Here is a 349,911-nt window from a genome sequence, read left to right as displayed (position 1 = left end):
AGTCAACGCCACCGTCCAGATGTTGGTCCCTGCCGCGCTGTCGGTGAAGTTATACAGCCCTCCGTAGTTGGAGCTGTCGCCCACTCCCCCCGCGGTCGTTTGCCCGATCCGGCTCACCGTGATCAGGCTCGCTGTCCCTCCAGGGGAGGTCAGGATCATATCCAGGTCTCCCACCCACGTGTGGGTCAGGGTCAAATCCACCGCCACGTTAGTGAGCGGCGCGGTCTGCCCAGCTACCGCAAAGCTGATCACCAGCGGCGGTCCATAGGTTGGCGATCCGGGGCTGTCCGCAATCGCTCCTACGCCCGTCCCGGCAAAGGTAGTCTGATTGCACGGCGGCGTGGCGGTAGGTGTCGCTGTTGGAGTAGCGGTGGGTGTAGGGGTAGCCGTAGGTGTCGGGGTTGGAGTACAAATGACACAAGGGGTCGGAGTTGGAGTTGGAGATCCGCCCGTAATTGTGAGTGAGCTCGCATAGAGATCAAACGCGCTCAACGTCCCGTTTGCGTTCGTGCCATCGCAGTTCGAGTTGTCCGCCCAGACGGCGAAGAACCTGCCTGCGCGCGAGTCCTGACCGACGTAATCGCCGTAGTCGATTCCGTTGGCCGCCGCATTGTCGTTCGAGAACCCGCCGCTCAGGCGGACGTTCGGCGCCCAAGTCACGCCGCCGTTGGTGCTGAAGGTCGCGAAGTATTCCGCGTCGTCGTTGGGGACGGCGTTCGTCCCACCAACGCCGGGCACGCCATTATCATTGCGGCAATCGTGAAAGCCTATCGCTACGTTGCCGCTCGTGCGGTCTAGGGTGACATAGGGTAGAAACTGGCTGTTGGTGGTCGCGTCGTCGTTCACCCGCACGGGCGCGCTCCAGGTGGCGCCGTCATTGTCGGACGTGCGCACCAGGATGTCGGTATCATTGTTCTCGTTCACCGTCTCTTCCGTGTAGACGAGGTAGATCCGATTGTTGAACGGGCCGCCAGTGGCGTCCCACACAACTCCGGCCTCAGAGTCAACCGAGCGCCCGCTCTGCGCCGGGATGAAGTCGAAGCCGCCTACATTCGTGGTCGTGACGGTGATGCGCGCGCCGAAGTTGCCCGCTCCCAGTCCGTCCGCGTCGACGTTGGCGAAAATTGTAGCCGGGCCCTGTCCGCCGGTGGGGCTTTGATACACTACGATCACCTTACCGCCGTTGGCACCGGGCCCTACCGCGATACCCCCGAAACTGCCCGTGCCTGTCGGGATCACCTGGACCGCATTGAACGCTCCCACGACGCCCAAACCTGTCACGGCCGCGCCTCGCGCTTGCATGGCTCCGCTCAAATTCCAATCGACCCAGACGCTGCCGTTACCAACCGCGATCGAGGGCTGGTCCACGCTGCCCGTACCCACGGTAATCGGCGCCCCGAAAGTCGCGCCACCGTCGGTACTCAAAATTACATTGATCTGGTTTACGGAGGCGTTGATGTAAACCAGGAACAGGTTCCCAAATGAGTCGAAGGCCGCCTGCCCGTCACAACACGCCACGCCCGTGGCGACCGTCCCTCGCGTCCAGGTAACGCCACCGTTAGTTGAGAACGCGCGGAAGATGCTGTTGCTGGTGACCAGATTCGAGAAGGCCACGATATTGTTCGTGTTGGTGGGGTTGATGACCACGAAACTTTCCGACTCGTTGCTGGCCTGGGCGCTGACGTTCACCACCGGCGCGAGGCAAGCCAGCGGTACGAACGGACTCGGGAGCATGGGCAGACGGTTTCCCGGCTTTAAACATTTGCGGGTTCCATCGGGCACCTGGATGCCCTCGGTGCCCTGCGCCTGCGCCTGCAAGCCTGACATGGTGGTTGTAGCAAAAACGGCGGCAAGAATCGTTAGGCGTAGGCGTGTCTTCATAGATTTGTTTTGTTTGGCGCGTTGAGTAAAAAGCAATCGCGGTAGCTTCATGTGTGATCCAAAAATGCGTTGAAAACGTCAGGTGACGAAATCAGCCGCGAGTGTTGAACGATTTGCTAATTCCTGTCGAGGGTTATTTTCTCCCGTGCCCAGATGCATGGAAGATTACAGTTATGCAACGTTACTGGCTGTCACATTATGAAACTTTTCGGATTGATCATTGCCTTACTCAGCCTTCTGGCGTTTTCGACGAAGGCGCCAGCGCAAGGAAACAGCAGTCAACCCTCCAGCCCGGCGGACGCCGCCTCCTCGAGCGATGATGCTGCGTCGCTGCAAAATAAAGCCAATGAAGTTCAGGCGCGGATTCGTGCGAATCCCGATGAGAGCGACCAGATGAAGAGAGCTGTAAAGATTAACGAGGTCCCTCTGGCGAGAGAAATTCTCCTTAGAAACGGATTCAATGCCAAAGACCTGGAGAACGCAAAGATTAGTCTGCGGACGGGTGGCGGAAAAGGCGGAGAAGATACGATAGAGATCTCCGTCACTTGTTGTAATCCCAAGGAAATTACAGTTCGACGAACGCTGGAGAATTTCACCAAAACCAACCGGTAGGACAAAACAGGGCCCATTTGCGTAAACGGTGATTGACACTAAACGCCGATTAGGATGGACTGAAAAAATGAAAACCCGCTCGTTACTTTTAACCCTGCTTGCGTTGACCTTTATCCTGGCTCCGCCTTCGCCTAGAACTGCTTTGGCGTCGCGCGGGGACACGAATTACAGTGCCCAGCTGCTTTCGCCGAAAGTCGGGACGGTTGTGAAATCGGGTCAAGTCGTGCGCGTTGAATGGAAGGCCGACTTTCCGGGCGTGGACCTGACGATGTGTGAAACGGAAGTCCTGATCTCGCTCGATGGCGGCAACGTCTATACGTTTATTACCAGTCAACGCAATCCGAGGATCCAATACTTCAATTGGACCGTTCCGCAGGTGTCAAAGGGAGCGCCCGTGATGGCGATCCTGGACATTCGCTTCGGCTGTCTGAACATCTATCCGGAGACCTACAGCCCTCAGGTTACACGTGCGTTTTGGATCAGCGCTGAATAATTTCTCGGGTCTGGAACACGCGCGCAGGCGCTCGGACAGGCTGGCTGGCAAGGGCCGGCGAAGGTTTGTCAAAATGTGAGCAGACGAACCTTCGCCATCCGCTACGGCTCGCGGACGTAAACTTCTACCAGGCCATTCCCAGTCCCGTTATTCAGCCCGGCTAACAAGGCCGTGTAAGCGCCGGCGGGCAAGGTCACGGCGATGGCTGCTTCTTTTGTGTCGCTTGGCGCGAGTCCTGCCGCGCTGATTTCCGCCGCCTGAGCCGCGTCATCCTGCCAATCGTTATCCGCGATGAGCAGCGTCCCACTGGCATTGTGAAGCTCCAGGGTTGGATCCGCCAGCACTGGCGAAACGCCAAACGCACTCAGACTTGGCCCCAACCCACGGATCACTACCTTCCCAGCTCCACTGTTATTTCCCAGGGTGAAACCGGCGATGACGATATCGTCACCCGTACTGACGAAGGCCCGCGTGCTGATATTAGCCAGTTTTGACGGGACCGACTGACCGATATCATAGACCTCAATCAATCCAACACCGGTCGTGTTATTCTTGCCTCGGACGACGGCGGTGTAGGCTCCAGGCTGGAGGGTTACATCTATCGCCGATTCCAGATCATTAGTCGGCGCCAGGCCCGTCGCCACAATCGCGGCCTCCTGGGTGTCTCTCCAGTTGTCATTAGTCAGGGTAGCAAAGCCGTTCGACCCATGCAGCTCGACCACAGAGTCAGGCAGCGGATTGGGAACTCCGAAAACGGAAAGGGATGGCCCGAGTGCCCGCACCAGCAGATGCTTCGCGCCGGTTCCGGTAACAATGAACCCACCGATGCCGACACCGTCACCGGTTTGGACGAACATCCGGGTTGAAAGGTTAATGGCCTGCGCGGCGGGAGGAGGTGTTGGAGACGCCGTCGCGGTAGGAGTGGGCGAGGCCGTAGTGGCAGGAGTAGGCGTAGGTGTCACCGCGCCGCAGCAGAGTCGGGTGACCGCGTTGATCGACACGCTATCGACCCGCATGCCGCCGCCAGCCGGATTCGTCCCGGTGTCATACGCAGTGCGCCACCTGAGTTGAGCGTTTTGGCCTTGCGCGCTGACCGGGAGTTTCACCACCGTGGTAACGAATCCATTGGAATTCCCGGTCCACGCCTGCCGCCCGGTGAGCACACTGTCGGTGTTTCCGATTCCCGCGATGTAACCTCCGGACGCGAACGTCCCACCGGCCGCGAGAATATCCACGAAGGGCGCGCCGTTAATGCTTATCTCCAAAACTCCACCATCGAAACCACCCTCCAGGTTGAAATTATTCCGGAACGAAAGCTGAACGCCCGGATTAATTCCGGTTCCGGGAGCACTTGGAATCGCAATGACTGGTGTCGTTAGACTGTTGTCGCCCGGCGTTGCGGTGCCATCGGTTCCGGCCGAGTTTGGCGCCGTATCCGAGAAGGCGGTCGTGGTCGCCCAGAGCGGCGCTGTCCCGGTCGTTAACGTGGTCCAGCCGGCGGGCAGGACCGGCGCGGCCACTCCGTCAAAGTTCTCCGAGAAAGCGGCCGGAGAAGAGACCACCGCCCCCAACGAGAAGACGACGCCGAACGTTCCGAAATTGGTCGCCCCGTCCTGGATTTGAAGGGTCAGGGTAATTGTCCCGCCACAGCTTCCGTCCGCCGTGAAGGAAAAGTTCCTGGTGACTGTGGTGCCGGGTTGAATGGCGCCGTAGTTTTGGGGACCACCTGGCGCGGAGACTCCTCCGCCGGGCAGAATCGTCGCTACCAGATTCGTGGTGGGCCCAGCTCCGATATTCTTGATCCCATAACTGACGCTGACGGTTTCTCCCGGATCGATCGCCCCGTTGAAGGGCATGCAGCTCTCGGAAATCACCGCGGCTGCGCCACCGGGACCGCTGGTTCCGTCACCCCCAGGCCGCGGTATCGGCAGACCCTGGCCTGGGATGGTAATTTCATACAGCCCTCGACCGTGAGTAGCGATTCGCAAAACACGATGAACATTGGAAATCTCCGCATCGAAGACGGCCACCCGCGGAAGTCCCGTGCCCAATGGAGTCCAATTCGCGCCGCCGTCAGTTGACGAATACACGCCGATATCTGTCCCGGCGAAAAGCGCGTTGGAATCCTGCGGATCAATCACGAACGCGGCCACAGGGACGCTCGGCAGACCGTTACTCGCTGCCGACCAGACCGGTGTCGCGTTATTGAGGTTGGTCGTCTTGAAAATCTGCTGACCGCTCGGCAATCCATAACTGCTGAAAGTGACATAAGCGGTGTTGGGATTATTCGGGTCGATCACAGCCCGCCCAATTGCCTTTCGGTTCGGATCGTTCGGGTTTGCCGGAGGAAAATTCGAACCCGTCACATCCGTTAGAACCGCGGAACCGGTTGTCGTGGCAAAGACCTGGCCGTTTCTCAAGCCGACGATGCGCACGTTGTCGTCCTGGGGCGAGATGCCGATGGAAGTGACGGCCTGTCCGGCGACAATGGGCGCCTGACTCGCGAGCGTCATCGTATCGCCCTGGTTTACGGACCGGTAAAGACGGTCGGTGCCGAAGTAGATCGTGTTCGGGTTACCAGGACCCTGTTCCATCGGAGCGTAGAAGAGGACGGTGTCGTTGCAGGTCATCCCATTATTGCTGTTCGATCCTGAGCAACCCCTGAAAACCCAGGCAAAATTGGTGTTGAACGTGCGCTCGAACCCGATCTGCGAGCCGACCTGGTTGAAGAAAGTGTGGTACATCGTGACCGTCGATGTATCCTGGGCGTTGCGATCGATGAGTGCGTAACCGCCGTCCCCGCCGCGGCAGCTCGTCCAGGTTGTTCCGTCAGGGCTCAGGCAGTTTGTGCCGTTATCCTGCGTCCCGCCGATCGTGAAATATCTATCGAACGGATGCAGCGCCAGGCTTTGAAACTGGGTGACGCTGTAGCCTTTTGTGTTCTTGGTCACCCAGGTGTTGCCATTGTCGCCCGACCTCCAGATGCCTCCGTCATTGCCCGCGTAAACGACCGCCTGATTCGAAGGCGCAATCGCCAGCGCATGAGAATCCGGGTGGAGGGTACTGTCGTTGCGCACAAAGGTCAGGCCGCCATCCGTCGATCGTTTCATCGTGTCGACCTGACATGGGGCGGTGCCGCCCCGGGCCGCCCCGCCGAGGTGAATCGTCATGTTGTCCTGGGTCGCGGCGATGGCGATGTCATAGAAACATTGGCCGCCGCAAAAACCGGTCGAACCTGGAAGTGGCGCAGACCAGGTCTGGCCGCCGTCCACCGATCGGGCTATATATCCCGAGCGATTAGTCGCGCAGTCCGGACCACCGAGCGCGGCTGTTGAAGTTTCTCCGACCGCGGCATAGACGGTAACGACCGAGCCGTTGCGATTGATCGCCAGCTCCGCGCGGTTAGCGGTGCCATCCGGCAGCACGCGCGTTCGAGTAAACGTCGGAACGGGAGCCAACGCATTGGCAGTGCGATAAATGCCGCCGTCGGAGGCCACCCCAAGGACGGTGGCAATGAGCAGATTGGGATCACCCGGGTCCATCGCGATGTCGACCACGTTTCGGTCCTGCCCCGTCAGACCTGTAATCGAAACCTGCTCGAAGGTGGGAGTAGCCGATTGCGCGTTAGTCGATCGATAGATTCCACGCAGCGGAAGTGTGCCGCCGGGAACAGCATTCGGATTCCCAGTGGTGCCTGAGGTCGTGCAAAGGAAAATGATGTTGTTGTTCAGCGGATCGACGGCGATGCGACCAATGCTCCGGCCACTGAACACATCCACCGCGAGGCTGTTCAGGCGAAAAGGGCCGCTCAACGTTGGCGTGGCGGAATTGGCGTTCCGGATGATGTAAACGCCTTTCCCCATAAAGCTGTCACCCGACAACGCGGTTTCCCCAGTCCCGACGTAAACGATGTTGCTGTCCGTCGGGTCAATCGTGATTGCTCCGATGGCCTCGGTTTCCAACTGGAACTCGAAGAGCGACATCCAGGTGGTGCCGCCATTGGTCGTTTTCCAAATTCCGCCCTGAGCCGTTCCGGCATAAACCGTGTCGGGATTTGTCGGATGGACGGCGATCGCGGAAGTTCGCCCACTTACCGGCACCGAACTGTCACTGGTCTGCCCATTTGGAATCGGCGCGGGCCCGAGCGCGGTCCAAGCGGACGCCTGCTCGGGCAATCCGAGACGGCGCCTTTCCTGTTTCTGCGCGGCCTCCTGCCGCTCCATCTCCTTTATGGCCCGCTCGCGGGGGTCGTAAGGTAAATTGTAGGGCCGACCCCGGAGCATATCCAACTGCTCGGCGCGCCGGCGAAGGTACGTTTCCTTGTCGATTTTCCCCGCCATTCCCGGCGGCAAATCCGGATCCGATTCCTGTTCCGCATCCGCGTTAGGAAGCTTGCCGGGAAGCGCTTTGCTCGCTCCTCCCGCGAAGGGCGTGAAACTCAGGATTAAAAAAAGTGCCGAGACCGAACCGAGAAGGAAAAGGAGTGTCAGACGGGTGCGGCGCATAATGAAACTCCGGCTGCGGCTGACCTACCGCAGAAAAAAGGCGTATCTTGTGGCTACCTTATTCCTTCAGCAAGCAGCTCGGCCGGAGCCTCATTATGAGGCGGCCCTCGTCGAGAGACAAACTCTTTGTCCCGGCATGACGACGCCCGCGATGACTGGCCGAAGCCAGGTATCAGTTTTGAGACGGAGTGCCCGTCGGAGATTCCGCCGCGCGTCTTCGCTCTTCGGCGGCTTTCGCAGTGGCCTGCTGGAGACGTTCGGCGTCTGCCTTCAAATTCGGCGCAGGAGTCGCCTTGGCAGCTTCCGCTGTTTCATCTTTTTGGGAACAGGCTCCTCCTAAAAAGGCGCAGACCAGCGCCATCATAACCAGGGTCGTTTTCATAGCCTAAACAGATAGCTGCGTTCCCGGGATTGCCAAGCGCCTCCTTGCCGCGGGGCGGAAGGCCTCTCAAAGGCGCTCCCGGCAGCTAGGCCAAAGCGGGCGCAACCTCCGCGGGTTCCACCCATTTTCCATGGTCGCGAATCAAATCCTGCAACCGCTCCACCGCCTCGGCTTCCGGAATGTTAAATTTCACCGCGGTTTTGCCGACATAGAGGTTTACTTTGCCGGGCGCGCCTCCCACGTAGCCGAAATCCGCGTCCGCCATTTCCCCGGGCCCATTAACGATGCACCCCATGATCGCGATCTTCACGCCTTTTAAATGTGAGGTCGCCGCTTTGATGCGCGCGGTCGTTGTTTGCAGGTTGAACAATGTCCGCCCACAGGATGGGCAAGCCACATAATCGGTTTTGAAAATGCGCGAGCCGGCAGCCTGGAGAATGTTGTAGCTCAAGCGCAACGCCTGCCCGGGCGCTTCTTCCCCCTGCACAAGCACGGCGTCGCCGATCCCATCGCAAAGCAACGATCCGACGTTGGTGGCAGCGCTCAGCAATGTCGGCAAAAATTCTCGTCCTGGTTCCTTTTCAAATTCATCCTTCAACAGGATGGGGTGTCGAGGCGCGAGTTTCGCGGCCAGCAAGCGAAACGCCACGATGACGGGCAGATCAACGTCATCACGGACCGTGACCAACTGCGCTTCGTTCTTTTCATTCAGGACGGACAACGCGTTGTCGTCGCGCGGATCGACCTCCTGAATCCTCGCTTTTTCGAAAACGATCTCCGGTTTGTAATCCCCAAGCCGGTCGATCTTGTGCGCCACCTTGTCGAAGTTCTCCTGTCTGACCACGACCCGAATCAGCTCTTCCCCGCCGAGCCGAACACCATCCCGCTCGATAGTCTCGGTCGGCCGTTTCGAGTACGAAAATGGATCGAACGACAAATCTTCCTTGGAGCTTGGGGTTTGGGATTTGGAGCTTCGCGCGTTGGTCGCGATCATCGTGACCAGCGCGCGCGCCACTGGGATCTCATGAATACTGTCCTCGGTCAGCGATACCCGAATCGTGTCGCCAATCCCGTCGCGTAAGAGCGACCCGATTCCGATCGCGCTCTTGATCCGCGCATCCTCCCCGTCCCCGGCTTCCGTGACGCCGAGGTGAATCGGGTAATTCCAATCAGCTCCCTCTTCGCGGAGCCGGGCGACCAGGAGCCGATAGGCGTTGATCATCACCTTGGGGTTGCTCGACTTCATCGAGAAGACGAACGCGTGGTAATCGAGATCGCGCGCGATCCGGGCGAATTCGAGCGCGCTTTCGACCATCCCGAGCGGCGTATCGCCGTAGCGGTTCATGATCCGATCGGAGAGCGAGCCGTGGTTCGTTCCAATCCGCATCGCCCGGCCCAGTTCCCGGCAGAGTTTGACGAGAGGGGTAAAGCGTTCCCGAATACGCTCCAGTTCCGCGGCATACTGCTCATCGGTGTATTCCAGGATCTTGAACTTTTTCGAGTCCGCGTAATTACCGGGATTGATTCGAACTTTTTCGACCCACTTCGCGGCCTCGAGGGCGGCCTCCGGTTTGAAATGAATGTCCGCCACGATCGGGACGTCGCAGCCGCGGTCGCGCAAACCACGGACGATATGCGCCAGGTTCGCGGCGTCCTTCACCGTCGGCGCAGTGATCCGAACAATCTCGCAACCCGTCTCGGCCAGCTCGATCGTCTGCGCGATGGACGCCTCCGTGTCCATCGTGTCGCACGTGATCATCGATTGCACCCGGATCGGGTTCGCTCCCCCGATCCCGACGCGGCCGACCATCACCTCGCGGGTCGCGCGCCGCTGATAGCGATACGGACTCTCGCAGTAGTTCACGCAGCCGGTTCGACGAAAACCGCAGTCCCGTAACAAAGAACTTCGGTAACTCCCTGCATGATCTCGGTAGCGTCGTAGCGCAGACCAATCACCGCGTTTGCGCCCAACGCTGCGGCGTGTTGCAGCATGCGGTCGAGCGCGTCTCGCCGGGTTTGCTCACAGAGATCTGTGAAAATCGAAATGTTGCCGCCCACGAGCGTTTGCAAGCCGGCGCCAATCGTGCCGAAAATCGAGCGGGAACGAACAATAATTCCTCGCACGACTCCAAAGGTTTTGACAACGCGGTAGCCGTTGAGCTCGAACGCCGTAGTGGTCAGGGCAGGGTCCATGTTCCCAGCATCGGCTGGCTCCGGCCAGAATTCCAGCCCGCAGCGCGGTTACGGCGTGGGAGCGGCCTTAGCCGGCTCCACGGATTCTTTTCTCGGCCCTTTTCGATCGCTGCCTTTGCCAAACAAATCTCCGATATCGAAGAAACTGATATAAAGCATGTAGCCGATGATCAGAGTGGCGCAGGCCGTTTGGACCCACTCGAGAATTTTCATGTTCACCGGCTTCCGGCGGACGCCTTCAATCACCGCCAGAACGATGTGCCCGCCATCGAGCACGGGAATGGGCAACATATTGAGGATCGCCAGGTTCACGTTGAGGATCACGCTGAACCAGAGGGCCAGCTTCCAGCCGTTGTCGCTTTCGAAGAGCAAATAATAAATCCTCACGATCATGATTGGCCCGCTCATGTGCTGGAGTTTTACATCGGACTTCGGCGAGGCGACCGCGCCGATAGTCTGGAGCGTGCTCGTAATGCTGTTGTACACCTGTTCTACCGGATCGGGGTGCGAGAGCGAAAGCTGTCCACCATCGTCCCAGCCAATCCCGATCCGCGGCTTGGTGACACCATCTTCTTCGATCGGGACCGGACGCATTTTCACTTGCAGAAGTTCCGTGCCGCGCCGGACATCGAGCGTTAGCTCATCGGTCGGATGCTTCTCGATTTCGTCGATGAGGGTAAGCACGTGATAGACCCGCGTACCGTTGACGGCGGCAATGATGTCGCCCGATTTCACGCCGGCCTTCTCCGCGGGCGTGTTTTTCTTCGCCTCCTTGACCAGTGGCGTCACCGCGGGCTGGAGTCCCACCTGCCGGGTGCTCTTGCGCCGCCAGCCGCTCGTCTCCGCGATCGCCGGGACAACTTCAATCGTCATCTGTTTTCCATCGCGCTCAATCTTGAACGGAATCGTTGCCCCCTCGCTCCGGACGACGGCCCAGACGACGCTGTTGTTCATCCCGAAAAACCGCGAGACCGCCCGGCCATCGACTTCGAGAATCTTGTCGCCTGGCTGCAACCCGGCTTTGGCCGCGGGGGAATCCTGCTGGACGTAACCAACTACTGTCGTCAGGTCCGATTCGCTCACGGGATGGCCCACGGCCCAGACGACGCAGGCGAAAAAGAGGGCCAGGAGCACACTGAAGAGCGGACCCGCGATCGCCACGATGATTTTGTCCAGCGCGGAAATCTTTGGGAGCTGGGCCCGTTCCATATCCGCTTTTCCCTCGATAATGTCCATCGGAGCGAGCTGCGGAAGTTTGACGAACCCGCCGAAAGGCAGTGAGCCCAGCGAATACTGGACGCCGTTGATCGTCTTCTTCCAGATCGGTTTGCCGAACCAGACGCCGAACCCTTCGATGTACAACCCTCGCCAGCGGGCCGCCAGGAAATGCCCCAGCTCGTGCACGACGATCAGAAGATTAAAGAGGATGACTACCTCGACCAGGATGAAGATGACGCGCAGGATATGTCCGAACATGGCTTTACTTCTTAGACGCTAATTCCCGATCCGTATTTCATCCCTATTTTATTCCGCGGCGAGCTTGGCCGCTTCTTCCCTGGCCCATTGATCGGCGCGCAATATGGCATCGAGATCGGGGTGCGCAACGTTCCTGTGCCGATCCATGACAGAGCCGACCGTATGCCAAATGCGCGGAAACGAAATTTTTCGCTCCAGAAAAGCTGAAACCGCCACTTCGTTCGCCGCGTTCAACACCGCCGGCAGCGTGCCGCCCTCATCTCCCGCGCGACGGGCGAGATTCAACGCCGGAAAATCATCGTAGCGCGGGGTGGCGAACTCCAATTGGCGCAGTTTACCGAAATCGAGCGGGGGCAATGAATTCGGCACCCGCTCCGGCCAGGTGACCGCGTATTGGATTGGGAAGCACATGTCCGAATGACTCAGCTGCGCGAGGACCGAGCCATCACTGAACTCCACCATTGAATGCACAATGCTCTGCGGATGGACCACCACTTCGACCCGCTTCATCTCCACCCCGAAAAGCCAGTGCGCCTCAATCATCTCCAGCCCCTTATTGAAGAGCGTCGCCGAATCGATCGTGATCTTCGGCCCCATATTCCACGTCGGATGTTTAAGGGCCTGCTCGACCGTGATCGATTCAAATTCACTTGCCGGCGTTTGTCGAAACGGCCCGCCCGACGCCGTCAAAATGAGACGTCGAACATCGGTCTCTTCGTTGGACGTTGGACGTTGGACGTTGAGCGTTGAGCGTTTCTTTTGAGAATCGAGGCACTGAAAGATCGCGTTATGTTCGCTATCCACTGGTAAGATTTGCACGCCTTTCTCTCCTGCCTCCCGCATGACGATCTCGCCGGCCATTACCAAAATCTCTTTGCTCGCCACCGCCAGATCCTTGCCGGCTTCGATCGCCGCGAGGGCCGGCTGCAACCCACCCGTCCCCACCACTGCGACGAGCACCATCTCCGCCTCAGCGAGACACGCGATTTCGATCAACCCTTTCGCCCCCGAAAATATCCGCGGTTCGTATTCGAGCGCACCGCGCAACTCCGGCAGCTTTGACTCATCGACGAGGCAAACCGCCTTCGGTCGAACCGCGTTTGCCTGCGCCGCCAGCTTCTTCGCGTTGCTATTAGCGGCCAGGCCGACGATTTCCATTCGGTCTGGAATGTCGTGCGCCACCTTAAGGGCGCTTTCCCCGATCGACCCGGTCGCCCCAAGGACGACAACCCGTTTCCTTCTCATCTGAAAGACAATCGTTTCTGCGGGCCGGCGTTAGTCCAGCCGAATGACCAGGCGCAGGTAGAAAAACAACAGGGGCGCGGTAAAAAGCAGGCTGTCGACCAGATCGAGCGCTCCTCCGATCCCGGGCAGGAAGCTTCCGGAATCCTTCACTCCGGTGCTGCGTTTGATGATCGATTCCGCCAGGTCGCCGATCACCGCCGCGAAGCCGAGGAGCAATCCGAGCACGGTCGCATGGGTCCAGTTCAGGGCGGAAAGATGCAACGGCATTAGTTTGAACAACCCCAGGCTGGCGAGGAGCGAAAAAGCCAGCGCCCCGAAGAACCCTTCCCAGGTTTTCTTTGGGCTGATGTGCGGAATCATCTTGTGACGTCCGATCAGGCTTCCGGTAAGATACGCTCCCATGTCGCTGAATTTGGTAATGGCGATGAGATAAAGCACGTAGAACTGGCCGGTTACGGCGCCGGTCGGGCTGCGCGGAAGGACGTAGACGATTTTGGTGATGAAGTTGTAAAGCCAGAGGACGTAAAGCAGACCAAAGATCGTGTAGGCCATCGTCCGGAGCGGCGCGTCATCGCGCAACCCGTCAAACATTTGCCGGGTGAAAACGGTCAGCAGGAAAAAGAGCAGGACCGCCATCTCGAAGTCGTAGGAATGGCCGGGACCAATTCGCGAGTAATAATAAAAACTGCCGCACAACATGACGGCGCCGCAGATCATCGCCGTGATCTTGAAATTCGGGAGGTCCTTATGATCGAGCATGACGTAAAACTCCCAGAGCGAGAGCATCCCCAGGGTCCCGATCAGGCCGAAAAAGGCGATCTCGTAGCCGGAAAAGATGATGCCCAGCGCGATTGACCAAAGGACAAACGTGCTGGCGAAACGAAATACAAAAACAGAGCGCGGCGTGGACGGTTTTGCCGCGGTGACGCGCTCGAGCGTCTCGGCCATTCGCGCACAATCCGAAATGATCTTCCCAAAGGCAAGCGCAGAAGGGGCGACGAAGATGATTGCGCGCCCGGCTCACTCATCTAGTTTCAAGGCCGTGAGCAAAATGATGCCGGCCCTGGTTAAGCGTCAGCGCGAGCCGGGCCTCGATTTGGAAGAAGTTCCCATTCCCGACATCGGTCCGAACGACGTCCTGATCCGCGTGCACAAGGGATCCATCTGCGGCACCGACGTCCACATTTACAACTGGGACGCGTGGGCCCAGAAGACCATCCCCGTTCCGATGGTCATCGGGCATGAGTTCGTGGGCGTGATTGAGAAGGTCGGCAATGGCGTCCACGATTTTCAAGAGGGCGAGCTGGTCACGACCGAAGGTCATATCGTCTGCGGACATTGCCGGAACTGCCTGGCCGGGCGGCGGCACCTTTGCCCGAATACGAAAGGTATCGGCGTGAATCGCCCCGGTGGTTTCGCCGAATACGTTTCTGTCCCGAAGACGAATTTGTGGCGCTGCGATCCGAAAATTCCCCTCGATGTGATCTCCTGTTCGGATCCGCTGGGGAACGCAGTTCATACCGCCCTTTCTTTTGACCTCGTCGGGGAAGATGTCCTCATCACCGGCGCCGGCCCGATCGGTTGCATGGCGGTGCCGATCGCTAAGATGGCGGGGGCCCGGAAAGTCGTCATCACCGACGTGAATCCATACCGGCTCGATCTCGCACGGAAAATGGGCGCAACTTCCGCGGTCGACGTGCGCGAGCGTAATCTGCATGACGTTATGCGAGAGCTCGACATGCATGAGGGCTTCGACGTCGGCCTGGAGATGTCCGGCAATCCCAAGGCCTTCACCGACATGCTCGACGTGATGGTCAACGGCGGCCGCATCGCCATGCTCGGCATCATGCCGGGCAGCGCCGCGATCGACTGGAACCTCGTCGTGTTCCACGGCCTGACGATCAAAGGAATTTACGGCCGGGAGATGTTCGAGACCTGGTACAAAATGACGGCGCTAATCCAAAGCGGGCTCGATATTTCGCCGATTATTACTCATCGCTTTCCCTACACGGATTTTCAGGAAGGCTTCGAGCTGATGAAGTCAGGACAATCGGGAAAGATTGTCCTCGATTGGGCGGCGTGATTTTTCTGTAGCCCTCTTCTGTAGCCGCTTCGCTGTGCGAAGCGTTTTGCTGGCGGCGATCCGGTCGCTTCGCACAGCGAAGCGGCTACAGAAAGCTTATTCCAAGGCCGCCGCGGCCGCGTCCTGGCCTTGAAGTTCCAGGACCATTCGGCGAATGTGGCGATATCCCTGATGTCCCTGCAGCATGCCAAGACTCCTATTGGGATCGCCCCATTGAAGAATCTGAATATTTTCTTCGCGCGCCCCCCAGGAATTCATCGCGCTGCGGGAAGGCATGTAGAGATCAATCGTGTTCCGGCCGGCCAGGGCCCAGCCGTAATCCTCCACCCGATAGACCTGCCCGGTCGAAATAAGACGAAAGACCGTTCCCGCCGGCCAGCGCGACCAATCCGCGGCGGCGCTCCCAATCTGCGGTTTCTTCGTCACGGTCACCCGTTTGGTGCCGTGTTTTGTTTTCACGAGCTTGGTGGTCTTGGTTTCTTTCAGCGAAAATTTCTCGAGCGCCGGTCCCGAATAAGATGCGCGACGATAATCAGCCGGATCGTCTCCGTTCACCGGAATGGCTCGCGGTGTGTATTCCGCACGGCGAATCGCGCCGGTCGCGGCGTGGAGCCGGCCGCCAAGAGCAGTGTGATTGCCGTAGGGAAGGTGATCGGACTCCGTATGCGTGTAGGCCGTCGTGCGGACATTTTGGAAGTCGTGCTTCGCCAGAGGCGGCTCGTACTTCGGCAACGCGGTCATGTGCTTCGTCGGGGTGGACTCACACGCGCCGAGAAAGAGCGCGCTGAAGGAGGCGCAGAGAAGAAGGAGATAATCTCGATTACGCAACGGCGGGTTATTAACAGCTGTTCACAACCACATGCAAGAGTATTTTTCCGGCCATTAGTAACAGAGAACAACAAGATAGCGGATGTATGGAGACGGCCCTCAGGCATGGAGACGGCCCTCAGGCATGGAGACGGCCTGCCCTCAGGCGGTGTGGGGAAGACAAACAACCCAACGGCAGGAGGGCGTGCTGTCTCCAATTCGATTAGTTTTGTCGATCCCGCTGAATCTGCATAATGTCGAAAGATGCTCCCGGCATTCGACCAGCAGCTCGCTAACACTCTCGCTGAGATCAGGTCTCAGGGGCTTTACAAAACCGAACGCATCATCACCACGCCGCAGGACGCGAAGGTCGGGATCTCCGGTGGCCGGCGCGTTCTGAACTTGTGCGCGAATAATTATCTCGGCCTGGCCGACCACCCTGCGCTCATCGCCGCGGCCAAGGAAGCGCTCGATACGCATGGCTTGGGAATGGCGTCGGTCCGTTTCATTTGTGGCACACAAGACATCCACAAGGATCTGGAGGATGAGCTGACCAGATTCTTGGGCACCGAAGACACCATCCTCTATCCATCCGCCTTCGATGCCAACGGCGGTTTGTTCGAGACCTTGCTCGGCCCGGAGGACGCCATTATTTCCGATGAATTGAATCACGCCTCGATCATTGACGGCATCCGGCTCTGCAAAGCACAACGGTTCCGTTACAAGCACAACGACATGGCCGATCTCGAGGCGAAATTGAATGAGGCGAAGGACGCCCGGCTTCGCCTCATCGCCACCGACGGATGTTTTTCCATGGATGGAACCATCGCCGACCTCGGCGCCATTTGTGAACTGGCGGAAAAATATCAGACGCTCACCATGATCGACGACGCGCACGCCACCGGTTTTCTCGGCCGGACCGGGCGCGGCACGCACGAATACCGCGGTGTGATGGGCCGGATCGACATCATTACCGGCACGCTTGGCAAAGCGCTGGGAGGCGCGAGCGGCGGATTCACCAGCGCTCGCCGTCGAATTGTCGAGCTGCTCCGGCAACGGTCGCGTCCATATCTTTTCTCAAACAGCGTCGCGCCGCCGATCGTCGCCGCCGCCATCAAGGCGCTCCAGATCCTGAGCGACTCCACCGAGCTTCGAGACAAACTTGAAACGAACACGAACTATTTCCGGTCGGCGCTAGTCGAGCACGGCCTGACCATCAAGCCCGGCACCCACCCGATCGTTCCGATCATGCTCGGCGACGCCGCCCTCTCCCAGAAGTTCGCCGGACGCATGCTCGACAAGGGAGTTTACGTCATCGGCTTTTTCTATCCGGTCGTTCCGCACGGCACGGCGCGGGTTCGCACCCAGGTTTCGGCCGCGCATTCCCGGGAGGATCTGGAATTTGCGGTCAGGGCCTTTTCGGAAACGAACAAGGAATTAGCCTAGCCATCCCGGCGGGATTAGCGGGGATGCAGGGCGATACTTGAGCCTACCCAGGTCTTCGCCTTGTTGAAATCGACGCCCATCATTTTTCCCTGGCTCATCCGGACAAGATTGTTCACCAGGGTTGGATCCCGGTCGCCTTCGGGCCAGACGAACATCATCCGGATTTCCGCCTTCGATTTCGGCCCGTCAGGCGTGGGAACGAATTCCGCGTACTGGACTTTCTTCTGCAGAATCCACTCGTGGGGCTTTTCGATTGCGGCCAGTTTTTCCGGCGTCGGTTCCATATCCACGCCGAGGCCGGCAAAGGAATAGAGCGGCTTCAAAACATAGTCGTCGAGGGTCTCGCTCGCCGGAAACGAGTCCGCGAAAAATGCCGGCGAAGTGTGTTCGGTCTTCAGAAAAGGCAGCGAATGTTTGCTGATCCGGAAATACCAGTTCGGGTGGCCCACCCATTCGACGTCGAGGTCTTCCTGAAAACGAAATGGAAGATTGAGATCGGGCCGGCGAATCAGTTCGTCGAAGATGACGCGGTTATAAATCCGTTCGATGCGCACCTCGCGCCCGTCCAGCTCGTAAAACAGTTCCCGTCCCCGCTTCTTCACCCCGGTCACACACACTGGACGAATGCCGAGCAATGTCCTCGTCGCCGCAAAATCTACCCGCGTCTTCTGTTTGTCCGGCTCGATCTCGAGCAGGATGACATTCTCAGCCTTCGCCCCGCTGATAATCGTCCGCCGCAGAATCTCGACGTAGGCGTCGTCCGTCATTCCTCCGAACGAGGAAGTCCAATCGCGCGGAATCGCCGGATACGCCTTGCGTAGACAATGAAGCGCCAGGAGTTGGAACCCGAAAAGGCTCGGGAACGCCTGGAGTTCGATCAGTCGAGGAACCAGCCGGCCGCCTTCGAGGCAAATGCCAAAATCGACCACCAGAAAATTCGGGTGCGCGGACTCACGCGGCACTTCCAGGCCGGTCGGAATGGCGTTTGCGGAATGCCGCGCGAATTCAGGTGTTCGAGTCAGATCGACCAGCGACGTCGCCGCGCGGGTCACCTCCTCGGTGAACTCGCGCGTCAGGAAAATTGGGGTCTCCGAAATTCGGAAGTCCGCCGGCCATTCCTCCGTCTCGTTCACGCAACGCAAGAGCGCTGCGTATTTTTCCGGGGTGAAATCAGCGTTGAACTGGGAACGAAGCTGCGGATCCATCTTGAGAGGCCGCTGGGGCTAGGCGCCAGCTGCTTGCTCGATGATACCGCTGATGTGCAGAGGTGTCAGGATCGAGACAATCCCTCTGTCGTCCGAAACGATTACGCGCCGGCCTCCAGGTGGGAAGTAGATGTGATCCACCGTAGGGACGGAATACTCGTGGCCATCGGAACTACGAATGGAGAAGGGAACAAATGGCGCCTTCCCGCAACGGTCGCGGATGTCAGCAATCATGCCGACAAACTACACCAAAAATTTCCCGCGCTCCATCACCTTGTCGTCGTCGAACCAGATGTCGAAGTCACGGCCCACACAATCGATGTGCGTTTTTGAGACCCAGGTTTGCCCGGTGTGTTCCGCATACGGATGGCCAAAAGCGATGTGGATGCCGGGGATCTTTTCGTCCTGCAAAATATTGCCGATCACATGGGTGCAGGCCGTGTTGGTTCCCACCGCGAACTCGCCCACGCGATTGCTGTTTTCGTCCGTGCTGGTGTAAGCGCGAAATTCCTCCAGCAATTCCTTGTTCGCGCACTGGAGATCGCAAATGCGATTGTTTTCGACTTCGATCCGGAGCGGCGTCTCCTGGATGTCGCCGTACTTCTGGCAAAGATAGTCCCCCACCACGCCGTCCACGACGAAGGTGCCGCGAGAGTTCATGGGAGAGGTGAAAATCTCGCCGCCCGGCAGGTTGCCCCATTTGTCGGGCGTGATGAGGCCGCTCGTTTTCAGCCATTTCAGCTCCGGTGAAAATTCGCCTTCGTAATCGGTCCCGGCCGGCGTTCGGCATTTGATCCGCTTCGCCTTTCGCGCGCGTTCCACCAGGCGCTGGCTGAGGGCATCGACCGCGCGAAAGTCAGCCCGCATTCCTTCGCGCATGATCTGGGGGGTGATGTTGACCATGTGGCCGTGACGAATCCGGTGCTTGTTCACCACGTCGCTCATCTGCATGCGGGAACGCAGCTCGCCGCGCTGGGTTTGCGCGCAAAAAATACTGACCTGCGATTGGGCCAGGTCCTCGAGAACATTCGACGGCATATCGACCAGGGGGCGCTCCGCGTATTCCTCCAGGACGAAAACGGCATGCTCCGCTCCGACCTCCTCGACCTCCGCCTGTAAGGCTGCGGCAATCTCCCGGGTCACCTCGTCAGTAATGATCGTGATCCGCTCATCTCGTTTGAGGCGTAAACAATCCCGAATTGCGTTCCGGGCTCCGGGTTGGAGCTCGGGGTCGATGGCCAAGGTATGAGCGCGGTCAGGCATAGAAAAAGCGAACGCTAGGTTTACCGCGAAAACGTGTCCGGGGCAACCGGGGACCGCCGTTTCCGGGCTCATTTTTCCCAATTAAGATGGCGCGCCGGGATTCGCGCGGCAGATTAGAACGTGGACAAGCTTTCGAGCTCTCAGTTGGATTGGAACGCAATCCGGGATGATTTCCCGATCCTGCGGGAGCGGGCCCACGAACATCCCCTTATCTATTTCGACAACGCGGCGACCACCCAGAAGCCGAGACAAGTGCTCGAGGCGCTGCGCAATTATTACGAGCACAAGAACGCCAATGTCCATCGCGGCCTGCACGAGCTCAGTTCCCGGGCGACCGAAGCCTACGAAGGTTCGCGAGAACGCGTAGCCCAATATATCGGCGCGGCCACCCCGGACGAGATCGTCTTCACCCGCGGCACCACCGAAGGCATCAATCTTGTTGCCCAATCCTGGGGCGGGAAATTTCTCCGCGCAGGAGATGTGATTCTTCTCACCGAGATGGAGCACCACAGCAATCTCGTGCCGTGGCAGCTCCTCGCCGAACGCGCCGGCGCCCGGCTCCGTTTCGTCCCGGTCCGCGAAGACGGCACTCTCGCACTCGATCAATTGCCTTCCCTGCTTACCGAGGAAGTGAAGCTATTTGCTTTCACCCACGTTTCCAATTCGCTTGGCACCATCAATCCGGTCCGCGAGCTCTGCCAAAAGGCGCGGGAGGTCGGCGCAGTGACGGTGGTTGATGCCGCGCAGAGCGCCGGACATTTGCCGCTCGATGTCCGGGAACTCGGATGCGATTTCCTGGCTTTTTCCGGTCACAAAATGTGCGCGCCCACCGGCATCGGGGCGCTTTACGGACGCGCTGAGCTTCTCGATGCGATGCCGCCATGGCACGGGGGCGGCGAGATGATCGTCAGCGTCACCTTGGAAAAGAGCACGTATAAGAAAGCGCCCCACCGTTTTGAAGGAGGCACCCCGAACATTGCCGGCGCTATCGGTCTTGCCGCCGCGATTGACTACATCGAGAAGATCGGTCGCCCGGAAATTTTCGAACACGACGCCCGGCTCACTCAATACGCCATCGAGCGCATGGCTGACTTGCCGGGCCTGCGCCTGCTCGGACCCGCCGGAAAACGGGGAGCCATTGTCGGCTTTGTCATGAACGCCGCGCATCCCCACGATCTGACCACTTTCGCCGATCAACGCGGCCTCGCCCTGCGCGGTGGTCATCATTGCAACCAGCCGCTCATGAAGAAATTTGATTTGCCCGGCACAACCCGCGCCAGTTTCTATTTTTACAACACCACTGCGGAGATCGATCGCATGGTCGAGATTCTGCGCGACGCGGCCCGCTTCTTTGCATGAGCTCCGAACTCGAAGAGCTATACCAGGAAGTCATTCTCGATCATTCGAGAAGGCCCCGGAATTTCGGCGAGCTCCCGGACGCAACCGTTCGCGTGCACGGCGACAATCCTTCCTGTGGCGATGAGATCCACCTGGCGGTGAAATTCGGCGCGGACGGTGCCTTGGAAAACATCAAGTTCACCGGGCACGGCTGCGCCATCAGCCAGGCCTCCGCCTCCTTGATGACGATGAAGCTGAAGGGGAAAACCCGCGACGCTGCCATGTCGATCCTGCGCGCCTTCCAGGGGTTGGTTACCGGCGACGGCGCCGAAGCTCCTCCCGAGCTGGGCGATCTCCGTCTCCTGCGCGGCGTCCGAAAATTTCCTCAACGCGTCAAATGCGCGATGCTCTCCGCGCGCGCCGCCGAACAGGCCCTCCAACAAAGCGCCGGCGAAACCTCGGTCTCGACCGAAGTCGAACCGTAATCGCGATCAATTTCGCGAAGAGGCGATTGGCAGGCCGACTATCGCTCCACTTGGGACGAGATTTCCCCCGGAAGGGTCGCGGAGTTCATATCCAGACCTTCGTAGGTTTCGGCCACGATGTGGTCGACGACCTTTTTCATGTCCTGGGTTTGCTCCCAAACCGCGAGCTGACGGTCGGCGCCGGTACCTTCGCGCAGGATCCGCTCGATGTGCGCCATCTCGCGCCTGCTTCCGAGCTCGTCGACTTCCGTGGAAACAAAATGGAGCAGTTCGTCGATCAGACTCTTCGTCTCGACTTCGGCTTCCCGCCCGAAATCAATCAGCTTGCCTTCGATGCCGTAGCGCGAGGCGCGCCAGCGATTTTCATCGAGAAGCCGGCGGCGATAAACCCGGAAGGTAGTGTTTTGCCGCAGCATTTTATAGAGCTTCGCCACGATGGCCTGGATCAGGGCGGCGAGCGCCAGGGTGTCGTCCACCCGTGATTGCGCGTCGCAAACCCGGAGCTCGAGGGTGTCGAAAAACGGATGGAGCCGGATGTCCCACCAGATTTTCTTGGCGTTGTCGACACAGCCCGTTTTGACCAGGAGCTTGCAGTAATCTTCGTACTCGGAGAGCGATTCGAACGCGTCCGGAATGCCGGTGCGCGGGAAACGCTCGAAAACCTTGAGGCGATACCCCTTCAGGCCAGTGTTGCGGCCGACCCAGAAAGGCGAATTGACTGAGAGCGCATAGAGGTGCGGCAGAAAATAGCGGACCTGGTTCATCACCTGGATTGCCGTCTCGCGTTCCGGAATGCCGACATGGACATGCAAGCCGAAGATCAGGTTCGCCCGCGCCAGCAGCTGCATGTCCTTCACGATCTCCTGGTAACGCTCGCCCTCCGTGATCAGCTGATCGTGCCAATGGGAGAATGGATGGGTGCCGGCCGAGGCAAACTTTAATCCGCGACGCCCCGCAAGCTGGGCCAGCTTGCTCCGCAATCCGGTAACGTGCTCCCGCGCATCGACGACGGATTGGCAGATCTCCGTGCCCAACTCGACCACCGACTGGTGCATCTCCGGCTTGATCTGTTCCTTGAGCAGGACTTTGCCGCCTTCCAGGATCTCCTGGATATGGGAGCGCAGCTCGCGCGTTTCCGGATCGACAATGGCGAATTCCTCTTCGATGCCGAGGGTGAACGTGTGGTCTTTCATTTATCTCCCGAACAGCGGGCAAAGAATTTCAGGCAAGATCGCTCAATGTCTTCTTCGTCACCGCCGCCTGAAGATATTTCCCCCAGCTCAAATTGTCTTTGCCGGGCTGATGCTCCTTTGCCTTGCGGATGGCCATGTCGGAAACGGCTTCGACGACCCATTCGAAATTCGCCTGCCCGACGCTGGCGGCTTCGGCATCCGGCGCGGGATTGCAAAAATCGATCGCGAGCGGCACTCCGTCGCGGATGGCGAACTCGACCGTATTCAGATCGTACCCGAGATACTGATTTAAGGTCAGGACACCTTCCTCGACCTTCTGCAAAATCTCCTTCGGCGCCGACCATTCTGTCTGGTAACGAAGATGATACGGGTGCCGCGGCTCGTAGGGCATGATCCGCACGTTGCGCTGATCGATCGAGTAGCAGCGGAAGTACATGTCGAACTTCACTTCCTCCTGCAACATCATCACGAGCTGGCCGGTCTCACTGTAAGCCCGGAAAAATTCCTCGGGATTATGGAGCCGATAGACATTCTTCCAGCCTCCGCCCGCGAACGGTTTGAAGAACGCGGGCCAGCCGACGTACTCGAAAATTCCTTCCCAATCGAGCGGATACCCGAGGTTGCGAAAAGAATTGTCGTTCGTATCCGGCGGCGGCGTGTGGGAAGGCAGCAGGACCGTTTTGGGCACCGCCACCCCGATCTTGGTGGCGAGCGCGTTGTTGAAAAACTTTTCGTCCGCGCTCCACCAAAAAGGGTTGTTCACGACCGCGGTCCCGGTCAGGGCGGCATTCTTGAGCCAGGCGCGATAAAAGGGCACGTCCTGGGAAATCCGGTCGATCACCACGTCGTACCCGCACGACTCGCCCTGGACGACCTTGTCGATCTTGACGAACTCCGCCTGAATATCTTTCCCGCCGGTTTTCATGTTCACCCGGTCGACAAATGCCGGCGGGAAACTGCCTTCCTGACCAAAGAGAATTCCAATTTTTTTCATAAGCTTGTGGGGCGCGTTGTCTGCCTAACCACAGTTTACGCAGACGTTTTGAAGCAGATCAAATCTTCGCGCAGGTAATAGGGAGCATATCGCGCCAGTAATTCCAGTCGTGAGGTTGCATTTGCCGGCGTCACTATTCGGAAGAAAAACGGCGTTCTAAACGAAAACTGGAAGAGATTTCTCGACAAGATTGTCATGACAAGCGATGCGTCTTGCCTTCCGATGCCGCCGCACACTTTGACTGGGAACATTCAACGCCATCGCGCCTTCCCCTCCAAAATCCTGAAGAATCGCCGCGACGTTCTGGTTTATCTCCCGCCCGGTTATCGGCGTTTCACGGGCCGGCGTTATCCGGTCCTTTATTTGCACGATGGCCAGAACGTTTTCGATGCGGCCACTTCTTTCGCCGGGGTGGAATGGGGAGTCGATGAGACCGCGCAACGCCTGATCACGGCGAAGTTGATGGAACCCGTGATCATCGTGGCGATCGCCAATACCGGAGAAGATCGCATCCATGAATATGCTCCGACGCCGGCCCGAATCGATCCGCCGAAGCGGAAACGGAGCAAAGGTTTATTGCGCAATTATGGCCGGTTTCTGACCGAGGAGCTGAAGCCGTTTATTGATGGCCGCTACCGAACGAAACCGGAAGCGGAGCACACCGCTCTCGGCGGCTCGTCGCTCGGGGGGCTCGCCACCCTGGTGCTCGGCCTTTGGCTCCCGAATTTTTTCAGCCGGCTCGCCGTCATGTCTCCTTCGATCTGGTGGGATGATTGCGTCGTCTACGAAATCGTGGACGCGATCGATGAGGAGGCCCGGCCGCAATTGAAGATCTGGCTGGACACCGGCACGCACGAGCCCGGCTGGGAACGAGGCCGGGAATTGCGCGACCGTTTCGTCGAGAAAGGCTGGCGGCTGCACGACGATCTGCACTTCGTCGAAGTGGAAGGGGCCGATCACAGCGAAGGAGCCTGGGCGGCGCGCATCGATCCGGTGCTGCGTTTTCTTTTTCCCCCAGCCCCGCCGCCGGTCGCAAAAATCGCTCCGCCGAAAAGGCGCCACCGCCTTCTGCAGCGCGCGGCGGCACTGACGAATCTATTCTCCGCTTAGGTAGCCGAACCGCGGGTCGAGCTTTCGCATCGCCTCGGCGGCGTAAATCAAATCGTCGCCCGCCAGGTAATCGGTAAACCCGCCGACCTTTCCCCGCCGCACTTTGAACGACTCGGGATCGCCCGGGTCCGTCGTTTGCAAAATCTTGGAGGTGAACGCTCCGGCCGTTTCCATCTTTTTCATGTTGCCGAAGCGCGAAAACTCGAGCGCGTGCGCGAAGGCCTCGGCCTCGGGCGGTTCCTCGCCGAGAAATCTCAGCAATTCCACAAAGCTCTTTTCCGGGTCGCGCTGCAATTCTTCATAGCGCAGGAGAAGGAAATTGGGTTTGCCCCACCACTCAGCGAGCCAGCCGTTCATGATCTCGATCATCGATCCGATACCGTGCCGACGGTCCCGCAGGACCTCGCCGATTTCCTTTTGTTTCAACTGATCGGGCGTCTCGCGGACGCGCCGGGTGAGCTGGACATAATGCGAGACGAAGGTGTCCCGCGGGTCGCGCGCCAGCAGAATGATCCTGGCGCGGCGGCGTTCCGCGGCGGGGATGAAATATTTTCCGCGCAATTGATCCCAGCGATCGGCCTTGGTCCGTTGCTCGAACCGGTCATGCGTATAAACAATCCGCGGGATGCGTGGATCGCCATACTGCTCTGGTCCGAGCGAGAAGGGATGGTCGCCGCGCCGGCAAAAATAAGCGCAGAGGAAGGTGCGAACCCAGGTGCGGCCGCTCTTGGGAATCGAAACCACGATGGCGTCACCGCCGGACAGTTCCCGGGCCCGGCTGCTCAGGTTCCAGCGGATTATTCGCGGCATGAATCGCCCCGATTGCTTCGGGCTATTCTGTCTCCGCGGCCGGCGTGACCGCAGCGGCGATTTCTTCGGTAAACTTGCCGAGCTTCCGGAACTTGTCGTAACGCTGTTCCATCAGTTCACCGATGGGCAAGGCCGAAATTCGCTCCAGGTTCCGGCGCAATGCCGTGCCCAGATTTGCGGCGGCCAGATCGTGATCGCGGTGCGCCCCACCCTCCGGCTCCGGCACGACTTCATCCACAACTCCCAGCGCCATCAGATCCTGCGCCGTCAATTTCAAGGCTTCCGCCGCTTCCGGCGCGTGCCGTCGATCCTTCCACAAAATGGCGGAGCACGCTTCCGGACTGATGACGGAATAATAGGCATTCTCGAGAATCAGGACGTGGTCCGAAACCCCGATGCCGAGCGCGCCGCCCGAGCCGCCTTCGCCGATCACCACCGCGATGGTCGGCACCTTGAGATTCATCATTTCGCGAAGATTAACCGCGATCGCTTCCGAGATATGGCGTTCCTCGGAACCGATCCCCGGATAGGCCCCGGGGGTATCGATCAGCGAAATTACCGGCAGCCCAAACTTTTCCGCGAGCCGCATCAGGCGCAGGGCCTTGCGATAACCTTCGGGGTGGGCGCAGCCGAAATTTCGCTTTACGTTTTCCTTCGTGTCGCGCCCTTTCTGGTGCGTGATCACAACGCAACGGTGGGGGCCCAGCCTGGCGAGGCCGCTCGGCATGGCTTTGTCGTCGCCAAAGACGCGATCGCCGTGCAATTCCACCCAGTCGGTAAAGCAACGGGCGATGTAATCGAGGGCGAAGGGGCGCAAAATGTGGCGCGCCAGTTGGACGCGTTGCCAGGCGGTGAGGTTATCGTAAATCTGCCGCCGCGTCTCCCGGAGCTTGTTCTCCATCGCCTCGACCTCAGAATCGAAATCGAGCTCGTGCTGGTCCGAGTGATTCTTCAGATCCTGAAGCCGCCTCTGCAACTCCAGGATCGGTTTTTCAAAATCAAGCGGCTTGGATTCCATGATGGAGACGTCCGTCAGTCCGTAATAGTCACCGCGGTCTTGCCGTTTACAAGGCTGCTCAATTCCTCGACATCCGAGGCCACCATCCCGAGGCCCGGCGGAGGCGGTTGGCCCGCAGCGTCCTTGTGGGTTGCATCCGGCTCGGCAAAAAGAAAATAACCGGGCTGCGCGAGACGAATCCAGCGAGTGCTCCCGACGTATTCCTTGGTGCCGAAGCCGACCCGTTTTCCGTTTTTCCACGCCAAAATCTCCGCCACCCGGGTGTTGATTCTCGGCGGCTGCTTCGCGGAGAGCTTCACCGTCTTGACGGGGTAGCGCTTAAAAAATTGGCCATGATTCAACAGAATGACCGTCAGCGCCCGGCGCTGGATAAAGACCGAGAAGTCCGGATGCGAAATCAGAAGCCGCTGCCCCACTCGCAGCATTGAGTTGGTCAGGTTATTCGTCCGCATGATCAATTCCGGCGTCGTTTTCGTTTTGTTCGCGATCTTGGCCAGGACATCGCCACTCCGGACAATGTATTCCTGTTTCTCCGGGGAACGGTAATCGGTGAAGAGCATCTCGATGTTCACCTGACCGATCAGGTCCTTCGCCTCCTCGGTGTGGAGGCCATTCGGAAATCGTTGGAGCAGGAGCATGAGAGCGTCGCGGGCCTCGATCAATTTGCCTTCCTGGCGCAGCTTGGCCGCGGCCTGGAATTCCGGAAGGCTTACGTCGGGAACGGGCTCGACCGGAATCTCGCCGCTTTTCTCCTGCTGGATTTTGCGCTCCGGCTTGACGAAAAGATCGTAGCTAAAGAACGCCGCTCCGCCGAAAATGACAATCGCGAGCAGAAGAACAAAGAGCCATTTCATGGGGCAGATGAACGTGGATCAAAAATCAATCGTGCGCACGTGTGACGTTGATTCCATTCAAATTGCAGGGCGTTGCCGCGGCGAACGCCTTCGCTGGCGCTTTCCAGAAACGCCCTACAAATCCAGAGCCGTTAGGAAAATGTCTCCCAGGCAGCGGGCTGAGGCAGCGGGTCGCCATCCTTCCCCCAGGTGAAGTGGCAATCCTGGCAGTAAAATTCTTTCGGAAAAACCCGGAGAGCGAAAAGGATGCTGGCGATGGAGGGCGTCAGGAACTTGCGGGTGAGCTGCGGATATTCGATCCGCGGCGACTTGCATTGGGGACAGCGGATGGCGGAGCCGATTTCAGGATCGCTCGCCTCCCACTCCAGCATCAACTTGTTAGCGGCCTCAAAATCTTCCTCCGTCACCAGTACTTTGGCGTTGGCTTGCGGCTTCGACATGAAGACCGCCTGTTGCAGATGCCCTTCGTTATGAACGTCGGCCTTTACTCCCGCCTCCTGCAGGCGCGTCTTGAGATGCTTGGCCTTGGAAGGCTCGTTGAATGTCGCGATCGTCACCATAATTTTCGCCGCCTGACATTCCCATCAAACATCAACTACTGGCCGAGTGCAAGATTGTGCGCATTGGAAGATAGACTTCCAGTCTGTCTCGGCGGAAGAGCATCCTGCTTGTCCCAAGAATCGACGGGCTGGAAGCACGTCGGCCGAGTCAGGCACGATGCCTAACTTCCCGGAGGAAACCATTTGTAGACCATCAAATACACCAGCACGCCAGTGATGGAAACATAAAGCCAGATCGGCATGGTCCAGCGAGCGATCCGGGTGTGGCGATCCCAGCGGCGGCGAAAGACGGGCACGAGCGTAAGAATCACGAGAGGCAGGGTGACGAACGCGAGCAGGATGTGCGAGATCAGCATCGTGAAATAGATCGGGCGAATGATTCCTGTGGCGGTGAAATGGGTGGAGCGCTCGCCGACATGGGCGTGATAAACGAGGTATCCAATCAAAAAAAGGGTGGAGGAAATCAGCGCTGGAATCATACAGGCCACGTGGCGTCGCCAGTAACCTCGCCGGATCAGGTACCAACCGGCGGAAATGAAAATCGTGCTGATGCAATTCAGCGACGCATTGATAGCCGGCAGGTCTGCAATCTTCAACAGGGGCAGAACGTTCAACGTCCAACGTTCAACGTCCAACGTTCAATTCAGAAGGAAGACCGCCATTCTGTTTTCATTGGGCGTTGGACGTTGGGCGTTGGACGTTGGACGTTTTCTTCATGCCGCCAGTTCTGGAGCCAACTCCCCCCTCCCTCGCCCGGCAGTTTTACCGTCGCCGGTCCAAGGCGCATCGGTTTGTTTCGCGCCGGGTTCTCCATCTTGCTCTCCTCGCCGGCATGCTTGGCCTGGGCTGGGGCGGATGGTACCTGGCTCGACGCGGCTTCGGTAAGGAATGGCGAGAACGCGTCGTGGAAGAACTTCACAAGCGGGGTGTCGAAGCTTCCGTCCGCCGTCTGACCCTCGACCCCGTCCGCGGCCTGATCGCGCAGGACGTCCAGATCTACGATTTCAAAAATCGCGAGAACACGCTCGCGGTGATCAGCGAGGTCGCCCTCGATATCAATTACGCGGCCCTCCTCCATCACCAGCCGTTTCTCAACGCCCTCGATGTCCGCGGCGCGGAACTGACCATCCCCAACCCGGACGCCACGCCGGGTGCCCCGAAGACGCAGATCAAGGAATTGCGCGCCCACATTTATTTTCCGCCGGAACAGATTTACGTCAGCCAGGCGGAAGGATTTTTCTGCGGCGTCCGGATTTCAGCCACCGGCCAATTGATCAAGCGCAACGATTACAAACCATCGGGCGAAATCTCGGATGAAGAGTGGCGCCAGCGTTTGCTGCTGATTCAGCGCATTGCCGGGGAATTAGGGCGTTTCCACTTTCCCGCTGATCCGCCGGCGCTCCAGGTGAAATTTACCGGCGATCTTTCGCAATTCGAGACCGTCCACGCGGAAGCGACCTTGCAGGGCGAGCGATTGCAGCGCGGCGGTTACGAAATGAAAAATCTTTCCGTCGCGGCGGAATGGGCCAACCAGACCCTGCAGATCAAGCAATGCGAATGGACGGACAACCTCGGGCGTTTCTCGGGGCGCTCCAGCTGGAGCCGCGAGACGAAGGCGATGGAGTTCCAGGGGCGCAGCACCCTCGACGCGAAGCAATTTCTCGATGCATTCGGCTTTGGCCAGCTCTTCGCGGACCTCGCCTTCAATTCTCCGCCCCTCCTCGAGCTTTCGGGTTCGGGCGATTTCGCCGGATCCACCCCAAAGCTCAGCCTGATCGGCCGCGCGGTGGTCGAGAACTTCAGTTACAAAACCGTCCCGTTCCTGAAATTGACCGCGGATTTTTCATGGGACGGCGAACGCGCCATGGTGCGTAATCTGCGGCTTCGGCATGAATCCGGTGAGCTCACGGGAGATCTTCTCGACGCGCCGGACGATTTTCGTCTCCATGTGGAAAGCGCGGTCGATCCCGTTATTCTGCGCGCCTTTACTTCACCGGAACTCGGCAAATTTCTCGGCGAGTGGGAATGGCGCCGTCCTCCGACGCTGCGCCTCTCTTTGCACGGCCCCGGCCGGCTCCCGGAAAACTGGAGTGGCGAAGGCTCCATCGCCACGCAACGAACCCGGTTTCGCGGCGCCTGGATGAACGAAGCCAGCGCGAATGTTCACCTCGATAAGGGAGCGCTCACTTTGGACAACCTGCGCATTGTTCGCGACGAAGGAACGGGGAGCGGATCGTTCACCTACGATTTTGCGAAACACGAAGTCCACCTGAAGGACGTCAAGAGCACGCTTCGCCCCACGGACGCGATCCTTTGGATCGAGCCGAGATATCTAAAGTTTGTCGCGCCCTATAAGTTTCGGCAGCCGCCGAACGTGGTAGCCAACGGCGTCCTCCATTTTCGCGGACCTAATGATCACCTCGAGATCAAAATCGATGCGCCTGCCGGAATGGATTACGTTTTCCTGGGGAAAACGCTGCCGATCGATCGGGTTTCCGGCCGTCTCCTTTTTACAGATGGGCGTCTCCAACTCGGCGATCTCCGGGGCACGCTCTTTTCCGGCGAAGTAAAGGGAACGGCGGACATCTCGGTGGAAAAAAACGACAAAAGTTACCACGCCAACCTCTCTCTGGACGGAGTCGATTTCCCGCGCCTGGCCGATCTTTATTTCAAATATGAAACGGCGCATGGGCGCCTGAGCGGCGCCTACGAATGGAACGGGGTCGGGAGCGAGCCCCGCCTGATGGATGGCCAGGGAACCGCGAAAGTGACCGACGGCGATGTCTTTGCTATCCCCATCTTTGGTCCCCTCTCCGGCCTGGTCTCCGCCATCATTCCCGGCGCCGGCTACAGCCTCGCGCGCCAGGCCAAGACGACGTTCACGATCAAGAACGGCGTCATTCACACCGACGACTTCAAGGTCTCCGGTAAGCTCTTCGGAATGGTCGGCCACGGCGATGTCCATTTTCTCGAGGACAAACTGGACTTCGACATCCGGATCGACGCCGGCGGTCCCGGTGTCCTCCTCACGCCCATGTACAAACTGTTCGAATACAAAGGCGAAGGCAGCATCTCCAAGCCGAACTGGCACCCGAAGAGATTCTAGATTGAAGATTTCAGATTGCAGATTGCAGATTGAATGAGACGAAGCACTACTCGAAAACGACGTCCGCGCGTTTCCCCCCAATCTGAAATCTGCAATCTGAAATCTGAAATTCTCCTCGGCGCGCATATGTCGATTGGCGGCGGCGTCCATCGGGCGATTGAGAGATCGCGCTCGATCGATTGCACGGCGATGCAGATTTTTGTGAAGAACAATATGCAATGGTTCGCCCGGCCGTTGCAGCGGGAGGAGATCAGGGCGTTTCTCGATCACGCGCAGCGGAAGGAACTCCAGGCGGCGTTTGCCCATGCGAACTATCTCATCAACCTCGCGGCCACGAATCCGCAGTTCCACGCGAACTCGCTCCGCGCGCTCTTGGAAGAACTCGTCCGCGCCGATCAGCTTGAGCTGCCATTTCTCGTCATGCATCCGGGGGCGCATCTCGGCGCGGGGGAAGAAGCTGGACTGGAGAAGATCATCGCGTCGATCGACGCGATCTGGGCTGTGATCCCGAAAGTCAAAACGAAGATCGCGCTCGAGACGACGGCGGGCCAGGGATCGTGCCTGGGCGACAGGTTTGAGCAGATTGCGGCGATAATCGAGAACGTCCGCGAACCGGAACGGCTTTGCGTTTGTCTCGACACCGCCCATGTCTTCGAGGCTGGTTACGACATCGGCAGCGAAGCGGGCGCGAAGAAGACATTTCGTGAGTTCGATCGCGTGATTGGCCTGGAGATGCTGGCGGCCTTGCACCTGAACGATTCCAAGACGCCGCTCGGCTCGCGGGTCGATCGGCACGAGCACATTGGCAAAGGGAAGATCGGGCTCGAAGCGTTCCGTTTCATCATGCGCGACCGCCGTTTCCGCAAAATCCCGAAGGTTCTGGAGACGCCGAAAGGCAAGGATCTGGCAGAGGACGTCGAGAATATGAAGACGTTGCGCGGGCTCCTCTAGCGTTCTCCCCTCGTCCTCGTCCTCGTGCTCGTGCTCGTGCTCGAATTCTTTTCTCCCCCCATCGAGGACGAGAACGAGGACGAGGACGAAGAAGGTCTACTTCTCTTTCACCCGCTCGATATGCGCACCCAGCTCGCTGAGTTTTTCGTCGAGATGTTCGTAGCCGCGATCGATGTGATAGACCCGGCTCACCTCCGTGCGGCCTTCCGCTTTTAACCCCGCCAGGACCAATGCCGCTGAGGCCCGCAGATCGCTGGCCATCACCGGCGCGCCGAACAAGCGATCGACGCCCGTGATAATCGCGCTCGCCCCTTCGAGCTGCATGTGCGCCCCCATCCGTTTGAGCTCGGCGATGTGCATGTAACGTTGCGGGAAAATATTCTCCGTGATTACGCTGATTCCCTCCGTGGTCGAAAGGAGGGCGCACATCTGCGCCTGCATATCGGTCGGAAAACCCGGATAGGGCTCCGTCGCCAGCTCGACCGGCTTCGTGGTTCCGTTTGGCGAAACCGTGATTGAATTTTCCGCCCATTGAATTTGATGACCGCACGCCGTCAGCGCATCGGTGACCGCCGTCAGGTGGTCGCGATTCACCCGCTTCACCGTCACGCCCTTGCCGCAAATTGCGCCGGCCACCAGGAACGTTCCTGCCTCGATCCGGTCCGGGATGACGTCGTGCTCGGCGCCGTGCAATTCTTTTACGCCCTCGATAATCAACCGCCGCGTGCCCGCGCCTTCGATCTTCGCGCCCATTTTGTTGAGAAAATTCGCGAGGTCCACGACCTCGGGCTCAGTCGCAGCTCCCTCGATCACGGTGATACCTTCAGCCAGGGCCGCGGCCATCATCACGTTGTCGGTGCCAAGAACGGTCGGCCCGAACTTGCCGGTCAGATTCACGACGGCGCCTTTCAGTTTTGGCGCGAACACTTTCACATTGCCACCTTCCACGCGGACTGCCGCGCCGAGGGCTTCGAATCCCTTCAAATGCAGATCGATCGGCCGATCGCCAATGACACAGCCGCCCGGGAGCGAAACGGTGGCTTCGTTGCAGCGGCCAAGGAGCGGTCCGAGCACGCAGACTGACGCCCGCATCTTCCGGACGACGTCGTAGGGCGCGACCGATTCCACTTTCTCAGCAGTGACCGTGACGGTCCCGCTGGCTCGTTCCACTTGCGCACCGAGATGCGTCAGGATTTGGAGCATGTAATGCAGATCGCTCAGGTCCGGCACGCGATGGAGGATGCATGGCTCGCGAGTCAGAAGCGTCGCGGCCACGATCGGCAGGGCCGAGTTTTTCGAGCCGCTGATCTTGATCGAACCGGACAGCGGTTGTCCGCCATGAATGACAATCTTATCCATACCGCCCAAAAAGGAATCGTGTCACACCGCCATAATCGCGCATTTGTTCGATGTCGTGATAATTCTTTTCTGCCATCAACGCCGCCAAATCGTCCGCCTGCCCCAACCCTAGTTCAAGCGCCAGCAAACCGCCCGGCGCAAGATAAGACGGGGCCGCTTCAATCAGCTTGCGCACAATTTCGTCCCCCCGTTCCCCACCGAAAAGCGCGATCTCCGGATCGTGCCGCACTTCGCGCGAAAGCGTCGCCCGATCCGTCTCCGCGACATAAGGCAGGTTCGCGACGATCAGGTCATATACGTCACTGACGTATGTCAGCAGCTCGCTCTTAAGAAAGGTTACGCGGTCAGTTAGACCAAGCCGTTCGGCGTTTTCGTGCGCCAACGCAAGCGCATCGTCGGAGACATCTGTTGCCGTTACTTTTGCCCCAGGAAATTTCGCCGCGAGGCTGAGGGCGATCACTCCGCTGCCAGTGCCGACGTCCAGAAATTTCGATTCTCGATTCTCGATTCTCGATTGGAGCAGCTCCACGAGGTGCTCCGTCTCCGGCCGCGGAACCAAAGCTCGCTTGTCGCAAAGGAAGACCTGTCCCGCGAACTCCACGGTGCCGAGCAAATGCTGGAGCGGTTCTCCCTGGCCGCGGCGCCTGACCAATTCGCGCAGGGGCGCCAATTCCGTTTCCACCAGAGGGCGTTCAAACTCGAGATAGAGTTCGAGCCGTTTCCGCCCCAGAACATGCGCGAGCAAATGCTCCGCGTTCAACCGCGGACTCTCCACTCCGCGCTTGTTAAAGTAGGCAGTTGTCGTTTGGAGCAATTCCAGGACGGTCATCGGCTCGCTATTGGTGGAGCAGGCCAAGACCGGCGTCCAAGCCGAAGTTGATAATTACCGAAAATAACGGATTATGTCCTCTTGCGGCCCCCCCAGGTTTCGCCTCATGAAGTATCTCCTCATTATTCTCGCCCTCGCGTGGTCGAGCAGTGCAGCCATCGCTGAAACTTTTACGGTAACCAATACGAATAATTCCGGACCCGGATCGCTTTACGAGGCGATCAATGCCGGGAGCAACTCACCCGGTGGCGCCGTAATCAATTTCAATATCCCCGGCTCCGGCGTTCATGTCATCGACGTCGGCGCTAATCCTTTGCCCAAAGTCAAGAACGTCATCATCGATGGTTATTCGCAGCCGGGCGCTCATCCGAACACGCTCGCGCTCGGCGACGACGCGGTCATTCTCATCCAGATCGACGGCGGCGGAGTCGCGGGACGATACGGCTTCTGGGTGCTTGGCTTTAGCCAAATTCGCGGCCTGGCGATCACCCGCTGCGACACCGCGATTGCGGCGCTCGATCCATTCGATGGAAATCTGTTTGACGGCAATTTCATAGGGATTGAGGCCGCCGCTCATTCCGCTGCTCCAAACAGAGTCGGAATATTTGTGTCGACAGGCGCGACCATCGGCGGAACTACGGCTGCCGCGCGCAACGTGATCAGTGGAAACACGATCGGTGTAGGCCTTGGTTCTCGAAATCCGACAACAGTCGCGGGCAACTACATTGGAACGGGCTTGAGCGGAGCAGTTGCGCTGCCGAACTCGATCGGGATTGATGTGCAGAGTGCCCTGAACGCCGGAATCGTCATTGGAGGCGATCACGCCTCCGGGAACGTCATTTCCAGTAATTCCTACGGCGTTCGTCTCGGTTACCCGTTTAGAGCGCCGGATGGTCATCCCGTCAGCAACCCGGGCAATTACGTTACTGTTAGTGGCAATCTCATCGGCACCACGGCGGACGGACAGGGCCGGCTCGGGAACCGTTATCAGGGCATCGCCATTTTCGACGGCGTGGATAACACCATTGGCGGGTCGGATCCCGCCAGCGGCAACACGATCGCGTTCAACGGCGCGCAAGGCATCAGCGTCGAAAACTTCGCCGGAAGCGCCTCGGGAAACCGCATCCTTTCGAATTCCATTTACGCCAACGGCATTTGCAATATCGACCTCGATGCTGATGGCCCGACACCGAACGATCCGATGGACACCGATGACGGTCCTAATCACCGGCAAAATTTTCCGGTCATCACCTCGACTTACTTCTCCACCAAGGGCACGGCAATTGATGGGTACCTGAATTCGACCCCGAACACTGAGTTCAGGATCGAATTCTTCGGTGAGAGCCAGGATTACCTGGATCCCAGCCAGAGCTTTCTGGGCTCCACCATCGTCACGACCGACAATAACGGCAACGCGCCCTTCTTTGCCAGCGTCCCGACGCCCGCCGGCTACGTCAACGCTACTGCGACCGATCCGGCCGGAAACACGTCCGAGTTTTTCCTGCGCGAGTCCAGGTTTCGTAATCTTTCGACGCGCGGTCGAGTTGAACCCGGCGATAACGCGCTCATCGGCGGCATTACTGCTTCCGGACTTCCAAAGGCCGGATCAAAAATTATCGTCCGGGCAATCGGTCCATCCCTGGCCGCAAACGGTTCCCCGCTGGCCGGCCGCCTGGAAGATCCGACGTTGGAAATTTACGGAAGAAATGGACTCATTGGATCGAATGATAACTGGCGGGACGATCCAAATACTGCAGCTGACCTCCAAAAATACGGCTTGGCCCCAGCAAATGACTTGGAGGCAGCGGGCGAGATTGATCCTGGAATTGGAGGACAGTTTACCGTGGTCGTCCGTGGTAAAAATAACTCCGGTGGTATTGGCGTTGTTGAATTCTACGACGTCACCGGTACGAGGATGCATCTCGTGAATGTCAGCACACGCGGGCTCGTTCAAAGCGGCGACAATGTGATGATCGGTGGGTTCATCGCGGCTGATGGCAATGGCCAGACCCCCTTTGTCCTGCGCGCGCTCGGACCGTCGCTTTCCAACTTCGGAATTCAGAATTCTCTGCCGGACCCGGTGCTCGAGTTGCACGATTCGAACGGCGAGACGCTGGCAATCAATGACAATTGGCAGGAAGACCCGTTGCAGGAAGACAACGTCAACGCAGCTGGCCTGGCTCCAAGTGATCCAAAGGAATCAGCGATGCTAATGATGCTGCCGCCCGGAGCTTATACCGCGATTGTTCGAGGAAACGACGGCGGAACTGGGGTCGCGCTCGTCGAAGTTTACCAGCTGCCGTAACGGCGCTCCCTGACCGCGGCGTCTGACCAATTCCCGCAAAGGTGCCAATTCCGCCTCCGTCAGGGGACGCTCAAACTCGAGATAGAGTTCGAGCCGCTTTCGCCCCAGAACGTGCGCGAGCAAATGCTCCGCGTTTAGCCGCGGGCTCTCCACGCCGTGCTTCTGGAAGCAGCCGGTGGTCGATTGCAGGACTTCCAAGACCGTCATGTTTGCCGCCGCCGAAGGTATTCGTCCCTGAATCCTTCGAGACGCTCGACGTCACTTAGGTCTTTCGTGCGTCCGGTCGCCCGTTTGCTTGCAATGACGTCATCCAGCGAAGCGATGGGAAATTTTCCCGAAACAATCCGCCTCGACTTCGCCGCCTCGAAGCTCTCGATTCCGTCCGGTGCGTGGATGAGATCGAGCGCGAACGGTCCACCCTTCATTAACACGATCTCGCTTCCAGTTAGAATGGACATGGCCGTAGCGGCGTCGAGGTCAAACCCGAGTTTGGCGAGCGCGGCCAGGACGCGTTCTGCGTTCTCGCGCGAGCGCGGCAGGAACACATCCACATCCTGACTGGTATCAGGATATCCAAGCAGGATCGCGGCGCTTTTCCCGATGAAAAGGTAATCGACGCCCTCCGCCGCGAAGGCCGTCGCCAGCTCTTCGGCCTGCGCCGGGATGAATTTGCTTTCAGGCATCGACCTAACGCTCTGGCGGACGACCGTAACCAAGATAAGCGGGGAGGTTCGCTTCGCACCAGGCGCGATATTCGGCCATCGTCGCGAATGAACGATAGGGCATATCATCGAGCACCGGTTTGTGGACGTGACAGAAGCCGTACTTAATGCGCGTCATGACATCGCGATCCAGCCCGCGGCGGCATTGCTCGCGCCATGCTTCGTCGTCGCTCATTGCGATTCCCATCTTATCAGAGCGCTCGTCTGTCGGCGAGGTCGATTGTCAGGTTGCGACCGCTGATTCCTTGAGCCGCTCCTGGAGATCGGCGGTTTGGAGCGATTTGATCATCTCCTCCAAGTCGCCTTCCATGAACCGGTCGAGATTATAGAGAGTCAGTCCGATCCGATGATCGGTGACCCGGTTCTGGGCGTAGTTGTAGGTCCGGATCTTTTCTTCCCGGCCACCGGAGCCAATCTGGTTTCGGCGATGGGCGGAATATTTTTCCTCTTCTTCCCGCCGCTTGTCCTCGAGCAAACGGGCGCGCATGATCTTGAGCGCCTTCTCCTTGTTCTTCTGCTGGCTGCGGCCATCCTGGCAACGCACAATCCGGCCCGTGGGAATGTGCAGGACCTGGACCGCGGAGTCGGTGGTGTTCACGCCCTGGCCGCCAGGACCTCCCGCGCGGCAAACTTCGATCCGCAGATCCTCGGGCTTCAATTCAATATCGACTTCCTCGGCTTCGGGAAGCACGGCGACGGTCGCGGTGGAGGTGTGGATGCGGCCCTGGGCTTCGGTGGCGGGAACGCGCTGGACCCGGTGGACGCCGCTTTCAAAACGCAAAGTCTTGAACACGCTTTCGCCAGAAACTCTGAAGATTGATTCTTTTAATCCTCCCAGCTCAGATGGGCTGGATTCCAGGTCTTCCACTTTGAGTCCCGCCGATTCCGCGTAGCGATTGTACATCCGATAAAGATCGGCGGCGAAGATGGCGGCTTCGCTTCCGCCGGTGCCGGCCCGGATTTCCACGATCGCGTCGCGATTTTCATTTTCGTCCGGCGGAAGCAGGGCGATCTGAAATTCACGCTCGAGATCCGCGACTCGTTTCTCGAGATCGGGAATTTCATCCTCCGCCATGGCGGCGATCTCGACATCGTTTGAAGCTGCCAGCTCGCGGTTCTGGTCCAGCTGCTCGCGCGCGATTTCGAGGTCGTTCCAGAGCGCGAGCAATTGTTTCACGCTGGAATGTTCCCGCATGATTTCGCTCGCGCGTTTTCGGTTTTCGAAAAGGGCTGGGGCGGCGATCTCGCGTTCGAGCTGCTCAAACCGCTCGCGCTTACGGGCAATCAGGGAATCAAAGTCCATGGGTCTTCTCCGTAGCCACGGCGCTCAGTCGCCGTTCCGCGAGGCGCCTCGACCGAGCGAGGCGGCTACAGCGGGGTCGCTGATCAGCTAACCTTTCTTCGGAACCCGAGTGGCCTTGGTTCCGCCGTAACGGCGCGCGAATTTCTCGACGCGGCCGGCGGTGTCGACGAACTTCTGTTCACCGGTGAAAAACGGATGGCAGGCGGCGCAGATGCCGATTTTGATGTCCCGCTTGGTGGAGCGGGTATGATAGACAGCTCCGCAGGCGCAGATGATGTCGGTCTCGAAATATTCTGGATGAATGTCCGCTTTCATGTTTGGAAACGAGGGGCGAACTGTAGCCTGCTCCTGCTCGCGCGCAAGGGATGAAATCGCCGTCATCCCAAGCGCACTCAAGGTAACCCCGTGAAAGACGTTTTGCTCGCCGCCTGGGAGGAAACCGTTGCCCGCAAGGGCGATGCGCCGGCCATTTTCGCCACCAGCGGCGAGGTTTCGCGCACGTTTCGCGAGATTGAGGAAAAAGCGGGATCTTTCGAAATCGAGATCAGCGCGGCGGCCGGCCAGGTCTACCCGATCGACCAGGGAAACCACCCCGATTGGCCTTCGGTTCTCCTCGCCTGCCTCCGGCTGCGCCGCATCGCGCTGCCGCTCGAAAAATCAATCACGCCCGAGCAACGCGCTGCCGCGCTCCAGATGTGCGAGAGCGAATGGACGCAAGAGCGGCCGGCATTACTAAAACTGACTTCGGGCACGACGGCGGCGCCGCGTGCGATCCGTTTCCGCAGCGAACAGCTCCTGGCCGATTGCGTCCAGATTTGCCAGACGATGGGCCTGACGGACGACGATGTGAATTTCGCCGTCATCCCGCTCTCGCATTCGTACGGCTTCAGCAATTTGGTGACGCCGCTCCTGGTGTTCGGCATCCCGCTGGTGCTGAGTCGCGACCGGATGCCCCGCGCGGTGCTGGACGATCTCGCGCGCACGGGGGCGACCGTTTTCCCCGGCATGCCCATCTTCTACCAGGCGTTTTGCGAATTGGAGAAAGCGCCACCGCTCCCCAAACTGCGGCTTTGCATTTCGGCTGGCGCACCGTTGCCCCTGGAGATCGCGCACAAGTTCCGCGACAAATTCGGCCGCTCGATCCATTCCTTCTACGGTTCTTCAGAGTGCGGCGGCATTTGTTACGACCGCGAGGCGAGTTTGCTCGAACCCGGTTTTGTCGGAACGCCGATGGAAGGTATCCACCTGGACGTGATCGAACCGGAATTACCGGCCAGCCGAATCCGGGTTCAAAGCCAGGCAGCCGGTGACGGCTATTTCCCGGACCCGGAGCCGGAGAAACTTGGCCGTGGCTACTTTGTTCCCGACGATCTCCTGAGCCGGACCGAGAGCGGCTACCGGATCGTCGGACGCATCTCGGACGTTATCAATGTCGCCGGGAAAAAAGTGAATCCCGCGGAAGTAGAGGCGGAGCTGTTGCACTTTTCCGGAGTCCGCGCCGCGGTGGTTTTCGGCCGTGGTTCAACCCTGCGGAACGAAGAGGTCGCGGCCTGTGTGGTGGCGAGCGAAGGCGTCCGGGAAACGGATTTGCTCGATTTTTGCCGGGGACGGCTGAGCGGCTGGCAGGTGCCGAAGCGGATCTTTTTCGTCGAAGAGATTCCGGTGAATGAGCGGGGCAAAGTCAGTCGCCGCGAGTTGGCGCAACGCTTTGGCTCCTAAGTGATTTGGGCTGAGAGACACCCACTTCCCATTTGGGCTCCGAATTAGAGGGTAAATAAGGAAACCATCATGCGAACAATTCTACTCTCTTTCATTACGGCAATCGTCCTTCTGGGCGCATTCAGCAGCTGCTCGACCAGCGTCAAGACCGATAGCGGCCACGGCGTCACCGCCGGCGTCCACTAGCCCCGGCGCATTGAGGACCGCTGGAGCCGGCGCTCCATCGCACCGGTCGAGGGTCGCTTCTTTCCGTAACGCCCTGAGGGGCAGGCGGTCTCCAAAATTGCGTGGAAGAAAAACTGCTTTCCATTTTGTCGGAAGCAGGCATCTCTAATTAGGGGTGGCGCCGAGTCGAAGCCGGCGTTGGCCCCGCGCCAATCTCCATCGTGAACGAAACGACGCCGACCCATTCCTCGACTGCCGCTGAACACGGCGGACGCATTCTTATCCTCGAACCCGACCTCGAGCTCGCGGAGAAAATCCGCGCGGCGCTCCAGGAAGCCGCGCCTTCCGCCCAGGCCGATTTCGAGGCGACTTTGGAACAGGCCCAGGACCTGATCCTGCGGGCCAAGCCGGACCTCTTTGTGCTCGACGCCGACGCCGTTCCCGATGTCGGCCAGGAATTCCTTTACGACCTGCGAACGAGCCATCCGAACGCTCGCGCTATCGTTCTCACCGGGACCCATTTCGCCACCCATCGCGAACAAGCGGCTGGGCTCGGCGCCATCCACTTTCTGGAAAAGCCGTTCCCACACGGCGATTTCGTCGATCTGGTCCAGGCGCTCCTTTCGCCTGCGAGCACACCGGAGAGCGAAAAATTTCAAGGGACGCTAAGCGATCTCCACCTCGCCGACATCATTCAGCTCAAATGCATGAGCGGTTCCTCGGCGGCCCTGCAATTCACCGGACCTCAGGGTGAAAAAGCGCGAGTTTATTTCGAAAGCGGCCAGGTGCGTCACGCCACCGCTCCCGGCAAGGAGGGAATCGCCGCCTTTAATGAAATTGTGAACTGGAAGGGCGGCCAGATTTCCGAAGTCTCCGGCGCTGGCACAAGCCCGCGCACGATTGATCTCGACTGGCAAATTCTCCTGATGGAGGCCGTACGGAAAATGGACGAAACGCGCGGAACTGAAACTGCGGCGACTTCCGCGTCCGCCTCGGGCGGTCGGAAAGTGCTCGTTATCGACGACAGCCTGATGCTCCTCAGTTTCGTGAAAGAGATATTGGCGGAAGCAAATTATCAGGTCACGACCGCGGCCACGGCGCAAGAAGGGCTCTCCTCCGCCGCGAGCGATGCGCCCGATTTGATCCTGCTCGACTACATTTTGCCCGACATGAAAGGTGACGAAGTCTGCGAGCGGCTCGGGCAGGATCCGGTGACCGCAAAAGTGCCGATCGTTTACATGTCGGGTTTCGGAACAGACCTTCAACCGGAGCAAATTAAGAGCGCCAGTGTGATCGGATCGTTGAACAAACCGTTCACATCTGATCTGTTAATAAAAACGGTGGAAAATTACATGCCCAAGCAGACGAGCGAGCCAGCAGAGCCGGAGATCAAGCCGGCCGCCGAAGAACAGTTTCCCGCCGCGGCGGAACCAGCCCCGATCTGGGACCAACCGACGCCACTGGCAAACGAAGCGCCAGCCTGGACGGAGCCCGTCTGGTCACAACCGGCGCCGGAGCCCGTCGCCGCAAACGAGCCGGCCTGGCCCGAACCCACCGAAAACATTTCAACCCCAAGCGAAGCCGTTCCACCGGCAACCGAAACCATTTTGCCCGCCAGCGAAGCCGTTTCTCCCGCGCCAACTGAAGCTGCCGAGACGGCCGGAATCGCCTCGGCTGCGGGAGCAACCAGCGACGCCTGGTGGAGCGCACCAGTCTCCTCCTCATCCACCTTTCCGGCCGCCCAGCCTGCCGCCGCCCTCGGGGGGTTTGAAGCGCCGGTCGCGCAGCCCGTAACGGCGGCCGAGACCGAAGAACCACTGCCGGTCAACGGCGCCTTCTTTTCCGGCGACACCAGCTTTTTTTCGCTAAACGGCGCGCTCCACACAATCGGGAAGGAAAAGCTTACCGGAACGCTTCGTTCCTTCTGGAACAAAGCGACCGTCGATCTGCTCGCCAAAGAGGGCGAGATCATTCTCGTTACCACCCGCGATCCGGCCCTCTATTGCCCGGAAGCGCCGATCACGCTCGTCAATGTGGACGCAGAACAAACCGAACAAGGCCGCGCGGAACAAAGGGAATCGGGTTGCCCACTCTTTCTGACTCTGGCCAGCCAGGGACAGATCCTGCGCGAGCCGGCGGTGCAATTGGTCCAGCATTACGGCCAGAAACTTTTCGCGCAGCTTTGGACGGCGAAAAGAGTCCGCTTCGTCTTCGAACAAAGCGAAACGCTGCCGGATTATTGCAACGACGTGCCGGGCGAACCCGATATTGACCACTGGATGCTGACGACCTTGCGTTGCATCCAATTTCAAGAGCTTGGATCCACCAAGGAGATCGAGTCGGGCTCCATCCCGGCTTACACCCGGGACGGGTACGATCGGGTCCAAAAGCTCCGTCTCACGGTCGCCGAAGCGCAGTTCGCCTCGCAATTCAACGGCGTTCGTTCTGTTGCCCAGATCGCGAAAAATCTTCGGCTGGATTTCAAATTTGCGCGGCTCACCCTGTTTCGCTTCCTCGCCCTCGAGATCGTGGAATGCTGGCCCCCGGCGGTCGCGGACGGGAAACAAGAAAAACGCGGCTTCTTCCAAAAGCTCGGCTTTGGCGAATAGAACGCGGCGGGTGAGGGATGCAGGCGAAAACGGAATCTTCGACGCCGGAAGAGCCGTCGAACATTGTTGAGCTGCCGGGCGCGTCTGAGAACGGCCAGCACTCTCGCTTTTCCGCGCCGGAAAATTTCATCAATCGCGAGCTCAGCTGGCTCGAATTTAACCGGCGCGTCCTCGAAGAAGCGCAGGACCCAACCCAACCTCTCATCGAGCGGGTCAAATTCCTCACCATCTTTAGCTCGAACCTGGACGAGTTTTTCGAGATTCGCGTCGCCGGGATCAAGCAGCAGATCGAAAGCGAGACGAGCGACGTCGGCCCCGACGGATTGAGCCCGACGGAAATCTTCAACGCCATCCAGCGCACCGCTCGAGAAATGGTGGCCGCGGAGTATTCGCTCTGGAAAGAGGACATTGCGCCAGCCCTGGCGAAGAACGGCATCCGCGTCCATGACATCAATAACCTGAATGCGAAACGCACGGCCTGGGCGCAGCGTTATTTCCGGGAGGAAGTTTTCCCGCTCCTGACGCCGCTCGCGGTCGATGCCAGCCATCCCTTCCCGCAGTTGCTGAACAAGAGCCATAACCTGCTGGTGCGCGCGCGCACCGAGAAGGGCGGCGAATTGCTCCATGCCATCGTCCAGGTACCGCGCGTTCTGCCCAGGCTCATCCTGATGCCCCGCGGCAAAGGAGAGGACGAGCCGTGGGATTACATTTATCTCTCCTCGCTGATCAAGCATCACATCGCCGACCTCTTTCCTCGCCTGCTTCTGGATGGCGCTCACGCCTTTCGCGTGACGCGGAACAGCGACCTCTACATCGATGAGGAAGAAGCGGACAATCTTCTCCGGAGCATCGAGCAGGAACTCCGGCGTTCCAGCCGGGGCGATGCCGTCCGCCTTGAAGTGGAAGCCGATTGCCCGAAGGATTTTCGGGAGCTTCTCCTCGAATTTTTCGATCTCGGCGAGATGGATTTGTACAAAGTCGATGGGCCGCTCTCGATGACGCACCTCGCGCCCCTCGTTGCCAATGATGCCTTCGCCAAGCTAAAGGACCGCGTCTTCCAACCGGCCCGCGATCCGGCCCTGCCGCCGCACGCCAATATTTTTGAGGTGATGCGCAAGCAGGACGTGCTTCTCCACCATCCATACGAAAGCTTCGATCCGGTGGTCGAATTCATCGAGAGCGCCGCGGAAGATCCGCTCGTGCTCGCGATCAAGATGACGCTTTACCGGACGAGCGGCGATTCGCCCGTGGTGGAGGCGTTAATCCAGGCGGCCAGCGCGGGCAAACAGGTCACGGCTTTGGTGGAATTGCGCGCGCGTTTCGATGAAGCCGCCAACATCCAGTGGGCCCGGCGCCTTGAAGAATCCGGCGCCCACGTCGTCTATGGCGTGGTCGGCTTGAAGACGCATTGCAAAGCGCTTCTCATCCTCCGGCGTGATACCGACCGGCTCCGTCAATACGTGCATCTCGGCACGGGGAACTACCACTCCCGCACCGCGCGCATTTATACCGACTTCAGCCTGTTCACGACCAACCCAAAAATCACCGAGGAAGTTGCGATTGTCTTCAACACCCTGACTGGACTGGCCGGGTACCCGGGCTCGGAAAAATTGCTGGTGGCGCCCTTCGACCTGAGCAAGCGCGTCATCGAGAAAATCGAACGGGAACGCGACAACGCGCTGGCCGGCAAGAGCAGCCGCATTGTCGTAAAATTGAATTCGCTGGTCGACCAGCACATCATCGAAAAACTTTACGAGGCCTCCTGTGCCGGGGTGAAGATCGATCTGATCGTCCGCGGCATTTGTTGCCTCCGGCCGAAAATGCCGAACCTGAGCGAAAACATTCGCGTCATCAGCATTGTGGGCCGCTTCCTCGAGCACAGCCGCATTTATTATTTCGAGAACGCTGGCAACCCGGAGGTCTACCTGGCGAGTGCGGATTGGATGCCGCGAAACTTTGTCCGGCGCGTAGAGATTGCATTCCCGATCGAAGACCCGGCCCTTCGCGACGAGATCATCAAGGAGGTGCTCCCGCGTTTTCTCAACGACCACATCAAAGCGCGCGAGCTCCAGGCAGACGGCTCTTATGTGCGTCTCAAGCCGGAAGAAGGAGCGCCGCGCTCGCAGGCCCAGCTGCACTTCCGCGAACGATCGCGCGGCCAGGCGCGCAAGCTGGCCGAATCGCAAAAAGCGCCGGTGGTAAAACTCACCCCCATCACCCTCGAGCGAAAACAAGCTTCATGAAAAAAAGGATTCTCGTCATCGACATCGGGGGCACCCACGTGAAACTCATGATTTCCCGGGGAGAGAAGCGCAAATTTGATTCCGGCACCAGGCTTTCGCCGAAACAGCTGATCTCCCAGGTGAAAAAAACAGCGGAAGGTTGGAAATATGACGCCATCTCGATCGGTTTTCCCGCGCCGGTCTCCAAAGGGCGGATCATGAAGAATCCGAAGCATCTCGCGCGCGGCTGGGTCGGCTGGAACTTCAGCAAATCGTTAGGCAAACCAACCCGGGTGATCAACGACGCCGCGATGCAGGCGCTGGGAAGTTATCGCGGTGGCCGGATGCTTTTTCTGGGCCTGGGGACGGGCTTGGGTTCAGCCCTGATCTGGCCAAAGAACCTTCTGCCGCTGGAGCTGGGCGACCTGCCTTACGAAGGCGGGATCATCGAAGAATATCTGGGCAAGCCCGGCCTCGAACGCCTGGGAAAAAAGGAATGGATGCGACACGTTCTCTTTTGCCTCAGCCAACTCAAGCTCTCCTTTATTGCGGATTACATTGTCCTGGGCGGCGGAAACGCCAAGCAATTCAACAAGTTGCCCGAGGGAATCGAGCCGGGGCACAATCGCAATGCGTTCACGGGCGGCTGCCGGATGTGGGAAACCGATCCCCGCACCCGCCGTCCGAAATGGAATGTGATTTAGGCAACTGCATGTGCTTTAACCCGATGAGAGGCAGAATCCGGCAGCAGCTTCCGTTTCTGCTCTCTCTCTGCGCCGTTGCGCTTCTGGCGGGCTGCTCGAAATCCGAAAAGGCCGATTCGGCCGCCGCCAGCCCGCAACCCACAGCGAACTCAAAAACCACGCAAGTATCCACGGTTCCCGCAAAAACCGAGGCATTCACCGGCACCGATGCCTGCACGCTGCTGACAAAGGAGGAAGTCCAGGCGGTCCAGGGAGAACCGTTCAAGGAAAGCATCAAGAGCGGGAAAACCGGTCTCGGACTTTCTGTTTCCCAGTGTTATTTCCAGCTGCCGCAGGCCGTGAACTCAATCGTCGTTACCCTTACCAAAAAGGCCGACGGGCCCGGCGCGCGCGACCCCGAGGAAAGCTGGAAGGAAATGTTCCATCGGGAGAAGGCTTCTGAGGAGAAGGAAGAACGTTCTGCGAAAAAGGAAGAACGAGAAGAAGGGGAGAAGGAGCCGGAGAAAATCGAAGGAATTGGAGACGAGGCGTTCTGGACCGGGAACCGGGTCGGCGGCGCCTTGTATGTCCTGAAAGGGAACAGCTTCATTCGAATCAGCGTGGGCGGCGCCGGCGACCAGGCCGATAAGACCAGGAAATCGAAGATTCTCGCGCAACACATCCTCGGGCGTCTGTAGGTTTCCGATCGCCGCAACTCAAGGCAGCGCGAAACACAAGGCGCGTGCGCCGAAGGATCAAAGCGAAGCAGATTCTCTCGAGACGAGGTTCAGATCGAAAAGCGCTCGCGAACTTCCGCGGGGACGCGAATCGGCCGGGCGCTTTTCGGATCGATCGGGACCCACAGAGTCCGCGCCTGGGCCAGAACTTTGCGGTCGCTCTTTCGCAGAACTTCAACGAAACGCTCGAAAGTCACCCGCGTCGCTTTCCCAACCCAGGTGCGAAGCAGGATCTCGTCTCGGAGAGAAACCGGGGCTTTGTAATCGATCTCGTGACGAAGGACGACCCAGCCGATCTCATCGTGCGCCGGCATGGGCGCAGTGGCGTTCCAATGCGCGGTCGCCGCTTCCTGGATCCAGCGCACGTAAACGGTATTGTTGACGTGGTTCTGCTGGTCGATGTCGGCCGGTTGCACCGCCATCGGCATCTCAAAGGGCGGGGCGGTGGCGCTCATCCGACATTGTAGGGCAACCGCTCCGGTTGCCGAATCGAAAGTGCATCGTGTGGCAAAAAGAAATGAGCCCGGCGACATGGCAGCCGCCGGGCCCTTTTATTTTCCTGGTCGCTGACTGATTAGCGGTGTTCTTCGATCCGAATATCAGACCTCACCTCGTCGTGGTGACGATGGTGGCGGTGTTCGCCACGGCGGTAATGGCCGTGGATCCAATGATGACCGTGCTCGGACCAATGGCCCGGCACCCAGATCATTTCATATTCACCCTCCCAGTAACGCGGGCCGTGAGAATAGTACGGCCGGTCACCGATTTCGATGTGAAGTCCCGCCTCAGCCTTGAGGACGGCCCCGAAAGTGAAGCTCGCCGCAATGGCCGCGAGCAGCAGTAGTTTGTTAATCATATTAACTAATCAATCGGATGGAGAGGAGGTGGAGGTTGCCCCGCGCCCAATTTAGAGGCGTGACACCTGCCCGCATTGCCGGCTAATCTGCAGCCGGCTTTGACGTTATGAAGACGTTACAATTTGCACTCGCTCCAGGCGCCATCGCCGGCCTGGCGGCGATCTTCACCAGCTGGTTTTGGATGGGAATGGTGTTTCACCGGTTCCAGCAACTGACCCCGAACACCTGGCGCCCGGAAAACAACCGCAGTTACACGCTCTCCTCCACGATCACGTTCCTGAGCTGCATTGCGATCGCCACCGTCTTTCTCCTCGTGGCGCGAAATGGTGGCGTGTTTGCCGGTGGCTGCGTCGGCGCGTTGCGTTTCGCCGCGGTGTGCTGGATGGCCCTTTCCGCGCCGCTCATCGTAAACGCCGCGGTGTTCATCAATCTTCATCCGTGGTTCGTGGTCGGGCAGGTCGTCAATGCGCTGACGACGTCCGTACTCGCCTGCACGATCACCGCCTGGTGGCGCGGAACGTAGCGATCCAGGTTAAAGAGAACGCCAGCGGCGTGAACCTGATCGTGCGCGCGAGGAATTGGTCTCGAAACAATCCTTGGAATCCGGTTGATCCTGTCTGACTCTTTCTCCCCTGTCTCATTTCCATTTATGAAGCTCTATTTTCTTCGTCACGGAAAAGCCGATTGGCCGAATTGGCGCAAGCCCGACGACGAACGCCCGCTGACCGAGGAGGGCAAGGTCCAGGTCGCCGCCGTCGCGAAACTCCTGAAGCAGCTCGAAATTTCCCCCGCCATTTTTACGAGTCCGCTGCCACGCGCGAGTCAAACCGCCGAAATCGCGGGCAAATATCTGAAGCAGAAAGTTCGCGTAGATCCCCTTCTCCGCCCCGGCTTCGACGCCGCCAACCTGAAGAAGCTGCTCAAGGACTTTGCCGGCGACAGCCTGATGGTTGTGGGTCACGAACCCGATTTCACGCGGACCATCTTTCAATTGACCGGCGGCGAGACCAAGCTTCCCAAAGCGGGCGTCGCTCTGGTCCAGCTTGATCCCGGTTCGATGAAAGGCGAGCTGCGCTGGCTCGTCCCTCCCAAATTCGCCAGGGAATAACTCAATCAACGACCGATGCTTCTCTCTCACATTGGACGTTGGACGTTGGACGTTGGACGTTGGGCGTTGGACGTTTTCCCTATTCCTCGTCTTTTTTCCCGCAGTCCTCCGGTGCGAAAACCCGCCCACCGATCGCCACGTTGTCGTGGTGGTTTGGGACGGGATGCGCCCCGACTTCGTTACCGAACGCAACACCCCCACGCTTTGGAAACTCGCGCAGGAAGGCGTCACCTTCACTCATCACCACTCCGTCTATCCGACCGCTACGAACGTTAATGGCGCCGCCATCGCGACCGGCGTTTTCCCGGGCCGGAATGGGATCATCGCCAACCGCGAATTCCGTCCTGGCATCGACGCCCGCAAGGTCTTCGACAACGCGGACTGGGAGTTAATCAAGAAGGCTGACGAAGTGACCGGTGGCCGGTACGTGGCCACGCCGACCATCGCGGAGCTGCTCCGCGCGGCCGGCCGGAAGACAGCGGTCGCCGGAACAAAATCGGTCGCCTTTTTGCACGACCGCCACGCGGAATGGACTCACGCGGAATTGAAGAATGCGGTGAAATTCGCCGCCGCGCCGATGGCGGCGACGTTACGCGAAGAAACGATTCGGCTTCTCGGACCGTTGCTCCCTCAACCGGCTGAAACAAGCGACGAACGAAACCGCTACGCAGCCCGGGCTCTCACCGAGATGCTCTGGGGCGACGGGCTTCCGGCATTCTCCCTTCTCTGGCTCAATGAACCTGACCTGGCCGAGCATGATTCCACTCCGGGTTCGGAGGCTTGCCTGGCCGCCATTCGCAGCTCCGATCGCAACCTTTCGGTTGTCGTCGATGCCTTGGAAAAGAAGAAGGCGCGCGCGTCCACTGATATTTTCGTCGTCTCCGATCACGGCTTCTCCACCATCGAACGCGCGATCGACTTCTCCGCTGAGCTGGGCAAAGCCGGCTTTGACGCGAAGACTTCGTTTACCGAGACGCCAAAGCGCGGTCAGGTCATCACCGCCCACAACGCCGGCACGATTCTCTTCTACGTCATCGAGCACGACCGCGACGTTACCGCGCGCCTCGTCGAATGGCTGCAACGCTCCGATTTTGCCGGCGTCATTTTCGCCCGCGAACAATTCGAAGGGACTTTCCCGCTGGAGTTCGGCCGGGTGAACAGTCCGGACGCGCCGGACGTCATGGTCGCGTTGCGCTGGAACAGGAAGCCCAATCAGTTCGGCGTTCCCGGACACGTCATCGCCGACAACGCTCGCCCCGCCGGAACGGGCACCCACGTTACCTTGAGCGAGTTCGACGTGCACAACACGCTCATCGCCGCCGGCCCGGATTTTCGAAAAGGCGCCGCCACGACTTTGCCGAGCAGCAACCTCGATATCGCGCCGACCGTTTTGCACATTCTGGGAGTCGAGACGCCGCAGAAATTCGACGGTCGCGTTTTGATCGAGGCGATGAATGAAAAAGGCGAGCGAATTGAAGCGGTCAGCAAGACGATCGAGGCCACCCGCAAATTTCCGTCCGGTCAATGGCGTCAGCACCTGCGGATTTCGTCCCTGGGTGAGACGATCTACCTCGATGAAGGCAACGGCGCTTTCGAGAGTTCAGGCGAGAAGCACTGAGCCAATTTGATTTTCTTCGCGTGCCACATCGACATCGACCCCGCGGCCAACGTCCCAAATTTCCAGCCCAGCACGGCGCCATTGTCCAGGTGACGGGCGAACCGGTCGCGTTCGCAGCCGAGATCGACAAGGTCGCAAGTAACATCGATCACTTTTGGATCACGATCCGGATGGGCGATCTCGGTCCGTTGCGCATCGCGCTCAGTACCCACTCGCGGCAAAACGCCGCTGCCGGGTTCGATGCGCGGGTGCGAGTGGGCGTAGTCGCCACCAGTTGGGAAGGGTTGCCGGCGGCAGGGATGGTTGAATCTCCCGGTCTCGATTACGCCCGGATCGAAGCCGATACGCCCGTAAAATTTGTCGAATATGAGCGCCCGGCGCTGGAAGTTCTTCTCACGGAAAAGAGTCGTCGCGCTCTTTTCATTGAAGCGTGGGGCGAGCTCTACGTTCGAACCCATCTCGGCCTCCACCAGGTTCACAGCCGCCGCGCCAGTTGCAGCGTCCTTTCCGATTACGTCGGGCGCGATGGCGCCATTCGCTTTTTCTATCCGGATGGAACTGCGGAGATGCTCCTCTTCAAATATTGCGGCCAGCCTTAAGCCGTCGCCATCCTCAATCCTCTATCTTCCATCTTCCGTCTCCACAGGAAAGTGCCAGGGAGGGGACTCGAACCCCTAAGGATTGCTCCACCAGATCCTAAGTCTGGCGCGTCTGCCAATTTCGCCACCCTGGCTCAGCTCGCGAAGCACTTTCAATCACGTCGCGGGACAGGGCAAACGCTGTCATTTTTCAGCTACTTGAGGCGGCGATGAACCAGATTTCTGGTTGGGTTGAGAAGGTGGCGCGACAGTCACCACGTTGCCGGTGACAAGAGAATCAGCTGGATTAAGAATGACCTGATCCGACGGAGTGAGGCCCTGAACAATTTCAATCGTCGTGCCAAAGTCGCGGCCTACCTTGATATCGCGAAGCTCGACTGTGTTGTCGGGCTTCACCACTCCGACCTGCAATCCCTGGGCGCGAAAGAGCAGGGTGTTATTCGGCAGAGTCATAACCTGACCTAATGCACTGGCCGTCAGTCTAACCTGCGCGTAGCTACCGGGCTGGATCTGATTGTCGGCGTTGTCGAGATGGAGTTCGACCAGCAGCGTTCGAGAATTGGGCGTGATCGATTCCGAAGTGGTCGCAACCTTCGCCTGCAACGTTTTCCCCCCTTGATCTGGAAACACAACATCGATCGACTGCCCGTTGTGAATGTCGGTCGCGTTAGACTGCGGCACTCGAAAATATATGCGCAACGGATTGATTTGCTGGAGATGGAACATTTCCATGTTCGTGTTATTGGCGGCGATCAGGTCGCCCACATTGATGTTGCGCGCGGTAATCGTGCCGGCGAACGGCGCGGTCACGCGTTTAAACGCAACCTGTTGCTCGAGAACGCGAAGGTTGGCCGCAAATGCTTCCGCATTCGCCTTGGTTGTCTCCTCGTTGGTCGCGGTGTTTTGGGCGTCGAGCTCGGCGACGACTCCTTGGTGCCATAGTTGCTGCCATTTAATATTGGTCAATTTGGCGAGCTCGGCGCTTTTCACGGCCAGCGCTGCCTGGGAGCGGGCCTGCTCGAGCTGGTGATCGAGATCCGGGGTGTCGACTTCCGCGAGCAATTGGTCTTGTTCGACGTGCGCGCCAATGTCGACCTGCCAGCTTTTCAGGTAGCCATTCACCCGGGAAAAAATGCTCGCTTCTTGCCACGGCCGGACTTCAGCGGGTAACATCAAGCCATCCGCCGACGCCCCCGTCTTGGGCGAAACGACGGACACATTTGGCACCGCCAGTTGCTTCGTGTCCGTTATTGCCACGCGTCGCTGCAAAAATCGGGGCAAGGCGCCAGCGACAACGGCGAGGAGCAACAGCACGGCGCCAATGACGATGAGCAGACGAGGTCCGCGTTTTCCGAACAGCGATTTCTTGGATCCGCTCTTTGCTCCGGGTAGTAGAATGTGACTAAGAATTGTTCCGTTCATAAGGCATTCGTTCATTCGCTAGGTGGCTGGAATGGCCGTAGCCGGTCCTGGCGATTCATTTGTTTTTTCAGGCTTCGAATTGTTTCGGTGTAAAAGACTGAACACGACTGGGACGAAAAGGAGAGTGGCGACAGTGGCCACGATGAGACCGCCGATGACCCCGCGACCAAGCGGCGCATTTTGTTCGCCGCCGTCGCCGAGACCCAGCGCCATTGGCAACATTCCGATGATCATCGCGAGAGCGGTCATCAACACGGGACGCAAACGCGTCGTGCCTGCTTCCCACGCGGCGTGCAGCGGATCCTTTCCTTCAGCGAGCTGCTGGCGCGCAAAGGTTACAATGAGGACGGAATTCGCGGTAGCGACCCCCAGGCACATGATCGCTCCCATCATTGCGGGAACGCTCAGGGTTGTTCCGGTAACGTAGAGGCCCCAGATGACTCCGGCAAGAGCGCCGGTCAGCGCTGTCAAAATGATGAAAGGATCAAGCCAGCTCTGGAAATTCACGACGAGCAGCAGGTAAATGAGCGCGATCGCGGCAATCAGACCGATGCTCAACCCGATGAAACTGGTGTTCATCGTCAAGGCCTGGCCGCGCAACACGATTGAAGTGCCGCGTGGCAAAGTCTTTTGCACTTCGGCTATGATCGGCTTGATATCGCTCACCACGCCGCCGAGATCGCGATTAGCGACTGCGCCGAAGATATCGACCACCGGCAGAATGTTGTAGTGCGAGTAGATCGGCTGGCTGTTCGTCCGGGTGAAGGAAGCCAGGTTCGTTAACAACTGCCCGTTCGCCGCGCCCGGTTGCGACGCGCTCACCGGCAATGATTGCAGGGCGTCGAGTGAGTCCACCCGGTACTCCGGCACGCGCACATTGACCAGATATTGGACGCCGGTGGTCGGATCGACCCAGTAACTCGGCGCGGTTTGACCGCTGCCGCTCAAGCTCAACAACACCGAGCCCGCCACGTCTCTCTCCGTCAGTCCCACGCCCGCTGCTTTGACCCGGTCGACCGTAAATTGGAGTCGTTGCAAGTGGGCAGGCTGTTGCACTCGAATATCAACTGCGCCGGTAACGCTGCGAAGCTTTTGGGAGAGCATGGCCGCGACCTTGTGATTAGTCGCGAGGTCGCGGCCTAGAACCTGAATGTCGAACGGCGCCGGTAATCCGAAATTAATGGTTTGGGTTACGATATCGGCCGGCAGGAAATAAAATTCGGCGCCCGGGAATTTCTGGTGCAGATCGAGCCGCAATTGCCGCACGTAATCCGCCGTTGGTTTGTGATCTGGCTGCAGCGCGACAATAACGTCAGCATCGGCCGATCCAGCGATGCCACTGTTGTTATAACTCAAATTAATCCCGGAGGTGGGAAGGCCAATGTTGTCGACGATTCCCTTGAGTTCCTTCGTCGGGACTCGTTGTTTGATGACGGTTTCTACCTGATCGACGAGGTTGGCTGTTTCTTCCACACGCGTTCCGGCCAGCGCGCGGACATGCAGTTGGAACGCTCCCGCGTCGACCGTCGGAAAGAAGTCCTGTCCGAGAAAGGGCACAAGGATCCATGAGCCCGCACAAACTCCGAGAAAGACCGCGGCGAAAACCACCCGGCGCGTCAGGATCGCACCTAGCAGGTTGTGATATCCTTCTCGGAAGCGATTGAAGCCGCGTTCGAAAAGTTGTTGGAGAGCGATAAACGGTCTGAGCCAGAAGGCGCTCGGTTGGTCTTCTTTCTTACCTGCCGCGCCGGCGGTGGTCCCAACCGTAGGAGGATGGTGGTTTCGCTCGAACCACATGATCAAGGTCGGCACCAGGGTCCGCGACAAAATGTAGGAAGCAAAGACGGCGAACATCACCGCCTCAGCCAGGGGAACAAAGAGGAAACGCGCCACTCCCGAAAGGAGAAACATCGGCACGAACACGATGCAGATGCACAACGACGAGACGAACGCCGGCAGCGCGATCTCGCCCGCGCCCTTGAGAATCGCGTCCTCGAGTTTTTCCCCCAGACTCATGTGACGCTCGACATTCTCGATCGTCACGGTGGCGTCATCGACCAGGATGCCGACAGCGAGAGCAAGGCCGCCGAGCGTCATCAGGTTAATCGTTTCTCCGATCAGGCTAAGAACGGCGATCGATGCTAGCACGGAAAGCGGAATCGATATTGCAATAATGATCGTGCTGCGCCAGGAACCGAGAAACAGCAGGATCATTAGCGCGGTCAAAGCGGCGGCGATGATTCCTTCCCGCGCCACCCCGCTGATCGCCGCCCGGACAAAGAGCGATTGATCGGCGAATTCTTTTACCTGCACTGCGTTCGAAACCGTTTTTAGGACATTAGCCATGGCCTGTTTCGCTCCGGAGACGACGCTCAGAGTGGAAGCGGTGCCGCTCTTGAAGACACTCAACAGGGTGCTGCGAACACCATCCTGCCGGACTATGTTTTGTTGTGGATCGTAACCGTCACGGACCTGGGCGACGTCACCGATTCGAATCTGCGTGCCGTCGGCCACTTTGATCGGCAGCTCGTTCAGGCTGTCGATTTTCCCCGGAAAGGTATTGATATCGATCGGATATTGGAGGGCGCCAAACTTGGTCGTGCCGCTGGGGAAAACCAGAGCCTGTAAATTGATCGCGTTGGTGACATCGGTCTGCGTCAGGTTCTTCTCCTGCAGCTTTCTCGGGTCGAGATCGACCGAGACAAGACGTTGCTTGCCACCGAAAGGAAAAGGAATCGTGATGCCAGGAACGCTAACCAAGCCGACGCGAATCTGGTTGAGCGAAATGTCCTGAATCTGTTGCTCAGACAGCGTGTTGCTGCCGATGCCATATTGCAAAACCGGAACCGTGGCCGCGTCGTACTGGATGACGAGCGGCGGCGTCGAACCCGGCGGAAGCTGTCTCAGGATCGTTTGTGAGACGGCGGTGACCTGGGCGACGGCGGTCGAGATGGTGACGCCCGGTTGAAAATAGAGCTTGATGATGCCGATCCCGTCGTATGAGGTCGATTCGATATGCTCGATGTTATTGACCGTGGTAGTCAGCGCGCGTTCCTGCGTATAAACAATGCGCTGCTCGATTTCGCGCGCGCTTAGCCCGGTGTAATTCCAGATGATACTGACGACCGGGATGTTGATCGCCGGAAAAATGTCAGTCGGCGTCCGGACAAGAACGAACGGTGTGATGAGGAGCAGAAGCAGTGCTCCTACTACAAACGTGTAAGGACGACTGAGAGCTAGCCGAATGATCCACATGGCGCCAGCAAGGTTGAGCTACCGATCCTCGAACGGCGGCCAGTCGTGAATAACGTCGACGGGGACTCTGGCGCTAACGGCCACTGCGAAGACCGCGCCAAGCGCTATGCGCCTAAGTAATGCTTGTTTCATGCACTAACTTCAACTCCCGCGCGGGGGATGCCGACTACGCGACCGACAGATTTTGAACTGATCCCGATGAGCTATTGCACTCTGCCTCTTTGGAGGCAGGGCCTATCAAGCCGCCGCAAGAAGCCGCGAATTGGGGAGCAAAACGCCATCACTGAGAATTCGAGCCCGCAGGCCGCCATGACCTTTGAGAAAATCCTCTGCTCCTGGTGCGATCGCCCGATCCATCCAGTAACAAGGGCGGCATTCGCTCGTCCCCTCAAAGCGCACCCCCTGGATCTCGAATTCACGGCCGATCAGCGTGTTCAAGTCCACCCCCCGTGTGATCACATTCCGGCGGAGCGAAGATGGCGGGCAGTTGGGAACGCTCAGAGCGCGGCAGAGCGCCTCGAAGACTTCGAAAGCGAAAAAGGTGATCTGGCCTTTGTAATTCTCCTTGTAATCAAAGAAGCGATCGCCGCGAATGCCATGACTGGCGACACATTCGATGCTCGAGACTTCGATTGCCAGATGCCCATCAGGCTCACGCCCATGATGGCCGAAGAAATTATGGCCGGAAGAGATATAGAGCTGACAAATCTCAATCGTCATACATTTGATCCATGGCCGCTAGCCTCGCATTGCGCAAAATCGCATCGACAGCTTCGCCTGTGTCCGGAGATGGCTTGATCGAAATGACAAGGCTTTTGCTGGTGGGCGTGTTGCTGCGGTCGGCGGTACTATTGATGGGGACGAGGACGTTGGCCTCGGGAAAATAAGTCGCGGTGCAGCCGCGCGCGATCTGATTCGGCGCGACCATAAAATGACGCGCCACCCGTTCCTCACCGTTGAAATGGCTCGTTAGGTCAACCAGTTGACCCTGCTGCAAACCGGCCGCCTTTACGTCCTCCTCGTTCATGAAGACGACCCGCCGGCCGTTGTAGACGCCGCGATAGCGATCGTCCAGGCCGTAGATGGTGGTGTTGAACTGGTCGTGGCTGCGCACCGTCATCATGAGATACTGTCCGGGTGCCGTCTCAAGAGGCTTCAGCTCCGAAACGATGAATTGGGCCTTGCCAGCCGGCGTGTCGAACTGGCGTTTGTCGCGCGCGTTATTGGGCAGGTAGAAGATATCCTTGCGTATCCTGGCGTTGAAATCCTCAAAGCCGGGGATGACATGATCGATGTGATCGCGAATGCGATCGTAGTTCCCAACCAGGCCTTTCCAATCAATCGTGCTCCGGCTTTCGAGGGTTGCTTGCGCAAGGCGACCAACGATCGCGGGCTCGCTCATCAGGTAATCGCTCGCCGGTTCGGCGTGGCCGCGCGAAGCACTGATGACCCCCATTGAATCCTCGACCGTTACGAACTGGTCGCCCGCTTCCTGGCAATCAATCTCCGATCGTCCGAGGCATGGAAGGATGAGGGCGATCTCGCCCGTGATGAGATGGGACCGGTTCAGCTTCGTCGAGACGTGCGCCGTCACGCGGCATTTCTGCAGAGCCTTGGCGGTGTATTCCGTGTCGGGACTTGCGGCGAGAAAGTTGCCGCCCATTCCAAGGAAGAAGCGAATTCTGCCCTCGTGCATCTGCTTGATCGTCTCTACGGTGTCGGTGCCGTGTGCCCGCGGCGGCACGAACTGGAACTCAGTGCCGAGCTTGTCCATGAAGCTGTCGTTCATCCGCTCCCAGATGCCCATGGTGCGATCGCCTTGCACATTCGAATGTCCGCGAACCGGGCAGGGTCCCGCGCCCGGCCGGCCGATGTGTCCGCCCAGCAGATGGAAGTTCACGATCTCCTGAATGGTCGCAACCGCGTTCTTGTGCTGAGTCAATCCCATCGCCCAACAGGTGATAATGGATTTGGATTGCATCGCGATGTTCGCCGCATGGCGAATCTGCTCCTGGGTCAAGCCGCTCGCTTCCGTAATGACGTCCCAGGGCGTCGCGCGGAGATGGGCGACGAACCGTTCAAGGCCGACCGTGTATTGCCGGATGAACTCGCGGTCGAAGATTGAGCCCGGGCTCCGGTCCTCTTCCTCCAGCATCACCTTCATCATCCCGCGCATCACCGCCATGTCCCCATTCAACCGCACCGGCAACCAGAGATCGCTTATCGGCACGCCTTTGTTGAACAGCATCCTGGCCGCGAATGTCAGCGGGTTGCGGTACTCCTGCGGATTCGGATTCACCACCTCCATCAATCCCGGTTCCGGCATCGGATTGATCGCGATGATCTTCGCACCGTTCTTTTTTGCCCGCTCCAGATGGGTCATCATCCGCGGGTGGTTCGTGCCCGGGTTTTGGCCGAGGATGATAATGAGATCCGTCTCCTCAAAGTCGTGAAGAGTTACGCAACCTTTACCCACGCCGATGCTTTCGTTAAGAGCCGCGCCGCTTGACTCATGGCACATGTTCGAGCAATCCGGCAGGTTGTTGGTCCCGAATTGTCGCGCGAAGAGTTGGTAAAGAAACGCCGCTTCATTACTCGTTCGCCCACTCGTGTAGAAGGCTGCCGCATTTGGTGTCGGCAATGCGTTTAGCTCCCGCGCCATGAGCTCAAAGGCCTGATCCCAGTCGATCGCCTCATAGTTCGTCGCGCCGGTGCGCTTTACCATCGGGTGGACCAGCCGGCCCTGAAGCTCGAGCCAGTTGTCGCTTTGCTTTTGCAGGTCGGCGAGCGAATGCTCGCGAAAGAACTGGGGCGTAATTTTCTTCTTGGTCGCTTCACTCGTTAGGGCTTTGACTCCGTTCTCGCAAAACTCAAAGATATGCCGGTGATCGTCCGGACTCGGCCAGGCGCAGCTCTGGCAATCAAAACCGTTCTTCTTGTTGACCTTTAGCCAATCTGTCAGGCCGCGCGTAAAGCCGGTCTCGCGCATGGTGAAACGCAGGCTTTCGACCAGGGCCAACATTCCTGCCGCGACGCGATGCGGCTCGCGCAACTTCACACGGCCACGCTCCTCGGGCGGTTCCGCTCCCGCGGTTGGATTCCTATTTGCCATGTGTGCATCCTGGTGTGGCGGTGTAGTAGGCGTGCCGGCTCCGATATGAGTGGGCCGCTGGTGAACCGTATCATCCTCGCAATTAGGGTGATTTGCCTCGCCTGAGGCAGGCCGTGCCGGGTCGTTGTTCGCGTCGATCATAAGATCGAGAAAGGCATCCGCCCGGAGATTACTCGCCTTGCCTCCGCGAATCGAGGCTTAGATACCCAGCAAGCTGCAGCCATTCGTTTCATTTTGTCGATTTATCAGGCTGCCATCGGCAGTGGGAAATCAGCCGGCGCTTCGCTTTTCTCCAGGGCACTCCGCATCTTCAGCAGGGCCGCCTTTTCTAATTGCCGCACTCGCTCCCGTGTAACTCCGAGGGTGACACCGACATCCTCGAGCGTTTGGCGTTTTTCGCCCCCGAGTCCGAAGCGCTGACGAACGATCTTCCGCTCGCGTTCATTCAAAACTTTGAGCAAGCCGCCCAGTTTTCCCTGGAGATCCTGGTCGCGCAGGGTTTCAAAGGGCGTTCGCGCCGTTTCGTCAGCGATGCTTTCGCCGAACTCGGTTACGTCGTCGTCGCTAATTCGCGCATCGAGCGAGGCCGGAGGCACCGAAACAGTGTTCAGCTTGGCAACCTTGTCAGGATCAATCCCGATCTCTTCGCTGAGCTCTTCATCGGTGGGCTCGCGACCGAGCACCTGGGTCATCTGCAAAGTGATCTGATGCATCTTCGTTAACTTATCCCGGTGATGCACGGGAAGGCGGATCAAACGGCTTTGATCGTCCAACGCGCGTTTGATCGCTTGCCTGATCCACCAAACGGCATAGCTGCTCAGCTTCGCGCCTTTCGACGGATCGAAGCGTTCCACCGCTTTCACCAATCCGATGTTGCCTTCAGAAATCAGATCGGCGAGTGGCAGACCGAAGTTCGTGTAGCTGCGCGCAATCGTAACCACCAGGCGCAGGTTTGAGGTGATCATTCGGTCCCGAGCGCCGTGATTGCCCGCTTTGATTTTCCCCGCCAGCTCGATTTCCTGCTTCGGGGTCAACAAGGGAAGGTGCCCGATCTCGCGGAGATATTTGTCGATTGCTTCCCGGTTATTGTGCAGAGTCATGTGGCCTTTCCTTTAGTGTCTTGTCGAACGACCTAAAATTAAGGCGGCCGGCTTCCGTCCGGCCACTGAACGATGGGAGGATTTTCCCCTACCCCCGACGAACTGCGGCCGATTGCCTCTTTGGAGAGAGGCTGGTGGGATGGCTGACAAAGCTGAAGGTGAGTGCCCTTGCGGACACCCACCTCCATTCCCCCAACCCCTTGCAATTCGTTGTTAGCTGGCTCCCGCCGGCACTCGGAGTGATCGAAGCGTCGCGGTCGTGATGCTGCCGGTTTTAGGCAAGCCTTGTCTCCCTTGATAACGGGCAAGCGCGCCCCGCGTCTGTGGACCGTAAACCCCGTCGATGGCGCCACGATAGTAACCGAGCCTCGTCAATTCCGATTGGACTGCGCTCACAGTCGCATCGCTATAGTTGGCATCGCTATAGTTGTCGGATGGGTAATCGTAGTAATCGTACGGGTAGTCGTCGTACGCATAGTAATCGTACGGCCACAGATCCAGGTCCCACCAGAAGCCATCGATGAAGCGGAACCGGTGGCCGCCAAAGCGGTGATCATGGCGTCGATCCCAGTCACGGTGCCAATTGGCACCCTGACGACCGACGAACCGGTTTGAGTTCATCACCCGTGGGCCGGAAAATCCAGGACGCGCGAATCGGGCTCCGTTGGAACGAAATCCTCCTCGGTTGCCACTGAAGCGAGCGCCGCCACCGAAGTGACCGCCACCACCGAAGTGACCGCCACCGCCACCACCGCCGCCCCCCCGAGCCCATGTCATGGGACTGAGCGCCATCGCGACAACGGCGATTATCAGACTGATTAGTAATTTTATTTTCATACCTAAAGGTCGGTCCCGCGGACGCCGGCAACCACTGCGCGGCAGCGAGATTTTATTGTGCTACCGAAGATGGAGACACGGCTCCCTCTTCGGAGGAACTGCGTTTGTCGCACCTGGTTCCTCCGGTTCGATGACTTTACTGTCCTCAATCACCGCGAGGTCTTCCTCGCTCAACACCAAGTCGCTGGCCCCAACATTTCGCTCGACTTGGCTCGCGCTTCGCGCTCCAACGATCGCGCCAGTCACGGCGGGATTACGAAGAACCCAGGCGATGGCGACTTGTCCCGGAGACCGCCCATGGCGTTCCCCGATTTTCCGTAGCCCTTCAGCAAGACCGAGATTTTGCGAAAGCTTCGGTTCATAAAACTCCAGATCGCGGCTGCGCCAATCGCTGGCAGGAAGTGCAGCCACTCGGGCGCGGGTCATCGCACCGGTTAGTAATCCGGAAGCCATCGGCGAATAGGCGAGCACCCCAATTTTATTCGTTCGGCAGTAGGGAAAAATCTCACCTTCAACCTCGCGTCGAATCAGGGAGTAGGGAGCTTGCAACGACGCCACGCGAGAAATGGTGTCAGCTCGACGAATCTCGTTGACGCCAAAATTGGAGACCCCAATCCATCGGACCTTCCCCTGCTTTTGCAGCTGCACCATTGCGCTCCAGCCTTCCTCCAGGTCCTCGGTCGGCCAATGGATTTGGTAGAGGTCGATTACGTCTACCTTCAGTCGGCGCAAGCTATCCTCACATTCGCGGCGAATCGATTCAGCTTTCAAGCTGCGATGGACATAACCCTGGTCGTCCCAGCGGAGGCCGCATTTCGTGAAAATATACGGCTTGGTTCCCCGCCAGGTCTTTAGGGCAAACGCGATGACTTCCTCTGAATGTCCCATTCCATAAATGGCGGCCGTGTCGATCCAGTTTACTCCCAGCTCTAGAGCGCGGTGAATAGCGGCCACGGACTGTTTGTCGTCCTGCTCGCCCCAGCCAAATTCCCAACCATCCCCGCCGATGGCCCAGGCTCCAAAACCCACTGGAGTGATGAACAGGTCGGTGGCGCCTAACTGCTTGGTTGGCGGCTCGGATTGTCTTATGTTCGTCTCCATATCGAGATAACCCGGAGTCTTAATTCGGTAACGCAGTTAACGGGAGAGAATCGGGTTGCAGCGAAAACTGCGCAATCGCCACGATCGCGCTGATCATAACCACCGCATACAAGATCGTCTCGAGGTAGCCGCGCTTCTTCTCATTGCAACCAACCAGCATTGAATACGTCGACTCCTTTGCCGATGTCTGTTGTTTATTTGTTTTCATAAATTCTCCGCTTCTGTCAGGCAGCATCTAAGTGCTGCTTTGGCCTTGTCAGCTCCGCGATTGCCCCGGTGAGCACGCTGGAATGTCCTGGCCGGTTAAGACAAGCCGTCGCGCCGTTCGCATACGCGATCGCAGTTACATGTTCCGCGTTGTCTGAAGTCGTCACCAGAATGGGCAGATTCTCAAAGCAACTGTGGACAGCGCTGAGGAGTATCATTCCACGGCACGCACCATCAAAGTCCATCAGGGCGAAGGCGAGATCGCGGCCGCGTTTACGAATGATTTGGAACGCCTCCGCGACGGTCCGTGCAGGCAGAATGATGGTTTCGGTTTCAGCCAACGCCTCACTCACAAGGCAGGCGAACCCGCCGTCGCGCGTATAAAGCAGGACAACCTTCGGCTTCATCTTCAGTTCGAATCGGTTTTCCCTGGCACTTTAAGCGATTGCAGGGTTTCGGGCGAAAGGCTACCAGTGACTTCGAGATTCTGATCGGTCTGGTAACGAGCAACGGCATCCCGCGTGGTAGGCCCAAACAAGCCATCGACCGGTCCATTATAGTAACCCAATTGCGTTAGTTGCGTCTGAACGCTGGAGACCGTCACATCAGGCTGGGGTGGAGCGTGATCATCCGTTGGAACATTGTCCACGCTACCAACGGCGTAATCCGGGGGAGCGTTCTCCAAGCCATCTACGGCGTAGTCGTAAGGATAGTAGTCGTAGGCGTCATATGGATAGTAGTCCCACGGAAACACCCCGGCATCGAGTCCGCCCCAGGATCCGTTAACAAACACGAAGAAACGCCCGCGACCTCGATCAAAGTGTGGACGCCTGCGGTCCCAGTCATTATGCCAGTTGCTATCGTGGCGCTCGGAAATATGGCCTGTGAAAGTTCGTGCTCCGTTCTGTCTGGCGGTTGCCTGCTGTTGCGGCTGCGAGCCGGACGGTCCTTGGCGTGGTTGGACGCCCGGCACGTTCGAGGGCGTAATCGGGCGCGATCGGGGCGCATTACTGCTAAAATTGCGCTGCTGCTGGCGCGCGATATTTGGGACGATGGGCCGGTTTCCCATCACTCCCCCGATGCCAGGCCGATGAAAACCTCCCAATGTTTGGGGCCGAATTCGAGGCGCAGCCGCAAAGTTACGGCCCGGCGCGCTAAATCGCGGTGCGCCGCCTCCGAATCCACGCCCGCGTCCTCCGAAGTTCTGGCCTCTCCCTCGGAAGCCGCCGTCACCAGCCGCCCAAAGTGCCGGCGCCAGCGCGAACAACGCGGCACCAGCTACCAGGCTAGTAATTGTCCTTGCATTCATGAAACGAAATTCCGTTCGCAGAGCAGGTGTTGCCAACGCGCTTCAGCAGGATTTTGCCTTCCCTCTTTTGGATGATCTCAGTGAAAGAAAAGCAACCACGACAAGACGGTGATTAGCACGCAGATCGAGATCAGGAGGGATGCGAATTGCCAGGTGGACAGCGAAGCGAGCGAACCAGGAGCAGCTTCCTGATCGAGCTCCGGAGGGAAAAGGTAGGCCAGCGTCTCTGGATGGTTGTCGAAAATGATGACCCGTCGAGCGCGACTTGTTTTCGAAGCTCTTACAATCGCGAACAGCTTGCGCACTTTGCTGTAAGGGGTGCGCATGGCGAGGCGGCGAATGCTTTGATTATCCGCCTTCACAGCTCGAACCCAGTTCGGAGGTGACGCCAGACCCTGTGAATCTTGGAGAGGTCGCGTTTTCATATCACAAGTTTGCGATTGCCCTCAGCGTTCGCGACTGCGCACGCGAAGGGTTCTGAACTCTTTCTGGAGGACGACTTGTCACCCCCTCGTTCGAGGGAAGGCCTTTGCGCTATCCGAAAAGCGCCGGCAGTTTCAAAAGCGTGGTCCAGACACCCCAAACGAGCGGGATCCCGACTACCAACCAGGAGATGAAAAGGTGGAGAGCGTTACCAGGCGACTCGGCCTCTTTATCCATGGGATAAACTGATTTGATCCAGGGTTGCATGATTCTTCTCCTGAAAATGAAACCGCTCGTCGACCGGGCGAACCGAAAGATTGCAGATCAATCCAATGACGAGCAATCCCGCCATTAGGTACATGGTCGGAGCATAAAGTTGGGCTCCGCTTGCGCCTTGCCTCTGCAAATATTCACGAATGTAATTCACCAGCACCGGTCCCAGGACTCCTGCGACAGACCAGGCCGTCAGCAAGCGGCCATGAATCGCTCCGACCTGCATCGTCCCGAACAAGTCTCTCAAGTATGCTGGCGCGGTCGCAAATCCGCCACCGTACATACTGACGATGACGGCGCATATCGCGACGAACAAAATGATATTGCCGCTGTAACCTGCGAAATGGATCAGCCCGTAAAGGAGCGCTCCTAACAATAGGTAGATGGCGTAAACGACTTTCCGCCCGGTGTAATCACTCAAGGACGACCAGACAAATCGACCACCCATATTAAACAGGCTGAGTAATGCGACGAATCCGCCCGCCGCCGCAGCGGTAACATTGCCGAACATTTCCTGAATCATGGGCGAAGCCTGCTCGAGAATGCCGATGCCAGCGGTGACGTTGAAGCAAAGCACAACCCAGAGCAGCCAGAACTGCGGAGTGCGCCAGGCCTGATCGAGCGCGACATTCGCGGACGTAACCAGACCTTGCGAATGGTCGGGCGCATGATATCCGGCCGGCTTCCAATCTTTCGCCGGAACGCGCACGATGAACGACCCAAACATCATGTAGCAAAAATAAATCAGGCCTAGCGCGCCGAATGCCTGCGCGACACCCGTGGTTGTCGCCGACTTGAAGTGATCCATGAGTAACAGACTCAGATTAGATCCGATAAAGGCGCCGCCGCCAAACCCCATGATAGCCATGCCGGTTGCCATGCCGGGACGATCGGGAAACCATTTCACCAGAGTTGAGACCGGCGATATGTAGCCGAGTCCCAACCCGCAACCGCCAAGCACGCCATAGCCAAGGTAGACGATCCAAAGTTGATGTAACCAGACCCCAACTGCGGCAGCTATTAACCCACCTCCGAAACAGAGTGCCGCGGCAGCCATTGTCTTTCGTGGACCGACACGCTCGACCCAACGACCAAACACCGCGGCGGAAAGACCGAGGAAACATATCGCGAGACTAAAAATCCACGCCAGTTGCGGCTGCGTCCAGTCGCCCGGGGCGGAATTAGTGACGCCCAGGATTTTCGTGAGCGGTAGTTTGAAGACGCTAAACGCATAGACTTGCCCGATGGAAAGATGCACGGCTAGTGCGGCTGGAGGAACCAGCCACCGGTTAAAGCCGGGATCGGCGACGGTTCGCTCTCGATCAAAAAACCTGGCGTTAGGTGCCACCGACGGCAGTGGCTCGCGGAACGCAATGGAATGACCGGATATTGAATTACTCGCGTCCATGACAGTCCTAGGCTATCGGCATGACCGCACCGCCGTTTTTTGGGATCGCATCGAACGTCACCTGATCGATCTTCAGGTGCGCCCTCACTAGTTCCGGTGGCGTGTGCGCGAGCCATTCCGAGAACGAAAACTCCTGGTAGCGATCGGCCTTGAACATCTCGAGGAACACCAGGTCTGTGTCTCCCGTGTTCTCGACGTAATGCAGCAGAGTTTTCTGCACATAGCCGACGTCTCCCTCCTGAAAGTCCATCGTCCGAGCTTTGTTGCCCGTCGCCACTACCGTCATTCGTCCTTTTCCGGCGATAAAGTACTGCCACTCGTCGGCGTTCGGATGCCAATGGAGTTCCCGCATCCCGCCCGGATGAACGGTGACCATCGCCATCGCCGTGGTTGAAGCCTTGAAGTTACTCGAATCGACAATTCGCACCTCGCCGCTTTTCGTTTGCCTCGTCGCCGGAATGTCCATCGTGCGAAAAGCAAAATCCTTCGGTGATTTTCCCAGCGCTCCCGCCGCTGCTTCTTGGTCTTTCTCCAGTCCACCTGGGACGTCCGTTTGGAAAATGAACAACTCCTGCTTCGGAACATTTCCAAAAGCTCGTTCGCTAATGCCGAAATTTTTTGACAACACTTCGGGCGCCAGGTGGGCCATGGCGTCGCTTAGCAGCACCGTTTCTGACTCCGAAAAATCGCCGTCGTCGAAGACGAGCATGAATTCGCAACCGTCCGGACTGAGACCCTGAATCGAATGCGGGATGCCGCTGGGGAAAAACCAAAGATCGTTTTTCTTAACGTCGGCAACAAAACTTTTGCCCTCCGCATCGATTGCCGTAATCCGTGCCGTCCCGTAAAGGATGATGGCCCACTCGGCGGATGTGTGCCAATGCAGCTCCCGAACGCCTCCGGCAGTAAGCCGCATGTTCACGCCCGCCAACGACTTTGAGACTGGCAGCTCCCTGACAGTTACTTCCCGGGACCATCCGCCTTCGTACACGCGCTTGTTCGCAAAGGAGAATGGATACTTGAAGTTTTGCACCAGGCTCTTCGAGTCCGTGCTCGGAGGCCAGGTAGAATCCGGGTTTTGCCCGTCCAGGGTTCCATTAGCCGGGCCAGGGTCGCGCCGGTCCGCTCCCGCCACCTTTAAGGCACCGAAGCTGGCAGCGGTTACCGCCATTGTGCCGAGAAAGTTCCGGCGATTGAAGTAACGCATAGCTATATCCTCTTTTAATTCCGGTTATGTCACCCAGACGTCGATAAAGATGTAGAGCAAGACGATCGACAGCGCTGCCCAGACAAAAAGAACGTTTCCCATCCGTGTCTCTCTTGCGCCCTTGAAGTCATTTGAGACATTGGGATCGCGATCGAACAACGCGTGTCGCTTCTTAAAGATGAAAATTCCGACGGCCGCGAAAGCGAGGAAGGCGATGGCAAAGGCCGCGCGTAAGGCCGGAATTCCCGCAGCCTCGATACCTGCTGCCAGTAAAAGACGAGTCGAGGTATTCATTGGTTGATACCTCAAACCTAGGGCGTACCCCGACAGCGTAGCTACAACACGTCCGAAGGGTTTTTGGGTCTCGCGAACGGGCGGTTACTCCGCCTCTCTTTTGAGGTAGATTCGATTTAACTCAAGACCGAAGACGTCAGGAAATCTTCGGTCCTGACCGCCAATTCGCGCAGCCGAACCCCCGTCGCATGATGGACCGCCGCCGCAATCGCCGCAGCGATGCCGGCCAGACCGATCTCGCCTATGCCGCACCCCCTAAGGAGCTCGTTGATCTCGTTGTCCGCGGAAAAGTCTGGTCTCGCGCAAGGATGATCCGAAGGATCGTCGCGTTCGTCGGGTTGAACTGACCGCGAAAGGGCGCGCCCTGATTACCCGCGGCTTTCGGGAGCACGCCGCCGCGATGGAAACTGCCGTGAGTCTCATCTCCGAGAACGAGCGCCTGACATTGCTGGAGCTCTTGAAGAAAATGGGGAAGCACGCCGCCCAGAAGCGGGGATGAGCTTTGACCGAAAGCGGCCCGGCCCCCGATCCACTTCGTGGCCGTCCGCGCTGGGACTATTATGATCGGGTAAGGTCCGTTTCGGTTAGCTCGAGTGCAGTTTTGATCGCGTTCGCGAGGTCACTGGCAGGGCCGCGTCCCCAGAAATGCAGAAACATAATGCGGGGGGATTCGTGGGTCATGTGATTGTGAATCGCGACAATGTTGATTCCTGATTTGCGGAGGGATTGCAGAACAGGCTGCAATTCGTCTTCGGTCATCGCAAAATCGCCATCGACGACCGCGCTATCATCACTCCCCGCAAAGGCTGCCCAGGTGTTTACACCCATGGTGTTGCCAATCTCCATTTGGTCCATTCTGGACTTCTTACCGATCGTAAACTTTACCATTCCGTCCTTGGTTTCGCCGGGAACGGCAAAAATCTCGTTCAACGGCCCAGCCGATACCGAATTTTTCTCCGGCAGGAATCCCTTATCGCTTACCAGGCGACCAAAGCTGTCGCCTGGCTTGGGGGTCAGCCGGCGAATTGCTTTGACGCTGTCGTAAACTTTCCTGACCGCGGCGGCCAACTGCTCCGCTCTGCCCTTGCCTTCGATGTGCATGAAAAAAATCCTGGGCTGATCGAAGAAGAAATGATTATGCAGCGCGGTCACGCTCAACCCGTTCTCGAGAGCTGCGGACATTGCGGCATTGACCTCGTCCTCGAATAACACGGTGTCGCCCATCATCATCGCGTTCTCAGCGCTACCTTGGAACGCAGCCCAAGTGCCGAGACCCATAAAAGGCGGCATTTGCCATCCAGCGACCGAAATTTTCACGTCGTCTCGCGGGAACGTGACTTTGTAGACCCCTTCCGCCGCACTCATCTTGCCTTTGAGGCCGGTCAGACTGTCGATCTTCGCCGTATCGAGGTCGGCGGCCAACGAAGCGCCAAGCGATGCGGTGAGGATTACGGCCGCAATGAAACTTTGTTTGATCATGGGATGAAGGTGACGAAAGCGAGCATATCGTCGCCGCTCGCACGATAGCGAAAGGGCAGACGATATCACCTCGCGATTAGGATTGTTCGTCATCAACATCCGCCGCATCCTCTTTGCTCTCCTCGTACGATTTGAGGAAATCACCGTTCTCGTTTACATCGATGGCCCATTCCTTACCGCTTCTCTTTACCGTGGCTTCATAGACGATTTCGTTCTCCTCGATTTTCTTCTCGATCCTGATGACCTGATCGGTGCCGGCCTGGTCTTTGATTGTTGTCTGGACCGCGGCGGGCAAATCGGACAACTGAACTGCCTTGCTGCTGAGGTCGTCTGCGAACAGGAGACTGGGATAAGCGAGACTCGCGACTACTGCGATCGATAGGACTGCGATTAATTTTTTCATGTAGTGAGGATTGGCGAGCGGCGGGCAGCTTGCCACGGCGCAAACGCATGGTTTTTCCCTCCTCCGGGAGAGGGAGCGCCGGGCAGCCCTTTTTGGAGGCCGGGTTCGCAATCAAAAGACGAACATGCCGGCCGCGGCTCCGAGCATGACGGCCGCAGTCGCTGCGATGGCTATCCGCGAGAGGAGAGAACTCGGTTGCTGCCGCATGACGTTCCGATCCGATGCGACGAGCAGAATGCCGATGAGGAGGAACGGAGCGAGCAGGCCGCTGACGATTGCGGCCCAATAAAGAGCTTTGATCGGACTTACATTCACGAAGTCGAGCGCAATGCCAGTCACAATCGAGAGGATGATCACGAGGTAAAATGGCCGCGCTCCCTTGAACGTTTCATTTAGGCCGGCCTTCCACCGAAACGCCTCTGCCAGAGCATAGGCCGCGGAAGTAATCAAAATGGGAATTGAGACCAGCCCGACGCCAACAATTCCAACCGTGAATAAAGTGGCCGCGAACGGGCCGGCGAGCGGCGCGAGGACCGCCGCGGCGTCACGCGAGGTATCGATATTTGTGATGCCATTTCGGTGCAGGGTCAGCGCGGTGGTGAGGATAATGAAATACATGGCAATATTCGAGAACACGGTGCCGGCGGCTACTCCGAGGTTGCGAGGGCCAATTCGTTTTGCTCTCACCCGTCGCTTGTGGAAGCGCATGACTGGACCGAGGTGGCTGTTTTCTTCCGGATCCTGGGAAGCCTGCCAAAAAAATACGGAGGGACTAATCGTGGCCCCGAAGATGGCGACCAGCCCCGCCCAGGCATCGTGCCCGGTTGGCCAGACCGGCAGAAACGTTTCGCGCAGGATGTTATTCCAGTTCGGATGGAGCACGAACGCGGTCAGCACATAAGCAAAAAGACTTAGCGCGAACCACTTCAAGACATTCGCGATGTAGCGGTAGCGAAACAGAATCATTCCGAGCGCGATGATCACACCGAAGAAGATTACGCAGTAATGCGAATTCAGGCCGCTGAGCATTTCCGTTGCGTCCGCCATGGCGGAGAGGTCGGCGCCGACGGTGATCGTGTTTGCAAACAGCAATCCCAGGGAAACCGCCGCCACGATTGGGCGTGGAAATTTTTCGCCGAGAGCGGAGGCCAGGCCTTTGCCTGTCACCAGGCCAATCCGCACGCAGGTTATCTGGATGGCAGAAATCAGCGGCCAGGTAAGAAAAGCAGTCCACAGAATAGAGGTGCCGAGCTGGGCTCCCACCACCGAATACGTCCCAATGGAGGAAGGATCGTCATCAGCCGCACCCGTGATTAGCCCCGGTCCCAACCCAGCGAAGTATCGCCTGAAGAGACCTCTCCACCGCCTGTATCGACCGCCTTGCGGCATACCCCGCGCAACTCGTTAGGCAGGAGTCACACCCGCTAGAAAGAGATACTGAACAAGTTGATTCCGCTCGCTTTTCCGGCAACATCGGGATCGAGAGAGACGCTCTCTTCCGCGGTGCCATATTTCGCCGGCGCCAGCGGATTGAGCATCTGGAGCGGATTGCTCCCGCGGATTGCGCGCGGAATCACGCCGGAAACGGTTTGCTCGGAAACGGTCGCGGGTCGATGAGCTTGACGCGCCTGATATTTAGACTGGAAAGACGCAGTGTGCTTACCGGCGATGGCGCGGTTACTGGCGGCCCGCCCTGATTGACTAACCCCAGAAATCCAGCAGCCAGGCAAGCGATCAATATCTTTGTTCTCATATCGCAAGCTCCTTCCGTCCCGATCTTCCTTCCATGCTCCAATCGTAAGGTCTTTGCCTGCCCCTTCAGAACCGGCGCCCGCTCTCTCTTTCGGTGGGGAGACTCTTTCCGGCGATACCGAGCTAACGTGCCTGAATTTCGCAGGGAGACTTTATGGCCAAACGAACGTAAGTCCTCGCCCTGCTTCTCCTCCACTGAGTTGCGCCTAGGCTTGGAAAGGCGCGAGGGTCTCGCAGATAACGGCAAAGCAAGTTCATCGTGACTGCGCTCTTGTCATGGCTTCGGTATGCAGCCCAAAGCGCGTCATCGATATCGTGCTCGTCTAATTCTGGGTTTGAGATAATCATAATGTTTTCTCCAGTGGGGGGGATGCCGCCTTCAAGGGACCCGTCTGTAAACTTGTCTGTAACTGACACTTTGGGACAGCCGGGGGCTCGTCTCTGTCACTTGCATAGTTAGGATTCGCCCATCAGAGCTCAGAGTGTAGTCATTAACTCTGCGCCCCTCTGGTGACGTGAATGTCTGCGCCAGATGCCGGCCTCCCAACTGCATGGTCACGTCCGCCTTTCCTCCATCGGGACCAACCCACGCAACCGGTCCGCCCTTCGCTGGTGTGCGTAACGCAGGCTCGTTATCCACCGCCACGCTGATTTCATTCGGCGAAGAACTGATGGCGACCTTGCGATAAGCGGGGTTCAGCTTTTTGAGGCGCTCTCTAGCGATATCCCGCGTGAGGAAGTTCTGCTTCCCCGCCGCCGCCTCGACCACTTTATTCACGTTGTCGCTTTCGGTTGCATCCAGGATGTAGGTTCCGTCCAGGTTGGAGTTCTGTGCCGCAGCGCGTTCGTTTGAACCAAGAAACAAAGCCCCGCACAGCAGGACGAGGCTAAATGTCGCGATGTGATTTCTCATAACTATTGCCTCCTAAGCCAGTGATTATTATTGGGTTTTCTCGAGCGCGTGCGATGCAGCTTCTTCGATTAGAGCCGCCACTTCCTTCGGCCTGGAGACGTAGACTGCGTGACTGGCGCCCGAGACTTCCACGGTTCGGCTCTTAGCTCGTTCGGCATACCAGCGTTCAAGGTCGGGGTTGATGGCTCTGTCTTTTTTTGCGACCAACATCCAGCTTGGCTTGCTTCTCCACGCGGCCGTGGTGATCGTCGCTGCAAAATTCTCGGCGAAGTTAGGCACCTGCGAGCGCGCCATCAAAGTGGCCCGTTCTATAGGCACATCGGCGGCGAACAGTGCGTGAAACTGCGCCGGATCGATGTAAGTAAAGCCATCTGGCGTCTTCTGGATCGCACCCGACTTGGCGAGATCACTGGGGAAGCGTTTTCCGTCGTCCGCCTCATTCTCTCCGGCATCCGGCATGTGAGCAGCGATGTAAACCAACCCGACGACCGACGGATCTGTTCCAGCCTCCGTGATTACAGCGCCGCCATAGCTATGCCCAACCAAAATCGATGGTCCCTCTTGTTGAGCGAGCACGCGCTTCGTCGCGGCCACATCTTCTTTAAATGAGGTCTCCGGTTCCTGGACAATGCTAACGTTGTACCCATCCTTGCTCAGAATGTCGTAAACGCCCTTCCAACCAGAACCATCCGCCCACGCCCCGTGAACCAGCACAATATTCCGAACCGGATGCTCTTCGTTCTGCGCTGGGACCGGGCAGCAAGGCAATAGGAGCAACCCGACCATCGCGACGCCTGAGATTCTTCGTGTTTTCATGGCCTTCAACTGGCGATAGTGTGGTGCGACCTCACTGTTAGCGGTTCACGAAGTGATAGAGCCGCTCATCATAAGGTGCCCCCAAGGATGCGTCGGCATTCGTGCGAAAGATCACGGTATGCGACGCGCTTACGTGATCGTCGAAAGCCTGCTGGTTCGCGAAGGTCTCAACGAGCTGAAAATGGTTCGCGGTCGGCGTTTGGCTGACCAGGGCGAACGTCTGGACTCCCGCATCCCTGAGGCTGTCGCTCACGAATGTATTCAGCAGTGGTTGGACTTGGCCCACGAACTGAGGGTCTACGTCCACGTGCGTGATGACAAAAACCTGACGCGCCTGGGCATGTTCATTGCGAGGATTTAGAGTGCCCGCGAGCAAATTGCCCGGCCGTTCATCCAGCGGCGCCTCCACCAGGCGCATGAGTTGAGTAAAGATATTTTGCACCGCCGGCGAGTTCTCGAAGTTGGCGAATGTCTGCGCATTACTCCAGGTCTCGGACAGAGCGAAGAAGTTCCCGCGGACGATCTGCTGTAGCACATCGAACCGGACGAGACCCGCGCTGCCGTTAGCGGTCGAAGCAAGGTCCTGAAGCAATTCGCTCCCGACCCTCGTGTCGGCGGGCTTGAATTCCACGTAAACGATGACGGACTGCTGTGGCTCGGACTGAGCCACAGCATTGTCAATCAAGGTGGAAAACGCACCAATAACTAAGAACAGAACTATGAATGGTTTAACACGCATGATCATTTCTCCTTATTAAGCGCCGGTTACTGCTTCGGAATTCCAGCGGCGAACCACGAGCCCGGTCCAACGACGCGGATGAGGAGCACCGGGCTGGTGCATTGACTCGGCGGCGCGGGTGAAAGCGTATCGTCAATACGAAAATCGCCATTCACTTCGAGCGGGACGCCTGCAAGAGTTGAGCTGTGCTGGACATTGCCATCATTTGAGCAGAACAGCGTAGCAAAAACGCTCGCATTGCCGTTGCTTCCGACGGCATCGCCTGCGCCCAGAAGGAGACCGCTGCCGTCGATCCGAATTCTCCCGTCCTGCTTCACGTCAGCAGCAAGGTCGCGGATAACCCAAATCTGTCCTGCGGCCGGGACGCCGCGGACGGTGGTATTTATCGAACCAGTGCTAATATCGCCGATGCCTCCAATGAACCTGACCAGACTCTGGCTACCCGACCTGTCGACGTTCTGGGCCACGGCCGATTGAGCAATGGCTCCCGTAACGAAAGCCAGGGCGATCAACATGGCGATCTTTCGGGCCATGACACTCCTTACTTTGTGCCATCCGGGATTTGAGGTTGAAGTGCTGGATAATATTGCCGAACTGGTTATTAATTTCATACCCGTCACTTGCGCGGTGATTTGCAGTGCCGTCCACTGCGCGTGGGTAGGATTCTGTCCTGCTACTTATGGAGCTGCGCTCGTTCCCTCTTTGGAGGTAGCGCAGAATCGCGAGACAGGGGGGAGTTGATCAGAACTTGAACGCGAAGAACACCGCCCCCAACAACCAATCCGTAGGAAACGCAATAGTTCCATTTCAGCGGAGAGTCGAAGAGCACAAACGCCATTAGCATGAATACAACCAGCGTGATGCATTCCTGGAGGATTTTCAGTTGCGGCACGCTCCATTGCTCCGATCCGATGCGATTTGCCGGCACCTGAAAAATATATTCGAACAAGGCCAATCCCCAACTTGCCAGGATCACCAACCAAAGCGCCCGGTTTCTAAACTTCAGATGTCCATACCAGGCAAGGTTCATGAAGATATTAGAGACGGTGAGCAGGATAATGGCTTTCACGAGTCATAGTTTCGGTGTCGTCAGCGGCTACTCTAGTCGAGCTTGGCGAGCTGCCGGGAATGAAATCCGCCTTTGATCGCGACTCGCTAAGGGATGCGTATTCCTCGTGCAGGTTGGATTAGATGCACGCTGATATCGCCAATCATTTCACGTCGGCCATCGCGGATATAGGGATTTTGGCAGCCCCAGCGATGACACCGTGTTAGTGCCGTCATTTTCCTAACGTGGGCCGGTGTCGCCGATAGGTGGCCAGTTATAGTATGTTGAAACCGGTATTCTGGTTCCGTCGCGGATTATGTCGGGGTTCCGCACCGGGCCTGAACTATCCCTCGAGGCTGTTAGTGGAGGTTTGCTCGCGTAGGGTGATGTCGCGCATGCCGTAAGCAGAGTCATGAGCGCACCGGCGGCGACGCTGACGATTCTTTGTGTGAGTACCGTATTGTTCATGCCCAAAAGTATCCCGTGCGCGCGGGTTCCGGCTATGGCGCGTGCGAAGGATTTTGCGCTGCCACCGGCTAGACAATCCCTGCTCCCTCTTTAGTTAGAGACGATCTAAGTGGCTACTCCGTCTCCGACCCGTGACTGGCGATCTGCTTCCATTTGCCGCCCACCTTGACGAAAGTGTCCGTAGCGATGATGTCGTGCGCGCGATGTTTACCCTTGATCACAATGTCGTAGGTGTCCTTGTAGGTCGCCACTGCGGTATCGCCGTAAACACGCACTTCGAGCTCAGACAGTTTCTCACTATTTGTCTTGAGGTTCCTGCCGTCGGCCATGAGTTCCAGGATATCGGTCTTGGTGTAAAAGGTTCCGTCACTGTCGCCTCGGTCCAATCCTCAGCCAGGAGCTTTCGGTAAAAGTTTGCATCGCCGGCCAAATCGGCCTTAACGGCCTCATTCTCCACGCTAGTGATGGCCGTTACGACGTCAGCGTTGGTCTCCGTTTGTGCGCGAGTGACGCTGTGCCCTGCGAATAGCGCGACAACGAAAAGCGAGATCCGCAATGGGGCCTTCCTTGGATTCTGAAGTATTCTTCGTTAGGTTCGCATAAACTTCACTGGATTATTCGTTTTGTTGCCGTGTGGGACTAACGAAGTCCTCCGGCAACGCGAATCGTTTCGCCGGTGATCCACGCGCTGTCGGCCGAGGCGAGGAAGACGGCGGCCGGCGCCACATCGTCTGGCTGTCCGAGCCGGCCCAGCGGCGTTTGCGCGACCGACTGCTTTTCAAAGTCGCTTCCGGAAAATCCCTTCGCCTGAAAACCCTCGGTCTCAGTGGGGCCCGGATTGATCGCATTCACTCGGATTTTCCTTGGTCCAAGTTCCTTCGCGAGCACGTTGGTGACTGCGTCCACGGCAGCCTTGGTGGCGCTATAAATAACTGAGGTTGGCGGCGTCGCGCTGCTGGCCAGGGAACTGACATTGATTACGCTCCCGCCCTCTGGGCCGAAGTGCTTTTGCGCTTCCTGGGTAGTCAAAATCAAACCTAGAACATTGGTATTAAACTGCCGATGAAACTCCTCCTCGGTGGCCGATTCGAGCGGTCCGAACTCATACACTCCGGCATTGTTAACCAGGATGTCGAGCTGACCGAGCGTTTTCCTGGTCTCGGCGAAAAGCCGTTCGACCTCTTTCTTCTTTCCCACATCCGCCTGAATCGCGACGGCTTTCCCACCTTGTTTGGTGATTTCGTCAACCAGGTGGTCCGCCCCTGCCTTGGACGAGGCGTAGTTAACGACTACTGCCGCACCCTCGGCCGCGAGCTGCCTCGCGATGGCGGCGCCAATTCCTTTCGAAGCACCTGTTACGATTGCAACCTTTCCGTCTAGCTTTCCGTTCTTCATTTGCTTCCTCCGTTTTGACTTTTGAAATCTTCGGCATGGTGAAAACCGCCCTGGCTTTGAAAACGCTTTCTTCGAGTTTCGATTTTGTTCTTCGAGCTTCCCTCCCCGGTGCCGGTCTAATACGGCTTTTCGCCCCGCAGGATCACGAATGGCGAAGGTTCGGCGTAGACGCCGTTTACGGTGGCGCCGCCGTGGTGGATCGCCGGGAACATTGATTGCATGCTGGCCGGGAAGCCGAGCGTTGGCTTCGTCTTTTCGTCGAGGTCCGCGAGCTCCTCGGAGGTGAGTCTCACTTCGAGCGCCTTCAAGTTGTCCTCGAGCTGGGCCAGGCGACGTGCGCCGATGATCGTAGACGTGACGCCGGGTTGCATCCGCACCCACGCGAGCGCGACGCGCGCGACCGTGGAGTCGTGAGCCTTGGCGATCTTCTCGAGTTCGTCGACGATGGCAAAAGTGTTGTCGTTGAGAAAATGGCCGATGAAAGCCGCGCGTCCTTCCTTCGCCTGCGCGCTGGTCCGCGTGTATTTGCCGCTCAACAGACCGCTCTTGAGCGGCGACCACGGCGTCACGCCGAGGCAGAGCTCACGTGCCATCGGCATCAGTTCCTGCTCGACAGTCCGCTCAAGCAGCGAATACTCGATCTGCAGTCCGATGAACGCCGACCAGCCGCGGAAATGCGCCGTCACGTTCGCCTCGGCGACTTTCCACGCCGGCGTGTCCGACACGCCGAGGTAGCGAACCTTGCCCGCCCGCACGAGATCATCGAGCGCCGCCATCGTCTCCTCGATCGGCGTATGCACGTCCCAATTGTGCAGCCAGTAAAGATCGATGTAATCGGTCTGCAGGCGGCGCAGCGACTGTTCGCACGCCGCGAGAATCGACTTTCGGCCGGAGCCGCCGCCGTTCGGATCGCCCGGGTAGAGATTGCCGCTGAATTTCGTGGCAATGACCAGCCGATCGCGTTTCCCCTTATGACGGCCGATGTGGTCGCCGATGATCTTCTCGGAATGGCTTTTCGTGTAGAAATTGGCGGTGTCGATAAAGTTGCCGCCGAGCTCGATGAATCGGTCAAGGATCTGCTGAGATTCCGCAACGGTCGATCCCCATCCCAGGTCTTCACCAAATGTCATTGTGCCCAGGCAAAACGGACTCACGCGGAGGCCGGAGTGACCGAGCGTTATATATTGATCGAGACCCATGCTATTCTCTCAAAATCTAACCTGGTTGCTTCTGAGCGTACTTTGATGTCCGGTACGTCATCTACTTGTTATAGCGTCCGAAACGCTAGTCTGCTGTAGCACGACCTGTGACGAATCCTTAATCTCGGTAACGATCAGAAACCGTTGCGGCGTGGAAGAGTTTGGGAGCTTGCCTGCGAGTGTCTTTAAGGGCCCAATCGCCTGCACAATTCCGGCACCATCCGGATTTGTTTTCAAAACGGCGAGGGGCTCAAGTTTGCCGAATGGCGGACCATTGGACTCCGCCAGATAAACCTGATATTGCGAACGCGGAGCCAGTCCTTGCGCCGCGATCTGAAGCAGGTCCAATAAACCCAACGAGTTCACCGCAACCGACGCCTGAGCGTAGGCCCGCTCAGTTCCGGCCCCCTCCAAATGCAATCGTGCCGTGTTAGCAGCGGTGCCGAGCGGCATTAGATTTTCCGTCCCGGACCCACTCGGCACGGCATTTGGAACATAGACTAAAGCCTGGCTCGTTTGTCCGATTGGAATGTTAGCGACGATCTTGTTGGTTGTGGTATCAATGGCGACGCAATGTTCGCCATTTTCCAGCGCGACATAAATTCGCGAACCGTCACCCGACGGCCAGATTCCATGCGGAAGCTCACCTACCGGAATGGTTGCAACTAATTCGGGCGGGCCGGCTCGTCGGAACACCTTCACTTCGTTCGATCCACCAATAGTCACATAAGCGAATTTGCCGTTAACGTTGCTGGCGAAGTTCACGTGATTCGTGATCGGCCCGGTATCCAACACCGCCTTTTGCTCAAAGGGCGGCCTCGCATCGAACACCTGAACCTTGCCGACGTCTTTCAACGTGATCCAGACTTCGTCGTTTTCCGGGGTGACAGCGATGTTGGGAGAAAATGGGCTGGCTTGCGGCAATCGCTTGATGATCTTATGTGACGCGACGTCGATAACCGCCACTTCCGGAGTAAAGCTGGAACACACAAAGGCGTATTTGCCGTCCGGCCCGAACATGGTCATCCCAGGTCCATTGGCGACTTCCATTCGCCGCGTCTCTTTCATCCGCTCAGGGTCAATTACCGAGACGTAGTTTTCGCCACGTACAGTTATCCACAGCTCTCGCCCATTCGGAGTGAAGAACGCTTCATGGGGCGAACGGCCGAGGTAAACGGCGCCTTTGACCTTGTTCGTTGCCGTATCGATCAAGGTTACGGAATTCGATCCGACCGACACCACGGCCAGAGTCTTCGAATCCGGCGAATAACCAAGACCGTGGACAAGCAGCTGTCCTTTGTAGAGTGGGCTCAGAGCTGCAGGAACCGCATCCCCGAGTTTAATTACTCCAAGCAATTTGTTTTCCGAAGGGTCAATCACCGAAACGGTATTCGATGTCTGATCCGCTGTGTAAACGCGGTCACGAGCAGACAAGGCGATACTTGATCTGGCCCACGGCGCTTGTTGCGCGACAGCCGCGGACAAGAACGACAACGACAAAAGGCAAAGGAGCTTTTTCATGTCAGTTGCTCCTTCGGGTGTCGACGGTTGCCGTTGGATTTATTTCTACTTGAACCGACTCATGCTGTCTGAGCCAGCCTTGCATCAACTCAATCTCCAATTGTTGGTCGGTGATGATTTCCTGCGCCAGTCTGCGCATTTGAGGGTCCGTACCGTGTAGGAGTTGGATCTTTGCCATATCGAGTGCCGCCTGGTGGTGCGGCAACATCAGCCGGACAAAGTCGACGTCGCTGTTGCCCGATTGCGCGACAGAGCCCATGGCCATGTGCATCTTATCCATGCTCGCGATCAGCTCCGACCAATTGGGATCGTCACCCTCGCGACTTCGCTGATCATGATCTGTCGCGCGTCCAATCGAAGCCACCGCGAAACTGAACACAGCAAGCGCAATGGACGCGTTGACTGCCGTTTTCATTCTTGTTCACCTTTAAGGAACGCGAGCAACGCGGTATTAACCTCGTCGGCATGCGTCCAAGTGATGCAATGCGGGCCTCCTTTGATCACGACAAGCCGCGCGCCTTTGACGAGTTTGGCTGTCCGCTGACCAGCTGCCGTTAAAGGAACGATGCGGTCATCATCGCCGTGGATGACGAAAGCAGGCACATCAACCCGTTTCAGATCCTCGCGGAAATCCTCCAACCAGGTTGCCACGCAGGCCAGGCTGGCGGCGGCGGAAGCACTGGCAGCAATATTCCAACTGGCCTGCACCACGTCTTCGCTGACCCGCTTCCCGAGATACAAATCGGTATTGTAAAAGTTTCTGAAAAACTCGGTGAAGAATGCGTAGCGGTCCGCGGCCACCGCCTTCTTGATTCCATCGAACACGTTGGCATCGACGCCTTCCGCGTTATCGGCAGTTTTCAGCAAGAACGGAGGCACCGCACCGATAAACACGGCTTTGTTAATACCCTTCGAACCGTACTTGCCAAAATACCGCGCGATCTCCCCGCCGCCCATCGAGAATCCCACGAGCGTGACATCCTGAAGCTTAAGCTGCGTGATCAACTCCCGCAGATCTGCTGCGAACGTGTCGTAGTTGTAGCCCGCAGTCGGCTGATCGGATTTGCCGAAACCTCGGCGGTCGTAAGTGATGACACGATGGCCCGCATTCAGCAGCACCGGCAATTGCTTCTCCCATGACGCACCGCTCAAAGGATAACCGTGAATCAGGATGACCGGTTTACCCGAGCCATGGTCTTCATAGTAGATGTCGATGTTACCTCCGTTTTCTTTTCCGGCAGTTACGTACGGCATTGTAGTTATTTTGTTTGAGGGTTATTTCCCGCCACGTTTTATCTCTGAAAGAAACCAGGTCCGGCGCTCGGTTTCATCGATCCAGACTTCGATCAGACTCGCGGTGGCGACGTCGCGATGCTCGTCGCACACGTCGTGGGCCTCGCGCAGGCGCTCAGTCAGCGCTTTGTTGTCCTCGGCCAGCTCGGCGATCATGTCCGATGGACCGACGTAATCGGCATCATTATCGACTACGCGCTGAAGCCGGGCGATCTGACCAATCGACTTGATCGTAAGTCCGTCGATCTTGAGCACGCGCTCCGCGATCGGATCGGTCATGGCGAAAAGCTGCTCGGCTTGCTCGTCGAGAAGCAGGTGATAATCGCGGAAGTGCGGTCCACTCATGTGCCAGTGGAAATTTTTCGTCTTCAGGTAGAGCGCGAAGACGTCCGCGAGGATCGCGTTCATCACGTGTGTAATGGCCTTGGTGGCCGAACGTGTCAGATCGGTTGTTGTTACCAAGGGCAGGTCGCGGCTCCGCTGAAAATCCGCCGTTATGGTCGAACCATTTCTTTTCATCTGATATCCTTGTGTGGACTGCATTGCATCAGGCAGCCGACCTGTGTTCGTTCGCTTGAAAAGTGTCGAGGATTGCCGCGAAACGCGCTTCGTACGATTCGCAGGTCGGGCAATCTCCGTTCGGCTGGACCCATTCGGGATGCTGCTCGCGGAGGGCGTCGTGCATTTGATGCTGAAGCTCAGCGTAGGCAGGATTTTGTCCGGAGCTGCTCTCAACGGGGTGCATTTTCATTCCAGACCATACCGGTAATGGAAAGGTGGCTGCTACAGCGCGTCCGCGAGATTTTGTGACACCACCTCCGGGGTGGTATGTGCTCCCTCTTTCGAGATAGAACGATGAAAAGGAAACGGCGATTCAGGTCGCCGACGTTCGTCTTTCGGGGATCGCGTGTTGCTCCTCGAAGCAGGACTCCAGGTTCTTCAAGTTAACGGGAACGCGCCCTTGCGCGCCTCTCGGAGCGGCCCTGAGATATTGGATGGGCCAGGAAATTGGCTGCGCGAGCTCGCTCGCTGCTCGCAACGGCCAATATGGATCGCGCAGAAACTCGCGCGCCATGATGACGGCATCGGCTTGTCCTGTGCCGACGATGTGCTCGGCTTGAATGGGAGACGTGATCATTCCGACCGCGCCCGTCATGATTCCAGTTTCGCGCCGGATTTGTTCAGCGAATGCCGTTTGATAACCGGGACCAACCGGAATCTCCGCATGAGGAACCAAGCCGCCCGAAGAGCAATCGATCAGATCGACGCCGAGTCCTTTCAATCCGCGAACAAGTTCAATCGACTGTTGAATGTCCCACCCGCCGTCGACCCAATCGGTAGCCGAAATGCGGACGAACAACGGCGAACCCTTTGGCCAGGCGGATCGGACAGCCGTAACAATCTCACGAACCAATCGCGTGCGATTCTCGAATGAACCTCCGTAAGCGTCGTCCCGTTTATTGCTGAGCGGTGACAAAAACTCATGAATCAAATAGCCATGGGCAGCATGAATCTCGATCACCCGGAAACCGGCTACGCACGCCCGTTGGGCCGCTTGCGCGAAGGCAGCGATTACTTCCTGAATGCCGTCGTCCGTGAGAGCTTGCGGCATGGGATAATTATCGACGAAGCGAAGCGCGCTCGGAGCCACGACTTTCTTCCAACCTCCTTTGTCTTCGGGAATCGCTCCGCCGCCTTCCCATGGCCGGTAAGTGCTGGCCTTCCGTCCCGCATGCGCCAACTGCATTCCGGCAACACTGCCTTGTTCATGAATGAAACGGACGATGCGGGCCAGCGGTTCGATGTGCTTGTCACTCCAGATACCGAGGTCCTGCGGACTGATGCGGCCCTCCGGTAGAACCGCGGTCGCTTCGGTTAAGACCAATCCGGCTCCGCCCACCGCGCGGCTGGCGAGATGAACGAAATGCCAGTCGTTCGCCAATCCGTCGTGACTGGAATATTCGCACATGGGCGAGACCACGACGCGATTTGCCAAAATGACATCGCGAATTGCGAGAGGATCAAAGAGGTGAGTCATAGGTTTCAATGCTATTGGGTCGCCATCACGAGGCTCGGCGCGGCGACAAGTTCAGTTCGAGTCTTCTTCCGGCGGTTCCGGAGCTGATCAAGAAAGAGATAAATAACCGGCGTGGTGTAGAGCGTCAGCATCTGCGAGACGATCAGGCCGCCGACGATCGCGATGCCGAGCGGCTGACGAAGTTCGCTGCCAACGCCCATTCCAATGGCGAGCGGCACCGCGCCAAAGAGCGCCGCCATCGTTGTCATCATGATGGGACGAAAGCGAATAAGACATGCCTGATAAATCGATTCTTCGGGACTGAGCCCCTCCCGACGCTCCGCCTCGAGGGCGAAATCCACCATCATGATGGCGTTCTTTTTCACGATGCCGATGAGGAGAATGACGCCGATAATGGAAACAATCGATAATTCGTCGCCAACGACGAGCATGGCCAGCAAAGCGCCGAGTCCGGCCGAGGGCAGGGTGGAAAGAATCGTCAGGGGATGAATGAGGCTCTCGTAAAGCATACCGAGCACGATGTAGACCGCGATCAGCGCGGTCAGAATGAGCAACGGCTCGGTGGCCAGCGACGATTGAAAGACCTGGGCGGTGCCGGCAAAAGTTCCGACGATGCCGGAAGGCATTCCCAACTCTCGCGCCGCGCGCTGGATGAGCTGGGTTGCCTGGCCTAACGAAACGCCAGACGCAGTGTTAAATGAAATTGTCACGCAGGGAAACTGGCCCTGGTGATTAACGGAGAGCGGCGTGTTCGCGGTCTCGAAACGCGCGATGGTACTGAGCGGGACCTGATTTCCCGACGATGATTTGACGTAAATCTTATCGAGCGAACCTGGGTCGAGCTGGAATTTCGGATCGACCTCGAGTACGACGTGATACTGATTTTGCTGGGTGTAAATGATTGAGACCGGGCGCTGGCCGAATGCGCTGTTGAGGGTGCTATCGACCGCTTGCGGCTGGATACCTAGACGCGCGGCGGCGTCACGATCGATCACGACGTTCGCCTGCAAGCCGCGAAATTGCTGGTCGCTGGTCGCATCCTTGATCTGCGGGTAGTCGTGCAGCTTCGTCACCAGTTTCGGCGCCCACGAGTTAAGCTCGTCCACGTTTTGATCGGTCAACGCGTATTGATAGAGCGCCTTCGAAGAGCGTCCACCGACGCGAATGTCCTGGCTTGGCTGAAGAAAGAGATTGGCGCCGGTAACTTGGGAGAGCTTCCTCCGCAGCCGCGCGATGATCGTGTCGATGCTGTCCCTGCGTTCGTCCTTGCCCCAGCCCTTCGGCTTCAGGCTGATAAACATCCGTCCGTTATTCAGCGCCTGACCGCTGCCGCCGCCAAAAAATGAGCCGACCGCCTGCACTGCCCGATCGGCCATCACGATTCCAACGACCCGCTCCTGCTTTTCCCGCATCGCGTCAAACGAGATGTCCTGCGCGGCTTCAGTCGTGCCGATCATTTGTCCGGTGTCCTGTTGCGGGAAAAATCCTTTCGGCACGACGAAGTAGAGGCTGATCGTGGTGACGAGCACGACCGCGGTGACACCAAGCATCAGGTACTCGCGCTTGAGGACCCATTTCAAAGTCCGCTCGTAAAACCGGTGCATGGCGTTAAAGCCCCGTTCGCTCAGCCGATCGATCGGACCGCGTCGCCGATTCGGATCTTCGGTTTTCAAAAAGCCGCCGCAGAGCATCGGCGTGAGCGTTAATGAAACGATGCCGGAGACGAGAATCGCCGCGCTCAAGGTGACCGCGAACTCGTGAAACAAACGTCCGATCAAGCCGCCCATGAACAGCAGCGGAATGAAAACCGCGACGAGCGAGAGACTGATCGAAATCACCGTGAACCCAATCTGGCGCGCGCCTTTGAGCGCGGCTTGTAACGGCGGCTCACCTTTCTCGATGAAGCGCACGATATTCTCGATGACCACGATCGCATCGTCGACCACGAAGCCGGTCGAGACCGTTAGTGCCATGAGCGAAAGATTGTCGAGACTGTAACCGCAGAGCCACATCGCGCCGAAGGTGCCAGCCAGCGCGAGCGGCATGGTGATGCTCGAGATAAACGTCGGCCAAAATCTTCTCAGGAACAGAAACATCACCATCACGACGAGCGCCATCGTGATGAGGAGCGTCAGTTGCACGTCGCGCACCGAGGAGCGGATCGTGACGGTGCGATCTGCCATCACATCGAGACGCACGCTCGGCGGCAACCAGGTGCGCAATTGAGGAAGGACCGCGCGAACCTGGTCGGTCGTGCTGACGACGTTGGCGTCCGGCTGTTTGAAGATGACCAGGAGCACCGCGCGCTTGTTATTGAACAAACCGGCCTGGTCCCGATTTTCCTGCGCATCGATGGCCGTGCCGACATCGCGCAAGGGCACGGCCGCGCCGTTATGTTGTGCCACGATGATCGGGTGATACTGATCGGCCTTAGTAAGCTGGTCGTTGCTCGCGATAACAAATCGCTGGTTCTCGCCATCAAACGAACCCTTTGGCGAAAGGACATTCACCTGCGAAAGCGTGGTCCGAATGTCTTCGATGCTCAGGCCCATGGAAGCGAGCGCGACCGGATTCATCTGGACGCGCACGGCGGACTTCGCGCCGCCGCCGATGATGACCTGGCTCACGCCTTCGACCTGACTGATGCGCTGGCCAATGATTTGATCGGCCAGATTGTAAACGTGCGACAAAGGGAGGGAGTCAGAAGTCATCGCCAGGACCATGATCGGCGCATCGGACGGATTGACTTTGCGATAGAACGGCGGTTGCGGCAGACCGGTCGGCAGTTCGCCCGCGGCGGCGTTGATCGCGCTCTGAACATCGCGCGCCGCGCCGTTGATGTCCCGGCTGAGATCGAACTGAATCGTAATCGACGACCCGCCTAACGAACTGACCGAAGTAATTTCCGAAACGCCGGCGATCTGGGCGAACCGGCGCTCCAGCGGCGCGGCCAGCGACGAGGCTGCGGTGGCAGGATCGACCCCCGGTTCCTGCGCGCTCACCGAAATGGTGGGGAAATCAACTTTCGGCAGCGGCGCTACCGGCAGGAAATGATAGGCCACCGCTCCGAGTAATAATAATCCCGCCGCGAGCAGCGAAGTCCCGACGGGACGGCGAATGAATGGCTCGGAAACGCTCATGTTCGCCGTGGGCTTCCTGCGAACTCAGGGTGCTGGCCGTTGCTGGACGATGCGTGGAGAGGCAGTTCCGCTTGCGCTAATCGTCCTCTGTTCCGCATTTCCTCGATCCAGGCGGCAAAGCGATCGAGATAAAGATAAATCACCGGCGTGGTATAAAGCGTGAGAAATTGCGAGAGCAAAAGTCCGCCGACGATGGAAATGCCGAGCGGCCGCCGCAGTTCGCTGCCGGTTCCACTTTCGAGGGCGAGCGGCAAAGCGCCGAGCAACGCCGCGGCTGTCGTCATCATGATCGGGCGAAAACGGAGCAGACACGCCTGATAAATCGATTCCTCGGGCGACATTCCTTCGTTGCGTTCGGCTTCGAGCGCGAAATCGATCATCATGATCGCGTTCTTTTTTACGATGCCGATGAGAAGGACCACTCCGATGAGCGCCACCAGGGAAAAGTCGGTGCGACAAATGAGCAGGGCAAGCAACGCGCCCACGCCGGCACTCGGCAGAGTGGAAAGGATTGTGATCGGGTGAATGTAGCTTTCGTAGAGAACGCCGAGGACGATGTAGATCACAACGACAGCCGCCAGAATCAGAAATGGCTCGCTCGTGAGGGAGGAACGAAATTCCGCCGCCGCGCCGGTGAACGTGGATGCGATCGTGTCGGGCAAACCGATTTCGCGCTCGGCCTTTTGGATCGCCGGAATCGCGTGGCTGAGCGAGCTGCCGCTCTGGAGATTGAACGAAATCGTCGCCGCCGGAAATTGTCCCTGGTGCGGGATCGCGAGCGGCGTGTTGCTTACGTGCATGGTCGCGAAGGCGCTCAGCGGCACCGGCTGGCCGGTGCTCGATCTCACGTAAATCTTGTCGAGCAGATCGGGCGATTCCCGGAAGTTCGGTTCCACTTCGAGAATGACGCGGAACTGATTGAGCTGCGTGAAAATGATCGAGACCTGTCGCTGCCCGAACGCGTCGTAAAGCGTGTCGTCGATCGCCTGGGTGAGCACGTTCAGGCGCGACGCCTTTTCGCGATCGACATCGACGTTGAGCTGCAAGCCGTTCACCTGTTGATCGCTCGCCACGTCAGTGAGTTGCGGCAGTTGCCCGAGCTTTTGCACGAGTTTCGGCGTCCACTCCGCGAGCTCGGCCGCATCCGCGTCCTGCAGGATGTACTGGAATTGGGTGCGGCTGACGCGCGCGTCGATTTGCAAATCCTGCGCCGCTTGCATGAAGAGCGAGACGCCCTGCACGTCGCGGGTTGCGTTCCGCAATCGTTCGATAATCTCCTCCGCGTTAGCGCGCTGGTCGTGCGGCTTCAGCACAATGTAGAGGCGCGCCGTGTTTACGGTCGCGTTCACCGTGCCCGCGCCGACCGCAGCCGAGACGCTGGCGACATCCGGGTCCTGTCTCACGATGTCGGAAACAGCGTGGACGCGTTGCACCATCGCCTTGAAGGAAATATTCTCCGCGGCATCGGTCACGCCGACGATAACGCCGGTGTCCTGCTGGGGCAGCAATCCTTTCGGCACGATGACGTAAAGCAGAATGGTCGCCACCAGCGTGACGATCGCAACGCTTAAAACGAATCGTTGATGATCCAGCACCCAGCGCAATCCATGTTCGTATAAATTACGGAACCGCATCCAGAGATCCTCCGTGTAGCGATAGAACTTGCCGCCCTGTTCATCGTCCTGCTTTTCGGAGCTCAAGAGTTTCGCGCACATCATTGGAGTGAGAGTGAGCGAAACGAAGGCCGACATCGCGACTGCCACGCTCAGGGTGACGGCGAACTCGCGAAACAATCGGCCGACAATTCCGGTCATGAACAAAAGCGGAATGAAAACCGCGATGAGCGAGACGCTCAACGACACGACCGTGAACCCAATTTGCTTCGCGCCTTTGAGCGCCGCTTCCAGCGGACGGTCGCCCGCTTCGATGTAGCGGACGATGTTCTCGATCATCACGATCGCGTCATCGACGACGAACCCGGTCGAGATGGTCAGCGCCATCAACGAGAGATTGTCGAGGCTATACCCGGCCAAATACATGATGCCGAACGTGCCGATGAGCGACAACGGCAACGCCACGCTCGTGATGACGGTCGTCCAAAGTTTTCGCAGGAACAGAAACATCACCATGACGACGAGCGCGATGGTGAGCAGCAAGGTGAGTTGCACGTCCCGGACCGACGCACGGATCGTCTCGGTGCGATCCGCCAGGACATCGACGTGGACCGAAGGGGGGAGCGTGCCGGTCAACCGCGGCAGCAATTGCTTCACGCGGTCGACGGTTTCAATGATGTTCGCGCCGGGCTGCCGCTGGATGTCGAGCAGGACAGCCGGTCGTTCGCCGTTTTTCGTGCCGACCCATGCTCCGAGCTGGTCGTTCTCCACGCCGTCGATGATGTTCGCGACGTCGCCGAGGCGAATCGGCGCGCCGTTTTTGTATGCGACTATGATCGGCTTGTAGGCGTCGGCGGAAAAAATCTGATCGTTCGATCCGATGGTGAACGATTGCCGCGGCCCGTCGAAGCTGCCTTTCGGCGCGTTCACGTTCGCCTGCCCAAGAATGGTACGCACATCTTCGAGCCCCAGACCGAGCGCCGCGATCGCCGCCGGATTCACTTGCACGCGCACGGCCGGCTTTTGATTTCCCTGGATCGTGACGAGCCCGACGCCGGTGACCTCGCTCAATTTCTGCGCGAGCAAGGTGTCGGCGAAATCGTTCACGCGATCGAGCGGCAAACTGTCGGAAGTGATCGAGAGAGTCAGGATAGGCGTGTCGGCGGGGTTGACCTTGTTGTATTTCGGCGGGTTCGGGAGATTGGGCGGCAGAAAGCCGCTGGCGGTATTGATCGCGGCCTGCACGTCCTGCGCGGCCACGTCGATCGGTCGATCGAGCGCGAACTGCAAAGTGATGGTCGAAGTGCCGAACGAGCTGGTCGAGTTCATCGACGAGAGCCCGCTGATTTGTCCGAACTGCCGCTCGAGTGGCGTAGTAACCGATGAGACCATCACGTCCGCGCTTGCGCCCGGGAAAAACGTCGTCACCTCGATCGTGGGGAAATCGACGGCCGGCAGTGCGGAGATCGGCAACAGTTTGTAGCCGAGCAGGCCGAGCAAAATCACGCCCGCCATCAAGAGCGATGTCGCGACCGGCCTGCGAATGAACGGCTCGGAAATGCTCACGATTCCGCCAACCTCGCCGGGTCGGGCGACGGTTGCGGCTGCGGAGCCGCCACCTCGACATGCGCGCCCGGTTGAAGTTTGTATTGCCCGTCAACCACCACCTGCTCGCCGGCTTTCAATCCTTCCTCAATCAACGCCAGGTTCGCTTCGACCTGCCCCACTTTGATCGCCCGCATTTCGACGGATTTGTCCGGCTTGATTACATACGCATACGTTCCCTGCGGCCCGCGCTGGACCACGCTCGCGGGCACAACGATGGCGTCTTTGCGCGTCGTCAAAATCAAACGCGCGTTCACAAATTTTCCCGGCCAAAGTTTTAGCTGCTCATTCGGAAAGGTCGCCTTCAACCTCACCGTGCCGGTCGCCTGATCGATCTGATTATCGACAACGGCGAGAGATCCTTCGTCGAGCGCCGTCGTGTTGCCGCGATCAAGGGCGGAAACGTGCAGTCCGCCGTCAGCGCCGCCCGAGTTCAAAATCGGTTGGAGATTTTGTTCCGGCAACGTGAACACCACCGAAATCGGATGCATCTGCGTGATAACAACAATGCCGGTTGGATCGGCGGCGTGGACGATGTTGCCGCCGTCGACCAGGCGAACGCCAGTCCGTCCGTCGATTGGCGACTTGATCTGAGTGTAATCAAGCTGGGTCTTCGCGGCCTCGATGGCCGCCTGATCCGCCTGGACTGCAGCCACGAATTGATCGCCCAGATATTTGGAGGTATCGAAGTCCTGTTGGTCGATCACCTTCTTGTTCAACAGATCCGTGTTGCGCTGGAGCGTGACTTTGGCGTTGGCCAGTTGCGCTTCGTCCTGCGCTTTTTTTGCGACTGCCTGATCAAGCGCTGCCTGGAACGGCCGCGGATCGATCACCGCCAGGAGATCGCCCGCTTTCACGTCCTGGCCTTCGACAAAAAGAACTTTGTCTAGCTGGCCATCGACGCGGGTGTGAACCGTCACGGTGTTGAAGGCCTGCACCGTGCCTAGGCCATCGAGATAAATCGGCACATCCTTTTGCTCGGATTTCCCCGCCACCACTGGGACCGGACCGCCGCCGGCAGGCCCGCTACCACGTCGTTCCGACGATGCACTCGCCGCGTTGTCTCGAGATGAATTGGACGAACTACCGTGAGAACAGCTCCACCACCCGACCAGGAGGATAAGAACGGCGGCAATCACGAAGATTGTCCGCCGGGAAACTTTTAGGGTCCGCAAATGGCCGGTTAGGAAATTGAAAGTCCCGGAGAATGGCCGTGTGGCTTTCATGGACAAAGCTGCGCTCGGGTTTGGCGGGCAGCGACGGCGCGGTCGGGAGGTTTTTCAATGCCACCTAGGAGCTCATTGCCATACCCTCTTTCGAGGTAACCGAGCCGATTCTACTATTGCCTCAAGCGATGCCGAGGGCGCGGAGCAAGTCCGGGGTAATCGTGCCTGTTTCGCGCAGGTTATTGTCCCTCTGGAAACGACGCACAGCCGCTCGTGTTTCCCTGGTAAACCTTCCTTCGTCGTTTTCGGTGTAGTAACCCCTCTTTTCCAGGGCGAGCTGAACCTTTTGGGTAAGTTCGTTGGCCGTTAACGACCCATAACCCGCATCCTGCTGATAACGGTCGTCGCCCGCAGCACCGGCGCGATCGGCCGGGACAGTTAGGGCGAGGGCGGCAATGGCGATACTTAGTATGATACTGTTTTTCATTCCTCATGCTATCCCTGCGAGGTCGGGAGTGCCTCTACTCAGGCGTATGATCTTGTGGTCTCTCATCGGATGCACATACGCGTCCCTCCAATGAGAGAGAGGCAGGTTGGTGCAATCGGAAGAGCGAGATGTTGTGGCGAGGGGCGCGCTCCTACAACTGAATCAAGCCGCGTCGCGTCGCGTTAGCAACAGCTTCGGTGCGGCTGATCACATTCATCTTGGCGAAGATTCCTTTGACGTGCGACTTCACGGTGCCTTCGCTGATAAAGAGCGCTGAACCAATCTCCTTGTTGCTCTTTCCCTGCGCCATGAGTTTGAGGACGTCGATCTCGCGCGCGCTCAAAGCTTCACCGCTCACGCGCTGGGCCAGCTTTGCCGCAAGATGGACGGGGACACAAGTCTCGCCGGCGTTGACGCGGCGGATGCAATCCATCAGCGCTTCGCGAGGCACGTCCTTCAGCAGATAACCTTTCGCGCCAGCCTGAATAGCGCGAAAGATGTCTTCATCGCCGTCGAACGTGGTAAGGACGATGATTCGCGCCTTCTCATCTTCCGCCCGGATCTCTCGAATGGCGCCGACTCCATCAACCTCCGGCATCCGCAGATCGAGCAGCGTTACATCGGGCCGGTGTTCTTTCCAGATATCGACAGCCTCGCGTCCATTGGCTGCTTCCGCGATGACCGTCATATCGGCTCGCCGCCCGATCAGTGAAGCAAGGCCTTCGCGCACGACGCTGTGGTCGTCCGCGATGAGCACGCCGATCCGCGATTTTTCCGGCGCTGCCGTCTTCGCCGTTTTCTTTGCCGCAACCTTTGGTTTTCGGGCGGACTTGTTAGACTTTGCCGTCGCTTTGGTTTTGGATTTCATGACTTCGATTCTCCGTTCAACGGCAAAATTACGCTGACCATGGTGCCCTTGCCGCGGGCACTCGTGATTTTCAATTCTCCACCCATTTGCTCGACGCGCTCGCGCATTCCGGCCAGGCCAAAACCGTCATGTCCTTCTTTCAACCTGAATCCAGCGCCATCGTCCTTGAATTGCAGACGCAGCTCCTTGTCACTGCAGGCCAAATGAGTTTCAAAATTGTCGGCGTGCGCGTACTTCAGCGTGTTGGTGAGAGCTTCCTGGCCGATATGCATCAGGTTTTGCTGCCAGTCGCTGGGAAGATCCGGCAATTTTCCACGCAATTTCGTCCTGGTACAAATTGCGTTGCCGGCGGTTGTGTTCTTGATAATGCCCTTGAGCGCGTCCCAGAAGTTGGCGTCTCGCAGCGCTTCCGGGCGCAGGGCGTGAACCGAACGGCGCGCTTCATTGAGACTTTGCCGCGCCAATTCGCTGGCACGACGAAGATAGTTCTCCGCCTCTTTATGATCGCTGCTCGAGATAGCATCGGCCACCGCTTCCAATTGCACGATCACTCCGGTGAACCCCTGCGCGAGGGTGTCGTGGATGTCGCGCGCCATTCTATTTCGTTCTCCGAGGATGGCCGCCCGCCGGCCTTGCTCGGCCAAGTCGGTAAGTTGAATGGCCAGCATGGCCTGGTGAGCGAGGGCTTGGGCCAGTTCGATCTCTTCCGGCCGATAGCGCGGCCGAGCATCGTGACGGACCCCAATAAACCCTCTAACGCGCCCCGCCACGAGCGTCGGAATAGTCAGATGCTTTTTCGTTCCTCGGGACGAGAAAAATTTCCGGAGTTCGGGAGAAACCCGCGGATCATGCTCGACGTCTTCGCAAATGACCGGCGCCGCCGTGAAAATCGCTTCCTGCATCAGCTTATCGGTTTTCCAGGCTGAAGGGTCTTTAACGAACGGATGCTCCGGATCGGCACTGGCGAGTTTTGCGCCCTGCGCCAGCGCACGAAAATCGAGCGAATCAGTCGCGTCGCTTATCAACCAAAGAACCACACTTTGCGCATCCAGCAGACGGCCGATTGTGCTCAGCATTTGTCCAAGGAACTTGTCCGGCGCTGGTGCGGTCGCGAGCACGTCGAGGCTGTAGGTCAGGGCCTCGACTTGTCCGCGGGCGACTTGTTCGGAAGCGCGCAACGCTTCTTCTGCCCGCTTGCGCTCGCTGATATCTCTAATCACCGCCTGGAAATATTTCCCGTGCAGCGATGAAACCGAGACGTCGACCGGAATCACCTCGCCATTGCCGCGCACGAATTTTCGCTCGTAACGCAGCGACCCTCCCGTTTCCAGTAACGCGGTTCGTCGCTCCGCGAGATGGAGCTCTTCCGGGACATAGGTGTCGATCATCAAACTGCCGATCAATTCCTCTTCCGGACGGCCGATCAGCTCGACGCCGGCTGGATTCAACAACGCAAGTTTGCCTTCCAGGTCGGTGACGAAGATAGCATCGGGGGAAGCGTTAATAAGATCCCGATACTTCTCCTCGCTGTTCCGCAGCGCCTCCTCCGCTCGATCGCGCTCGATCGCCACTCGGGCCAGGTCCGTTGCCTTTTCCATCAGCTCGAGGTCGTGCGAGCTCGGACTTCGCGTTTCACGATGATAAATGCAAAACGTTCCCAGGACCTTTCCCTTGGAAGAAAGAATTGGATTCGACCAGGAAGCTCGGAACCCATGTCTTAGGGCTGACTCACGATGCTCCGGCAATTCCCAAAGCGGATCGGTCGCAATGTCGGAAACGATGACAGGCGTTCCGCGATACGCGGCTGTGCCGCAAGAACCGGCGCATGGTCCGATCGGCAACTTTTCCATCTGCCGCGTCCACGCCTTGGGAAGGCTCGGTCCCGCCACGGAATCCAGATGGAGACCATCGGACTGAAGCAATAAGATCGAAGCTAGGGTGCCGCTTCGGTACTCTTCGATAATCAGACAGAGCGTTTTCAGAATCTCGCTCAGGGCAGCGCCGGTGGCGATCATTTCAAGGAGACGCTTTTCTCCTGCGAAGAGCGCTTCGCCTCGCTTGCGCTCGGTGATGTCCGCGGTCGTGCCAATATAAAATTCGACTTCGCCAGATTTCCCGAGATTAGGTCGGCCTACACCCTGGACATGCTTGATCGAGCCATCCGCAAGCGCGATCCGAAATTCCACGTTGAAACCGCTCTTTTCGCGAGTCGCTCTGTCGAGCTCTTCCTGGATAAATGAGCGATCGTCCGGATGAACCGTTTCCAGAAATAGCTGGAAAGAGGATTCGGTCTTCTCAGGGTCAAAGCCAAAGATGCGAAAGTGCTCGTCCGACCAGGTAACTTCCCCGGTGGAAACCTTCCAGCTCCAGCTTCCGGTGTGGCTTATCCGCTGACCGTCGGCGAGAAATCCTTCGCTCCGCCGCAGCGCTTCCTCCGCGCTTTTACGTTGGATGGCGACGCCGGCGATATGGGTGATCTGTTCGATAATCTCCTGCTCTCGCGGAGCGGGGCTGCGCGGCTCGCGATAGTAGAAGGCGAAAGTTCCCAGGACTTTTTCTTCCGAGGAAAATATCGGCGTGGACCAGCAGGCTCTCAGCGAATGTGCCAGGGCCAGGTCGCGGAAATCCGCCCAAAGCGGATCGGTCGCTATGTCAGAGACAATGACTTGTTGGCGGGTCGCCGCCGCCGTACCGCACGAGCCGACGCGGGGTCCGATGAAAGCTCCGTCGATTGCGTCGGCATACGTTTTCGGCAAACTCGGCGCGGCGCCGTGCCGCAGTTGTTTGCCATTTTGATCCATCAACAGAACCGATGCCAGCACGCCCGGACATTGCGTTTCTACGAGCCGGCATAACTCATCCAAGGTGCGAGGAAGCGAATCTCCTCTGGCTACCATTTCCAAAAGCCGTTTCTCTCCCGCCAGCAACCCTTCGGCGCGTTGACGTTCTGCTTTTTCCCGAGCTTCGCCTAAGGCACGCTTGACTGCTGGGCCCAGTCTCGTCAGGCGCGTCTTTAAGATATAATCGGTCGCGCCTGTCTTGAGCGCTTCAATTGCGACATCTTCGCCTAGTGTTCCTGAGACAAAGATGAAGGGGACATCGGGCAGGCGTTCTTGCGCGAGCTTAAGCGCCGACAAGCCATCAAAGGACGGCAGTGTGTAATCAGCCAGAATGATGTCGAAGTCCCCCGGCTTCAGCGCGGCAACGAACTCCGGCTCCGCTTCAACCCTCGTCAGTTCGCTTTGGATCTCTTCCGCTTCGAGCGTAGCCCGCACCAATTCCGCGTCGGTGCTATTATCTTCCAGGTGCAGAACTCGAAGCGGGGAGTGCATTGCTCCTAGCTTTTCTTGATGCTGCCGGGAGGAGGTTCGTTGATCACCGCCCAAAACACGCCGAGCTCTTTGACCGCATTAACGAACTGATGGAAGTCCACTGGCTTCACCACATAGGCGTTCACACCTAACTTGTAGCTGGCTACCAGGTCGCGCTCTTCGTGCGAAGAAGTGAGCACGACCACCGGGAGCAGCCTGAGGCTTTCATCGGCCCGGATCTTCTCGAGGACCTCGAAGCCGTTGATCTTGGGCAACTTCAAGTCGAGCAGCACTACGGCGGGATTCCCGTTACTTCGGTTCTCGTAAGCGCCCCGCCGATGTAAATAATCGAGCGCCTCTTCTCCGTCGTGCGCTACGACGACCTCGTTAGCCAGATTGTATTCCGCCAGCCCGGTCAAAGTGAGCTCGACATCCTTTGGGTCGTCCTCCACTAACAATATCCGCTTTATGTCGCTCATGTTTTTGTCTTTCCGCTTTTAGGCAGCGCGACATAAAAGGTGGCGCCGCCATTGATTGAACCTTCAGCCCAGACTCGCCCACCGTGCCGATGGATGATTCGCTGCACAGTGGCAAGCCCGATACCGGTGCCTTCGAACGCTTCCTGGGAATGGAGCCGTTGAAAGACGCCGAACAGCTTCTCCTGGTACTTCATATTGAAACCGACGCCGTTATCTTTGACGAACACCACCAGCTTGTCGGGCCCGTGGTCTAACGAACCAATTTCTATCTCGGCTTGATCGCGAGTTCGAGTGAATTTCACCGCGTTCGAAATGAGGTTCACGAAGACCAGCCGCAACATCGAACGATCGCCGGAGCCAATCGGCAGACTGCCGATACGCCAGACAAGGTTACGGTCCTTGGTGTCCGGCGCGATCTCGCTCACGACTTCGTTCACGAGTTGCGCGAGATCGATGGTTGTTGTTTGCGTTTCGGCCCGGCCGATCCGGGAAAAACCCAGAAGATCGTCCACCAGATTATCCATCCGGTTGGCGGCGGTCCGAATCATTCCGATGTGGCCCCGGCCTTTGTCGTCGAGGACTGAGTCGGAATGTTTTTGCAAAAGCTCGGTGAACCCCGCGATATGCCGAAGAGGCGCGCGCAGATCGTGAGAGACGGAATAGGCGAATGCCTCCAGCTCCCTGTTAACCGACTGCAGGTCGTCGTTTGTGTTCCTCAACTCCGTAGTTCGTTCCTTTACTTTCATCTCCAATTCATCTCGAGATCGGCGAAGAGCTTCTTCGGCTCTTTCGCGCTCAATGAGTTGTTCTCGGAGCGCGTGCTCTACCTCCTCGCGTTCCCGGATACTGGTTAATAGCCTCTCCACCTCACGCTCGGTTTCGTTTGTCCCCAGAAATTCGTCAGCCGGAACGTAGAAAAAATTTCGGCAGACCGTGCCACGGTAAACGACCACGGGATGGGTGCGGATGACGTCGAGAATGACATCCGGTGGAAAATGGCGTCGATTGTACTGGCAGAGCGCAGAACAGTTATTTTCCAAGAGCGCATGGGTTAACTTGCTTTCGTATTCCATCCAGCGCTCGAGCCCTTGGCCGCCTCTTACCACCCACTCTGTCTCGCCGGTGACGCGCAGCGCCGAGAACCCCTCGCTCATCGCCGAATCGGTGGCTTCCTTCCAAAAGTTAAACATCCAGTCGGGATCAAAAGATCCATGCTTCAGATATGCTTGCTCTTTCCCTGCCACGACCAGGGCGTTGGATTCGGTCGCCCGCTCGACGTCGATGCCTTCCGACTCCATCCGTTGGCGGACGTGGTCCGTCGTGCCGTCACCGGCGATGTAAATGCATTTTTCGCCACGCTCGAGACCCATCTGCATGAAGGGAATCGCGACGGCGTAATGTTCCTCCGGGCTTTCGTAGATGGAGCAGAAGTGATCGTGGGGGCCGAGTTGTTCGAGTGACGCCAGGAGTTGGGTGCTGCTAGTCATGGGGTGACCTTTCTGGTTTAGGGAGTGCGACAAAAAAGGTGGCGCCGTGATCGACCGAGCTTTCCGCCCAGACCCGGCCGCCGTGCCGATGGACCACGCGTTCGACAGTGGCGAGCCCGATACCAGTGCCTTCGAATGCCTCCTGCGAATGAAGACGCTGGAAAACACCAAAGAGCTTGTCCCGATATTTCATGTCGAAGCCGACGCCGTTGTCTTTGATGAAAACAATCACCTCGTTCGGTTGATGATTGATCGAGCCGATCTCGATCTGAGAAGCAGGCCGGGGGCGGGTGAACTTCACGGCGTTCGAGATCAAATTCCCGAAGACAAGCCGGAGCATGGAAGGATCGCCGTAACAGACCGGTAAAGTCCCAATGCTCCAGGCAATATTTCGGTTCTCCGTGTCCGGCGAGATTTCGTCGACCACGCCCTTTACGAGCTCGTCGAGATGAATGGTAGTGTTTTGAGTTTCAGCTCGGCCGATCCGCGAGAAAGCCAGAAGGTCGTCTACCAGGCTGCCCATACGGTTGGCCGATTCCAGAATCATCGTGATGTGCCGCCGGCTTTTGTCGTCGAGCGCTGGCCCTGCATGTTTTTGGAGCAATTCGGTAAATCCAGCGATGTGCCGAACCGGCGCGCGCAAGTCGTGCGAGACAGAATAGGCAAAGGCCTCCAGTTCCTTGTTCACGGATTGCAAGTCCGCGGTCCGCTCCTTCACCTTTACTTCCAACTCGTCGCGAGACCGGAGCAGCGCTTCCTCCGCTTTCTTCGTCTCAGTGACGTCGTTGTTCGTTTCCAGAATCGCGCTCGGATTACCTCGTTCGTCATACTGCAACGACCAACGGCTAGCCACTACCACCTGAGTGCCGTCCCGCGTCGTGTGGATGAGCTCCCCCTCCCAGCGGCCGGTCCGGAGCAACTGCGCATTGATTTCGGCAAGGGGCGCTGGAAATATCGTGCGCGTGAGCTGGTGAGTGACCTGACCGACCGCCTCCTGTCTGCTCCAGCCGTACAACTCTTCGGCGCCTCGATTCCAATAAGTGATCACGTCCTGCATGTCGCGCACGAACACGGTGTCGTGCGTCAGATCGAGCAGGCTGGCGCGCTGGCGCAGAATTTCTTCCGCCTGGCGCCGGACGGCGCCAAACCAACCAATCAGGATTCCGAAGAGAATGAAAAGCACATAGTGCGGAAGATTTTCGCGGCTGACGGCAAAGCCGATCGGCTCAGCAAAGAAGTAGGCGTAAGCCAGGCCGGCCATCAGGACTGCCAGCATGGCGTTTCCTCGTCCGCCGTACCATGCCGTTACCGCGATCGCAAAAAGGAATACCGTGAACTGGACGTGGCGAACGCCGTAATGCCCTGCCAGAAGGCCGACCCCGAGCGCGAGCGCCACGGATGCAATCGCAAACGGATAATGTTGCAGGGTCCAGTCGATCCAGCGAATCGCCCGGACACGAGCCTTCTTTTCGTGCGAAACAGCGGCGATCGAATCCATACGTAATCCCGAGTCGAAGTATCCGTCCTGGAGGTAGCGCTGTCAGTCTGTTTCGCATCCCTCAAAAGGGGTGTTTCGCATCCCCTCCGCTGTGGGACTGAAAAATCCTGCGACCGCTTCGTGGTGGCAACTCGCCGGCTGCCGGATTCTAGAGCTAGACAAAATTGATGAAAAATCAGTCACAAAGTTTCAGCCAAAGATGGCGTCGGCTCTTCCGGAGGCGGCCGCTCCGGCACGATCGAATGCTCGTGCTCAATCTCTCGAGCTTTAATTACCTGAGCGGATGGGACCGCATCCTGGCGAAGGATGGACACGAGCGGCGGACACAACTTTAGTGAACGCCGCCCAAAAATCGATCGTGGTGAAGGCGCCCATAGCGAAAGTTTATGAGCGTTGGCTCCATGGCGAAGAGTTCCCCAAATTCGTCACCGCCATCAAAACCTCGCGCCAACTCGATCCCGACCATTTTGCGATTTTGGAACACTTGAACGGCGAGCGCCGCGAAAGCGTACTCGAATTTATCCTGCGCATTCCGGAACGAAGATTGGTTTGGCGCTCGCTTTCCGACCAGCTTGCCGCGGGCGTCGTCACTTTCACCGCGCGCGCGGACGGAGCTACCACCGTCGCGCTCAGCATGGTCTCGACCTACGGGGGCGACGTCTCGGATCGCGTGGGCGTTTATCTCCAAAATTTCAAGAAGTTGATCGAAAACGAGGCCGAAGCTCCGGCGATAACGGGAGCCGCAGGTTCTGGAAACATCAGGCCCGAGAATCTGGCCGCCTAGGAGGAACCCGCGATGATGGCTTACTTGCTCAGCCGCCCAAGGATGGCTTTCATTGCCGTCTATCTCGTAATGGCAGTCGGGATCGGCTTCATTGTTGAGCTCGAGCCTAGCCAACCGCCGGAAGACCGCGCGATCCAGCCACGATCGATCGCGGTCGATTTGGTAACAGTGGCCGTGCAGGCGTCGCAATGAATGAGGGCTTTCATGAAGGAGTCGACCAAATCGTTGCTCGGCGCGTGTGTGCTAGGATTTGTGCTAGATCCACACATTTTCTGTCCACCCCTTCGGCGCCTGGCGGTTTTCGATCAAATTGTTCGCTTTTCCCTCTTGAAAAGCGTTGGATATGAAACGGAGAGCGACGGTTTGAAATCGATGATTTCGCAATCCTAAGTCTGGCGCGTCTGCCAATTTCGCCACCCTGGCGTATTGATTTACAATGACTTACAGCTCACAACCGATTGTACTAGAATCCTTCCTGGAGGCTAGCTCCGTTCGAGGATCGCGAGTCGGCCCTCACCGTCTCCCCTTTTAATCGATAGAAATCCAGTGTTCGCCGAAGCCCTTCCTTCCAACGGACTGACACTCTATAGCCGAGCTCTCTTTCGATTGCGCTGATATCGGCGCGGGAATCACGGATATCACCGACGCGGCTTGGCTCCGGCACGTGAGCCAACGGCGCGCCGGTCAAATTGGCCAAAGCGTCCGCCAATTCGAGCACCGAAACGGAAGTGCCGGTAGCGCAGTCAAAAATGCGGCCAGCAATTCTCCCTTCGGGAACCACCGCGGCGAGAAGGTTCGCCGATACCACGTTGTCAATGTAGGTAAAGTCACGTGACTGCTTCCCGTCACCATAAATCGTAATTGGGCGGGAGTTGAGGACCGCTTTGCAAAACCGCGCGACGACACCGGCATATTCCGAATCGTCGTCCTGCCGCGGTCCGAAAACGTTAAAGTAGCGCAAGGTGACTACCGGCAACGCATATAAGCGGTGAAACAGCTGGGCATATTGTTCGGCCGCATATTTTTGGAGGGCGTAGGGGGAGAGCAAGCCTGGCGAGCGCGCTTCATGTTTTGCCTCTGCATGCGCTTCGCCATAGACAGACGATGAGGAAGCAAAAACGACGCGCCGCACCGCGGCATCGCGGGCGGCGATGAAGAGGCGCAAAGTCGTGTCGAGATTCCTCCGGTGACTTTCGAGCGGAGCAATGATCGACTGCTGCACGGATGGCATGGCGGCAAGGTGAAACACGCAGTCGCAGCCCTTGATTAGTTGCTTGAGCAGAACGTCGTCACCGGCATCCCCTTGGACAAACTCCAGCGCGTAGCCCGGAGCGCACCAGACAAGATTGTCGAGCCTGCCAGAGCTCAAGTCGTCGAGGATGATGACGCTGTCGCCGCGCCGGCATAATGCTTCGGCCAAATGCGACCCGATGAATCCCGCTCCGCCTGTAACGAGTGCCTTCAAGGTATCCCGGGGGGCTAGGAGCTTCTTCCCCCTAAACGGCGTAAGAGCTTAACGACATCAAAAATCCTTACTGCCGGCATTCGGTTCGATCAATGACGAAGTTACTGACAACGGAGGCGGGCGGCGCCCGCTCCACGCAGATGCCAGATCGGGTTTGCTTGTTTTTCGTGGCATGGGAGCAAGCAAACGGTTGCTCGTCCGGGCGGATCCATCTCCTGCAAAACCGCCTGTTCTCAGCGTGCCCGCGACTTCAAAGAAATCTTCTCGACAGGAAAGAGTGCATCCAAGATCATCACGGAACAAAAGACGTGAGAGACGTTTTTAACCCCTAACTCTCCCAGTGTGTGACTCCACCCCCGATTTCCAGAAGCGTAGATTCTCGCGGAACAGCGTTTTCCAACAGACGAGCAACCGGAGCAGGAAATCCGTGAAGATCTCTTCGGGATTGGTTTTTTTGGAGCAGGCCAGTGTTTCACCAAAACGTGAGCAACACTTGGATTGGCGGCTGTCGGCAGAAGAATCGAATTACAGTCCGCTCAGAATGGCGGAGCAGTGCAACGTGAGCCTTCGTCACTTGGAGCGCCGCTTCAAGCTCGAGGTCGGTTTCACGCCGAGAGTGTGGCTAAAGCGGCAGCGCCTAACGACCGCTCTTGTCCGGCTGCAGGGGACCACCAGCATCAAGGAAATTGCCTATGGTCTCCATTATTGCCAGGTCTCTCATTTCTGTCGCGATTTCAAGCTCCAGTTTAGAATGACGCCATCGGAATTCCGGCGACTGCCGAGGGTCGCCAGGAAGCGCCTGCTCACAGTAGATGCTTCAACCCGTGCCGATCCTCTTTCCGGGCAAGATCTATCCGCTGTCGCCGCACGGGCCCGGATTACCCAGCGGGTTACGAGGTAATGGATGTCATCAAACTTCCCCTCCTCCTCGGAACCGTGCGCAGTGGCCGCCGAAGTGAAGACGTGGCCAGATATCTCCTGACTAAACTGGAGGCCGACCCACGATTTCACCCGGAATTGCTTGACCTTGCGACCTACCCCTTCGGCCTCCTGCAGCAACGCCCCTCGGACATGACCGAGCCGCCGGCAGCGCTGGAGGCGTTTTCCCAGCGGTTACGGGAAGCCGACGCTCTCCTGATCGTCTCGCCTGAATATAAAGGGGGTATTCCGGGAGCATTGAAGAATGCCATCGATTTTCTAGAACCGGAGATCTTGCGGCGCAAGCCAGTGGGAATCTGCACTGTCTCAGCTGGGGGGTTTGGCGGTTTGCAATGCTTACTGCAGCTTCGCCTGACAGTTTTTGCGCTGGGTGGTGTGCCGATCCCAGAAAGCATTTCGGTTTCACGCGTCCAGGAGCGCTTCGTTGAGCGCGGCGGCCTGTGCAATGGCTCGAAGGCGTTAGAGACCGAGCGTTTCCTGGAGGAACTTTACTTTTATGGCCTGGCGCTCAAGCAGGCCCGCCAGGGCGCTGCCCTCAACGCGGAGAGACGATGAAACCCTCGGCTACACTCGTTGGGGTACTTGAATCTGCCCGGGAGATCTCGGACAGCGGATCTTTTCCTGCGATGGTGGAGCATTGCGACTGGATCGAGGTTCGCGCGGACCTGCTTCCCGAGCTTGATCCGGCAGAACTGCGCGAGCGGTGGAAGGAAAGGCGGCTGCTCTACACGTTGCAAATCTCCAGGGAAGAAACGCGCGGCTGTCTCTCCCTGGCCCAGCGACACCGGAAGTTGAAGAAGGCGGCGGAAGCCTATGATTTTGTAAACTTAGACGCGGAATATGACCTGGTTCCCGACGTTATAAGGGTGATCCCACCCGGGAGACGGATCGTCTCATGGCGTGGAAAGGCCGCCGCACCGGAATACTTGGAGACGCGGCTCGGCGCCGTTACGGGAACGCCTGCCCGCCTTTTCCGTTTTGAGGTGGAGTCTGGCGGAGTAGAGGCCGGCCTGGCGGCTTTACAATTTCTGCACCGCGTGAATCGGGCAGACGTGGCCGCCTATGCCGAGGGCGCCAGCGGCGGATGGACGCGAATGCTTGCGCCGAGACTGGGTGCGCCAATCGCATTTGCCAGCGTGTGGGGTGAAAGCGATCCGGCGGGATTGGAACTAACGATCCGAGATCTCGTGCAGGACTACGGTTTCCCGGATCTCTATCCGGTGCGGGAGATATTTGCCATCATCGGGCAGCCGGTCTCGGGCTCGCTTTCCCCTCGGGTGCACAACGGCGCTTATCAAGCGAGTGGTTTTGGGCGATTGTTTTTGAGTTTCCCGGCAGACAGCTTCCAGGAGTTTTGGAATCGGCTCGTGCTCAGCGGCGCGATGGAAGCGATCGGCTTTCCGATCATGGGACTCACGGTTGTCTCACCGCACAAGGAAGCCCCCCTTGAGGTGGCCACGCATTGCGCGCCGCTCTGCCGGCAATGCGTGTCGAGCAATCTCCTCGTGCGTCGGGGAAACGAATGGACCGCTTCGACAACAGATCCCGAGGGCATTTTCCATAATATGTCCATCGGCCATCCGCGACCCGGCACGAAAGTGGCGATTATCGGTTGCGGCGGCTCCGGACGCATTGCGGCGGCGGCCCTGAGACAGGCCGGCGCGAACGTGACGTTGGTAAACCGCGGCGCCGAGCGCGGGCAATGGGCGGCGCAACTCCTTGGCCTGCCCTTCGTGCCGCTGGAGTCATTCTCGGCGCGGGGATACGGCGCGATCGTCAATGCGACGCCGGTGGGCCGGAATGGCGAACAGCTTCCGTTAAATCTGGCAGAGCTCGACCAGGAAGCGACGGTAGTAGACATGGTTTACAACCACGCGGGCGACACGGCTTTGACTGAGCAAGCCCGGGCCTTGGGACACCAGGTTGTCGATGGATGGCAGATCCTGCTCGCGCAGGCTCGACGGCAATACTATTTGATGACTGGCGAAACCATGCCGATGAGTCTCGGCCGCCGCCTCCTGGGACTTCCGGCTGCCGACGGAAAAAACGGCGCGCTCTTGCCCCATCAAGACCGATCCAATGACCGGCTCTCAATTGCCAATTTTGCTAATTTAGGAAACGGAGGCATCCATGCTGCCTGATGCGCCGCCGCCGGGATCTAGCCATGTGGAGCGAATCCGGGAACTCGCCGCGGGACTATTCGCGGGCCGCGCCAATGATTATGATGCGGCGGCAGAATTCCCCGCGCTGGACTTCGACGATTTGTTCCGTGCTTCGTTGCACGCGCCCTGCGTGCCCGCGCGCTACGGCGGACTTGGGCTGGGGCCGGGCCTGGACACTCATACGCTGTGGTTAATGACGGTGGAACTCGCGCGGGCGGATATGTCGCTGGCGCGCTGCTGGGAGGGACATGTCAATTCGCAGGTCCTGATTTCGGCGCTTGGGAACGACGAACAGAAAGAGCGCTGGTTTGAAGGAATCGTTTCACGCGGCGAGTTGTGGGTAGCGTGGAGTGGCGAGCCGCAGGCCAGCGTGCCCGGGCAGAAAGCCGCCTTCGGAACTTCGCTGGAGAGCGTGCCGGGTGGATACATTCTCCGCGGCACGAAAGCGTACGCCACCAGCGCCGGCCACGCGCGCTGGGCGATTCTGCTCGTAAACGCCGCCGGACCCGGTGGAGCGCGCCACGCCACCGGGTCGGCCGATCAACTATTTCTCCTGGGGTGCGATCTCGCGCGACCGGGCGTGAGCTACGACAGCTCCTGGTGGAACCCGATCGGCATGCGGGCAACGGTCAGCTACCGGGTTCAATTCGATGATGTATTTATCCCGGACGCGGATGTGATCGGCCGCCCGGGGCAATATCTTTCCGAAGGCTGGCAAACTCGCTTCTCGCCCCATTACGCCGCCACTTTCCTGGGCGGAGCCGAGGCGGCTTACGAATACGCGCTCGCTTCGATTCACAAACAGAAACGAGCGGACGATCCCTACGTCGCCCATCGCATCGCTGCCATGTCGCTGAACATCGAGACGGCGCACCTTTGGCTGAAACACGTGGCCGATCTCTGGGACGATAATCGTATCGAGGAGGCGAAAGTGTCGGCGCCGAAGGTGCGATATCTGGTGGAAAAGCTGGCTACCGAAACGCTCGATCACTGTGTCCGCGCTTGTGGGGCGCGCGCCCTCCTGAAACCGAGCCCGGTCGAGCGCATCTATCGCGATTTGTCGCTTTACGTGCGCCACGACAATGCGGACCAAGTCCTGGCAACCGTCGGGCAGCAATTGCTCGGCAACGCGAACGATCCCTCTTTTTTCCATCAAATCGGCGGAAACGGCACTCATCCCGCGACCAGCGCTCCTCTGCCGGAAAGTAAAGCTCGTATCCCATGAGCTGCGCTCCGCAAACGGGATACAGAGACGGTCGAGCGGCTTCGACTTGGTCCATTGGCATCTATTCCGGACCTTCTTTGCAAACGCTGGCGCCGGCCCAGGGGGTGCGCAATCCGGTCCTGACGCGACATGAGGTAACCGATATTCGGGCAACGTTAGTCGCCGACCCGTTTTTGGTCCGGGATGGCGATGGCTGGGTGATGTTCATGGAGGTCAAGAACGCAGAAACTCGGCGAGGCGAGATCGCAATGGCTCGCAGTTCCGATGGAATCGAGTGGAGATATGAAGGCGTGGTCTTGCGGGAGCCGTTTCATCTTTCTTATCCATATGTCTTCGAGGCGGAGGGGCGGCACTACATGATACCGGAAACGATCGAAACCGGGACGGTGCGCCTTTATGCCGGTGATCCTTTTCCGACGAAATGGCGCCATGTGAAGGATTTGATCGCAGGCATTTACGCCGACCCGAGTGTGTTCGAGCACGACGGCCGGTGGTGGCTCTTCTGCTCCGGCAGACCGTTCGGACATGACATGCTGAATCTTTTCAGTGCCCCAACCTTGGAAGGAGACTGGCAGGAACACGCGATTCGCCCGCTCATTGAAAATGACAAATCCCTGGCCCGCCCGGCAGGACGAGTCACGATTTGCGATGGAAAGCCGATTCGATTCGGCCAGGATTGCCGCCCGCAATACGGAACCGCCGTGCGGGCCTTTCGCGTTACGGACCTTACCACCGCTTCGTACGCGGAGAGCGAACTCGGCCTCGATCCGATCCTCGGGCCCGGGCAGGAAACCTGGAATCAATCGGGCATGCACCATCTCGATCCGCAGCGGATCAACGATGGATCCTGGATCGCGTGTGTGGATGGACGCGGTCCCCTCAGCCTCCCATGAAGACCCAGGCCACTGCTTCTTCCGATACCTCAAGTATGGGATTTCTGAGCGAAGCGGAAGTTGCCACCTACCGGCGCGAGGGGATTCTTTTTCCCATCCCGGTTTTGTCGCGAGACGAAACGGCGCGCTTTCGCAGTGAGTACGAAAGGTTTTGCGAGCAACTCGGCTCTCGCCCGAATGCCGCGCAATCGCGCAATCCCCATCTCTTTCACCGGTGGGCTTACGATCTGGCGACCCACCCGCGCATTCTTGACGCCGTCCAAGCCATCATCGGCCCCCATATTCTGGTTCATCATGCGACGCTCTTCTGCAAATACCCCGGGGATGGCGCCTTCGTCTCGTGGCATCAGGATGGGTTCTATCTGAATCTAAGCGAACCGTTACTCGTTTCGGCGTGGGTTGCTCTTTCGGATAGCAATGAAACCAATGGCTGCATGCGTGTCGTGCGAGGTTCTCACCACGACCGGGTGCCACATGACGGTTCGGCCAAGTCGGAAAACAATCTTCTGCCCAGCGGACTCGAAGTGAGGTGTGAAGTGAATGAGCGCGACGCCACGGATGTCGTTCTGCAACCGGGAGAGATGTCGCTGCATCACGTCAACCTGATCCATGGATCGAAGGCCAATATTTCGTCCGTCCCCAGGTTGGGTTTCGCCATTCGCTATGTAGCGCCCTCAGTGCGGCAGTGCGTCGAAAAGGTACCAAGCGTGCTGGCTCGTGGCCGGAACGAGGAAGGCTATTTCCAGAGCCTCGCGTCACCGCCTGCCTATAGCTTTCGCGAGGCAATTGCCGCGCAAGCTGAGTTGGTCCGCCGAACCACCGAAGCCCGCCTGCGCCAGGCACCGTCCTAGGCCGTTTCGGAGCCTGTGTATGCCTGAGCCGGAAATGAAGCACACTCGCGGTAACGACCGATGCAACGCCGAAAGTGCGGCAGTAAAACCCGAACCTGCGCAGCTCGCAGGGACCTGGTTCAATACCGACCCAGGAACGAGCGAAATCAGCAAGGTCATTCTCTCGGTCCGGGATGGGGTGGTCGCGATGCGCGCTTTTGGCGCCAATGGCACCGCGCCGATCGACTGGGGAGAGGTGCCCGCGACTCCTTATGTGGATCGGATCGGATCGTCCCTGGTCACTGGATTTCTTGCCCATTACGACTTCGGATTCATGCAGACGCAGCTAGCCACGAATGTGAAATATGGAGTCCTGGTGATTCAGAGTTACAATCGGTTTGCCGACGAAAGCGGGCGGCCACCGTACTTCACGCGAGAGTTTTTCAGCAAAGAAGTGGCCCACAATCCCGCGCCTCTTCCGGCGGAGGCGGCATGCGCGACGCGTGCGGATTTGCCGATCCAGAGCGGGACCTCGGTGGGCGCGGTAGACCTGGCCCACTACGTCGGGCATTGGACAAACACGAATCCCGAAACCTTGGCTATCACGCACTTCGACTTCACGAAACGCGGCGAGCGCTTTTACGTGCGTGCTTCCGGATCGGGCTATCCCGGAGATTGGGGGGAGGCGGAAGTAACCCCGCACGCTTACGATGTATCCTCTCCACGAGGCCTGGCCTTTATCGCGCGTTATGTCTTCGACTTCGCTGAGATTACCCTCGCGGGAAACGAGAACAAGGGACTGATCATTATTGCGTCTTATCACAGATTTAAAGACGCGAGTTCGCGCTCGAACTACTTCAAGCGTGAGTTCTTCTACCGGCAGGAGGCGGTGCGACGATGATTGCACTCACACCGCCACCGGACGCGGCATCGGCGGTCTCACCAAAACCGCTTCGGTTCCACTGGAGCCTCTCACAGGCGGGCACACCTTTTCGGCGAGCAACGTCCGCGAAAGCGCAGTCGGGCCAATTGCCGTTCGAGGCGCAGTTGGAGCTCTGCCAGTGCGCGGATGAAAACGGGATCGATTCGCTCCTGATGGCAATCGGTTTCGCGCGGCCCGATCCGATCCTGCTCTCAATTTGCCTCGGCCAAAAAACCGAGCGCGTGAAGTTCATGATTGCCTGCCGGCCGGGATTGATCTCGCCCGCGGCCTTCGTTCAACAAATCAACACCCTCTCGCTCCTTGTTGATGGCCGCGTGCATATCAACATCGTCGGGGGCCATACGCCGCGTGAACTTCAATATTACGGCGACTGGCTGCCGCGCGAAGAACGTTATGACCGGCTGGATGAATTTCTCACCGTCTGCCGGGCATTTTGGGATTCGAACAGTGCGGAGGTCAACTCTACCGGCCGCTATTACCAAGTGAAGGGGGGGCGGCTCCCGACGCCTTTCAGCCTTAATGGAGAGCGCCGGCCGGAGATTTATCTAGGCGGCAACTCGGAGCAGAGCGCGGCCCTGGCGATCCGCCACGCCGATTGCCTATGGCGCTTTGCCGAGCCGCCGGAGACCCTGGCGCCTGCCATCGCACCGGTCGTGCGAACCGGGACGGAAGTAGGTCTCCTCGTCTCGCTCGTCGCGCGGCCGACCCGAAGCGAGGCGATCCGCGCGGCCCACGATCTCGTCGACCGGTTCGACGAAACGGCTTGCCACACCCAGCGCAAGTTCGAGCGCCAAACGGACGCGGCTGCTTTTCAAACCACCTACGCCCTCGCGCGTGAATGTTCCACCGAGTGGGCCACGTCTACTCTCTGGACCGGAGCTGTAAAAGTCCTCGGTGCTCCGGCGATTGCCTTGGTCGGATCGGCGGAAGAAATCGCCGCTTCGCTTTTGGCATACAAGGCGATCGGAGTCACCCAGTTCCTCTTCACTGGCTGGCCTGATTTGGAGGAAATGGTTTTCTTCGGACAAGAAATTCTCCCCCGGGTTCGCGCATCGGAGAGATGCGAACCAGCCGCAGCGAGCTCGCCTTCCGCATGAAGCTCAGCCACGAAATGTTTCGCGATTGGCAGCGTGAGTATCTGTTCCTTTCGATCGCTCGCTTCTGCTACCTCAATTCTGTAACTGACGGTTATTATTTCGAATTCGGCTGCCACAAGGGGCGAACCATGCGTCTGGCCTGGGAATTCACTGGCGCGCTTTTCAATTGGACTTATGTCGGCTTCGACTCTTTTGCCGGGCTGCCGGAAATTCCGGAAATCGACCGGTCGCCGGCCTGGACAGCTGGCGCGCTGGCAACGAGCGAAGAAGAGTTCCTCGCCATCACCAGCGAAGTGGGGATGCCCCGGGAGCGTCTCCGGACGATAAGGGGCTTTTACGACGAAAGCCTTACCCCGGCGCTGGCCGAATCGTTGCTTCCGCGAAAAGCCGCTGTGATTTTTGTCGATTGCGATCTGTATAGCTCGACCGTGCCGGTGCTGGCGTTTGCCAAACCGTTCCTCCGCCCGGGAACGGTCGTCGTCTTCGACGACTGGTTTTGTTTTTATGGGGACCCGGACCGGGGGGAACGCCGGGCCTGGGGAGAATTTCGCCGGGCCAATCCCGGCTTGCGCTTTACGGAGTTTGTCCAAACCAGCGAAGCGCACGCCTTTATCTGTCTGGGCGAGGAGGAAGGCGCGCAATTGGACGTGGCAATATGACGAAGCCGCTGCGATTCCATTGGCGGCTGCTCCAAGGCGGCGATCTGGAGGGCGCGATCGCCCCGGAGCGTTTCAATGCCGCCACCGCCCTGCCTGAAATAGCCGCGCAAATCGCCTTTTGCCGCGAGGCAGAGCAAAACGGAATCGACTCCGTCCTGGTGGATGTTAGTAGCCGCAAGCCCGAGCCGATGGTGCTGGCGATGGCTCTGGCGGCCTCGACTGAGCGTCTCAAGTTTATGGTCGCCCACCGGCCCGGGCTCATGTCTCCAACGCTTTTCGCGCAGCAGGTCAACACATTCTCCACCCTCGCTCCAGGTCGGATCACCCTTAATATGGTGGCCGGACATTCTCCCGCCGAGCAGCTCACCTACGGCGATAATCTGGCCCACGACGCGCGCTACGAGCGCATGAAGGAATATCTAACCATCTGCGCCCGCTTTTGGTCCGGAGATGAGGCGGTGAATTTCCTCGGCCGGCATTATCGTATCGCGGACGGCCACTTGAAAACGCCATTCGTGGCGACCGATCGACGCGCGCCGGAAATCTACGTCGGCGGCGGATCTGCGAGTGCTCGCGAGGCGGCTTGCGGGTTCGCCGATTGCTGGCTTCGTTTTGCCGACACTCCGGAAAACGTGGCGGAGGATGCGGCGGCCGTGCGCCAGAGCGGAATCGAGATAGGCCTGCGGCTCTCCTGCATTGTCCGGCCGACGCGCCAGGAAGCCCTCGATGCGGCCCGAAGTCTCGTCGAAGGACCGGCCATCGAACGCCGCCGGCGAAGCGAGGCTGTTTTTGTCAAAGCGTCCGATGCCAGCTCGATGCGCCGGACGTTTGATCTCGGCGAGACGGAGTGGTTAACGCCAAGACTTTGGGCCGGGGCCGTTCGGACGCTCGGCGCCACTGGTATCGTGATGGTCGGAACACCTGACGAGGTCGCGGATGAGATCCATGACTTCAAGGAAGCCGGGATCTCTCAATTTATTTTGCATGGATGGCCGAAGCTGGAGGAAATGCGGATTTTTTGCCGCGACGTTATCCCGCTCGTGCGCCGGCGGGAACAGGCGACCCCAATGATGGACCCTGCACGTTCGGAGCTGGTCCCGGCCTCGAGTAAGATGAACAAAGGTAACCGCGTGGAGACCGCGTAGTCATGATGCTCGGCGCCGGCCAGCGCGGACTAGTGGCTGAATTGAGATGAAGGTATTGCTTCGACAATTATTTTCCTGTCCGCCGGTCGAGCGCTGGCGACGATTCGAAACCATCCTGAAGGCTTCGCTGGTCCAATTGGGACATCAGGTGACTGAGCTGGAATTTCCCCGGGAACCCTCCCCAGGACCGGCGGGCTTCGATTTTCGCATCTACCCGCACAAATCCCGTGAGCAACTGCCGGACGGCGATCTTTTTTACAAAGAGATGCACGCCCAGAACCTCTTTACCATCGATCATCTCGGGTGGGGACCGGAGCACTCCGGTCTCCAGGCGCCGCCTGATCTCAGCGAGATCGATCCCGCGGCTGCGCGGCGGTTCTGCGCTCAGTTATGCCGGGAATTTCTGGCATCGGGCAGCTCAAAACATCGGCAGCCCCCCGTGCGCACCATCGATTCCTCGCTCGGTCCGTATCTGCTCGCGCCCTTACAACTGCCGACCGACGACGCGGTGACGCTTCACTCACCCTTAAGCGTCGTTGAGTACGTGAATCTTCTCTCGGACTGGGCGGATAGCGCGCGCATTCGGGTGGTGTTCAAGCTGCATCCGGGACGAGAGGCGCCTGACGTCGCGGAGGCCGTTCGGGCCCGGGCTGCGGAAGGGCGCTATGTCTCGATCGTCGACGAGAATATTCACGCGCTGATCGCCGGGGCTGTCGGCGTAGTCGTTCTGACTTCCGGCGTGGGCTTCGAGGCCCTGATCCACGGAAAGCCGGTGGTAACCCTGGGCCGGTGCGACTATCGCTGGGCGACCTTTCGCGCCAGTCCCGGCGGGTTGGACGCAGCTCTCGCCTATGTGCGTGAATACTCGCCAGCGCAGCGGCAAGAGGCTGACAAGTTTATCTACTTTTATTACCACCGGCATGCCTACCCCCTCACCGGGCCGGCCATGGGGAATTCAAGGGCGCGACTACTCGAATATCTGAGGAAGAAAGTGGGAGTGGATCGCGGCGTCCGTCGGCCCGCTCATCGAGTGCGCTGAGCGCCATGATCTCAGTAAACGTCTGCGCCGAGGGAGAAGAATGGCTTTTCGGCGACATCAAAAAGCGCTTTGCCGCCACGCGCGTTCCCGGGCTCCGCGTCACAGTGTCGGACCGGCCCGAGCGTGGAGCTGACGCCTGGGTCTTCATTCGCACGCGCGAAGCGGTTCGCTCACCCGATCTCTCCCGCAGCGTCGTCTGCCTCCACGATCTCTTTGAGCAGGATGGGCACTACCTTCCCGGCGGCGATCGCGCCGCGGTGCGGTCCGCGGGGGCTCTGGCCCTCTGCCATCCGGAGCAACGCCGCATTCTCCGGGACGCGGGAATTACTCTTGAAGGAGTGCCCGTGCTCGAACGTCCCCTGGGCGCGCTCGAAATCTTTCAACCGCGCACCGTTCTCCAGGAAAGGTTTCATCTGGGTTGGGTCGGGCGCGATCATTGGCGCAAACGTCCCGAGTGGGTTCCGGAAATCGCTGACCGTCTGGTCGCCGAGGGGCTTTTTTTTCGGGTCGTGCTTGTCGGAAAAAATCTCGACAGTCTGGCGGCGGAGATGGCGGGTTTGGGGATTGAGTGTGCCCTTTACGAGCGCGCGGATTACCCGATCGAAACCTATCCTCAGCTGTATGCGAAAATGGATTGCCTGCTTATCACCAGCATCACCGAGGCAGGACCCCTGCCGCTTTTCGAGGCCTTGGCGACGGGTGTGCCGGTCGTGACTACACCCGTTGGCTGGGCTCCCCACTTTGCGGCACGGGCCCCTGAATTCATACGTTTGGGTGAATGCCCCGCCGAACTGGCGGCAAACGTCGCCAGCCTGTATCGCGAGCGAAGAGAAATGTTCGACCGCCGGCACGACATCGCCGCGCTTGCAGCGACGCCGCGGCTGGACTCGTGGTGCGGCGATGTTCTGGACCTGGCAGCTGTTGTCGCCCGCGGTAACCGGAACGCTCCCGCAAAGTCTCCTCGATAAGCGCAACTCACCCGGCGGGCCCCGTTCCACCAAATGATCGTCTCAATGTTTATCCCTCCCGCACGATCGTGCTCAACCGGCGCGCCCGGTTCGCCCATCTGCCTTTCCATTCCTGGTTTCCGCGGAGCAAGTCATATTCTTCCAAACCGAGCTCGCAGGCGCGCTCAATTCCCGCCAGCAAAAGGAGCCGGCCCGGCGACCAGCATTCCGCCTCCGGCGGATATCCGCCGTTCCAGGTGCACAGGCTGCGTTCGCCGCGAAAGCACAGGTCGAGGGCAAGAATGCGTTCGTCCTTCCAAATCGCGAACACGTGGAGCCGGCGCTCGGCGAAGAGGACCGGCAAGGCCAACCTGCAAAACGAAGCGTTTTGCGCCACACGACGGAATGTACTTTTCTCGCCGAACCGGCTGATATTGAGGTCGAGAAAGAGCCCGGGTAAACGTTCCGGCGGAAAACCGGCGGGCGTCAGCTCCTGCATTCCCAGACCGTTCGCGGCCGCCTTTCGCATTGCCCGGCCCGTCCCCTTGCGGAAGGCACGGCTCCGGGCGGCCACGTACTCAGCGCGGGTCGCGGGGAGCGAGATGTAGGAATATTCCGGACCGGGAAGGCCGCACGCTGTCAATTCGGACCGGCCCTCCAGGATCCGAAGGGCCGCGATTAAATTCGAATCCTGCCGGACGTATTTCAGTTCGAGCCGGCGAAATTCCTCACGCTCCGACAGAGCGTGTTCCAGCAACCCGGCGGCGGTCGTCAGGTCGCCGTCCGCCACGATGACGTCGTTATAATTGCTCATCGCATTCGGGAAAATCGCTTCCCGGGTGTCTAGCTTGACGGCGAGGGGCAAAACACCCGCCAGACTGTCGCCGCGCCAGGCCAGAACGAGCCAGGGCAGAAATTCAGGCTGCACCTGGCACGCCCCCAGAAACCAAATCGGCGCGCTAAAGGCGGGGTTACAGCGGGAGCGATCGAGCAGTTCGTTCCAGGCGGGAACGATTTGCTGAGCCGCGCCGAGATCAGTCAGCGTTTCGAAACGAAGTGGTGGAGATTTCACGCTCGGGGGATGACTCATCACGGTTACATCATGGTGGGCTCGACAGTCGAACGTAGCAATCCCGCGGGTGAGTTCGGCGCCAAAAAAAATCCGGGAGATGTCGCTCCCAGATAACACTTGGTGTTTGCCCGCCGCGAAGCGCCGGCCTCATCATCAGCGACAAAAGAAACTGTTTCGGCTGAAAAACTCGGCGGTTCTTCAGATCGGAAGAGTTCTCACAGGCGGTTAAATCCCAGATTTAGAAGATCCACTGAACCCTCAAAAAACCCCGTTCATGAAGACCCTCAAAAGACTCCTACTCGCGCTCCTTTCCATCTCGCTTTTGCTTCTTCCCAGCCGCCTTACGAACGCGGACGACGAGACGAAGGCCAAGGTGAAGCCGAGCGGCCGTGTCGTCATTGCTGAGGTAGTGGCCTTCGATCAGCCCTTCATGCTGAATCGCCTCGGCGCAAACATGACCGCTGGAGAAATGTTCGCTCTGCGGAAGGACGTGGAGCGAATCGACCCCAAGGGACCACTGCCCGGTTACAGCGAGAATCCCAACCTGATCGGGTATGCCGGAAACGTCCAGCGGAAGGATTACAAGCGCGCGCGCCCCCTGGTCCTGCGGGCCAACGTCGGTGACATCCTGGAGATCCGCTTCACTAATTTGTTGACGAATCAGACAACCGGCCAATTCGCCGGCTGCCACGTGATGGGGCTAAGCCTTGCCAAAAACCCAGATGAGGACAAAGGCATCGACTCCGACAGCTCCTGGGTAGGCCAGAACAATAATAGTTTCGCTGCGAATGCAGGCTCGATGCCAACGCCGACGCCCGCCGGGACAGCCGCGCCTCAACGAGTTACAAGCCGGGTTTACCGTTACTTCGTCGATGCCGAGGGAGTCTTCGTTCTCTATAGCGCGGCGAACCCCACGGCCTTGAATGAAGCCAACAACGGCCTTTTCGGCTGCGTCATCGTCCAGCCTCCGAACGCCGAGTATTACCGCAGCCAGGTCCTGCGCACCGATCTGAACGACGCCACCTATTATTCCCACAACCTCCCTGCAAACATGTTGCTTCACCGCGCGCCCGACGACGAGCAAGGCAAGGAGCAGCACTGGTTTCTAACCACCTACCGAACACGGCTCCATGATTTCGTTGTCAAGAACGTGGAGGTGGTGATCGGTGATCCCGAAGTGGTGAAGCAGTTCCATGGTGCTGTGTCGCAGGAGAAGATCGAGGCTACCAGGAAGCCGGAGTATCTCGAGCGCGCTCCGGATGGCTCTTTTGCACCGATGAGTCAGGCCGCCAAGACCTCGGAGGCAGATGTTCTCAAGAAACAAAAGGAAGGCAGTGTCCGACCGCAGGGCAAAATCTTCTCCCGCGATACCGGGCACCCTTTGATTGATTACGGGATCGGGTATTCGAGTCCCGCCGCCGGTGCGAGCCCGGCTCCGGCCGATTCCGCAATGCACTCCCGTCCATCGCGCTGGCCCGTGCTCCAGATGCTCTATCCCGAGGTGAAGAGGAATCCCGATGGCACGAAATTAACCCTGAAGGCCCAACGCGCGGATCCAGCCCGCGGCGTCAAAGAAGGCGCCGAGTTTTTTCAACTCGCTGATAATCCCCAACTTTACAAACATGCGATTACCCAACTGGATACGGGAGCGGTGCCGCGTGAGCTCTGGCCAGTCCTTAATGACTGGGGCATCACCTCCTCCCTGCCTAATCTCACGCGGGTCGGTCCGCAGCGAGGTTACTTTGACGGAACCCTGGACGCGACCAAGCCGTTTCCGACCGACGATAGCAACGGTTATATCTGGCTGCTGACCGGGATGAATCTGAAACAGAAGCCGGACGCCACAGCGCGGCCGAACACCGCGGTCATCATCCAGGGGAATCAAAAAGACCTTACCCTCCGCTTTCTCGAAGTGGAGTTGCAGCTCTTTCACAGCGATCTCACTGCGATCATCACCGGTCCTCAGGCGGAAGGATTCGGGAACATGCAGGAGACTCCGAGCGCGTTTCTGATTCCGAACTTACCCGCTCGCCCCCTGCCCTATCGCGAGTTCGCCCTCGCTTATCACAACATTGCCTTGGGTTTGAACCAGGCGTTTCCCGAGCAGGGAAGCGGTCCACTCAGTAACATGCTTGGCACCGGAAACGACGGTTTCTGTATCAATTATGGCTCCGCCGCAATCGGCGCCGAGATCCTCGCCAATCGGCTGGGGGTTGGTCCAGAAGGAGTAAATCAGGACGGGACCGATCTAAAATTCGAGGAGTTCTTTCTCAGTTCGTGGGCCGTTGGCGACCCGGCCATGCTGGTGGATCGGCCGGCTAATTCCGGCGGCACGAGGGCGACGCAGGCGTTGTACGCCGATGATCCATCAAACGTTTATCATAGCTACATGCGAGACCACGTGAAGATGCGGATTTACAACGCCGGCCTACTCGCTCCGCATGTCCATCACCTCCACGCTCACCAGTGGCCGCGCACTCCCAATTCCGACGAAAGCTCTTACCTCGACAGCCAGCTCCTGGTTCCGGGCGCTGCGTTTACCCTCGAGATTACCTACAACGGCAGCGGCAATCGCAACCAGACGGTGGGCGATTCCATTTTCCATTGCCATTTCTATCCCCACTTTGCCCAGGGCATGTGGTCGCTCTGGCGGGTTCACGATGTCTTCGAGGAAGGGACGCCCCTGGATCCGAGCAGGCGGGTGATGGATGTGCGAAAGCCGGACGGGAAGGTAGATCCGGCCCAATGGGTCCGTGCTTTGCCGGACGCGGAAATCGAGACCGGCACGCCTATCCCGGCGATCGTTCCTCTTCCAACGCTGGCGATGCCGCCCATTCCTCCCCGGGTGCGGGTAACGAAGATTCCGGATCTTCCGGCAACCCCGGCAGGCGGCGCCGCGACGCTTCCCGATTTGAAAAGCTGGGTGCCCTTTTTGGATAAGCCGGCGCCCGGGCAAAACAGCGGAGGTAAGAATCTCACCATGGGCCGAATGACCGAGGTCGAACCGAAGCAGGAGGGCGGGAAGCCGGTTCTCGACAAGGATGGCAAGCCGATCTTCTCTAATCCCGGATTCCCCTTCTTTGTCCCCGGCGTTGCCGGACATCGCCCGCCCCATCCGCCCTTGGACATGGGCTGGGAAGAAAAAAATGGAGTTCCGGATTTGAATCCGGACGGCACAAAAAAATACATCGATGGCGGGCTGCCGCGCCACCAGGTGCTCGGCGGCCAGGTGGTGCGCGAATTTCACAGCCCCTGGGATTTCACGAAAGACTACATCCGCTACGACGACCACGAGAAACCAGTCGATGGTGCCATCGTGGCTTACCGCATCCCCGAGGACGGCACGCCGATCGAAAAGGCGGCAATGGAAGCACATCGGACGCGGACCGTGAAAACCGTCCAGCCCGATGGCAGGCAGGGCAATTTCATTCATAACGGTTTGGCTCCCGTGAGCGGCGCGCCCTTTGCCGATCCCGGCGTGGACGACCAGGGAAACGCCGTGCGAAGCCTGCGCAAGTACCGCGCGGCCGTGATCCAAAAAGACGTGGTCTTCAACAAAGCCGGCTGGCATTACCCGCAGCAACGCTTCATCACGCTGTGGGAGGACGTAAAGCCCACCTTCGATGAAAAGCGGCCGGCCCAGCCTTTCTTCTTCCGCGCCAACAGCGGCGAGACCGTCGAATACTGGCACACGAATCTGGTCCCGGAATACTATGAGCTGGATGACTTTCAGGTGCGCACGCCGACGGACATTATCGGGCAGCACATTCACCTGGTGAAGTTCGATGTCCTCGCGTCCGATGGCGCCGTCAACGGATTCAATTACGAGGATGGCACCATCAGTCCAGACGACGTCCGCGGGCGGATCCACGCCATTACCCGCCCTTTCGCAACGAAGGCGGGAGCCGAATACAGTCTGTTTGAAATGACGCTGCCAAAGCCGGGCGAGAACTACGTGCCGGCGATTGATTGGACCAAGTTCGTCGCCACCAAGCCAGTCCCCACCGAGTGGGAAGGCGGGTATCTCCAAAAGCAGATGACCCAGGGTGATATTCCCGATGAAAAGCGCGTTCCCGTGGAACAGCGGTTGCATCCGCCGGCGGGACAGAATTGGAATGGCGCCATGACCACCATTCAGCGTTTCTCGACCGACCCGCTGCTCAACGAACAGGGAATCGACCGCACCGTGCGCACCGTTTTCACGCATGATCACTTTGGTCCTTCCACTCACCAGCAGGCGGGTCTCTACGCCGGCTTTCTGGTCGAGCCTGAAAAATCGACCTGGCGCGACCCGGTGACGGGCGATCTCCTCTACGACCCGGTGAACCGGAGCGATGGCGGGCCCACGAGCTGGGAAGCGATGATCGAGCCGCAAAATCTCGCTCAGAGTTATCGTGAATTCGCGGTCGAATTCCAGGATCTCCAGTTGGCCTATACCAAAGACAGCCCGAAAAAACTCAGGCTAATGAAGGATCTCAAGCCGGACGAATTCGCCACCCCGATCACGTTTCCAACGCCTTTACCGCAACCGAATACGCCTGTTCCTCCGACCATGATCAAGACCCTGAAAGAGAATGGGATCACTCTTACCAATCAGGCAAAGTTCGTTACCTTACCGCCGGGAATGCCGGGCCAAATAGGTATCCTCGATGATACGCCACAATCCCTCTATCGTTACGGCGGGGCAGACGCGAAAGACCCCGCTTTTAGCCTGGCAACAGTAAGCAATGGTCAGAATGGCGAGCAGCTCCAACTAACGTTCCTGCATGGAACCACATGGTCGGATGGGCGCTTTGCGATCAATCCTAATAATACCCCCCCACTGCAACCGGAAATCGTTAGCTCGGGGGGTGGAACCTATTCGGTTAATTACCGAAGCGAACCACTTAGCCTGACATCGAACTTGCCGTCACCCACGCCGGTCGGTCGGGTGGCCAGTGGGACGCAGCCCAATCAGACTGACATGGCCTTCGCCTTTGCTTCTATCGACCGCCCGCCGCCCTGGAATCAGTACAAGCCCGACGTGAAAGTCGCGTCGCCGGACGGCACAGTGCCATCCCTTTTTGCGCGGCCGGAAAAGCTCGGTGACATCAACGGACCCTGGAGAGATTTCGCCGCACTTCCCAAACTGTTTCCACAGCCCAGTCCAGGGACCCAAAAAACTGCCACGGTGAACGAAGGCAATCTTTCACCGCTTGATCCTTATACCCCCCTCATGCGGGGCTATCAGGGCGACAAGGTCCAGGTGCGCGCTCTGGTCGGCGCGCATACGCAGCCGCACTCTTTCACGATCAACGGGGTGAAATGGCTGGGTGAGATGATGGCCAAGAATTCTGGCTTCAAGAACGGCCAGGAAATGGGCATCTCGGAGCACTTCGAGTTTCAGTTCGAGCTGCCTCCAGCGTCCACTACTGCCGAACGGCCTTTCGCTGATTATCTCTACGCGCCGAGCAGCGGGAGCACCGGAATTAATAACGGGGTGTGGGGCATTATCAGGTCATACGACATCCCGCCAACATCGACGGGGAACATCGGAGATTTCGAATTCACCCGCAGGCCGCTTCCGAGCCTTCTTCGCCTGCCGCCGGAGGCGAATCGCCGTCCTTATGAACTCGACCACGGCCAGTTCGCGGCCGCTGCTCCAACCCCGCCCGCCAAGCTCCCGCTCTCTGTCGTGCCTCCTCCACCGCCCGACGTCGAATTCGAGGTGGTGGCGCAGAATGCCCCCATCACTTATAACGATCGGGGCCCAAAGATTCAGAACAACAATGGCATCGTATACACGGTCTCCCGAATTTGGGAAAAGAAGGGCGACAAGCTTGTCCGGGTAACGAAGGCCGATGGCACCGACGTCACCACAAAACCCGGGGCGCCTTTCATCTTGCGGGTTAAAGCGGGCCAATGGGTGGGAGTAAGCCTGACGAACAACACAGGCAATCCGGCTGCTTCGCCGACCGCCTCTCCGGCGGCTTCACCGGTGACGATCGGTCTGCACTCCCAGCTCCTCGGTTACGATGTGAGTGTGTCGGACGGCATGAATGTAGGATTTAATCGGGTCCAAACGATTGCGCCGGCTGCTCCCAAAGCCAAGACCGACGCCCCGCTCCCGCTCACCTATTTGTGGTATGCCGGCGACTTGAGCCAAAGCGAGGATGGCAAGAGCTTGAACAGCCCGCACCCGCGAGAACTGGGCGCGACCAACCTTTGCCCGGCCGCGCCTTTGAATCAGGATGGAGTCGGATTGCTTGGGGCGCTGATCGTGGAGCCGGCGGACTCCTATTGGGATCCCAAGGACTACGTGACCGAACAAGCAAGAATCGTCGATGCAAACAAGAAGGAGAAGCTCTTGTTCCACGACTTCGTCCTGATTGAGCAGGCGAATATTACCGACAGTAATAAGCCTGGGAACAAGGCGAAAGCCACGTACGCGGTTAACAATCGTTCCGAGGACCTTGGTTTCCGCCTGGGCAACCCTTCGCCTACGCCGGCCTCGACACCTTATTACCAGGTCCTTTCAAACTCTTTGCCGAATCCTCTGCCCTCAGGGCCGCCCATCGGAGCACCGAAGACACCGATCTTTACCGCCACTGCAGGCGATCCCGTCCGATTCCGCGTCCTCCAACCGGGCGGCGATTCGGCTGGCATCAGCACGATGTTCGAGATCCATGGACATTCCTGGCAACAGGAACCTTGGATCAACTCGTCCGCCACCTTGGGAGACAATCCGCAGTCCAATGTGCTGGCCGCCGACATCCTCGTCCCCCACAAGGCGCTGAATATTCTTATCGATTCCGCGGGAGGACCGGACAAGGTGCCGGGCGATTATCTCTACTATAATTTCATGGGACGCTTTAGCGGCGCCTGGGGTATCTTCCGGGTGGAGAAGAAGAAATAAGCATGGCCGCTCCGCTGCACCCTGCCGAGCGTGAGCGGTGTTTTCCTGCGCGCGCGTGCCGGTTTGTGGCCGCTCTGACAGTTGGATTCTCAATGGTCCTCCCGGATGTGGGAGCCGCGAAGGATGCAGCTGCGCCAGCCACCGAGTCGGATGGACAGCGCTTCATTGAAGAGGGCATCGCGGTGGAGTTCCGAGTCACACCCGTCGCGGCGGCAAAGTCCGCCGTCCTGCGGGAAGGCGACGATGCCATCGTGCAATTCAAACTCTCCGAGGTGGCCGGCGGCACCCCCGTTCGCGGCGCCGAGCCGGCCGCCTGGGTGGACCGTCTTCCGCCGGGCGGAAAAATTTCGGCCCAAGCGACGCACGCCAAGACGCAAGCCTTCCGCCAGGGCGGTACTTTTGGGAAGGCCTATGCCGACCTCAACGTTTACTACGTCCTCGCGATGAATGAGGACAACACCATCTCTGTCGTCGATCCGCTCTTTGGCTTCGGCGGGAGTAAGCTGGTGAGTTATGTCCGCCTGAAAAGCAGGGGGGAGGATTGGGTGCTATCCTCGGATCAGCGAAACCTGTATGTTTCGATGCCCGAGGCCGGGGCGGTGGCGGTAGTGGATACCACGACCTGGAGCGTGGTCGCCGATCTCCCGACCGGCCCCCAGCCGGGCCGCCTGGCCTTGCAACCCGATCAGCACTATCTCTGGGCTTCCGATCTGGGATCGGGCTCCGAAGCCCCCGATCGCGGGGTCACGATCATTGCGACGGACGACCGGTCCATCAAGGGGCACATTGCGACGGGTAACGGCCCATCCGAAATTGTTTTTAGCGAAGACAGCCGTTCAGCCTTCGTCCTGAATCGCGCCAGCGGGACGCTTTCCGGGATCGATGTGCCGAGCCTTAAGAAGGTCTGCGATATCCCGGTGGGAAAACATCCCGCGGGCCTCGATTACTGCGCGAAGTCGGGAGCGGTGTATGCCACGGATGAGGATTCCGGTCAGATTGTGGCGGTTGATGTGCGCCGCAGAGCCGTGGTCGCGACGATCAAGGCCGAGCCCGGATTGGGCCAGATCAAGTTTCCGCCCAACGGTCGTTTCGGTTTTGTGGTGAACCCGAAGAAGAATCTTCTCCATATCATTGATTCGGCGTCCAATCGGATCGTGCAGACCGGAGACATGGAAAAGGAGCCGTTCCAGATTGGTTTTTCCGATCGCCTCGCCTATATCCGGCATCGTCAAACCCCGATCGTTCTCATGATCCCTCTCGACGGCATCGGCGTCTCCGGCAAAGCGCTCTCGGCCGTTGATTTCGACGGAGGTCAGACTGCGCCGGCCAAAGCGCGGTATCCGAGCCTGGCAGCGACGCTTGTCCAGGCGCCTGGATCGGCCGCCGTGCTGGTGGCCAACGAGCAGGACAAAGCCGTGTATTATTATGAGGAGGGAATGGCGGCGGCCAAAGGCGAGTTCAGCAATTACGGCCACTATCCCCGAGCAGTTCTGCCGGTCGATCGCAGCCTCCGCGAGCGGGCCCAGCCCGGAGTTTACGAGACGGTCCTTCGGTTGGGTGAGGCTGGCAGCTATGAAATCGTCTTTGCTCTCTCCACGCCGCGAATTTTGAAAGGTTTTCAACTCGAGGTCGCGCCTAACGAGGAGTTGGAGCGCCAGCGCAAAGGGAACAAGCTGGTCGCGCTCGCCGGCATGGAAAGCCGGGTGGTGAAGGTGGGTCAGCAGGTGGGGATCGATTTCAAAATCGCGGACGAATTGAGCAAGCTGCCTAAGTCGAAACTGGAAAATCTCACGGTGGTCACCTTTCTCGCGCCCGGCGTCTGGCAGAAGCGGCTGGCACCGCAAGAGACCGCCCAAGGGATCTACAGCGTCGCTTTCAATCCTCCGCGCGTCGGAGTTTATTATGTGCAACTCTTGCAAGGCCGCGATGCGGTCCCTTTGAATAATGGACAGCAGTTTACCTTCGAAGTGGTGGAAAAATAACGTGCAACCGCTCATGCATCGACACGCTTTCACATTTTCGGTCCGGCACCGGCTGCTCGCCGGTGTCTTCCTTGTCTCTCTGGCCCTTCCTTTACCGGCGGCGCCGCCGGAACCGGAAACGCAGGCTCCTCGCCGCACAGAAGTGCCGGACACCGAGCTGGTCAACCAAAACGGCGAAAAGCTGCACCTTTATTCGGACCTGGTGAAGGGCCGGGTCGTGGCCATCAGCTTCATCTTCACGACCTGCCCAACCATCTGCAACACGATTGGAATCCACCTGGGCCAATTGCAAAAAGAGCTTGGCCCTGTCTTGGGCCGCGATGCGGGTCTCATCTCGATCAGTATCGACCCGACCACGGATACGCCGGAGAAATTGCGGGCATGGGGAGAGCGCTTTGACGCCGCCCCGGGCTGGACCTTGCTCACCGGCGGCAAGGATTCGGTAACCCAATTACTTAAGAAACTCGAGGTCTACGTTCCGAATATTCAGAGTCATTCCCCGTTCCTGCTGATTGTGAACGACCGCACGGGAAGCTGGCAGCGCGTGAATGCTCTGGAGGTGCCTCCCGTCAGGATCGCCGCGCTTTTGCGAGAAGAGGTAAATAAAGCTGGCGGGGCTGCGCCCCGTTCCGTCTCTACCTCTGGCTCGACTACTCTCCCCATCGGGAATACGCCGGCGCAGCGTTATTTCACCGATGTCGAGCTCACCAATCAGGATGGAAAGAGACTGCGGTTATACAGTGATCTTCTCCGGGGGAAAGTCGTGGTGATTGGTTCCTTTTTTTCCAGTTGCACGAGCGTGTGTAAAGTCACCATGCCGATGTTTCACAGCCTGCAGGAAAGGTTCGCCGAGCGGCCCGGCCCAAAACCGCATTTTATCTCCATCTCGGTCGATCCGGAAACGGACACCCCTGCCGTCCTCCGCAAATACGCCAGGGGTTTGGAGGCAAAAGAAGGATGGGATTTTTTAACCGGAGACAAGCAGTCGGTGGATTTGGCGCTTCAAAAGCTCGGGTTCGCGACTGAAATGAGGGAGGGCCATTCCAATGTGTTCATTGTAGGAAATGAAACCACCGGGCTCTGGAAAAAGGTCTTGGGCATCGGCGCGTCCGAGGAGATCGCCGCGGCGGTGGAAAGCGTCCTGGCAGACGCCCCGTGAAGAGCCCGGCAACCTGGACCACCCAAGAGGGCAAGACGCTTGCGAAAGTGGGTTGAGATCGGCCTGCTCGCGGTCGCGCTTCTCGCTCGTCCAGCGCCTGCCGTGGCCGAAAGTTCGGAGCCGGAGGCAGCGGCGCGAGGCAGGGAGATTTACGAAAATGGTGTAGCGGCCGATGGCGCTCAGATCAAGTGCGCCACAGGCCCGCAAAACACCGAGGTCCCCGCCGCTATCCTAAAATGTATCAGTTGTCACAACAACGACGGCCGGGGGAAGCCGGAGGGAGGAATTTATCCGTCTAACATCCGCTGGAGCGAGCTGACCAAGCCATACCCTGTGCTGATGCCGGGAGGCCGTGAACGAGCTCCCTATACCGAGCGGCTCCTCATCCGCGCGATGACGCGCGGCCTTGATGCCAACGGCAACCGGTTGAGTTCGACCATGCCTCGCTACCGACTCTCTCATGAACAGGCCTCAGATCTCGTCGCCTACCTGAAGGAGTTGGACCATCAACACGATCCGGGAGTGAAAGATGATTCGGTCACGGTGGGAATAGTGCTCCCCCCGGAGTCGATCCATGGCGCAATGAGTCGCGCCGTGCGGGAGACGCTCACCGCGGCATTTGATGAGATCAATCTCGCTGGAGGCGTCTATGGGCGAAAGCTTCTGGGTTGTTTTGTTTCCGCACCGCTCGGGGCCGGCGCCGCGGCTTTGGATGAATTCATCGCGCGCGAGCAGCCTTTTGCGCTCTTGGAGCCGTACATTGCCGGCGACGAGGAGGCGGCCGCGGACGTAATCCAAAGACATCGGATTCCGGTGATTCAACCCATCACTCTTTCAACCGGATGGTTCCCCCGAAAAGCTCGTTATGTATTCCACCTCGTCTCGGGCATAGAGGGGCAAGGCGCCGCGCTGGTCCGGTTTGCGAGGACACGCCTCGATGCGACGACGAAACCCTCAATTCTTGTGGTTAACGATCGACCTAACGATACACTCATCGCGGAGTTGAAGAAGGAATTGATCCCGGCGCCTGCGATCGGACTCGGGGTCGCTGACCTTGGGCAAATCGGCGATTGGAATTCCTATTTGCGAGAGGCGAACCCGGCTGCGGTTATTTGGCTCGCCCCCGGCGCAGGATTGCAGGAGTTCCTCGTCTCGGCGGACCACGAGAAAATTTATCCTTTAGTGCTGGCGCCAAGCGCTCTGGCCGGGCCCGCCATCTATCAGGCTCCCAAAGGATTCACGGCGCGTCTCTTTCTCTCGTTTCCCATCCTTCCGGATGACCAGTCGCCCCAGGGTCATGCGGAATTTATTCGGCTCGCGGAGCGCTACCATTTTACGGAGGGAGACGCCGCCACCCGTCACCTCACCTTAAGCGCTGTGCAATTGCTCGGCGAAGCGTTGAGAAAGGCGGGGCGGGAGGTAACGCGTGAAAACCTGGTGATGCGTTGCGAACAACTCAATAACTTTGGCCTCACTCAGATGCCTCCGGTGAGCTTCGGTGCGGATAGGCGTGTGGGCACCACTGGCGCCCACATCGTCGGAGTCGATCTCGAAAAGGGTGGCCTCGCGCCGACTGCACAATGGATCGAGTGTGATGTGCGTTAGCGTTTTAGCAGGAATTCCACGGGATTGCTTATTGACGCAGGCCGCGAAAAGGCAGAATCTCATGATGCGATTTAAACCCAATCGCGTAAATCATTATGGCTAAATCCTCAGAACCCGAAGCGTATTCAAAGTCCGGCGGCGTCAAGAGTGGTGGCAAATCCGGTGGAGCAAAAACCAGTCGCCTCAGTAAATCCGGCGGCAGTAAATCCGGCCTCAGTAAATCGGGCGGCAGCAAGTCTCCTGGCGGTAAAAGCTCCGGAAGCAAACGCTAACGGGAGACGGGGCCCGCGAGAGCGATGCATTTTGCTTTCCGCATCGTTTCCTCACCCCGTGCAGAAAGCCGCCTGGAACTGACGGCGTCAGGGCCGTGGAAGATGGGCAGGGCGAAGGCTAATCAGTGGTCGTGACGATCGGCTGATTGGAATGGTGCCTCGTTTGGAAGATTGCCAGGAGCCAGGGGAATTGCTCCGCGCTTGCTCTTTGTCTCGATCCTACGATCAGGCGGCCAGTTTAACGTTGATGCGTATCGCCCGAGGCGGACTGGAGCATTCGTGGGAAATGCGGCGCGCAGCCGCCTTGATGTTGCAGCGACAGTTGCTTCTCCTCCAGTCAAAAGCCATCGAAGAGCACGATCTGTGGTTCGTTCGTCTGGGGCTTAAACGGCGCAAAGGCATCGACGAACCGCTCCGGCGCGAGGTCTTGCGCGAGGGGTTTAGCACTCGCGACGTTAGGAGTTTTGTGCGCTCCTGGCGGCGAAGACTCATGCACCCACCCGGATTGCTCGATCGTCCCGGCGGTTCAACCTTGGAACGGTGGCAACACCTCGCCCAGGCGGAACATCGCATTTTCCTGGCGCGCTATCTTTTCTCCCCGAATGAGGTCGTCGGCCGGGTGCTTGGTTGCCTTCGCGTGACTAAGGGCGAGGAGATGCCGTTTACTCACGACGCCGATCTAATCCGCGCTGAAGCCAGGCAGGCCCGGGAAACAATGCCGCGATACGAGGCCCGAATTCTCGAATTGCTCTGTAATCCGGCGTCTGTCTACTGGGTTTCGGACGAGACCAGCAGGGCAATTGGCTCGCTCGTGGCCAACCCGCCCGGCACGGTGGTCGTAGTCGTCAAACCGCCGGGGAGCTTGATGGAGTTTGAGATCAAGCGCACCGGAACGCCCACCTCTTTACCGCTCTCGGTTAAGTTTTCACGGAATGGCGAAATGGTTCCCCCGTCGCACCGTCTCCAGGGAGTAAGTCTGGGTTGGCACCTGCGGTTCGAGGCTCGAGCCGCCGCGCGCTTCAGCCATATCTATCGGATCGTGCACGGTAAGGCGCCAGCCATCACGATTACGCAATGTGTGAAATCGATCCATGCCCTGCCCACCGGTCAAGGCGAGCGTTCGCTCGTTGAGTTCCTCGGTTCACCCGAACTGGTGGGCGATCGGTTTGAGAGAATGCGCGCCGCCCTTCAACAGTGCGTCCGCGCTGCTTTTGAGGCCGACGATTTTGGAGTGTCGAGTCTGCCGGGAGAACTGGGACGCACGATAAACTTCCTCATCCAGACGTGGCCAGGCCAGGCGGTGCAATCGAATACGTCCTGTTTTCGTCTTGATCGACTCGCGCGATATCTTTCTCCGGATGGAGCCAAACACTATTTCGGCGTTTCGTTGCGAAAATCCGCTGATCCGCCTGGCGCTCACGAGTTCGGCGATCAGTTATTCGAGGAAATTTTGGGTGACTTTTTGCGTCCCCGGATTCGACCCCGAGCGTATGGTCGGTACTTAAGCGAAGTTTTTGCGAAGAATCGCCGCCGAGCCGACCGAATCTACCTGGATCTTTTGCGCGAGCTGGGCCGCTTTTGGGGAACTTTGGTCGCGGTAAAAGGTTATTCGAACGGTGAATCGTTCGTCTCCCGAAACATCGGCATTCGTTCCGCGTGGGTAAACTCCCGCTGGCACGTTGGATTGCGTTTCATGGACCAGGACGACCTTCATCTCCCTGACCCGCGCCTGAACGATTTCTCACCGGAGCGTTTGCTCAAGGGTATGCTCCTTGATCAGAAATTCGTCCAGGGCAGCGAAGGCCGGCCGAAACGGAACAGCAGCCTCTTTGCCCTGTCCCAGATTTATCGGGTGACGCCGCAAGTCCGGGCAGTTGGAGTCGGCGGGTTGAGACGAGCCCGCAACTTCGCCGTGCGCAAAACCGCTGCCGAAATGGCACGCAATATTTCTTTGCGGGATAATTTCTCCCCGGAGTTTCTCAAGGCGGGGCTAACGAGCGATCGGCTCTGGGTGGCGTACTCCCAGGAACGCGGTGGCAAGGGCGGGGATCGGACTCTGATTGATAATCTGTTGAAACGCTTTTATCCCGACGCCTCAGAGGTAGGCCGGATCAAGCAGCATGCAAGAGCGCTTCGGGATTCGGCCGAACATTTTCTCCTCAACCCAAATTCGTAATGCGATGATCCAAAGTCTTTGGATTGGGAAACGTCTATCGACGATGGAGCTCTTGTCGATTCGCTCCTTCCTCTACCACGGGCACTCCTATGAGCTTTACGTGTACGAGCCGGTCGAGAATTTGCCGGAGGGCGCCATTGCTCGCGATGCCAACGAAATTCTTCCTGCTTCGCGCATCTTCCAGTATGCGGACTTCAAATCATACGCGGGCTTTTCGAATTTCTTCAGATACAAACTGCTCCTGGAGCGAGGGGGATGGTGGGTCGACACGGACGTCGTTTGTCTTCGTCCTTTCGACTGCCCGGCGCCTTATGTCTTCGCCTCCGAGATGATCCCCAGCGGACCGGTCGCCGCGTCGGCCGTGCTTAAATGCCCCGCGGGAAGTGAAGCGATGGCGCACGCGTGGAAATTCTGTGAATCTCAAAATCCTGCCACGCTGAAATGGGGCGAGACTGGTCCCAGGCTTGTGGCCGAGCTGATTTCTTCCTTCTCCCTCCAGAAATACCTCTATCCTCCGGAGGTTTTCTGTCCGTTGAGCTACTGCGATTGGGAGCAGGTTTTGCAAACCGGGCGGCCTTTGAATTTGGGCGAACGCTCTGCGTCCATCCATCTTTGGAACGAGATGTGGCGTCACGCCGGCCGTGAGAAAGAGGGCGACTACCCTTGGGACTGTCTCTACGTGCGGCTCCAGAAAATGTATCTGAGGTCTGAGGCTGTCATCGCTAAATGAGTATTTGCCGGGCCCTCGGATGGCTCAAGCCTTGTCCGCGGGCGCACCATCTGCATCCAGAAAGAAGGAGCCGCGGATGAAGGTGATCGGCTTGATGACAGCGCGGAACGAAGACTGGATCGTGGGGCTGACTCTTCGCGCAGCCACCTTGATTGTGGACGAAATGATTATCCTCGATCACGCCTCGACCGATCGAACGCGTGGCATAATCCATGAGGTGGCCCAGGAATACCCGGGCCGCATTCACTACCGCCGCCGGGAGGACCCGGTCTGGCGGGAAGCTTCGATTCGGCAAGGCCTCCTCGAAGAAGGGCGGCTGCTGGGCGGCACTCATTTCTGGGTCATCGATGCGGACGAGCTTCTGACCGGCAACCTCCTGCCGGAGATTCGGTCGAAGCTTTCCTCCCTGGACGCCGGCGATTGCATCACCTTGCCCTGGTTTCCGATGTGGCGCTCTTTGGATCGGTATCGTCGCGATGGCAATGCATACTGGTGTAGCAACAGAACCGTTTACGGATTTCGAGATCATCCAGCGGTGCGATACGAACCGGGGCAGAAACGGCCGGGGTACGATATTCACACGCGCGCGCCCATCCTGCCGGGCCAGAAACGCGACTTCTGCCTGGAAGACCCCAACCGAGGCGTAATGCATTTTGTGGCGTGTGGATGGGCCCGGCTCCAGGCGAAGGTGGCCTGGTACAAAATGATTGAGACCGTGCGATTCGGCGATATCCCGGCGGAACGGCTTAATGCCAACTACGACCGTGACCTGGACGAAACCGGCATCGTAACTGTGCCGGTAGCCAGGGGATGGTGGGAACCCTATTCCGCATGGCGGACCTACGTCGAGCCGGACGCTCCCTCCTGGTTCGCCGAGGATTGCCAACGGATGTGGCGGGAATTTGGGCCTGGCAAATTTGCGGGCTTAGATCTGTGGGGTATCCCGCAAGGAAAAAAAGGCTAACCAAAACCACCTCCTCGTCGCGGGAGCTCGGCGCCTACTCCCGTTACGTAACCCCCGAACCTGCCCGCGTGGTGCGCGAGTTAATGCGTTATCAGTGAGCTCGCGAACTAGGCGACGGCGAATGAAGCGCACCACTTTTGCATGGCGCTCCTGACCTCCGTTCTCTACGCTTCTTTCGCAGTTACCCTCTTCAACCCCATCAAAATCCATGAGCTATCTAAACCCCACGCGGTTCACCTTTGCCGGCTCTTTTCAAGCGGCGCCTTCCACCATCAACAACACGCCGGCTAACTTCGGCAAGGAGGCGACGAGCCAAACACAGCAGAGTTGGAATCCGGAAGGGAATGCATTTTTTCGAGTGCAGAATTGTACCGTGCGCTCGGCCTTGCTCGAGGGAGCGGCATCGGCTGGCGACCCGATTCTTGGGCTGTCATTTGTGAGCACGGACAAGCCGGTCCCGGGAAAGCTGGTGGATCTCGATCCGAACCAGCAGATGGTCTCGGAGGTCTGGGGGATGAGATTGCAATTGGGGACTGCAGGCGATCCGAACTCCTTCGTGGGCACGTTTAAGGTCGCCGCCTTCACCGATCTCTGGCAGCGTCGGCAAGTCGCGCCCCCGCCGGCTCCGCAAGGCGGCTCGCCTTACCTGAGCGCATCCTATCATTCGATTCTCGAAGGCATCGAATGGGGCGGCAATCCCACGTCGCCCCTACTGCGAAGGATGAAGGAACTCAGCCTCGCCGCGCTCTCGATCAAGTTCAACGTGGACCTGTACAACTGGTACAATCCTGCGCAGGGACCAACGCCTGCCAATGAACCATCCGCGTTCACCTTCGGCCGAATTGTCGGAGCGGTGGGCCCCGCAATCGCGGGCGAGCCCGACCATTTCATTTCCGGCCGGTCGCTCGTGCCTTTCGGGAATGGCGCGTTGAACTTCGCTCCGTGCCAGGTGGGTGAAGACGCGATCCATCTCGATCTGGGAAACAGCATGCCCACCCTCCCGAATGGGAGCATCGACCCGAGCCAGGGTGACCTGCGTCTCGCCATCCTCAACCCGGTGGCTCTGACTCCCCCCAGCGACGACCTGGTGGCCCAAAAAGGCGGTTCTCCGGAGGCGATGGCCGCGGCGTCAAACGTTGCCTTAACGGATTTCGTTTTCACCCAGCCGATCGACTATGTGAACTATCCAGCGAATTCCGGTCTTGCCTCAGTGCCCTTCAATCCCACAATGCGGTCCTCGCTTGAAAACGCGCCGCTGGGGATTGTGCGCATCGACGCCCAGGGCGAGGCGACGGAGATCCTCCTGAGTGAGAATCCTGACGGCTGGCTCCTGCGCGCGGACAACTTCGTTTTCCGCCTGGACCCGGGCGACGCGATCAATATGCGCGTGCGCGCGACCCAATTTGGCAGGACCCCGCCGGCCGGACTGGAGATCGGTCTGACAAGCCGACTACTGGGCAAGCCGAAAGGCGGCATGGCCGCGCTCAACATTCCCGGTTCGATTCTCACCGGCGCCGACGGTTGGGCCGAGCTTCCAATTATCGCCGGCGATCCGGGATATCCACGGCGGAGTTTGAAAATTGATGGGCAAGTGTACGCCATCGACTATGACCTGACCGACTTCCCCATTCCGAATGCATTTCAGAATCCGTCGAGTTTCATCAGCGGCATGATTTATACGGATTGGTCAAAGGTGGCGGCCAATTTCGCTTCTCCCACGTGGGATGGCGATGTCGAAGCGGTCTTGAACCAGTATGACGTGCTCTATCCAGTCATGCGCGACAAAATTGGGATCGCGCTCGGCGACTACGAAGCGGTGCGGGCGAACATCGAAGTAATTCTCAGGTATATGAGCTTCACGCGAACAGATCCGCGCCATATGCCGGTGACACGCGACCTTTCGAAGTCGAAGCTCCAATTGGTGAAAAACTGGGCGGCACATGGCTCCCCGCAATCATAGTCGGGATCGTGAGAAGACTCTGGTTGCTTCGGGGGCTGATCGCGACACCTGCGCGCACCGGACATCGCGGCCGCTGACTCTTCCCGGATCGCATGCGCCTTGTCGTCGCCAGCCTTAGCACCAATCCCCATTTTGTGAGCCGCGAGTCATGATAAAAAGGCACTCGTCATTTCTCTGGGCAGGATTTTTCGCCTCCGCCATTTTGTTCACTAGCGGATGCCACCGGCGGCAGACGGAGCAGATCGTCGTGACCGGAGCAAGCACGCTTTACCCCATCGTCCAGATGGCGGCGGAAGAGTTGCGCCGAACGAAGGGTCTGGACGTGATGGCGCAAGGAGGCGGGAGCACGCGCGGATTCGAAGATTGTATCGCGGGGCGCAACAGCCTGGGAGCGATGGCGCGTGAGCTTACCCCGGAGGAAAGGGCGCGGGTCATTGCGTTTCCGATTGCTTACGATGGTGTGGGCATCGTCGTGCATGCTTCCAATCACGTCGCCGACCTAACGACCGACATTCTGCGGCGAATTTATCGCAAGCAAATCACGAATTGGTCCGACGTTGGCGGACAGAATGCCAACATCGTCGTGGTTCACAAAGCCGAGGGACACGCCACTCGCGAGGTGTTCATGAAGTTCACTGGCCTGACGCCGAACGAGATGACGAGGTTCACAGACGTGACTGCGGGCGACAACGCTCAGGTGATTCGCGTGATCGCCAATACCACGAACGCCATTGGTTACGTGAGCCTGGGCGAAGTGATTAAGGCAGCCGAAGCTGGTCTGCCCGTGCGTCTAGTCAGGTTCAATCGCGTCGAGCCGGTAATGGAGAACGTTACGAACAAGACCTATCCCCTCTTCCACCCACTCTATCTCATCTCAAAGGGAGAGCCGAAGGGCGGCAGCCGCGTCCTGCTGGATTTTCTGCGCAGCGCGGAGGGCAAGACAATCATTCGGCAGGGAAATTATGTTCCGTTGGAATAAAACGCGTTGGTTTTGGATGGTCGCGATTGGGCTCGGCATGTTGCCGGTTCTCGCCATTTTTTTGCTGATAATTTTTCTTTTTTGGAATGCAGCTAACGCGGCCGCGCAGATCGGACCCCGGGAGTTGGCAACCACGGAATGGCTGCCTGAACAAAGCCAGTATGGCATGGCGCGGCTCTTTCTCGGCACGTTGGCAGTCAGCGCACTCGCGTTGTGCCTGGCCGTTCCGGTGGCTCTTTCAGCGGCAGGTTATCTCTCGCTCTATTCCGGAGCAAGAGTGCGAGCGGCCGCGAACGCAGCGATCGGCCTCCTGGGCGGTATTCCTTCGGTCGTAATCGGTCTTTGGGCGATGACGTGGGTCGTGCCGCTCTTTGGCAACTCCTGGATCTCCGCCTCGCTCGTGCTCGCCTTGATGATCGCTCCAACGATCACTCTTTTGTCTGGCGCGGCGCTTCGTCTCGTGCCCGCCGATTTGCTGGAAGCCAGCCGCGCCCTGGGCGTAGGTGAAGCAATCGTATCACGTGTCGCCTTTCATCATGCGCGCTGGGGCATTCTGGGCGCGGTGGTTTTGGGAACGAGCCGCGCACTCGGCGAAGCAGTGGCCGTCAGCATGGTGGCCGGGAACGTTGTCTCCTGGCCCAACCTCACCCGGCCGATAGCTACGTTAACCACTACTTTAATCGTCGAGCTCGATAGTGCGGCGGGCTTGCATCGCGATGCCCTTTACCTCCTTGCCTGCATCGTTCTCATCGCCATCAGCACGCTGAGCATTTTTGGCCGGGCCGCGCAACGCAAGGCCGGAATATGATTAAGATACCGGGGATCATCGCTACCGTGCTCCTGACGGCTTTGGTGGTTTGGATGGGGTGCGATCTCTTGTATCGCGGCGCGCCCGGCCTGCACGCCGGCTATTTGTTTGAGGCGCCACGAAACCTTGGTCGCTCCGGCGGCATCGGACCGATGCTCGTGAACACCGGAATCATCGTCGGGCTCGGAACTTTGCTGGCGGCTTTGGTTAGCTTGCCTTTGGCGGTCGCCTACACCGAATTGGCCGCGCCCGCCGCCCTGCGCAAAATCGTTCGCTTGGCTCTCGACATCGGCGTCGGCGTGCCACGGATTGTCTGGGGACTTTTTGGAGCTGCCTTCTTTGGAGGATATTGCGGCTTCGGTTTTTCACTTCTTTCCGGCGTTCTCACTCTGGCTTGTCTGCTCGCACCGATCATGTCGACCGGCTTCATCACTGGCTTGGAAATGGTGGAGGATGAAGTGCGCGAACAATGCGCCGCGCTCGGTGTAGGTAGCTGGCAGACGGCGTGGCGTCAGGTAGTGCCGGTCGCGCTTCCCGGTCTGACAGCTCCGCTGGCCCTCGCGGCCGGGCGCGGATGCGGTGATGCGGCGGCATTGCTCTTTACTGCTGGCGTAGCGATGCAATTGCCCTCATCGCTCTTCGACTCCGGCGCCACGCTTTCGGTCTTTGTCTTCCATCTCCTCGGCACAGTGCCCGGCGGTCAAAATGCCGCCTATTCAGCGGCCGCGGTCTTATTCATCATCACCCTCGTGATTCAATCAGCCATCACCATGCTCACACGGGAGGAGCGCTACGCCCAGTGATTACTCTTAGCTACCGAAACCTCCGCCTTTCCGTGGGCAAGACTCAGATCCTGGATGGCATCGACCTGGAGTTGCAAGGACCTGGTGTAGTCGCTCTGCTTGGTCCTTCGGGGGTCGGCAAGAGCTCGCTGCTTCGCGCTACCCAGCGCCTGATCGAGCATGGCCGCGATGGGTGGAGCCGCTCCGGCGACGTCCTTTTCAATGGCCAGACCGTTTTCGGGTCCACCTTCTCGAAACAGCACCTCGCTCGTCGCATCGGTTTCATTCATCAAAAACCGCGCATGCTCGCAGGGTCGGTGCTCGCCAATGTCGAGTTTGCTCTCAAGCATGCCACCACCTTGAAACGCAGCGCAATTCGCCGGCTGGCCGAAGAAGCGCTCGAGCAAGTGGGACTTACCTGGGAGCTGGCCAGCCTCGATCTTGCCGCCTGGAAACTTTCCGGCGGCCAGGCGCAACGCCTCGCTATCGCACGCGCCATCGCTTTGCAGCCGGACGTGCTCCTAATGGATGAACCCACCTCGGCACTCGATCCGCTCAAGAGAAAGCAGGTGGAGGAAATCATTCGCGTCCAGGCGCGCGCCCGACTGATTGTGATCGTGACGCACGAAGTTCATCTCGCCGAACGTCTGGCCGATTTCGCCGCGTTCATGTTTCGCCGGCATTCCGGCGCCCGCATTTTTGAAATTGGGCCGGCCGCAAAAGTATTGCGCGACCCCGCCGAGATCGCGGTGCAGGAATTCGTGCGCACTGGACGCGCCGGACGCGAGCCCGCGCCTGCCATTGTCCCGGGCCCCTATCCCTCGGACGACTTGGAAACGGCCGTCCCCGTGACCCCCTTCAGCCTGCGCTTGCTCCAGCGCGTGTATCTCTTCGTCTGCGGCGAAAACACCAGCCGCTCGCCCGTGGCACAGGCGATCTGCAACAGCGAGGTCGCGCGCCTCTTGAATCTCCAGCCCGGCGAAGAAAAACGAAAATTTGAAGCGCTGAGTGCCGGGCTTTCCGTTTCGACGAGCCGTCCGATGGCGGCCAAAGCGATCAGCGCGTTGCGCGAGCTCGGGTGCGCGCCTCAACCCCACGTTTCGCGCGAAGTCACCCAGGAAATTGTCGAGCGCGCCGATGCCATTTATTGCATGACCGACCAGCAATGCCGGGAACTCGCGCTCCGCTTCCCAGCCGCCACCTGGAAGCTGCAACGGCTCGACCCGGTCGGCAACGTCGAAGACTCCGGCACCTCGGAGCCCGCCGATTTTCTCCGGATCGCCACGCGCATTCGCGACCTTGTCCGCTGGCGCTTGGAAAGTCAGTTTCGGTTTCCCCTAGCGGAATAGATGTTAACAAGCGAAGTGCTGGGAATTCGCTGCACGCAAAGGATGGCGTCGCAAGCTGCGTATGCCACGGGATTCGCCGTAGCCGCAGGCTGGTCACGCGGTATTCGTCCGGGTCGGTGGAAACGGTCTTGGCGATCGGTCCGTAGGCGCCAGCCGGGGCCTGCGCAACAAGCAGATTCGTGTCGGTGAAGAAGAATTAATCGCTGGAGGCCATCAGCAAAACTGCAGCGAGCGAAGGTCATTCAAGGTCGCGAGGAGTGGAAGTCAGGACATCAATACGTCTTTGTTCGTTCTCGGACAGGCGAAATTCCTGTAGAGCGTGATAGACGTCGCGGCGGGCGCGGTTGATTCCTCCCAGAGGTTGGTGCTCCGCTGTGCAATGCCAGGGGTTGTAAGTCAGGTTCTCGTCGAATCGGAGCTGAGCGGAAGTGTTGAACTCCTGTCGAGGAAGGTGGATTTCGGCGACCTTGTAAAATGGGGAATCGTTCCATGGGACAAGAGCCGACTCGATCGGGTGCCGATAAGGATCAAGTTGAAATTGGATTTCGAAGTCGAGCGTCCAATCCCGCTCCTGAAGGGAAACAGCCAGGCGCCGACGCAGGTAGTCGGGATCATTCTTGTCGGGCGGCGTGAGTGGTTTGCTCTTCGGGATTCGGTATTTGACCGCACGATTCCCAAAACGGTAGGGAACGGCGCTAAACCAGGAAATCTCGAGTGGATTACCAAACACCTTGCGGCCAGAGAAAATATTATAGGCCTGCCGCCAGCGCGTCAGAAGGTAAAGCAACGGCCCCAGCGGCTTTTTGAAACGGAAGAGCAATCGGAAAAAGGCCAGGAAATCGCGCGGATGTTTGGCGAAAAAAACCTCATGGCCGAGAAGGACGAAATCGAAAGTGCCACGCTCATCGGGCTGAAGCTTCTCTCCCTCGACTTCAAAAAGTTTGAGGGAAATGCCACGAAAATCCTTCGCTTTGTCGTTCGAGATAAACGAATCCGAATTAGAAAAACGGATCCAGCAATCATAGCTCCGGGACTCACGGAACAAGCCGACGCGTAATTCGTCAGGTAAATTCGGCAGGACGTGGAACCTGCCTTTGACCAGGCCGTTCGATTTGGTGTGAGTATCCCGTAGCTTGGGCAGGCCGCGATATTGAATTTTTAGATGTCCTATTAACAGATCGATGATCGCGTTAATCGTGTCCCGCTCGCCAGGCTCCGGATATTCCTGGTAAAGCTCGCGTTTAGAGTTGGGCATAGCGTCGAGCTAGAAAGTCTGTGCGGCTGGCGTTCGCGGGAGCGACGGCTGAGAGCCAGAGAAAACAAGTCGAGACTATTGCGATCGAGAAACGCCCGCCGAAAGGCGATGAGGATGCGTTCATAGGAAGAGAAGCGGGCAACGCTGTTTCCGGGGTTCGTTACGGTGGGAGCATGAGGGCCCCTTGGGTCAGCCTTTGAATCGCATCGTGCCCAAGGCAGGGCGACGAAGGCAAGAAGAAAATCGATCGACTACGCATGCCGCTCTTGACAGACGAGACGAAAGGGAATGTGATCGCGCATATGCGACGGTGGTTCCCCCGAGGGAGAGTGATCCTCCTTTTTCTCGCAGTAATGCCGATTCTCCGTTCGGTCGCGCTGGCCGCCGATCACAATGATCCGAATGCGATCAATTCCATCTTCGCGCAGATCGAGGCGAGCCCGGCCGATCTTTACGACCTCTACGGTTTTCCGAGCGACGACACCGGCGGCGGCGAGAAGGTTGTCATCGCCCTGACTTTTGCCTCGGTCCCCGCGACCGGAGTCTTCGATCCGGACCTTCTCTATCGGATCCTCATTTCTCCGAATCCACGCGTCGCTCCCCCCATGAAAGAGGACGCCGGTGTCGAGGCGATCCTAAAGTACTTCGATGCCATCAAGGACAAATACCTCGGGCTGAAACCATCCGAGGTCCGGGTGACGGTGGGCGCGGAGAATCGGGCGAAGATCGAGTTCCTGCGGTTTCCAGGCGCTAGTTTCACCGCAACGGTGGCGCTCAATACGAGCGAAACAGTCGAAGCGCCTGGCGGCCATAAGATCAAGGTTTTTGTGGGCGGACGGGACGACGCCTTTTTCAACGATCTCCCGGGGTTCTTTCGTTCGATCAATTACGCGCCGCAGTTCTATCACGTGCCGGTCACTATGCCGGTCGAAAACCGCGAGCTACCCATCCCCAAAACGCTCATCGAGCTGGAAGGGAACGACCTCTTCAACTTCGATCCGGCCAACCCGGAGCTGGGCTACACCGTGAAGAAAGACCTGCCACCGGGTCCTTACACCTGGAAGGGCACGCGTTACAAGAAGGACGAGAAAGGGAACTACCGTTTCGTTTACAGCGGCAAGGACAACCGCGCGGGCGGCAATGTGAACGCGGTCATCCTCGAGCTGCCGCTCGCATTCCTCACGAAGTCGCCCAATGAAGACCGGATCGTCAACGCCTGGGGCGAAAGCTGGGTCCAGAAAGCGTCCGGGAAAATTCCGATGATCCCCGACGAGCGCGGCGGCACTGGGCTAATCGGGAAACATCCATGGCTGATTCCGGCGGCGCTTGTTGTCCTCGCCGTGATTTTTCTTGTCCTGGGGTTGCGGCGACGGCCACCCGCCAACCAAGTGTCGAAGCCCCTCGTCGCTCTGGGAATTGTGCTTCTGCTCGGCGCGGGCGCCGCCGGCATAGGAGCGAAGCTGCGTTCGCAACAGATCGCGGATATTGTTCCGACCGCGTCCGATGATGAGCTGCGCCAATACAAGCTCGTCGATACGGACGGCCAGCCTTTCGCCGACGCGGCTTTGAACGAACGCGCCGACGAAAAACAGGTCGGCGCTAACAATTTTTCTCTCGGACCTTCCTTTGTTCGACGCCTCGCTCATCTCGGCTGGGGATTCGGGCCCTCCATCTCCGCCCTCGGGTTACGCACCTCGTTCGATCACGATAACTCGCCCATCTCGGTCCATAAGATCTACGACAGCGCGCATCTGCTCGATGCTTTCAAACGCGTGAAGAAGACACTGTTCCAGGAATTGAACATGCCGGACGACACCTGGAACAAGAACCACAAGGCGATCCCACTGAAACGTTCCTTCGAGATATTCGTCCCCAACGTCTGCCCCATCGACATGGATACTACAGGCACCTGGCCTTTTGGCCGCCGCCTCGAAGACCAGGTCGCGACCCGGTTCCTTGGGTTGTTCCTCGACATGAGTCCGGACGCGACTGGCAAGAAATACACGCTCGAGACCTTGAGCGACCAAGCCTTGTGGGATGCCGCGCCAATCGAACCCAAGACTCCGCCTAACCCGCTCAAGAACGACAAACCTTTCCTCACTGAATTCCCCTACCTCGCCGATCCCTGGTGATAACGCGATGGCTCAATAACTAAACCCTTGGAGAACCCCGATGATCCCTGAAGGCAAACGCGTGTTTTATGTCGGTATCGTGATTACATTGATTTGCGCCTGGTTGCGGGCGCGCGGCTGGAACGCCTGGCCGTGGCTATGGCTTTTCACCGGTGGCTTCGGTCTGATCTGCGGCGCGATTTACGTGAAACCCGAGCATCTGCTGGTGGTGTTCGCGAGTCTTATCGGTGTGACGATCGCTTTAGACGCGATTCTCGGCCAGGATTACAACCCGAAATGGCTCGCGAATCTGGTCTTTTGGGCCCGCGTTTTCTTCGCTCATTTCCTTCTATCCTTTGCGTTGCTCCGTCTCCTCAAGCCGACGCGCGACACTTAAGCGGGCGAGATCAGCGATGGCTGCCGTTGGTCCGCTTCGGATTTGTGTGGTCGTGCTTCTCGGCATGGCGCCGCAAGCGCGGCCCGGAATTGCCGCGCGGACGCGAACCACGATGGAAGCACTCGAGGCGCGCGCGAAACAGAATCCGCAGGATCATGCCGCGTGGAATCGAATCGCCGACGCGCGTCTCGCCCTCGCCGTTTCGAGCGGCGACCTGGCCAACCTCGAGCGCGCCGAGCAGGCGGTCGTGCAATCACTTAGGGCGGTTCCCGCGGAATCAAACTGGTCCGCCCTGCTCTTGCGCACCCGGATAGAACTGGCGCTCCATCGGTTCCAGGAAGCCAGGCAGAGTGCGGAATATCTGGGCCGTTTGGACCCGGAGAGCGCGGACGCGCTTGGACTGCTCGGTGATGCATTCTTCAATCTCGGCGAGGACGCGGCGGCCGAATCAAGCTGGCTCAAAATGGCCGGGCGCGATCCGGCTAACCTTTTTCTGATCGAACCGCGGCTGGCGCAGCTCGCTTTGTTTCGAGGCCGCAACTCGGAGGCAGCCGCGCGCTATCGGAAAATCCTGGAAGCGGGCAAGGATGCGGAGGGCGACGTGGGGGCCTGGGCCAATGTGCAACTGGGTGCGCTCGCCTTTCGATCCGGAGATTGGGCAAAGGCGGGCGAATATTATGACGCGGCCCTCAACGCGCGCCCGCAATATTATCCGGCTCTGGACCACCAGGCGGAATTACGCGGGGCCGAGGGCCGGTTCAATGAGGCGGTTGCGCTCTACACTTCGTTGATTGAACAGACGCGGCGTCCTGAGCTCATGCAGGCGCTCGGCGATCTTTATCTTTCCTCCGGAAAAAAAGAGGCAGCCGCTTCCTGGCATAACAAAGCTCTCTCGGCCTACCTCGTGTCAGTGGAAAAAGGCGAAGCGACCTGCTTCCATCATCTCGCGATCCTTTACAGTGACAGCTTGAACGAACCCGAGCACGCCGTGGAGTGGGCCCGCCGCGACCTGACGTTCCGCCACACAATAAGTGCTTACGATACGCTGGCCTGGGCGCTCTACAAAACAGGATCTGTTGGAGAGGCCCGCGATGTGATCCTGCGAATCCTTAGCCTCAACCCGAGCGATCCAGGCATCCTTTATCACGCAGGAACTATCCTGATGCGAGTGGGCGATCTGTCCGCAGGCAGACTGAAGTTACAGGAAGCTTTAGCGGTTAATCCCCGCTACAACACGTTTCATGTTCATCGGGAATGAGCCGGTCCCTCCTTTATTTCATCGTCCTTCTTGAATGTTCGCTCGTGACCGCGGCCGGGCACCCGGTCGCGCAAGGCTCGATGGAAATCGTGACCGCCGCCGACCACCTCCGGATAGTGGCCAACGTTTCGTCTGAGGAAGCATTCGTGGCCGACACTCTCGGGCACGACAAGAGCGCAGCAAGCCTGAATGAGGTGTGGACTCGCCATGGCGATTATCTTTTGAACCACCTCGAGGTCGTGGTCGACGGACTGTCACTTACCGGAAAGGTCGATGCTATCGCGCCGGCCAAGGAAACGGAACAGATAAGATACGATCTAAGTTTTGAAATACCTCCCCACCTCCGCCCGCCACGCTCCGTTACCTTGAAGCAGCATGTCCTGAACGAATTCTCCTTCGCGCCGGGGAATCCCTGGGAAGCAACTTATGTCGTTCGAATCCCAAACGCCTATCCACCGCGCGACGGCGTCCTCTTTACTTCGCGTGAGCCCCTTAGTTTCAACTGCTCCGCAGGCGGAGCTGGACCAGGCGCCAATGAAAACACCACTCTTGCGTTTGTCCGGCACGGTATTCACCACATTCTTAGCGGATATGACCATCTGCTCTTCGTGGCCGGGCTCGTCCTCGCGGTGACTACGCTTTGGGATTTGGTCAAGGTCATTACTGCGTTCACCCTGGCCCATAGCTTGACGCTTACCCTCTCGGTGCTCGATGTCGTCCGCCTGTCCAATCGCATCGTAGAACCGATGATCGCGGCCAGCATCGTGTTCGTCGCGCTGCAAAACCTCGCCGCTCCCAGCCAGAGCCGCGGACGCCTGCGCTTGATGATTGCCTTTGGCTTCGGGCTCTTCCATGGCCTTGGATTTGCCGGAGGCTTGCTCTCCGCGATGGAAGGCATGCAAACCACCGCGGTCGCCACGGCGATCATCGCCTTCAGTGTGGGCGTCGAGCTTGGCCATCAAATCGTGGCGCTCCCTTTATTCGCCGTGATGAAGCTAACCCGGCGTGCCGGCGAATCCGGCCCCGTGCCGGGACCGGTTCATCAATGGACGTTGCGGCTTGGCTCGGCGGCGATTTTCCTGGCCGGCGCGGCTTATCTCGTCGCAGCCTTGCGTTGGGTTACATGAGACGACTGTTCCGATTCTGCCGGAGCGCGACGATCGTAGCGTGCATCCTGTCGTTGCCTGGGGCGTGCGACCACCCTTCCAAATCTGATTCCAGGACGGCTCCGGTCGACGTTGGCGCGGGTCCCGATTTGTTCCGGGACATGGATGGCGGGATCGAGCTGACCGCAGACGAAATCAAAGGCCGTAACGCCTGGCATGTTTGGACAGCCGGTAACGACGCTTTCTGGGATGAGATGGCAGTCAAAAGCAGGGGAACGGTGGATCTCCTCAGGACTCTCGACTCTCGAAAACGCGGCTCGCGTTTCAAAGATCTGGGGCTGATCAACGAGCCGGGATACCGGCAGGCAACCACGAGCGATTGCTACAAAATATGGCTCGACGAGCTCGTCGCCGATTCTTCGCCCGCCCTGGACCCAAAGGTCTATGGACGTTCCTCCGGGGTTCTGGGCTTTCGCATTTTTCCTAATCCTGCTTTCGGGGGCGCGGCCGTCGCTAACTGGGACGGTGACCGTTACTACAACGATCCAGTCTACGCGGCGGAGCCGGGACTCATCCGGCCTTACCGCGTCGGAGTAAGCTGTAGCGCCTGTCACGTTGCGCCTAATCCGCTGAGTCCTCCCGCCGATCCAGAAAAGCCGGATTGGAAAAACCTCGCGTCAGTTATCGGCAATCAATATCTCCAGGAGGGCCGGGTCTTCGCCTCGGGCGCGAGGCCAGGCTCTTTTTTTTGGGAGATGCTGAATGCACAGCCCCGCGGCACGTCCGACACCTCGCGGCTGGCGACGGACAACATCAACAATCCAAATGCGATCAATCCAATCTTTCTTGTTCACGAAAGGTTCCGGATAGGTCACGAAGAAACTCTCTCTGGCGAAACCTTGCTGCTGGCGGGAACGCAACCGCAAATGAAGGTGCCGCGTATCCTGAAAGATGGCGCCGACTCAGTTGGGTTCGCGGGAGCCGTGCTTCGGGTTTTCGTTAATACCGGGCTCTTTTATCAGCATTGGCTCCAACAGCATCAATTGCTTTACGGTCTAACCCCGCAAAAACCGTTCAGCATCGAACGCGCCCAACAGGAGTCGCCGCAATGGCGCGCGACCGAAGCGATGGTCCCAAATCTGGAGAAGTTCTTCGGTCGCCTGCAGCCGGCGCATCTCGCCGACGCTCCGGGCGGGACGGAGTATATCACCCGTGATCAGACCGTGCTCAATCGCGGCCGAACGGTTTTCGCACTTCATTGCGCACGCTGTCATTCCAGCAAGCAACCGCCTGCCGGCACCGACCCGGACGCCTGGTTCGTCGCTCAAACCGACAACGCCGCGTTTTGGAAAGACAACTTCCTCTCCGATGAGGAACGTCATCCCCTAACTCAGATCAAGACAAACGCGGCGCGCGCCCTGGCCACAAACGCGACCGGCGGTCATATCTGGCAATGGTTTTCATCGGATACGTATAAAGATCAGAAGCCCACTGACCCGATCCAGGTTTGGAACCCGTACACCGAACAGGAAGAACCCTTCCCTGTCTCCGGCAGAGGACGGGGTTCCTACCGAACGCCCTCCCTGGCCTCCGTTTGGGCCACCGCGCCTTTTCTTCATAACAATTCAATAGGCCGGTTCAATGGCGACCCATCGGTGAAAGGGCGAATGGAAGCTTTCCAGGACGCGATCGAAAAATTGCTCTGGCCGGAGAAGCGGCTCAACCGCGACTCGATTTGGCGCACCAGCGCCGTGTCCTGCCTCGAAGTGCCCGGCGAGCTGGTTCCGGAGAATCTTCGCAAACTCCTCGGAACAGAAGTCGACCCCGATGGCGTTTTCCGCCTTGGTCCAATTCCTAAGGGAACTCCAATCAACCTGCTCGCCAACATAGACCCTCAGGCAGACCCGGCGGCCCTGGCCGAGCTGGCACGCAAGATCCGACAGGTGCTCCGCGAAATCCGCGATCAGAAACTCGACGCCGAAGCAACGCGATTACTCATGAAGCGCGAGCTCGCGCCGATGTTGTTCCAGCTCAGCAAATGTCCGGACCTGGTCGAAGACCGGGGACATCTTTTCGGCGCCACCCTGCCGGATGAAGAAAAGCTGGCGCTGATCGAGTTCCTGAAAACACTTTAGCACCAGAGTCAGTCCGCCGAGAGAGCGAGCGCTTCCTCCAGGCGTTCTTCCACCGCAGTCGAGGCGTTGCTGCGGTTCAACCGTGTTCCGGCATTGAGATAGCGAAGGGCATTCCCGAAAAAATAGTCTTTGTAATGGCGTCGGAGTTTCTTATGGAGAAAAGCCTGCTCGGTTGCGACCAGCACCGTTTGCCGCTCTGACGCATCGGGCAGATACCAGTCGGTGCCGTAAATAAGCTTTTTGGCAAAAGAAAATGGGTAAGGTTTGCCGCTCGCGTCGCGTTGTGAATCGTCAAACGATTTCGCGAGGCGATCGACGAAGAACGCCTGGCTGTTTGGAGCTACTAACTCGGCGTGGGTCGTAATCTCACAATAAACATTCGGAAATCTTCGGCACATCTCGTAGGTGTCGCTGCCCCAGCTCACGGCGTTCTTGCCGCCAAACCAGTAATCACCGCCTCCCGCGTGACCGAGACATAATCGGAGCCGGCACGGCGAGCCATCGGGAGCCGGATGGTTGTCCAGAAATTGCCGCCAGAACGAAGGATTGGAATTGTGGAAGCCGTAGCCTTTGCGCGCTTCGAATTCGCCTGTGCCGGAATGGACGAACACCGGAACATCTTTCTCGATGCACCAGAGGAGGAGTTTCTCGAGCTTCTCATCGAGCGCGTGATTCTTGTCGCCCGACAAAGGCCCATAGCGCGCGTCCCACTGTTGAGCCGCGGCCTGCGATCGAATTCCGGTAGGTCTTGGTTCGATGCTGTTCCCAGCGGGGCGATAACCGGAGGGCGGATAAACTTTTACTCCCCAGGCCCCATGATTCTCGATAGCTGAGCGAACCAATTCCAGGGCATCGCCTGCGTGCCCGCCTCTCCAATAGTCGCGGTAGGGAGCATAAGCGACAAAGTAAATCATGTTTGAGTTTGGACGTTTATGAAACAGTTCGACGCGACGAATCTGGTCTTTGGCAAAATCGAGAAGCTCGTTTCCACTCGGCTCCTGATCGTAGACCGGAGCGAGATCCATCATATGGGACACCATGAGCGGCGTCCCCCGCATCGGCGCGCCTTTATATTGCAAGGCAAAGAGACGGGTCTGGTCGGCATCGTTCTGAGTCAGGAACCAAAGGAATCGGACCGCGCCGCGAAGGCCGTTCGGGCTCATGTCCACGTGGTTGTCCATGCCCATCATGCGAGTCGCCATCATCACTGCGGCCTTTTCCTGGAAATTCATTCGGTCGGCGACAGCATCGAGCGCCGCGAGTTGATCCCGGGGAGACATGCCTTTGCGCCAGGCTCCGGAGGCGGCAGCTTTATCGAGAAGCTTGAGAAAAATTCCGCAGATCCACCCGTTGTCGCGGTGTTCCTGCGCCTGCGAGGCGGACTCCATCCGGGCCGCGCCGTCGCTGCCGGGGACTGGCGACAGCTCCGTTCGTTCGATCAAGGCATGGGCCAGGGTGGCCGCGCATGAATCTGAAATAAGCCAGGTAAGAGGCGGTGCGGCATCTCGTTTGCCGAGCAAGACATTGCGCAAGGGCAGGTAGCGCGCGTTGAAAGTGTGGGTGTGGATGTCGATGATCGGGCTGTCTTTCGCGAGGGAGTCATCGCGCGGGGAGATGACCGCCAACTCCCTCCTGATCTGCTCCTGCTCCGTGGTCAGGCGTAGCTCAGTGGATCGACAGCCGGCGAGCGCGAGGAGTAGAAAGACAACGCCTGTCGTTCTCTTGCCGGCCAGAAGCATAAACGGTTTAACTGCGACCCGCTTTACTCAAGTCGGAGCGCGCGACGCTGCGCGGATCATTTCGATCCGTTCGCCAGACCGGATGATGAAAATGAATTACGAAGTCGCCGTTATAGGAAGCCACTGCTTCGGTAAACGTGAGCGTGCCGATGCGGGACCACTTTTGGTCTTTCACCCGCATGAGCCAGGTGCGCCGGCCCTCGTCCGAGACTTCAATGGCAAACACGAGATCATTCTTCTTTTGAGAGCTGTCGCGCTCATACATCAGACCCAGGATTTCATCGCGAAAATCAAGCTCGTTAGGCTGTGGTTCGGGCTTGGCGTCAACCAGTTTCAAACGCATGAAACGCGGACAGGACGTCAGAGCGCCCGGAGGCTCTCCCAGCTCGGCCACTTCATACAGCTGCCGCTCGGCGGGCTGTTTGTCCGCCCTCAGCAGAGCAAGGATAACGACAAGGAAAGAGAAGAGTCCGTAGCCGCGCTTCAAGAGGGTCACCGGCGGCGAATTAGTCAGGTCGACTTCGAGCACCGAATTGGTGAAGGCGCCCCCGAGGTCCTCCTGGGTTATGAAATTAGCGCGACCGGTTATTCCTTCGGCGTAATCGTGTTCGGGAAAAATCTTGCCGACGAGGCCCAATGAGCGAAAACGTCCGTTGCGCGGATCATTCCCCCCTAACGAGTAACGGGCGATCACCCGCCCAACCTTGCCTGGGGCAAAATAACCAGTGTAGGCGGCGCCCGCCCACTTGGGGTCGATCTCCCACTTCCCTTTGAGACAAATGCCCATTCCGTGAACGAGACGGCGGAAGCCTTTGCCATCAGGGCCCCAGCGCAGATCACCGCGCGAGCGGAGCGTGCGTTTTGCAGCACTGAGCATGGCGAAATCTCTCCAGAACCGGACAATCAGACCGCGAGTGAGGCTCGTGAAGGTCTGCTTGTAGATCGGCAACGCTGGGTCCCCTGGTCCGCGCCAGGTCCGGTAATATTGCCCGTTCCGAGTGGGATCAAACAAAGCGGCGTCGATCTCGGCGAAGCTGGATGCCTTTGCGTCGTCGGGCGTAACCTCCTGCTTTCCCTTCGGATAAACAGCCGGCGTCGCCGGCCATACCACACAGGTTCGCCGTCCCCAGTTAAAGGCGAGCGCGAGAAGGAAGCCAAGAATGAAGGCCCCGCCGGCTATCAGCCTCATCAGCTTCTGGTTCGGCTGCTCCATCGCACCAGCCATCCCGGCAGCAATCGGATCGGCATGGACGAAATAGAGGTAACGAAGCGCGAGCGCCGCCAGAATCGCGATCAGCAAGCGCGCGCCCCAGGTGCGAACCGCGAAGAGCAGGACCGCCGCGACCACGACCAGCGCAATGGTCTCGATCCTCCAAAGGGTGCGCCAGGTCGAGATCTTGAAGTTGGGGGCGGCAATCGCGCTGGCTTCGGCGGCACGCGGAATGACAAGCGTTCCCGCAGTCGAGCCAGGGGCGGAATTAAGAGCTATCTCGTCGTTCGTCCAGCGCGGCGCGAGAAAAGGAAACGTCGGTCGGAAGGGCTTATCGTTGGTGGTCGCTCGCGGAAACTGTTTGGACTCGGCATAAGCAAGCTCGACCAGCAGGGTTTCTCCCGCCGCCGCCAGCGTTTGAGCGACGTCGTCGGTGAGAGCGCGGCCGTTGGGAAATTTCGCGGGCTTACGCAGATCGTAAACCATTACATCCGGCACCGAATCGTAATGCCGGTGCGCTTCGAGCGGGGAGAGGAAAGTGGCAAGAACGTCATCCATGACGGTCGGCCGGTCATGGACTTCATTGATTTTCCTTACATGATCGCGCGGATGATAGGGATTTAGATAGCCAAAGCGCGGCAGCTGCGTCCGGAGCGAACGACCGACGTGGTCAATCTGCCCATTGCGATGCGTCGTGGCCCAGAGAAGGATGGGCCCGCGGCCTCTCTGCTGTCGAATCGAAGCCAGCGGAATGGTGGTCACGATTCCGACGACGTTGCGCCGGAAAAAGCGGGGAAAGATAAAAGGGTCGTCAAAGATGTTGGTCTCGATATGGATCGTGTCCTTTGGAGCATTCTGCATCTCACCTTCTTGACCGGGTTTCACAATGTGGATTGGGCCCGGAATACCGGTGATGCGGGGATCACTGGCAAACTCCGTCTCTGAGTTCTCGCCATTTCTGTCCTTCAGTCTTAACTCAAATTCCAGGATCGCATCGTCGGCGATGGCATCGGGTTGCATGATGATCCCGCCGTAAAGTGCCTGCATGGAATGATCGCTTTCGTGGGCGCTTATGAGCGCTCCGCGAATGCTGTTGGCGGCCTGCAGCTCCTTCTTGGCCAGATCGATTCGCGCGGCGTCTTTGCTTTTCGTTGCTTCATCCAAGGCCGCCTCTTTTGCAGCGACGGCTTTGTTCCGCTCATCCAGCTGTTTCGTATAAGCCGCGCCTTCCGGCGTTCCATCCTCGGCGAAGAACCGCACCTGCGGATCCAAATCGATATGGACCCGAAATTTGTAACCCTCCAGGTTGAGCAGCTTGATCTGGTTGGGTTGCAAGGCCCGCCGGACGCAAAGACTGATGACAAGGCGATCCCCTTCCCCGAGGCGGCTCTGCTCGCTGATCTCTTGTCCGCTCTTATCGATCACGAACGCGTGCAGGTCCGTGATATTCGCTTCCTGGTCGGGCTGGAGGGCAAGCACATTGAGACTCATGGGATCGGCGTGATCGGATCCCAGGAGCCGGGCAGCAGTGGCCGACAAAACAATGGCGGCAGCGACGAGACGAGCGAGTGAAGTATTTCTCATAAGGCGAAGGGCATTTGGGACAGAGCGGAATACTTAGAAGAAAACGTGACTACCAATCTGCTGGCCGAGGGCGCGGTAGCTTTCCCATTGAATGTCGTCGAACACCTGATCAAGGGTGGGATCCTGCGGGAACTTTTCGTTGGTGGTTGCGTAGTTCAGAATGTCTTGCGTCAGGTCGTCGCTAAGGCTCGGTTTTAGGAGAAGCACCCACGAAATGTCGTTTGAGTTGGCATACGTCACCCGGCCCAAGACGGCGTGATATTTGCCGCGCCGCTTAATGCTTCCTATCGCTCCCAGGGTGTCCGGGTTTACCCAGGCCCTGACCAATTCAGGCGGGTTGAGGCTTTTGTCTGGATACTCGTTTAGAATTCCCTCCCATCGGTCCTCAATCTTCTCTGCGACCCCTTTCCCTTTGCCTCCTTGTTTCGGATTAGCCAGGGCTTGCGCGACCCGGGCCTCATACGCTTTCTTTTCCGCCACATCCGCCCGGGCAGTGGCGTTTTCGAAGTCCAACCAGACAAGCTCGGCGCCGAAATCTTCTCGAACTTGCTGAGTGGCCAGAGCGAGATCGCCCCAGTCATAGCTCGGGTCTTCCCCGCCGTCACACAGGATAATGAAAGGGACGCGGCGCCTTATTAATTCGTAAAGACCGGTAACATCAAAGTGCCCGCCGTCGCTGAGATACCAGAACCACTGCGACGGTCCGCGGAACCGGCCCCGGTATTCAGAGAGTAACATGCTTTGAGCGCCAAAGAGCTTCGAGGGAAAACGCTTGAGCCTGCGCCAAAAAGAAGGCGGATACCGGCCGGGGCGTTCGGATTCCAGGATGCCGGAGTCCCACCAGTATCCAAGCCGGACGTTGACCAGTCCCATGAAAAGCGCTTGCGATAGCCTGGTCTTACGGCCGACGCCGGTCGAGAAGGCCGCGCCCGAAATCGACGTCCAGGCGGCCAGCGACAGGTTCTCGACTTCAGCGCTGTCGGTCTCCGTCGATTTCAGAACATGAAACGCGTTCGGGTCATTCGAGATTGGCAATGCCTGTAGGGCGGTGCGTCTTCTCTTTGTCGCCGGCTCATCGTCGGAGGCATCGTAGCCGTCCCGCCGCCGTCGCCATTTTTGCCAGCGGGGAAGGGAGTCAGGTGCAACCCATTCGGCGAAATATTTTCGCCCGACCGTGACCCCGTGCGGAGTGACGCACATTGGCAGGCCCTTGCGTTCCCGGATTTCGCGCTCGGACGTTGCGTCAACCGTTTCGTTGACACAGACGTTGATGAGGTGGATCGGGCCGCCCTGCCGCTCCGGATGATATTTATCGTATGGAACGTCATCCTCCGGATTGGCCTGCGAAACGTCACGGCCTTCGGTGGTCGGCGATCCATAGATCCGTTCTTCGTTCGAAGCTCCAAGGAAGGTGCGGGATAATCTCGCCGCGTAGGTGGCGCGAAGGGAGGAAAGGTTTAGGAAATCGAAAGCGCGTCCCAGGACCGCGGAAAAGAGCCCGGCGATCACGACCAGCCAGATGCCACTGGCGGGAGCGGCTATGAAAACTCGATGCGCGAGGACGTCCAAAAGGAAGAGGAAAAAGAGCGCGAGCGGAAGCCCGATAAGGTTCGCGAGAAAAACGAAGGACACGCCCTTGCCACCGCCGGCCGAAATCTGGGCGAGCGCCTTCATCGCAATCCAGCGCAAGATTGGAAGAGCCGGTGCCAAGGCGACCATGATTGCAGCTGACGCTTTCGCGACAGGCCCTTGGGCGTATCGAATCGCGATGGTATCGAGGACAACCCAGCCAAGAAGAAACGCGAAAATAATCAGGGCTTCTCCCAATCCGCGGGCGAGGCGACTGCGAACGATGGAGCCTACCTTTTGCGCGGCCGCGATTGTCCCGGGATTTTGAATCGCGCCCCATCGGGCGACTTCCTGCCACACCCACGCGAGCAAAAGGATAATGAGCGCGCCGGACGCGAGGCGGGCAACGAACGGAAACTGTAACGCGGCCGCCGCTCCCGCAACCAGAACCAGCCAGCCCATGAGCGAGAAGACAGGGTAACGCCGATAGGACCCAATATTGGGCGCGAGCCAAAAACCAAGCGTAGCTGGAATCACTCCGACGCCGAAAGCGACCAGCGGCAACCACCACCAGGGTGACAATTCCAGCCCTCGAAAGGACGGGTGAACAAACAACGGCGCCACCGTTTCCCACAGCCGGATTGATCCCCAGCGGCTAATCACCGGACCGCTGGTCAGCGGCAACCACGCCAGAAGTCCAAAGGTAGCAAAGAGAAGCATTCCCAGGACGAGGTACAGACTAAGAATATTTCGCCAAAGAGTGGAGAGATTGAGCCTCGCGTCCTCGGCTCCGGTGGCAAAGATGTAGTTTGCCTGCGTCCGCAGCCACCAGAGCGGCTCCGAACGGCTGTTCCTCAGGATCGACTGGACCCGGCCGACCGGGTCGGCCGCCGCGCCCACTGATGGGCGAGTAAAGAGCCGCCCGAGAAAGCTGCCGGTGAATCCGCCACCCGAGACGCTCGAAACGAAGTCGATGTCGCGCAGCCGGCCGCGCTCGGAAAGGCTTTGGAGCACTCCCAGGCCAAACGTTGCACTCCGGATTCCGCCGCCGGATAGAGCAAGACCCACAGTATCGATGGGTAACTTGTCGCTGTCTGGGCGCTGGCCGCTCGCGCTGGCGTTAGCTGCATTGCCATCAGCCACAACTACAGACTGTTCCTTCTTCTTTGCCGCGCGACTCAGGGTCGCGTGCAACGCTACCTCGCGACGTTTCCGAATGGCGGCGACTTCGGCCGCTTCAAATTTCGCCGGATACACGTCAATCTCAGCCTCTTCGAGCAAGGTGTCCGCCGCCTTTTCGCTGACCATGAAGATGGGCGCGAGAATGAAGTAACCTGGGATCCTCGGGAAAACCGATGCATCGACGATTCGGAGGTTCTTGACGCCGTGAACCTGGAACCTGCTGTCGATAACGGCCTCTTTGTCCTCAAGGCGAACGGGATCAGCCCTCCATTTATCGGAGCCTATCCGGCACGTGCAGGAAGCGTGGTGGCCCCACGCCTGGGTCCTGCACCATTCCTCCATCTCGGCCGAGTTATCGGGGAGATCGATGCCGGGCTGAATTTCCCGGACGAATTGGTCGCGGTTGCGCGCATTTACCTCGCGCATAAAGGCGACCGCATCTACCAGCGCGGCGAGGTCGCGTTTGCTATGCTCGAGGCGCGCCTCATTCTCTCGCTTCTCTTCCTCAAGAGCGACCGGCACCGGCTGGCCCGCAGCCTCGAACTCGGCGATCTTCGCCGCTATCAGCGGAGCTGCCGCCGCTGCCTTTTCATTGAATGCATCGAAGCAAATCTCCGGCATGGCGAAAGGGTTAGCCGAGCGCAGTCGAACGGTGCCGTCATGATTGCTGGTGTAAGCCTTGAGGATGACCCAGGTCCAGATGTTGTGCTTTTCCTCGTCCGCGCCAAGAGTCGCTTTGAAAAGCTCGCGCGACCAATTCCAGTAATATCCGCGAAAGGCCGCCGGCGCTCCGAAGGTGAATAGGTCGGGATCGCGTTCACCAGCTTCCTTGGCCAATTTTGACCGGCGAATGACTGCCAGCGTTCCGCCGTTCGTGGCGTACAGGCCGGTCCGATCCTTGAACCATTGGGTCCTGCCATCGTCTTTGGGATCGCCCGGCAAAAAGCTAATAGTCTTCAGAGTAGCGAGCGGTTTATTAAGCTCGCTGACAACGGTGACTTCATAGCGGTCCTGGAGATTGCGGCCGACGCCGGGGAGATTGATCACTTCGTGAATAGACTTTTCACCGGCTTTATAGCGTCCGGATCCGTCATCCTCGGCGCCGTATAATCCCTTGATCCCAAGTTGAGCCAGATGTTTAGCGTCGCCGATACCGCTAAGCATGAGCAACTGCGGGGTATTAAAGGCGCCGCCACAAAGGATTACTTCGCCCCCTTCTTGCTTTGCGAAATAGCATACGCGCTCGTCCGGTGGGCGTTTGTTTTGAATGGGGCTCGCTTCGTAAAGGTGACCGGCGACCGCGCATTCTACCCCGATAGCGCGCGGGGCCTCATTGGGCTTTTCTTGCTCGAAAAGAACGCGCGTGACATGAGCGCCGCTCCGGATCACGAGGCGGTCCGGATGCCGGCGTTGAGCACCCAGCAGAAATTCACGGACACCAAAGCGCCGGCCTTTTCCCGGCTGGCCCTTATCGTCGCCGCCGGCCGCGGTTCCTTCGATACCAATTGGAATAAGGAACACGCCCTCGGGACTGGCTCGGCGGGTATTAACGTCGTTAAAGTCTATGGCCTGGACGATTCTCGCCCGGACCAACGCGTGTTTGATAAATGAGATCAGGCGATTGTTGCCGTGCAACACCGCCAGCGCCGCCTGAACAATGACGCGAAAGAACGGCCGATCCTGCTCGGCTATCGTCGAAACCAGGAACGGATCGATGAGATTGGTCGGGGCCCAGCCTTTGAACCCGTGCCCACCCTTATCCAGAACCGCGCGTGGATCGAAGAAGAGAACCAGCCATCGATAACCTCTGTAAAGGAGGCCCAGCAGCTTCTGGAAAAACTGATCGTAGACCGCCAGGTACTGGCAATTCTCGAACTTGGCGAAGTAGCCGCGCATCGGACCGGACCGCCAGGAATTATCGCCGGTAAGCTCCGCGATGTGGTCCCATTCCCCGTCGTTTGGGGCGATAGTGATCATCGCGTGATGCGCGGTGCAGCCGCCGATGCCAGAGCTGCGCGGATAGAAAATGCCCTGCTTGCCTTTGTTGCCTGGATGCGGGTCCAGATATTTTTTATCTAACTCCCGGCTGGGATCATTGGGATCGATCGGCCGTTGGTTGTACTTGGCGTCCTTCTTCTGTCGCTCTGTATCGTCGTGATGGCGGACGGAGAACATCCAGCTCATCTCCGCGTCTTCCGAGGCTGCACCGTAGTAACCCGGAACCTGGGTCACTTCCCCGACCTTTGCCTGTGGGTAGGCGACCGACCGGGTTTTTGCCGGATCGGGTCCGGCCTCGATGACCAGGACCCTCTTCCCGGCATAGGTCAGCCGGGCTGCGAGCGGTCCGCCCCCCGCTCCCGAGCCGACAATGATGTAATCAAACGCCGATTGTTCCTTGTCCGTGGCGTGATGGTCGGCCAGCCGCTGCTCAAGCTTGTCGTCCTCTGGTTCCGCGGTCGCGGAGAAATCGGAGGGTTCGGCGCTCATCGGCGGTTCGTGGCTTAAAGCGTCTTCAAAAACGCGATGAGCGCCTCCTTGGTCTCATCGTTCTTTGCCGGATCAGGATCGAGGACGTCTCCGAAGTAATGGCCGTGATCGAGCACAAAATCGGGGCACTTGCTGGCTGCGATCAGAGCCGGACCCGCCTGTTTCGCTATCACGGCGTAAGCCTCTTCCCCGACGAGGTGCTGTTTTTGAATTTGAACGCTCGCCTTGAGAAGGGCGATCACCGCGGGAGCAACCTGGGCGCGCTTGTCCGGATCAATGCTCATCAGCAGGTTCACCGGCGTGCCTCGAGGGATCGGGCCGACGTTGATTCCCTTATAATCAGCCGTGAACCAACTGTTTGGGAGGATGGCCAGGGGCAGCGGCACGTCCTTGAGGTTCCCAGTCAGGAATTTGTTCGCCAGGATGCCGGCGACCAGCACAACGATGGCGGAGACAATGAAGATAAACTTCGTCAGCCATTTCAGTTCATTGCGCGTCAACAGAAGGAGGATCCCCGCCGCAGCCAACCCCAGGACGATCAGCCAGAGCCAGACGCTCGTGTAACTCATCAGGTTTGTTGCTGCCATCATCATCGCGCCCACCATCATTCCGCCGCCACCGCCCGCGCCGGTAACGATCAACAACGCGGCCAGCACCAGCGCCAGAAGCAGGAGAAGACCGCCGGCGTGCCGGGCGCGTCCCCGGAAGATCAGAAAGATAAAGAGCAGGGCCAGTAGGAGCCAGATTCCGAAGCTAAGGAACCAGAAGACTACCTTGGCTGGGCCCGCACCCAGGTAACCAATGAGGATGCTTTGGATCAGGAGCGGAGTATACCCGGCCTGGAACGAAACAAAGGTATCGACGGGTAGCCGGTAGATGTAACCGGGATCGTTCTTTGCCGCTGCGCTGCCTTCGGCCCGAAGATCGCCCGGATGTGGATAGATTTTTCCGTTCGGGTCCTGCCCATAGATAGGGCGTTGCTTTGGCCAGAGGAGCTTTCGAATGCCATCATTGAAAGCTACCAGACGCCCCTCGACGCTTGGATTCTGGTTGTACAGACCCAGGGTATTATTGTGAAAGTACGGAGCGGTCGCCCAGACACTGATCAACGAAGCGGGCCGGAAATAACCCGGGCCATGGCTGGGCGCGGCAAATTCATCGTTAGTCCCGTAGGCATCCAGAGCTACCGTCCCCGCCTCGCTTCGATATGGATTGAAGTAACGTATCGTCCCAACCGAGGGGAGGTTCTTAAAGGTGTCTGACGAATAGTTATCCCAGACCTGGCCGGACGTGGCATTCGTTGCCAGGGCGCGACCAGCGTACGTTCCCACGAGGGTCACGGGAATCCGGAGTTCATTCGAAAGAAAATTGTCCTTGATGAAAGGATCTTCGACCTCCTGGCCGGAAGGTTCCCCCGCGAGCTGACTAATCTGAGTGACGTAATCGCGGTAACTGGGACTTTGCTTGAACGCATCCCAGTCCCGGTAATCGGCTGGCAGCGTGTAGACAAAGCGCGCGGCTTCCTTGGGAACTGGCGCTTTGTCCCAGCCTCCAGCCATCTGCCGATCAAACCTGAGGTCGAACCCCTGCGGTTGTTTGCTCGAGTGGCAAATGGCGCAGTTATTCAGAAAAGCTTTGCGCCCGGCGCTGCGTTTCTCGGCGTCCTTCGCCCAGGCCGCTTGGCCGGGTGCTCCCGCGTCCTTCAGTTTCATCGGCGCCGTGCTTTTCACCACCTTGCCCTGCGTTCCGAGGGTGAAAAACGCCGCCATGTAGTTGACGCGGTATTTTTCGTTTACGTTCCAGTAGACGGAGTTTTTTCGGGAAACGTCGATGCTAAACGGCCGCTGCGGCGTAAACCCAAGGACAGGGTTGTCGCACCGCATCCATTGCTCCGAAAAGACGCCGATGTTAAGCGGAACACGGGCGAGCGCACCCCAGACTCCGACGCTGTCTTCACCGGGAAACAGGACCATCGGGAAATGGCGGGACTTGTTCGGCCCATTCGGGTTGTTACTTGTTTCCGGATCTTCGATACTCGGCAGAAGCAGGCTCGCTTTACTTTGCACTTCTGTCGGCTTGTTCCTGGCTCGCGTGAGCCGCGCCGGAACGTCGAAGATCGCGTTGATGATGTTCGTGTTATTGATTTGATCGGTGCTAACGAGTGAGGTGTCGACCGTTCCCGGGGCCTGACTCTTCAGAAAGTGATGGAGAAAATTGGGCCGGCCAACAAGGTTGCCAAAGGCCGGCTGCGGATCCCAATACTGGGCGCCGATGACCCCTGATAGATTTTCCCACTTCGGCTTTTCCGGATTCTCCGGCGGCCTCAGCGGGTGAGGCCCTATGTGGCAAAACCCACACGACATGCTGACGCGGAATGGCCGAACCAGCTTGGGATCGGAGTGAATCTGGATGTCCGTGTAGTACCGCCCGTTCGTCTTCTCGACTCGCTCCTTCCAGTAATTACGCGCCTCCGCCGCCTTTTCCGTCTTCGCAAAAAAATCGGGGTTCAGCATCAGGCGGAGACCAAAGACGCCGGAAGGATAGCCATAGACGGTGGGATCAAGACCATCCTTCGGCAGTTTTCGTCGGACTACTGCAGGAATATAATCCTTGAATGGATCGTCCTTGTCCTTCCATTCCTTGGCTCGTTCCTCCGGAGTAGTCCAGGGCACGAACAGCTCGTCATAATGTCCAGTCGGCGGAGTTGGCTGGTAAACCGGAGCGTCTAGCGCGCGCCCTTGGGTATCGACCAGCTCCGGTTCCGGCTTTGGATAATAGGAATTCGCCCCGCCAGGTGCGACAGGTTCGGGCGAGGCAGACGGCGCCGCTCCTGTAGCCGGCACATTCCGCGGCTTCAAAATTGCGGAACCATCCGGGTTCGGCTGGTCTATATATAACCCAAGGATAGGTTCGGTCGCCTGGACAAATCCAGGCTGGGTAATGATACCGGCATCTTTGAATCGGCTATCGCGCCGGCGTGAGTCCACCAGGATAAGAAAGTCTGTCAGCCCATACCCCTTCTGCTGAAGCCAATCCCAGAAGGTTTCGTTTCCCCCTCCCCATAAGAGCCAGGTGTTGCGCCCTCGAATCCCATCCCGTTCCTTGTCATCCACCTTGCCGTCGCCATTCTCGTCGAAATCGAGTGGCTGCAATTTTCCATCGGGACCCGCCACCTGGTCCATTTCCCAAAACACATCACGCGGTTCGGCCGGGAAACATTCGGGCGTGCGAATTGAAACGGGCGTCCGGTTGAGCGTCATCCCGGAGCGGGCTTCATCAACGGCTTCCCCTTTGACGGCCCCGGGCGGATAATCACCGCCCTGCCAGTCGTAGTGCTTGTCGTAGTATTTCCCCGGGGCCGGCGGCGTCTGATAGCTGCCCTGCGCGTGAGCGCGCAATCGCAAGCCAAGCACCGTTGCGCCTACGAGGAGACTGACCGTTACCAAGCTAAGGGTGTAACGACGGGTGCGTAATAACGCCGAGAGTGAAGCCTTCATGGAGGTTGAACTGTATGGGGTCACGCTGCGGGCTGATTTCATGCTTCGCTGCCGAGCCTTCGGACGTAACGCGAAGGTCACGTCCTGAAATCATCCGCGAAAAGGGAAATTGCGCCCACCTGGGAGTGAAAGCGAAATGGGGGTTCATAGACGGGAAGTATCGGGAACCCGGAGAATGTCAGAGCCACTGATTACGTTACAAGATAAAATTCTGATCTTTTTTTTGCGCCTTTGGCTCATAGCGGAGGAAAGCAGTCAATTTCCGCCAAGATAGACGTCATCAAATCTCTTGTGCTTTCGGTGGCCACCTCGTTACTAATTTCGACCCTGCCGATCGCAGGCTTTGGGATGTACGAACCGAACTTGCTGAAGTCAGACGACCCATTCAATCGAAGTCGGCGGCGCCGCTCACAAACATGTCTTCTTGACTCGAAATGAGGAAGATACGACAAGAGCCGTTACTTTTTTTGTCTGGCGTCGGCAACCATTTCGCCGTAATCTCAGCGATGCGCGCTCCTCCGGAATGCGTACCAAGGTGCACTTGAATTTAGGGACAGAGAAAGACGCATATGAAATCAAAAAATCGCAGCAGGCAGATCGTTAGTTTCGTCTTTGGTTTTCTGGGGTTGGCCCTCTTCGTAATGGGGCTGACGGTTCCGAAGTTAAGGGCGCAGCAAACGGCCGGCCTTGACGCCCCGCCGAACATCGCGCCGGGAAGTGCGTATCGGTTGCAGACTCTGCTCTCGGACATTCCGGGTTTCGCGCCGGTGCTGGACCCGCTCCTCGTAAATCCATGGGGAATCGCGGAGAGCTCAAGTAGTCCGTTCTGGATCGCGAATAACGGCACCAGCACCACCCAACTGGTCAGGGGCGACGTCAGCGGCGCGCCCGTGGTGCTCAATCCGAGCCCGCAGACGATAAACATTCCCGGCGGATTGCCCACTGGCGTTGTGCGCAACTCCACAAGCGATTTTCAGATCACACCGCCCGGAGGCGGCTCACCCGCGGCGTCCAGCTTCATTTTCGATTCGATTACGGGAAACATTACCGCCTGGAATGGCTCCTCGGGAGCGTCGGCCCAGAACGTTGTCTCCATGCCGGGCCATGTCTGGACCGGATTGGCCATTGGCAGCGTCGGTATGAATAACTTCATTTACGCAGCCGATTTCGCGAATAACAACATCGACGTTTTCAATGGGACGTTTACCATCCAAACGGAGGCGAGTTTCCCATTCGTGGACGCCACCATCCCGGCGGGGTACGCGCCGTTCAACATTCAGAATCTGGGTGGTTCGCTCTACGTCGCCTACGCGAAAGTTGGGATGGACGGTGACGAGGAAGCGGGAGTAGGCAAGGGCCTCGTCCGCAAGTTCAACACGAGTGGCGTGCGCGACCTGACTTTCGCTATCAACGACATCAGCACCAACCCAACCAGCCAGCTCAACGCGCCCTGGGGCCTGGTGATTGCGCCCGCGTCCTTCGGCATTTTCGGCGGCGCCCTGCTAGTCGGCAACTTCGGTGAGGGGAACCCGAGCATCCATGCCTACAATCCGGCCACCGGCGCGTTTCTCGGGACGCTCCAGGACGAGTCGGGCACTGGCATCGAGATCGACGAGCTCTGGGCACTCCAATTCGGCAACGGTGGCAGCGGCGGCGACGTGAACACGCTCTACTTCACGGCCGGCACGGCAGAGGAAGAACACGGGCTCTTCGGCAAACTCAATCCCACCACGGCGACAGCGACTTCCCTCTTCCGATTCGCGACGAGCGAATTCGCTTCGGACGAGGCCGGGGGCCACGTCGATTTCACGGTGGTCCGCAATGGCGATACGAGCGGCACCGCCACGGTGAGCTACAACACCTTTGATGAATCCGAGGCGGGGCACGCATCGCAGAAGAGCGATTACGAAATCGCTCTCGGCACCCTTACTTTTGCCCCGGGCGAGACGAGCAAGACCTTTCGGATCCTCATTGTTAACGACACCTTCGTCGAGGGCGACGAGGTCATTAATCTCGCGCTGACCAATCCCACAGGCGCAGGCGTCGGCCTGGGCAGTCCGAACACGGCCGAGGTCACGATCCTCGACAATGACACCATGGCGCCGACCACCAATCCGGTCGACGAGACCGCGTTTTTTGTCCGCCAGCATTATCTCGATTTTCTTAATCGCGAACCGGACGCGTCCGGTTTCGCGTTCTGGCAAAACGAGATCGACTCGTGCGCCGGCAACGCCCAGTGCATCGAGCTGAAACGGATCCACGTCTCGGCGGCCTTCTTCCTCTCCATCGAGTTCCAGAACTCCGGAATGGCCGCTTACCTGACCCATCGCGCCGCTTTCGGTTCCAACGCTTCGGGCAGTCCGGCCGCCGTGCTTTACGGAAATTTCATGCACGACGTCCAGGCGCTGGATAGCGGCGTCATCTTCGGCGATCCCGGAGCGGACGCGCAGCTCGAGGCGAACAAGGTCGCCTTCTTTAATGAATTCGTGACGCGGCCCGAGTTTGTCTCGAAATATCCTTCGACGCTCACGAACGAAATGTATGTCGACAACCTGCTCGCAAGCGCCGGCCTCTCGCCGAGCGACTTCACCGTTAACCTGACAAACGGACAGGAAAACCCCCCGACCAGCCCCACGTTGTCAGGCGGGGCGCGCCGGGACGCCTCCTACGGCACCGCCCGCTTCGTCTTCAATGCCGGCTCGACCGCGATGACGGTGACGGCGACCGTGAACAACATGGACTTCACCGGCTCGCAGTCGGCCGACACCAATGACAACCTGACCAATGCCCACATCCACGCCGGAGCGAGCGTCACGCCAGGCGTGAACGGGCCGGTCGTGTGGGGATTCATCGGGAGTCCATTCAATGACAACAATCCGAATGACGCAGTCGTGACGCCGTTCGGCTCGGGTGTCGGCGGCAATTTTAGCGGCAAGTGGGACGCGCCCGAAGGCAATGGCACCACCCTGGCGGCGCAGCTCGACAACATCCGCAATGGCCGGGCTTACATTAACTTCCATTCCGTCCAGTTCAGCGGCGGCGAAATTCGGGGCGACTTCCCGGCCACGCAACCCTTCCGCGATATGCTGGTCGCGGGCCTGAACGGAGGGACGCTGACCCGCGCCACGGTTCTCCGGCAGGTGTCGGAGTTTCCATTCCTGAGAACGCGCGAAATGAACGCCGCGTTTGTCACCATGGAATACTTCGGTTATCTCCGGCGCGATCCGGACACGGCCGGCTTCAACTTCTGGTTCGGCAAACTGAATGGGTTCAACGGCGACTTTATCCAGGCGGAAATGGTGAAGGCGTTCCTCAGCTCGAGTGAATATCGCCAGCGGTTCGGACCAATGTAAGCCGGCTGCCAAGGGAGACCTTTCGCCCCAGCTCGCTCGCCGGGCTGGGGCGTTTTGCTTGCAGGCAGCGCGAAATTGGCGAGCATGCGGGGGCAGCTCACCGACGCCCAACTCCTTAACCCTGATCCCTTGAAGCTGCTCCACATTCTTTTTCCGTTCGCCAAGCACCGCTCGATGCAGCGCGCTGACACCTTCGACGTCTATCGCCGCCACGCCCTCCATTTTCCGGCCGACCAATCAGGCCCGAACCTTAATGTCTGGTCGCCGGCGGACGCGGAAGGTTCGGTGGACGGAGCTGCCCGGCTCGCTTCCGGTATGTTGCGCAACAGCCGGAAACTGCGACGCCGTTTTCCAAATGCGATCTCGGACGGCGAAGAAGGGGCCTATTGCGAGTGGCTTTGCAGCAACGCCGCGTCGAAGCTCGGCCTGTCGCATCGCGCCGTGGAAAATATTTGCCGGGCCTTTCGGAGCGATCCCGGCAAACGCGTCCTCGAGCTCTATCTTCGGTCTCCAAAACTGCGCGATCGTTTTCCGCACGGCCTGCTCCCAGTTGGCCAAAAGAAATTCGTGCGATGGCTGCTCCGCGAAGGACGCGGGAAACACAACCTGAGCGCGGCGGAGATTCTCTGGTTCCTCCACGAAACCGCCGAGCAAGTGCCGCAAATGGTTTTCAAGACCTGGCTCGTTAATCTCGCCTGGCAAAAACGCTTTCCCGAGGGCCCCACCTCATCTGGGAAAGGAGAGTTTCTCGCCTGGCTCCGAAAAGAATTTCCCGGATACGCTCCGTTCGCTTCCATCAGTGCGCTCGACGCCGTCGTGCCCGCCGCCGAGGAAATGCTTCTGCACCCGGTCCGGAATGGCTTCTCCGGCGGGGATGCGAACGGCGAGGTCCCGCGCGGAGTGAATATTCTCAGCCACTTCAGTTATCCTTCCGGCATTCAGCAGGCCGCGCTCTTCACCAAGCGCGCCCTCGAAGCGGCGGACTTTCGCGTTTCCTGCCGGGACGTCTCGGCGTTTCCCTGTTTCGACGTCGAAGACCGCGCGCCCTTTCTCGGCCTCGAAGTCTTTCCGGTGACGATCATCAATGTCTCGCCGCAACCCTATTTTTCCGTCGCTTATGAACGCGGCGGCATCCTCCGCCGCTCCGGCGTTTACCGCATCGCCTATTGGGCCTGGGAGCTGGACGCGATTCCGGAAGAATGGGTCGGACTGCGGCCGCTGCTCGATTGCATCTGGGCGCCTACCCAGTTTGTCGCGGACGCTTTTCGGAATCGGATGCCGCTCCCGGTCCATGAAGTGTTGCCGGGGGTGGAGCTGAGCGAGATCGAGCCGGTCGCGAAAGCCGACCTCGGGATTCCTCCTGCCAACTACGTTTTCCTCTTCATGTTCGACATGTGCAGCCAGATGGTGCGCAAAAATCCGCTGGCGGTAATCGAGGCTTTTCGCAAGGCCTTCACTCGATCGGAAAAAGCGACGCTGGTTATCAAAGTCAGCCGCGGCCGGTCGCACCCGGAAGCATTTGCTCAACTCGAGGAAGCGGCCCGGGAGGCCGGGGTGATTTTGGTGGACGAAGTTCTGTCGCGTGCCCGCGCCTATGGATTTATCGAGATGTGCGATTGCTTCGTCTCGCTCCATCGCGCGGAAGGGTTCGGTCTTTGTTTGGCGGAAGCAATGTTGATGGGCAAGCCGGTGGTGGCGACCAATTACTCCGGCAATCTCGCGTTCATGCATCCGGGGAACAGTTTGCTGGTCGATTACAAGTTCACGGAAATCGCGGCCGACAATCCGATCTACCGGCAGGGCAATCACTGGGCCGAGCCATCGGTCGAACACGCAGCCGCCCACATGCGATACTGCTTCGATCATCGCGCCGAAGCCGAGGCTCTCGGCGCCAAGGGTCGCGATGAAGTGAAGGAAAAATTATCGTTGAAAGCCGCGGGGGAACGAATGGCCGAGCAACTTTCCCATGTCACCGCCTTTGCCAGTGCGGAGATTTCGCGGTCCACTCCCGCGGCGGAACCGGCGCGACCGGCCCTCAAAGTCCTGGCGCGCTGATTTACCGGACTTCAACCGGGATCTTCACCGTCTGCGATCCAACCAGACCGAACCAAGTCACGCCCTCCTGAAGCATGTCGACCTCGAGAAGGTAACTTCCGGGCGTCGGGGCATTGACGGTAAGCGGCAACTCCACGGACTCGCCCGGTTTCAGGTCGCGAAGCAGGGCACTGCGGGCATCGTCGTTGATCACCGACTTGCCGGACGAATCGAGCCAGTGATTGCCGAGACTGACCTGGTGGGGGCTGCCGCCGCGTTCGCGCGCCAGCCACGTCACCGAGCTCACATTTTTGACGCGAACCAGCAACACAGTCTGCCTCTTTGCTCGAACGACGGACGGACGGACCGCGACTGAAAGTTCGGCCCGGAAGCCTTCGGGCGGCAACGGCGGCCGCGTCTGGGGCGGCTCTTTCGCAAGGGCGAGGGTGTAAGGTCTTACCGCCGCTAGAATTTCGCATCCGGGACAGTTTTCCTCCGTGCTGATCATCAAGGCCCCCAGCGGTGGCGCCTCGTCCGGCGGCAGTCGCCGGAAACGAGCAAGGTCAATTCCCTGAAGTGTCGCCTGCCAGTAAGCCTGGATGTACCCGGGGATCCAGAGCGCATCGGCGAGATAGATCGGGTTGGCGCCGGAAGCGATCGCCGGCGCGAAGATCTTCGCCGGATATTCGGCGTCGAAAAGATGGACGCGGCGTGCGGTGTTCGCCGTGCGCTGGTATTTCCATTGAAACCATCCGGCTTCAGCCACCGTGAGAGCGAGGAGGAGAACGAAGGCGGTGCGCCAAAATATCGCCTCCGCTTTCGCAAGGAACCACCGGACCCCTTCGACGGCGAAGACGAGCAGGAACACCGGCACGGCGATGAGCCTCAGCATGTGAAACGCTTCCTTCGTCAGGGAGGCGGGAACGATCGCGACCGCGAACCCGTAAAGAAGAAAACGCGCCCACGCCTCGTTTTTCGCCCGCCGGACCAGCAGAGCTAATCCCACCAGAGAGAACACGAACAGGGGCGCCAGGAAGTGAGGGGTGCCGAATACGTGCGCGATTTGGTCGCGGTTCGGATCGCCGCGAACCAGAAGTTTCCACGGATTCAGGTTTCGAAGATAATGCTTCGCGAATTCGAATGCGGTTTCGGCGAGGCCGAGCTCCGGGTTGAGATAGGTAACGATGCCGAATCTTTCCGTCAGCGCGCCGGGGTGTTGGATCGAGAAAATGTAAATCGGGGACACCAGGACGGCATAAACACACCACGCCGCCACCACACCCCGCCCTCGTTGCTTCGTCCAAAAAATTCCAAGGCCGAGCGCGAGGAACGGCGCGAACAGGCGCCCAATCGAATAGCTGTAGGTGAGAACAGCCAGAGCGGCTGCCAGCGAGACGACATCGACCGTCCCCCAACGTTCCTTCTCGCTGGCGCGTTGCACGCAAACCAGGAACAAAGCGATCGCCAAAGGATAAAGGGCCACTTCCATCACAACATGTCCGAGCTCGAAGAACCACGGAGTAATGAGAGCGAAGATGACAGCGAGCAGCGCCGCGGCCCGCGTTCGAGTCAGCCGCAAGGCAAGCCAGCCCAGGGTAACGGCCGCGGCTACGACAGAAATGCCGCTGAGCAGGCGCGCCACCAGAATGCTCGGCCCCGTCAGCCGAAACAATCCCGCCAGCAAATAAACATAAACCGGGTTCTTGAAGTCTCCGAAGGCGCGAAAATAGAGCGGCCAGCGAACGCCGTTTTCATCGCAACCGCTCCGCGCGATCGTATGGGCGTTGTAGGCCACGGACGATTCGTCGATGTAAAAACCTGGCGGATTCTTCGTGATTCGGACAAAGCAGAGTCCCGCCGCGACGAGCGCCAGGGCGAGCAGAACCGCCAGCCAGCGATTCGCGTTCTTGACTCCGGGTTGCACGAACCAAATCCTTGAACCTACTCGTGGACTTAGCGCCAGAAAAAACGTCGATAAGCGGTCGCCTTCGCACCCGGGGCGCCATTTTCGCCACCGTCGTCACTCTCCTCCCCCTCCTTTATTTCCTGCCGGCGACGTGCGGTCATCTCGTTATTTCGCCGGACGACGGAGTGATTCAGAACATTCCGTTTCGCGTCGCGGTCGCGAACCAGATCCACGCCGGCTCCGTCCCGCTTTGGAACCCCGCGATCTTTTGTGGAATGCCGCTGCTGGGCGCGGCACAGGCCGGGGTCTTCTTTCCGTTGAATTGGTTCTACATTTTTTGCGATCCCCGCGCGGCGACGAACCTCATGATGCTTTCGAGCTACATGGTTGCCGCGCTTGGCGCCTATCTTTACGCGCGGCGCAGCGGTTCGAGTGAAGCAGGCGCCGGCCTAACGAGCCTGGTCTGGCAAGGCAGCGCCTTCCTGGTGGGCCAGGTCGGACATACAAACATCGTCCATACTGCCGCGTTCCTCCCATGGGTGCTTTGGGCGGTTGACGGTTACGGGCAAACCGGCGATCGGCGCCGCGGCTTTCTTCTCGCCCTCGTCGTGGCCCTGCAATGTTTCGCCGGGCACCAGCAAACATTTATCTACGGACTCATTCTCGCGACCGCCTACGCCCTGGTAATGTGGCGATACCTCCGCGCGCGCGCCTATCTTTGGTCGCTCCTCCTGATCGCCCTCGGCCTGGCTCTCGCGGCAGTTCAAATCCTGCCGACTCTCGAATTGCTTCGAAACAGCCTCCGCGCCGAAGCCTCCTACGATTTCTTCAGCTCTTTCAGCATGCCGCGACGATTTTTGGCGGCGTTTTTCGCGCCGTATGTTCTCGGCGGCGGCGACGGCGCTCTCTTCCGCGCGCCCTATGTCGGACCATCGTTCTATGCCGAATATGTCGGTTATGTCGGGTTGGCCACACTCGCTCTCGCCCTGCTTGCCCTGATCCTGAAGCGCGACGGTCGAACGACTTTCTGGGCGGTGGTGGTTGTCGCCGGGCTCGTTCTCGCGCTCGGCCGTTACGCGCCTTTCGAATTCAACCGCCTCGTCTATTTCGTGCCGGCGTTAAATCTTTTCCGCGTTCCGGCTCGGCACCTGATGGAGGTGGAATTCGCCCTCGCTGTCCTGGCCGGCCGCGGCCTGACCGTCGCAATAGCGACGCCGGATCGAGCGCGGACGCTGCGTTGGGCTGGTCTCATCTCCGCCGTTTTGTTTTTCGCCGTCTGCCTTGCGATAACCATCGGTCGCCCGCCCAACTTCCATCTGGCGCGGAACGCACCCGTTACCATCCTTCGCGCGCCTGAACTTTTCCTGCCTCCATTGATCGCGGCCCTGGCCGGAGGTGCGCTTTGGCTGGCCCTCTCCCGCCAGCGGACCGCCACCACGCTTTTGCTCGTCGCCGTTTTGTATCTCGATCTCAATCTGTGGGGACAATTTAGCGGATGGCGTGTCACCAGTCCCACCGCGCGATCGGAACTCTGGAGCGAACCCGCCGCTTTCAAGTTTCTTCGGGAACACGAAAGAAGCGGTCAGGCCACTCCGTATCGAATCCTCACCCAGGATCATCTTTTCGACCCGGAGCAGCCGGTTTCCTACGCCGCGCCGGTTGAAGTCTGGTTGCCGACTCTTCAACCGGACATCTCCACGATGTGGGGCTGGGAAAATGCGGCCGGTTATGAAGGATTCGGCCTTGGGCGTTACAGCCAGCTCGCCGGCGACATGAAAGTCTGGGGCGATCTTACCGACCCGGAACGAACCTTGCGGGGCGAGAGTCGCGAGCTCGATCTGCTGAATATCCGATATCTCCTCGTCCGGTCGCCGGCGGCGCCGACTACAAAACAATCGCTCCCGGCCGCGCCGGAAATTCCGGCGAGCGAGACTTACGGCGGCCAGAAGTTCGCCCGGGGAAACCTGGGACTGCCTGGCCTTGTGGCGGGGGACCGGGTCTTTTTCCAAAACCCACCTATCGAGACGCGCTGGTTCGCGCTGACGAGCTCGCTCGCCTGGTCGGAAACCACGGGCGACGGAACGGTCGTCGCTCAAATTCGACTCTTCACGCAGGATGGGAAAACGGTCGACTTCGAGCTTCGCGCAGGCGAGCACACTTCGGAATGGGCGTACGATCGCGACGACATAAGAGCGCGGATCAAGCATAAGCGAGCGCCGGTCGCCACCAGCTACGTCGTCGAGAATGCGGAGTCGAAATTCGAAGACCATGATTTTGTGGCTGCGTTCGAGCTCACGGATGTGGTCGCTGTCGTCGGCGGCGAGATTACTTTCGCGGCGGTCGAAGAAGCGCCTCGGCTCTCCCTAAATATCGGCCGAATGTCGCTGATTAACGGCGACAGCGCCCGCGCCATTCAAAAAGAGTGGGTCACACTCAAGAACTCCCAGCCTCGGACCGCACCGAACGCCGCGGAAGCCGTCGCTCGCTGGAAACATGTCGTCGATCTTGGACCGGTGGCGATTTTCGAAAACAGCCGCTCTCTGCCGAGGACCTGGCTGGTGAACAGCGAGCGCGTCGTTCCTGATTCGCAACAGCTCGAGATCATTCGCACCGGAAAGACTCCCGCGGAAACGAAGTGGGAGCCGCTCGCGGAAGCGCTCGTCGAGCGCGCGACCGGCGTTGCCTTCCCCAAAGAAAAGCAGCCGCCCGGCCGCGCGGAGGTGACACGGCGCGCGCCGAATCGCGTCGAGATATCCACCGAATCGCTCACGCCATCGCTTCTCGTCCTCGCGGACAATTATTATCCCGGATGGCGCGCGGAAGTGGATGGCCGGCGCTCGGCAATCGTCCGGGCGAATTTCAACCAGCGTGCCGTAGCCCTTCCCGCGGGAAAACACAGCGTTGTCTTTTCCTATCGGCCGAGGTCATTCCTATTTGGGCTGCTCGTATCCGGCGCAGCGCTGGTGCTATTACTCTGGTGGATGATCAGCCGGCGACGCGAAACTCAGCCATGAGCACCGATCAATTGTTCGCGCCTCCTCGTTTCATCGAACGCCTGGAGGATTGCTTCTTTTACCACGCGATGGAACTGCCGGGCTTTGGGCTTGTTCCGGCGCACTGGGATCTGCGGGGGCGTTTCGGCGATTACGTCGGCGGCGTCGATCTCCGTGGAAAATCAGTCCTCGATGTCGGGACCGCGACCGGTTTCCTCAGTTTCGAAGCGGAAAAGCGCGGCGCCGCCCGCGTCGTTTCGTTCGACCAGCAGGATGGCGCGGAGCAAAAGTTTCTCCCCTTCCACCAGAAGCCGTATTACCGGGACCACGCGCAATGGGCGCGAGAATACCGCGCCGAGATCGAGCGCTGGAAAAACGCGTATTGGCTAAGCCATCGCCTGCTCCACTCGAACGCAGAAGTTTTCTATGGCGACATTTACCGTCTGCCTCAGGCGCTTGGGAATTTCGATATCGCCATCATCGGTTCAGTCCTGGAACACCTGAGCGATCCGGTCACCGCCCTCGGCTCGGTCGCTCGCCTGACCAAAGAGCGAATCGTTGTCGTCACGCCACTCCTGGAGGGCGACGAACCGATGGCCCGCTTCGAAGGACGAGCGAGCCGGCCGGACGCTGACTTCACCTGGTGGACCTATTCCCTGGGCGTTTTTCGGGAAGTGTTCGGGATGCTCGGCTTTGAAATCGAAAAGGTGAGCCGCTCGCACTATCGTTACATGTACGGCGATCGAGACGAAGAGCGCTTTACGATCGTCGCGGCCCGCCGCTCTGGCTGACCTCCAGCGAGAACTCGAGCGGCACGGAACCGCGCTCCTCAAACCAGCTGATGTGCTGATCGACCAGGTCGACTTTCACCTGGTATCGACCGGTGGCGCGCGGCGACGCATGTTCGATCGTCACCTCGCACGACTCCCCGGGTCCCACCGCCCTCGGCAGTGAAGGTTCGCCATGAAATTCTTCCCGGAGTTTTCCTGTCTCGTCTAAAATCTTCACCCCGAGCATCACGCCGCCGCGCCGGACGATGCCGCCACCCAGCCAGAGAGTGTCGCCCGTGTTTCGCACCAGGAGTTGCGCCCTGAAACACTCGCCCGGGGCAACCCTTAGCTGCCGGTTCGACTGCAAAGTGATCTCGGCCCGCAATATTCCCGGCGCGCGGCTGTCCGGCACGGTCGACGCCGGCGGTCCTTCCGAGACCTTCTTGCACAGGAGATAATTGATCGACGGCACATCGACGCGCAGCCGCCCATTTTCATCGACGGCTTCGCGATCGAACAAACCGTTCACGCTCACGTAGTCTCCCGCGATCGCGAATCCGGCCTCGTCGAGGAGTTGTCCCAGATATTCGCGATCAAATGGCGATTCCAGCGTCCCAAATTTCTGCATCACCTCGATCAATTCCGCCTGGCCCGCGGAGCCGGCCGCGGGCCGGTTTCCTTCGAGCACGAAAAAGAGGCCACCGCGTGGAAGCATGGCGGCGAGATGCCGGATGGCGCTGCGCGCATCGTCGAGATGATGCATCGCGTCGTAGCAGACAATGGCGTCAAACTTCTCATTGAGCGGACCGAGCTCGATGTCGTGGACCAGAAACCGGCAGCGGATCGGGGTTTCATGATCGATGTTTGGCGGCAGCGCGCGGATCCGGTCCTGGGAAATCTGAACGAGATCGGGACTGATATCGATGCCGGTCACGTCGTAACCAAGCCGGGCGAAATATTCACTCAGCCACCCGGAGCCGCAGGCGGCGTCGAGAATTCGCGCCCCGGCCGGAAGATCGAGCGCGACTGCCATGTTCGCGAAGTCGCAAAAATGCCGCTGGGTTTCGATATCCATCCCATGGCCGGCGAACTTCGGCAGCTTGTTCGCGAGATTGTAAAACGGCTTCGTCCGCAAATGATGCAACCGCTCCGGCGAAAGCTTCGAGGGATAATCGATCGCCGCCTTTTTGTAATCGATGCCCTCGAGCTTTGGAGAGCGGCCGGGGTCACGGGAGGGATTCACGAATAACGAAGGTTGCAGACCGCGATCGAAATTGAACGATCGTCCCGGCTCTCCCGATCGCCGGGCCGCGGCTGCCAGGTTTGGTCCGCGGTAATTTCCAATTCAAACAGCTCGCCGTTCTTTGCCATCACGGGCTCAGCCAGCCGAAACTCCAGCTCGACCCAGCCGTAGCGGAAAAGAGTGCAGGCGGCGAGCGGCGCGCCGTTCAGGGAAAACGTGAGCCCCATTCTGCGCTCGCCCAGGTCCGGCAGATGCGTCGTCAGGTCGAGTCGAATCGTTTTCACTTTCTGCGCTCGAAAACGGACCCGGCCCCGATTCCTCAACCAGCGCGCGACCGGCGGGAGGTCGTCCGGTTCGTACCAGCCATCGTCGAAGATCGCGTGGGGCGCGCGATCGAGGCAGACCTCATCTTCGCCCTCAGCGGTCTTCAATTCGAGCAAGTCCCGGCGGTCGCGGTGCTCGTTATGGAACGGTCCGAGGGGAACATTGGAAGCCTTGAGAAACATGTAGAGACCGCTGCTCGGAAGCCGCACGTTCAGGTCGGAGATTTTCGCGAAGACATAACCCATGGCCAAGTCGAAGGCGCGGCGTTCGGCGAAGGAAAGCCCGCGGAGATATTCGAGAAAATCGTCTTCAAAGGGCAAGCCATAGCGATCGGCCTGCTTCAGAAATTCATCGCTGCTCAGGCAAAGCGCGTAACGCGGTTCCCAGGCGACATGGGCGAAGAACCGCCGAAATCGTGCCGCGTGCTCCTCTTCCCGTTCCAGGCCGACGTGTCCATCGATCGCAATGAAACGGCGCAGCTCTTCGGGCGACATCTCCTCGTAACGCCGGCGCCCGGCCCGATCGGTGCATTCGATGCCGTGCATCGTCACGCCGTCCGGGCGAAGCACGCGCCTGATCTCGGCCAGCACGGCGTCCTTTTGCTCCGCCGGAATATGTCCGAGCACATCCAGGCTTACGGCGTAATCGAAGGAGGCGTCGTCGAATGGCAATGCCTCGAGGGCGGAGCGAACGGTTTCGTCGTAACCGTTGCGCCGGGCGGCGGCGACACATTCATCGGAAAGATCGACCCCAGTCAGCGCGACCCCTTTTCGTTTCAGCAAAGCCAGCATCCCGGCGCCGCAGCCGAGATCGAGGAGGGAACTCCCTTCGCGCACGTTGTCATAGATCCACATCGTCCGGGCGAACCGCAGATCGAAGCGATCGAGCGGCTTGAAGTAGCGATGGTCCAGCACCGCGTTCGAGACAAATTTGTCCCGATAAAACTCGGCGACGTCCTCTATCCCCGCGCGGGCATACAGGTTGGCGTCGGAACCTTGCGTGCTCATGCCGGCGGAGGCGGAATGCGCTTGGCCAGTTCGTCCATTTTCAATTCGGCAGCTCGACGCGCCCGGTCAGAGAGGACCGCGTCTTCACTCGCTTTCAAAGATAACTGCCGGATCGCGACCCGCTGCTCATCAAGGAGGTGCTGGATCCGTTCGCGTAATTCATTGCCCAGGTCAATCTGAGCGGCGATGAGCCGGTCGATCTTTTCGCTCTGTTCATTCCTGGTTTGATCGATCCTCCCGCTCTGCCCGCTGGCGATCTCCTTTTGCTCCCGCGCAAGCTGTTCGACCTGCTGACGAATCTCAGCGGCGCGATCGGTCCAATTCTGGGCAGTGCGAGCCGATTCGCGCGTGAGCTGTTCCTGATGCGCGCGCAATTGATCCAGATCGCTTTTGAAACGCGCCAGCCGTTCGCCTTGCAGCTCCGCGAGCCTTCGCTCGACCTCGGTCGTCCCCGCCCGGGCTTCCTGAACCGCATGCACGGTTTTTTTGAGAGCAGCCACGACCGACGCACCGAACTCCGCTTCCCGTCGCGCTTGCCGGCCGGGATGCAGAATATTGTCGAGCCAGGAAGGCCGCTGCTCCCGGAGCGATTTCGAGGCGGCGGCCAGCGAAGCCAGCTGCTCGTCGATCTCTCGGAATGGGTCTTCGGCCGGCATACCTGTTTCCATTTAACCCACCGGCGCGGGTTCTGTCGATGCGCCGGCGGTAAGCATCCTAACCTGCCGCGCGACTTCGAGCGAGAGAGGGCCAATGGTTGAGTCATCGCTCCAGCTGCTCATGGTTGTCGCGCTCCGCCGGGCGAGATCGTGTCCGATCCATTTCGCCTGGAATTCCGGCGCGCGCCCGGCCACTTCCAGGAGGGCACTCGCGTAACCTCGAATCGAATGATGTTCCTCCACATATCGGCGTCCGTTCCGGCCCAGCTCACGATAAGCTTCCGGATTCGCGAGAAACTCTGCCAGGTGCTGCTGGATGTCTTCCACCTCATGTTCCGGCCTAACGAACGCGACGGTCCCCTCCGGGAGGGCCGCGTACCAGGCGTGCCTTGTCACCAGCGCCGGCAGGGCATATTGCCAGAGGTGCAGCTGGCTGCCGGAAGCCTCGCCCATGCTCGGGTTACGCAGGTTCGCCACCAGGTCGCTTTCGCGCAATGCCTTGTCCATCGCACTTCCCGTTACAAACCCGTGGAGCGTGACCCTGTCCGAAACGCCCAGCCGGCAGATGAGCTGATGCATTTTTTCCTCGTCCGCCATCGTCCCGAAGACATCCAGACGAAACCGGTCGCGTTCCCGGAAGGAGGCGAGAGCCCGAAGGAGAACCGGCAGTTGGCGGTTGGGTCCGAGGTACCCAAAGACGGTCAGGCGATATGGCTCAGCCGGTGATCGCGAAGTCAGGACCGGCATGTCCATTCCAACGCACAAGGGCAGCAGCACCACAGAGGCATCTTCCGGCAGGGCCGCATACGCCGCCGCCGAGTGAACGATGACCGCGAGCGCGTTTTCCGTTGCGGCTTCGGTTAGCGGACAGCGTTGCGCCAGCTCTTCGGTGCTAAGCAAACCCTGGACATGTTTTTCCGCCAGCACCCGGCCCTTGATCCCATGGTGGCGTTCGACGAGCTCCAGATACTGGCGCCGATTCATCCCTCGATCGTGAAACACGAGGCCCGAGAAGAAATGCTGCATCATCAAATCGTGCAGGATCACGATCCCTGGGTGCTGCCGGCTCAGGTGCCAGATCGCGTCGTGATACCGCGGATCGTTGCCCATCTGGTAAAACGTCGCGTCCGCCTGGTTGATCTCGCGCCAGGGCGGGCGCTGCCAGTCGTAATGGCGAACAACGACTCCCGGCGGTGGGTCAAATTTCCATTCCGGTTCACTGCACCAGACCACGATCTCCGCCTCCTGGGCCAGCACCGGCAGCATGTGCACAGTCAGCCGCGCAATATCCGAACGCGTCGGCGGCAGCGGCGAAAACAGATTCAGTTTCACGCCAGCAATTTCCTGACGACTTCGCTCCAGGATAAGCCGAGCCGCTCGTAACTCGTGCGTCCGGCCCGGCCCAGCTTGGCGGCCGCGGCCCGGTCCTGCCAGAGCTCGTCCAGCGCTTCGGCGAGCGCCGCCGGAGTCGGCTTCGTCACCATTCCCGTTTTCCGCGGCGCCACAAATTCCATCGGCCCGCCGGAGTCTTCGCAAGTCACGACCGCTTTCGATGAGAGCATCGCTTCGAGCGTGATATAACCGTAATCCTCATCCACGGGGGGAAAGATCACCGCCAGGGCGCGCGCGTAGTGTTCCGCTTTCTCCTTCTGGCTGATGTATCCCAGCCATTGGACGCGGCCCTCCACCCCCAATTTCGCCGCGAGCTGTTTTAACCGCTTGCCGTACTCCGCGCTGTCGGCGACGCCGGCGAAGCGGACCTTTACCTTTTCGCGGGTCAAAGCGAGCGCTTCCAGGACCAGGCTCTGCCGCTTGGAAGCCGACAGCCGGCTGGGAAAGAAGAAATAATCCTCGATCTTGTCCGCGCAGAAAAAGTCTTCGGCGTGCGGCGGCGGATGATAGAGAGGCGTCGCGTTAATTCCGCAAAAATGGCCGAGCCGGTTCGCAATGTTTCTCGAGTTGGCAAACACCGCATGCGCCTCGGTCAATAACTGGTCGGCCCGCCGGATGGATTCGCGTACGATGAGGCCGCGCGGCGACGCGCTCAGGTCTTCGAACGGATAATCCCAAAGGTCGTAGGCCGCGCGATGCTGGTGCAATACCCAGACCACCTTGTGCGGATGGGGAATCAGGTAAGCTGGGAATTTCAGGCCGATCAGGCGATCCACTCGCGTCCCGTGGATTTCGGTCAGATCGAGAAGCCGGCACGCCAGCATTTGATCGGCTATGCGCTCTGGCACCGCAGGGTTATACGGAACGGTGACGATCTCCGCTTCGTGTCCCTCCCGTTCCAGCGCCGATTTCAGTCCCGCGGCGTGAGACTCAGCTCCTCCTGAGACAAAAGGCACTTGGACCGTGGCAATAACAATCCGCACGGCGTAAGGCTGGCATTACATCCGGCGAGGTCAAACGACGGTGAAGACCTCAGGCTTTGCTTGAGCTTACGGGTTGTTTCTGTAAGACAAAGGCGCTTTGAGCCGTCGAGTAAATCCGCTTAGCCGGGTCACCGATCTATTCCCGGAAAAATGAAAAGCGAGGACTCACCTTCAACCGGCTTTGCCGCAAGGATTCGCCGCCTGTTTCGTGACCGCAGTGTCCGGGCAGCCCTCTTCTTCGGTATTCTCTCGCGAATCATCGTCCTCATGATTTTCCTGGGTGTTGGATGGATGAAATCGGCGCCGGACTTCTATCCCGGCCATACTGATGCAACGATCTCAGCCCACCGGGCGCCCACCCACGTCCTGCGTGGGGAAGTCTTGACCGCCGATGTGAACTGGTCGGTCGGTATCGCCGAACACGGTTATCACCCGGGACCATTTCGCGCGGATGTGCACCGCAACTGGGCTTTCTTTCCGCTCTTCCCGATGATCCTGCACCTAATATCTCGCCTGACGGGCGAATTTGTCCTGACCGGGATGGGGCTTTCGCATCTCTTCTTTTTGTTCGGGCTCTTTCTCCTGCATCGTCTCTGCCTCAATTGGGGGTTAACCGCGGACGCCGCCGACCGTTGCGTTACCTACCTGGCTTTTTTTCCCACGAGCTATTTCTTTTCTCTCCCCCTCACCGAAGCGCTTTTTCTCATGCTGACGGTAACGAGCTTTTACTTCGCGAAGCGGGAACGATGGTGGCTCGCCGGGCTTTGCGGCGCCTTTGCTTCAGCGACCCGAACGGCTGGCGTGTTATTGCTGCCGGCGCTCGCGATTCATTACTGGCAGACGCACCGTCCGCTTCGGCCTTTGCGCAAAGAGATTCTCGCGCTGCTGCTTGTCCCTGTCGGACTGGTCTGCTTCATGATTTACCTGAAAGTAATTACCGGCAATCCCTTCGCGTTTAGAGACGCCATGTCGGTATGGGGCAGGCAATCGGGATTTTTCCTTCGACCGCTCTATGATTATCTGCGCGACCCGATCCAGATCGCGGCGCATTGGGATTTCCGGCTCCTGAATTTTCTGGCCGCAGTCTTCGGGTTGCTCGCCGGAGCGGTGCTCGTCAGTCGACGCCAGTTCGCGCTTGGTGCCTACACGCTCCTGTCTCTGCTTTTGGCGCTCTCCTCGAGTCTGCTCCAGTCGCAAGCCCGCTACCTGATGGTTGTCTTTCCCGTTTACCTGGTGCTCGCCACCTGGACCTCACGCCCGAAGGTTCACCAGATGGTTTTCGCGATTTTCCTGGTCCTGTTTGGACTGATGACAGCTCTCTTCGCCGCTCATTTTACCCTGGCCTTGTCGTGACTTCGGCCCGATTATCGGAGAGATCGCTCGCTGCGAGCGTTCCCCGAAGCCTGGACAGTTCGCCGGATAACGCGGTGATTTCTCCGGCCATTTGCTTGTTCACGGCGATCAATGCGCTCAACGCATCGGCGAGGGCCTCGTTGATTGCCCCCTGGTTGCGGCGAAGCCTGCGCAAGGGCTTGATCGTGTCGATGTCGTTCTTGGCCCGCGCACGGTTCAGCGACTGCCGGGTGCTTCGAAAGTCGAACCCGGGGTGCCGGCTCGCCGGGGACGACGGCAGATGAGGCTGAGCCTGCGTTTGCGTTGCCCGCGGCTGTTTTGCCGCCTCTCGCATCCATTTGGAGATTTGCTCCGCCGATAGCTCTGGACTGCGCGACTGCATAGGGCGCCAGATTACAACGACGCCCGGGGCACAGAAAGAAGTTTATGCCCGGCGCGGGTGCAATAAGATGCCGGCCGTGAATGGCCTGCACTCCGACCAGCCAGTCCGCCGGTGGACTCATTACAAGTTTGAGTTGGCGGCCGCTGTGATCCTGCTCGTGACGGCGGTCAACCTCATCTCGGTCACGCTCCGCAAAAGCATCACCACCGATGAGGTCGTGCTCATCCCGTCGGCTTATTATCACTGGGTTGATCCAAGTGTGAATCTCATCGGTCAGCATCCGCCCCTGGTTAAGCTCCTAGCCGGGTTGCCGCTCCTGTTTCTTCAGCCCAACGAATGGAAGCCGGAAAAGATCGATCCAGCCGGTCGCCAGGATCAAAATGAATGGGGCTACGTTATCCATTTCTGGCAGGACAATCGCCCCCGCTTCGAAGCGATCTCGTTTTGGTCGCGGCTGCCAATGATCGCGCTCACTCTTGCTCTCGGCGTCCTCGTTTTTGCCTTCGCCCGTGAATTATTCGGTGGGCGGGTCGCCCTTCTGGCGTTGGCTCTTTTTACTTTGGAGCCAACCATTCTGGCTCACGGACGAATTGTGCAGACCGACATTCCGGCGGCGTTCGGACTGCTGCTCACCGTCTATGCGATCTGGAAATACCTCCGCGCGCCCGGTTGGAAGCATGCCTGTTTTCTGGGCAGCGCAGCGGCGGTGGCACTGCTGGCTAAATATTCGATGCTCGTCCTCGGTCCGGCGATCTTTGCCCTGTTCGTAGTTCTCCTGTTTTGCTGGCCGCGAGCTCGCCGGCCGAGCCTGATTCGGGATGGCGCGGTCACCGCTGCTGTCTTTTTCCTGGTTGTGAATGCCGCTTACTTCTTTCACAACCACGCGCCAACCCCGGGCGAGCTGAAATGGATCGGCGACGCGTTTTCTGGTTCCTCCGGCCTTTTCACGATTGCAGTTCGGGTCGGGCGATGGCTGCTGCCTACCGACCTGATCATGGGAATTTACTGGCAGCTCCATCACACTCGAGTCGGCCATTCCGCAGGCTTGCTGGGAATGTTTTCCGACCGGGGATGGTGGTATTATTTCCCCGTAGCCTTTGCCTTTAAAGCTACCATTCCATTCCTGGTTCTTTCGGTGACGTCCATCCTCTGGGCCGCCATTCGCGTTATCCGCCGACACGAATGGCGATGGCTTTTCCTGCTCGTTCCTTTCCTTCTTTACACCGCGTTGATGCTGAACAGCCCGATCAACATCGGCGTGCGTTATTACCTCCCTGGTTACACTTTTCTCGCGATCCTTTCCGCGGCGCTCCTCGATTTCCTTTTAGGTAATCGCCCATCCCATATCGGCCGCTTCCTCGGCAGAGCGGCGGCCATCGTCGCGCTCGCCTGGATCTGCTTCGAAACGGCGCGGGCCTATCCGAATTACCTCCCCTACATGAACCAGCTTGCTTCGCCCCGTCCCCATTGGTGGTATCTTTCGGACTCAAATGTTGAGTGGGGCGATGACGCCAAAGATCTCGCCGCCTGGCTGCGGGATCACGGCGAGAATCGCGTCCGCGGCCTCCTCCTTGGTGCTTTCGCTACCCTCGATTTTTATCAGGTTAATTACGTCGACGCGCTGGGGCCGATCCCGGATCCGCCTCCGCGCTACACCGCCCTCGGCGCCAGTTTTCTCAATGGTTCGACCGTTCCGCCCTACGAAACTGGCGGCCAACGCGTCTCCGAAGAAACTCGGGTGAACACTTTTGATTCTTATCGAAAGAGGAAGCCCGAAGCGATCATCGGAAACTCGATCTACGTCTTTCGGGACGGGAACTAACGCGGTGCCAGACCTCACCTTTGCATGAGCGGGGCCATCTTCCTCGTCGGCGCGGCGCTCCTGGGCATCGGCCTGGTTCGGCGCCTGTTCGCCAGCCTGTTGAATAACGTCGAGCAAGCGCTGTGGGGGCTTGTCATCGGATGGAGTCTGGCGGCGATCATGGGATATGGACTCGCCCGATTGTCAGGCGCGTTGAACTTTTCCACTATCCTCCTGACCGCGCTCCTGGTCTGGGCAGGAGCTGTTGTCATCTGGTTCCCGGACGTTCGCGACAGGAGACGCAAGCATGACAAACCGCGCGGCCTGGTCTGGGAAAGCTCCTTTACTCCGCTGGCCGTTCTTCTCGCGGTCTTTGTTCCCCTTTTTCTGCATCTTTTCCTCACCCGCATGCTTCAACCCAAAGCGGGCGGCGTGTTCTCGGGCGGAGAGAGTTCTTACTATGACATGGCTTATCACGCGGCCATCACGACGTCGTTCCTGCACGGCGCAAACTTCCCGCCGCTCTACACGCCGATGCCGCCGGCGCCACTCCTTTACCCTTTCCTGCCGGATTTCTTTACCGCTCTGGTCATGGCCGGTGGGATGGATCTGCATTCGGCGCTGGTGTGGACGGCTTTCCCGTTGACCGTCGCCTTGACTGGCATTTTCTATTTCTTTGCCCGGCGTCTCATCACGTTAATCCCAACCCTTTACGGCGCGCGCGCTAGCTGGGCGGCGGCTCTCGCGACCTTGCTGTTTCTTCTTAACGGCGGCCTTGGATTCATCGATCTACCCCTCGATTGGCAAGCAAGCGGCAAGTCGCTGTGGCAATTTCTGGCGAACCTCGAGATCAACTACACTCACCTGCCGGCCCGAGGATTGGTTTGGCCCAACGTCATTACCGACATGCTCCTGCCGCAGCGCACGAGCATTTTTGGCTTGTCGCTCGGGTTCATCATTCTCGCGATCTTTGTCCTGGTTTGGAACGAGAAGAAGAGCGTTGGCGAAAAATCCCGAGGACCGCAACTCCTGTTTGTTGCCGGCATTTTCGCGGGATTGCTGCCGCTGTTTCATGTTCATTCTTTGCTGGCCGTCGGTCTTGTCAGCGCCGTCCTGTTCTTCCTTCGTCCCCGGCGTCTCTGGCTGTATTTCTGGCTCCCCGCCATTCTCCTGGCGTCCCCCCGACTCATCGAATTTTGGGCACACTCTGCGAACGCTGGTTTCACCCGCTTTCAACCCGGCTGGCGCGGGCAGGCCGAACCCAACTGGCCGCTGTTTTGGTTCCGCAACCTCGGGCTTCCCGCGTTGCTCATCATTCCGGCCTGGCTAACGGCGTCCCGGCCTCTTCGCCTGTTCTACCTTCCCTTTCTTGCCCTTCTCGGCCTCTCCCTCCTGATCGTCTTTTCGCCTAACGACTACGACAACCTGAAGTTGATGACTTACTGGCAGGCCGCCTCGGCAGTCTTGATCGCAGCCTGGCTTGGCCGGATGGCCAGAGGTCCGCTCGGTTGGAGCTGTTCCATCGCCTTCGCCGCGGTTTCCATTTGTTCCGGCGCGCTCGCGCTGCTGGCCGAATCACACAGCAGCAGACAGATGTTTGGAGCAGAGGAAATCGCCGCCGCGGAATTTGTGAAATCGAATACCGCTCCGCATTCCCTCTTTCTCACCGCCCCGAGCCTGCATCAACCGGTCCTTAGTCTTGCCGGCCGCGCCGTCGTTCGCGGTCCCACTGCGTGGCTCTGGAGCCACGGTTATCCCTTCGCCGAACGGGAAGCCGACGTCCGCGCGATTTATTCCGGCCGCGACGACGCCCTCGAGCTGCTCCGCTATTATCGAGTGGACTACATTTATCTCGGCAAAAACGAGACCGATGAGCTCCGCGCTAACCGCGCATTTTTTGATGCCGCCTTCCCTACGATCTATCGCGCCGGAGATATCGCCATCTACGACGCCCAGGGAATCGAGAAGCGCGATCCCGTCGCGCCGTCTGACTATCCGCCCCGCGAATACGCTTCCCGGATTGACCGTGATCCATCCCAAATCCTGGAGAAATTTTCCGAGGTTGCCGGCGAGCTCTATTGCCTCAACAAGGCTGCATTTGGCGGCCCGCCGCGTTACCACGAATTTATGGCGGATCTGCGACAGCTGGGCCGAGGTGTTTTTCCGGGAAATAACGAATGGAAGGCGACCCTGGAACGCAATAAGGCGGATCTTTGTCGTGACTTGATCCAGCGGCCCTCTTTCCGGGAGCGCTACGACGCGCTGAGCGATGCGGATTACGTCGGCGCGTTGAGCGCCAATGCCGGTCTGCCGTTAGCCGAGCGATCCTCTTCGTCTACCGACCGTCCTGAAACGCGCGCCGCCACCCTCCAACGCATTGGCGGCAACCGACAGTTCTTGTCGCGTGAATACAATTCCGCCTATGTCTTGTGCCATTACTTCAGCTACTTGAAACGCAATCCGGACGACGCGCCCGATCATGATCTCGCCGGCTACAATTTCTGGCTCCGGCAACTGGATCGGAACCATGATTACCGCGGGCTGACTCGCGCTTTCCTGGAGTCGGACGAATACAAACGGCAATAGCTCATCGTTTCGCGGTGACCGTCACGTTGCCAGTCCATGGACTCGAGCCGTGTTCACTGAAGCGCGCGATCTCTTTTTGCAGGAGGTCCACTTCCAACAGGTAACCTCCCTGCTCCGGCGGCGTTACTTCCAGCGTCAGACCGATCGTGTCGCCCGGTTCTACGTCGTAAGGGACGCTCTTCTCCGTCTCGTGACCCGGCACGATCTCGCCGGTCTCCGTCCGCCATCGGCTCTGGAGAAAGACGGCCCCTTTCCCTTCCGCGTTTCCGGTCGCCGGCCATTCAGCGTTACTGATATTCCTGATGAGGAACCTCAGCGTGACTGGCTGGCCCGCGCTCAGAGTGCCTGGCGGGTTCTCGCAAAGAATATTCGCTGCGAACACCGTGATAGGCTTTTTCTCTTGAAGAGCGTTTTCGCGATAAGGCGGGACTGAATAGACGATATAATTGAGAGACCGCGCCATGAGCCTGCATTCGGTGCAAGCCGGCCCGGTGCTGATCACGACCGCGCCCGCCGGCGGCGGTTGGCCGGACAACAATCGGGTGAAGCGGCCGGGATCGAGGCCCGCAAGGACGCCATACCAGAGAGCATGGATGTATCCGGTCTGGCCGGGCTCGTCGCGAAGGAAGATGGGGAATTGCCCGGTCGCGAGCGCCGGAGCCAACACCTTCCGGGGAAACCGCGCATCAAAGACATACCACAGGCCCGGAGCGCCTTTATGGTACCGCCACTGAAAAATCAGGCCTTGCGAAATCACAAGAAGAAGAGCTCCCGTGAGCCAGGGTCGCTTTCCCACGCCGCGAAGCTTTGTCCGAGCTTGATCGAGCCACGATACAGCCGGGATCATCAAAACCAGAAAGAAGATGGGAAAGGCAACCAGCCGCAGTTGCGGGAAGGGATTGGTCGTGAGGGATGCGGGCACCGGCGAGACAAGCAGGGAATAGATGACGAACCGCCACCACGCATCCTGCCTGTGCTGTCGCAACACAATCGCCAGGCCGAACACCGCCAGCACCACGCTTACGGCCAGGAGGCTTCCCATCCCCTGGAGATGATCGCGGATATCGCCTTCGCCAATGACCAGCCATCGCCATGGATTGATGTTCGCGAAATAATGCTTGGCGAATCCCGCTATCGCTGCGGCGGTGGAGTCGCCGGCCTTGAAGTAGGTGATCGCCTTGAAACGGTTCGTCAGCGCTCCCGGATGGTTCAGGTGGAAGACGAGGAGCGGAATTAACGATGCGCCGTAGAGGATCCAGGTCGCGACGATTCCGCGCCACCGTTCCCGGCTGACAAACCAGGCGAGACCTAGAGCCAGCAGCGGCGCCAATAACCGCCCGATCGAATAGGAATAGGTCAGCAACGCGAGACTGGCGGAGAGCGCGACGATGTCGCTCCATTTCCATCGCGCCCGAAGGGACGCTCGCCAGACAAAGAGAAGAAATAGCGCGACCAGGGCCGGGTAGATGGCGACTTCAAAAACGAGCCGCGAACTCTCGTAGAGCCAGGGAGTAAACAATGCCGTAACGGCAACGACGATCGCGCCGAACATTTTTCTCGTGATCTGCCACGCTAACAAGCCGAGCAAAACGCCCGTTAGAACTCCGAAACTGGCGGTGAGCGATCGCGCCACGGCAATGCTCGGCCCGGTGATTTTGAAGATCGCTGCCAGGACGTAGATCAGCGTCGGATTCTTGTATTCGCCGAACGCCCGGAAGAAAAGAGGCCATGAACTGCCCTGTTCGTCGGCGCCAGTCTGGGAAATCGTAAAGGCATTGTAACAGATGGACGACTCATCGATCGCAAAACCAGGCGGGTGTTCCGGCACACGGAACAGATAAATTCCCGCCGCCATGGCAAGGAACACGAGAACAACGCCCTGACCGATTCGGCGTGAAGAACTTGCTCTCGTAAATCCCGAATCCATCTGCTGCGCGTTATGACATAAGAACTCGGTGCGCCCACGAAAAATCGCATTCGCCGGCCGCACGCTTCGTTTGCCCATGTCGAAGAAAATTGCGCCATCCCTGTCACCACGGTATGACTTGCCGATGAAGGTCTTCGCCGCCGTCGCCATGGCAGGTCTGCTCCTTGGCGCCGTTCCCCAGGTTCGCGGCTGCGATCTCTGCGGTTGTTACACCCCGCAACTCGAAACCCTCCCGCCAGACCCCGGTTCGTTTGATCAACCTTCCGCCCGGTCCTCGCCCACCTTTAGCAGCAAATTTTACGTGGCGGTCGCGGAGCAATTCACCCACTTCGGCACGCTCCAGGAAGACGGCCAGGAAATCGCAAACCCGACCGGCCAATATCTCGACAGCTCGAACACCCAGCTGGTCGCTGGCTACTCCATCAGCTCTCGCCTCGCTCTCCAGTTCAATCTCCCACTGATTTATCGTTCCTTTAAACGGCCCGAGGGTTTCGCCATCGACCGCGGGACCGAAAACGGGCTCGGTGACGTCTCCCTTCTCACCAAGTTTGTCCTCTTCCACACCGAAAAAGGGGGAAGCTCTCGTCTCGACTTCAGCGACCCGAAATCGCCGCACATGAAGACGACGGAACCCGATTTCACGGCCTCGGCCATTCTGATCGCCGGGGTAAAATTTCCGACCGGCAATACCGACCGGATCAAGGAGGAATTCGACGAGATGGAAATTCCCGGCGCGCCGCCCAGTGGAATCCATGGGCACGATCTCGCGCTCGGCACCGGCTCCTACGACGGAATTTTCGGTGGCCAAGCTGCCCTCCGTTACCACAACTTTTTCTTCCAGGCCGACGCTCAGTTCGCTCTGCGCGGCGATGGGGAGCATCAATATGACTTCGCGAACGATATTTCCTGGAGCGGCGGCCCCGGGTATTACTTCGTCCGGAATCATCGCGCTATTGTCGGCCTTCAATTCGTGGTCTCCGGCGAGCACAAGGATCTCGATCGCTTCCGCGGCGCCCCCGTCGAGGACACAGGCGTCACCTCCGTGTTTCTCGGTCCCCGGCTGGTCGCTTCATTTGGCAGAGTCAGCGCCGAAATCGGCGCGGATATTCCGGTGATGATCGACAACACCGCCCTGCAAACGGTCCCGGATTACCGCATCCGCGGCGGCATCGCGTTTCGCTTCTAACCGCAGGTGAGTTGACCTCGAGCTCTCACCAAAGGGCGAGTCGTTTCTGTTTGTCACCTCGACTCCACCAGTTATCGTCCGCGCGATGAAGTTTTTCATTCTCCGCATTTTGTTTCTCGTCATCGCGTTCCGCGTCTCGGCCTTGGCCGGAAACAGCGTCGTGAATCTGTCGCACTACGACCTGATGCGGGTCGATTTCGAAGCCATGAAACGCGAAGGCATCGTCGGCGTCATTCATGAAGCGACTTATCCGCCATCCGTGCGCGATGCTTACTACGGCCCGCGCCAGACTGCCGCCGCCCGTGCCGGTTTGCTTTGGGGCGCCTATCATTTCGGCAATGCCAGCGATCCCATTCGCCAGGCCGAACATTTCCTCAACACCGTTGCGTCGAGTTTTCGTGGACCCTCCCTTCAGCCGAGTGGCGTGTTGCTGGTCCTCGATTTTGAAAAGAACGGGCATTACCCGGGCGGTTCCATGCGGGTGGACCAGGCCGCGCGCTTCGTCGAGCGCATCAAACAGCGGACTGGAAAATACCCGGGCCTTTACGGGAGCGAATACCGGCTCCGCTCGATGCTAAACGCGTCCAACGTCAATCGCGCCGACAAAGCCATCCTCGGAAATTGCTGGCTCTGGATTGCCAATTACCATTACCAGCCCGCCGTGCCTTCGCCCTGGAGCAATTGGCGGCTGTGGCAATACACCGGCGACGGCAAATGCGATCTCCGCCCGCGCTCCTCCTACCCCATTCGAGTCGCCAACATTCCCAGGGCCGAGCGCAATATGTTTCGCGGCAGCGACGAGTCCCTCGCCGCCTGGTGGCAGGAACACGCCTGGCTGCCCGCGGAATAAGTTTCCGACCGGCGCTCTATCACGCGCCGAATTGGATGCATGGACGAGAGGACACGCGACCTGGTTGCCAAAGTCCCACAGGTCACGCTTCTATTCTGGATCATTAAGATCCTCGCCACCACCCTCGGCGAAACCGGTGGCGACGCCGTCACCATGTCGTGGCTCGGCGAGACTACCGAAGAAGCCACTGGCCGCGGTTATCTCATCGGCACTGCAATCTTCGGCGTCATTTTTGTAGCGGCGGTCCTGGTCCAGATCAAAGCGAAGAAATTTCACCCGCTCCTCTACTGGTTCACCATCGTCGCCACCACGACGGTCGGCACCACTCTGGCGGATTATTGCACGCGATCGCTCGGCATCGGATACACCGGCGGTTCGACCATCCTGCTCGTCCTGGTAATCGCGTCGCTGCTGATCTGGCGCTGGTCGACCGGCAGCATTTCCATCGAAACGGTCAGCACGCCGAAGGTCGAAATCTTCTACTGGGTCACGATCATGTTTTCCCAGACCCTCGGCACCGCCCTCGGTGACTGGGTCGCGGATACCAATGACATGGGTTATCTCGGCGCGGCCGCGGTCTTCGGCGGGTTACTTCTCGTGACCGCGCTTCTCTATTACTTCACGAAACTGTCACACGTCATTTTGTTTTGGGCGGCCTTCATTTTGACCCGGCCCCTCGGCGCCGTCGTCGGCGACTTTCTGGATAAGCCGCACGCTCAGGGAGGACTGGCCTTGAGCCGTTATGGGGCGACGCTGGCGCTCGTCGTGGTAATCATCGCGCTCATCCTGATCTTCCCGCAAAAGCCCGCCTCAAAGGCGCACTGACCTGGTAGGGACGCCGCGCTGCGGCGTCCGCTGGGCGTTTCTTAGCGGAACGGCGCAGCGCGCCGTCCCTACCTTTGTCAAAACAGCAACTGCAATCCCGCGTATCCGATCCAGGCCCGCGCTTCCGGAGAGCGCAGCTCGTGACCTAACGACCCGAGGAAATTAAGATGGTCGTTTATTTTCTGACGGATCCCCAAATTGAAGGTCAGATCGTCGTCACGAAAATTTGTCCGGCTCGTCCCGTGCAGCTCTGCCATCAGAGCTGTTGTCTTGCTGGCATCCACGGCGACAACAATCCCGTAAAGCCATTGGGCGGGACCGACCGTGCTGACGAGCGGCCCCCATTCCAGGTCGAGATCGAATTTCGGAAATGCCTTGGCGAATTGGAGCGGTATTTGGAACCGCGTCCCGTCGTCGGCCAGCCCGCGGCGCGCAGCGGACCCCGAGAGGTTAAAGATTATTCTCGGAAATACCGACATCGTAATGCCGGTCCGCTCGTCATCCAAGAAGCGCCATTTCACCGCCGCTTCCGTTCCGCCAAGTCCGCCAATCGCTCCGTGATCGCTCCGCTTGAGCACGACCGGGCCGCCCTGCAACGTCAGCTGAATTCGGTCGCCGACTCCGTAATTGATGTCGATGCCGGGCGCGTCGAACGACGTCTCGCCCGGCCGGTGCTCGAAAGCGATCGCGAGATTGATCTCGAATTTCCCGTCGCCCGGCGTTCCCGGATCGTCGGTAATCATTGGCGGCCCGCCCTGGGCAAGGGCATCACATATTCCGAGGGCGCCGACAGCGGCGACAAGAAAAAGCAGGCGCTTCAACTGGTCACTCGCTTGCCTGGCCGTAGCCTCGCGGCGAAGGCTGGTCACTTGTCACTGGCTGCATCAATCGGCGCGTAAACCAGGAGCTTCATTGAGTTCGGCACCATCTTTGGTCGCGTAGGAGACGCTCCCGGTGAAGGCGACGCCGCCGGTTCGAACTGAGCCGAAGGCAAAAAGATGCGGTGCGTTTTCGGATCGAGCGCCATCGTCCGCGCGCTCCGCTCCGTCTTTAACGTCTGCACCGTCGTCAGCTTGTCGCCCTCTTCCTTCGCGATGGTCGTCGTTCCTTCGCCGCAGGAGGCAAAGGCAAGCTGCGTCGCGTCATCGAAGGCGCAACCATCCACGCCTGCGCCAATCGGCACGCTCGCCACCACCTTGCCGCTCGTCGTGTCGAGCATCTCCATAACTTTGTTGTGACAGGCCGCGAACAAGCGATGATGCGCTGCGTCGAGCGCGATCCCGGTCGGTTCCGTCCCCGGCGCCAGCGGCCAGCGCGCCACCACTTCGTGCTTCACTGCGTCAATCACCGCCACTTCGCTTTTGTCCTCGAGATTGACGTAGACCTTCCCCGCGGCGGCGTCGCTCACGCCAAATTCCGGCTCGCCGCCCAGTTGAATCGTCGCCACGACCTTCGCCGTCTTCGCGTCGATCACCGTCGCGGAATTTCCGCTGTGGTTGAAGAGGTAAACCTCGCCACGTTTCGCATCGTAAGCGAACGCATCCGGATTCGCGCCCGTGTCGATTTTTGAAACGGTCTTGAGCGTCTTCAAATCGACCACGCTCGATTTGTTTTCTCGCCCGTTCGTCGAAAACCCGTTCCCGACTGCCGGCACCGCAATGAATCCGTGCACGCCCGGCGTGTCCGCGATCTCGCCCACGACCGCGTTCTTCTCCAAATCGACCACGACGACCTTTGTCGCGTGCGACAGATAAAGCCGCCTCGCCGCCGAATCGACCGTCAGAATATCCCAGCCGCCCTCGCCGCCAATCGGGATTTCATTCAGAAATTTGTAAGCGTCGCCCGCCGCCGCGTTGTGCAGGGCAATTGCACCGCTGAGCACCAACCCAGCCGTTCGTAAGCGCATGGGCAACTGATACGCCGGGGTCTCTGCGGAACAAATTCGATTTCTTAATTCTTCCTTCTTCCTTCTTACTTTAATCCCGCCTCCGGCGGCTAAACGATCGCCGTGTCCGCAGACGTCCCGCCGCATTTCCAGCAGGTAAACCATTTCCAGTCCGCGCCGACGTACGATTGCATCCCACATTTCGTACAAGTCGCCACCATCTGCCTGGTCCGGCCCGCTACCTCAGCCCCCTGGTCGGACTCGCGCGTGCTGGTGCCCCCTTTGCCTTCCGGCTTTCCCGAATCCTCCCACGTCTCCCATTTCTTTTCGTCTGCCATAAAATCGTTTCCTTTCTGATCCGTCGTCGACTGCATTCTGCCGACTTCATTGCGACGAGCGAGCCGAATCTTCTTGCCGCGGGATTCATCGGCGTCCGAGGTCGGCGTGGCAAAAATATCATAAACGGCCAGAATGGGTTCAAACGGCGTCTTGCAAAACGTCCTACCCAAAATTACTCTTGGAAGGCATCGAATGAACATTAAGAATTTCTCCCTGGACTATATCCAGCCCGCGGAAACTCAATCGCGCGTGGCGGTCCAGGATCCCTGGGCCGAAGCCGTGAATTATTACGGCCCGCCGATCCTGAGGACGCTGCAAGAGGCAGGGCACAAGAGAGTCCAGGAGCTGTTCGAAATCACGAAAAGCACTCTGAAAGTGCCCGATCTTCAGCTCGAACAGTTTGTCGGGGTGATCGATCGAATGATTCTCAATCGCCAGCTCACGGTAGTGCAATCCGGCGGCACTTCCGGAGAAGCGATCGTCGCGTTACCTGTGCCGGCATAAGCTCCTCTTCGGTCCCCCCATGGACACCTCCACAGATTCCCGCGATAAATCGGCCGCGAACACTTGGCGGTCCATCGCCGAATGGCCTTTTACGACGGTCGTCCTGGGTTTCGTCTGCCTTTTGCCGATCTACCTTCTGCTTATCCCGTGGCACTATTACACCGACAATTGGGCGACCAATGCCCGGGCCCTGGGCGTGGCCTTCTTGTGTGGCGCTCTCGTTGGTCTCACCGAGATCGCTTCGCGCTATCGAGATGAGCAAGTGAAAGCCATCAGCAGTCCGGACGGATTGGTCTACATTCTTTTTAACGGCGCCATCTCCACCTTTGCTCTGATGTTCGTCTGGTATTTCCACGATAATCCGGCATTTGCCATGATCACGAAGAGCCCGCTGGGCGGCGCCATCGCTGCCGGTTTCGGCGCCACCGCGATCATGCGGACCCGCCTCGCGGTCATCAAGGGATCGGATAACAAGGATGTTTCCATCGGCCCCGATATCGTGTTGAGCCTGCTCCTGACCATGATCGATCGCCGAATTGATCGATGGCGTTCCCTGCGCCGGCAGCGCCTGATCGCTCAACGCTTCGAGGATCTCAAGGCGCTGGGTTCCATCGATGACGCCAGCGAATACCTTCTGGGTTCGCTCATTTCCTTTCAGAATATCAGCGAGACGGACAAAAAAGAGGTCAATGCCCAGGTCCAGCAAAACAAAGCCGCGAAAGTCCGCGATCCCTATATTCAGCTGACGACGCTCGGATATATTTTTCTCACTGTCATTGGCGAAGAGAATTTCGATCAGGCCCTGACGGAGGCAAAGAACCTGCAGAATCGAAAGGCCCTCGCCGGAGATACTCGAACCGACTCTCCGGCCACGCTCACCACTACTCCGCCGTCCGTGCCTCCGCCGGCGGTGCCTGCTCCTCCCTCGACCCCGCTTGTGGGAACTCCGCCGCCACCGGTCCCGCCCACTCCTCCACCGACGCCGCCTAATCCGTAGCGCCTCCCGGCTTGATCGTTTCGATCGGCGACCCTCCGCCTTCCGTCTTCCGCCTTTCCCCTCGCCCCTCGCCCCTCGCCCCTCGGCAATTGCCGGTGGATTCGCGCCGCTCTTTCGTTAAGGTGTTTTTCAGCGTGAACGAAACCTCAACCACACCAGAAACCAACGCTCCGAACAGCAAGGAAGATCCCACCGCCAAACGCGGATCTCTCGCCGCTGCTCCTTCTTCCAGTTCAGGCACTGACCGCGCCGATCTCCGCCCGGAAAGCATCCACGATGCCGTTATCCGGCTCGCGGGCAATTCGCAGGACGGCATCCAGAGCGCCGGCGCGTTCCTCGCCCGCCTCGCCGGCCGGAGCGACCAGGATGTCATGACCTACATGACGATCCCCGCCACCATTTCCGGCGGTCCCTCGATTTTCCAAGTCCGCATGGGCACCGGCGAAGTCCTTTCCGCCGGCGACGAAGCCGATTTCCTGGTCGCGTTTTATCAACACAGTTACCAGGACCACATCGGCTTTCTGAAAGAAGGCGGTGTCCTCCTTTACGATTCCGATAACGTCCAGCCCGACCTCGACGACAAACGTTTCGTTTACGTCGGCGTGCCGATCACCGGCCTGACCGTCGAAGCGCTCGGCGGCACGGCCAAGGACAAGGGGAAAAACATTTTCATCCTTGGCCTGATCGCGAAAATCTTTCACCTCGACGTCGAGAAACTCACGACCCTGATCAAAGAGAAATTCGCCGGCAAAGATTCGAGCATTGCCAACACCGCCATCATGGCGTTCACCGCCGGTTACGCCTACCCGGTCGGCAACGTCCTGACGAAGCAGTATAAATTTGAGAGGCTCACGCCGAAGGTAGGCGATCGCGCCCAGATCACGATGGATGGCAATCAGGCGCTCGCCTATGGGCTGATCGCCGCCGGCGTGCGTTACGGCGCCGGCTACCCGATCACGCCCTGGTCGTCCGTCATGGAAATCCTGCGAACCGAGTTAGCAAAATACGGTGGTATCTTCGTCCAGGCGGAGGACGAACTCGGCGCCGTCTCGTTGGCGCTGGGATTTTCGTTATCGGGTTATCTCGCGGTCACCGGCAGCGCCGGACCCGGCATTTCGCTCAAGACCGAAGCGATCGGCTGGGCCTCGATGTCGGAAATGCCGCTCATCATTATCAACGTGCAACGCGGTGGACCGAGCACCGGCCTGCCGACGAACGTCGAGCAGAGCGATCTTTTCCAGGCCATTTACGGCGGACACGGCGACAGCCCGCGCGTCGTCCTCGCCGCCGCGACGGTAGAAGATTGTTTTTACATTTCGCTCGAAGCCGCCCGGATCGCGCGCAAATACAGCACGCCGGTTTTCATCTTGAGCGACACTTCGCTCGCGACCCGGATCGAAGCGTTCGACGAGCCGCACCTGAAGGATTTGATGGTCGATCCGAAACTCGATCTCTCGCCACGCCCGGCCGGGTTCAAGCCGTACGCCGTCGACCAGATCACGCAACATGTGCCGCCCGGCTCGCCAATGCTGGACGGAAAATATCCGCTCATCTCCGGGCTCGAGCACGACGAGATGGGCCACCCGACCGGCAGCCCGAAGATGCACATGGCGATGACTGCGAAGCGTCGCAACAAACTGCGCAAACTCGCCGAGGAAATTCCGGTTCCGGAAGTTTATGGCGACCAGGAAGGCCGCACCCTGCTCGTCGGCTGGGGTTCCACCTACGGCCCGATCCACGACGCCGTGAAACTGGCGCGCGAACATGGCGAGAAAGCCGGCGCGCTCCATCTCCGACATATCCATCCGTTACCCAACGGTCTCGAAAAAATCTTCGCGAAATTCCAGCGCGTCGTCGTCGTCGAGATGAACGACCAGGGCATTTACGGCTTCGGCCAGCTGGCCACCCTCCTGCGCGCCCGTTATTGCGAGCCAAAAATCGAAAGCGCCACCAAGACCGACGGCCTCACCTTCCGGGTGAAAGAAATCCTCGAACGCGTGTTCGAGGGCCGCTCGTTCGCCGCTCGAAATATTCCGCGCGAAGGCCTTCCGATCGTCCATGCCGATACCTCAGGCGAGAACGTGAAGACCTTGAAAGAAATCGTTTCCCAAGGAGTTGGGTAATTCACATGCACAAAGAGAACGCCCAACGCCCAACACCGAACGCCGAATATCGAACGAGGACGGTTGCTTGCTCTGACTTCGACGTTGGGCGTTGGACGTTGGGCGTTGGACGTTTTCCCCGTCTGTTTTTTCGATGAGCACTGAACCCGAGAAAAAGACCGACATTATTGAAGGGGCGGAGCGCGCCGCCGCGAAGGTCCCCGACGCCGTCGATCGCGCCGGCGACAACACGCCGACCAAGCCTGGGACCGAGGCTGAGAAGGCGTCATCCGGTCTCGCCGATCACACCAAACATCCGCCCGGCGAACGCGCCGAAGGCGCAGAGATCGCGATCACCGGCGACGCGGAGAACCAGAAATGAGCTCCGCGAATTCCACCAACTCTCAACACTCAACTATTAACTCTCAACTATCCTCGTGAGCACCGAAACCAACCCGCCATCACCGAACGGAAACGGCTCCGCCGCGGCCACCGAGGCCGCCACCGCCGTTCTCGAGTTCGTCCGCGAAAAAGTCACCAAGAAAGCGATCACCGCCGATCACCCGACCTGGTGTCCCGGCTGCGGCGACTTCGCCGTGCTCGCTTCCTATTACAAAGTCATCGAGAAACGGCAGCTCGATCACGAGAAGATCGTCACCCTGGCGGGGATCGGTTGTTCCTCGCGTTTCCCCTATTTCGTGAACGGCTACGGCGCCCATTTCATTCACGGCCGCGCCGTCCCGCTCGCTTCCGGCATCAGCCTGGCCCGGCCCGACCTGCACGTCTTCCTCTTCGGCGGGGACGGCGACGGCTTCTCGATCGGCGGCAACCATCTCAATCACGGCGCGCGCAAGAACATTAACCTGACGTACTTCATCATGGACAACTTCGTCTACGGCCTGACGAAGAAACAGACCTCGCCCACCTCGCCCATTGGTTTCAAATCCAAGACCGACCCGACCGGCGCCATCGACCATCCGGTGAACCCGATGAAACAACTCATCAGCGCCGGCGCCACGTTCATCGCGCGGACGCACGCTACCCAGGTCAACCACATGATCCAGATGATCGAGCGCGCCATGGACCACCAGGGCTTTAGCGTCATCGAATGCCTCAGCGAATGCGTCGAATTTTTCCCCGGCGCCTTCGACCCCGCGAACCCGCGCAAAGGCGGCGCCTTCGAGCTGATCGAGGAAAAGAAATGGGACAACACCCCAGAAGACGAGCTCCGCCACGACGTCACCGACGAGCTCGCCGCCTACAAGCTGGCAACGCTGCCTTTCCCCGGCGTCTTCGGCGTCTTCTACGAAAGCGATCGTCCCACCAAAAACGCCCTCGAGAAAAAGTGGATCGACACCACCCGGGAGAAACTCGGCAACCCATCCGATCTCGCATTGCTCCAAAAGACTTTCGATCGGATGAAGTAATGTTCTCTCTCGTCACTCGCCTGCCACGCCGAAACCTTCGTGAAGGCGGGTCACATGTCACTCGTCACTTTTTTTGACCGGATGAAATGACGACTGCGTGCGCTAATTTCTAGGCGCCGCCAATCTGCTCCCCCATGAGCAAAGCGGAAAAACTTGTCGCAAAGATTCTTGGTGGCACATCGGACAAGAATTTCGACTTCGCGGATCTTTGTTACATCCTGGAGCGAGCGGGCTTTCAAATGCGCTGGGGCAAAGGAAGTCACCGAATCTACTTTCGGGAGGGAGTCGTGGAGATCATCAACGTCCAGCCGCGCAACGGCAAGGCCAAGCCGTATCAAGTAAAACAGGTGCGTGAAGTGCTTTTGAAGTATAAGATCGACGTCGAATGACAACGCGCTACGAGCTGATCATTTACTGGAGCAAAGACGACGATAGTTTCGTTGTGGAAGTTCCGGAGCTGCCCGGATGCCTGGCAGATGGCCAAACCTACGCGGAAGCCGTGGCAAACGCCGAGGTCGTCATTGCGGAATGGATCGAAACTGCGCGTAAACTTGGCCGGCCGATTCCCGAGCCACGGGGCAAACTCGCCCACGTCTAGCGGTGAATCTGAAAACGGAGGTGTTCCGCCTCAGCACTCCAGAGCGCTTGGAAGCGATGGAATTGCTTTGGGCGGCCCTGTCCAAAGATCCCACGCAGGTTGAATCACCGGCATGGCACGTTAGGGTCCTCGCTGGACGCCAGGCGAAGGTGGACGCGGGCGAAGCACAATTTCTCACGATCGACCAACTAAAGAAACGCCTTCGCCGTTGAAGCAGGTTGTCAATGAGTGCGCTCTCTTCAATTGTCACACGTCACTCACCTGCCACGCCGAAGCTTCCGCGAAGGCAGGTCACTGGCTCCCTTTTGAGGAGGCACGAGCGGCCGATCAGTCCACCCTAAACTCCCTCCCATCCGTGACATCCGTGTAATCCGCGGTCGTTTCCCCTCCGACCTCACGTCACACTCGCCTGCCACGCCGAAGCCATTGCGGAGGCGGGTCACACGTTCGCATTCAGACGAACCCGCCGTGGTGGGTCACTCGTCACTGCTCAAGCGATCGCGGCGATACGGATAAGCACGTCCGGGAATATCCGGCCGTAATCGGCAGCGCTGACAGTCTTCAATTTTGCGCTTGTTGCGCGGGCAAATGCGGTGCTGAATGAGATGCGGAAGGCGTCAGAGAACGCGTGATATCAATTACCCCCAACGTCCTTGTCGCAGCGCTGGTTTCGGCCGTGGCGTTCTCGGAAGTTCTTGCCGACGATCAGGTCGGTTGCCTGTCGCTCAGCGCCGGCATGGGCGGCGGGAACATTCGATCGTACAGGCTGCCGCCGGCCAACGTGTCTTGCGTGCGGCTTTTGGCCGAAGAGAAGCTGTGGCAACACCGCTTAGGAGTTCAGAGTGAAGTTTATCTGTGCGATGCGATGAACGCTTTTGCTGAGCCTTCGGGTGAAGTTTATCTGGGCCAGCCATTGATCGACCAACTGACGGCGCGCAGTGGGCAAGGGTTCGCTTTTCAAGCTGGAGGATTCGTCGTTGCACACGAATATTCTCACGAGTTTCAGTTTCGCATCCTAAAAGAGCGAGGGAAACAAATCACGGGCGGGCCGCGTTTGGAATTACAGGCCGATATGCTCGGGGGGTATTGGGTAGGTATGCGCCTAAAAGAGCAAAAGGACGCGCTGGAAAAGGGGGGGCTTTACGGGGAGATCGAGCGAATCAGCAGCATCGCGAAAAAAATGGGGTACGACTTGGGCGATTACATCTTCAATTCTCCCCAACACCACGGGACGCCGAAACAGCGATACGAAGCTGTCTCTGCCGGATTACTCGCCGGATCACAGGCAAAGTTCGGCTCACCTGAACAGGCCTTTCAGGTCAATCGCAATAAGATTTATGACTGGAGTGCGGATGAGATCGAGCAGCTTCTTGGGGGCAGGAGCGAACGAATCACGCGCCCGTCGGGACCGAAGCCCTCCGGATCGCCTGTAGCAGGTGATGAAAGCGATCATCGGTTGGACAAATTTGCGGGCTTATCCTATGGCGCCAGTGAAGAGGATGTTCTCGGGAAATTCGGGAAGCCTGAATCCGATGATACTGATAACCTCGGAAAAGAATGGTTGTATTTCGGAGGTTATTTCAGAGTGGTGGTTGGGACGGAGGGTTCGTCAAAAGGAAAGGTTAAGATTGTTGAAGTATCGAGAGAGGGAATCGATCCACTCAAAAAGGTCGGTGTTACCGAGCGCTATTTTCGGCTCATTACCCAATCAAAAGGGGCGTGGGAAACAGAGTTTGGCGCCCCTATCAGAAATGAGGATGATGAGGAGGCGTTTCGTCCGTCTTCTCGAGCGAGCGTTACTTTCAATTCCTCGCTGCAAACTATGCGCGTTCGCTGGTACTACGAGTAGATCACACAATCCGCATCGCGACCGTGTTGGCTTGAACCGGTCGAACTCCTTGAGCGCTCGCGCCGTGTCTGACAAGATCCGTTTGTGAGCGTGCTTGAACTGAAAGAGGAAGGATCGCGGCTGAGCACGGCAGAACGGCTCGAAGCGATGGAGTGGCTGTGGGCCTCGCTTTCAAAAGATCCGGAGAAGATCGAATCGCCGTGTGGCATGTTCAAGTTCTCGCCGCCCGGGAGGCGAAGGTTGAGGCCGGTGAAGTGCAATTTTCCACGATTGATCAACTGAAGGAACGCCTTCGCCGTTGAAGCAGGGCGTCTAAACGCTAACCGCGGCGCTTTCGGGCCGCTAGCTTCATGTTTCCGCTTTTGGGGAGCATTATGCATAATGCTCGCTCGATTCGACCAATTGTTCGCTCTGCCTTCTTTGCGCTGAGCTGACATTCCCAAATCCGCACCACGCGCCAGTAAGCTTCGCGCACCGTTCGCGTGACGAGCCGATCACACGCGACACCGCGCTCAAACTTAGGTTGCCAAACCCTGCCCGGCTCTTTGGCGTGTAATAGCGATGTTCTAAACTAGAACACGGCGTGCTTGGCAGGCCTGGTAGCTTCCGCGGCAAGATGTCTGCACCGAAGCCGCTGAACATTATTGGCGATCGCGTCCGTGATGCCCGCGCCAAGCGAAAGCCTTCCCTAACGCAGGACGAGCTGTCGGGACAACTCGCTGCCTTGGGGGTAACGATTGATCGCGCGGGAGTATCAAAGATTGAATCGGGCATTCGGAGTGTTCTCGACTACGAATTGAAAGCTCTGTCGAAGGCCCTGGGCGTTCCTGTCGAGTGGCTGCTCGGGATCGAGAAGTGAACGACGATGCCAGCTTTCTTCCGGGCGACCGTCGCTGAGTTTTTCCAGACGCCGGTTGACGCTGGGATGTTGAAGCTGACTGGCGGCGCAGCAGCAGCAGGCTTCGAGTTGAAGCCAGACCAGCACGAAGCGTGGCTCGAACAGTGGACGTGCTTGCAGTCGGCTTTGCGAACTCTCGGCCTCACGCAAATGAACGCCGAAAAATGGAGCGTTTTGCTCGAATACGAGATTGCCGGGCGCCGCAAACGTCTCGATTGCGTCCTCCTGACCGACGCCGGCCTTGTCGCCATCGAATTCAAAGTTGGCGCTGATGCTTTTGAGAGCGCGGATCGTTGGCAACTTCAAGAGTACTGCTGGAACCTGCGCGATTTCCACCGAGAGAGTCGCGGAGTGCCGATTGCGCCGATCCTTGTTGCAACGAATGCACCTCGCCTTGTCGCTAATTCGCCTTTGAAATTCGGCGATCGATGCGGGGTGATTCTGGACACGGTTTGCTGTGGTGCCGCGACACTCGTACCCGCAATCGATTTAGCTATTCTCGCACTCAGGGAAAAAGGTCGTTGGAGCTTCGACGCTCCGCGTTGGGACGCTTCGGTTTCCGCTCCAACTCCATCCGTTGTCGAATGCGCGCGCCGGCTTTTCGAGGGCCACGATGTGCGGGAGATCAGCCACGCTCACGCCGACAACACGGACATCGCGCTCGAGTGCTTGCACGAGGCTGTTAAGACCGCGCGAGAGGAAAACGTGCGGATAATTTGCTTCGTCACCGGTGTGCCGGGCGCCGGAAAAACATTAGTGGGGCTAAACGCTGCATATCGGCAAGAAATGATTGAAAGCGCGGGCGGCCCAGTGTGCTTCGCGAGCGGGAATCAGCCATTACTCGATGTGCTCCAAGCCGCTCTGGTAATGAATCGCACAAAAGGTGCGAAGATGCGGCGCGAGGTCGCTCATGATGCGAGCACGCCTGTGAAAAATGTTCACGATTTCGCACTGGCAACGCTCACTGCGAGTGGGTCCGCGCCTCCCTACAACGTCGTCGTCTTCGACGAAGCGCAGAGGGTATGGAGCGCAAAGAAGCTTCGCGATGGTTTAGCGAAACGGCAACGGCGTCGCAACCTAAGCAAGGAGCAGGTTGAAGAGGTTCTGGGGCACGGCGAATCCGAGCCGGATTTATTGTTGGCCCTCATGGAAAGATGCGATTGGTGCATGGTTGTCGCGCTCGTCGGCAGCGGCCAAGAGATTCATGATGGCGAAGCAGGACTTGCCGAATGGGGCCAGGCCCTCGCCCGTCGCTCAACGAACTGGAAGGTGTGGCTGCCGCCTGAGGCGCTCGGTGTTGAGGGTGCCGCTGCGAGAGTGCGGCTTTTTGCTGAGGGGCAAATGCCCTCGTCTGCGACCGAAAAACCCGCATTGCATCTCGCTATCGCAAAGCGCAGCTACCGGGCAGAAAAATATGCGGAGTGGGTGAACCTCGTCATTGCCGGCAACGTGGACGAAGCGCGCACAGTCGCAGAGACACTCGGCGAGTATCCGATTTGGATTACGCGGGACCTGTCGACGGCGAAGGATCTCCTCCGCAAGTATGCAGGAGAAGATCTACGGGCAGGGTTGCTCGCAAGCTCCGGGGCCTTGCGCCTCCGCGCGGATGGCATCGAAGTGTCGCCAGGTTTCCGAGGCGGCGTCAACTGGCCGGATTGGTTTCTCCGCCCAGTCGGCGACATCCGCAGTTCAAGCCAGCTTGAAGTTTCAGCGACGGAGTTCGAGTGTCAGGGGTTGGAACTTGATTGGTGCGGTATTTGTTGGGGCGGGGATTTTGTCGTGAGGCCTGGCGGGGCAAACTGGGAATCTCGCCGCGTTCGAACACCTGCGCGTAAACCACCGCGCTGGTATTTTGAGAAGTTGCAAGAGAAGCAGGAGTTCGCACGGAACAAGTATCGCGTCCTGTTGACGCGTGGCCGGATCGGCGTTGTGATCTTCGTGCCACGCGGTGACGAACGTGATCAAACGCGCGAGCCCGTCGTGTTTGATTCAACGGCGAATTTTCTAGTGAAATGCGGCGCCACACGAGTTTAGCGCCGGACGGTACGTAGAAATGCGGCAAGTTGGGTGAGCACCTCGCTGAACACTCGCGTTTGCACCCCTTGGCCGAGAATCTCGATCGCAGTTGCGTAGTGCTCGCACGCGATTGTGCAGCCCATTAATTTCTCGACTTCGTGTTTACGGAGAAGACGCGGACCGAACGCCGTCTCAACAAAGGGGCCGACGTTAATCTTGTGGTAGGATCGAACGATAGTCGGTACGCGCGATGACTGAGCGGTGATTGTCGTAAAACCAAATCCGTGTCCGAGGGCACGGTGCCGTTCACGATGACGGCGGAGAGCGGCAATGCTTCCGGCAATCCTCTCAGCCTCGCCGCGATCGCATTCACTCGGTGGATCAAGGATATCGGAAAGATCCTGATCGAACGGAACGTTTGGTGGCTGAAGTGTGAAGTCTGGAACCAACGTCGCCACCATCAGCCAGCGCCGTCGATCTTGTGGTTCCGCCCATTCCTTGTGGGGATCAAGAATGGTTTGGGTGATGTGGTAGCCGAGCTGTTGGAGATGATGTGCCAGTGTTTGGCCCGCTAGGGAAGAACCAAATGACGGCACGTTCTCGAATACGCACGCGAGCGGAAGGTGCGTCGCGACAAGTGCGGCGATGCACAAGAAGAGGTCGCCTGTATCGCCAAGCTCAGGCTTTTGCCCGAGCGATTTCTTTGCGCGCCCGAGCGGCGAATGGCTCGTGCAAGGGATCGCGGCCACGAGGACCTCGTGCGCGGGATACTCCCTCGGATGAATCCGTCGCACGTCGGCTTGAATGAGCAACGCGTCGCGATGCGAAGCCTGCCAGACATCCGCGAAGCGAGGCTCGATTTCGACCCCTGCCACGAGGCGAAAGTCCCGATGCGCTCCGATTGCGGCTGAGAGCGTACCGCCGCCGGCAAAGACCTCCAACGTCCGCCATGGTGCGATTGAGCTGCATTGTCGGTGGATTGTAAACGCGCGGACGGACGGCGTGACATTAATGAGCCCGGTTGCCCCAGCGATTTTCACTTCTCCCCATCTTGCGAGTGACGCGAGCAGCGATCGATTCACGACATCGATAATGGGGCGCACACCGCCGGCTGCCCGACGTTGTGCGACGTGATGCGTGCCCTCTTGTGATGTTCGCAGGCACACGCCGCGCGTGCGAGGTTCGATGACAAAGGCGGTGCCCGCCGAAAACCCTAATGTTTCGAGTCGACGAGATTCCAGCCAAAGACGTGGACTACCGCGGTTTTCGCCGACCTTATGAAACGAGATAAGTTGGGGAGAATCACTTTGTGAACTCATTGGGGGGGCGACACCAGTCTAAAGGATCAGTCGGCGCCGTGTCTACGGAGATGAGTCACATCACAACGGCGCGAGTGGTCGGTTCGGTGACGGGGGCACCGAAGCAAGTAAAAATTAAGAAGGACGATCAAGGAGACTCAAGGGCGGCGCGCATTTGCGCGAAACGACTTTTGGCGGTGAGTTGAGCAACGGGGGCGCTGAGGAGTTTTTGGAGGTTTACGTGGTCGAGGAACTCGGGGGCGAGTTCTTTGAGGAAGGAGCTGGGCTGGCAGGAAACGGCGCTGCCGAACTTCGTTCGGAAGTGGCAATGGGTCAGGGTGAGGGAGCGCATGGCGCGGGTGATGGCGACGTAGAGGAGACGGCGTTCTTCGTCGAGGGTGCCTTCGGCTTTGGAGCGGTCGTGGGGCAGAATTCCTTCCTCCAGGCCCACGACGTAGACGTGCGGGAACTCGAGGCCTTTGGCGGCGTGCATGGTGATCAGGGTGACACCGCGTTTTTTGTCGAGGTCGTCCTCTTTTTCTTCTTCCCGCTCCTGGTCCAGGACGACTTCATCGAGAAAACCGCGCAAGCCCTTGGTAGAGCGCCGGGTGAATTGCTCGAGGTCGCGGAGGACGTCGGCCACGTTGTTTTCCCGGATGTCGGCTTCGTCGGGCGACTTGCAGTTGCGGCGCAGTTCGGCGGCGTAACCGACTTCGTCGAGCAGCCTGCGAATCAAACCGGCGGCGTCGGCGCGCGGTTGCGCGAGCGAGGTCTGGCAATCGTCGATCAATTGGACAAACCGCGCGACGTTCGCGGCGGTCTTCGCGCTCAGGTCGCCGCGCACCTCGCCTGACTGCAACGCCTGCCAGACGCTGCGGCGGTGTTTCACGCTCGACTCGAGCGCGGTCTCGACGGTCGCCGGGCTGATGCCGCGCGCGGGCGTGTTGATGATGCGGAGCAGGCTGGCGTCGTCGTTGGGATTGGCGACCACGCTCATGTAGGCGAGAACGTCTTTCACTTCGCGCCGGTCGAAGAAGCTCTTCCCGCCCACAATCCGATACGGGATCTGGAGGCGACGGAAGTTTTCCTCGAGCAAACGCGATTGCGCGTTCATCCGAAAGAGAACGGCGAAACCTTCCCAGGTGTCGGACTCGCTGAAATTGCGGCGCTGAATTTCTTCGGCGACGAACTGCGCTTCCTCGCGATCGGTCGGGCAGGCGATGAGCCGGACCTGGCCGCCGCTTTCGCTCGCGCTCCAAAGTTTCTTTGGGCGGCGGCGCGGATTATTCCTGATGAGCGAGTTCGCGCTGCCGAGGATCGCGTTCGTACTCCGGTAATTTTGCTCGAGCTTGACGACTTTCGGGTTCGGGAAGTGTCGCTCGAACTCGAGAATGTTCGAGACTTCGGCGCCGCGCCAGCCGTAGATCGACTGGTCGTCGTCGCCCACGACCGCGACATTTCGCCGTTCGTCGGCCAGCAGAGTGACGAGATCGAGTTGGAGGCGGTTCGTGTCCTGGAACTCGTCGATCATGAGATAACGAAATTTTGCGCGCCAGCGGGCGCGGACTTCCTCGTGGTCGCGGAGCAGACGCACCGCGAGCAAAAGGAGATCGTCGAAATCGACGGCATTCACGCGTTTCAATTCGGCGTCGTAACGGCGGGCCACTTCGCCGATGAGGGTGTCGCCGAGCGCGTCCTGCATCGACGAGTTCTTGACCTTGCTGATCATGGCCTTCGCGATGTTCGGATCCAGTTTCTCGTCGCGCGCGGCGGTGCGGGTGATCAGCTTTTTGACCAGGCCGAGCTGATCGCCTTCGTCGTAAATGCTGAAGTTGTTTTTGTAACCGAGGCGGGCGATGCCGCTGCGCAGGATACGGAGGCAGAGGGCGTGAAAGGTGGACATCGTGACCTGCTTCGCCGCGGCGGGGTCGACCATCCGGGCGAGGCGTTCGCGCATCTCGGTGGCGGCTTTGTTCGTAAAGGTGACCGCGAGAACGGCGCCGGGATCGACTCCCTGCGCGATGAGGTAAGCGGCGCGGGCGGTGATCACGCGGGTCTTGCCGGTGCCGGCGCCGGCGAGGATCAGGAGCGGCCCGTCGATGGTGGTGACGGCGTCGCGCTGGGCGTCATTGAGATCGAAGAGACGGAAGCGCGCCATGCGAAGCGCGCACTGTCGTGTCCCGCGCGGAAAACTCCAGCGCGTTTTTGAGAGCGGACGAGATCGATCGCGATTAGAGCCTCGCCCTCCTTGTCCTGTCGTCTTTTCCCTTCGACAGAAGGGTCCGCTACCTACGGATTTGCGCTTACTGGATCAGCGTCCACGGTCGCATTTGGCTCGCCACCTTCATCATCGGCTTTCCAACTGTCCCGTATTGTGTGCAAAGACTTCAAACAGCCGTCGAGATCATTAAGTAGGCTATCGATATCGCGAGTCTGTCGACGAACGACATTCGCAAAATCGGTCCTTTGTTCCGAGCAATCAAACGATAAGCTGTTTCTCTTCGCCATACGAAAAGACAGCTCATCGACCTCATCTCGCGTCGCGCGAATATCCCTTTCAATGAAGTTGAAGTATGTGACAAGATCTAAATTGTCCGGAAGTATGATTTGCCGCTGAGCAAACTGCTCTCTCTCCCAGTGGGAAAGAAAAAGGAGCATAAGCCCAACAAAAAGAACGACGAATTGCAGCGTCAACATCGCTTCCTGTGAAACAGCGAGACCTGCAGCATTCATTTGTGTAAGCGCCAGACTCACAACTGCGGCGATAAGGCCCAAAATACACAACCGCATCAAAGCGAATACGCTCTCGGATGAGTCTCTCTGGTACAATATTTTCAGCTCAAGAACCCGAGTCATCGCCAGCCCATACAAAATAATTGCAGCAAAGGCCCACTCAGGATCTAGGAAAAAAGAAGACTCAAACTTACCAAGAGATACTCGAAGAATAGCAATAACGGCCAGCGGAAGAAACGTAAACGCAACCTCTGCTAAGAAGAATCTACTTAGTAGGTTCATCACTGGCTCCAGCTTCCGGAAAAATAAATATTTGGTTATGCGTGACGATTTAGGTTTCATAAGACGCAACCGAAATTGACGAAGCTTTGTCCTAAAGGCGGACATTTTCCTTGGCGTATCTTCAAATATAGGGTCCGATTCCAGAGCCGTTCCGCGATCAAGGTCCAGTCGCCTGCAGTCGCGTCGTCGCGGACACCGAGGAATTCAGCTTGCTCCTGGGTTTCAAAATCACGTTTTTGCAACGGCGCCGTTTGCAACGTCGCGATCTTCGCGACTGTGTAGTCGGTGTTAGCAGGCCCATAGTCTGGGATGTTCTTCAGCGCTGCGAAGGCGTCGCGATCTTCCTGGAGGGTAGAGGGAGCAATTTTGCGGGATTCATTTTTTGCCATTACTTCTCTTCTTCTGAGCGAGTCCCTGATACATCATGGCTGCTCGGAATGGAGATGTGATGGGAGGAACTCACGTCGCCGTCATCTTACGAAGCCGCGCGCATGGGCTGCAAGACTTTTCGCGTGCTGCGGCACCTGTCGCAGACCGTTTCTCCATTCGCGTGAGTACGCGCCGGCGGTGGCGAGGATAGACATCTCCGAACGCGAAAAAAGAAAATTTCGGCGCCGGGATCGACTCCCTGCGCGATAAGGTAAGCGGCGCGGGCGGTGATGACGCGGGTCTTGCCGGTGCCGGCGCCGGCGAGGATCAGGAGCGGCCCGTCGATCGTGGTGACGGCGTCGCGCTGGGCATCATTGAGATCGAAGAGACGAAAGCGCATTGCGGAGCCAGTGACGTGTGACAAGTGACCAGCCTTCGCGCTAGGCTACGGCTAGGCAAGCGAGTGACGTGTGAAGTCGGCAGAAAAACAACCGCGGATTACCCGCCGTCGCCAAAGCTATGGCGTGGCAGGCTCGGATGTCGCGGATGGGAATGCTGAAGGCGTTGCAGGGTGCGCTGTCTCAGCGCAGAAGTCGTCCGCTGGTGACAGCGGACGCTACAACGCGCAGGCTGACGTTTAGACAAACCGAGCGTCCCGGCGGACGTTCTGCAGCACCCAATGGAGATTCATCAGCTTAGGTACTTCGTAGCGGTCGCGGAAGAGGGCGGGTTCTCGGCGGCGGCGGAGAGGGAACATGTGTCGCAGCCGTCGCTCAGCCAGCAGATCCATAAGTTGGAGGAAGAGCTGGGCCGGCAACTGTTCGATCGGCTGCCGAGGTCGGTGGTGCTGACCGAGGGCGGGCGGATTCTGTTGCCGTACGCGAGAGTGATTTTGACCGCGATCGCGGATGCCCGGCGGGCGGTGATCGCGCTGGAGGCTGAGGTCGCGGGGCCGTTGTCGGTCGGTGCGATTCCGTCGATCGCGCTCTATATTTTGCCGAAACTGATCGGGCGCTTTCAGCAGGCGTATCCCAAAGTCACGTTCGAGCTGTTCGAGGACACGACGGAGAAGCTGGCCCAGCGGCTCGAAGATGGGACGCTGGACCTGGTGATTGCGTCAGGGAGCAAGGACATCCCAAACCTGGCGCGCCATTCGCTCGGCCGGGAGCCGCTTCTCCTTCTCGTGCCGGAAAAGCACTGGCTCGCGCGCCGGAAGAGCGTGAAGTGGAGCGAACTGGCCGACGAAAAGTTTCTGCTGCTGCATGACGAGCATTCGATGACGATCAGCGTTCGCCAGTTCCTGGTCGCGAATCACTTAAAGCCGGTGCTGGTCCTGCGCGGGGCGCAATTGGTCACGATCGCGAGAATGGTCGCGGCGGGGCTGGGGGTGACGGTGGTTCCGGGGATGATGGCCACGACCGAGTTCGTAAAGGGCTGCGTGGCAGTGCCTTTCGCCAAACCGGTGCCGACGCGGGAGCTCGTCCTGTTGCGGAACCCGCTCCGGGTGGAAAGCAAAGCGGCCGCGGCATTCCGTGAGGAAGCCGCGGCCGCCTTCTTAAGTTAATTTCGAATCTCGATTCTCGATTTTCGATTCCTACAGGTTAACCCGCATCGCGTGAACGAGGGAAAGGATTGACCACGTGGAGGTTATGACGATCAGAGCGAAAAGAAAATACTCGGCGGCGACACTCGGCCGCTCGCGCTGCACGAAGCGGTCGCTCAGGAAGCGAAAGGCCCGCAGGCGCATGGAGGTTTTCGAATAAGGCAGCTGACCGTTTGTACCATTGCTGCTCAGTGTTAATGTTTGCATGCCTAACAAGAAAGCAGTCGGCATGCGCTTGGTAATACTTGTTGCCGATGGGCGCCATAGGCGGAGCCTATGGAGGAAAGTAAGAAGTAGGAATTAAGAAGGAAGAAGGCCCCCGCCGAGCCAGCCTTTGATCTTGTCGGAATTCTTTTTGTCGAAGGCGTAGGTGAGCTTGCCGAGCGGGTGCCGGACGACCATGCGAAGGCGCTTCCGGTTCAGGTCGGGGATGCATTGCTGGACCTGGTCGCGTTTCATGTAAAAGGCGGTGGCGAGATTTCGCTGCACGCAAAAGACGGCATCGCTCATCAGACGCATCCGGCACTGGCGCGCGGAGGCTTCGGCGATATCGGGGGAATCTTTCAGCTTCGCCTTGAACAGGTTTTTGCAGAGGTCGGTGGCTTCTTTCACGGTCTCGTGGGCCATGGCGCTCATCGATTCCTTGAGATGCCCGAGCCGGCGATATTGCTGGAAGAAAACCGCCGCGGCGATGGCCGGCCAGATCAGGCCGTGGCCGCCGAAGTCCTTGGCGCCGGCCATGGCGTTCAGGACGGTGATTCCAATATTCCAGATAAACAAAAGCGCAGCGACGAAACCCTCCGCGAGCAGGCAATGAAGCGAAGGCTTGCGTAACCCGACGACGCCGGTCGCGAGCATCATCAGGCCGAGAAGGACGAGGCCGACATTCAGTGGATTGACCTGCATGAGATAGGACCCGAGGACCAGGTTAATGCCGCCCCAGATGACTCCGAGGATAGCGGCGTTGCGAATCTTCTTCCGGGCGCAGACCACGAGGAGCGCCTGGTTTTCTGACATGGTGAAGGAGGGATCAGTTTGCATGGCTGGGATTTTAGCAGGGAGTATGCCCCGGATGCCCGGGGCCAGTGACCCGCCTTCGCCAAGGCTACGGCGTGGCAGGCGTGTAAGGGAATTGAGAAGGAAGGGCGAAGACGAGGGCCTGGTCAGGCGCAGGCGACGACGTGTTCGATGAACTGGCTTTCGATCAATCGTTCGCTTTTCCGGTCGAGGCTTTCACGAAAAACGGCGCTGCCATTCGTATGGATGATTGTCCCATCAGGAGCGAGATCGAAGGCGAGCACGCCACGAGCAATCACCGATTCCTCACCGGTCGGGGACTGACAAACGAGCTCCCAGGTTTTCGGAACCAGACTGGGCGATTCTTCCTCGGCCTCTTTCTCGAGGATGCGCTCGACGTTGATCAGGTTGCCGTAGATCACCATTTTCTTGAGGTCCATCTGGCGTCGCCCGGCGCCGCCGCTCTGGGTTCTGAGCGGCTGGCCGCTGTTACGAACGCTGAAAAAATTCAGCCAGTGATAAATGGCCATCAGGATCCGAAATGGGGCCAGGATGAAATCGAGCAGACCGCGTCCGAGGCTGGGACGTTCGGTAAGCGAACGGTGGGGACGGCGGATAAAGAAAAGATTCCCTGCCTGATCGAAACGCGGCGCGAGCAGGTCGTGTTTTGGATCGTCGGCAAGACAGGTCATTTCTCCCGAAATAATGTTCAGGGTCTCGAGATGAAAGGGGCCGAGCCCGATCGCTACGCCGTTGCGGTCGCGGCCGACGCCGGCGGATTGAAAAACGATCTCGTCCGGCCGGCCTGGGATCCAGCTCGGCGCGCGATCGACCGAGTCGCCTTCGGTGGCTTCGCTGAGTCCGGAACCGTCCATGGCCATGACGCCGATATTCCAAACGCCATTGCGATACTTCACCGCGCAAGCGAGGCGAGACTCCGAGGGATTGCTGTTCAGGTCGAGCACCCGCCGCTCGGTGCAATGAAAAAGCCGCTGTTCCTCGGCCCCAAAATCGCGAAGCAGGAAGACGCCGGCGAGGTCATCGGTATCGAGGGAATAAATGAGATCGGAGGGCTTTTCGCCACGCGTCAGGCCCGTGACCTCGATCCGCATCTCCAGTGGGTCGCGGTTGCGCGCGCCCCAGAGCATGCCGCCGCCCATGAATTGGGCGCCGGAACCCTGGGTTTTCCAGGCGTTCTTTTGCTGCATCCGCAGGGCCCGTTCGCGCACGGTTTCACCAAAGGCACTGGGGACGACCCGCGAGCCATTGGGCCCGTTGCTCAAATGTAATTTACCCTGGGATAGAAAGGCGACGACGGGAACCATGGCGCGCATTTTTAGCAGCTTACAGGCCAGCGCGGACGGCGCAGAGCGCCGTCATTGCAGATTTCAGAATGGCGATTGCCCTTCGATAGACTCAGGGCCTTGAGCGGGTCGAAACGGCAGATTGCGGAAGGACGACGAAGTCGCCCAAATCTGAAATCTTAAATTACCGCTGTCTGTTTAGCGTGTTGCGCGACGAGGGACTCGTAGTTTTGGACCATCTCGGCGTAACTGCCGGATTCGTCGTCCCGTTCGGACAGTGATTTAGCGCCCTCGGGGATCTCGAAGCCGAGCGCAGGATCATCCCAGCGGCAGCCGACCACATCGAGGGCGGCGCTCCAATAACTGCTCAGCCCGAAAGCGAGAACGGAGTCCTCGATAAACCAGAGGACATGCGCCACCCCGCAGGGGATGGTGACTGCACAACGGTCTTCCGCCCGCCAATCGATCGTCGCGCTCCGCCCGAAGGTGGGCGAGTCGCAGCGGATATCGTGGATCCCGAGGAGCCCGCGTCCGGCGAGCAGCGTGTAGTATTCTTGATAATCGACGTGGACGTGCACGCCCCGAACGACGCCTGCCTTTGAGACGCAGGCGTTCCACTGGACCGTTGGGAACGTGCCGGGCCATTCCGCGCGGTAGATTTCGTAAAGGCAGCCGCGCGCGTCGGGGTTCGGCTTCGCCGGCACGACGGCACAACCATCAATTGGCAAGCGGGCGTTAGCGTGTTGAAGTCGAATCATTTCCTCGGGATGAAGAGAACCCGGTGGACAAACTATCACAGCCGCAGGGAGAAATGCTAGGGCGGGCTGATGCAGATCTGTTGCAACTTAATGCCGAGCGCCCTCGGATCATCGGAGAGACCAAGTTGCTTTGGGGAAATTGTTTCGGCAAAGCGAAGGCGCAGGCCGATTCGAGACCCGATCCACGCGGACGCCGGGACGACGATGCTCCAGTTGCCGCCTGGCTCCGAGAGCGTCCATCGGCCAATGGGATCGCCGCGGACGGTCTCGATGACGACCTCGCGAGGCGCGCCCGGCGGCCTTTGGAAAACGCTGAACGAAAAATCAAATCGCAGGTTGCTTGTGGGCGGGTTGCCGACATCGAACATAAGGTCCGCGGACGGGCCGTCGCTCCAGCAGCCGTCGGCTTCGGGAACTGACCATCCGCCCGCCAGGTAACGTACTCCGCCAGCCCCGGCGCCGAAATTCATCGGCGTTCCAATCGTGGTGCGGCAGGCGCGCCGCACGGCCTCGGCGCGGAGGGAAGGAGCAGCGCCCGGGGCGCCGGTCGGCTCAAGGCCCGCGCGCTCGCGCAGGTAGCGCAGATTAGCGCCGCGCTTCCAACCATGGCGCATGGCCATCGTCAGCCCCCGCGGATTTATCCCGAGGTGGGCCAGCAGGCCGGAAAGCACGCGTCGCCAATACGGCGGCCGGCGCGGCCATCGGCGCGCGGCAAAGGCATTGGTGGCCGGAATGCGCGCGGCGAATTCGCAGGCAAAGGAAGGATCACCAATGTGCTCCGCGATCCAGTCGTGCTCCGGAGTTTCCCGTTGCAAGTACGCGTTGGCCCGATGTCCGGCAGGTATGACGATCAACGTCAGGTCGTTCAGGGTGTGAATATGAAAACCGCGGCGCCAGAGCTGGAAGAGCAGCGCCTGGGACGGCTCCGCCCGTTCCTTCTGGCTCATTCGCCAACCGCCGATCTTGTCCAGCACCTCGACTCGGATCAGCCAGCACGAAGCGACCGCTACGCTGGCGTCGAGGTCCGCGGGCGACCAGCGATTACCTTCGCCCAATCCCTGCAGGAGCACGTGCAACGAATCAAAGGCGAGCCTGTCTCCCGCGAACGAGATGCGGGCGGCCGTGCCCAGGACGAGATCGGCTCCCGTGATCGCGAGCGCTTCGCTGCACGCTTTGAGGTGATGCGGCAGCCAGATATCATCGTGGCTGAGGTAAGCAATCAAGGGAGCCCGCGCCAGGGCGCGCCCGACGTTGTTAGGCGCGCTTTGCTCACCCCAATGGGACTCCAGGTTGACGAATCGCACCCGCGGATCCGCGCTGGCAAATCGCGCGACAACCTCGGCGGTGTCATCGGTACACGCGTCGCCCACGACAATCAGCTCCCAATCCGTGAGCGTCTGCCGGAGAACACTCTCGATCGCGTGGACGAGCGCACGGCTCCGATTGTAGGTGGCGATCACAATCGAAATCGCGGGCGATCCCATGGGTAAATGAAACACTGAAATGCTGATACACTGAAAGGCTGAAATGCAGGCGATGCGGCGTGCGGGACCATTCCACCGCGGATTACGCGGATGTCGCCGATGTAAGAAATGGATAGGAGGCTACCTGTCGTCTGACCCAGCGAGACCAGGGGGGAGTGTAAAGCATGCTTGACATATGGCAAGCCAGTGATTATCCCATCGGCATGAGTGAGCATTCCAAGTCGAACCCGCTGGTGTGCACTTTGGCCTGGCGGGATTTCCCGGTAATCGCCACGGCGCTGGCGGTGGTCGCCTGTTTTGGGGAAGCGTTGCTCCAGAAATATTTCGCGCCTGGCCGCGGGTTCCAAATCGCGCTCGGACTGGGCCAGGCGGTCCCGGTGGGTCTGCTTGTTCGGTATTTCGTCGTTCGATCGCGAAAATCTCGCGAGGAGATCAGCCGACGTGCCGATCCCGTTCGTTAACCCATCACCCAATATGAAACAAGACTCCGATTCGTCGTCCCTTTGCGAAAAAGGACCAGGCGACATCCCCCTGGTGCCGACCGCTCTCTGGGTGGGCAGTTATCTGATAGCGTTGCTGCTCCAAAAGTATCTGGTGCTTTCCACCGGAATGCAGGTGGCGGTCGCGTTGATTCCGGTGGCGCCGTTTGGATTTTTCGTTTTCCGTTTCATCGCGCATCTGCGCAATCTCGACGAGCTCCACCGGCGGGTGCACCTCGAAGCGCTGGCCTTCGCCTTCCCGCTCGCGATTCTGCTTCTGATGACGCTCGGACTGATGGAACGCGGCCATCTGTTGTCGGCAAAGCACTGGAGCTACGGCGATGTCTGGTATTACCTGCCGCTCTTTTATCTGATCGGCGTGGTGATTTCCTGGCGGCGGTATCGATGACGAATCGGCTCCGGGAATTGCGCGCCGAACGAGGCTGGTCGCAAGCGGACCTGGCGGCGCGGCTCGAGGTTTCGCGGCAGACAGTGAACGCGGTTGAGACGGAGCGTTACGAGCCGAGCCTGTCGTTGGCGTTCAAGATCGCGCGGCTGTTCGGACAGCGGATCGAGGCGATTTTTAAGGACGACGCCGGGAAGTAGCAGACCGAACCACCGGGTTACGGCCGCAGATACGGCAAGAGATCGGAATTGAAACGTCGATGAAGGCGATGAGGACGTGGAGAAATCGATGGTTGAACCTGGCCGTCGCGCTGGCGTTGCCGGCGTTGGCCGCGGTGGCGGAAGAGAAGCCGAAGACGCTGGCGGAAGCGAAAGCGGCGTTTGTGAAGGCGGACAAGGCGTTGAATGAGGCATGGGCGGTCGCGAAGAAGACCCTGGAGGAATCCGAGTTCGCCGAGTTGCAGGTCAAGCAGCGCAATTGGCTGAAATACCGGGAAGGCCAGGCGCGCGCAGCGAACCGGGACAATAGCGAACCGGAGGGAAAACAGACGGCGGCGTATTATGAAGCCGCGGCGGAACTGACCCAAAGCAGGGCCGACTGGCTGCGTGGCCGAACAAAGAATGAAAGCGATTCGCTGACCGGACTCTGGGTCGACAGCTTCGGCGGGACGGTCGAGATCGTGCAGGAGAAGGAGAAGCTGTTCTTTGTGGTCGAGGTGGTGCGCGGGCCGACCTATCACACCGGGTCGCTCGCCGGAATTGCGACCTGGAACTCGCCTCTCGGCTGGTTCAGCGACAAGGGGCGCGAGAATACGAAAACGGAGGAAACGAACCTGGCATTCGTGTCGCGCGGCACTGTCCTCGAGATCATCGGCGCGCAAACGAGCTACTATCACGGGACGCGCGCTTATTTCGATGGCGATTACTGCAAGGCCGCGGAATTGGGCGACAAGCGGAAAGCCGAAGTGAAGAAAGCGGCGGAAGCGGGAGGGATGGAAGAAAAGTAAGACGACCCGCCCGCCTGACTCGCATTCGCGCATTAAGAGCTCCGAGGCTCTAAACTTGCCGGGACACGATCGGACTAGGGATGTAGCGTTTCAGTGCTGGCCCGCCATTTCGAGGAACCTGCTCCACGCTTCATATGCCACGCCACAGCCGCCGCTCGGAAGCATCATGTCTGGAACAAACGGAGGATGCACTTTTCTCCCGGGAATGCCAATGACCGGTAATTTCGGTAGCGTGTTTATCTCCCGAGATGCTGGACCGGGCCATGTTTCAATCAGTCCCAACGGGTCCACCCGATTGTTAGGTGAGTTCCCAACATAACTGTATAGATTTAACCCGCCTCCTTCGCCAATGGGATCGCGATTAATCCAGCGTCCGATGGTGGGGTCGTAGGTACGGAAGGGCGCAAAGTAGAGGTGGCTGGCGGAATGGCGAAAATGGCCGGTGTAACCGAAGTCAACATTCAGGTCGCCTGAGACTTTGTCCCAGTTGCCAAACGGATCGTAATTGTACCGTGCTCGGAGCGTCCCGGCCACGTCGGTCATTTCGCGAATGCTGCCGAGATGGTCCTTGCTGTAGTAATAAATGCCCGCATCCGAGCCGCCGATGCGTTGCTCGCCGTCGCTGTAATAGCGACGCGTGGTGACGTTATTGGCATCGCGTTCCTCGGCGATCTGATGGCCGAGCCAGACAAACTGTTTCGTGCTTGTGACGGTGGTGCCGGCCTTTTCCACGATCTTGGTGCAATGGCTCGCACCGTCGTAAGTCAATTCCGTCCGGTTGGAGTTACCAGTATAAGTGATTGCGATTAGTCTATTCGCCGCATCCCATTCAAACGTGTTGCCACCGCCCTGCCAGTACGTGCGCGCGATCAGATTACCGTTTAGATCGTAACTGTAGGCATCGGACTGCGGCGCGGGCGGTTCTTCGCCTGGCCACACAATCGGGCCGGGTCCCCCAGCTTGTTGGAAACCATAGCCAGTAACGGCAATAAGCTCGTTCAAATTGTTAAAGGTTGCGTCTTTGCGATCTTCCCCGCCTCCTTCGCCAAATGCCCCGACAATATTGTAATCGTCAACGAGGCGGTTTCCCGCAGGGTCGTATTCGTAGGTTTGTGTAATTCCGCCCCATCTAAACGACTGGACATTACTCCATTGCACCAACTGGTCCGTCGGATCATACGTCAAATAAAGATACTCGGTCGCCGCGGAATCGTTCTGCTTAGCCCAGCGCGTGATCATGTGCCCCGCGTCGTAGACATAATCGAATTTCGACAAGCTGCTGGCGTTGGGCCGGAGGTTCTGCAGCGTTTGAAGCTGCTTGTCTCCGCCGTTGACGAGATAAGCAAAAACAGTGCTTTGGCCGTTTGGGTAGGCTAGGGTTTGGACCCGGTTAGTCACGCCGACGTACGTGGGATCAAATGTGCCGAGATTGTTTGTTTCGGTCTGAACTCGACCGAGGGTATCGAAGGTGACGGCCATTGGGTTTGCCGCGCCATTGATGGACTGATTTAGGGTGCGGCCAAGCTCATCATACCCGAACACAACCGTGTCGTTCGCCAGCGGACCGTCTATGCTTCCGAGTTGACCTGCGCCGAGGCCGGGCGGGACAGTAATCGGATTGTAAACGTAGTTCGTGACGCCCGTACCATCGGTCATCGTGCTGACGCGTTTATAGTTGGGATCGTACGCGTACGTGACGGAAGGCGTTGATGGGCTAAGTGATTGGCCTGCGGTGTCGGTGTAGTTAACACCTTGCAAAGTGTTATCGGCAAAATAGCTGTAATTCGTCCGCTGATTTTTCCCGTCCGTAAACGACTTCAAGCGGCTGGTCGCACCGACGATGTTGGATGCGGTCTGGCCTTCGTACAGGTAGGTAATTTTAGTCCCATCCTGGAACACCTTTTCGTAAACTCGGCTTTGCAAGTCGCGGTTGAAGGCCGTGGTCTGGTTTTTCGGATCAGTAATACTCGTGAGCGCACCGCAGTTACACCAGCCGTACAGGGTGGTGCGATTGGCCGGGTCTGTGATCGAATCCATTTTCTGGTTGGCGTTATAGTGGCGATACGTCCACCGGCCGCGCCGATCCCGGCTGGCGGTCAAATCGAGCTTCATCACGCCGGTACCGTTGTCGGTGTACCTAAATTCCTCGTAGGTTGTATCCGGAAAAGTGACCTTCGTCTTCCGATCGAGATTGTCGTAATCCGTAGATATTGCGTAGCCGTCGCTGTCGGTGATAGTGCGGACCCTTTTGAAGCTGTCGTAGATGAATGTGGTGACGGCTGACGCCCCGTTGAAGGCTGGGCTGGTGATGGAGGCGAGGCAACCAGTCGGAACTGTGCCGCCGTAGGCATACGTCGTTGTCTCGTTTTTGGCGTTAGCCCGCGTCAACATTTGTCCCTGTGCGTTATAGGTAAAGGTCGTGACCTGGCCCGCCGCGTCGGCGTCCGTGAGCGGCTCGTGAAGCGTATTGTAAGTGAACTTGCGTTGGAGCTCGTTATTGGTCCCGCGGGTCTGGCGAATCTCCAACAGATCGATGTTGTTGGTGCCGTAAATATAGCTCATGACCCGGCCGACCGGATCGGTCGTCTTCGTCGTCTTGCCGATGCTATTGTATTCGAACTGGTTGAGCTGAGTGGTGCCGTCACCGAGCACACGAGCCGTTTGCGAGGGATTTGTTGATGTGCCGACGTGCTGATAATCGGGCTGGCCCGGGTACGTATACCAGAGGCGGTTTTCGAGTGGCATTTTCTCACTCGAAATTACGTCGGACACGCTGCACTCGTCTTGATAGAGCCAGTGGATGACCTGTGCCTTGGTATAGTCGCCCGGCGCTACCTGCATCGCTTTCTTGTCCCAATAAAAGGTGTTGGCGACGTCGAGTCCGGCGTTCGTGATACCCGAAGCGGCCGGCGCTGCCGAATCGCTGGCGGTGATTCCCGGAGCGTTGTCTCGATACTCGACGCGCTCTTTACCAAGTGGATCGGTAGCCTCGATCCACCGATTGGTCCCGTTCTCGCCGGTAACGAAAGTCGTCGTTCCGTAAGGGGTAGTTAGCGAATCAACTGAATCCGTCCCGGCCGCATAAGTGAACTGCGACTGAATACCAATTTCGTCGGTAATTCTCGTAAGCTTGCCATTCGTGTATTCGAAGGTGGCGAAACGACCAAATGGATCGGTGACTTTCGTGACCTTGAGTGGATCACCGGCCAACTCGTAGGAAACGGTCGTGACCTGGTTAAGCGCATCCGTAATCGTCGTCACACGGAAGCTGGCGTCGTATCCGATGTTCGTAGTATTCCCGGCCGGATCAACGATCTGCGTCATAAAGACTCGGCGCGGATACGAAGACGCACCGTTGCTCAAGCCGAAGACTTCTTTGGAGCCGTCGGGCAAGCGGCGCTCATAACTAGCCGGCCCGGTCTTTACAAGGGCCGCATGGCTGCGAGCGTCGTTGATAAACGACTGCGAGATCGCGTCGTAGGCAAACACTTCGGCGCCGCCCCCCGAACGATAAACCGGCGTCAGCGCCAACTGTGAGCTTGGTGAGTCGGTAACGTACGAGAGCCAGCCAAATGTCCACTTTGGCCCGAGGTTTGAGTAACTGAACGTGGCGGGCTGCTCATTATCTCTTTGGTTGTACGTGACCGTGAAATCAACGGACGGGCCGTAGGCCGAGGAATACCGAAGCGGCCTGCCCTGAATATTTAGACTAACCAGCCTCGAATGAATGCGGTACTGAGCCATGGAGGGCAAAGTTGATTTGCTGTCGGAACCGCCAGCTCCGCCGCAGCTGCTACAGGTCGGTGCATTGCCGCCGATCTTTGGAGCATCGCAGGTGGGATATGGATCCCGAGGCAGGCACGGTGGAGGTGGAGTACCGATCGTGATCTGAATTTTGCCGTGTTGTACGTTTCCCGCGGTGTTGCCGTCGCAAGGGTATCCGCCGAGATACGGGAGGTCGCCAGTCACAGTGACAGCTGTGCCACCGACGGTGACGCTGTAGAATTGCCACCCGTTTACGCCATTGCCGTAGCTAACCCCCGCCCCGGGGCTAAGACCGCCCGACCAGGTTCCATCCGGGTTAACATTAACGACGACCATTTCGTAATACCCTTGGAGCCATGCGCTATTGGTTGCCAACAGCCCTGCGGAATAACGTCCCGAAGGCACGCCCGGAGCAACGTTGATGGTGATATCGTCGAGAACGACGCCATCCCATGCGAGGAAGACCCCGCAATTTGTGCTCTTATGGGCGTAACATGCGACGTCCGCCTTGGCGGTGGGCGCAACGGCCATGGCGCCCGCGACTAACAAGCAGACTGCGAGCAGCGACCTGCGCACTCGTCCGCATAGGAGTTGCAGTTGGGATACGAAGCAAGTGGAATCGATTTTCATGATGGTACAGCAGACGCCGAGTGTGGGAGTGAAGAGGAGGTTCTGAGGTTTAGGAGAGGGAAATTCTTGTGGAAACGCTTTGGGGTCCGCGCGTTTTAGCGGTTTACGCGAAAGAAGCAAGATATAAAACTGCGAAATGACGACCCGTTTCGACGCACGCTCAGCGCCAACGAGTTATGCCTGCAAAAAAAGCGTTGCCGAAACTTGCCGCGTTATTTCCAAACGCCGAGCGCGCGCGGCGAACCGGGACAATAGCGAGCGGGAGGGAAAACAGACGGCGGCGTATTATGAAGCCGCGGCGGAGCTGACCCAAAGCAGGGCCGAATGGTTGCGTGGCCGAACAAAGAATGAAAGCGATTCGCTGACCGGACTCTGGGTCGACAGCTTCGGCGGGACGGTCGAGATCGTGCAGGAGAAAGAGAAGCTGTTCTTTGTGGTCGAGGTGGTGCGCGGACCGACCTATCACACCGGCTCGATCGCCGGGGTCGCGACCTGGAACCCGCCTCTCGGCTGGTTCAGTGACAAGGGGCGCGACCCCACGAAGACGGAGGAAACGAATCTGGCGTTCGTCTCGCGCGGCAGCGTCCTGGAAATCATTGGCGCGCAGACGAGCTACTACCATGGCGCGCGGGCCTATTTCGACGGCGACTACTGCAAGGCCGGCGAGTTGGATGAGAAACGGAAAGCGGAAGTGAAGAAAGCGGCGGAAGCAGGAGGGGTGGAAGAGAAGTAAGAATTAAGAAGGAAGAATTAAGAAAGACGGAGAATATGGCCTTATCCCGAATCGATACGCATCATCACCTGTTTCCGCCCGAGTACCTTGCCGCGGTTAAAGAACGCGGAGTAAAGGCCGGGGGCGGAGTCACGTTTCCGGAATGGTCGCCGGAAGCTTCGCTGGAGATCATGGATCGCCATGGAATAGAGACGGCGGTCCTTTCGCTGGCTTCGCCCGGGGTCGATCTCGGCGATGCCGCCCTCGCACGAGAATTGGCGCGGAACTGCAACGAATATGGCGCCGAGCTGATGCGAAAATATCCGGCGCGCTTCGGTTATTTTGCCTGCGTCCCGTTGCCGAACACGGCCGATGCGGTGGCGGAAACCGCTTACGCCTACGACACGCTGAAGTGCGACGGAATCGTGTTGCTGGCTGATTCCGGCGACCGTTTCCTGGGCGATCCCGAGTTCGAGGAACTGATGCAGGAACTCAACCGGCGGAATGCCATCGTGTTCGTGCATCCCAACGTGCATTCCACCAGCCGGCACCTGGGATTGAAATTCCCGGAAGCGCTTTTCGAATTTCTGGCCGACACCACTCGCGCGTTTTTGAATCTGGTGCTTTCGGGAACGCTGCATCGGCATCCGAATATTCGCTGGATACTGTCGCACGCCGGCGCCGCCATTCCGGCGCACGCCTGGCGCTGGGCCCTCGCGGACCGCCACCCAGTTGTGCGAAAGAACGCGCCCGATGGCGTGCTGTCGTATCTCAGCCGGTTGTATTTCGACACCGCGCTTTCCCCATCGCGAAACGCGATGCGCCCGGTGCTCGACCTCGCCGGGCCCGATCGCGTCCTCTTCGGGTCAGATTATCCGTACGCGCACGGCGATGTGCTGGATTTCGAAATTATGGAACTCGATCGGCTGGACGTGTTCGACGGCGCCGGCCGCGAAAAGATGACAAGAAGCAACGCGCTGAGCCTCTTCCCGCGCTTTAACGAAAGTAAGAACTAAGAAAGGGAGGAACGGTTGTAGCGTCCGCTGTCGCCGCGGAAAATCGCCCGCTTTGGATGCGCTGAGACAGCGCACGCCACAACGCTACTTCCAGACGCCGAGCTTTCGCAGCTGCGTGGTGACGGTGCCGGCCCAGTCTTTGTTCGAGGCGGGACAGGCGGGGCTGGGATGGAGAATCTGGCCGATTTGTGGAGGCGAATTTGGGAACGCTTCGCGCGCTCTTTTGGCGGCGAAGTCCCCCACTCCGATAAGCCATTCTGGGCTTAGGATGCGAACGACTTCGCGGAGATGCTCGTCGCAGGCAGCGAAGAGCTCGGCGCGCGCTTCAGGGGGTAGTTTATCGGGAGTGCGGTTACGGCCGGTCTCCTCGAGAAAGGCGAGCGGGCAATAATTCATGACCAGGTGCTCCCGGAAAAATTTTGCGGGAGTGCCGAATCGTTTGGCAAACAAACCCCAGAGCCGTTCGCCGCTGATCTCGTTGCGATGACAATCGAAGCCGGTCACAGGCCGTTTCGGATGTTCGTGAGGCGGACGATCGATCGGCGTTTCGATCCCGAGCCAATCACGGACAGCGGCAATTTGCCCGAAGGGAATTCCGGTTTGGGCCATGCCAAACGGACCCGGATTCATTCCAAGAAACAGGACGCTCTTCGGATTGTTTCCGTAGCGCCGAAGGTACATCTCGTGGGCGCGCCAGGCGTAGCGCAACGGGTTGTAAGCGTGCGTGACCGGGGCGGCAAATTTCAACCGATCGACATCATCTCGCAGTCGTCCGGCCGCGGCGATCAATGAGTCACTTGTCGTGGTCACCGCGCGTATTTCGTTTTCAAGTGGTCGATATAACGACTGTATGTTTCGGCGAGTGGCGCGCTTTCGATAAAGAGAATGTTTTCAGCGTTGAACTGCGCGCTGCGCGAAAAGTTGTAGGAGCCGGTGATGACGGTGTCGTCGATGACGAGAACCTTGTTGTGCATGAAATCGTGGCGGCTGGTTGGGCTGTAGGGGGTGGAATTCTTGCCCGCGAGATGCGCCCGGGCGACCATTTCCTGGAGTGCGGGAATCTTCCAATGGTTCGAAGGAACCCCCTGCCACTGGGTGTAAACCTCCGCCATTTGGGTCCGATCATAAATGCCGTCGACCGGGACGCGCCCGGCACGAAGCAAATTGAGAAGCTCGCCGATCAGCGTGCCGGAATTGATCAGGAGACTGCAAATGCGGACCCGGCGTTGCGCGGCGCGGACGCGTCGAGCGATCTCGGTGTCGATTTCCAAGCCGAGGCCGGGAGAAAACATGACGCGAACCGTGGCCGGTTGATCGGCGAAAATCAGTGGCACCGGTTCAGTGCGAATCTTTCCGGTATTCTCGAAGTTCTCTTTCTCCCAGAGCTGCTCGAAGTCTTCGGCGTAAGAGGCGGCGAGCAGCGGGGAGTCGATGGTGACGACATTGTTCTCCATCAGGGTGAAGGCGTCATTGGTCATGTTCGTTGAACCGGTCCAGACCGACTCCCGATCGCGGACAATGAACTTGCTGTGCATCAACTTCATCCCGGCGATGCGCCGCCAGGGAAAGCCTAACGACTGAACGAAGGCGCTCGTGCCGGCCGGAGCAGGGTCCTGGCCCGCGGCCACGTCAGGTTCGGTGGGTTTGTCCCCGTCGAAGCAGAAACGAATCTGGACGCCGGCGTTCGCGCGATCGCGCAAAGCGTCGAGAAGCTGCGCCCGCAGCAGCTCGTTGAAGCGCATGTCGTAAACGGCGATATCCAGGGAATGTTTCGCCGCGCGGATGAAACCGGTGAGCCGCGCCATCACCGAGTCGGCGGTCTGTTCGCCTTCTGCCAAAAAGAAAACAGAGAGCGTGTTCAATTCGAATCAAATTCCGGGGGCTTCAGAACCAAAGCCGCGGGAACGGAATTCTTCCTCGTGATGGTAACGCTCTCGCGCGGTGAGAAGACTGGACCGGCCGAGATAACCGACAACGCGTTTCTCGTTCGCGCGATCCACGACCGGCATTCGGCCGATGTCGTGTCGCAACATTTTGGCCATGGCGTCATGCAATGTTTCGTCGGGGTAAGCCACGATGAGTTTCGTTGATCCAGCTTCGCCGATGGTCAGCGATTCGTCGCGCGAACGGTCAAAACACCGGACGATATCGCCACGAGTGATGATGCCGATGAGGTCGCCGTTCTCGTCACCCAGGAGAGTGCCCTGGCGGCCGGAAAGCAACGGATCGCCGCTCGCGATTCGAGCGGAAAATCGCGGCAGCGGGGTGCTGGCCGGGATCAACGGCACATTTTCGTCCATCACTTCGGCGACGCGCATCATCTCAAACAAGTCGACGCTATATTCACGCGCGATGTGTTGCCCGCGCCGGGCGAGTTTTTCGGTGAGAATGGAGCGCCGCAGGAGAAGGACGGTCACACCGAGAGCAGCGACCGAACCGCAAAGAAGCGCCGGAAGGGCGTTCAGGTCGTGGGTCAACTCAAGGAGGAAAAACATTCCGGTCAAGGGCGAGCGCATGGTGCCGCCCATCATCGCGGCCATGCCGATCATGGCCCAGAGACCGGGCGTTCCGACCGGAAGCCATTGACCGATCACCGCGCCGAGAGCTCCGCCAATGATCAGGAGAGGTGCGAGCACGCCCCCCGAAGTGCCCGAGCCGAGGGCGATCGCCCAGACCAGGGCCTTTCCGACCACCAGTCCGAGCAGCGCCGCGCCCAAAATTTCTCCGCGAAGCAAACCGTGAATCAATTCATAACCAACGCCGAGAACACGCGGGTCGAGCCATCCTCCGATCCCAACAAAGAGCGCGCCGAGGGCCGGCCACCACATCCAATGAAACGGAAGTTTGGCGAAGGCGTCTTCAAAGAAATAGACAACAGCGGTCAAAGCGCCCGAGCCGAAGCCGGCCGCAATTCCGATTCCAGCCGCGGCGATTATCGCCCAAACCCCGAGCTGAGGATGCGCGGCCACGGGGAAAATAGGGCCGGCGCCAAGCAATGGAATCCGGCACAACCAGGCTGCGACCGCGGCAACCACGACAGGAATGAAACTGCGCGGCCGCCATTCAAAGAGGAGTAACTCAACGGCAAGCAAGGTTGCTGCGATCGGCGAAGCGAAGACGGCGGACATTCCGCCAGCGGCTCCGGCGACGAGCAGAGTTTTGCGTTCGGCAGCGCTGAGATGAAAGAGCTGCGCGAGGAGCGAACCGACCGCGCCTCCCGTCATGATGATCGGCCCTTCAGCGCCAAACGGTCCGCCGGTGCCAATCGAAATGGCCGATGAGACGGGTTTGAGGATCGCCACCCTGGGCTGGATCAAACTTCCGCCGAGCAGAATCGCTTCGATCGCCTCGGGAATGCCGTGGCCGCGAATCTTTTCGGAGCCATAACGCGCCATCAATCCAATAACGAGCGCGCCGACCACGGGCGCCGCGATGACCCACGGACCCAGGTGGTGATGTTGGAGCGTCTCCATCTCGGGCGAGAAACGCTGGAAGAAAACGAGATTCGTAATTTCGGCGATCAACCAGAGCAAGGCTTTCGCGACTAAGGCGCTGATCACTCCGAGCGGCAGGGCAAAGCCGACCAGAAGCAGCATCCGTGAGTCGGTGCGAAAATCGCCCAGTAAGGATTCTGAAGTCTTGGTGCCGGACATAGTGGCCACGGCGAAGTGGCGGAATTTTCTAATCTGCGAAGCGTGGAGTCAGCCGCAACGACGAGTGAGGAAGCGTGCTAGCGCGTCTGGCGTTGCGCGATGCGATGGCGCAATTGCAGGAAAGGCCGTTCGACGGCGAAGAAGAGGACCGTGGCGACGGCATAAATGCCGAGCTGAACTCCGATGATGGTCAGGGGGAGATCATCGCAATGCCGTGGGTCGTGCAGAATTCTCCCACCAAATGGATCGCCAACGGAAAAGGAGAAACGGCCCGGGAGAAAGCAAAAAGGTCAGCAGAGGCCGAATCATTTGCGCCTGGGTGAGCAGCGGCTGTTGAATTGCCTGGCTTCCTCTCGAAAAATCTTCCTGTTTAAGCCCCACAGCCTCGGATAAAAACAGCTGGGACCGAGGGCCATGTCGATGAAAGCGGACCGAAGTCGCCACCGACGGCGACAAACCCGCCGGAGAATGATTGCCGCCCGCTCGCGTCCATTCGTGTCCATTCGCGGTCGAAGTCTTGATCGGCGCTAGAGTGGCCTTGAAGGATCTTGTAGGGCGACCGCATCGGTTGCCTCTTTTGAGCAAGGCAAGCGGAGCGCTTGGGCAACAAACATTTTGCACCATCGACCGTGACTCGAACGCGGTTCGGCATAACTTCAATGAGCAACGGAAGGTTCTCATGAAACAGAAGATCAAGCTGGCGATAACGATGGTGGTGCTCGGCGGCGCGGCGTTACCGGTCCTGGCCGAGACGAGGCACACGGTCGAGAACAACGAGCAGGAATGGACGATCACGCAGTCAGAAAACGGCCGCGAGTTCAATCTGCAGATCAAAGGCAGGCCCGAATTCACGGACGATTACAGCGACCTCAAATCGCTTTCGGCGGGCGGGTCGGTCACGATCGAGGAGAAGGCGGCGTCGGTGACGCGGAAACTGGAGATCACCCCGGGCGCCGACGGGAAGCTGCAGCGCTCCTACTCGGTGAACGGCGCGGTGCGCGAGCTCGATGCCGAAGGCAAACAATGGGTCGCCGCGGTCATCCTCGACGCGGTGCGACAGTCGGCTTACGACGTCGAGCGGCGGGTGGCGCGGTTGTTCGAGCGTGGCGGCGCGGCCGCGGTGCTCGAGGAGGTCGCGTTGATCAAAGGCGACTACGCGAAGTCGGCTTATCTCCGTCAACTGCTGAAAGACCACCAGCTCGAAGCGGCGGCGGCGCGCAAGGTTGTGCAGATGGCGGCACGCGATATCTCTTCCGCCTACGAGAAGAGGCAGGTGCTCGCGGCCGTCGCTGGGAAGTATCTCGACGACAAGGAGACGCTGGCCGAGTTCGCCGCCGCGATTCCAACGATTAATGCCGATTACGACCGAGGAGAGGTGCTTGCCGCCCTCGTGAAAGATCGCAAGCTGACCAGCGACCAGCTGAAGATCGTGGTTCCGGCGGTGGCGAAGATGTCGTCAGATCACGACAAGGCGCAGGCGCTTCTCGGCCTCCTCAAAGCCGGCGGGACAGAAGCGGTGGCACAACCGGCCTTCTTCGAGGCCGTGAACGGAATCCAATCGGCCTACGATCGGGCGCGGGTGTTGAGCGCGGTCCTCGCCGCCAAGCCGGACAATGAAGCCGTGAAGCTCGTCGTCACTTCCGCGACCTCGATTACCTCCGATTACGAGAAATCGCAGGTGCTGATCACAGCCGCGAAAATCAACGAGGACACCGACATCCGGAAGATGCTGGTCGAAGCCGCGCGCGGGATCCGTTCCGATTACGAACGCGGTACCGTGTTAGCCGCCGCGACCAAATAGCTCCGGCGCTTATTTCAACCGGCGCGTTGTAGGGTGCGCTGTCTCAGCGCATCAGCGTCGAATTCGGCTGGTGACAGCCGACGCTACAACTCGAAAGGGATTCGATGCGGACCTATGGCCTTTTCCAGGCCAGCATGACGCCGTCGCGAACCGTCAGGCAGACATTCTCGACCCGCGGATCGGAGTGGACGAGCGCGTCGAACGCTACGATGGCGTGATCGTGCTCGTCTTTCGGATCGAGCACTTTGCCGCTCCAGAGAACGTTGTCGGCGATGATCAGGCCGCCCGGTTTCAGCAGGGCCAGCGAAGCTTCGTAGTATTTCGAATAGTTCGGCTTGTCGGCATCGATGAAGACCAGGTCAAACGGACCGGTCAGGCTTTTGATCGTTTCCAGGGCCGGTCCCATTCGAAGATCGATTTTGGAACCGTGCGGACTCTCGGCAAAATAGCGCCGGGCAATCGCTTCCGCCTCGGGATCGACCTCGCAGGTAATCAGTCGTCCGTCATCCGGAAGGCCGGCAGCCATCATCAACGCGCTGTAACCAGTAAAGGTTCCGATCTCCAGGACCAGCCGCGCGCCGGTCAGGCGGACCAGCATCTTGAGAAATTCGCCCTCGATCCGGTCCACCTGCATCTGGGGCGACTCCATGCTGCGATACGTCTCCTCGCGAAGCCGGACGAACAGGTCGCCTTCCGCCGTCGTGTGCTCGCGCGCGAACTGTTCGATTTTTTCATCGATGAAGCTGGTCATGCGGTGTATGACCACGAGGCGGACAGGCTGTCAATTTGACCCGATGCACTTCGCGCGCCGGAACAGACAAGGAGGCACACGAACCATGATAGATGAAAACGCAGCCCCAACCCTGAGATCCCCCGATATTGCGCTCATGCTTTCCATCGTCCTGTGGGGGACCCTGCTGGGCGGGATCGCTTACTCGCACCTGGTGTATTTCCCTGCTTATCTGGCGGCGCTGCCGGCTTCGGCCGTCGTCGTCACCGGCCCTTACGGTCTGCATGAGGGGAGATTCTGGATGATAATTCATCCACTGCTGATCCTTTCCCTCATCTTCACCCTCCTGCTGAATTGGAAGTCGCCATCGCGGCGCAAGTTCGTTCTGGTGAGCTTCGCAATCTATGTGCTGGCGCTTGTCGTTACGCAGATCTATTTCCTTCCCGAATTATTCGCGTTCGAGCGGAGCGCGGGATCGAGCGTGACGCCCGCGGAGTGGTTCGCACGAGGGCAACGCTGGCAGAGGTTGAGTTGGATTCGAGGAGCCGCGTCTTACGCCGCCTTTGTTCCGCTGCTCTTGGCGCTGACGAGACCCGGGCCGGGCTCGAACAAAGTTGTGACCACGGGGACGTCAACGAGGAGCTAAGACATGCGCATACTCATTTCATTCATCTTCGTTCTCCTCGGACTGAGACTGGCATCAGCGGCTGACCGGACCGACAAGATTTTCCTGCAAGGTAACCTGGCGGGAACCCAGACGGTGAAAGAAGAACCGGGCGCCGCTGTCCGCGTGGAATATTCCTACAACGATCGCGGCCGGGGCGATCATATCAACGCGACGTGGAAGCTGGATGGCGCCGGTGTTCCGACCGAATACGAGGGGAAAGGCAACGATTACATGAAGGCGCCGGTCGAAGAGCGTTTCGAGATCAAGAACGGCAAGGCGAGCTGGAAGAATCGGAGCGAGAATGGCGAGGCGCCGGTGACGGGCGAGGCATTCTACCTGCCGATGAGTGCGCCGCCGGAATTTTTCGGTGTCCTCGCGCGCGCGCTGTTGAAGGCGCCGAACCACAAGCTGCCGCTGTTGCCGGCGGGCGAAGCGAGCATTGAAGTCGCCGGCAAGGTTACGACGGCAAAAGGCGAGCTAACCGAGCACCGCATTGTTGGCCTCGGCTTTTCCCCGCAATCGATCTGGCTCGATGGCAACGGCGTCGCGTCACAGGTCTCCGGCTGGTTCTCGGTGGTGCCGGATGGAACCGAGGGCGCGATCAAGGATCTGCAAGCGGCCCAGGAAAAAACGGACGCCGCCTGGTCGGAGGGGATCGCGAAGGCGCTGGCCCGGAAACCGGCGGGCGACCTCGTCATTCGAAACGCGCGCCTGTTCGATCCGCGCGACCTGAGCGTCACGCCCGGAACGAGCGTGGTGATCACCGCCGAACGTATTGTGCGCGTCGGGCCGGATGCCGACGTGAAAGCGCCGGCCAACGCGGAAGTCATCGATGCCAAAGGCAAATTTCTCATGCCGGGGCTCTGGGACAATCACCAGCACTTCGGCGATGTCGATGGCGCGCTCGATCTCGCCAACGGAGTGACCAGCGCCCGCGATCTCGCGAACGACCTTGATAGTTTTCCGAAGCGCATTGCACGATTCGACGAAGGAACGGAGCTGGGGCCGCGCGTTCTGAAAGCCGGGATCATCGACGGCACCGGCGAATTGGCCGGCCCAACGACGATGCGCGTCGATAACGCGGAACAGGCCATCAAGGACATCGACTGGTACGCCGACCACGGCTACGCCCAGATCAAAATCTATTCCTCAATCAAGCCGGAGCTGGTCCCGATCATGGCCGATCATGCGCACGCGCGCGGACTGCGGGTCAGCGGCCACGTCCCGGCTTTCATGTCGGCGAAACAGTTCGTCGAGAACGGCGCCGATGAAATCCAGCACATCAATTTCATCGAACTGAACTTCCTCTTCCCAGAAGTGAAGGAGACGCGGAATCGCGACCGCTTCATCAAAGTCGCGGAGCGCGCGCGGGAGTTCACTCCCGACAAACCGGAGGTGCGCGATTTCGTCCAGTTCCTCAAACAACACCACACGGTGCTCGACCCGACGATGGTGGCGTTCGAAGGCCTTTTCTGCGGCGACCCGACTGCGATCACGCCCGGCTTGGAAGAGATCATCCCGCGGTTTCCGCCTCAGGTCCGCCGCGCGATGCGGAGCGGCGCGCTCGAAGTCCCACCGGAAAAGAAGGACGCCTATCGCGAATCGTTCCCGTCCATGCTCCGCCTGCTAAAGGCGCTTCATGATGCCGGCGTCACCATTGTTCCCGGTACCGACGCCCTCGCCGGCTATATGCTCCACCACGAGCTCGAGCTTTACGTTCGCGCCGGCATTCCCGCCGCCGAAGTTCTGCGAATGGCCACGCTCACTTCCGCCGAAGTGATGGGAGCAAACAAAGACCGCGGCATCATCGCCGCCGGGAAATTGGCCGACCTGGTCCTGGTCGAGGGCGACCCCACGAAAAACATCCGGGATCTCGATAAGCTGACCGCCGTCATCAAAGCCGGCAAAATCCATGATCCGGCGGCGATCGAGAAAGCGCTCGGCATCACGCCAGGAAAGTGACGAGTGACGTGTGACCCGCCGCGGCGGGTCACATGCCACATTCTTGCGGCCAATGGCCGCAAGCCTTAGCCGTTCGGTTTCTTGGCGTCTTTCTTGGACTTGGCGTCGCGCTGGGCCTGCTCGTCGGCTTCGTGTTGCTTCGCACTTTCCGGCGACATGATCTCGTAACTGGTGAGCATCGCCTTGCCGCCCGTCATGCGGTAGACAAACGCTTCCACGGCCAGGCCGCGGTCGTAGGTCGAGTCGTACTTCAGCTTCACGTCGGTCGCGCCGTTGTTGGTGTTGAATCCCCAGCTGCGTTTGGTGGCGCTCTTGAATTGGCCCCAGACCCCTTTTACTCGAACGAAGGTCGCAACGGTGTCCTCGGCGGATTTGTTGCGGAAATTCGCGTGCGACTCGTCGTAGATCGCCTTGAATTCATCGGCGTTCCAGTGCTGATGGAACCGGTCGATCTCCGCCTCGGCCGCTTTGGTGTCCTTTTTCAGGCCGCAGCCCGAGAAGGCGAGAATCAAGGAAAACGCTGCGCCCGCGACGAATGACAAATGCTTCATAGGATTGCGAACGTTTATCATTTTCGCTGGTTCGCTGTCGAGGCGATCGCCAGGAACGTTTCGAGGTCGGGCGCCGCTGACTTCTGCCAGCCAGACACGCCGGCGCAGGGAATCTGAACAAGGAACGGCGATCTGAAATCGCCGGCGATTAAAACGGCGGTTCCAAACCGCCGCTCCTTGAAGCTCACAATGGTCGCAAGCGCTTGATTCACCAGATCCGAACACACCCTTTCGAAAGCTGGAAAAGGGAACCGGAAGATCAGGCGTGGGACGTTAGCGTCCGGCAGCAGCCTTCGAATTCGAGCGCTGGTCCCAGTCTTTACGCAAGACTTTCATCTCGGCGCTCAAAGCCAAAAGGCGGGCGGTCACACCCTTATATTTTTTCGTGGTCCCGTTGACGGTGCGATTGACTACGCCCTGGCCGACCAGGCCCTGAAGCTTTTCGTAAGCCCGCAGACGGAGCATTTCTTCGCCTCCACTGGCTGCGTTCCGCTCCCGCAGATTGGCCAGGATGATCTCGAACAATGGCTTGAACTCGAACGACGCCTTGGAGGAAAGCACGGCCACCAACTCCTCCGTGATATTATCCGGCATTCGACGCGAAAAAGAGGCACCAGATGGTTTGGACATCGTTGATCCTAGCACAGATCGGGAAAAAAACGAGAGCCGTAAGGCAAAGCCTGCGGAAAAAGCGGTCGAAAGAGGCGCCGGGAGCTGCCACCCGATGAAGGCGGCAGCTCACAGCCGGGCGCGTTAAATCTTTCGGCCGCTGATACTTGCGGAAAACCTAATCTATTTCTTGCGGGTGTAGCTGATCTCCATGGACTTCGCTTCGCCCTGGCCGCGATCTTCGAAGTACTCCATCGCCATGTGGTCCTTGTCAGTAAACTTGATCAATTCGCGGACCTTCGATTTCATTCCGGGCATCATCTCGAACTCGCCGGTGTAGGTGATGGTCTTGCTCGAGGCGTCGTAGGTGCCCTCGGTGATGTAAATGCCGGTCCCCATATTATCGACCCAGCCGGAAACGAATTTTTGCTTCACATTGTCGTAGCCGTCCATCGACATGCCCTGGAACTTCATCTCCTTCGGTTTGCCATCGGCGCCTGGCATTTTGAAGTTGCCCGAGTAATCGCCAGTGACGTAGCGGCCGTCCATGACGGCTTTTCTGATCGCCGTCCCTTTTGATTCGGTCGGGCTTCCTTTCGGATCCATCCACATTTTGACGACATAACTCCAGGTGCCGGCGGTGGAGGCCAGGAGCTTGTGATTGTCGTTCAGCTGAGAGAGCTCCATCATTTTTTTCATCTCCTCAGCACTCGGCGCGGTAGACGCCGTGGTGGTCGTCGCCGCCGCCGTGGCTGGAGTCATGGCGGCAGCAGCCGCTGGACTGGAGGCGGATTTGGTGGAGTCGGGAGCCGTCTTGGCCGAGGGCGTCTGGGCAAAAGCGAGCCCGGCGGCCACGAACAAGAGGGTCAGTGATTTTAGGGTTGTGGTTAGGATGTTCATGGGCGGGATTCTGCCGAGGCCAATTGGGGACCGTCAAGCTTAAGAAAGCGAACCGGAGTCACTTCCACCAGCGGGCCCGCCGGGCCAGGCCGGGATCCCTCGTTAGCCTGAAGACCGATCAGCCGAGGCTAATAAACGTCGCGGCGATAACGTTTTTGCGACCGGAGATTGGCCACATATTCCGCGGCCGCTTCCCGGCTCATGCCGCCGTGTTCCCGCACGATCTCGTGCAGGGCGGCGTCAACGTCGGGCGCCATGCGCTCGGCATCGCCACAAACATAAAGATAGGCGCCCTCCTCGAGCCATGACCAGATCTCGCGGCCGGCTTCGAGCATCCGGTGCTGGACATAAATTTTGTGGGCTTGATCGCGCGAAAAAGCGGTGTCCAGTCGCGTCAGGAACCCGGAAGAGGCGCCGACCGCCCATTCCAGTTCGTGATAGAAATTGGCGGCGCGCCGCTGTTCGCCGAAGAAAAGCCAGTTGCGCCCGCTGGCCCCGACGGCCTGGCGTTCCTGGAGAAAGGCGCGATACGGCGCGAGGCCGGTGCCGACGCCAATCATGATGATCGGCGCGCCATGATCGTCGGGCAGGCGGAAATGCCTGGCGGTGTGAATGAAGACCGGGACGCGCGTCCCTTCATCGATCCGGTCGGAGAGGAAGCTGGTGCAAACGCCTTTCCGCGTCCGGCCGTGGCTCAGGAACTCGACGTTCGTGACCAGCAAATGGGCGGCTTCCGGGTAACGCTTGAGACTGGAGGCGATGGAATAGAGGCGCGGCTGGAGTTTTGAGAGAAGGCCGGCGAATTCCGTGGGCGAAAATTTGTTTCGCAGCTCCGGGTATTCGATCAAGAAATCGACGACGTGGCGTCCCCAGAGATACGAATCGAGCTTCGCCCGCTGGTTCGGGTCGCAATACTCGAGAAGGAACCGGGCCGCCGGGATCCGTTCGGCGACGCTTTGGACAAATTGGCGCGATGGCGTGGTGATGGTGCGATCGCGCAGCAAGACCGCGCGCAACGAGCTGGCTTCGCCGGTCGCGCCGGTGACCTCCTCGGCGCCGTTGAATCCGATCAGGGAGAGGATTTCGTCAACCAGCTCCGGCGCGTTGGCTGGGAAAATCCCGAGCGAATCGCCAACCTCAAAGACCAGACCCGAGTCCTCGAGGGAAAACTCGTAATGGAAGGTGGCCTTTTCCGAGCCGGGCCCGGAGAGCGCGCGCCGGGCCTGGAGCGGCGCAGGGAACGGTTTCTTTCGCGAGAAGACGGGGACAGGTCGGGCGGGCGGTGCCGTTTCGGTAAACATGATCCAGAGAATCCTAACTCAACGGCTACCCATTTTCTTTCCCACAACGAGGAGAAGCCTAGCAAAGTCTGGGGTAAACCTCCAGCTTTTCCATTGTTCGCCGGGGAATCTACGGAAGCGAGCTGCTGATTTTCCAGACCAGGCCGCCCGGGAGGGCGCCCAGCAGGAGAACCAGGCCAGCCAGCAAGGCGATGGAGAGTCTTTGCAGAAAATCCACTTTGAGAACGGGGGTGTCGCCCACGCTCTGGTCGACAAAAATTACCTTCAAAACCAACAGGTAATAATAAAAGGAGATGAGGCTCCCGAAGAGCGCGAGCGCGACGAGCCAGAGCAGCCCATGGTTGCCGCCCGCGCCCAGCGCGACACTAAACAAGTAAAATTTGCCAAAGAATCCCGCGAGCGGGGGCAGCCCGGCAAGGGACAGCATGAAGATCGCCATGCATCCGGCGAGCCAGGGCGAGCGAGACCGGAGCCCGGCGAAATGGGGAAAATCATCGCCGCCCGTTTCGCGGCGGACCAGCCCGACGACGGCGAACGCGCCGACCAACGTAAAGGCATACACCATGGTGTAGAACAAGGTGGCGCTGAATCCCGCGCGCCCGCCCGCCACGAGTCCGAGCAGAGTGTAACCGGCGTGGGCAACGGCCGAGTAGGCCAGCAGGCGGCGCACGTTGGATTGAGCGAGCGCGACGAGGTTTCCGACGAGGATCGACAAAGCCGCCAAGACAGCGAGCAGCGGCGCCCAGCCTGCCACCATCGCATGCCAGCCAGCGTCTCCTCGAAGGGGTCCAAAGCCCACCAGGACGATTTTTCCAAGGACAACGAACGACGCCACTTTGGATCCCGAGGCGATGAATGCGGCGGACGGAACTGGCGCCCCCTGGTAGGTGTCCGGCGCCCAGAGGTGGAAAGGCGCGGCGGCAATCTTGAAGGCGAAGCCGATCAGCGTCATGACAATCCCGGCGGCGAGCAGCGGCGAGACCGCACCGAGTTTCGGCGCGATCGCGGCGAGACTCGTGCTACCCGCCATTCCGTAGACGAGACTAATCCCGAAAAGCGTGAACGCGCTCGCTGTGCTCCCGAATAGAAAATACTTCAGACCCGCTTCGGCGGAACGAACATCGGTCCGGTCGAAACCAGCCAGGACATAGAGCGACAGGCCAGTCAGTTCGAGGCCGATGAAAATGAGGAGCAATTCTTCGCTGCCGACCAGCAGCATCAGTCCGACCGTGGCGAGGAGAAGAAGCGCGAGGTATTCGCCATGATGAGGAAACGACCCGTGGCTGCGGGCGAGGATCACGGTGAAAAAGGCGAGCGCCAGGCAAATGATTTTGAAAAGGGACGTCAGCGGCGTGATCACGAGCATGCCGTTCAACAGCACCGCTTCCCCCGGCAAAAGGAGAACAGCGGCGGTGGCGAAAAGGAGCCCCGCCGCGGCGACTGCTGAACACATTCCAGGCGTCCGGCCCCTGATCAATCCAAGCGCCAGAACGGCAAGCGCCGTACCGACGACGACCGCTTCGGGCGCGGCCAGGCGAAGGATTTCGAAATAGTTCATGGCTTCAACCACCGCATGGCCTCAACCGCGGGCAGAATGCGATCGAGCAGGACTTTCGGATAAAGGCCCACCGCCAAAGTGGCGAACATCAGCAGGCCGGCTCCCCATTTTTCCGCCGCGGTAATAGCGGACTGTTCGTCAAAGTCGGGATCGAGCGGCACCCGGCCTTGCTGGGTATGGACGGACGAATGCGGCTCCGCGAAGAACGCCTTTTTCAAGGCGCGCAAGGTAAACGCGGCCACCAGGACCATGCCGGCGCCGGTGATCAGCACCGCCCATGGAAATGCCTTCCAGGCTCCCAGCAGGATGGTGATCTCCGCGGCGAACCCGCTGAAGCCGGGGATGCCCATGGAAGCGGCGGAAGCGATGACGAAGGAAAACGCGGCAAACGGCAGGGCGTGGCTCAAGTTCATCCCGGAGAGCGTGTCGAGATCGCGCGTATGAGTGCGCCGATAAACCATTCGACCGGCCACGGCGAAGAGAAGGGCTGCGATCACGCCGTGCGAAAACATTTGCAGGACCGCTCCGCCCACGCCGAGCGCGTTTGCCGTCGCCAGGCCCAGCAGGACGAAGCCCATGTGGCTGACGCTCGAATAGCCAATGACGAATTTGAGGTCGCGCTGGCGCAACGCTACTGCCGCGGCATAAACGATTCCGATCACGCCGAGGACCGCGATCCATTTGCTCCATTGGTGGAAACCCTGTGGGAAAAGATTCATCGCCACCCGCAAGGCGCCGTAAGCGCCCAGTTTCATGACGATGCCGGCGAGCAACATCGAACCAGCGGTCGGCGCAGCGACGTGGCCGGTCGGCGCCCAGGTGTGGAACGGCCAGATGCCCGCGAGCACGGCGAACCCGAGAAACAAAACGGGGAAGACCCAGGACTGAAAATGAGGCGTGAACTGAAGCTGGGCGAGCCGATGCAAATCAAGGCCTCCCGCCGTCGTGTAAATGGCAATAATCCCAAGAAGGACGAGAGCACCGCCCAGGAAGGAATAAAGGGACAGCTTCATCGCGCCGTATTCCTTGTTCGTCGAACCCCAGATCGCGATGAGGAAGTATTTCGGAACGATCACCAGCTCGTAAAAGACGAAAAGGAGAAAGAGATCGGCGCTGAGAAAAACGCCGTAGGAGCCGCCCACTACGAGCAGCAACCAGAAGAAGAATTCGTTAGGGCGTTCCTCGACGTCCCAGGAAAACAGGATGGCGCTCACCGCCGTCAGACCAGTGACGAGACACATCGTGAGGCTGATGCCGTCGACAGCGAGATGATAGTCAAACCCAAGCGCCCGGATCCATGGAAGCTGGACGATGGTCTTAAAGGTTGCGTGGTCGGTGGCGGTGAAAAACGCGTCCAGGCTGACCGCGAATCCGGCCACCGCGGTAAGCAGCCCCATCCAACGGGCCAGCATGGGCGGCAGAAAGAGGAGCAGAAGCGCGCCCAGGAAAGTGAGGTAAATGGTCCAGGCGATCATCGATGGTTACGTGCGCGATAGGGGGGCGCTTTCTCGCGCACGTGAAACCCGATTTCTCGGGCTGGTTTCTGCGGCGGCGCCATCAACTGCCGGATGGCTTCGAGGATCGCGCCGATCTTTTCGTCATGCTGGCCGACACGTCTCTCGAGTTCGGCGAATCTCCGAGCTAACTCCCGATTCGTCTCGATCGTTTCGCGCAGCTTCACGAAGGCGCGCATGATCACGATGTTGACCTTCACCGCGCGTTCGCTTTTTAAGACGCTCGACAACATCGCGACGCCTTGTTCGGTAAAAGCATAGGGACGATACGTGAAATGCTTGCCCTGTTTTAAGGTCACAAATTGTGACCTTAGAGACCGCGACTCTTCCGCGGTAAGTTGAAACATGAAGTCCCCGGGGAACCGGGCGGCGTTGCGCTTGACCGCCTGATTAAGCACCTTGGTTGCGACGCCGTACAAGGCCGACAGCTCGGAATCGAGGATGGTTTTCTGGCCTCGCAAATACAGGATGCTCTGCGCAATTCGAGCGACTGGAATGAGTTCTTGGCTCATGACAGTTCAGGCAAACAGCCGCGTCATCTGCATGACGGCGCTGTTGAAGATGTTGAAGACGAATTGCGGGGCGATGCCGACGGCGAACATCAGCAGGCTAATCGGGACGATGACGAGCTTTTCCCGGCCCAAGAGTTCCGGAAAAGCGCTGCAGCTTTCGGCGAGCGGACCGCTGAAGAGCAGTTGGATCGCGCGCAGGAAAGTGATCGCGGTAAAGAGCAAACCCAGGACAGCGACCGCGGTTGGGATCATTGCCAGGCTAAACGCCCCCTTGAAGATGAGGAACTCGCCGATGAAGCCGTTGAGCCCCGGCAAGCCCAGCGAGGAAAACATGGCCACAGCCATCCAGCCGCAGAGCAACGGAGTTCGTTGCATCAATCCGCCAAAATCGTGAAGGCCGCGTGAGCCGCGCCGTTCCTCCAGGAGCCCGACGAAATAAAAGAGCGCCGCCGCGGTGATGCCGTGATTGAAGATTTCCAGGAACACGCCGCTCAAGGCCGCCTGGATTTCAACCACGGGCCGCGCCGTGGCCGAGCTCACGGCGAACAAGGCGAGCAGACAATAACCCAGATGGTTGATCGAAAGATAAGCGACCATTCGTTTCAGATCCGACTGGGCCCACGCGGCCAGCGAAGCGAAGACGATGGAGCAAACCGCAAGTCCGAGCAGCCATGGCCCAAGCGCCTGGATTTCCCGGGGGAAAAGCGGGAGCAAGAGACGGATAAACCCGTAAACGCCCATTTTCGAAAGGACGCCAGTCAGGACCATCGAGACGCTGGTCGGCGCCGCTTCGTAGGCATCGGGCAGCCAGGTGTGAAAGGGAAAGAGCGGGACCTTGACGGCGAGTCCAAGGAAAATTCCGGCGAAAGCGAGCCAGCCGAGCCGCCCGGTCAGCAACGGCGCGCTACGGGCCAGCTCAGTCAGGCGGGCGAAGTCGAAGCTGCCTTTCGCGAAATAAATGCCGAGAAAGGCGAGCAGCATCGCGACGCTGCCGAGGAAGGTGTAGAGGAAGAATTTGGTCGCAGCCCAATCTCGATTCGGCCCGCCCCAGATTTTGATGAGGAGAAAGCCCGGGACCAGGCTCATCTCGTAGAAGAGGAACCAGAGGACGAAATTGTGCGCGGTGAAATTCCCGTAGAGCGCCGCCTGCATGACGAGGAGAAGCGCGCAGGCGCCGCGACTCATTCGTTGGGCGAGAAACGCGAAGGGGAAAATAAGCGAGGCGAGAATAACGAGGAGAAGGCTTAAGCCGTCGATTCCGACGAGATATTCGGCGCCGATCGAGGGAATCCAGGCGTGGCGCTCGACGAACTGGAGCCCGGCATTCCCGGTCTGGAAGTTTCGCCACAAAAGAAACGCGACTCCGGCCGACAACACGTTGAAGCCGAGCGCGACGCCGCGAGCCGCATTCGGCCGGACGACGCTGACCAAAAGCGCGCCGATCAGCGGCAACAGGATGAGAATGGTGATCAGGCCAGCCATGCGTAGAAAAGAAGCAGCGCCACGACGGCGACAGCGACCGCGCCGAGATAAACCTGGACCTGTCCGGAGTGGAATCGTGACATCAGCCGGCCAATCCCGCGAGCTCCAGCGGCGCCACCATCGGCGCCGGCGTTGATCCCGTGCTCATCGAAGCCCGCCGAGAATCCGCCGAACATTCGCCCGATTCCGCCGACGGCCCGGACGAGGCCGTCCCAAAAGAATCGATCCAGCCAACTCGAAACAAGGGCGGCTGTCTTGCTCAGCGCGATGACGGTGTGGGCGTAAAGTTCGTCCAGCCACATCTTGTTTTCGAGAAACCTGAACAGCACGGGCTGCACTTGCTGGAGCGGATCGGTGACACCGGCCCGGCGATACATCAAAACGCCCAGACCAATCCCCGCTGCGACCAGTCCGAGCGAAATGAACAGCATCGGCTGGATCAGCCGTCCGAAATCAACTTCTGCCGGTTCGCCGGACAGATAGCTATGCAACCACGGCCAGGCCGGAGTCAGAATCGCGCTGAGGCCGATCGTGCAAAGAGCGAGCACGATGAGCGGCCGCGTCATGACCGCCGGGCTTTCGTGCGCCGCCTCCGTCGTGCGCCGGTTGCCGAAGAAGACGTAGATCATCTGTCGCGTCATGTAGAGCGCGGTCAGAACGACCCCGGCCATCATGAGGTAATGCGGGACGGATGATTTTGGCCAATGACTGGTGGCGTGCAGAATTTCCTCCTTCGTCCAGGCGCCGGCGAAAAACAGCGGCACACCGCTCAGTGCCATCATGCCAATGGCGTAAGTGACGAAGGTGATCGGCATGATCTTTCGCAGGCCTCCCATTTTCCGGATGTCCTGCTCGTGATGGCAGCCGTAAATGACGGAGCCGGATCCCAGGAACAACAGCGCTTTGAAAAAACCGTGGGCCAGCAAATGCATGATGCCGGCCGCCACCCCGCCGACGCCAAGCGAAACCATCATCAGGCCAAGCTGCGAAACGGTGGAATAAGCCAGGATGCGCTTGATGTCCGCCTGCGCGATGGCGATAAGCGCGGCCATCAGCGCGGTGATGACGCCGATCCAGACCACGACCGTCAGCGACGTGGTTACGCCATCGATTGCCCCTAACAAGAAGATCGGATAAACACGGGCGACGAGGAAAACACCGGCTGCGACCATCGTGGCCGCGTGGATCAACGCGCTCACCGGCGTCGGACCCTCCATCGCGTCCGGCAACCAGACGTGGAGCGGGAACTGGCCCGACTTGCCAACGGCACCGGAGAAGATCAGCAGCGCGATGAAAGTCGCACTCGACCCGATCGCGAGCAGGCCCGCTGCTTCGAGGCAGCCCTTGCCGCCGTCATAAAACAGGAGCGTGCCGGCATCGTGATAGAGCCAGAGCATTCCGAGAAAGAACCCGAGATCGCCAATCCGCGTCGTGATAAAGGCTTTCCTGGCGGCGGCGGCGGCACTCGGTTTGTGAATCCAAAAACCGATAAGCAGGTAGGACGCGAGGCCGACCAGCTCCCACGAAACAAAGAGGAGGAGGAGGCTGTTCGCGATGACGACGCCGAGCATCGCGGCGGAAAAAAACGAGAGGTAGGCAAAGAACCGAGTAAAGGCCTTGTCGTCCGCCATGTAGCCTTTGCTGAAAACGAAAATCCAAAGACCCACGAAGGTGATCATGACGAGCATTCCGGCCGCGAGCGGGTCGATGACCCAGCCGATCCGGACGGACTGTTCGCCAAACGTGAACCAGGTAAAGTTGTTAACCAGGCGGCGGCCCGGCTCTTCGAGCGTCGGAAGAAAGGCAGAGATCGCCAGGACGAGGGCGATCAACTGACCCAGGATGGCGAGAGCCCCTGCCGCGGTACGGCGTGAGTTCGCGATACTCAAAATGAGAAGCGAAGCCGCCAGCGGCACGGCCGGAACCAGCCAGAGATTGAGGACGATCCAGCTCAATTTTCTATTGCTCCGCCCAGGAGTTTCACGTTCAAGCTTCCGCCGCTAAAGAGCATTTCATCTAACGCTGCTTCCATCTGGTCGGAAGAGAGACCGCCGTCGTGTCCGCTTTGCAATAGATACTGCGCGCACCGCCGCATCAGTTCCTTGATAAAAGCCGCGCTCGCTTTTGTTGTCTTTTGCACGATCGCTTCCGCGACGTCATTCGGGACGCTCAAACCATAGGAGTAAAGCTGGATCAGTTTCCGGCGACCGGCTTCATCGGGGAGTGGGAATTCGATTGCCTGGTCGATACGCCCTGGGCGCGAGGCGAGGGCGGCTTCAAGCTGGTCTGGGCGATTTGTGGTTAGGACGAATAGGACGGCAGCATCCTCTCGCAATCCGTCCATCTCATTTAACAATCGATTGAGCAGGCTCTCTTCGCAGGCACTGCGCATCTCTTCGCGTGCGCGCGCAATGAGATCAACATCTTCGATCACGACCATGGCGGGCTGGAGGAAACGCGCGAGCTGAAAGTATTCGTCCAGCAAGCCGACTTGCTCGGCCGTGATTAATAAGGTGGTGTGGTTTGCCAGCTGGCTTGCCAGGTAGTGAATCGTGTGAGTTTTCCCCGTGCCCGGGGGTCCGTAGAAGAGGAGGCCTTTTTTGATCGCCATGCCCAAACTTCGCAACCGTTCGCGTTGGGAAATGAATTCGGTAACATTGCGTTCGAGAAGTTTGAGCGTTTTTTCCGGCAAGATAACTTCATTACGCTTGACGGAACGCAGCCTATGGACCTTGACGCTCCCGGCCTTGCCCGAGTACGAGCCCGTGGCTTCGAGCGAGATGACCTTGCCCCGGTAAGACCCGGCTTCATTGACCAGCTTCTCCACCCGATCAAGGAAGGTACGGGACAGTTGCAGGCCCTCCTCGCCCGGGGGCACGGCGATCTCGACGTGCATTCCTTCACTGCGACCGAAGCGTTCCGCCGGGGTAAGCAATGCGGCGAAACGAGTCTCCTGATTCGACGCCAGCCATAGTCCCTGTTTCAGGCAGCGCGTGGGAAGGACGTCGCCGATATCTATTTCATTGTGCTGGAGCGGCCCTATCAGGACCGGATAGTTTTCATCCTGCAAGAGGTGAGGAACGGTGAGCGTCTCATGGACGTACTGAGAGTGAACCCCGATCAAGTCCGCCTGATAGGATTGGTCAAAAACCCGATTCAACGCTTGTTGTAAATCGACTCGAGCGGTGGCGGGGAAGGTACGAGTGGCGGTAACCAAATTCTCCAAAGCCAGGCTCCCGAAATGTTTCTGGAGAGCTGAACGCGTGGAGATGCCGGTCGTCTTGCGTTTTTTCGTCACGGATTATCCCCTCATCGAATTCAGCTTGTGTACGTTGGTGGTTCGGTAATGCCGGTAAACGGCGATAACCAGCGCGAGGCCGACGGCGGCTTCGGCCGCGGCAATCGCAATCGAAAAGATGGCGACCATCACGCCGGTCGGGTTTTGCGGTTCGGGGCCGAACCGCCAGAAGGCGATGAAATTCAAATTCGCCGCCGCGAGCATGAGCTCGATCCCGATGAGGATGAAAATGGCGTGTTTGCGGCTGAGCGCGGCGAGGAGGCCGATTGAGAACAACGCGGCGGAGATAACAAGACAGAGTTGGAGAGTGGGCGTCATCGCTTTTCCTCCATGACGAGAACGAGCGCTCCGATTAAAGCGGCGGTGAGCAACAGGCCGACGCATTGGAGCGGCCAGACGTAGCTGGTCATGAGCGCTTCACCGATTTGTTTCACGGTGAGCGGTTCGATCGCGGGCGCGGCCACAGAAGTGGCGGGCGTCTTGAAAATCGTCCAGATCAAACCGGCAAACACCGCGAGCGCGACCAGCGCGCCGCCCCAGTTAAAACCGCCGGTGTTCTCTTCTTCGCGCCGGGTGAGCAGGATCGTGAAAACGACCAGGACCGCGACGGCGCCGACATACACGAAGACCTGCACCAGCCCCACGAATTCCGCGCCGAGCAGGAAATAAAAGAGAGCCAGGCCGAGGAACGCCGCGACGAGGCAAAGGGCGGCGTGGATCAGCTTGCGCAAACAGGCCGCGGCCAACGCGCCCGAAAGGGTGAAGATCGCGATGAAAATGAAAGCGGCGGCGCTCATTCGGCGAAACGATAGGTGCGCGTGCTGAGATTCTTCCCGGTCCGGAGAAAACGGGAGAGCGCCAGGTAAACCACCAGCAAAATCCCGAGCGACCAAACCCAGCGCAGGAAGCTTTCCCGCTGATAATGCCAGGCCGCCGCCGCCACGATGCAGGTAAACGCCATCGGCATCATGAATTTCCAGGCGAAATTCATGACGTGATCCACGCGCATGCGGGGCAGGGTTCCGCGGATCCAGACGAAAACGAAGAGCAGCACCGAAAGCTTGGCGAAGAACCAGACGTAGGAAGGGACGAACTCAAGGAACGGCAGCGGCGCATGCCAACCACCGAGAAAGAGCGTCACCGCCAGGCCGCTGACCGCGAACATGCCAAAATATTCCGCGAGGAAAAAGATGGCGTACTTGAAGCCGGAGTATTCGGTCATGTGGCCGGCGACGATTTCCGATTCACCTTCCGGCACGTCGAACGGCGTTCGATTCGATTCCACCAGCCCCGAAACGAAGAAAAGAAGAAAAGCCGCGGCGCCCCACGGCGTGAAGACAAACCAGCGCGGAATGAAGCCGTAGGCATACCCGGCCTGGGCCGCGACGGTCGCGTCGGCGGAAAGCGCGCCGACGATCATCACCACCGGCAGCACGGTAATGATGAGCGGCAATTCGTAGCTGACCATTTGGGCAATCGCCCGCATGGCGCCAAGCATCGAGAACTTGTTGTTGCTCCCCCAGCCCGCCATGAACACCGCCAGCTCCGTGGCAGAGCCGACCGCGAAGAAAAACAGAATCCCGCCGTCGATCGAGAACGCGGTCATGTTCCGGCCATAGGGAATCACGCCGAGCGCGAGAATGGCGGGCGCGGCCATCATAATGGGGGCGAGGAAATGGACGACCTTGTCCGCGCGATCTGGAACGATGTCTTCCTTGATCAGGAGCTTGATGCCGTCAGCCACGGGCTGGAAGAGTCCGAATGGCCCGACCCGATTGGGCCCGTACCGGTTCTGGATTCGCCCCAAAATTTTTCGCTCCAACACCGAGATCAACGCGAAGAGCGTCATGAACACGCCAAGCACGGCGGAGATGTTGATCAGGCTCGACGCAATCGCCTGGACCCATTCCGGCGCCGAAGAAATGAACCCGAACGAGAGCAGCCAGCTCTTTAGCGAAACAAAAGCCTGATCGACGGAACTGGCGCTCATCGCTGTGAAGGAAAGCGGTGAGCGATTACTTAGGCAAGACCGAATGCGCTGCCGAAGCGGCTACTCCAAATCGGCCAGGTCGGCAAGATCCTGCGGGCGGCCAACCGCGCGCTGGTTCTGAATGAGATGCTGCTTGCTCAGGAGGAAAACCGGAATTCCATCAATCTCGGCCGCAATCTTATCTCCAAAGGCGTCGTCACTGCTAACGCCGCTCAAACTGGTCAATACGTCGATGCGACTCGGAGGCTGGCCAAGTTGAATCACCTGGTCACCTTCGGCAAAATCAACCGGGGTGAATTTTGACCCGGCGAAACCGAATTCACGGAACAATTCGACCAAGGCCGCGGCGTTGCTTTTTGAGGGACGAACCAAGACATCCAGATCTCCGGTGTTGCGAGGGCGACTGTGGAACGCCAGGCAATGCGCCCCGACCACGAGATACTCAACGCCTCGGGCGTTTAACAATTCGAGAAACTCTCTCAAGTCGCTGCTCAGGATCATGGCTCGAAAGCTCGACGCAGATTTTCAGGCGTTCGTTGCCCGTCAGTTTCTTGTAATAATCGCGGTCCGCCTTCTCGGCTTCCGCGAAGGTGGCAAACTTTCGGACTTTTTTCTCCACCCTCAAAGCATAGGCGAAGCGAGGCTTTTTCCGAAGACAAATCACGCAGCTGGGGACGGAGTGGATTGACGAGTGGTGCAGTCTTCGTTTTGATCCACAAAGAATGACTGACAGAATGGGTCTGACGCGGCAAGGTACGTGTAATAGTTAGCCGAGCATGAAGACCGATCCCTATCTGTTTCTCGCCATCTTCGCCGGGGTCGCGCTCGTTTTTCCGTTGATGCCGCTGGCGCTGGCGTGGGTTTGGAGGCGGTTTCTCCAGCCGCCGAAACCGGGGCCGCAAAAGAACGCGACTTATGAATGCGGGATGGAATCGATCGGCGAATCGCAGATCCAGTTTCAATCGCAGTATTATCTCTACTGCATCATCTTCCTGATCTTCGACGTGGAAGCGGTGTTCCTCGTTCCTTTCGCGGTGGCGTTCACGGGATTGCCGTTCGGAGCGTTCGTCGCGATCCTGGTTTTCCTGCTCCTCCTTTTGGAAGGACTCGTTTGGGCGTGGAGCAAAGGCTGCCTGGATTGGGCGCGGATTAGAAAGGCAGCATGAGCGAAGGGATCGACGAGGGACTTCGGAGCGAGCTGCAGAAACGCGGCGTCTGGGTGACTTCGACCCAGGAACTTTACAATTGGGGCCGGCGCAATTCGATCTGGCCGCTCCAGTTCGGCCTGGCCTGTTGCGCGATTGAGATGATTGCGACGGCGGCGTCCCGGTACGACCTGGCGCGCTTTGGCGGAGAAGTTTTTCGGCCTTCGCCGCGCCAGGCCGATCTCATGATCGTGGCCGGCACCGTGACCAAGAAAATGGCGCCTCAGATCGTGCGGCTCTACAACCAGATGCCGGACCCGAAATACGTCATCTCGATGGGCGCGTGCGCGATTTCGGGCGGGCCGTTCAAGCAGGGTTATAACGTTCTGAAAGGAATCGACCGCTACATTCCAGTCGACGTTTACATTCCGGGTTGCCCGCCGCGGCCAGAAGCATTGCTGCACGCCTTCATGGAACTGCAGCGCAAGATCAAGGAGCAGGAGCTGACCGGAAAGAACAAGGCTCCGCATCTCAATCGCGCGCAGCCGAGCGAATTCCCAGTCCCTGATTTCGGCGCGCACGATCTCGAACCGCCGAATAATCCGGATATTTTTCGTCCGCCGAAATTGGAACGTGCCTAGGTGGATCGAGCGCTCCGCGCTCGATGACGCAATGAAAGCAATGCAACCCACTCACACAGATCGCGCGGCGTAGCGCGCGATCCACCTATGGAAACGCTGGAGGAGATCAAGGCGCGCGCGGAAGCGGCGGTGCCGGGGGCGAAAATCGAGATCGTTCCTAACGCGGCCGTTGCGATCCAGTCATCGCTGCTTCTCGATCGCGAACATGCCCTGGCCGTGGCCGAATTCCTTCGGGACGATCCGGCGCTGAAGCTGGATCACTGCTCAAACGTAACCGGCGTCGACTGGCTGGATCGCAAGGTGACGAAGAAGGTGAAGGTCAAAAAAATCGTCGAGGGCGCGGAAAAGGAAGTCGAGGAGACGCAGAAAGAATTCTTTCCCGGTTATCTCGAGGCGGTTTATCACCTTTTCTCGGTTACGCTGAAACACGGACCGTTGATTATCCGCCTGCGGACTCCCGATCGAGACGCCGGCGCGCAGTTGCCGTCGCTGACCTCAGTCTGGCGAAGCGCAGAATTCCAGGAGCGGGAGATCTTCGATCTCTACGGGATCAGGTTCGACGGCCATCCCGATCTCCGGCGCATTTTGATGTGGGACGAGTTCGAAGACTTCCCGATGCGGAAAGATTTCCGGGAGCCGGACGACTACGAGTACGAGCCGACGCCGCACGACGAAGTGCTGGAGAAAGCGAAGGAGCATTATTCGCCGCGGCCGCAATTGGATGGGGCGGAGGCGCTCCGCGCCGGCGTGAGTGGTGATCAGTGAATGGGGAATCAAGGATGAGCTCGACGGGATATCACGAACTGGAAGAAGCGCCGCCGCCGATGACGAGCCGCATCGAGGGCGACCTGATGGAGATCTCGATGGGGCCGCAACATCCCTCCACCCACGGCGTTTTCCGGATGAACGTCGCGCTTGATGGTGAGGTCGTTCGCAAACTGAAACCGGTCTTTGGTTATTTGCATCGAAACCATGAAAAGATCGGCGAAAACACGAGCTATCTCGGCTCGATGCCATACACGGACCGGCTCGATTATTTTTGCTCGATGACCAACAACTGGGCCTACGCGCTCAGCGTCGAGAAACTCGCCGGAATCGAAGTGCCCGAACGCGCCGAATACCTGCGGATCATCCTGGCGGAACTGACCCGGCTGCAAAACCACGCCTCTCTGCTCGGCTTTCTTCTCAGCGACATGGGCGCCTGGGGCACGCCGCTCATGTACGCGTTCCGCGAGCGGGAGAAAATTCTCGACCTGTTCGAATCGCTCTCCGGCTCGCGGATGATGTGCGACTACATGCGCTTCGGCGGGTGCCGGGTTGACGCCGGAGCTGATTGGCTGGCCCGGGCGAAGAAGATCGTCGACGCCTTTCCGCGGTTTCTCGATGAGTTCGAAGAATTGATTGTCTCGAACGAGATCGTGGTCGCGCGCACCCAGGAGATTGGCAAACTTTCGGCCGACCTGGCGATCAGCGCCGGGATCACCGGACCGATGCTGCGGGCGAGCGGGGTTAATTACGACCTGCGCAAAGTGGACGGCTACGGGCTCTATCCGCGCTTCAAATTCCGGGTGCCGCTGGGCGACCATGGGGATTGCTACGATCGCCTGATGATGCGCGCGCTCGAAATGCGCGAAAGCATCGGCATTCTCAACCAGGCGTTTGCGCAGATCCCGGAAGGTCCAATCATGAATCCGAAGGTAAAAGTGCGCGCTTTCCGTCCGCCGGTCGGCGAGGCCTATGGGCGGATCGAGGGGCCCAAAGGCGAGCTCGGCTTTTATTTAATTAGCGACGGAACCCCAAATCCCTACCGCTACCGCGTCCGCCCACCGAGCTTCATCAACCTGACCGTGCTCGAGGACATGTGTCTCGGCCACACCGTCGCGGACGTGATGGTTATTCTTGGCAGCGTCGATATCGTCATGGGAGAAGTAGATCGCTAATCATGATCGGCACCGGCGTTCTCAAAGGCATGGCGGTCACGGCGAAGAATTTCGTCGGGAGTTACTTCGACAAGGAGCGGCTCATCACGGTGCAATATCCGGAGGAGCGCAGCCCGTTGCCGGAAAACTACCGGAACTTCCCGTTCCTGGTTTACGACAAGGAGCCGGAAGCGGGGCTGCGCTGCGTGGCCTGCAAGATTTGCGAAAAGGAATGTCCGCCGCAGTGCATTTACATCGTCAAGAGCGACGACAAGAAGCCCGATTACATGGGCAAACCGCAGTTTTATCCGGCGACGTTCGACATCGACATCTCAGTCTGCATGAGTTGCCAGATCTGCGTGGAGGTTTGTCCGTTCGAGGCGATCAAGATGGACAAGGTTTATGAATTGAGCCGCCGGGAGCGGTTCGACGCGCTGTTGATGCGCAAAAGCGAGCTGGCAAAATCGAACGAGTATTATCACAACATCCATCCGATAGAAGCGTCCGAGGTGGATGCGGCCCTGGCCAAAGCGGCGGCCGAAGCGGAAGCAAAAAAGAAAGCCGCAGCCGCGGCGGCCGCAGCCAAAGCGGCAGCCGCGAAGACGGCAGAACCGACTGCTCCATCACCCGCACCAGCGACAGCTGCGCCTCCGGCAACGCCAACCACTCCCGGGCCGGCAACAGAACCAAAGACCTAGACGCCGTTGCGAACGGCGAAAATCAAACTCAACGGAGAACACCAAAAATGCTCACTACAAAAGCCATTCGAACCATTGTGATCGCGGGGATTTCAGCTACCGCGCTCTTTTCCACCTCGTCCTTTGCCGCTGATGAAAAAGTGGAATTCCCTCAGGCCAGCCAGCATGCCGTCATCAAGCAACGCGTCGGGCTGACCGACATCGAAGTGGACTACTCGCGACCCAACAAGAACGATCGGGTCATCTTTGGCGGATTGGTGCCGTTCGGGAAAGTCTGGCGCACGGGCGCCAACTTGCCGACTCGGATCAAATTCAGTGGGAATGTTAAGTTTGGAGACAAGGAGGTTCCGGCCGGCGAGTACGCTCTTCTCAGCATTCCCGGTCAGAGCGAGTGGACGGTCGTTCTGTCGAAGGATCTCAAATCCGCCGCGACCGAATACAAGCAGGAGAACGACGTCGCGCGCGCGACCGCCAAGCCGGCGATGATTGCGATGCCGGCCGAGACCTTCACCATCGGCTTCGAAGATTTGCGGGCTAATTCCGCGACTTTCTATCTCGAATGGGACAAGACGCGCGTGCCAGTAAAGATAACGACGAACGATGTCGAAAAGGTGATGCAAGGAATCGATGCCGCGGCGAAGAGCGGCAAGGACCAGGAGGCCGGCTTCTATTACAGCGCCGCCAGTTTTTACCTCGACCAAAACAAGGACCTGCCGCAAGCGCTGAAATGGGTCGACCAGGCGATCGAAAAGAATCCGAAGGCGTATTTCATGCAGTTCAAAAAAGCGCAGATCCTGGCCAAGATGGGGAACAAGAAAGAAGCGGTCGCCGCGGCGGAAAAATCGATCGAGCTTCTCAAGGCGAGCCCGAATCCCGATGAAACCGCCATCGCGAACAGCAAGGCGCTCATCGACAGTCTTCGCTGATATTCCTTCGTCGCTAAACAACTCCACAGATCGTCTCGCTGAATATCTGCGGGCTTCGCGGAAAGCATTGCTCTTTACGGGCGCCGGAATTTCCACCGGGAGCGGGATTCCCGACTTTCGCGGACCGCAAGGCGTCTGGACGCGGCGGCAGCCGGTTTATTACGACGATTTCATGCGTTCGGAAGCGGCGCGGATCGAGCACTGGGACTTCAAACTCGAAGGATGGGATGGCTATCGGACCGCGGAACCGAATGCCGTGCATCGGGCTATCGTCGCCCTGGAGAGAGCGGGCAAAGTGTTGGCGGTGGTGACGCAGAACATCGACGGTCTGCACGCGCGCGCCGGGACAGGCGCGGATCGATTGGTCGAACTCCACGGCACGAACCTGCTCGTCGAATGCCAAACCTGCCGGCGCCGCAATGATCCCGGGGCGCATTTCGAATTCTTTCGGGCACATCGCCAGCCCCCACTCTGCGAATGCGGCGGGTTTCTAAAACCGGCAACGATAAGTTTCGGACAAAGCCTCGATCCGGAAGTGCTCCGGCGCGCTGAGAAAGCCGCGGTCAACGCAGACCTGGTTGTCGCGCTCGGTTCGACTCTCTCGGTTTATCCGGCGGCTTCATTCCCGCTTTTCGCTGCGCAACGCGGCGCACCTTACGTTGTCATCAATCGCGGGCCGACGGACCACGACGCGGATCCAGCGGTCTCGTTACGGATCGAGGGCGATGTGGCCGAAATATTTCCGGCCGCGGTCGCGGCCGCTCTGGCGTGACGGGGATCGCCGCCTTGCGCTAAACGCCGCCCGGATAGGGGAATTTGATTTCGGTTCTCACGGAGCCGGGGAAATACGTTTCAGTAGCGGCGGCACAGATCGCATAGCCCCAATTGATCAGCCTGTTTTGGTACGCGAGCGAAAGCCCTTTTAGACGGGTCGGGGTTTCGGCCAGTTCTGTCGTTCTTTGTTCGGGGCAGCTCAAAGGAATCGGTGCAGAATAATCCTTAACGTGACTGCGAATCCCCCAATAGGTTCCGTTATGATCTGTTCCGCGTTTAAACGCTTCAATTGTCTGGCGCTTTCTCAAGCTTCTCACCTGGTTGTCGATAATGTCGTTAATACGTAAGCCGTGCCGCGCCCAATCGCTCTTCGGGTCTTGCTGGGGGGGCATCTTGCCGCCACCGTCACTAACCAGGACACTCTTGTAACGCTTCCAAGCCGTCTCTAACCCGAGGTTATCGTAGACACCGCCATCCGACAGGACGACCTCTGTGGTGTAGGGCGGCATCTGAAGAGTTGCTTTTGGATCGGCCTCAAAATCGGCATGGTGAAGCTTGAGAAGCAAGGGCGATAACACCGGTGGAAACGCGGAGGAAGCCGCCACGGCTTGGGCGACAGGGGTCTTCGGCGCGAGCACCCTGCCGGTCTTGTAGTCCCCCATGTAAGGCCGCGAAAAACGCCACAAGGCTCCGGTCTGAACATTGGTCGCATTGATGACGAAACGCGGACCCTCGTTATCCGCGGGGAGTGCTTGCAGGTCCGCGTCGCCGTAGAGGTAACTCCGGTAAGCCTTCGTGACCTTGTCGCTAACCGTTCCCGGCAGAAATATCCCTCCGAGGATCGACTTCGCATCAATCGTGCGCTCCCCAAAAGCCCTGATCGGATCGATCACGAGCTGCGAAATATTTTGAGCAATACCGCCCGTAAACTGCAACTGCCGCCATTTCAAACCGAGCTGGGCAGCGGTAACGGAACCGCCGGAGACGCTGGATACACGGTTAAGCTTGGGCAGTAGTCCGATTTCATTCAGCCGGATCAACGTCCCGAGATGGAAAAGCATGGCGCGATATCCGCCCCCGGAGAGACATAAGGCAATTCCTTCTTGCGGCTGCGTCGTGTCCGTATTGACATCAATGACGCTGACCGGTTCGAGAAGTTCTTCAGGCATGTCGCTCCATTGGGGTGAATGCGGACGCCGACTACTTCAAAATGTAGTCCACGTAGTTTTTGTCAAAAGTGATTCCGGCAGCGAGAGCCTCGGCCGGAACTGCTTCAGCAACATCGGAGATGACCACTCGACCTGCCGCTTTCCTGAGAAGGTTCTGGTAAAGCGGTTTTGCGGGCATGTCCCATCCTTTGGGATTACCCTGGGCGTCTTTTCGTCCCTGCTTTTTAGCGGTCTCTTTGTCGAGGGGAATGAAGGCGACCAATGCCTCGCTTTCCATCAATTCGAGACCACCGCACTTCATCGTGGCGTTATGGCTGCAATGGTGACCGACCTTGTAGAACACAGTGCGCTTTACCAAGTCGTGAGCGGGCAATTCCTTGTCCCGGCCCGGGATTTTGAATGACACGTTCGCCCACGATTGCCAGTTTCCGACTTGAGCATCGCCGACAAAAAGCAGGACCTGACCGCTTTTTACAAATTCAAAGGCAAGCACCAAACTCGTGTTGTTAGTATCGCTATCAAGGTCGAGAGCCAACTGGCCGAACGCGTCCAACCAATCCTCGTCGATCGTTCGCCAGTTTGCGTCTGGTACATCATAAGTCGCCTGAATGTAGGATTTAATGTTTCGAAACGCCTTGTGCTTTCGAGGGATTCGGTGCTCCCCTCCAAAAGGGTCGCAACGGTCCTCGGCACGATTTCGTGCGCCAACATTGGCGGAGAGGAGCGCATTCTCCAAGGCGTCGAATCCTTCCGCTCCACCAACGCCCAGGTGATAAATCACGTCGCCTTTCATGGCCTCAGTAACGCCGCTGGTTTTCAACAGTGTCGGATCGCGAGGCGGGCCCAATACATATACGCGAACGTCATCCACTCCTGCGAGATCAAGCGGTCCGTCCCCCGGTTCGAGGAACTTCATGATTCCCGCTTCTTTCCCTCGCAGTTTCAGGTACTCCAAAGCGTCGGCAATTAGGCCGGTTCCAGTTGTGTCGTCCTCTTCGGAGAACGCCAGCAGGCTGCGCACTCCGTTGAACCCTGCATGATCAGCGAATGAGCTGGTGAGCGCCGCCTGCAATCTCTGAATTGCCGTCTTCTTGGCTTTCTTGAGCGCTTTGGCTTCCTCCTCGGTCAGATTCTCCGTCCAGCCCATCCAGACTCCGCCAATGTCCATCCGGCTAAAAATCTGGCGGGCTTGGTTGAAACCACACAGGTGGTCCCTGTGCTCGTGCGTCGCCACCACGAGATCGAGCCGACTTTTTCCATTTACCGTTACCGCTTTTTCTATGTGCTCGACCACCTGCCTCATGAAGTTCTTGTCGCGGTTCAAGGCACCGCAATCGATGAGAAGGTTGAAAGGCGATCCTTCTTTCCGCGGGAAGGTCAGCAGAAAGCAATCACCCAGGCCCTGCCGATACATCCGCACCCGGACGCGGTAGTCGGTATTCTCGGCCCCGGAGTCGGCAGGAGGTGGCGAAAGGTCCGCTGCGCGCTGTTGCGCAGGATCAGCAGATGGGCGCGGTTTCGCTAGTTGCCTCAACCTGCGCACGGCTATCTCCTTTTGCCGCGCCCTGGGATGGTTGTCTTTTTTTTTGCTTCTCATCGGGCACCGTGAACATGAAGGGCGGCGAATGGTTCGTCCTGCCGACCGAAATACGTTTCGGTGAGAGACGCTGCGTGATCCTTTTCCTGGAAGTCGCGAGTGCGACGCATTCGTTGAGTATCATTGAGCCCCTTGCGAATCACGTACGAAACGCAGGATTCATCCAAATCGAGGACGAGGGTCGAACCGCAGCGGAAAGACATTTTTTCGCCTTCAAATTCGACTTGCTGACTTTGGAGGATCGTGATGAACGCCTGGTTCAGGATGCGTCCATCCTCGCGTTCGCGCCGAGCTTCGCGAAAGGCGTGCACCTCGAATCTCGGCGCTCCTTCGCGGTTCAGCTTTACGCCGCGCGTCGGGGCGTATCCGTGGAGCGCCAGGCCCGTCAGTTTCTGCATGGCCCGGGCCTTCTCCACATATCTGTTAATCGTAGAATGCACATCAGTGCGAATCGTCTGCAGCTCTTGCCAGATTTCTTGTCGCTCCTTCTTGTGTCGGAGCCGATCAACGAAACCGCGTAAATCCTCAAGCAATGGCCGAAGCTGGGCTGTGATGTGATCGGTCGGGATATCTGGATCTTCTTCGGGGCGGGACCATCGCAGGCTGCTCTCCGATAAAACGCGGATGTTTTCGGGATAAATCCCGCGGCGTCGAAAAGCCTCGACAAAGGCGACGCGATAATTGTGTCGATCCTCCGGCATGAGATCCATGTCGGCTGTAATCAGGGCTCGCAGGTATTCGCCAAACGTGAGGTCGACTGGCGGACAATAATCGAGGGCTCGGATGCAAATGTTGAGGACATGGGCGGCAGATTTGGCTGCGTCCTGGGCGAGTCGATTGACTAAGTCCGGGTGCAGTTCTCCGCCTTCGAGCTCACCGGTGCCGCCGCTCGCCAAGCGGACTAAATCGCGGGTGCGAAATCTGTAAATAGACAGGAATGCATCGAAGACCGCCGCCACCAGAATGGCGCCACGTTCATGCACCTCCCAGGTGCGATCCAGTTCGGTGGGGTCGGCCTTATGCTCGACCCATTTTTGGAGCTTGGGATCGTATTTCCCGATAGCGTCGCGCAACGCACCTCGAATACCTCGCGCATGTCCAAATTGAGTAGCCATCTGCCCGAGAAGATTCTCGCTTCCAAGATTCCCGCGCGTTTTCGCAATCTGATGGCGAAGCACTTCGGGAAACGTGAAATGTTGAAACAGCGCCACGATATCGGCGAAGGCCTCGTGGAAAGCCAGCACGTCGGCGTTGGTCGCATCCATAAAGTGTTCGTGGAAGCCATCCAAAAGAGCGTGAGTGGTCTCGTGAGCGATGACGTCGTGGGAGAGGCAGGTAAAAACAATGCCGCCTGGGAACTGGCCTGAGGTGCGATCAGAAGTGGCTGGAAAGTAGCCGAAGAGGAGAGCTCTTTTCTTGCGGCTATAATATGCGTTGGCCTGTCGCAGGGCGTGCGGATAAATGCGAAGTTGTTTTACGAACGCTTTTCCGCGCGTTCCAGCAATATCTTCCCAACGGCCAGCCCAAAACGCCTTGCGACCCAAAGCCCGTTCAAAGCGATCGATCGTTGTCATGGCTACCGCGTACACCATTTGTTGATGGAACTGGGGATCGCTTTCAGATGGAGGCAAACCGTTTTGGGCGAGAATCTCGGGGCGATCGAGATTTACTGGCGCATAAAAGCAACCGCTGGCGGGATCGTAATCGACCACCTCGATATACTCGCCACGCGGTCCTGGGCCAGGTAATGTCGCTCTCGTCCTTGATTTTTTTCCCCCACGCCTTTTCCCCGTCTCCCGTTCGATTTCCGCGGCGTCTCGCCTCGGGGTCAGATTCTCCCACGGGACCTTGTAAGTGATTTCACTCACCAGGGCCGTTTCCAATTGCGTCGCGAGACTTGGATCAAAGGCGTAGCCACGCAAAAGACGATGGGTGGGCTGGGGCGGTTCTGAAGGAAGATGCTTTAAGGGGGGCATATGCAGGGTTGCTGCCAGCGAACTGATCAGCTTTATCGAAGAAGAGCAGGCGCCGTCAAGCCCATCGCGCTACGACGGGATCGTCAGAGGATCTAACGACCGAGCACCCTTCGATAAAGGTTCTCGTACTGCGGGGCCACACGATCGGCGGTGAAAAGCTCTTCCGCTCGTTTCCGTCCGCGCTCGCCGATTTCCCTGGCCGTCTTCGGTTCGGCAACGAGGGCATCGAGTGAGGACGCCATGGCGGTAACGTCGCCGAATTCGTGAAGGCAGCCCGCGTCCCCGATGACTTCGGGAATGCCGCCGATTCGAAACGCGACCACCGGTTTGCCGAAGAACATGGTCTCGAGAATGCTGAGCCCGAAGCTCTCGCTCTCGGAAGTGTAAAGCCCGGCGTCGGCCGCCGGCAGGAAATCTTCCACCACTGCTGCGTCTTCTTTCACGATGAGATTCGCGCGCAGACCAAGCTGCTCTACCAATGGCGCATGGGGAGCGAACGGCGCGCCGGCCAGGATGAGCAGGCGAACCCGGTCCCGGTGCGAACTCGCCGCGATCACGCGGAGGAGCAGGTCAATGCGCTTCGTCGGCCGCAGGTTCGACATGTGGACGACCAGAAACTGTTCATCGCTGATTCCCAATTCGCGTCGAACGTCCGCGCGGCTCCGAGCCGGCGGAGTTGGTGTGAAGAAATTTGGAATCACCTCGATTCGGTCGTTCAACCGAAAGATTTCTTCTGTTTGCGCCCGCAAACTTTCCGAAACCGTCGTCACTGCGTCGGAGTGGATGAGCGCATGCTCGATGGCAGCGCGGTAATGAGGGTTGGGGCCGAGCAGGGTCGTGTCCGTCCCGTGCAGGGTGGTGACAACTTTGGGGGCGCCGGCCCCGATCATTTCGGTGGCAAGAAAAGCGGCCGTGGCATGGGGCACTGCGTAGTGGACGTGAAACAGATCGAGCCGCTCAGCCTGTCCAATCTCCGCCATCTTGACTGCGAGCGGCAGGGTGTAGTCCGGGCACGGAAATACCGTGGCGTGTCCCACTTCGACCTGATGAAAATGAATCCGCGGCAGGGAAAGATCGAGCCGAACTGGCCGGGCGTGGCTGAAAAAATGGACTTCGTGACCGCGCGCGGCGAGCTCCGTTCCGAGGGCAGTCGCGAGAATGCCGCTGCCGCCAATCAGCGGAAAACAGACGATCCCGATTCTCAGTGGACGTTCCATTAGCTGCCAGTATACGCGAGTCCCGAATCAGAAATCTCGTCGCGTTGCATAAAAGTGACGCCGGGCGCATCCGCTTCGTTAAGATAATCCCGTTCGCCGGCTCCAGCGACGTAATGCGTGCAATGGATGACGGACTGCATCCAGCGGAGACGCGTGTCGCGCGTCGGGCTGATTTGGACAGCGTCGAACGCTTGCGGCGGCAGCTCGATGTAATGGTCGCCGCCTTTGTGGAGCAAAAGTTTGCCGTCGCGATGCCGGGCCCGAACGGTCTCGCCCTCCCAAAGAACGTCCACGAAGAAATCGTCGATGGCGACTGCGCGTTTCCGGAACTCGGGATCGCTGGAATGCTCGACTTGAATTCCTTCGAGCAATCCCATCCGGCTGTACATTTGCCGGCAAAACTCAGCGGCGGTCTCGGCTTGGATGGATTTGAAATGCTCGATCAGCTCGGGACCCACGTAGTTTGGCAACTGGCGCGCGACCTTACCCTGCCATTCCGGAGCGATGCGCTTGGCGGAGAGAGGCGAGAACTGTTTCTGGATCTTGTTTGCGAACTCGAAATTGAACGAGCGCTGGTCGTCGGTGTGCCGTTCGATCAAAACCGTCGCGGTCTCGCGCGGGTCGTGGTCGGCGTCGTGAAAGAAGAAAACGATCCGGCCTCCGATCTCGCGTTGCAGCCGGCGCGCGGTAGCGATTTTTGCGAACAGGAACCGTTTTGGGAAAAAGCCGCACGGCTGTTGCCCGAAACAGATGATCGGCGCGCTCATGCGGCAGCGTTATTCCGGAAGAAGCCGGCCTGCAAAATCGAGCTGAAGAGCAGCACGGCGGCGCATCCGATCAGGTTGTACCAGAGATAGCCGATGTTCGTGGTGAGGAAGAGAGCGATCACCATCGTCTGCGCGAGAACCGCTCCGAAGAAAACGGCCGAGCCGCGAACGTTGCGCAGGAAAAAGGCCACCAGGAACAGGCCAAGGATGCTGCCGTAAAAGACCGAGGCAAGAATGTTCCCGGCCTCGATGAGGTTCTCGACCAGGCTGCAAAACGACGCGACGGCGATGGTGACGACACCCCACCCCAGCGTCAGCCAGCGGGTGGCGACGACGTAATGATGGTCGGAAGCCCCCGGACGAAAGACCCGGTAGAAATCCACGACCGTTGTCGAGCCGAGCGCATTCAGCACGGCAGAGGTAGCCGACATCGTGGCGCAAAAAATCACCGCGACGAGCAGGCCAACGACTCCATGCGGCAGGTGTTGCACGACAAAGGTGATGAAGACGTAATCGGAATCCTTGCTCTTCGGGTTCGCGCCGGCCTGTTGCAGGACCTTCCTGGTCTCGTCGCGAATGCCCCGGGCCCGGGAATCGAGTTGCTGAAGTTCCGCGGCGTCCGCTTGCGCACCGGCGGTTCGGAGTAATTCGCGCTTTTGCGCAAAGACATCGTCGAATTGCCTCTGAAGCGTTTCGAGCTGGGGTCCGAAACCGCTCTCAGCCGCGCGCTGATAGCTGGGCTGATTGAAGAACATCGGCGGCTTTTCGAATTGATAGAAGAGGAAGACCATCGCGCCGAGGAGAAGAATCAGGAATTGCAGCGGCACTTTCACCAGGGCGTTGAAAAGCAGGCCGATCCGGCTGGCCCGCAGGGAATTGCCAGCGAGATAACGCTGCACCTGTGACTGGTCGGCGCCGAAATAGGAGAGAGAAAGGAAGAAGCCGCCCAGAATACCGGACCAAAAGGTGTAGCGCTTCGATGGATCGATCGAGAAATCGACGGCCTGCAATTTCCCCATTCTCCCGGCCAGATGAAGGGCGTCGCCAAAGGAGAGCTCCGCCGGCAGGCGATAAACCGCGATGCCGAAGGCCAGCGCCATGCCGATAAAGATGATGAGGATCTGATAACGCTGGGTAAGGCTAACGATTTTTGTGCCGCCCACGACCGTGTAGGCAATGATGAATCCGCCGGCCAGCCAGATGGTGAGATTCAAATCCCACCCGAGGAGGGCAGAAAGGATGATCGCTGGCGCGTAAATCGTAATGCCGCCGGCGATCCCGCGTTGAACGAGAAAGAGGAAGCCCCCGAGCAGCCGCGTTTTCTGGTCGAATCGTTGCCCGAGATATTCGTAGGCGGTAAAAACTTTGAGCCGTTGATAGATCGGGACGAACACCGCGCAGACGACAATGAGCGCGAACGGTTGTCCGAAATAATTCTGGATAAACCCGATGCCGCTTTCGTACGCCTGGCCGGGCATCGAGAGAAACGTGATCGGTCCCGCCTGGGTGGCGAGAACGGAAAGCCCGATGGTTCCCCAGCGGATGGTCCGGTCGCCCTTGAGATACTCGCGGAAGTTCGGGTGCTTGTAGGTCCGCCACAAACCGTAGAGCGGGATCGCGACGATCGTCGCGAAGAGGACGATGTAATCGAGCCGGTTCACGAAAACCGGAGCGTGAAGAGGTAGAGCAACGCGACTTCGACGGCGAACAGAACGACCGCGAACCAGTAGGCTTTGCTCCAGGAGGAGAAAAACGGAGGATGATCGTGCAGGCTCATCGTGATCCTGCTGTGAGCAGCTGTCTGCGGTTGACGTTGTAGTGTGCGCTGTCACCAGCGCAACGATTGGCGGCTCCGCTGGCGACAGCGAACGCTACAACGCTTCGCACAGCGAAGCGGCTACAGAAGAAGCGGCTTGAATTCATTTCGTGTCGCGCAACGAAACCATGTTGGCGAAGAGGCGGTAGGCGCCGGGCACGCCGGCGGGTAATTGACGGAAGAAGGCGTAGCCGGTGTAAATGAAGTAACCGCTCCCGGATTTCGCCACCAGCAATCCGCCGTCGAGCGGTTTTTCCCCGGGGTCGTTGCAGGAAAGGAGCGGCGTCCAATTCGCGTCCCATTTCGTGGGGAAATAGAGGCCGCGTTCCTGGACCCACCCTTTGAAATCATCGGCGCCGATCTTGTTCGGGGTGTTCAACAAGGGATGATCTGGCGCCAGAATGCGGATCTCGGCGTTTTCATCCGTGACCCGCTCGCGCGTGATCTCCAACGGATAAGGCCCGATCTCTTTCGTTTTCAGATCGACGGTGTTGTACTGCGCGACGACCACGCCGCCGGCTTTCACATAAGCGAGCAGCTCGTTCTGCCAGGCGGCAATGTGGTCCTGCGTGTTGTAAGCCCGAATCCCAAGGACGACGGCGTCGAAACGCTTCAGCGTTTCAGCGGTGATGTCGGATCCGTCGAGGACCTTCACCGTGTACCCGATCTGTTGAAGACTCTGCGGAATGTCGTCGCCCGCGCCGGGAATGTAGCCGATCAAATCGCCTTTCCGTTTGATATCCGCCCGCACGATTTTTGCCTCGGCGGATGGCATCAGAGTGTGATCGCCGATGTGCTGATACGAGATGCGTTCGCGCGCAAACGAGTAATCTCGTCCATCGACATTAACGATCGCCCGCAGGCTGCCTTCCGCGCGATCCGGCGGTGATTGAATCGTGAAGGTGGCAAACGATTCGGCGTCGGCGCCTTTCAGTTCAACCGGCACCGAGGCCGGTTCGATCCGCCAGCCTTTCGGGGCATCGAGGCGCAACTGGCCATGGACGGCGCCGGTCGAGGCGCCCACGCGCACCTGAACCGACTTCGTCTTATCATCACCGAAAACGAAAACGTTGTTTTGCAGGTTCGCAAAAACCGGCGGCGCAATGACAAGGTCCTGCCGGATTTCGCCGATCACGCGATCGACGGTCCGGTATTTCGTGTTCACCAGGAAACGCAGGTCCTGATCGCCGACGCGAAGAGCCACTTCGATCGGGAACGCCGGCGGATTTTCCGCAAGCCCGATCAACTTCTGGTCGTCGACGATAAAGGTGCCGACCGCGGCGGGCTTGCGCAGCCAATAGGGCTGGGTTGTCTCGACCTCCCTGGGCACCGTGGGCGACAGATCCGTGGCAACGAACTGGTCCTGCGGCAAGGGAGTATCCAGCCGCAAACTTTCTCCGGAAACCGGCGCACGGGCTTCAAGAAGTTGCACCGGCACCTTGGAACGATTGATCGCCTCGAGCTTGATCGGGAGCGTTTGACCCGGCGAAACGACCGCGTTCGAGGTCGAGCTTTCGATGTGCACCGCGAGGCAGGCCACGATGAGCGCATCGACTTCAGCGGCTTTGGTCAGGAACCAGTCGTTCTTTTCATCCTTCGTCAGCTGTTTGCGGAGCTCGAGCAATCTTGGAACGGAAATGGCAGGATCAGCCGGCGAAAAAGTTTCGAGAAGTTGCTTCACTTTACCGGCGATCGTCTCCGACTTCGGGACCCGCGCCCACGTCGTGTCGACCCCGTCGAAGAGCGCGTCCTTCATGGGCGCGCCTTCGAGGAGTTTGAAATATTCCTTCCGCGCTCCGCGTCGAGGTGGACTGCCGACGCCCTGGCTTTTGTGCATGCTCAGGCTGGCGGCGGCGATCTCGGTGAAAGCTTTGCCCAGGAGCGGATTGAAGCCGCCGGCTTCAATTACGGTCAGGCCGGCGGGATCAAACGGGATGTTGCGATTCTGAAAAAAGAAGGGCGACGTATTCCAGACGATCCGCGTCGGTTTCCAGGGCCCGAAATGGGCGAGCTGTTCGGGAAAACGCTTGGGATCGCCCGCGGCTGCGAATGCTTCCCGCGCCAGGATTGCTGAAGCCGTGTGATGACCGTGCGTCTTGTCATCCTCGGGGCTGAAACGCGTAATGATCACGTCCGGTTTCCATTTGCGAATTCCCCAGACCACGTCCGCCAGGATTTTCTCGCGGTCCCAAATGCGAAATGTTTCCGGCGCACTTTTCGAAAATCCGAAATCGACAGCGCGGGTGAAAAATTGACGGGCATGATCGATCCGGCGCGCGGCGAGGAGTTCGTGGGTGCGAATGAAGCCGAGGCGCTCACCCAGTTCCGGTCCGATCAGGTTCTGGCCGCCGTCCCCGCGCGTGACGGAGAGATAGGCGGTGTCGTAGAGCGAGCCATTCGAGAACAACGCCATGAGGTTAGTGTTCTCGTCGTCGGGATGGGCCGCGACATAGAGCACGCGTCCCAGCACGTTCAACTTCTCGAGCGAAAGTCGAATATCCGCGGCGTTCATCGGTGGCGGTATGGGCGGCGGAGTCGGGCTGGTCGCCGCCGGGAGCGCGGCGCTGGCGAGGGAGAAAGCGAGCACAGGACAAACGATCCGTTGAAAGCGAAAGATCATACGGTCTGGCAGCGAAATCCCCGAGCGCACCGCTCTTTTGCCCACATCGCGCCAGCGCCGCTACTTGTTGATGTCCTGCTTCGCCTGCAGCCGATCGATCAGCGCTTTGATGGAATTCTTTTGCTGATCGGAAACGGCGGCGGCTTGCGCCTTCTTCGCGTCTTCCGCGGCCCCGGCAAAGTCGCCCGCGGCCGATTTGATCCTCGCATTCCCCAAATGAGCAAAGGCGGTATCAGGGTAACGCTTCGCCACGTCCTTGAAGATCTCCATGGCCTCGGCGTCCTTCTTGTCCGCTTGGAGACGGCGACCGTAGGAATAAAGCTGCGCCGCGGTGGTTTTCGCGAGCGCCTGATCCCACGCCTTCTTCGCGTCGTCCGGCTTGTTCATCGCCTTGAGGAGGTCAGCCTTGGTGGTGAGGTTTTCGAACCTTTCCTCGTTTTGGATCGAGAGATTTACCCACTTCAACGCCTCATCCAGGTTCACCTTTTTCGTCAGGAGAAACTGCGCCGCCTGGTTGGGAGGTTCCCACTGATACTGGGAGCGCCCGCGCATCTGGTTGCGAAGATTGGCCACCGTCGTGTCCGCATGATTGATCGAGACTTTGAAGGGCACGGCGAGCTTTTCCCATTTCAACGTCACCGCGACCGAGTCGGGCTTCACGTCTTCAAAAGAGTACTGGAGCGCTTCCTCCATTTCGTTCGGGACTGGCTTTACATTCACCCGCAGGGCGTCTTCTGTCTGGCTGTAGGTGTAGCTGCCCCAGGCGCTCGACATTTTTGAAAAAATGATCGTCCACGAATCCGCGCCCGGGATCATGTGCAATCCATAAATTCCCTTTGGCAGAGCCTGCCCTTCGACCATGACAGGATCGCTGAATTCGATGGTGGTGTTTTCGTTGGCCCCGGCCCGCCAGACTTCACCGAGAGGGACAAGACTGCCCCAGACTTTGCGCCCATTCACCAGGGGCCGGTGATAAGTGATAGTGATATCGGTTAAACCGATCCGCTGTTTGGTGACGGCGAGCTGACTTACATCCGGCAGCTCAAAAGCCGAATGGGCGGTGGCGGCCAGCCCGAAAACCGCGAGGGCGATGGTGACGAAGCTCGTGGAAATGCGTTTCATAATGAGTTGGTTTTGAGGTCGCGTGAGTTGAAACAGTTCCACCGCAACGCAAGCTGAGACAAGGATAGATTTGGTTTGAGAGCAACGCAGCACCCATGAATCACTCCCGGCTCAACTTTCGCCTGGAAGCCACGGCTCCCGGATCGCGAGCGCGGGCTTCGACCTTTCGGACTCTGCACAATGAGGTGCGTGCGCCCCTCTTCATGCCTGTCGGCACCCAGGCCACGGTGAAGGCACAGTTACCGCAAACCCTCGAGGACGCCGGCTCCCAGATTCTGCTGGTAAATACCTATCACCTGCTTCTCCGGCCGGGGCCGGAAGTGTTTCGGCGCACGGGAGGCATCCATGGATTCATGAGCTGGAACCGGTCGGTCCTGACCGATTCCGGCGGATACCAAATCTTCTCGCTCCCTCATTCCCGTTCCATGAGCGAAGAGGGCGCGGTTTTTCAAAGTTACCTGGACGGGCGCACGATTCTGCTCAGTCCCGAGGTCAGCATCGAAACGCAAAAGGCGATCGGCAGCGACATCATGATGGCGCTGGATCACTGCATCGCGTCGTCCGCCGATGAAGGGACGGCGCGAGAGGCGGTTGAAATTACGAATCGCTGGGCCGCTCGCAGTCTGGCGGCGCGGGGCGATTCCCCGCAATCGATGTTTGCCATCGTCCAGGGCGCGCTCTTTCCCGAGCTGAGGCGGGAAAGTGCGGCCCACCTTGGGGAAATGGCGTTCGATGGCTACGCGATCGGCGGGCTCGCGGTCGGTGAAAGCAAAAGCGAACGCGAGGAGACGTGCGAATTCACCGCGGAACTGCTGCCGGCGGATAAACCGCGCTACCTGATGGGGGTGGGCACGCCGCTCGACATCCTCGAAGCGGTCCATCGCGGCGTGGACATGTTCGATTGCATCATGCCGACACAGCTTGCGCAACGCGGCGCGGTCTTTACCTCGCGCGGGTTTCTGCAAATGCGCCGGGGTGTTTACAAATTTGCCAATGAAACGCTTGACCCCGCCTGCACCTGTCCGACTTGCCGCCGTTATTCGCGCGCCTACCTGCATCACCTCACCAAAACGGGCGAGACGCTGGGCTGGCAATTACTTGGGAAGCACAACCTGCATTTCTACCATCAGCTCATGCGCGAAATCCGCGAGAGCATCCTGGTTGGAAAATTTCTCGATCTCTACCGCGACAAACGGGCGTTCCTCCACGAATCCGACCTGGACAATCCGATTCGCGAGCAGAAATCCAAACGGAGAAAGTCTCGGCAGCTGGGAGATTACGAGGTCCACCAGGCGTGGGAAGGTTTCGCCAGCATCCGCCAGATTTCGTCCGGTGAGATCATGCATTCACGCACGGCGCCGATGGTGGAAGCGAGCCAGCTTTATATCGAGCAATCCCACCTGGCCGACCGGCTCACGGTTACAGGAGAGGAGAACGCGGAGCCGCTCGTCATCTGGGATGTTGGCCTGGGCGCCGCGGCCAACGCGATGGCCGCGATCTCCTGCTACGAAGAGCAAGCCGGCCTGGGTCCGGTCTGTCCGCTGCAGATCATCAGCTTTGAAAACGACCTCGACTCGCTCCGGCTCGCCTTCCGTCACAACCGGGATTTTCCCTATTTGCGGCACAGTGGACCGGCGGCCATTCTCGCCGACGGCCGGTGGCAATCGCGCCAGTATCCGGGCTTGAGCTGGGTCCTCGTCCCCGGAGATTTCCGCGAGGTGATGGCCAAGGCTCCTGCTCCGCCAGACCTGATTTTCTACGACATGTTTTCGACGAAAACCTCGGGCGACCAGTGGACCGTGACGACGTTTCGCCGCGTCTTCAACGCGTGCGCGGGACGTGCCGCGGAACTCTTCACCTACACGTGCTCCACCGCGAACCGCGTGGCCCTGCTCGCCGCCGGGTTCTTCGTCGCGCGGGGACGCAACGCCGGTGAAAAACTGGAAACGACGATCGCCCTCACTCCGGCGGCTTTTCACAGCCCGATCGGGCAGCAGCGGGAGATGCTTTCCCGCGATTGGCTCCTGAAATGGGACCGTTCGGCCGCAAAGTTTCCCGAGGAAATCGCCTCCGACCAGCGTTCCTCCTTCGAAAAACTGATTCGCGGGCACGAACAATTCACAAAATCCGCGGACCCCAAACGTCTGTCTCTCACCACGTAAATTTCGGGCGACAACGGACTTGCTTAAGAAACCGGCAATCGGCATAACTGGCGATCCGCCGTCACACGGAATGATGTGGCAGCAAACAAACAAAACCCAAAAAGAGAGGATAACGTTATGGCTGATGAAGCAGCAGGCAAAAAGCCGGACCAGGAGGGCGGAGGCGGTACTGAAAAAGACGCCGATTCCAATGAGGTAGGCGGTCGCCGCAGGAATCTACTCTACACGTGCTGGAACGACGGCGCGGGAAACTACGTCCACAGTAATTGGCGTTGGTTCACGTGCTGGCGTTGTGGCGCGTTGAACTACATGTAATTCCGACCGATTGGTTAAAGCGAAGCGCGAGGGTTTAATGCCCTCGCGCTTTTTTTTGCGGTCTGTTTTCGTCCCAAATTCGGAACGGAAATTTCCCGGGCGCGAAACGGTAAACACGATCGCTGCCTGCGGGCTCTATTCGTAACTAGCTCTAGTTAAGATATTTATAAACCGCCGAACACCGCTGGCATGGGCTGTGCATAAGGGGGTCGTCATCAACCTACCTAACCCATGAAAACGAATACTCACTCCACCGAAGGATTCGAATCGACCTACGCGTTAATCGTTCGTTCCGAAGAAAAGGAACGCAGCGTGTTCGAGAATGCCGCTTACTTTGTCTTCATTCTCAGCGTGGTCTTTTCGATCTACCAGGCGGCGCGTCAACCGTTCACCGTTCCGGTCGCCGGACTGATCCACACGACGTCGATCGCGCAAAGCGCGAATACACAGCAATCCTAATCGACAGCGAAGTTCAGGAGAACTCCGTTGCGATTATTTGCCACGATCTTTATCGCTTCCGCCGCGCTCTGCCAGGCGGCGGAAAGCGCAGCGGGCCGGTGGGAAGGCGTTGTCCAAATTCCCGGCCACGAGCTGAAGCTCATCGTCGATCTCTCTCAGGAGGATGGGAAGGAATGGACCGGCTCGATCATTGTTCCGGGATTCGGAGTGAAAGGCGCGCCGCTTGTCGACCGCAAGCCCAGGGGCGGCGACCTGCTTTTCACGATCAAAGGCGCGCTCGGTAACGAACGAGCTGGCCAAGCGGAACTCCAGGCCCATCTCACCGCGGACGGCCATCTGGCCGGCGCCTTTAGGCAGGGCGGAAACAGCGCGCCTTTCACCCTCTCGAAAACAGGTCCGGCCCAGGTGGAACTGCCGCCGAAGAATACCGCGGTAGTGAAGGAGCTCGAGGGCGAATGGAAGGGCGACTACGAAATGATGGGCTACGCGCGACATGCGACCATGAAATTTTCGAATCGCGCCGCGGAAGGCGCGGCCCTGGAGTTCACCATCGTGGGCAAGAAAGTGAACAACGTCCCCGTCAGCCTGATAACGCAGGACGACGATTTCGTGACGGTGAAGTCGGAGGAGTTCGGGATCACTTTTGAAGGACGATTCAACAAAGCGGCCGGGGAACTCAAGGGAACGCTGAGCCAGGGAACGCTGGAAGCGCCGCTGACCCTGCGGCGGCCGACTCCATGAAAAGGTTCTGGGTCGCCATTTTTCGCTTTGGCGTCGGGCTTGGCGCCGTCGCCATGGCCCTGTCCGCCCACTCGCAATCGATGTTCCGCGGCGATCCCGCGCATTCGGGCACGACCAAAGAAGCCGCGCCGCGGCAGTTCCATCGGGTGAAGTGGAAATTCCCGACTGGCGACCGAATCATTTCTTCCCCGGTCTGGGACAACAAGGTTCTCTACTTCGGCGGGGACGACGGGAACATTTACGCCGTCGATTCAGAGAACGGCCGGCAAATTTGGAAGCGGACGACGGGCGGCCCGGTGCCCTGCACGCCGGCGATTGCGAACGGAATGGTTTTCGCCGGGAGCTACGACGGAAAATTCTACGCCTTGAACGCGAAGACCGGCGCGATCAAATGGAAGTTCGCCACGGAAGGCGAGCGGCGATTCGAGGCGAAAGGAATTCACGGACTGCAGCCGAAAACGCAGACGATCGCGGACCAATTCGACGTTTATCTGTCCAGCCCGGTCGTTGCGCAGGGAGCGGTTTATTTCGGCAGCGGCGACGGAAATCTTTACGCGCTCGACGCCGCGACCGGTGATTTGAAATGGAAATTCAAGACCGGCGACGTGGTTCATTCTTCGCCGGCGTATGCTGACGGCGTTCTCTATGTCGGAAGCTGGGACAGCTATTTTTACGCGGTCGACGCGGCCACCGGGAAAGAAAAGTGGAAGTTTCATGGCGGGGAGGATCCGGTGATCCACAACCAGGTCGGATTTCAGTCCTCCGCCGCGGTCGTTGGCGGCGTGGTTTATGTCGGTTGCCGCGACGCGCATCTCTATGCCCTCGACGCGGCGACCGGGAAAGAGAAGTGGAAAATGTTCAACGACCTGAGCTGGGTGATCGTTTCGCCCGCGGTCGTTGACGGGAAAGTCGTCTTCGGCACCTCCGATTCGAGCCTGTTCCACATCGTCGAAGCGGCGACCGGCAAGAGCCTGATCAAGCAACAGGACAAGGCCTACATGTTTTCCTCGCCCGTGGTCGCCGGCGACGTCGTGCTGATCGGCGTGCTCAACGGGACCCTCCAGGCGCGCGATTTCAAAACCGGCGATCCGCTCTGGGATTTCCAGACGGAAGCGTCAAAGCAAAACAAGGGATGGATCCTGACGAGCGACCGGAAGTTTAACGAGCCGATGTTCTTTACCTCGTCCTGGCGTGAGGCGCCGATCGTCGGGATCGATCGGCAGCAGGCTGACGTTGGCTCGATCTTCTCCACGCCCCTGGTCATGAACGGCGCCGTCTATTTCGGGAGCACCGATGGGAACCTTTATGCCATCGAATAGCCGGCGCGGCAGCCTGAACAAATGCCCCGGGCGGCGGCGTTTATTCAGAGTGGGGCGCCGGTTGCAATTTTTGAATCCATTCCGGCCTCTGGCCGCATCTCATTTTCGAAGCGCCCTTCAACCCTAACTCAAGTCAGCCATTATGATCCTCGATACCTTCAGCCAGGATGTCCGGATTGGTCTCCGCATTCTCTTCAAGGAAAAGGCGTTTTGCCTTCTCGCTGTCCTCGTCCTCGCGCTCGGCATAGCCGGCGTGACCACCCAGTTCACCATCGTGAATGCCTTCGTCCTCCGCGGATTTTCCTTCCCGCATCCGGAGCAATTGATGAGCGCGGGGATTCTCGATCCGCAGGCGAACCCGCAGCAGAATAATTTCGGCCAGGGTTTCATCCCAACGGCAGCGGACTACGAAGATCTCAAGGCCGGCCAGAATTCCTTCGCGTTGACCGCGGGCTATCTCAATGGCTCGACGATCAACGTTACCTACAAAAATAACCCGCAGCGTTATACCGGCGCTTACGTCACCCAGGACTTTTTCCGGATCGTCGGCGTGGCGCCGATCATGGGCCGCGATTTTACCGCCGATGACAACAAGCCGGGGGCCGAGAAGACGACGCTCCTCGGCTACGAAATCTGGAAGCGCGATTTCGGCGGGGACCCAAACATCGTCGGCCAATCGGTTCGGATTAATGGCAAGGCGGCGACGATCATCGGCGTGATGCCGCAGGGCTTTAAGTTCCCGATCTCGGAAGAACTCTGGGTGCCGCTTTACAACGAGTTTCCGTTGGTTCCTCGCGAAGACCCCCGGGCGAACAATTCCGCTCCCCAAATGATTGGCCGCCTGAAGGATGGCGTCTCGCTCGACCAGGTGAACGCCGAATTTTCCTCAATCGCGAAACGAATGGCGAAAGACAATCCGAAGACGAACGAGCACCTGACCGCGGCCAGGGTTCAGCCCTTGCTGAATTCATTCACCGGCCCCCAACTGCGGGGAACAATTTACGCCATGCTCGGGGCGGTTGCGCTCGTGCTGGTGATTGCCTGCGTAAACGTGATGAACATGCAGTTCGGCCGCGCCGCGTTGCGCGCGAAGGAGCTCGCGATCCGCGGCGCGCTCGGCGCCACTCGCTGGCGTTTGGTTCGCCAGATGTTAACCGAAAGTTTTCTCCTCGCGGCGATGGGCGGAACGGTTGGAATCCTCTTCGCGGAGTGGGCCGTCAATCTCCTGGTTCGCACCACCAACGCGCTGCCGTTCCCGTTGCCTTACTGGGTCCAGTTCACGATTGACGGCAAAGTCCTCATCTTCACGCTCGCCATCGTCGTCGTCGCGACCCTGCTCTCCGGATTTGTGCCGGCGATTCTGAGCGCGCGCGGAAACACCGCCGAGATGATGAAGGAAGGCGGACGCGGCAACAGCAGCCGGCTCGTTAACGTCATCACGCGCGTTCTGGTCATTGGACAGATCGCGCTGACGGCGGCGCTGCTGATCATGGCGACGTTGCAGATCAAATCCATCCGCAACCAGACGACCCAGAATTACGGCTACGATGAGAACGCCGTTTACAGCGCGCGCATGGGATTGATGGAAGGCGATTATCCGACCGACGACGCGAAGCATCAATTCTTCGTGCGGGCGTTGCGGGCGCTGCGCGCCAACCCGGCGTTTGAGAGTGCGGCCATGACTAATCGCTTCCGGATGACCTTCGCCAACGGCGGCCAGTACGAAGTGGATGGCCAGACCTATGTGACGGACAAGGACCGGCCGCGCGGCCAAAACGAGTCGGTCTCGGACGCCTATTTCACGACGCTCGGTTTAAAGCTGCTCGAGGGCCGCGATTTCACAATCGAAGACAGCGATACCAAACAGCCGGTCGCGATCGTGAACGCGAGCTTTGCCCACAAATATTTTGGAAATCAAAGCGCGCTCGGTCACCAGGTGCGGAGCTTCAATCCGGCTCGACCGGAGCCATGGCGCACGATCGTCGGCGTCGCGCCCGACATGCTCATGCAGGGCCCCTTCAATGGGCAATCGGACGGAATCGGTTTTTACATCCCGTTGCTGGCGGGAACGCCGGCGGCTCAATTCTGCACGATCGTGGTGCGTCCCCGGATGGGAGCGGTCGCGGCGAACATGGGACCGACCCTCAGCAAAGCGATCGCGGAATTGGATTCCAATCTGCCGACCTACTTCGCGGGAACGCCCGCGCGTTTGCATGATGAAATCCTCGGCGTGAATCGCCTGACCGCGAATCTGTTCACGATCTTTGGCGTGGTGGCCTTCGCGCTTTCGGCGGTCGGTCTGTATGGCGTGATGAGTTTTTCGGTGAATCAGCGCACACAGGAATTCGGCATCCGAATGGCGCTCGGCGCCGATGCGAAACGAATTTTCCGCATGGTAATGCAGCAAGGGGCGTGGCAGCTCGCCATCGGCCTCATACTCGGCGGCGGCGCCGCGGCTCTTCTGCTCGGCGTCCTCATGGCCAATGCGCTCCAAAACATTCTCTTCAAAGTGAAGCCGCTCGACCCGACGATTTACCTCGTCGTAGCCGGCCTGCTTACTTTGGTTGCCGCCATCTCCTGCTTCGTCCCGGCGCGGCGCGCCACCCGGGTGAATCCAATGGTCGCGTTGCGAACCGAATAACGCGGCTCGAGGCAACCGAATGATTCTCGATACTTTTCGGCAGGACGTCCGGGTCGGGCTGCGCATTCTCTTCAAGGAAAAGGCGTTTTGTATTCTCGCCATCCTGGTCCTGGCCCTCGGGATTGGCGGGGCGATGACCCAGTTTGCCGTGGTCAACGCGATTGTGTTGCGCGGGTTTTCGTTTCCGCACCCGGAAGAGCTCGTCAGCGTCGGCCTGATCGACCCGAAAGGGAGCGATCAAAGCAACAACTTCGGCAATGGCAATATTCCCGCGGCCCAGGATTACGAGGACATCAAGGCCGCGCAGAAGTCGTTTGCGATGATGGCCGGCTATCTCAATGGCTCGACCATCAACGTCTCCTACAACAATAACCCGCAGCGTTACACCGGGGCGTACGTGACCGACGAGATCTTCAAGATCATCGGAGTGTCGCCGGTCCTCGGCCGCGATTTCACCGCGGAAGACAACAAGCCCGGCGCGCCGAAGACGGCGATCCTCGGAGACAAAATCTGGCGCCGCGATTTTAATGCCGACCCGAACATAGTCAGCCAGAGCGTCACCATTAACGGCAAAGCCGCGACCATCATCGGCGTCATGCCGCCCGGCTTTGAGTTCCCGGTCTCAGAGGAACTTTGGACGCCGCTCTACAATGAGTGGCCACCCACACCGCGCGGCGAACTTTTCCTCGGCGCGAACGCCCGCGCCCCGGCGGTGATGGGCCGGTTGAAACCCGGGGTTACCCTCGACCAGGCGAACGCGGAGATGATCGCGATTGCGCGCAACATTGCCGCTGACAATCCGAAGACGAACCAGAACTTCACCTCGGCGGCGGTCCTGCCGCTGATCCAGGCCTTCACCGGCGTGCAAACGCGCCAGATCGTCTGGGCCATGCTTGGTGCGGTCATCGTGGTGTTGCTGATCGCCTGCGTGAACGTGATGAACATGCAGTTTGGGCGGGCAGCCCTGCGCGCGAAGGAGTTGGCGATTCGCGGTGCGCTGGGCGCAACCCGCTGGCGACTTGTCAGGCAAATGCTGACCGAGAACCTGATCGTCGCGATCCTGGGCGCGCTCGCCGGTTCGGCCCTCGCTTACTGGGGTGTCGACTGCTTCGACAAAGTGGTGAAAGCCGCGCCATTCCCGCCGCCCTATTGGTGGAAATTTACAATCGACGGACGCGTGCTCGCCTTCACCCTCGGGCTCACGCTCGTCGCGACCCTTGTCTCCGGTACGCTGCCCGCCTTTTTCAGCTCACGCGGCAATACCGCTGAAGTGATGAAAGAAGGCGGCCGCGGGAACAGCAGCCGGCTGGTCAACGTCATCACGCGCGTGCTGGTGGTGGGCCAAATCGCATTGACCGCGGCGTTGCTCATCGCGGCCACGTTGCAGATCAAATCGATCCGGAATCAAATGAAGCTCGACTACGGTTACGACGAGAACAGCCTCTATGCGGCGCGCCTCGCCCTGATGGAAGGAACCTACCCGAACGAAGAATCGCGCCGCGGTTTCTTCACCCGGGCGGTGCGGGCGTTGCGCCAGAATCCGCAGTTCGAAGCCGCCGCCATGACGGACCGTTTCCGGATGACTTTCGCGCCCAGCGGACAATACGAGGTCGATGGTCAGAGTTATCTCACCGACCGCGATCGTCCGACCTGCAATTTCGAATCCGTTTCCGACGGCTATTTTGCCACGCTTGGCCTGACGGTTCGCGAGGGCCGCGATTTCACCATCGAGGACAGCGACGCGAAACAACCAATCGCGATGGTGAACGCGAGTTTCGCTCGAAAACATTGGGGCCAGCAAAGCGCGATTGGACATCAGCTGCGCATTTTCAATCCCGGCAAGGAACAACCGTGGCGCACCATCGTCGGCGTCGTGCCCGACACGTTGATGCAGGGGCCGTTCGACCAGAAGACGGAAGCGGCTGGCTTCTACATGCCGCTGCTGGGCGCCTCGCCGGCCACCCAATTCGCGACCGTGGTCGTCAGGCCGCGGGGCGGTCTGCGCGCCGACACCCTTGGCCCGCTCCTCAGCAAAGCCGTGGCCGAGATCGATTCAAATCTGCCCACCTATTTCCCCGGGACGCCCGCGCAGTTCCACAACGACATCCTCTCCGGCAATCGCGTGATCGCGACTCTCTTCAGCATCTTCGGGGTCGTGGCGTTCATTCTATCCGGCGTCGGCCTCTATGGCGTCATGAGTTTCTCGGTGAATCAACGCACGCAGGAGTTCGGCATTCGGATGGCGCTCGGAGCCGACGCGAAGCGCATCTTCAGCATGGTCATGCAACAAGGCGCCTGGCAGCTGGGCATTGGTCTCGTTCTCGGCGTTGGCGCGGCCGCGCTCCTGCTCGGCGTGCTCATGGCCGCCGCCCTGCAAAACATCCTGTTCAAAGTGAAGCCGCTCGATCCCACCATTTACCTCGTCGTCTCCGGCCTGCTCACCCTCGTCGCCGCGATTTCCTGCTTTGTCCCCGCCCGCCGCGCCACCCGGGTGAACCCGATGGTGGCGCTGCGGGCAGAGTAGTCGGGCCGAGCTCATTAGGCTCGCCGCTTTGAGATTGACGGCGAGCCCGAAGGAGTATTTAGACTCTCGTGGTTAAGGCGGTGGCTGAGAGCCGAAGCGTCCCGGATCGCGCCACAACCGGATCTCACTATCGCCGCGGTATGAACGCTCCCTCCTCCCCACGGCTCATCTACATCGCTGCAGCGGACGAAGACGCGGAATTGTGGTACCGGTTTCATCGCGAATTGGAAGCGCAGGCAGGATCGGACTTCAATATCTGGTCGTCCAGAGAAAGTCTTCCGTTAAGGTCGGACTGGGATACGGAGATACAGGAAGCGCAGAAGCGAGCCGCTGGAGCTATCCTCGTGCTCTCGTCTCACAGCCTCAACTCGCCGGTGGTGCGAGAGGACGTCAAGCACCTCCAACAGCTTCGAGTGCCGCTTTTTTCCCTTGTGGTAGAGGAGTGCGATTGGCGCAAGTTCCCAGGTGTGGCCAACAGCATGATCTTCGATGAGACCCGGCCACTGAATAGCTATCCAGCAGAGACGCAACACCAGAAGATAAGGGAATTTGTTCGCGTTGTTCTCGCGAAGCTTCGCGATGAGAAAATGCCCCATCCTCAGCAAACGCAACCACCCCGGAGGGATCATAAGAGCGAAGAGCGGGAGGGCGCCCGTATCTCCGACGAGGCGACTTCTGAGCCCCAGGAGGAGCGAGATGATGCGCTATTACGTGAGTGGGGCGTTGAGCTAACCTCGAGAAACATGGTGGCGGAAATCCTTCAATCGCAGGAGGGAAGTTTGCTCCCGGACCAGAAGGCAGAGGTAGCGGAGGCTTTAGCGAGCGATCAGCGGCAAATTCGGAATCGGTTTAGGACGGAGGCGGACCTCCCAGAGGAGGCACGGAGGATGATCGCCCAACTAAGCGCTGCCGAAGCCTCGTTCCGCCAGGAGGCGTTGGAGGAACTGCCCGGGGATTCTACCACTTCAACGCAGGAGCCCACCGAAGCAGCCCAGCAAAAAGATCCCGCGGCTAACAGCATAGACGCTCCACCCCTTACCATTGATCAGTTTTCCGCGGGTTCGCGTCGCATTCTGGGATGGGCGAACGCCTTCCGCAAAATGCTTAAGCAGCGGCACGTGCATACCGAGCATCTCATTGCGGCGCTCCATCAAAGTAACGATCCCCTCGTATTAGAGGCTTTTAAAAAAGCGAGAATTGATTTGCCGGAGCTTCTGTCAATTTTGCACCAGAGCGAGTTTAAGATTCCGATTACTCTCGAGAATATCCGCATTGAATCCGGCGAAGCGGCAGCGCTGCCAGTGCTGTCCGGCGGCGCCAAGGCGGGCCTGGGCTTTGGCCTCGTTTTGGCTCGATCAGAAAAAACCCACGCTGTCCTGCCACGCCATTTGCTCTTTGGTGTACTGTCGGTTGACGCTCCCGCGGCTGACACGCTCCGGAAGCGCGGTCTGCGGCGTGAGTTGCCGCAACCAGAAATAGCGCCCACGCCTTCGCCAGCGCCATTGCACGTGAGCCGGCGCTCGTTTGCACTTTTCCAGAGCGATGTGCCGCCGCCGGAAGTCGCGGGGAAGGAGACAGCAGTGCCGGATGCACTGAAGCTGGGTGATTATGCCCGACACCTGGCGGAAATGATGGGGGCGAGAGAAACCCCGCTACCGCTTTCGTTGGGACTCTTTGGAGACTGGGGCACGGGAAAGACGCATTTTATGCGGCTCCTTCGGGAGAAAATGCGGGCGCAGGCGAATCGAGCGGGCTCACCGTGGTGCCAGCGGGTGGTGACTGTGCCATTCAACGCATGGCACTACCTGGATGCCAACCTCTGGGCGAGTCTGGTGACGGAGATCTTCGAGAAGCTTTTCAAGAGTATCGACCGCGACGAAAAGACGCCGAAGGAGAAGAAGGATGAGCTGTTGAGGAAGCTGGAGTCGGAGAAGGGAGCTGCGGCAAAGGCGAAAGATGAAGTTCGGCGCGCGAAGGTAACCGAGCGACTGGCGAGGTGGAAGCTCTGGAAAGCGCAGAAGGTTCGAGATAAGAAAAGACTGACGCTGGCGGGTAAGTTGGATGAGGCGGGGGCCCTGATCGAGATCGTGAAGGAAACTCCAGAGGGTAAGGAGTTGATGCGGAGTTGGGGGGAATTATGCCAGCGGCTTGGTTGGGGCGAGCTGGAAACATCGGCCACAGGGCTGCGGGCACAAATCGCGCAAACGCGCTCGCTTGGTGTGCGCGCGCAGGTGCTCTGGGAAACCGCGTTTAGCCCAGAGCGGCGGGCGCGAACGGTGATCGTCCTCGTGGCGGCGCTCGTAGTGGTGCCTTTCCTCGGCAGCGCAGTGGGGCATGTGCTTGGGAGCTGGCATGAAGGGATGGAAAAGGTAGGACGCATAACGGGGGCAGTCAGCGGGTGGCTGACGACCGTTGGAGCATGTCTGGCGTTCTGGGCGCAAAGAGCGCAGAAGTACTTGGGGAATGCCGAGCAACTCGACCGTCGCCTTTCGGCGGCGATAAAGAAGCGAGCTGAAACGCCGGAAATCGTGGGAATGCGGGATGCACTGAAAGCGGCCGAGGTGGTGACGAACGCAGCTGAGAAGGGATTGGTCGATGCGCAGGCGCGCGTGCGCGCGTTAGAAGACGAGCTCCGGGAGCAGGAGCCGGAACGCCGCTTATTGAAGTTTATCGGGGATCGGGCCAAAGCCGACGACTATCGCAAGCATCTCGGGCTCGTAAGTCTGGTCCGGCGGGACTTTGAGACACTCAGTAATCTCTTCGCGGAGATACATACGGAAGGACGAATGGAGCCGAAGGTGGAGGGGACACTGGAAGCAGCAGTGGACAGGATCATCCTGTATGTGGACGATTTGGATCGGTGTCCGGCAAAGCGGGTAGTGGAGGTGTTGGAGGCTGTGCACCTGCTCCTTGCCTTTCCGCTCTTCGTGGTGGTGGTAGCGGTGGATCCGCGATGGCTACAACGCAGCTTGCGCCAGCACTATCCGGAGCTCCTCGACGAGAAGTCCGGTAGGCATCGGCGAGCGACGACGGCGATCGCGGGAGAGCGATCGGCGACTCCGTTGGACTACCTGGAAAAGATCTTTCACGTGCCGTTTCATCTGCCTCGAATGGAGGACACAGGCTATCGCGAGTTGGTCGTCGAGCTCACCAAATTCACGGAGGAAGACAAGGGCGCAGGCTCAGCGGCGGTCGCTGAAATCGGTGCGGAGCCCCCACCACGCCAATCAACAACTTCCGCGGCCGCAGACTCGAAGCCCACGAATGGGCGGGCCACCGCTGAGCCGAAAGAGTTCGTGGAAAAGAAGACGGGAAACGTCGCGGATTCTTTGACGCCTTCCGCCGACCCTCCACCGCAGAGCGTGCGGCTGAGTTCGAAGGAGATCGAAGCGCTCCAGCAGTATGCATCTTTTATCCGGACGCCGCGGGCGGTGAAACGATTACTCAATACGTATCGCCTGGTGCGTGCCGGGCTCGATGAGTTACCAGCAGATAAACTGCCGCCTGGCGCGGACATGGCGGAACGCTGCCGCCCAGCAATGCTGCTGCTTGCCGTGGCGGCGGGGTTCCCGGCACTGGCGCGCGATCTGTTTACGGCGTTGCAGAAAGACGATGGGTGGCGGACGACTCCGCCGCCAGAATTACAGGCAGTTCCGGAGTTTGCGGAACTGCACAATGCGATTCGCACCGGGACGAATTTACCCTTGGGGCTGGTAACCCCGGTGGATTGGCGGTGGTGGATCGACCGTGTCGGACGCTTCTCGTTTTAGCTATTTTGGCCTTCGTTCCGCGAAGGCAACTCCGTTCTAGTCCTCGTCGTCCTTGAACAGCTTGCCGGCTTTGTCGTTCACGAAGACGTCGAAGATCGCGAAGAGGAAACTCGGATCGGGCAGACCGGTGAGACTGGCGTGGTTCGTAACGAGCAGACTTTTAGTCTTATTGTTGAATGCGATGTTGGCGGGATTGGCCCAGGGTAGAGGATTGTGGGCGGGATCCGCGGGGTTCTGGGCCGGGCCACTGTACTTCGTTTCCTCGGTCCCGTCCTCACGGAGAACCGATATCTTGCTGGTGCCCGCGAGCGCGACGTAGAGGTCGCCTGATTTGCCAAACGCGATTCCATCCGGGCCGGAACCGGTATCGGCGAAGTTGTAGGTGTGAAACACGTGCAGATCCATCAAAGTCGGATGATCGATCAACGGCAGAGTGTAAACATAACCCACCCCGGCGCCGTCGAACGTCACCGTAAAGTAAAGCTTCTCGCTTTTCTTATCGACGCGGACGCCGTTCGGGCCGAATGGCCCATCGATGGCGGCGTTCTGGAACCAGACCTGGGGCGCGCCGCCTCCCGGAGGCACTCGCCAGATGGTCGCCTGGAAGGAGTCGGTCACGTAGAGGTAACCATTTTTGTCGAACGCCAGATCGTTAATCAGGAGCGGGGCAGGAGGGTTGAAGGCGGATTGATACACCGGGTAAAACGGCGCGGCATAGACGCTTTGCTCTCCGGTTTCGACATTGATTTTCAAGATCCCCTGGCCTTCATCCGCGACAAAGAGGTTGTCTCCTTCGCCAAACGCGATGCACGAAATTGCGTTGAGCGGGCCGGTTTGGCCCTGGATCGTGATCGTCTTCACGAGAACGCCCGTGTCCTCATCGTAGGCGAAAATTTTGGATGGGCCGAAGTTGCCGGGAACGCCGAAGGCCGCGGGTCCGGAAACATAAACGAGGCCGTCGTGGACCGCGATACCTTCAGGGTATCCGGGCACTGCGGGGAGCGGCGTGAGCACTTTCGAATCGCCGAGAGGCCGCGGTGGGACAGCGATAGCGGGTGCTGGAGCGAGGAGAGCGAGGGCGCCCAGGAGTGAATAGAGTGCAATATATTTCATTTTCATTTTCTTTGTGGGGTCAGCGTTGAGTCGGGGAGGTTTACGAACTGAAAGTCGATCCTTGCGAACTTTCCCGAATTTACTCAACCCAAAAATCGGGGACGCCTCCGAACCGTTTGGCTCTCGATTCGGGCAGTAAAACAGACCGGCCGCATCAGATGATGCGGCCGGTTCGATTAGAGAAGTGGCGGTTAGCGCAGGTTGTAGACTTCGATCAGGCCGACGCCCGTTCCGTCTTTACCGGCAAGGATGGCGGTGTAGGCGCCCGGTTGAAGGTCGGCGACGATCGCCGCTTCCGAATCCATCGCGGGAGCGAGGCCGGTCGCTTCGATTTGACGCTGCTGCTGGTCTTTCCAGTTGTCGTTACTCCGCAACATGGCGCCGTTGCTGTCGCGCAGTTCCAGTGTCGGATCGCTCAAGGCGTTGGCGACGCCGAAATTGGCCAGGGAGGGACCAATCGCGCGCACCAGCACCTTTGTGCTGCCGCTGCTGCCGCCCAGAATGAAACCGCCGATCATGACGTTCTCGCCCGATTGAACAACGCCCCGGGTGCTGATGTTTGCGAGTTTCGAATCGCCTGCCTGGCTCAGATCATAAACTTCCACGAGCCCAACCCCGACAGCTCCGTTCTTCCCCCTCACTGCCGCGGTATAATTTCCGGGCGACAAAGCGATCACGAGGGCGGACTCGAGATCGTTCGACGGGGCAATCTGACTTGCTTCCAGTTCGGCAGCCGAAGGGTCGTCGCGCCAATTGTCATTCTGCCCGACGAGCGAACCATCGGGGCCGTGCAGTTCCAGAAGCGGATCAGTCAGCGCGCCGGGTAGCATTCCCTGGAGCGAGGGACCGATCGCCCGAACAACAACTTTCTTGATCGCGTTTCCGGTAATGATAAACCCGCCAATCATCGCGTTGTCGCCCGCTTGCACGAGACCTCGGGTAGCGATGTTGAGCGGCTGAGCTGCGGAAAACGGGGTGTCAGTCGGGCTCGGGGATGGTGATGGTGACGCGCTTGGGGCCGCAGTAGCGCTCGGTGTCGGCGTCGCCGGTGGAGTTGGCGCGGGAGTTCCCGTTGCGGTTGGCGCCGGGGTCGCAGTTGGGGTCGGCCCAGGACATGTCCCGGCGATAAGAGACACATCGTCGACTACGAAATTCGCCATTCCGTTCGTCGTTGCGATATACTCGAACAGAATCTGGTGCGCGGCTCCGTCGGCAAACGCGCTCAGGTTAATGGTGCGCTGCGTGTAGGCAGTCTCGGCCGTGGCCGGTTCGGGATAAGTCTGCACGATCGTCCCATCCACTTTCACGTTCAGGACATCGGTGAATGGCGAAGAAACCGCGGAGATGCGCATCCAGAAGGAGAGCGTTGCGGGGTTCCCCGCGGGAATGGTAACGGTTTGCCCCAGTGTCGCGGTCTCGGGCGCGGAAATTCCGCCGAACCAGGCCCAGACCAGACCGGTCCGCGGCGCCGTGCCATTGCCGCACGACTCGCTGTCGCAGAGCGGCGTCTCGAAGTTCGTGGAGGTTTCCGGATCCCAGAACATGTTGGGAATGCCGCCATTTTCGAAGCCTCCATCCACAATCCTCTCCAGAGTGCAGGGAGTCGCAGTCGGGATCGGGGTTGGAGTTGGCGTCGCGGTTGCCGTCGGCACGGGCGTGGCGGTTGGCACTGGCGTGGCGGTGGGGATCGGTGTCGGTGTCGGCGCGATATTGAGAGTGTTGCGGGCCAGGACCACACCGCCGTCGGCCCGGCCATAGGCGAACGAATTGCCGTCCGGTGAAAATTGCGCCGAATAAACGGCGGTGGATGTTTGCTGGACGTAAGCTCTTATCAATCCGCCATCCAAGGCGCGCCAGAAGAGAAGGGTCCCGCGTTGCGCCCCATAATCCTGCCCCGCCGCAATGACGGTCTGGCCATCGGGTGAGAATCCAACCGACTTCACGAAACCGGAAGGACCGTTAAGACTGGCGAGTTGCATGCTGCTCGCGACCTGCCAAAGCGCAGCTGAACCATCGTCGCTCGCGGTTGCCAGTTTTTGGCCATCGGCCGAGAAGGCGACGAAATTCACTGTCCCACGGTGGCCCAGCCACGCCACATTCCACGTCGCGAAATTTTTCAAGGTCGCAACTTCATTAGCCTTGGCCGTGGCCAGGAATCCGCCGTCCGGAGAGTAGGCCACCGAGTTGGTCGATCCCAACATGTCATGAGTGATCGACGTGTTTTGTCCGTCCGAGAGGCGCCAGACTTTGATGTCGTTCGTGGAATAGCCCCCGCCGGACGTTAGCTCCTGGTCATTCGGCGAGAAGGCTACTCCCAGAATGAACTCATTGCTTCCCATGCTTCGGATCAGCGAAAAGTCTGAGACGCGCCAGAGTTTGATCGACATATCCGTGCTGCCCGAAGCAATCATTTCGCCATTGTGGGAGAAGGCGACCGTATTCACTTTGTCCCAATGACCGGTCAGCGTGGCCAGCAAAACGCCGTCCGAAACCCGCCAGACCTTGACGGTGTGATCGTTACTCGCCGACGCCAGCAACTGGCCGTCGGGCGAGAACGCAACGGCGTTAACCTGCAAGTCGTGTCCGTGCGCCCATAAGATATCGGGCGCTCCCTGCGTTGCCTCGGCGGTTTGAAAGACAGTGAATGTCTGGCCGACGATGGTGATGGTCCCCGTTCGAGGGGCACCGGTGGAGTTCGCCGCGACGGAATAATAAATGGTGCCGTAACCTGAACCGCTTCCCCCAGAGGTGATCGTGATCCAACTGTCGTTGCTGGTGGCCGTCCAATTACAGGCGCTAGCCGCGGCCATGTTCACGTACGCACTGCCGCCATCGGCGGTGAATGTGCGATTCGCGGGGGAGATGTTGTAACTGCAGGTGATCCCCTCCTGGAAAATCGTGATCACTTGTCCGCCCGCGGTGATGGTGCCGGTGCGAGTGCTGGTGGTGGTATTCGCGTTTACAAAATAGTTCACGATCGAGGGCCCATTGCCGCTGCTATTTCCTACCCCGAGGGTTATCCAGCTCGAATCCGTCGTCACCGTCCAGGGACAACCGTTCATGGTCGCAATGTTGATAGTGCCGGGACCTCCCGAGCTGCCATACAATTGGGGGTCGGTCGGATCCGGATTCACCGTGTAGGAGCAGGGAGTGGTCACCTGTTCGATCGTGACCGTCTGGCCCGCCACCGTCAGGGTGCCTGTTCGCGCCGGGCCCGCGTTGGGAGCGATGGCATACGTCAGGCCGCCATTGCCGCTGTCATGGTTGATCTTCGTGATCGTGATCCAACTGTCGTTGCTCGTAGCGGTCCAGCCGCAACCACTAAGAGTTTGCACACCTATCGTGCCGGTTCCGCCGAAGGACGACCAGGTCGAGCTCGTCGGCGTGACCGTGTAGTCGCATGGATTATCGCCGAAATGGATGGGGAACGCCTGCTCGGCGATGATCAAGAGACCGGTCTGTCCGTCCGAACCGGTGGTGGTATAAGTGACCGTTCCATTGCCAGTGCCGTTGTTGCCTGCGGTGATGGTGATCCAATTGACCCGGCTCACCGCCGTCCATTGACAACCGGCAGGCGCGCTCACGTTAACCAAACCGCCGCCGGGAGCGGGCGGAAGACTCGCGCTCGTCGGAGAAATTGAGAAAGCGCAGGAGAAGGTGGGAATGCGCGCCACAAAAACCGTGGAATCATGGGAGTAGCTGAACCTTTGCCCATCAGGCGAAACAGCCAGCGCGTTCGCCGACGTGCCGGTATTCTGATCGTAAGTCTTGAGCAGAGCGCCGTCCGAAACTCGCCAGAACCTGATCGTGCCGGTCGCGGGAATAAATCCGTTCACGGGATCTTCATTCGAATCCCAGGAGCTCGCGATCATCGTCTGGCCATCGGGCGTAAAGACAATGGAGGTCACAGTACCCGTGGCGGTGAAGGTGCGAACGAGCGCGCCATCGGACACGCGGTAGATTTTGATTGTCTCGTCGTAACGATAAGATCCGCCGGCGCCGCCATTAGCCGCGATGAACTGGCCGTCCCGGGAGAAAGCGAGAGCAGTTCCGCGCGGACCGACAATGTTGCGAATGAGCGTGCCGTCAGACACCCGCAAAATGTCGACCCCCTGGAAACCGATCGATGCGATCGATTGACCGTCCGGAGAAAAAGCGGTCGCGCCTCCGCCAAAGTTCGGCTTCGACCAGACGTCGGAGCCATCGGAGGCACGGACCAGTTTGATCGTTCGGTTCTGGGAAGGATAACTCGAAGTCGTTACCGACGAGGCGATGAATTGCCAGTCCGGCGAGAAGGCGATGGTTCCTCCAAGGCTTAACGTCCGGAGGAGAGTGCCGTCCGAGGGGCGCCAAAATTTGATTCCAGAGGTAGCCAGTTGCTGGCTGTCGGGAGAGTAGGTTCCAAAAGTAGGACTGCTGCAACTAAGCCCGCTGCATTGAGTGATCGTCCGGAGCAAGGTCCCGTCCGACACTTGCCAAAGCTTGTTTTTCTTGTCGTCCCCTCCCGAGGCCAATTGCTGACCATCGGGCGAAAAGGCGGTGTACCTGACATAGCCGGTGTGGGTACCCTGCCAGACGATGTCAGGACTGCCTTGCGCGAAGATTGCTTGGGTGGAAGCGGCCAGAAAGAGGACGACGAAAGCCAGGCTCCGGCCGCGTTGCTCAAGCGCTGATTGGAGAATCCCAAATACGCTTTTTGTTTTCATAAGGCTCCTTTGGTAACGAAGGTAGTTCGTTTGCGCCGAGGCCATCGAGCGCGTCAAACCCGCTTGGAACAAGCCGGCATTAGTAACACGCTTGTTACCTTTGAAACGGGAGGCGAACCTGAATCCGCCAAGGCACGATAAGGCCCTCATCCCAGGCTCTTCCACGGACGGAGTTCAATCCCCGTGGAAGAAGCTCAGGATGAGGGCTTACCAGAAGGCCCGGCTAACTTGGAATCGCTCTTACGGCAGGTTGTAAATCTCGACGAGTCCAACGCCGTTCGCGCCTTTGCTGGCGACGATGGCCGTGTAAGCGCCCGCCGGAAGGTCGGCGATGATGCCGGACTCCGCATCCATGGCGGGAGAGAGACCTGTCGTTTCGATCTCAGTCCACTGCTCGTCTTTCCAGTTATCGTTGCTTCGGATCAATGCGCCGTTGCTGTCGCGCAACTCCAGGGTGGGATCGCTCACGGCATTGTTCACTCCGAAATTCGCCAGCGAGGGACCGATCGCACGCACCAGCACTTTCGTGTTGGCGCTGCCGCCGCCGAGAATGAAACCTCCGATGAGCACGTTGTCGGCGGATTGAACCACGCCGCGGGTGCTGAGATTCGCCAGCTTCGAGTCTGCCGCCTGGTTCAGGTCATAGACTTCCACGAGGCCGACGCCGGTAGAGCCGTTCTTTCCGGTCACCACTGCGGTATAACTTCCGGGCACCAGGGTCACGACCATCGCTGACTCGAATTGATGAGAGGGCGCAAAATTGTTCGCTTCCAGGAACGAAGCCTGAGCGTTGTCATCTCTCCAATTGTCGTTCTGTTGAATGAGCGCCCCGTCGGAGCCGCGAAGCTCCAGGACGGGATCAGTGAGCGCGCCGGGGAGCATTCCCTGGAGCGAGGGCCCGATGGCCCGGACCACGATTTTCTTTGCGCTCGAGCCGTTGATAATGAATCCGCCGATCATGGCGTTGTCTCCCGACTCAACGCGACCCCGGGTTGCAATGTTGAGCGGTTGAGCGGCTGTCGAAGGAGTTGACGACGGGCTCGGAGTTGCGGTCGCGACCGGCGTAGCGCTCGGCGTCGCAGTCGCGCTTGGGGCTGGCGTCGCCGTCGGCGCAACAGTGGCAGTTGGAAACGCAGTTGGCGTCGCGGTGGGAGCTGGTGTTGCCGTCGCGGTCGGAAGAGGCGTTGCTGTCGGCAGCGGAGTAGCCGAAGGCAATGGCGTAGCAGTCGGAGTCGCGGTGGGCATAGGCGTCGGCGTAGGCGTCGGGCTTGGGGCCGCGAGTTTCGCCTTGGCGATCCCGGTGCGGCCGTCGGCGAGCTCGAAGTAAAAGGCAATCTCGTTGTGGTTGTTCAGCCCGCGCAGAAACAAAACGCTCGTGAGAGTGGATCCGAAAAGCGCATCGCCTTCCTGAATGACCTTGTCGGCGACGGGGTCTGGCCCGGAATAGATGCCGTGCTCCCCCGTGTCGAGGTAGCCCCGGAACACAACCGTGCCGAGCTCGTTGATGATCGGGCTGTCGAACATGGAATAGGGTCCATCTCCACCGATACCGGCAGCATGCGCGACCATGCGCAGACCGGTTCCGTCCTGGTTGACGACGAAGATGCCGGGCTCGCCGGAGTTGTCCTCGTAAGCCTTAAAGGCGATCTGGCCCTGATCGTTGATATAGGGAGCGCCGTCCCAATTGTAGAGCGGGCTTCCCGCCGCGGTAAGAACCGTGCTGACCGTGGCGTCACCGCCGCCGGTGCCAATATACAATCCGCTCTCGGCTACGTTATTGACGGGATCCTTGCCGCCGGTGAACGCAACCGTCCCGGCACTGTTGATTGTTGGCGAATTGCCGAACACGCTGAAAATGCCCAGATTGTCGACGACGAGGTTCGTGGTGCCGCCGCCGTTGGCCGTCCAAATTCCCCAATGGCCAGGGCTGACCGGATTTTTCCGTGCCCAAAAAACGGCGGTCCCGGTGGACGAAAGATGCACAGGCAATCCGAACTGCCGAAATTCGCCATCGTTGCGAATCAGCGACACGGTTTGGCCGGCGGCCGTGTTCTTGTAGAGCTCGGTGGTCAGGAAAGCGTCCACATATTGGCGTGACGCAATCTCACCCAGCTTGTTGATGAACGGATCGCCGGTGACGCTTCCACCCACCTGCACCGGCGCCTGGCCGGGAGCCGCCCGGAATGTGCCGCCTTGATCGACGACGAACGCCACTGTTCCGTCATCGCTGATCGACGGATAGGTGCCGAAGCCGTTTTGAAAGGCCGGCTGAGTGTCATCGGCGATGATGGTGAAATCGGTTCCGACCTGCGCTTGGAGCGCGCCCCAGGAGATTGGCAGGAGGAAAAGAAGACGGAGGAGAAGTCTGAATGTTTTCATAGTAATTGGAGCGTTCTCTTTAATCCGGAAAAGGTTCGAGACAAGGAATGTTTTTACGTAAAACATGATTAAAAGTAACGCGGCTGTTACTTTGGCAATTTCCCCTCGGTAATCCTCCGCCCCGGCTCGTCCAGCCGGCGCCGGGAGTTGTTACTTTTGCCGGCTTTTTATTTAGTGATTGCCTGAAAAAGTAATTTACTTTCTGTGACCGCCCGGCCTACCTGACGCGATTGTATTTGTATGCGCCCTCTCTTGCCTTGCTGTTTTCTCCTGGCCGCTGGCGTGCGATTCCTCGCTGCCCAAGCCTCAGTGGAAGGGCGCGTCGAATTGCCCAAGTCGCATTCCGCTCCGGTGATGACCAAGCGTTATGAAATCGTTTCCACCGGGGGCGTGCTCGCAACCAATCCTCCGATCGGCGTGGTCTATCTCGAAGGATCGTTCTCAAAGCCCGCGGCCTTGCCCACAAAACAAATCACCCAGAAAGACTTAACGTTTACTCCCGCCCTGCTCGCCGTGCAGGTTGGCACGAAGGTCGAATTCCCGAATCTCGAAAAAGACACGTATCACAACATTTTTTCCTACTCGCCCGCCAAACGTTTCGACCTGGGACGATATCGGCCTGACGAAAGACCTATTCCGTTCCAAATCTTCGATGTGCCCGGGCTCGTAACTTTGCGTTGCGATATCCACGAACACATGCGGGCCCTCCTTTTGGTCCTGGCCACGCCGCATTTTACGGTCACCGATAACAATGGGCATTATCGCCTCGACGGGCTCCCTGCCGGCCACTATACGCTCAAGGCCTGGGTAGACAGCCGGACCACCCGCCAGCATCCCGTCGACCTCCAGAGCGGCTCGACGCTGCGGGTCGATTTCCCGTGATCGAGTCGAGCGAGAAAAAGACTTCTCTCCTCCCGGGTTTCCGGACACAGCTCTTTGCCGGGATGATGCTGGTGGTCTTCGGGTTGACCGCCACGGGATTATACCTGGCGGAACGCAACGCAGCCGTGGACGCCCAGCGCGATCTCGACCGCGATTTTCAGGCGGAGCTGGCGAGGTTGCACGCCATGGAAGAACTGCGGTATGCCGCGCTGGCCGAACGCTCTCGCAATCTGATCGACAAACCGCGTATCCACGCCGCCCTGGAAGACAACGCTCTCGATCTTCTTTATCCCAGCGCGAAGGACGAGCTGCGTGACATCATGGAAAACCAGAGATCTTCCGACCAAAACCCTCCCTCGCGAGCGCCTCAGGCCAGGTTTTACCGTTTTCTCAATGGCGCCGGGGAGGTGCTCCCGCCGCCGAACCAAAATGACGTCGGCGTGCTCCGGCCGGAAGAAGAAGCCCATCTTTCCGTGAAGCCGTTGCCTCAAACTGCCCAAATCGGCTATTTGTTGCGACAGAGTGGGACTGGGGAGGAAATCATTGACGAGATCATTGCCCTACCGATTAACTCGACGGAAACAAACGAGGTGATCTCGGCGCTGGTGGTCGGGTTCAAACCGATTGAAGTCGCGGAGAAACGCTCGGGGGAAGGAATGAAAAGCGGCATTTGGATGGATGGCGCTCTTCATTTACCTGCGCTCCCAGAAAGAGCCCGGGCCGCCATCGATCAAGTGATGACGCGGCTGGTGGCTGCACCGAATAGCGCGGAGCGAAGTTCGCGCGTGCAGATTGAAGGCGAACCGCATTTTCTCTTTTTCAAGCGGCTCAATCCCGAGTCGGTCTTTCCAGCCGTCTACGAGGTTTGCGTTTATCCGCTCAAACAGGCGCTCGCCCGGCAGCGCCGCTTGCGCTGGCAGATTCTCAGCGCCGGCGCGGCCCTGCTCCTGGCTGGATTCGCCGCGACTCATCTGCTCGCCAGGCGGCTTTGGGTTCCGGTGGCAAAACTCGCAGTCGATTCGGAGGAACATCGCACGCACCGTCAGCAAGCGGAAGCGAAGCTCGCCTCCACCAGCGAGGAACTGCAAAGGTCGGCCCGTTTTTCCGCGGACGCTTCTCATCAGCTGAAAACACCGGTGACGGTTTTGCGCGCCGGCCTGGAAGGACTCCTTCGCCGGGAAGATTTTTCAGGCGAAGTTTATGACGAACTTTCCGATCTGCATCATCAGACCTATCGCCTCACGGGCGTAATCGACGATCTTCTCCTTCTTTCCCGAATGGACGCCGGCCGCCTCCAGATCGAATTCAACCCGGTCAACCTCACCCAGCTGGTCGATGAATGGCTGGACGACCTGAATGCGCTCCCCGACCCGCTGGGCCTCGAGATAAAGGCCACCGTTCCACCCGCGCTCTACATTGCCGGCGAAAAGCGTTACGCTTCGCTCATTCTGCAAAACCTCCTCGAAAATGCGCGCAAGTACAATCGCCCGGGCGGACGCATCCAGGTTAACGCCACGGCGGATGATTCCTCGGTCTATTTGAGAGTGGGAAACACCGGACCGGCAATTCCAATCGAGATGCAGCCTCTCATTTTCGAACGTTTTTCTCGCGGGACCAATGGTGAGAAAATCGCCGGCCACGGCCTTGGTTTGAACCTCGCGCGCGAGTTGGTGCGGCTGCACGGCGGCATGATGCGCCTGGTTTCCTCGGACGAAAATTGGACGGAATTCGAGGTCCGTTTCCGCGCGGCCGACAAAGTTCCTTCCGAGTCCTCCCTCCCCGCATGAAATTGTTCCGGCCTTTTCTGATTGTAGCGATCGCCGGGTCGATGTTTCCCGGCGCGCGGGCGGAAGATTTTCTCGATCGCGTGGAAGAGGCTCTAACCTTCTCTGCCTTCGAGGACCAGGCGCGAGTGAAGCTCAGTGGCACACTCGACTTGGAGGGGTATCGCTTCTGGGGAGCGGCGCCCGGTCTGATCCAGACCACCAGCGACAGCCTTTTCAACCCGCGCCTCAGTCTGTTCGTTGATGCCCAACTCGGGTCGAAGGTTTACTTCTTCGCGCAATCACGGCTCGATCGCCATTTCGATCCGAGCGATCACGGTGCGCAATTGCGTCTCGACGAATACGCGTTGCGCTATACCCCGTGGGAAGATGGCCGGATCAGTCTTCAGGTTGGTCAATTTGCCACCGTGGTCGGCCGCTGGGTGGAACGCCATCTGTCGTGGAGCAATCCGTTTATCAACGCGCCCTTGCCCTATGAAAATATTACCGCGATCGAAGATGAAAGGGCGCCTTACACTCCCGTGCTCTCGATCGGACCGCCGGAGGAAAAATACGAACACAACCCGGTGATTTGGGGGCCGAGTTACGCCTCGGGCGTTTCGGTGGCCGGCAAGATCGGCCAGTTCGATTACGCGGCGGAAGTCAAGAATGCGTCGCTCTCTTCCCGGCCGGAATACTGGTACGTGACGCGTAGAGGCTTCGAGAATCCCACCGTCAGCGGCCGGCTTGGGTTCCGTCCCAATCAGGCCTGGAATATTGGTTTTTCGGCGAGCGATGGAGCCTATTTCCAATCCACGGCAGAGCCCACGTTGCCGATGGGGCGCGACATCGGCGATTTCCACCAGACGGTCCTGGGCCAGGACATCAGCTACGCCTTGCATCACCTGCAACTCTGGGCGGAATTTTTCGAGGCCCGCTTTGAGGTCCCCGGCTTCGGAAATGCGGATACCTTCGCTTATTATCTGGAGGCGAAATACAACTTCGCGCCGCAGTTTTTCGGCGCCTTACGCTGGAATCAGCAGTTCTTCTCAGACGTGCCGGACGGCTATGGCTATGGTGGCAGCGCGCCGTGGGGTCGCGACCTGTGGCGGACTGATGTCGCGGCCGGCTACCGGTTCACGCCGCATACGCAGTTAAAAATTCAATACAGCATCCAGCGTGACAACTACGGTTTGCGTGACCTGACGCACATGCTCGGCGCGCAGTTCACGGTTCGCTTTTAATCGGATAACTCCACCGAACACCGCGCATCGCGCGCGAGGCAAAACCCGCTCAGTCGATCGGCCGGCGCGTCTTTTCCGAGGGCCAGATACTGAAATCTCGTTCCGAGCAATTCGGGATGGAGCAGCGTTTGCAGGGCGCGGCGCGTGGATGGCGCGGCCTCGCCGGCGGCTTGGTCTCCTGCCAGGCGAGAAACGAGTCCGGTAACGAAATGATATTGATCGGTAAAGCCGTTCAGGGTGAACCCGCATTCTTCCGCGCGCTCGGCGATGCTCGTCCAATCCACGTGCGCCGTGATATCGGCCTCGCCGATTCCGCGTAGCGGCGACGGCAACGTGCGATGCCCCGCATAAGATTGCAGCGTGCCGCTCGAACGCTCGGCGGCATAAAATTGCCCACGCGCGTAACCGTAATCGACTGCGAGGACGAATCCGCGAGTTAGTTTTCGCGAGACGCTTGCGACCCAGTTCAACGCGGCAACGTTCACCTCCGTCTCGTAAGGTGAGGTCGGGATGGGCGGAAGTTTCTCGATCTGCAAACGCAGGCGCTGATCGTCAATTGGCCTCTCGACAAAAACAAACTCGTCGCCCGCTAATCCCACCAAACGCTCCTGCCATCCGGAATTGTCTTTTTTCCGAGCGATCAAATGAACGGGCATCGCATCCAGCAACTCGTTTGAAAAATGCACACCGTGAAAGGGGGCCATTTCGTCGAGAGACTTTTCCCAGGCCATCTTTCTCCTGAACTCCTCCAGCCTGCCCCGTTGCCGGTCCTGCAAAACCGAAAACGGCTCGACGATGCGGTATTGCAACGCCGCGAAAAAATCCGGCGACCGTTCCCGCGCTGTACTCAACGCATCCCGGGCGAAGTCTCCATGGTGCGCGCCTTGTTCGACAATCACGAAATCGCCGGGCCGGCCGAGCAGTTCCCACATCTCGGCAAATTGGGCCGCGAGCAGTCGCCCGAAGAGCGGACCGACGCTCGCATTGGTGAAGTAATCGCCGTGCCGGCCGATCTGGCACCGGCCCGAGCTATAGTAGCCGAATTCCGGATGGTAGAGCGCCTGTTCCATAAACCAGGCGAAACTGACCGGCCCACCACCCCGGATCTCGTTGCGGACGAACTCGATCAGAGCGGGGTTGCCGGCGTTCATCGTTGTTAAAAGGTTAAAACGGTTACATCGTTCTAAAGAACAGCTGCCTTGCACCGTCTAACGTTGTAATGTTGTAGCCCTTTAACCCTTTCCACGCACGCCCGGCCTGCATGCCCGTTTCCTATCTTCCGCAAACGCCGGTCGACTTTTTCGAGCGCCCGCCCTGGTTCAAACGCCGAAAATACTACATCCCCATCGCCATCGTTCTGGCCGGCCTGCTCGGGTTCGGAATTTACTCCTGGTACCTGATCAACGTTCTCTCCGTCCAGGCCGGCGCGTTTGACCTTTCGCAGTTGGAACAGATGGAGTCCGCGAGCGTGATTCTCGACCGGAACGACAAGATCTTTGGGCAAATCTATGTCGAAAACAGGGAGACGATTCCCTACGAGCAATTGCCGCGCGATCTCATCAACGCCGTCGTCTCGGTCGAGGACAGCAAGTTCTACCAGCATGGCGGCTACGATTTCTCGGGGATCGTTCGGGCCGCACTGAAGAATTTCACGGCCGGCCATGTCCGGCAGGGCGCGAGCACGATCACCCAGCAGCTCGCCCGCAATAGTTTTTCGCTCAAGGAACGCACCTTCCGCCGCAAGCTTCTCGAGATTCTTCTCTCCAAGCGGATCGAGGAGCGTTTCGGGAAACAAAAGATCATGGAGCTGTACCTGAACCGGATTTATTTCGGCGGCGGGCTTTACGGAGCGGAGGCAGCCTCCCGTGGTTATTTCGGAAAATCGGCCAAGGACATGACGCTCCCGGAGTGCGCCACGCTCGCCGGGTTAATCAAGAGCCCGAACCGGCTTTCACCCTGGACGGACAAGAACGCCTCCCGCGACGCGCGGAACATCGCTCTCGCCCGGATGCGCGACCTCGGATTCATCTCGCGCGAACGTTGTGAGACCGCGCAGGCGGAAGAAATCGTGATCGGCAGCCGGCAGAGCGCGCAGGGTCAAACCTACGCGGTCGACTACATCCGGCAGCAGGTCATCGCCGCGGTGGGCTGGGACCGGGCCATGAACGAAGGCTACCGGATTCACACGACGATCGACGCGGAACTGCAAAAGGTGGGCGAAGATTCTCTCCGGGAACACCTCGCCGCGGTCGAGCAGCATCCCGGTTACAACCACCCGACCTACGAGGTTTACGCGAACCGTTATAAGAGCGCCAAGCAGCTGGCCGTCCCGAATGCCGCCGCCGCGCCCGATTATTTGCAGGGCGCGCTGATCGCGCTCGACAACCAAACCGCGGGGATTCTCGTCTTGGTCGGCGGCCGCGATTTCGAGCACAACCAATATGACCGGGCTCTCCAGGCCCGGCGACCCGCGGGCACCGCGATCAAACCATTCGTTTATGCGGCCGCCTTCGAGAACGGGCTTTTCCCGGGCTCCCTCGTCGAAGACTCCGCGCTCGATAATCGAGTCGTCATGATCGGCGGGACCACGGGGATTCTCGGGGAATGGGGACCCGAGTCCGAAGAAAACCGTTACGAAGGGCCAATGACCGCGCGCCGGGCGCTGGTGAAATCGAAGAATGGCGCCACCGTTCGCATCGGGCTGAGCGTCGGCGTCGACCCCGTCATTCAACTCTGTCGTGCCGCGGGCATTCGCTCTGCCCTGCGTCCATTCCCAGCCACCTTCCTGGGCAGCAGCGAAATCACGCTTGCGGAACTCGCCCTCGCCTACACGATTTTCCCCAATGGCGGATGGCGCGCGAAGTCTCCGCGGATTCTCGATCGCATTGAAGAAAAGGACGGGACGATCGTCTGGCAATCGCCGCAGGACCGTTCGCGGCAATCGGTCGTGAAACCGGAAACCGCTTACGAAGTTCACTCCTGCCTGGTCGACGCGCTCGACTCCGGCACCGGCCGCGCGGCTCGCGAAAAATTCGGGCTGAAGAAGTTTCCCGCAGCCGGAAAAACGGGTACCGCCTACGACTTCACCGACGCGCTTTTTGCCGGCTATGACAGCTCGGTAACCTGCGCGGTCTGGGCCGGTTTCGACAAGCCGCAGAAGATTTATCGCGGCGCGTTCGGGGGCGAGATCGCACTGCCGATCTGGGTGGATGTGATGAACGCCGCCAACGAGCGCTATCCCGGCCAGCAGATTCCCGAGCCGAAAGGGATGCAGAAGGCGGAGATTTGCACGCGGTCGGGATTGCTCGCTACGGACAAGTGTTACGACACCGTGAAATCGGCTGATGGCGAAAGCGTGCACAAACGGACGACCTACGTGGAGATCGCAACTTCCGCGCAGATGCCCACCGAACCGTGTAATGTCCACGGCGAAGCCCGCACGCGGCTGGTCCGCGATTTGCCGGCCTCGGGTTTCCCCCGCGCTTCGCTGGCCGTCGACCCGAAGCGAGTTCCACCTGTCATCGCCCAGGGACCGGTTCTCCTGGCGGAAAACGATCCGTATGGCGCGATTCATTCGACCCTGAAGCCGAAGGTCGTGGAAAGACCAGAGGACAGCTCCCCGCCGGGTTCGAGTCCGGAAGCCAGTCTGCCTGATCCGACTAAACCGGTCCTGAAAGCCGAAGCGGTCGAGCCGGATTCCACGAAGCCTTCGCCCCGGGCCGAAGCGGTCCAGCCCCCGGCCGATAAGCCAGTCCTCAAAGCCGAGCCGGTGACGCCGGACTCAACCAGACCGGTTCTGAAAGCTGTGCCGGTTCAGCCGACGCCGGCTACTTCGCCGAAGGAAATTCGCCGGGCGGAGCCGGTTCATCCAAGAGACGAAATTCCGGCGGACTCAATTCTTAGACCAACGCCTCCACCGCCGTCGAATCCCGACGAATAGTCATGCAGCAACCCACGCAATCCGACTTTCGCCTGACAGTTCTCAACCCGGGCGGACGCGACCCGGGACAAGATTTCCCAGACGGCGCGGGGCCGGTATCCGAGGCGCATCAGCCAACGAATTTTCATGCTTACGCGGCTTGCACGCGCGGAAGTTTCCAGCGGGATACCAAACGCGCCATCGCGGAGCGAACGCCCGTTTTGCTTTTACTCCGCGGAGACTTCGCTGCGTCCGAGCGCGCGCTGGAAGCATTGCAGAAAACGGGAAGCGTCGTTGCGGTGTCGTTGAAGGAAACTGGACTGCATCAAATCGCGCAGCAGCTCCAACATCCGGCCAGGCTGGCTCGCTTTGTTCGCATTGTGCAGCGCGCCGATGGCTGCCTCGCCCCCACTCCTGAAGCCGCCGATCTTTATCGAGCGATTCGAGGCAAACCAGACCGCGTCGCTTTCATCCCCACCCCCTACCCGATCGATGACCAGCGCTGGGATTTTTCCATGCCGATCGCAGAACGTTCCGGCATCCTCATTGGCACGCGTGAATGGGATGTCCCGTCGCGCAATCATCTTGGCGCGCTGCTCATCGCGCGAGAGCTCAGTCAAACGACGGGTGCGCCAGTCACGGTGTTCAATTTCGACCGAAGCAGAGGGGCGCGGCTTCTCGCGTCGCTGGGGTTCGATTCCAAGAAGCTCCGAATCCTCGATCGCAAGCTGGGCTACCCCGAATATTTGCGAGTGCTGGCGCGCCATCGAATTGTGCTCCAGCTCGACACCAGTTTCGTGCCGGGACAGGTGGCCGGCGACGCATTGCTCTGTCGGGTTCCCTGCGTCGGAGGGAATGGCGCCGTCGAGCGCCTGGCCTTCCCGGACTCGTGCGGTTTCGCACGATCGATCGAGGAGATTGGTCAAATTGCAGCGCGTTTGCTAAGCAATTGGGAATTTTATCAGGCGGCGGTCGCGAAACAGATTAGCGCCGGGATGAAAACGCTTGCTTTCCAAGTCGTGGCAAAACAATTAGCTGAGTTTTTCAACAACCCCTTCCGAACCCGATTACTCTGATACAAGTTTGGCAAGCCTCTTCGATGTTCAGCGGTAAAAATGCGTCGCAATCTTTGAATGAGGCCCTAGCATTTCGCCAATGCACGTTAAGTCTCTTAGCTTAGAGAACGTTAAGGCTTTTGGGACACTAGAACTGGATTTCGAAAGGCCTGACGGTCAACTAAAGGGGTGGACCGTCATTGTCGGAGGAAATTCCTCGGGCAAGACGACGATCTTGAAAGCGATCGCGCTCGCTTTGTGTGGACCGGACGCAGGCAGGCAATTGATTAAGAACACGGCCGGCTGGATCGAAAAGGGAGCGAAGGGTGCGAAATCCGTTGTGGAAATCCGGTGGGATCCGGAGTTCGACCATTTTAAGGTTAGAGGCAAACTGCCGGGATCCACCTTCCCCTGCGGCGTGCGTTGGACGCTTGAAGGAGAGAACTCGGTTCCGGACATCAAAAGCGCTGAATTTCGCAGCTCGTGGGGAACCCGCCTCTTAACCGCGCCTCGAGGCCCTTGGGATCCAAACGCTGAAGGGTGGTTTTGTTCGGGCTACGGTCCAATGCGACGACTGACTGGAAGCTCACCCGATGCAATGCGAGACGCAGTGGGTGGGGGAAAAGTGGCTAGCCACGTGACGCTCTTTCGGGAAGATGCCGCACTCAGTGAAAGTGAGGAGTGGTTAAAGTTGCTTCAGTTCAAGCAACTCGAAGGGGATGAAGAAGCCAGCCACCTGGTGCCGCAAATTATCGCATTCTTGAACGATGACCTATTGCCTAGAGGCTTTGCGATTGAGCGTATAACTTCCGAACACGTGTTTGTACGCAGCGGCAAGACCCTCGAATTGCCAATGCGGGATTTAAGCGACGGCTGTCGCAGCGTTTATGCCCTGCTGCTTGATATTATTCATAATATGGCGCTCGTATTTGGTACACGCGGGTTGTTTAGTCGCGACGAGAGAGGCCGATGGGTGCTAAAGCAGCCTGGTGTTATTTTAATCGATGAAGTCGAAGCACACCTGCACCCGGCGTGGCAGCGAACAATCTGTGACTGGCTAAAAACGCGTTTCCCAGAGACGCAGTTTTTCGTGACGACTCATAGCCCACTAATCGTGCAAGCGGCTGATCCCGGAGGTATCATTGTCCTTCCTCTCGCGACTGAGGAGGGGAGGCAACCGAGAAAACTGACGGACGAAGAGTACAATCGCGTGGTCCTCGGCAAGGCGGAAAAGGGTCTCCTTGGAGAATCCTTTGGACTAGACCAGACCCGAGGAAAATGGGCGGTAGGGCAAATAGCGAAATATCGATTACTAGATGCTAAGAAACGGGCGGGTGCCCTGAATCCTGTCGAGACTGATCAATACCGGGAGCTTGAACATCAAATGTCGATCGCGTTTGAAGATAAACCTTCACTGGAAATAGCTGGTGCGGGAGCATAACCCCAGACCCCCCCTCGCCAACGAGACACTGGAGAGGCTCGCTGACGAAACAAGACACGTGACTGAAGCGGTTGACCCCAACGAGACCGCGAACTCACGTTGGAAGTTGGTTCGGCAAGCGGCGTGGTTTGACGTCGGAGTCTTAGCTGTTCTCAGGCAAATGAGCGGCTCAGGAGAACCGTGCATGTGGTGCGATTGCAACACGTGCACCGATGTCGAGCATTACCGACCAAAAGCGGTCTTTCCACATTTGGCTTTTATGTGGGAAAACTACTTATGGGCGTGCACCGAATGCAATCGGTTCAAATCGAATCGATTTCCTCCAGATACGGAGGAGGGTGACCAGATTCTGAATCCTCTCGAAGACCGGGTTTGGAACCACTTCTACATTGATCAGTTTGGTAATCTAAATCCGGTATGGAACAACCGGTTTAAGGGCCTCGATCCGCGAGCTGTATCCACAAACTTGGTTGTGAAACTGGATCGGGAAATACTACAGATTCGCAGACAAACCCGTTTGCTGGAAATCCGACAAACTGTTCTTGATTCTCTTCATCGATTTCAAGCCGGTGTTTTGTCGCGGCAGCAACTTATGACACGAATGCGTTCTCTTGTTGAAGCGCCGTTTCAACCGGACGTCGCTGAATACTTCCTCAAAGGCCCTGGGCAACAGGAAGAGCCTTTCAAGACACTCATCGGCGTTCTCGGTCCCGGCGCCCTCTAGCTCATCGCTTCGAAATAATAATCCTCGAGCTGTTGGGTTTGTCCGCTCCGCTCAAAACGTTTCCGCACCACCTCGGCGCCAGCCTGGGCGATCGCGGAAAGTTCGTCCGGACTCCCAGTCCATTTCAGGAGCGCACCGGCGAGCGCTTCGTCATCGCGTTCCTCTACGAGAATACCGCTCCGCCCATCCTCGATCGCTTCCGGAATTCCGCCGTGCTTGGTGGCGAAAACCGGCAGCCCGCTCGCCATCGCCTCCAGCATCGAATTGGGGACGCCCTCCTGGTTGCCATCGCCGCTCACTTCACTTGGATGAAGAAAAATGTGGGATTGATAGAAAAGCTCACGCAGTTGCGTCTGCGAAATAAAGCCGGGGAAAAAGACTCTGTCGGCCACGCCCAGATCCGCCGCGACTTGTCCCAGCTCGGTGCGCAGCGGACCTTCCCCCGCGATCGTGAACGTCGACCGGGGATAGCGCCCGGCGAATTTCGCAAACGTCCGCAGGCTCACCCGCAGGCCCTTCTTTTCGATTAGCCGGCAGGCCTGGACGAATTTCCAGGCGCCATCGAGTGGCCAGACGCGCGGCTGGAATGGAATCTCATCGACCGGAATGCCGGTATGTTGAAGCCGGATTTTACCCGCGGGACACCCGAGATTGATCAGGGCCCGGCCTAACGACTCGGAACGGACCAGGACCATTCGGACGGCCTGGAGCATTTTCTGGGTGGCCGCGCGGTAAGCCGGCTTGTCGAGATCGACCATGACGTCGGCGCCGTGAAACGAAACCACCACCGGCTTCGGCCAGGCGTGAATGAGCGGCAGCAGGTGGACCGCAATATGGCCGAAATAAATGTGGAGCAGTTGTGCGTTTTCTCGATCGAGCACACCGACCACTCTCCGCACTTCGCCGGGTGACATTTCCCAGGGCGCGTCCCGCATCTGCCTGAACCAGAAACGCCGCACGAAATGCAGGGCCGGCTTTCCTACGACAGCCAGTCGGTCGAACGGATAACGCGCCGCTTCCTCCCGTTTCCGGGCGATCACAAACGGTTCCACCCGTTTCAACGACGTGATCTGCCGATAGATGTGCAGCATCTCCGGCTTCAGGAAGGTCGCGCAATAACAGGCGACCACCGGCCGCGCTCTCCCCGCGGCCATTTCTGCTCCTTCCGGCCCCGCCATGATTCAAGTTGGAGCGGTCCCGCCGCGCGGGACTCGATCCACCGGATTCCTCTAAAAGGTGAACACGAAAAGCTTAATCCCCTTCCACTTCCCCGCATCGGTCTGACCGTTCGCGGCCAGGCGCTGGTTCATGGGCTCAGGTTCGAAACAGACGGCGTCCTGGGACGTTCCGTATTTCGCCGGCGCCTTGGGATTGAACATCTGCAAAAAGTTTCCGCCGCGCAGGCCGCGAGGAATGACGCCGTCCACTGGCTTTGTCGGGAGCGGCGGGGGTGGGCGATCCCGTTGGGTCTTCGGGTGCGTCCGCTCAATGGGCGCGCGATACGTGGTTTGCGCAGCGGCGGACGCGGCCGCCGCGGTGACCAGACAGAGAACGAGCAGGCAGGTTTTCATAGATTAAGGCGGGCGATGGACCGTCAGTTGAATCAGGTCGCCCCGCGAAAAGCAAGAAATAGTGATCCGGAGGCTGACGAACGCGCCGGGAAAGCTCGTTTTGCAGCGAATTCTTGCCCGTTCTCCCTCCCCGGCCCACAATCAGGGCGGATGGATTACCTGGAAAAGGCGAGACGCGTTCTGGATATCGAGATTCGCGAGGTGCAGCGGCTGCGAGAACGGCTGGATGAGAACTTTTCGCGGGCCGTCGTGCTCATCAAGGATAGTCTCGAACAGCGCGGCAAGATCGTGGTTCTCGGGGTCGGAAAATCGGGGCACATCGGGCGCAAAATCGCCTCCACTCTCACCAGCACCGGCTCACCCGCCGTCGTCCTGGATTCGCTCGACGCGCTGCACGGCGATCTCGGCATGGTGGCGGATGGCGACGTCGTCCTCGCCTTCAGTGCGAGCGGCGAGACCGAGGAGCTGTTGCGCGTGTTTCCGGCTATCGCACGGTTTCAGGTCCAGATCGTTGCGGTCTGCGGCGACGTAAATTCAAACCTGGCCAGGAATTCCCACGTCGTCCTGGACGTCAACATCGAGCAGGAAGCTTGTCCGCTGAACCTCGCGCCGACCTCCAGCACGACCGTCATGCTCGCCCTGGGGGACGCGCTCGCCATGGTCCTGCTCGAGGCGCGGGGTTTCCAAAAGGAGGATTTCGCCCGCTTTCATCCGGCCGGCATGATCGGCCGGAGCCTGCTCCTGCGGGTCCACCAAATTATGCGCCCACGCCATGCCCTGGCCATGGTGGCGCCTGACGCCTCAATCCAGCTCGTCCTTAAAACCATGACGGAGGTCCGCGCCGGCGCCGCGGTGGTCGCGGATGAAGAGGGTCAGCTCCTCGGTATTTTCACCCACGGCGATTTCGTACGTCACTTTCAATCCGACTCGAAAATCGCCGAGCGTCTCGTGGGCGATTTAATGACGTTGAATCCCGTCACGGTCCACCAGGACAAACTCGCCGTGGAAGTCCTGAACCTCCTCGAGCGCCACCGGATCGACGACCTTGTCGTCGTGGACGACAACCAGGCCCCCGTCGGCATGGTCGATTCGCAAGACCTGACAAAGCTCAAGCTTTTGTAGTCTGCGAGCGCTTTACCCCCCTTATGGCAAACGAAAAACACCTTGGAATAATAAAGCAAGGAGTCGAGGCGTGGAACAAGTGGCGCCATGGAAACAACGCAAATCCAAACCTGAGCGCTGCAGACCTAAGTGGTACGAACCTCTGCGGTGCGAACCTCGACCGTGCGAACCTCGAAGGTGCGAATCTCAGCGGTGCGAAGCTCCGCAGTGCGAACCTCCGCGACGCGAACCTCCGCGACGCGAACCTCAGCAGTGCGGATCTCGGCAACGCGCACCTAATGGATGCGAGGCTCGGCGGCGCCGACCTCTCCGGCGCGGACCTCAGTGGCGCGGACCTGTGGGACGCGGACCTCTACGACAGTGACCTTCGCAACGCGAACCTTCGAGGCGCGGAACTCAGCGGCACCAAGTTCGACGCCACGATGCTCGAGGGCGCCGATTTCCAAGGCGCCCATGCCATGTTGACGATTTTCACTGGTTGCGACTTGAGCAAAGTCAAACATCTCACTCTCGTATACCACACCGCCCCTTCCGCCATCGGCATCGACACGATCTATGAATCCAAGGGTAATATCCCCGAGAGTTTTCTACGCGATTGCGGCGTGCCTGAAAGCTTTATCACGCAGATGTACTCGCTCGTCGGCGCGGAGGATGGAATCCAGTTCTATTCCTGCTTCATCTCTTATAGTGGCAAGGACGAGGATTTCGCGAAGCGACTGCACGGGAAGATGCGCGATGCGCACTTGCGCGTCTGGTTCGCGCCGGAAGACATTCAAGGCGGAAAAAAGCTGCACGAGCAGATCGAGACGGCGATCCGCTTTTACGATAAACTGCTCGTCGTCCTCTCCCAGGCGAGTCTGCAAAGCGAATGGGTGATGGACGAGTTGCGCAAGGGCTTCAAAGCCGAGCGGGACACCGGCAAGCGCAAACTGTTTCCCGTGCGACTGATCGATTACGAAACATTGGAGCGCTGGGAATGCCGCGACTCGCTGAGTGGCAAGGATCTCGCGGAAGAAGTGCGCCAATATTTTATCCCCGACTTCTCAAACTGGAAAGATCACGACCAGTTCGAGGCCGCCTTCGCCCGCCTGCTCAAAGACCTCCGCGCTGATGAGCGCGCGAAGTGATCCGGAGGATCAAGACGGCTCGACAGAGTCTCGCCATACCGAAACGCGTCGATCGGGGTTGAGAATCTGCCGGGATGCGGCATCGTCCCTTCCCCCAAGACTCTCAACTATTAACTCTCAACTACCGACTCTCCCATGGCAGCCGCGAACGATCTCAGAAAAGGACAGGCGATAAAATACAATGGCAACACCGCCATTGTCCTCGAAGTGCACCACCGCACCCCGGGAAACCTGCGAGCATTTGTGCAGGCGATCATTCGCTATATCGCCACCGGGAAAAGCGCGGATGTCCGCTTCGGCTCGACCGACAAAGTCGAGCTGGTCGACATCAGCCGGACGAATCTGGAATTCAGTTACAAGGACAACAACGGCTACCACTTCATGGATCCCAACACCTACGAGACGGTGACGCTGAACGAGAATTTGCTCGCGGACGCGAAGGATTATCTGGTCGAGAATTTGTCCGTCGAAGTTTTGTCGGCGGAAGGCCGCATCGTTCAGGTCGACTTGCCGGCTTCGGTCCAGCTCAAGGTCATTGAATCTCCGGAAGGGCTTCGCGGCGACACCGCCTCAAACGTGACGAAGCCGGCGCTTTTGGAGTCGGGGAAGACGGTCAACGTCCCGCTCTTCATCCAGGAAGGCGAGACGATCAAAATCGATACGCGCACCGGCGCCTACATGGGTCGCGCGTAGGGCGAAACGCCCTAATTCGGTGTCGGGCTGGGCGTGGGAGTGGGCTGGACCTCGAATGCGCCAATATCGATGCGCCCGTTCACGACGCGATCATAACCGATGCCGCGCTGATCCCAAAAAGGCGGCGGAACGAAGTTGGGATCGCCTCTGTCAATCGCGGGACTGCCCGGCAGCAATTTCTGAGTGAGGGTCGGACCGCCGTTGTTCTGCAAAGGCCCAAGCATCGGATTGGCGTTGAGCTGATCGCCGGCGGCGTTGAGGAAGCCACTGCCGCTGTCGCTGCTGAGGTTGTAGCCGTAAGAAGTGATCGTGCCTGGGCTGTTGTTCACGATATTAATACCCGATGGCGCGACCTTCAAAATGGTGTCTCCGCTCCGCAAAGATGCGGAGTTTAGAATACTGTCGCCATTGCCGTTGGCCTGGTTGTCGCTGACCGTACTGTGGGTGACCGTGACGGTCGCAGAGTTGCTGCTGTAGATGCCGCCGCCAGCGTCTGAGGCCGAATTGCCACTGATGGTACTGTTGGTGATCATAATCGGACTATTCTTGGTGAGGATGCCAGCCCCGAGGCCGCCGAAACCGAAGGCAGCAAGGGCCATGTTGCCCGTGACAGAACTATTGCTGATTGTCATTGCCCCATCGCTGCCGATGCCCCCGCCTCCCACGGCGCGATTGGAGCTGACTGTGCTATCCGTGATCATCATGGTCGCGACGCCGCTGTTGAAGATGCCACCGCCGATCCCGGGCATGAATGGGCTGGATCCTACGCTATTGCCGCTGATTATGCTGTTCGTGATCGTGATGGTCCCGCCGTTGCTGATTCCACCGCCGTGCGAGTTGAAGTCGCCTGTGGTGTGATTGTCGCTGACGGTGCTGTTCATGATCGTCATGGTCCCCACGTTGGAGACGCCACCGCCTGATCCATCGCTGGAATTGGATATGATAATGCAGTCGTTGATTGTCACGGTGGACAAATTATTCAGAATACCTCCGCCAGCTATCGGGGCATCCCCGTCGCGGATGGTGAGGCCTTCGATTATCACAGTATGCCCGGAGTCGATCTCCAGGACAGAAAGGCCCAAGCCGCCCCCAAGGGTCAACTGATTCGGTCCCGGGCCGCTGATAACAATATTTTTATCAATTTTTTCTGCGACATTAGTAAAGGGCTGTCCGTTGAGAGAGGGATCGAACCGGATCGTGTCTCCATCGTTCGCGTCCGCAAGCGCCTGCACCAATGAGCCCGGTCCGCTTGGGGACGTATTTGTTACAATAATCGTGGATGGATTTAGGTTGTTGTAGACTTCCACCAACCCCAGACCTGTACCGCCCTTTTTGCCGGCCAGGATGGCAGTGAAGAGTCCAGGCGGCAGAGTGGTAAAAATTCCCGACTCCGATTGATCTTGCGGCGCAAGACCGTTCGCACTGAGCTGGGCGGCCGCGTAGCGATCGTCCTGCCAGTTATCGTTGGCCGCGAGGACCGCGCCATTGCTGTCGCGCAATTCCAACGTCGGATCCGGCAAGACATTGCTCAGGCCGAACTGGGCCAGAGAAGGCCCTATGCCTCTCACCCCCACGGAGGTGCTGTAGCCGCTGCCGAGGATGAAGCCCGCAATCATCACGTTGTCGCCCCCGCTTACGAATCCTCGGGTGGCGATATTGGCCAATCGCGAAGGCGCAACTGCGTCCGCGTCATAGATTTCCACCAGCGCGATGCCGCTCGTCTGGTTCTTACCCCTCAAGAGCGCGGTGTAGGCGCCGGGCTGAAGCATGGTTACGATTCCCGACTCATTGGGATGCTGCGGCGCGAGGTGAAGCGCAACCAGTTGCGCCGCCTGGGAAGCGTTGTCCTGCCAATTATCGTTTTGCACGAGCAACGCGCCATCGGAGCCGCGCAATTCCAGAGTCGGGTCGGCCAGGACATCGCTGAGACCAAAATTGCTGAGCGACGGCCCGATGCCTCGGATCGCCACCTTCTTTGGTCCGGGGCCGGCAATAATAAATCCGCCAATCGCTATGCGGTCTCCAGTTTCAACCCGGAGCCGCGTGGCAATATTCAACGCCTGAGCCGGCGTGGGTGTTGGGGCAGGCGGCGCTGTTGGAGTCGGCGTGGGAGACGGTGTCGCGGTCGTGGTTGGCGTGGGCGTTGGAGAACTCGGTGTCGGGCTCGGCGGATTACATTCGCTATGCTCCCAACGAAAGGTATCAATTCGCCAGCCTCCGGAGGCGCCGCTGTTATCAGTGACCAGCCGAAAGCGGAAAATAGTGCTGCCAAAAAAACCTGGCTGAAAGGGCATTCCAAAGATGAGGCCGCACCTGACGTAACCGTTTGAGTTTCCGCCCCAGGCCATTCGGCCAGCAAGGGGACTCTGGGATGCTGCACTGATGGTGGTGTTGTAGCCCGTGCCGGGATCGAAGTGGCCGCCTACCGCTGGATCGGTCACATCGGTGAAGGCGCCTCCGTTAATACTGGGATTGGAGATTTCCAGCACGGCACCGTCAAAACCTGCTTCCAGATTGTAGCTGTGCCGGAAGCTACCGGAAAAGTCGTTGCTGCTAACGAAAATCGAAGGAGTGTCGAGCCGGTTATCCAGGATATTATCGGGGGCCGTAGAGAAGGCATCGTTCGGTGGTGTGTCCGGCGTGATCGCTGAGGTGACCCATAACGGCGCACCAGTCAGATTCATCCCCTGAGAAGCTGTCCACCCTGCGGGCAAGGCTGGCGGCGTCACGAAATCGAAGTTCTGGGTGTATTGCGGGGGACAGGCTCCTCGCGCGAAATTGCCGCCGACGGCCCAGAGGGCCATGGCCGCGAAGACGAAGCGCATCATTCGGTACCGCTGGCGTTTACGGGCGCGCATCATAAACTTCGATCAGCCCGAGTCCGGTTCCGCCATTTTTGCCCGCCAGGATGGCGGTGAAGGCGCCCGGCGGCAGGCTGGCAAAAATTCCCGATTCCTCAGATCGAGACGGCGCCAGACCGCGAGCCGTCAGCTGCGCCGCTGCAATCGAATCGTCCAGCCAGTTATCATTTGCGACCAGGATCGCGCCGTTGCTGTCGCGCAACTCCAAGGTCGGATCCGCCAGCACGTTATTTAAGCCGAACTGACTAAGCGAAGGACCGATGCCGCGTACGACTACGTCGGAGCTGGCGGTGCCCTGGCCAAGAATGAAGCCTGCGATCATGACGTTGTCAGCCGTCCGCACAAAACCTCGGGTGCTGATGTTGGCCAGTTGCGAGGCCGCGGCTGCATCCGCGTCGTAAATTTCCATCAGCCCGACGCCGCTGGTCTGGTTCTTACCCTCCAGAAGCGCAGTGTAGGCGCCGGGCTGAAGGATGGTTACGAGGCCGGATTCATTGGGATGTTGCGGCGCCAGGTTCAGGGCAATCAGTTGCGCCCTTTGGAAAGAGTTATCCTGCCAATTGTCATTTTGGGCCAGCAGCACGCCGGTGTTGTCGCGCAATTCCAGGGTGGGATCGGCCAGAAAATCGGTGAGACCAAAATTGCCGAGCGACGGCCCGATGCCTCTTATCGCCACCTTCTTCGGTCCGGTGCCGGCAATGATAAATCCGCCAATCGCTATTCGATCTCCGGTTTCAACTCGAAGGCGGGTCGAAATATTCAGCGCCTGGGCCGCTGTCGGTGAAGGGCTGGCCGACGGACTCGGGCTCGCCGATGGGCTGGGACTCACCGACGGACTCGGACTCGCCGACGGACTCGGGCTCACTGACGGACTCGGACTCACCGACGGACTCGGACTCGCCGACGGACTCGGACTCGCCGACGGACTTGGGCTCGCCGTCGGACTTGGGCTCGCGGTCGGACTTGGGCTGGCCGTCGGACTTGGGCTCGCCGTCGGACTTGGGCTCGCCGTCGGACTTGGGCTCGCCGTCGGACTTGGGCTGGCCGTCGGCGAGGGTGTAGGGGTAGGGGTCGGCGTGTGCGGTGGAGGAGTCGGGGTCGGGGTCGGGGTCGGCGTACCACATTCGAAACGGTCCCAACGAAAGGTATCAATTCGCCAGCCTCCAGAGGCGCCGCTGTTATCAGTGACCAGCCGAAAGCGGAAAATAGTGTTGCCAGAAAAAACTGACGGAAAGGCCGCAAATATCAAGTTAACAGTAACGTACCCGTTCGAATTCCCGCCCCAAGCCATTCGGCCAGCAAGGGGACTCTGGGATGCTGCACTGATGGTGGTGTTGTAGCCGGGATTGATGTGGCCGCCTACGGCTGGATCGGTCACATCGGTGAAGGCGCCTCCGTTAATGCTGGGATTGGAGATTTCCAGCACGGCACCGTCAAAGCCTGCTTCCAGATTGTAGCTGTGCCGGAAGCTACCGGCAAATGCGTTGCTGCTAACGATAATCGAATGGTCGAGCCGGTTATCCAGGATGTTATCGGGGGCCGTGGAGAAGGCATCGTTAGGTGGTGTGTCCGGCGTGATCGCTGAGGTAACCCATAACGGCGCACCAGTCAGATTCATCCCCTGGGAAGCTACCCAACCTGCAGGCAAAGCTGGCGGCGTCACTCCATCGAAGTTCTGGGTCTCAGTCGGAGGGCATTGCCCTCGCGCGATAACACCGCCAAGTGCCAGGAGGGCCAGGGCCGCAATGACGACCTGCTTCACTAAATGCTGCTCACAAGGCAAAGGGATTCGGAGTTGTTCTGTTTTCATACTCGGAGATTTCTTTTCATCATCTGCGTCAGTCTACCCCGCGGCTACGGCACGTTGTAAACTTCGACGAGGCCGAGCCCGATTCCGCCATTCTTCCCGGTAAGAATGGCAGTGAAAGCGCCCGGCGGCAGGGTGGCAAAGATTGCGGATTCCTCAGATCGAGAGAGTGCGAGGCCGCGCGCCGTCAGCTGCGCCGCTGAAACCGTATCGTCCTGCCAGTTATCATTTGCGACCAGGATCGCGCCGTTGCTGTCGCGCAACTCCAGGGTCGGATCAGCCAGCACGTTATTCAGGCCGAATTGACTAAGCGACGGGCCGATTCCCCGCGCGACTACATTGGTGCTGGCACTACTATTGCCGAGAATGAAGCCTCCTATCATGACATTGTCGCCCGCCCGCACAAAACCGCGGGTGCTGATGTTGGCCAGTTGCGAAGCCGCGGCTGCATCCGCGTCATAAATTTCCATCAGCCCGACGCCGCTTGTCTGGTTCTTACCTTCTAGAAGCGCGGTGTAGGCGCCGGGCTGAAGGATGGCTACGATCCCGGATTCATCCGGATGCTGCGGCGCCAGGCCCAGGGCATCCAGCTGCGCCGCTTGGAACGAGTTGTCCTGCCAATTGTCATTTTGGGCGACCAGCGCGCCGGTGTTGTCGCGCAGTTCCAGGGTGGGATCGGCCAGGAAATCGCTAGGACCAAAATTGCCGAGCGAAGGTCCAATTCCACGAATCGCCACCTTCTTTGGTCCAGTGCCGGTAATGATAAATCCGCCAATCGCTATACTGGATCCGGTTTCAACTCGGAGGCGGGTCGAAATATTCAACGCCTGGGCCGCTGTCGGTGAAGGGCTGGCCGACGGACTCGGACTCGCCGATGGGCTGGGGCTCACCGACGGACTCGGTGTGACTGTTGGACTCGGTGTCGGACTCGGAGTTGGCGTAGGGGTTGGTGTTGGAGACGAGGCCGGGCACTGATAGACCTCCATCGAGTTCAGCGGGGTGTTGCCCGAAGAATACCCGCCTGTCAACCAGATGCGGGTTCCATCGGTGGCGGCGGCGAAATGCCTTCGGGCCATCGCCAGATCCTCTCCTCTAAGCCAAACCTGTCCGCTGAACACATCGACGTGCGCGGAAGTATTCTGGTTCCCTCCGCCTAACACCCGGAGTCCGAAGTTTACCCCAAGCATTCGGGCGCCGGACGTCTGCCGTGGCAGGGGATAGCGGGGACTAATCTGATCTCCAGTCGTTGAGTAGAAAAACACGTTGGCGATGTCATAGAGCGTGCCGGAAGGCCCGAGCACAGTACCCCCGGCCGTGTTGATAACGTTGCCGTTCGCCATCACGGCAAGGTAGCCGAGCGGAACAGGCAGGACCGCAGCTTTTTGCACCCAGACGTTTGTATCCGGTCTGAACTCCCAAATCTTATCAGTCATTCCGATGCCAATCTGGTAGCCGCCCAGGACGTAAAGCTTGTTGCCAGCGGCGGCGCCTCCGCCCGGCAGAGTATCTCCACCAGAATTACCGGGCCACGACGCAGCCACCTGGGTAATCGAATCGGCGACCGGATCGTATCGGAAAAGGCGACTTGTGGCCGTTGATCCACCCGATGCGGAACCTCCGACACAATAGATGAACGGAGTCGCGGAAGGATCAGCGAGGACGTCGCACACCATATCGTTGACCATGTTGTCGGGGAACATCACCGCTTTGATCGCCCAGAGGTTGTTGACCGGGTCGAACTCGAGCGGATGCGTTAGGTCGCTCCCGACCGCATCGCTGCTGCGTCCTCCCATGACATAGAACCGTCCGTTCGCGGGGAAGAAAACGCCCGCAGAATGCAACGCAGCCATGGGAGCGGCAGGACCGCTGGCCCAGTGTGGAATGCAGGAAGGAGCCGGCGACGGAGTGGGCGTACCACACTCGGAAACTTGAATGGCGATGTGGTCGACCCACCAGCCTCCACTCGAACCGGTGTCGTCGGACGCCATTCGGAACCGCAATTTTATGGGCCATCCCTGGGCAATGATCCCACCGAAATCAGCCTGGGTCCTAAGATAGCCGCCTGAGTTACCCGTCCAAGCTGGCCGTCCCGCCAACGGATTGGATGGAGAGACTATTGTCCCATTATAGCCCCCACTGACGAAGGAACCTCCCGCCGCGGTAAACTCAGTGAACTGGCCGCCGTTGAGATTAGGCGCAGAGACTTCAAGAATGGCGCCATCAAGACCATTCTGAAAATCGAACTGGTGGCGAAAGAAGAGGGTCGCGGGGCCTGTCGAGAAAATCCCTGGACTGTCGAGTCGGTTATCCAGGACGTGATCTGGGACTGTCGTGAATGCGGCGTTGGGTGCCGTGTAGGGCGTAGTGGCGGATGTGATCCACAACGGATCGCCCGAGTTCGCGCCTTGGGAAGCCGTCCAGCCCGTCGGCAGATTCGGCGCCTGCACTCCGTCGAAGGTCTCCGAGAAACTAAGAAAGCCGCACGGTTGTTCGGCTGCAGATGCAGCCACTGCCAAAACAGAGAATGCGAGCAGTGCCGCCACCCCTCGCAAGTTGCGGACCGACCCGAAAGGGAATCGACGCGAAGTTGTGAATCCGTCGTGCATGGGCATGGGGCAGGGGTCTGCTGGCCCTAGGATTGGAATCCGGCCAGATTTTGCGGCCAACGTCAATTCTTTTATCAGGCGTCAGCGTAAATTAGGCGCTGATTTAGGGCAGCGGCCTGTTCGAGCCCATAGTCCTAATCCTGATCCTCTGGGTAAACGAAAGATCAGGAGCATGATCAGGATCAAGAGCAGGAAAGGAGTTGTGGATTTCCTTCTTTCATCCGCGTCAATCTGCGTAATCTGCGGTTAACTTTGGGTGCGAAGAAGAAAAGGAAGACAACCCTTCATCATGGGACCCGCCGGCGCAGCCGTCGGGTAAAAGTTGTCGCACCCATCGCGCGCCGCCATCCAGCCGGGGAAGCGTGGACGATTCCCACCCGCTGGCTCAAATTCGTCATTGCGCTTTTCCTGCTGCCGCTCTGCGCGATCCTGACCCAGACATTCTTCACCGTTTTCACGCGGGCCGCCGTTACCCAAAGGCTTTGGGCCGGGGAAGAGTTCTGGTTCTTTTCCTTGGGGGCGGTTCTCTGGCTCATCGCTTTTTTTGGACTGCCTCGGCCGATGGTCGTCTATGTTTTCGGGCATGAATTGACCCACGCTCTCTGGGTGCTGCTGATGGGCGGACGGGTCAGCCGGTTTCGAGTCGGCCGCGAAGGCGGACACATCGTAACCGACCGGAACAATTTCTGGATTGCGCTCGCCCCCTATTTTTTCCCGCTCTACAGCCTGATCGTCATCGGCGCCTACGGAGCGATCGGGTTGTTTTTCAACGTCCAGCCGTACGGCCGGCTCCTTTACGCCCTAATCGGCGTGACCTGGGCGTTCCATTTCACCTTCACCTGCTGGATGATTCCCAAGAAGCAGACCGATCTCACGGACCACGGGACCTTTTTCTCCCTGGTCGTAATCTACCTGATGAACCTGCTTCTGCTGAGCATAATGCTCGTGCTCGCCTCATCGCAGATCACGTTCGCTCATTTTGGCAATGAATTCGGCGCGAATACGGAAAGGTTCGCCAGTTGGGTGGGCGCGATAGCGCGGTAAGCCTCAAGGAGCGGCGATTTGAAATCGCCGTTCCTTGGTTTTGATACGCCGCGAAAGGGAGGATCGCGAACGCCTCGGACGATCGCACATTCCGGTTGTTGAGTTTCCCTCCTGAGAAAATCTCGGTCGCGCCCTCGAGGGCGAACGACTCCGGCAACTCCACCGCCGTGTCTTTCCATTTTTCGCCGATCGGAGGGAAGCCCACTCGAGACGAAAGGCGCGGCGCCAGAACCACAATCCACTTCCCTTCGAGCTCGCGCGCGAATGCCACACAGCAGTCGGCAAATTCGCCGGTCACGTTGAGCGGCAGATACTTTCCGTGCTGAAAGAGCGACGCGTGCTCTCGCCGGAAACCGAGCAGCCGGCTGGTGAGCAGAAGTTTGATTCGCCCATCCGGCCATTCGCGAAGCAGCTCTTCGGGTGAAGCGCTTTCCAGAGACGCCAGCAACTCGCGCCGGCGCGCATAATCCACCGGCCGCCGGTTGTCCGGATCGACCAGGCTAAAGTCCCAGATTTCGTTCCCCTGATAAATGTCGGGCACGCCGGGAGCGGTCAGCTTCAAGAGAACCTGCGAGAGGGAATTGATGGCGCCCAGGCGTGCGATTTCTTCGGCAACCGGGAGAAAGCTCGGAACGAACTTGTTCTTCGGCGATGGAGTCAGGACCCCGGTCACGAACTCGTCCATGGCGGAATCCCACTGCTCGTTAGGCTGGATCCAGCTCGTGTTCATCTTTGCCTCTTTGAGGGCCTTCGCCATGTAGACCTTGATCCGCTCGATGTATTCAGGGCTCGCTTCGGTTGCGCCCAGTGGCCAACTGCCGAGAAGCGTCTGGTAAAAGAGATATTCCTCGTTGGGATCAGGGGCCGAACTTTCGTCCACGTTCCGTTTCCACCGCCGATTGAGCGTCCGCCAGCGCTGGAGACTGGTGCGCCAGAGCTGCGGCATTTCCGAGATCGCCAGGATCCGGGCGCGCACGTCCTCGCTCCGCTTCGTGTCGTGGGTGGACGTGGCAAGCAAGGTCGCCGGCCAGGCGCGCTGCTGTTCGCTATTCCGCGCGTGGAAATCGTCCACGCTGATTCCGAAATGCTGCGGCTCACCGCCGACTTCGTTGAGCGCTACGAGTCGATTGTAAATATAGAACGCCGTGTCCTCAAGTCCCTTCGCCATGATCGGCCCAGTGCTTTGCTGGAATTTCAGGACGAAATGCTCGTGCTCCGCCCGCGCCTCATCATCCAGGTTCTCCGGAAAACGGAGCAGCAGGATGTCGCGCAGGAAATTGAAAACCGATTCCTCCAACGCCGGGTTCCGCCGCTTCGCCGTCGCAACCGCGCGCTCGATGATGGCGCGGTCCTCGTCACTGACTGGCTGGCCGGGAGTGACGTAAGTGCGATAAACCGGAAAGCAGGCAATCGTCTCCCGGACCGCACGGGCCAGAGCCTCGAGAGTGAAGTCGCGGAACCAGCGATTCTTTTCCGAGAGACGATCGAGCATGTCGCCGAGAACGTTGACGTCGTTCGCAAGCGACAATCGCATGACCAGCCGCTTCTTCGCATAGATGAGGTGGCCGAACGGCATCGAATGGCCAATGAATCGCTGGAACGCTTTCGTAATCGCCTGTTCCGCCGACGAGTCGACGAGGAGATTCGAAACCAGCTTCGCGAATTCGTATCCCGTCGTCCCGTGAACAGACCAGTCCGCCGGAAGGGTTTCGTTGCCGGTCAGGATTTTCTCGACCACGAGATAAATGGCGCGGCCATTACCGGGCAGCGGAATCCCAAGCGCCGCCGCGGAGCGCCGCTGCAATTTCTCGAAGTATTCCTTCGGCAAATAGAGACCGTCCGGGTGGTCGATGCGCACGCCGGTCACGGCGCCATTCGCGATGAGCTCAAGGAGCAGCTGGTGCGTCGCGTCAAACACTTCGGGCAATTCCATCCGGATGGCCGCGAGATCGTTAACGTCGAAGAAACGCCGGTAGTTGATTTCCTCGGCGGCCACCCGCCAGAAAGCGAGCCGGTACGATTGATCGTTAAGGAGCGAATCAAGCGCATCGAAACTGCGCGGATCGCCGGGGGTGCCGTTGATCTGCACCACCGCCTGGTTGACCGCCGCCTGGACCTGGGGGGCTTCGTGGCAACGCCGCTCGAGGCGCCGCTTAACGATCTCCTTTTCCCGCGCCCGCTCCGCAATCCGTTCCGGATCGGTCTCCGTCCGCCGCGGCAAATACTCCAGCGCCGTGATGATGCTCTGGAATTCCGCGTAGAAATCCTCGCTCTTGAAGGGCGTCAGTTTTTCCAGGGCGATCTCGAGAATGTGGCGATACGTGCCGGGCGCGATCGGGAACTCATGGTCGTAGTAGCGAAGATAAAACGCGCCGGATTCAAACCGGACCTGAAGCTCGCCCCGCTCCAGGACGCGCCCGTATTGATCCCCGAGAATCGGTAGAAGCACCTTGTCTTCGAGATCGGCCTTGAGCGGTTTCCAATCGATATCGAAAAACGGCGCGTGCGGCGAGCTGGGACCGTTCTCGAGAACGTCCATCCACCAATGGTTGAGTGGTTCGCCAATCCCCATGTGGTTCGGGACGAAATCGACGATCTGTCCCATCCCGTGGGCGTGGAGGTCGGCAATCCAGGCATCGTAATCCTCGCGCGAGCCGATCGCGGCATTCAGCTTGTTATGATCCGTAATGTCGTAACCGTGCAAACTCTCGGCGCGCGCCTGAAAGTAAGGTGATGCGTAGCAGTCACTGATCCCGAGCGCATCGAGATAGGGCACGATTTCGCGCGCGTCGTTGAACGTGAATTGCCGGTTGAATTGCAACCGGTAGGTCGAAGATGGAATGCGTGGATGCTGCAGGTTCACGAAAGGGGAGCAAACTTAGGCAGGATTCCCGGGATGGACAGGATTCAAATCCCGGTTCGAGGATCGGGAAAAAACTGAATCGCCGCCTACATCTTCTCCGGAACTTTGATTCCGAGAAGATCGAGGCCTTTCGCGAGGACTCGGCTGCCAAGTTCGCACAAGGCAAGACGAGACGAGCGCGCTGGCTCTTCCGATTTGAGGACGGGGCACGCTTCGTAGAAGGAGTGGAAGGCGTTCGCCAGTTCGTAGAGATAGTTCGCGAGAAGGTTTGGACGGAAATCGTTCAGGACCGTCGGCACCGTTTCGGCAAACTGGCAGAGCTTAAGCGCAAGATTTCTTTCTTCTGGCTCGGTGAGTTTTATCGCTTGCTCTCGCGCGTCCCACAGGGACGCGGCTACAGCGGCTTTTCGGAAGATAGAGCGAATTCGAACGTAAGCGTTCTGCAAGTAAGGCGCAGTGTTCCCTTGGAACGAGAGCATTCGGTCCCAGGAAAAGATGTAATCGGTCATCCGATACTGGGAGAGATCGGCGTATTTCACCGCGCCGATGCCGATGATCTTGGCGACTTGATCGCGCTCGGCTTCCGGAAGGTCGGGGTTTTTCTCGTCCACGATCTTGCGGGCGCGCACGACCGCTTCGTCGAGCACGTCCCGCAACGCGACGTTCTCGCCCGAGCGCGTCTTCATCAGTTTGCGGTCTTCACCGAGGATGCTGCCAAAAGGAATGTGCCGGAAGTCGGCTGTCCGGCCTTCGCGACGAGCGATCTCGAAAATCTGTTTGAAATGGAGCGTCTGCGGCGCGCCGACAACGTACCAACAGGTATCGCGCTTCAGATCGTCGACGCGATAATCGACCGTCGCGACGTCCGTAGTCGCGTAATTGTAGCCGCCGTCGCGTTTTCGAATGATGCACGGCTTGTCGGCCATTTCCGGAATCCCGGGAAAGAAGACCACGATCGCGCCTTCACTCTCTTCCGCTATCTTCTCGTCGCAGAGGCGCTCGACGATGGCGGCCAGCCGGTCGTTGTAAAAACTTTCGCCCCGCTGGATGTCGTAATGAATGTCGAGGATTTGATAAGCCTCATCGAATTCGCGGAGAGAAGCCGTGACGCATTCCTGCCAGATGGCGAAGTTCTCCGGATCGCCGGCCTGCAATTTGACCAGCTCTTCCCGGCACGCCTCGCGGACGGCCGGATCGGAGGTGGCGGCCTCGTTCGCCGCTTTATAAATGCGGACCAGCTCCGCAATCGGATGGTGCTCGAGGGCCTTGCGATCGAGGAGATTTTTCCAGCCGTAAATCACCATCCCGAACTGCGTCCCCCAATCGCCGATGTGATTGTCGCGAATGACATCGTGCCCGAGAAACGAGGCGATGCGGGCGAGCGCATCCCCCAGCACCGTGCTGCGGATGTGGCCAACATGCATCGGCTTGGCGACGTTAGGCGAACCGAAGTCGATGACGATCCGGCTCGAGGTGGAAGCCCGGGGAACGCCGAGCCGTTCGTCGGAGAGAAGCTGCGCGGTTTGGTGGGCGATGGCTTGCGGCTTAAGTGAAAAATTCAGGAAGCCGGGGCCAGCAGTCGTCGGCGAATCAGATATCTCCCATGCGACCCATTGGTCACATAAGCGTTGGGCGAGCGCCCGCGGGTTTTGGCCAAGTTGCTTCCCCAAAACCAGCGCCGCGTTGCTCTGGTAATCGCCGAAACGCGCGTCGGTCGCCGGCGTGAGTGTCCCAGCGTTTGGCAGTTGAGCAGCTGCCAAGGCAGCGGCCATTTTTTGGCTGAGAAGTTCCTGGAATGTTTCCATGCTGAGCCGCGGTCCTGTGTCACCGCGTTTCTGTCGCGCGATAATTCGCCCCGACTGAGCGGGGCGGCTACAGATTATTTTTGCCCGCCGCTCTCGCGGAAGATCGCCAGGATTTCGTCAGCCGATTTCGCGGCGCCGAGACGCTCGCGCACGCTCCGGTCGTTCAGGAATTTCGCGATCGAAGCCAGGGTGCGCAGGTGGGTTTGAAACTGGTTCTTAGGCACGATGAAGAGGACGACGAACTTCACCGGGGCGTTATCGAGCGCGTCGAACTCGATCCCCTGCGACGACCGCCCGAAAGAGGCCACCACTTCCTCGATCCGGTCCGACGAGGCGTGCGGAATGGCGATGCCGAACCCGATCCCGGTGCTCATCGTTTCCTCGCGCTGTTTGAGCGAGGCCAGGATGCTGTCGCGGTCTTCCGGCTTGATCTTGCCCTGGGCGACGAGGAGATCGATCAGCTCGACGATAGCGCTCCAACGCTCCGTCGCTTTCATTTCGGGAATGATTTGCTCAGCAGAGAGTAGGCTGGCCAATGACATGCAGAATTCCCAGTGGGGCCGAAAGCTTAACGTGAGGCTTTCGGATGACAAGCCGGATTTGGCCGTAAAACACGCCCATCCTCCGCGCCCAAATCCTGCTCCTGTTCTGAATCATAACCCTGATCCCACGAACCAGCTGTGGTCTCAGGAAACATCAGCCGTAGGATCAGGATCATGAGCAGAAAAATGTTGTCGGTCGGGTTGAGTCTTCTGTTGGGGGCATCGGTCGCAAAAGCCGACCCCGCGATGTGGGTGATACGAGACGCGGATTCGACGATTTACCTCATCGGGACTCTGCACCTGCTCAAGCGCGACGCGGAATGGAACGCTGAGAAAGTAAAGAAAACCGTGCACGAGAGCACCGAACTTTGGCTCGAAACTACCGATGACGACAACGCCGCCCTCCAGTTGCTGCTGATAAAGTTGGGGCTCGATCCGGAACATCCGCTCTCGACCAAATTGAACGAAGATCAAAAGAAGAAGCTGGCGGAGTTGGCCACCCGTTACGGCATTTCCCCCACCCAACTCGAGCCGCTGCGGCCGTGGCTGGCGGGAGTGAGCCTCGCGATGAGTCCGATTCAAAAGGCGGGATACGATCCCAAGGCCGGCGTCGAAAGCGTCCTCACCACCCAGGCCACCGCGGAGGCGGACAAGATCCATGGGTTCGAAACCGCGGAAGAACAATTGCACCTTTTGGCCGACCTTTCGGAAGAGGAGCAGTTGCAGTTTTTCGTCGGGACTCTGGATGATCTCGAGAAGGGCCTGGAACTCGTGGATCAGCTGGCGAAAGCGTGGATCGATGGAGACTTGGAAACGATCGATCGCCTGTCGGTTGCTGACATTAAGGCGCAAGCGCCGACTGTTTACGACAAGCTTTTGGTTCGGCGAAACAAAGCCTGGGCGGAGAAGATCGAGCAGATGTTGAAAGGTTCCGGGGTGCAACAAATCGCGGTCGGCGCCGGACATCTTGTGGGGCGGGACAGCCTTCAGGTGCAATTGGCGAAGCGCGGGATAAAGGTGGAGAAATATTAGGAGACGGTGTCATCCCGGAGCGCAACGGCCCGTTGTAGCGACGCCGCTCTGTCGGCGTAAGAGGCCGTTGATTGCATTGCTCGCGCTTTTACGGCGACAGAGCGCCGTCGCTACAACAGACAGCACTGCTATTCCCGCACCTTGTAATTCAGTCGGCGCGATAGGAGCCAGCGGACGCCGAACATGTCCATGGTGGCCCGCACGGCCCGGTTGCCCAGGCCGTACTTGCTCTGGCCAAATTTGCGCGGCCGATGGTTCACGGGCACTTCGACCAGCCGATAGCCGGCGCCTTTGACCAGGGCCGGGATAAACCGGTGCATCCCCTTGAACGGCACGAGCGCGGCAATGCATTCCCGCTTCATCGCCTTCAACGTGCAACCGGTGTCGCGCACCCCGTCTTTCGTGAACCGGCTCCGGACGAAATTCGCGACGCGGCTGGTTATGCGCTTCACCACCGTGTCCTTGCGTTGCGCGCGATAACCACAAACCAGGTCGGCGCCCCGCTCGATCTCGGCGAGCAGCTTCGGAATATCGGCCGGATCGTTTTGCAGGTCGCCGTCAAGAAGCACGGCCACCGCGCCGCGGGCGGCGTTGAGCCCGGCAAACATCGCGGCGCTCTGGCCGGCATTACGCTCGAATTGCACCAGCCGAACGCGCGGATCGGCCGCGATCCGTTCCACGGTTTGATCGCGCGACCCGTCATCGACGAAAATGATTTCGTAATCGAGAGCACGGAGCGCGTTCGTCAGCTCCGCCTGGAGAATCGGCACGTTCTCCTCTTCGTTGAACAGCGGCACGACTACCGAAACCGCGGGCGACCCAGGGCTCATAGCGGCAGTGTCCGATAGTTGCGGCAGAAAAACACCTGCCACTCTCGCATTTTCGCGCCAAACCGGGTGACCTCAATGGTGGCGATGCGGTCGACCGACTGAAACCCCACGCGAATATTGTGCGGCACGAGAACGCCTTTGCCGCTCTGGATGTAGAGCGCGCTTCGGCCCGTGAACAGGTTTACTCCCTCTTCCTCGGTGTAAACTTCGGCGTCAGGCCGCGGCGTGTTCGGCGATGTCTCCACAAACTGGTCGTAACGCGGCCAGAACGAAAACTGGTTCTGGATATCCTGTGATTCGACGATGTAAACCGGCGGATGGCCCGGGCCTTCGACCCGTCTCTGCTCGAAGTAGAACGCCATTTCCGAAGCGCGATCGCGCTGGTCGGCAATCACGAAAAGCTGCTCGTTGCTCTTCGTCTCGAGTTCGCCCCGAATCCTTTCCACGGCGCGAGAGGCGGATTTCCAGCCCCGGACGCTGTCAGCCGGGTCGCGGTGATGGGGAAACGGAAGGCCCAGGGAACGCAACAGGTCGGTATCCAGAACGAAGAGGCTGAAGACGAGTCCGACCACGATTGCTGTGGCCAGAAATCGGGCCGCGCCGCGGCTCGAGGTGAGCTTCTCCGTCCAGAAAGCGGCCGCGAGCACCGCCAGGCTGAGGAAAGCGAGCACATCCCAGTTCGGCGCAGCCTGGTCGTTGATTGAGACGAGCAGATAGAACACGAAGACCGGCAGGCCGAACCAGAAAAGAAACAACACCTTGGTTTGCTGCCGGGCGCGCCGCCAGTTTGCGATCACCGCCCAGGCCAGGGCGAGAAAAAGCAGCGGCGAAAAGCTCAGGAAATGGGCGCCCAGAAATCCGAGCACTTCGAGCGGGCGAAACCCGAGCGGTTGATCGAGTCCGCCCCGCGATTGGAGATGACTGGCTGTGACCCAGGCGTGGTCGTAGTTCCAGAGTAAGGGCGGCGCCAGACAAACAAGAAAGGCCGCGAGCAGAACATAAAGCCCGGGCCGCTTGAACTCGCGCCGGTGCCGCGGGACGAGAGCGAGGACGAGAAGAATCGAAACAAGCTCGAACGCGTTGGTGTATTTGCAGAGAAATCCAAGGCCGACTAGCAACCCGGTCCCGGCCCAAAGCCAGAGCGCAGTGGGCGTTCGTTCGAGTGCCATCCAGAACGCATACATCGCCGAGACCCAGAAAAAGATGGAGAGCGGATCAATCGTCATCACCGCGTTGCCGACATGGAAGAGCGGCACGGCGTTCAAGGCGGTAACGAGCCAGAAAGCGGCGCGCTCGTTGAACAAGCGCCGGGTAAAGTAGTAGAGCAGCAGGCAGGTCGCAGCGCCGATGACCGGACTCCAAAAGCGGACCCCGAACTCGCTGTCGCCGAAGAGAGCGGTGCTGGCGCGAATCGCGAAGGCGATCCCCGGACCCTTGCTGAAATAGGCCGGGGCGAGGCGCTCCGACCACATCCAATAGTGCGCCTCGTCGAAGGATAATTCCGTGGTGCTCAGCATGGTCAGTCGAATGACCGTGAGACCAAGAACGAAAAACCAGACTGCCCGCGTATGGCTCATGAGTGATCGATCAGGCGTGGATGACGGGCGAAGAGTTCCGGGACCCACCGGCGGCCGAATGCTTTCCACAAAGACTCAAGCAGCGCCATCATGACGAGCGCCACGCCCGCCGCCATGAAGGCCGTCCCAACTACATCACTCGGCCAGTGCGCCCCCAGGTAAATTCGGGAATAGGCGACCGAGGCCGCGACAAAAAAATAAAGCCATCCCCAGTGGCGAAAAAAGAGCACACACATGGTCCCGATAATCACGTTATCGGTCACGTGGCCGGAGGGAAAGGAAGGGCCGGATTTGTTGTGGTCAGTTTGATCGGAGGTCCGGATCGTTGGTTTCCGGAAAAGGGTGAGAAAGGCAGGTTGAGTTCGTTCCAATTGGACCATTCGGACCGGCTGCGCCTGTTTGGGCCGCTTGCGATCGACGGCACTTTTGAGGGTGCGAACGAGGAATTGCTCGGAGAAAACCAAGGTGATGAGCAGACAGACCACGAAGGCGCGGCCCTTGAAGCCCATGAAAACCAGCGCGTAGATGGCCAGGCCAATCAGGAGCGGCTGCCAGATTTCCACATCGCTCACCGCGGCCATGAACAAGTCGAGCGCCGGACTCGTCCATTGTTCGTTGATAAGGTGAAAAATGAACTGGTCCATTCCGGTGCGCCCAAACGATAGAGGATTCGTTGGAACGTTAAAGTGTTGAAACGACCAGCCATTGCAGCGGCCTGAACCCTGAACGATTTAGAAATATGCGCCGGCTCAATTTCCTCGTCCCTGCCCTGTCGCTCATGGCGGGATCCTTTTTCGCCGCCGAGTTGCCCGAGGCCAGAGACATCCTGGAATCGGTCAGGCTTCGCCAGGCCCAGCAGGAAATCGAACTGCAGGGGCAGTTGCGCGAAAATGACAAAATCATTCCTTTTCGCCTGACCCAAACGGGGCCGCTCATCCGCTACAGTTTCTCGAACCCCGACGAGACGCTGCAATTGCGCCTGGGGGACAACGACTCCCGCCTGGAGGAAGTCACTCGCGGCGGCACCGAAAAGATCAGTGCGGCGCAGTTCGACCACAAGGTGCGGGGCACGGGGATAAGTTACGAGGACCTGGCGCTGAAATTCCTCTACTGGCCAGATGCGCGGGTCACGGGAGAAAACTCCATCCGCACCCGCAATTGCTGGAAATTGGAATTGAAGGCGCCCTCGCGCCAATCGCAGTACGGCACTGTCTGGCTTTGGGTCGACAAAAATGGGGGCGCGCTGATGCGAGTGGAGGGTTACGATTTGAAAGGCCAGCTCGCCAAACGTTTTGAAGTCATCTCCGCGCAAAAGATCGAGGGTCGCTGGTTTCTGAAACAGATGCGGATCGAGGAGTTCGTTCCCGGCACCGGCAAGGTGCAGACGCGGACCTACCTGGAGATCAACAAGTAGGTCACATTCGCTGGCGCAGTTTCATCCGATGGAGTAAAAAGGGGGCGCATGAAACGGATTTGTTTGGTTGCCGCCGCGGCAACTTTGACCGGGATCGTCGCCGCCGCCGGGCAAGATACGCCACCGGAGGGGACCGATCAGATCGCGGATTTCACCGTCTACGCTGGCGCGGCGCCGCGTTCGATCGACGTAGCGACCGCCTATCCGGATGCGGGCGTGACCGACGCCGTCCGGATGACAACAGTCGCCGGTAATATCGACATCGAGCTTTTCGGGCGAGACAAACCGATCACGGTCACCAATTTCCTGAAATACGTTGACCAGGGCCGCTACTTCATCGACGACCCGACGACGCACCAGTTGGCTTCGAGTTTCATCCATCGTTCCCAACCCAACTTCGTGATCCAAGGCGGCGGTTTCCTTGGCACGGTGAATTCTCAAAACACAGCGATCCAACCCACCCAGGTCCTGACGTTTCCCGCGATCCAAAACGAACCCGGGATTTCCAATCAGCGTGGAACAATCGCGATGGCAAAAATTGGAAACGATCCCAATAGCGCGACCAGTCAGTGGTTCATCAACCTGGCGGATAATGGTGGCCCGCCGACCAATCTCGATACGCAAAACGGCGGGTTCACAGTCTTCGGACGGGTTGTCGGCAATGGCATGACGGTTGCAGATTCCATTGCCGGTCTCCCGCGTTACAATTTCTCCGCCGCCGATCCTAACTTTTCCAGTTTGCCGCTTCGGAACTACAATGGCACGTCCGCAGTCCAGGTGGCGAACCTCGTCTCCATTCCGGCCATCACCCACATCGTGCCGCTTACCGCCATGAGCGACAACGGAAACGTCAGCGTGGCGGTTAGCGGATCAAAGGTTTTGGTGAGCGGAGTCACCGTGGGCACGTCGCACGTGACCGTGACGACCACCGATCTCGACGGTGGAACGAATTCACAGATGTTCACCGTAACGGTCGTAGCCGCACCGGGCCGGCCGGTGAATCTTTCGACCCGGATGCAGGTGGGGACGGGCGACAACGCCTTGATCGCGGGGTTCATCATGCGCGGCTCCGCCGCAAAACGGCTGGTCATTCGCGCGCTCGGTCCATCGACGGGGCTCGGCGGCGCCATTGCCAACCCAACTCTCGAGTTACACGACGCCACCGGCGCGACGATCGCCACCAACGACAACTGGGGCGACGCCGCCAATAAACAGGACGTGATCGATTTTGGATTCGCGCCCAGTTCGCCTAACGAATCGGTGATCCTTACCACCGTGCCGTCGGACCCTTCGGCCGCGATTTACACCGCCGTCATGCGCGGCGCGAACAACACCACCGGCCTCGGGGTCGTGGAGGTCTACGATATCGATAGCGGCCCGGGATCCACCTTGCTCAACATCGCGACGCGGGGACAGGTGGGCACCGATCCCAACGCCCTCATCGGCGGATTTATCATGGGCGGAACAGAACCAAAACAGATCCTGGTGCGAGCCACTGGCCCGTCGCTCACCGCGTTTGGGGTCCCCAATGCCTTGGCCGATCCGATCCTCGAACTGCGCGACATGAACGGCGCGCTAATTGATTCGAATGACAACTGGATGGACAGCCCGCAGAAACCGCAGATCCAGGCCAGCGGTCTGGCTCCGAGCGACCTGAAGGAATCGGCCGTTCTGCGAACCCTCGCCGCCGGCGCATACACCGCCATAGTGCACGGGGTCAGCAACGGGACCGGCGTCGGGACGGTGCAGATTTATCAACTGAACTGAAACGCGTCATTCTGTAGCGGCGGTCTCTGACCGTCGGCTGTGAGCGTTTAAGAATCCGTTGTTTCGGCAATGGTCGACGGTCAGAGACCGCCGCTACAGGGTAATTATTCTTCCCCCGCGCCCTGCACGATTTGCGCGAAGCTGCGGGGGTCGAGGCTCGCGCCGCCGACCAGAGCGCCGTCGATGTCGGGTTGCGACATCAGTTTTCGGGCGTTGTCCGGCTTCACGCTGCCGCCGTATTGGATCCGGACTTTGTCAGCCGTCGCGTCATCGGAAATTTCGCCGAGCACTTTCCGGATAAACGCATGGGCTTCCTGGGCCTGCTCCGCCGTGGCGGTCTTGCCGGTGCCGATGGCCCAGACCGGCTCGTAGGCAACCACCGTTTCCTGGAGTTCCTTCGCGCCTAACCCGGCCAGACTGCCCTTGAGTTGCGTCGTGAGGACTTTCTCCACTTCGCCCGCTTCGCGTTGCGCGAGACTTTCGCCCACACAGAGGATCGGCCGGAGCATCGCCTCGTGCGCCGCCTGGACCTTGCGGTTCACGACCTCGTCGGTCTCGCCGAACAACGTCCGGCGTTCGCTATGGCCGAGCACGACGTAGCGCACGAAAAGATCGCGCAACATCGCGGGGCTGATCTCGCCCGTGAACGCGCCCGAGCGTTCCCAATGCATGTTCTGGGCGCCGACCTTGATGTGCTGCGCGTTCTCGAGCGCAGTGTTGACCGGCGCAATCGCGGTGAAGGGCGGGATGATCACGACCTCCACGTCGCGCGACTCACCAATCTCGAGCAGGAACGTCGAGACAAACGAAGTCGCCTCGGTCTGCGTCATGTTCATCTTCCAATTCGCGGCAACAATTTTCTTTCTCATGGGAAGTTCGGGTTAGAATTGGAAATAGATGAAAGGCGCGTAGCGCGGGGGGATAAATAAGAGCACGACGGCAAAGGCGCAACCATAGCCGGCGGCGAAAACCAACGGCGACGGCCGGCGCCACCACTTCGCAAAAACACCGCGAAAATTCAGATAGTGCACGAAGCCGAGCGCGGCCACGATCCAGAGCATCCAGGCCCCGAGACTCTTCGTTCCGACGCCCGGCAGAAATAGAAAGCTGCGCAGCGCCGGCCCGGCATGCTGGAGATCAACCGCCCGGAAGAAAATCCAGGCGAAGCAGACCCAGTAAACCGTGAAAGCCCAGGCGAACCAGCCTCCGAGGGACTGCGGTCCTTTCGGAAGACGATGTTTTTGCATCTCCTGAGCGGTGGGAAGCAGGTCTCTGCGACGGGTCCGCGCGCGATGGACAATTAATGCCAGCCCGTGCAGGCCGCCCCAGATCACGAACGTCCAGGCGCCGCCGTGCCAAAGCCCGCCGAGGAGCATCGTGATCATGATGTTGCGATAAACAAACCAGGCCGGCCCGCGATTTCCTCCCAGCGGAATGTAGAGATAATCGCGCAGCCAGCTTGACAGGCTGATGTGCCAGCGATGCCAGAAGTCCGCGATGTTCGCGGCGAAATACGGGAACCGGAAATTGACCGGCAACTCGTAGCCGAGCAATCCGGCAGTCGCGATGGCCATGTCGGTGTAACCGGAGAAATCGCAATAGATTTGGATCGCGTAGAAGAGCACCGCGACCCACGCGCTCGGCATGGTGAAATCCCATGGCGCGTCAAAGTAACGATCCACGAACGGCGCGACCGCATCCGCGATGCAGGCCTTCTTGATGAATCCGGTGAGAAACAGAACCAACGCGCCGCGCACATCGACATTGGCAAATCGGCGAACGCTGAGCAATTGCGGGAGGAACTGGGAAGCGCGCACGATCGGACCCGCGACCATCTGCGGGAAAAATCCGATGAAGCAGGCGAGATCGAGCAGGCTCCGGACCGGCTCCAGTTTTCGCCGGTAAACGTCGATGGTGTAGCTCATCGAGTGGAACGTGTAAAAGCTCACGCCGACCGGGATGACGATGTTGAGCGTGTGCAGGCTTGCGGGCAATCCGAGCCAGGCGAGCAGCGCCGCCGCGGAAGTAATAAAGAAATTGTAATACTTGAAGAAGGCGATCGTGCCCAGGTTCAGGCAGAGGCTCATGATCAACCAGCCCCGGCGCTTTCCCGGATCCTCCGTCCGCGCCAGCATCGCGCCAACGAAGTAATCGAGCGCGCTCGAGGCCATGATCAGGAAAAGAAATTTCCAGTTCCAGCAGGCGTAGAAGAAATAGCTGCAAACGAGCAGCCAGATTTTGCGGCTCCGGTTCTCGCGCAGCGACCAGTAAACCGCGAAGACCGCGAGAAAGAACCAGAAGAAACGGAACTCGACGAAAAGCATGCGCTTATGGTTGGCGGACGCGGCCGACGAATTCCCGCGCGAGCGTGCGACAGAAATCTTCGGCGCCCGCCTGGGTCAGGTGGCCGTCGTCGATCCGGATCTTCGGTTCGTAGAACTGCGGATATTTCCGGGCATCGTTGAACACGAGGACCGGCGCCGGCGGCGACTGGCGAAAGACCGTCTTTTTTTGAAAAATGACTGGGGTCACGACAAAGACCGGCGCCGCGCCCGCGGCGCGGATTCGGGCGGCGGCATCGCGGTAACCCCGCTCCGTGGTAGGATCGAGATACTTCTGCGTGGCGCCTGAAAGTTCTTTGGCGAGGCGTTGCTGAAAGCTAACCGTCTTCTCAGCCGACATGGCGTCGCCCCCGGTTCGATAACCGTCGTTGTGCGGCCCGAGCTCGGACGCCGCCTCGGCATAGCGTTCGCGTTCGGCCGCCGGCAGGAGATCGTGCACGCGACCGACGTTAGCGAATTGTTTTCCGAAAAGGGTCAGGTTCGAGATGAAATCCCGCCGGGCCAGCCAGAGGCGGCTGCCCTTGATGTACCACTTCGCGTCGCCGCGCGGGTCCAAAGCTCTTTTCAGGGTCAGCTTCGTCCGCGGCCAGTCATGCCAGTAAACCGCTCGCTGGGTCCCGAGAATGTTGTCCCATCTCGTCTGGAGATCACCCAGCTCGAGCACTACCCATTTCAGGTTCCGCGGCCGGCTCTGGAGGATCTGCTGAAGGACATAGAAATTTTCGGGCGGATGCATCCCGTCGATTCCGAAATTGAAGCTGCGCGTGGGCAGGCCGTTGTCTCGCGTCGTGGCGTCGAAGATTTCCGGCGACACGGAATAGTAAAGCCGGCTCGTGCCGACAATGACGGTGTCGAACTCGTCCTTGTGCTCCGAAAAATATTTGAGCTTCGCCGCGACGCCCTTCGGGATCATTGGCGGCAGGAGCGCATGGATCAGTGCGCTTGTCGTGACGAAGGCTACCAACGCGATAACCGCGAAGAGGAAATTCCTAGCGAGTTGTTTGCTCACCTGCTTCGTAATCGTGCTCCTGCTCGTGCTCGTGCTCGGTCTTTTAAACGATGCTTTCGAGCACGATTACGATCATCTATGGGCGGTCGCTCAGCGCAGCGATCCCCGGCAGTTCTTTTCCCTCGAGGAGCTCAAGCGAAGCCCCGCCGCCGGTCGAGATGAAAGTCATCTTGTCGCCGAGCCCGGCCTGTTTCACCGCCGTGACGGAATCGCCACCGCCGATAATCGTTGTCGCCTTGGAGCGGGCCAGCGCGTCCGCGATGGCATTCGTGCCGTTGGCAAAGGAGGGAATCTCGAAAACCCCGACCGGCCCATTCCAGAGAATCGTTTTTGCGCCGGCGATCTCGTCTTCGTAAAGACTGATGGTCGCGTGGCCAATATCGACGGCCTGCCAGCCTTCGGTAATTCCGTGGGTGGGTGAAACGCGGCTCGTATTCCGGCCCGAGGAGCCCGCTTCCACTTTTTGCGTTTCGAGGGCATCGACCGGCAGCAGGAAACGCACTCCTTTTTGCTTCGCGAGCTCCATGATCTCACGCGCCAGGTCAAGCTTGTCCGCTTCCACCCGGCTACTCCCGACCGGAACCCCTTGCGCTTTCCAAAACGTGTTCGCCATGGCGCCGCCAATCAGAATCGCGTCGGCTTTCTCCATCAGCGCTTTGATCACGCCGATCTTGTCCGAAACCTTCGACCCCCCCAGGATCACGACAAACGGCTTCGCCGGTTTCGCCAGCTCATGGGAAAGATACTGGATTTCTTTCTCCATCAGGAAACCCATGGCGGATTGCCTGACGAACTTCGTGATGCCCGCCGTGCTGGCGTGGGCGCGATGGGCCGCGCCAAAGGCGTCGTTCACGTAGAGGTCGCCGAGCTGGGCGAGCGCTTCCGCGAACACCGGGTCGTTCGCTTCTTCCCCGGAATGAAAGCGAACGTTTTCCAGCAAAGTCACGTCGCCCTCTTTCATGTCGCGAATGATCGCCTCCGGAATCGCCCCGATGGTGTCATGGCTGAACGCCACCGGATGGTTGATGAGCGTGTGGAGATAATCGCCCACTGGCCGCAGCGAATATTTCTCGACCGGCTTCCCTTTCGGCCGGCCAAAGTGCGCCATCAGGATTGTCTTGGCGCCCTGTTCACGCAGGTAATTGATCGTCGGCAGGCTCTCGCGAATCCGCGTGTCGTCCGTAATCGCGATTTTCCCGTCGCGCTCTTCCGTCGGCACGTTGAAGTCGACGCGGACCAGCACGCGCTGCCCACGGACTTCGAGATCGCGGAGGGTGAGCTTGTTCATTGGAGTAATGGAGTAGTGGAGTAATGGAGGGTTGGCAGAGAAGGAATCATTACTCCATCACTCCACTACTCCATTGCCGCCCGCAGGCTATTTCCCGAGCAACTCCAGCATCTGGACGCAACGATTGCTGTAACCCCACTCGTTGTCGTACCACCCGACGATCTTCACAAACTTGCCGCCGTGGGTCATGGTCAGCTTGCTGTCGAAAATGCAGGAGTGCGGGTTGCCCACGATGTCGATCGAGACCAGTGGCTCGTCGCTGTATTCGAGGATGTTCTGGTAACGCTTGCTCGCGGCCGCCTCCTTAAAGGCGTTGTTGATTGAATCAACCGTCGCGTCCTTCTCGACGATCGCGGTGAAATCTGTCACCGAACCGTCAGGCGTCGGAACGCGAAAGGCGCCGCCGTTTAACTTCCCGTTCAACGCCGGAATCACTTCGCCGATCGCTTTCGCCGCACCGGTGCTCGACGGGATGATGCTGACCGCGCCCGCCCGGGCCCGGCGCAAATCTTCGTGCGGCAGATCGAGGATGCGCTGGTCGTTCGTGTAACTGTGAATCGTGCTCATGAATCCGTTCACGATCCCGAAGTTGTCGTGGAGCACTTTCGCCATCGAAGCGAGGCAGTTCGTGGTGCAGCTCGCGTTCGAGATGATGAAATGCTTGCTCCCGTCGTAGAGATCGTCATTGATCCCGAGACAAAGGGTGAGATCCGGGTTCTTCGCCGGAGCGCTGATCAGGACCCGTTTCGCGCCGCCCTTGGTCAGGTGAAGCTCCGCCTTGTCGCGGCTGGTGAAAAAGCCGGTCGATTCCAGGACGACGTCGACCCCGAGGTCTTTCCAGGGAAGATTGCCCGGGTCGCGCTCTTTCAGGACCTTAATTTTGTGTCCGCGGACGATGATGTTTTCCGGATCGTAGCCGATCTCGCCGTCAAATTTCCCGTGAACCGAGTCCCATTTTAGGAGGTGGGCGAGGGTGTGGGTATCAGTGAGATCGTTAATCGCCGCGATGCGTTTGACGTCGCTTTGGTCCATTGCGCGGAGGACGTTGCGACCGATTCGGCCGAAGCCGTTGATGCCATAGGTTGCCATAGGAAAGAGTGGTTGAGTTGAGCCGCCCGGTTTCCGGGAGCGGGTAAGTTACTAATTGTGCCGAATCGGGAACGCAAATAGGAAACGTGGCGGGTATTTGAACGGAAATGCCGGTATTTCGTCCAAGGAGTTTCGTGAAGATTGAATTCATCGGCGCGTTCGTCGCCCTTCTGGCCCTCGCACCTATCCAATCCGCCCAGCCGGCGAAAGGCGATGCTTCGAAAATGATAACGATCGTGGCGCTCGGCGATAGTTTGACGGCCGGTTTTGGCCTGTCGCGCAAACAGGCTTACCCGGCGCTGATTGGCGAGAAAATGCGCGCGGCCGGTTACGATTTCGAGATCGTCAATGCCGGTTCCAGCGGCGACACCACCGCGGGAGGGCTACGGCGGCTCCCGGCGATTCTGCGGGCGCACAAGCACATCGATATCCTCATCGTCGAGCTCGGGATCAACGACGCGTTTCGCGGCGTCGAGATCGATCAAATCCGGTCCAACCTTCAGGCGATCATCGACCAGGCGCGCGCCCGGCAGCCGGGAATATCGATCGTCCTGGCGGGGATGCAGTTGCCCGGTTACACGAGCGCTGATTACCTGAGCGCGTTTGGGCAAATGTTCGCCACCCTGGCGGAGAAAAATCGCACCTCTCTGATCCCTTATTTTCTCGAAGGCGTCGCCGGCGACCCGAAACTAAACCAATGGGACCGCGTCCACCCCAACGCTGCCGGCCAGAGGGTGCTGGCGGACACTGTCTGGCGCGTCCTCGATCCGTTGGTCCGGAAGATCGCGGCGACACGCCATTAATCTCCAAGGATTCCGTCTTCGCTCGAGCGCCTGAACCGACGCTATCAGTTTTTCGTGCCGGGAGGTTTGGCGACGCCGACAAAAATGACAATACCATCGCCGCCGGGGTTGCCGTGTTGGCCGACGTCGACGTCGAAACTGGGTTTCCAGTTGTTGAGAGCCCAGACGTTCCCGGCCTGGTCGATAAGACAGTTGGTCTGGCGCATAAAGGGAACGAAGCTCGGGGGACGTCCGCGACCATAGAGCGGATGGCCGTTATGAAGGAGCACCTGGCTTCCTGCTGAAGGGAGGGTATATCCGGTAGACGGGGAGATCGAGTCTCCCAAATCTTTACCGGGAGGGCGGGTTTCGGGGTTGGCACCCGCCAGCTTCGAGAGAGCCCCAGGGTAGACGTTGCCCGGTTCCATGGGGCCAAAGTTAGCGACCCACACATTGTCGTCGCCGTCCACCGACACGCTCCACGGGCCGGAAATGCCGCCCTTGGTGAACGGCCCCAACACTTCCGTGCCGTCACAGCTGACGAAATAAACTCCCTGCCCGCCCGAAGCAATCCAGGCGTTGCCCTGAGAGTCAATCGACATGCCCTTGAGCGATTGAAAATGGCCAGTTGGTCCCGCGTCCACCTTGAACTGCCGTGTTAAAGCGCCGCCCTCGATGACATACTTGCAGAGGCTGCCCCGGCTTTCGGCCCTGAGGCCACCACTATGGGTAACCCAGATGCCGCTTCCATCAGGCGTAAGGGCGATGTCGAACGGGCAGTTCTCATCATGCGGGACGGTTTTTTCGTGAGCGGGAAACGAGGACGATCCTGCCGGATCGCCATTTGGAAAGACGACCAGTTGATTGGAGTCGTAGCTCGCGATCCAGATGTTGTTGTCTGGATCCGAAACTATTCCCTGTGCGCGGTTTACGCCGCCGTCGTAGCCTTTTTTTCCCGAGATGGGTGTTCCGTCGCCGTTAAACTGAGAGACGCTGCCATGGACGCCAGGCTTTGGATTGCGGCCACCCCAGCCGAAATTACCCATCCAAACGGTCCCGCGGGTGTCGATCTCGATGCCGAAGCCGCCGCCCAGAATGCCGCCGCCGGTGATGGGGGATTTGGGCGCGCCGTTCTCGCCGTCGGCTGGCTTACCGTTCGGCTTGAGGACGATGTTGTACTGCGCGGACTTCGCATGGCCCTGGCGGACGTTGTTGGTAATCCAGGCATAGCCGTTTTGGTCGAAGATGAGGTTGCCGGGTCCTCCGAAACCCCTCAAGCGATCGCCTGAGTCGTTGACCTTGACCGCGATAGTCCAGGCATCGGGGACCTGCTGGAGCGGCGGATCTAATTGCTGGAGCGACGGCGAGTACATCTCCACGGCTGGGGCGTTGTAGATTTTCGCGACGTTGTTCGCCGGATAGCGGGCCAGGTTGACCAGAGCCTGAAATGTGTCAGTCGGGGCGGTTCCGTCCGGCGGCGTAGTGAGCGCGAACAGTGTCTCGACAGCGCCATCCTGCGATTGGACGCAGGCCGCGAGCAGATTGGCGAGTGAACATGTCGAACGCAGGGAGTTTGTCTCATCCCCGTTGGGAGAATTTAGGAGGACCCGTGAAGAAGCGCCCCTGGCTGGGGAGACCAGGTTGTCGTTCATCCCCGATGCGATCCGCAGCCCGAAAGCGCTGCCCGCGATGAGCCCGTTTTGCGCGAACTGCGCCATGGAGAAGGCGGCGGCTACCGTCGTCAACTCGTTGATAGTAATGGAATCCGGGATGTCCGGACCGATAATCGTGACCAGTTGAACGCCGCCCCCCAGAGTCGCGGTAGCGTAGAAGATGCCGTCGGACACCGTGCCAGAAGGGTTGAGAGAGAACTTGCCGGCGGCATCTGTCTTCGCGGTTCCTACCGCCACGGGCGCATTCGCGCTCGCTTCAAGGACGGTCACGAGCGCGCCAGCAAGAGGCACGGGCTTACCGGTTCCGCCTGACTGAACGGTTCCTGTCATGGGGGGCCTTTTCATCGCAGTATGAAATCAAGCGCCCTCGCAGGTGTCAATTGTCATTTTGCCTAACAAGAGGCCCGTATTCGTGCCTTAAGCCCGCGGCCCTTGCCGGCCTGGAACCTCTCCCCAAACTGCTGCTGAAAAAGTACTTGGCAGAGGGAAGCTCGCCGTCATACTCGAAACAGACCCCGATTCCATGACCCTCGTCGCAACCGAAGCTTCCCCGAGCCGACCCAGTCCCGGTCATTCCCCGTTTTCAGCGTTTTGACCAGCCACGGTGCTGCGGCGCAAAGAGATTTCCGAGCAATCCCCAATCAACAGTCCACCCAACCCCGCAGGAGAATCCCCATGCCAACTCCCATTAACACCCCTCCCATTTATCAAAATCCCTTCATGGCCCCCAACGGTTTCAGCGGCATCCATCTCAACTCTTACATGACCGACACCGGGGCCGTGAAAGGTCCGGCCTCCGCGCCGAACCAGACGGTGCAGCAAAAGGTGATTACGCCTCCGGGGATTGCGGCAACCATGGCCTTCAATAACAAGAACCAGCTGGTCACCATCCACATTGGCAGTTCCGACATGCCTGGGGGCGAACCAACCATCCTGTTAATCGACCCCAAGACGCTCAATACCCTGGCCAAAGCCGCGTTGCCGCAACGCCAGCAGAACACCACTGGCAAGATCAGTTTTGCGGGAGGCTATTTCTATCTGGACCAAAACAGCAACGTTGTTTGCGTCACCGCCGACCAACAGATCCGGATCTACTCCACCGGCAACAACCAACTCGTTCAGATCAACGCTTATGGCCTCGTCCGAATGATCGCAATCGACGATGTCTTAAACTCAGTGCTGCCGGACAGCCTCGGTAATATTTGGTATATTTCCAATCAAGGCGGCGTTGGCTACGTGGAAAAGGCCACCCAGGCCATCTATGGAGGCAACGTACGCAATGTCCCCGGGGCGAACTCCGCCGAAACCATCACCAAATCCCTGGCAAGTGACGGCAAAGGAGGGGTCTACATCGTGACGGACTATGCGTTGTATTGTTATAAGGCGTCGCCCAACGGACCGGTAAGCGTTTGGCGGACGACATATGACCGCGGCGATACCACCCAGATAAAGCCCGGCCAAAACCAGATCGGCAGCGGCACGACCCCTACCTGCTTTGACGATTTTCAGGGCAACCAGTTCGTGGCCATCACCGACAACGCCGAATACATGCACGTGAACGTGTATCGGCGCGATACCGGCAAACTCGTGGCCCAGCAGACTGTGTTTACGGAACAGGGGAAACAGAATGCGTGCGAAAATTCACTAATCGCGGTGAACCGGTCAATTATCGTCGAGAATAATTATGGCAACAGTACTATCGGCAGCACCGCCGGCGCCAACATGACGACACCAGGGGTAAACCGGGTCGATTTTGATCCGACGATGGGAAAGTCACAGGTGGTTTGGGCCAACAACACGCTCGCCGTGCCTTCAGTCGTCTCGCAGCTCTCCACCGGGGATGGAATGATCTACACTTATATCAAAGACCCACATGGATGGTATTGGGCTGCCTTGGATTTCCAATACGGGGCACCGGTCAAGGTTTCGCCCTACATCAAGTTCCCCGACCTCGCCGAGCTGGAGGAGGCGAGCAACAATTGGTATTCTGGCCTGACAATAGGACCTGACGGCGCCGCCTATCTCAGCGTCTTTGGCGGCCTCACAGTCTGGCGGCCGGCCTAGGTGCCACGCGCGCTTGGTGCCGCCGAGTTAAACTCTCCCGCGACAACGCAACCCGAACCCACAACTGCTATGGCTCTATCTCACCTGCCAAAAAAACCAAACATCGTTTTCCTCATCACCGACCAGCAATCCTGGATCCAAAACTGGGATCCGAAGTGGGCGAAAAAGAATCTGCCCGCCATGGACCGATTGCTCCAAAACGGCCTGGCCTTCGAGCGCGCGCACTGCAACAGCTGCACCTGCTCGCCCAGCCGCGCCACGCTGTTCACCGGCATGTTTCCGGCGCATCACAAGGTGACCCAGGTGCTGGAATACGACCAGCCCAACAACCCCAAGCAACTCGGCCAGCAAATCCTGCCGGGCAATTACCAGACGATGGCCAGGATGATGAAGGCTGCGGGCTATAACGTGGCTTACAAAGGCAAGTTCCACCTGAACAAGCCGGTCGGGTTTTTTGACCATTTGCAGAACCATGATCAGGGCGATCCGGAGATAAACGGCCAGCTCTACTGGTCGCAGGCGGACGTGAAGAACATTGCTGACAGCTACGGTTTTGAGGAATGGACCTACCCGGACGCGGGAGACGATGCTTCGGTGTTTAACTTCGGAGGCGGTGATATCAACAATGACCGCCGTTTCATCGACGGACTGGGCCAATCCGCCCGCTACGGGTACAACATTCCGGAGAAGGAGCGCGTTGAAGCGAGCGCCCTTCATTACCTCAATCACTACCGGGAACAGCATGGCGAAAAACCGTTCTTCCTGGTGGTGTCACTTGTTAACCCGCACGATGTCTTGTCATATCCGGGGACGGCTATGGCCGCCGTGAAGGTGGGAAACAAGAAAGTCCCGCGTTACAAATACGCCGGCTACCGCGACCGGGACTTCGAGGACATAAAGGTGAAACTCCCCGGCACGCTCCGGGAGAAGCTGGGAACAAAGCCCACCATCCAGAAAAAATGGCGCGAACTGACCCAGGCTGCCGGCCCCATCAAGAGTCGCGCGAAAGCCCGGAAGTACGTGCAATTCTACGCCTACCTCACTTCCCTGGTGGATCAGGAGATCATGAAAGTGTTGGAGGCCCTGGACCGCAATCAGTTCACGGAGGAGACCCTCATCGTGCGAATCAGTGACCATGGCGACATGGCGATGGCCCACGGGATGCAGCGGCAGAAGATGTACAATGTCTACCGCCAGACTCTCAACGTGCCCATGATCTTCTCGAACCCACGGACGTTTCCAAAGGCCCAAACCACCCAGGCCCTGGCCGGACTGATCGACCTGATGCCTACCATGGCCGACATCGCGGGCGTGAAGACCGCCAATTGGACGTTTCAAGGCAAAAGCCTCACGCCCATTCTCGAGAACCCTGGGGCTGAAGTGCAGGATTACGTGCACTACACGTATGACGACGATTACGTCACCACGCCGAAGCCGCAGAAGATGGGGCCTTCGCACATTCGCTGCATCGTGGAAAAGAATTGGAAATACGCCGTCTACTTTGATCCGCATTACGGCCAGAAAGCCGAGTTTGAGATGTATGATCTGCGCAATGACAAAGAGGAGAAAAGGAATCTTGCGGACCGCAGATATGCAACCAAAGCATCCGAGGTCCAGCGGGCCCGACTCCATCGTCGCCTCACGGATGTCATGGAAAAGCTTGGCACAAAACCGGAAACCGTGGTGTGGCCGCCCCTCCACGCTCCCGGTCCGGTGGACCGATCTCGTCTGGTAGGAAAACCTGCGCTGGCCTCCCGAAGAAAAAAATCCGGCAAGCTTCCGCCGTAGCCGCAGGCGGTTTCATAGCCGCGGTCAGTTTGTAAATCGCCCAACACCGAGCGTTCCGGACAGCGTCTCCGAGCCATCCATAAAGTCGGCAGAGTAACCCTCCAAAGCGCGCCAAGTTGACCCGGCGAGGCTTGAGAGTTGCTCAAAGCATCGCCCGAATGTTACAGGCTGCAGCCATGGAGGATTCCAGGTTCTCTCCCTCAGATACGACGTTGAGAAGGTGGTGGCATCGTCATGCCTACATTCTCCCAAGCTTCTTCGTATCGCTGATCGTTTGGTGCTGGTTTGTCACGTGGGGCGATTGGAAATTTTTCCAGCCGGAGGAATTCTGCGGATTCTACGACGCTTACGCGCGCTCCATCCTTCATGGGCATTTCGACGTGCCGCGCTCCGCGATTGGCCTTGAGGCATTCACCTTCGAGGGTAAAACCTACGGGTACTTCGGGATCGCGCCGGCGCTCTTGCGCATTCCACTGGTTCTAATTTTTCCGAACATGGATGGGCAATGGAGCCGCGTAATGATGCTGGCCGCCGCGATGATCAGTTTGATTTGCGCTTACGCCCTGCTTCGAATGTTTCACGGCTCTGAGCGCCAGCCAACGCCCGGCGAGCGCGTCCTGCATTCCATTTTCATTGTGTCTGCCGGCGTCGGCTCGACCGTCGTCTTCCTCATCGGGCGCTCCTATACCTTCCATGAAGCTCTGATGTGGAGCGGAGCGTTTGCCCTTCTTTTTGCCTGGGCGCTCGCGCGCTATTTTCAGCGACCGCAGACGAAATTTCTTCTCCTCGCCGCGGCATTTTCCTTCATGTCGTTTCACAGCCGCGCCACTACTGGCGCAGGCGCAGTCCTCGCCATGGCAATTGTGGCGGCGGTCTTAGCTGTGCGCGCGTCTGGGAAACCCGCATTTGCGGCCGCAATGTTCGGACTTGGCAAGGTGGAGAGATCAGGGAGACAGGCCGCGATCGCCCTGGCGGCCGTCGCAATCACGGCGGCGATCTACTTCGGCGTTGGGTATGCCAAATTCAAAACGTTCGAGCCGATGCCGATGCGCTATTACGACTTCTATAATCAGTTCCCGATCCGGATGCGAATCACCCAGGGGAAACAACTTCATCTCCGAAATGTCCCAAGCGCCATTGCCACCTATTTCGGAGTGCACGGTTTCAGGATCAAGGATGACTTTCCCTGGTTGTATCCTGAAGAAGAACAGACGGTCATTGGCTGGCCGCGCAATGACGTCATTGAACCGTTTTCGACCGTCCCGGTCAGTATGCCGGCGCTGTCGCTTCTCGCCGTAATTGGTATTGCGGCGCTGGGCTCGGGTTCGAATGAATCTCTTAAACGCGCTCGGCTGCCAGCGGTGGCTCTTTTTGCCGGCGGCAGTCTCGTTCTGGCCACAGTGGGGGTTACCGGCCGGTACCTCCACGACTTTTATCCGGCGTTGATCATGTGCGCGGCGGCTGGCGTTGCTCGTCTGGGTTCGAGTCCGCGCCTACGAAGCATCAACGCCCTGGCCGCGGTGCTGGCTGCGGTAAGTATTGTGCTTAACTGCTCCTTTTCTTTCATTCACCAGCGTAAGAATTTCGATACTTCTGAACAACTTCAGCAGAGAGTGAACTCAATTCTAAAGGGCGATTAGAGGATCGCCGGCTGCTGTTGGGTCAGGCAATGAAAGGCGCCCAGGCCCCAGATCAATTCGGTGCAATCGATGGGAATTATGCGACTTGGAGCCGATCTTGCGAAAAGACATTCGGCGCCGCCGCACGAGACTAGATGGCGGACACCTAATTCCAATTTGTTGTCGCCCAGGAAAACCTCTGATATACGGAATCATGTCCCCTTCTACCCCAAATCGTCCTTCGGCGCGGAGCCTATCCATCAAAGTGCCTGCGACAGATCATAATTAATGAACAGGCGGACATTCGCATGGGACGTTTTCATCAGCCACGCTTCCGAAGACAAGGAGCAGGTTGCCCGGCCGTTGGCCGAATGGCTTGAACACTCCTATGGCCTTAAGGTCTGGTTCGATGAACTGGAACTCAAGGCTGGCGACAGCCTCAGAAGATCAATCGACAACGGTCTGGCGAATTCCAAGTTTGGTGTCGTCATTATTAGCAAGAGCTTCATGGCAAAGCAATGGCCTCAGGACGAGTTAGCGGCACTTGCCACTAGGGAGATCGCCGGCAAGAAAGTAATTCTTCCAATATGGCATGATGTGACAAGCGCAGAGGTGAGAAATTGGTCGCCACTTCTTGCTGACAGAGTTGCTTTGAATTGGACGCGCACGCCTCATGCGATGATTAAGGCACTCGTTAGAGCGATGGACCTTCCGTTCTCTGGCAACACGCTTGCGGGCATCTGGCGTGGATCGACTGGAAGACTGCGGTTGATTTACGATGGCGACAACTATAGGACGCCTCTTCAGTTTTACGACGGCGACTACGACTGGAACGCACGAAATTGGTCGGGCCAAATCCGCGGGGCCTTTTCGTCGAGCAGTCGCATCTTTCTGTTTGAATGGTCTTGGATGCAAGGACCTGAACACGGTGTCGGGTTTTTAGAGTTGAACGCTAGAGGGGACAATCTAGTTGGTGGATGGAAAATCGCCGACGACGGACTTGTGTTCGGCGGCTACCGACCCACTGATTACCTAAGTATTGATCCATCAAAGTTCATAGAATTCTCTGAGTTCCCGTTGCGCGAATTTCGAGGAGATTGCAACGCTTGGGCCTTTTCAAGATTGCGGCTCGATGACGACATACAGTAACCAGCAGGTTCAGCCAAAGCTTCGGAGGAACCGAGCGCTTTCTAGTCGGGCCTAAACGATGTTCAAAATCCTGTCGGGTTGCCTTTCCGCGTCGTTCAATCCAGACGGGAACCCACCAACATGGCTAGAACGAACAATGTCGGAATTGCGCGATGCCGATTAAAGAAGCCGCCTTGCGAGGGCTCCCTCGCCTTCGGCGCGTGTCGGGACGACACGCATCAGCCTTCGGTTTCCTCAAATCAACGCGGGTTGTTGTTGGGACAGGCAATGAAAGGCGCCCAGGCCCCAGATCAATTCGGTACAATCGATCGGGACAATGCGGCGACCGGAGAAGAGCTTCGTGAGCGCGGCTTCGGCGACCGAGTCGTTCGGATCGTTAAAGGTCGGAAGCAGAATGCATTCATTGGCGATGTAGAAATTCGCGTAACTGGCCGGTAATCGCAGATCTTCGCGATCGATCCGGGCGGGCATCGGCAGAGTGACAATTTCGAATGGCTCGCCGCGCCATTTCATTTTCCGGAGGCGAACCAGGTTTTCGCGGAGCGGCCCGTAATTCGGGTCGTCACGGTTTTCCTCTACGACGGTGACAATAGTTCGTTCGTTTACGAAGCGCGCCAGATCGTCGACGTGGCCGTCGGTGTCGTCGCCCTCAATTCCTTCCCCGAGCCAGAGGATATCAGTGACGCCAAGGTAATCGCGCAACCGTTCTTCAATCTGCTCGCGTGAAAAAGTCGGGTTCCGGTTCGGATTCAGGAGACATCCTTCCGAGGTTAACAGCGCTCCCGCTCCGTTCACATCGATCGAGCCGCCCTCAAGAATCATCCCCGGATAATGGACGGGGAGGCCGAGGATCTCGGCGACCCGGGTGGGGACGACTTCGTCCAGATCACACGGCGGATACTTGCCGCCCCAGGCGTTGTAATCCCAGTCGACGACCGCGAGACGCGGCGCCTGGTCGCGGGTGAGAAAAATCGGACCGTGGTCCCGGCACCACGGTTCGTTCGTCGGAATTCGGTGAAAGCTGAGACGCTCGCCGGGCAGGCGATCGAGAACCTGGCGCGCTTCGGCCTCATGCGCACCATTGCAGACGTTAATGCAAACCGGCTCCGAGCTAAGGAGTGCTTCCACCATCCGGCGAAAGGTGGGCATCACGCGATCGAAGGCACCCGGGAAACTGATCCCTTCACGCCGTGGCCAGGAAAGCCACGTGGCGGCGTGCGGCTCCCATTCCGCCGGCATCCGATAGCCGAGCGCGGCCGGGACCGTCTTCGGTGATTGCGTTTTATCCATTAGCGCGGTTAGACTTCATTGTGTCGGGCGGCGCCTGCAATCAAAACCAGCAGCAGACACCCGCTCAGTTAGCGAACCGTAATCGAATAAGTATTATGACCATGAAAAAATTCTACCTCACCCTTGTTGCCCTTCTGATCCTGTCTGCCGTAGCCGTGCAGGCCGCATCCCTCAAGCAGTCTATCGCCAGCCTTAATGCCGACGCTCAAAAACCGGGCGGACCAGAGCGCGCCATGAAAAGCATCTCAGCGAGCACCCACGTGCCGGTTGCAACCCTGGAGAAAGAGAAAGCCAAAACGCATCTCAGCCACGGCGACCTTTACGCCGCGCACGCCATCGCCAGCGCCTCGGGCAAGAGTTTCGACCAGATCGCCGCTCTCAAAGCCAAAGGCCAAAGCTGGGAAAAGATCGCCGCCGACAACGGCGTGAGCCTGGATGGCAAGAAAATGGCAACGAACACAACGGCGAAACCAAGTCCGACTCCGCCGCAAAAAACCCTGCGTCAGATTCAAAACGAGCGTTACAGCGGATCGAACTCGGGCCTCTAAACCTGGGGACCCTGGCTTGGGACCTCAGCGACGCTGCTGGGCAGCGAGGAGTTGAGGAAAGAGCAGGCTGGCGGGAGAGGTGGTGGTTTCGACGAAATGGGCCGCGGCCCGTTGCAGAGAACGCCACCGTTCCCAATCCAGGGGCGGCGCGCCGACGATGTGGCGTAGCAGGCTGCGCCATTCCATGAGTGCGCGTTCGATATCGCCGTGCCGGAGCGATTCGTTCGTCAGGCGATAGCGGGCGGCCGGATTCGTCGCCAGCTCACGGATCACTTCCGAAGCACCCGAACCATATTGGGGCGGCACTCCCATTTCCAAATAACCGGGATGATCGGCGCGTCCGTAAATCTGCTGGCAAAGAATGCCGAGCCTCCCGCCGAGCAATGCTTCTTCACCGGCGAACCGCGGGCCGGCGCGGATATTCGCGAGGTCGAACACGAGATCGTCGATGGGATAGGAGTTGTCCTCGAGCGCGGCCGCGATGGCGAGACCTTCGCCGGCCTGGAAGAACGAAAAGAGAACGCCCCGCAGGGTCGGCGTTCCATCTCCGGCGACAAGACCGAGCTGCCGCCAGGCGTAGGCCGGAGAACTGGTAATCGTCGTCGTGAGATCGTGTTCGAGCTCCGAACAATGCCGGCACACCATCGGCAACGCCTCGCGCTCCGGCGGCTCGAGCAGTCCGGCGCCGTGGGAGTCGATCAGCGCCGAAACCTGGTTGTCGGAGAAATCGATCCGCGCTGAGATCGTTTGGCCGCGCGTCAGGATTTCCGCGACCTGACCGCCCGTAGTTTCTGGAAGCAGCGGCGGCACAAGCTGATCGAATTCCGCGCGCGTCAGGGGCTGGAGCGGCGGTCTCTGACCGCCGGACGCGACTGGGCCAGATTTGCTTCGACGGTCAGAGACCGCCGCTACAGAAGAGAGCTTCTTGCGGAGCCATTTTACGGGTGCGATCGCGTCATCCGCCACGAGGGTGGCGAGCGGAATCTCGCGGCCGTAAATGCCGCGTTCGCGCAATTTGCAGAGGTTGCCGAAACCGCGCCCGTCGAGCATTCGTGGGACTTTCAACGCGCCAATCCATTGGTCGTTCTCACGCACAAGCAGCTGGCTCAATAAAACGTCGGTCAGTTTCGCCGGCTTTGGTTCCCATTCGCCGGCTGAATTCAGGATTTCCGTGATCGGCCGCCGGACGAAGCGGGCGCGCTCCGCGTCCACCCAGAGTCCGCAGGGCTTCGCTCCCGTAGCCAGCGAATGCTCGGCTCCGATCGGCACTTTCTGCACGCTGAAGAGCGAGTGGCTCAGGTTTACCGCCGCGGCGAACGGGATGTTGTCGCCGGGATCACCGGTCCCAGGTGCAGCCGCACCGCGCATGACGCTGATCAGGCTTGGCCAATCCACCTGGGTGGCGCGCTTCAATTTGCGCGGGCGCGAATCCCCGAGCCGCGGAATGTCCGGAAGCATCAAAACGTAGCCGACGTCATCAAGCCCGCGGCGGCCGGCGCGGCCGAACATCTGGAGCAGTTCGTCGGGCTCGACGTGCCGTTCGAAGTTCCCAGCTTTGTACCGCGTGTCGGTGATCAGGACCGACCGCATGGAGAAATTGATCCCGGCCGCGAGTCCCATCGTCGCCACGACTACATTCAGCTGGCCGGCTTTCGCCAGGGGCTCGATCAATCCGGCCCGGACCGCGTAACTCAGCCCGCTATGATGATAGGCAATCCGGCTCCGTAATAATTTCGCCAGTTTCTTACCGGCGAGCGCTTCCTGTTCAGCCGAGAGCGGCAACGGATCGCGCAACGACATCGCCGACGCGATCGCCTGCGCCATCTCTTCGCTGGCGTTTCGCCGCGGCGCGAACACCAGCACCGGCGCCAGTTCCGCCCGCAACGCTCTGCCAATCATGCGGGGCCAGAAACTCCTGCTCTGGACAAAAGCCGAGTCCGGTAAAACGCGGAGATCGATTTCCTCGAGCGGCACCGGGCGCTCTTCATGCGAGATCAGGACCGGATCGCGTCCGATACGCTGAAACCACGCGACCACGTCCTGCGGATTTTGGACGCTGCCGCTGAAGAGGAGCAGCTGCGTTTTCGGCGGCGCCAACGCCAGGGCCAGCTCGTAATGCACGCCGCGAACGGGATCGGCGATCATCTGATATTCGTCGACCACCAGCAAGGCCGGGCCGTCGAGGCGGAGAAAACGCGCCCGCTGGGTCTCGAGAGTGGCCACGAGAACTCTCGCGTCGAGGTTCAACGCCAGGTCTCCGGTCGCGATGCCCACATCCCAGCCGCGCGCACGCCATTCCGCCAGCTTGTCGTTCGCGAGAGCGCGGGTCGGAACGGTAAATATCGCCTGCCCTTTCAGCGACGAATACAGCAGCTCGAAGATATAGGTCTTGCCGGCCCCGGTCGGCGCCTGGACGACAACGTCTTTGCCCTCGCGAAGGGCGCGCACGGCCTCCTGCTGCCAGAGATCGGGTATGATCAGGTTGACCTCGAGCCCCTTCAACATTCGCCAAGATGATTGCGTCACGGGCCGCATTCAAGATAGGCGAAATCCCTATGGGTGAACGGCGCTATTCTGCTAGCGGAATTTCGGTCCTTACGTAGAATCGGGTCGCAGTGAGCAAAACGCACCCGGCTGAGAGTTCCAGAATCGCGACGGGGATCTCGGGCTTGGACGATATCCTCGGCGGCGGCCTTCCCGCGCGCCGCCTTTACCTGATTCAGGGCCAGCCGGGCAGTGGCAAAACTACGCTCGCCTTGCAATTCCTTCTCACCGGAGCGCGCGCCGGCGAAAAGGTCCTCTATATCAGCCTCTCGGAGACGCGGGAGGAAGTCGAAGAAGTGGCCCGCTCCCATGGGTGGTCGTTGGACGGTGTCGAAATCGTTGAATTGTCCGCGATCGAGAAACAGCTGGAACTCTCAGAGCAAAACACGCTCTTTCGTGCTTCGGAAATTGAGCTCACGGAAACCACCAAGCTCCTTCTTGAAGCGGTCGATAAAGTCCGGCCAACGCGGTGCGCTTTCGATTCGCTCTCGGAGCTTCGTTTGCTTTCGCATGATGCGCTGCGCTACCGGCGTCAGATCCTGTCCTTCAAACAATATTTCGCGGGCCGTAATTGCACGACGTTGCTCCTCGACGACAGCAGTGGCGAAGGGACGGACAGCCACGTCCTGAGCCTCGCCCACGGGGTTTTGGTTTTGCAGCAGCTCGCGCCGGAGTACGGCGCCGCCCGGCGGCGGCTCACGGTCCAGAAAGTGCGGGGGACGACCTATCGCGGCGGGTACCACGACTACGTCATCCAGACTGGCGGCATTCAAATTTTCCCGCGGCTGGTCGCGGCGGAGCATCACCGCCATTTCACAAACGAAAACCTGAGCTCTGGGCTTCGGGAATTGGATGCGCTCCTGGGCGGCGGCCTGCCTCGCGGAACCAGTACGCTCTTTTCCGGACCGCCCGGTTCGGGCAAATCGAATGTCGCTCTGACCTACGCGATGGCCGCCGCCCGGCAGGGCGACAAGGTGGCAATTTATACTTTCGACGAAAGTCTGCCGGTGTTGTTTGCCCGCGCCGCCGGTCTTAATTTCGGTCTCGAGCAAATGGTGGAGGACGGGATGGTGAGCGTCACCCAGATCGATCCCGCCGAATTATCGCCGGGCGAGTTAACCACCCGGATCCGCTGCGCCGTTGAGGAGAAAGGCGCCAGGGTTGTCTACATCGACAGCCTGAACGGTTATCTGCATTCCATGGGCGAACGCTACGTTAATCTCCAGCTTCACGAGCTCATCACCTACCTGAACCAACAGGGCGTCGTTACCATGATTGTGATCGCCCCCAGCGGCATGATGGGCCAGATGCAAAGCCCGATCGACGTGACCTACCTGGCTGACAGCGTTTTGATGTTTCGTTTCTTCGAAGCCGATGGCGCCGTACACAAGGCTATCTCGGTGGTAAAGAAGCGCACCGGCCAGCACGAGAACACCATCCGCGAACTTTTCATCGATACCGCCGGAATCCGGGTCGGCCCGCCGCTGGATCGGTTTCGCGGGGTCTTGACGGGCGTTCCGGTTCTGGCCGATAAAAAACAGGAAAAACGGCGACGCGCGTCCGGTCGCCGCGTGAATGAAAAGAAAAAAAGCTGACGACTCTTCCGGCGCCGTTTTGATAACCGCCCCCCTCGGCAAGGATGCGGTTCTGGCCGCGCGCGTCCTGGAAGGCGCGGGCATTCGCGCGAAGATCTGCGACCGGCTTCAGGATGTTGCCGCGCGACTGGACGACAACACCAACGCCATTCTCGTGGCGGCAGAAGCGCTCGTCGCCACCGATGTCCCGTCGCTTTTGGACCGGCTCGAAGAGCAGCCGCCCTGGTCGGACATTCCACTGATCATACTCACCGGCAGCGGTGGCGGCGATGAAGCAAGCGGCCGCGCCCTCGAAATCTTCGGCCCAACGGCAAACGTCACCCTCCTGGAACGGCCGCTTCAGGCCGTGACCCTGGTCAGCACCCTCACCGTGGCGTTGCGCGCACGCCGACGGCAACACGAGGTCCGCGACCTGATCGAACAGCGCGAAACGGTGCTCGCCGGAATCAGCGATGCCTTCTCCGCCCTCGATTTCGAATGGCGCTACACCTTCGTGAACGACAAGGTCGCTGAGCTCGCTGGAGTGCCGAAGGAGAAACTGCTGGGACGAGTTATCTGGGAAATCTTCCCCGACGCGGTGGGCGGAGAATTTTTCCAGCGTTGTCAGCAAGTCATGAAAACGCGGGTCCCGGCGCACGGCGATTTTTTCTACGCGCCTTGGGCCCGGTGGCTCGACACCCGGATCTATCCGACGAAAGACGGGATCGTCATTTTTCGGGCCGACATCACAGACCAGAAAAAACAGGAAGCGCTGGCGAAGGAGCGCGAGACCAGGTTGCGGGAAAGCCAGGAGCGGCTCCAGCTCGCCACCGAGGCGGCGGACATTGGCACGTTCGATTTTTTCCCGAGCACCGGGCAACTGCAATTCTCGAATCGCAGCCGGGAAATGTTCGGCATTCCGCCGGAAATGAAGTTGACCTACGACACCTATCTGGCGGCCGTCCATCCGGACGATCGCCACATCGTCTACGAAACCGTGGCAGGCGTCCGGCGGGCCGAGAGCGGCGGACGCTTCGCCATCGAATATCGAACGATTGGAATTGCCGACGGCCGGGAACGGTGGGTCGCCGAACGCGGACGGGCGCTGATCGATTCCGAGGGCAACGTGACCCGTTTCATCGGGACGATGCTCGAGATCACAGACAGAAAGAACGCTGAGATCCTGCTGGAACGGGCCAAGAACGACGCCGAGGAGGCGAACCGCGCCAAAGACCGTTTCCTTGCCATGCTCTCGCACGAGCTCCGCACGCCGTTGACGCCTGTTCTAATGACGATCGCGTCCCTCCGGCGCGAGCCGAACCTGACGGACGAACTTCGGCGCGATCTCGAGGTTCTTCACCGCAACGTCGAGCTGGAAGCGCTTTTGATTGACGATCTTCTTGACCTGACTCGCATTGCCCACGGAAAATTGGAGCTGCACGAGGGCGCGGTTGATATTCATGCGACGGTCGAGCACGCGCTCGGCATTTCCGCCGGCGATCTGAGCAGGAAAAAAATCCAGGTCGTCCGGCGCTTCGAGGCGCGGGAGCATCATTGCTGGGGGGACCCGGCCCGCTTGCAACAGGTGTTCTGGAACCTGGTGAAGAATTCCGCGAAGTTCACCCCTGAAGGCGGTCGCATCGAAATCTCCACTCGGAATACGGGCACCCACGAGATCGTTTTCGAGATCAACGACAACGGAATTGGGATCGAGGAGAACGTGATGCCACGAATCTTCGATGCCTTCGAACAAGGCGGCGGCACCGTCACCAGCAAATATGGCGGTCTCGGACTCGGGCTCGCGATTTCTAAACGGGTCATCGATCTGCATCGCGGCACGATCGAAGCCTACAGCGAAGGAAAAGGGCGGGGCGCGAAATTCACCGTCACGCTCAATGCCATGGAAACTTCGATGCTGGAAGGGCCGGTGTTGTTCCTCGAAAGCGAGCCGCCGCGGATCAAACACGTCGAGATTCTTTTCGTCGAAGACCACGAGGACACCGCCCGCGTGCTTGGACGGATTTTGCGCAACGCCGGATTCGGGGTGAGCCACGCCGGAACCGCCGCCGAAGCGCGAGCGCTCGCCGCCGGGCGACGATTCGATCTGGTGATCAGCGATCTCGGTCTGCCGGACGGGAGTGGACTCTATCTCATGAAAGCATTGCGCGACGCGCAAGGGATGAAAGGAATCGCGTTGAGCGGATTCGGAACCGACGAAGACGTGGCCGCGAGCCTTGCAGCAGGTTTCTCAGCGCACTTGACCAAGCCGGTCGATTGGGAACGGCTGCGCGTGGAGATCGAGCGCCTCACGCCTGCGAAAGATTCGGTCGCGCGGACCGCAGCGTAGGCGTCTAGTTTTTCCCAAGCAGCATTCGCTGAAGGGAGGCGCCGGCCTCGGCGCGAACGGCAACCGGCGCGACCTGGGGCGGCGCGTGATAATTGTGACAGGTCACGCAATCGGACGAGACTTTTTTCGTTTGCGGGCTGTGGCATGCGACGCAATTCGCTTTCGCCGGCATGAGCACGTCCGATGTTTCGCGACTCTGGCTCGCCCGATGACAATCGTCGCACTTCACGCTCGCGTGTTTCGCGTGATTGAAATGGGCCTGCGGCATCCACCGGTCCACCAGGATTGGTTTCGTGACGACTGGCGCGTTGCCGACCGTCTTCACCTCGTGACAAAAAGCGCACCCGGCAAAGTTTGCGCGCGTCATGGCGGCGGTTTCGCGTTGCGGCTTGTAGGGACTGGTTTCGAAAAAGACCGCGCGTTCAAACTCGGCGTCGCTCCCGAACTGGGCGCGTAACTGGTTCATCTGCTGGTCAACGAACGTTTTCACGTCGGCATAACGCCCCGCGCCCTGCTGGGGGAACCGGGCAAAATTTGCATACTGTGCCGGCAAGGTTCGCAAAAATGTCCGGACCAGATTGACGTCGCCGTGGGGGAGATGGAGCTGCGGATTGTTCTTGTCGAAGACCAGGGCATGGCACGCCTGGCAGTTGGCGTTGAAACTGACTCGCTGATAAAAACGGCCGCCTGGCTCGGGTTTGTGGCAGTAGTTGCAATCCAGCTTCTGGCCGTTCACCGGCGGAATATCCGCGGCGAAATGGCGTTGATGATTGAAACGCAGGACATCGGGATCGCGCGCCTTTTCCTGGATGAACTGAAACTCCGGGTGCGCCCCCTCGAACGACGAAAAGACCTTCGTGTAACCGCGAGCCGGCCGCGGCGGTTCCAGGACGACCTGCTCGGGCGGGTGGGGACGCAGATGAAACAGGGCCGGGGAGAGCGTTGCCCCTTTCTTGGCCGAGGCCTCCATGATTCCCGCATCGTTGTGGCAGGAGGCGCACTGCAGGTCAGCCACCCGTTTCATCGGCCCGGGCCCGAGATGCTCCTGGTGACAGATCGAGCACTGACGATTCTCGACCACGTTGGGCTGGTGCAGGTCGTATTTCTTGGGAGCGCCGAACGGCGGATGCTTTTCATGGCAATCCTGGCACTTGCGATCGATCGAACTGAAATCGATGCCGCGGTGGAACCGGTCCCTGATGATACTTTTGAACTTCGCCAGCGTGAAATCGTTCTGGAGCGCCGCTCCCTTGTCGTGACACTGCACGCAATCCCGGGCAATGGTGGCGTGACCGCTCGAAATCGTCCCGGAGCTAAAAAATTCTTCGTTACCCCGTTTTTGAAATAGAAAGATGGCGGCGAGGCCGCCGGCGATGGCGACGAAGCTGACGCACCAGCGCGCCACTCGCCAGGGATGTTTCCGTTTGTAATAAGCGAGGTTGCCTTTGTAGCGCTCCGCGATCTGTTTTTGGGTGCGTCCGGGCGTGGCCATGGCTCAGCGATGCATCAGCATCCTCGTAATCGTGCTCGTGCTCGTGCTCGATCTGAACGGCGATTCGATCACGAGCACGAGCAGGAGCACGATTACGAAGAGGGAGAGCATCAGTAGTAAAACAAGGTCACGAAGGCGTGCCAGATCGTGAGGAGCACGAGCAAAAACGAAAACGGCACATGGACGAAAAGCCAGCCGTGCAGCCAGTGATGCAGGCGCACCTGCAGATCGAGCATTCGGCGTTCGTCGCACCACGCCTGGATCTCTTCGACCCGGCTTCGGTAGGTTTCGGTCACGCGTAGTTTTATGAAACGAAATGTGTCGTCGCAAAAACGCGGGTTATTGAACCGCATCCGTTGGCCGCGGCGCGCCTCGAGATAAGGAAGAACCTGGCGTTCGATGAACTCAACGAGGATCTCTTCGGACGCTGGGTCAGGCGGTGGAGCGGGCTTGGCGGCGGGCTTTGGGGCGGCGGCTGGTTTTGCGGCAGCGGCAGGCGCGGCGGCCGGTTTCGCAGCAGCGGCAGGCGCGGCGGCCGGTTTGGGCGCAGCCGCAGAAGCGGGAGGCGGCGGGGCGGGAGGTTTCGCCGCTGCGGCGGGCGCGATCGGTGGTGACGGCGCCGGTTGATCGCCCGCTGGAACTTCAGCGCGTGCCACCGGCGCGCCCGGCGGATCGCTTTGCACCCGCGCCGTTGGCGTACCGATGGTCTCCGCTTTGGGTGGAGCGGGCGTGACGGCGGCGTTGGGGATCGACGGTGGCGGGGGCGGAGTCGCTGGCTCAGCGGCTTTGGTTACTGGCTCGGCGGTCGGGGCCGAGCCAGTCGCCGATTTCGCGCGAGCAGCAGGTGTTTCAACGCCGCTCTTCGTCGAAGCCATCGCAGCGGCGGGCGCCGCAACGGCTTTCGTTGCGCTCGGTGCGGGCGCGGCGGCCTCCGGTTTCTTCGGCGGTGCGGGCCGGAACGAATCGCGCATCTTTCCGGCTGCGACGGCGAGCTGCGAACGGATGTGCGGAATCTGCTCGTAAACGGTTTCGGCCGGGAGGCGTTCCTTCATCAGGCGCGGCATGATGTGCTGGAGAAAGAGCCCGTAAAATCCACTCACCATCACCACGGCGTAGAGCACCATGAGCAACGTCGTCATCGCACCGCCGAGACGGAAACCACTGTGAAAGAGCACCAGCGGGATCGTCAGGATCGTGAGCCAGATATGGGCCCGCAACCACCGCTGGACCGTCCCGACCCGCCAGAGCGGAATCTTTTTGCGCAAGCTGAGCAGGATCGCGAAGACAAAAATCGCGAGCGAAATCGAGCCGAACCAAAGCCCGAGCGGCGTCCCGCCCACGGTGTGATGTTCCGTCGTTTGCTGGATCCACGAAGCCGGCAGCGGAATCCACACCGGCAACGACGCCGGATGGAAATTACCGACATAAAGAATCCCCGCCGCGATCGTCGCCAAAACGACAAACACGATCCAGGGAACATGCTTCCAGTTGTTGATCCGCATGGAAAGATTTCAGATTGCAGATTGCAGATTGCAGATTGAAAGCGTGGTATCGCCGTTTTCCCCAATCTGCATTCTGCAATCTGAAATCTTCAATGGTTCAGTGCGTGTGTCGGCTTTTGTATCGTTCCGCTGGCGTCCAGTTGTCATCGAAAAGCCGGTTCTGCATTTCGAGCGCATCGCCGAAAAAGCGCTGGGGATCGACGCGCTTCGCAGCGTCGTGCGGGCAGGCATAAACACAACTTGGCACCGATAACTGCGTGCAGAGATCGCACGTGTTCGCCTTGAGAGCGGTCGACTTCTTCTTCTCGATCTTCACCGTCGGCGGAATGTTTGGATTCGGCGATTTCACCTCGGTCCGGACTTCCTTCACCACATCGAACGGGTGCATGTTGATGTTGCCGTATGGGCAAAGCTCCGCGCATTTCGTGCAACCGATGCACCAATCCTCGATGATGATCTCGAGGTTTTCCTTGCGCCGGATCGATCCCACCGGGCACTGCGTCATGCAAAGCGGATCGCGGCAGGAGCGACACGCCGTGGCCACCAGGAAATGGTCGTAGCGCAGGCCGTCGCGGAGGAGGCGCGAGACGCCGTCGTGCGCTTTGGCGCAGGCCTGCACGCAGGCGTCGCAGCGGGTGCAATTGTCGAGATCAATCAGGAGAAGGTTCTGCGCTTCGAACAAGCCCTGGTTGAGGTAATCGTCGAGCCCCAGGCCCGCAGGCGCCACCCGGGCCTTCGTCGCCTCCATGCGCGCCTGCGCGACCGGCTCGAGCTGCGCTTTTACGCCTGGAAACTGTTCCAGCATGAGATTGAACTCGACGCCGGGAATTTTCACCACGTCGACCGCGTCGAGCGCCGTGCAGGTGGCGATGCGTTTGATGGCGCGGAGCAGACCGATCTCGCCGAAATATTCGCCGCGACCAAGGTAGGTGCGGACCATCTCGCCTCCCGGCATCTGCTGGGATACGCGGACCATTCCGGAGCGAATGAGATAGAACGCGTCCGCCTCGTCGCCCTCCTTGCAGATCACGTCGTTCTGGTTGTAGGAGATCAGCTCGACCTTCTCCTTGAGGTAGCGAATGAACTCGTCGCCCACGCTGCCAAAGAGCGGAACACTCCGCAGATGAGTCTCGAGCGAGCGCTGCCGGTATTTCTCATCGAGCTGCGCTTTGAACGAGGTGCCCTTGAACGTCGGCGCCTTCACTTTCGAAGTCGCTTTCGACGCTTCGGAGACCTGCCGGTTGCCGACCAGCATGTCGAGGATCACCCGCAGCATCTCGACCATCACGCAGGGTTCGCGCGCGATTACGGTGGCCGAACGCGGTTGGAATGTGCGGCAGGTCATTTCGCCGAACAGCTCGCCCGGGCCAAGCTCCGCGATCGGTTTCGTCATCGGCAGATCGACGTTCGCGTCGATGCTAATAAACTTCCGCTCATGCGCGTCTGCGCGTTTGTCCTGCCCGTCGTCCAGCAGAATGCTTTTCATCCGCGCCATGCTCCGGCCGAACAAACCGGCGGCCGGCCGCGTCCGCAGATGCGCCATCGGATTCTGGATCGAAATGTCGACCGTGCCCGAGACGATGTAATAGGCAGTCGACCCGAACGAGCCCTCCACACAAACTGTGCCGCCTTTGGGATAACGCTGGAGGACTGCCGCGCCCTTGGCGTACTTCTCCAACTGCGCGCCGGGGATTTCCTTCAGGGCGGGCAGATACTCGACGAGTTTCTCGACGCTCAGCGGCTCACCCGAAGTTAGTTTACCCTCCGTTTCGTCCATCGCGCTTGCGGGGATGATACTCAGCCAGCCCTTTCCCGGGAAAGCATATTAAGAATGGAGCCGGCGCGCCCGATGGAGCCGGCGCGCCATCGCGCCGGAGGGATTGCGCAACGCTGACCCCCAACGGCCTGGGGGCAGGCCGTCTCCAATGGGCCGGAGAGCAGGCCGCGCCAATGGATTATACGGGAACCGCGTTTCCGGCGAAATGGAGAAGCTCGAGAATTTCGCCGCGTAGCTGGAGAAAAGCCGGGCTGCTTCGGTCGCGCGGACGATCCAGCGAGACGGGTATCGTCCGCTCGATTCGCCCCGGGCGTTGCGTCATTATAACAATGCGATCGCTCATATAGATCGCTTCGTCGATGTCGTGCGTGACCAGGAGCATCGTGGTCCGGCGGGCCTGCCAGATCCGAAGCACTTCATCCTGCATGCGCATGCGGGTAAAGGCATCGAGCGCCCCCAGCGGCTCGTCGAGCAGCAGGACCTTGGGATGATTGATCAAGGCGCGGGCGAGCGCGACTCGCTGGGCCATCCCGCCCGAGAGATGATGCGGATAGGCGTCCGCAAAACTTTCGAGGCCAACCAGCCGCATGAATTCGATCACTTCATGGCGTTTCTCCGGCAAAATGTGGCGCGCCACCAAACCCGCCTCGATATTTCGCCGGACCGTCAGCCACGGGAATAAATTTGGGTCCTGAAAGACGAGGCCGCGCTCGGCGTTCGGGCCGGTAATCGATTCGGCGCCGACCATCAGCTCGCCGGAGTCCGGCGAATCGAGGCCGGCAATGAGCCGAAGCAAAGTCGATTTCCCGCAGCCACTCGGACCGACCAGCGAGCTAAGTTCGCCGGCCGCGAGCGTGAGCGAAACATTGTCGAGGGCCAGGCGCCGCTCTGAGGTATCGTCAGGCGCCGGAAATGTTTTGGTGACGTCGCGGACTCGGAGCGACGACGCCTCGATCCCTGGGTCGGCTACCATTTGATGACCCCTTTTTGCCAGACCAGCATCCGGTCCCGCACTTTGAAGAGCACTGTCATGATCGTGGAAAAAAACGCGGCCATGATCACGAGCGCGGCAAAAACTTTGCCGTATTCGGCCCACCCCTGCGCCCAGGCGACATACCAACCGAGTCCCGATTTCACGCCGACGGTTTCCGCCACCACGAGGGTTAGAAACGACGCCCCCAACCCCATAAAGAGTCCGATGAAAATGCTCGGGAGCGCCGCGGGAATCGCGACTCGAAAAATCAAGTAGCTCCGCCCGGCCCCGAGAGTGCGCGCCACGTCGAGATACGAGGCCCGCGTGTTCGAAATGCCGGATGCGGTCAGCATCGTTACCGGAAACCAAACGGCGAGTCCGATCAGGGCCGCCGCGGAAATAACCGCGGAAGGCGAGACCACCATGGCCAACGGAATCCAGGCGGTCGCCGGAATCGGCCCGACGATCTTCAGGATTGGCATTCCCCAATAACGGACTGGCGTCGACCAGCCAATGAAGATCCCGCTGATGAGGCCGGCGACGACCCCGAGCGCGTAACCGCCGAGCAACAAAACCAGCGAGTGCCACGTGCTGTCGAATAGAAGAGCCCGATCGTTAATCAGACTTTGGAACACGGCTGCGGGACCCGGAAAATACGGGAGCGGCAGCAGGCGAAACCCGGACGTAATCAGTTCCCAGGCGCACAATGTCAGCAGGGCAGCGGCAAAGATCGGCCCGGCTTGGCGCATCCGTTTTCTCAAACCCGGCAGCCATAGTTGCGCGATCGCGAGGAGGAGCGAGACCGCGAGAAAGTTCAAAAGGAAAACGAAATAGGATCGCGTTTCCATCGGCGGCTCCGTCTTGGAAACGAACCAGTGCACCGCCAGGCAAATGAGGTTCGCGATTGGGACCGGAAGCCAGGTTCGCCAGCGTCGGCCTTCCCGTTCGGCCGAACGATCGGCCAACGTCGCATCCGGTCTCGCCTGGTTTATTTCTGCTCCGCGACGACTGGCTTCTTGCAACATGAATCTTCGTGGTCGGCGAGAATTAACTCCGCGTAAAGGCGGATGTCCTGATCGGGAGGTATTTGGCCGCCCGCCACTTTCTCGACTGTCAGATTGTTGATCCATTCGTCCGTGACGCCCTCGAGATGAACGAACGCCTTTTTCGCCAGGGCGGGAACATCGGTGCTCGGGCTCAGCATGCCCGCCACTTTCATCTCCGCCGCGGCCGATTTCACAGCGTCGTCCGCGCCGCTGACGCTCGGAACATAACGGAGGTGGGAGATCGCCACGGTGTTCAGCTCAGGATTTGAGGCGAGATACTTTTTCTCGACCGACAACCGCGCCGCCGCCGCGGGGTTCGCCTCCACCCATTTCGCCCCTTTCAACAACGCCCGGGTCGCGGCCGCCGTGTTCTTTGGATTCGCGGCCAAATATTTGCCGTTCACGATCACAGCGCAGCAATACTCATCTTTGTAGGGCGAATCCGCGGCCTGGTCCGCGACATTGCGCACCTTCCCGTCCGCCAGAAGCAAACTGCCGATTGGTTCCGCGTTAGCGACCGCGTCGACTTCGCCCTTGTCGAGCGCGAGGCCGAGCTCGCCGGCGGGGAAAACCCGCCAGCTCACATCCTTGCTGGCGTCGATCCCATTCGCACCCAGGACTCGATTCGCAAAAATAAACGGCGGCGTTCCCATTCCCGGCACGCCGATCCGCTTGCCGCGCAGGTCCTGGACAGTGCGGATATCGCCCTTGGTCGATGACTGGACCCGGAGACAACCCTTGTGAATGCCGGCCGTGAACCGGACATCGAGGCCCTGTTCGATCGGCTTCAGGAAATACATCACCAGGTGATGGGTGATGTCGTAGCCGCCAAGCGCGAGCACGTCCTTGTAGTTGGCCCATTCGCATTTCACCAGATCGACCTCGAGACCTTCCTCCTTGAAGAATCCGTTCGCGACCGCGCTGAAGATCGGCGCCTCGCAGGTCAGTCCGATATAACCGACCCGAATCCGGTTCGACGTGCCGCCGGTTGAGGCGCTCTTCCGGCACCCGGCCACGACCATGATCGTCATCCCGGCCACGAGTATTGATTTCGGAAAACGCATGCGGCCCATAGAGTTAAATCAAATACCGCAATACTCCAGCCCGAAGAACAGGCCGCTCTTCGGCCGCTCTTCTGTAACGATCTCCTGAGCGGCTCTTCTGTAGCCGCTTCGCTGTGCGAAGCGAGAGAGCGGCATTGCCTCGCGAATCGCTGATTGGCATAATCTCTCGGCCCTCCAGTGAAGAAATACCCCCAGGTTCCTCCGTGGCTTCATTTTCTTTTTCCAGCCGACCCCATCTTCTTCGTAACGGCGTGCACGTATCGCCGAAGGCCCTTGTTGACGACGGACGCAGTTCACAACGCGTTCATGCGTTTTTCCCAACGTGCTTACGACGAAAATGGCATTGCCGTCGGCCGGTACGTCATCATGCCCGATCACATCCACCTATTTGTCTGCGGTCCGCCGGACTTCGAGCTCGGTCGATGGATGGGAATTCTGAAACAATGCTTGGAGAAAGCCGCGCCAGCTACGGCGTCGCCCACAGGGCGACGGCTACAGAAGCCATTCTGGCAGCGGCGGTTTTTCGATCATGTCCTGCGAAGCGAGGAGAGCTACTCGCAAAAATGGAATTACGTCCGCGACAATCCGGTTCGAGCTGGTTTCGTTACCGACGCTGATGACTGGCCGTACGCCGGCGAAATCATCGTCATCGACCGCGTGTGAGCCTGCTTCTGTAGCCGCTTCGCTGTGCGAAGCGTGAGAGTGGCTTTGTGGCAAATCCGGCGTCGCCCGCAGGGCGACGGCTACAGCAGTTGATACGGATCGACATCCACCGCGGCGAGAACGTCTTCCGGCAAGGGCAGCTTATCCAACGTTTCGCGGACGAGCCGGGTCAGGCGCATGATCGCTTCGCCGCGGAGCAAGACATGGAAACGAAATTGCCCCTGCAATTTTTCCAGCGGCGCCGGCGTGGCGTCCCCCACCAGGAATTCGGCGCCGATATTTTCTCGTAAGCGGCGGGCGATCGTCTCGGCGGAAAGCTTGGCCCGGCCCTCGTGCGCGGAACGGACCGTGATCAGGATCACATGCCGAAACGGCGGGAAATCACAGCGCTCTCGAAATTCCAGTTCCTGCTCGAAATAACCGGCGAAATCGTGCTGCCGGGCGAACTGGATCGAGGGGCTGAACGGCGTGTAAGTCTGGACAAACACTTCGCCGGGCGTCTCTCCGCGACCGGCGCGACCCGCCACCTGAGTGAGCAATTGGAAAGTCCGTTCGCCGGCCCGGAAATCGGGGAGATGCAGCGCCAGGTCGGCGTTGATGATCCCGACCAGGGTCACGTTCGGAAAATGGAGCCCCTTGGCGATCATCTGGGTGCCGACCAGGATGTCGATCTTGCCGGCGCGAAAAGCGTGGAGCGTCTCGCGATAAGCGTCCTTGCGCGACATCGAGTCGGCGTCCATTCGGCGGACGGCCGCGCCGGGGAAGATTTGTGTGACCGTCGCCTCGACCTTCTCGGTGCCGAAGCCGGCATAGATCAGCGCGTCCTGCGAACAGGCCGGACATTTCTTCGGCACGGCGGCGGTATGCCCGCAGAGATGGCAGCTCAACCGGGCGGCGTGCCGATGAAAGGTGAGCGCGACGCTGCAATTCGGGCATTCGCGCGCTTCGCCGCAATTGCTGCAAAGCAACGAAGTCGAGAAACCGCGCCGGTTCAGGAACAGGATCGTCTGTTCGCGTTTCTCCAGGCGCTGCGTGATCGCGTTCCGTAAGCGCTCGGACAAAATCGGCGCGATCTTTTCCTTTCGGCGTTCCTGGCGCAGATCGACGATCCGCATCAGCGGCATCTGGCAGTTGTCCACGCGCTGGGTGAGTTTCAGGAGCCGATACTTCCCCTGGACCGCGTTGTGATAGCTCTCCAGCGACGGCGTCGCCGTGCCGAGCAACACCGCGCAATTTTCCAACTTCGCCCGCACCACCGCGACGTCCCGGGCGTGATAGCGCGGCGCTTCTTCCTGCTTGTAGGAAGTCTCGTGCTCTTCATCGACCACGATGAGTCCGAGATTTTCCAGTGGCGCGAAGACCGCGCTGCGGGCCCCGACTACGATGCGCGCGCGCCCGGCATGGATCTTATGCCATTCATCGTGCCGCTCGCCTTCGGACAAATGGCTGTGCAATACCGCCACCATCTCCTGCGTTTCGGCAAATCGGGACTTGAACCGCTCCACCGTCTGCGGCGTAAGCGAAATCTCCGGAACGAGGACGATGGCCGTCTTGCCGCAAGCCAGAGCCGCGCGGATGGCCTGCAAATAGATTTCGGTCTTTCCGCTTCCGGTTACGCCGTGAAGCAGGACCGGCTTCGCCTTTGCCGGATCGACCAGATCTCCTTCGATCGTGCGGAGCGCGGCAGCCTGTTCGGGATTCAAAACGAGATGGCTCGATGCGACGAATTCCTCCTCACCGTGGGGGTCGCGCGCCACGGATTCTTCGTGGAGGCGAATGAAGCCGCGCTTTTCGAGGGCCCGGAGCGTCTGGTTATCGAGCGCGTTCCTTCGCAATAGTTCCGCGGCGGGGGTTGCTCCGCGCAATTTCGAGACCGCCTCCAGCAGTTGCGCCTGTTTCGGGGCGCGGCGTCGCAGTTTTTCGATCTCTTCGGCGGCGATCTCTTTCGCGGCGCTGACAAACAATTGTTTCTTCCAGCTCACCTCGGCGCGGCGAATCACCTGCGGCAGAAGGCTCCGCATGACCGTCTCGATCGGGCAACAATAATACACGCTCATCCAGCGCCCCAGCTCGATGAGCTTCTCGTTCAGAATGGGCGCGTCGCCCACGAGCGCTTCGATCGGACGAATCCCGGTCGCCTCGGTGGTTTCCAGCAATCCGACAACCGTGGCGAGCGCCGAGCGTTCCCGAAACGGAACCCGGACACGCGATCCGATGCCGACCTTTTCCAGAAACGATTCGGGAATCGCGTAGTCGAGTTCCCGCTGAATCGCCCGGTCGATGATCACGCGGACGAAGGAGGGTTTGGTAGTCGGCTCAGCGTTGGTCATCCTAATCGTGCTCGTGCTTCTGCGTGGGTTCGACTATTCTCCCACGAAACTTTTGCGAGCACGAGCATGAGGGAAATAGCACGATTTCTACTAAAGCTACTCATCTGCGCGCTCCTCGCGGGTGCCGCCGGCATGACGTATCTCTCGATGCGCTCGGGAGATCCGCTCTACACCCTTTATGAATGGATCAGTCCGCAGCGCTTCCAGCAGCACGACGCTCTCATTCGCACCGTTGCCGCCGAGCACCAGGTCGATCCCATGCTCGTGAAAGCGGTCGTCTGGCGTGAGAGCCGGTTCGACGCCCAGAAGTTTGGGACGGCGGGAGAGCGCGGCCTGATGCAGGTAAGCGAAAAAGCGGCCGGAGAATGGGCCCGCGAAACGAAAGCGGAGAATTTTCGCGTGGAAGAATTGTTCGATCCCAAAACGAACCTCGAAGCAGGAACGTGGTATTTGCGCCGCGCGATTGAGCATTGGCAGAACCAGTCGAACCCGGTTCCGTTCGCCTTGGCCGAATACAACGCCGGGGCGAGCCGCGCCCTGCGCTGGGCCGGGGGCGACGACACCAAGCCAGTCGCCACGAAAGTGTTCCTGGCGAACATCGATTTTCCGGGGACCCGGAAGTACGTCGACTCGATCATGGCCCGTTACAAATTCTTCAAACGCCGCGGGAAGATGTGATGAGGAATGTCGAAGTTCGGATGACGAATGCCGAAGGAATGACGAAATGGATAAGGCCACGATCGCAGATGTGCTCGAGAAGATCGCGACCTTGCTCGAGCTGAAGGATGAGAATCCGTTCAAGATCCGGGCCTACACGAACGCTGCTCGCTCACTCGAAACCTGGGGCGGGAATATTGCCGACCTCGGCAATGAGGAAGTCCTCGAGAAAATTCCAGGCATCGGCAAGGCGATCGCGGCGAAAATCAAGGAGCTGGTCGAAACCGGCTCGTTGAAGTTTTTCGACGATCTGCGCGCCGAATTTCCCGCCGATATCCTGGAACTTTTTTCGCTGCCCGGCCTGGGCGCGAAAAAGATCAAGGCGCTGCATGAGAAATTGCAGGTCAGCTCGATCGCCCAGTTGCACGAAGCCTGCGTCGCGGGCCGGGTGGCCGAGCTGGCGGGATTTGGGAAAACAACGCAGGAGAAACTTTGCCGCGCGATTGATGAACGGCAGAAATACTCAGGTTCATTCCAACTCGGGAAGATCGCCGGCGAAGCAGAACAACTGCAAAACGATCTGCGCGCCCACCCCGACGCGCTGCACGTTTGCATCGCTGGGAGTTATCGGCGGCGGAAGGAAATCGTGCGGGACCTCGATTTCATCGTGGCGACCAACGCTCCGGCTGAAATCTCGGCGTTGTTCGTCCAGCATCCGCTGGCGGAATCAGTCATCGCGCACGGGCCGACGAAATCCAGCGTCCGGCTGCGATCGGGAATCCAGTGCGACCTGAGGGTCGTGACCGCGGCCGAGTATCCGTTCGCGCTGAACTACTTTACCGGGAGCAAGGAACACAACGTCACGGTGCGGAGCCGCGCGCTCCAACGGGGCTGGACCTTGAATGAGTATCGCCTCGCGCCTTTGGCAGGGTCGGACCGACGGGCCGACCGGACGCCGCAGCGCGACGTCCCTACCATCCGCGAAGAAGCCGATCTCTACCGCGCGCTCGAGCTCGATTATGTTCCGCCGGAGCTGCGGGAGAACTGCGGCGAATTCGAGGCGGCGGCGGCGGGAAAGCTTCCGCGTCTCATCGAAACCGAGAACCTGCGGGGCACGTTTCATTGCCACACCACGGCGAGTGACGGCCGCAATTCGCTCGAAGAAATGGCGACGGCCGCGCAGGAACTGGGCTTGCAATACCTCGGGATCGCCGATCACAGCCGCAGCTCGATCCAGGCGCACGGGCTCGATGACGCGCGACTCCGGGTTCAACTCGCGATGATTCGTAAACTCAACCAGCAATTCGAAAACTTCCGGCTCTTCGCCGGAGTCGAGTGCGATATTCTCCGCGACGGTTCGCTCGATTTCCCCGACACCCTCCTGGCGGAACTCGATTATGTCGTTGCCTCGATCCACTCCGCTTTCACCTTGTCGGAAGCCGAGATGACGAAGCGCGTAATTCGCGCCCTGCAAAATCCGCACGTGACCATGCTGGCGCATCCCACCGGGCGCCTGCTTTTGAAACGCGATCCCTACGCGATCGACATCCCCGCCGTCATCGAAGCCGCGGCCGAGACCGGCACCTGGATCGAGATCAACGCGGCGCCAAAGCGGCTC

Annotated in this window: 278 protein-coding genes and 1 tRNA gene (1 of these 279 running past the window's edge); 122 read left to right on the top strand and 157 right to left on the bottom strand. The window is 59.1% G+C overall.

The features are described from left to right. A partial coding sequence (locus VJU77_05350; GenBank protein ID HKP02774.1) for a proprotein convertase P-domain-containing protein occupies positions 1–1,881 on the bottom strand: 1,881 nt, incomplete at its 3' end. Positions 1,882–2,079: 198 nt separating this feature from the next. Here VJU77_05350 and VJU77_05345 point away from each other — a divergent pair. Continuing rightward, complete coding sequence (locus VJU77_05345) at positions 2,080–2,493, top strand: hypothetical protein (protein ID HKP02773.1); 414 nt, start codon at positions 2,080–2,082, stop codon at positions 2,491–2,493. Between the two features lie 67 nt (positions 2,494–2,560). Then, entirely contained in the window at positions 2,561–2,986 is a 426-nt protein-coding gene (locus VJU77_05340) for a hypothetical protein (protein HKP02772.1), read from the top strand. 101 nt (positions 2,987–3,087) lie between these two features. Here VJU77_05340 and VJU77_05335 read toward each other — a convergent pair whose 3' ends face one another. The 7 genes from VJU77_05335 to VJU77_05305 form a co-directional block, all read right to left on the bottom strand. Continuing rightward, positions 3,088–7,491 carry a hypothetical protein gene (locus VJU77_05335; protein HKP02771.1) on the bottom strand — a complete coding sequence of 1,468 codons (4,404 nt, stop codon included), beginning with the start codon at positions 7,489–7,491 and terminating at the stop codon, positions 3,088–3,090. A gap of 172 nt (positions 7,492–7,663) precedes the next feature. Then, entirely contained in the window at positions 7,664–7,873 is a 210-nt protein-coding gene (locus VJU77_05330; GenBank protein HKP02770.1) for a hypothetical protein, read from the bottom strand. Between the two features lie 85 nt (positions 7,874–7,958). Continuing rightward, positions 7,959–9,737 (bottom strand): (E)-4-hydroxy-3-methylbut-2-enyl-diphosphate synthase, encoded by a 1,779-nt coding sequence (gene ispG / locus VJU77_05325; protein ID HKP02769.1) that lies wholly within the window; start codon positions 9,735–9,737, stop codon positions 7,959–7,961. Further along, positions 9,734–10,066, bottom strand: a complete 333-nt coding sequence (locus VJU77_05320) for a YbjQ family protein (GenBank protein ID HKP02768.1) — start codon at positions 10,064–10,066, stop codon at positions 9,734–9,736. Before VJU77_05320 ends, ispG begins: the two co-directional genes overlap by 4 nt. Before the next feature lie 48 nt (positions 10,067–10,114). Then, positions 10,115–11,542: an RIP metalloprotease RseP gene (rseP, locus tag VJU77_05315; protein HKP02767.1), complete on the bottom strand. Its 1,428-nt coding sequence runs from the start codon at positions 11,540–11,542 to the stop codon at positions 10,115–10,117. A 48-nt stretch (positions 11,543–11,590) separates the two neighbouring features. Then, positions 11,591–12,787, bottom strand: a complete 1,197-nt coding sequence (locus VJU77_05310) for a 1-deoxy-D-xylulose-5-phosphate reductoisomerase (GenBank protein HKP02766.1) — start codon at positions 12,785–12,787, stop codon at positions 11,591–11,593. Between the two features lie 30 nt (positions 12,788–12,817). Then, positions 12,818–13,735 (bottom strand): phosphatidate cytidylyltransferase, encoded by a 918-nt coding sequence (locus VJU77_05305; GenBank protein HKP02765.1) that lies wholly within the window; start codon positions 13,733–13,735, stop codon positions 12,818–12,820. A 103-nt stretch (positions 13,736–13,838) separates the two neighbouring features. Here VJU77_05305 and tdh point away from each other — a divergent pair, with 103 nt between their 5' ends. Next, entirely contained in the window at positions 13,839–14,870 is a 1,032-nt protein-coding gene (gene tdh / locus VJU77_05300; protein HKP02764.1) for an L-threonine 3-dehydrogenase, read from the top strand. Positions 14,871–14,966: 96 nt separating this feature from the next. On the opposite strand, the gene VJU77_05295 is transcribed toward tdh, so the two are convergent. Beyond that, a complete protein-coding gene (locus tag VJU77_05295) occupies positions 14,967–15,698 on the bottom strand; it encodes a hypothetical protein (GenBank protein HKP02763.1) in 732 nt (243 codons plus the stop codon). Positions 15,699–15,941: 243 nt separating this feature from the next. On the opposite strand from VJU77_05295, the gene kbl reads away from it, so the two are divergent. Next, positions 15,942–17,123 carry a glycine C-acetyltransferase gene (gene kbl / locus VJU77_05290; protein HKP02762.1) on the top strand — a complete coding sequence of 394 codons (1,182 nt, stop codon included), beginning with the start codon at positions 15,942–15,944 and terminating at the stop codon, positions 17,121–17,123. A gap of 14 nt (positions 17,124–17,137) precedes the next feature. Here kbl and VJU77_05285 read toward each other — a convergent pair whose 3' ends face one another. Genes VJU77_05285 through VJU77_05275 form a run of 3 tightly spaced genes read right to left on the bottom strand, consistent with a single transcriptional unit; the run spans position 17,138 to position 19,591 of the window. Next, positions 17,138–18,328 carry a hypothetical protein gene (locus VJU77_05285; GenBank protein ID HKP02761.1) on the bottom strand — a complete coding sequence of 397 codons (1,191 nt, stop codon included), beginning with the start codon at positions 18,326–18,328 and terminating at the stop codon, positions 17,138–17,140. 18 nt (positions 18,329–18,346) lie between these two features. Next, positions 18,347–18,562 (bottom strand): hypothetical protein, encoded by a 216-nt coding sequence (locus VJU77_05280; GenBank protein ID HKP02760.1) that lies wholly within the window; start codon positions 18,560–18,562, stop codon positions 18,347–18,349. A 9-nt stretch (positions 18,563–18,571) separates the two neighbouring features. Beyond that, on the bottom strand, positions 18,572–19,591 hold the full coding sequence (locus tag VJU77_05275) for an aminopeptidase (protein HKP02759.1): 1,020 nt from the start codon (positions 19,589–19,591) through the stop codon (positions 18,572–18,574). 120 nt (positions 19,592–19,711) lie between these two features. Here VJU77_05275 and VJU77_05270 point away from each other — a divergent pair, with 120 nt between their 5' ends. Next, entirely contained in the window at positions 19,712–20,950 is a 1,239-nt protein-coding gene (locus tag VJU77_05270) for a cysteine desulfurase (GenBank protein HKP02758.1), read from the top strand. Further along, positions 20,947–21,414 (top strand): SUF system NifU family Fe-S cluster assembly protein, encoded by a 468-nt coding sequence (locus VJU77_05265; protein ID HKP02757.1) that lies wholly within the window; start codon positions 20,947–20,949, stop codon positions 21,412–21,414. Before VJU77_05270 ends, VJU77_05265 begins: the two co-directional genes overlap by 4 nt. A gap of 38 nt (positions 21,415–21,452) precedes the next feature. Here the strand turns inward: VJU77_05265 and VJU77_05260 are convergent, their stop codons facing one another. Continuing rightward, the gene (locus VJU77_05260) at positions 21,453–22,607 is read right to left on the bottom strand and encodes a carboxylate-amine ligase (GenBank protein HKP02756.1); all 1,155 of its coding nucleotides are present in this window, start codon (positions 22,605–22,607) and stop codon (positions 21,453–21,455) included. Between the two features lie 28 nt (positions 22,608–22,635). Then, the gene (locus VJU77_05255) at positions 22,636–23,601 is read right to left on the bottom strand and encodes a hypothetical protein (GenBank protein ID HKP02755.1); all 966 of its coding nucleotides are present in this window, start codon (positions 23,599–23,601) and stop codon (positions 22,636–22,638) included. Between the two features lie 222 nt (positions 23,602–23,823). Between VJU77_05255 and VJU77_05250 the strand changes: the two genes are divergently transcribed. Then, entirely contained in the window at positions 23,824–24,711 is an 888-nt protein-coding gene (locus VJU77_05250) for an alpha/beta hydrolase-fold protein (protein ID HKP02754.1), read from the top strand. Here the strand turns inward: VJU77_05250 and VJU77_05245 are convergent. The 5 genes from VJU77_05245 to VJU77_05225 form a co-directional block, all read right to left on the bottom strand. Continuing rightward, entirely contained in the window at positions 24,697–25,521 is an 825-nt protein-coding gene (locus tag VJU77_05245; GenBank protein ID HKP02753.1) for a sulfotransferase domain-containing protein, read from the bottom strand. The genes VJU77_05250 and VJU77_05245 overlap by 15 nt on opposite strands. Positions 25,522–25,543: 22 nt before the next feature. Next, complete coding sequence (locus VJU77_05240; protein HKP02752.1) at positions 25,544–26,539, bottom strand: acetyl-CoA carboxylase carboxyltransferase subunit alpha; 996 nt, start codon at positions 26,537–26,539, stop codon at positions 25,544–25,546. A 14-nt stretch (positions 26,540–26,553) separates the two neighbouring features. Further along, the gene (locus VJU77_05235; GenBank protein ID HKP02751.1) at positions 26,554–27,393 is read right to left on the bottom strand and encodes a LysM peptidoglycan-binding domain-containing protein; all 840 of its coding nucleotides are present in this window, start codon (positions 27,391–27,393) and stop codon (positions 26,554–26,556) included. A 131-nt stretch (positions 27,394–27,524) separates the two neighbouring features. Then, a complete protein-coding gene (locus VJU77_05230) occupies positions 27,525–27,953 on the bottom strand; it encodes a DUF2007 domain-containing protein (GenBank protein ID HKP02750.1) in 429 nt (142 codons plus the stop codon). A 161-nt stretch (positions 27,954–28,114) separates the two neighbouring features. Beyond that, positions 28,115–28,588 carry a DUF420 domain-containing protein gene (locus tag VJU77_05225; protein HKP02749.1) on the bottom strand — a complete coding sequence of 158 codons (474 nt, stop codon included), beginning with the start codon at positions 28,586–28,588 and terminating at the stop codon, positions 28,115–28,117. An 80-nt stretch (positions 28,589–28,668) separates the two neighbouring features. On the opposite strand from VJU77_05225, the gene VJU77_05220 reads away from it, so the two are divergent. Continuing rightward, the gene (locus VJU77_05220; protein ID HKP02748.1) at positions 28,669–31,059 is read left to right on the top strand and encodes an AsmA-like C-terminal region-containing protein; all 2,391 of its coding nucleotides are present in this window, start codon (positions 28,669–28,671) and stop codon (positions 31,057–31,059) included. Positions 31,060–31,092: 33 nt separating this feature from the next. After that, positions 31,093–32,010: a deoxyribonuclease IV gene (locus tag VJU77_05215; GenBank protein ID HKP02747.1), complete on the top strand. Its 918-nt coding sequence runs from the start codon at positions 31,093–31,095 to the stop codon at positions 32,008–32,010. Between the two features lie 96 nt (positions 32,011–32,106). Here the strand turns inward: VJU77_05215 and murA are convergent, their stop codons facing one another. Then, positions 32,107–33,369, bottom strand: coding sequence for a UDP-N-acetylglucosamine 1-carboxyvinyltransferase (gene murA / locus VJU77_05210; protein HKP02746.1), 1,263 nt, complete (start codon positions 33,367–33,369; stop codon positions 32,107–32,109). Continuing rightward, the gene (gene prmC / locus VJU77_05205) at positions 33,362–34,198 is read right to left on the bottom strand and encodes a peptide chain release factor N(5)-glutamine methyltransferase (protein ID HKP02745.1); all 837 of its coding nucleotides are present in this window, start codon (positions 34,196–34,198) and stop codon (positions 33,362–33,364) included. The genes murA and prmC overlap by 8 nt, the downstream gene beginning before the upstream one ends. Positions 34,199–34,304: 106 nt before the next feature. On the opposite strand from prmC, the gene VJU77_05200 reads away from it, so the two are divergent. Next, positions 34,305–36,503 (top strand): hypothetical protein, encoded by a 2,199-nt coding sequence (locus tag VJU77_05200; protein ID HKP02744.1) that lies wholly within the window; start codon positions 34,305–34,307, stop codon positions 36,501–36,503. On the opposite strand, the gene VJU77_05195 is transcribed toward VJU77_05200, so the two are convergent. From VJU77_05195 to rpmE, 5 genes are all read right to left on the bottom strand, one after another. Then, the gene (locus VJU77_05195; GenBank protein ID HKP02743.1) at positions 36,408–36,710 is read right to left on the bottom strand and encodes a hypothetical protein; all 303 of its coding nucleotides are present in this window, start codon (positions 36,708–36,710) and stop codon (positions 36,408–36,410) included. The two genes, VJU77_05200 and VJU77_05195, sit on opposite strands and share 96 nt — an antisense overlap. Further along, a complete protein-coding gene (locus tag VJU77_05190; GenBank protein HKP02742.1) occupies positions 36,707–37,186 on the bottom strand; it encodes a hypothetical protein in 480 nt (159 codons plus the stop codon). The genes VJU77_05195 and VJU77_05190 overlap by 4 nt, the downstream gene beginning before the upstream one ends. A gap of 4 nt (positions 37,187–37,190) precedes the next feature. Continuing rightward, positions 37,191–37,400: a hypothetical protein gene (locus tag VJU77_05185; GenBank protein HKP02741.1), complete on the bottom strand. Its 210-nt coding sequence runs from the start codon at positions 37,398–37,400 to the stop codon at positions 37,191–37,193. Positions 37,401–37,448: 48 nt separating this feature from the next. Further along, the gene (gene prfA / locus VJU77_05180) at positions 37,449–38,528 is read right to left on the bottom strand and encodes a peptide chain release factor 1 (GenBank protein HKP02740.1); all 1,080 of its coding nucleotides are present in this window, start codon (positions 38,526–38,528) and stop codon (positions 37,449–37,451) included. 87 nt (positions 38,529–38,615) lie between these two features. Next, a complete protein-coding gene (gene rpmE / locus VJU77_05175; GenBank protein HKP02739.1) occupies positions 38,616–38,843 on the bottom strand; it encodes a 50S ribosomal protein L31 in 228 nt (75 codons plus the stop codon). A gap of 90 nt (positions 38,844–38,933) precedes the next feature. Here rpmE and VJU77_05170 point away from each other — a divergent pair, with 90 nt between their 5' ends. The 5 genes from VJU77_05170 to VJU77_05150 all read left to right on the top strand — a co-directional run bounded on the left by VJU77_05170 (position 38,934) and on the right by VJU77_05150 (position 46,624). Continuing rightward, positions 38,934–40,247, top strand: coding sequence for a class I adenylate-forming enzyme family protein (locus VJU77_05170; protein HKP02738.1), 1,314 nt, complete (start codon positions 38,934–38,936; stop codon positions 40,245–40,247). 386 nt (positions 40,248–40,633) lie between these two features. Then, positions 40,634–43,021: a response regulator gene (locus VJU77_05165; protein ID HKP02737.1), complete on the top strand. Its 2,388-nt coding sequence runs from the start codon at positions 40,634–40,636 to the stop codon at positions 43,019–43,021. Positions 43,022–43,038: 17 nt separating this feature from the next. Beyond that, positions 43,039–45,264 (top strand): polyphosphate kinase 1, encoded by a 2,226-nt coding sequence (gene ppk1, locus VJU77_05160; GenBank protein HKP02736.1) that lies wholly within the window; start codon positions 43,039–43,041, stop codon positions 45,262–45,264. Beyond that, a complete protein-coding gene (locus VJU77_05155) occupies positions 45,261–45,947 on the top strand; it encodes an ROK family protein (protein ID HKP02735.1) in 687 nt (228 codons plus the stop codon). The genes ppk1 and VJU77_05155 overlap by 4 nt, the downstream gene beginning before the upstream one ends. A gap of 23 nt (positions 45,948–45,970) precedes the next feature. Continuing rightward, a complete protein-coding gene (locus VJU77_05150; protein HKP02734.1) occupies positions 45,971–46,624 on the top strand; it encodes a DUF3558 family protein in 654 nt (217 codons plus the stop codon). A gap of 89 nt (positions 46,625–46,713) precedes the next feature. Here the strand turns inward: VJU77_05150 and VJU77_05145 are convergent, their stop codons facing one another. After that, positions 46,714–47,118, bottom strand: a complete 405-nt coding sequence (locus VJU77_05145; protein HKP02733.1) for a thioesterase family protein — start codon at positions 47,116–47,118, stop codon at positions 46,714–46,716. Positions 47,119–47,237: 119 nt separating this feature from the next. After that, complete coding sequence (locus VJU77_05140) at positions 47,238–47,519, bottom strand: hypothetical protein (GenBank protein ID HKP02732.1); 282 nt, start codon at positions 47,517–47,519, stop codon at positions 47,238–47,240. A 107-nt stretch (positions 47,520–47,626) separates the two neighbouring features. On the opposite strand from VJU77_05140, the gene VJU77_05135 reads away from it, so the two are divergent. From VJU77_05135 to VJU77_05120, 4 genes are all read left to right on the top strand, one after another. Then, positions 47,627–48,043 carry a hypothetical protein gene (locus tag VJU77_05135; protein HKP02731.1) on the top strand — a complete coding sequence of 139 codons (417 nt, stop codon included), beginning with the start codon at positions 47,627–47,629 and terminating at the stop codon, positions 48,041–48,043. A gap of 126 nt (positions 48,044–48,169) precedes the next feature. Further along, positions 48,170–48,628, top strand: coding sequence for a phosphohistidine phosphatase SixA (sixA, locus tag VJU77_05130; GenBank protein ID HKP02730.1), 459 nt, complete (start codon positions 48,170–48,172; stop codon positions 48,626–48,628). Between the two features lie 145 nt (positions 48,629–48,773). Further along, positions 48,774–50,246: an alkaline phosphatase family protein gene (locus VJU77_05125; protein ID HKP02729.1), complete on the top strand. Its 1,473-nt coding sequence runs from the start codon at positions 48,774–48,776 to the stop codon at positions 50,244–50,246. Positions 50,247–50,266: 20 nt separating this feature from the next. Next, complete coding sequence (locus VJU77_05120) at positions 50,267–50,845, top strand: hypothetical protein (GenBank protein HKP02728.1); 579 nt, start codon at positions 50,267–50,269, stop codon at positions 50,843–50,845. 52 nt (positions 50,846–50,897) lie between these two features. On the opposite strand, the gene VJU77_05115 is transcribed toward VJU77_05120, so the two are convergent. The 43 genes from VJU77_05115 to VJU77_04905 all read right to left on the bottom strand — a co-directional run bounded on the left by VJU77_05115 (position 50,898) and on the right by VJU77_04905 (position 97,511). Continuing rightward, a tRNA-Leu gene (locus VJU77_05115) sits at positions 50,898–50,979 on the bottom strand. A gap of 49 nt (positions 50,980–51,028) precedes the next feature. Beyond that, entirely contained in the window at positions 51,029–52,267 is a 1,239-nt protein-coding gene (locus VJU77_05110; protein HKP02727.1) for an efflux RND transporter periplasmic adaptor subunit, read from the bottom strand. A gap of 18 nt (positions 52,268–52,285) precedes the next feature. Beyond that, complete coding sequence (locus VJU77_05105; protein HKP02726.1) at positions 52,286–55,522, bottom strand: efflux RND transporter permease subunit; 3,237 nt, start codon at positions 55,520–55,522, stop codon at positions 52,286–52,288. 237 nt (positions 55,523–55,759) lie between these two features. After that, the gene (locus VJU77_05100; protein ID HKP02725.1) at positions 55,760–56,242 is read right to left on the bottom strand and encodes an MOSC domain-containing protein; all 483 of its coding nucleotides are present in this window, start codon (positions 56,240–56,242) and stop codon (positions 55,760–55,762) included. Then, complete coding sequence (locus VJU77_05095) at positions 56,232–58,634, bottom strand: FdhF/YdeP family oxidoreductase (GenBank protein HKP02724.1); 2,403 nt, start codon at positions 58,632–58,634, stop codon at positions 56,232–56,234. Before VJU77_05095 ends, VJU77_05100 begins: the two co-directional genes overlap by 11 nt. A 245-nt stretch (positions 58,635–58,879) precedes the next feature. Next, entirely contained in the window at positions 58,880–59,734 is an 855-nt protein-coding gene (locus VJU77_05090) for an RNA polymerase sigma factor RpoD/SigA (GenBank protein HKP02723.1), read from the bottom strand. A gap of 213 nt (positions 59,735–59,947) precedes the next feature. Beyond that, on the bottom strand, positions 59,948–60,355 hold the full coding sequence (locus VJU77_05085) for a peptidoglycan-binding protein (protein HKP02722.1): 408 nt from the start codon (positions 60,353–60,355) through the stop codon (positions 59,948–59,950). 276 nt (positions 60,356–60,631) lie between these two features. After that, complete coding sequence (locus VJU77_05080) at positions 60,632–61,672, bottom strand: aldo/keto reductase (protein ID HKP02721.1); 1,041 nt, start codon at positions 61,670–61,672, stop codon at positions 60,632–60,634. Between the two features lie 19 nt (positions 61,673–61,691). Further along, positions 61,692–61,880: a hypothetical protein gene (locus tag VJU77_05075; protein ID HKP02720.1), complete on the bottom strand. Its 189-nt coding sequence runs from the start codon at positions 61,878–61,880 to the stop codon at positions 61,692–61,694. Between the two features lie 16 nt (positions 61,881–61,896). Continuing rightward, positions 61,897–62,286: a hypothetical protein gene (locus VJU77_05070; GenBank protein HKP02719.1), complete on the bottom strand. Its 390-nt coding sequence runs from the start codon at positions 62,284–62,286 to the stop codon at positions 61,897–61,899. Between the two features lie 2 nt (positions 62,287–62,288). Further along, complete coding sequence (locus VJU77_05065; protein ID HKP02718.1) at positions 62,289–62,672, bottom strand: peptidoglycan-binding domain-containing protein; 384 nt, start codon at positions 62,670–62,672, stop codon at positions 62,289–62,291. A 593-nt stretch (positions 62,673–63,265) separates the two neighbouring features. Further along, complete coding sequence (locus VJU77_05060) at positions 63,266–63,613, bottom strand: hypothetical protein (protein ID HKP02717.1); 348 nt, start codon at positions 63,611–63,613, stop codon at positions 63,266–63,268. A 109-nt stretch (positions 63,614–63,722) separates the two neighbouring features. Beyond that, a complete protein-coding gene (locus VJU77_05055) occupies positions 63,723–63,848 on the bottom strand; it encodes a hypothetical protein (protein ID HKP02716.1) in 126 nt (41 codons plus the stop codon). Then, a complete protein-coding gene (locus VJU77_05050; protein HKP02715.1) occupies positions 63,841–65,292 on the bottom strand; it encodes an OFA family MFS transporter in 1,452 nt (483 codons plus the stop codon). Before VJU77_05050 ends, VJU77_05055 begins: the two co-directional genes overlap by 8 nt. Positions 65,293–65,299: 7 nt before the next feature. Beyond that, complete coding sequence (locus VJU77_05045) at positions 65,300–66,499, bottom strand: cupin domain-containing protein (protein HKP02714.1); 1,200 nt, start codon at positions 66,497–66,499, stop codon at positions 65,300–65,302. 24 nt (positions 66,500–66,523) lie between these two features. Beyond that, complete coding sequence (locus VJU77_05040) at positions 66,524–66,793, bottom strand: hypothetical protein (protein ID HKP02713.1); 270 nt, start codon at positions 66,791–66,793, stop codon at positions 66,524–66,526. Positions 66,794–67,351: 558 nt separating this feature from the next. Further along, positions 67,352–68,272: a DUF1259 domain-containing protein gene (locus VJU77_05035; GenBank protein ID HKP02712.1), complete on the bottom strand. Its 921-nt coding sequence runs from the start codon at positions 68,270–68,272 to the stop codon at positions 67,352–67,354. Between the two features lie 76 nt (positions 68,273–68,348). Continuing rightward, positions 68,349–68,675 (bottom strand): hypothetical protein, encoded by a 327-nt coding sequence (locus tag VJU77_05030; protein ID HKP02711.1) that lies wholly within the window; start codon positions 68,673–68,675, stop codon positions 68,349–68,351. A gap of 111 nt (positions 68,676–68,786) precedes the next feature. Beyond that, the gene (locus VJU77_05025) at positions 68,787–70,004 is read right to left on the bottom strand and encodes a divalent metal cation transporter (protein HKP02710.1); all 1,218 of its coding nucleotides are present in this window, start codon (positions 70,002–70,004) and stop codon (positions 68,787–68,789) included. Positions 70,005–70,099: 95 nt separating this feature from the next. Further along, complete coding sequence (locus VJU77_05020; GenBank protein ID HKP02709.1) at positions 70,100–70,252, bottom strand: hypothetical protein; 153 nt, start codon at positions 70,250–70,252, stop codon at positions 70,100–70,102. 554 nt (positions 70,253–70,806) lie between these two features. Next, positions 70,807–71,340: a hypothetical protein gene (locus tag VJU77_05015; GenBank protein HKP02708.1), complete on the bottom strand. Its 534-nt coding sequence runs from the start codon at positions 71,338–71,340 to the stop codon at positions 70,807–70,809. 27 nt (positions 71,341–71,367) lie between these two features. Further along, positions 71,368–72,126: an alpha/beta hydrolase gene (locus VJU77_05010; protein ID HKP02707.1), complete on the bottom strand. Its 759-nt coding sequence runs from the start codon at positions 72,124–72,126 to the stop codon at positions 71,368–71,370. Positions 72,127–72,193: 67 nt separating this feature from the next. Further along, positions 72,194–72,901 carry an antibiotic biosynthesis monooxygenase gene (locus tag VJU77_05005; GenBank protein HKP02706.1) on the bottom strand — a complete coding sequence of 236 codons (708 nt, stop codon included), beginning with the start codon at positions 72,899–72,901 and terminating at the stop codon, positions 72,194–72,196. A 20-nt stretch (positions 72,902–72,921) separates the two neighbouring features. Beyond that, the gene (locus VJU77_05000; protein ID HKP02705.1) at positions 72,922–73,428 is read right to left on the bottom strand and encodes a hypothetical protein; all 507 of its coding nucleotides are present in this window, start codon (positions 73,426–73,428) and stop codon (positions 72,922–72,924) included. Positions 73,429–73,568: 140 nt separating this feature from the next. After that, positions 73,569–73,964: a DMT family protein gene (locus tag VJU77_04995; GenBank protein HKP02704.1), complete on the bottom strand. Its 396-nt coding sequence runs from the start codon at positions 73,962–73,964 to the stop codon at positions 73,569–73,571. Between the two features lie 560 nt (positions 73,965–74,524). Further along, positions 74,525–74,797, bottom strand: a complete 273-nt coding sequence (locus tag VJU77_04990) for a nuclear transport factor 2 family protein (protein HKP02703.1) — start codon at positions 74,795–74,797, stop codon at positions 74,525–74,527. Positions 74,798–75,050: 253 nt separating this feature from the next. After that, on the bottom strand, positions 75,051–75,806 hold the full coding sequence (locus tag VJU77_04985) for a glucose 1-dehydrogenase (protein ID HKP02702.1): 756 nt from the start codon (positions 75,804–75,806) through the stop codon (positions 75,051–75,053). A gap of 116 nt (positions 75,807–75,922) precedes the next feature. Further along, positions 75,923–77,005 (bottom strand): aldo/keto reductase, encoded by a 1,083-nt coding sequence (locus VJU77_04980; protein ID HKP02701.1) that lies wholly within the window; start codon positions 77,003–77,005, stop codon positions 75,923–75,925. 57 nt (positions 77,006–77,062) lie between these two features. Then, positions 77,063–78,526: a YncE family protein gene (locus VJU77_04975; GenBank protein ID HKP02700.1), complete on the bottom strand. Its 1,464-nt coding sequence runs from the start codon at positions 78,524–78,526 to the stop codon at positions 77,063–77,065. A 1-nt stretch (position 78,527) separates the two neighbouring features. Next, positions 78,528–78,941, bottom strand: coding sequence for a DUF305 domain-containing protein (locus tag VJU77_04970; protein ID HKP02699.1), 414 nt, complete (start codon positions 78,939–78,941; stop codon positions 78,528–78,530). Further along, a complete protein-coding gene (locus tag VJU77_04965) occupies positions 78,938–79,780 on the bottom strand; it encodes an alpha/beta hydrolase (GenBank protein HKP02698.1) in 843 nt (280 codons plus the stop codon). Before VJU77_04965 ends, VJU77_04970 begins: the two co-directional genes overlap by 4 nt. A gap of 21 nt (positions 79,781–79,801) precedes the next feature. Continuing rightward, positions 79,802–80,338 (bottom strand): DNA starvation/stationary phase protection protein, encoded by a 537-nt coding sequence (locus tag VJU77_04960; GenBank protein HKP02697.1) that lies wholly within the window; start codon positions 80,336–80,338, stop codon positions 79,802–79,804. Positions 80,339–80,366: 28 nt separating this feature from the next. Next, a complete protein-coding gene (locus VJU77_04955) occupies positions 80,367–80,570 on the bottom strand; it encodes a hypothetical protein (GenBank protein ID HKP02696.1) in 204 nt (67 codons plus the stop codon). A 123-nt stretch (positions 80,571–80,693) separates the two neighbouring features. Beyond that, complete coding sequence (locus tag VJU77_04950; GenBank protein HKP02695.1) at positions 80,694–81,857, bottom strand: NADH:flavin oxidoreductase/NADH oxidase; 1,164 nt, start codon at positions 81,855–81,857, stop codon at positions 80,694–80,696. Between the two features lie 11 nt (positions 81,858–81,868). Continuing rightward, positions 81,869–84,997 (bottom strand): multidrug efflux RND transporter permease subunit, encoded by a 3,129-nt coding sequence (locus tag VJU77_04945; protein HKP02694.1) that lies wholly within the window; start codon positions 84,995–84,997, stop codon positions 81,869–81,871. Further along, a complete protein-coding gene (locus VJU77_04940; GenBank protein ID HKP02693.1) occupies positions 84,994–88,176 on the bottom strand; it encodes a multidrug efflux RND transporter permease subunit in 3,183 nt (1,060 codons plus the stop codon). Before VJU77_04940 ends, VJU77_04945 begins: the two co-directional genes overlap by 4 nt. Further along, positions 88,173–89,441 carry an efflux RND transporter periplasmic adaptor subunit gene (locus VJU77_04935; protein HKP02692.1) on the bottom strand — a complete coding sequence of 423 codons (1,269 nt, stop codon included), beginning with the start codon at positions 89,439–89,441 and terminating at the stop codon, positions 88,173–88,175. The genes VJU77_04940 and VJU77_04935 overlap by 4 nt, the downstream gene beginning before the upstream one ends. Before the next feature lie 121 nt (positions 89,442–89,562). Further along, positions 89,563–89,868 (bottom strand): peptidoglycan-binding domain-containing protein, encoded by a 306-nt coding sequence (locus tag VJU77_04930; protein HKP02691.1) that lies wholly within the window; start codon positions 89,866–89,868, stop codon positions 89,563–89,565. A gap of 151 nt (positions 89,869–90,019) precedes the next feature. Continuing rightward, on the bottom strand, positions 90,020–90,736 hold the full coding sequence (locus tag VJU77_04925; protein ID HKP02690.1) for a response regulator transcription factor: 717 nt from the start codon (positions 90,734–90,736) through the stop codon (positions 90,020–90,022). Continuing rightward, entirely contained in the window at positions 90,733–94,068 is a 3,336-nt protein-coding gene (locus VJU77_04920) for a GAF domain-containing protein (GenBank protein HKP02689.1), read from the bottom strand. The genes VJU77_04925 and VJU77_04920 overlap by 4 nt, the downstream gene beginning before the upstream one ends. Positions 94,069–94,073: 5 nt before the next feature. Beyond that, positions 94,074–94,526 (bottom strand): response regulator, encoded by a 453-nt coding sequence (locus VJU77_04915; protein HKP02688.1) that lies wholly within the window; start codon positions 94,524–94,526, stop codon positions 94,074–94,076. Continuing rightward, the gene (locus VJU77_04910; protein ID HKP02687.1) at positions 94,523–96,013 is read right to left on the bottom strand and encodes an MEDS domain-containing protein; all 1,491 of its coding nucleotides are present in this window, start codon (positions 96,011–96,013) and stop codon (positions 94,523–94,525) included. Before VJU77_04910 ends, VJU77_04915 begins: the two co-directional genes overlap by 4 nt. After that, on the bottom strand, positions 96,006–97,511 hold the full coding sequence (locus VJU77_04905; GenBank protein HKP02686.1) for an ATP-binding protein: 1,506 nt from the start codon (positions 97,509–97,511) through the stop codon (positions 96,006–96,008). The genes VJU77_04910 and VJU77_04905 overlap by 8 nt, the downstream gene beginning before the upstream one ends. Before the next feature lie 283 nt (positions 97,512–97,794). Between VJU77_04905 and VJU77_04900 the strand changes: the two genes are divergently transcribed. Together VJU77_04900 and VJU77_04895 are read left to right on the top strand one after the other, a co-directional pair. Continuing rightward, positions 97,795–98,295: a hypothetical protein gene (locus VJU77_04900; protein HKP02685.1), complete on the top strand. Its 501-nt coding sequence runs from the start codon at positions 97,795–97,797 to the stop codon at positions 98,293–98,295. Positions 98,296–98,307: 12 nt separating this feature from the next. Next, positions 98,308–98,487, top strand: coding sequence for a hypothetical protein (locus VJU77_04895; GenBank protein ID HKP02684.1), 180 nt, complete (start codon positions 98,308–98,310; stop codon positions 98,485–98,487). A gap of 271 nt (positions 98,488–98,758) precedes the next feature. On the opposite strand, the gene VJU77_04890 is transcribed toward VJU77_04895, so the two are convergent. Further along, complete coding sequence (locus VJU77_04890) at positions 98,759–99,760, bottom strand: NAD-dependent epimerase/dehydratase family protein (GenBank protein HKP02683.1); 1,002 nt, start codon at positions 99,758–99,760, stop codon at positions 98,759–98,761. A gap of 900 nt (positions 99,761–100,660) precedes the next feature. On the opposite strand from VJU77_04890, the gene VJU77_04885 reads away from it, so the two are divergent. The 11 genes from VJU77_04885 (at position 100,661) to VJU77_04835 (ending at position 111,660) form a co-directional block, all read left to right on the top strand. Continuing rightward, positions 100,661–101,254 (top strand): NAD(P)H-dependent oxidoreductase, encoded by a 594-nt coding sequence (locus VJU77_04885; GenBank protein HKP02682.1) that lies wholly within the window; start codon positions 100,661–100,663, stop codon positions 101,252–101,254. A gap of 71 nt (positions 101,255–101,325) precedes the next feature. After that, positions 101,326–102,840: a type I 3-dehydroquinate dehydratase gene (locus VJU77_04880; GenBank protein ID HKP02681.1), complete on the top strand. Its 1,515-nt coding sequence runs from the start codon at positions 101,326–101,328 to the stop codon at positions 102,838–102,840. Next, positions 102,830–104,086: an acyl-CoA dehydrogenase family protein gene (locus VJU77_04875; GenBank protein ID HKP02680.1), complete on the top strand. Its 1,257-nt coding sequence runs from the start codon at positions 102,830–102,832 to the stop codon at positions 104,084–104,086. The genes VJU77_04880 and VJU77_04875 overlap by 11 nt, the downstream gene beginning before the upstream one ends. 77 nt (positions 104,087–104,163) lie before the next feature. After that, entirely contained in the window at positions 104,164–104,979 is an 816-nt protein-coding gene (locus VJU77_04870; protein ID HKP02679.1) for a hypothetical protein, read from the top strand. Then, complete coding sequence (locus tag VJU77_04865; GenBank protein ID HKP02678.1) at positions 104,976–105,830, top strand: phytanoyl-CoA dioxygenase family protein; 855 nt, start codon at positions 104,976–104,978, stop codon at positions 105,828–105,830. Before VJU77_04870 ends, VJU77_04865 begins: the two co-directional genes overlap by 4 nt. Positions 105,831–105,849: 19 nt before the next feature. After that, on the top strand, positions 105,850–106,710 hold the full coding sequence (locus VJU77_04860; protein ID HKP02677.1) for a hypothetical protein: 861 nt from the start codon (positions 105,850–105,852) through the stop codon (positions 106,708–106,710). Beyond that, complete coding sequence (locus tag VJU77_04855) at positions 106,707–107,849, top strand: LLM class flavin-dependent oxidoreductase (GenBank protein HKP02676.1); 1,143 nt, start codon at positions 106,707–106,709, stop codon at positions 107,847–107,849. Before VJU77_04860 ends, VJU77_04855 begins: the two co-directional genes overlap by 4 nt. After that, positions 107,846–108,508, top strand: coding sequence for a class I SAM-dependent methyltransferase (locus tag VJU77_04850; protein ID HKP02675.1), 663 nt, complete (start codon positions 107,846–107,848; stop codon positions 108,506–108,508). The genes VJU77_04855 and VJU77_04850 overlap by 4 nt, the downstream gene beginning before the upstream one ends. Beyond that, positions 108,505–109,653 (top strand): LLM class flavin-dependent oxidoreductase, encoded by a 1,149-nt coding sequence (locus VJU77_04845; protein ID HKP02674.1) that lies wholly within the window; start codon positions 108,505–108,507, stop codon positions 109,651–109,653. The genes VJU77_04850 and VJU77_04845 overlap by 4 nt, the downstream gene beginning before the upstream one ends. 46 nt (positions 109,654–109,699) lie before the next feature. Beyond that, on the top strand, positions 109,700–110,692 hold the full coding sequence (locus VJU77_04840) for a hypothetical protein (protein ID HKP02673.1): 993 nt from the start codon (positions 109,700–109,702) through the stop codon (positions 110,690–110,692). Positions 110,693–110,697: 5 nt separating this feature from the next. Then, positions 110,698–111,660 carry a glycosyltransferase family 4 protein gene (locus tag VJU77_04835; protein HKP02672.1) on the top strand — a complete coding sequence of 321 codons (963 nt, stop codon included), beginning with the start codon at positions 110,698–110,700 and terminating at the stop codon, positions 111,658–111,660. Positions 111,661–111,709: 49 nt separating this feature from the next. Here the strand turns inward: VJU77_04835 and VJU77_04830 are convergent, their stop codons facing one another. Further along, positions 111,710–112,729, bottom strand: coding sequence for a GNAT family N-acetyltransferase (locus tag VJU77_04830; GenBank protein ID HKP02671.1), 1,020 nt, complete (start codon positions 112,727–112,729; stop codon positions 111,710–111,712). Positions 112,730–112,985: 256 nt separating this feature from the next. On the opposite strand from VJU77_04830, the gene VJU77_04825 reads away from it, so the two are divergent. The 13 genes from VJU77_04825 to VJU77_04765 all read left to right on the top strand — a co-directional run bounded on the left by VJU77_04825 (position 112,986) and on the right by VJU77_04765 (position 134,372). Beyond that, entirely contained in the window at positions 112,986–119,606 is a 6,621-nt protein-coding gene (locus tag VJU77_04825) for a hypothetical protein (GenBank protein HKP02670.1), read from the top strand. A gap of 92 nt (positions 119,607–119,698) precedes the next feature. After that, the gene (locus VJU77_04820; GenBank protein ID HKP02669.1) at positions 119,699–121,588 is read left to right on the top strand and encodes a hypothetical protein; all 1,890 of its coding nucleotides are present in this window, start codon (positions 119,699–119,701) and stop codon (positions 121,586–121,588) included. Positions 121,589–121,601: 13 nt separating this feature from the next. After that, positions 121,602–122,747, top strand: a complete 1,146-nt coding sequence (locus tag VJU77_04815) for an SCO family protein (protein ID HKP02668.1) — start codon at positions 121,602–121,604, stop codon at positions 122,745–122,747. Positions 122,748–122,786: 39 nt separating this feature from the next. Further along, on the top strand, positions 122,787–124,352 hold the full coding sequence (locus tag VJU77_04810; protein ID HKP02667.1) for an ABC transporter substrate-binding protein: 1,566 nt from the start codon (positions 122,787–122,789) through the stop codon (positions 124,350–124,352). Positions 124,353–124,447: 95 nt separating this feature from the next. Next, positions 124,448–124,624 carry a hypothetical protein gene (locus VJU77_04805; GenBank protein ID HKP02666.1) on the top strand — a complete coding sequence of 59 codons (177 nt, stop codon included), beginning with the start codon at positions 124,448–124,450 and terminating at the stop codon, positions 124,622–124,624. 247 nt (positions 124,625–124,871) lie between these two features. Then, positions 124,872–126,800, top strand: coding sequence for a hypothetical protein (locus VJU77_04800; protein ID HKP02665.1), 1,929 nt, complete (start codon positions 124,872–124,874; stop codon positions 126,798–126,800). A gap of 4 nt (positions 126,801–126,804) precedes the next feature. Beyond that, positions 126,805–127,530, top strand: a complete 726-nt coding sequence (locus VJU77_04795) for a glycosyltransferase (GenBank protein ID HKP02664.1) — start codon at positions 126,805–126,807, stop codon at positions 127,528–127,530. A gap of 76 nt (positions 127,531–127,606) precedes the next feature. After that, complete coding sequence (locus VJU77_04790) at positions 127,607–128,494, top strand: glycosyltransferase (protein ID HKP02663.1); 888 nt, start codon at positions 127,607–127,609, stop codon at positions 128,492–128,494. A gap of 208 nt (positions 128,495–128,702) precedes the next feature. Next, entirely contained in the window at positions 128,703–130,454 is a 1,752-nt protein-coding gene (locus tag VJU77_04785; protein ID HKP02662.1) for a hypothetical protein, read from the top strand. A gap of 148 nt (positions 130,455–130,602) precedes the next feature. Then, entirely contained in the window at positions 130,603–131,433 is an 831-nt protein-coding gene (locus tag VJU77_04780) for a PstS family phosphate ABC transporter substrate-binding protein (GenBank protein HKP02661.1), read from the top strand. Next, the gene (locus VJU77_04775; protein HKP02660.1) at positions 131,417–132,241 is read left to right on the top strand and encodes an ABC transporter permease subunit; all 825 of its coding nucleotides are present in this window, start codon (positions 131,417–131,419) and stop codon (positions 132,239–132,241) included. The genes VJU77_04780 and VJU77_04775 overlap by 17 nt, the downstream gene beginning before the upstream one ends. Beyond that, on the top strand, positions 132,238–133,044 hold the full coding sequence (locus tag VJU77_04770) for an ABC transporter permease subunit (protein ID HKP02659.1): 807 nt from the start codon (positions 132,238–132,240) through the stop codon (positions 133,042–133,044). The genes VJU77_04775 and VJU77_04770 overlap by 4 nt, the downstream gene beginning before the upstream one ends. Before the next feature lie 32 nt (positions 133,045–133,076). Then, positions 133,077–134,372: an ATP-binding cassette domain-containing protein gene (locus VJU77_04765; GenBank protein HKP02658.1), complete on the top strand. Its 1,296-nt coding sequence runs from the start codon at positions 133,077–133,079 to the stop codon at positions 134,370–134,372. A gap of 238 nt (positions 134,373–134,610) precedes the next feature. Here the strand turns inward: VJU77_04765 and VJU77_04760 are convergent, their stop codons facing one another. Beyond that, the gene (locus tag VJU77_04760) at positions 134,611–135,627 is read right to left on the bottom strand and encodes a catalase family protein (GenBank protein ID HKP02657.1); all 1,017 of its coding nucleotides are present in this window, start codon (positions 135,625–135,627) and stop codon (positions 134,611–134,613) included. A gap of 353 nt (positions 135,628–135,980) precedes the next feature. Between VJU77_04760 and VJU77_04755 the strand changes: the two genes are divergently transcribed. Genes VJU77_04755 through VJU77_04735 form a run of 5 tightly spaced genes read left to right on the top strand, consistent with a single transcriptional unit; the run spans position 135,981 to position 142,634 of the window. Then, positions 135,981–137,759, top strand: a complete 1,779-nt coding sequence (locus VJU77_04755; protein HKP02656.1) for a DUF4331 family protein — start codon at positions 135,981–135,983, stop codon at positions 137,757–137,759. Between the two features lie 40 nt (positions 137,760–137,799). Further along, a complete protein-coding gene (locus VJU77_04750; GenBank protein ID HKP02655.1) occupies positions 137,800–138,135 on the top strand; it encodes a hypothetical protein in 336 nt (111 codons plus the stop codon). Positions 138,136–138,151: 16 nt separating this feature from the next. Beyond that, complete coding sequence (locus tag VJU77_04745) at positions 138,152–139,393, top strand: tetratricopeptide repeat protein (protein HKP02654.1); 1,242 nt, start codon at positions 138,152–138,154, stop codon at positions 139,391–139,393. Continuing rightward, positions 139,390–140,520, top strand: a complete 1,131-nt coding sequence (locus VJU77_04740) for a HupE/UreJ family protein (GenBank protein HKP02653.1) — start codon at positions 139,390–139,392, stop codon at positions 140,518–140,520. Before VJU77_04745 ends, VJU77_04740 begins: the two co-directional genes overlap by 4 nt. After that, the gene (locus VJU77_04735; protein HKP02652.1) at positions 140,517–142,634 is read left to right on the top strand and encodes a hypothetical protein; all 2,118 of its coding nucleotides are present in this window, start codon (positions 140,517–140,519) and stop codon (positions 142,632–142,634) included. The genes VJU77_04740 and VJU77_04735 overlap by 4 nt, the downstream gene beginning before the upstream one ends. 8 nt (positions 142,635–142,642) lie before the next feature. Here VJU77_04735 and VJU77_04730 read toward each other — a convergent pair whose 3' ends face one another. From VJU77_04730 to VJU77_04715, 4 genes are read right to left on the bottom strand one after another with little or no spacing between them, the layout of a single operon-like run. Next, positions 142,643–144,373: an amidohydrolase family protein gene (locus tag VJU77_04730; GenBank protein HKP02651.1), complete on the bottom strand. Its 1,731-nt coding sequence runs from the start codon at positions 144,371–144,373 to the stop codon at positions 142,643–142,645. Positions 144,374–144,380: 7 nt separating this feature from the next. After that, the gene (locus tag VJU77_04725) at positions 144,381–147,167 is read right to left on the bottom strand and encodes a hypothetical protein (protein ID HKP02650.1); all 2,787 of its coding nucleotides are present in this window, start codon (positions 147,165–147,167) and stop codon (positions 144,381–144,383) included. Positions 147,168–147,200: 33 nt separating this feature from the next. Then, positions 147,201–152,405, bottom strand: a complete 5,205-nt coding sequence (locus VJU77_04720) for a GMC oxidoreductase (protein ID HKP02649.1) — start codon at positions 152,403–152,405, stop codon at positions 147,201–147,203. A gap of 14 nt (positions 152,406–152,419) precedes the next feature. After that, positions 152,420–155,902, bottom strand: coding sequence for a hypothetical protein (locus VJU77_04715; GenBank protein HKP02648.1), 3,483 nt, complete (start codon positions 155,900–155,902; stop codon positions 152,420–152,422). 569 nt (positions 155,903–156,471) lie between these two features. Here VJU77_04715 and VJU77_04710 point away from each other — a divergent pair. Together VJU77_04710 and VJU77_04705 are read left to right on the top strand one after the other, a co-directional pair. Then, entirely contained in the window at positions 156,472–159,255 is a 2,784-nt protein-coding gene (locus VJU77_04710; protein ID HKP02647.1) for a TIGR03118 family protein, read from the top strand. An 84-nt stretch (positions 159,256–159,339) separates the two neighbouring features. Further along, on the top strand, positions 159,340–161,310 hold the full coding sequence (locus tag VJU77_04705; protein ID HKP02646.1) for a glycosyltransferase family 4 protein: 1,971 nt from the start codon (positions 159,340–159,342) through the stop codon (positions 161,308–161,310). A gap of 1 nt (position 161,311) precedes the next feature. Here the strand turns inward: VJU77_04705 and VJU77_04700 are convergent, their stop codons facing one another. Further along, positions 161,312–163,213, bottom strand: coding sequence for a glycosyltransferase family 39 protein (locus VJU77_04700; protein ID HKP02645.1), 1,902 nt, complete (start codon positions 163,211–163,213; stop codon positions 161,312–161,314). Positions 163,214–163,236: 23 nt separating this feature from the next. Between VJU77_04700 and VJU77_04695 the strand changes: the two genes are divergently transcribed. Together VJU77_04695 and VJU77_04690 are read left to right on the top strand one after the other, a co-directional pair. Further along, positions 163,237–166,209 carry a YfhO family protein gene (locus VJU77_04695; GenBank protein HKP02644.1) on the top strand — a complete coding sequence of 991 codons (2,973 nt, stop codon included), beginning with the start codon at positions 163,237–163,239 and terminating at the stop codon, positions 166,207–166,209. After that, complete coding sequence (locus tag VJU77_04690) at positions 166,206–166,979, top strand: methyltransferase domain-containing protein (GenBank protein HKP02643.1); 774 nt, start codon at positions 166,206–166,208, stop codon at positions 166,977–166,979. The genes VJU77_04695 and VJU77_04690 overlap by 4 nt, the downstream gene beginning before the upstream one ends. Here the strand turns inward: VJU77_04690 and VJU77_04685 are convergent. The 5 genes from VJU77_04685 to VJU77_04665 are packed head-to-tail and all read right to left on the bottom strand — an operon-like array spanning position 166,948 to position 172,563. Further along, the gene (locus VJU77_04685) at positions 166,948–168,201 is read right to left on the bottom strand and encodes a methyltransferase domain-containing protein (protein HKP02642.1); all 1,254 of its coding nucleotides are present in this window, start codon (positions 168,199–168,201) and stop codon (positions 166,948–166,950) included. The genes VJU77_04690 and VJU77_04685 overlap by 32 nt on opposite strands. After that, positions 168,198–169,532 carry a methyltransferase domain-containing protein gene (locus VJU77_04680; GenBank protein HKP02641.1) on the bottom strand — a complete coding sequence of 445 codons (1,335 nt, stop codon included), beginning with the start codon at positions 169,530–169,532 and terminating at the stop codon, positions 168,198–168,200. The genes VJU77_04685 and VJU77_04680 overlap by 4 nt, the downstream gene beginning before the upstream one ends. Then, the gene (locus VJU77_04675; protein HKP02640.1) at positions 169,529–170,188 is read right to left on the bottom strand and encodes a hypothetical protein; all 660 of its coding nucleotides are present in this window, start codon (positions 170,186–170,188) and stop codon (positions 169,529–169,531) included. Before VJU77_04675 ends, VJU77_04680 begins: the two co-directional genes overlap by 4 nt. Positions 170,189–170,200: 12 nt before the next feature. Further along, entirely contained in the window at positions 170,201–171,520 is a 1,320-nt protein-coding gene (locus VJU77_04670) for a glycosyltransferase (GenBank protein HKP02639.1), read from the bottom strand. Beyond that, positions 171,517–172,563 (bottom strand): glycosyltransferase family 4 protein, encoded by a 1,047-nt coding sequence (locus tag VJU77_04665; GenBank protein HKP02638.1) that lies wholly within the window; start codon positions 172,561–172,563, stop codon positions 171,517–171,519. Before VJU77_04665 ends, VJU77_04670 begins: the two co-directional genes overlap by 4 nt. 150 nt (positions 172,564–172,713) lie before the next feature. Here VJU77_04665 and VJU77_04660 point away from each other — a divergent pair, with 150 nt between their 5' ends. Further along, a complete protein-coding gene (locus VJU77_04660) occupies positions 172,714–173,916 on the top strand; it encodes a hypothetical protein (GenBank protein HKP02637.1) in 1,203 nt (400 codons plus the stop codon). On the opposite strand, the gene VJU77_04655 is transcribed toward VJU77_04660, so the two are convergent. Further along, positions 173,897–174,298: a hypothetical protein gene (locus tag VJU77_04655; GenBank protein ID HKP02636.1), complete on the bottom strand. Its 402-nt coding sequence runs from the start codon at positions 174,296–174,298 to the stop codon at positions 173,897–173,899. The genes VJU77_04660 and VJU77_04655 overlap by 20 nt on opposite strands. A 67-nt stretch (positions 174,299–174,365) precedes the next feature. On the opposite strand from VJU77_04655, the gene VJU77_04650 reads away from it, so the two are divergent. Together VJU77_04650 and VJU77_04645 are read left to right on the top strand one after the other, a co-directional pair. Then, entirely contained in the window at positions 174,366–176,120 is a 1,755-nt protein-coding gene (locus VJU77_04650; GenBank protein HKP02635.1) for a glycosyltransferase family 39 protein, read from the top strand. 24 nt (positions 176,121–176,144) lie between these two features. Then, positions 176,145–178,685 (top strand): hypothetical protein, encoded by a 2,541-nt coding sequence (locus VJU77_04645; protein HKP02634.1) that lies wholly within the window; start codon positions 176,145–176,147, stop codon positions 178,683–178,685. Position 178,686: 1 nt separating this feature from the next. On the opposite strand, the gene VJU77_04640 is transcribed toward VJU77_04645, so the two are convergent. Next, entirely contained in the window at positions 178,687–180,762 is a 2,076-nt protein-coding gene (locus VJU77_04640; GenBank protein HKP02633.1) for a hypothetical protein, read from the bottom strand. Between VJU77_04640 and VJU77_04635 the strand changes: the two genes are divergently transcribed. From VJU77_04635 to VJU77_04625, 3 genes are all read left to right on the top strand, one after another. Next, complete coding sequence (locus tag VJU77_04635; protein ID HKP02632.1) at positions 180,737–181,798, top strand: hypothetical protein; 1,062 nt, start codon at positions 180,737–180,739, stop codon at positions 181,796–181,798. The genes VJU77_04640 and VJU77_04635 overlap by 26 nt on opposite strands. Before the next feature lie 85 nt (positions 181,799–181,883). Further along, positions 181,884–182,648: a glycoside hydrolase family 25 protein gene (locus VJU77_04630; protein HKP02631.1), complete on the top strand. Its 765-nt coding sequence runs from the start codon at positions 181,884–181,886 to the stop codon at positions 182,646–182,648. A 39-nt stretch (positions 182,649–182,687) separates the two neighbouring features. Continuing rightward, complete coding sequence (locus VJU77_04625; protein ID HKP02630.1) at positions 182,688–183,473, top strand: hypothetical protein; 786 nt, start codon at positions 182,688–182,690, stop codon at positions 183,471–183,473. Between the two features lie 77 nt (positions 183,474–183,550). On the opposite strand, the gene VJU77_04620 is transcribed toward VJU77_04625, so the two are convergent. The 3 genes from VJU77_04620 to VJU77_04610 all read right to left on the bottom strand — a co-directional run bounded on the left by VJU77_04620 (position 183,551) and on the right by VJU77_04610 (position 185,867). Next, positions 183,551–184,342: a hypothetical protein gene (locus VJU77_04620; protein ID HKP02629.1), complete on the bottom strand. Its 792-nt coding sequence runs from the start codon at positions 184,340–184,342 to the stop codon at positions 183,551–183,553. Continuing rightward, positions 184,339–185,379: a YncE family protein gene (locus VJU77_04615; protein ID HKP02628.1), complete on the bottom strand. Its 1,041-nt coding sequence runs from the start codon at positions 185,377–185,379 to the stop codon at positions 184,339–184,341. The genes VJU77_04620 and VJU77_04615 overlap by 4 nt, the downstream gene beginning before the upstream one ends. Before the next feature lie 89 nt (positions 185,380–185,468). Then, positions 185,469–185,867: a hypothetical protein gene (locus VJU77_04610; GenBank protein HKP02627.1), complete on the bottom strand. Its 399-nt coding sequence runs from the start codon at positions 185,865–185,867 to the stop codon at positions 185,469–185,471. A 22-nt stretch (positions 185,868–185,889) separates the two neighbouring features. Here VJU77_04610 and VJU77_04605 point away from each other — a divergent pair, with 22 nt between their 5' ends. The 11 genes from VJU77_04605 (at position 185,890) to VJU77_04555 (ending at position 196,106) form a co-directional block, all read left to right on the top strand. Continuing rightward, positions 185,890–186,201, top strand: coding sequence for a hypothetical protein (locus tag VJU77_04605; GenBank protein ID HKP02626.1), 312 nt, complete (start codon positions 185,890–185,892; stop codon positions 186,199–186,201). 19 nt (positions 186,202–186,220) lie between these two features. Then, the gene (locus VJU77_04600) at positions 186,221–187,198 is read left to right on the top strand and encodes a hypothetical protein (GenBank protein ID HKP02625.1); all 978 of its coding nucleotides are present in this window, start codon (positions 186,221–186,223) and stop codon (positions 187,196–187,198) included. A 134-nt stretch (positions 187,199–187,332) separates the two neighbouring features. Further along, positions 187,333–189,321, top strand: a complete 1,989-nt coding sequence (locus VJU77_04595; GenBank protein ID HKP02624.1) for a 2-oxoacid:acceptor oxidoreductase subunit alpha — start codon at positions 187,333–187,335, stop codon at positions 189,319–189,321. A 133-nt stretch (positions 189,322–189,454) separates the two neighbouring features. Further along, positions 189,455–189,682, top strand: coding sequence for a hypothetical protein (locus VJU77_04590; GenBank protein ID HKP02623.1), 228 nt, complete (start codon positions 189,455–189,457; stop codon positions 189,680–189,682). A gap of 55 nt (positions 189,683–189,737) precedes the next feature. Next, positions 189,738–190,727 (top strand): thiamine pyrophosphate-dependent enzyme, encoded by a 990-nt coding sequence (locus VJU77_04585; protein ID HKP02622.1) that lies wholly within the window; start codon positions 189,738–189,740, stop codon positions 190,725–190,727. 134 nt (positions 190,728–190,861) lie between these two features. Beyond that, positions 190,862–191,116 (top strand): type II toxin-antitoxin system HicA family toxin, encoded by a 255-nt coding sequence (locus tag VJU77_04580; GenBank protein HKP02621.1) that lies wholly within the window; start codon positions 190,862–190,864, stop codon positions 191,114–191,116. Further along, complete coding sequence (locus VJU77_04575) at positions 191,113–191,325, top strand: type II toxin-antitoxin system HicB family antitoxin (GenBank protein ID HKP02620.1); 213 nt, start codon at positions 191,113–191,115, stop codon at positions 191,323–191,325. The genes VJU77_04580 and VJU77_04575 overlap by 4 nt, the downstream gene beginning before the upstream one ends. 2 nt (positions 191,326–191,327) lie before the next feature. After that, the gene (locus VJU77_04570) at positions 191,328–191,537 is read left to right on the top strand and encodes an addiction module protein (GenBank protein ID HKP02619.1); all 210 of its coding nucleotides are present in this window, start codon (positions 191,328–191,330) and stop codon (positions 191,535–191,537) included. 416 nt (positions 191,538–191,953) lie between these two features. Continuing rightward, positions 191,954–193,174: a hypothetical protein gene (locus tag VJU77_04565; protein ID HKP02618.1), complete on the top strand. Its 1,221-nt coding sequence runs from the start codon at positions 191,954–191,956 to the stop codon at positions 193,172–193,174. Positions 193,175–193,790: 616 nt separating this feature from the next. Next, positions 193,791–194,033: a helix-turn-helix transcriptional regulator gene (locus tag VJU77_04560; protein HKP02617.1), complete on the top strand. Its 243-nt coding sequence runs from the start codon at positions 193,791–193,793 to the stop codon at positions 194,031–194,033. Positions 194,034–194,039: 6 nt separating this feature from the next. Next, entirely contained in the window at positions 194,040–196,106 is a 2,067-nt protein-coding gene (locus VJU77_04555; GenBank protein HKP02616.1) for a DNA/RNA helicase domain-containing protein, read from the top strand. On the opposite strand, the gene VJU77_04550 is transcribed toward VJU77_04555, so the two are convergent. From VJU77_04550 to VJU77_04530, 5 genes are all read right to left on the bottom strand, one after another. Then, positions 196,103–197,407, bottom strand: coding sequence for a DNA cytosine methyltransferase (locus VJU77_04550; protein ID HKP02615.1), 1,305 nt, complete (start codon positions 197,405–197,407; stop codon positions 196,103–196,105). The genes VJU77_04555 and VJU77_04550 overlap by 4 nt on opposite strands. A 127-nt stretch (positions 197,408–197,534) precedes the next feature. After that, positions 197,535–199,544, bottom strand: coding sequence for a UvrD-helicase domain-containing protein (locus VJU77_04545; GenBank protein HKP02614.1), 2,010 nt, complete (start codon positions 199,542–199,544; stop codon positions 197,535–197,537). Between the two features lie 131 nt (positions 199,545–199,675). Then, positions 199,676–200,461 (bottom strand): hypothetical protein, encoded by a 786-nt coding sequence (locus VJU77_04540; protein HKP02613.1) that lies wholly within the window; start codon positions 200,459–200,461, stop codon positions 199,676–199,678. Next, positions 200,458–200,790 (bottom strand): hypothetical protein, encoded by a 333-nt coding sequence (locus VJU77_04535; GenBank protein HKP02612.1) that lies wholly within the window; start codon positions 200,788–200,790, stop codon positions 200,458–200,460. Before VJU77_04535 ends, VJU77_04540 begins: the two co-directional genes overlap by 4 nt. A gap of 86 nt (positions 200,791–200,876) precedes the next feature. Further along, positions 200,877–201,170 carry a UvrD-helicase domain-containing protein gene (locus VJU77_04530; GenBank protein ID HKP02611.1) on the bottom strand — a complete coding sequence of 98 codons (294 nt, stop codon included), beginning with the start codon at positions 201,168–201,170 and terminating at the stop codon, positions 200,877–200,879. 279 nt (positions 201,171–201,449) lie between these two features. Here VJU77_04530 and VJU77_04525 point away from each other — a divergent pair, with 279 nt between their 5' ends. Next, positions 201,450–202,334: a LysR substrate-binding domain-containing protein gene (locus tag VJU77_04525; GenBank protein HKP02610.1), complete on the top strand. Its 885-nt coding sequence runs from the start codon at positions 201,450–201,452 to the stop codon at positions 202,332–202,334. 30 nt (positions 202,335–202,364) lie between these two features. On the opposite strand, the gene VJU77_04520 is transcribed toward VJU77_04525, so the two are convergent. The 5 genes from VJU77_04520 to VJU77_04500 form a co-directional block, all read right to left on the bottom strand. Further along, a complete protein-coding gene (locus VJU77_04520; protein HKP02609.1) occupies positions 202,365–202,580 on the bottom strand; it encodes a hypothetical protein in 216 nt (71 codons plus the stop codon). Positions 202,581–202,673: 93 nt separating this feature from the next. After that, positions 202,674–203,414, bottom strand: a complete 741-nt coding sequence (locus VJU77_04515) for a hypothetical protein (protein ID HKP02608.1) — start codon at positions 203,412–203,414, stop codon at positions 202,674–202,676. Between the two features lie 122 nt (positions 203,415–203,536). Next, positions 203,537–204,673 (bottom strand): hypothetical protein, encoded by a 1,137-nt coding sequence (locus VJU77_04510; GenBank protein ID HKP02607.1) that lies wholly within the window; start codon positions 204,671–204,673, stop codon positions 203,537–203,539. A 200-nt stretch (positions 204,674–204,873) separates the two neighbouring features. Further along, on the bottom strand, positions 204,874–205,452 hold the full coding sequence (locus tag VJU77_04505; protein ID HKP02606.1) for a dTDP-4-dehydrorhamnose 3,5-epimerase family protein: 579 nt from the start codon (positions 205,450–205,452) through the stop codon (positions 204,874–204,876). Positions 205,453–205,508: 56 nt separating this feature from the next. Then, positions 205,509–206,936 carry a glycosyltransferase family 2 protein gene (locus tag VJU77_04500; GenBank protein HKP02605.1) on the bottom strand — a complete coding sequence of 476 codons (1,428 nt, stop codon included), beginning with the start codon at positions 206,934–206,936 and terminating at the stop codon, positions 205,509–205,511. A gap of 203 nt (positions 206,937–207,139) precedes the next feature. Between VJU77_04500 and VJU77_04495 the strand changes: the two genes are divergently transcribed. The 4 genes from VJU77_04495 (at position 207,140) to VJU77_04480 (ending at position 208,827) form a co-directional block, all read left to right on the top strand. Beyond that, entirely contained in the window at positions 207,140–207,397 is a 258-nt protein-coding gene (locus VJU77_04495) for a hypothetical protein (GenBank protein ID HKP02604.1), read from the top strand. Positions 207,398–207,410: 13 nt separating this feature from the next. After that, positions 207,411–207,824, top strand: coding sequence for a hypothetical protein (locus tag VJU77_04490; GenBank protein HKP02603.1), 414 nt, complete (start codon positions 207,411–207,413; stop codon positions 207,822–207,824). After that, the gene (locus VJU77_04485; GenBank protein ID HKP02602.1) at positions 207,821–208,021 is read left to right on the top strand and encodes a helix-turn-helix transcriptional regulator; all 201 of its coding nucleotides are present in this window, start codon (positions 207,821–207,823) and stop codon (positions 208,019–208,021) included. The genes VJU77_04490 and VJU77_04485 overlap by 4 nt, the downstream gene beginning before the upstream one ends. Before the next feature lie 68 nt (positions 208,022–208,089). Further along, the gene (locus tag VJU77_04480) at positions 208,090–208,827 is read left to right on the top strand and encodes a lysozyme inhibitor LprI family protein (GenBank protein ID HKP02601.1); all 738 of its coding nucleotides are present in this window, start codon (positions 208,090–208,092) and stop codon (positions 208,825–208,827) included. A 90-nt stretch (positions 208,828–208,917) separates the two neighbouring features. Here the strand turns inward: VJU77_04480 and VJU77_04475 are convergent, their stop codons facing one another. Then, positions 208,918–213,123, bottom strand: coding sequence for an RHS repeat-associated core domain-containing protein (locus VJU77_04475; GenBank protein HKP02600.1), 4,206 nt, complete (start codon positions 213,121–213,123; stop codon positions 208,918–208,920). 235 nt (positions 213,124–213,358) lie between these two features. Here VJU77_04475 and VJU77_04470 point away from each other — a divergent pair, with 235 nt between their 5' ends. Both VJU77_04470 and VJU77_04465 read left to right on the top strand, forming a co-directional pair. Beyond that, on the top strand, positions 213,359–213,955 hold the full coding sequence (locus tag VJU77_04470) for a hypothetical protein (GenBank protein ID HKP02599.1): 597 nt from the start codon (positions 213,359–213,361) through the stop codon (positions 213,953–213,955). Positions 213,956–213,990: 35 nt separating this feature from the next. Next, positions 213,991–214,950 carry an amidohydrolase family protein gene (locus tag VJU77_04465; GenBank protein HKP02598.1) on the top strand — a complete coding sequence of 320 codons (960 nt, stop codon included), beginning with the start codon at positions 213,991–213,993 and terminating at the stop codon, positions 214,948–214,950. A gap of 84 nt (positions 214,951–215,034) precedes the next feature. Here the strand turns inward: VJU77_04465 and VJU77_04460 are convergent, their stop codons facing one another. Genes VJU77_04460 through VJU77_04450 form a run of 3 tightly spaced genes read right to left on the bottom strand, consistent with a single transcriptional unit; the run spans position 215,035 to position 218,546 of the window. Then, a complete protein-coding gene (locus VJU77_04460) occupies positions 215,035–215,760 on the bottom strand; it encodes a uracil-DNA glycosylase family protein (protein ID HKP02597.1) in 726 nt (241 codons plus the stop codon). Next, entirely contained in the window at positions 215,757–216,812 is a 1,056-nt protein-coding gene (locus VJU77_04455) for a phosphatidylserine/phosphatidylglycerophosphate/cardiolipin synthase family protein (GenBank protein ID HKP02596.1), read from the bottom strand. Before VJU77_04455 ends, VJU77_04460 begins: the two co-directional genes overlap by 4 nt. 6 nt (positions 216,813–216,818) lie before the next feature. After that, positions 216,819–218,546, bottom strand: a complete 1,728-nt coding sequence (locus VJU77_04450; GenBank protein ID HKP02595.1) for a chloride channel protein — start codon at positions 218,544–218,546, stop codon at positions 216,819–216,821. Positions 218,547–218,707: 161 nt separating this feature from the next. On the opposite strand from VJU77_04450, the gene VJU77_04445 reads away from it, so the two are divergent. Both VJU77_04445 and VJU77_04440 read left to right on the top strand, forming a co-directional pair. Next, on the top strand, positions 218,708–218,926 hold the full coding sequence (locus tag VJU77_04445) for a hypothetical protein (GenBank protein HKP02594.1): 219 nt from the start codon (positions 218,708–218,710) through the stop codon (positions 218,924–218,926). Positions 218,927–219,282: 356 nt separating this feature from the next. Continuing rightward, complete coding sequence (locus VJU77_04440; GenBank protein ID HKP02593.1) at positions 219,283–220,404, top strand: hypothetical protein; 1,122 nt, start codon at positions 219,283–219,285, stop codon at positions 220,402–220,404. 112 nt (positions 220,405–220,516) lie between these two features. Here VJU77_04440 and VJU77_04435 read toward each other — a convergent pair whose 3' ends face one another. Next, positions 220,517–221,155 carry a class I SAM-dependent methyltransferase gene (locus VJU77_04435; protein HKP02592.1) on the bottom strand — a complete coding sequence of 213 codons (639 nt, stop codon included), beginning with the start codon at positions 221,153–221,155 and terminating at the stop codon, positions 220,517–220,519. Between the two features lie 85 nt (positions 221,156–221,240). On the opposite strand from VJU77_04435, the gene VJU77_04430 reads away from it, so the two are divergent. Together VJU77_04430 and VJU77_04425 are read left to right on the top strand one after the other, a co-directional pair. Beyond that, positions 221,241–221,780 (top strand): hypothetical protein, encoded by a 540-nt coding sequence (locus tag VJU77_04430; protein HKP02591.1) that lies wholly within the window; start codon positions 221,241–221,243, stop codon positions 221,778–221,780. 3 nt (positions 221,781–221,783) lie between these two features. Beyond that, on the top strand, positions 221,784–223,763 hold the full coding sequence (locus VJU77_04425) for an amidohydrolase family protein (GenBank protein ID HKP02590.1): 1,980 nt from the start codon (positions 221,784–221,786) through the stop codon (positions 223,761–223,763). Positions 223,764–223,828: 65 nt separating this feature from the next. Here the strand turns inward: VJU77_04425 and VJU77_04420 are convergent, their stop codons facing one another. The 14 genes from VJU77_04420 to VJU77_04355 form a co-directional block, all read right to left on the bottom strand. Further along, positions 223,829–224,314, bottom strand: a complete 486-nt coding sequence (locus tag VJU77_04420) for a hypothetical protein (protein ID HKP02589.1) — start codon at positions 224,312–224,314, stop codon at positions 223,829–223,831. Positions 224,315–224,587: 273 nt separating this feature from the next. Further along, positions 224,588–224,944, bottom strand: a complete 357-nt coding sequence (locus VJU77_04415) for a hypothetical protein (GenBank protein ID HKP02588.1) — start codon at positions 224,942–224,944, stop codon at positions 224,588–224,590. 162 nt (positions 224,945–225,106) lie between these two features. Next, a complete protein-coding gene (locus VJU77_04410; GenBank protein HKP02587.1) occupies positions 225,107–225,823 on the bottom strand; it encodes a DUF1579 domain-containing protein in 717 nt (238 codons plus the stop codon). 128 nt (positions 225,824–225,951) lie between these two features. Further along, positions 225,952–227,124, bottom strand: coding sequence for a hypothetical protein (locus tag VJU77_04405; protein HKP02586.1), 1,173 nt, complete (start codon positions 227,122–227,124; stop codon positions 225,952–225,954). 109 nt (positions 227,125–227,233) lie between these two features. Continuing rightward, entirely contained in the window at positions 227,234–228,682 is a 1,449-nt protein-coding gene (locus VJU77_04400) for an NADH-quinone oxidoreductase subunit N (GenBank protein HKP02585.1), read from the bottom strand. Continuing rightward, complete coding sequence (locus VJU77_04395; GenBank protein HKP02584.1) at positions 228,679–230,157, bottom strand: NADH-quinone oxidoreductase subunit M; 1,479 nt, start codon at positions 230,155–230,157, stop codon at positions 228,679–228,681. The genes VJU77_04400 and VJU77_04395 overlap by 4 nt, the downstream gene beginning before the upstream one ends. Beyond that, complete coding sequence (locus VJU77_04390) at positions 230,154–230,708, bottom strand: ORF6N domain-containing protein (GenBank protein HKP02583.1); 555 nt, start codon at positions 230,706–230,708, stop codon at positions 230,154–230,156. The genes VJU77_04395 and VJU77_04390 overlap by 4 nt, the downstream gene beginning before the upstream one ends. A 6-nt stretch (positions 230,709–230,714) precedes the next feature. Then, positions 230,715–232,190 carry an NADH-quinone oxidoreductase subunit M gene (locus tag VJU77_04385; protein ID HKP02582.1) on the bottom strand — a complete coding sequence of 492 codons (1,476 nt, stop codon included), beginning with the start codon at positions 232,188–232,190 and terminating at the stop codon, positions 230,715–230,717. Beyond that, positions 232,178–234,145, bottom strand: a complete 1,968-nt coding sequence (nuoL, locus tag VJU77_04380; protein ID HKP02581.1) for an NADH-quinone oxidoreductase subunit L — start codon at positions 234,143–234,145, stop codon at positions 232,178–232,180. Before nuoL ends, VJU77_04385 begins: the two co-directional genes overlap by 13 nt. Beyond that, a complete protein-coding gene (locus VJU77_04375) occupies positions 234,142–235,488 on the bottom strand; it encodes an ATP-binding protein (protein HKP02580.1) in 1,347 nt (448 codons plus the stop codon). The genes nuoL and VJU77_04375 overlap by 4 nt, the downstream gene beginning before the upstream one ends. 3 nt (positions 235,489–235,491) lie before the next feature. Continuing rightward, a complete protein-coding gene (nuoK, locus tag VJU77_04370; protein HKP02579.1) occupies positions 235,492–235,806 on the bottom strand; it encodes an NADH-quinone oxidoreductase subunit NuoK in 315 nt (104 codons plus the stop codon). Further along, positions 235,803–236,285 carry an NADH-quinone oxidoreductase subunit J gene (locus VJU77_04365; GenBank protein ID HKP02578.1) on the bottom strand — a complete coding sequence of 161 codons (483 nt, stop codon included), beginning with the start codon at positions 236,283–236,285 and terminating at the stop codon, positions 235,803–235,805. Before VJU77_04365 ends, nuoK begins: the two co-directional genes overlap by 4 nt. Next, positions 236,282–237,478, bottom strand: coding sequence for an NADH-quinone oxidoreductase subunit NuoH (gene nuoH / locus VJU77_04360; protein HKP02577.1), 1,197 nt, complete (start codon positions 237,476–237,478; stop codon positions 236,282–236,284). Before nuoH ends, VJU77_04365 begins: the two co-directional genes overlap by 4 nt. Before the next feature lie 60 nt (positions 237,479–237,538). Continuing rightward, the gene (locus VJU77_04355) at positions 237,539–237,979 is read right to left on the bottom strand and encodes a hypothetical protein (protein HKP02576.1); all 441 of its coding nucleotides are present in this window, start codon (positions 237,977–237,979) and stop codon (positions 237,539–237,541) included. Positions 237,980–238,254: 275 nt separating this feature from the next. On the opposite strand from VJU77_04355, the gene ndhC reads away from it, so the two are divergent. The 7 genes from ndhC (at position 238,255) to VJU77_04320 (ending at position 243,579) form a co-directional block, all read left to right on the top strand. Further along, the gene (ndhC, locus tag VJU77_04350) at positions 238,255–238,644 is read left to right on the top strand and encodes an NADH-quinone oxidoreductase subunit A (protein HKP02575.1); all 390 of its coding nucleotides are present in this window, start codon (positions 238,255–238,257) and stop codon (positions 238,642–238,644) included. Continuing rightward, entirely contained in the window at positions 238,641–239,264 is a 624-nt protein-coding gene (locus tag VJU77_04345; GenBank protein ID HKP02574.1) for an NADH-quinone oxidoreductase subunit B, read from the top strand. The genes ndhC and VJU77_04345 overlap by 4 nt, the downstream gene beginning before the upstream one ends. Positions 239,265–239,351: 87 nt before the next feature. After that, positions 239,352–240,029 (top strand): NADH-quinone oxidoreductase subunit C, encoded by a 678-nt coding sequence (locus VJU77_04340; GenBank protein ID HKP02573.1) that lies wholly within the window; start codon positions 239,352–239,354, stop codon positions 240,027–240,029. A gap of 14 nt (positions 240,030–240,043) precedes the next feature. Beyond that, positions 240,044–241,204 carry an NADH-quinone oxidoreductase subunit D gene (locus VJU77_04335; GenBank protein ID HKP02572.1) on the top strand — a complete coding sequence of 387 codons (1,161 nt, stop codon included), beginning with the start codon at positions 240,044–240,046 and terminating at the stop codon, positions 241,202–241,204. 2 nt (positions 241,205–241,206) lie between these two features. Then, on the top strand, positions 241,207–241,881 hold the full coding sequence (locus tag VJU77_04330) for a 4Fe-4S dicluster domain-containing protein (GenBank protein ID HKP02571.1): 675 nt from the start codon (positions 241,207–241,209) through the stop codon (positions 241,879–241,881). A 47-nt stretch (positions 241,882–241,928) separates the two neighbouring features. Continuing rightward, complete coding sequence (locus tag VJU77_04325; GenBank protein HKP02570.1) at positions 241,929–242,807, top strand: DUF2911 domain-containing protein; 879 nt, start codon at positions 241,929–241,931, stop codon at positions 242,805–242,807. Then, positions 242,758–243,579 (top strand): Sir2 family NAD-dependent protein deacetylase, encoded by an 822-nt coding sequence (locus tag VJU77_04320; protein HKP02569.1) that lies wholly within the window; start codon positions 242,758–242,760, stop codon positions 243,577–243,579. The genes VJU77_04325 and VJU77_04320 overlap by 50 nt, the downstream gene beginning before the upstream one ends. A gap of 19 nt (positions 243,580–243,598) precedes the next feature. Here VJU77_04320 and VJU77_04315 read toward each other — a convergent pair whose 3' ends face one another. The 8 genes from VJU77_04315 to VJU77_04280 form a co-directional block, all read right to left on the bottom strand. Then, positions 243,599–244,750, bottom strand: coding sequence for a patatin-like phospholipase family protein (locus VJU77_04315; protein ID HKP02568.1), 1,152 nt, complete (start codon positions 244,748–244,750; stop codon positions 243,599–243,601). A 31-nt stretch (positions 244,751–244,781) separates the two neighbouring features. Continuing rightward, positions 244,782–246,347 carry a hypothetical protein gene (locus VJU77_04310; protein HKP02567.1) on the bottom strand — a complete coding sequence of 522 codons (1,566 nt, stop codon included), beginning with the start codon at positions 246,345–246,347 and terminating at the stop codon, positions 244,782–244,784. After that, positions 246,344–248,323, bottom strand: a complete 1,980-nt coding sequence (locus tag VJU77_04305) for a hypothetical protein (protein HKP02566.1) — start codon at positions 248,321–248,323, stop codon at positions 246,344–246,346. The genes VJU77_04310 and VJU77_04305 overlap by 4 nt, the downstream gene beginning before the upstream one ends. 92 nt (positions 248,324–248,415) lie before the next feature. After that, positions 248,416–249,540, bottom strand: a complete 1,125-nt coding sequence (gene bshA / locus VJU77_04300; protein ID HKP02565.1) for an N-acetyl-alpha-D-glucosaminyl L-malate synthase BshA — start codon at positions 249,538–249,540, stop codon at positions 248,416–248,418. After that, positions 249,540–250,307, bottom strand: coding sequence for a hypothetical protein (locus VJU77_04295; protein ID HKP02564.1), 768 nt, complete (start codon positions 250,305–250,307; stop codon positions 249,540–249,542). Before VJU77_04295 ends, bshA begins: the two co-directional genes overlap by 1 nt. Further along, positions 250,304–251,968 carry a sodium:solute symporter gene (locus VJU77_04290; protein ID HKP02563.1) on the bottom strand — a complete coding sequence of 555 codons (1,665 nt, stop codon included), beginning with the start codon at positions 251,966–251,968 and terminating at the stop codon, positions 250,304–250,306. Before VJU77_04290 ends, VJU77_04295 begins: the two co-directional genes overlap by 4 nt. Before the next feature lie 258 nt (positions 251,969–252,226). Next, positions 252,227–254,710 carry a PIG-L family deacetylase gene (locus VJU77_04285; GenBank protein ID HKP02562.1) on the bottom strand — a complete coding sequence of 828 codons (2,484 nt, stop codon included), beginning with the start codon at positions 254,708–254,710 and terminating at the stop codon, positions 252,227–252,229. A gap of 93 nt (positions 254,711–254,803) precedes the next feature. Continuing rightward, the gene (locus VJU77_04280) at positions 254,804–255,865 is read right to left on the bottom strand and encodes a DUF2911 domain-containing protein (protein ID HKP02561.1); all 1,062 of its coding nucleotides are present in this window, start codon (positions 255,863–255,865) and stop codon (positions 254,804–254,806) included. Between the two features lie 95 nt (positions 255,866–255,960). Here VJU77_04280 and tgt point away from each other — a divergent pair, with 95 nt between their 5' ends. From tgt to VJU77_04240, 8 genes are all read left to right on the top strand, one after another. Next, complete coding sequence (tgt, locus tag VJU77_04275; protein ID HKP02560.1) at positions 255,961–258,027, top strand: tRNA guanosine(34) transglycosylase Tgt; 2,067 nt, start codon at positions 255,961–255,963, stop codon at positions 258,025–258,027. Between the two features lie 117 nt (positions 258,028–258,144). Beyond that, positions 258,145–258,342: a hypothetical protein gene (locus tag VJU77_04270; GenBank protein ID HKP02559.1), complete on the top strand. Its 198-nt coding sequence runs from the start codon at positions 258,145–258,147 to the stop codon at positions 258,340–258,342. 231 nt (positions 258,343–258,573) lie between these two features. After that, a complete protein-coding gene (locus VJU77_04265; protein ID HKP02558.1) occupies positions 258,574–258,801 on the top strand; it encodes a hypothetical protein in 228 nt (75 codons plus the stop codon). 27 nt (positions 258,802–258,828) lie between these two features. Beyond that, complete coding sequence (locus VJU77_04260; protein HKP02557.1) at positions 258,829–259,542, top strand: hypothetical protein; 714 nt, start codon at positions 258,829–258,831, stop codon at positions 259,540–259,542. After that, the gene (locus tag VJU77_04255; protein ID HKP02556.1) at positions 259,539–260,861 is read left to right on the top strand and encodes a PQQ-binding-like beta-propeller repeat protein; all 1,323 of its coding nucleotides are present in this window, start codon (positions 259,539–259,541) and stop codon (positions 260,859–260,861) included. The genes VJU77_04260 and VJU77_04255 overlap by 4 nt, the downstream gene beginning before the upstream one ends. 142 nt (positions 260,862–261,003) lie before the next feature. Beyond that, the gene (locus tag VJU77_04250; GenBank protein HKP02555.1) at positions 261,004–263,502 is read left to right on the top strand and encodes an ABC transporter permease; all 2,499 of its coding nucleotides are present in this window, start codon (positions 261,004–261,006) and stop codon (positions 263,500–263,502) included. A gap of 19 nt (positions 263,503–263,521) precedes the next feature. Further along, positions 263,522–266,026 (top strand): ABC transporter permease, encoded by a 2,505-nt coding sequence (locus VJU77_04245; protein ID HKP02554.1) that lies wholly within the window; start codon positions 263,522–263,524, stop codon positions 266,024–266,026. Between the two features lie 140 nt (positions 266,027–266,166). Beyond that, the gene (locus tag VJU77_04240; protein ID HKP02553.1) at positions 266,167–269,796 is read left to right on the top strand and encodes a P-loop NTPase fold protein; all 3,630 of its coding nucleotides are present in this window, start codon (positions 266,167–266,169) and stop codon (positions 269,794–269,796) included. Positions 269,797–269,832: 36 nt separating this feature from the next. Here VJU77_04240 and VJU77_04235 read toward each other — a convergent pair whose 3' ends face one another. The 3 genes from VJU77_04235 to VJU77_04225 all read right to left on the bottom strand — a co-directional run bounded on the left by VJU77_04235 (position 269,833) and on the right by VJU77_04225 (position 277,994). After that, the gene (locus VJU77_04235; GenBank protein HKP02552.1) at positions 269,833–270,909 is read right to left on the bottom strand and encodes an SMP-30/gluconolactonase/LRE family protein; all 1,077 of its coding nucleotides are present in this window, start codon (positions 270,907–270,909) and stop codon (positions 269,833–269,835) included. A 191-nt stretch (positions 270,910–271,100) separates the two neighbouring features. Next, positions 271,101–275,615, bottom strand: coding sequence for a BACON domain-containing carbohydrate-binding protein (locus VJU77_04230; protein HKP02551.1), 4,515 nt, complete (start codon positions 275,613–275,615; stop codon positions 271,101–271,103). A 240-nt stretch (positions 275,616–275,855) separates the two neighbouring features. After that, positions 275,856–277,994, bottom strand: coding sequence for a choice-of-anchor tandem repeat NxxGxxAF-containing protein (locus tag VJU77_04225; protein HKP02550.1), 2,139 nt, complete (start codon positions 277,992–277,994; stop codon positions 275,856–275,858). A 240-nt stretch (positions 277,995–278,234) separates the two neighbouring features. Here VJU77_04225 and VJU77_04220 point away from each other — a divergent pair, with 240 nt between their 5' ends. Genes VJU77_04220 through VJU77_04210 form a run of 3 tightly spaced genes read left to right on the top strand, consistent with a single transcriptional unit; the run spans position 278,235 to position 281,883 of the window. Then, positions 278,235–278,876 (top strand): carboxypeptidase regulatory-like domain-containing protein, encoded by a 642-nt coding sequence (locus VJU77_04220; GenBank protein ID HKP02549.1) that lies wholly within the window; start codon positions 278,235–278,237, stop codon positions 278,874–278,876. Continuing rightward, the gene (locus VJU77_04215; GenBank protein ID HKP02548.1) at positions 278,873–280,663 is read left to right on the top strand and encodes a HAMP domain-containing sensor histidine kinase; all 1,791 of its coding nucleotides are present in this window, start codon (positions 278,873–278,875) and stop codon (positions 280,661–280,663) included. Before VJU77_04220 ends, VJU77_04215 begins: the two co-directional genes overlap by 4 nt. After that, entirely contained in the window at positions 280,660–281,883 is a 1,224-nt protein-coding gene (locus VJU77_04210) for a hypothetical protein (GenBank protein HKP02547.1), read from the top strand. The genes VJU77_04215 and VJU77_04210 overlap by 4 nt, the downstream gene beginning before the upstream one ends. On the opposite strand, the gene VJU77_04205 is transcribed toward VJU77_04210, so the two are convergent. Continuing rightward, a complete protein-coding gene (locus tag VJU77_04205; GenBank protein ID HKP02546.1) occupies positions 281,880–283,034 on the bottom strand; it encodes an SAM-dependent methyltransferase in 1,155 nt (384 codons plus the stop codon). The two genes, VJU77_04210 and VJU77_04205, sit on opposite strands and share 4 nt — an antisense overlap. 110 nt (positions 283,035–283,144) lie before the next feature. Between VJU77_04205 and VJU77_04200 the strand changes: the two genes are divergently transcribed. The 4 genes from VJU77_04200 (at position 283,145) to VJU77_04185 (ending at position 289,022) form a co-directional block, all read left to right on the top strand. Then, entirely contained in the window at positions 283,145–285,823 is a 2,679-nt protein-coding gene (locus tag VJU77_04200) for a PBP1A family penicillin-binding protein (GenBank protein ID HKP02545.1), read from the top strand. A gap of 2 nt (positions 285,824–285,825) precedes the next feature. Next, positions 285,826–286,878, top strand: a complete 1,053-nt coding sequence (locus VJU77_04195; GenBank protein ID HKP02544.1) for a hypothetical protein — start codon at positions 285,826–285,828, stop codon at positions 286,876–286,878. Between the two features lie 79 nt (positions 286,879–286,957). Continuing rightward, complete coding sequence (locus VJU77_04190; protein HKP02543.1) at positions 286,958–288,298, top strand: AAA family ATPase; 1,341 nt, start codon at positions 286,958–286,960, stop codon at positions 288,296–288,298. A gap of 58 nt (positions 288,299–288,356) precedes the next feature. Then, positions 288,357–289,022 carry a hypothetical protein gene (locus tag VJU77_04185; protein HKP02542.1) on the top strand — a complete coding sequence of 222 codons (666 nt, stop codon included), beginning with the start codon at positions 288,357–288,359 and terminating at the stop codon, positions 289,020–289,022. Here VJU77_04185 and VJU77_04180 read toward each other — a convergent pair. Together VJU77_04180 and VJU77_04175 are read right to left on the bottom strand one after the other, a co-directional pair. After that, the gene (locus VJU77_04180; GenBank protein HKP02541.1) at positions 289,019–290,200 is read right to left on the bottom strand and encodes a glycosyltransferase; all 1,182 of its coding nucleotides are present in this window, start codon (positions 290,198–290,200) and stop codon (positions 289,019–289,021) included. The genes VJU77_04185 and VJU77_04180 overlap by 4 nt on opposite strands. Positions 290,201–290,251: 51 nt before the next feature. Further along, the gene (locus VJU77_04175) at positions 290,252–290,593 is read right to left on the bottom strand and encodes a hypothetical protein (GenBank protein ID HKP02540.1); all 342 of its coding nucleotides are present in this window, start codon (positions 290,591–290,593) and stop codon (positions 290,252–290,254) included. A 150-nt stretch (positions 290,594–290,743) separates the two neighbouring features. On the opposite strand from VJU77_04175, the gene VJU77_04170 reads away from it, so the two are divergent. The 3 genes from VJU77_04170 (at position 290,744) to efp (ending at position 293,535) form a co-directional block, all read left to right on the top strand. Then, positions 290,744–291,715: a KpsF/GutQ family sugar-phosphate isomerase gene (locus VJU77_04170; GenBank protein HKP02539.1), complete on the top strand. Its 972-nt coding sequence runs from the start codon at positions 290,744–290,746 to the stop codon at positions 291,713–291,715. A gap of 23 nt (positions 291,716–291,738) precedes the next feature. Continuing rightward, positions 291,739–292,842: a toll/interleukin-1 receptor domain-containing protein gene (locus tag VJU77_04165; protein ID HKP02538.1), complete on the top strand. Its 1,104-nt coding sequence runs from the start codon at positions 291,739–291,741 to the stop codon at positions 292,840–292,842. Positions 292,843–292,977: 135 nt separating this feature from the next. Continuing rightward, positions 292,978–293,535, top strand: coding sequence for an elongation factor P (gene efp, locus VJU77_04160; GenBank protein ID HKP02537.1), 558 nt, complete (start codon positions 292,978–292,980; stop codon positions 293,533–293,535). 11 nt (positions 293,536–293,546) lie between these two features. Here efp and VJU77_04155 read toward each other — a convergent pair whose 3' ends face one another. The 3 genes from VJU77_04155 to VJU77_04145 are packed head-to-tail and all read right to left on the bottom strand — an operon-like array spanning position 293,547 to position 300,713. Further along, positions 293,547–296,363, bottom strand: coding sequence for a choice-of-anchor Q domain-containing protein (locus tag VJU77_04155; GenBank protein HKP02536.1), 2,817 nt, complete (start codon positions 296,361–296,363; stop codon positions 293,547–293,549). 16 nt (positions 296,364–296,379) lie between these two features. Beyond that, on the bottom strand, positions 296,380–298,206 hold the full coding sequence (locus VJU77_04150; GenBank protein HKP02535.1) for a hypothetical protein: 1,827 nt from the start codon (positions 298,204–298,206) through the stop codon (positions 296,380–296,382). Between the two features lie 44 nt (positions 298,207–298,250). Further along, positions 298,251–300,713 carry a hypothetical protein gene (locus VJU77_04145; GenBank protein HKP02534.1) on the bottom strand — a complete coding sequence of 821 codons (2,463 nt, stop codon included), beginning with the start codon at positions 300,711–300,713 and terminating at the stop codon, positions 298,251–298,253. Positions 300,714–301,061: 348 nt separating this feature from the next. On the opposite strand from VJU77_04145, the gene VJU77_04140 reads away from it, so the two are divergent. Further along, on the top strand, positions 301,062–301,853 hold the full coding sequence (locus VJU77_04140; GenBank protein HKP02533.1) for a hypothetical protein: 792 nt from the start codon (positions 301,062–301,064) through the stop codon (positions 301,851–301,853). Here VJU77_04140 and treY read toward each other — a convergent pair. The 3 genes from treY to VJU77_04125 form a co-directional block, all read right to left on the bottom strand. Continuing rightward, the gene (treY, locus tag VJU77_04135; GenBank protein HKP02532.1) at positions 301,774–304,716 is read right to left on the bottom strand and encodes a malto-oligosyltrehalose synthase; all 2,943 of its coding nucleotides are present in this window, start codon (positions 304,714–304,716) and stop codon (positions 301,774–301,776) included. The genes VJU77_04140 and treY overlap by 80 nt on opposite strands. Before the next feature lie 86 nt (positions 304,717–304,802). Then, complete coding sequence (gene argS / locus VJU77_04130; GenBank protein ID HKP02531.1) at positions 304,803–306,521, bottom strand: arginine--tRNA ligase; 1,719 nt, start codon at positions 306,519–306,521, stop codon at positions 304,803–304,805. A gap of 74 nt (positions 306,522–306,595) precedes the next feature. After that, positions 306,596–307,063 carry a PTS sugar transporter subunit IIA gene (locus tag VJU77_04125; GenBank protein ID HKP02530.1) on the bottom strand — a complete coding sequence of 156 codons (468 nt, stop codon included), beginning with the start codon at positions 307,061–307,063 and terminating at the stop codon, positions 306,596–306,598. 174 nt (positions 307,064–307,237) lie between these two features. On the opposite strand from VJU77_04125, the gene VJU77_04120 reads away from it, so the two are divergent. Next, entirely contained in the window at positions 307,238–308,095 is an 858-nt protein-coding gene (locus VJU77_04120) for a TraB/GumN family protein (protein HKP02529.1), read from the top strand. A gap of 128 nt (positions 308,096–308,223) precedes the next feature. On the opposite strand, the gene VJU77_04115 is transcribed toward VJU77_04120, so the two are convergent. From VJU77_04115 to VJU77_04105, 3 genes are read right to left on the bottom strand one after another with little or no spacing between them, the layout of a single operon-like run. After that, positions 308,224–308,925: a glycosyltransferase family 2 protein gene (locus VJU77_04115; protein ID HKP02528.1), complete on the bottom strand. Its 702-nt coding sequence runs from the start codon at positions 308,923–308,925 to the stop codon at positions 308,224–308,226. Beyond that, a complete protein-coding gene (locus VJU77_04110) occupies positions 308,922–310,502 on the bottom strand; it encodes a glycosyltransferase family 39 protein (GenBank protein ID HKP02527.1) in 1,581 nt (526 codons plus the stop codon). The genes VJU77_04115 and VJU77_04110 overlap by 4 nt, the downstream gene beginning before the upstream one ends. After that, positions 310,499–311,146, bottom strand: coding sequence for a phosphatase PAP2 family protein (locus tag VJU77_04105; GenBank protein ID HKP02526.1), 648 nt, complete (start codon positions 311,144–311,146; stop codon positions 310,499–310,501). The genes VJU77_04110 and VJU77_04105 overlap by 4 nt, the downstream gene beginning before the upstream one ends. A gap of 95 nt (positions 311,147–311,241) precedes the next feature. On the opposite strand from VJU77_04105, the gene VJU77_04100 reads away from it, so the two are divergent. Further along, on the top strand, positions 311,242–311,916 hold the full coding sequence (locus tag VJU77_04100; protein HKP02525.1) for an outer membrane lipoprotein-sorting protein: 675 nt from the start codon (positions 311,242–311,244) through the stop codon (positions 311,914–311,916). 48 nt (positions 311,917–311,964) lie between these two features. Continuing rightward, positions 311,965–313,683, top strand: coding sequence for a peptidylprolyl isomerase (locus VJU77_04095; GenBank protein HKP02524.1), 1,719 nt, complete (start codon positions 311,965–311,967; stop codon positions 313,681–313,683). A gap of 104 nt (positions 313,684–313,787) precedes the next feature. Here the strand turns inward: VJU77_04095 and tpiA are convergent, their stop codons facing one another. The 5 genes from tpiA to gap all read right to left on the bottom strand — a co-directional run bounded on the left by tpiA (position 313,788) and on the right by gap (position 319,411). After that, entirely contained in the window at positions 313,788–314,552 is a 765-nt protein-coding gene (gene tpiA / locus VJU77_04090) for a triose-phosphate isomerase (GenBank protein ID HKP02523.1), read from the bottom strand. 12 nt (positions 314,553–314,564) lie between these two features. Continuing rightward, positions 314,565–316,007 (bottom strand): MBOAT family O-acyltransferase, encoded by a 1,443-nt coding sequence (locus tag VJU77_04085; protein ID HKP02522.1) that lies wholly within the window; start codon positions 316,005–316,007, stop codon positions 314,565–314,567. A 4-nt stretch (positions 316,008–316,011) separates the two neighbouring features. Next, entirely contained in the window at positions 316,012–317,034 is a 1,023-nt protein-coding gene (locus tag VJU77_04080; GenBank protein ID HKP02521.1) for a hypothetical protein, read from the bottom strand. Between the two features lie 76 nt (positions 317,035–317,110). Continuing rightward, positions 317,111–318,322, bottom strand: coding sequence for a phosphoglycerate kinase (locus VJU77_04075; protein HKP02520.1), 1,212 nt, complete (start codon positions 318,320–318,322; stop codon positions 317,111–317,113). A gap of 87 nt (positions 318,323–318,409) precedes the next feature. Next, a complete protein-coding gene (gene gap / locus VJU77_04070) occupies positions 318,410–319,411 on the bottom strand; it encodes a type I glyceraldehyde-3-phosphate dehydrogenase (protein ID HKP02519.1) in 1,002 nt (333 codons plus the stop codon). Between the two features lie 134 nt (positions 319,412–319,545). Here gap and VJU77_04065 point away from each other — a divergent pair, with 134 nt between their 5' ends. Beyond that, the gene (locus VJU77_04065) at positions 319,546–320,214 is read left to right on the top strand and encodes an arylesterase (protein HKP02518.1); all 669 of its coding nucleotides are present in this window, start codon (positions 319,546–319,548) and stop codon (positions 320,212–320,214) included. Between the two features lie 44 nt (positions 320,215–320,258). Here the strand turns inward: VJU77_04065 and VJU77_04060 are convergent, their stop codons facing one another. Then, the gene (locus VJU77_04060) at positions 320,259–322,211 is read right to left on the bottom strand and encodes a hypothetical protein (protein ID HKP02517.1); all 1,953 of its coding nucleotides are present in this window, start codon (positions 322,209–322,211) and stop codon (positions 320,259–320,261) included. 330 nt (positions 322,212–322,541) lie between these two features. Between VJU77_04060 and VJU77_04055 the strand changes: the two genes are divergently transcribed. The 3 genes from VJU77_04055 to VJU77_04045 all read left to right on the top strand — a co-directional run bounded on the left by VJU77_04055 (position 322,542) and on the right by VJU77_04045 (position 327,358). Then, positions 322,542–323,930, top strand: coding sequence for a hypothetical protein (locus tag VJU77_04055; GenBank protein HKP02516.1), 1,389 nt, complete (start codon positions 322,542–322,544; stop codon positions 323,928–323,930). A gap of 69 nt (positions 323,931–323,999) precedes the next feature. Continuing rightward, positions 324,000–325,718, top strand: coding sequence for a sulfatase-like hydrolase/transferase (locus VJU77_04050; protein HKP02515.1), 1,719 nt, complete (start codon positions 324,000–324,002; stop codon positions 325,716–325,718). Positions 325,719–325,894: 176 nt separating this feature from the next. Beyond that, on the top strand, positions 325,895–327,358 hold the full coding sequence (locus tag VJU77_04045; protein HKP02514.1) for a hypothetical protein: 1,464 nt from the start codon (positions 325,895–325,897) through the stop codon (positions 327,356–327,358). On the opposite strand, the gene VJU77_04040 is transcribed toward VJU77_04045, so the two are convergent. Further along, the gene (locus VJU77_04040; GenBank protein ID HKP02513.1) at positions 327,355–327,513 is read right to left on the bottom strand and encodes an agmatine deiminase family protein; all 159 of its coding nucleotides are present in this window, start codon (positions 327,511–327,513) and stop codon (positions 327,355–327,357) included. The genes VJU77_04045 and VJU77_04040 overlap by 4 nt on opposite strands. Positions 327,514–327,625: 112 nt before the next feature. On the opposite strand from VJU77_04040, the gene VJU77_04035 reads away from it, so the two are divergent. Further along, positions 327,626–328,486 carry a toll/interleukin-1 receptor domain-containing protein gene (locus VJU77_04035; protein ID HKP02512.1) on the top strand — a complete coding sequence of 287 codons (861 nt, stop codon included), beginning with the start codon at positions 327,626–327,628 and terminating at the stop codon, positions 328,484–328,486. Positions 328,487–328,720: 234 nt separating this feature from the next. On the opposite strand, the gene VJU77_04030 is transcribed toward VJU77_04035, so the two are convergent. After that, on the bottom strand, positions 328,721–329,776 hold the full coding sequence (locus tag VJU77_04030) for an agmatine deiminase family protein (protein ID HKP02511.1): 1,056 nt from the start codon (positions 329,774–329,776) through the stop codon (positions 328,721–328,723). 101 nt (positions 329,777–329,877) lie between these two features. Here VJU77_04030 and VJU77_04025 point away from each other — a divergent pair, with 101 nt between their 5' ends. Further along, the gene (locus tag VJU77_04025) at positions 329,878–330,324 is read left to right on the top strand and encodes a hypothetical protein (GenBank protein ID HKP02510.1); all 447 of its coding nucleotides are present in this window, start codon (positions 329,878–329,880) and stop codon (positions 330,322–330,324) included. A gap of 24 nt (positions 330,325–330,348) precedes the next feature. On the opposite strand, the gene VJU77_04020 is transcribed toward VJU77_04025, so the two are convergent. Beyond that, complete coding sequence (locus VJU77_04020) at positions 330,349–332,850, bottom strand: DEAD/DEAH box helicase (protein HKP02509.1); 2,502 nt, start codon at positions 332,848–332,850, stop codon at positions 330,349–330,351. Positions 332,851–332,939: 89 nt separating this feature from the next. Between VJU77_04020 and VJU77_04015 the strand changes: the two genes are divergently transcribed. Together VJU77_04015 and VJU77_04010 are read left to right on the top strand one after the other, a co-directional pair. Continuing rightward, positions 332,940–334,463: an ATPase domain-containing protein gene (locus VJU77_04015; GenBank protein ID HKP02508.1), complete on the top strand. Its 1,524-nt coding sequence runs from the start codon at positions 332,940–332,942 to the stop codon at positions 334,461–334,463. After that, positions 334,444–336,789: an ATP-binding protein gene (locus tag VJU77_04010; GenBank protein ID HKP02507.1), complete on the top strand. Its 2,346-nt coding sequence runs from the start codon at positions 334,444–334,446 to the stop codon at positions 336,787–336,789. Before VJU77_04015 ends, VJU77_04010 begins: the two co-directional genes overlap by 20 nt. A 4-nt stretch (positions 336,790–336,793) precedes the next feature. On the opposite strand, the gene VJU77_04005 is transcribed toward VJU77_04010, so the two are convergent. The 6 genes from VJU77_04005 to VJU77_03980 all read right to left on the bottom strand — a co-directional run bounded on the left by VJU77_04005 (position 336,794) and on the right by VJU77_03980 (position 344,643). Beyond that, positions 336,794–338,281 (bottom strand): hypothetical protein, encoded by a 1,488-nt coding sequence (locus VJU77_04005; protein HKP02506.1) that lies wholly within the window; start codon positions 338,279–338,281, stop codon positions 336,794–336,796. Positions 338,282–338,391: 110 nt separating this feature from the next. Then, a complete protein-coding gene (locus VJU77_04000; GenBank protein HKP02505.1) occupies positions 338,392–339,783 on the bottom strand; it encodes a hypothetical protein in 1,392 nt (463 codons plus the stop codon). A 97-nt stretch (positions 339,784–339,880) separates the two neighbouring features. After that, positions 339,881–341,560: a cyclic nucleotide-binding domain-containing protein gene (locus VJU77_03995; GenBank protein HKP02504.1), complete on the bottom strand. Its 1,680-nt coding sequence runs from the start codon at positions 341,558–341,560 to the stop codon at positions 339,881–339,883. 178 nt (positions 341,561–341,738) lie between these two features. Next, on the bottom strand, positions 341,739–342,533 hold the full coding sequence (locus VJU77_03990) for an ABC transporter ATP-binding protein (GenBank protein ID HKP02503.1): 795 nt from the start codon (positions 342,531–342,533) through the stop codon (positions 341,739–341,741). Continuing rightward, the gene (locus tag VJU77_03985; protein ID HKP02502.1) at positions 342,527–343,381 is read right to left on the bottom strand and encodes an ABC transporter permease subunit; all 855 of its coding nucleotides are present in this window, start codon (positions 343,379–343,381) and stop codon (positions 342,527–342,529) included. The genes VJU77_03990 and VJU77_03985 overlap by 7 nt, the downstream gene beginning before the upstream one ends. A gap of 140 nt (positions 343,382–343,521) precedes the next feature. Beyond that, positions 343,522–344,643 (bottom strand): ABC transporter substrate-binding protein, encoded by a 1,122-nt coding sequence (locus tag VJU77_03980; GenBank protein ID HKP02501.1) that lies wholly within the window; start codon positions 344,641–344,643, stop codon positions 343,522–343,524. Between the two features lie 177 nt (positions 344,644–344,820). On the opposite strand from VJU77_03980, the gene VJU77_03975 reads away from it, so the two are divergent. Continuing rightward, a complete protein-coding gene (locus VJU77_03975; GenBank protein ID HKP02500.1) occupies positions 344,821–345,306 on the top strand; it encodes a transposase in 486 nt (161 codons plus the stop codon). Positions 345,307–345,386: 80 nt separating this feature from the next. Here VJU77_03975 and priA read toward each other — a convergent pair whose 3' ends face one another. Further along, on the bottom strand, positions 345,387–347,636 hold the full coding sequence (gene priA, locus VJU77_03970) for a primosomal protein N' (GenBank protein HKP02499.1): 2,250 nt from the start codon (positions 347,634–347,636) through the stop codon (positions 345,387–345,389). Positions 347,637–347,702: 66 nt separating this feature from the next. Between priA and VJU77_03965 the strand changes: the two genes are divergently transcribed. Together VJU77_03965 and polX are read left to right on the top strand one after the other, a co-directional pair. Further along, positions 347,703–348,314, top strand: a complete 612-nt coding sequence (locus VJU77_03965; protein ID HKP02498.1) for a lytic transglycosylase domain-containing protein — start codon at positions 347,703–347,705, stop codon at positions 348,312–348,314. Positions 348,315–348,360: 46 nt separating this feature from the next. Continuing rightward, on the top strand, positions 348,361–349,911 hold the 5' portion of the coding sequence (gene polX, locus VJU77_03960; protein HKP02497.1) for a DNA polymerase/3'-5' exonuclease PolX. 210 nt of this gene lie beyond the right edge of the window; only the first 1,551 of its 1,761 coding nucleotides appear in the window; the start codon lies at positions 348,361–348,363; the stop codon falls past the right edge of the window.

Source organism: Chthoniobacterales bacterium (assembly GCA_035274845.1).
Classification (GTDB): domain Bacteria; phylum Verrucomicrobiota; class Verrucomicrobiia; order Chthoniobacterales; family UBA10450; genus AV80.
This window is presented reverse-complemented; position numbering and strand designations above follow the sequence as displayed.

What these genes read in the sequence shown, in the direction of transcription:
- VJU77_05345 (HKP02773.1), top strand. Translation starts at nt 2,080, where the DNA reads ATGAAACTTTTCGGATTGATCATTGCCTTACTCAGCCTTCTGGCGTTT.
- VJU77_05340 (HKP02772.1), top strand. Translation starts at nt 2,561, where the DNA reads ATGAAAACCCGCTCGTTACTTTTAACCCTGCTTGCGTTGACCTTTATC.
- VJU77_05335 (HKP02771.1), bottom strand. Translation starts at nt 7,491, where the DNA reads ATGCGCCGCACCCGTCTGACACTCCTTTTCCTTCTCGGTTCGGTCTCG.
- VJU77_05330 (HKP02770.1), bottom strand. Translation starts at nt 7,873, where the DNA reads ATGAAAACGACCCTGGTTATGATGGCGCTGGTCTGCGCCTTTTTAGGA.
- VJU77_05320 (HKP02768.1), bottom strand. Translation starts at nt 10,066, where the DNA reads ATGGACCCTGCCCTGACCACTACGGCGTTCGAGCTCAACGGCTACCGC.
- rseP (HKP02767.1), bottom strand. Translation starts at nt 11,542, where the DNA reads ATGTTCGGACATATCCTGCGCGTCATCTTCATCCTGGTCGAGGTAGTC.
- VJU77_05310 (HKP02766.1), bottom strand. Translation starts at nt 12,787, where the DNA reads ATGAGAAGGAAACGGGTTGTCGTCCTTGGGGCGACCGGGTCGATCGGG.
- VJU77_05305 (HKP02765.1), bottom strand. Translation starts at nt 13,735, where the DNA reads ATGGCCGAGACGCTCGAGCGCGTCACCGCGGCAAAACCGTCCACGCCG.
- tdh (HKP02764.1), top strand. Translation starts at nt 13,839, where the DNA reads ATGATGCCGGCCCTGGTTAAGCGTCAGCGCGAGCCGGGCCTCGATTTG.
- kbl (HKP02762.1), top strand. Translation starts at nt 15,942, where the DNA reads ATGCTCCCGGCATTCGACCAGCAGCTCGCTAACACTCTCGCTGAGATC.
- VJU77_05285 (HKP02761.1), bottom strand. Translation starts at nt 18,328, where the DNA reads ATGGATCCGCAGCTTCGTTCCCAGTTCAACGCTGATTTCACCCCGGAA.
- VJU77_05280 (HKP02760.1), bottom strand. Translation starts at nt 18,562, where the DNA reads ATGATTGCTGACATCCGCGACCGTTGCGGGAAGGCGCCATTTGTTCCC.
- VJU77_05275 (HKP02759.1), bottom strand. Translation starts at nt 19,591, where the DNA reads ATGCCTGACCGCGCTCATACCTTGGCCATCGACCCCGAGCTCCAACCC.
- VJU77_05265 (HKP02757.1), top strand. Translation starts at nt 20,947, where the DNA reads ATGAGCTCCGAACTCGAAGAGCTATACCAGGAAGTCATTCTCGATCAT.
- VJU77_05260 (HKP02756.1), bottom strand. Translation starts at nt 22,607, where the DNA reads ATGAAAGACCACACGTTCACCCTCGGCATCGAAGAGGAATTCGCCATT.
- VJU77_05255 (HKP02755.1), bottom strand. Translation starts at nt 23,601, where the DNA reads ATGAAAAAAATTGGAATTCTCTTTGGTCAGGAAGGCAGTTTCCCGCCG.
- VJU77_05250 (HKP02754.1), top strand. Translation starts at nt 23,824, where the DNA reads ATGCCGCCGCACACTTTGACTGGGAACATTCAACGCCATCGCGCCTTC.
- VJU77_05245 (HKP02753.1), bottom strand. Translation starts at nt 25,521, where the DNA reads ATGCCGCGAATAATCCGCTGGAACCTGAGCAGCCGGGCCCGGGAACTG.
- VJU77_05240 (HKP02752.1), bottom strand. Translation starts at nt 26,539, where the DNA reads ATGGAATCCAAGCCGCTTGATTTTGAAAAACCGATCCTGGAGTTGCAG.
- VJU77_05235 (HKP02751.1), bottom strand. Translation starts at nt 27,393, where the DNA reads ATGAAATGGCTCTTTGTTCTTCTGCTCGCGATTGTCATTTTCGGCGGA.
- VJU77_05230 (HKP02750.1), bottom strand. Translation starts at nt 27,953, where the DNA reads ATGGTGACGATCGCGACATTCAACGAGCCTTCCAAGGCCAAGCATCTC.
- VJU77_05220 (HKP02748.1), top strand. Translation starts at nt 28,669, where the DNA reads ATGCCGCCAGTTCTGGAGCCAACTCCCCCCTCCCTCGCCCGGCAGTTT.
- VJU77_05215 (HKP02747.1), top strand. Translation starts at nt 31,093, where the DNA reads ATGAGACGAAGCACTACTCGAAAACGACGTCCGCGCGTTTCCCCCCAA.
- murA (HKP02746.1), bottom strand. Translation starts at nt 33,369, where the DNA reads ATGGATAAGATTGTCATTCATGGCGGACAACCGCTGTCCGGTTCGATC.
- prmC (HKP02745.1), bottom strand. Translation starts at nt 34,198, where the DNA reads ATGACCGTCCTGGAATTGCTCCAAACGACAACTGCCTACTTTAACAAG.
- VJU77_05200 (HKP02744.1), top strand. Translation starts at nt 34,305, where the DNA reads ATGAAGTATCTCCTCATTATTCTCGCCCTCGCGTGGTCGAGCAGTGCA.
- VJU77_05195 (HKP02743.1), bottom strand. Translation starts at nt 36,710, where the DNA reads ATGACGGTCTTGGAAGTCCTGCAATCGACCACCGGCTGCTTCCAGAAG.
- VJU77_05190 (HKP02742.1), bottom strand. Translation starts at nt 37,186, where the DNA reads ATGCCTGAAAGCAAATTCATCCCGGCGCAGGCCGAAGAGCTGGCGACG.
- VJU77_05185 (HKP02741.1), bottom strand. Translation starts at nt 37,400, where the DNA reads ATGAGCGACGACGAAGCATGGCGCGAGCAATGCCGCCGCGGGCTGGAT.
- prfA (HKP02740.1), bottom strand. Translation starts at nt 38,528, where the DNA reads ATGGACTTTGATTCCCTGATTGCCCGTAAGCGCGAGCGGTTTGAGCAG.
- rpmE (HKP02739.1), bottom strand. Translation starts at nt 38,843, where the DNA reads ATGAAAGCGGACATTCATCCAGAATATTTCGAGACCGACATCATCTGC.
- ppk1 (HKP02736.1), top strand. Translation starts at nt 43,039, where the DNA reads ATGCAGGCGAAAACGGAATCTTCGACGCCGGAAGAGCCGTCGAACATT.
- VJU77_05155 (HKP02735.1), top strand. Translation starts at nt 45,261, where the DNA reads ATGAAAAAAAGGATTCTCGTCATCGACATCGGGGGCACCCACGTGAAA.
- VJU77_05150 (HKP02734.1), top strand. Translation starts at nt 45,971, where the DNA reads ATGAGAGGCAGAATCCGGCAGCAGCTTCCGTTTCTGCTCTCTCTCTGC.
- VJU77_05145 (HKP02733.1), bottom strand. Translation starts at nt 47,118, where the DNA reads ATGAGCGCCACCGCCCCGCCCTTTGAGATGCCGATGGCGGTGCAACCG.
- VJU77_05140 (HKP02732.1), bottom strand. Translation starts at nt 47,519, where the DNA reads ATGATTAACAAACTACTGCTGCTCGCGGCCATTGCGGCGAGCTTCACT.
- VJU77_05135 (HKP02731.1), top strand. Translation starts at nt 47,627, where the DNA reads ATGAAGACGTTACAATTTGCACTCGCTCCAGGCGCCATCGCCGGCCTG.
- sixA (HKP02730.1), top strand. Translation starts at nt 48,170, where the DNA reads ATGAAGCTCTATTTTCTTCGTCACGGAAAAGCCGATTGGCCGAATTGG.
- VJU77_05110 (HKP02727.1), bottom strand. Translation starts at nt 52,267, where the DNA reads ATGAACGGAACAATTCTTAGTCACATTCTACTACCCGGAGCAAAGAGC.
- VJU77_05105 (HKP02726.1), bottom strand. Translation starts at nt 55,522, where the DNA reads ATGTGGATCATTCGGCTAGCTCTCAGTCGTCCTTACACGTTTGTAGTA.
- VJU77_05100 (HKP02725.1), bottom strand. Translation starts at nt 56,242, where the DNA reads ATGACGATTGAGATTTGTCAGCTCTATATCTCTTCCGGCCATAATTTC.
- VJU77_05095 (HKP02724.1), bottom strand. Translation starts at nt 58,634, where the DNA reads ATGGCAAATAGGAATCCAACCGCGGGAGCGGAACCGCCCGAGGAGCGT.
- VJU77_05090 (HKP02723.1), bottom strand. Translation starts at nt 59,734, where the DNA reads ATGACTCTGCACAATAACCGGGAAGCAATCGACAAATATCTCCGCGAG.
- VJU77_05085 (HKP02722.1), bottom strand. Translation starts at nt 60,355, where the DNA reads ATGAACTCAAACCGGTTCGTCGGTCGTCAGGGTGCCAATTGGCACCGT.
- VJU77_05080 (HKP02721.1), bottom strand. Translation starts at nt 61,672, where the DNA reads ATGGAGACGAACATAAGACAATCCGAGCCGCCAACCAAGCAGTTAGGC.
- VJU77_05075 (HKP02720.1), bottom strand. Translation starts at nt 61,880, where the DNA reads ATGAAAACAAATAAACAACAGACATCGGCAAAGGAGTCGACGTATTCA.
- VJU77_05070 (HKP02719.1), bottom strand. Translation starts at nt 62,286, where the DNA reads ATGAAGCCGAAGGTTGTCCTGCTTTATACGCGCGACGGCGGGTTCGCC.
- VJU77_05060 (HKP02717.1), bottom strand. Translation starts at nt 63,613, where the DNA reads ATGAAAACGCGACCTCTCCAAGATTCACAGGGTCTGGCGTCACCTCCG.
- VJU77_05055 (HKP02716.1), bottom strand. Translation starts at nt 63,848, where the DNA reads ATGGATAAAGAGGCCGAGTCGCCTGGTAACGCTCTCCACCTTTTCATC.
- VJU77_05050 (HKP02715.1), bottom strand. Translation starts at nt 65,292, where the DNA reads ATGGACGCGAGTAATTCAATATCCGGTCATTCCATTGCGTTCCGCGAG.
- VJU77_05045 (HKP02714.1), bottom strand. Translation starts at nt 66,499, where the DNA reads ATGCGTTACTTCAATCGCCGGAACTTTCTCGGCACAATGGCGGTAACC.
- VJU77_05040 (HKP02713.1), bottom strand. Translation starts at nt 66,793, where the DNA reads ATGAATACCTCGACTCGTCTTTTACTGGCAGCAGGTATCGAGGCTGCG.
- VJU77_05035 (HKP02712.1), bottom strand. Translation starts at nt 68,272, where the DNA reads ATGATCAAACAAAGTTTCATTGCGGCCGTAATCCTCACCGCATCGCTT.
- VJU77_05030 (HKP02711.1), bottom strand. Translation starts at nt 68,675, where the DNA reads ATGAAAAAATTAATCGCAGTCCTATCGATCGCAGTAGTCGCGAGTCTC.
- VJU77_05015 (HKP02708.1), bottom strand. Translation starts at nt 71,340, where the DNA reads ATGAGAAATCACATCGCGACATTTAGCCTCGTCCTGCTGTGCGGGGCT.
- VJU77_05010 (HKP02707.1), bottom strand. Translation starts at nt 72,126, where the DNA reads ATGGTCGGGTTGCTCCTATTGCCTTGCTGCCCGGTCCCAGCGCAGAAC.
- VJU77_05005 (HKP02706.1), bottom strand. Translation starts at nt 72,901, where the DNA reads ATGATCATGCGTGTTAAACCATTCATAGTTCTGTTCTTAGTTATTGGT.
- VJU77_05000 (HKP02705.1), bottom strand. Translation starts at nt 73,428, where the DNA reads ATGGCCCGAAAGATCGCCATGTTGATCGCCCTGGCTTTCGTTACGGGA.
- VJU77_04985 (HKP02702.1), bottom strand. Translation starts at nt 75,806, where the DNA reads ATGAAGAACGGAAAGCTAGACGGAAAGGTTGCAATCGTAACAGGTGCT.
- VJU77_04980 (HKP02701.1), bottom strand. Translation starts at nt 77,005, where the DNA reads ATGGGTCTCGATCAATATATAACGCTCGGTCACTCCGGCCTCCGCGTG.
- VJU77_04975 (HKP02700.1), bottom strand. Translation starts at nt 78,526, where the DNA reads ATGAAAAAGCTCCTTTGCCTTTTGTCGTTGTCGTTCTTGTCCGCGGCT.
- VJU77_04970 (HKP02699.1), bottom strand. Translation starts at nt 78,941, where the DNA reads ATGAAAACGGCAGTCAACGCGTCCATTGCGCTTGCTGTGTTCAGTTTC.
- VJU77_04965 (HKP02698.1), bottom strand. Translation starts at nt 79,780, where the DNA reads ATGCCGTACGTAACTGCCGGAAAAGAAAACGGAGGTAACATCGACATC.
- VJU77_04960 (HKP02697.1), bottom strand. Translation starts at nt 80,338, where the DNA reads ATGAAAAGAAATGGTTCGACCATAACGGCGGATTTTCAGCGGAGCCGC.
- VJU77_04955 (HKP02696.1), bottom strand. Translation starts at nt 80,570, where the DNA reads ATGAAAATGCACCCCGTTGAGAGCAGCTCCGGACAAAATCCTGCCTAC.
- VJU77_04950 (HKP02695.1), bottom strand. Translation starts at nt 81,857, where the DNA reads ATGACTCACCTCTTTGATCCTCTCGCAATTCGCGATGTCATTTTGGCA.
- VJU77_04945 (HKP02694.1), bottom strand. Translation starts at nt 84,997, where the DNA reads ATGAGCGTTTCCGAGCCATTCATTCGCCGTCCCGTCGGGACTTCGCTG.
- VJU77_04935 (HKP02692.1), bottom strand. Translation starts at nt 89,441, where the DNA reads ATGAAAGCCACACGGCCATTCTCCGGGACTTTCAATTTCCTAACCGGC.
- VJU77_04930 (HKP02691.1), bottom strand. Translation starts at nt 89,868, where the DNA reads ATGAAAAACAGTATCATACTAAGTATCGCCATTGCCGCCCTCGCCCTA.
- VJU77_04925 (HKP02690.1), bottom strand. Translation starts at nt 90,736, where the DNA reads ATGAAATCCAAAACCAAAGCGACGGCAAAGTCTAACAAGTCCGCCCGA.
- VJU77_04920 (HKP02689.1), bottom strand. Translation starts at nt 94,068, where the DNA reads ATGCACTCCCCGCTTCGAGTTCTGCACCTGGAAGATAATAGCACCGAC.
- VJU77_04915 (HKP02688.1), bottom strand. Translation starts at nt 94,526, where the DNA reads ATGAGCGACATAAAGCGGATATTGTTAGTGGAGGACGACCCAAAGGAT.
- VJU77_04910 (HKP02687.1), bottom strand. Translation starts at nt 96,013, where the DNA reads ATGACTAGCAGCACCCAACTCCTGGCGTCACTCGAACAACTCGGCCCC.
- VJU77_04905 (HKP02686.1), bottom strand. Translation starts at nt 97,511, where the DNA reads ATGGATTCGATCGCCGCTGTTTCGCACGAAAAGAAGGCTCGTGTCCGG.
- VJU77_04900 (HKP02685.1), top strand. Translation starts at nt 97,795, where the DNA reads ATGGGACCGCATCCTGGCGAAGGATGGACACGAGCGGCGGACACAACT.
- VJU77_04895 (HKP02684.1), top strand. Translation starts at nt 98,308, where the DNA reads ATGATGGCTTACTTGCTCAGCCGCCCAAGGATGGCTTTCATTGCCGTC.
- VJU77_04885 (HKP02682.1), top strand. Translation starts at nt 100,661, where the DNA reads ATGGATGTCATCAAACTTCCCCTCCTCCTCGGAACCGTGCGCAGTGGC.
- VJU77_04880 (HKP02681.1), top strand. Translation starts at nt 101,326, where the DNA reads ATGGTGGAGCATTGCGACTGGATCGAGGTTCGCGCGGACCTGCTTCCC.
- VJU77_04875 (HKP02680.1), top strand. Translation starts at nt 102,830, where the DNA reads ATGCTGCCTGATGCGCCGCCGCCGGGATCTAGCCATGTGGAGCGAATC.
- VJU77_04865 (HKP02678.1), top strand. Translation starts at nt 104,976, where the DNA reads ATGAAGACCCAGGCCACTGCTTCTTCCGATACCTCAAGTATGGGATTT.
- VJU77_04860 (HKP02677.1), top strand. Translation starts at nt 105,850, where the DNA reads ATGCCTGAGCCGGAAATGAAGCACACTCGCGGTAACGACCGATGCAAC.
- VJU77_04855 (HKP02676.1), top strand. Translation starts at nt 106,707, where the DNA reads ATGATTGCACTCACACCGCCACCGGACGCGGCATCGGCGGTCTCACCA.
- VJU77_04850 (HKP02675.1), top strand. Translation starts at nt 107,846, where the DNA reads ATGAAGCTCAGCCACGAAATGTTTCGCGATTGGCAGCGTGAGTATCTG.
- VJU77_04845 (HKP02674.1), top strand. Translation starts at nt 108,505, where the DNA reads ATGACGAAGCCGCTGCGATTCCATTGGCGGCTGCTCCAAGGCGGCGAT.
- VJU77_04840 (HKP02673.1), top strand. Translation starts at nt 109,700, where the DNA reads ATGAAGGTATTGCTTCGACAATTATTTTCCTGTCCGCCGGTCGAGCGC.
- VJU77_04835 (HKP02672.1), top strand. Translation starts at nt 110,698, where the DNA reads ATGATCTCAGTAAACGTCTGCGCCGAGGGAGAAGAATGGCTTTTCGGC.
- VJU77_04830 (HKP02671.1), bottom strand. Translation starts at nt 112,729, where the DNA reads ATGAGTCATCCCCCGAGCGTGAAATCTCCACCACTTCGTTTCGAAACG.
- VJU77_04825 (HKP02670.1), top strand. Translation starts at nt 112,986, where the DNA reads ATGAAGACCCTCAAAAGACTCCTACTCGCGCTCCTTTCCATCTCGCTT.
- VJU77_04820 (HKP02669.1), top strand. Translation starts at nt 119,699, where the DNA reads ATGGTCCTCCCGGATGTGGGAGCCGCGAAGGATGCAGCTGCGCCAGCC.
- VJU77_04815 (HKP02668.1), top strand. Translation starts at nt 121,602, where the DNA reads ATGCATCGACACGCTTTCACATTTTCGGTCCGGCACCGGCTGCTCGCC.
- VJU77_04805 (HKP02666.1), top strand. Translation starts at nt 124,448, where the DNA reads ATGGCTAAATCCTCAGAACCCGAAGCGTATTCAAAGTCCGGCGGCGTC.
- VJU77_04800 (HKP02665.1), top strand. Translation starts at nt 124,872, where the DNA reads ATGCGTATCGCCCGAGGCGGACTGGAGCATTCGTGGGAAATGCGGCGC.
- VJU77_04795 (HKP02664.1), top strand. Translation starts at nt 126,805, where the DNA reads ATGATCCAAAGTCTTTGGATTGGGAAACGTCTATCGACGATGGAGCTC.
- VJU77_04790 (HKP02663.1), top strand. Translation starts at nt 127,607, where the DNA reads ATGAAGGTGATCGGCTTGATGACAGCGCGGAACGAAGACTGGATCGTG.
- VJU77_04785 (HKP02662.1), top strand. Translation starts at nt 128,703, where the DNA reads ATGAGCTATCTAAACCCCACGCGGTTCACCTTTGCCGGCTCTTTTCAA.
- VJU77_04780 (HKP02661.1), top strand. Translation starts at nt 130,603, where the DNA reads ATGATAAAAAGGCACTCGTCATTTCTCTGGGCAGGATTTTTCGCCTCC.
- VJU77_04775 (HKP02660.1), top strand. Translation starts at nt 131,417, where the DNA reads ATGTTCCGTTGGAATAAAACGCGTTGGTTTTGGATGGTCGCGATTGGG.
- VJU77_04770 (HKP02659.1), top strand. Translation starts at nt 132,238, where the DNA reads ATGATTAAGATACCGGGGATCATCGCTACCGTGCTCCTGACGGCTTTG.
- VJU77_04760 (HKP02657.1), bottom strand. Translation starts at nt 135,627, where the DNA reads ATGCCCAACTCTAAACGCGAGCTTTACCAGGAATATCCGGAGCCTGGC.
- VJU77_04755 (HKP02656.1), top strand. Translation starts at nt 135,981, where the DNA reads ATGCCGATTCTCCGTTCGGTCGCGCTGGCCGCCGATCACAATGATCCG.
- VJU77_04750 (HKP02655.1), top strand. Translation starts at nt 137,800, where the DNA reads ATGATCCCTGAAGGCAAACGCGTGTTTTATGTCGGTATCGTGATTACA.
- VJU77_04745 (HKP02654.1), top strand. Translation starts at nt 138,152, where the DNA reads ATGGCTGCCGTTGGTCCGCTTCGGATTTGTGTGGTCGTGCTTCTCGGC.
- VJU77_04740 (HKP02653.1), top strand. Translation starts at nt 139,390, where the DNA reads ATGAGCCGGTCCCTCCTTTATTTCATCGTCCTTCTTGAATGTTCGCTC.
- VJU77_04735 (HKP02652.1), top strand. Translation starts at nt 140,517, where the DNA reads ATGAGACGACTGTTCCGATTCTGCCGGAGCGCGACGATCGTAGCGTGC.
- VJU77_04730 (HKP02651.1), bottom strand. Translation starts at nt 144,373, where the DNA reads ATGCTTCTGGCCGGCAAGAGAACGACAGGCGTTGTCTTTCTACTCCTC.
- VJU77_04725 (HKP02650.1), bottom strand. Translation starts at nt 147,167, where the DNA reads ATGAGAAATACTTCACTCGCTCGTCTCGTCGCTGCCGCCATTGTTTTG.
- VJU77_04720 (HKP02649.1), bottom strand. Translation starts at nt 152,405, where the DNA reads ATGAGCGCCGAACCCTCCGATTTCTCCGCGACCGCGGAACCAGAGGAC.
- VJU77_04715 (HKP02648.1), bottom strand. Translation starts at nt 155,902, where the DNA reads ATGAAGGCTTCACTCTCGGCGTTATTACGCACCCGTCGTTACACCCTT.
- VJU77_04710 (HKP02647.1), top strand. Translation starts at nt 156,472, where the DNA reads ATGAAATCAAAAAATCGCAGCAGGCAGATCGTTAGTTTCGTCTTTGGT.
- VJU77_04705 (HKP02646.1), top strand. Translation starts at nt 159,340, where the DNA reads ATGCGGGGGCAGCTCACCGACGCCCAACTCCTTAACCCTGATCCCTTG.
- VJU77_04690 (HKP02643.1), top strand. Translation starts at nt 166,206, where the DNA reads ATGAGCACCGATCAATTGTTCGCGCCTCCTCGTTTCATCGAACGCCTG.
- VJU77_04680 (HKP02641.1), bottom strand. Translation starts at nt 169,532, where the DNA reads ATGAGCACGCAAGGTTCCGACGCCAACCTGTATGCCCGCGCGGGGATA.
- VJU77_04675 (HKP02640.1), bottom strand. Translation starts at nt 170,188, where the DNA reads ATGCCGGCCGAAGACCCATTCCGAGAGATCGACGAGCAGCTGGCTTCG.
- VJU77_04660 (HKP02637.1), top strand. Translation starts at nt 172,714, where the DNA reads ATGAAAAGCGAGGACTCACCTTCAACCGGCTTTGCCGCAAGGATTCGC.
- VJU77_04655 (HKP02636.1), bottom strand. Translation starts at nt 174,298, where the DNA reads ATGCAGTCGCGCAGTCCAGAGCTATCGGCGGAGCAAATCTCCAAATGG.
- VJU77_04650 (HKP02635.1), top strand. Translation starts at nt 174,366, where the DNA reads ATGCCGGCCGTGAATGGCCTGCACTCCGACCAGCCAGTCCGCCGGTGG.
- VJU77_04645 (HKP02634.1), top strand. Translation starts at nt 176,145, where the DNA reads ATGAGCGGGGCCATCTTCCTCGTCGGCGCGGCGCTCCTGGGCATCGGC.
- VJU77_04635 (HKP02632.1), top strand. Translation starts at nt 180,737, where the DNA reads ATGAAGGTCTTCGCCGCCGTCGCCATGGCAGGTCTGCTCCTTGGCGCC.
- VJU77_04640 (HKP02633.1), bottom strand. Translation starts at nt 180,762, where the DNA reads ATGGCGACGGCGGCGAAGACCTTCATCGGCAAGTCATACCGTGGTGAC.
- VJU77_04630 (HKP02631.1), top strand. Translation starts at nt 181,884, where the DNA reads ATGAAGTTTTTCATTCTCCGCATTTTGTTTCTCGTCATCGCGTTCCGC.
- VJU77_04625 (HKP02630.1), top strand. Translation starts at nt 182,688, where the DNA reads ATGGACGAGAGGACACGCGACCTGGTTGCCAAAGTCCCACAGGTCACG.
- VJU77_04615 (HKP02628.1), bottom strand. Translation starts at nt 185,379, where the DNA reads ATGCGCTTACGAACGGCTGGGTTGGTGCTCAGCGGTGCAATTGCCCTG.
- VJU77_04605 (HKP02626.1), top strand. Translation starts at nt 185,890, where the DNA reads ATGAACATTAAGAATTTCTCCCTGGACTATATCCAGCCCGCGGAAACT.
- VJU77_04600 (HKP02625.1), top strand. Translation starts at nt 186,221, where the DNA reads ATGGACACCTCCACAGATTCCCGCGATAAATCGGCCGCGAACACTTGG.
- VJU77_04590 (HKP02623.1), top strand. Translation starts at nt 189,455, where the DNA reads ATGAGCACTGAACCCGAGAAAAAGACCGACATTATTGAAGGGGCGGAG.
- VJU77_04580 (HKP02621.1), top strand. Translation starts at nt 190,862, where the DNA reads ATGAGCAAAGCGGAAAAACTTGTCGCAAAGATTCTTGGTGGCACATCG.
- VJU77_04575 (HKP02620.1), top strand. Translation starts at nt 191,113, where the DNA reads ATGACAACGCGCTACGAGCTGATCATTTACTGGAGCAAAGACGACGAT.
- VJU77_04560 (HKP02617.1), top strand. Translation starts at nt 193,791, where the DNA reads ATGTCTGCACCGAAGCCGCTGAACATTATTGGCGATCGCGTCCGTGAT.
- VJU77_04555 (HKP02616.1), top strand. Translation starts at nt 194,040, where the DNA reads ATGCCAGCTTTCTTCCGGGCGACCGTCGCTGAGTTTTTCCAGACGCCG.
- VJU77_04550 (HKP02615.1), bottom strand. Translation starts at nt 197,407, where the DNA reads ATGAGTTCACAAAGTGATTCTCCCCAACTTATCTCGTTTCATAAGGTC.
- VJU77_04545 (HKP02614.1), bottom strand. Translation starts at nt 199,544, where the DNA reads ATGGCGCGCTTCCGTCTCTTCGATCTCAATGACGCCCAGCGCGACGCC.
- VJU77_04540 (HKP02613.1), bottom strand. Translation starts at nt 200,461, where the DNA reads ATGAAACCTAAATCGTCACGCATAACCAAATATTTATTTTTCCGGAAG.
- VJU77_04535 (HKP02612.1), bottom strand. Translation starts at nt 200,790, where the DNA reads ATGGCAAAAAATGAATCCCGCAAAATTGCTCCCTCTACCCTCCAGGAA.
- VJU77_04530 (HKP02611.1), bottom strand. Translation starts at nt 201,170, where the DNA reads ATGCGCTTTCGTCTCTTCGATCTCAATGATGCCCAGCGCGACGCCGTC.
- VJU77_04525 (HKP02610.1), top strand. Translation starts at nt 201,450, where the DNA reads ATGGAGATTCATCAGCTTAGGTACTTCGTAGCGGTCGCGGAAGAGGGC.
- VJU77_04520 (HKP02609.1), bottom strand. Translation starts at nt 202,580, where the DNA reads ATGCAAACATTAACACTGAGCAGCAATGGTACAAACGGTCAGCTGCCT.
- VJU77_04515 (HKP02608.1), bottom strand. Translation starts at nt 203,414, where the DNA reads ATGCAAACTGATCCCTCCTTCACCATGTCAGAAAACCAGGCGCTCCTC.
- VJU77_04505 (HKP02606.1), bottom strand. Translation starts at nt 205,452, where the DNA reads ATGATTCGACTTCAACACGCTAACGCCCGCTTGCCAATTGATGGTTGT.
- VJU77_04500 (HKP02605.1), bottom strand. Translation starts at nt 206,936, where the DNA reads ATGGGATCGCCCGCGATTTCGATTGTGATCGCCACCTACAATCGGAGC.
- VJU77_04495 (HKP02604.1), top strand. Translation starts at nt 207,140, where the DNA reads ATGAGTGAGCATTCCAAGTCGAACCCGCTGGTGTGCACTTTGGCCTGG.
- VJU77_04490 (HKP02603.1), top strand. Translation starts at nt 207,411, where the DNA reads ATGAAACAAGACTCCGATTCGTCGTCCCTTTGCGAAAAAGGACCAGGC.
- VJU77_04485 (HKP02602.1), top strand. Translation starts at nt 207,821, where the DNA reads ATGACGAATCGGCTCCGGGAATTGCGCGCCGAACGAGGCTGGTCGCAA.
- VJU77_04480 (HKP02601.1), top strand. Translation starts at nt 208,090, where the DNA reads ATGAGGACGTGGAGAAATCGATGGTTGAACCTGGCCGTCGCGCTGGCG.
- VJU77_04475 (HKP02600.1), bottom strand. Translation starts at nt 213,123, where the DNA reads ATGGCCGTTGCGCCCACCGCCAAGGCGGACGTCGCATGTTACGCCCAT.
- VJU77_04470 (HKP02599.1), top strand. Translation starts at nt 213,359, where the DNA reads ATGACGACCCGTTTCGACGCACGCTCAGCGCCAACGAGTTATGCCTGC.
- VJU77_04465 (HKP02598.1), top strand. Translation starts at nt 213,991, where the DNA reads ATGGCCTTATCCCGAATCGATACGCATCATCACCTGTTTCCGCCCGAG.
- VJU77_04450 (HKP02595.1), bottom strand. Translation starts at nt 218,546, where the DNA reads ATGCTGCTTCTGGTCGGCTTTGCCCTGCCGCTCGGAGTGATCAGCGCC.
- VJU77_04445 (HKP02594.1), top strand. Translation starts at nt 218,708, where the DNA reads ATGGCGCAATTGCAGGAAAGGCCGTTCGACGGCGAAGAAGAGGACCGT.
- VJU77_04440 (HKP02593.1), top strand. Translation starts at nt 219,283, where the DNA reads ATGAAACAGAAGATCAAGCTGGCGATAACGATGGTGGTGCTCGGCGGC.
- VJU77_04435 (HKP02592.1), bottom strand. Translation starts at nt 221,155, where the DNA reads ATGACCAGCTTCATCGATGAAAAAATCGAACAGTTCGCGCGCGAGCAC.
- VJU77_04430 (HKP02591.1), top strand. Translation starts at nt 221,241, where the DNA reads ATGATAGATGAAAACGCAGCCCCAACCCTGAGATCCCCCGATATTGCG.
- VJU77_04425 (HKP02590.1), top strand. Translation starts at nt 221,784, where the DNA reads ATGCGCATACTCATTTCATTCATCTTCGTTCTCCTCGGACTGAGACTG.
- VJU77_04420 (HKP02589.1), bottom strand. Translation starts at nt 224,314, where the DNA reads ATGAAGCATTTGTCATTCGTCGCGGGCGCAGCGTTTTCCTTGATTCTC.
- VJU77_04415 (HKP02588.1), bottom strand. Translation starts at nt 224,944, where the DNA reads ATGTCCAAACCATCTGGTGCCTCTTTTTCGCGTCGAATGCCGGATAAT.
- VJU77_04410 (HKP02587.1), bottom strand. Translation starts at nt 225,823, where the DNA reads ATGAACATCCTAACCACAACCCTAAAATCACTGACCCTCTTGTTCGTG.
- VJU77_04405 (HKP02586.1), bottom strand. Translation starts at nt 227,124, where the DNA reads ATGTTTACCGAAACGGCACCGCCCGCCCGACCTGTCCCCGTCTTCTCG.
- VJU77_04400 (HKP02585.1), bottom strand. Translation starts at nt 228,682, where the DNA reads ATGAACTATTTCGAAATCCTTCGCCTGGCCGCGCCCGAAGCGGTCGTC.
- VJU77_04395 (HKP02584.1), bottom strand. Translation starts at nt 230,157, where the DNA reads ATGATCGCCTGGACCATTTACCTCACTTTCCTGGGCGCGCTTCTGCTC.
- VJU77_04390 (HKP02583.1), bottom strand. Translation starts at nt 230,708, where the DNA reads ATGAGCCAAGAACTCATTCCAGTCGCTCGAATTGCGCAGAGCATCCTG.
- VJU77_04385 (HKP02582.1), bottom strand. Translation starts at nt 232,190, where the DNA reads ATGGCTGGCCTGATCACCATTCTCATCCTGTTGCCGCTGATCGGCGCG.
- nuoK (HKP02579.1), bottom strand. Translation starts at nt 235,806, where the DNA reads ATGACGCCCACTCTCCAACTCTGTCTTGTTATCTCCGCCGCGTTGTTC.
- VJU77_04365 (HKP02578.1), bottom strand. Translation starts at nt 236,285, where the DNA reads ATGAGCGCCGCCGCTTTCATTTTCATCGCGATCTTCACCCTTTCGGGC.
- nuoH (HKP02577.1), bottom strand. Translation starts at nt 237,478, where the DNA reads ATGAGCGCCAGTTCCGTCGATCAGGCTTTTGTTTCGCTAAAGAGCTGG.
- VJU77_04355 (HKP02576.1), bottom strand. Translation starts at nt 237,979, where the DNA reads ATGATCCTGAGCAGCGACTTGAGAGAGTTTCTCGAATTGTTAAACGCC.
- ndhC (HKP02575.1), top strand. Translation starts at nt 238,255, where the DNA reads ATGAAGACCGATCCCTATCTGTTTCTCGCCATCTTCGCCGGGGTCGCG.
- VJU77_04345 (HKP02574.1), top strand. Translation starts at nt 238,641, where the DNA reads ATGAGCGAAGGGATCGACGAGGGACTTCGGAGCGAGCTGCAGAAACGC.
- VJU77_04340 (HKP02573.1), top strand. Translation starts at nt 239,352, where the DNA reads ATGGAAACGCTGGAGGAGATCAAGGCGCGCGCGGAAGCGGCGGTGCCG.
- VJU77_04335 (HKP02572.1), top strand. Translation starts at nt 240,044, where the DNA reads ATGAGCTCGACGGGATATCACGAACTGGAAGAAGCGCCGCCGCCGATG.
- VJU77_04330 (HKP02571.1), top strand. Translation starts at nt 241,207, where the DNA reads ATGATCGGCACCGGCGTTCTCAAAGGCATGGCGGTCACGGCGAAGAAT.
- VJU77_04325 (HKP02570.1), top strand. Translation starts at nt 241,929, where the DNA reads ATGCTCACTACAAAAGCCATTCGAACCATTGTGATCGCGGGGATTTCA.
- VJU77_04320 (HKP02569.1), top strand. Translation starts at nt 242,758, where the DNA reads ATGAAACCGCCATCGCGAACAGCAAGGCGCTCATCGACAGTCTTCGCT.
- VJU77_04315 (HKP02568.1), bottom strand. Translation starts at nt 244,750, where the DNA reads ATGCCTGAAGAACTTCTCGAACCGGTCAGCGTCATTGATGTCAATACG.
- VJU77_04310 (HKP02567.1), bottom strand. Translation starts at nt 246,347, where the DNA reads ATGAGAAGCAAAAAAAAAGACAACCATCCCAGGGCGCGGCAAAAGGAG.
- VJU77_04305 (HKP02566.1), bottom strand. Translation starts at nt 248,323, where the DNA reads ATGCCCCCCTTAAAGCATCTTCCTTCAGAACCGCCCCAGCCCACCCAT.
- bshA (HKP02565.1), bottom strand. Translation starts at nt 249,540, where the DNA reads ATGGAACGTCCACTGAGAATCGGGATCGTCTGTTTTCCGCTGATTGGC.
- VJU77_04295 (HKP02564.1), bottom strand. Translation starts at nt 250,307, where the DNA reads ATGAGCGCGCCGATCATCTGTTTCGGGCAACAGCCGTGCGGCTTTTTC.
- VJU77_04280 (HKP02561.1), bottom strand. Translation starts at nt 255,865, where the DNA reads ATGAAACGCATTTCCACGAGCTTCGTCACCATCGCCCTCGCGGTTTTC.
- tgt (HKP02560.1), top strand. Translation starts at nt 255,961, where the DNA reads ATGAATCACTCCCGGCTCAACTTTCGCCTGGAAGCCACGGCTCCCGGA.
- VJU77_04270 (HKP02559.1), top strand. Translation starts at nt 258,145, where the DNA reads ATGGCTGATGAAGCAGCAGGCAAAAAGCCGGACCAGGAGGGCGGAGGC.
- VJU77_04265 (HKP02558.1), top strand. Translation starts at nt 258,574, where the DNA reads ATGAAAACGAATACTCACTCCACCGAAGGATTCGAATCGACCTACGCG.
- VJU77_04255 (HKP02556.1), top strand. Translation starts at nt 259,539, where the DNA reads ATGAAAAGGTTCTGGGTCGCCATTTTTCGCTTTGGCGTCGGGCTTGGC.
- VJU77_04250 (HKP02555.1), top strand. Translation starts at nt 261,004, where the DNA reads ATGATCCTCGATACCTTCAGCCAGGATGTCCGGATTGGTCTCCGCATT.
- VJU77_04245 (HKP02554.1), top strand. Translation starts at nt 263,522, where the DNA reads ATGATTCTCGATACTTTTCGGCAGGACGTCCGGGTCGGGCTGCGCATT.
- VJU77_04240 (HKP02553.1), top strand. Translation starts at nt 266,167, where the DNA reads ATGAACGCTCCCTCCTCCCCACGGCTCATCTACATCGCTGCAGCGGAC.
- VJU77_04235 (HKP02552.1), bottom strand. Translation starts at nt 270,909, where the DNA reads ATGAAATATATTGCACTCTATTCACTCCTGGGCGCCCTCGCTCTCCTC.
- VJU77_04230 (HKP02551.1), bottom strand. Translation starts at nt 275,615, where the DNA reads ATGAAAACAAAAAGCGTATTTGGGATTCTCCAATCAGCGCTTGAGCAA.
- VJU77_04225 (HKP02550.1), bottom strand. Translation starts at nt 277,994, where the DNA reads ATGAAAACATTCAGACTTCTCCTCCGTCTTCTTTTCCTCCTGCCAATC.
- VJU77_04220 (HKP02549.1), top strand. Translation starts at nt 278,235, where the DNA reads ATGCGCCCTCTCTTGCCTTGCTGTTTTCTCCTGGCCGCTGGCGTGCGA.
- VJU77_04210 (HKP02547.1), top strand. Translation starts at nt 280,660, where the DNA reads ATGAAATTGTTCCGGCCTTTTCTGATTGTAGCGATCGCCGGGTCGATG.
- VJU77_04205 (HKP02546.1), bottom strand. Translation starts at nt 283,034, where the DNA reads ATGAACGCCGGCAACCCCGCTCTGATCGAGTTCGTCCGCAACGAGATC.
- VJU77_04200 (HKP02545.1), top strand. Translation starts at nt 283,145, where the DNA reads ATGCCCGTTTCCTATCTTCCGCAAACGCCGGTCGACTTTTTCGAGCGC.
- VJU77_04195 (HKP02544.1), top strand. Translation starts at nt 285,826, where the DNA reads ATGCAGCAACCCACGCAATCCGACTTTCGCCTGACAGTTCTCAACCCG.
- VJU77_04190 (HKP02543.1), top strand. Translation starts at nt 286,958, where the DNA reads ATGCACGTTAAGTCTCTTAGCTTAGAGAACGTTAAGGCTTTTGGGACA.
- VJU77_04180 (HKP02541.1), bottom strand. Translation starts at nt 290,200, where the DNA reads ATGGCGGGGCCGGAAGGAGCAGAAATGGCCGCGGGGAGAGCGCGGCCG.
- VJU77_04175 (HKP02540.1), bottom strand. Translation starts at nt 290,593, where the DNA reads ATGAAAACCTGCCTGCTCGTTCTCTGTCTGGTCACCGCGGCGGCCGCG.
- VJU77_04170 (HKP02539.1), top strand. Translation starts at nt 290,744, where the DNA reads ATGGATTACCTGGAAAAGGCGAGACGCGTTCTGGATATCGAGATTCGC.
- VJU77_04165 (HKP02538.1), top strand. Translation starts at nt 291,739, where the DNA reads ATGGCAAACGAAAAACACCTTGGAATAATAAAGCAAGGAGTCGAGGCG.
- efp (HKP02537.1), top strand. Translation starts at nt 292,978, where the DNA reads ATGGCAGCCGCGAACGATCTCAGAAAAGGACAGGCGATAAAATACAAT.
- VJU77_04155 (HKP02536.1), bottom strand. Translation starts at nt 296,363, where the DNA reads ATGATGCGCTTCGTCTTCGCGGCCATGGCCCTCTGGGCCGTCGGCGGC.
- VJU77_04150 (HKP02535.1), bottom strand. Translation starts at nt 298,206, where the DNA reads ATGAAAACAGAACAACTCCGAATCCCTTTGCCTTGTGAGCAGCATTTA.
- argS (HKP02531.1), bottom strand. Translation starts at nt 306,521, where the DNA reads ATGGAAACATTCCAGGAACTTCTCAGCCAAAAAATGGCCGCTGCCTTG.
- VJU77_04125 (HKP02530.1), bottom strand. Translation starts at nt 307,063, where the DNA reads ATGTCATTGGCCAGCCTACTCTCTGCTGAGCAAATCATTCCCGAAATG.
- VJU77_04120 (HKP02529.1), top strand. Translation starts at nt 307,238, where the DNA reads ATGAGCAGAAAAATGTTGTCGGTCGGGTTGAGTCTTCTGTTGGGGGCA.
- VJU77_04115 (HKP02528.1), bottom strand. Translation starts at nt 308,925, where the DNA reads ATGAGCCCTGGGTCGCCCGCGGTTTCGGTAGTCGTGCCGCTGTTCAAC.
- VJU77_04110 (HKP02527.1), bottom strand. Translation starts at nt 310,502, where the DNA reads ATGAGCCATACGCGGGCAGTCTGGTTTTTCGTTCTTGGTCTCACGGTC.
- VJU77_04105 (HKP02526.1), bottom strand. Translation starts at nt 311,146, where the DNA reads ATGGACCAGTTCATTTTTCACCTTATCAACGAACAATGGACGAGTCCG.
- VJU77_04100 (HKP02525.1), top strand. Translation starts at nt 311,242, where the DNA reads ATGCGCCGGCTCAATTTCCTCGTCCCTGCCCTGTCGCTCATGGCGGGA.
- VJU77_04095 (HKP02524.1), top strand. Translation starts at nt 311,965, where the DNA reads ATGAAACGGATTTGTTTGGTTGCCGCCGCGGCAACTTTGACCGGGATC.
- tpiA (HKP02523.1), bottom strand. Translation starts at nt 314,552, where the DNA reads ATGAGAAAGAAAATTGTTGCCGCGAATTGGAAGATGAACATGACGCAG.
- VJU77_04085 (HKP02522.1), bottom strand. Translation starts at nt 316,007, where the DNA reads ATGCTTTTCGTCGAGTTCCGTTTCTTCTGGTTCTTTCTCGCGGTCTTC.
- VJU77_04075 (HKP02520.1), bottom strand. Translation starts at nt 318,322, where the DNA reads ATGAACAAGCTCACCCTCCGCGATCTCGAAGTCCGTGGGCAGCGCGTG.
- gap (HKP02519.1), bottom strand. Translation starts at nt 319,411, where the DNA reads ATGGCAACCTATGGCATCAACGGCTTCGGCCGAATCGGTCGCAACGTC.
- VJU77_04060 (HKP02517.1), bottom strand. Translation starts at nt 322,211, where the DNA reads ATGAAAAGGCCCCCCATGACAGGAACCGTTCAGTCAGGCGGAACCGGT.
- VJU77_04055 (HKP02516.1), top strand. Translation starts at nt 322,542, where the DNA reads ATGCCAACTCCCATTAACACCCCTCCCATTTATCAAAATCCCTTCATG.
- VJU77_04050 (HKP02515.1), top strand. Translation starts at nt 324,000, where the DNA reads ATGGCTCTATCTCACCTGCCAAAAAAACCAAACATCGTTTTCCTCATC.
- VJU77_04045 (HKP02514.1), top strand. Translation starts at nt 325,895, where the DNA reads ATGGAGGATTCCAGGTTCTCTCCCTCAGATACGACGTTGAGAAGGTGG.
- VJU77_04035 (HKP02512.1), top strand. Translation starts at nt 327,626, where the DNA reads ATGAACAGGCGGACATTCGCATGGGACGTTTTCATCAGCCACGCTTCC.
- VJU77_04030 (HKP02511.1), bottom strand. Translation starts at nt 329,776, where the DNA reads ATGGATAAAACGCAATCACCGAAGACGGTCCCGGCCGCGCTCGGCTAT.
- VJU77_04025 (HKP02510.1), top strand. Translation starts at nt 329,878, where the DNA reads ATGAAAAAATTCTACCTCACCCTTGTTGCCCTTCTGATCCTGTCTGCC.
- VJU77_04010 (HKP02507.1), top strand. Translation starts at nt 334,444, where the DNA reads ATGAAAAGAAAAAAAGCTGACGACTCTTCCGGCGCCGTTTTGATAACC.
- VJU77_04005 (HKP02506.1), bottom strand. Translation starts at nt 338,281, where the DNA reads ATGGCCACGCCCGGACGCACCCAAAAACAGATCGCGGAGCGCTACAAA.
- VJU77_04000 (HKP02505.1), bottom strand. Translation starts at nt 339,783, where the DNA reads ATGCGGATCAACAACTGGAAGCATGTTCCCTGGATCGTGTTTGTCGTT.
- VJU77_03995 (HKP02504.1), bottom strand. Translation starts at nt 341,560, where the DNA reads ATGGACGAAACGGAGGGTAAACTAACTTCGGGTGAGCCGCTGAGCGTC.
- VJU77_03990 (HKP02503.1), bottom strand. Translation starts at nt 342,533, where the DNA reads ATGGTAGCCGACCCAGGGATCGAGGCGTCGTCGCTCCGAGTCCGCGAC.
- VJU77_03985 (HKP02502.1), bottom strand. Translation starts at nt 343,381, where the DNA reads ATGGAAACGCGATCCTATTTCGTTTTCCTTTTGAACTTTCTCGCGGTC.
- VJU77_03980 (HKP02501.1), bottom strand. Translation starts at nt 344,643, where the DNA reads ATGCGTTTTCCGAAATCAATACTCGTGGCCGGGATGACGATCATGGTC.
- priA (HKP02499.1), bottom strand. Translation starts at nt 347,636, where the DNA reads ATGACCAACGCTGAGCCGACTACCAAACCCTCCTTCGTCCGCGTGATC.
- VJU77_03965 (HKP02498.1), top strand. Translation starts at nt 347,703, where the DNA reads ATGAGGGAAATAGCACGATTTCTACTAAAGCTACTCATCTGCGCGCTC.